The sequence below is a fragment of the Streptomyces sp. NPDC055140 genome (assembly GCF_053607285.1).
Genome location: NZ_JBSGTG010000007.1, coordinates 7,282 through 356,346 on the forward strand (window position 1 = coordinate 7,282; position 349,065 = coordinate 356,346).

Below are 349,065 nucleotides of genomic sequence, written 5' to 3' on the forward strand. Positions count from 1 at the left end.
CGGGAGAAAACAGCATGATGCGGTCCGCTTCACCCAGTTTCTGGGTGCGCAGCACGATGCCGTCGTCACGGAACAGACTCATCGCACACCCCCGCGGGGTTCCGGCCGGGGGTACGGGGGTCGCCCCCCCGGGAGAAAACAGCATGATGCGGTCCGCTTCACCCAGTTTCTGGGTGCGCAGCACGATGCCGTCGTCACGGAACAGACTCATCGCACACCCCCGCGGAGTTCCGGCCGGGGGTACGGGGGTCGCCCCCCGGGAGAAAACAGCATGATGCGGTCCGCTTCGCCCAGCTTCTGGGTGCGCAGCACGATGCCGTCGTCGCGGAACAGGCTCATGGGCCCATTCTCGCTTACGCCGGAGGGGTGGAGTCGGGGGACCTGTGAAGGGGTGGGGTCAGGGGACCTCGCCGCGGCTCCTGGCGTTCGCATAGGCGGTTGCCGCCCGCAGCCGCTCGGAGGTCGTCGCCACCCGCACCGTGTCCGGGGCGCAGTCCCATTCGCGGCCGCCTCCAAAGGGCCGGAGCTGAACGTACGGACCCTCGTGCCCCATGACCCGGCCCACCTGTCCGGTGCTGATGTCGACGGCGTAAGAACCGATTGGCGGCTTCATCGGCGTTGGCTCCTGTCCATACGTTCCGTGCGTTTCCCGGCGGGCGGCGGCGTCAACCGAAACAACGGCCCCATTCCACGAGCGGACACGGGACATGGCGCTGAATCGTCGGCGGTGTGACGCGAGAGGCAATTCCAGGCCTCCGCTGCGGGTATTCGCCCAGCTCTTACCACGCCTGGAACCACGTGCCCGGATCGCCGTTCCGCCCACGTCAGATGGCTCCCCGCCGTCGTCGAATTTCACGCTTCCCGCACCGGCGGGTACGCGTGCCAATTAGAGTGGGAGGGACCTCTGGGCCCTATGCAGCAAGGGCGAATTCGAACACCCCATTCGGAACGGGGATGCTCGATGCTGTTTGAATCCGGGGGAATGCGCGCGCGTAACTCCACAGAAATCCAGCGCGCTCACTCGACGCCTCGCGTCTCCTGTTCCGCGCGTGCCTCGATGCCCCGGAAGTGATGTGCCATGGCCCGCTGCGCGCCGGCGGCGTCCTGGGCGCGCAGGGCCGTGACGATGTCGCGGTGACGGCTGACGGTGACGTCGGGGTCGGGGTCGCTGGACCAGGAGCGCGCGCCGGCGACGCGGTCGAAGACGTTCCAGAACGCGCCGAGGAGCTGCGGGATCAGCTCGTTGCCCAGCGAGCGGTAGAGGGTTTCGTGGAAGTCCCTGTCGAGGTCGGCGAAGGGTTCGTCGGCCTGGCCCGCGGCGGCCATCTTCCGGACGATGTCGTCGAGCCGGTCGAGGATCTCCGGCGGGAGCGGGGCCGCGGCGACCCTGCGGATCAGGCCTTCCTCGAGGATCTCGCGGACCTGGAGGATCTCGGCGAGGGCGTGCGCGTCGGAGGCGGGCCGCAGCAGGGTGCGGAAGGTGAGGCCGTCGGCGAGCGGGGTGAGGGAGGCCTGGCCGACGTAGGTGCCGTAGCCGTGTCTGATCTCGACGATGTCGAGTGCCTGGAGGGCCTTGAGGGACTCGCGTACGGAGTTTCTGCTGACGCCGAGCGACTCCATCAACTCGGCCTCGGTGGGCAGCAGCTCGCCGGGCCGCAGGCCTCTGTCCAGGATGAGCTGTGTGACCGCGCGCTGTACCTGCTGGCTGACGCGGCGGTGCCGTATCGCCGGATTCCTGGGCTCCTCAGACATGCGCCGCATCGTAGGCGCAGCAGACATCCCACGTCCCATGTCGGGACCAAACTTCTTCTCGCCCGGCGCCCGGAGCTCTCCGGGCTTCTCTGCGCGATCCCTTGACCGCCCCTCGCGGCGCTCTTATGGTCACGTCGCTACCAAGACGTAGGACGTTGGATCTCCCGCGCATCTCCCTCTCTGGAGGCACCATGAGCGACCACGAGCCGACCGGCCGCCGATCCTTCCTCAAGTACACCGGCGCCCTCGGCGCGGCCGCTGCCATCTCCACCTCCCTGTCGGCCTGTTCGTCCGGGCCGAAGTCCACCAACGACACGGGCGGCGGCAAGGGCGGCGGATCCTCGCTGACCGCCGTCATCGGGTACGGCAACGACGGAAGCTGGGACCCGACGCAGACCGCGTCGGCCTTCGCCATGGCCGGTAACCAGCACATCTACGAGGGCCTCCTCGACACCGACCCGATCACGCGCGAGCCGTACGCGGCGCTCGCCACGAAGGTGCCGACGGACGCCGAACTGGCCACCACCTCCTGGAAGTTCACCCTCCGCGAGGGTGCCAAGTGGCACGACGGGAAGCCCGTCACGGCGGACGACGTGGTGTTCGTCTTCGACCGGATCCTCGACCCGGGCACGCAGTCGCTCGCCAAGGGCTTCTTCGAGAGCTGGCTCAAGGAGGTCAGGAAGACGGGTGACAACTCCGTCGAGCTCGTCCTCAAATTCCCGTTCCCGGACGGGGCCGCACGGCTGACCCTCGCCAAGATCATGCCGAAGCACGTGTTCTCGAAGCCGGGCGCGTGGGACGACGCGACCAAGGGCAAGGCGGTGGGCTCGGGCCCGTACAAGCAGACCTCGCACCAGCCGAAGACGAACACCACCTTCGAGGCGTTCGCGGACTACAACGGGCCGCGCAAGGCGTCGTTCAAGAAGATGAACTGGCTGACCATCGTGGACGCCGCGCCCCGCGTCGCGAAGATCTCCGGTGGCAGCGCGGACGCGCAGATCGCCGACAACATCCCGTACGCCAACATCGCGCAGCTGAAGAAGGGCGGCCTCACCGTCGACGGCGGGGCCGGGATGAACAACCTCTTCCTGATGTTCAACACCGCGCACAAGCCGTTCGACGACGTGCGGGTGCGTCAGGCCCTGCACTACGCCATCGACAAGCAGAAGATGATCGAGGTGGCGCTCAAGGGGCACGGGAAGGGCGCGAGTTCGTTCCTGAACGAGGGCAACCCCGACCACCGGCCGGCGAAGACGGTGTACGAGTACGACCCCGAGAAGGCGAAGAAGCTCCTCAAGGACGCCGGGGTCAGCGGGCTCTCGGTCTCCCTGATGTCCGTCAACGTGTCGTGGATCATGGACTGTCTGCCGACGATCAAGGCGTCGTGGGACGCGATCGGCGTGAAGACCACGCTCGACCCGCAGGAGACCACGGCCGTCTTCACGAAGATGGACCAGAAGAAGGACTACCAGATCGTGGCGGCCGCCTCGAACCCCAACCAGTTCGGGCTCGACGCCGACCTGATCATGCATTACAACTACGGCCCGTCGAACCTGTGGATGGGCTACGCGCGCTGGGCGGGCAGCTCCGACGCCAAGAACCTCTTCAAGCTGATGGACCAGGCCACGCGCGAGCCGGACCCGGCGAAGAAGAAGACGATGATCCAGGAGTACATCGACATCGTCGCCGAGCAGGCCGTGCTCTACCCGGTCGTGCACAACGAGCTGATGACGGCCTGGGACCCGAAGAAGATCACCGGTGTGCAGGCGCAGCCCTATCCCGGGATCAACGTGCTCAAGGCCAAGCCCGCGTAACGCGGCTTTCTCGCAAGGGAGTTCGTGCCCGTGGTCTTGATCGCCAGAATTCTGGCCCGCCGCCTGGTCCTGCTCGTGCCGTTGCTGCTCGGCATCGTCCTGTTCGTGTTTCTCGTGATGCGGTTCTCGGACAGCGATCCGGCGTCGGCGTTCTTCCAGGGCGCCAATCCGACGCCGCAGCAGCTGCACGACTTCCGGGAGCGCAACGGGCTGCTCGATCCGCTGCCCGTGCGGTACTTCCACTTCGTGGGCGATCTCGTCCGGGGCGACATGGGCGTCAGCGCCCTGACCCGGCAGCCGGTGGTCGATCAGGTGACCACCGCGCTGCCGCTGACGCTGCAACTGACGTTCCTCGGCCTCGCGGTCGCGGTCGTCGTGTCCCTGGTGCTCGGTGTCACGGCGGCCATCCACCGCGACCGGCTTCTCGACCAGATCATCCGCGTCGTGTCGCTGACGGGCGTGGCGGCGCCCGGGTTCTGGCTGGCGCTGCTGATGATCCAGTATCTGGCGGTCGGGCAGGGCTGGTTCCCGACCGGCGGCTACATCAACCCGGCGGACTCCTTCACGGGCTGGCTCAAGTGCATGACGCTCCCGGCGCTCTCGCTGTCCCTGCCGGTCGCGGCGCAGCTGACGCGCATCGTGCGTACGGCGGTGGTCGAGGAGCTGGACAAGGACTACGTCCGTACGGCGATCGGCAGCGGGCTGCCGCCGGTCGTCGTGGTGGGGCGCAACGTGCTGCGCAACGCCCTGATCAATCCGCTGACCGTGCTCGGACTGAGGGTCGGCTATCTGCTGGGCGGGGCGGTCGTCACGGAGACGATCTTCTCCCTGCCGGGGATGGGGAAGCTGATGATCGACGCGGTGAAGAACGGTGACCCGGCGGTCGTCCAGGGGGTCGTCCTGACGACGGCCGTCGGGTTCGTCGTCGTCAACCTCGCCATCGACATCCTGTATCTGATGGTCAACCCGCGGCTCAGGGGGGCGCAGAGCTAGATGGTCACCTCCCGTAGAGCGCTCGCCGAGGCGCTGTCCCGGCCGGGCATCCGGCTGCGCTCCCTGCGCCGGCTGCCCGTCCTGTCCCGGATCGCGGTCGCCGTCGTCGCGGTCGTCATCCTCATGGCGCTGTTCGCGCCGCTGCTCGCGCCCCACGACCCGCTCGACCAGCAGTCGCAGACCGACGGCACCGGGCACCCGTCGGGCAGCCACTGGATGGGCCAGGACAGCCTGGGCCGCGACATCCTCAGCCGGCTGATGTACGGGGCGCGCTGGTCGCTGGCCATCGGCCTCGGCGCGACGCTGCTCGCGCTGGTGGTGGGCGCGGTGCTCGGCGCGATCGCGGCGACGTCGCGCAAGGCGGTCGACGAGACGCTGATGCGCTGCCTCGACGTCGTGATGGCGTTCCCCGGGATCGCTCTCGCCGCGGTCCTCGTCGCCGTGTTCGGCGGCGGCATCCCCGTACTCATCTGCGCGATCGCGTTCCTGTTCACCCCGCCCGTCGCCCGTGTCGTACGGGCCAACGTGCTCGACCAGTACGGCGAGGACTATGTGACGGCCGAGCGGGTCATCGGGGCGCGCACGCCGCACATCGTGCTGCGGCACGTCGCGGTCAACTGCGCGGCGCCGGTCCTGGTGTTCTGCACGGTGCAGGTCGCGGAGGCCATCGTCTTCGAGGCGTCGCTGTCGTTCATCGGGGCGGGGGTCCGGCCGCCCGACCCGTCGTGGGGCAGTGTCATCGCGGACGGCAAGAACATGGTCCTCATCGGGGGCTGGTGGGCGACCGTCTTCCCCGGCCTGCTGATGCTGCTCACGGTGCTCGCGCTCAACATCCTGTCCGAGGGCGTGTCCGACGCGTGGGCCGCGCCCCCCGCGCGTGACGTGTCCGGCGCGGAGGCGGACCGTCTCGAAGCGCCGAAGCCCGGCAGCGGCACGGTCCTCGAACTGCCCGGCCTCACCGAGGCCGCCACCCGGCTGAGGTCCCGCGCCCGGCCCCTGCCCGAGGGCGACCCCGTCCTCCAGGTCACCGATCTCGCGATCGGCTTCGACGCGCGGCACGGCGGCGTGGACATCGTCGACGGCATCACGTTCGACGTGCGGCCCGGTGAAGTCCTCGGCCTGGTCGGCGAGTCGGGGTGCGGCAAGTCGCTGACCGCGCTGACCGTGATGGGGCTCGAACCCAAGGGCGCGCGGATCCGCGGCCGGGTCACCTTCGACGGCCAGGAGCTGATCGGCCGCTCGATGGGCGCCAGGCGCCGGCTCCTCGGCCACGACATGGCGATGATCTACCAGGACGCCCTGTCGTCCCTGAACCCGGCGATGACCGTGCGCTCCCAGCTCAAGCAGGTCGTCCGCCGCGGTGGCCGGCGCACCCCGGTCGAGCTGCTCTCCCTCGTCGGCCTCGACCCCGAGCGCACCCTGCGCAGCTATCCGCACGAGCTGTCGGGCGGCCAGCGCCAGCGCGTCCTGATCGCGATGGCCCTGTCGCGCAGCCCGAAGCTGATCGTCGCCGACGAGCCGACGACCGCGCTCGACGTGACCGTGCAGGCACAGGTCATCGAACTGCTGCTGCGGCTGCGCGAGGAGCTGGGCTTCGCGCTGATCCTCGTCTCGCACGACCTGGCGCTCGTCGCCGACGTCACCGACCGGGTGGTCGTGATGTACGGCGGGCAGATCGTGGAGACGGGTGTGACGGCGGACCTCGTCGAGGCGCCCACCCACCACTACACGCGCGGGCTGCTCGGCTCGGTCCTCTCGCTGGAGACGGCGGCGGACCGGCTGACGCAGATCAGGGGCGTCGTGCCGTCGCCGGCCGACTTCCCGGCGGGCTGCCGGTTCGCCGACCGGTGCCCGATGGCGAGCGAGGTGTGCCGAACGACGGCGCCCGACCTGCTCGGCGGCCGGCGGCACGCGTCGGCCTGTCACCATCCGGCGGTGGTCCCGCCGCCCACGGTTCCGGCTCCCCGGGGAAGCGAGGCTCTGAAGTGACGGATCCCGTGGTCGAGTTGAGGGATGCCCATGTGGTGCACCGGGCCCGCTCCGGCGGCCTGTTCGCCCGCGACCGGGTGTACGCCCTCACCGGCGCCGACCTGTCCGTGGCGCCCGGCGAGACGGTAGGCGTGGTCGGCGAGTCAGGCTGCGGCAAGTCGACGCTCGCCAAGGTCCTCGTGGGGGTGCAGCGCCCGACGTCCGGCACGGTCGTCGTGGACGGCCACGACCTGTGGACCATGAAGCCGGGCGAGCGGCGCGCCACCGTCGGCGAGGGCGTCGGCATGATCTTCCAGGATCCGTCGACGGCCCTGAACCGGCGCCTGACCGTCCGCCAGATACTGCGCGACCCCCTCGACGTGCACCGCCGCGGCACACCCGCGGCGCGTGAGGAACGCGTACGGGAGCTGATGTCCCTGGTCGGACTGCCGGGCGCGCTCGCCGGGGCGCTGCCCGGGCAGTTGTCGGGCGGGCAGCGCCAGCGCGTGGCGATCGCCCGCGCGCTCGCCCTCGAACCCGCGCTGGTCGTGGCGGACGAGCCGACGAGCGCGCTCGACGTGTCGGTGCGGGCGCAGATCCTGAATCTGCTGCTCGACCTGAAGGAACGCCTCGGTCTCGCCCTCGTGTTCGTCTCGCACGACATCCAGACGGTGCGGCGCATGAGCGACCGCGTGATCACGATGTATCTGGGACGGATCGTGGAGGAGTCGCCGTCGGACGACGTGCTCGACCGGGCCAGGCACCCGTACACCCGTGCGCTGTTCTCGGCGACGCCCGGGCTGCTCGACCCGATCGACCCGATCCCGCTGGTCGGCCCGGTGCCGTCGGCGACGCATCCGCCGAGCGGCTGCCCGTTCCGTACGCGGTGCTGGAAGGCCGACGCGGTGTGCGCGGAGGCGATGCCGGAGTTCGAGCCGGGCGGTGAGGGGCATCGGTTCCGCTGTCACCATCCCGTGCGCGAGGGTCAGTCCACGCACGAACTCGTCCAGGAGGTCTCATGACGCCGACAACCCCGCTGACCGGAGTCGTCCCGCCCGTCTGCACACCCCTGACTCCGGACAACGAGGTGGACGTCGGTTCCCTCGTACGCCTTGTCGACCACCTCGTCGCGGGTGGTGTCGACGGGCTCTTCGTGCTCGGCTCCTCCAGCGAGGCCGCCTTCCTGCCCGACCGGCACCGCAAAGTGGTCGTCGACACCGTCGTGGGCCATGTCGCCGGTCAGCTGCCCGTCCTGGCCGGGGCGATCGACATGGCGACCCTGCGCGTCCTCGACCACGCCCGTACGGCGGCGGAGGCAGGAGCGGACGGGATCGTCGCCACGGCGCCCTTCTACACGCGCACCCACCCGGCCGAGATCGCCCGCCACTTCCGGCTCCTGGCCCAGCGGTGCGGCCTGCCGGTGTTCGCCTACGACCTGCCGGTGTCGGTGCACTCCAAGCTGGGCACGGACCTCGTCCTCGACCTGGCCGCCGACGGGACGCTCGCCGGCCTCAAGGACTCCAGCGGTGACGAGGGCGCGTTCCGCGAGGTCGTCCTAGGTGCGCGCTCCCGCGCCGACATCACGGGGTTCAGCGTCCTGACCGGGTCCGAGCTGACCGTGGACTCGGCGCTCGCGATGGGCGCGGACGGGGTGGTGCCGGGCCTCGGGAACGTCGATCCGGCCGGATACGCGCGGCTGTACGCGTACTGCCGGGCTGGTGACCGGGAGCGGGCGCGGGTCGAGCAGGAGCGGCTGTGTGCGCTGTTCCGGATGGTGCGGGTGGGGGATCCGGCGCGGATGGGAGGGAGTTCGTCCGCGCTCGGGGCGTTCAAGGCGGCCCTGTATCTGCGGGGCGTGATCGACTGCCCGCTGACGGCGGATCCGCAGATCCCGTTGTCCGCGGAGGAGATCGAGCGGGTGGGGAAGTTCCTCGCGGCGGCGGGGCTGCTGTAGCGGAGCGGTCAGGCGCCACCCGGCTCGATCAGGCCCGACTCGTAGGCCACGATGACGAGTTGGGCCCTGTCGCGCGCTCCCAGCTTGCCCATGATGCGGCTCACGTGCGTCTTCGCCGTGAGGGGGCTGAGGCCGAGGACCTCGGCGGCCTCCGTGTTGGTGAGGCCGCGCGCCACGAGGGTCAGGACCTGGCGCTCGCGTTCGGTGAGCGCGGCGAGGCCAGGCGGGACGGGCCCGGGTTCGGCCGGGGCGCGCAGGACGCGGGCGATCAGGCGGGCCGTGGGGCCGGGCGACAGCAGGGACTCGCCGGCGGCCACGGTGCGGATGGCGTCGAGGAGTTCGGCCGGCTTGGTGTCCTTGACGAGGAACCCGGACGCGCCCGCCCGCAGCGCCTCGACGACGTGCTCGTCGGTGTCGTACGTCGTCAGCATCAGGACCTTGACGCCCGCGAGGTCCTCGTCGGCGGCGAGCAGGCGGGTCGCCTCGATGCCGTCGAGGTCGGGCATCCGGATGTCCATGACGATCAGGTCGGCACGGTGCGTGCGGGCCTGTTCCACGGCCTCGCGGCCGGTACCGGCCTGGCCGACTACCTCCATGTCGGGCGCGGACTCGACGAGCATCGCGAACGCGGCCCGTACGAGGGTCTGGTCGTCCGCGAGGAGTACGCGCACGGGCTGGGCCCCGGTCACTGTGCCACCCCGGTCGGCAGGACCGCCGCGACTTCGAATCCGCCCTGGGCGCGTGGCCCGGCGTCGAGGGTGCCGCCCACGCTGCGGGCCCGCTCACGCATGCCGAGCAGGCCGAAGCCCGAGGGCCGGTCGGGCTCGGGCGAGGACGAGGGCGGTGGTGTGCCGTCGTCGGCCACGCGCAGGTGGAGGGCGTCGCCCCGGCTGCGGATGCCGACGCGGACGGTGAGGCCGGGGCCGCCGTGCCGGACGGCGTTCGTGAGTGCTTCCTGGACGATGCGGTAGGCCGCGGCGCCCACGGCGGGCGGCGCCTCTACGTTCTCGACGGACAGGTCGACGGTGGCTCCGGCGGTGCGGGCGGCCTCGGCGAGGTCGGGCAGCCCGTCGAGCCCTGGGAGCGGGCCGCGGCTGTCGTCGGGGCCGGCGCGCAGCACTTCGAGGGTGGCGCGCAGTTCGCCGCGGGCGGTGCGGCAGGTCTCGGCGATGTCGTCGAGCGCCTTGGCGACGGCGGCGCGGTCCAGGCGGTCCGGGTCGGCGTGCAGGACGTGGGCGGCCACCGATGTCTGGACGCCGACGAGGGTGATGCTGTGGGCGAGCAGGTCGTGCAGGTCACGGGCGACGCGCAGCCGCTCCTCCGCGACCCGGCGCCGCGCCTCTTCCTCGCGGGTGCGTTCGGCCCGCTCGGCGCGCTCCACGACCGAGGCGACGTACTGGCGGTGGACGCGGACGATGACGCCGACCAGCAGGAACGCGACGATCCAGCCGGAGATCCGCAGCGCCTCCTTGCCCTCGGTCATGCCCTCGCCGAACTTGACGCCGAGCATGATGCCGAGGACGCCGGCGCCGAGGAACAGGGTGCGCAGGGGGCGCCCTGTCGCGGCGATCGTGTAGAGGGCGGTCATGGAGACGACCATCGGCGCCGTGTGGTTGTAGTCGAGCGCGTGGTACGGCGCCACGCAGACGACGAGGCCGAGGAAGGCGCGCACCGGCGCCCGCCGCCTGAACGCCGACGGGCCGTGCGCGGCCATGAGCAGCGCCCAGCCGAGCGCGTCGGGGTGACGGCCGTTGCCGCTGGTCGTCAGGGCGATCACGACGGCGGCGACCGCCGCGGCGGCGGCCAGGAGCGTGTCCTCGCGCAGGGTCCGGGCGGCGCTGATGTCGCGCCGGCCGAGGCCCGGGACCAGGATGTGTTTGACGTCCACCGGTTCATCTTCCGTCAGGAGGGCGCGGAGGACGCCCCTCCGGGGAGAGAGGGGCGCCGTACGGTCCGCGGGGCGGTCAGGGTGTGGGCGCGAGGGTGCGCTCCGGTTCCTCCGCCGGTGGCAGGGGCTGCGGCTTCCTGGACAGCGGCCCGGGCCACCACACCGTACGGCCGAGGGCCATGCTCGCCGATGTCACCAGGTACGTACGGACGAGGAACGTGTCGAGGAGCACGCCGACCGCGATGACGAAGCCCATCTCGACGAGCGACACCAGCGGCATGTTGGTGAGGACCGAGAAGGTCGCGGCGAGGACGAGTCCCGCCGAGGCGATCACTCCTCCCGTGGTGCGCAGCGCGGTCAGCGCGGCGGCTCCGGGTTCGGCGCCCGCGAGGGACTCCTCGCGCATGCGGTGCATCAGGAAGATGCCGTAGTCGACGCCGAGGGCGACGAGGAACACGAAGGTCAGCAGGCCGAGTCCGGGGTCGGTGCCCTGGAAGCCGAACAGCGGCCCGAAGACGAGTCCGGCGATACCGAGCGAGGCGCCCCACACGGCGACGACCGCGCCGAGCAGGATCAGCGGCGCCACGAGGCTGCGCAGCAGCACGACGAGGATCAGCAGGACGGCGGCCAGGACGATCGGCACGACGACCTTGCGGTCACGCGAGTTGGTGTCCTTCAGGTCGAGCTGCTGGGCGCTCTGTCCGCCGACGTACGAGCCCTTGCCGTCGAGACGGTCGCGCAGGGTCTCGATGGTGGCGGTCTCGCCCGTGGACTGGGGCGGGGCGGAGGCGGTGACGGAGATCTCCGTCCAGCCTCGACCGCTGCGCACGCGCTCGGCGGCGGCGACCCCGGGCACGTCGCGCGCGGTGGCGAGCGTCTCGCCGGCGCGGCCCGTCGGGGTGATCACGCTGATGGGCTGGGTGCCGCGCTCGGGGTAGGCGGCGGCGAGGGTCTGCATCGCGACGACGGAGTCCGGCTTGTCGGTGAAGGTGTCCTCCTGCTTGAGGCTGCCGGGCAGGCTGAACACGCCGAGCGCGAGCGCCCCGAGGAGCAGGGCGCCGGAGGCGAGGACGGTCAGCGGCCTGCGCCCGGCCGAGCTGCCCATCGCCGCGAACAGGGACCTGCGGGCCTTGGGCGTGGAGCCGTACGCCGGGACGAGCGGCCAGAACACGCGCCTTCCGAGCAGGACGAGGACGGCGGGCAGCAGCGTCAGCATGGCGACGAGCGCGCACAGAACGCCCACGGCGCCGAGCGGTCCCATGCCGCGGCTGCTGTTGAGGTCGGCGGCGAGCAGGCAGAACAGGCCGACGGCGACGGTCCCCGACGAGGCGAGGACGGCGGGCCCGCAGCCGCGCAGGGCAGCCCGCATCGCGTCGTAGGGCCGCTCGATGCGGCGCAGTTCCTCGCGGTAGCGGGAGACGAGGAGCAGCGCGTAGTCGGTGCCCGCGCCGAAGACGAGGATCGTCATCACGCCGGAGCTCTGGCCGCTGACGGTGGTGCCGAACGCCTGGTGGAGCCCGTAGGCGACGCCCATCGACAGGAAGTCGGCGATGCCCGCGACGACGAGCGGCACGAGCCACAGGAAGGGGCTGCGGTAGATGAGGATGAGCAGGATCGCGACGACGGCGACGGTCGTGTAGAGCAGGGGGCCGTCGAGCGAGCCGTAGACCTCGCTCGCGTCGGTGGCGAGCGCTCCTGCTCCGCCGGTGTCGACGCTCAGGCCGCCGGTGTCGTGGGCGATGTCGCGCACGTCGTTGACGAAGGCGTCGCGGGCCTTCTCGTCGTGTCCCGGGGTGGTGCTGGCGACCGGGTACATGAGGGTGGCGCCGTCGCGGGACGGTACGCCCTTCGGGACTGCGGTGAGGTCGAAGGTCCGGTCGACGCGGGCCACCTGGGCGGCGGCCGTGGTGCGGTCGGCGGCGGTGAGTCCGCCGTCGCGGTGGTAGACGAGGACGAGTTCGGTGCTCTCGCCGCCCGGCAGTTCGTCCTGGATCTTCGCCACCTGCGTGGAGTCGGCGCTCGTCGGCAGATAGTCGACGGCCCGGTCGTGCTGGACGTCGCTCAGCTTGCCGGCGAAGGGCCCGGCGATCGCGAGCACGACGATCCACAGGCCGAGCAGCGTCCAGGGCACGGCTGCCCGGCGCCTCTTTGTCGGTACGCCCCCCATCGGTGGGCCTCCCTCACATCACGGTGTCCGGTGTCGCCGTCCGGTCGGACAGGACGTTTCCAGACTCCCGTCGGGGAGGCCTCGGTTCGTCGGGCGTGAGGGCGAGGTGCGGGGTACTGCCGGGGGTGCGTGCGGCGGCTCGTTACTCCCTGGGGAGTACGGGCCCGTCGTACGGCGTCACGACGGGGTGCGGGCCGCTTCCAGGAGCTGGGACACCTCGTCGGTGCACATGGTGAGCGCGGCGCCCGCGGTGCTGAGCACGTCGCGTTCGGCGGGTGTGTAGGGCCCGTCGGCGAGCGCGATTCTGGCGCCCTGGAGAAGGATCGACTCGCGTCCGGCGGGGGCGAGGTGCGGGGCGAGCGGGTCGAGGGCCTCGTGGAGTTCGATGGCGAGTCCGGCACCGGGCCCGCAGTGTTCGGGGACACGGCCCGCGTCGGTGAGCAACGCCTCGACGAGCGCGGCGAGTCGGACGTCCGTACAGTCGTCGAACCCGGCGCCGCGCAGCGTCGCGACGGCGGTCTCAAGGGCCGTACGGGAGGAGACTCCGCCCGCGGAGAGGACCGCGAGGACAACGGTGTGGACGGCGTCGCGGAGCATCGCGGAGAAGCGGTGCGTGGTGGGGTGGTCGAGGACGTCGGTGGCGAACCGGTCCTCGCAGGCGGCGCATTCGACGACGGGGCCGGTGGCGCCGCGCGGGACGAGCGGGATGCCGAGGAGCACGAAGCGGCGACGGCCCGTGCGGCGGCGGTAGTTGCGGTCACCGCCACAGCCGGGACAGAAGAACTCCCCGTCGCCGACGGTGGTCCACGCGGTGCGGACGCCGATGACACGCGACAGGGGACGCGCCACTGGAAGCGATGCTTGACCAGCAAGCCCGTTACGGTCGGTTCGTCCCCAAATCGGCAGCACGTCGCACACCTCCGTCGACCCCCAGGCCACATCGCCTGGTTGGGCGTGATGTTAGCCACATTGTTGATACGGCGTCATCACCTTGTACGGGACCGTGGCCGGTATACGACGCGGCCCCGCCCGCCACGAGGGCGGACGGGGCCGGTGAAGGTGCCGGTGACCTGGGTCAGCGTGCGGAGCGGTTGACCGCGGAGACCACGGCCTTCAGCGACGCGCGTGTCGTATTCGCGTCGATGCCGATGCCCCACAGGACCTTGTCGCCGATCGCGCACTCGATGTACGAGGCGGCCTGCGCGGAGGCACCCTCGCTCATCGTGTGCTCCTGGTAGTCCAGCAGGCGGGCGTCGATGCCGACGGCCTGCAGGGCGTCGAAGAACGCCGAGATCGGGCCGTTGCCCGTACCGGTCAGGACGGTGGCCTCGCCGTCGACGTCGGCCGAGACGGTCAGCGTGTCGACGCCGTCCGTGTCGGTCGTGCTCTGCCCGGCCTTGACCTGGATGCGGCCCCACGGGTTCTCGGCGTTGGGCAGGTACTCGTCCTGGAAGACCGACCAGATCTCCTTCGGCGTGACCTCGCCGCCCTCGGCGTCCGTCTTCGCCTGGATGATCTTCGAGAACTCGATCTGCATACGGCGCGGCAGGTCCAGCTTGTGGTCGTTCTTCAGGACGTACGCGATACCGCCCTTGCCGGACTGCGAGTTGACGCGGATGACGGCCTCGTAGGAGCGGCCGACGTCCTTCGGGTCGATGGGCAGGTACGGGACCGCCCACTCGATGTCGTCGACGGACTTGCCGGCGGCCTCGGCCCGCGCCTCCATCGCCTCGAAGCCCTTCTTGATGGCGTCCTGGTGGGAGCCGGAGAAGGACGTGTAGACCAGGTCGCCCGCGTAGGGGTGGCGCGGGTGGACCTCCATCTGGTTGCAGTACTCGGCGGTGCGGCGGATCTCGTCGATGTCGGAGAAGTCGATCTGCGGGTCGACACCCTGCGAGAACAGGTTCATGCCCAGCGTGACCAGGTCGACGTTGCCGGTGCGCTCGCCCTGGCCGAACAGGCAGCCCTCGATGCGGTCGGCGCCGGCCATCAGGGCCAGCTCGGCGGCGGCGACGGCCGTGCCGCGGTCGTTGTGCGGGTGCACGGACAGGCAGACGTACTCGCGGTTCGACAGGTTGCGGTGCATCCACTCGAAGCGGTCCGCGTGCGTGGACGGCGTCGAACGCTCCACCGTGGCAGGCAGGTTGAGGATGATCTCGCGGCCGGGGCCCGGCTTGTAGACCTCCATGACCGCCTCGCAGACCTCCAGTGCGAAGTCCAGCTCGGTGTCGGTGAAGATCTCGGGGCTGTACTGGTAGCCGAAGGTCGTCTCGGGGCCGAGGATCTTCTCCGCGTAGTCCATGACGTGCTGCGTGCCGTCGATGGCGATCTGCTTGATCTGCTCCTTGGAGCCGCGGAAGACGATCTCGCGGAAGGTCGGCGCCGTCGCGTTGTACAGGTGCACCGTCGCGCGCTTGGCGCCCTTCAGGGACTGGACCGTGCGCTCGATGAGTTCCTCGCGCGCCTGCGTCAGCACGGAGATCGTCACGTCGTCCGGGATCGCGCCCTCTTCGATGATCGACCGTACGAACGCGAAGTCGGTCTCGCCGGAGGCGGGGAAGCCGACCTCGATCTCCTTGTAGCCCATGCGGACCAGGAGGTCGAACATCTCGCGCTTGCGGGCCGGGGACATCGGGTCGATCAGCGCCTGGTTGCCGTCGCGCAGGTCGGTGGAGAGCCAGCGGGGGGCGGCGGTGACGCGCTTGCCGGGCCACGTGCGGTCGGAGATGTCGACCTGCTCGTACTGTCCGTACTTGTGGACCGGCATGGAAGTGGGGCGCTGGAAGTTCGGCATGTGCGGGGGCTCCTCGGGTGTGTCCGGAAGGACGGCCGACGGTCTAAGCGCAACACCGAACTCCGCGGGGAGGGGGTCGGCCTCGACTACAGGCCCTCGCCGCGGCAGCTAAGGAGAAGCAGCCCGTAACGCATGATGCGTCGCAGCCTAGCCCAGCTGGGGGAGGGACGCGGGTGTGTATCAGTATGCGGGATCGGCGTCAGGTAACGGGCAAGAGGTGATCAATCCCTCTATTTCATTAATTCTGGCTGCAGGTAGTGACAGTGACGTCACGCAGTGCCACATTGCCGCCATGACCGCGAACCGTACGGGCTTCGAGCCCGTCTTCTGCACCATCGTGCCGCCCCACATCCTCGACAAGGCCGCCCGGTCCGGCGACCCCGCGCTCTCGGCACCGGCCCGCCGCACCCTGGAACGCGACGCCCTGGAGCGCACACGCCGCCGCCTGACCACCGTGATCGGCGCCCCCTCGGTGGCCGCGCCCGCGGACGCCGTCGAGCACAAGCCGCACCGCACGGTCTTCGACGCGGGCCACCGCACCGAGCTGCCGGGCACGAAGGTCCGCGGCGAGGGCGACGAGCCCGGCAAGGACGCGACCGTCAACCGCGCGTACGCGGGCCTCGGCGCGACCTTCGAGCTGTACCTGGAGAAGTTCGCCCGCGACTCCATCGACGGCAGCGGTCTGCCACTGAACGCGTCCGTGCACTTCGACAACGACTACAACAACGCGTTCTGGAACGGCGAGCAGATGGTGTTCGGCGACGGGGACGGCGAGATCTTCCTCGACTTCACCATCCCGGTCGACGTGATCGGCCACGAGTTGACGCACGGCGTCACCCAGTACACGGCGAACCTCACCTACTTCGGGCAGCCGGGCGCCCTGAACGAGTCGGTCTCGGACGTCTTCGGCTCCCTGATCAAGCAGTACTCGCTCGGACAGAGCGCCGCCGACGCCGACTGGCTGATCGGCGCGGGCCTCCTCGCGCCGCGCGTCACGGGCAAGGCGCTGCGCTCCATGAAGGCGCCCGGTACGGCGTACGACGACGACGCGCTCGGCAAGGACCCGCAACCCGCCGACATGGACCACTTCGTGCGGACGAGCAGCGACAACGGCGGCGTGCACATCAACTCCGGCATTCCGAACCACGCCTTCTACCTGCTGGCCGTGGCGCTCGGCGGCAACGCGTGGGAGCGGGCCGGGCAGATCTGGTACGACGTCCTGACCGGCGGCGAGCTGGCGCAGGACGCGTCCTTCGCGGACTTCGCGAAGCTGACGGCGAAGGCGGCGCGCACCCGCTTCAAGGACGGCGAGGAGCTGGAGTCCGTCCAGAAGGCCTGGTCGCAGGTCGGCGTGCCGACGGAGTAGGCCGGCTCAGGCACAGGGCTCGGCGGCCGCCCGGCTGGGCAGCGGGCGGCCACTGGAGTAGACAGGTCCCATGCGTATTCAGGTCATCCGTACCGGAGGATTCGCCGGGATCGAGCGGCGGGCCGAGGTCGACACCTCGGGCCGTGCCGACGCCCACGAGTGGCACGCCCTGGCCGAGCAGGCGCTGGCCGCGGGCCGGGGCACGCCGCCGGTGGGGGTGCCGGACGGGTTCAGCTACACGATCACGGTGGACGGGAAGACCGTGTACTGCGCGGACCCGCGGCTCACGGACGAGCAGCGGGCGCTGATCTCGTGGGTCCTGAAGGAAGGGGCGTAGCCACCTTTCGGGGGTGTAACGACCTTTTCCTGCAAGGGCGTTGACTTCCGTTACCGCCGGTACGCATGATCGCGCGCATGGCAGCGAGCGAACCGGTACCTCAGTTCCCGCACGACTTCCTGTGGGGCGTGTCCACGTCGGCCCACCAGATCGAGGGCGCCACCGACGCGCGCCTCCCCTCGGTGTGGGACGCGTTCACGGCACAGCCGAGGCGGGTGAAGGACGGCTCGACGGCCGCCGTCGCCTGCGACCACTACCACCGCTACGGCGAGGACGTGGCGCTGATCGCCGGCCTCGGGGTCGGGGCGTACCGCTTCTCCGTCTCCTGGCCGCGGGTCATGTCGCCGGGCGGCCTCGACTTCTACGACCGGCTCGTCGACGCACTGTGCGCGGCGGGCGTACAGCCCGTGCCGACGCTCTTCCACTGGGACACCCCGCTGTCCGTGGACGAGGCGGGCGGCTGGCTGAAGCGGGACACGGCGTCGCTCTTCGCGGACTACGCGGCCGAGGTCGCGGACCGTATCGGCGACCGCGTACAGAAGTGGATCACCCTCAACGAGCCCGCCGAGCACACCCTCCTCGGCCACGCGCTCGGCCAGCACGCGCCCGGCAGGCAGCTCCTGTTCGACGCGCTGCCGGTGGCCCACCACCAGCTCCTCGCCCACGGCCTCGCCGTACGGGCGCTGCGCGCGGCAGGCGCCACGGACATCGGGATAGCGAACTCGCACGGCCCGACCTGGCCCGCGTCCGACGACCCCGCCGACCGCGAGGCCGCGGACTTCTACGACGTGCTCCTCAACCGGCTCTTCGCCGACCCGCTGCTCCTCGGCGCCTACCCGGAGGGCATCGGCGACCTGATGCCGGGCGATGTGGACGCCGATCTGAAGGTGATCGCGGAGCCCGTCGACTGGTACGGGATCAACTTCTACCAGCCGACCAAGGTGGGCGCGCCGCTCACCTCCGGCGAGGCGACGGAGTTCTCCGGCCTCACCCTGCCGCCCGAACTCCCCTTCTCCCCGAGGGAGATCGAGGGATACCCCGTCACGGACTTCGGCTGGCCGGTGGTCCCCGAAGCGCTCACCGAGCTCCTCCTCGCCTTCCGCGACCGCTACGGTGACCGGCTCCCGCCCCTGGTCATCACCGAGAACGGCTGCAGCTACGAGGGTGTGGACGACCAGGAGCGGATCGCGTACCTGGACGGCCATCTGCGGGCCCTGCACCGCGCTCTGGAGGCAGGGGTCGACGTGCGCGGCTACTTCGTGTGGTCGCTGATGGACAACTTCGAGTGGGCGGAGGGCTACGCGCGCCGCTTCGGTCTCGTCCACGTCGACTACACGACCCTGGAGCGCACGCCGAAGGCGTCGTACCACTGGCTGCGGGACGTGCTGCGGGCGCAGCGCGCATGACGGCCGCCGTCGCGGCGCTCGACGAGCCCGTCGAGCGGGTCGGGCGCGGCTGGACAGCCGCGCTGTCGCTGGCCAACGGGGCGATCTGGGTCGGCTGGTACGGGCCCCTGCAGATCCTGCTCGCCCTCCAGGCCGAGGACTTCGCGCCCGGCACCGGCATGTCCAAGGAGACGCTGCTCGCCTGGGTGACCGGGGTGGGCGCCGTGGTGTCGCTCGCCTCGAACCCCTTCTTCGGCGCGCTCTCGGACCGTACGGTGTCGCGGTTCGGGCGGCGTACGCCGTGGATCGTGGCGGGCGCGGGCGGCGGCGCGTGTGCGCTGCTCCTGCTGGCGGGGGCCGGGTCGGTGTGGACGATGGCGGCCGGCTGGTGCCTGGTGCAGCTGACGCTGAACGCGGCGTTCGCGGCGGTGACGGCGGCCGTTCCCGACCGGGTGCCGCGGCTCCAGCGCGGCGCGGTGGGCGGCTGGCTGGGGGCCGCGCAGATCCTGGGCGTGGTCGTCGGCACGGGGCTCGCGACCGTCGTGGGCGGGGTCGGCGCCGGGTACACGGCGTGCGCGGTGTTCGCCCTGGTGGGCGTCCTGCCGTACGTGCTGCGCCATCCGGACCTGCGGCTCGCCCCGGCGGACCGGCCGCCGTGGGCCTGGCGGACCTTCCTGACCGGGTTCTGGCTGAGCCCCCGCCGCTACCCCGACCTCGGGTGGGCCTGGCTGACCCGCTTCCTGATCAACCTCAGCAACGCGCTGGTGCTCCTGTACCTGCTCTACTACCTGCGCGACCGCCTCCACTACGGCGACCCCGACCAGGGCGTGCTGATTCTTACGGCGGTCAACGGCGTGACCCTGCTGTGCACCGTCGTCGTGGCCGGGGTCGCCTCCGACCGGGTGGGTCGCCGCAAGCCCTTCGTGATCTGGTCGGGCGTCCTGATGGCCGTGGCGACAGCCGCGCTGTCCGGCTGGCAGACCTGGCCCGGCGCGATCGTCGCGGCGGCGGTCCTCGGCGTCGGCTTCGGCGTCTTCACCTCGGTCGACTTCGCGCTGATGACGGACGTCCTGCCCAAGGCCACGGACCGGGGCAAGGACCTGGGCGTCATCAACGTCGCCAACTCCCTGCCCCAGGTCGCCGCGCCCGCGCTCGCCGCGCCGATCGTCACGTACCTCGGCGGCTACCGCGTCCTGTACCTGGTCGCGGCGGTGATCGGGCTCGCGGGGGCGCTCCTGGTGCGGCGGATCCGGTCGGTGGCCTGACAGGCCGGCGCTACAGCGCGCCGGCGTCCAGCGCCGTCCACACGGACGGGAAGAACGGGCGGAAGCCCAGTTCGCGGCGGATGCGGGCCGTCGACATGACGCCGGCCCAGGGGTCCGGGTCCACCTTGTCGTACGCCTGCGGCGGCACCGGCACTCCGTTGAGCTGGAGCACGTCGACCAAGGTGACCGGGGCGTCGTCGGCGATGTTGTAGACGCCGTGCGCGCCCGGCGCGTACAGCAGCCGTTGCAGACCCTGGGCGACGTCCGCGTGATGGCCCATGTGCAGGCGCTGCATGGCCGGCCAGTTCGACGCCAACTGCGTCACGTCGGCCAGGTGCGAATCCCCGTCTCCGTACACGAAGGGCAGCCGGGCGATGCGGAGGTCGTCGAGGCCGTCCATCGCCCGCAGCGCGCGCTCCGCCTCCCACTTCGACTCGGGGTAGGCGCCCCACAGGTGGCCGCCCGGCACCGTCTCGTCGTCCTCGACCAGCGGCCTGCCGCGCCCGCTGCCGTACACCAGACCCGTGCTGACCTGCACGAACCGCCGCACGCCCGAGGCCACGGAGGCTCGGGCCAGCTCGATGGCGGCGTCCCTGTTGACCGCTCGCGCCTCCTCGTCGGGCACTCCGCGGAAGGCCGCGGCGACGTTCACCACGGCGTCCGCCCCGGCCGTCGCCTTGTCGAGCACGTCCGCGTCCCGCAGGTCGCCGACCACCACGTCCGCGCCCAGTGCGGCGAACCGCTCGCCTCGTGCCGCGTCCCGCACGAGCACCCGCACCTGATCGCCCGGCGCCGTGTTCTGCAGCAGTCGCGGCACGAACCGCTGCCCGACCTTGCCCGTCGCGCCTGTCACCAGTGTCAGCATGGCCGCCTCCTCGTGTTCGTAGCCATGCCCTGAGCCTGCGCGCGTGGCGGGCCGGGCGGGAGAGACGCGGTTGTCCAGGGACTGGCGCTCCCTGGTTACGAGTCCGGTTCCGAGCGATCCTGAAGAGGTGAACCGAGCCGAACTCGCCGACTTCCTGCGCCGCTCCCGCGCCCGCCTGGCGCCCTCCGACGTGGGCCTGACCGCGGGCCCGCGGCGCCGCACGCCGGGGCTGCGCCGCGAGGAGGTGGCGCAGCTCGCCGGGATGTCCACGGACTACTACACGCGCCTGGAGCAGCGCCGCGGCTCCCATCCGTCGCGGCAGATGCTGACGGCGCTGGCCCGTGCGCTGCGGCTCAACGACGCCGAGCGCGACCACCTGTTCCATCTGGCGGGCGAGGAGCCGCCCCGCCCTGGCCGTTCCTCGGGGCATGTGCGGCCGGGGCTGCTGCTGATTCTGGACCGGCTGCACGATCTGCCGGCGTCGGTGATCAGCGACTGGGGCGAGATGCTCGCCCAGAACACCATGTCGGTGGCCCTGACCGGCGACCACACCGGCAGGAACGTGATCCGCGACTGGTTCACGAACCCGGCGACGCGGCCCATGTTCCCGCCCGAGAACCATGAGGCGCACGCCCGGGCCCACGTGGCGAGCCTGCGGGCGGTCGCCGCGGCCCGCCCCGACGACCCGGGGCCGGCCGCCCTCGTGGCCGAACTGCGCGCCGGGTCACGGGAGTTCGAGGAACTGTGGCAGTCGCACGACGTCGTGGTGCGCCGCCCCTCACCGAAGCGCTTCCTGCACCCCGTGGTCGGCGCCCTCGACCTCGACTGCGAGGTACTGCTCAGCGACGGCCACGACCAGCAGCTCGTCGTGCACTCGGCACGACCGGGCACGGAGGCGTACGAACGCCTGGAGCTGCTGCGGGTCGTGGGCCTCCAGGACCTGACCCCGAGCACGTACGAGAGCTAGCCCCTGCCGAACCTAGAACCCCAGCTTGCGCAGCTGCCTCGGGTCGCGCTGCCAGTCCTTCGCGACCTTCACGTGCAGGTCCAGGAAGACGGGGGTGCCGAGGAGTGCCTCGATCTGCTTGCGGGACTTGATGCCCACGTCCTTGAGGCGCTTGCCCTTCGGGCCGATGATGATGCCCTTCTGGCTGGGGCGCTCGATGTAGACGAAGGCATGGATGTCGAGGAGCGGCCTGTCCGCCGGGCGGTCCTCGCGCGGCAGCATCTCCTCGACGACGACGGCGATGGAGTGCGGCAGCTCGTCGCGCACGCCCTCCAGCGCGGCCTCGCGGATCAGCTCCGCCACCATGACCTGCTCGGGCTCGTCCGTGAGGTCGCCCTCCGGGTAGAGCGCGGGGCCCTCCGGCAGCAGCGGGACGAGCAGGTCGGCGAGCAGGCCGACCTGCTTGTCGCCGACGGCCGAGACGGGCACGATCTCCGCCCACTCGAAGCCGAGCTCCTTGCCGAGCTGGTCGATGGCGATGAGCTGTTCGGCGAGCTGCTTGCTGTCGACCAGGTCGGTCTTGGTGACGATCGCCACCTTCGGCGTCTTCTTGATGGAGGCGAGCTCCTTGGCGATGAAGCGGTCGCCGGGGCCTAGCTTCTCGTTCGCGGGCAGGCAGAAGCCGATGACGTCGACCTCGGCCCACGTCGTGCGCACGACGTCGTTGAGCCGCTGGCCCAGCAGCGTGCGCGGCTTGTGCAGGCCCGGGGTGTCCACCAGGATCAGCTGGGCGTCGGGCCGGTGCACGATGCCGCGCACCGTGTGCCGCGTGGTCTGCGGCTGGTCCGCGGTGATCGCGACCTTCTTGCCGACCAGAGCATTCGTGAGGGTGGACTTGCCCGCGTTGGGGCGGCCGACGAAGCAGGCGAAGCCGGCCCGGTGGGACGCTTCCCCGGACGGCTCGGATGACTGGGTACGAACGCTCATGGCGCCCATTGTCCCTGATCCACCGCGCCCTGCCGCACCTGCGGGGCCAGCCGGTCCGCAGTGAGGCCCCGGAAACCCCCGCGCAACACGAAACACCGCGGAAACGCGCGGGTCAGCGAACGGAAACGCGCGACGGTGAGGCTCGTCGTCCGCCCCCCACGCCCGAGGAGACCCCCGTGCAGACCGAGAACGCGCCGCTGGCCGCCGCCACCGGCCTCGACACCGGCGACACCGCGTGGCTGCTGGCCGCGACCGCGCTCGTCCTCCTGATGACGCCGGGCCTGGCCCTCTTCTACGGCGGCATGGTCCGCACGAAGAGCGTCCTGAACATGCTGCTGATGTCGTTCGTGTCGATCGCGCTGGTCACCGTCGTCTGGCTGGTCGCCGGATATTCGCTCGCGTTCGGCGACGACGCGTTCGCGGGCCTCATCGGCGGTCTGGAGCACGCGGGCATGGCGGGCATCAACCCGCACAGCCTGACCGGCACGGTCCCCACGTTCCTGTTCTCCACCTTCCAGCTCACCTTCGCGTTCCTGACGGCCGCGCTGATCAGCGGCGCGGTCGCGGACCGCACGAAGTTCGCGGCCTGGCTGGTGTTCGTACCGGTGTGGACGCTGCTCGTATACGTTCCCGTGGCGCACTGGGTGTGGGGTCCCGGCGGCTGGATCTCGCAGTCTCTCGGCGGGCTCGACTTCGCGGGCGGCCTCGTCGTGGAGATCGCCTCGGGCGCGTCCGGCCTGGCCCTGTGCCTGGTCCTGGGCCCGCGTCTCGGCTTCAAGAAGGAAGCGATGCGCCCGCACAACCTGCCGATGGTGATGACGGGCGCGGGGCTGCTCTGGTTCGGCTGGCTCGGCTTCAACGGCGGCTCGGCTCTCGCCGCGAACGGCCTTGCGGCCGCGTCCGTCCTCAACACGCTGATCGCGGGCTGCACCGGCCTGCTCGGCTGGCTCTTCGTGGAGCACAAGCGCGACGGTCACCCCACGACGTTCGGCGCGGCGTCCGGCGCGGTCGCCGGCCTGGTCGCGATCACCCCGTCCTGCGGCGTGGTCGGCGTGCTGGGGGCCTGCGTGGTGGGTCTGGTGGCGGGCGTCGTCTGCTCGTACGCCGTCGCGTGGAAGTTCCGCCTCGACTACGACGACTCGCTGGACGTGGTCGGTGTGCACTTCGTCGGCGGTGTCGTCGGCACCCTGCTGATCGGCCTGTTCGCGACGGCCACGATGACCGGCGGCAAGGAGGGCCTGTTCTACGGGGGCGGGTTCGGGCAGCTCGGCAGGCAGGCGGTCGCCGTGCTCACCGTCGCGGCGTACACGTTCCTGGTGACGTACGGGATCGGCAGGGCGATCGACCGGGCGATGGGCTTCCGGGCCTCCGCCGACGACGAGCTCACGGGCCTCGACCAGACGGTGCACGCGGAGACCGCCTACGATCACGGCGTCCACGCCGGACACACCGCCCCGCACACCGCCCACTCCGCCCCGCCGAAGGAGCCCTCCGCATGAAGCTCGTGACCGCGATCGTCAAGCCGTTCCGCCTGGACGAGGTGAAGACCGCTCTCCAGGAGCTCGGCGTGCAGGGCCTGACCGTGACGGAGGCCAGCGGGTACGGGCGCCAGCGCGGCCACACCGAGGTCTACCGCGGGGCCGAGTACCGGATCGACCTCGTCCCCAAGATCCGGATCGAGGTCGTCGTCGAGGACGAGGACCTCGAGCCGGTCATCGACGCGATCGTGCGCGCGGCGCAGACCGGGAAGATCGGTGACGGCAAGGTGTGGGCGGTGCCGGTGGAGACCGTCGTCCGCGTACGGACGGGCGAGCGGGGGCCGGACGCGGTGTAGCCGTTCCGGCCCGGGGCCGGCTGTCTCAGCCGGCGGCCACGGCCCCGTGCACCACGCCGTCGGGCCCCGCGAGGAACACCGGCGTACCCGCGCCCCCAAGATCCCGTACCGCCGCCAGATCCTCCCCGTCGACCTCCGGACCGTCGGAGACGACGGCGGCGGCCTCCAGCGACTGAGCCCCCGACGCCACGGCCATCGCGACGGCGGTCCGCAGCGCGGAAAGCTTCAGGGAGTCCAGCGAGACGGTCCCCGCCACGTACGTGCGCCCCGTCTCGTCCCGCACGGCGGCCCCCTCGGGCACACCGTTGCGGGCGCGGGCGCTGCGCGCCAGCGTGACGATCTTGCGGTCCTCGGCGGTGAGGTCGTTGCTCTCAGTCATGGGGTGAGCATAAGGAACGCCGCAACGCTCACCCGGCAACGGGGTACATGGCCCCACGCCGCTCCTCGGGCCTCGCCGGCCACTCCAGCTTCGCGGCCGTGTCGTCGTACATCACGCAGTTGTAGCGCGGCGGTTCATCAGGAACGCGCGCGGCTCCCGCCGGCGGTACGCCTTGCTGTCGTCAGCCACGGTCGAGCTTGAGGCGCTCGGCCCTCGGCAGGCCGGCCACCACGAGGTCGTACGAGTCCTCCACGAGCTCCCGGACCATCCTGTCCGGGAGTTCGCCGACGGTCACCGTGTTCCAGTGCCGCTTGTTCATGTGCCAGCCGGGCACGACCGCGACGTGCTCGGCACGCAGGCGCACCGCGTCCTCGGGGTCGCACTTGAGGTTGACGGTGAGGGGCCGCGCGTCCAGGTTCGTCAGGGCGAAGAGCTTGCCCAGGACCTTGAAGACGGACGTGTCGGGGTTGAACGGGAACTCCTCGACGGCCGCGTTGAACGACAGACACAAGGCGCGCAGCTCCTGCGGCTTCACGACGTCACTCCCCCTCTTCGCCCAACGGCTCCACGAGCACGGTCACGATCTTGTTGCGCCGGCCCGCGGCGGCCTCCGCGGTGAGCCGCAGCACTCGCCCGTCGGGCAGTTCGACGACGGACGAGGCCTCCGCGATCGGCACCCGGCCGAGCGCCTTGGCGAGGAGCCCGCCGACGGTCTCCACGTCCTCGTCGTCGTACTCCTCGATGCCGTACAGCTCGCCGAGGTCGCCGATGTCGAGGCGGGCCGTCACACGGAAGCGTTCGTCGCCGAGGTCCTGCACGGGCGGGAGTTCACGGTCGTACTCGTCGGTGATCTCGCCGACGATCTCCTCGAGGATGTCCTCGATGGTGACGATGCCCGCGGTGCCGCCGTACTCGTCGATCACGACGGCGACGTGGTTGCGCAGCTGCTGCATCTCACGCAGGAGGTCGCCCGCGTTCTTCGTGTCGGGCACGAACGTGGCGGGCCGCATCGCGGTCGAGACGAGCTCGCTCTCGGCGTCCCGGCTGATGTGCGTCTTGCGGGCCAGGTCCTTGAGATAAACGATGCCGACGACGTCGTCCTCGCTCTCGCCGGTGACCGGAATGCGGGAGAACCCGGACCGCAGCGCCAGCGTGAGCGCCTGCCGGATCGTCTTGTACCGCTCGATGGCGACCAAGTCGGTGCGGGGGACCATGACTTCGCGGACCAGGGTGTCCCCCAGCTCGAAGACGGAGTGCACCATGCGGCGCTCGTCGTCCTCGATGAGGGACTCCTTCTCGGCGAGGTCGACCATGGCGCGCAGCTCCGCCTCGGAGGCGAAGGGCCCGCGCCGGAACCCCTTTCCGGGGGTCAGGGCATTGCCGATGAGGATGAGCAGCGGCGGAATGGGCCCCATGATCCGGGCGAGCGGCAGCAGGACGTACGCGGCGGCCGTGGCCGTGTTCAGCGGGTGCTGGCGCCCGATGGTGCGGGGCGAGACACCGACGGCCACGTACGAGACGAGCACCATCACGCCGATGGCGACGGCCAGCGCCTCCCAGGTCGCGTCGAACTCCTGGAGACAGGCGTACGTGACCAGCGAGGCGGCGGCCATCTCGCAGGCGACCCTGACCAGCAGGGCCACGTTCAGATAGCGGGTCGGGTCGGCGGCGACCTGGGCGAGCCGGTCGCTGCCGCGCCGCCCGGACCGGACGGCCTCCTCGGCGCGGAAGCTGGAGGTGCGGGCGATGCCGGCCTCGGCGCAGGCCGCCAGCCAGGCGACCACGACGAGGGCGACGGCGCCCGCGACGAGAGAAGGACTCATGACACGGTGGGCGCGGGGGACGGACCGGTCAGGCCCTTGTCACCCCGCCACCCGTCCACGATGGCCGCCTGAAGCCCGAACATCTCGGCCTTCTCGTCGGGCTCCTCGTGGTCATAACCGAGCAGGTGCAGCACCCCGTGCACGGTGAGCAGCTGGAGCTCCTCGTCCATGGAGTGCTGCGTGGGCGCGTCCTCGCCCTGCTGCTTGGCCACCTCCGGGCACAGCACGATGTCGCCGAGCAGGCCCTGCGGGGGCTCCTCGTCGTCCTTCGACGGCGGCCGCAGCTCGTCCATCGGGAACGACATGACATCCGTGGGCCCCGGCAGGTCCATCCACTGCACGTGCAGCTGCTCCATGGCGTCGGCGTCCACGACGATCACCGAGAGCTCGGAGAGCGAGTGGATGCGCATCCGCGCGAGCGCGTAGCGGGCGATGTCGAGGATCGCCTGCTCGTCGACCTCGGTTCCGGACTCGTTGTTGACGTCGATCGACATGCGGTGCTTGCTACTTCCCTCTGCCGCGGCCCTGGTGCGAGCCGTTCTCGGTGCCCTGCTGGCTGTCGTACTTCTCGTACGCGTCGACGATACGGCCGACGAGCTTGTGCCGGACGACATCCTGGGACGTGAGCCGCGAGAAGTGGACGTCGTCGAGGCCCTCCAGGATGTCCTGGACCTGCCGCAGACCGCTCTTCGTCCCGCTCGGCAGGTCGACCTGTGTCACGTCACCCGTGACCACGATCTTCGAGTCGAACCCGAGCCGGGTGAGGAACATCTTCATCTGCTCGGCGCTCGTGTTCTGCGCCTCGTCCAGGATGATGAAGGCGTCGTTCAGCGTGCGGCCTCGCATGTAGGCCAGCGGCGCCACCTCGATGGTGCCCGCGGCCATCAGGCGGGGGATGGAGTCCGGGTCGAGCATGTCGTGCAGCGCGTCGTACAGGGGGCGCAGGTAGGGGTCGATCTTCTCGTAGAGCGTGCCCGGCAGGAATCCGAGCCGCTCCCCCGCCTCCACGGCAGGCCGCGTCAGGATGATGCGGTTGACCTGCTTGGACTGCAGGGCCTGCACGGCCTTGGCCATCGCGAGGTAGGTCTTGCCCGTACCGGCGGGGCCGATCCCGAAGACGACGGTGTGCTTGTCGATGGCGTCGACGTAGCGCTTCTGGTTGAGGGTCTTCGGACGGATGGTCCGGCCTCGCGACGAGAGAATGTTCTGAGTGAGAACCTCGGCCGGGGTCTCCTGGCCGTCACCCTCCCCGTTCTCGCTCGCCTTGAGCATGGCGATCGAGCGTTCCACTGCGTCCTCCGTCATCGGTTGTCCGGTGCGGAGCACCAGCATCATCTCGTCGAACACGCGCTGGATGAGGGCGACTTCCTTCGCGTCGCCCGCAGCGCTGATCTCATTGCCCCGGACATGGATGTCGGCCGCCGGGAAAGCCTTCTCGATCACGCGAAGGAGCGCGTCGCCGGATCCGAGGACGGTCACCATGGGATGGTTCGCCGGGACCGTGAAATGCGCTCGCGCCTGAGCGGTGGGTGTCTGAGTCATGGGCCGGCACTGAAGGCCTGCTCATCCTCCTCGTGCGGGGGCTCGCGCCGCGTCGACAGCCTTGCACTGCCCAGGGTACGACGGTGCACCGACAACGCCGTAGGCCTTTTCCGCGTGCCTACACGGACCGCCCGAAGCCGATCGTCGGCACCGCCCGCCGCAGGGGCCACGGCCGGCTCACCTCGGGCAGCAGCGCCTCCAGGAAGGCGTACCGGCGCAGGGCCGCGGGCTCCTGGTCGTCGTAGGCCTGCACATGCCGCCACCAGGCAGCTATTTCCGACCAGCCGGGCGCGGACAGTGATCCGCCGAACTCCTGCACGGACAGGGCGGCGGTCAGTCCGGCGAAGGCAAGCCGGTCGGCCAGCGGCCACCCTGCGAGCGTCCCGGTCACGAACCCGGCGACGAACACGTCCCCTGCGCCGGTGGGGTCCAGGGCGGCGACCTCGATGGCGGGCACGGAGGCGGTCTCCCCGCTGCGGGCGTCCACGGCGTAGGCGCCCTCGGCACCCAGGGTGACCACGGCCAGCGGCACGTATTCGGCCAGGGCGTGCGCGGCGGCCCGGGGGCAGGACGTACGGGTGTAGCGCATGGCTTCCTCGGCGTTCGGCAGGAATGCCTCGCAGCGCGACAGGTCGTCGAGGGAACTCAGGTCCCAGTGGCCCGTGTCGTCCCATCCCACGTCACCGAAGATCCGCGTCCCGCGGCCCGCGGCCGTGGCGATCCAGGGCTCGCTCGTCCCGGGGGCCAGCGACGCGACGGCGGCGCGTGCCTGCGGCGGGCACTCGGGGGCGGGTTCCTCCGGCGGCGGCTCGTGACCGTGGCTGACCATGGTCCGCTCGCCCTCGTACGCCATGGAGACGGTGACGGGCGAGTGCCAGCCGGCGACGGTCCGCGACGACGTCAGGTCGATGCCCTCACCCTGCTCCAGGCTGTCCCAGCAGTACTCGCCGTAGTGGTCGTCCCCGAAGGCGGCGGCCAGCGACGTCCGCAGCCCGAGCCGTGCCAGGGCGGTGGCCATGTTGGCGACACCGCCGGGGCTGGACCCCATGCCGCGCGCCCAGGACTCGGTCCCCCGCACGGGGGCGCTGTCCAGCCCCGTGAAGATGATGTCGAGGAAGACGGTCCCCGTCAGATAGACGTCGCAGGGCGGATCGGCGGGGGTGCGCAGCTGAGCGAGCGGATCCACATGCGCCGGGTCGTTGGAGTTCACGGTGGGCTCCCCAGAGTGGTGAGGGTCCGCACAGTGTGCCTGATACCCCCCGGACAACGCGCGTAGCACGGCGTACGGACCGAAAGCCGGTGCCTCCGGAACGGGGCCGCAGCCACGGCCCGGCGCCCCGGAAAAACAGGCTTGTCTACCCCCACTCCTACCCTCCAAACAGAACGTGGCCCAGATCACACCGGCCCGGCTGTTTTCACCCTCCCCGCGCTTGATACAAATTGGCCGCGCCCCCTCGTATCGCGAGCCCCGGCGCACCCCCAATCCCCTTGCCTGTTCAGGCATCCCCGTAATTCCGCATGCCCTGATCCCCGTACACCGCCACGCCTTGGAACGCCCGTGTCCCGCCGCACTCCCCGGCCCCTTGTCGCCCTCTTCACGGCCGGTTATCTGGCCCCGTATCTGCTGCCCACCGTCGTGGGCCGCCTCGGCGACAGCCTCCATCTCCCCCCGGCGCAGGCGGGCCTCATCGGCAGTGCGCTGCTGATGAGTTCGGCCGCGGCGGGCTTCACCTTCGCCGGCCGTGTGGACCGCATGGGCCCCCGCACCCTCGCGAGAGCGGGCCTGCTGCTCGCGGCGCTGGGATACAGCGCGGCCGCGGCGACGTCCTTCGTACCGCTGGTGGTCATCGGCGCGATGGCCGGAGGCTTCGGCTCGGGCACGGCGACGACGGTCGCCGCGACGGGAATCGCCGGGCAGCGCGACCCGCACCGGGCGTCGACGCTGGGCCTGCTCAGCGTCTCGGCGCTGGCGGGTGCGCTGTATCTGACGATGCCGCACCTGGGCACCGGTCACGCGCTGCCGTTCGCGGCGATCGCGCTGACGGCGCTGGCGACGTGGCCGGCGACCTCCGGCCTGGAGAGCGGCACCGCCCAACTCCCCACCCCGGCCGGGCAGCCCAGGCCCGCCGGCCCTCTCCCCTTCCGCCGCTCGGGCCTGGTCCTGGCCGCCGCGATGCTCTGCTGGTCGATGGCGCAGAACTCCCTGTGGGGCGTCAGCAGCCGCATCGGCACGGACCAGGCGGGCCTGACGGAGATCACCGTCGGCGCGGTCTTCGCGGTGGCGCTCGGCACGGCGCTCGTGGGCGTGCTCGGCGCGGGGGCGCTCGGGTCCCGGCTCGGCCGCGCCGCCCCGATCGGCGCGGGCACGGCACTGATCGCGTGCTGCATCGTGGTGAGCGCCCGCGCGGACGACCTCGCGTCGTTCGCGACCGGTGAGATCGCGTGGAACACGCTGTACCCGGTGGTCCTGTCGTATCTGATCGGCCTGGCCGCGTCCCTGGACCCGCGCGGCCGCTGGGCGGTCCTCGTCGGCTCGGCGGCGTCACTCGGCACGGCCTGCGGGCCGCTCACCGGCAGCGTCCTGTCGCAGACGGCGGGCTACCCGGCGATGGGCACGGCGCTCGCCGCGGCGCTGCTCGTCCTGGCGCTGCCGCTCACGGCGGTGGCGCTGCACACGGGCGGCAGCCCGCTGCTGCGGCCCGGCACGGTCCGCAGGAGGGGCGGCGCCCCCGCCGCCCTGGTGGCCGGTGTGACGGGCGCCCCGGCGGGCGCGGTCCCGCAGATGGGCGCGCCGGAGCAGCCGGTCGTGGAGATCACGGTGAGCACGCCCCAACCGGCCCCGACGCAGGAGGAGTTCTCCACGGCGGGACCGCGGGGCGGTTCGGCGGGGCTCGGTCAGTCGTCGAACGCGAACGCGTCGACCTCGGCGAGGTAGCGCGAGCGCAGCTCCTCGTCGTCGTCGAGGAACGACGCGACGAACGAGTTACGGGCGAGCTCGCGCAGCCGCCCGTGGTCGAGCGCGAGCGCCTCGTGGACCGCGTGGAAGGTGTCTCCGACGTACCCGCCGAAGTAGGACGGGTCGTCGGAGTTCACCGTGCAGAGCAGACCGGCGTCCATCATCCGCGGCAGCGGGTGGTCCTCCAGTACGTCGATGGCGCGCAGCCGCACGTTCGACAGCGGACACAGCGTCAGGGGCACCCGGTCCCGCACGAGCCGCTCGACGAGCGCCGGGTCCTCGACGCAGCGGAGCCCGTGGTCGATGCGCTCGACGCCGAGCACGTCGAGCGCCTCCCATACGTACGAGGGATCGCCCTCCTCGCCCGCGTGGGCGACCTTGCGCAGCCCGAGCGCGCCCGCGGCCTCGTACACCTCGCGGAACTTGGAGGCGGGGTTGCCGACCTCGGCGGAGTCGAGGCCGACGCCCACGATCCGGTCGAGGTAGGGCTTCGCGGACTCCAGGGTCTGCATCGCCGACTCGGCGGACTGGTCGCGCAGGAAGCACATGATGAGCCGGGTGGAGACGCCGTGGCGCTCCACGCTCTTCGACAGGGCGCCGCTCAGACCCTCGACGACGGTCCCGATCGGCACGCCGCGGGCGGTGTGGGCCTGCGGGTCGAAGAAGATCTCGGCGTGCCGCACGCCCTGCTCGGCGGCGCGCGCGAGGTAGGCGTCGGCGAGCTGCTCGAAGTCCTCCTCGGTGCGCAGGACCGCCATCAGGCCGTAGTACAGGTCGAGGAAGGACTGCAGGTCTTCGAAGAGGTAGGCCTTGCGGAGAGCCTCGGTGTCGGCGAACGGCAGGTCGACGCCGTTGCGGGCCGCGAGCTCGAAGGCGAGCTCGGGTTCGAGGGTGCCTTCGATGTGCAGGTGGAGTTCGGCTTTGGGGAGCGAGGCGAGGGACATCAGAGCATGGTACGCCCGGTATTAGATGCGTTTGGGCACCTGGACCCGGTCCAGGTCGCGTGCCACCGTCAGTTGTCCCGTGAAGCCGGCGGCGCGGGCCTGGCGCTCGAACTCTTCGGGGTCGGAGTAGCGCTGACTGAAGTGCGTGAGCACGAGATGCCGCACCCCGCCCTCGGCCGCGGCGCGCGCGGCCTGCCCGGCGGTCAAGTGGCCGTGGTCGGAGGCCAGTTGATGGTCGCCGTCGAGGAAGGTCGACTCGATGACGAGCAGATCGCACCCCTCGGCGAGCTCGTTCACCCCGTCGCAGAGCCGGGTGTCCATGACGAACGCGAACCGCTGCCCGCGCCGCACCTCGCTCACGTCGTCGAGGGTGACGCCGCGCAGGGACCCGTCACGCTGGAGGATCCCCACGTCGGGCCCGGAGATGCCGTGTTCGGCGAGCAGTCCGGGCAGCATGCGGCGCCCGTCGGGCTCCACGAGGCGGTAGCCGTAGGACTCGACGGGGTGGGAGAGGCGGCGTGCGTCCAGCGTGTACGACGGCGTCTCGGCGAGGACGCCGCCCTCGCCGCCCACCGGCTCCTCGGCGAGCGCGACGCTCTCGCGGTACGCGGTGGCGTACCGCAGCCGGTCGAAGAAACGCTGCCCGGAGCGCGGGTAGTGCGCGGTGACGGGGTGCGGCACCCGGTCCAGGTTGATGCGCTGGATGACCCCGGCGAGGCCGAGGGAGTGGTCGCCGTGGAAGTGGGTGACGCACAGCCGGTTGAGGTCGTGCGCGGCGACGCCGGCCCGCAGCATCTGGCGCTGCGTGCCCTCGCCGGGATCGAAGAGGATGCCCTCCCCGTCCCAGCGCAGCAGGTAGCCGTTGTGGTTGCGGTGCCTCGTCGGCACCTGGCTCGCGGTACCGAGCACCACCAATTCCCGTACGGACACGGCGTGTTACCCGGCGCCCGCTAGCCGGGGGGCCACTGGAGGCCGCGGCCCCCGAGGACATGGGCGTGGGCGTGGAAGACGGTCTGGCCCGCGCCGCCGCCGGTGTTGAACACGACGCGGTAGCTGTCGAGCTTCTCCTCGGCGGCGACCTCGGCCGTCTCCCGCAGCACGTCGGCGGCGATCTGCGGATCGGCGGCGGCGAGGGTCGCGGCGTCGCGGTGGTGGACGCGCGGGATGACGAGGACATGGCTCGGCGCCTGCGGGTTGATGTCCCGGAAGGCGACGGTCGTCTCGGTCTCCCGTACCAGCGTGGCCGGGACCTCCCCCGCGACGATCTTGCAGAACAGGCAGTCGGCCTGCGGCTCTCCGGCCACGATCACGTCTCCTCACACCGTCCGGTCACTACGCCGGGAATGCTATCCGGCCTGCCGCCACCCGCGACGTCTGACTCCTACGACAGGCCCCGCGCCCGCCCGCGCGGCTCCGGGAGTTCGGGTGCCGTCCGCGCCGGGTTCTCGGCGAGCGCCGCGAGGGCGATGCGCACGGCCTCGTCGAGCTGCGGGTCGCGCCCGGCCGCGTGGTCCTGCGGGGCGGCGACCACTTCGACATCGGGGTCGACGCCGTGGTTCTCCAGCCCCCACTCGTAGCCGTCCAGCCAGGTCGCGTACTTCGGCTGGGTCACCAGCGTCCCGTCGACGAGCCGGTAGCGGCTGTCGATGCCGATGACGCCGCCCCAGGTGCGTACACCGACCACGGGGCCGATCCCGAGCGCCTTGATCGCCGCGTTGACGATGTCGCCGTCGGAGCCGGAGAACTCGTTGGCGACGGCCACCACGGGGCCGCGGGGCGCGTCCATCGGGTAGCTGAAGGGGCGGGAGCCGCGCGGCAGGTCCCAGCCGACGACCCGGCGCGCCAGCTTCTCGACGACGAGCTGCGAGGTGTGTCCGCCGCGGTTCTCGCGCACGTCGACGATCAACCCGTCGCGCGCCACCTCGACCCGCAGGTCGCGGTGGATCTGGGCCCAGCCGGGGGCCTGCATGTCGGGCACGTGGAGATAGCCGAGGCGGCCGCCCGACTGCTCGTGGACGTGGGCGCGGCGGTCGACGACCCAGGCGTGGTAGCGCAGCGGCTCCTCGTCGGCGACGGGGACGACGACCACGTGGCGCGGGTCGCCGCCGGCCGGGGAGACGGTCAGCTCGACGGGCTTGCCCGCCGTCCCTACGAGGAGCGGTCCCGGACCGGTGACGGGGTCGACGGGACGTCCGGCCACCGCGATGATCGCGTCACCCGCGCGCACGGCCACCCCGGGCGCGGCGAGCGGTGCGTGGGCGCGTGGGTCGGACGTCTCGGTGGGCAGGACGCGGCCGATGCGCCAACTGCCGTCCTCGTGGCGGGAGATGTCCGCGCCGAGGAGACCCTGCCGCCGGTCGCCGCCGCTCCAGCCGCCGCTCGGTGTGACGTAGGCGTGGGAGGTGCCGAGTTCGCCCTGGACCTCCCACAGGAGGTCGACGAGATCGTCGTGGGTCGCGACGCGGTCGAGGACGGGCCGGTAACGCTCCAGGACGCCGTCCCAGTCGACGCCGTCCATGTCCGCGCGCCAGAAGTTGTCCCGCATGAGGCGGCCCGCCTCGTCGTACATCTGCCGCCACTCGGCGACGGGGTCGACGTCCTGGCGGACCCGGCTCAGGTCGACGGTGATGTTGGTGTCGCTGTCGTCGTCGGAGGAGGCCCGCCGGTCGCTCGGTACGACCTTCAGTTTGCCGTCGGTCCACAGCAGGACGCGCTTGCCGTCGCCGCTGACGGCCAGATGGTCGGCGTCGGAGGCGAGGTGCTCGATGCGCTGCTGGGCGAGGTCGTAGCGTTCGAGCTCGCTCTTGGGGTCGGGGTCGTCGGGGGTGGCCCGGGACGCGCCGAGTACGCCCTGGAGCGGGTGCCGCAGCCACAGGACGCCGTCCTTGGCGGCCCGCAAGGTCGTGTAGCGGGCCGCCTCCACGGGGAACGCGACGATGCGGTCGGCGAGCCCTTCGAGGTCGATACGGGTGGTGGGGGTGCCTTCGCTGTCGGGGGTCTCGGCGGCGGGGCTGTCCGGGGTGTCGAAGGGACGGCCGTGGCGCTGGGGGCCGAACGGGGACGGCGTCGCCGCAGCGAGCGTGATCAGGTGCGGCCGTGAGCCCCCGACGAACGCGAGGTCGAAGACGTGCTCGTCGTAGACCGGGTCGAAGGAGCGCGCGGAGAGGAACGCGAGGTGTTTGCCGTCGAGGGTGAACGCGGGCGCGTAGTCACGGAACCGCAGCGGCGTCGCCTCCGTCACCGACAGGTCGGCGGTGTTGGCGAGCTTGAGGTGGCGCAGGGGCGAGGGGCCGGGGTGCGACCAGGCGAGCCACGCCGAGTCCGGCGAGAAGACGAGGCCGCTCACGTCGCCGTCCTCGCTGCGGTCGACCTCCCTGACCTCGCCGCTCTCGCGCTCGACGAGCAGCACACGCCCGTCGTGCGAGGCGACGGCGGCCCGGCTGCCGTCGGGCGCCATCGCGAGGTTCAGTACGCGGCCGAGCTGCCCTGCGGCGAGCCTGCGCGGGGTGGCGCCGGGCGCGATGCCGGTGGCGGGCGCGAACTCCAGGGCGTCGTCGCCCTCCGCGTCCGTCACCCACACCACGTGTTCCTCGCCCTCGACGCGGAAGGTGCGCGGGAGGCGGGCCCGTACGCCGGGTCGGGCGGCCAGCGCGCGGGCGGGCCCGGAGCGGTGGGTGACCCAGTGGACCGCGCCGCGCACCGCGACGGCGCTGCCGCGCGCGGTGTGGTCGGGTGCCGCCGCGCCGAACCAGCGGGCGGCGCTGACGGGGTGGGGCTGGAGGTCGACGCGCTGCCCGCCGAGGCGGACGTCCAGGCGGCGCGGCGCGGCGTCCTCCGCGCTGTCGAGGGCATCCACGATCCACAGTTCACCGGCCGCCGCGTACACGACGCGTGTGCCGTCGCTCGACGCGTGCCGGGCGTAGAAGCCGTCCAGAGGCGTGTGCCGGCGCAGCGAACTGCCGTCGGCGAGGGACGAGTACAGGGCGCCGACGCCTTCGTGGTCGGACAGGAAGGCGACCCGGTCTCCCACCCACATCGGGTACTCGATGTTCCCGTCGAGCTCCTCGTGGAGACGGACGAACTCGCCGTCGCCCGCCCGGTCGATCCACAGCTTCCCCGCGGTGCCGCCCCGGTAGCGCTTCCACCAGGCGGCCTCGCGGCCCATCGGCGCGGACAGCAGGACGACCTGCCCGCCGGGCCCGGTCACGACGTCACCCACGGGCCCGTACGGGAGCGTGGTGGCGGGTCCGCCGTCGAGGGGTACGGCCCTCGCCCAGCTGCGGCGCAGGGACGCCTGGCCCTGGGTGCTGAGCGCGAGGACCTGCCCGTCGGGGGTCCAGCCGCGCACCGTCGTCCTCGAACTGCCCCAGTACGTAAGACGTTTCGAGGGTCCGCCGTCGACCGGGGCGATGTGCACCTCGGGAGCGCCGTCGCGGGTGGACGTCCAGGCGACGGTGGTGCCGTCGGGCGAGATCCGGGGGTGGCTGACGGGGACGTTGTCGGCGCTGACGCGCCAGGCGCGCCCGCCGTCGAGAGGGGCGACCCAGACGTCGTCCTCGGCGGTGAAGGCGGCCAACTCGCCGTGCAGATGCGGGAACCGGAGATATCCAGAGTGCGCTGTCCGTGTCACCCGATCACCCTAGGCACGCGCACCGTGCCCGGTCAGCGCTTTCGTCACTTGCCCGCGGCGATACGGCTTGTTTCGGCGCCCTGCGGGACCGAAGATCGCCGGGCGATCAGCCGCCCATCAGCAGCCACTCCTGGAGCTCCACGATGTTGCCCTCGGGGTCCTTGAGGTGCGCGACGCGCATCCGGTCGGTCATCGGCGCGGGCCCCTGGAGGATCTCGGCGCCGCGCGCGACGATCTCTTCGCAGTACTGGTCCAGGTCGTCGACCCGCAGCACGACGAGGGAGCGGTACCCGTCCGGGGCGTCCCTCACCTCACCGATGACCCGCGCCATCAGCGCCCGGTCCTCGAGCGCGATGCCCGCGGAGCCCGCCGCGGGGCTGAACTTCTCGTACGGGCCGTCCTGCGCGCCCGACTGCGGCTTGAGGCCGAGGACGTCCGCGTAGAAGTGGTAACAGGCACGGAAGTCGGTGACGAGGAGTCTGACCTGGGCGAGTTCCACGCGTCCCCCTGGGGGTCTGATCAGGACCAGCGGCCGGTGCGGCCGAGGAGCAGCGCCGTCGCGGCGGTCCCCGCGGTCGACGTACGCAGAACGCTACGCCCGAGCCGGTACGGACGCGCGCCCGCCTCGGCGAACGCGGCGAGCTCGTCGGGCGAGACGCCGCCCTCCGGGCCGACCACGAGGACGATGTCCCCGGCCGTGGGCAGCTGGGCGGTGGCGAGGGCGCCGCTGTCGCAGTCGCGGTCCTCGTGCAGGACGGCCGCGAAGTCCGCCCCGGCGAGAAGTGCCGCCACCTGCTTGGTCGTCGCGGCGTCCGCGACGTCCGGGAAGCGCACCCGGCGGGACTGCTTGCCCGCCTCGCGTGCGGTGGCCCGCCACTTGCCGAGCGCCTTGGCGCCGCGGTCGCCCTTCCACTGCGTGATGCAGCGGGCGGCCTGCCACGGCACGATCGCGTCGACACCGGTCTCGGTCATGGTCTCGACGGCGAGTTCGCCCCGGTCGCCCTTGGGGAGGGCCTGGACGACGGTGATCCTGGGCGCCTGCGCGGGCTCCTCCTGGACGGGGCCCGCCGTGACGACGAGCCGGTCCTTGCCTTCGGCGGCCTCCACGACCGCCTCGGTCCAGCGCCCGCGCCCGTCGGTCAGGACGACGTCCTCACCGGCCCGCAGCCGCTTCACGGAGACCGCGTGCCGCCCCTCGGCCCCGTCGAGCACGAACGTTTTGGCGGACGGCACCTCGTCGACGACGAACACCGGCGCCGTCATGCGGCGCCCCGCGCGCCCAACGCGTCCCTCGCCTCGGCGAGTTCGGCCGCGAGCACCTCGACGAGCTGGCCGGCGGGCAGCTCACGGGCGAGCCGGTGGCCCTGCCCCGCCCACAGCGCCATCCCCTGCGGGTCCCCCGCCTTGGCGGCGGCCTTGCGCAGCGTCGACGTCATGTGGTGGATCTGCGGGTAGGCGGCGGGCGCGTACGGGCCGTGCTCGCGCATGAACCGGTTCACGAGGCCGCGCGCCGGGCGCCCGGAGAACGCCCGGGTCAGCTCGGTCCGCACGAACAGCGGGTTGGTCATGGCCTGCTTGTGCAGCAGGTTGGCGCCGGACTCGGGGCAGACCAGGAAGGCCGTGCCGAACTGTCCGGCGTCGGCGCCCGCGGCGAGCACGGCGGCGAGCTGCCCGCCGCGCATGAGGCCGCCGGTGGCGATGATCGGGATCTGCACGGCCTCACGGACCTGGGCGATCAGCGCGATGAGTCCGATGCCGGAGCCGTCTGCCTCCGGGTTGTCCCGGTGGGTGCCCTGGTGGCCGCCCGCCTCGATGCCCTGGACGCACACAGCGTCGGCGCCGGCCCACTGGGCGGCCTGCGCCTCCTCCGGGGTGGTCACCGTGACGGCGGTGAGGGTGCCGACGCGGGCGAGGGAGTCGAGGACGTCGCGGCTCGGGCAGCCGAACGTGAAGGTGACGACCGGTACCGGGTCGTCGAGGAGGATCGCGAGCTTCGCGTCGAAGCCGTCGTCGCGGCCGCTGTCCGGGTCGCCCAGCTGAGTCTCGTACCAGGCGGCCTCACCGGCGAGCTGGCTGCCGTAGACGGCGACGGCCGCGGGGTCCGCGTACTCGGGCTGCGGCATGAAGAGATTCACGCCGAACGGCTGGTTGGTCAGCCCCCGTACCTGCTTGATCTCCTGGTACATCCCGTCGGCGGTTTTGTACCCGGCGGCGAGGAATCCGAGCCCGCCGGCCTCCGACACGGCGGCGACGAGCTGCGGACAGGAGGCACCGCCCGCCATGGGTGCCTGCACGATCGGATAGTGACAGAGATCGGTCAGCGTGGGGGACATGACCGCATCGTGCCACGTCCCCCGTACAAGTCCGAATCCGCCTACCGGCCGTTGAACGCGTCCTTGAGCCGCGAGAACAGCCCTTGCTGCCCAGGCTGGAACTGCCCCGTGGGACGTTCCTCGCCGCGCAGCTTCGACAGCTCACGCAGCACCCGCTCCTGCTCGGCGTCCAGCTTCGTCGGCGTCAGGACCTCGACGTGCACGATGAGGTCGCCTCGGCCGCCGCCACGCAGGTGCGTGATGCCGCGCCCGTGCAGCGGGACCGACTGACCGGACTGCGTGCCCGGCCGGATGTCGATCTCCTCGAGGCCGTCGAGCGTCTCGAGCGGCACCTTGGTGCCGAGCGCCGCGGCCGTCATCGGAATGGTGACGGTGCAGTGCAGATCGTCGCCACGCCGCTGGAAGACGGTGTGCGGCAGCTCGTGGATCTCGACGTACAGGTCACCGGCGGGGCCGCCGCCGGGGCCGACCTCACCCTCGCCCGCGAGCTGGATCCGCGTGCCGTTGTCGACACCGGCCGGGATCTTCACGGTGAGCGTGCGCCGCGAGCGGATGCGGCCGTCACCGGCGCACTCCGGGCACGGCGTCGGCACGACCGTGCCGAAGCCCTGGCACTGCGGGCACGGCCGCGAGGTCATGACCTGGCCCAGGAAGGACCGCGTGACCTGGGACACCTCGCCGCGACCGCGGCACATGTCACAGGTCTGCGCGGACGTGCCGGGCGCGGCACCCTCGCCGCTGCAGGTCGTACAGACGATGGCCGTGTCGACCTGGATGTCCTTGGTGGTCCCGAAGGCGGCCTCGTCCAGCTCGATCTCGAGCCGGATCATGGCGTCCTGGCCGCGGCGCGTGCGCGACCGGGGACCACGCTGGGACGCCGTTCCGAAGAACGCGTCCATGATGTCGGAGAAGTTCCCGAAGCCACCGGCGCCGAAGCCGCCGGCCCCGCCTCCGCCCGCCTGCGAGAGGGGGTCGCCGCCGAGGTCGTAGACCTGCTTCTTCTGCGGGTCCGACAACACCTCGTAGGCGGCGTTGATCTCCTTGAACCGCTCCTGTGTCTTCGGGTCCGGATTGACGTCCGGGTGAAGCTCACGGGCCAGCCTGCGGAAGGCCTTCTTGATCTCGTCCTGGGAGGCGTCGCGGCGCACGCCGAGTACGGCGTAGTAGTCCGTGGCCACTTACGACTCCGCCAGGATCTGTCCGACGTAACGTGCCACTGCGCGTACTGCTCCCATCGTTCCCGGATAGTCCATGCGGGTCGGTCCGACCACGCCGAGCTTGGCGACTGCCTCGCTGCCCGAACCGTAGCCGACCGAGACCACGGAGGTTGAGCTGAGTCCCTCATGGGCGTTCTCATGACCGATCCGTACGGCCATGCCCGAATCGTTGACCTCACCAAGGAGCTTGAGGAGCACGACCTGCTCCTCCAGCGCCTCCAGCACGGGCCGGATGGTGAGGGGAAAGTCATGTCCGAAGCGGGTGAGATTGGCGGTGCCGCCGATCATCAACCGCTCCTCGGTCTCCTCGACGAGAGTCTCCAGCAAAGTGGAGAGCACCGTCGCGACCGTGCCGCGGTCCTCCGTGTCGAAGGACTCCGGCAGGTCCTGCACCAGCTGCGGCACGTCCGCGAAGCGGCGTCCCGCGACCCTGCTGTTGAGCCGGGCCCGCAGATCGGCGAGAGAGGTCTCGCCGAACGGCGCCGGGCAGTCGATCATCCGCTGCTCGACCCGCCCCGTGTCCGTGATCAGTACGAGCATCACGCGGGCGGCGGCGAGCGAGAGCAGTTCCACGTGGCGCACGGTCGACCGCGTCAGGGACGGGTACTGCACCACGGCGACCTGCCGCGTCAGCTGCGCGAGCAGCCGCACGGTCCGGCCGACGACGTCGTCGAGGTCGACGGCGCCGTCGAGGAAGTTCTGGATGGCGCGGCGCTCGGGCCCCGTCATCGGCTTGACCGCCGTCAGTTTGTCCACGAACAGGCGGTAGCCCTTGTCGGTCGGGATCCGCCCGGCGCTCGTGTGAGGCTGGGCGATGAAGCCCTCCTCCTCGAGCGCCGCCATGTCGTTGCGCACCGTTGCCGGTGAGACGCCGAGGCTGTGCCGCTCGGTGAGCGCCTTGGAGCCGACCGGCTCCTCGGTCCCCACGTAGTCCTGGACGATGGCGCGCAGCACTTCGAGCCTGCGTTCACTGAGCATTCGCGCGCACCTCCAGCTGTGTCGTCCGCGGCTGGCACTCGGTGCGGCCGAGTGCCAATGGTCTCCGGGTCAGTGTACGGCCGGTGGGTACGGGCCCGGCAAGGGCGCTAGCGTCGGACCCGTGGACGACCTGGACTGGAATGCGGTGGGCTGGGAGGAGCTGTCCGCTCGGGCAGGGCGGGTCCGGCTGCCGGGCTGGGACTGCACGACGGGCCTTGTGGTGGGCGACGGGGCGGCGTTGCTCGTCGACACGGGTTCATCACTTCGTGAGGGTGCGGCGCTGCGGGCGGACACCCGGCGCCTCATCGGCCCGCAGGCACGCGTGACGCATATCGCGCTGACCCACCCCCATTTCGACCACGTTCTCGGCACGGCCGCGTTCGCCGGTGTCGAGGTGTACGGCGCCGCGGGCATCGACACGGTGCTCACGCGGGGCCGTGACGAGCTGCGGGCGTCCGCGGTGGCGCACGGCGTGCCGCACGAGCAGGCGGCCGAGGCCGCTGACGTGCTCGTCGTGCCGCATCACCGGGTGTGCGGGGAGTGGACGCTCGATCTGGGCAACGGGCTCCAGGCGCTGCTCGCGAACGTGGGCCCGGCGCACAGCGGGCACGACCTGGCGATCCTGGTGCCGGGCACGCCCGAGGTCGTCTTCTGCGGCGATCTGGTCGAGGAGTCGGGCGAGCCGCAGGCGGGCCGTGACGCGGTGCCGAGCCGCTGGCCGGCCGCCCTGGACCGGCTGCTGGAACTGGGCGGTGAAGATGCCGTGTACGTCCCCGGGCACGGAGCCGCGGTGAATGCGGAGTTTGTCCGTGCGCAGCGTGCCGCGCTGGCGGCGCGTTTCGGCGTGTCGTAACCGTACGGCCGTTCGCACTTCCTATCGTCTGCAGAATGCTCCCACCCGTCTCCCGCCACCGCCCTTCCAACGAAGGCCCTTCGGGCCCGCAACGCCGCCTGTACTCCCCCGACTTCACCCCGCCGTGGAAGAAGCAGCAGGCCGCCCCCGAGGTGGCGGCGGACGTGGATCTCGTGGTCGAGGAGGTCACGACCGGGTTCTGCGGGGCCGTCGTCCGCTGCGAGAAGACGGCCCAGGGCCCGACGGTGACCCTGGAGGACCGCTTCGGCAAACACCGGGTGTTCCCCATGGACCCGCGCGGCTTCCTGCTCGAAGGCCGGGTCGTCACCCTCGTACGTCCGGTGTCCGCCGCGCCCGTACGTCCCGCGCGCACGGCCTCCGGGTCGGTCGCGGTGCCCGGGGCGCGGGCGCGGGTCGCGCGGGCCGGGCGCATCTATGTGGAGGGCCGGCACGACGCGGAGCTGGTGGAGCGGGTCTGGGGCGACGACCTGCGCATCGAGGGCGTGGTCGTGGAGTACCTGGAGGGCGTCGACGACCTGCCCGCGATCGTCGCCGAATTCGCCCCGGGGCCCGACGCGCGGCTCGGTGTCCTCGTCGACCATCTGGTGCCCGGCTCGAAGGAGTCACGCATCGCGGCGCAGGTCACCGGCGAGCACGCGCTGGTCGTCGGCCACCCCTACATCGACGTGTGGGAGGCCGTGAAGCCATCGGCCGTGGGCATCCGGGCGTGGCCCCGGGTGCCGCGCGGCCAGTACTGGAAAACGGGCGTGTGCCGGGCGCTCGGCTGGCCGGAGAACACCGGCGCAGCCTGGCAGCACATCCTGTCGCGGGTGCACAGCTACCGCGACCTGGAGCCCGAACTCCTGGGCAGGGTCGAGGAGTTGATCGATTTCGTGACGCTGCCCGCGGACCTCTCCCAGGAGCGTTAGGGGCCCGCCCCGGGACTGTCGGGGGCCCGCCTCAGTCGACGAGGTCGCGGACGACCGCGTCGGCGAGGAGGCGGCCACGCAGGGTGAGGACGGCGCGCCCGGACTCGTACGGGGCCGCTTCGAGCAGGCCGTCGGACAGTGCCCGGCCGGCGGCGGCGCGGCCCGCCGGCTTCAGGAGCGACAGCGGGCAGCCCTCGAGGAGGCGCAGCTCCAGCAGGATCCGCTCGACGCGCCGGTCCTCGTCCGACAGGAGCTCGCGCCCCGCGCCGGGCGAGCGCCCCTCCGCGAGGCGCCCGGCGTAGGCGCCCGGGTGCTTCACGTTCCACCAGCGCACCCCGCCGACGTGGCTGTGCGCTCCGGGGCCCGCGCCCCACCAGTCGGCACCGCGCCAGTACAGCTCGTTGTGCAGGCAGCGCCCGGCGTCGGTGGTGGCCCAGTTCGACACCTCGTACCAGTCGAAGCCCGCCCCGCCGAGGACCTCGTCCGCGATCAGGTAGCGGTCCGCGTGGACGTCGTCGTCCGTCATCGGGACCTCGCCGCGGCGGATGCGCCGGGCGAGCTGGGTGCCCTCCTCGACGATCAGCGCGTACGCCGACACATGGTCCGGCCCGGCGCCGATGGCCGCCTCCAGCGAGGCCCGCCAGTCGTCGTCGCTCTCGCCGGGGGTGCCGTAGATCAGGTCGAGGTTGACGTGGTCGAAGCCGGCGGCGCGCGCCTCGGCGACGCAGGCCTCGGGGCGGCCGGGGGTGTGGGTGCGGTCGAGGATCTTCAGGACGTGCTGCTTGGCGCTCTGCATGCCGAAGGAGATCCGGTTGAAGCCGCCCTCGCGGAGGGTCTCCAGGTAGGCGGGGCCGACGGACTCGGGGTTGGCCTCCGTCGTCACCTCGGCGTCGGGCGCGAGCCCGAACTCGTCGCGGATCGCCCCGAGCATCCGTACGAGGTCGTCTGCCGCGAGGAGCGTCGGGGTGCCGCCGCCGACGAAGACGGTGCGCACCTGGCGCGGGTCGTCGCCGAGGACCTTGCGGGCGAGGCGCACCTCGTCGACGAGGGTGTCCGCGTAGTTGTCGCGGGAGGCGAGCACACCGCCGGAGCCACGCAGCTCGGTCGCGGTGTACGTGTTGAAGTCGCAGTAGCCGCAGCGCGTGGCGCAGTACGGGACGTGCAGATAGAACCCGAGGGGCTGGTCCGCCGCCCCGGCCAGGGCAGAGGCGGGCAGCGCGCCGTCGTCGGGGACGGGCTCGCCGTCGGGGAGTGCGGAAGGCATGGACCTATTGTCCCGCAGCCGTGAGGTTGTCCCGCCGGTCGCTGCTCGGGGGGGGGTCAGCGGGCCTGGAGGACCAGCAGGGCGAGGTCGTCGTCCGGCGGGCTCTCGGAGAACTCGTGGACCAGGCGTCTGATCCGCTCGGCGAGCAGGGGTGCGGTGAGGCCCGTGCAGCCGGCGAGGGCGTGGGAGAGGCCGTCGCCGTCGTCGAACTGGCGGTGTCCGTCCCGGCGCTCCGTCACCCCGTCCGTGACGCACAGGAGGGTGTCGCCGTCGTGGAGTACGAGGCTCTCGCTGGTGTAGCCGGGGTCGTCGACGACGCCGAGGAGCACCTGGGGCTCGGCGGCGGACACGACCAGGCCGTCGGGCCGCAACAGGAGGGGCAGCGGGTGTCCGGCGGAGGCCAGGGTGCAGCGCATCCCGTCCTCGGTGGGCACCAGCTCCCCGTAGAGCAGGGAGAGGAAGCGGGGCGCGCCCTCGGGTGTGAGGCCCTGGCCGCCCGCGGCGGCGAGCGCGCGGGCGGCGGCGTCGGCCGCCTCCGTGGCGTCGTCGAGGAGGAGCCGGTTGAGGCGGTCGAGGACCTCGGCGACCTGGTACCCCTCGCGGGCGAGCAGCCGCAGCCAGGGCCGGGCGAGGCCGATGACGACGGCCGCCTCCGGGCCCTTGCCCTGTACGTCGCCGAGCGCGAAGCACCAGCGGCCGTCACCGGCGGGGAACACGTCGTAGAAGTCGCCGCCCGGGCCTCCCGCGTCGCGCGGCTCGTAGACGAGCGCGGACTCGATGCCGGGGATCTGGGCGACGGCGGAGGGCAGCAGTCCGCGCTGGAGGATGCGGCTGATGGTGGCCTGGCGGGCGTAGCGGCGGGCGGCGCTGACGGCGAGGGCGACGCGACGGGCGAAGTCCTCGACGAGGCCGGTGACCTCGTCGGGGAAGCGGGTCAGGCCGGCCCGTCCGATGAGGAGGGTGCCCACCGCGCGGCCGCCCGCGCCGAGGCGGTAGGCGAGCGCGGCGCCGGCCGGGTCGCCGCCGAGGGACTCGAAGGGCCACGACACGGGGACGGCCGCGCTGCGCGCCGCGTCGGTGGGCTGCGGCGGGTCCTTCTCCAGGATCTTGCGGAGCTCCTCCATGCGGTTCTCGCTGGTGTGCCAGACGCGGGCGAGGCGGGGCGTGGCGAGGGCGCCGGTGCCGCGGCCCGCCCGGTCGGCGGCGCCCCGGTCCGGCCTGCCGTCCTCGTCGTCGAGCCAGACGGCGCACCAGTCGGCGAGGCGCGGCACCAGCATCTGTCCGGCGAGTGAGGCGACCTGGTCCTCGTCGAGCTGTCCGGCCAGCAGGTCGGATGCCTCGGCGAGGAAGGAGAGCGCGCCGCGGTTGACCCAGTCCTGGTCGTGCGGGAAGCGGCGCGGCGTGGGAGCCAGCATGTCGGCGGCGCGCAGCCCGCGCTGAAAGGTTCTTGCACCGGGGTACGCCTCGGGGTCACCGCCCCGCGGCTCGGCGCCGTCGACGGGGAGGCGGGCCCAGACGGTCTTGGTGCCGGGCTCGTACGTGATCCCCCAGGCGTCGGAGAGGGAGGCCACGATGCGCAGGCCGCGCCCGCACTCGGGGGTGTCGGGGCCCATGTCGGTGCGGTCGCTGCGGACGGCGCGGGCCGGGTGGTGGTCGGAGACCTCGATGACGAGGGCGGCGGGCGCGCACCCGCCGTCCAGGTCGTCGGGGTGGCCGGTTTCGAGACGGCACAGCAGCTCGACATTGGTGCCCGCGTGGACGACGGCGTTCGTGACGAGTTCGCTGAGTACGACCACGGCGTCGTCGGTGAGCCGGTCGCCGCCGCCGGCCCTGGCGGTCAGGCCGAGCCCGGCCCAGTCGGCGAGAGCGCCCCGTACGAAGCGGCGGGCGGCCGCGGGGGCCAGCGGGTTTCCGGGCAGCGAGGTCCGCACGGCGGCCGGTGCTCCCGGGGGACGGGAGGGCTCGTCGGTGGCGTAGGCGGTCTCCCGTTGCAGCGGAATGGACCCCACGGTGCGGCTCCTGAGCAGTTCGGGCGAAGACGCCTCGGACGACACGGACAGAGTGACAGACCGGCCCCGCCCATAAGCACCGAGTTACCGAAGTGGGCCACCATGAGCGAGAACAGTGCTACGCGTGCTGCGGATCCGGGCCGGATCGAGGCCACCGAACTGCGTGCGCCGCTCGCCGCGATGACGTCGGCGCGGGACGACTTCACCAAGGCCCCGGAGACCGGGCAGGGCCTGGCGGCCGAACTCGGCGCGATGTTCAACCAGATCATGGACCGCAGCCGGCACTACAACGCCGAACTGACGCGTGTGCGGCGGTAGATCGTGCGGCACGGGCGGCTCGTCGAGCGGGTCGAGGCGAGCCCGGGGCAGGGCTCGTGGGCGTCGCGGGTGAACGTCGTGAACACGATCATCGGCGCTCTGGTGGCACCGGCGGCGAACGCGACGCGGGTCCTGGACTCTGTGGACGGCGGCGACCTCACGCAGCGGGTCGACCTGCACGACGGGAACGTCAGCTCCGGGGGGGCCTGCGCCGCCTCGGCCGCGCCGTGAACAAAATGGTCGACCAACTCTCCCTGTTCACGGGTGAGGTGACGCGGGTGGCGCGCGAAGTCGGCGTCAAGGGCCGGATCGGCGGATGCGCCAAGGCTCAGGGCCTGTCGGGGAGTTGACGGGACGTGACCGAGGCGGTCAGCGCGATGGCGTCCCGCCTGACCGCGCAGGTGCGGGACATCGCGCTGGTGACGACGGCGGTGGCGCGGGGCGATCCGACCCGTACGGTCACGATCGAGGCGACCGGCGAGCTCCTCGATCCGAAGCTGACCGTGAACACGATGGTCGACCAGCGGTCCGCCTTCGCCGACGAGGTCACGCGCGTGGCCCGCGAGGCGGGCCCGGAAGGCCGGCTGGGCGGCCAGGCGCGCGCCGAGGGCGTCTCGGTGGCCCCATCTCCGGCACCCCAAGATGCGCCGCGGCCGCACACCGTAGTGGCGGACCGCGACGCATCCCTCAAACGGTGACGCGGGGCGTCACTTCTCGCGTGAACCCGCGTACATCTCGTCGGTCAGGTGCCCGGCTGCATCCACGCGGGGGCCGACCCCCGCACCCCCAGCCGCACAACCGCCGCCCTACGCCTCGCGCGAGCCCGCGTACATCTCGTCGATCAGGTGCCCGTACTCGCGCTCGACGACCGGCCGCTTCAGCTTCAGGCTCGGGGTCAGCTCGCCGTGCTCGATGTCGAGGTCGCGCGGCAGGAGCTTGAACTTCTTGACGGTCTGCCACTTCTGGAGGCCCTGGTTGAGCTCCTTGACGTAGCCCTCGACCAGTTCGACCGTGACGGGGGCCGCGACCACATCGGCGTACGACTTGCCCTCCAGCCCGTTGCCCTTGGCCCACTCCAGGATGGACGGCTCGTCGAGGGCGATGAGCGCCGTGCAGAAGTTCCGGTCGGCGCCGTGCACCAGGATGTTCGAGACGTACGGGCACACGGCCTTGAACTGGCCCTCGACCTCGGCGGGCGCGATGTACTTGCCGCCCGAGGTCTTGATCAGGTCCTTCTTGCGGTCGGTGATCTTGAGGTAGCCGTCGGGCGACAGCTCACCGATGTCGCCGGTGTGGAACCAGCCGTCGGACTCCAGGACCTCGGTCGTCTTCTCGGGCAGCCCGTGGTAGCCCTGCATGACGCCGGGGCCGCGCAGCAGGATCTCGCCGTCGTCCGCGATCCGCACCTCCGTGCCGGGCAGCGGCTTGCCGACCGTGCCGGTGCGGTACGCCTCGCCGGGGTTGACGAAGGACGCGGCGGAGGTCTCCGTGAGGCCGTAGCCCTCCAGGATGTGCACACCCGCGCCGGCGAAGAAGTAGCCGATCTCGGGGGCGAGCGCGGCGGAGCCGGAGACGCAGGCGCGCAGCCGGCCGCCGAACGCCTCACGCAGCTTGGAGTAGACGAGCGCGTCGGCGACCTTGTGCTTGGCGCCGAGCCCGAACGGCACCGAGGCCGAACCGGTCCTGCGGAAGTTGTCCTGGCTGGTCTTCGCGTACTCGCGCGCGACCTCGGCCGCCCACTGGAAGATCTTGTACTTGGCGCCGCCGCCCGCCCGCGCCTTGGCCGCGACCCCGTTGTAGACCTTCTCGAAGATGCGCGGCACCGCGGCCATGTAGGTCGGCTGCACGACGGGCAGGTTCTCGATGATCTTGTCTACGCGGCCGTCGACGGCGGTGACGTGCCCGACCTCGATCTGCCCGGAGGTCAGGACCTTGCCGAAGACGTGCGCGAGGGGCAGCCACAGGTACTGCACGTCGTCCGGGCCGACCAGGCCGGTCGCGGCGATGGCCTTCGCCATGTACGACCAGTTGTCCTGCGGGAGGCGCACACCCTTGGGACGGCCGGTGGTGCCGGAGGTGTAGATGAGCGTCGCGAGCTGGTCCGCGGTGATCGCGCCGACCTTCTCCTTGATCAGATGCGGGTGCTTCTCCAGGTACGCGGCGCCACGCTTCTCCAGGTCGGCGAGCGTGAGCAGCCAGCCCTCGGGGTCCGCGGCGTCCGGCTCGACCCCGGCTTCGTCGATGACGACGACATGGGCGAGGTCCGGCAGCTCGGCCCGGCGGTCGCGGGCCTTGGCCAGCTGCGCCGCGTCCTCGGCGATCAGGACCTTGCTGTCCGAGTCCGCGAGGATGAACGCCGACTCCTCGGCGTTGGTCTGCGGGTACACGGTGGTCGTCGCGGCACCCGCGCACAGGATGCCGAGGTCGGCCAGGATCCACTCGACCCGAGTGGAGGAGGCGAGCGCGACCCGCTCCTCCGGCTCCACACCCAGCTCGATCAGGCCGGCCGCGATCGCGTAGACCCGCGTCGAGGCCTGCGCCCAGCTCAGCGACTTCCACTCCTCAGGGCCCTCACCGGAGGCCGATGGCACCGGGTAGCGGTAGGCCTCGGTATCCGGCGTGGCCGCCACGCGCTCCAGGAAGAGGGCCGCCACGGACGGCGGACGGTTCTCGATCAGGGTCTGTGTGTCGCTCACGACGTCCTCCGGGGGCCCGCGGCAGCGCGGCGAAACTGGGCGCGGCTGGCTGTTGGCGGCTGTTGTTTAACTGGCGAGTAACTACCGAGCAGTGATCAGAGTAGAGCGCGGTCGCCCGGTGCGTAAGGGGCCGCAGCCTGTCACTTCTTGTCGACAGCCGCTGTACACACGGCCCCCACAAAAGGCCCGCACAACAATGCCGGGAAATCAAGAGGCCCGCCGCACTGACGCGCGACGGGCCCCGGACAGCTGTGACGACCGGCCTACTTCTTCTTCGTGCCGCTGTCGTCGCTGGAGAGCACGGCGATGAAGGCTTCCTGCGGCACCTCGACGGAGCCGACCATCTTCATGCGCTTCTTGCCCTCCTTCTGCTTCTCGAGCAGCTTGCGCTTACGGGAGATGTCACCGCCGTAGCACTTGGCGAGGACGTCCTTGCGGATCGCGCGGATCGTCTCGCGGGCGATGACCCGGGAACCGATGGCGGCCTGGATCGGCACCTCGAAGGCCTGCCGCGGGATGAGCTCGCGCAGCTTGGCGACCAGCCGCACGCCGTACGCGTACGCCGCGTCCTTGTGCGTGACCGCGGAGAAGGCGTCGACCTTGTCGCCGTGCAGCAGGATGTCGACCTTGACCAGGCTGGAGTCCTGCTCGCCGGTGGGCTCGTAGTCCAGGGACGCATAGCCGCGCGTCTTGGACTTCAGCTGGTCGAAGAAGTCGAAGACGATCTCCGCGAGCGGCAGCGTGTAGCGGATCTCGACGCGGTCCTCGGAGAGGTAGTCCATGCCGAGCAGCGTGCCGCGACGGGTCTGGCAGAGCTCCATGATCGAGCCGATGAACTCGCTGGGGGCGAGGATCGTGGCGCGCACCACGGGCTCGAAGACCTTGTCGATCTTGCCTTCGGGGAACTCGCTCGGGTTGGTGACCGTGTGCTCGCTGCCGTCCTCCATGGCCACGCGGTAGACCACGTTGGGCGCGGTGGCGATGAGGTCGAGCCCGAACTCGCGTTCCAGGCGCTCACGGATCACGTCGAGGTGGAGCAGGCCGAGGAAGCCGACGCGGAAGCCGAAGCCGAGGGCGGCCGAGGTCTCCGGCTCGTAGACGAGCGCGGCGTCGTTGAGCTGCAGCTTGTCGAGGGCCTCGCGCAGGTCCGGGTACTCCGAGCCGTCCAGCGGATAGAGACCCGAGAAGACCATCGGCTTCGGGTCCTTGTAGCCGCCGAGGGCCACGGTGGCGCCGTTGTGCAGGGAGGTGATCGTGTCACCGACCTTGGACTGACGGACGTCCTTCACGCCGGTGATGATGTAGCCCACCTCGCCGACGCCGATGCCGTCGGCCGGGGTCATCTCCGGCGAGGAGACACCGATCTCGAGCAGCTCGTGCGTGGCGCCGGTGGACATCATCCGGATGCGCTCGCGCTTGTTGAGCTGGCCGTCGACGACTCGTACGTAGGTGACGACGCCGCGGTAGGAGTCATAGACCGAGTCGAAGATCATCGCGCGGGCGGGTGCGTCGGCGACACCGACCGGGGCCGGGATCTCGGCGACGACCTTGTCGAGCAGCGCCTCGACGCCCATACCGGTCTTCGCGGAGACCTTGAGCACGTCGTCCGGGTCGCAGCCGATGAGGTTCGCGAGCTCCTCGGAGAACTTCTCGGGCTGGGCGGCCGGCAGGTCGATCTTGTTGAGAACCGGGATGATCTTGAGGTCGTTCTCCATCGCCAGATAGAGGTTGGCGAGAGTCTGCGCCTCGATGCCCTGGGCCGCGTCGACGAGCAGGACCGTGCCCTCACATGCCGCGAGGGACCGTGAGACCTCGTACGTGAAGTCCACGTGCCCCGGGGTGTCGATCATGTTGAGGATGTGAGTGTCGCCCGGGTCCTCGCTCGGGGCCCAGGGCAGACGCACCGCCTGGGACTTGATCGTGATGCCGCGCTCGCGCTCGATGTCCATCCGGTCGAGGTACTGAGCACGCATCTGCCGCTGATCGACCACACCGGTCAGCTGGAGCATCCGGTCGGCGAGCGTGGACTTGCCGTGGTCGATGTGCGCGATGATGCAGAAATTGCGGATCAGAGCCGGGGCGGTACGGCTCGGCTCGGGCACATTGTTAGGGGTCGCGGGCACGCAGGGTCCTGTCTCTTGAGGCGCCTGTCGCCTCGGGTCGGATCGATACGTAGATTCCATGGTCCCACGGACGCGGGACTGCGCCCGGTTTGGGCCGCTCGGAGCACGGCTGGTAACGTGGACAGCTGTGTCTCTTGCCCTCTCGGCACGAGGCACCTCAAGAGAAATCACCGGCATGTGGGTGTGAGCCCGCGTGCCTGAACCTGAAAAGGCTCATTTCGTGGCGAACATCAAGTCCCAGATCAAGCGGATCAAGACCAACGAGAAGGCTCGTCAGCGCAACAAGGCTGTCAAGTCCTCCCTGAAGACCGCGATCCGCAAGGCCCGCGAGGCCGTTGCCGCGGGCGACACCCAGAAGGCCGAGGAGCTCACGCGCGAGGCTTCGCGCAAGCTCGACAAGGCCGTTTCCAAGGGCGTCATCCACAAGAACCAGGCCGCCAACAAGAAGTCGGCGCTTGCTTCCAAGGCTTCTTCCCTCAAGGGCTGAGTACCCACTCCCTCACGGGACGGGCACTCCTTTGATGTGATCGCCGGACGGACCCGAGCGGGCCCTCTCTCTCCGCTCCCGGCCGGCACCCCGGATCTGCACGCGACTGCGTTCGCCACGCGGGTGCGGATCCATCGAGCTTGAACCTGAGACCCCGCACAGCCGTCCTTCCCCAGGACGGCCGGGCGGGGTTTTTGGCGTTCGGACGGATACGTGTCCCAGGACCCGTGATCGGATGGCTCAGCCGCGGCGGGAGCGGGCGGCCCTTGCGATGGTGACCACGGCCTTCTCCAGGGCGTACTCGGGATCGTCCCCGCCGCCCTTGACGCCCGCGTCGGCCTCGGCGACGGCTCGCAGCGCGACGGCCACGCCGTCCGGTGTCCAGCCCCGCATCTGCTGACGCACCCGGTCGATCTTCCACGGCGGCATCCCCAGCTCTCGGGCGAGATCAGCGGGCCGGCCGCCGCGTGCCGACGACAGCTTGCCGATGGCGCGGACCCCCTGGGCGAGCGCGCTGGTGATCAGCACCGGCGCCACCCCCGTCGACAACGACCACCGCAGCGCCTCGAGCGCCTCCGCGGCACGGCCCTCGACGGCCCGGTCGGCGACGGTGAAGCTGGAGGCCTCCGCCCGGCCCGTGTAGTACCGCGCGACGACCGCCTCGTCGATCGTGCCCTCGACGTCCGCGCTGAGCTGCGTCACGGCGGACGCCAGCTCCCGAAGGTCACTGCCGATCGAGTCGACCAGGGCCTGGCACGCCTCCGGCGTCGCGGAACGGCCGATCGCCCGGAACTCGCTGCGCACGAACGCCAGCCGGTCCGCCGGCTTGGTCATCTTGGGGCAGGCGACCTCGCGGGCCCCCGCCTTGCGGGCCGCGTCGAGCAGCCCCTTGCCCTTGGCGCCGCCTGCGTGCAGCAGCACCAGCGTGATCTCCTCGGCGGGAGCCGCGAGGTAGCCCTTCACGTCCTTGATCGTGTCGGCCGAAAGATCCTGCGCATTGCGTACGACCACGACCTTGCGCTCGGCGAAGAGCGACGGGCTGGTCAGCTCGGCGAGCGTGCCCGGCTGAAGCTGGTCGGACGTGAGGTCACGCACATCGGTGTCCGCGTCGGCGGCGCGGGCGGCCGCCACCACCTGCTGCACGGCGCGGTCGAGCAGCAGGTCCTCCTGCCCCACGGCGAGGGTGACAGGGGCGAGCACGTCGTCTGTTGCAGTCTTCCTGGCCATCGCGGTCAAGCATCCCACGCGGCACTGACAACCCCCGCCGTGCCCGAGAATGGGCGGGTGACCGATGCACGACATGTACTGGTGCTGCCCGACCGCGACGCCGCGGAGGAGGTGGCCGAGGAGCTTCCCGACCGGTTCGGCGTCACCGAGGAGCCCCAGCTCGTACGGGACGCTCTGGCCGGTGAGGACGACGCCGAGGACGCCCAGTGGCTCGTGGTGATCGAGGACCCCACCGGCCGCCTCGACGCCGCCTCACTCGGCGAATTCGCCGCGGAGCACGAGGGCTGGCTCGAAGCGCCTTAGCCACGGCGGCCATGACCGGGGCCGCGAGGGCCGGGGCTGCTGGGGCGTCAGGTCTTGGGGACGATCTGGATGTCGAGCTCGATCGTCACGCTGGAGCCGATCGCCGCGATCCCGCGGGCCAGCATCGTCTGCCAGTTGACCGTGAAGTCGTCGCGGTGCAGCTCCGTGGTGGCGCGGCAGGCCGCACGGGCCTCCCCCTCCATGCCGTTGCCCAGACCCAGGTACTCCGCGTCGAGCGTGACCGTGCGCGTCACACCGTGCAGGGAGAGAGCGCCGGTGATCGCCCAGCGGCTGCCGCCCTTGTGCACGAACCGCTCGCTGTAGAACTCGAGCGTCGGGAATTGGTCCACGTCGAGGAAGTCGGCCGACCTGAGGTGGTCGTCGCGCATCTTCACGTTCGTATCGATGGACGACGCGTCGATGACCACGTGCATCGCGGACTGCTCGACCCGCTCGGCGATGCGCAGCGCGCCCGCGAACGTGTTGAACCGGCCATGGATCCTGGCCAGTCCGATGTGCCGCGCCGTGAACCCGACCGACGAGTGCATCGGCTCGATCTCCCAGTCCCCGGCGTCGGGCAGGGCGGGCGGCTGGGCGACCTGGAGCATGACGTCACCGAGAGAGGAGTGCGTGCTGTCGCCGACCGAGGCGCTCCCCCGGTACGGCGTGTAGCCCTCCGCCGTGACCGCGAGCCGGTAGTCACCGGCGGGCACGGCCGCGACGAACGAGCCGAACGGGTCGGCCCCGCCACTCACGACCGTGCGCCCCGTGGCGTCGCTCACCGCGAACTCGGCGCCGCGCACGGGCTCGTTGACGGGGTCGAGCACCCGGCAGCTGACGAACCCCGCGCCGGGCGGCACGCTCACCCCCACGAGCGGACTTGTTCGTTGAGCCCGGTTCGTACGGTTTCCCAGCCAGCGGCCGAACATGTGCGAGACACCCCAGTGAAGCTTGACACCACCATCAACGAAGATGCATTCGACCACCGTTGTGGAATTCGAGGCAACACGGGCCCACATCGCGGGAATGCCAGGGACTGTTACCCCCTGTACAGAGATGCCTGAATTAGCCATTCCGCTTACTGTTTCGCCAACCCAGAGGCATTTCTACCAGCCGGTAACACTGCGTTCGACTCGGATGCGTGGCACCCGTCACGACCCGCCCGCCACCACACCGAGCCCCGCGCCTTCCCGCTCCCGCTCTCCCTCCCCGGAACGGACCGACCCGGATCCGTCCTGCCCGGATCTGGCCTTCCCGGATCCGCCCTGCCCGGACCCGGTGACCGCCAACGCCCCGTCCCGGTCCGTCCGGAGGACCGCCGCTCCCCCGGCCCGCAACTCCGCGACCGTACGCGCCGACGGATGCCCGTATGGGTTGTTCTCACCGCAAGAGATCAGGGCGAGCCGGGGCGCGACCCGACGCAGGAGTACCGGATCCTGGTAGGCCGAGCCGTGGTGGGCGACCTTGAGAACGTCCACGGGTGGCAGCGCCGCCGCTGCGGGGGATCTCAACAGGGCGCGCTGCGCCGGTGGTTCGAGGTCGCCCATGAGCAACAGGGTGAGGCCCGCGGTGCGGACCAGCAGCGTGACGCTCGAGTCGTTCGGACCGTCCGGGTCGGGGGCGGGTCGCGGCGGCGGCCACAGCACCTGCCATGCGAGCCGGCCCGTCCGCCGCTGCTCCCCCGCGGCGGCCCGGGTCATCGTGATGTGCCGCGCCTCCGCCAACCTCCTGACAAAACTCACCTGTTCAGGCGGCTCGTCGAACCCCGTCGTCTCGATCGCCCCCACCTCACGCCCACGCAGCACCCCGGGCAGACCTGCGACGTGATCCGCGTGGAAGTGGGTCAGCAGGACGAGCGGTACCCGGGTGATCCCGAGCGAGCGCAGACAGCGGTCGACCAGCACCGGATCCGGCCCCGCGTCGACCACCACCCCGGCCCCCGCACCCGCCGCGAGCACCAGCGCGTCCCCCTGCCCCACATCGCACATCACCATCCGCCACCCCGGCGGGGGCCACCCCGTGATCACCCGGGTCAGGGGCCTCGGCTGCAGGACCACGAGAACCAGGAGCAGCACACATATCCCCATGACCCACGGAGACTTGAGCACCTGGCGGCCCACGAGAACCACGCCCAGAGTGACCACGGCGAGCAGCAGCCCGCCCCTCGGGCCACCGGGCCAGTCCACGCCCCCGCCGGGCAGTGCGGCCCCCGCGCGTGCGATGTCCGCGATCCATCCGGCGGGCCAGCTCGCGCACCAGGCAAAGGCCTTCGCGACCGGCATCGCCAGCGGCGCGGCGGCCAGCGCGGCGAACCCCAGCACCGTCGCCGGCGCGACCGCGAACTCCGCGAGCAGATTGCAGGGCACCGCCACCAGGCTCACCCGTGACGCGATGACCGCGACGACCGGCGCACACATTGCCTGCGCCGCCCCGGCCGCGGCGAGGGCCTCCGCCAGGCGCGGCGGACACCTGCGCCGTCGCAGTGCCGCACTCCAGCGCGGGGCCAGGGTCAGCAGCGCACCGGTGGCCAGGACGGACAGCAGGAACCCGTAGCTCCGGGCCAGCCAGGGGTCGTACAGCACCAGCAGCAGTACGACCGTGGCCAAGGCCGGGATCAGGGACCTGCGTCGCCCGGTGCCGATGGCGAGCAGTGCGACGGACCCGCAGGCCGCCGCCCTGAGCACGCTCGGCTCCGGTCTGCACACGATCACGAAGCCGAGGGTGAGCGCGCCGCCGAGCACAGCGGTTGTCCGAAGCGGGATCCCCAGCCTCGGCGCGAGGCCACGGCGCTCGGACCGGTGCGCGGTGCCGGGCGGGCCGATGAGCAGAGCGAGCAGGATCGTGAAGTTCGCCCCGCTGACCGCCGTCAGGTGCAGCAGGTCAGTGGCCTCGAACGCCTCGTGCAGCTCGGGCGGGACACGTGAGGTGTCCCCGACGACAAGCCCGGGAAGCAACGCGCGCGCATCCCCCGGGAGCCCCTCGGTCGCCTCCCGCAGCCCGCCTCTCAGCTTCCCCGCGAACCGCTGAGCCGTGGAGGGCGCTCCGATAACCCGTGGGCTCTCGTCCCGCCCGACGCGGAGCAGGGCCGCGACCCGACCTCCGCCGGCCGACGCGGGTGCCAGCCCTCCGTGCACGACCAGCCGTGTGCTGGGCAGGAGCGACAGCCACGGCGTCCTCCCCGCGGCGGCGCGATCCACGTCTGCGAGGACCAGAACCGGTGTACGCACCCGCGTCCCGGCATCGTCCGAGGACATGCCCTGCGCGGCGTCGCCGACTCTCAGCACATCGGCGGCGATGACGACGGAGGAAGGAGCCGGGTGGTCCCCCTTCACGCGGGGGCGCGTCAGCCGCGGGTCGGCCGTCACCTCCAACTCGACTGTCACCCGGGCGAATTGCCGGGCAAGCCCGGGAACAGGCCCACGCGTCAGATCCGCGCCGTGCAAGGCGGCCGAGGCCGCGGACGCGGCAACGCACAGCAGCACGGCGGCCACGGACATGCGAGGCCAGAGCGAGAACACTCTGCGGGGAGGGCGGGGTGGCGGTGACCGTAATCGCGGAGGCGGTGGCTGTAGTGGCGAACGTGGCGGCTCCGTCCTCCCTGACCGCCCCCGCGTCGCCCCTCCCAGAAGCAACACTCCGGCCACCGCCGCGCAGGTCAGCGCCAGAGCCGTCACCCAGACGGCCGGAGCGTCCAGGGTCACCGCTGCCGTGGCCCACGCCGCGAGTGCCAGAGGGACGAGACGGAGGTCTGCCGGACCCTCCTGCCGAGGGTTCGAGTCACCCAAGGAGGAGTGCGAGGCCGAGGCAACTCCCGTGCTCCTCATGGCCGTACGAGATTCTGGAGGTCGGAGAAACGCCGGTCGCCGATGCCGTTGACCTCGCGCAGCTCGTCGACGGAACGGAATCCCCCGTGTTCGGTGCGGTAGTCGATGATGTGCTGGGCCAGCACGGGTCCCACGCCCGGCAATGTGTCGAGTTGCTCTGCGGTAGCGGTGTTGAGACCGATCGGCCCCGCAGCCGCGGCCCCGCTTCCGGCTCCTGTCCCGGCAGAACCCGCCGAACCCGCAGAACCCCCCGAGCCGATCCCTCCCGGCGCCGCCGGTGCGCCCACGACCACCTGCTCACCGTCCGCCAGCAGTCGTGCCCGGTTGATTCCCGTGGGGTCCACGCCCGGGCGGATCCCTCCGGCGGCGCGCAACGCGTCGGCGACCCTGGATCCGGCCGGCAGCCGATGGATCCCGGGACTCCGCACCTTCCCACTGACGTCCACGACGATCCCCGCCCCCGACGGCCCGGCCGCCCCATCCGTTCCGCCCGCAGCCGAGGCCCCGGCCGGGGCGGGTGCCGACGGCCCGGTGTCCGGTTCCTGACCGGCGACGGACGAACCCGCCGCTTCCTCGGGCGTCGCCGATCGGACCACCTCGGGCACGCTCACCGGCTGAGCCCGTCCGGTCCAGAAGTGGTGCACGGCGAAGCCCGCCGCCGCGACCAGGACCACGACCAGAGCGATCACGCTCCGCCGCTCCAGCCCGCACCGCGTCTGCATCCACAGCGGCAGCCGCTCCCGCACGGCAAGCCCAGCCCGCTCCCGCCACGAGGCCGTTCCCCTCTCCGTCTCGCCCGCCGGACCGTCCCACTCCTCCCTGAACTCCCCCGGCACCGCACCCACCCCGACCCCGCCCTCGTCGGCGTCGGCGTCGGCGTCGGCGTCGGCGTCGGCCCGAGCCCACCGAGGAGGACGTGAAGAGACCGTCCCGGCCCACGGTGGAAGAGGCGGACGCACCGGCGGCACCCACTCGGCCGGATCAGGCGGACTCAGCACACCCTGCGGACCGGACGGACCGGGCGGACCGGGCGGACCGGGCGGACCGGGCGAGAGACTCGGCGCACCAGGCAAACCCGGTGATCCCGGCGGCCCACCCCGCCCCTCGGCGAATAACGCCTCCGCCCGCAACCTCAACGCCTCGGCCGACGCCTGCCGATAGCGCCGTCGCACCCGCCTACGCCGCTGCCACGTCCCCGACGCCGCCCCGGCGCCGGACGCCACCCCCGACGTCACATCCCCCGCGGCCGCGTCAAGCGGCTCTGAACGTACCGATGTCTCTGAACGCACCGATGTCCCTGAAAGTGCTGATCCAAGTGCCATGCCACGAACGCTAGGCACTCCGCCGAAACCGCGGTGATCTTGCTCAATTTCCGGGGACAACCCGGCAGTTGTGGATAACTCCGTCACCCACAAGCGCAGCCCAACTCACGGACCACGTCCCCAGGCTCAGAGCACCGCACTTCACCTCACTGCACCGCACCGCACCTCACCGAGGCGAAACAACCGCCCCCAGCAACCCAGGCCCCGTGTGCGCCCCGATCACCGCGCCGACCTCGCTGACATGAAGGTCCATGAGCCCCGGCACCCGCTCCCGCAGCCGGTCCGCGAACGTCGCCGCCCTGTCCGGCGCGGCGAGGTGGTGCACCGCGATGTCGACCTCGCTCGTTCCCGCGCGCTCGGCGACGATCTCCTGGAGCCGGGCGATCGCCTTCGACGACGTGCGCACTTTTTCCAGCAGTTCGATACGACCGCCTTCGAGCTGCAACAGCGGTTTCACGGCGAGCGCCGAGCCGAGCAGGGCCTGGGCGGCGCCGATACGGCCACCGCGACGGAGGTAGTCCAGGGTGTCGACGTAGAAATACGCGGACGTGGCGGCGGCCCGCTTCTCCGCCGCGGTCACGGCCTCGTCGACCGTGCCACCGCCGTGGGCCACCTCGGCGGCGGTGAGCGCACAGAAACCGAGGGCCATCGCGACCATGCCGGTGTCCACGACTCTGACCGGCACCGGCGCCTCGCGCGCGGCGAGTACCGCGGCGTCGTAGGTGCCGGAGAGTTCGGACGACAGATGGAGCGAGACGACGCTGGTGGCACCCTCTTCGGCCAGCTTGCGATAAGTGGCGGCGAAGATCTCGGGGCTGGGCCGGGACGTGGTCACCGGCCGGCGCTTCTGCAGGGCTTCGGCGAGTGAGCGGGTGGAGATCTCGGCGCCCTCTTCGAGGGCCCGGTCACCAAGGACCACGGTCAGGGGGACCGCGATGATGCCGTGGCGCTCCATCGTCCGCTGCGGCAGGTAGGCCGTTGAATCCGTGACGATCGCGACATGGCGGGACATGAGCTGGAGATTACCTGCCCGGGCCGGTGGACGGCAGCCCGGCCCCGGTGACCCGGTCACACGTCAAGTCGTGCTCTCCGGGCGGGCCTTCTTCTGCCAAGGATAGGCCGGGCGCGGGTCGGTGGGCGAGAGCGCGGGCCGGTCGGGCTCCTCGGCCCGTCCCCCCTGCGGAGTCCCTGGCCAGGTCTGATGCGCGGCAGGGCTCTCCGGGGCCGATGCCTCGGGCCACGAGGGCGATGTCTGCGCGGGCTCGGGCGACGGTTCGGTCGTCCAGTGCCGCAGCGCGCCCGCCTCGATGTCGATCTGGGAGCTCAGGGAATCCAGGTCGTCGTCGGCGATCCGGTGGGCGCGGTCCCTGGCCGCCCGGCGCAGGGAGTCGGCCGAGGCGGTGATCTGCTCCGTCCGCTTGCGCAGATCGGGCAGGAGCTCGGCGAGATGCGCCTTGTCCGGCTCGGACTCAAGACGCTTGAGGTCGTCGTCCAGCTCGTGCCCGTGCACACTGAGCCGGCCGAAGAGGTCCAGCGACTCCTTGAGCGAGGCGTCCTCGGCCACGCGCGCGTGGAGCGCGTCCTGCGTGGACCTCATCGACGTACGCAGCTTGAGCCGCAGTTGCGCGAGCTCGCCGGCCGCGCCCGGCTGCACAAAGGTCCGCGCCTTGAGTGTCGTGTCCTCGACGGACCGGCGGGCCTGCGCCACCGTGCGGTCCACTCCCCGCTTGGCGGCGCCGACGACCTTCACCGCCACGTACGCGCCCAGGGCCAGGAACAGTACGAACATGAGCGCCACGATCGCGATCACGGCCTCTCCCATGACGCTCCTCCCGACAAGGTCGGCGGTCCGTCCGCCTCTTCCACCGTAAACGGAAAAGGCAGGCCGGAGGTTCCAGCGGAACCCCCAACCTGCCCGTAGGGAACAACCCTGATCCGGCTGAACGGAGTGGTCGCCCATCACCGGCCACCGCTCACGCGAGGCCGATGTCACCGCTCACGCGGGAACGATGTTCACCAGCTTCGGCGCCCGCACGATGACCTTGCGGATGCCCGCGCCGTCCAGCGCGGCGACGACGCGCTCGTCGGCCAGGGCCGCCTTCTCCAGCTCCTCGTCGGAGATCGACGGGGACACCTCCAGGCGCGCCTTGACCTTGCCCTTGATCTGCACGACGCAGGTCACGGACTCGTCCACGACGTACGCGGGGTCGGCGACGGGGAAGTCCTGGTGGACGACGGAGTCGGTGTGGCCCAGCTTGCGCCACAGTTCCTCGGCGATGTGCGGGGCCAGCGGCGCGACCAGCAGCACCAGGCGCTCGGCCACGCTGCGTGACAGCGGGCCGCCCACCTTGGTCAGGTGGTTGTTCAGCTCGGTGACCTTGGCGATGGCGGTGTTGAACCGCATGCCCTCCAGGTCCTGGCGGACGCCGTCGATCGCCTTGTGCAGGGCACGCAGCGTGGTCCCGTCGATGGCGGAGTCCTCGGTGTCGACGACGGTGACCTCGCCGCTCGCCTCGTCGACGATGTTGCGCCACAGGCGCTGCAGCAGACGGAACTGGCCCACCACCGCGCGCGTGTCCCACGGCCGCGAGACGTCCAGGGGGCCCATCGCCATCTCGTACAGGCGCAGGGTGTCCGCGCCGTACTCGGCGCAGATCTCGTCCGGCGTGACGGCGTTCTTCAGGGACTTGCCCATCTTGCCCAGCAGACGGGAGACCGTTTCGCCCTCGTAGTAGTACGCGCCGTCGCGCTCCTCGACCTCGGCGGCGGGCACCGCGATGCCGCGGCTGTCGCGGTACACGTAGGCCTGGATCATGCCCTGGTTGTACAGCTTGTGGAACGGCTCGGCCGACGAGACGTGGCCCAGGTCGAACAGCATCTTCGACCAGAAGCGGGCGTACAGCAGGTGCAGGACGGCATGTTCGGCGCCGCCCACGTACAGGTCGACGCCACCGGTCGGCTGACCCTCACGGGGGCCCATCCAGTACTGCTCGATGGCCGGGTCGACCAGCTTCTCGCTGTTGTGCGGGTCCAGGTAGCGCAGCTCGTACCAGCACGAACCCGCCCAGTTGGGCATGGTGTTGGTCTCGCGGCGGTACTTCTTGGGTCCGTCGCCCAGGTCCAGCGTGACGTGGACCCAGTCGCCGTTGCGGGACAGCGGCGTCTCGGGCTGGGTGTCGGCGTCGTCCGGGTCGAACGTGCGGGGGCTGTAGTCGTCGACCTCCGGCAGCTCCAGCGGCAGCATCGACTCGGGCAGCGAGTGGGCGATGCCGTCCTCGTCGTAGACGATCGGGAAGGGCTCGCCCCAGTAGCGCTGGCGGCTGAACAGCCAGTCGCGCAGGCGGAAGTTGACGGTGCCTCGGCCGATGCCGGTGCGCTCCAGCCACTCCGTCATGCGCGCCTTGGCGTCGGTGACGCCCATGCCGTCGATGGAGATCTGGTCGCTCGCGGAGTTGACCAGCCGCGCCTCGTAGGAGGCGAACGCGTCGTCCCACGTGGAGGTGTCGGTGCCGCGGTCGTCCGAGGGCTCCACGACGCAGCGCATCGGCAGCTCGAAGGCGCGCGCGAACGCGAAGTCGCGGGTGTCGTGGGCGGGGACGGCCATGATCGCGCCGGTGCCGTAGCCCATCAGGACGTAGTCGGCGATGAAGACGGGAACCCGCTCGCCGCTGACCGGGTTGGTCGCGTACGCGCCGGTGAAGACGCCGGTCTTGTCCTTGGCCTCGGCCTGGCGCTCGACGTCGGACTTCGAGGCCGCCTGCTTGCGGTAGGCGGCGACGGCCTCGGCGGGCGTCGCGTGGCCGCCCGTCCAGACGTCGTGCGTGCCCTCGGGCCAGGCGGCGGGGACGATCCGGTCCACCAGGTCGTGCTCGGGCGCCAGGACCATGTAGGTGGCGCCGAACAGGGTGTCCTGACGGGTGGTGAAGACGGTGATGGCCTCGTCGCCGACGGGGAAGTCGACGCGGGCGCCCTCGGAGCGGCCGATCCAGTTCCGCTGCTGCAGCTTGATCGCCTCGGGCCAGTCCAGGGCGTCCAGGTCGTCCAGCAGGCGGTCCGCGTAGGCGGTGATGCGCATGTTCCACTGGCGCAGCTTGGCCTTGAAGACGGGGTAGTTGCCGCGCTCGGAGCGGCCGTCGGCCGTGACCTCCTCGTTGGCCAGGACGGTGCCCAGGCCGGGGCACCAGTTGACCGGCGCCTCGGAGGCGTAGGCCAGCCGGTACTCGCTCAGTACGTCGGCCCGCTCGGCGGCGTTCAGCTCGTGCCACGCGCGCGTGGAGTCCGGTACGGCGCGTTCACCGCTCTCGAACTGCGCGATCAGCTGGTCGATCGGACGGGCCTTCTTCGCCTCGTCGTCGTACCAGGAGTTGAAGATCTGGACGAAGATCCACTGGGTCCACTTGTAGTACTCGGGATCGATCGTGGCGAACGACCGGCGCTTGTCGTGGCCCAGGCCCAGCCGGCGCAGCTGGGACTTCATGTTGAGCATGTTGGATTCGGTGGACGTGCGCGGGTGGGTGCCCGTCTGCACGGCGTACTGCTCGGCGGGCAGACCGAAGGCGTCGAAGCCCAGGGTGTGCAGGACGTTGTGCCCGTTCATGCGCTGGAAGCGCGCGAAGACGTCCGTGGCGATGTAGCCCAGCGGGTGGCCGACGTGCAGGCCCGCACCCGAGGGGTACGGGAACATGTCCATGACGAACTTCTTCGGCTTGGCGGCCAGCGCCCTGTCCGCCTCGGTCCCGCCTGCCAGGTCACCGCTCGGGTTCGGCGCCTCGTACGTGCCGTCGGCGTCCCAGAAGTCCTGCCAGCGTGCCTCGATGTCGGCGGCCATCGCCGCCGTGTAGCGGTGCGGCGCGGCCACCTCGGAAGCGGCAGCGGAATTCGTCTCGCTCATGATCCTCAAAGCTCCATCGATCGTCTCTGCTTACGGAACTGACCGCGCTGGCCAAACAAAAATGCCCCTCGCACAGGAGGGGGCGCCGCGCCGATTCCGATCCGCGATTCGTCAGCGGTCGGGACTGATCAGCGCGGCTCACTAAGCAGAAGGCGTACGGCACGCATGGCGTCAGGGTACCGCAGGGCCCACACGGGCCGCGACGGGCTTACCGGGGATGCCTGCGGGACGGCCGCGGAAGGGCCGGAGGAGGCCTTCGGAAGATGCATGGGCCAAGGGTTACCCCGCGTACCGACCCCTATCGGGGCAACACAAAGTCCACACCTCCGATAGATAACAACGAGATAACTCAAACCTCGTACTGGCTGGTATGGGTCGACCTAGAGTGCGGCAGCGGGACCACTTTGCCGAACCATTCGGAGTCGCCCCCATGAACCCTCCACTGAACTCCCCGTTGAACTCCCCGACGAACGGGCAGCCGCTGAATCCGTTCCCCCAGCTTCGAAATACCCGGCGCCCCCGGCGCAGGATCCGCCCGTCCCCCGCACCCAGCCGGACGGCACGAGGGGCCCTGTGCGCGGTGGCGCTGCTGCTGATACCCCTCGTGGTCCTCGTCGGGAGCGACGCCTTCCGCGCCGCGCTCGACTTCACCACCGGGGTGCTGTCCCTGGTCTCCCTCACGGCGTCCGTCGTCTGGGGCCTGGTCGCCTCCGACCGGTTGTTCCTGACCTCGCGCCAGCGCCTGCTCTCCCAGGGCGTGCACCGGGCCACGGCGGTCGCCTCGATCGGCTTCCTGCTGCTGCACGTCACGGTCAAGCTGGCCCTCGACCATGTGTCCGTGGTCGGCGCGCTGATCCCCTTCGGGCTCGGCGTGACCGGCAGCGCGGGCCTGATCGGCCTCGGCTCGCTCGCCGGGCTCCTGATGGTCACCACCGGCGTCACCGGCGCGCTGCGCAAGGCCTTCGCGTCCCCCGCCCAGATCGCCTCCCGCTGGCGCGCCCTGCACATGCTGGCCTACCCCGCCTGGTGCTCCGCGCTGGTCCACGGCCTGTACGCGGGCCGGCAGCCGAAGACCTACGTGGTGGTCCTGTACTGCCTGTGCCTGGTCGCTGTGGGCGGTGCGGTCGCCCTGCGCGCGGCGCCGGGACCGGTCAAGCGCAAGGTCGCCGCCCGCGTCCTCGCGCTCCTCGACGGCGACGGCAGGACGCAGGGCACCCGCCGCAGGGACGTCACCGAATCCCCACTGCCCGGCGGCGCCGGCCGCCCCGCACCGTCCGACCCCCGCTTCGACGTGAACCGCGAGCCCCCGCCGCGGCCGCGCGACAACCCGCTCCGGATGCCGCCCCCCGGCATGCCACCGCTGTACGAGGCTCCGGCGCGCCCCGCGTTCGAGCCGCGCCCCGCCACGGCGGGCATCGGCTTCTCGGCCGCCTACCGCGCGGTCTCGACCCCGGTGGACCCGCTCTTCGGCGACCCGCCCCCCGGGGAGCCGCTGACCCTCCTGGACCTCCAGCCCACCGAGGCCCTCCCGTTCGTCGACCCCGAGCCCCCCGAGCGCTGGCCGGCCCCGTCCCCGCCGCCCCCCGCTCCGGCACCCCCCTCGGCGTACGACCCCACTCTCGACACCCCCTACGGCGGCATCCCGAGCTTCGAGGAAGAGTCCGCCGCCGAAACGCTGCCCGGCCCGTTCCAGGCCCCCGCCGCGGGTGAGCCCTGGAACACGCCGCCCGGAGGCATTCAGTGAACACCGCGCTGCCCGACGTCCCCGAAGTCCGCGTCGTCGGTCTCCCCCAGCTCACCTCGGGCTTCGACCTGGTCGAGCGTCTCGACCTCGACATGCATCTGAAGGTGCACGGCCCGCTCGAACCGATGGGCGGTGAGCAACTGGCGACGCTGGCCGGGCAGATATCGCTGCGCGGCCGCGGCGGCGCGGGGTTCCCCTTCGCCAAGAAGCTGCGCGCCGTCGCCCAGTCCGCGATACGCCGCGGGGTGCGCCCCGTCGTCGTGGTCAACGGCAGCGAGGACGAACCCGCCTGCCGCAAGGACACAGTGCTGATCAACCGCGCCCCGCATCTCATCCTCGACGGCGCGCTCCTGGTCGCCGAGGCGCTCGGCGCCCGCACCCTCGTGGTGGGCGTGACCCGCGACTCCACCGAGGCGTCCATGCAGGCCGCGCTCCTCGAAAGGGGACTGTCCAACCGCCGTGGCGCCCCGCTGCGCGCGCGCGTGCAGCGCAACCCCGTACGCATGGTCACCGGGGAGTCCTCCGCGCTGATCCGCTCGGCGGACGGCGGACCCCCGGTGCCTCCGGGCCGCAAGGTGCGCGCCTCCGACTCCGGGGTGGGAGGCGCGCCCACCCTGCTGTCGAACGCCGAGACGTTCGCCCAGCTCGCCGTCGCGGCCCGCACCGGGCCCGAGCGCTACTGCCGCACGGGCCTGCGCGACGAGCCCGGCACGATCCTGCTGACCCTCTCCGGAGCCGTCGCCCGCCCGATGGTCCTCGAAGTGCCGGCGGGGGTGCCCCTGCGGTACGTGCTCCAGCTCGCGGGCGCCCCGCCGATGCCCCAGGGCGTGCTCACGGGCGGCTATCACGGCAAGTGGCTCGACGCCTTCGCGGCGCAGGAGGCGGTGGTCTCCCGCGCCTCCCTGGAGGCCGCCGGTGGCGCGCTCGGCGCGGGCGCGATCCTGCCGATCGGCCCGGACACCTGCCCCCTCGGCGAGGCGCTGCCGGTGGCGCAGTGGCTGGCCTCGGAGAGCGCGGGCCAGTGCGGGCCCTGCTATCTGGGTCTGCCGGCGGCGGCGCGCGGCCTGGAGGACGTACTGAACGGCGGCGGCCCCACCGCCCTCGAAGCCCTCCAGCAGGTCACCAGGGCGGTGAAGCGGCGCGGCGCGTGCAAGCACCCGGACGGTTCGGCGGCGTTCCTGGAGTCGACGATCTCGGCGTTCACGGACGATCTGGCCGCGCACGTCCTGGGCGGCGGCTGCGGGCGCCCGGTGCAAGGCGTGCTGCCCCTGCACACGGAGGCGCCGCAGGGCGAGTCCCTCAGCGGCCGGCGGCTCGCGGTGGACTGGACTCTGTGCGAGGGCCACGGCCTGTGCGCGGACATCGTGCCGGAGCTGATCCAGCTGGGCCCCGACGGCTATCCCTCGGTGGCGGAGGCCCCGGTGGCGCGCTATTCGGAGGCGCGGGCCGTACGGGCCGTACGCCGGTGCCCCGCGCTGGCGCTGCGTATCGAGGAGGACCCGGCGGCGGTTCCGGCCCGCCCGGCCCTGCCGCCGGCGCTCCCGCCGGGCCGGGGGCGCAGGGCGCTGGGCAGCGGGCGCGGCTGACCCCCGTGAGCGCGCCCCGTGGGGCTGCGTGACGGCATACGAAAGCGGGCCACCCTGTTCGGGTGGCCCGTCTTCATGTCCAACTACTGTGGAGCTAAGGAGAATTGAACTCCTGACCTCCTGCATGCCATGCAGGCGCTCTACCAACTGAGCTATAGCCCCTTGCGACCCTGCGGCGGAGCCGCATGTTCACCGTGTCGCCCGGTTTCCCCGGCGGCGACGCCAACATTACCGGGCACCCGGTGCATCACCAAATCGTTTCCACCTTGGTCCGATTTGCCCGAATTTACACCAGCCTCAGGCCGTGGCGAACGAATAGAACCGCTTGAGCGTGCAGTGCTCGTCGAGCAGCCGGCCGTAGATCGGCTCGCCCTCCAGCTCCCGGTATGTCTCGATCGGGTCGCCCTTTATGATCAGCGCCCGCGCGCACTCCTCGCACCAGTACTGGAAGTCGGGGTTGACCGGCTCCATGTCCCTGACGATGGGCGTGCCGCTGCCGCACCAGTCGCACGTCCTCCTGTGTGCACCCATCGATCAGCTCCAGCTGTGGCCGCAGGCCGTGCACACGTACGAGATCCCGCCGTTGTCGCCGAGCATCTGCGCGACGTGGAAGGAGCCGCAGGACGGACAGTCGAGGAAAGGGGAAGAAGAGGGGGAGGGGGAAGGGGAGGTCATGTGCTGCCCGCAATGGGCTGCTTCGGCCGGTCTCACTGTCACGCCGAGGGTGCGGTCGGCCGCCTCGGTGATGCGCGCGGGCATCGCGTTCTCCCTCCCGTCGGGCCGTCTTCGTCGAACGGACGCGGCCCTCTACCGGCCGTCCGATTCTGCCACGGCCGGAGCGTCACGGTCAGCGACGCATGAGTACCGGTCCGGACACGGCGCCGAGTTCGCCCGCTCCGGCCAGCACTTACGCACACACCCACACACGAGGACCACATCCGCAGGCCTATACGCCCCTGGGACACCAAGCACCTCAAGGCAGTTGGAAAAAGTGTGCCGGGTAACAAAAAATCCCGCCCTTACCCGGACGGGATCTTTGTGAAGCGGACGCTTCGACTGTGGAGCTAAGGAGAATTGAACTCCTGACCTCCTGCATGCCATGCAGGCGCTCTACCAACTGAGCTATAGCCCCTTGCGTTCTCCCCGCTCTGCGCGGCTGCGAACAAGAAGAACTTTAGCCTGCGACCTGCCGGAAAGTGAAATCCGGCCGTCCGGCCCCGTCGGGGGCTCAGTCGTCGTCGCCGAGCACCGGCTCCGGGAGCGTGCCCGCGTTGTGCTCGAGCAGCCGCCAGCCGCGCGCCCCCTGGCCGAGGACGGACCAGCAGCAGTTGGAGAGTCCGCCGAGACCTTCCCAGTGGTGGGACTCGAGACCGAGGAGGCGCCCGATGGTGGTGCGGATCGTGCCGCCGTGGCTGACCACGACGAGCGTGCCGTCCTGCGGCAGCTTCTCCGCGTGGCTGAGCACGATGGGGGCGGCCCGGTCGGCGACCTCCGTCTCGAGCTCGCCGCCGCCGCGGCGCACCGGCTCGCCGCGCTTCCACGCGGCGTACTGGTCGCCGTAGCGGCCGATGATCTCGTCGTGCGTGAGGCCCTGCCACTCGCCGGCGTAGGTCTCGCGCAGGCCCTCGTCGTGCGTGACGTCGAGGCCCGTGAGCGTGGCCAGCTCGGCGGCCGTGGCGGCGGCCCTGCTGAGGTCGGACGCGACGATGGCGTCCGGCTTCAGCGAGGCGAGCAGCCGGGCGGCCCGGCGGGCCTGGGCGACGCCGGTCTCGGTCAGGCCGATGTCCGTGGAGCCCTGGAAGCGGCGCTCCAGGTTCCAGGCGGTCTGGCCGTGCCGCCACAGGATGACGCGCCGTCCGCGGGCCGGTCCCCCGGCCGCGCCGGCGCCGGCCCCCGCGGCGGTCAACGCAGCTCTCCGCCCAGCTCGCGAAGCTCCTCGGCCTCCTCCGCGGCCTGCATCCGCTGGGCGTGCTCCGCCGCCTTGCCACGGGTGGCCTTGGCGTCCTCGGGAAGCTCCAGCTCGGGGCAGTCCTTCCACAGGCGCTCGAGGGCGTAGAAGACGCGCTCCTCGCTGTGCTGGACGTGGACGACGATGTCGACGTAGTCGAGGAGGATCCAGCGGGCGTCGCGGTCGCCCTCGCGGCGGACCGGCTTGGCGCCGAGCTCCTTGTTCAGGCGCTCCTCGATCTCGTCGACGATCGACTTGACCTGGCGGTCGTTGGGCGCGGAGGCCAGCAGGAAGGCGTCGGTGATCGACAGCACATCGCTGACGTCGTACGCGATGATGTCGTGCGCGAGCTTGTCGGCAGCCGCCTGTGCGGCGGCGGTGATGAGCTCGAGGGAACGGTCAGTGGCGGTCACTACAAGGCTTTCCGTCGGCGGGCAGTAATCCCCTGAAGGGATACCCCAAGGGTCTCACGGACCGCCGACGGCCCTTACTGGATTCTCCGGGCCCCGGGGGGCGCACCCCCGGGGCCCGGCCCGCCTACTGTCCGCCCGTGTAGTTCTGGCCGAGCACCACGGACACGTCCGCGTTCGCCACGGTCTTCCCCTTGCGCACCGCGCTCGTCGGCAGGCCCAGGGTCTTGGCGACCTCGACGGCGTCCTGCTTGCGGTCGGCGTCCTGGTACGTGACCTGCGACGCGGCCTGGGCCGCGGTGCCCGTCCCGGCGTCGACGAAGGTGTAGCCACCGTTCACGAGCGTGACCCTGGCCTTCTCCGTGCGGGCCTTCACGCCGGTGGCGTTCTTGATGCCGACGCGTACGGAGGCGTCCTTGCCCGGGTTCTTGACGGTGCCGCCCAGGACGTCCTTGACGACGCTGTCGGTGGCCTGCTCGGACAGGGTGCCGTCCTGCTGCACGGGCAGCAGCGCGGTCTTGTAGTCGCCGCCCTTGGCCCGGTCGGCGAGCTTGGCGAGGAACGCGCCGAGGTCCTTCTCGCCCAGCGACGGGTCGAGGATCTGGGCGAGGGACTGAACGGTGACGGTGGCGGCGTGCGGGTCGGACGACAGCTTGCGCAGCACGCCCTGCATGACCTGGCCGAACCGCATGAGCTGCGCGGTCTCGGACTCCCCCGGAGCGCGGTAGGTGGCGTACGCGACGGCCATGGGGCCGCTCAGCGTCTGCTGCCTGCCCTTCTTGACCAGCGGGGACGTCGCCTTCTTCCCGGACTTGGCGGCCGGGTCGGGGACGTCGGCGTTCGTGTCGATGTCGATGTTGCCGACGAGTTCGACGAGGTTGTTGAGGTACGGGGTGTCGAGCCGCCACGTGCCCTCGACGTCCGTGCCGAGGACGGTGTCGATGGCGTCGCGCGTGCCGGAGGACCCGTCGCCGTCGACGGACTTGCCGAGCGTCGTCGCGCTGCCTTCATCGTCCGTCAGGGCAAGGGAGTTGGGGAGCAGGACGGTGGTGCCCTGCTTGGTGGTGGTGTTGTTGACGAGCAGCGCAGTGGAGGTGCCGCCGCCCTTGGTGTTGTGCAGATGGACGACGATCACGTCGCGGTTCTGCGGGCCCGCGGTGTCTGCGGCGCCCTTGCCGGAGGCGGCGGAGCCGAAGCCGGGCAGCTTGCCCGCGTACCAGAGGTAGCCGACGCCGCCGGTCACGCAGAGCACGAGGACGACGACGAGGGCGACGACCCGGCTGCGGCCGCGGCGGCGTGCCTCCTCGCGGCGCTCGGTGCGCGACTCGGTGAACTTCAGCCAGTCGATGACGTCTTCGGAGTTCTCGTCCGGCTCCTCGACGAAGGAGAACTGCTCGGTGCGGTACTCGGGCGCCCCGTCGCGCTCGCGCGCCGCGGGCTCGGTCCGGGGAGCGGGCTGCGCCGGGATGTGGGCGGTCGCGGTCTGCTCCTCGACCCGCTGCTGCTGCCCCGTTCCCGCGGCAGCCCCGTAGGGGTCGTAGGAAGGGTGTGGCACCTGCTGCGCGGGCGCACCCGCCCCGTAGGGGTCGTACGTGTCGTACGAGGGCACCGGCGGCTGCTGGCCGGTGGCGTACGGATCGTAGCCGTAGCCCTGGTTCCCCTGGTTCGGGGGCTGCTGCGGGTACTCGTACTGCGCAGGCTGCTGGGGCACCTGCCGGTACACGGGCTGCCCGTACTCGTCGTAGCCGACGAGCTCGTACTGGTCGGACGTGTTGGACGCATCCCCCGAGTAACTGCCCGAGTAACCGTCGTATCGGTCGTTCACCGGTGCCCCTCTCGGCTCACTCGCCGCGGTACAGCTCGCGCTTGTCGATGTAGCGCACCACACCGTCCGGGACCATGTACCAGACGGGGTCACCCTTGGCGACCCTCGCACGGCAGTCCGTGGACGAGATGGCTAGGGCCGGCACCTCGACGAGCGAGACACCGCCCTCCGGCAGACCGGGGTCGGTCAGCGGGTGGCCCGGCCGGGTGACCCCGATGAAGTGCGCCAGGGAGAACAGTTCTTCCGTGTACCGCCAGGTGAGGATCTGGCCCAGGGCGTCGGCGCCCGTGATGAAGAAGAGGTCCGTGTCCGGATTGAGCGCGCGCAGATCGCGCAGCGTGTCCGTGGTGTACGTCGGCCCGCCGCGGTCGATGTCGATGCGGCTCACCGAGAACTGGGGGTTCTCGGCGGTCGCGATGACCGTCATCAGATAGCGGTCCTCGGCCGGTGTGACCAGACGGTCCGACTTCTGCCACGGCTGCCCGGTCGGCACGAACACGACCTCGTCGAGGTGGAACTGCGCGGCGACCTCGCTGGCCGCCACCAGGTGCCCGTGGTGGATCGGGTCAAACGTCCCGCCCATGACGCCGAGACGCCGCTTGGCGGCGCTGATCCGGGCCCGGTCCGGGCCGCCGGCCGGGCCGTTGACCGGGCCGGTAGGCATGTCCTGCTCTCCCATGCGTGCAGAGCCTACTGGCCCGGTCGGGGTGCCTTCGCCGTCAGGGCCTAGCGGTCCCGGTTGAAGCGAGTGACGATCCACAGCATCAGCAGCAGGAGGAACAGGGCGCCGCCGCCGGTGAGGTAGGGGCTGAGGCTCGGGTGGTTACCGCCGTCCTCGCCGCCCTCGGCGGCGAGGGTGGCCAGCTGGGCAGCGGTGCTGTGGAGGCTCATCGTCAGCAGGACCTATCCGGGTGAGACGGGATGGGAAGTCGGGCTCTGGGTGGTGACATGAGGTCTGGATAAAGACTTCCCGCTCATCGTATGCGGGGGTGTCCTCGGCGATCACGCCGACTCTGCCGTATGCGCGTCCGCCCCGCAGCCGCGTCAGTCGTCGCGCTTGTAGCCGCGCAGCAGGAACCAGCCCAGGAACACGCTGCCGAGGACGCCCACGACGATCACGGTGCGCAGCAGATTGCCGGCGCCCTGCTGGTCGGAGGCGGCGGCGCTGACCACCTGGGTGAGCCAGGCGGCGTCGGGTGTGTGCTCCATGGCGTTTCGCTCCTTCGGTGTGCTGCCCCGCCACGGTATCTCCGCCTACTGTGGAGACCTCCTCGGGGGCACAACCGAACACGACGGCACACGAACATGGGGGGACGCATGCCCGACGTCAACGACGGCAACGACGACCAGCGCGAACACGTACCGAGCAGGCAGCGCCGGCGCTTCGAGGGGATCTCCTCGCGAGCGTACGAACACCCGGCGGACCGATCGGCCCTGGTGGCGCTGCGCAAGCTCAGCGGTTTCGACACAGTGTTCAAGGCGCTCAGCGGACTGCTGCCCGAGCGGAGCCTGCGCCTGCTGTTCCTGTCGGACTCGGTCCGGGTCTCCGACGAGCAGTTCGCGCACCTCAACGACATGCTGCGGGACGCCTGTTACATCCTGGACCTGGAGAAGGTCCCGCCGATGTACGTCACCCAGGACCCCCAGCCGAACGCGATGTGCATCGGCCTGGACGAGCCGATCATCGTCGTCACGACCGGCCTGGTGGAGCTGCTCGACGAGGAGGAGATGCGGGCGGTCGTCGGCCACGAGGTGGGCCACGCGCTGTCCGGCCACTCGGTCTACCGGACGATACTGCTGTTCCTGACCAGCCTGGCCCTCCGCGTCGCGTGGATCCCGCTCGGCAACTTCGCGATCATGGCGATCGTCACGGCGCTGCGCGAGTGGTTCCGCAAGTCGGAGCTGTCGGCGGACCGCGCCGGCCTGCTGGTCGGCCAGGACCTCAAGGCTTCGATGCGCGGCCTGATGAAGATCGCGGGCGGCAACCATCTGCACGAGATGAACGTGGACGCGTTCCTCAAGCAGGCCGAGGAGTACGAGGCCGGGGGCGACCTGCGCGACTCCGTGCTGAAGATCCTCAACGTGATGCCGCGCACGCACCCCTTCACCACCGTCCGCGCGGCCGAGTTGAAGAAGTGGGCCGAGACCCGCGACTACCAGCGGATCATGGACGGCCACTACCCGCGCCGCACCGAGGACAAGGACACCTCGGTCACCGACTCGTTCCGCCAGTCGGCCTCGCACTACGCGGACAACGTGCGCAACTCCAAGGACCCGTTGATGAAGCTGGTCACGGACATCGCGGGCGGCGCGGGCGACCTCGGCGGCAAGCTGCGCGGCAAGTTCGGTGGCGGCAACGGCGGTGCGAACACGGGCAACCACGGGACACCGGAGGACGGCGCGTAGGTCCCGCGGGGCTCAGAGCGAAGGCTGGGCGCCCGGCGCGAGGGCACCGCACAGCGAGGTGGTGCCGCCCGTGGCGAACGGGTCGGTGCCGGCCGGGCCGCCCTCCTTCGGTGTCTGCCCCGCGAGCAGCGGGTGCAGATGCGCGGTCGAGTCGACGGAGCAGGACAGCGGCCCGGCCTGCACATAGCTGACGAGCACCTCGGCCTGGTGCATGCGCAGGTCGTCCCGGTCGAAGCGGAAGTGCAGCTCGCGGCGGACGGTGAACAGGGACGCCTTCGCGTCGGAGCCGGCGCCGGCCGGGCGCAGCGCGTAGACGAAGGTGTGGTCGGAGGCGACCTCCAGGGTGTCCGCGTCGGACTCCGTGGCGCGCAGGGTGCCGTGGACGCGGATCCCGGTGTCGGCGAGCGCGGCCTGCTTCGGGTCGAAGCGGACGAGCCAGCCGGTGGCCTCGTGCCGTCCGTCGGCGGCGGGCCGGTCGAAGCTCCGGTCGAACTGGTCGAGCTGCTGCGGGTCGAGCAGGATCCGCACGGGCCGCACCGCCTTCCCGGTGAGCACGTCGGGGTCGAGCGAGGACTCGACGAGGTAGTCCTTGGCGGTGGTCAGGGCGGCGAAGACCTGACTCTCGGAGAAGTGCGAGGTGTGCCGGGCCGGTGGCAGGGCGATGCCGTCGGCGGCCGTCCCGAACTGGGCGGCGGGACTGTGCGCGTAGAGCTCGGACACCGAGACCGCGCCGGGCACCCGGCCCTGCGGCGAGAGCGGGATGACGGTCATCCGCAGCGGTTCGGGGCGGCGGGCCGCGGTGACGCCCTGGTAGGGGTTTCGTATGCCCATGTAGATCGCGGTGCCGAACGCGATGACGATCAGGATGACGAGGATGACGGCCTGCCGGGTGAGGCCGCGGCGCGCTCCGGGGCGCCGGCGTACGGCGGGCGCGTGGTCGGTGATGCGCTCCTGCGCGGAGAACTCCTGGAGCCGGGCAGCCCGGATGAACGACTCGTCGAAGACGACGGATCGGTACTCGTCCTCGCCACCACCGCCGGGAGCGCTCTCGGGGGTCCCCTCCGGTGGGTCTCCTGGCTCGCCCATACCTTCAGGGTAGGTCTGCGGGAGGTCCGGTAAACGCCCTGGTACGCGACAACTTCCGACAGGGTCTCAACCCTGTGCTGACGGGGTGTACCCGTCCGTGGTCAGGGGGTCCGCGGGGTCGCGGGGACCGGTGACGGGGAGTAGTCGGCGGAGGCGCTGGGGGCGGACGGGAAGCCCTTCTCCAGCTCGGTCGTCGCGGGCGGCGGGACCCGGTCCGGGCGGCCGCCCGACGAGGCGCCGCGGTAGACGGCGGTGAAGGCGAGCGCGACCATGCCGATGCCCATGACGAGGGCGAGCAGCCAGGCGACGGGGCGGCGCCAGCGCACCTTCGCGGCGTACGCGCCGGGGCGCGGGTAGCCGTCCTCGTCGACATCGGGGTCGTAGAGGTCGTCGGCGTCCGGGCCGTGGCCGTAGACGCCTCGCGGGTCGGGGCCGTACCCGTCGTCGTAGAGGTCGTCGTCGACCGCGGAGCCACGCGTGCGGGCCCTTCGCGCCTCGGCTTCCTGGGCCTCCGCGCGTGCCTGCGCCGCGGCGAGCAGCCGCTCGACCGCGGTCGGTTCATGGACCTTGGCGGCCCGCACGAAGTCCTCGTCGAAGACCACGGAGGCGAACTCTTCGTCCGCACCCCCGCGGTCGCGGTTGTCGTCGGGCTCCCAGCCGTCAGGGAACGGCGTGCCCCCCACGTCCTCCGGCACGCGTCCAGAGTAGACCTGGGGGGTCGTTTTGGGCAGTCGGTGCGGGAATTCCCTTTGTTCCCGTCCGCATGCCTACGGCTACCGGATGTGGCCGTCGCCCGTGACGATGTACTTGGTGCTCGTCAGCTCCGGAAGGCCCATGGGGCCCCGGGCGTGGAGCTTCTGGGTGGAGATGCCGATCTCGGCGCCGAAGCCGAACTGGCCGCCGTCCGTGAAGCGTGTCGAGGCGTTCACGGCGACCGTCGTGGAGTCGACCAGTTGGGTGAAGCGGCGGGCCGCCTGCTGCGAGGTGGTGACGATGGCCTCGGTGTGGCCGGACGACCAGAGGCGGATGTGCTCCACGGCGGCGTCCAGGGAGTGCACGACGGCGGCCGCGATGTCGTACGAGAGGTACTCGGTCTCCCAGTCCTCCGGGGTCGCCTCGACGACGGTGGCCTTGGAGCCCTCGGCGTACGCCAGGACGCGCTCGTCGGCGTGCACGGTGACGCCGGCCTCGGCGAGGGCCGCGAGGGCGCGGGGCACGAAGGCGTCGGCGATGTCCTGGTGGACGAGGAGGGTCTCGGCGGCGTTGCAGACGCTGGGGCGCTGCGCCTTGGAGTTGATCAGGATGTCGACGGCCATGTCGAGGTCGGCGTGGGCGTCGACGTAGACGTGGCAGTTGCCGGTGCCGGTCTCGATGACGGGGACGATCGAGTTCTCGACGACGTTCTTGATGAGGGAGGCGCCGCCGCGCGGGATGAGGACGTCGACCAGGCCGCGGGCCCGCATCAGCTCGGTGACGGAGCCGCGGCCCTCGCCGGGCACGAGCTGGATGGCGTCGGCGGGCAGCCCGGAGCCGCCGACGGCGTCGCGCAGCACCCGCACGAGGGCGGTGTTGGACTCGTACGCGGACGAACTGCCGCGCAGGAGAACGGCGTTGCCCGACTTGAGGCAGAGGGCGGCGGCGTCCACGGTCACGTTCGGGCGGGCCTCGTAGATGATGCCGACGACGCCGAGCGGGACACGGACCTGGCGCAGGTCGATGCCGTTCGGGAGGGTGTTGCCGCGGACGACGGTGCCGACCGGGTCGGGCAGGGCGACGACGTCGCGCACGTCGGCGGCGATGGCGCGGACCCGCTCGGGCGTGAGCGTGAGGCGGTCGACGATCGACTCGCTGGTGCCGGCCTCGCGGGCGCGGGCGATGTCCTTGGCGTTCGCCTCGACGATCTCGGCCGTGCGCACTTCGAGGGCGTCGGCGATCGCGGCGAGGGCATCGTCCTTCGCGGCCCGCGGCAGCGGGGCGATCACACCGGCCGCGGACCGGGCGCGGTAGGCGGCCTGGGTGACGGGGGTCATCGAGTCGTACGGCGAGAGCGAGGTCATAACGGCAGGGTAATGGGCGCGCCAGGGCCGTCCGGCGACTGTTCCGAACCCTGAGATGTGACCTAAAACGGGTGTACGCCGACCGGGGTGGCCGGCAGGGGCCCGTACCCCTCGGCGATGCGCTGGTGGTACGTGTCGCGGTCGATGACCTCGAGGCCGACGATCTCCCACGGCGGGAGCTGGGAACTCTGGCGGTGCTCGCCCCACAGGCGCAGCGCCACGGCGGCCGCGTCGTGCAGGTCGCGGGCCTCTTCCCAGTAGCGGATCTCGGCATGGTCGACGGCGTACCGGCTCGTCAGCAGAAAGGGGTGGTCGTGCGCCAGTTGTTCGAGTCCCCGCCGCACCTCGGCAAGGGGCGCGTCGGCGCCGGAGACGCTGAGAGTGACATGCCAGAGGCGGGGGCCTTCCTCCGTCACGACGCTCTCCTCCTGCCCGCTGCCCTGGTACGACTCGCCGGCCGCGACGCTGGTCAGTGCCCGCTCCGCCGACCCTCGGGACGTCGCCCCCGGGCGCGCTCGTCTCACGACGGCCTCCTTTGCGCAATGGTCGTGCGGAACTTCCTGCACCAAAGTTCAGCAGGCCAAGCGCCGTCGTGGGGCGGTTTTGGGGAAGGTCCCCCGCCGGAGGCCCGGCTTTCGGCCGTCTACACGGTTTACGACCGGAGCGGACGCCGGATCTTCACGAGTGCGCCGGGGCGGTCAGGCGTGCAGCAGCACGAGGTCGTCCCGGTGGACGACCTCACGCTCGTACGCGGGCCCCAGCTCGCGGGCCAGCTCTCGGGTGGAGCGGCCGATGAGCTGCGGGATCTCCTTGGCGTCGAAGTTCACCAGGCCGCGCGCGACCGCCCGCCCCGTGGTGTCGCGCAGCTCGACCGGGTCGCCCGCGCTGAACTCGCCCTCGACGGCCGCGATGCCCGCGGGAAGGAGCGACTTGCGGCCCTCCACGACGGCCCTCACCGCCCCGTCGTCGAGCGTGAGCGCGCCCTGCGGCGTGGAGGCGTGCTGGAGCCACAGGAGGCGGTCGGCGCTGCGCCGGCCCGTGCGGTGGAAGTACGTGCCCGTGTCGCGGGCGGCGAGCGCGTCGGCCGCGTGCACCGCGCTGGTGAGGACCACGGGGATGCCCGCGGCCGCGGCGATCCCGGCCGCCTCGACCTTGGTGACCATGCCGCCGGTGCCGACGCCCCCCTTGCCCGCGCTGCCGATCTTGACGTGCGCGATGTCGGCGGGGCCGCGGACCTCGGAGATCCGCGAGCTGCCGGGCTTGGCGGGGTCGCCGTCGTAGAGGCCGTCGACGTCGGAGAGGAGGACGAGGAGGTCGGCGTGGACGAGGTGGGCGACCAGGGCGGCGAGCCGGTCGTTGTCGCCGAAGCGGATCTCGTCCGTGGCCACGGTGTCGTTCTCGTTCACGACGGGCAGGGCGCCCATCGCGAGGAGCTGGTCGAGGGTGCGCGACGCGTTGCGGTGGTGGGCGCGGCGGGCCATGTCGTCGCTGGTGAGCAGAACCTGGCCGACGCGGACGCCGTAGCGCGCGAAGGAGGCGGTGTAGCGGGCCACCAGCAGACCCTGACCGACGCTCGCGGCCGCCTGCTGGCGGGCGAGGTCCTTGGGGCGGCGGCGCAGGCCGAGCGGCGCGAGCCCGGCGGCGATGGCGCCGGACGAGACGAGCACGATCTCCTTCTCGCTGCCGCCGCGGACCTTGGCGAGCACGTCGACGAGGGCGTCGACCCGGTCGGCGTCGAGGCCGCCCTCGGCGGTGGTGAGCGAGGAGGATCCGACCTTGACCACGATCCTGCGGGCTTCCGCCACGCCCTGCCTCATGTCCTGCCCTGCCGCTGACACGTGCGTTCCCCATCGGTGCTGACCGGCCGTGGGCCTCGTCCCGGCCACGGCCCAGGTCCTGCAATCTACGTGAGCGACACGGCGCGGCGCCTCCGGGTTCCGAGGGGCGGACGGCAGTCTCACGCGAAAGGAATTCCACCGGAGGCGGCGAAAGGAATCGTTGCCCAGAGATCGTGGGGCCTTTGCCCCTTTATCCGGTGATTGCTGTCACGAAGGATTGCTAGCGAGGGCGCGAAAGTCATACGGTCAGTGGTCGGCCTTCGTCGAAGAATGCCGCGCACCCCCGAAAATCTTTCCCCCCCGCCACCCGACCCCCCTGCCAGGAGCCCCGCCCAGTGCCCTCCGCCGGCCTTGCCCCCCGCCGCGTCGTGCAGCTCTCCGCGCTCTTCGCGATGTTCGCGCTCTACACGGCCCAGCTCGTCAGCGCGCTGATCCCGTACGTCCCGGTGTTCGTCGCCGCGAGCGCCGCAGGTCTCGCGCTCGACACGTATCTCCAGTACAAGCAGCCCGGCCTGCTCTCCCTCCTCGGCAAGATCCGCTTCGATGTCACCGTCCGGCAGCTGCTGCGCGACATGCTGATCCTGGTCGGCCTCCTGCGCATCGACGGCATCGAGCCGCTGGCCGAGCAGTCCCCCCTCACCATCGCGCTGCTCGCCTTCTACGCCCTGCACTTCGTGTGCCAGGCCGTGGCCGTGCTGGTGCGGCGCACGCGCGCGCTGCCCATCGTGACGCGGAACATCGACACGTCCGAGCTGCGGCTCTCCGCGGCCCCGCCGCGCATCCTGGCCCGCCGCCAGGGCCACCGCCTGCTCAGCTTCGCCGCCCCCGGCACCGTCGGCCTGCTGATCACCGCGGCCACCACCGACGCCCTCTGGGGCGGCATCGGCCTCGCCGTCTCGATCGTCCTGCTCGGCGGCGGCACGGTCTACCTCGCGACCTGGCTGCTCCCGAAGAAGCGCGCCCTGAGCGAGCAGAAGGTCATGGCCTGGCTCGACCGGTGGCTGGCCGCCTACGAGCCGACCGTCGCGATGTACTTCTCGGGCGGCACGTCGTCCGCGTACCAGGCGAACATGTGGCTCTCCACGCTCTCCGAGGTCGACGGCAAGCCGCTGATCGTGCTGCGCGAGCGGTTCATGGTCCAGAAGATCGACGCGACCGACGTGCCGATCATCTGCTTCCCCAAGGTCGCCACGATGTTCTCCCTGGAGAACTCGACGCTGAAGATGGTGCTGCACCCGGCGAACGCCGCGAAGACCTCCCAGGTCCTGCGCATCCCGACGATCAAGCACGCCTTCATCAACCACGGCGAGAGCGACAAGCTGTCCTCCTGCAACCCGTACGCGAAGGCGTACGACGAGGTGTGGGTGGCCGGGCCCGCGGCCCGCGAGCGCTACCAGCTCGCCGACATCGGCGTCGAGGACAAGGACGTCGTGGAGGTGGGCCGCCCGCAGCTGTCGCCCATCAAGCGCGCCACCGGGGCGTCCCGGAGCACGTACACGACGGTCCTTTACGCCCCCACCTGGGAGGGCTGGGACGGCAACCCGGGCAACACGTCGGTGCCTCTCGCCGGCGAGAACATCGTCAAGCACCTGCTCGCCGACGACTCCGTACGCCTCCTCTACAAGCCGCACCCGATGACCGGTTCGGTCGACCCGCGCGCGGGCGTCGCGAACGAGCGCATCAAGGCGATGGTCCGCGAGGCGGCCGCGAAGCGCTCCGGCGCCCGGCCCGGCCCCGAGGCCGCCGCCGAGCTGCTCCGCCGCGCGGCGGAGCTGGACAGGCTGACGTCGACCGCGTTCCGCGCCAGCGCGGACGAGATGGAGCGCATGATGCTCCAGGGCGCGCCCGACGGGGACCGGCAGTCCGCCGTCGCCGAGGCGACCGCCGCGTGGGAGGCCGCTTACTGGGCGTCCTTCCCGGAGTGGGAGCACCTGGTCATCACGGACGCCCGCCCGGCGATCTTCACCTGCTTCAACCAGGCCGACGTCCTCATCAGCGATGTCTCCTCGGTCGTCTCGGACTGGCTGACGAGCGAGAAGCCGTACGCCGTCGCGAACACCTCCGGCCTGTCCGAGAGTGACTTCCGCGCCGGATTCCCGACGGTGAGCGCGGCGACGATCCTGACGCCCTCGGCAACGGAGGTACCCGCCCTTCTCGCGGCCGTACGCGACCCGGAGGCGGATTCCCACGCGGAGGCCCGCGCGGAGCTCAAGGAGCACCTCCTGGGCCCCTCCGACCCGCCGTCCCTGGACCGCTTCAACGACGCGGTGCGCACGCTGTGCGACCGGGCCGACGAGCGCCGCGTCCGCATGGAGTCCCGCCTCGCGGCGGAGATCCCGGGCCAGCGCGACACGGCCACGGACACGGACGAGTTCGCCGAGGCCCTGGATTCCGACTCGGAGTCCGGCGACACAGTCACGGCGTAGCGCTCGGCGCGCAGACCGAACACTGAAGCTCGGCGCGCAGACCGAACATGAAGAAGGCCCCCGGGAGAACCTCCCGGGGGCCTTCTTCATGAGCTGGGCCAGAACGCCCGACTGCGCCTAGAACGGCTTGAACTCGTCGTACTCCTGCTCCGCGTCGTCCCGCTCCGTCTCCTTGTCGCGACGGCGCTGGGCCGCGGGGCGCGGCTCCTCGAAGCGGTGGTCCTCGCCTCGGCGGCCGAGCATCTCGGCGCCTGCCATGACCGTGGGCTCCCAGTCGAAGACGACCGCGTTGTCCTCGGGGCCGATGGCCACGCCGTCGCCCGTGACCGCGCCGGCCTTCATGAGGGCGGCCTCGACGCCGAGGCGGTTGAGACGGTCGGCGAGGTAGCCGACGGCCTCGTCGTTGTTGAAGTCGGTCTGGCGCACCCAGCGCTCCGGCTTCTCGCCGCGCACGCGGAAGAGACCGTCCTCCTCCTGCGCGACCGTGAAGCCCGAGTCGTCGACCGCCTTCGGACGGATGACGATGCGGGTCGCCTCCTCCTTGGGCTTGGCGGCGCGCGCCGCGGCGACCATCTCGGCGAGGGCGAAGGACAGTTCCTTGAGGCCCTTGTGGGCCACGGCCGACACCTCGAAGACGCGGTAGCCGCGGGCCTCCAGGTCCGGGCGGACCAGGTCCGCGAGGTCCTGGCCGTCCGGCACGTCGATCTTGTTGAGGACGACGAGGCGCGGGCGCTTGTCGAGGCCGCCGTACTGCTTGAGCTCCTCCTCGATGATGTCGAGGTCGGAGACCGGGTCACGGTCCGATTCGAGGGTGGCCGTGTCGAGTACGTGGACCAGGACCGAGCAGCGCTCGACATGGCGCAGGAACTCCAGGCCGAGGCCCTTGCCCTGGCTGGCGCCCGGGATGAGGCCCGGCACGTCGGCGATGGTGTAGACGGTCGAGCCGGCCGTCACGACGCCGAGGTTCGGGACGAGCGTCGTGAACGGGTAGTCGGCGATCTTCGGCTTCGCGGCCGACAGGACCGAGATGAGGGAAGACTTTCCGGCGCTCGGGTAGCCGACGAGGGCGATGTCCGCGACCGTCTTGAGCTCGAGGACGATCTCCTGGACGTCACCGGGCACACCGAGGAGCGCGAAGCCGGGCGCCTTGCGGCGGGCCGAGGCCAGCGCCGCGTTGCCGAGGCCGCCGCGGCCGCCCTGGGCGGCGACATACGTCGTGCCCTGGCCGACGAGGTCGGCCAGCACGTTGCCCGCCCTGTCGAGGATGACGGTGCCGTCCGGCACGGGCAGGACGAGGTCCTGGCCGTCCTTGCCGGAGCGATTCCCGCCCTCGCCCGGCTTACCGTTCGTGGCCTTGCGGTGGGGCGAGTGGTGATAGTCGAGGAGCGTCGTCACCGCCTGGTCGACGACCAGGATGACATCGCCGCCACGGCCGCCGTTGCCGCCGTCCGGGCCGCCGAGCGGCTTGAACTTCTCACGGTGAACGGAGGCACAGCCGTGGCCTCCGTTACCCGCGGCGACATGCAGTTCGACGCGGTCCACGAAGGTGGTCATGGTTCAGTGCCTCCTGGGGGTTCCCCCGGCGAAAGACCGGAGGAGTACGAAATGTCTTTACTCGTCGTTCATTAGAAACACGCGAAGGGCGGACCTGCTTCCCGATCCGGAAGCCGAAGCTTCTGGCCGGGCAAGCAAGGTCCGCCCTCGCGAAAACGCTCTACGGAGCCTGAGTCCTAGGAACTAGGGGTTTCAGGCGACCGGAACGATGTTCACGACCTTGCGGCCGCGGTGCGTACCGAACTCCACCGCACCGGCGTTCAGCGCGAACAGGGTGTCGTCGCCACCGCGACCGACGCCCGTGCCGGGGTGGAAGTGGGTGCCACGCTGGCGGACCAGGATCTCACCGGCGTTGACGGTCTGACCGCCGAAGCGCTTCACACCGAGCCGCTGAGCATTGGAATCGCGCCCGTTCCGAGTGGACGATGCGCCCTTCTTGTGTGCCATCTTGTCTCAGTCCCTTACTTCGCAGCCGCGGGGATGCCGGTGATCTTGATCGCCGTGTACTGCTGGCGGTGACCCTGACGACGGCGGTAGCCGGTCTTGTTCTTGTACCGAAGGATGTCGATCTTGGCACCCTTGTGGTGGTCCACGACCTCGGCCTGCACCTTGATGCCGGCCAGCACCCACGGGTCGCTGGTCACAGCGTCGCCGTCGACAACGAGCAGCGTAGAGAGCTCTACGGTGTCGCCAACCTTGGCAGTGGAAATCTTGTCAACCTCAACGATGTCGTCGACAGCAACCTTGTGCTGACGACCACCGCTGCGCACGATGGCGTACACGCGGATCTCTCTCTCGCTCGGAACGAAACCCCTGAAGCCAGCCGCTCACACGTGCCCGAGGGCCCATGATGTTCCGGATTGGACGAGCGGCCTCCCCCGGCGGACCGGGAGGTGAGGTGCTCAGGGGTGCGGCGCTCAACAGACGCCGACGGTCAAGGTTACGGGTCACCCGCCGAAAGGGTCAAACCGGCCCCCTCCCGCCGGGTGCGCGCGGGCTACGCGGGCGGCTTCTCACCGTCCTGCGGCAGCGGCTTCACGCCCTTGCACAGGTCCGTGGCGTCGGCCGTGCCGGGCCAGGCGACGTTCCACACCCGGTTGAAGTGGTCGCGGTAGGCGTCGTGCACGGAGTCGTCGTCGACCTTGACGATCGCCTCGTCGTTCTCGCGCAGCGCGGGGCCCGTGTAGTTCTGCGACCCGGTAAAGGTGATCTTGTTCCGCTTGCCGTCGTACATGCCGTCCACCAGCAGGTACTTCGAGTGGATGATGTACGGCGTCGTGAGCTTCTTGCCGGGGTTCAGCGGGTCCCGGTCGTCGTTGAGGCAGCGCAGCGAGGGCCCGCCGGTGGCGTGCAGCGCCTCCCACGTCCCCTTGGGGCCGCCCAGGCTCTTGGCGCTGTCGGTCTCCGCGTACATGAGGCTGACGGTGCAGCCCTGCTTCTTCAGCGAGACCAGCTTGTCGGCGATCTGCTTGCGGGTGACCTTGAAGATCGCGGCCCGGATGACGGTCTTCTTCGCGGCGCCGGTCACCGGGTCCTTGTAGGAGCAGGCGACGTTGTTGAGGACCGAGTACATCGTGTCGGACTCGTTGACCGTGCCGGCCCGCGGGAAGAAATACGCCTTGTACAGGCCGTTGCTGACGGTGCGGTAGTCCCACGTCGACCAGCTCTTGCCGGTCATGTCCGTGAAGTAGTCCGAGTACGCCTCGTACATCACGCCGTTGTTCGGCAGCATCAGCGCGTCGTTGTAGAACTTCGTGTGCGCCGACGGCGTCGAGTTCGACGTGGTCTGCACGACGACGTTCGTGGCGCCCTCGACCGCGGAGAACAGCCAGAACTTGTTGTGCATGATCGACTGGCCGTACTTGGGATCGCCCAGGCAGGACTTGTGCGCCGGGCAGAGCGTCACGAAGGACGGGCTCGTCCTGCTGGTGCCCAGGGCGGCCTTCAGCGAGGCGTACGAGGTGTTGGTGGGGCGGTCGCTGACGCTGGACTCGTCGAGCAGTATCTGCACGTTCACGCCGCGGTTCTTGGCCGCGACGAGCGCGTCGACGACCGACTGCTCCCACACGTGGTAGACCGCGACCTTGATCACCGAACCGGGCAGCGCCGCGTTCGTCAGCTGGATCAGCCTGGTGCGGATCGCGTACTGCTGGTCCGTGGTGCCGTGCGGGTCGTTGAAGATCGGCCCCTCGGTCCACGTGGGGGTGTCCGCGGCGGCGGTCCCCACGGACGCGGTGGCCTGGATCCCGGCCGCCGAGAGGACCGTGGCGATTGCCACGGCCTGTCTGCCGCCCTTGGCCGGCTTCACGGCACGGTGACGGCCCGTGCCTCTCAGGCGCGCGTGCGCCATTGCTACCCCTCCCCAGTTCCACGGGCCGCGTGTTCTCCCCAACGCGCGGCCGCGTGATCGTTCATGTTCACTCGTGCGACTCCATGAGTTTTACAGGTAGTTGGCCGCTCTCCAAGAGCAGGGTGCGTCCAGTCGGAGTTACGTGACCTGCGACACGCCGACGCCCCCGTTCCGCGTAGTGCGGCTCGGGGGCGTCGGATCCGGATCTACCGCGTTGCTCAGGCCTCGTCGGCCGCGGCGGAGACGGACGGCTGAGCCTGCTGCTCGGCCGCCACGGTCTTCTTCGCGGTCGCCTTCTTGGCGGCGGTCTTGGTCGCCGCCTTCTTGGCCGTCGTCTTCTTCGCGACCGTCTTCTTGGCCGCGGTCTTCTTGGTGGCGGCCTTCTTCGCCGTCGCCTTCTTGGCCGTCTTACGGGCCGTCTTCTTGGCGGCGGGCGCCTCCTCGGCGGCCTCGGACTCGGCCTGCTCCGGCTCGGCCTGCGCCTCCGTGGCCGACGGGACGACCACGACGGCCGTCTCCTCGGACGCGGTGGGCGCGGTGGCCTTGCGGACGGCGCGGCGACGCGGGCGGGCCGGAGCCGCGCTCTCGACGGGCGCCTCGGCCTTCTCCTCGGCCTCAGCGGCCTTGGGCTCCTCGGCCACGACGGGCTCCGCCTCGGGCTTGGCGGGCGCCGTGACGGTCACCTCGGCCTCGGCCTCGGCGGCGGCCTTCGGCGAACCGGCCGGGGCCGTCGCCTTACGGGTCGCCCGGCGGCGCGTACGCCCCTTGGGAGCGGCTTCCTCGACCGGGGCGGGCTCCGCCACGACCGGCTCGGCCACGACGGGCTCCGCCTCGGCCTGCGGGGCCTCAGCCTGGGGAGCCTCGACCTGCGGGGCCTCCACCTTGGCGGCCTCCTTCGGGGCCGCCTCGCCCTTGGGCGCGCCGGCCGGAGCCGACGCCCTGCGGGTAGCCCGACGGCGAGAACGGCCACCACGAGCCGCGGCCTCCGCCTCGGCGGGGCTGCTGTACAGCTCCTCGTCGGGCACGAACTCGGGCTCGGCCAGCGCGACCGGGGCCGCGACCTCGGCGGCGACCTCCGCCTCGGTCTCCACCTCCGTCTCCAGCGCCGCCTCGTGGTCGTGCTCGTGCACGAGCTCCGCGCCGTTGCCGCCACGGCTGCGCTTCTTGCGCTTGCCGCCGCCACCGGCGGAGGTGGGCTGCTCCATGTGGACGATGACACCGCGGCCGTTGCAGTGGACGCAGGTCTCGGAGAAGGACTCCAGGAGGCCCTGGCCCACGCGCTTACGGGTCATCTGGACCAGGCCGAGCGAGGTGACCTCGGCCACCTGGTGCTTCGTCCGGTCACGGCCCAGGCACTCGAGGAGCCGGCGCAGGACCAGGTCCCTGTTGGACTCCAGGACCATGTCGATGAAGTCGATGACGACGATGCCGCCGAGGTCACGCAGGCGCAGCTGGCGCACGATCTCCTCGGCCGCTTCGAGGTTGTTCCTCGTCACGGTCTCTTCGAGGTTGCCGCCCTGGCCGGTGAACTTGCCGGTGTTGACGTCGACGACGATCATCGCCTCGGTCTTGTCGATCACCAGCGAGCCGCCGCTGGGCAGCCAGACCTTGCGGTCGAGCGCCTTGGCGAGCTGCTCGTCGATCCGGTACGTCGCGAAGACGTCGACCTCGGAGGTCCACTTCGAGAGGCGGTCGGCCAGGTCGGGCGCCACGTGGTTGACGTATCCGTGGATGGTGTCCCACCCCTCGTCACCGCTGACGATGACCTTGGAGAAGTCCTCGTTGAAGATGTCGCGCACGACGCGGACCGTCATGTCCGGCTCGCCGTACAGCAGGCTCGGCGAGCTCGTCGAGATCTGCTTCGACTTCTTCTGGATCTCCTCCCACTGGGCCTGCAGACGCTCGACGTCGCGGCTCAGCTCCTCCTCGCTCGCGCCCTCGGCGGCGGTGCGCACGATGACGCCCGCGTCCTCGGGGACGATCTTCTTGAGGATGGTCTTCAGACGCGCGCGCTCGGTGTCGGGCAGCTTGCGGCTGATGCCGGTCATCGACCCCTCGGGGACGTAGACCAGGTAGCGGCCGGGCAGCGAGACCTGGCTGGTCAGGCGGGCGCCCTTGTGGCCGATCGGGTCCTTGGTGACCTGCACGAGGACGGACTGGCCGGACTTGAGGGCGGTCTCGATGCGGCGCGGCCCGTTGGCCATGCCGAGCGCCTCGAAGTTGACCTCACCGGCGTAGAGCACGGCGTTGCGGCCCTTGCCGATGTCGATGAAGGCGGCCTCCATGGACGGCAGCACGTTCTGGACCTTGCCCAGGTACACGTTGCCGACGTACGAGGTCGACTGCTCCTTGTTGACGTAGTGCTCGACGAGGATGTCGTCCTCGAGCACGCCGATCTGGGTGCGCTCGCCGTGCTGGCGGACGACCATGACGCGCTCGACGGCCTCGCGGCGGGCCAGGAACTCGGCCTCGGTGATGATCGGCACACGCCGGCGGCCCTGCTCGCGGCCCTCGCGGCGGCGCTGCTTCTTCGCCTCGAGACGCGTCGAGCCCTTGATGGACTGCACCTCGTCGGCGCCGGTGCCCCGCTCCTCCTGCTTACGGGGCTCGCGGACCTTCACGACCGTGCGCTCGGGGTCGCTGTCGCCCGGCTCGCCGTCGGTGGAGGCGTCACCCGCGCGGCGACGACGGCGACGGCGGCGACGGCTGCTGCTGGAGCCGGACGGGCCTGACTCCTCGTGCTCGTCGGCCTCGTCGGCCTCATCGCTCTCGTCGGTGTGCTCGGCGCCCTCGTCGGTGGGCTCGGTCTCTTCGTCGGTCTGCTCGTCGGACTCGGCGTCCGCGGAGTCACCGCGACGGCGCCGACGGCCACCACGGCGCCGACGGCGCGTGGGGCGGTCGCCCTGCTCGTCGTGGTCCTCGTGGTCCTGCTCGCCCTCGGCGTCCTCGGCCTCGACCGGCTCCTCGACGGCGGCGGGCCGCTGCGGCTCGGCGGCCGGGGCGGCGGGCTGCTCCTCGGCGGCGCGGCCACGGCGACGGCGACGGCGGGGCGTCTCCTCCGCGACCACATCGGCCACGGTCACGGCCTCGACGGGAGCCTCGGCCTCGACCGGCTCCTCCTCCACCGCGGCCTCGGCGGCGGCCGCTGCGGCGGCGCGCTCCGGGGTCTGGAACATCGGCTCGGCGAAGACCGGCGCCTGGAAGACGGCGACGGACGGCCGCGCGGGACGGCGCGAGCCCTTCGTGCCCTTGGTCTCGTCGGCGGCGGGCTCGGCGGCGGCGCGCGCGGCGGCCTTCTTGGCGGAGCGCTGCGCGGGCTCGGAGAAGCCGACCGCGGCCTTGCGGGTGGCGCGGCGGCGGGGGCGGCGCCCGCCTTCGGCGTCCTCGTCGGACGCGGCGGCGGGGGCCTCGGTCTTGGAAGCCTCGGTCTTGGGTGCCTCGGTCTTGGAAGCCTCGGTCTTGGGTGCCTCCGACTTCGGGGTCTCCGTCGCGGCGGGCTCGGCGGCGGCCACGGGCTCGGCCTGCTCGGGCGCGCCGGCGGGGGCGGTGGAGCGGCGCGTGGCACGGCGGCGGGTACGCCCGGCGGGCGCGGCCTCCGGCTCGGCGGCGGGCTCCTCCGCGGCCACGGCGGGCGCGACGGCAGCGGGCTCGGCCTCGGCCTCGGCGCTCTCAGCCGCGTCGGGAGTCTTGGGTGCGCCGGCGGGCGCTGAGGCGCGGCGGGTGGCACGCCGGCGCGGGCGCCCGGCGGGTGCGGCGTCCTGCGCGGGCGCCTCGGCGGCGGCCGCGCCTGCCTCTGTCTCTTCGGCCTCGTCGGCGACGGGCTCGGCCGCGGCCTTCACGGCCGGGGCGGTGTCGGCGGCGGCACCCGTGGGCGGGCCCGCGGGGCGCGAGGCCGCACGGCGCCGGCGGCGCGGCGGCAGGGTGTCGCTGGGGCTGTTGTTGTCGGTTCCCACGGACGATGACGTCTCAGTGGGTTCGGTCGGCTCGAGCATGCGGGTGGATCTCCCGTCAGGCTCCCGGGCGCCGCGCCTGGTCCGGTGACGTCCGCGGCTCGCGCATTCATGCGCGGTGCCGCCGTCCGGGGCGCGGGCGCCGCACGGGAACTCTCTGTCTGTTCTCGCCGGTTCCGTACGCCATGTGTGCGTACGGCCTGGCGAAAGTCCTTGGGTTCGTGCGCTGCCCGACCCAGGTGGCTCCCGAGTACGAGGGCGGCGCTTCGACGACCGTCCTTACGCGGAACCTGGCACCGGCGCCGTCGCGGCGGCAGCTGCGGCGCTCCCCCCGCTTGCGGGAGGTGCGGCCTCGACTGCCTCGCGGTCGGGCGCGAGCGGGTCGGTCACCGTGCCGGTCTCTTCATCGAAAAGCCCCTGCGCCAGCCTGGTCACCGCTGCGGGGACCGGCGGCGCCAGGTCGGCCACAGCTCGGAGACCGGACAGAACGTCGTCGGGTCGAACGGCAGGCGTCACGTGCCGAACAACCAGGCGCAGTATCGCACAGGCCTTGTCGGTCGGCCTATCAGCCTGGGCGTCGTTCGCCTGCGGGGCCTCGGCGGCCTCGAGGCTCACGACGGCGGCGCGGGCGTCGAACGTCCGCATCCCGTTCTTGGTCCTTCGCTGGACCTCGACGGCCTCCGCCGCGACGAACGCGTCCGCGGCGGCCTTGGCCTCAGCGGCGTCGACGCCGTCGAGCCGCAGCTCCCAGACCGATGCGGTGAGCCGGTCGGCGAGGCCCGAGGTGCGGGACTCGACGGCCTCGATGATGTCGAGCCCCGTGGGGAGCGACTCGTCGAGGAGCTCGCGCAGCGTGTCCGGATCGCGCGCTTCGGTGAGCGCGATCTCCAGATACTCGGCTTCGCTGCCCGTGCCGGTGGGTGCGGCATTGGCGTACGACACCTTCGGGTGCGGCGTGAACCCCGCCGAGTACGCCATGGGCACCTCGGCACGGCGCAGCGCACGCTCGAAGGCGCGCTGGAAGTCACGGTGGCTGGTGAACCGGAGGCGGCCGCGCTTGGTGTAGCGCAGTCGGATGCGCTGCACCGCGAGTGCGGGCGGCGGGCCTTCGGGCTGTCGCTTGCCCAGTGTTCTAGTCCTTCGTGAGAACGGTCGTACTGCTACCTAGAGTACGTGCCTGAGGCGGGCCAGGTTCCCGCCGGTCCCCGACCAGCGGTTCGGGCTCCGCCCGTTTTGCTCCGAAGAGCGCCCGGCGGACGTCGGCCCTGGCCTGGCGCACGCTCTCGCGCGCGACCGTGAGGGCCTGGCGCGCGGTGCGTCCCGCGTCCTTGACCGCCCGGGCCGCGGGCCGCCACACGGAGTCCCGTACGAGGTGTCCCAGCGGGGTGCACACGTTGCGGTACGCCCAGCGCACGGGGTCCACGAAGATCCACCGCAGGAGCCGGCCGAGGAACCGTCCGACGGCCCGTGACATGTGTCCGGCAACACGCCACGCGTGCCCGAGCGCGTCGCCGGTCTCCCGTACGAGGACGACGACCGCCCGCCCGACGGGCACGAGTACCCAGCGCCAGAGGGCGACGGCGGGCACGACGAAGATCCACCGTACGAGGGTGACGGCGACGGTCCAGACCCCACGCCCGAACCATGCGACACCGGCCCACACGCCACGCCCGAGCCACGCGAGCCCGGACCACGCGCCTCGGCCGAGCCACACCAGGCCCGCGCCCAGCGCTCGGCCGGCGAGGGCGAGGTGGGCCCCAACCAGCTTGAAGAGAAAGGCAGTTGCGCGTCCGGCAGGTGCGAGTGCGCGGGTGTGGAACCAGACCCAGGGCCAGACGAAGAGGGCCTTGGCGAGCCAGACGACGGCGGTCGCCGTGCCGCGCGCGAGGAGAGCGACGCCACAGCCGAGTGGGGTCAGTGCGTGTGCGTAGAGCCACACCGCGGGCACGACGACGAGGGCGCGCAGCAGTGCGGCGAAACCTGCCCCCAGGGCGCGGCCCGCCGCCGCGAGGCCCCGCGCCAGCCAGGCGATCCCGCCGCCGAGAGGCACGAGCACGCGCGCGTACAGCCACACCCACGTCCAGACGAAGAGCGCCCGCAGCAGCCACACACCGCCCACGCGCAGGGCGCGCCCGACCGCGGCGATCCCGGCCCAGGTGGCGGAGGCGAGGCGCGCGACGCCCCGGCCCACGGAGGCGAGACCCGCCCCGGCCCCCCGCAAAAGCCACCCGATCCCCCGCCCCACCGCGACAACCCCGCCCCAGACGACGGAGGCGAGACGCGCGATCCCTCGGCCCACGAAAGCGAGGCCCGTCCACACACCCCGCGCCAGCCACGCGATCCCGCGCCCGGCCGGTGTCAGCACCCGGAGGTACCACCAGGCGACCGAGGCCACGACGCCCTTCCACCACACCCACAGCGCGACGGCCCGCACGCCGCGGCCGACCGGCGCGAGGACGTAGCGCCACAGCGCGACCCACGGCCGGACGAAGAGCGCTTGGCCGGTCCAGGTCAGCGCGACGGCGAGCCCCCGGCCGGCCGGAACCAGCACGCGCCTCCACAACGCCACCCACGGCCACACGAACAGCGCCCTGCCCAGCCACGCCAGCGCGGCGCCCACGCCCCGCGCCGACGGAGCCAGTACGCGCACCCAGAGCCACACCCACGGCGCCACGAACACCGCGCGCAGCAGCCGTCCGGTCCCGCGGGCCAGGGGCACCAGGCCACCACGCCACACGACACGGCCGCCGGCGGCGACGGCGTCCCAGGCCAGGCGGATCGGTACGACGAGGACCAGGACGACGATGCGCACCGGGATGCGGATCGCGGCCACGAGGCAGCCCTCGGGCGGCTGTTCAGCGGCCTCGGGCTCCGCGGGCGTCGGGCGCTTCTCCCAGTCCATGCCTTCCAAGACGCCGGAGCGCGGCATACGGATCCGCGTTACGGGAACTTCACGCACACCTCTGGCCACGGCCACTTCTGTCTCGTATTCATAACGGGTCTGGGCCAAACAGGCCGCCTGCAGAAGGACGTTGGAGGACACCCCCGATGAGCACGAGCTCACCGCACCCCGAGGACAGACCCGAACTCTCCCGCCGCACCCTCATCGGCGGCGCCGCGGCCGCCGGTGTGCTGGCCGCGCTGCCGCTGAGCCTGCGCACCGCGCTCGCCGCGCCGGGCAGGCCCGGCACGCTGGAGGACATCCAGCACGTCGTGGTGTTCATGCAGGAGAACCGGTCGTTCGACCACTACTTCGGCACGATGCAGGGGATACGGGGGTTCGGTGACCGCGCCGCCGTGCGCGGGATCAACGGCAGGCCCGTGTTCCACCAGCCCGACCCGTCGCGCGCCGAGGGCTGGCTCGCGCCGTTCGCGATGAACGCCGCGCACACCAGCGCCTATCAGCAGGGCGCCGCCGCCTTCGGGTTCGGCGACTCGATGAACGCCCGCAACGACGGCATGGCCGACGGCTACGTCACCCGGCGCGGCAGCGGCTGGCTCGGCCAGGGCTACTACGAGCCCGCCGACATGCCGTTCTACAACGCGCTCGCCTCGGTCTTCACCATCTGCGACCACTACTACTGCTCGACCGAGACCAGCACCAACCCCAACCGCGAGCACCTGATGACCGGCACCAGCGGCGGCACGGTGCGCGACATCGCCGTCGTCGACAACCAGGAGCCCGGCTTCGAGTGGACGACCTACGCGGAGCGCCTCGAAGCGGCGGGCGTCAGCTGGAAGACGTACCAGGCGCAGGAGAACTTCGACGACAACGCGCTCGCCTGGTTCAACACCTTCCGCGCGGCCAAGCCCGGTGAGTCGCTGTACGAGCGCGGCATGAAGAAGGTCGGCAACCCGGCGCAGACGAACGACCCGTGGGCGATGGGAGACGCGCTGGTCGCCGCGTTCGCCGAGGACGTGAAGAACGACACGCTGCCGCAGGTCTCCTGGCTCGTCGCGCCGGCCGCGCTGTCCGAGCACGCCAGCTACGCGCCGCCGCACGGCGAGGATCTGACGGCGCGTCTGCTGTCCGCGCTCGCCGACAACCCGGAGGTCTTCGCCAAGACCGCGTTCATCCTGAACTACGACGAGCACGGCGGCTTCTACGACCACCTGGTCGCGCCCGTGCCGCCGGTCGCCGAGGGCCGCGGCCGGTCGACCGTGACGCCCGACGGCGAGGTCGTGGTGCGGGTCAGCAAGGGCGGCTCCACCTTCTACCGGCCCGTCAACCAGCGGGGCCAGTACCGCGTGAAGGGTGCCGACGGGTCGCTGACCTGGTCCGACACGCTGCCCGCCGGTGAGACGAAGGCCGCGGGGCCCTTCCCGCTCGGGCTCGGCATGCGCGTACCGATGATCGTCGTGTCGCCATGGACGCGCGGCGGCGCCGTGGCGTCGACGGTGTGCGACCACACGTCCGTCATCCAGTTCCTGGAGAAGCGCTTCGGGGTGCGCGAGCCCAACATCAGCCCCTGGCGCCGCGAGATCACCGGCGACCTGACCGACGTCTTCGACTTCTCCGGCAAGAACCCGTCGTGGCCCACGCTGCCCGACACCAGCGGCAACCGCCAGAAGGTCACCGACACCGGCAAGCTGCCCGCGCCCACCGTGCCCAAGCCGCAGCTCCTGCCCGAGCAGCAGCGCGGCAGCCGCACCGCCCGCCCCACCCCGTACGACCTGCGGGTCATGCCCCGCGTGCGCGGTGGCAAGGTCACTCTGGACCTCGCCAACCACGGCCGCCAGGGCGCCGTCCTCGCGGTGTACCCCGAGCCCGGTATCGCGCCCAAGCACTACACGCTGGGCCCCAAGTCGAAGCTGTCCGACGTGTGGAGCCCCGGCGACAACGGCTACGACCTGCGCGTCCACGGGCCGAACGGCGCCCTGTGGCATCTGCGCGGCGACGCGGCGGGCACATACGAGGCGCACCTGGAACTCACCGACGACGGCCGCGGCGCCGACGTCGAGGTGACCAACCACGCCCGCACCGCCCGCACGTTCCTCGTCGGCGACCTCGCCTACGGCGGCGGCACCCGAGAGTTCCGCGTCGGCGCGGGCGCACACCGCACCGTCCGGATCCGCGTGCCGCGCGAGGGCTGGTACGACGTGGCCGTCACCGTGCGCGACGAGCCCGGCTTCCTGCGCCGGTACGCGGGCCGGGTCCCCGGCAAGCTCGAAGGCGTCACCGACCCCGCGATGGGACTGCCCGACGCGCTCGGCGTCACGGTGTCCCTGGAGGCGGCGTCGACCACGATCGACGAGGCGATCCTGGTTCCCGGCAAGGCCGCCCGCGTCCGCGCGCGGTTCGACGCGACGAGCCCCGTGTCCGAGATCGAGGCGCACCCGGTGGTGCCCAAGGGCTGGGCGGTGAAGGCGGTTTCGGCGCCGCCGGCCTCGCTCGCGGCGGGCGCGTCGGTGACCGCCGAGTGGGAGGTGCAGGTCCCCGGCGACCTGTCGGGCGCGGCCGCGTACCGGCTGCTCGTGACGGCGCGGGCCCGCTCCGGCGAGCGGTTCGTCCTGGCCGACGGCGAGGTCTCGGCGCGTACCGCCCCGTCCATGGCGGGCCATCTGCTCGGCGAGGACTTCGAGTCGGTGGCGGACTCGCTGGAGCCGGTGTCGGGGGTCGTCGGCTGGACGGCGAAGGCCCCGAAGGGCTGGTCCGTGGTGAACGCGGCCGGTATGCCGCAGGGCACCGCCCGCCTCCAGGGCTGGACGTTCCACACCAAGCGGGCCTGGTCACCGGCGGGTCAGGACCGGGGCGGCTTCGGCCGTGCGCTCGGCGTCGTCGCGGTCGCCGACCCGGACGACTGGGACGACACAGGATCGCCGTCGTCGAAGGGCACGTTCGACTCGACGCTCGTCTCCCCCGCGGTCCCGGTCCCGTCCGGCACGTCGAAGCTGTACGTGGCCTTCGACTCGCACTACCGCCAGGAGGCCCCGCAGAAGGCGGCGGTGACGGCGGTCTTCGACACGGGCGAGGAGACGCGCCTCCTCCACTACAGCGCCGACGCGACGGGCAACGACAACGCGGGCCACGACGCCGAGAACACCTTCGTGACGAAGGAACTCCCGGTCCCGGCGGGCGCGAAGACGGTCACCCTGAAGTTCCGCATGTACGACGCGGGCAACAACTGGTACTGGGCGGTCGACCACGTCCGCGTGGACGACAAGCCGATCACGGCCTGACATGAGTGAGGGGCCGGGACACCATGACGGCGTCCCGGCCCCTCAACTCCCACTGTTGGTGCGCTACTTGACGACCGTCAGCGGCAGCAGCTTCTTGCCCGTCGGGCCGACCTGGATGTGCGTGTCCATCTGCGGACACACCCCACAGTCGAAGCACGGCGTCCAGCGGCAGTCCTCGACCTCGGTCTCGTCGAGCGAGTCCTGCCAGTCCTCCCAGAGCCAGTCCTTGTCGAGACCGGAGTCCAGGTGGTCCCAGGGCAGGACCTCCTCGTACGTGCGCTCACGCGTCGTGTACCAGTCGACGTCGACACCGAACTCGGGCAGCGTCTTCTCGGCGCAGGCCATCCAGCGGTCGTAGCTGAAGTGCTCGCGCCAGCCGTCGAAGCGGCCGCCGTCCTCGTAGACCGCGCGGATGACGGAGCCGATACGGCGGTCACCGCGGGAGAGCAGGCCCTCGACGATGCCGGGCTTGCCGTCGTGGTAGCGGAAGCCGATGGAGCGGCCGTACTTCTTGTCGCCGCGGATCTTGTCGCGGAGCTTCCCCAGGCGGGCGTCCGTCTCGGCGGACGACAGCTGCGGGGCCCACTGGAACGGTGTGTGCGGCTTGGGCACGAAGCCGCCGATGGAGACCGTGCAGCGGATGTCGTTGCCCGCGACCTCACGGCCCTTGGCGATGACGTTCGCCGCCATCTCCGCGATCTGCAGGACGTCCTCGTCGGTCTCGGTGGGCAGGCCGACCATGAAGTACAGCTTCACCTGACGCCAGCCGTTGCCGTACGCCGTGGCGACGGTCCGGATGAGGTCCTCTTCCGAGACCATCTTGTTGATGACCTTGCGCATGCGCTCGGAGCCGCCCTCGGGGGCGAAGGTCAGGCCGGAACGGCGGCCGTTGCGCGTGAGCTCGTTGGCCAGGTCGACGTTGAACGCGTCCACACGGGTCGACGGCAGCGACAGGCCGATCTTGTCCTCGGTGTACCGGTCGGCGAGGCCCTTCGCGATGTCACCGATCTCGGAGTGGTCGGCGGAGGACAGCGAGAGCAGGCCGACCTCCTCGAACCCGGTCGCCTTGAGACCCTTCTCGACCATGTCGCCGATGCCGGTGATGCTTCGCTCCCGCACGGGGCGCGTGATCATGCCGGCCTGGCAGAAACGACAGCCGCGGGTGCAGCCGCGGAAGATCTCGACGGACATCCGCTCGTGGACTGTCTCGGCGAGCGGGACGAGAGGCTGCTTCGGGTACGGCCACTCGTCGAGGTCCATGACGGTGTGCTTGCTGACGCGCCACGGCACGCCGGACCTGTTCGGCACGACGCGGCCGATGCGGCCGTCCGGCAGGTACTCGACGTCGTAGAACCCGGGGACGTAGACACCGCCCGTCTTCGCGAGGCGGAACAGCACCTCCTCGCGGCCGCCGGGGCACCCCTCGGCCTTCCAGGCGCGGATGATCTCCGTCATGTCGAGGACGGCCTGCTCGCCGTCACCGATGACGGCGCAGTCGATGAACTCGGCGATCGGCTCGGGGTTGAAGGCCGCGTGGCCGCCCGCGAGGACGATCGGGTCGTCGATCGTGCGGTCCTTGGCCGCCAGCGGAATGCCGGCGAGGTCCAGGGCCGTGAGCATGTTCGTGTAGCCGAGCTCGGTGGAGAAGGAGAGCCCGAACACGTCGAACGCCTTGAGCGGCCGGTGCGAGTCCACGGTGAACTGCGGCACCTTGTGCTCGCGCATCAGCGCTTCCATGTCCGGCCAGACGCTGTACGTGCGCTCGGCGAGGACGCCCTCGCGCTCGTTCAGCACCTCGTAGAGGATCATGACGCCCTGGTTCGGGAGCCCGACCTCGTAGGCGTCCGGGTACATGAGCGCCCAGCGGACGTCTGAACTCTCCCACGGCTTGACGGTGGAATTGAGCTCACCGCCCACGTACTGGATCGGCTTCTGCACATGCGGGAGCAAAGCTTCGAGCTGTGGAAAAACCGACTCTGCGGCTTCGGCAGGCATACCCGGGACCTTCGTGAGCTGACAAGGGTGACTGTCAACCCTAACTCGGCCAGGAGACAGCCTTCGCCCACAGCGGCGGCAGCTCCGCCTCGGCCCGCTCGGCGAGCGCCTCCTCGCGCCCGTACAGCAGCCCGTACGTGAAGGAGCTCTCCCCCGCCGTGTGGGCCTGCGCAGCCAGGTCGCGCAGCGCCTCGCGCGCCATCACGCTGTCCTGGTGCTCGCCGAGCAGGGTCTGGAGCGCCTTCGCGTGCTTGCCGACGTCCTTCGCGTGCTCGCCGAGCGCGGGCGCGGCCACCTCGGCCGCGTACCGGGTGCGCTTGGCGGCCTTGCGGGCGTCGTGCAGGGCGAGGTCCCGCGCCCGGCCAGGATCCTCGGCGAGCGCCTCCTCGACGCGTCCCGCGAGCCGCTTGTAGTCCCGCAGCACGGCCTTCGCCAGGGCGTCCTCCGGCTGCTCGGCCCGCAGCGGGGGCGCGTCGACGAGTGCGTCGAGGGCGGCGAGGAGCGCGAGATATCGCTTGCCGTCGAGCACGGCGATCAGATGGCGGCGCGAGCCGGAGCGCCGGGCCCGCGACCAGGTCCGCAGCCGGGTGCGGACGGGGCCTGTGGACAGCTCGCGCGGCAGTGCGCCGAGGGCCGCGGTCAGCCGCTCGGTCAGGACCTCCTGGTCGCGGTCGATCCCGAGCTCACCGGCGACCCACTTCAGCTCGTCGCCGATCGGATCCGTCACGGCCCGGTCGAGGATCTTGCCGTACGAGCGCAGGGCGCTGCGCAGCCGGCGGGTGGCGACGCGCATCTGGTGCACCGCGTCGGGCAGGTCGCGCCGGACGGCGGGGTCGAGGTCGACGATCGCGTCGCGCTGGTCCCTGAGGTAGGCGAGGACGTGGTCGGCGGGGGTCTCGGGGTCGGCGGCGGGCCGGGGCGGGCGCGGGCCGATGCCGGTCTCCGTGAGCGCCCGCGCGAGCTTCGACGGGGAGGCCGAGCGGCTCGCGCCCGCCTTGCGGAGCTTCTTCTCGACCTTGCCGAGGAACGCCGGATCGCCGCCGTCCGCCAGCTCGACCTCGATCTCGGTCCAGGCGGCGGCGCCGGCCCCGCCGATGAGCCGCTCGGCCCGAACGCCGTCGACGCTGACCTCGGCGAGGAGCGCGCCGTCGGCGCCGGTGAGATCGCGGACGTCGCGCGAGGAGCGCAGCCGCATCAGGGGTACGAGATCGGCCTCGCGCACCCGGGAGCGCACGAGGCCGGTGAGGTCGCGGGGCACGTCGTCGGAGAGCGGGGCCCGGATCTCGTCCCGTACGCCTTCGGCGAGGGAGACGGGGAGCTTGAGGTGCCAGCCCGCGTCGGCACCGCCGGTGCGCCGCCGCAGCGTGATCGCGGCGGCCGCGAGCCGCTGGTCGACGGTGTCGTAGTAGACGGCGTCGAGGTCGACGACGCCCTTGTCGATGACGGCCGAGACCCCGGCGACACCGCTCAGATCAGGCAGCCCGAAGCCTTCGTCGCCCACGGGCGCCTCGTACTTCCGCTCGATCTCGCGCTTCGTCTCCGCCATGAAGCGAATTTAGTCGCGAATCCGGATTCTGGGCAGACCCCCTGGCGGACCAGGCTCTTCCCTAAGCCGACATGGGCCTTTGCACGCGGATCGACTGGAGGAGCCCGATCGCCACCCAGACGGCGAACATGGACGATCCTCCGTACGACACGAACGGCAGGGGCAGGCCCGCCACCGGCATGATGCCGAGCGTCATGCCGATGTTCTCGAAGGCCTGGAAGGCGAACCAGGCGATGATCCCGGCGGCGACGATCGTGCCGTAGAGCTCGGTCGTCTCGCGGGCGATGCGGCAGGCGCGCCACAGGACGACGGCGAGCAGGACCAGGATCAGCCCGGCCCCGGCGAAGCCGAGCTCCTCGCCGGCGACGGTGAAGACGAAGTCGGTCTGCTGCTCGGGGACGAACTGGCCGGTGGTCTGGGAGCCGTGGAAGAGGCCGGTGCCGGTCAGGCCACCCGAACCGATCGCGATGCGGGCCTGGTTCGTGTTGTAGCCGACGCCTGCCGGGTCGAGCGCCGGGTTGGCGAAGGCGGCGAAGCGGTTGATCTGGTACTCGTCGAGGACGCCCAGCCGCCAGACGGAGATCGCGCCGAGCACACCCGCGCCGAGCAGGCCGAACACCCAGCGGTTGGAGGCGCCGGAGGCGAGCAGCACACCGAGCACGATGACGGCCGCGACCATGATCGTGCCGAGGTCGGGCATGAGCAGCACGACGAGCATCGGGACGGTAGCGAGGCCCAGCGCCTGCAGTACCGTGCGGTGGTCGGGGTACTGCTTGTCGCCCGCGTCGACCCGTGAGGCCAGCAGCATCGCCATGCCCAGGATGATCGTGATCTTGGCGAACTCGGCGGGCTGGAGCGACACTCCGCCCGCGGACAGCCAGTTGCGCTGTCCGTTGATCGTGTCGCCGAGCGGGGTCAGCACCAGCAGCATCAGGAAGACCGAGGCGCCGTAGAGGATCGGCACGGCCGTGCGCAGGGTGCGGTGGCCGAGCCAGATCGTGCCGATCATCAGGGTCAAGCCGATGCCGGTGTTCATGAGGTGCCGGAACAGGAAGTAGTACGGGTCGCCCTGGTTGATCACGGTGCGGTTGCGGGTCGCCGAGTAGACGAGCGCCGAGCCGATGAGGGACAGGGCGAGCGACGACAGGAGGATCGGCCAGTCGAGGCGGCGTATCACCGAGTCCCTGGCCATGAGCCGGGACAGGGTGGAGCGCTCGGGTCCGTACCCGGAGACGGAGAAACCGTTGGTACCGGCCATGGTGTCAGTGCCGCCTTCCGGTCACCGGGGTGCCGAGGACCGCCGCCAGTTGCGGCGTGGGCGACGGGCTCGGGTCGGCGGGCTTGTAGGGCTTGATGGTCGGCGCGTCGATCGAACCGTCCTGCTGGACCTTCGGCAGGTTCTTCTCCGGCGAGGGCAGCAGGGCCTTCTTCTTGTCGATCGTGCCGTCGGCGGTGACGCCGTACAGCGCGTTGTAGATCTTGCGGACGGCCTCACCGGAGGCTCCGGAGCCCGTACCGGCCTGGGAGATCGTCATGACGACCGAGTAGTCCTTGGAGTAGGTGGCCAGCCATGACGTGGTCTGCTTGCCGTAGACCTCGGCGGTGCCGGTCTTGGCGTGCAGCGGGATCTTGTCCTGGGGCCAGCCGCCGAACTTCCAGGCGGCGGTACCGCGGGTGACGACGCCGGCGAGGGCGTCGTCCATGCCCTTGAGGGTCGCCTTGGTGATCGGGAGCTTGGCCTTGACCTGGGGCTTGATCTCCCTGACCGTCTTGCCGTCGGCGCTGATGATCGCCTTGCCGATGGTCGGGACGTACTCGGTGCCGCCGTTGGCGAGGGCCCCGTAGATCATGGCCTCCTGAACCGGCGTGAGGAGGGTGTCGCCCTGGCCGATGGAGTAGTTGATCGAGTCGCCCTCGCGCATCTTGTTGCCCTCGAGGCAGTTCTCGTAGGCGATCTTCTCGACGTAGGTGCCGTCCTTCTTGCCGGTCTTGCACCAGCTGTCCTTGTTGGCCTCCCAGAAGGCTTTCTTCCACTGACGGTCGGGGACGCGGCCCGTGACCTCGTTGGGAAGGTCGATGCCGGTGGTCTTGCCGAGGCCGAACTGGTGGGCGGCCTTGTAGAAGTAGTCCTTGGGGGTCCCCTTCGGGTTGATGCCGCCGTCCCTCTTCCACTCCCGGTCGGCGAGGCCGTAGAAGACTGTGTCGCAGGAGACTTCCAGCGCGCGGCCGAGAGAGATGGGGCCGAAGTTCTCCCCCTCGAAGTTCTTGAAAACCTGGCCGCCGACCGAGTAGGAGCTGGTGCAGGGGTAGTCGCCGTCCCACTTGTAGCCGGCTTCGGCAGCGGCGGCCGTGGAGATCACCTTGAACGTCGAACCGGGCGCGGACTGACCCTGAATGGCCCTGTTGAGCAGGGGGTAGTCGGAGCCCTTGCCGGTGAGCTGCTTGTAGTCCTTGGCGGAGATGCCGCCGATCCAGACGTTCGGGTCGTACGACGGTGCGGACGCCATGGAGACGATCCGGCCGGTCTTGGCCTCCATGACGATGACCGCGCCGGAGTCGGCCTTGTAGTTCTCGCCGGTGATCTTGTCGAACTGCTGGCGGGCGGCCTTCATCGCCTCGCTCAGCTCGCGCTCCGCGACGCCCTGCACGCGCGCGTCGATCGAGGTGACGACGTTGGCTCCGGGCTCGGCCTTGTCGCTCTTGGCGCGCCCGATGACGCGGCCGAGGTTGTCGACCTCGTAGCGGGTGACGCCGGCCTTGCCGCGCAGCTCCTTGTCGTAGGTGCGCTCCAGGCCGGAGCGGCCGACCTGGTCGGAGCGCAGGTACGGCGACGAGGTGTCCTTGGCCTTCTCGATCTCGGCGTCGGTGACGGGCGAGAGGTAGCCGAGGACCTGCGCGGTGTTGGAGTCGCCCGGTCCCGCGTAGCGGCGCACGGCCTCGGGCTCGGCGGTGATGCCGGGGAAGTCCTCGGAGCGCTCGCGGATCTGGAGGGCCTGCTTCGGTGTGGCCTCGTCCGTGATCGGGATGGGCTGGTAGGGCGAGCCGTTCCAGCAGGGCTGCGGCGTCTTGGCGTCGCAGAGGCGGACCTTCTCCGTGACGTCACCGGACTTCATCCCGAGGACGCCGGCGAGCTTGGCGAGAACGGCCTTGCCGTCGTCGGGCATCTTCATCAGGTCCGTGCGGGACGCGGAGACGACCAGGCGGGTCTCGTTGTCGGCGATCGGCACACCGCGGGCGTCCAGGATCGAGCCGCGCACGGCGGGGCTGACGACCTGCTGGACGTGGTTGCCGGAGGCCTCCTTGGCGTACTCGGCGCCGTTGCGGATCTGGAGGTACCAGAGGCGGCCGCCGAGGGTGAGCAGGAGGGAGAGGACCAGGATCTGGAGGATGACGAGCCGGATCTGGACGCGTGGGGTCCGCCCGGTCTCGGGAATGTTGGTCATGCTGCCTCCCCCTCCTCAGTGCGTGTACGCGGTGATGTGCGCGGCGGTCACAGGCGCTTGACCCCCTTGATGCGGCCGGCCCGCGCGGTGCGCGCCCTGGTGGCCTTCAGGCGGAGTCCGCCGCGCTGGTTGCCGATGCGCAGGCCGGTGCCGGAGGAGAGCCAGCCGGCGGTGACGTCGGTGACCTTGCCGGCGCCGGGCGAGGAATCGGCGAGCGGATCATTGTCCCCGCGTCTGGCCAGGGCGATGATGAACGGCACGGTGAACGGCGCGAGGAGCAGATCGTAGAGCGCGGCCGTGAACAGCAGGCTGCCGATGCCCACATGGCGGGCTGCGGTGTCGCCGACGAGGGCGCCGACACCCGCGTAGAGCAGGGTCGAGCCGATGGCCGCGGCGACGACCACGACCATCGGGCCGAAGGCGGACCTGAGTTGGCCGTTGTCCGGCTTGGCGAGGCCGACGAGGTAGCCGACGACGCACAGCACGAGGGCGTAGCGCCCGGCGGCGTGGTCGGCCGGCGGCGCCAGGTCGGCGAGCAGACCCGCGCCGAACCCGATGAACGCGCCGCCGACATGGCCGTACACGAGGGCGAGGCCGACGACGGTCAGGAGCACGAGGTCCGGCACGGCGCCGGGCAGTTGGAGACGGGCGAGTACGCACACCTGGACGACCAGGGCGACGATCACCAGGGTGGTGGAGAGCAGCAACCGGTTGAAGCGCATGGGATCCAGCTCCTACTGCTCGTCGATGCCGTTGGCGTCGGCCGGGGGCCCGGACGGCGTGGCCGTGACGGTGACGGTGGGCGTCGGCTTGGGCTTGGCCGGCTTGGACGGCAGCACCTCGTCGCGCGGATCGGTGCGCGGAGCCTGCACGACCACGCCCACGACGTCGAGCTTGGTGAATCCGACGTACGGCTTCACATAGATCGTCCGGGTCAGGTCGCCGCCGGCCGGATCGACGCGCACCACCTGCCCCACGGGCACGCCGGGCACGAACGGCTTGTCGGCCTGGGACCCGAAGGTCACCAGACGGTCGCCCTTCTTGACCTGGGCCTTGCCGTTGAGGAGCTGCACGCGCAGCGGCCGGTCGCCCTGTCCGGAGGCGAAGCCGAGCTCGTCGGTGCGCTCCATGCGGGTGCCGACGGTGAAGTCGGGGTCGTTGGCGAGCAGGACGGTCGCGGTGTTGGGTCCTACGGTGGTCACGCGCCCCACGAGCCCGTCCCCGTTCAGAACGGTCATGTCGCGCTTGAGGCCGTCGTTGGCGCCGGCGTCGATGGTGACGGTCCAGGAGAACCCCTGGGCTGCTCCTATGGCGATGACCTGGGCCCCCTTGATGCCGTACTGCCCTGCGCCCGCCGTCTTCAGCATGGAGTCGAGCTGGCGGATCTTGCTTCGGTTGCGGTCGTCGCTGCCGAGCTTCGCCTTCAAGGCGGCGTTCTCGCGCTCCAGTTCGCTGACGCGGTTGTGCCGCTCACCGGAGTCCTTGACGGCAGCTATGGCGTTGCCGATCGGGTCGACTGCGCTGGAGACGCCGTTCTCCACGGGGCCGAAGACCGTGGCGGCGGCCTGGCGGGCACCGTCGACCGGCGAGTCCTCCCCACCGCGGATGTCCACCGTGATCAGTGCGAACGCGATGGCGATCAGCAGCACCAGGAGCAGCCGGCTCTCTCGTGTGTCCCTCACGTGCGGCGGCCGTGCCTTCCTCAATCGGATTCTGCGGAAACCCTGAGGTACCGCAGGTTATGGGGAATTCCTACGCCTTGCCTATATATCAACGATCCGCCGTACGAAGTGGCAGGCACTCGTACGGCGGACGTCTCGCGTCGGGTCATCTGCGCGGCTGGGCGTCCAGCACCTGCTGGAGCGCCTCGAACTCCTCGACACACTTGCCGGAGCCGAGCGCCACGCTGTCGAGGGGGTCCTCGGCGATGTGGATCGGCATGCCCGTCTCACGGCGCAGCCGCTCGTCGAGGCCGCGCAGCAGGGCGCCGCCACCGGTGAGCACGATGCCCCGGTCCATGACGTCGCCCGACAGCTCGGGCGGGCACTTGTCCAGGGTCGTCTTGACGGCGTCGACGATCGCGTTGACCGGTTCCTCGATCGCCTTGCGCACCTCGGCGGCCGAGATGACGACGGTCTTCGGAAGTCCGGACACGAGGTCGCGCCCGCGGATTTCGGTGTGTTCGTCGGAGTCGAGGTCGTACGCGGAGCCAATCGTGATCTTGATCTGCTCGGCAGTCCGCTCACCAAGAAGCAGCGAGTACTCCTTCTTGATGTGCTGGATGATCGCGTTGTCCAGCTCGTCCCCGGCGACCCGGATGGACTGTGCTGTGACGATTCCGCCGAGCGAGATCACCGCGACCTCGGTGGTGCCGCCGCCGATGTCGACCACCATGTTGCCCGTGGCCTCGTGGACCGGGAGGCCGGAGCCGATGGCCGCGGCCATGGGCTCCTCGATGATGTGCACCTGGCGGGCACCGGCCTGCGAAGAGGCCTCGATGACCGCGCGGCGCTCGACACCGGTGATGCCGGAGGGCACACACACCACGACACGGGGGCGAGCGAGGTAGCGCCGCTTGTGGATCTTCAGGATGAAGTAGCGGAGCATGCGCTCGGTGATCTCGAAGTCGGCGATCACGCCGTCCTTCAGCGGTCGCACGGCGACGATGTTGCCCGGCGTGCGGCCGATCATCTTCTTGGCTTCGGCGCCGACAGCGAGGATGCCACCGGTGTTGGTGTTGATCGCGACGACGGACGGCTCGTTGAGTACGATCCCGCGACCCCTGACGTACACCAGCGTGTTGGCGGTCCCGAGGTCGACAGCCATGTCACGGCCGATGAACGACATTGAGTTCCCCATCAGGATTCGTCTGGCCTTCCCAAGTGGAGCGTTTGATGGCTTGTTAGGTAGGCGAGGTGGGTGCGAGTGGCGTGGAGGCTTACATCGTAGTCTCGCCTGCACGAACACGGCGCGAGGGTCTTCGCCATTGTCAGCAGATGAATCCCCGCTCCGCTAATGGGGACGTGCCGACGGAGTGTCGCGTTCCCCCGATGGGGGCGCATATGCCAAAAGGCGGCCGAATTTCTCCGGCCGCCCCTGTTCAGCAGCACTTCGCAACTGACGCAGCGTCAGAAAAAGAACTTTCCGGTCTCACGGACCGGACTACACCTGTCCAGGGAAGAAGATCTTCAGCTCGCGCTCGGCCGACTCCTCCGAGTCCGAGGCGTGGATCAGGTTCTCGCGGACGATGGTGCCGAAGTCACCGCGGATGGAGCCCGGAGCGGCGGCGATCGGGTCGGTCGGGCCGGCCAGCTGACGCACACCCTCGATGACCCGCTCGCCCTCGACGACGAGAGCCACCACGGGCCCGGACGCCATGAAGGCGACCAGCGGCTCGTAGAAGGGCTTGCCCTTGTGCTCGCCGTAGTGCTGCTCCAGGGTGTCCTGGTCCAGGTTCCGCAGCTCCAGCGCGCTGATCGTCCAGCCGGCCTTGCGCTCGATCCGGCCGATGATCTCGCCGACGAGACCGCGGCGGACGGCGTCGGGCTTGAGAAGGACAAGAGTGCGCTGACTCATGGTGCGGCTCCAAAATCTTCGTGGGATGTCCGCACGATACCGGGCACGGCTACGCGGTGTTACCTCCGGCCTCGGCCTGGGCGGCCCACCTGGCCTTGGCCTCGTCGATCCTGCGGCCGAAGTGGACGGAGGCCCACCAGAGCCCGGCGAAGCAGAGACCCAGGATGAACATCATCGGCACGACGAACCCGCTGGCGACGAGCGCCGCTTGAAGCACCCACCCCAGCTCGATGCCGCCGCGCCGCCCGAGCGCCCCGCACAGCAGCACCGACAGCAGCATGGCGGCACCGCACACGCCCCACACGACCCCGCCCGAGAGGTCGGGGTCCTTCATGGCGACGAGTCCGGCGAAGCCGATGACGAAGAACTCACCGATCAGGGTCGATGAACACAGCACGCGCACAGCCGATCAGCCCTTCCCCAACAGCAGCCGGGCCTCGCCGACAGTGATCACGGACCCGGTGACGAGCACACCGCCGCCGGCGAACTCGCCCTCTTCCTCGGCCAGCGTGATGGCGGCCTCGAGAGCGTCGTCGAGGCGGGGCTCGACCTGCACGCGCTCGTCCCCGAAGACCTCGACCGCGATGGCGGCGAGCTCGTCGGCGTCCATCGCGCGATGGCTGGAGTTCTGCGTGACGACGACCTCGGCGAAGATCGGCTCGAAGGCCTCCAGCACCCCGCGCACGTTCTTGTCGCCGCTCGCTCCCACGACTCCCACCAGCCGGCTGAAGTCGAAGACCTCGCTGATGGCCTCGGCGGTGACGCGGGCGCCGGCCGGGTTGTGCGCGGCGTCGAGCACCACGGTGGGCGAACGCCTCACGACCTCGAGCCGGCCGGGCGACGTGGCGCCGGCGAAGGCCTGGCGGACGGTGTCCACATCGAGCAGCCGGGCCTGCTCGGCCCCGATCCCGAAGAAGGCCTCGACGGCAGCCAGCGCGACAGCCGCGTTGTGCGCCTGGTGGGCGCCGTGCAGCGGGAGGAAGATCCCGTCGTACTCACCGCCGAGCCCGCGCAGGGTCAGCAACTGCCCGCCCACGGCGACCTGCCGGGAGACGACGCCGAACTCGAGCCCTTCCCGGGCCACGGTGGCGTCCACGTCGACGGCCTTCTTCAGGAGCACCTGAGCGGCGTCGACGGGCTGCTGCGCCATGATCACCGTGGCGCCCTGCTTGATGATCCCGGCCTTCTCCTGGGCGATCTCGCCAGGGGTGGAGCCCAGCCGGTCGGTGTGGTCCAGATCGATGGGCGTCACGACGGCCACCGAAGCGTCGATCACATTGGTGGCATCCCAACTGCCGCCCATTCCGACCTCGACGACGGCGGCATCGACCGGCGCGTCGGCGAAGGCGGCGTACGCCATCCCCGTGAGCACCTCGAAAAAGGAAAGCCGGAATTCCTCTTTCTGGTCGACCATCTCCACATACGGGGCAATGTCCCGATAGGTCTCGATGAACCGCTCGTAGTCGATCGGCGCACCGTCGAGACTGATGCGCTCGGTGATCGACTGGACGTGAGGCGACGTATAACGCCCGGTGCGCAGCTCGAAAGCGCCGAGAAGGGACTCGATCATGCGGGCCGTGGACGTCTTGCCGTTCGTCCCCGTGATGTGGATCGAGGGATAGGCGCGCTGCGGGTCACCGAGCACGTCCATCAGAGCCGCGATACGCGAGACGGACGGCTCCAGCTTGGTCTCGCCCCACCGCCCCGCGAGCTCGGTCTCGACCTCGCGCAGGGCTTCGGCCACCTGGGGATCCTGCGGCCGCCCGGGCACGCCGTCACCCTGCGGAGCACCCCCTTGCGTCCGGAGGGTACGGCTGCCGGCCTCGATCAGTGCCAGATCGGGGTCACGCTCGGTCTCGGCGTCCACGATGTCGTCGAAGCCGTCGGATTCGCCGCTGTCGCGCGGGGGGAGCTCACTCACACACGCCAGTCTACGGAGAACCACCGACACGGCCCGGCCCGCACCCCACCCGGCAGGTCGGGGACTTTCGGCCCGTCCGTTTCGGGACCTTGGTCCATCCGTACCGCGGCATCGCCCTGCAAACTTGGCGATCATGGACATAGGCATCGATCTCGGCACCGCCAACACTCTTCTCTACGTACGCGGCAAGGGGATCGTGCTCAATGAGCCGTCTGTGGTGGCGCTGAAACAGAACAGGACGACCGTCGCCGTCGGCACGGAAGCCAAGGAGACGCTCGGCCGCACCCCGGGCTCCATCACCGCGATCCGCCCCCTCCGCGACGGCGTGATCAGCGACTACGAGGCGGCGGAGGAGATGCTCCGCCACTTCGTGCGCAAGGCGGTCCCGGGCCGCCGCACCAGGACCCGCATGGTCATCTGCGTCCCGAGCGGGGTCACTCCGGTGGAGCGCCGGGCGATCGTCCACGCGGCACGACGAGCCGGAGCCCGGGCGGTCCACGTCATGGAGGAACCCATGGCCGCGGCGATAGGCGCGGGCCTCCCGGTGGCCGAGGCGCGCGGCTCGATGGTCGTGGACATAGGCGGCGGCACCACGGAGGTGGCGGTGATCTCGCTGGGCGGCATCGTCACCGCACAGTCCCTGCGCGTCGGGGGCGACCGCATGGACGAGGTGATCACGGACCACGTGCGCAAGGAACACGGCCTGCTGATCGGCGAACGCACCGCAGAGGCGGTCAAACTGGCCATCGGCTCGGCGGCCCCGGCCGCGGAACTCTCCGAAACGGGCACCTTCACGGTGCGCGGCCGTCAAAGGCTGGCCGGCCTCCCCCACACCGCAACCCTCACCACCCAAGAGGTCCGGGAAGCCCTCAACTCCCCCGTCGAAGCGATCGTCTCGGCTCTCAGGGCGACCCTCGAGGAGTGCCCGCCGGAGCTCTCCGGCGACGTCATGGAGCACGGCATCGTGCTGACGGGCGGCGGCGCGCTGCTTCCGGGCCTGGACGTGCGCATGACGGAGGCGACAGGCATCCCGGTCTTCCCCGCAGAGTCCCCACTGGACAGCGTGGCGCTGGGCTGCGGCAAGTGCGTGGAGGACTTCGACTCGCTCCAGCGCCTGCTGAAGGCCGCGTAAGCGGCCTGACCCCAAGGGTGCGCGTGGGGGCCGGAAAGGGCTGACCCGAACCGGGGACGCCGGGAGACCCCCCGGCGCGGTGCGCCCCCGGCCCCGTACGGAGAAGGTCCAATCGGACCATGTGGTACGCACACAACCCCGGCCGCCGCGCAAGCCAACTCCTGGGCGACGGCGCCGCCCTGCTGTGGGCGGCGCTCTGGGCAGCGGTGGCGCTGGCCGTGCACCGGCTGGTACAGCCGGCGTCCCAACCGGCCCCTCACCGCCCCCGTATCCCGCTCCTCGGCAGCTCGGTGGACGGAGCGCTGCGGGGCGTGGCGCACGCGGGCGATCGGATCGTGAGCGCGGCACCGGTCCCGCAGGGCCCCGCGGCCGCACAGACCCTCGCGGTCCTGGGCGCGGTGGCGCTCTTCGTGATCCCGGTCGGCCTGATGCTCACGGTGTGGCTGCCCCGCCGCATCCGCTGGACGCGCCAGGCGGCGGCAGCGCAGGAGCTGGCGGCGACGGAGGACGGCCGCGAACTACTGGCGCTGAGAGCGCTGTTGCGCCCACTGGACGAACTGGCGGCGACGGCGGACCTGCTCCCGGCCGCGCCCGACGAGACACCGGACCCGGACCTGGACGTCCCCCCGGACCCCGGCCCGGGCTCGCTGGCGAAGGGCTGGCGAGAGGCGGACCCGGTGGTGCTGGACGCGTTGGCGGACGCGGAGCTGCAACGCCTGGGGCTACGAACGTAAGGCCCCCGCCCCCGGAGAAACCCGAAGGCCCCCCGGAACCATGAGGATTCCGGGGGGCCTTCACCGCACATCACGCACATCGGTCGCGTCGCGCCTCGGAGGCGTCAGCCACGTCAGGCCTGAGGCAACCGCTCCAACTGCTGCTGAATGCGGGCGATGTCCTCGTCCGCCTTGGCGAGGCGCCCACGGATCTTGTCGACGACGGCGTCCGGCGCCTTGGCGAGGAACGCCTCGTTGCCGAGCTTGCCCGTGGCCTGGGCCTTCTCCTTCTCGGCGGCGGCCAGATCCTTGGCGAGCCGCTTCCGCTCGGCCGCCACATCGATCGTGCCGGACAGGTCGAGCGCGACCTGCGCACCGCCGACCGGCAGAGTGGCGGTCGCCGAGAAGTCGTCCCCCTCGGGCTGCAGCCGCAGAAGCTGCCGGATGGCGGCCTCGTGCGGAGCAAGCGCGGTCCCGTCGAGGTCGAGCCGGGCCGGCACGCGCTGACCGGGCTGAAGACCCTGGTCGGCACGGAAGCGCCGGACCTCGGTGATGACCTGCTGGAGCGTCTCGATCTCGCTCTCGGCGGCAGCGTCACGGAAGCCGCTGTCCTTCGGCCACTCGGCGATCACGAGGGTCTCGCCATCGGTGAGCGTCGTCCAGAGCGTCTCGGTGACGAACGGGACGATCGGGTGCAGCAGACGCAGCGTCACATCGAGGACCTCGCCCAGGACACGGCCGGAGACCTTCGCCTGCTCGCCGCCCTCGAAGAACGTCGTCTTCGACAGCTCGACGTACCAGTCGAAGACCTCGTCCCACGAGAAGTGGTAGAGGGCGTCGGACAGCTTGGCGAACTGGAAGTCGTCGTAGAAGGCGTCGACTTCGGCGACGGTCTTGTTGAGCCGGGACAGGATCCAGCGGTCCGTCGCGGTCATCGCCTCGGGCGCCGGCAGCGGTCCCTCGACCGTCGCGCCGTTCATCAGCGCGAAGCGCGTCGCGTTCCAGATCTTGTTGGCGAAGTTACGGGAGGCCTTGACCCAGTCCTCGCCGATCGGCACGTCGGCACCCGGGTTGGCGCCGGTGGCCAGCGTGAAGCGCACAGCGTCGGAGCCGTACGCGTCCATCCAGTCCAGCGGGTCGACGGCGTTCGGGTTCGACTTCGACATCTTCTTGCCGAACTCGTCGCGGACGAGACCGGTGAGGGCGACGGTCTTGAAGGGGACCTGGTCCTCCATGGCGTACAGGCCGAACATCATCATCCGGACGACCCAGAAGAAGATGATGTCGTGGCCGGTCACCAGGACGTCGGTCGAGTAGAACTTCTCGAGGTCCGGGGTCTTCTCCGGCCAGCCGAGCGTGGAGAACGGCCACAGGCCGGACGAGAACCAGGTGTCGAGGACGTCCTCGTCCTGGGTCCAGCCCTCGGCCTCCGTGCCGGGGATCGGGTCGTCGGGGCCGACGCACACGACCTCACCGTTCGGCCCGTACCAGACGGGGATCCGGTGGCCCCACCACAACTGGCGTGAGATGCACCAGTCGTTGAGGTTGTCGACCCAGTCGAAGTACCGCTTCTCCATGTCCTTCGGGTGGAGCGCGACGCGCCCGTCGCGGACCGCGTCACCGGCGGCCTGGGCGAGCGTGTCGACCTTGACCCACCACTGGAGGGACAGGCGCGGCTCGACGGTGGTCTTGCAGCGCGAGCAGTGGCCGACGGAGTGGACGTACGGACGCTTCTCGGCGACGACACGGCCCTGCTCGTGCAGGGCGGCGACGATCGCGGAGCGCGCCTCGAAGCGGTCGAGACCCTGGAAGGGACCGTGCACGGTGATGACACCGCGCTCGTCCATGATCGTCATGGACTCCAGGTCGTGCCGCTGGCCGATCGCGAAGTCGTTCGGGTCGTGGGCGGGCGTCACCTTGACGGCGCCGGTGCCGAACTCGGGGTCGACGTGCGTGTCGGCGACGACCGGGATGGTCCGGTCGGTGAGCGGCAGCTTGATGCGCTTGCCGATCAGGTGCGCGTACCGCTCGTCGTCGGGGTGCACGGCGACGGCGGTGTCACCGAGCATGGTCTCGACACGGGTCGTGGCGACGACCACCGTCTCGTCACCCTCGCCGTACTTGAGCGAGACGAGCTCGCCGTCGTCGTCCTGGTAGTCGACCTCGATGTCCGAGATCGCCGTCAGACAGCGCGGGCACCAGTTGATGATGCGCTCGGCGCGGTAGATGAGCCCGTCGTCGTACAGGTTCTTGAAGATGGTCTGGACGGCCTTCGACAGGCCCTCGTCCATCGTGAAGCGCTCGCGCGACCAGTCGAGGCCCGCGCCGAGGCGGCGCAGCTGGCCGAGGATCCGGCCGCCGTACTCGTCCTTCCACTGCCACACGCGGTCGGTGAACGCCTCGCGGCCCAGGTCCTGGCGGGACTTGCCCTCCTCGGCGAGCTGCTGCTCGACCTTGTTCTGGGTCGCGATGCCGGCGTGGTCCATGCCGGGCAGCCACAGCGTCTCGTAGCCCTGCATGCGCTTGCGGCGCGTGAGGGCGTCCATGAGCGTGACCTGGAAGGCGTGGCCCAGGTGGAGCGCGCCCGTGACGTTCGGCGGAGGGATGACGATCGTGTACGGCTCCTTCTCGCTGTTCGCGTCAGCGGTGAAGTAACCCCGGTCTACCCAGCGCTCGTACAGCGCCCCCTCTACCTCGGCCGGCGCGTACTGGGTCGGCAGTTCGGTGGTGGACGCTGGATTCTGCTGCTGAGTGTTCTCGGTCACGGGCCCAGTTTAGGGGCGCGGCAGGGGTGCCCCGAAACCAGATTCCCGTGCGCCGCGGCGGCCGCCCCGGACGTCTGGCACAACCTTTCAACAACATGGCACCGATCCGACCCTGGGTTCCCCGCACACGGCCACCTTCCGCCAGGATGTTCGGAACGCGTAAGCATCGGGAGGGAACCCCAGAAATGAGCTACAACCAGCCGGGCCCGTACGGCGGGCAGCAGCCTCAGCAGCCCGGACCCTACGGCCAGCCGCAGCCGGGCCCCTACGGGCAGCAGCCCCCGGCCGCGCCCCAGCCCGGCTACGGCTACCCGCAGCAGGCCCCGCAGGGCGTGCCGCCCCAGCAGCCCCAGTACGGCCAGCCGGGCGGCTACAGCCAGCCGCAGCAGCCTGGCCCCTACGGGCAGCACCCCCAGGCCCCCTACGGCCAGGTCCCCCCACCCCCCGGCCCGCCCCAGGGCGGCAAGAAGAAGACGGGCCTGATCATCGGCGCGGTGGCCGTGGTCGCGGCGATCGGCGTGGGCGCGTACTTCATGTTCGGCGGTGGCGGCTCGTCCGTGGCGGACGACGGCCCCCACAAGTTGACGACGCCGGCGACGGTGCTCGGGGAGTACAAGAAGGCCGCGAGCGGCGACGACTCCAGCATGAGCGACGAGGATGTCAAGGACGCCGAGAAGAACGGTGTCAAGAACGCCCAGGGCGTCGGCGCGGAGTACCAGGCCGGCGACGCCAAGACGAACCCGCTCGCGGTCAAGTACCTGAAGTTCATGGGCGTGTACGGCGAGATCTCCGACCCGGAGAAGGTCGTCGACGGGATGTTCGCCGAGATGAAGGCGAAGTCTTCGTCGGACAACTCCGACACCGGTGAGCTGGTCGGAAGCCCGAAGAGCTTCGACTCCGACGGCGCGGTGATGAAGTGCCAGGAGACGAAGATCAAGAACGACACGCCCAGCAGCGGCGAGACCTCCTCCGCCCCCAAGGAGATGTCGATGCCGGTCTGCATCTGGGGTGACCACAGCACGCTCGGCATCGTCATCCCCATCGACCTCGCGACGGCCATGACGGGCAAGAGCGCGGATCTGCAGAGCGCCGCCGACACGTCGACCAAGCTCCGCGGCGAGGTCCGCGTCAAGTCCTGACCTCGCTCGGCACCTCAGGCACGGCATGAAAGAAGGGCCCCGGTCACCCGACCGGGGCCCTTCCCATGTCTCACGTGTGCGCTACGCCGACTTCTGCTCTCCGCTGCCCGAGCCGCGGGCGTCGCGGGGGATCAGCGTCGGGTTCACGTTCGAGTGGACGGCCTCCGCCGTGATGACAACACGGGCCACGTCCTTGCGGGAGGGGACCTCGTACATCACGGACTGGAGGACTTCCTCCATGATCGCGCGCAGGCCGCGCGCGCCGGTGCGGCGCAGGATGGCCTGGTCGGCGATGGCCTCCAGGGCCTCGCGCTCGAAGTCCAGCTCCACGCCGTCGAGTTCGAAGAGGCGCTGGTACTGCTTCACCAGGGCGTTGCGCGGCTCCAGGAGGATCTGGAGGAGCGCCTCGCGGTCCAGGTTGTGGACCGAGGTGATGACGGGGAGACGGCCGATGAACTCGGGGATCATCCCGAACTTCACCAGGTCCTCCGGCATGACCTCGCGGAACTGGTCCTTCTCCTCCAGCTCGCGCTTGGAGTGGATCGTCGCGCCGAAGCCGATGCCCTTGGCACCCGCCCGCGACTCGATGATCTTCTCCAGGCCGGCGAACGCGCCGCCCACGATGAACAGCACGTTCGTCGTGTCGATCTGGATGAACTCCTGATGGGGGTGCTTGCGGCCGCCCTGGGGCGGAACGGAAGCCGTGGTCCCCTCGAGGATCTTGAGCAGGGCCTGCTGGACGCCCTCACCGGACACATCGCGCGTGATCGACGGGTTCTCGCTCTTACGGGCGACCTTGTCGATCTCGTCGATGTAGATGATCCCGGTCTCGGCCTTCTTGACGTCGTAGTCGGCCGCCTGGATCAGCTTCAGGAGGATGTTTTCGACGTCCTCGCCCACATAGCCGGCCTCCGTGAGCGCCGTCGCGTCGGCGATGGCGAACGGAACGTTCAGCATGCGGGCCAGGGTCTGGGCCAGGAGGGTCTTGCCCGAGCCCGTGGGGCCCAGGAGCAGGATGTTGGACTTCGACAGCTCGATCGCGTCGTCGCGTCCCTGGGCTCCGCCGTTCTCACCGGCCTGGACCCGCTTGTAATGGTTGTACACAGCGACCGAGAGGGCTTTCTTCGCGGCCTCCTGGCCGACGACATAGCCTTCGAGGAACTCGTAGATCTCGCGAGGCTTGGGAAGTTCTTCCCAGCGGACCTCGCTCGTCTCCGCGAGCTCTTCCTCGATGATCTCGTTGCAGAGGTCGATGCACTCGTCGCAGATGTACACACCGGGGCCTGCGATGAGCTTCTTGACCTGCTTCTGGCTCTTTCCGCAGAACGAGCACTTGAGCAGATCGCCGCCGTCACCGATGCGTGCCACGAGGTGCTTCCCCTTCGCCTGGGAGACGCTCGCGTAAGCGACTCCTGGTGCCTGTATCCGACGGTACCTTGCCGGGCCCCCCGTTCGGGCCCCCCTTGGCACGGTTCACTTCGACGTGAAGCGTGCCAAGGAGCGGCAGACGATACAGCGCTGCGTCACGCGGCCGCGGAGTTGTTCATCTTCCGGGTGGAGATGATCTGGTCGATCAGGCCGTACGCCAGGGCGTCCTCGGCCGTCAGGATCTTGTCGCGCTCGATGTCGTCGCGGATCTTCTCGATCGGCGTCGTGGAGTGCTTGGCCAGCATCTCCTCGAGCTGCTCACGCATCCGGAGGATCTCGTTCGCGGCGATCTCCAGGTCGGAGAGCTGCTCACGGCCGGTGCCGCCGGAGGGCTGGTGGATCAGGACGCGGGCGTTCGGCAGCGCCATGCGCTTGCCCGGCGTACCGGCGGCGAGGAGCACGGCGGCCGCGGAGGACGCCTGGCCCATGCAGACCGTCTGGATGTCCGGCTTCACGAACTGCATCGTGTCGTAGATGGCCGTGAGCGCCGTGAAGGAGCCACCGGGGCTGTTGATGTAGATGGAGATGTCGCGGTCCGGGTCCATCGACTCCAGGCACAGGAGCTGTGCCATGACGTCGTTGGCGGACGCGTCGTCGATCTGCACGCCGAGGAAGATCACGCGCTCCTCGAAGAGCTTCGCGTACGGGTCGTACTCACGCACGCCCTGCGAGGTGCGCTCGACGAAGCGCGGGATCACGTAGCGGTTGTCGACCTGCGGGCCGGTGTACAGACCGCTGCCGGGGATGTTGTTCATGGTCGGTGTTCCGTCCTGGTGAGGTGGGCTTGGATGACCGCGTAACCGGGGTTTCAGGCCCCGGTGCCGCCGCCGCCCGGAACACCCGTAGCGGCACTGATGATCTCGTCGATGAGGCCGTACGCCTTGGCCTCGTCGGCGGTGTACCAGCGGTCGCGGTCACCGTCACGGATGATCGTCTCGACGGTCTGCCCGGAGTGCCGGGCGGTGATCTCCGCCATGCGCTTCTTGGTGCGCAGCAGGTACTCGGCCTGGATCTTGACGTCCGAAGCCGTACCGCCGATGCCGGCGGAGCCCTGGTGCATCAGGATGTCCGTGTTCGGAAGCGCGAAGCGCTTGCCCGCGGTACCGCCGGTCAGCAGGAACTGGCCCATGGAGGCGGCCATGCCCATGCCGATGGTGACGACGTCGTTCTGGATGTACTGCATGGTGTCGTAGACCGCCATGCCGGCCGTCACCGAACCGCCGGGGCTGTTGATGTAGAGGTAGATGTCCTTGTCCTGGTCGGCCGCGGCCAGGAGGAGCATCTGGGCAGTGATCTTGTTGGCGATCTCGTCGTCGACCTGCTGGCCCAGGAAGATGATGCGGTCGTTGAGCAGTCGGCTGTAGACCTGGTCGCCGAGGCCACCACCGAGGGACGGCTCACCGGCGGCAGAAGGCATCAGATTCGTCACGTATCCACCTGCTCGTCTCTGACGGCAACGCGCCGTCTCGCGTCTTATCCGGAGGGCCGGGGAGCCACACCTGCGCACCGCCCTTCGGCGGCGGCTGCGGGGACTCATCTGCCCTCGTATTCATGGACCCTAACGCGCGGGTCCCTTCGGTGAATCCCGCAAAGGGAACTGTTCGCTGTGAGCGCATGTTGCACCCCGCCCCGCAGGCACGACTGGGCCCCGGGACGATGTCGTCCCGGGGCCCAGCTACGCAGAAGAGAGTCAGACCGAGGCTCAGGCCTCGTTCTTGTCCTCGGCCTCGGCCTCGGCGGGGGCGTCCGCCTCGACGGTCTCGCCGGCGGCAGCCGACTCGTCCTCGTCGTCCTCGAGGTCGACGATCTCGCCGTTCGTGTCCTTGACCGTGGCGGCCTCGACGACGACCGCGAGGGCCTTGCCGCGGGCGACCTCGCCGACCAGCATCGGGACCTGGCCGCCTTCGACGACGGCCTGGGCGAACTGGTCGGGGGACATGCCGGAGGACTGCGCGCGCCGCATGAGGTGCTCGGTGAGCTCCTCCTGGTTGACGTTCAGCTTCTCCTTGTTGACGAGCTCGTCGAGGACGAACTGCGTCTTGATGCCCTTGACGGCCTGCTCGGCGGTCTCGGCGTCGAACTCCTCGACCGTCTTGCCCTGGATCTCGAGGTACTTCTCGAGGTCGAGGCCCATCTGGCCGAGCTGGTGGTGCTCGAGGTTGTGCTTGCGGGTCTTGACCTCGTCCTCGAGCAGCTTCTCGGGAACGGGGACCTCGACCAGCTCGAGCAGCTTCTCCAGGACGCGCTCCTGGGCCTGCGTGGCCTGGTCGTACTGCTTCATGTTCTCGAGGCGCTTGCGGCTGTCGGCCTTCAGCTCGTCGAGGGTGTCGAACTCGGAGGCGAGCTGCGCGAACTCGTCGTCCAGGGACGGCAGCTCACGAGCGGCGACCTGGGTGACCTTGACGGTGACCTCGGCCTCCTTGCCCTCGGCGGAGCCGCCCTTGAGCTCGGAGGTGAAGGTGGCCTCGCCACCGGCCTCCAGGCCCTTCACGGCCTCGTCGATGCCCTCGAGGAGCTCGCCCGAGCCGATCGTGTACGAGACGCCGGACGCAACGCCGTCCTCGAGCACTTCGCCGTCGACCTTGGCCTCGAGGTCGATCGTGACGACGTCGCCGTCCTCGGCGGCACGCTCGACCGGGGAGGTGGAGGCGAAGCGCTCGCGGAGCTGCTCCACAGACTTGTCCACGTCCTCGTCGCTGACCTCGATGGCGTCAACCTCGACCTCGATGCCGGAGTAGTCCGGAATCTCGATCTCGGGACGGATGTCGACCTCGGCGGTGAAGTTCAGCGTCTCGCCGTCCTTCAGCTCCGTGATGTCGACCTCGGGCTGGCCCAGCACGTTGAGCTCGGCCTCGTTGACCGCTTCGGTGTAGAACTTCGGAAGCGCGTCGTTGACGGCCTCCTCAAGCACCGCACCGCGGCCGAACCGCTGGTCGATGATGCGGGCAGGGATCTTGCCCTTGCGGAAGCCCTTCACCGTGACCTGCTGGTTGATCTTCTTGTACGCCGCGTCGAGGCTGTCCTTGAGCTCCTCGAAGGGCACCTCGATGCTGAGCCGAACCCGGGTCGGGTTCAGGGTCTCCACGGCGCTCTTCACGGTTCGGTCTCCTTGGGGGCTGACTTCTGGGTTCCTGCCCGGTTAAGAGACACACGGGCACGCAGCTTGCATAGTAACGGCAAGCCGGAGCCGACCCACAACGCGATCTTGAGGAGGCGTTCAACCGCTTGAGACGCTGCTGTTGCGACGCTGGTCGGGGTGGCGGGATTTGAACCCACGGCCTTCCGCTCCCAAAGCGGACGCGCTACCAAGCTGCGCCACACCCCGTCGGTGCGACACGTAGGGTACATGCACACGGCCGGTGCGGCTCCCGCATTACGAGCGGTGTGAATGCGGTGTGCGACGAGGGGGTCCGACCCGCTACGATGCTTCCCGTTGCCGCGGTCACCGACCTGCGGCGCAAGCTGTGCGGGCGTAGCTCAATGGTAGAGCCCTAGTCTTCCAAACTAGCTACGCGGGTTCGATTCCCGTCGCCCGCTCTTGTGGCCCCGGGCCCGGTTCTCACGAACCGGGCCCGGGGTTTTTCACGTCCTGGGCCGGACAGTCTCCCGAGCGGTCAGAACTGGATCGAGTTGATCGTGTCCGCTATCGAGTTCAGGAACCTCTGAATGTCGTCGGCCATTCCGGTCGAGGCCAGGAAGAACCCGAACAGGACCGCCACGACGGCAGGCCCGGCCTTGATCGACCCTCCCCGGATCAGCACCACGAGAATGATCGCCAACAGCAGTACGACTGACAGCGAAATGGCCACACTGATCACACCCTAGGTCGGTCCGCTCTCCCGGCCCGGGGGGTACGACCCCGCACACCCCCGCCAGAACCATCGTGCCACCAACACGGCCCCCGTATGCGGCGGGTGACGCATCGTCGGCCACGCCCGCGCAGCGGCGCGCCGGCCCCGCACCCATGGGGCACATGATCAGCGCGTGTTCCCCGGGCAATTTCGTGGGTTCCCGTGGCCGGTAATTCGGCCTGATCGTTTCCATGCACACACAGCATGTCCACATCGTGGGCACGCGGGATCACGCACGTGCTGTTCGCCGCGAATTCGAATTGTCGCGGGGGCCACATCCAGGCCGGTCGAGTCAGGACGATATGCACTATTTAATCAGGATGAGAGTGGTCATAACGGACTCATAGGGATGCCTCCCGAAGTCCCTCCGAAAGACCTGCGAAAACTTCGCCATCGCTATGCCGACTTCTCCGAATCGGGGGTACTCGCGCGGTAAGGAGGATTTGACGTGAGGGTTTTACGAAATACCGCGGGCGCCGCTAGGGTGCCTCAGATGTTCCGCGCTGCCCCCACCCGAGCCCCGCTCCCTGCGGCACAGACGGCCCCCTCCCATCAGCCACCGAATACGGCAGCCGCTCCCCCCACACCGGCCGCCAAGCCCGCGAAACAGCGGGACGCGTTCTTCGACAACGCCAAGTACCTGGCCATCGTGCTGGTCGCGATGGGCCACTCCTGGGAACCGCTGACGGATCACAGCCGCGTCGCCGAGGCGCTCTACATGACCGTCTACACGTTCCACATGCCGGCGTTCATCGTGATCTCCGGCTACTTCTCCCGCAGCTTCGACATGCGGCCCGACCGGCTCCGGCGGCTCATCACCGGGGTCGCGGTGCCGTACGTGATCTTCGAGGTCGCGTACACCTTCTTCAAGCGCTGGGCGGACAACGATCCGACGCAGCCGTTCAGCCTGCTCGACCCCTGGTATCTGACCTGGTTCCTGGTCGCCCTGTTCGTGTGGCGGCTCACCACCCCGCTGTGGAAGATCGTCCGCTGGCCGGTGCCGCTCGCCGTCGCCGTCGCCGTACTCGCCTCCGTCTCCCCCGACATCGGCGACGACCTCGATCTCCAGCGCGTACTGCAGTTCCTCCCCTTCTTCGTACTCGGCCTGTTCCTGAAGCCCGAGCACTTCCAGCTGGTGCGCCGGCGTGAGGTGCGGATCCTGTCCGTGCCGATCTTCGCGGCGGCTCTGGTGCTGGCCTACTGGGCCGCTCCGCGGATGACGTCGGCGTGGTTCTACCACCGCGACAGCGCGCAGGAGCTGGGCGCGCCGTGGTGGGCCGGAGCCGTGATGACGTTCGCGCTCTTCGGCTGCTCGGTCGTCCTCACCGCGTGCTTCTTCGCATGGGTGCCGCGGCGGAAGATGTGGTTCACCGTGCTGGGCGCGGGGACGCTGTACGGCTACCTGCTGCACGGCTTCATCGCGAAGGGCTCGCGGTTCTGGGGCTGGTTCGACGACTACGCCTGGCTGCACAAGCCGCTGGGCGAGGTGTTCGTGACGGTCGTCGCGGCCTCCCTGATCACGGTCCTGTGCACTCCCCCGGTCCAGCGGATGTTCCGGTTCGCGATGGAGCCGAAGATGGAGTGGGCGTTCAAGAAGGACGCGGCTCAGGTCGCGCGGGATCGTGGGCGGGCCCGCGCCTGAGGGTGCCGTCGCCGCTTGCCGGGTGCGGGTGCGTGGGGGCTTGTCCCTCAGTTCCCCGCGCCCCGCAGGGGGCGTTGCCTAGTGGGTATCAACGGGACCCGGTACAGGGGCGCGTTGCCTTCGGGGTCTCGTCGATACCCAGGAGCGATCTCATCCCCGCGTACTTCCTTGTCAGGCGCTCTCTCGTCGGTGCGTCCAGAGCCGCCAGACGGGCGGGGTTCGCGTTGTGGGCCAGGTCCGACTCCTTCACCAGCAGCGCGCCCGGAGTGACCAGAATTCGTTGCGCGTAGGCCTCTTGAGGCTCTCCGGGGCGCTTGGTGAGGGCGAGGACGACGGCCTTCGTGCGGTCCGTGAGGTCCGCCGCGGCCAGCCACTGCGGTGAGAGCGCGTCGTCCTCGATCGCGTCGTGCAGCCAGGCCGCCGCGATCTGCTCGTCGTCGCCGCCCCGGGCGCGTACACCTTCGGCGACCGCCTCCAGGTGTTCCGCGTAGGGGCGTCCGGCCTTGTCCGTCTGGGTGGCGTGGGCCCTGCGTGCCAGGGCCTCCACCTCCGCGAGGGTCAGCATGCGGCCGACCCTACGGCCTGCGCAGGGCCGCCCGGGCCGGGAGCGCGGTCGCGGCCAGGCCGAGGACCAGGACGGACCCGGCGAAGGAGCCGTACACGAGCGGCGGGATGTACGCGGACTGCCCCGTCAGGCCGTTCATCATCGGCACCAAGGTGGCGACGGCGATGCCCGTGCCGAGCCCGATGCCGGCGAGGGCGACCAGGAGCGCCTCCCAGCGGATCATGCGCATGACCTGGCGGTGGGTGGAGCCGATCAGGCGGAGCGTGCCGAGCTCGCGGCGCCGGTCGAGGACCGTCATGACGAGGGTGTTGACGGCGGCGACGGCGGCGAATCCGCCCAGGACCGCGGCCATCACCGTGTTCGCCCAGGCGTTGAGCTCACGGTCCAGGGACTGGGCCGTGGTGTAGTCGCCGCGGTCCAGGGCCGTGCCGAGCGGGGCCAGGGAGTCCGGTGTGCCGCCCTTCGTCCACAGCTCCGTGTCGAAGGACGTGGTGACGTGGCCTGCCAGGTCGGCCCCGGGCAGCGTCACCTGGGAGAGGCCGAGGCCCCTGCCGTACGTCGCCGCGACCTCGGGGGCCGCCTCGGTGCCGTCGGGCAGGCGGATCTCCAGGCGGTCGCCGACGGAGACACGGGCGGTCCTGGCGAGGTTCGCGTCGAGGGCGATCTGTCCGGGGCGCAGGGTGAGGGTGCCGTCCTGTACGTCGAGGTCCTGGACGCGGGCGAGGTCGCGCGCCGTGCCGGTGACGCCCTGCGCGGACGCCGACTCCAGCCGGCGGTCGCCGCCGGATCCGGCCGGGACGAGGACGGACGTCTTGAGGAGGCCGACGGCCGAGGTCACGCCGGGGGTGTGCGCCGCCTGCCGTACGGCGTCGGGGGCGAGGCCCGCGTCCGCGGTGACGATGTGGTCGGCGGTGATGCCGGCCTTCTGCTGGTCGCTCGCGACCCGGTCCTCACTTGTGTGCATGAAGACGAGGACCGAGGAGAACGCCATGGCGAGGACGATCGGCGTGATCGCCGAGGCCAGACGGCGGGCGTTCGTACGGGAGTTGGCGGCGGCGAGGTTCGCGGAGGCGCCCGCCGTGCGCAGCGGCAGTCCGAACAGGCCGGCGCAGGCGCGGGCCACGAGCGGGCCGAGCAGGGCGACCGCGAGCATGAAGAGCATGACGACGCCGAGCGCAGCGTTGGCCGCGTCCTCGCCGGTGGCGGAGGCGGCGAGCCCGGCGCAGACGGCGCCGCCGACGGCCGCCGCGATACCCAGCGGCGTACGGATCCAGCCCACCCGCAGCCGCTCGGTGGACGCCTCGGACAGGGCCTGGCCGGGCTTCATGCGCGAGGGGCGGCGGGCCGCCATGTACCCGGCGGCGAGCGCGGTGAGCAGGGCGGTGCCGACGGCGGCGAGCAGCGGGATGTACGAGACGGAGAGGTCGACGGGCTGCGGGATCGCGCCCTTCTCCTTGAGCCGGCCGAACCACCAGCGGGCGAGCGCGATGCCGGGCAGGCAGCCGGCGGCGCCCGCGAGCGGGGCGACGAGGAGGGTCTCGGTGGCGATGGAGCGGCGGATCTGGCGGGGCGTCGTGCCGATGGCGCGCAGCAGCGCGAACTCGCGGGCGCGCTGGCCGACGGAGAGGGCGACGGTGCCGGCGGCGGTGAACGCGGCGACGGTGGCGGCGATCCCGCCGAAGGATCCGCCGAGTCCGGTGAGGAGTTCCTTGGCCTCGGCGAGCGAGCCGTCCTCGGCGGCGCCGCGGTCGTCGCCGGTGTGGACGTCGGCCTTGCCGCCGAGCGCGTGGGCGACCTGGGCCTTGAGGGTGCCGTCGGCGACTCCGGACTCGGGGAGTACGGCGATGGCGTCGATGCGGCCGGGGTGTCCCGAGACGCGTACGGCTTCGGAGTCGGCGAGCCAGGCGGTGGGGTGCGGCCGCGTGGCGGTGGTCCCGGAGACGCGGTAGGTGTGTGGGCCTTGCGGGGTGGTGAGGGTGACGTGGTCGCCGACGGAGGCGGCCGTGCCGGCGAGGACGGCTTCGCCGGGGTGCGGGGCGCGCCCCGCGGTGAGCTTCTCGCCGGTGAATGCGGTGGAGCCCCAGTTGTGGGCGGTGACCGGCTTCCTGTCCCGCTGTACAGGGAAGGTGAGGTCGGCGACGGCGGTACGCGCGCCCGGGGCCGAAGCGGCCTTCGCCACCAGGGAGTTGTCGAGGAGCGCGCGGTCCGGCACCTGGACGGAGCCGTCCTCGCGGTCCTCGCCGGAGCCGGTGACGAAGTGGGCGCGTTGGTCGGCGGCGGCGACGACAGGGGCGCCGGCGTAGCGACCGGGCGGGACGGAGGCGCGTACGCCGGTCTCCAGGAGGATGCCGCAGGCCGAGACGATCATCGCGGCCATCATCAGGGCGACGAAGGTGCCGACGAAGGCCGCGGGCTTGAAGCGGACGGCGGCGCGGGCGAGGCCGTTGGGGACCATCAGGCGGCCACTCCCGCGTAGGCGGGGGCCGTCAGGGTCGTCATGCGGGCCGCGATCGTCTGCGCTGACGCGGCCTGCAGCTGGTCGACGATCCGGCCGTCGGCGAGGAACAGGACGCGGTCGGCGTAGGCCGCGGCGGCCGGGTCGTGCGTGACCATGACGACGGTGGCGCCCACGCCGTCGACGGCCGTGCGCAGAAGTCCCAGGATGTCGGCGGCCGTTGTCGTGTCGAGGGCTCCGGTGGGCTCGTCGGCGAAGACGACGTCGGGGCGGGTGATCAGGGCGCGGGCGATGGCGACGCGCTGCTGCTGGCCGCCGGAGAGCTGGCCCGGACGCCGCTTGCCCTTGTCACCGAGGCCGACCTGGGCGAGGACCTCGGCGGCGCGGCGCCGGTCGGGACGGTGTCCCGCGAGACGCATGGGCAGGACGACGTTCTGTTCGACGGTGAGCGAGGGCAGCAGGTTGAAGGCCTGGAAGACGAAGCCGAGGCGGGTGCGGCGCAGGGCGGTGAGCTTGTTCTCGCTCATGCCGGTGATGAGGGTGCCGCCGAGGTGGACGGTGCCGTCGGTGGGACGGTCGAGGCCGGCCGCGCACTGGAGGAACGTGGACTTGCCGGAGCCGGAGGGGCCCATGACAGCGGTGAAGCTGCCGCGGGGCAGAGCGAGGTCGATGCCGCGCAGGGCGTGCACGGCGCCGCCGCCGCGGCCGTACTGACGGCGGACGCCGCGCAGTTCGACGGCCCACCTGTCGTCCCGCGGTGCCTCGTCGTGCCGCTTCTTGCGCAGGCCCATGGTCGCCCTCTCGTACGTGCCGGATTCGATGTCTCGAACGTACGGATTCGGGGGCCTTCCCGACCATGAGGCCCGCTGGCGAAACGGGGGTGGGGAGAACCCCACCCCGCATCACCGAAAATGGTTTGGTAATCTAACTATTGACGCGTTCTTGACTCTTCCTTGACCCTAGCCAGCCATTCGACCAAGCCAAGAACGGAAGGAACGGACCCATCGGACATGCAGACACCCTGATAGCCATGGGCGGCGCCTTTCTCGCCGCCGCCGTCCTCGCCCGCCTCGGCGGACGCATCGGACTCCCCACCATCCCCCTGTTCATCCTGGCCGGGATCCTCCTCGGCCCCCACACCCCTGGCATCGTGCTGGTCGCCGACCCGCACGACCTGGAGATGCTCTCCGCGCTCGGCCTGGTCCTGCTGCTCTTCTATCTGGGCCTCGAGTTCCATCTGGACGACCTCAAGACCGGCGGCCGGAAGATGGCCGCCGCCGGGGGGACGTACCTCGCGCTGAACGTCGGCGCGGGCCTCGGCTTCGGATTCGCCCTCGGCTGGGGCACCTCCGAGGCTCTGGTCCTCGCCGGGGTCCTCGGCATCTCCTCGTCGGCGATCGTCACGAAGGTGCTCGTCGACACCGGCCGCCTCGGCAATCCGGAGACCAAGCCGATCCTCGGGATCATCGTCGTCGAGGACATCTTCCTGGCCCTCTACCTGGCCGCGCTCCAGCCGATCCTGTCCGGCGCGGACAGCCTGGCCTCAGCGGTCATGGACGGCGGCAAGGCCTTCGGCTTCCTCCTGCTGCTCGCGCTCGCGGCGCGCTTCGGCACTCGCATCGTGGGCCATCTCTTCAACACCAAGGACGACGAGCTCCTCGTCATCTCCTTCCTCGGCGCGGCCGTGTTCGTCGCCGGGGTCTCCGAGTGGTTCGGGGTCGCGGACGCGATCGGCGCGTTCATGGTCGGCCTGATGCTCGGCTCCACCACCTCGGGCGAGCGCATCCGCAAGCTCGTGCACCCCTTGCGGGACGCGTTCGGCGCGATCTTCTTCTTCGCGTTCGGCCTCTCCATCGACCCGGGCGACCTGCCGACGGTGCTGTGGCCGGTCCTCGCGGCCGTCACCGTGACGCTGGTGATGAACGTGCTGGCGGGACTCGGCGCGGCGCGCGTCTACGGGTTCGGGCCCGGCCCCGCCGCGAACATCTCCACGACGCTGCTCGCCCGGGGCGAGTTCGCCCTGATCCTCGCCACGATGGCGGCGGGCGCGGGCCTGGACGAGCGGCTGTCGCCGTTCATCGCGGGCTACGTGCTCCTGCTCGCGGTCCTCGGACCGCTGGCGGCGGGCCGCTCGGAGTGGCTTGCGCGGGTCCTTCCAGGAGGGCGGCGGGATGGGGCGCCCCTCGATGAGCGGGTGGGCGCCGGGGTGTGACGGGTCCGCGGCACAGTGGCGAGCTTTCGCTGCCGGGTGCGGCATACATCGTGGCCGGCCGCATAAGACCCGCACCCGGCAACGAACCCCGGCGGAGCCGTCACGCGTCCCGGCAGATCAACAGCAGCGCGCGGTCGTCGTTGACGTCCTTGGCCACCGCCTCGATCAGGTGCCAGGCCGATCCGTGGAACCCGCCCGACACGTAGCGGTCCGCCTCGCCGGTGAGGCGGTCGATGCCCTCGGTGATGTCGCGGTCGGATGTCTCCACCAGGCCGTCCGTGAAGAGCATCAGGACGTCGCCGGGACGCAGGGAGCCCTTGGTGGAGTCGAACTGCGCGCCGTCGTAGACGCCGAGGAGCGGGCCCTCCGCGGCCTTCTCCTCCCAGCGTCCGCTGCCCGCGCTGAGCTGGAGGCCCGGTGGGTGGCCCGCGGAGAAGAGTTCGTAGTCGCCCGACTCCAGGTCGAGGACGAGGTGGATGGACGTGGCGAAGCCCTCGTCCCAGTCCTGGCGGAGCAGATAGCCGTTGGCGGCGGGCAGGAAGGCGTGCGGCGGCAGGGAGCCGAGGAGTCCGCCGAAGGCTCCGGACAGGAGCAGCGCCCGCGACCCCGCGTCCATGCCCTTGCCCGATACGTCAGTGAGGACCGCCTCCAGCGTGCGGCCGCCGTTCGTACGGGCCGCGACGACGAAGTCGCCGGAGAAGGACTGGCCGCCGGCCGGGCGCAGCGCCATCTCGCGGTGCCAGCCCTTGGGCAGCTGCGGCAGCTTGCTCTGGACGCGGATGCGTTCGCGCAGGTCGAACAGCATCGTGCCGCCGCGCCGCCAGGGCACGCCGACCCGGCTGCGGAACTGGGCTATGAGCAGGCCGAAGAAACCGCAGGCAGCCACGACCAGGACGGTGCCGGGGGTGACCCGGGCGGCGCCCTCCGAGTACGGGCCGAGCCTGACCGACTCCACGATGAGCGCCGCGGCGGCCGCCGCGTACAGGCCGAGGAGGCTGGCCGGGCGCAGCAGCAGTCCGCCCGCCACGATCGGCAGGACGAGCGCCGTCGGGGAACACCAGACCGGGTTGAGGAGGGTGCCGCAGGCGATGACCGGGACCATGAGGAGCAGGCCCACCATCGCGATCCAGTCGGAACCGTCGCCGCGGAAGTAGTCGACACCGGATTTGCGCATGCCGATGCGGGCCCGGTGCAGTCTCATCTTCATCCGGGCCGGAAAGGTCTCGGCTTGCGCGCGTCGTCCTGCCATTGCTCGTGGACCTTATCCATCGGGCCAGGGGCTTCGCACGGGAGGTCCCACTTGTCCCTCTTCCAGGCAGCTCCGGCGTCTTCCCGGGCGGGGAAAATCTCTCGCTTCGTCCACGGTGTCCTGGTAGGGATGCCTCATGACGATGGACGTACGGGTGCTGCGCCAGGACGACTGGCACGAGTGGTACGCGAAGCTGGAGCTGGCCTTCGGAGGAGTTCCCGAAGCGCCCGAGGAACGCGCGCTGTGGGACGACCTCACCGAGTTCGACCGGTCCATCGGCGTGTGGGACGGCGACCGGTGCGTGGGGACGGCGGGGGCGTTCACGTTCCGGGTGACGGTGCCGGGCGGGGCCCAGGTCCCGGCGGCGGGCGTCACGATGGTGTCCGTCGCGGCGACGGACCGGCGGCGCGGGGTCCTGACGTCGATGATGCGGCGCCAGCTCGACGACGTACGGTCCTGGGGCGAGCCGCTCGCCGTGCTCACCGCGTCCGAGCCCGCGATCTACGGCCGCTTCGGGTACGGGATCGCGACGCGGCAGGCGAGCGTGGAGATCGACTCGACGCGGGTGCGGATCAACGCTCCGGCGGGCACGGACGACGTACGGCTGCGGTTCGCCGACGTCGCCGAGGCCGCCGCCGCGTGCGAGGCCGTTTACGTGCGGACGATCGGCACCCGGCCCGGCATGCTCGCCCGCAGGCCCGGCTGGGAGCGGCTGCCGCTGCTCGACCCGCCGTCGGAGCGCGAGGGCGCGTCGCCGATGCAGTGCGTGCTGGCCGAGCGGGACGGCGAGACGGTCGGCTACGTCCGGTTCCACAACAAGCCCGAGTGGGACGCGGCCGGGCCCAAGGGCCGGATCACGCTGCGGCACATCGACGCGCTCGACCCGGCGGCGTACGCGGCACTGTGGCGCTTCCTCCTGGACATCGACCTGACGTCGACCGTCCAGGCGCGAAACCGGCCGGTCGATGATCCGCTGTTCTCCCTCGTCAGCGACATCCGGCGGTGCCAGGTGCGGCTGAGGGACTCGATGCACGTACGGCTCATAGACCTCGAAGCCGCGCTGGAGGCCCGCACGTATCAGGCGCCGGTCGACGTCGTCCTGGACGTGACGGACGAGTTCTGTCCGTGGAACGCGGGGCGGTGGCGGCTGACCGGGGACGCGAAGGGGGCGTCCTGCAAGCGCACGGGGGGCAGCGAGGACACAGCCGACCTTGCCCTGTCCGTACGGGAGTTGGCGGCGGCCTACCTCGGTGACACGTCGCTTTCGGCGCTGGCGGCGGCCGGCCGGGTGCGGGAGCTGCGTCCCGGCGCGGTCGACGAGGCGGCGCTCGCGTTCGGGTCGACCGTGGCGCCCTGGCTGCCGCACGGGTTCTGACGCAGCGGGTGACGGGTGCCGGTCAGCGTGGGGGCTGGCACCTCGGGCACCAGAAGAGGTTGCGGGCCGCGAGGGACGCCGTACGGATCTCCGTGCCGCACAGATGGCAGGGCATCGTGGCCCGCCGGTAGACGTACACCTCGCCGCCGTGGTCGTCGACGCGCGGCGGGCGGCCCATCGCCTCGGGGGTGTGCTCCGGGCGGACGGTGTCGATGCGGTTGTGCCGGACGCCCTCGCGCATCAACGCCACCAGGTCCGTCCAGATCGCCGTCCACTCGCCGGGCGTGAGGTCCTTGCCCGGGGTGTACGGGTCGATGCCGTGCCGGAAGAGGACCTCGGCGCGGTAGACGTTGCCGACGCCCCCGATGATCTTCTGGTCCATGAGCAGCGCGGCGACAGTGGTGCGGCTGCGGGAGATACGGCGCCAGGCTCGGTCCGGGTCGTCGCCGTTCCTGAGCGGGTCGGGGCCGAGGCGGTCGTGTATCGCCTGCTTCTCGGCGTCCGTGATCAGGGCGCAGGTCGTGGGGCCGCGCAGGTCGGAGTAGTGCGTGTCACTCAGCAGCCGCAGGCGGACGGTGTCCGTGGGCGGCGGGGCGGGGGTCTCCCCGAGGGTGTACTTGCCGAAGAGGCCCAGGTGGATGTGGATCCAGCCGGTTTCCGCGAAGCCCAGGAAGAGATGTTTGCCATGGGCGTCCACCGCGTCGATGACCAGGCCGTCCAGGAGGGCGGCGCTGTCGGAGAACTTGCCCTGCGGGCTGCGGACGCGTACCGGCCAGCCGGCGAAGCGCTCCAGGTGGTCCTGGGCCAGGCGGTGGATGGTGTGGCCCTCTGGCACGGGTCTCTGTCTCCTGGGGTTGGCGGGGGCGGGGGGGGGGGGGTTTTTCCCCCCCCCGCCCCGCCCCTTCCCGAAAGTCCTGGGGCTCCGCCCCAGACCCCGTTCCTCGAACGCCGGAGAGGCTGAAGTGAACTCCCGGAACGGCTGGAATCAGCCCTGCGGGTGGTGGGCCGGGATCGGGGGGAGGTCGCCCGTCTCCTCGTAGCGCGACAGCATCTCGATGCGGCGCGTGTGGCGCTCCTCGCCCGAGTACGGGGTGGAGAGGAAGATCTCGACGAACTTCGTCGCCTCTTCCTGCGTGTGCATGCGGCCGCCGATGGAGACCACGTTCGCGTCGTTGTGCTCACGGCCCAGCGCAGCGGTCTGCTCGCTCCAGGCGAGGGCCGCACGGACGCCCTTCACCTTGTTCGCGGCGATCTGCTCGCCGTTGCCGGAGCCGCCGATCACGATGCCGAGGGCGTCCGGGTCCGCCGCCGTGCGCTCCGCGGCGCGGAGGCAGAACGGGGGGTAGTCGTCCTGGGCGTCATAGATGTGGGGCCCGCAGTCGACGGGCTCGTGGCCGTGGGCCTTGAGCCATTCGACGAGGTGGTTCTTGAGTTCGTAGCCGGCATGATCCGAGCCGAGGTACACGCGCATGGGTCCGAGTGTGGCACGTCCCACCCGGGCACGGCGCGGTCGGGTCGTTGTCGCCGTTCGTTTACGCGCAAACGTCTCGGAGTCGAAAATCACGATACGGAGTCAGGTCTTCCGTCCGGTACGTCCCTGGGTTTGAATGCGTGGGCTCGTGACCCGAGACTTAAGGATTCGTCCATGACCTCGCAACCCTCCCTTGCGAAGGCCGACCAGGCGCCCCACAATCCTGGAGATTCACAGCCTGACAACGGTCAGACCGGAAGTAACGGTCCCGACCAGCTGAAGGCCGGCCTCAAGAACCGACACCTGTCGATGATCGCCATCGGCGGCGTGATCGGCGCCGGCCTCTTCGTCGGCTCCGGCTCGGGCATCGCCAAGGCCGGACCCGCCATCCTCATCTCGTACGCCCTCGTCGGCCTCATGGTCGTCATGGTCATGCGGATGCTCGGCGAGATGGCCGCCGCACGGCCGTCGTCCGGCTCCTTCTCCGCCTACGCGGACCAGGCGCTCGGCCGCTGGGCTGGCTTCTCCATCGGCTGGCTTTACTGGTTCTTCTGGGTCGTCGTCCTCGCGGTCGAGGCCACCGCCGGCGCGGTGATCCTCAACGGCTGGGTACCGGCCGTGCCGCAGTGGGGCTGGGCCCTGATCGTGATGGTCGTCCTGACCGCGACGAACCTGGCCTCGGTCGCCTCGTACGGCGAGTTCGAGTTCTGGTTCGCGGGCATCAAGGTCGTCGCGATCGGCGGGTTCGTGATCATCGGCCTGCTCGCCGTGTTCGGCGTGCTGCCGGGTTCGGACAACCCGGGCGCGGGATTCGCGCATCTCACGGACGCGGGCGGATTCATGCCCAACGGCGCCGGGTCGATCCTCACCGGCGTCCTCATGGTCGTCTTCTCCTTCATGGGCAGCGAGATCGTCACGCTGGCCGCCGGCGAGTCCGAGGACCCGCAGCGTGCCGTCACCAAGGCCACGAACAGCGTGATCTGGCGTATCGGCGTCTTCTACCTCGGCTCGATCTTCATCGTCCTGACGCTGCTGCCGTGGAACGACAAGTCGATCGCCAAGGACGGCTCGTACGTCGCGGCCCTGAACTCGATCGGCATCCCCCACGCCGGTCAGGTCATGAACGTCATCGTGCTGACGGCCGTGCTGTCCTGCCTGAACTCCGGGCTCTACACCGCCTCCCGCATGGCGTTCTCGCTCGGTCAGCGCGGTGACGCGCCCAAGGCGTTCGCCAGGACGAGCAAGCGCGGTGTGCCGCAGGCCGCGATCCTCGGGTCCGTCATCTTCGGCTTCGTCGCCGTCTGGTTCAACTACCAGTGGCCGGACACCGTCTTCAACTTCCTGCTGAACTCGTCCGGCGCCGTCGCCCTCTTCGTCTGGCTCGTCATCTGCTTCACGCAGCTGAAGATGCGCGGAATCATCCTGCGCGAGCAGCCCGAGAAGCTCGTCGTGAAGATGTGGCTCTTCCCCTATCTGACGTGGGCCACGATCGCGATGATCTCGTTCGTGCTCGTCTACATGCTCACCGACGACGCGGGCCGCGAGCAGGTCGTCCTGTCGCTGCTCGTGGCGGCCCTGGTGGTCGGGTTCGCGCTGGTGCGTGAGCAGGTGCAGAAGCGGAAGAAGGTCTCCGCCTGACCCTTCCGGGCATTCCCGGAAAGGTCTCAGCGGAAAAGCTGACGGCGGGTGTCAGGTAATGCGGGCAGAGTCTGCCGCATGAACTCCGACGACATCCGCACACAGCAGCTCGTCCTGCGGCCCGGCGACGCCGGGTACGACGAGGAACTGGCCGGTTTCCAGACCGGTTTCGCCCAGCGGCCCGACGTCATCTTCGCGGCAACCTCCGCCGATGACGTCGAGGCCGCTGTCGCGTACGCGGCCGGTGCAGGCCTGCCCGTCGGCGTGCAGGCCACCGGGCACGGGCTGCCCGGAGACTCCGAGGGCGGGGTGCTGATCTCCACGCGGCGCATGGACGAGGTCGTGGTGGACGCGGCGGCGCGCACGGTGCGGGTCTCCGCGGGGACGCGCTGGCGGCAGGTCGTCGAGGCGGCCGCTCCCCACGGCCTCGCCCCGCTGAACGGCTCGGCGCCGGGCGTGGGTGCGGTCTCGTACACGCTGGGCGGCGGACTCGGCATCCTGGCGCGGGAGTTCGGTTACGCGGCCGATCACGTCCGGTCGGCCGACGTCGTCACGGCGGACGCACGCCGTCGCACGGTCTCCGCCGATGCCGAACCGGAGCTCTTCCGCGGCCTGCTCGGCGGCGGCGCGAATCTGGGCGTCGTCACGGGTCTGGAGATCGCTCTGGTGCCGGTCGCGCGGCTGTACGGGGGTTCGCTCGCCTACGACGGCGCGAAGGCCGACGCGGGGGCCGTTCTGCGGGCCTACGCGGACTGGGCGCGGACCGTGCCGGACGCGCTGACGTCGTCCCTCTCGGCCCTCGTCCACCCGGACATCCCCGCGCTCCCGCCGCACCTGCGCGGCCGGTACGTGATCTCCGTACGCGTCGCCTTCACCGGGAGCGCGGACGAGGGCGAGCGGCTCGTGGCGCCCCTGCGGGCGGCGCTCGGACCGGCCCTGACGGACAGCCTGCGCGAGATGCCGTACGCCGAGAGCCGCACCATCCACAGCGACCCGGACTTCCCGCACGCCTACTACGGGGACAGTGCGGTACTGCGGGAGCCGGCCGTGGAGGGCGTGTCCGAACTCCTCGCGCTGTGCGGTCCGGACGCCTCTTCCATGCACGTCGTGCAGGTCAACCACCTGGGCGGGGCCCTGTCGAGGCCCGCCGCGAACTCCGTGCCGTACCGGGACGCGGGGTGGTTGGTGCGGATCCTGTCGCCGCTGGACGGAACGGACCGTGAGGCCGTCCGCGCTCATCACGCCCTCGCGTTCAAGCAGGTCGAGGAGCAGCGGATGGGCCGGTCCCTGAACTTCGCGTTCGGCGGCGGCGACCGTACGCAGGGGCTGTACGACGCACAGACGCGGAAGAGGCTCGCCGATGTGAAGGCCGCGTACGACCCGGCGAACCTCTTCCGGAGGAACTACAACGTGCGCTGAGCGCCCGTGGCGAGAACTACTTGTCGGCGAACTTCCAGGCGGTGGGCAGCACGCCCATCGCCAGGGCCGCCTTCACGGCGTCGCCGATGAGGAACGGGGTGAGGCCCGCGGCGACCGCCTGCGTGAAGGTCATGCCGGTGGCGGCGGCGAGGTAGGGCACGCCGACCGCGTAGATGATCGCGGAGCCGAGGACCATCGTGCCCGCGGTGCGCAGGACGGAACGGTCGCCGCCGCGCCGCGCGAGCGCGCCCACGACGGTGGAGGCGAGCAGCATGCCGATGACGTAGCCGAAGGAGGCACCGCTCGCGCCGGAGGTGCCCTGGGCGAACCACGGCATGCCGGCCATGCCGACGAGCGCGTACACGGCGAGGGAGAGGAAGCCGCGGCGGGCGCCGAGCGCGGTGCCGACGAGGAGCGCGGCGAAGGTCTGGCCGGTGACCGGGACCGGGGAGCCCGGCACGGGCACGGCGATCTGGGCCGCTATGCCGGTGAGGGCGGCGCCGCCGAGCACGAGCGCGATGTCGCGGGTGCGCGAGACGGGCAGCAGGTCGGCCAGGACCTTGCCGGGGCGGGTGGAGACGGCAGCCGTACTCATCGGGACTCCGCGGGGGTGAGGGCAGGTTGGGACACCGTGACGCTATCCCAGGGGCCGATCCCCGATCACGGTCACTGCTCGACAAAGGGTGACGGCAGGTGTTGGTGGGCTCTTCACAAAGGGCGTCACTCATGCGCGACTTGGCGTGACGCTCATCACTGGGGCCAGAGCCGAAACGGCCTGTTTTGCGCCCGAGGTCGGCCGCCGGGGAGACTGTAGGTTCCTGCCAAACCCGCGCGAGCCCCGAAAGCAGTCTGAACGTCCCATGCACGACCAGCTCCCGACCGAACCCGAACCGCTCGGAGGCGGACTCAAGCAGCGGCATCTGACGATGCTGGGCCTCGGCGGTGTCATCGGGGCGGGGCTCTTCGTCGGCTCGGGCGCCGGCATCGCGGTCGCGGGGCCCGGCATCGTCGTCTCGTATCTGATCGCGGGCACGCTCGCGATGTGCGTGATGCGGATGCTGGGCGAGATGTCGGCCGCGATGCCGGCGTCGGGTTCGTTCTCCGTGCACGCGGAGCGGGCGCTCGGCCGCTGGGCCGGGTTCAGCGTCGGCTGGCTCTACTGGTTCCTGCTCGTCGTCGTCCTCGCCGTGGAGGCGACGGGCGCGGCGCAGATCGCGAACGGCTGGGCGCCGGGCGTGCCCCAGTGGGCGTGGGTGCTGGTGTTCATGCTGGTCTTCACCGGGGCGAACCTGGCGGCCGCGAAGAACTTCGGCGAGTTCGAGTTCTGGTTCGCCGCCCTGAAGGTCTTCGCGATCGTCGCGTTCCTGATCCTCGGCACGCTCGCGGTCTTCGGGCTGCTGCCGGCCACGGACCCGGTCGGCTTCACGAACCTCACCGGGCAGGGCGGCTTCCTGCCGCACGGCTGGCAGGGCGTCATCTCCGGTGTGCTCGCCGTCGTGTTCGCGTTCGGCGGCCTGGAGGTCGTGACGATCGCGGCCGCCGAGTCCGACGACCCGGTGCGCGCGGTCTCACGGGCGGTGCGCAGCGCGGTCTTCCGCATCGTGTTCTTCTACGTCGGCTCGATGCTGGTCATCGTGACGGTGCTGCCGTGGACGGCACAGAAGGCGGGCATCAGCCCGTACGTCACGGTCCTCGACGCGATCGGGGTGCCGTCCGCGGGCCAGATCATGAACATCGTGGTGTTCGTGGCGCTCCTCTCGGCGCTCAACGCGAACCTCTACGGTTCGTCGCGCATGGTGTTCTCGCTGGCCGAGCGCGGCGAGGCGCCCCGCGCGCTGCTGAAGGTGAGCGGCGGGGGCGTGCCGCGCCGGGCGGTGCTCGCGTCGGTCGCGTTCGGGTTCGTATCGGTGCTGCTCAATCTGGAGTGGCCGGAATCCGTCTTCCTCTACATGCTCAACTCGGTCGGCGCGGTGCTGCTGTTCGTGTGGGCGCTGATCGCGGCGTCGCAGCTGCGGCTGCGGCGGCTCGTCGAACGGGAGGCGCCCGAACGGCTCGTGCTGCGGATGTGGGGATTCCCCTGGCTGACGTGGGTGACGCTCGCCGCGATGGCGGCCGTCATCGGGCTGATGCTGACCGACGACACGGCCCGTCCGCAGCTGTTGTGGTCGACCGGCGCGACCGCGCTCGTCGTGGCCGTCGCGGGAGTGCGGGAGCTGCGCGCGCGGCGTGCCTGAACCTTCACGATGTGTGAGCGTCGTGTCCGTATACCGGTCAGCTGTTCCCTGTAGCCGGTGCCGCTGCTCAGACTGTGGGCCTCTCCCCGTCTCAGCTAATGAACAGGGCACATCCATGTCTCGGACGTCCGCGCAGTCGCCGGTCGACGCGCAGCCGATCGACCAGTCGCCGGCCGAGCCGTCGCTGTCGCGCGGTCTCAAGCAGCGCCATCTCTCCATGATCGCGCTCGGCGGTGTGATCGGCGCCGGCCTCTTCGTGGGCTCCGGAACCGCCATCGCGGCCGCCGGCCCGTCGATCATCCTCGCCTACGCGATCTCGGGCGCACTCGTGATGCTCGTGATGCGCATGCTCGGCGAGATGGCCGCCGCGTACCCCGCCTCCGGCTCGTTCTCCGTGCACGCGGAGCGAGGCATCGGCCCGTGGGCCGGGTTCACGGCAGGCTGGTCGTTCTGGTTCCTGCTCTGCGTGGCCGTGGGCCTGGAGGGCATCGGCGCGGCGGGCATCGTGCACGGGTGGCTGCCGGGCGTGCCCGAGTGGGCGCTGGTCGCGCTGTTCATGCTGCTGTTCACCGGCACGAACCTCGCGGCCGTGAAGAACTTCGGCGAGTTCGAGTTCTGGTTCGCGACGCTCAAGGTCGGCGCCATCGTGCTCTTCCTCGTCATCGGCGTACTGGCGATCCTCGGCGTCCTGCCCGACGTCTCCGCGCCCGGCATGGACAACCTCACCGGCCACGGCGGCTTCATGCCCAACGGCACGGAGGGGCTGATCGTCGGCCTCCTCGCCTCGGTCTTCGCGTACGGCGGTCTGGAGACCGTCACCATCGCCGCGGCCGAGTCCGAGCACCCGGTGCAGGGCGTCGCGAAGGCGGTCCGTACGGCGATGTGGCGTATCGCGCTCTTCTACGTCGGCTCGATGGCCGTCGTCGTGGTCCTGCTGCCGTGGACGGCGAAGGAGATCCCGACCAAGGGCCCGTACGTCGCCACGCTCGACCACCTGGGCATCCCCGGCGCCGGCCAGATCATGAACGTGGTGGTCCTCATCGCCCTGCTGTCCGCCATGAACGCCAACATCTACGGCGCCTCCCGCATGGCCGGCTCGCTGGTCGCCCGCGGCATGGGCCCGAAGGTCATCGGCAAGGTCACCGGCGGTGTGCCGCGCGTCGCGGTGGTGCTCTCCGCCGTCTTCGGCTTCGTCTGCGTCCTGCTCAGCTACTGGCGCCCGGACGACGTCTTCGCCTGGCTGCTCAACACCATCGGCGCGATCATCCTCGTCGTCTGGTTCTTCATCGCCTTCTCGCAGCTGATCCTGCGCCGCAAGCTGGAGCGCGAAGCCCCCGAGAAGCTCGTCGTGAAGATGTGGGCGTACCCGTATCTCACGGTCCTGGCGCTCGTCGCGATGGTCGTCATCTTCGTCCTGATGGCCCGCGAGCACGACACGCGCGTGCAGTTGTACTACACCGGCGGCCTGACCATCGTGCTCGCGATCGTCGGCTACGTACGCCAGAAGGCGGCCGAGTCGCGGGCGGCGGCCGACGCGTAACTCGCTCCCCGCTCACCGAAGGACCCCCGGGCCAGTGCAACTGGCCCGGGGGTCCTTCGCGTTGCACCACACACTCCTGCTGCTAGCCTGCATTTGCACATGGCTTGCAATAGGATCTGCAGCATGAAGCCTGAGGACCCGGACATGGCCATATACACGCGATCCTCGAACCTGCACACCTCAACTCACACTCACGAGTGAGCTTGTCGCGACTCACCGCCGCCAGGGGAATCACGCCGCTACTTTGGCGAAAGCGGGTCACCGACCCACTCGGCGGCCAGGAGGGTCGTCGCCGGACGGACCTGAGCGCCGTCAAACTCGCCGGAGCGATCCAGGAGAGAGTCTCGGGCTTCTGGGCCAGAGAAAACTCCGATGGCACAACATGTCCGGTAACGGAGGCACCGAGCCGAAGGACCGTCAGGTTCGTCGGCTCTTTCGCCTGCCACCGGACCGCCAAGACGAAGTCCCCCTCGACGGCGCAGGGCTCCGGCTGGGGCGTCCTCGCGTACGAGCCGGTGAGCGGGCGCCTCGTCGTCGAGCAGATCTACGACCACCAGGGCAACGTCGGCCAGGGCTCGGTCCCGATCCTGGTCTTCGACGCGTGGGAGCACGCGTTCTACCTCCAGTACAAGAACCAGAAGGTCGACTTCATCGAGGCCATGTGGCGCGTCGTCAACTGGCAGGACGTCGCCAAGCGGTACGCGGCCGCGAAGGACCGGGCGTTCAACCTGCTGGTCGCCCCCTGAGCCCCTGAAGCGTCCCGCCTCGTGATCGTCTTCTCAACCTTCGCGACGGCGGGCGGAAAGACGGAAGGCCCCCGCGAGGACATGACTCGCGGGGGCCTTCCGGTTTACGGGCTTCCGGTGCACCGTGGGCCCATGACGGACCCCTCCAAGCGCTGCGTCAACTGCAACGACGAGCTTCAGCTCTTTCGCCGGCTCGAGCCCGAGGAGCTCAAGTACGTCGCCACCTGGGCCAAGAAGGGCGAGGCGAACAACTACCGGCGCTGCGCCAACGGCACGTGCCGGCGCGTGCAGCATCACTTCCGGTACCGGGACGGCCGCACCCTCCCCGAGACATTCGCCTAGTCGAAGACCGGCCCCTGCGTGCGCGTGCGCTTGATCTCGTAGAAGCCGGGGACCGAGGCGACCAGGAGCGTGCCGTCCCAGAGCCTCGCGGCCTCCTCGCCCTTGGGAGCCGGGGTGACGACGGGGCCGAAGAACGCGATCTGCTCGCCGTTCGCGCCGGGTACGGCGATGACGGGTGTGCCGACGTCCTGGCCGACCTTGTCGATGCCCTCCTTGTGGGAGGCGCGCAGCTCGGCCTCGTACTTCGTGCCGTCCCAGTGGTCGAGGAGGGAGGCGGGCAGACCGACCTCGTCGAGGGCGGCGGCGACGGCTTCCTTCGTGGGGCCCTCGCCGCCGTTGTGGATGCGCGTGCCGAGCGCGGTGTAGAGGTCGCCGAGCACCTCGGGGCCGTGCTCCTCCTGCGCGGCGATGACGACGCGGACCGGGCCCCAGGCCTTCGTCTCGAGGAGCTCGCGGTACTCGTCGGGCAGGTCGTCGAGCTTGTCCTCGTTCAGGACGGCGAGGCTCATCAGGTGCCAGCTGACCTTGATGTCGCGGACCTTCTCCACTTCGAGGACCCACCGCGAGGTCATCCAGGCCCAGGGGCACAGGGGGTCGAACCAGAAGTCGACGGGGGTCTTCTCGGACATGGTTCTCCTCATGTATTCCGTGGCGTTGACTCTCCTCGCCAACGTCTCGCACTGGCGTCCCATTCCCGGCTGTCCGCCGTCAGGAGCACATGGCAGGATCGGTCCTGTTCGCACCACAAGTGCAGCCAGACGAGTCACAAGGGAGTGCCGCCCGTGCCCGGAGAGAATCTTTCCCGCGACGAGGCCCGCGAGCGGGCGGGCCTGCTGTCCGTCGACGGGTACGAGGTCCAGCTCGATCTGCGGTCCGCGGTCGGCGAGACCGAGGGCGAGGGTCCCCGGACGTTCCGCTCGGTGACCACGATCCGGTTCCGGGCCACCGAGCCCGGCGCCGCCACCTTCGTGGACCTGATCGCGCCGTCCGTGAACGCGGTCACGCTGAACGGCGGGGACCTCGACACGGCGGCCGTCTTCGACGGGACGCGGATCGCGCTCGAAGGCCTGGCCGCGGAGAACGAGCTGGTGGTCGACGCCCAGTGCGCCTACAGCCGCACCGGCGAGGGCATGCACCGCTTCGTCGACCCCGAGGACGGCGAGGTCTATCTCTACACGCAGTACGAGCCCGCCGACTCGCGGCGCGTCTACGCCAACTTCGAGCAGCCCGACCTCAAGGCGCCCTACCGCTTCAGCGTGCAGGCCCCCGAGGGCTGGACGGTCTGGTCGAACGGCGTGGGCGATCTGGCCGACGGCGTCTGGAAGTTCGCCGAGACGAAGCCGATCTCGACGTACATCACCGCGATCGTCGCGGGCCCGTACCACTACGTGACGGACTCCTACGAGCGCGTCTTCGAGGACGGTACGAAGCTGGAGATCCCGCTCGGCGCGATGTGCCGCAAGGGGCTCGCGAAGCACTTCGACGCGGACGACGTGTTCCTGGTGACGAAGCAGGGGCTCGACTTCTTCCACGACCACTTCGACTACCCGTACCCCTTCGGGAAGTACGACCAGGCGTTCGTGCCGGAGTACAACCTCGGCGCGATGGAGAACCCGGGCTGTGTCACGTTCCGTGAGGAGTTCATCTTCCGCGGCAAGGTGACGCAGGCGTCGTACGAGCGGCGCGCGAACGTCATCCTGCACGAGATGGCGCACATGTGGTTCGGCGACCTCGTGACCATGCAGTGGTGGGACGACCTGTGGCTCAAGGAGTCCTTCGCGGACTTCATGGGGACGTTCTCGATGGTCGAGGCGACGCGCTTCACCAACGGCTGGATCACCTTCGCCAACAACCGCAAGGCGTGGGCGTACCGCGCCGACCAGCTGCCCTCCACGCACCCGGTCACGGCCGACATCCGCGACCTGGAGGACGCCAAGCTCAACTTCGACGGGATCACGTACGCGAAGGGCGCGAGCGTCTTGAAGCAGCTCGTCGCCTACGTGGGGCGCGAGGCGTTCCTCGAAGGCGCCCGGCGCTACTTCAAGCGGAACGCGTACGGGAACACGCAGCTCGGCGATCTGCTGTCCGTCCTGGAGGAGACCGGCGGGCGCGACATGGCCACCTGGTCGCGGGCGTGGCTGCAGACGGCGGGCGTCAACTCCCTCACCCCGCAGGTGACGTTGAGCGCCGACGGGCACATCACCGAGCTGGCCGTCGTCCAGGAGGCCGCCGAGTCCCACCCCACCCTGCGGCCGCACCGCGTCGCCGTGGGCCTCTACCGGCGCAACGGCGCGGGCGGGGCGCTCGTGCGGTACGCGCGCGCCGAGGTCGACGTGGACGGGCCGCGGACCGTGGTGGACGAGCTGGCCGGCGCCGAGGCGCCCGAGCTGGTCCTCGTCAACGACGACGACCTCACGTACTGCAAGATCCGCTTCGACGAGAACTCGCTGGCCACCCTCCGCGAGCACCTCGGTGACATCGCGGACCCGCTGGCGCGCGCCCTGTGCTGGTCGGCGCTGTGGAGCCTGACGCGGGACGGGCTCATGCCCGCGCGCGACTTCATCGGCCTCGTGCTGCGGTTCGCCGGGCGCGAGAGCGACATCGGCGTCCTCCAGATGCTGCACACCTGGGCGAACTCGGCGGTCACGCACTACGCGGCGCCCGAGTGGCGCGCGGAGGGCAGCCGGCAGCTCGCCGAGGGCGCGCTGCGGGAGCTGCGGTTCGCCGAGCCGGCCAGCCAGAACCAGCTGACGTGGGCGCGGTTCTTCGCTTCCGTCGCCTCCGCCGAGGCCGACCTCCAGCTGCTGCGCGGCCTGCTCGAAGGCACCGCGAAGATCGACGGGCTCGATGTCGACCAGGAGCTGCGCTGGTCGTTCGTGAACGCGCTCGCCTCCACGGGCGAGGCCGACGAGTCGGTGATCGACGCGGAGCTGGCGCGTGACGACACCGCGTCCGGCAAGCGGCACCAGGTGCGCTGCCTCGCGGCGCGCCCGTCCGCGGCAGTGAAGGCGCAGGCCTGGGCGCAGGTCGTCGAGTCGGACGCGCTGTCGAACGCGCTGGTCGAGTCGACGATCGCGGGCTTCCAGCAGCCGGCGCAGCGCGAGCTGACCGCGCCGTACGCGGAGCGGTACTTCGCGGCGATCGAGCGCGTCTGGGAGGAGCGGTCCATCCAGATCGGCATGGACGTGGTGAAGGGCCTGTTCCCCTCGCTCCAGGACTCGCAGGGCACGCTCGACGCGACCGACGCGTGGCTGGCGGCGCACGCGGACTCTGCGCCCGCGCTGCGCCGTCTCGTCCTCGAGGCGCGTGACGACCTGGCCCGTGCCCTGCGGGCGCAGGCGTGCGACGCGGCTGCCGGAATGTAGCCGCGAGAGGCACAACAGGGCTGCTACGGCCGGGAGTTACCGAACGCGGGTACTTCCGGCCGTAACCCGTCGCCCCGCCTGCCCTTCTCGGCAGTCGAACGCCCGTACTTTAGGGCAGGCTTGTCCCTTTTTGTCGACGAGCGTGTAACAGCGGTTAGGGGCCCGGCCTGCGCCGGGAATGGCCAGGTCATGAACCACAACACCCCGCTGTCCCCCCGCCCCCTCCAGCACCTCGACGACTGCCGGCAGCGCGTCCTGAGCGCCGCCCAGCTCAAGACGCACGGGGTCAACTCCGCGGCCCTGAACGAGCAGTGCCGGCCGGGCGGCCCCTGGCAGCAGCTCCTGCCCGGCGTGTATCTGCTCCACCCCGGCCCGCCCACCGCCGACGAGCGACTGCACGCGGTCCTCCTGTACGCGGGCCGCCCCCAGACCCGTACCGCTGTCGCCGTGCCCACGCAGACCACCCCCGACGAGCCGCACCCCCCGCAGGCCGCGCCCCAGGCCCCGTACGCCAACGCGATGGTCACGGGTCTTGCCGCACTGGCCCTGCACCGCTTCGTCTCCGTTCCGCCGCTGCTCTCCCTCGACCGGATCGACGTCATGGTGCCGCGCACACGGCGGCTGCGCTCGACCGGTCTCGCCCGGCTCGTGCGCAGTCACGGGATGCCCACACCGCAGCGGATCGCGGGGGTGCCGGTGGCGCCGGTGCCGCGCGCCCTCGCGGACGCCGTTGCCCAGCTCGACGACGCGGGCGCGGTGCGGCGCGTGCTCACCGAGGCCGTCCGCGGCGGTCACTGCGAGCCCGCCGCCGTGGTACGGGAGTTGAACCAGGCCAGGCTCCTCACCCGTCCGCACGTCATCGACGCCGTGGACTCGCTGCTCGCCGAGGGGCGCGCCATCGCCGAGGACCGGCTGTACGAGATGGTGCGCGAGTACGGCCTGCCCGACCCGCTGTGGAACGTGGACCTGCGCATGCCCGGCGGGCCGCACCTCGGCGGTGTCGACGCGTACTGGCCCGACCAGGCCGTCGCCGTGGAGCTGGACACTTCCCCGAGCTCTCGGCTTCGCTCGAGCAGGGGATGCCCCAACGCGCCCCGGCACGGGCTGCGCCCGGAACTCCAGGAGGAGAGCGACGGCCTGGAGTGGTCCGAGCACGCCCGCAAGCGCGAGCACCTGGAGCGCCTCGGGATCACCGTCGTCCACCTCACGCCGCGCAAGCTGCGCGAGTCCCTCGAACAGCAGGCGACGGTCGTACGGACCGCGTTGATGGCGTCCGTGGACCGGGAACCGGCGGCGTATGTGATGGTCCTCCCGCACTGAGCACCGCCGGTCCCCGGCCGCTCATCTACGCGCCGGCTGCTACTACTTCGGGCAGAACTCGGCCTCTATGACGGCCTGGCTGTCGCCCGTCCAGTCGCCGTTGAAGTTGAACGAGAGGGCGTGGCGGCCGTCGGGCGTGGTCACGGCATTCGAGCCGGAGCCGTGAATGCCGCCGCTGTGGCCCCAGATCTCCTTGCCGCAGCTCAGCTTCTGCCGCATGAGGGCGAGACCGTAGCCGACCTCGGGCTCACCCTTCCCCGTGGGCACGGTGACCGTCTTCTTCATCTCGGCGAGCTGCGCGGCGGGCAGCAGCCGGCCGCCGAGGAGCGCCGAGTAGAAGCGGTTCAGGTCCGCCGAGTCGGAGATCATCTCGCCGGCCGACGAGGCGAGGGTCGGGTTGAGCTCCGTGACGTCGTACGTCTTCTTGTCCGGGTCGTCGGGGAACTTGGAGTAGGCGCGGCTCGCCGGGCGCGGCACGGTGACGGTGGTGCCGGGCAGGCTGGTGGCGCGCAGGTGGAGGGGTTCGATGATGCGGCGGCGGATCTCGTCCGCGTAGGAGTGGCCGGTGACCTCCTTCACGACCATGCCGGCCAGCACGTAGTTGGTGTTGGAGTAGTTCCAGGACGTGCCGGGCGCGAAGTCGGGCTTGTGGGCCATGGCGACCGACACGAGCTTGCCGGGTGCCCAGGTGTCGTAGCGGTGCTTCAGGAAGCCGTCGCGCCCGAAGACGGTCTGCTGGAAGTCCTTGTCCTCCGTGTAGTTGTAGATCCCGCTGGTGTGGTTGAGGAGCTGGCGGACGGTGATCTTCCGGCCGTCGTGGCCGTGTCCGGTGACGATGCCGGGCAGCCAGTGGTCGACGGTGTCGTCCAGGCTCAGCCTGCCCTCGGCCTCCAGCTGGAGGAGGACGGTCGCGACGAACGTCTTGGTGATGCTGCCGACGCGATAGCGGTCCCGGTCGCCGCGCGGGGTGTTCGTCCGCAGGTCGCCGAGGCCCGAAGTGCCCTTCCAGGTGCCGTACTTGTCCGTCGCCTGCCCCGTCACCCCGGGCACGCCCGCCGCGACTGCGGCGTCCATGGCCTGCTGCGTCGCCCGGTGTCCGTCCTTGGCCGGAGCGTCGGCGAGAGCGGGGGTCGCGAGCGCCCCCGCCGTCACCGACACCACTACGGCCACACCCACCAGGCCGGTACGCACTGACATCCCGTGTCTCCTTCGCCGATGTTCTGCAGCTGTGTGTGCTGCGGTCGACCTGGGTGACTCAGGGGCCATGGGAAGGGGTTGAGGGCCATGATCGGGTTGGGCGGGATCAAGCCGTTCTCATCCCTTGCGTCTCAGGCCTTGCGTCCAGTGCCTTGGCTCTCAGCCCTTGCGCAGGACGAGTTCCGTGTTGCGGTCGCCGGGGGTGCCGGAGAGGGTGGCGCGGGATCCGGGGGCGTTGAAGGAGAGTTCGCGGTAGAGGGCCGCGAGGCCGGTCTGGGTGAGGTCGGTGAAGTCGGTGCGGTGCGGGGCCGCGGACTCGATGAGCGTGGTGAACAGGGAGACCGTGCCGTCGTGGTTGTCGGTGATCTCGATGACGCGGGCCAGCTGCGGGAAGTCGACGTGGGACGCGGTCGAGATCTCCCAGAAGGAGCGGCCTTCGGGGCCCGCGTGCGGGGTGATGTCGTTCTTGTGGCTGTGGCCGTTGACCCAGGCCAGGACGTTGCTGTGACGGCCGAGGAGCGCGAGGAGCTCATCGCCGCCGTGCCGGGCCTCACCGGGGTGGTGCGGGTCCTGGCGGAGGTTGCGCATGGTCTTGCTGGTGTGGTGACTGAAGACGAGGACGTGGGAGCCCCCGTTCTTCTCGTTGTCCTTGAGTGTGCGCTCCAGCCAGTTGAGCTGGGCCGTGCCGATGGAGCCCTCGTAGTGGCCGCCGGGGTCCGTCGTGTCGAGGCTGATGCCGAGGATGTCGTCCGAGACGCGGAAGGCGTAGTACTGGGTGCCGGCGTCGACATTGGCCTGCGTGTAGCCGTGGCCGTGCGGGCCCGGGCCCGTGTGCGCGGGGTCGAGGTGGGCCTTGAGGTACTCGGCCGGGGTGAAGGGGGCGCGGGACTCGTCCGGGGTGACCGAACGCATGTGGCGGGCCTGGGACTTGAGGAGGTCCTTGAAGGCCTGGCCCTTGGGGTCGCCGCCCTTCTTGACGTTGTCCCAGATCGCCTTACCGGCGGAGTCCGGCAGCTCCATCAGCTTCCGCCCGCCCACCGCGAAGTCGGCGAAGAAGGAGTCGCCGGGCGCGTAGCAGCCGCCCGGCAGCGCGTCGTGGTTGCCGACGGTCGAGTACCAGGGCAGGTTGAGCCCCGGGCTGCGCAGCTCACCGATCGCGGCGTCCAGGAAGCCGTGGAGGCGGGGGAAGCCGAGCTGCTTGTCGGCGTCGCGCAGGGCGGCGTCCGGGTGCCAGTACAGCTTGAGGCCGCTGTCCTGCACGCCTTCGTAGCGGCGCGGGTCGCCGGTGTTCGGGGTGATGCGCCCGCCGCTCATCGCCTTCAGGAACCAGTCCAGCTCCGACTTGGCGTTGTTGTCGGTGTTGTCGCCGGTCGTCATGACGAAGTGCAGGGGCGACGCGGTGACGGGCGCCCCGCGCAGTGCGTTGACCCGCTCCACGAGGGAGACCGCCCCGGCGACCGAGAGGGACTCCTGGGGGCGCCAGGCGCTGGCGGTCTGGGAGCGCAGGTACTCGTAGCGCAGCGGGTGCTGTACGTCGACCAGGTGCAGGTCGGTGAACTGGACGAACGCGGCGAGCGCGGTGCGCCGGCCCTCGCGCCCCGACTTGGCGGACGCGAGGTCGCCGCGGACGACACGCTGCCAGGCGGGGCCGTCGCCGAGACGCCGGTAGCCCGCGCCGGCCGGGGCGGCGGCGACGGATCCGAGAGTGGTGCCGCGCGTGTAGGGCGCGAGTGGGGCGGCGGGGGCCCGGCGGGAGACGGCGGCCGGGACGGGGCCCGCGGGCGCGGGGCCCGCGACGGCGCTGCCCGTGCCGGGGCCGAGTGCGTAGCCGATCCCGGCCGTCAGGGAGACGGCTCCGGACGCGGCGAGGAAGGTGCGGCGATCGAGCGCCGAGGCGATGGAGGCGGCCTTGGCGGCGGTGGCGGATGCAGCGGTGTCGGCGACAGAGCGTATGCGCGGCATGGCGCGGTCTCCCCGAGTGCGAACGCGTCGGCAGTGGTCGCGGGGCGCTCGCCGTGGCAGAACTACCCGCTCGTACTGGATCGTTGACATCGGGGATGACCTGCGCGTTAACGAGGCCGCAACGGGCAGCGCCGATCACGCCACGTGGATCACCGGCCACCCTGCGCGGTCACGCACGCCTCGTGTGCCGTAGAGGAGCCGGTCACTCCGTGTTCACTTTTCGGGGAAGAGGTGGCCCGACGTGGGCCTGTCGCGCCACAGTTCGAGGCCTACGTCGACGAGTTCGACGCGGGCGAGGCGGGGCACCTCGTCGAGGGTGTGCCAGGCGGCCATGTCGGTGGAGCCGTTCACCTCGTGGCGCAGTTTGCCGCCGGTGACACGGCCCTCGTAGACGAGACGCAGGCCGTGGAAGTCGGCGACGGCGCCCAGTTTGCGCGGGTAGCGGCGCAGGACGGAGTGGACGCCGAGCAGGGTGCCGGGCTCGACCGCGTAGCCGGTCTCCTCGTCGAGTTCGCGGATCACGGTGTCGTACGGGTCCTCGCCGTGGTCCATGCCGCCTCCCGGCAGCGTCCAGCGTCTGGTGCCGTCGCCGGCCACCCAGCGGGCGAGCAGCACCCGCCCGTCCCGTACGCAGACTGCGTAGGCCGCGACCCTCAGTTCCCTGTGCACACGGTGACGTTATGCGGTCCGCGGTGGGTCGGGGTGGTGAACGTGCGGGTCGGTGACGCGGCGGGCGGGACTCCTTGCGGGGCGCGTGCGCCGTGCCCAGCCGAGCGCGTTTCCCCGTATACGCCGCTTTGTCCGCGATGACGTATGGCGGAAGTACGCCATGTCCTGATCACGTCACGGGCAACTCTCCCCAAACAGACGTCACTTACGTAAAGCTGACCGGTCATCCGGCACCGAATTCCGGACCCTTTCCGACCTTTACGTACAGGGATGCTGATGACCCTCGATCCCCAGCGCGCACCGATATCCGGAGCGAGACGGGCGGCCCGGCTCGCGGCCGCCGCCGGCCTCGTCGCAGCGCTCACCGCCGCCGGGCCGATACCCCTGGCCTACTCCGCGGACGCGGACACCACCCCGTCGACCGACGCACCCGTCAAGTCGGCCGGTGACAAGCTCGGTTCGTCCGACGCGCAGCTCCTCGACCAGGCCGAGGCGGCCGGCGCGAAGAACGTGACCATGATGGTCGCGACCGCCCCCGGCGCGACCGAGCAGGTCGCGCACCAGCTCGACGCCGTCAAGGGTGGCTCGGTCGGCCGGACCTACGACAAGCTCGGCTACGTACGCGCCACCGTGCCGACCGCCAAGGCGGACGCCGCTATCAAGGCGGCCGAGAAGCTCTCCTCCGTGCAGGGCATCGACCTGCGCCACGAGATCGAGCTCGACGACCCGACTCCGGCCGGCGACACCGCCAAGGGCTCGAAGGCCGCCGAAGGCTCCTACGCCGCGCCCGGCAAGAACACCCCGGCGAGGAACCCGTACAACCCGTCCTTCGAGACGGGCGCCGTCGACTTCGTGAAGGACAACCCGAAGGCCGACGGCCGCGGCGTCACGATCGGCATCCTCGACTCCGGTGTGGACCTCGGTCACCCGGCGCTCCAGAAGACCACCACCGGCGAGCGCAAGATCGTCGACTGGGTCACCTCGACCGACCCGCTCGTCGACGGCGACGCCACCTGGCGCGCGATGATCACCAACGTGAGCGGCCCGACGTTCACGTTCGGCGGCCGGACCTTCAAGGCCGCGGCCGGCTCGTACCAGGTCTCGACGTTCAAGGAGTCCGCCACCACCGGCGGCGACGCCAAGGGCGACCTGAACCGCGACGGCGACACCACCGACTCCTGGGCCGTCCTCTACGACGCCAAGGCCGGCACGGTCACCGTCGACCTCAACAACAACGCCGACTTCACCGACGACACCCCGATGAAGCCGTACAAGGACGGCTACCAGATCGGGTACTTCGGCAAGGACAACCCGGCGACCGACGTCGTCGAGCGGATCCCGTTCGTCGTGGAGATCCGCAAGGACGTCCCGATGGACCCGCTGGGCGGCGACTGGACCGGCAAGAAGGCCGACTTCGTCAACATCGGCGTCATCGAGTCCGAGCACGGCACGCACGTCGCGGGCATCACCTCCGCCAACGGCCTGTTCGGCGGCAAGATGAGCGGCGCGGCGCCCGGCGCGAAGATCGTCTCCTCGCGCGCCTGCACCTGGTCCGGCGGCTGCACCAACGTCGCGCTCACCGAGGGCATGATCGACCTCGTCACCAAGCGCGGCGTCGACATCGTCAACATGTCGATCGGCGGCCTGCCCGCCCTCAACGACGGCAGCAACGCGCGCGCCTTGCTCTACAAGCGCCTCATCGACGACAACGGCGTCCAGCTCGTGATCTCCGCGGGCAACTCGGGCCCCGGCGCGAACACCATCGGCGACCCCGGCCTCGCCGACAAGGTCATCTCCGTCGGCGCGTCCATCTCCAAGGAGACCTGGGCCGCCAACTACGGCTCCGGCGTGGAGAAGTCGTACGCGATGATGCCGTTCTCGTCGCGCGGCCCGCGTGAGGACGGCGGCTTCACGCCGACCATCACCGCGCCCGGCGCCGCGATCAACACGACGCAGACCTGGCTGCCGGGCTCCCCGGTCGCCGAGGCGGGCTACAACCTGCCGGCCGGCTACTCGATGCTCCAGGGCACCTCGATGGCCTCCCCGCAGGCCGCGGGCGCCTCGGCCCTGCTGCTCTCCGCCGCCAAGCAGAATCACATCGCGCTCACCCCGGCGAAGCTGCGCACGGCGCTCACCTCGACCGCGAAGCACATCAGCCGTGAGCAGGCGTACGCCGAGGGCTCCGGCCTCATCGACATCGTCGACGCGTGGAAGTCCATCAAGCGCGGCGCGGACGCCCACACCTACACGGTGAAGGCCCCGGTCGACACCGCGATCGACTACGCGCTCCAGGACCCGGGCTTCGGCACCGGCATCTACGACCGCGAGGGCGGTCTCAAGGCCGGCCAGAAGAAGACCTACGACGTCACCGTCACGCGTACGTCGGGCCCGGACCGTGCGGTCCGCCACGAGCTGTCCCTCAAGAACAACTCGGGCTCCACGTTCCGCATCCTCGGCGACGACACCGTCTCGCTGCCGCTGAACAAGCCGGTCACCGTCAAGGTGCAGGCCGCGCCGAAGAGCGCCGGTCTGCGGAGCGCCATCCTGGACGTGGACGACCCGCGCACCGAGGGCGTCGACCAGCAGGTCATGGCGACCGTCGTCGTCGCGACGCCGCTCGCGAAGCCGTCGTACACCTTCTCGGACTCCGGCTCCGTGCAGCGCAACAGCACGAAGTCGTACTTCCTGACGGTCCCCGAGGGCGCGAAGTCCCTCGAGGTCGCGATGAGCGGTCTGAAGGACAAGAGCCAGACCCGCTTCATCTCGATCCACCCGTACGGCGTCCCGGTCGACGACACGTCGACGCCGAGCTGCTACCCGAACTACAACCCGGCCAACGTCTGCCGCCCCGACCTGCGTTCGTACGCGGACCCGCAGGCCGGTGTCTGGGAGATCGAGGTCGAGGCGCGCCGTACGTCGCCGCAGCTCGACAACCCGTACAAGCTGGACGTCGCCGTGCTCGGCGCGGCCTTCGACCCGGCCGTGCAGACCGTCCCCGAGGCCAAGGTCGGCACCCCGGCCGCCGTCTCCTGGAAGGTGACGAACAAGTTCGCCGCGCTCGACGGCAAGCTGAAGGGCGGCCCGCTCGGCTCGTCCAAGACCGCGCGTCCGTCCCTCAAGGAGGGTGAGACGCAGACCTCCACGGTCGTCGTCCCCGCGGGCGCCGACCGTCTGGACGTCGCCATCGGCGGCGTCTCCGACAACTCCGCCGACCTGGACCTGACGGTCTACGACCAGGACGGCAACGTGGTCGGGCAGTCCGCCGACGGCGACTCCGAGGAGGCCGTCAGCATCAGCAAGCCGGCCGCCGGCACGTACACGGTCGAGGTCGTGGGCTACTCCGTCCCGTCCGGTTCGACGGAGTACGACTACCGCGACGTGTTCTTCTCCCCGACGCTCGGCCAGGTCAAGGTCGACGAGGCGAAGTCCGTGAAGCTCGGCAACGGTGAGTCGACCCAGGTCACCGCCGAGGTCGTCGCCGCGGCGGCCGCGCCGGAGGGCCGCGAGTTCTTCGGCGAGGTGCAGCTCCTGAACGGGCGCGGCACGGTCGCCGGGCTCGGCAGCGTGAAGATCGAGAAGGTCACGCCGTAACGGTGACCCGGTAGTCCGGTAACGGCGGGGGCGGGCGTCCTGAGAGGCGCCCGCCCTTTGCCGTTCCCTTCGCCGTCCCGTCGGTACTAGCCGTCACGCGCCCGGGCCGGGGGCCTTCGAGCACTTCAGGGCGCGGGAGCCGGGCAGCGCGTTGACGACCATGTCGCGCAGGGACGCGCGGTCCTTGGCCTTCGTGGCCCAGTTGTCCGGGAACTCCTCGCCCTTGGGAATGCTGATCAGCGTGCGGTCGCCCGGCTTCAGGCGCGGGTCGACGTCGTGGTCCATCCGGAAGGTGACCTTCTCCGGTCCCTCGGCGGGCTTGTAGTAGCGGGTCGCGGTGAGCGTGATCGTGTCGCGCTGCGCGCCGGGCACGGGCTCGACCCGGACGACGGTGCCCTCGACGATGAGCCGCGAGCACGCCACGAAGCCCTCCGGGGTGACTTCCCCGCTCTCCCCGCCGCCCTTGCCCTTGGCGCCGGCCTTGGCGTCGCTCGCGGACTTGTCGCTCGCGGATTCGCTCACCCCGGCGCCCCCGTCGACCGCGAGCCACGCGAGCCCGCCCAGCATCCCCGCGGCGCACACCGCGGCGAGCGTCTTGAACGCGACGACGAGGGGCCGGGGGCGCGGCCGCGTCGGAAACACGGACACGGGCACGAGCGGCTTCACCGACGCGGACCCGGGAGCCGGACCGGGCCCGGGAGCCGGCACAAACTCCGGTGCCGGTGGCGACTCCGGCTTCGCCCGCGCGGCGAGCGCGTCCCCGATCCCCCGCACCTGCTCCGCGAGCAGCGCGACATCGGCCTCCGCCGCCGCGTGCGCGGTCACCGCCTCGGGGTCGGCCGCGTCCTCCTGGGCCAGCGGCTCCCCGGTGAGCGCAAGCATCAGCGCGCGGTCCTCGTGCTCCATGTCACACCACCTCCCCTTCGCGCAGCCGCACCCGCAGCATCCGTACCGCCGTGTGCAGCCTGCTCTTGACCGTGCCCTCCGGGATGCCCAGCTCGTCGGCTATCGCCCGCACCGGGAGATCCGCGTAGAAGCGCAGCACGACGACCTGGCGCTGGGTGTCCGGCAGCTCGTCCAGGCCCTGCGCCACCGCCAGCGACAGGACGCGCGACTCGGCGCCGTCCTGCGCGGGCTGTTCCTGACGCAGCGAGGCGAGGCGCTCGCCGAGCCGTTCCTGGCGGCGGCGCGCCCGGTGCCAGTCCATCGCCAGGTTCGAGGCGACGACGGCGGCCCACGCCGACACGTCGCGCGGTGCCTCGTCGCCCCGCGCGGCCCGTTCCAGCAGCCGCAGCCGCACCTGCTGCACGCCGTCCTGAAGGTCGCCGTGCGGTACCCCGCCCAGCGACAGGACGGCCCGCACCCGGTCCTCCTGTACGGCATCCAGCGGATCGGCCGCCTCCGCGCGGCGCGTTCTTCTGCGCAGCAATGCCCCTCCCCTCCCCCTGGCTCTCCCGCGTTTCCCCTAGGACGCCGGCGCAGCCGAAAACGTTCGCACCGTGAGACAGGGATGAATGTGGCGTCCCGCACCTCGGACAATGGATTGGACAAGGCCGCCGGGGACAGACGCATCATGGAGCGGCACCCCCGCTGTTCTGTTCGTGTACGTACGGAGGAAAACCCTGTGAAGGTCGGAATCGTCGGAGCCACCGGTCAGGTCGGCACGGTCGTGCGCAAGATCCTCGTCGAGCGGGACTTCCCGGTCGACGAGCTGCGCCTGTTCGCCTCGGCCCGCTCGGCCGGGACGGTCACCGACGGTGTGACGGTGGAGGACGCCTCGACGGCCGACTACACGGGCCTCGACATCGTCATCTTCTCCGCAGGTGGCAGCACCTCCAAGGCGCTCGCCGAGAAGGTCGCGGCCCAGGGCGCCGTCGTGATCGACAACTCGTCGGCCTGGCGCAAGGACCCCGAGGTCCCGCTGGTCGTCTCCGAGGTCAACCCGCACGCGATCGCGAACCGCCCCAAGGGCATCATCGCCAACCCGAACTGCACGACGATGGCCGCGATGCCGGTCCTGCGTCCGCTGCACGAGGAGGCCGGCCTCGAAGCGCTGGTCGTCGCCACCTACCAGGCGGTCTCCGGCTCCGGCCTCGCGGGCGTCGCCGAGCTGCACGGCCAGGCGCAGAAGGTCGTCGCCGAGGCGGACAAGCTCACGCACGACGGCTCCGCCGTCGAGTTCCCCGAGCCCCAGGTCTACAAGCGCCCCATCGCCTTCAACGTGCTGCCGCTGGCCGGCGCCATCGTCGACGACGGTCTGAACGAGACGGACGAGGAGCAGAAGCTCCGCAACGAGTCCCGCAAGATCCTCGAGATCCCGGGCCTCAAGGTCTCCGGCACCTGCGTGCGCGTGCCGGTCTTCTCGGGCCACTCGCTCCAGATCAACGCCCGCTTCGCCCGTCCGCTCTCCGTCGAACGCGCCACGGAGCTCCTGTCCGGCGCCCCCGGCGTCGAGCTCTCCGACATCCCGACGCCGCTCCAGGCCGCGGGCCAGGACGCCTCGTACGTGGGCCGCATCCGCGGTGACGAGACCGTGGAGAACGGTCTGTCGCTGTTCGTCTCGAACGACAACCTCCGCAAGGGCGCCGCGCTGAACGCGGTGCAGATCGCGGAGCTGGTGGCGGCCGAGCTCAAGGGCTGACGCCCGCCCGCTGCCGACGCGCGGCGGTTCTACCGCGGCCTGCGCACCTCGAACTGGAAGCAGCCGTACTCCAGGGCCCGCACGTGGACGAGCGCCACGTGCGGGTCGCCGAACGCCTCGGCGAACGCCGCGTCGAAGCCGGCCGTCGCGTCCTCGGGGATCTCCAGGAGGCGCCCGCCGACGATGTGTCCCTCGGCGTTGTAGCGGCGCACGGTGCGCAGGGCGCCGGGCCGGTCGAAGGGGTAGCCGCCGGCGTCCGCCGCCGGTCCCCCGCAGTCGTCGGCGTGGATGAAGACCGGGCCCTGTTCGTCGTAGGCGCCCGGGTGCGCGCCCGTGGTCGCGCTCCAGCGCCGCAGCGGCGCGTACGAGACGAGCGCGATCCGCTCGCCGGGCTCGACGGAGCGCAGACAGCAGCGCAGCGGGGACCCGACGGCCGCGTCGTCGGTGGCGGTGAACGCGACGCAGGGGCGGCCCGCGTCGTCGGTGTCCCGCAGCTCCTTGAGGGTGGCCGGTGCGATGGGCTGTGCGGTGTACGTGGTCATGTACTCCAGGCTCGTCCCGCGCGCGCGGGTTCACCGGCGGAAAACGGACATCGCACTCTCCGCTTCCCTCGTGGAAGGATGACCGGAACGTCACAAACGTAGACCGGATCTAGGAGATGACCGCGTGCCTGGCACCAATCTGACCCGTGAAGAGGCGCAGCAGCGGGCGAAACTGCTCGATGTCGAGTCGTACGAGATCGAGCTGGACCTCTCGGGAGCGCAGGAGGGCGGCACCTACCGGTCCGTGACCAGCGTGCGGTTCGAGAGCGCCGAGGCGGGCGCTCACACGTTCATCGACCTGGTCGCCCCGGCGGTCCACGAGGTCGTCCTGAACGGGCATTCGCTCGATGTCGCCGCCGTGTTCCGCGACTCGCGGATCGAGCTCAAGCACCTGGAGGCGGGGCCGAACGAGCTGCGGGTCGTCGCCGACTGCGCGTACACCAACACGGGTGAGGGGCTGCACCGCTTCGTCGACCCGGTCGACCAGCAGGCCTATCTGTACACGCAGTTCGAGGTGCCGGACGCGCGCCGCGTCTTCGCCTCCTTCGAGCAGCCGGACCTCAAGGCGACCTTCCAGTTCACCGTGAAGGCGCCGACGGGCTGGACGGTCATCTCCAACTCCCCGTCCCCGGAGCCGAAGGATGACGTCTGGCACTTCGAGCCGACGCCGCGCATCTCCACGTACATCACGGCCCTGATCGTCGGCCCGTACCACTCGGTGCACTCCTCGTACGAGGGCGCGAACGGGCAGTCCGTGCCGCTCGGCATCTACTGCCGGCCCTCGCTCGCCGAGTTCCTCGACTCGGACGCGATCTTCGAGGTCACGCGGCAGGGCTTCGACTGGTTCCAGGAGAAGTTCGACTACGCGTACCCGTTCGCCAAGTACGACCAGCTCTTCGTGCCGGAGTTCAACGCGGGCGCGATGGAGAACGCGGGCGCGGTCACCATCCGCGACCAGTACGTGTTCCGTTCGAAGGTGACGGACGCGGCGTACGAGGTGCGTGCGGAGACGATCCTGCACGAGCTGGCCCACATGTGGTTCGGCGACCTCGTGACGATGGAGTGGTGGAACGACCTCTGGCTGAACGAGTCGTTCGCCACGTACACGTCCATCGCCTGCCAGGCGTACGCCCCCGGCAGCCGCTGGCCGCACTCGTGGACGACGTTCGCCAACTCCATGAAGACGTGGGCGTACCGGCAGGACCAGCTGCCCTCGACGCACCCGATCATGGCCGAGATCCGCGACCTCGACGACGTCCTCGTCAACTTCGACGGCATCACGTACGCCAAGGGCGCCAGCGTCCTCAAGCAGCTCGTCGCGTATGTCGGCATGGACGAGTTCTTCCAGGGCGTGCAGGCGTACTTCAAGCGCCACGCGTACGGGAACACGCGCCTGTCCGACCTCCTCGGCGCGCTGGAGGAGACCAGCGGGCGCGACCTGACGGCGTGGGCGAAGGCCTGGCTCCAGACGGCCGGCATCAACGTCCTGCGCCCGGAGATCGAGACGGACGCGAACGGCGTCATCACGTCCTTCGCCATCCGGCAGGAGGCGCCCGCGCTCCCCGTCGGCGCCAAGGGTGAGCCGACACTGCGCCCGCACCGCATCGCGATCGGCCTGTACGACCTGTCCGCTCCGGACACCGACACCGCGAGCGGCAAGCTCGTGCGCGTCGACCGCATCGAGCTGGACGTCACGGCCACCGAGCTGACCCAGGTCCCGCAGCTCGTCGGCAAGGGCCGCCCGGCGGTGATCCTCCTCAACGACGACGACCTGTCGTACGCGAAGGTCCGCCTGGACGAGAAGTCGCTCGCGTTCGTCACCGAGCACCTCGGCGACTTCGAGTCGTCCCTGCCGCGCGCCCTGTGCTGGGCGTCGGCCTGGGACATGACACGCGACGCCGAACTGCCCACCAGCGCCTACCTGGAGCTGGTCCTGTCGGGCATCGGCAAGGAGTCGGACATCGGCGTCGTGCAGTCCCTGCACCGTCAGGTGAAGCTGGCCATCGACCTGTACGCGGCCCCCGTGGGACGCGACGCGGCGCTGGCGACGTGGACCGAGGCGACGCTGGCGCACCTGCGGGCCGCGGAGGCGGGCAGCGACCACCAGCTGGCGTGGGCCCGCGCGTTCGCGGCGACGGCCCGCACCCCGGAGCAGCTCGACCTGCTCGAGGCGCTCCTCGAAGGCACGCAGACCATCGAGGGCCTGGCCGTCGACACGGAGCTGCGCTGGGCGTTCGTGGAGCGGCTCGCGGCGGTCGGCCGCTACGACGAGCCGGAGATCACGGCGGAGTACGAGCGGGACCGGACCGCGGCGGGCGAGCGCCACGCTGCGACGGCCCGCGCGGCGCGCCCCGTCGCCGAGGCGAAGGCGGAGGCCTGGGCGTCGGTCGTCGAGTCCGACAAGCTCCCGAACGCGATCCAGGAAGCGGTCATCGCTGGGTTCGTCCAGACCGACCAGCGCGACCTGCTCGCGCCTTACACGGAGAAGTACTTCGCCGCGGTCAAGGACGTCTGGGAGTCCCGCTCCCACGAGATGGCCCAGCAGGTGGCGATCGGCCTCTACCCGGCGATCCAGGTCTCGCAGCCCACCCTGGACGCAACGGACACCTGGCTCAGCGCAGCCGAACCGAACGCGGCCCTGCGCCGTCTGGTCTCGGAATCCCGAGCGGGCGTGGAGCGCGCGCTGCGGGCGCAGGCGGCCGACGCGTAGCACTCGCAGGCACAGCGCAAGGCGCCCGGCACCGGATTCCTCCGGTGCCGGGCGCTTTCGCGTGTGCGAGCGCTCAGCCGTTCAACTCGGCGTAACGGGTGCGCAGTTGGTCGCGGCCCGTTTCCGTGAGGGAGCCGTGCAGACGCATGCGGGCGACGCCGCCGTCCGGGAAGGCGTCGAGGCGTACGTGGGTGGCCACGGCCTGGGCGGGGAGTTTGAAGCGGTGGAGGGTGTCGGGCTGGAGGCGGGTGCGGGGGATGATGTCGAACCATTCGCCCGTGTCGCCGTTGCGGCCGCTCAGGGCGATCCAGCCGGCCGAGTTCCCCTTCAGGTACGCCGTGTCGATCTCCACCGCGCGGATCGCGCCCTGCGCGGCGAGGCGGAACCGTACCCAGTCGTTCGTGCCGTGCACCCGGCGCCTGCGGTTCTCCCAGCCGTCGTCCATCTTGCGGGACGTGCCGGGCAGGATGATCTGCGTGGGCGAGGAGTAGAACCTGTCCGACGCGTCCTCGTACGTACCGCCGTTGAGGACGGAGATCAGGTCGAACGTGCCGAGCAGGTCGAGCCACTCGGGGTCGGGGACCACCTCGCCGTGCACGCGCAGGCGGGCCACGCCGCCGTCGGGGTGCTGGCAGAGGCGGAGGTGGGTGTAGCGGCGCTCGGAGGCGATCGTGAAGCCGTTCGCCGCGTGGCCGCGTACCGGGGTCGGTGCGATCAGCTCCTCCCACTTCACGTCGGCGGCGAGCAGCTCCTCGAGGCTCGCGGAGCCCTCCACGCACGCCGCCTGGACGCTGATGCGCTGCGGGTAGTTGCCGCGGAAGTGCGCGGTGTCCACGACGATGCCGCGGATCACGCCTGGCGCGCCGAGCCGGACGATCGCCCAGTCGTGGTCCTCGGGCGCGGGGAAGGGGGAATCGGCGGTGCCGCGGCGGCGGCGGGTCTCCCAGCCGTCCATGATCTTGCCCTTGTGCCCGAAGTGCTCCGGGTCGAACACCGCGGGCTCACGGACGAGGAGGTTCTCGCGCTGGGCGAAGAACTCGTCGTTCGCGGCGATGACTCCTGCGCCCAGGCGCCGGTCGGCGAGGTCCACCAGCTCCGCGTAGCTCTCGGTGTCGCCGAAGTGGCGGTAGTCGGCGTACGGGTCGCCGCCGGAGTAGGGGGCGGCGTCGTTGGCGTGGGGGTCCTCGAGGGCTTCGAGCGGCGTGGCGTCAGATGTCGTCATACGTCCACTGTCGGACCGCCGAGCCCTTAGGTCCATCGAAACTTTTCGACATGTACGTTCAGGTGAACTGAACGGTCGGTCCAGGCGTCAGCGCTCCGCCGCGGCGTCCTTCAGGGCCTCCAGCACCCTCGACACCGCCGGCGCCTTCTCCGACCCCCTGCGCACCGCCGCCACCACGTGCCTGACCGGCCGGTCCTCGCCCAGCGCGCACATCACGACGCCCTCCCGGCCCGCCGCCGCCATGCGCGGGACCAGGGCGATACCCATCCCCGCCTCGACCATCGCCAGGATCGCCGTCCAGCCGGACGCGCTGTGCGCCTGCTCCGGCACGAACCCGGCGGCCTCGCACGCGGCCCGCGTGATCTCCGACCAGGGCCCCGAACCGCCGAAGATCCAGTGCTCGCCGGCCAGCTCGGCCAGGCGCGGGCCCGCCGCTCCCGCCAGCGGGTGCCCGGCCGGCAGGGCCACGTCGAGCGGGTCGGCGAGCAGCGGCACCCGCGTGAACTTGGGGTCGCGCGCGGTGGGCGCGTGCGCGGCGAGCGACAGGGCCAGGTCCACGTCACCGGCCAAGAGCAGCTCGTACGCCTCCGCCGCCTCCGCCTCGCGCACCCGGACCGCGATCCCGGGGTGGGCGGTGCGCAGGGCGCGTACGGCGGGCACCACCAGGGCGGGCACGGCGGTGGAGAACGCGGCGACCCGCACCTCCCCGGACTCGCCCTGCAGATACGCGTCCAACTCCGCGTCGGCGCACTCCAGTTGGGCGAACACGGCTTCGGCGTGCCGCAGGACGAGGTGGGCGGCGTCGGTGAGGCGTACGCGCCGCCCGTGCGCCTCCAGGAGTGGCACGCCGAGCTGTTTGGCCAGGTTGGTCAGCTGCTGCGACACGGCCGACGGGGTCATGAGCAGCGCCTGCGCGGTGGCCGTGACCGTCCCCCGGTCCCGCAGGGCCCGCAGGATCGCGAGCTTCTTGATGTCCCAGTCGGTGGTGCGCATGGGGTCAACGTATCCGGGACCCGCTCCGGGTCGCGGAGCCGAGGGCCACCCCCGCCAGGATCAGCGCCATGCAAGCGATCTGCAGCCGGCCCATGGCCTCGCCGAGGACCGCGTACGAGAGCAGGGACACGCACACCGGCTGGAGGTAGTAGACGACTCCGGCGCGGGCCGCGCCGATCTGGGCGATCGCCTTGTTCCAGGCGAAGAACGCGACGGCGGACGACACCACACCCACGTACAGAAGGGGCGAGACGGTCGCCGCCGTCGGCTCGAAGCCGCCCTGGACGGCGAGGCTGACGAGGAACACCGGCAGCAGCATCAGCGCGCCGAGCACGAACGTCGCGAAGAGGAACGCGGGCCCGCCGATCTCCGCCGGCCGGCGCCGCAGCAGCGCGCTGTACGAGCCGAAGCAGACCGCCGCCGCGACCACCCACAGGTCGCCCGCCGTGAAGTCCGGCGCCAGGGAGCCCTTGCCGACCAGGAGCAGCACACCCGCGCACGCCACGACCGTGCCGGTCACCCGGCAGGCCCCGAGCCGCGCGCCGCCGAGGCGTTCGTACGCCGCCATCAGGACCGGCGACGCTGTCATGATCATGCCCATGTTCCGGCGGACGTCGTCATCGCCGCCTGGTTGACGAGCGTGTTGTAGACGGTCACGCCGAGCAGCGCGGCGAGCAGCAGGAAGCGCAGGTGGGCGCGGAGCAGCGCCCGCCGGCGCCAGGCGGAGCGCGCCGCGAACGGCGCCACCGCGGCGATCGCGATGCTCCAGCGCCAGAACGCGTGCTGGATCGGGGGCACGCTGTCGTGCAGCGCACGGGAGGTGACGAAGCTGCCCGACCAGACCACCGTGGCGAGTACCGCGAGCGCGAGGCCGGCGCCGAGCCCGTTGCCCGCGCGGCGCCCTCCCGCCCCTGTCTCCCCCGCTGCGACCTTCTCGGCGCCGGTGGTCGTCCGGTCCAGGACTGCCATCCCGTATCCCCTCCTGAGCTGTGATCTCCCTATGACCCGACTACCGTCGCAGCTCCCCACCCATCAGGTCCATCGAAACTTTCTGGCCTTTCTCTTCAGCAAAACCGAAAGGTTGGGGCTGCGGAGCGGGGGAAGCGGCGGCCCGGGGCGGGCGCTGGCCCAGCAGCGTCGCGCCGAACGCCAGCGCCATGCCCACCAGCTGCACGGGCGTCAGCGCCTGCCCGAGCGCCGCCCAGCCGATCACTGCCGCCGTCAGCGGCGAGAGCGGGCCGAGGAACGTGACCTGCGTCGCGGTCAGGCGGCCGATGCCGCGGAACCACAGCCAGTACGCGACCGCCGTGTTGGCGAGCGCCAGGTACACGTACCCCGCGATGGCCCGGCCGTCCAGCGCCGGGGGCGCGCCCTCGACGAGGAAGGCGAGCGGGGCGATGAGGAGGCCGCCGGCCGTGAGCTGCCAGCCGGTGAGCGCCAGGGGGCCCACCCCTTCCGGGCGGCCCCACCGCTTGGTGAGGACCGTTCCCGTCGACATCGACGCAGTGGAGGCCAGCGCCGCCAGCGCGCCGACCGGGTCGAGCGCGCCCGCCGCCTTGAGGACGACGAGGCTGACGCCGAGCGCGGCCGCGATGCCGGTCAACAGCGTGCGCCGCGTGGGGCGTTCACCGAGCAGGAGCGTCGCGAGGCCCGCGACGAAGAGGGGGCCGATCGAGCCGACCACCGCCGCCATGCCGCCGGGGAGGCGGTAGGCGGAGAGGAAGAGGAGAGGGAAGAACGCGCCGATGTTCAGCGCGCCGAGGACCAGGGACTTCCACCACCAGGCGCCGCGCGGCAGCGTGCGCGCCAGCGCCAGCAGGAGGAGGCCCGCGGGCAGCGCCCGCATCAGACCGGTGAACAGCGGGCGGTCGGGTGGCAGGAACTCCGTGGTGACCGCGTAGGTCGAGCCCCAGGAGATCGGGGCCAGCGCGGTCAGTGCGATCACGGCGCCGTTGCGCTTGTTCGCCTTCTCAACGCTGTGCTTGTTCGTCTTCATCGGGCGCCCCCCGCGGTGAAATGGGTTGGAGAGAAGTAGCTTCGCAGCAAGTAGCTTAGTCGTAAGCTACTTGCAGTCAAGCCACTTCCTCCAAAGTTACTTTCCGCCGAGCTACTTTCTTGCGACCGACCGAACCCGGGTCGCATACTCGCCCCATGAGCAGCAGCAAGGACGCCGTCGACGCGATCATCGACCAGTGGGCCGAGGTCAGGCCCGACCTCGACACCACGGCGATGGAGGTCTTCGGCCGGGTCTACCGGATCTCGCGCGCGATGGGCGACCGCATCGACAAGACGTACGCGCGCTACGGCATCGCGCGGGGCGAGTTCGACGTCCTCGCCACGCTGCGCCGCTCCGGCGACCCGTTCACACTCTCGCCGCGTCAGCTCTCGGCGACGCTGATGCTGACGACCGGCGGCATGACCGGGCGGCTCGACAAACTGGAGCGGCGCGGGCTGCTGCGCCGCTCGCCCGACCCGCACGACCGCCGCGGCCTCCAGGTGACGCTCACCGACGAGGGCCGTGCGCTGGTCGACGAGGCGGTCGGTGCCGGACTCGCCGTGCAGACCGAGGCGCTCGCCTCGCTCGACAAGGAGCAGGCCGGCCAACTCGCCGACCTGCTGCGTCAGTTGATGGTGGGCACGCAGCCCTCCTGATACCGGACCGAACCCCCGGACGCCCCGGTCCCGGCCGGCCGTCTACGCCCGGAACGAGTACGAGTCGATGCTGTCCGGGATACCGGCGGAGATGACGCCCCCGCCCGCCGGCTCGCCGTCCGACGCCCAGGCGACGTAGCCGTCGGGGCGCACCAGGAGTGACGCGCGGCGGTCACTGGCCCAGTGCACGACGGCGTAGCGGTCGTCGCCCTTGTCGTGGGCACCCTCGGGGACGATCAGGACGAACATGCCCTGGCGCAGGGCCTCGTAGAGCCGGCCCTCCTTGAGCGTGACGTCGGGGACGCGGGTGCCGACGAGGCGGTGCGCGCCGCGCGGGGCCGGGTAGGCGACGCCGATGCCGGTGAGCTGGCCGACCATCCGGGTGCGCGCGGGGCGGACGCGGCCGAGGAACGCGGTGAGGACCGCGCGGGCCGCGAGGGTCCAGGGCCGGTTGGCCATGGCGAGCCTGACGATGCCGCCACTGCTGCGCAGTACGGCCTTCCCGACGGGGTGACGCTCGGCCTCGTAGGTGTCCAACAGGGCCTCCCCCGCACGGCCGTTGACGACCGCGGCGAGCTTCCAGCCGAGGTTGGCGGCGTCCTGGAGTCCGGTGTTCATTCCCTGGCCGCCGGCCGGGGTGTGGACGTGCGCGGCGTCGCCGGCGAGCAGGACGCGGCCGACGCGGTAGGCGGGCGCCTGGCGCTCGTCGCTGTGGAAGCGGGACATCCAGCGGGCCTCGCGCATCCCGTAGTCGCGGCCGAGGGCGCGGCGGGTGACCTCCTTGATCTCGTCGAGGTCGAGCGGCGCGGACTCGGGGACGTTGCGCGCGCGGTTCCAGCCGATGACGCGGAAGTAGCCGTCGCCGAAGGGCGCGATGAAGGCGAAGGCGTCGCCGACGGCGTTGACCGTGAGGACGTTCTCGGGCTCCTCGGCGAGCTTCACGTCGGCGAGGACGACGGAGCGGATGACGGACTTGCCGGGGAAGGGCAGCCCGACGCTCTCGCGTACGGCGCTGCGCATGCCGTCGGCGCCGACGACGTACGCGGCCCGCAACGTCGTCGGCTCGCCCTCCCCTGTGCGGACCTGGAGCGTCACCCCGTCCGCGTCCTGGGTGAGGCCGGTGACCTCGGTCTCGTACGAGAACTTCACGCCCGCGTCGGTGGCGCGCTGCTGGAGGGCGGCCTCGACCTCGTACTGCGGCAGGACCAGGAGGTGCCGGAAGCGGGAGGGGAGGTCGCCCAGGTCGACGGCGAGGCGGCCGAAGAGGCTCAGCCTGTCGAGGGCCCGGCCCTTGGCCTCGATGCCGTCGGCGAGACCGCGGGCGTCGAGCTGCTCCAGGGTGCGGGCGTGCAGGACGAAGGCGCGGGAGAGGTTGCTGATCTTGTGGGAGCGCTTCTCGACGACGGTGACGGGGACGCCCGCGGCGGCGAGGTCGCCGGCGAGGAGCAGGCCGGTGGGTCCGGAGCCGACGACGATCACGGTGCGAGGAGTGGTGCCGTTCATGGTGGCCTCCTGGTGCCTGCAAGCTCAGGTCGGGTGTACCCGGTCACTCATTGCCAACGCTTGTTGGTCAACGTCTGTTGGCAAACTTAGGGGCGCAGCTCTGGACTGTCAACAGGTGTTGGCCTACGTTTGTTGGCATGACAGGAACCACCCAGCAGGCACGCCGCTCGGACGCCACCCGCACCGCGATCCTCGCGGCGGCCCGCGAACGCTTCGCCGCCGACGGGTACGAGCGGGCCACGATCCGCGCCATCGCCAAGGACGCGGCGATCGACCCGTCGATGGTGATGCGCTACTACGGCAACAAGGAGGGGCTCTTCGCCGCGGCGATCGACCTGGACCTGCGGCTGCCCGACCCCGAGGAGATCGCGGTCGACGACATAGGCCGGACCCTCGTGCGGCACTTCCTCGACCTGTGGGAGGAGAACGAGGTGCTCACCGCGCTGCTGCGCGTGGGCGTCACCAATACCGCGGGCGCCGAGCGCATGCAGGACATCTTCAAGAGGCAGACGCTGCCGCTCGCCCTGCGCGTCTGCCCCGACCCCGCCGAGGCCCCGGTGCGGGCCGCGCTCTGCGCGTCACAGGTCCTCGGTCTCGCGCTCACCCGCTACGTTCTGCGCTTCGGCCCCGCCGTCGGGCTCGGCCGCGACGAGATGGTGGAGTGGCTGGCGCCGACCCTCCAGCGCTATCTGACGGCCGAGCGGCCGTAGAACGCCCGGCCGAACGCACGTGGAACGCCCATGGAACACCCCGTAGAACACCCCGGGAAACGCACCGAGGGCGCCCTCGGTGCGCGGTGCACACGAGGACGCCCTCGGCAAAGACGTCAATGAGAGGTGCGGCGGTCAGCCCTGCCTCTGCGGCTTGCGGGACTTGTCACCGACGATCACGAGGCCGGCGATCACCAGGAACAGCACGATCGGCGCAACGACATAGAGGCCAAGGGTCTCGATGACGGTGAGGCCCTTACCGGGGTCGTCGCCGTCGTCGCGCGCCAGCGCGAGCGCGGGGGACGACATGAGCAGCATCATCAGCGTCGTACCGGCAGCCAGGGCGCCGGCGCGCAGGGCGTTCTTCTTGTCCACGGTGCAAACGTAGCGAACACCTAAACGGGCCGCGCGCCCGGGGGTGCCGTACGGGGCAGTCCGGACCGCAGGACCTCGATCAGCGCGTGCGCCCTCGGCGAGGCCGTGAGCTCCTCGAAGGTGACCGGACGGCCGGTGGGATCGGCGATCGGGAGCTGCCAGTTCGGGTACTCGTCCCAGGTCCCCGGCAGGTTCTGCGGGCGCCGGTCGCCGACCGCGTCGGGCAGCCAGACGCCGACCATGCGGGCCGGGGTGAGCAGCAGGAAACGGTGGACGGCGCGGATCTCCTCCTCCTCGCTCGGGCCCTGCCCCCCGCCGCCGGGCAGCAGGCCGAGGCGCGCGAACAAGGCGGTCCACTCGGCGACTTCCGCCGTGGCCTCGGCCTGCTCCCGCGCGAGCGGCCGCCCGAGGAGGCCGAGGCTGTCACGCAGCCGCACATGATCGCCGGTCAGCCGGGCCGCGGTGGACGGCAGATCGTGGGTGGTGGCGGTGGCCACGCAGTCCGTCCGCCACCGCTCCGGCGGCACCGGGCGGCCCGTGCCGTCCCAGTCCCGCTCGAACCACAGCACGGACGTGCCGAGCACCCCGCGCGCGTCCAGGGCCTCTCGGACGCCGGGCTCGACCGTGCCGAGGTCCTCGCCTATCACCAGGGCGTCGGCGCGGTCGGCCTCCAGGGCGAGCACGGCGAGCATCGCCTCCGCGTCGTAGCGGACGTACGCACCCTCGGTCGGCGGCTGCCCGGCCGGCACCCACCACAGCCGGAACAGGCCCATGACGTGGTCGATGCGGACCGCCCCCGCGTGGGCGAGCAGGCCGCGCAGGAGCGCGCGGTACGGGGCGTAGCCGGCGGCGGCGAGCCGGTCGGGACGCCAGGGCGGCAGACCCCAGTCCTGGCCGCGGGAGTTGAAGGCGTCCGGGGGCGCGCCGACGGACATGCCCGCGGCGAAGACGTGCTGCTGGGCCCAGGCGTCGGCGCCCTCCGGGTGTACGCCCACGGCCAGGTCGTGGACGAGTCCGACGGGCATGCCCGCGTCGCGCGCGGAACGCTGGGCGGTGGCCAGTTGGGCGTCGGTGAGCCAGGCGAGGTGGCTGTGGAAGTCGACGCGGTCCATCAACTCGGCGCGGGCTTCCGCGGTTTCGCGCGATCCGGGGTCGCGCAGGGGCTCGGGCCAGGTGTGCCAGTCGGGGCCGTGCCGCTCGGCGAGCGCGCACCAGGTGGCGTGGTGGTCCAGGTCCGCGCCCTGCTCGGCGAGGAAGTCCCAGTAGGCGGCGCGTCGGCCGGGGCCGAGCGGGACGCGCAGGACGTGGTCGAGGGCGCGGCGCTTGAGGTCCCACACGGCGTCGCGGTCGATCAGGGCGCCCTTGTGCAGGACGCCGTCGCGCAGCCGGGCGGCCTCCGTGAGCAGCTCGCGCACGCGGTCGCGGTCGGCGTCGGGCAGATAGGCGTACTCGGGGATGTCCTCGACGCGCAGGTGTACCGGGTCGGGGAAGCGGCGCGACGACGGGCGGTACGGGGAGGGGTCCGAGGGCCCTTCCCCACGGGGTACGGCCGCGTGCAGCGGGTTGACCTGCACGAACCCGGCGCCGGCGGTGCGGCCCGCCCAGGCCGCGAGGTCGGCCAGGTCACCGAGGTCGCCCATGCCCCAGGACTTCGCCGACAGGAGGGAGTAGAGCTGCACGAGCAGCCCGTACGTGCGCTCGCCCGGGGTGCGCACGCGCGGCGGGGCGACGATCAGGTGGGCCTCGGCCGCGGCGCCGTCGGGGGCGGTGGCCCGCAGCCGGTGGACGCCGAGGGGAGCGGACCCGGACGCTCGCCAGCCGTCGACGCGCTCACCCTGCTCGGTGGCCAGCCGGAGCGTCACGCCTTCGGGTAATTCCCGCGCCCAGGCCGGGGCGGGTTCACCGGCCCACAGGACGACCGTCGGGGGCAGCAGCCGCGCCGCGGCCTCCGCCTCGCGCGCGGCCAGCGCGTCCCGTACGGACTCCGGAGTGCGCGCGTCGACACCGAGGGCGGCGAGGACGGCGACGAGCGCGGCGTCCGGGGCCTCGACCGTGCGGCCGGGGGACGGCGAGTAGGACGGGGCGACCCCGTGCAGCGCGGCGAGCCGGGCCAGCGTCACCTAGACCCCCGAGGCGTCCAGGCCCGCGACCGGACCCGAGGGGGTCGGCTCGCTCGTGAGGGGCGCTACGTCGATGAGGGCGGGCTCGCTGGTCAGCGGCTCCGTGTCGGCGAGGGGCGGTTCGCTGGTGAGAGGCAGTTCGGCGCCGAACGCGAACTCGTCCGGCAGCGGCAGGGCGGGGGCGGGCAGGATGACGTCCGCCTGTTTGGACAGGGCCGAGAGCAGAAGGTGCGCCGATGCGGCCATGAAGGCCTCCTTTTCGCGGTTCTTCGCGGGTCTTGTCGTCGATCTTTTCGTGGGTGACGGTCTCGGCAGCTCTACCCAGCGAACGCGGCCGCAGACATGAACGGCCCGACAACGTGTTACTGGTCACATTCTGTTCCATGGGCGGGACTCGGCCGGTGAGCGGCGCGAATTACCCCCTTCCGCCACTCCCGGCCGGGCAATTGCGGCACAACGGCCACTCCCGTTGACACTCCGACCCGGTCAGTGGTGGGCTCGGTTGCCATCCTGGGACACCTATGACCGGTCCCACCACCGACCCGAGACCAACGAGGAGTGAGCCGTGCAGCTCCGGCGTCACAGGAAGGGGGCGGCGGCGATCGCTGCCGCCGTCATCGCCAGTGCGCTCGGGGGGGCCTCCGGAGCGGTGGCGGCCCCTCCCGGGCACCCGCTCTCCACGGGCGACCGGGACAGCGAGACGGAAACACCCGCGGTGTGGCCCCGGCCGCAGTCCCTGCGTACCGCCTCCGGCGCGGAGTCCGTGACCGTGACCGACGAGGTCGTCCTCGTCACCGGCCGGGGCGCCGACCGGCACGCGGTGGACGCGCTGCGCACCGTGCTGCGCGGGGCGGGAGCCCGGCACATCACCGAGGTCGACGACGAGAGCTCCCTGCCCCCGGCTCCCGCACTCGTGGTGCGGATCGGCTCCGCGGCCGCCGGGACCGCGGCCGGTGGCGGCTGGGGAGCGGCCGACGCACGCCCGGGCCGGGGACAGGGCCTGGAGACGGCGCTCGGCGCTCTCGGGGCGTCCGCCCGCAAGGACCTGCCGTCCGGCGGGTACCGGCTCGCCGTCGGGCGGACCGACGGCCGGGACACCGTCGCCATGGAAGGCGTCGGCGACGACGGCCTGTTCCACGCCGTGCAGACGCTCCGGCAGCTGGTGAGCGGGCGCAAGGTCGCCGGGGTCGTCGTGCGCGACTGGCCGGGTACGGCCGTGCGCGGCATGACGGAGGGGTTCTACGGGACCCCGTGGACCCGTGAACAGCGGCTCGACCAGCTGGACTTCATGGGGCGCACCAAGCAGAACCGCTATCTGTACGCGCCGGGCGACGACCTGTACCGGCAGGCGAGGTGGCGCGAGACGTATCCGGCCGCCCAGCGCGCGGACTTCCGGGCGCTTGCCGAGCGGGCGCGCGCCAACCACGTGACGCTGAGCTGGGCCGTGGCGCCCGGGCAGGCGATGTGCATGTCGTCGGACGACGACGTCAGGGCCCTGAACCGCAAGCTGGACGCCATGTGGGCGCTCGGTGTGCGGGCGTTCCAGCTGCAGTTCCAGGACGTGTCGTACAGCGAGTGGCACTGCGAGGCGGACGCGAAGACGTTCGGCTCGGGGCCGAAGGCGGCGGCGCGGGCGCAGGCGCGCGTGGCGAACGCGGTGGCGCGGCACCTCGCCGCGCGGCACCCGGGTGCGGGGCCGCTGTCGCTGATGCCGACCGAGTTCTACCAGGACGGGTCGACGGAGTACCGCGGGGCGCTCGCGGGCCGGCTCGACGACTCCGTCGAGGTGGCGTGGACGGGCGTCGGCGTGGTCCCGCGCACGATCACCGGGCGCGAACTGGCGGGGGCGCGGGCCGCGTTCGGGTCCGCACACGACCTCGTCACGATGGACAACTACCCGGTCAACGACTACGCGCAGGACCGCATCTTCCTCGGGCCGTACACGGGCCGTGAGCCCGCCGTGGCGACGGGTTCGGCGGCGCTGCTCGCCAACGCGATGGAGCAGCCCGCGGCCTCCCGCATCCCGCTGTTCACGACGGCGGACTACGCGTGGAACCCGCGCGACTACCGCCCGCAGGAGTCCTGGAAGGCCGCGATCGACGACCTGGCGGGCGGTGACGCGCCCACCCGTGAGGCGCTCGGCGCGCTGGCGGGCAACGACGCGTCGTCCGTGCTCGGCGAGGACGAGTCCGCGTATCTGAAGCCGGTCGTCTCCGGCTTCTGGGACTCCCGTACGACGCTGGTCACCGACCGCGCGCGGTACGAGGCGGCGGCGAAGAAGCTGCGGGCCGCTTTCACCGTGATGCGGCGGACGCCGGAGCGGCTCGAGTCGACGCCGGTGGACGCCGAAGTGCGGCCCTGGAGCGACCAGTTGGCGCGCTACGGGGAGGCCGGGGAGACGGCCGTCGACATGCTGAATGCGCAGGCCCGCGGTGACGGGGCGGCGGCGTGGCGGGCGGCGCGGCTCCTGGAGGGTCAGCGCGCCGGTCTGGAGTCCCGTCAGGTCACCGTCGGCAAGGGCGTGCTGGACCCGTTCCTCGACCGGGCGCAGAAGGCGTACGCGGCGTGGGCGGGGACCGGTCGCGCCGACGCGACGCGCGACGGAGAGGCGAAGCTGCCGCGGGCGCGGCGGCTCACGGCGGTGACGGTCCTGGCCGACCCCGGCACGCAGGGCACCGTGCAGGTCCATGTGCCGGGCGAGGGCTGGAAGTCCGTGGGCACGCTCACGGACAGCGGGTTCACCGAGCGCAGGCCGAAGGACGTACGGGCGGACGCGATCCGCGTGACCGGCGCCGAGAAGGGCGCCGTGCGCCACGTCGTCCCCTGGTACGCGGACTCCCCCGACGCCTCGTTCGAGCTGGCCCGCACGGAGCTGGACGCGGAGATCGGCGGCGGCGCTCGGCGGGTCACGGCACGCCTGACATCTCAGCGGCCGGGCTCCGTGGAGGGGCGCCTTCGCGCGGAAGGCCCGCACGGCATCAAGGTGGTGCTGCCCGCCCAGGCGACGCTCCCGCGCGGCACGCAGGTGAGCGCCCCGGTCGACATCACCGTCCCGGACGGCACCCCGGCGGGCACGTACGACGTCCCGGTCAGCTTCGCCGGCACGACGCGCACGGTGTCGGTACGGGCGTATCCCCGTACGGCGGGCCCGGACCTGGTCCGCGAGGGCAGGCCCTCGTCCTCGGCCGACGAGACCTCGGACTTCCCGGCGTCCGCCGCCGGCGACGGCGACCCGGAGACCCGCTGGTCGTCGCCCGCCGAGGACGGCGCCTGGTGGCAGGTCGAACTGGCGAAGCCGGTGCGGCTGGGCCAGGTCGTGCTGACCTGGCAGGACGCGTACGCGAAGGGCTACCGGATCCAGACGTCCGCCGACGGGAAGTCGTGGCGCACGGCCGCGACCGTGAAGGACGGCCACGGGGGCCGCGAGTCGGTCCGCATGGACGCCCGCGACACCCGCTTCGTACGGGTCCAGGGAGACAGGCGGGCCACGCAGTACGGCTATTCGCTGTGGTCGGTGGAGGCGTACGCGGTCGCGGAGTGAGGCGAGCGGGCCGGCGTACGCCCGCGGCCGTTACTTCGACAGGTTCGGCGGCGTGATCGGGGACGCCGCGAGGGACTGCGGGGACGTGCTCGACGCGTAGGCGGACGGGGCCGAGACGCCGGCCGTCGGGTCGGCGGTGGCCTCGTCGATGGCCTGCAGGGGCAGTCGGCCCACGATGCGGATCCCGGCCTCGTCGAAGGCCAGCTTGATGCGCCAGCGCAGCTCGCGCTGCACAGTGAGGGACTTGCCGGGCATGGTCTTCGCCGAGACGCCCACGACCATGGAGTCGAGGAGCACGCTGTCCAGGCCGAGGACCTCGACCGGGCCCCACAGCATCTCGTTCCAGGGCTCGTCCTTGCTCATGGCGACGCCGACCTCGGTCAGGGTCTCCTTGACCTTGACCAGGTCCTCGTCCGAGCGGACGGTGACGTCGACACTCGCGGTGGCCCAGCCCTGCGAGAGGTTGCCGATGCGCTTGACCTCGCCGTTGCGGACGTACCAGATCTCGCCGTCGGCGCCCCGCAACTTGGTGACGCGCAGGCCGACCTCGACCACCTCGCCCGAGGCGACGCCCGCGTCGATGCTGTCCCCGACGCCGTACTGGTCCTCGAGGATCATGAAGACGCCGGACAGAAAGTCCGTGACGAGGTTGCGGGCGCCGAAGCCGATCGCCACACCCGCGACGCCCGCCGAGGCGAGCAGCGGGGCCAGATTGATCTGGAACGTGCCGAGGATCATCAGGGCGGCTGTGCCGAGAATCACGAAAGAGGCGACCGAGCGCAGCACGCTGCCGATGGCCTGCGAGCGCTGCCGGCGGCGCTCCACATTGACCAGCAGGCCCCCGAGCGCGGTGCCGTCGACGGCCTGCGCCGTGCGGTTCATGCGCTCGATGAGCTTGGTGATGGCGCGCCGGATGGCCACTCTCAGGACCACGGCGACGACGACGATGAGCAGGATGCGCAGGCCGATACCCAGCCAGGTGGACCAGTTCTGCCCGACCCAGCTGGCGGCGTTGGTGGCCTGCTCCTGGGCGTCCTTGAGTGTGGTCGGGTCCGAGGATGGGTCGGACGCCGACAGGACGGACAAGATCACGGCTGAAACCTCCAGGCATAGCGGCCGCCCGCGAAAGGCGAAGTTACGGGCAGACCCACCACACTAACGGGGCATTGTGTGTGGATCGTTGTCTTGTTCGAGGGAGAGGCCGTCCTCACCTGGGGATGTAGGGGGTGTGGTCGAAAACACTCCCAGCCCGTTACCGGGACATGGTGGCGCTTGCGCAGGCCATGAGGGGAAACTGACTACAGATCGTCCCGGCGCGAGCCACGCGCCGCCGGCGTACAAGGAGGCATCCGTGCCGCATGTCCTGGTCCTCAACGCGTCGTACGAGCCACTCGGCGTCGTACCGCTCCGCCGCGCGCTCGTTCTGGTCCTCGAGAACAAGGCCATGTGCCTCGAGGAGTCCGGCGCCTATATGCACAGCGCAACCTGTACTGTCCCCGCACCCAGCGTGGTCCGCCTCAAGCGGTTCGTCCGGGTCCCTTACAGGGGGCCCGTTCCTCTGACCCGGCGGGCGCTGTTCGCCAGGGACGGCGGGCGGTGCATGTACTGCGGTGGCGTCGCAACCAGCGTCGACCACGTCATCCCCAAGAGCCGCGGCGGCCAGCACGCGTGGGAGAACGTGGTCGCGTCCTGCCGCCGCTGCAACCACGTCAAGGCCGACCGTCACCTGGTCGAGATCGGCTGGCGCCTGCGGCACAAGCCGGCCCCTCCGACCGGGCTCGCCTGGCGCATCATCGGGACCGGGCACAGGGATCCGCGCTGGCTGCCGTACTTGCAGCCGTTCGGCGCGGACGAGGCACTGGCCCGGATCGAAGGCATTTCCGCCTGACCATCGATCCGGGTCTTTGTTTTCACCGGTACGTTCTGCGGGCCCCGCAGGACGTACCGGCCGGGCTGTTGCCCGCCTCAGTGCCCGGCCCGTGCGCCGCGCCGGGCGTAGAGCGCGCCGCCGAGCACGAAGAGCGTGAGCGCCGCGGCCCAGGCGCCGCGCTGCGGCCCCGTCTGCATGGGCCAGGACAGGACCGTCGCCTCCCGCATGCGGGGGGACGAGAACGACAGATAGACGGTCGAGAAGTACAGCATCGCGGGCAGCCAGCTGAGCCGCGCCCCGATGACCACCGCCGCGAGAGCCGTGATGCCGGTGGCGCCGAGGACGTTGCGGGTCATCGCCGGGGCCCCGTAGACCTGTGTGTCTCCCGGCACCGCGAGGGCGAGGACGGCCGCCGCGAGGGCGGTGAGCGCCAGCAGATGGACAAGCCGCCGTCGCCACCAGGGGCGTACCGCCGTGCGGTCCAGTTCTTCCGCGTGCTGATGGAAGCTGGTGCCGATCGCGGCGGAGGTGAGCAGCGGGGCCAGGGTGAGGAGGGGGACGCGGCGGTACGGGTCGAGGAACGCGTCCTGCTGGGTCCCGGCCCACAGGGTGAAGAGTGCCGCGCACAGGAACATGAGGAGCGTGAGGGGCAGGCCCCGCGAGCGGGCGTAGAGAGCCAGGGGTGTACTCACAGTGACGGGACCTCCTTCGGGTCGGGGGCGCAGTCCCGGGCGGTCGCGAAGTAGCGGCTCAGCCAGGCGCGGCGCGTCTCGGGGGACATGGCCTTGAGGTGGTCCAGGGCAGCCTCGTCGGCGCGGTAGGCGGCACGCCGCTGCTTGTCGCCGCGGGACTGGGCGCTGTGGATCTGCTCCCACAGCGGGTCGGGGGCCAGCCAGCGCAGGACCGCGTCGTCGGTCCGGGCGATGCGTGCGTCCTGCGCCTTCAGCGTGGGGCAGTCCCAGCGGACGAGCTTGTCGGCGGCCTCCCACGCGTACTGCTGCGGGTCGGTCAGCTCGCCGCGCACCACACCCCAGCCGATCGGCGTGAGCATCGGCAGCTCGGCCTCGTCCTCGTGCGGCCTGCGCGGCAGGTCCTCGAAGCGGACTGGCAGGTTCTGTACGCCGTCGAGGCGGCCCATGAGCCCCGAAAGGGCGTCCGACACCTTGGGCAGCATCCCCGGGTGGGCGGCGCTGACGCAGAGGCGCGGGGTGGAGTCGTCGCACACCTGGCGCTGGGTGAGGGGGTTGCGCTGCCACATGGAGTCCCCGCTCTGTACGAGGACGGTGGCCGCGGCGAGTGCGGCCGCGAGCGGGACGAGGGCGGTGGCGCGACGGCGCGCCGCGTGCGCGAGGACGGCCGTCAGGGCGAGTGCGCTCCCCCACAGGGCGAAGGCGAGGGGCTGCCACCACACCGGCACCATGGTGCTGCCGAGCGGGACCCCTCCGGCGGGCCCCACGAAGCGGACGGCGGAGTCCGCGGTGGAGGCGAGGCCGAAGAGGACGTAGCCGCCCAGGGCGAGCACCGGGGCCGCGAGCCGCCACGGCACCGTCCGGCCCGCCACATGCCCGAGCAGTGCGCACGCGCCGACCGTCAGCGCGTCGCCGAGGAGCACGAGCGGCAGCGGGTGTCCGGCAGAGGTGTAGGGCAGGCTGGCGAGCAGCGACCCGGCGGCCGCCAGTGCGTATCCGCCCATCACCCACAGGGCGACGGGCAGCGCGCAGACCATGAACTGTGCCAGCGGGCCACGGGGCATCGACGCCCTCAGTTCGCCCATCCGCGTCCGGCGCTCCCGCCCGCCCTGCCAGGCGCCTGCCGCGAGGGCGAGGGGGACGGCCAGGGCGGCGGCCGCGAGATGCAGGTTGCTCATGGTCTCGGGCCAGCTGCCCTGCCACTGGGCTGCTTTGGACGCCATGAGGCCGCCCATGCTGAGCAGTGCGGCGAGCCCGGACCAGGGGGCGAAGCCGCGCAGCAGCTCGGCGCGCAGGGGGTGGTGGGGGCGGCCGGGTGCTTTCGGCGCCGGTGGGGCGGTGGCGGGTGTCTGGACGTCTGTGGTCATCGGCTCGCTCCGGCCGTGGCCGCGCGATGGCCTCGGAGGGCGGCCGTGTAGCCGCGTTCGGTGGCGTTGCCGTCGGCTTCGTCGCCGTCCGCGCCGAGGGCGGCGAGGGACCCCGGGGTGCCGCGGTAGGCGATCCGGCCGGTCTCGATCAGCGTCACCTGGGTGCAGGCCGCCGCGACGTCCTCCACGAGATGGGTGGACACGATGACGGTGGCGCCCAGCCCCAACTCCCGGAGCAGCGAACGGAATTCGACCCGCTGCTCGGGGTCGAGGCCGGCGGTCGGCTCGTCGAGGAGGAGCACCAGCGGGTCGTTCACGATGGCCTGCGCGATACCGACGCGGCGCACCATGCCGCCCGACAGGTTCTTGATCTTCGCGTCGATCCGGTCCGTCAGGCCGACGCGCTCGACGGCCTGCTCGACCGCGTCGGGCGTGAGCGCGGCGGGCATCTCCTTCAGCCAGGCGACGTACGCGACGAACTCGCGCACGGTGAAGCCGGGGTAGTAGCCGAAGTGCTGCGGCAGATAGCCGAGTTGGCGTCGGGCCGCGCTGCGCTCGCGCGGCTTGTGCAGGTCGCCGCCGAGCATCTCCACCCGGCCGCCGGTGGGTTCGGCGACGGTGGCGAGCACTCGGATGAGGGAGGTCTTGCCCGCGCCGTTCGGGCCGAGGAGGCCGTGGACGCCGGGGCCGAAGTCGAGGTCGACGCCGTCGAGCGCGGGGGCGGGGGTCTTGCGGTGCCGGACGGTCAGTCCGGTCACTCGAATCGTGCTCACGCCTTCTCCAGGTGGTCGTATGCGGAGCGGCAGACGGCGAGGACAGCGCCGGACAGCGCTATCGCGGCCGCCCAGCCCGCTTGTGCCGCCGCTCCGTCGGAATAGAGGGAGATCTGTTCGGTGAGCCGTTCCGCGAGGCGGTCGGGGCCGTCGCCGCGTACGGCCGTGGGCACCGCGAGTGCGAGCAGCCAGCCGCCGCCGACGAGGAGGGTCGCGGTGCGGCAGCCGAGGAACGCGGTGAGCGCCAGCGACGCGAGCGTCAGGGCGAGTCCCGGCAGCAGCCAGGCGGCGGCGCCGGGCACCCGCGTCTCGTACGGGACGGGCCCGCCGTGGCCCGCGCTCATCGTGCCGGGCAGCAGCAGCCCCGCCACCGTGAGCAGCGGGACGCAGACGGCGAGGACGGCGGCCGCGCGCGTCAGGAGCAGCCGCAGCCCGCCCGACGGCGAGGTGGCGGCGAGCTCGTACGCCGGGTCCGCGTGCCGCCCGTAGGACAGGGCGATCCCGGCGACCGGCAGTACGGGGGCCAGGGCGAGCAGCAGGGGCCGGGCGCCCTCGTACCCTCCGGCCTTCCCCAGCCCGACGGCCCCCGCGGCGACGAGGAGCAGGGCCAGGGCCCAGGGCCCGCGCAGCGCGGGTCCGGCCGCCCACAGGAGCCGCCTGTGCCGCGGGCGTCGGGGCCCCGACGGCAGCGAGTGGGCCCGTGGCGACGCGGCCCCCTTGACGCCGGCCGGCAACGCCGCGCGGACGTCCCCGAGTACGGCCGCGCGGATCTCCGCCAGTTCGGCCCCGGCGGTCCCGGCCCGTACCGCCCGGGACACCCGCGTGGCGCACGCCCCGCAGCTCTCCAGATGTTTCTCCACGGACCAGTCGTCCGTCTCGGTCAGGAGCCCGTCCGCGTAGCGCGCGGCGAGTTCCTCGCCGACGTGCCAAGCCGATCCGTAGCGTTCGCCGCTCATGCGGTGCCTCCCATCGGCGTCAACTGGCCGAGTGCGATGCGCAGTTCACGCCGCGCCCGCATCGCCCGGGTCTTCACGGTGCCTTCCGGTATGCCGAGCAGGCGGGCGGCCTCGCGGGTGGTCAGACCGTCGACGACCGTGGCGCGCAGCACTTCGCGCAACTCGGGTGAGATGCGGCCGAGCGCGGTGCCCACATCGCCGTACTCCAGCCCGTCGAGCACGTGCTCCTCGACGGAGGGGACGTCGGCCGTGGGTGCGTAGGCGATCTGTTCGGTCCGTTCCTGGACCCGTCGTGCGTCGACGAGCCTTCGTGCGGCGATCACCCAGAGCCAGCCGCCGGCCTCCACACCCCGGTGCGAGGCTGCGGAGCGCCACACGGTGACGAAGGTGTCCTGCAGTACTTCGCGGACGACTTCGGGATCCGCGCACCGCCGGCTGAGCCGCGCGTGCAGCCATCCGGCGTGCCGGTCGTAGAGCGCGGCCATCGCGGCGGAGTCCCCGCCGGCGACGGCGCGCAGCAACGCCGCATCCGAGTCGTCGTCTCCCTGGCCCCCCATGGGGCGGAACAGTCTCACAACCCCTCTATCGACGGTGCGTGCCGCTTCGGTTCACGGGGCGGGTTCGACCGGGACAACGACTTGGCCACCGCCCGGCCGCACCCTATTGACGCCGCCTTCACCCACGGCTTACGTTCCTCGCACCCAATAGGAAACCTTCCTAACAGTGCTGCGAGGAGACAGGTCATGGCAGGTACGGCCCCGGGAACCCCCGGTACCCCGAGCGTCCTGCGCGCCATGAACGACCGCGCGGCCCTCGACCTCCTCGTCGCGCACGGCCCGCTGACCCGCACCCGGATCGGGGAGCTGACCGGTCTGTCCAAGCCCACCACCTCCCAGCTGCTCAGCCGGCTGGAAGCGGTGGGCCTGGTGCGCACCACGGGCAGCCAGACCGGCCGCCCCGGGCCGAACGCCGTCCTGTACGAGATCCACCCCGGCGCAGCCCACATCGTGGCCGTCTCGGCGGACCCCACCGGGATCACCGCCGTGGTCGCCGACATCGCCGGCGCCGAGCGCGGCCGCTGCCGTATCGAGGCCGTCGCCGTCGCCGACGACGTGCGCAACCGCACCGCCCAACTCGTCGCCGAGGCCTTCGACGGCGCCCTGCGGCTGGCCGGGCTCGGCCACGACGACATCACGGCCACCGTGATCGGCACCCCCGGCGCCATCGACCCGCACACCGGCCAGCTCCGGTACGCCCCGCACCTGCCGGGCTGGCACTCGCGCACCCTGCTCGCCGAGCTCGCCGAGGTCCTCGGCACCCCGGTCTCCATCGAGAACGACGTCAATCTCGCCGCCATCGCCGAGCAGTACGAGGGCGCGGCGCAGGACCACGACGACTTCGTGCTGGCCTACGTCGACGAGGGTGTCGGCGCGGCGATCGTGCTCGGCGGCGTGCTCCTGCGGGGCGCGACCGGCGGCGCGGGCGAGATCGGCTATATGCCGTTGCCCGGCGCCCCGCTGGCGCGCGGCGGCGAGGAGGAGATCGCCGGCGAGGACGCGGGGGGCGGCTTCCAGAGTCTGGTCGCCGCGCCCGCCGTGCGGCTGCTCGCCGGGGGCGCCAAGGACCTCGGCGAGGCCCTCGCCGACCCCGCCGTGCTCGACGAGGTGGCCCGCCGCCTGGCCACCGGGCTCGCCGCCGTCGTCGCCGTCGTCGACCCCGAACTCGTCGTCCTGTCGGGACAGGTGGCCCAGGCCGGCGGCGAGGCGCTGCGTGTCCGCGTCGAAGGCGAGCTCACCGGGCTCGCCCTGCCGCGGCCCCAGCTGCGTATCAGCGATCTCGACGACGACCCGATCCTCACCGGCGCCCTGCGCTCGGCGCTCACCCAGGCCCGAGACATCGTCTTCGACACCAGCAACGCCTGACCCAGCCCTCTCTCCCTCCTCCACCTCTCGCAACTTCCTCCAACTCCCGTACAGGTAAAGGACGTTCGCCATGCCGCGATGGCGTATACCCCTGCGTGCGCCGGTGGCGCTCGCCGCGGCCGGACTGCTGCTGTCCGGCTGCGCCAACCCGAGCGTCGGCAGCGCCGACGACGACCCGACGAAGCCCGTGACGCTGAAGTTCTGGCACGGCTGGTCGGCCCCCGGCGAGGTGAAGGCGATCAATGACTCGATCGCCCGCTTCGAGAAGCTCCACCCGAACATCAGGGTGGAGTCCACCGGGAACGTCACGGACGCCACCATCAACCAGGCACTGCGGGCCGGCGGCGACGAGGCACCCGACGTGGTGACCTCGTTCACCACCAACAACGTGGGCCAGTACTGCGACTCCGGCATGTGGGCAGACCTCGACCCGTTCATGAGGAAGAGCGGCCTGGACAAGGCGAAGATCTTCCCCAAGACCCTGCTGGACTACACGAGTTACGACGGCAACCAGTGCGCCCTGCCGCTGCTCGCCGACGCCTACGGGATGTACTACAACAAGGACGCGTTCAGGGAGGCGGGCATCAGCCGGCCGCCGCGGACCATGTCCGAGCTCGAGGCCGACGCCAAGAAGCTCACGAAGCGCGCGGGCAGCTCCTACAAGCGTGTCGGCTTCATGCCGAACTTCCGCATGTACCAGAACAGCCCCGACCGGCTCTTCGCCCAGTGGGGCCCCACCTACTTCGACGCCAAGGGCGATTCGCGGCTCGCGAAGGACCCGGCGACGTACAAGTTCTTCGACACCGCCCACAAGCTCGTCGAGGCGCAGGGCGGCTACAACTCCCTGGAGCGCTTCCGCACGTCCTTCGGTGACGAGATGTCCACGCAGAACGCGTTCATGAACGGCAAGCTCGCGATGCACCTCGACGGCGAGTGGCGCGGCCTGATGATGAACGAGGCGAAGGTCGGCTTCGACTGGGGCGTGGCACCGCTGCCGGTCCCCGACGACCAGGCCGAGACGTACGGTCGCGGCTATCTCACCGGCACCGTCGCGGGTATCGCGCACAGCAGCAGGCATCAGAACGCGGCCTGGGAGCTGGTGAAGTTCCTGACCGCCGACACCGATCAGGTGGTCAGCTTCGCCAACGCGATCCACAACGTGCCGTCCACGTTCGCCGCCCTCAAGTCGCCGAAGCTGGACGCCGATCCGACGTTCCGCACCTTCCTGGGCATCGCACAGAACAAGTACAGCCAGGTCATGCCGCCCTCCACCAACGGCGGCATGTACGTCACCTCGCTGCAGGACTTCTCGTACTCGGTCGAGGCGGGCAAGGTCCACGACCTCAAGAAGGGGCTGCGCGAGCTCGACCAGCAGATCGACGCCGACACCCTTCAGTCGAAGAGCTGAGGAGCGGGAGTCTCATCATGGCCCTGACACTGTCCAATCCCGCGCGGCGCAGACTGCGTACGCTCGGCTTCCTCTCCCCCTGGCTGATCGGCTTCAGCGTCTTCTTCGCGTACCCGCTGATCGCCACCGTCTACTTCTCGTTCATGCACTACAACCAGATCCAGAAGCCCGATTTCGTGGGCCTGCGGAACTGGAAGTACGTCTTCGAGCAGATGCCACTGTTCGGTCCCGCCCTGTGGAACACGCTGTGGCTGGTCGTCGTGATGGTGGCCCTGCGGGTGGTCTTCGGGCTCTCCCTCGGACTGCTCATCACGAAGATCAAGACCGGCGCCGGCTTCTTCCGTACGGCCTTCTACCTGCCGTACCTGGCACCGCCGGTGGCGGCGACCGTCGCCTTCGTCTTCCTGCTCAACCCGTCGACGGGGCCGGTCAACGAGGTCCTCGCGCACCTCGGCATCACCGGACCGAACTGGTTCAACGACGCCACCTGGGCCAAGCCGTCCCTGGTGATGCTCTCACTGTGGGGCATCGGCGACCTGATGGTGATCTTCATGGCCGCACTGCTCGACGTACCCAGGGAGCAGTACGAGGCCGCGGAACTGGACGGCGCGGGCGCCTGGTCGAAGTTCCGTTACGTGACCTGGCCGTCGATCACTCCGATCGTCATGTTCGCCGTCGTCACCGGCGTCGTACAGACGATGCAGTACTACACACAGGCCCTGGTCGCCGGAAAGATCGCCTCCGGCGTCTCCATCGGCCCCGGCAGCGTCATCCAGCCCGGCTACCCGGACCACTCGACGCTCACCGTCCCGCAGCTCGTCTACTCGATGGGCTTCCAGAACTTCAACACCGGCGCGGCGTGCGTTCTCTCGCTCGTGCTCTTCGCCATCGCCATGGCCGTGACCATGCTGCTCATGCGCAAGCGCTCGGGCCTGCTCGCGGCGGAGGACTGATCAGGATGACGACTACGACACTCAGCCCCACCCCGGCCGCGGCTCCCGCGGACGCCTCGCCCCAGCGTGGCCCCGCCGCCGCGCGCGCCCGCCGCAAGCGCGTCCTGCACTGGATCGCCGTGCACAGCGTCGCGATCGCCGTCGCGCTGCTGTTCATCCTGCCGTTCGTGTTCGTCTTCCTGACGTCCGTGATGAGCGACAGCCAGGCGATGAGCGGCGACCTGTGGCCGGACTCCTGGCACTGGGAGAACTACAAGGCCGTCTTCGAGACCGACGGCTTCCTCGACTGGTGGAAGAACTCCCTGCTCTACGCGGGCCTCGGGACCGTGTTCACCGTGTGCTCGGCGATCCCCGTCGCGTACGCGCTCGCCAAGTTCCGCTTCCGCGGCCGCCGGACGGCGATGATCCTCGTCATCTCGACGATGATGCTGCCGCCGCAGGTCATCGTGATCCCGATGTACCTGGTGTGGGCCCAGCAGTTCCATCTGTCGGGCACGCTGTGGCCGCTGATCATCCCGATGGCGTTCGGCGACGCGTACTCGATCTTCCTGCTCCGTCAGTTCCTCCTGACGATCCCGAAGGAGTACATCGAGTCGGCGAAGGTCGACGGCTGCGGTGAACTGCGGACCCTGCTGAAGATCATTGTGCCGATGGCCAAGCCCGGCATCGCCGCGATCGCTCTGTTCCAGTTCTTCTACTGCTGGAACGACTACTTCGGGCCGCAGATCTACGCGGCCCAGAACCCGGCGTCCTGGACGCTGTCGTACGGCCTCGAATCCTTCAAGTCCGCACACAGCGTCAACTGGAACCTGACGATGGCCGCGACACTCCTCGTGATGGCGCCGGTCTGCATCGTCTTCTTCTTCGCACAGAAGGCCTTCGTCGAAGGCGTCACCCTCACCGGAGTAAAGGGCTGAGAACCGATATGAAGCTCGCAGTGGTCGGCGGAGGGTCGACCTACACCCCCGAACTCATCGACGGATTCGCGCGGCTGAGGGACACCCTGCCGCTCGAGGAGCTCGTCCTCGTCGACCCGGCGGCCGACCGGCTCGAACTGGTCGGCGGTCTCGCGCGGCGCATCTTCGCCAAGCAGGGCCACCCGGGCCGCATCGTCACCACCTCCGACGTGGACGCGGGCGTCGCGGACGCCGACGCCGTGCTGCTCCAGCTGCGCGTCGGCGGTCAGGCCGCCCGCAACCAGGACGAGACCTGGCCGCTGGAGTGCGGCTGCGTCGGCCAGGAGACGACCGGTGCGGGCGGCCTCGCGAAGGCGCTCCGCACGGTGCCGGTGGTCCTCGACATCGCCGAGCGGGTGCGCCGCGCGAACCCGAACGCCTGGATCATCGACTTCACCAACCCGGTCGGCATCGTGACCCGCGCGCTGCTCCAGGCCGGGCACAAGGCCGTCGGTCTGTGCAACGTCGCGATCGGCTTCCAGCGGAAGTTCGCGCGGCTGCTCGACGTGACGCCGTCGCAGGTCCACCTCGACCACGTCGGCCTCAACCACCTCACATGGGAGCTGGGTGTCCGCCTCGGCGGCCCGGACGGCGAGAACGTGCTGCCGCGCCTGATCGGCGAGCACGGCGACGCCATCGCCGAGGACCTGCACATGCCGCGCGGGATCGTGGACCGCCTCGGGGTCGTGCCCTCCTACTACCTGCGCTACTACTACCAGCACGACGCGGTCGTGCGGGAGATGCGCACGAAGCCGTCGCGCGCCTCCCAAGTGGCCGCGATGGAGCGGGAGTTGCTGGAGATGTACGGCGACCCGACGCTCGACGAGAAGCCGGAGCTGCTCGCCAGGCGGGGCGGCGCCTTCTACAGCGAGGCGGCCGTGGACCTGGCGGCGTCGCTCCTTGGGGGCGGGGGCTCCCCGTACCAGGTCGTCAACACCTACAACAACGGCACGCTGCCGTTCCTGCCGGACGACGCCGTGATCGAGGTACAGGCAGCGGTCGACGGCAAGGGCGCGACGCCACTGGCCGTGCCCGCGCTCGACCCGATGTACGCGGGCCTCGTCGCGAACGTCACCGCTTACGAGGACCTGGCACTCGAAGCCGCTCTGCGCGGTGGCCGCGACCGTGTCTTCAAGGCGCTGCTCGCGCACCCGCTGGTGGGCCAGATCGACTACGCCGAGCAGCTCACGGACCAGCTGATCGCCCACAACCGGGAGCACCTCGCGTGGGCATGACCGTCCTTGCCATCGATGCGGGGAACAGCAAGACCGACGTCGCGGTGGTCGCGGCCGACGGCACCGTCGTCGGCGCGGCCCGCGGCGGCGGGTTCCAGCCGCCCAAGGTGGGCGTCGAGGCCGCCGTCGACGTGCTCGCCGAGGCTGTCGACCGTGCGCTCGCCGAGGCGGGCACGAACACGGTGGGACACGTCTCGGCGTGTCTCGCCAACGCCGATCTGCCCGTCGAGGAAAGGGAGTTGGCGGCGGAGCTGCGCACTCGCGGCTGGGCCGCCTCCGTCGACGTACGCAACGACACCTTCGCCGTCCTGCGCGCCGGACTCCTCCAGGACTCCGAGCCGCGCGGCGTCGCTGTCGTATGCGGCGCCGGCATCAACTGCGCCGGAATGCTGCCCGACGGGCGCACCGCCCGCTTCCCCGCGATCGGCAAGATCTCCGGCGACTGGGGCGGTGGCGGCGGCCTCGCCGAGGAAGCCCTCTGGTACGCGGCGCGCGCCGAGGACGGCCGTGGCGATGCGACCGCCCTGATGCGCTCCCTGCCCGCGCACTTCGGGCTGCCCTCCATGTACGCGCTGATCGAGGCGCTGCACCTGGACCGCATCCCGATGCAGCGCCGGCACGAGCTGACGCCGGTGCTCTTCGCGACGGCAGCGGACGGCGACCCGGTGGCCCGCGCCCTGATCGACCGCATGGGCGACGAGGTCGTGGCCATGTCCGTGGTGGCCCTGGACCGGCTCGGCCTGCTCGACGAGGAGACCCCCGTGCTCCTGGGCGGCTCGGTGCTCGCCGCGCGGCATCCCCAACTCGACGACCGGATACGGGAGATGCTCACCGCGCGCGCCCCGAAGGCGGTACCGCGCGTGATCACCGCCCGCCCCGTCCTGGGCGCGGCACTGCTCGGTCTCGACGCCGTGGGGGCGGACGAGGACGTGCACGCGCGCGTGCGGGCGCACTTCGGGGGGTGAGGGGCCCCGGCGGCACGCGCTGCCGCGCCCGGCGCGCGTGGAGGGAACCGATCGGATTCTCCTTTCGTGTTCAAGGGCAGGGGCTGCACACGGCGTAGGGGGTGTCCGACAATCCTCAGGGGGCGTTCGGCGTGCTGTGTTCGCACGGGAATCCGAACAAGATCCAGTCAATGGCTGTGCGGATGTCAGTCCCTGCGGCAATACTTGCGGCCGTGCACCTTCGCCCGCGCTCCCCGCACGCCGGACGGAAGTGACGGACCGATGACCATGGGGGAGGTCGAGTGAACAACCCGCCGAACGGCAGCGCGGCGCCGCCGGGGACGGTCGGCGCGCCCACGATGCCGTCCGTGCCGCCGCAGGTGCGGCCGCCGCACGCGCAGGGCCCGGAGCCCGCCGCGCCCGCGCGCAGCACCGCGTGGGCGGAGGGCGTCGACCGGGTGCGCGCCGCGGCGACGACGGAGCCGGGGCGCCTGCGCATCATCGGCGCGGTGCTCGCGCTGCTCGTCGTCGCGTTCGGCGCCGTCACGGCCTGGCAGATGACCGACCGCTCGGCCGCCGCGGACGACGTCCTGCACAGCAGCCAGCCCCTGAGCGCCGACGCGGCGGACATCTACCGCTCGCTCGCCGACGCCAACACGGCGGCGTCCAGCGGCTTCCTGGCGGGCGGCCAGGAGCCGGCCGAGACGCGGGACCGGTACGAGAAGGACATCAGGACGGCCGCTGCCAAGCTGGTGACGGCGGCGGCGAACTCGGACCCCGACTCCCCCTCCACCGCGGCCATTTCGAAGCTCAACAAACTGCTGCCGCAGTACAAGGGCCTCATCGAACGCGCCCGGGCGAACAACCGGCAGGGCTTCCCGCTGGGCGGCGCCTACCTGCGGTACGCGAACGAGACGATGCAGAAGCAGATGCTCCCCGCGGCCGAGGACCTGTACAAGAAGGAGAACGAGCGGCTCCGCTCGGACTACGACAGCGCCACGCCCTACCCCTGGGCCGCGATCGGCCTGGGCGTCGTCGCGCTCGGCGCGCTCGCCTGGGGCCAGCGGCGCAACTACCGCCGGACGAACCGCGTGCTCAACCACGGCCTGGTCGCCGCGACGACCGCGTCCGCAATCGTCCTCCTCTGGCTCGTCGTCGGCCACAGCGTCGCCCGCGCGGGTCTCGACGAGTCGTACGACCACGGGGTCCGCTCGCTGAACGTGCTGCACGACGCGCGCATCGCCTCCCTCAAGGCGCGGGGCAACGAGAATCTGACGCTGGTCAGCCGCGGCGCCGAGACCGTCGAGGTGAAGGGCGTGCCCAAGGACGCCTTCGACGTGGACTACCAGATCCAGATGAAGACGCTCGCCACGAAGCTCGGGGACGCGGCGAAGCTCGCCGACGACAGCACGGGCAAGCGGCCCGTGCAGGCCGCGGGTGACAACATGCGGGTGTGGCAGGACCGCCACAAGGACGCCCGCGAGCAGGACGACGCGGGCAACTACCAGGGGGCGCTCGACAAGGTGATCGGCTCCGCGCAGGACAAGCCGACCCGCGAGTGCTTCGACAACGTCGACAAGGAACTGCAGTCCGCCCTGACGCACGAGCAGGCGGAGTTCAAGCAGGCGGCCACCGACGGGCGCGGCGCGATGACGGGGCTCCCGGTGGGCGCCGCCGTACTCGCCGTGCTGGGCGCGGCGGGTGCCGTGCTCGGCATCGGGCGCCGGCTTTCGGAGTACCGGTGAGAGGGGGCGGGACAGCCATGAGCGCACGACGTACGCGGATCAGCCTGCGCGGCTGGGGCGGTGTGGCGGCCATGGCGGTCGCCTGTGCCCTGACCGCGGTCCTCGCGCTGCTGCTCCCCCTGACCCGGGGCGCCGTCGGCGACGGAAGCACGGGCGTCGGCGGCCCGGGTCTGGCCACGGGTGTGCAGGCCAGGGCCGACAACTGCACCGATCCGGAGCGGAGCCTGAAGCCGTCCGGCGACGAGTCGGGTGCGGCGGTCAAGGCCATCAAGAAGCGCGGCTACCTCATCGTCGGCGTCGACCAGAACAGCTACCACTGGGGCTACCGCGATCCGAACAAGAAGTCCAGCGAGCTCGAGGGCTTCGACATCGACCTGGCGCACGAGATCGCCCAGAAGATCCTCGGCGACCGCGACCTGATCCGGTTCCGCGCGATCCCGACCAACCAGCGCATCCCGGCGATCAAGCACGGGAACGTCGACATGGTCGTCCGCACGATGACGATCAGCTGCGAGCGGCTCAAGGACGTCGCCTTCTCGACGGCGTACTTCCAGACCGGGCAGCAGGTCCTGGCGCCCAAGACCTCCTCGATCACGGGGTACGACAAGTCGCTCGCGGGCAAGCGGATCTGCACGGCGGCCGGCTCCACCGCCTTCGACCGCCTCGACGCGGACCGGAAGGCGGGCACACTCGCCGCCGGCGCCGACATCTCCACGACGGTGCCGAACCAGCTGGACTGCCTCGTCAGGCTGCAGCTCGGCGAGGTGGACGCCGTGGTGACGGACAGCGCGCTCGCCGCGGGCCAGGCCGCGCAGGACCCGACGGTCGAGCTCAAGGGCACGCCGTTCACCAAGGAGTTCTACGGCGTGGCGATGAAGCGGGGCACGGACGACCTGGTACGCCGGGTCAACCAGGTCCTGGAGGACTTCCGCAAGGACGGCGGCTGGCAGGACTCGTACGACACGTGGCTCAAGGACGGTCTGGGCGCGGCCTCCGGGCCACCCGAACCGAAGTACAAGTAGCCCCGGCCGGGCGCTACTTGCGGCAACTGCACAGCGGCGGCCGACAGCAGTCGGCGGCAGCGATGTGAACGGAGAGGTGATCGATGGGCGTCACGGGACCCCCCGGTCCGGTGATGGACCGGGACGAGGTGGACCGTGCGCTGGCGCGGCTCGGCGCGGAGCACGAGGCGATCGAGACGTCGCTGTTCGCCCTCCAGGACCACGCGGGCCGCAGACTCCTCGAAGGCGCCCGGCTGACCGGCACCACTCAGGAGCGCTGGGCGGCCGCAGACCAGGCGATCACACTGCTGTGGACGTACTTCGACGCGTACACGGCCGCGCTGCGCTCCGCCCGTGAGATACGGGTGCGGCGCCGCTGGTCCAGCCGTGAGGACCTCGTCGAACTGACCGAGCTGCTGCGCGGCGAGAGCGTGACCGTCGCCGGGAGCGGCCCCTCCACGCCCGCGTCACTCACCGGCCCCGCCCGGCTCAGCGACCGGTTCACGCTCGCCGACCTGGTCGAGCGGATGAACGACCTGTACGCGAGCTCGCTGGACATGGTGGTCGCCGCCGACGCCGTCTGGTCGGCGCTGCCCGCCCGCATAGACCTCCTCGCCGCCGAGCTGGGCCGCACGCGTCAGCTCGCGCACTCCGTCGGCGTACGCCCGGGTGAGCACCCCTCGGGCGACGACCTGGAGCGGATCACGCGCGCGCTGACGCGACTGCGGGAGGACGTCGTGTCCGATCCGCTGGCGTACTGGCGTTCCGGGAGCGGCAGTTCGGCGCCCGGCGGTGGCCGGCCCGACACGACGGCGTACGACCGTGAGGCGCAGGCGCTGGAGGAGGTGCGCCGGGAGATCGACGCGGTGCTGACCGTGCGGCAGGACGCGGAGGTCCGGCTCGGCAGGCTGCGGGACGTCCTCTCACGCGCCGACCGCACGCTCGCCGAGGCGCGGTCCGCGCGCGGTGAGGTCCTCGCCAAGATCGCCGCGTTCGAGGTGCCCGCGGTCGGCGGCCCGCCGACGGCGCTCCAGGAGCAGCTGGCGACGGCGGCCGAGTACCGCAGATCCGCCCAGTGGCACCGGCTCTCACCGCTTCTGGAGACGCTGGAGACGCGGGCCGAGGACGAACTCCTGCGGGCGCGGGAGTCGTTGACGGCGGTCACACAGCCCCTGGCGGTCCGCGCCGAGCTGCGTGGCCGCCTCGACGCGTACAAGGCGAAGGTGGCACGGCTCGGGTTCGCCGAGGACCCGCTGCTCGTGGAGCGTTACGACGCGGCCCGGCGGATGCTGTGGAGCGCGCCGTGCGATCTGCGGGCGGCCGAGGACGCGGTCCTGCGGTACCAGCGGGCGGCCGCCGACGTATTGGTCCCGCGGGTGCCCGATCAGGGCGGTCCCGCCGACCGGAGGGGGGAATCATGAGCGAGCAGCGGCAGTGCCAGCGTCCCGGGTGCGCGGGGTCGTACGAGGACGTGGGCGGCGGGGAGCTGTACTGCGACACCTGCGGTCTGGCCCCGGTGGTCTCGCCGACGGGCATGGTGGCGTCGCCGCCGACGGGCATCACGGTCGGCGGCCGTGGCTCCAACAGTGCCAGTGCGCGCAGCAGTTCGCGGTCCTCGCGGGCCAGCTCGCGTTCCTCGTCGCGTTCTTCGCAGTCGCGCCGTTCGGTCTCGGGCCGTCTGTCGCGCTCGCTGTCGGGGCAGTCCGGTTCACAGGGGTCCCGGTCGGTGTCGGTGCGCAGTTCGGGCGCCTCGGCCGCGTCTTCGGGGCGCGGGCGCCTCGGCGTCGGCCTGGTCCAGGTGCCGGACGTGCCGCGGCCCGACCCGCGGGCGATGATCCAGGAGAACCCCGAGGTCCCCGAGCGGAAGCGATTCTGCTCGCGCTCGGACTGCGGGGCGCCGGTGGGCCGCGCGCGCGGCGAACGCCCGGGCCGCACGGAGGGGTTCTGCACGAAGTGCGGCCACCCGTACTCGTTCGTGCCGAAGCTGCGCACGGGCGACATCGTGCACGGCCAGTACGAGGTGGTGGGCTGTCTCGCGCACGGCGGGCTCGGCTGGGTCTATCTCGCCGTGGACCGCGCGGTCTCCGACCGCTGGGTCGTCCTCAAGGGCCTCCTCGACACGGGTGACCAGGACGCCATGGCGGCGGCGATCTCGGAGCGGCGCTTCCTCGCCGAGATCGAGCACGCGAACATCGTGCGCATCTACAACTTCGTCGAGCATCTCGACCAGCGCACCGGCTCCATGGACGGCTACATCGTCATGGAGTATGTCGGCGGCAAGTCCCTGAAGGAGATCGCCAACGGGCGCCGCACGCCGGCCGGCAAGCGCGACCCGCTGCCGGTCGAGCAGGCCTGCGCGTACGGGATCGAGGCGTTGGAGGCGCTCGGGCACCTGCACAGCCGCAACCTCCTGTACTGCGACTTCAAGGTCGACAACGCGATCCAGACGGAGGACCAGCTCAAGCTCATCGACATGGGCGCGGTCCGCAGGATGGACGACGACGAGTCGGCGATCTACGGGACCGTGGGCTACCAGGCGCCCGAGGTCGCGGACGTCGGTCCCTCCGTCGCCTCCGACCTGTACACGGTGGCGCGCACGCTGGCCGTCCTGACCTTCGACTTCCAGGGCTACACGAACGTCTTCGCGGACTCCCTGCCCGATCCCGACAGCATCGAGGTCTTCCGCACGTACGAGTCGTTCTACCGGCTCCTCGTACGCGCCACCGACCCCGACCCGGCCCGCCGGTTCGCGTCCGCGCAGGAGATGGCGGAGCAGCTGACCGGCGTCCTGCGCGAGGTGGTGGCCCTCCAGACGGGCCGTCCGCGCCCGGCCCTGTCGACGCTGTTCGGGCCCGAAGTCAAGGTCACGGACACGGAGTTGTTCGCGCAGTTGACGGGCGAGGTGTCGCGGCTCGGGGTCCGGGCGGAGCCGGTGCGGCGGAAGGGGCGGGGCGCACAACAGGCCGCACCCGCGCTCCCGCCGGCCGGCGTGCCCACCGCGCTCCCGGGCGCCCCGGGTACTCCCGGCTCCCCCGGCTCGCTGGTGAAGCCTCTCAACGCCGCTGCCACCGCGCTCGCGCTCCCCGTGCCGAGGGTCGACCCCGGCGACCCGAACGCCGGGTTCCTCGCGGGACTCATGGCGTCGGCGCCGGGCGAGCTCATCACCGCGCTGCGCGCCGCGCCCGCCGCCTCCGTGGAGCTGCGCCTGCGCGAGCTGCGGGCCCGCCTCGAAATGGGCGAACTGGTCTCCGCCTCCCGTGCGTTGACGGAGCTGGAGGCGCAGCACCCGGACGACTGGCGGGTCGTCTGGTACCGCGGGGTCGCGGCGCTCGCGACCGGCGACCACACGAACGCGGCCCTGTCGTTCGACGCGGTCTACGACGCGTTCCCGGGCGAGCCCGCCCCGAAGCTCGCGCTCGGTGTGTGCGCGGAGGTGCTCGGCCAGCTGGACAACGCGGCGGAGTACTACCGCCTCGTCTGGGCCACCGACCCCAGCTATGTGAGCGCCGCGTTCGGCCTGGCCCGGGTGCAGCTCGCCGCGGCCGACCGGCACGGTGCCGTACACACCCTGGAGTCCGTACCGGAGTCGTCGATCCACTACACGGCGGCCCGGGTCGCGGCGGTGCGGTCCAGGCTGCGGCAGCGGACGGCGGAGGCGGCCGTCGCGCACGGGCCGCTGCTCGACGACCTGACGGCCGCGGCGGGCCAGGTCGAGGCGCTGGACGGGTTCGGCCTCGACGCGGTGCGCCGGGAGCAGTTGTCGACCGAGGTCCTTGGCACCGCGCTCGACTGGGTACTCTCCGGTAGTCAAGGTTCCGCTCCGCGCCAGGGACCCGTGAGGACCCTGGTGCTGGGGAACGACCTGGACGAGCGGGGGCTGCGACTCGGCCTCGAACGCTCGTACCGGACACTGGCCAGGCTCGCTCAGGTTGGCGAGGAGAGGATCGAACTGGTGGAGCGGGCGAACCGTTACCGTCCACGGACGTGGGTGTGAGTTGATGTCGCAGATGCCTCGGCCGACGGCCATGTCGACGTGCCCCAGCTGCGAGGAGCCCCTCGAGTCGGGTGACCGCTTCTGCGGCGCGTGCGGGTACGACCTGTCGGCGGTGCCGGCCCCGCCGGACGACCTGCCGACGGTCACCCTGAGCACGGACGGCGCAGCGCCGGCACAGACGCCCGCCGTGGACTGGCCGTCCGCCCCCGAGCTCGACAGCTCCGACACCCCGGCGCCCGTGCATCTGCCCACCGACCTGCCGGGCACCGACTCGGGCGGCTCCGAACTGCCGTCGGCCGTCCGCTTCGACGGGGTTCCCGAGCAGGCCGGTGAGTCCGCCGGCGCCGGCGACTACCCGCTGCCCGCGCCCGATCCCCGTACGGCGCCGCCCGAGGCGCTCGCGACCCCGCCCGCGGGCACGAAGCTCTGCGTGGCGTGCCGGGCCGGGCACGTCGACCGGGACGGCTACTGCGAGAACTGCGGGCACGCGCAGCCGCGCGAGCGAGATCACATGGAGCAGGAGCTGGGCGCCGTCGCCGCGGTCAGCGACCGAGGGCTGCGCCACCACCGCAACGAGGACGCGTTCGCGATCGCGTCGGCCGCGCTGCCCGACGGGACGCCGTCCGTCGTCTCGATCGTCTGCGACGGCGTCTCCTCGGCGACCCGCCCCGACGAGGCGTCCCTGGCCGCGTCGCGCGCCGCGAGCGAGGCGCTGCTGGAGTCCCTGCCGCGCGGCACGCATCCGCAGCAGGCCATGCACGACGCGATCGTCGTGGCGGCCGAGGCGGTCAACGTCCTGGCGCAGGAGCCCGGTTCGGCCCGCGAGCACGCCCCGCACCAGAACGCGCCCGCGTGCACGCTGGTCGGCGCGGTCGTCGCCAAGGACCTGCTGATCGTCGGCTGGGTCGGCGACTCGCGTGCCTACTGGGTGCCCGACGACCGCACGGCCCCCGCGGCCCGCCTCACCGAGGACGACTCGTGGGCGGCTCAGATGGTCGCCGCGGGCCTGATGAACGAGGCGGAGGCGTACGCGGACGAGCGCGCGCACGCCATCACGGGCTGGCTCGGCGCGGACGCGTACGAACTGGAGCCGCACACGGCCTCGTTCAAGCCGGACCGCCCCGGCGTGGTCGTGGTGTGCACGGACGGACTGTGGAACTACGCGGAGGCCGCGGAGGAGATGGCCAGGGTCATCCCGGCCGACGCGGCGCGCCGGCCGCTGCACAGCGCCCAGGTCCTCGTGGGCCACGCGCTCGACGGCGGCGGCCACGACAACGTAACAGTGGCGGTGCTGCCGTTCCCCGTCCCGCCGCAGGGGGCAGGATCGGCCTAGGCGGCGCGGGGAAGTCGCCGGGTCGTCGGGGAAGTTCCGCGTAGGTGCACGAAGGTGTAGGGGGGACCAACAACCATGGCCAAGTTCTCGAAGTCGAGCGTTCCGCAGTTCTCGGTCGACGTCTATCAGAACGAGTTCCTGCCGGAGGGCGGCCGCGAGGTCAACGCGATCGTGACCGTGACGTCGACGGGCGGCGGCGCGGTGGCCGCTCCGCAGTTCTACGCCGCGGGCCGGGGGGCCGACGCGGCGGTCGCGCTGATGGTCGACTGCTCGGGCTCGATGGACTACCCGCCGACGAAGATGCGCAACGCCCGAGACGCCACGGCCGCCGCGATCGACACCCTGCGCGACGGTGTGCACTTCGCCGTGATCGGCGGGACGCATGTGGCGAAGGAGGTCTTCCCGGGCGGTGGCCGGCTCGCGGTCGCCGACGCGCAGACCCGTGACCAGGCCAAGCAGGCGCTGCGGAAGCTGTCCGCGGGCGGCGGCACGGCGATCGGCACCTGGCTGCGCCTCGCCGACCGGCTGCTGTGGGCCGCCGACGTCCCCGCGTCCTCGGTGCGTCACGGCATCCTGCTGACCGACGGGCGCAACGAGCACGAGTCGCCCGAGGACCTGAAGGCCGCGCTCGACGCCTGCGCGGGCCGCTTCACGTGTGACGCGCGTGGCGTGGGGACGGACTGGGAGGTCAAGGAGGTCACGGGGATCGCCTCGGCCATGCTCGGCACCGCCGACATCGTCGCGGACCCGGCCGGCCTGGCCGCCGACTTCACGCGGATGATGGAGACGGCGATGGGCAAGGAGGTCGCGGACGTCGCGCTGCGGCTGTGGACGCCGCTCGGCGCCGAGATCAAGTTCGTGAAGCAAGTGGCGCCCACCGTCGAGGAGTTGACGGACCGTCGCGTCGAGGTGGGGCCCCGCGCGGGCGACTACCCGACGGGATCGTGGGGCGACGAGTCCCGCGATTACCACGTGTGCGTACAGGTCCCGAACGCCGAGCTCGGCCAGGAGATGCTGGCCGGCCGCGTCTCGCTGGTGATCCCGGGCGCCGACGGCAGCGCGCAGACCCTCGCACAGGGACTCGTACGGGCCGTGTGGACGGACGACATGACGGTGTCCACGTCGATCAATCCGCAGGTCGCGCACTACACAGGTCAGGCGGAACTGGCACAGGTCATCCAGCAGGGTCTGGATGCCCGCAAAGCGGGCGATGCGGACGGGGCGACGGCCAAGCTGGGACGCGCGGTGCAGCTCGCCGCGGCCTCCGGGAACGCGGATACGGCCAAACTGCTCTCGAAGGTGGTGGACGTGGTCGACGCCGCGGAAGGTACTGTTCGATTGAAGGCCAGGGTCGCCGAGGCCGACGAAATGACCCTCGAGACCCGGTCCACGAAGACTGTCCGTGTCAAGAAGTGACGACGTAGCGAAGTAACGGAGGGGGAAGCGCCGACATGCCGACCTGCCCGAACGGACACCAGTCGGGTTCCGACGACTGGTGCGAGGTCTGCGGTCACCGCATGGCCGGTGCCGTACCCCCGCCCCCTCCGCCGCCGCCCCCGGCCGCCGGTTACGGCTACCCCCAGGGTGGCCAGACCCCGCCTCCCGGCTACGGCTACCCGCCGCCGGGGAACGCGGGGCAGCCCGCTCCGCCGCCGCCCGGCGCCGGCCCCGAGCTGTGCCCGCAGTGCCGCACGCCCCGTGAGGGCGGCGCGCCGTTCTGCGAGGAGTGCCGGTGGAACTTCCTGACGAACACGGCCACGTCCTACACCCCGGCCGCGCCGAACCCGCCGGCTCCCGGTCCCGGCCCCGGCCAGGGCCCCGTCGGCCCGAATCCGGCGCTCCGCTTCCAGCAGCCGCCGCCCGGTCCCGGTGACTCGTTCGAGTACCAGGGCTCGCGGCCCTCGCAGATGAACCGGCCCGCCGAGCCGATCCCGCCGTTCGGCGGGGGCCCGGCGCAGGCCCCGCCGCCCCCGCCGGGCCCCCGCACGGGTGGCGCCCCGCAGGCGTTCCAGCAGCCGGGTCCGCCGGCCCCGCCCGCGTTCCCGCAGGAGACCGGCCGCCCGCAGGGTCCGCCGCCGCCTCCGCCTGGTCCGTCGTTCGGCGGCGGTGACGACTGGGTGCTTTCGCCCCCGTCGGCCCCGGCGCAGCAGGGTCAGGGTCCCGGCGCGACCGAGGCGCCGGGCGGCCCGCAGGGCTTCCCGCCACCGCAGCAGACCCAGGCCCCGCAGGCGCCCCAGGGTTTCCAGCAGCAGCCGGTGTCCTGGAGCGCGACGATCGGCCCGGACCGTGAGTACTTCATGGCCATGATGCACCGCAGCGGGCCCGAGGCCTCGGGCCTCAACCTGCCCGCGTACTCGCCCGAGCAGCAGCGCCGGCTCGCCGGGAACCAGATGACGATCGGCCGTCGCCGCCACTCCACGGGCGACACCCCCGACATCGATCTGTCGGTGCCGCCGGAGGACCCGGGCGTCTCGCATCAGCACGCCGTGCTGGTGCAGCAGCCGGACGGATCATGGGCGGTCGTCGACCAGAACTCGACGAACGGCACCACGGTCAACGGCGGCGACGAGCCCATCCAGCCCTTCGTCCCCGTGCCGCTCCAGGACGGCGACCGGGTGCACGTGGGCGCCTGGACGACGATCACGATCCACCGGGGCTAGTCCCTACATCCGGTCGGGACGCAGGGACCAGGCGTACGGCCCTTCGGGGTCGTCCAGCCAGGCCCACTCGCGCTCGCCGCGGACCGTGATGCCGAACCGTTCCCGCACGGGCCGTCCCTCCCGCTCCCACAGGGCGAGGGCCTCGTGCGGGTCGAGCCGGCCCGCGGTCAGCGAGAGCAGGAACCGGAAGAGGTCGTCGGCGAGCACCCTGCGGGGCAGCCCGCCGATGTGCTGCACCGGTTCCTCGCCCTGCGTCCCGCCGCGCAGGGGCACGAAGTAGGCGGGCGTGTGCAGGAAGCGGCCCTCGGCGAGACCGGCCTCGCGCACCGTGAGCAGGATCAGGCCGGTCGCGAGGGGCGCCAGGATGCGCGCCCCGGGCCGGCACTGCGCGGGCCAGGCACTGGGTACGGCACGTAGCGCGCAGGTCGCGATGATCCGGTCGTACGGGGCGTGTTCGGGGCAGCCGGCCGCGCCGTCGCCCGTGACGACATGGGGCCGGAAGCCCGCCGCGGCGAGGTGCCGGCGCGCGGACTCGGTGATCTCCGGGTCCAGGTCGACGGTGGTGACGTTCTCGTCGCCGACGCGTCGGGCGAGCAGCGCGGCGTTGTACCCGGTGCCCGCGCCGATCTCCAGGACGCGGTGCCCCTCGCGTACGTCCAGCTCGACGAGCATCCGTGCCATCAGGGACGGCTGGCTGCTGGACGACACCAGCTCACCGTCGCGCACCCGGGTGGCGAGCGGCTCGTCGGCGTAGGCGCCGCGCAGCCAGCGCTCCCGCTCCAGCGGGTCGGGGTCCTCGCGCCACAGCCGCCGGTAGCCGGTCGGCGCCGGAAGGTAGTAGTAGGGCACGAACACATGGCGCGGGACCTGCTCGAACACCTCGCGCCAGGCCGGGTCGCCGTCGAAGGCCCCGCTCACGGCGATCTCCCGCACGAGCGCGGCCCGTGCCGCGTCGGCTCCCGCATCCGGGTCCGTGCCCTGTGCGCCCATGCGTCCACTGTGCTGTGCCGGGGGCGTAAGAGCGAGCCCCCGTCCGGGGTGTAGTCGGGTGCGGGGAGGACCGGTCCTGGGGTCTTTCGTTCGGATCAGGCGAGCCCGGCAAGATCCGAACGAGAGGCCCTAGGCCTCAAGCCCTCGTCCCGGTCGTCTGAGACGATGGACACGTGCTGCATTTCCCGGGGGACGACCCCGGACCCCCGGCCGGAAAGGCATCGGGGTGACCCGAGCGAGAGTTGTGAGGCCCACCGACGTGACCGAGATTCCGCGCGGCACGCTTCAGGAGCAGACCTTCTACGAGCAGGTCGGCGGCGAGGAGACCTTCCGGCGCCTGGTCCACCGCTTCTACGAGGGGGTCGCCCAGGACCCGCTGCTGCGGCCGATGTACCCGGAGGAGGATCTGGGTCCGGCCGAGGAGCGCCTCACGCTGTTCCTGATGCAGTACTGGGGCGGTCCCCGCACCTACAGCGACAACCGGGGCCACCCTCGCCTGCGGATGCGGCACGCGCCGTTCGCCGTGGACCGGGCGGCGCACGACGCGTGGCTGCGGCACATGCGGACCGCGGTCGACGAGCTCGGCCTGCCCGAGGAGCACGAGCACACGCTCTGGAACTACCTGACGTACGCTGCGGCTTCGATGGTGAACACGGAGGGCTGAGACGCCGTTATCCGGCGCACCGCCCCCGCTATCCGGTGCAGACCCCTTCCCCAACTCCGTTCGCTCTGAAAGCATCCGGACAGACTTTCGGGGGATGTACGACGTAGAGCGGGTACGGGGGCAGGGGTGTCAGGATTTGTTCTCCTTCGGGTGCGCGCGCACCGGTTGCTCCTGACGGCTGCGCTTCTCGCGGTCCTGCTGACGACCTCGGTCCTCGCGATGCTCAGCGCCTTCTCGGGCGCGATCGGTGACGCCGCCCTGCGCAACAGCCTGCGCACCCGCGACGCCGCGACCACGGCGCTGACGGTCAAGGCCGATGTGCCGACCGAGGGCCGCGAGGCGGCGGACGCAGCGGTCCGGTCCGGGGCGCGGATCACCTTCGACGGTCTGCCGGTGCGGGTGCAGACGCTGATGAGGTCGGGCCCGTACGCGCTGCCGCGCTCCCTCCAGCCGCCCGCCGCGCGCTCCGGGAACCCCGACCTGACGCAGTTCGCGGCGCTGGAGCGCGGCGAGGTCCGCATCACGAAGGGCCGCGGCCCCAAGGCGGCACAAGGATCCAAGGCATCAAAGGGATCGAAGGCGCCCGTCGAGGCGGCGCTCCCCGAGACCGCCGCCCGGCAGCTGAAGCTGCGCCCCGGCGACAAGCTCACCCTGAAGGACCGCATCGGCGGCCCCACGGTGTCGGTCGTGCTCACCGGCGTGTACCGGCCCGTCCGGCCGACCGCCCCCTACTGGAAGCTCGACGACCTCGGCGGCCGCGGCATCCAGAAGATCTCCTTCACGACGTACGGGCCGCTGTTCGCCGCCCCCTCCGACCTCGCGGCCGGCCGGGTCTCCGCCGGGAAGTCGGCCTGGCTGGCGTCCGCGGACTTCTCGTCGGTGACGACGTCGGACATCGACACGCTGCGCACCAGCGCCCTAGAAGGCACCAGGGCGCTCCTGCACGAGAAGGCGCTCGCGGGCACGACCGGGGTGACCACCTCGCTGCCGGAGACCCTCGACCGGGCGGAGCGCGCCCTGCTCGTCTCCCGCTCCACCCTCCTCATCGTCGCGCTCCAGCTCGTCCTGCTCGCCACATACACGCTGCTGCTGGTCGCCCGGCTGCTGAGCACGGACCGGGCGGGCGAGACGTGGATGCTGCGGGCGCGCGGCGGTTCGCGGGCCCGGGTGACCTCGCTCGCTGCGATCGAGGCGGTGCTGCTCGCGCTGCCCGCCGCCGTGTGCGCGCCGCTCCTCGCGGGCCCGCTGACCCGGCTGCTGTCCTCCTGGGGTGCCCTGTCGCGGATCGGGCTGCGGCTCGACGTGAACGCCGACCGCGGGGTGTGGCTCGTCGCCGTGGCGGTCGCGGTGGGCTGCGCGCTCGCCGTGACGGTGCCCTCGCTGAGCGCCGCCGGTCCCGAGCGCGGCCGGGCCAGGGCCTTGCCCGCCCCGCTGCGGGCGGGCGCCGACGTCGGGCTCCTGGTCATCGCGGCCGTGGCGTACTGGCAGCTGGACCGGCAGACGTCCGGTTCGGGCACGCTCAGCAGCAACGCCTCGGGCACCCTCGGCATCGACCCGCTCCTCGTCACGGCCCCCGCCCTGGCCCTGCTCGCCGGTACGGTCCTGACGCTGCGGCTGCTGCCGCCCGCCGCGAAGCTCGCGGAGCGACGCGCGGCCGGTGGGCGCGGGCTGCCGTCGGCGCTCGCGGGCTGGCAGCTCAGCCGCCGCCCGCTGCGTGGCGCGGGCCCCGTCCTGCTCCTCGTACTCGCCGTCGCCATGGGCATGTTGGCAATCGGGCAGGGCGCGTCCTGGAACCGCTCGCAGGAGGACCAGGCGGACTTCCGGGCGGGCGCCTCCATCCGTGTCCTCGCGCCGGGCGGCGGGCTCGGCCAGGCCGGGGTCTACGCGGCGGCTCCCGGCGTACGGGACGCGGCTCCCGCCCTCCGCGCGCCGATTCCCCTGACCGGAAGCCGCGAGGCGACGCTCCTCGCCCTCGACACGGCGCACGCCACGGACCACTTGATGCTGCGGGACGACATGTCGTCGAAGTCCCCGTCGTGGCTGCTGTCGTCGCTGCGCACCGGCGGCGACGGCCGCTCGCCCGGCGTCGTGCTGCCCGCCGACGCGGCCGGCGCCTCCCTCACGCTGCGCCTGAGCGCGCCCGCCCGTCCGCACGACGCCTCACCGTCCGATGTGCGGGGCGCCGTCACCGCGACCGTCGAGGACCGCTACGGAACCCCGTACCAGGTGTTCCTGGACGACCTGCCCGCCGACGGGCGCGCGCACCGGCTCGCCCTGGACCTCGGCGGGAGCGGCGGCTCCTCCCTCGACCGGGCGGCGACCCCGCTGACCCTGACCGGACTGGCCCTCGACATCAACCAGTCCGTCACCGAGACGGTGAAGCACCGCCTGACGTTCGAGGGGCTGCGGTCCGTGAACGCGGCGGGGGCGCAGCAGTCACTGAAGCTGGGCACGCGGTGGCAGGCGTCCGTGCGGGGTGGCGCGGAAGGAAACGGTGACACCCGGCCCGACGCCCCGGTGGTCGAGCGTCCGTCGGGCGGCCATGTGTCCGTCGGGTTCGACACCGGGCAGCTCGATCCGGCGACCATCCCGTTCGGGCAGCCGCCCAGCATGAGCGTCCGGCTCACCGCGAAGCGTCCTCCGGTCAAGGAGGTCACCGCCGTGGCCACGGACCGCTTCCTGAGCTCGTCCGGCGCCGAGGTCGGGTCCATCGTCGCCGTGCCCGTCGACGGCTCGCCCGTCAAGGTGCGGATCTCCGCGAGCGTGCGCGCCCTGCCGACCACAGGACCCGAGGCCGGGGCCGACACCACGACCGGCACGGCCACCGGCCCCAGGTCCGCCGACGGGGGCGCCCTGTTGCTCGATCTGCCCACCTTGAACCGGGCGCTCGCCGACCGGCACAAGGAGACCGTCCTGCCCGACGAGTGGTGGCTGAGCACCGAGCCCGGCCGCAGTGCCGAGGCCGCCGCCGCGCTGCGCGCCCGCCCCGACGCCGACCCGGCGCAGGTCGTGGTGCGGTCCGAGATCGCGGAGTCGCTGCGCGACGACCCGCTCGGCGCGGGACCGCAGTCTGCGCTCGCCGCGGCCGCCGTCGCCGCCGCTCTCCTCGCCGCGGTCGGGTTCGCCGTGAACACGGCGGGCTCGATGCGCGAGCGCGGCGACGAGTTCGCGATCCTGCGGGCGCTCGGCGCGCCCCGGCGCCAGCTCGCGCGTCTCGTCGCCGCCGAGCAGGGCATCCTGGTCGCGCTCGCCCTCCTGGTGGGGCTGGCCCTGGGCTCGTTCCTCACGAGAGCCGTCGTGCCGCTCGTCGTCCTGACCGGGCAGGCCACCCAGCCGATGCCCCGGGTCCTGGTCGAACTGCCTTGGGGGCAGGTCCTGTTGCTCCTCGCGGGCGTCGCGGTGACGCCCGTCCTGATCACCGCGGGCATCGCCCTGCGCCGGCCGCCGGACGCCGCCATCACACTGCGCCGCCAGGGGAGTGAGTGACATGACGCCACCGACCGTCGCCCCCTGGGTGCGCACCCGTCTGCGCACCGCACCCGGCGCCGCCTGCGCGCTCGCCCTCCTGGTGGCCCTCACGTCGTGCCTGGCCGCCGTGTTCCCGCGCGCCGTCCAGGACTACGAGGACGCGGGCCTGCGCCACGCGGTCTCGTCCGCGGTACCCCAGCGCACCGTCCTCCAGCTCACCACCTCGGAGCCCGGCATCGAACAGGAGCCGGGCGCGCGGGACGAGATGATGCGCACCGAGTCCATGAGCGCCGCGTACGAGGCGATCGTGGGCTCCCTGCACGCGCCGCTCGCCGTGGACAAGGCGCAGTCCTCGTACGGGCTGCGCACCACAGTGCAGCTCGCGGCGACCACCGACAAGTGGCTGCCGCAGCCCGACGGGCTGGCCGCCGAGTTCACGCTCTCCGCGCAGAGCGGCCTCGCCCGGCACAGCACGGTCACAGCCGGGCGGCTGCCGCGCGTGACGGGCAAGGTCACCTTGGAGACGACCGAGGTGGAGGGCGCCGTGACGGCCTCGACCGCCGAGGCGCTGCACATCGAGCCCGGTTCGGTGGTCCATGTACCCGCCCTGATCAAGGGCTACGTGTCCGTGCACATCACCGGTGTCCTGAAGGCGAAGGACCCCAGAGCCTCGTACTGGGCGGCCTCTCCGCTCCTCGCCGCCCCGTCGCTGCGCCAGACCGAGACGAGACCTCCGTCGAATTTCTGGGTCGGCGGGATCCTCCTCGCGCCCGACGCGGCGCCCGCGCTGCTCAACACGGCCGGCGAACCGGAGCAGTTCTGGCAGCTCGCGCCCGACCTGGGTTCCCTCGACGCGCGCACCATGCCCGCCCTCAAGTCCGCTCTCGCCTACACGAAGGACGGCCCGGGTCTCCTCGCGGTGCGCCGGGCCACGAGCGGCGACACCGAGGTCGCCACCGGCCTCGACGAGTTCATCACCGGCTACCAGGAACTGCGGTCCCGTATCGGCCCGGTCGTCTCCGTCGCCGCGTACGGCACGGGCACGGTCGCCTGCATCGTGCTCCTGATGGCAGGCGGCCTGGCCGCCGAGCGGCGCCGAGCCGAGTTCACCGTCCTGCGCTCGCGGGGCGGTTCGGTGCGCGGGCTCACCGGGCGGCTGCTCGCCGAGACGGCGGTCGTGGCCGTGCCCGCGGGCGCTGCCGGACTCACGCTCGCGCTGGTCGCGGTCCGGCACGGCCGCTGGCAGCCCGCCGTGCTCGCGGCCGCCGCGGTCGTCCTGCTCACCTGCCTCGCTCTGCCCCTGCGGGCCGCCGCCGCGCACCGCCGCGTCCACGTGGGCGGCGCGCGCGACGACCTCGCCCACGCCCGCCCCTCGCGCCGCCGCACCGTCGCCGAACTCACCCTGCTCGTTCTTGCGGTCGCGTCCATCGTGGCGCTGCGCCGCCGGGGCACGTCCGACGGCGGGGACGGCCTCGTCTCGCTCGCGCCGGTCCTGGTCGGTGTCGTCGCCGCGTTCGTCCTCGTTCGCGTGTATCCGCTGCCGCTGCGCTGGCTGGCCCGCCCCGCGGGGCGGCTGCGCGGCGTCGTCGGCTATCTGTCGCTCGCGAGGACGGGCCGCGCGACGGCCGGTGCCGGTACGGCGGTACTCCCCCTGCTCGCGCTGCTCACGGCGCTGACGACGGCCGCGTTCGGCGGTTCGGTCCTCGCGGGGATCGACCACGAGCGGGACCGGGCGGCGGTTCTCGCGACCGGCGCGGACGCCCGCGTCGAGTCCGGCTCCGCGCTGCCCGCCGCGCTCGCCGGGCAGGTCAGGAAGATGCCCGGGGTGCGGGACGTTTCGCCGCTGACGCTGCGGTACGACGCCGAGCCGAAGGACGGCAGGCGCAAGGTGCCGCTCGCGGTCGTGGACACGCCGTCGTACGCGCGCCTGGCCGCCCGTACGGACCTCGGGGAGTTCCCCGCCGGCGCGCTGACGACGGACGCCGCGAAGACCGGCACCGCCGCCTCCCCGCTCCCCGTGCTGGCCTCCCCCTCGATGCGGGACGTCTTCGGGACCGGGCCGTTCTCGCTGTGGATGGACGGCGAGGACATCGTGCTGCGCATCTCCGAGGTCCGTACGACCACGCCCGCCCTGTCCGACGACTTCCTCGTGGTCGACAGGACGGCCCTGGCCCGCCGGGTCGGCATCGGGCAGAAGGCCAACGAGGACATCGCGTCCCGCTACCTCCCCAGCTCCCTCCTCGTCACCGGCGACCACATCGACGGGCCCGCCCTGCGCAAGGCCGCGGGCTCCAAGGTGTCGGTGCGGCTGCGCGCCACCGAACGCGCCCGGTACGTCGACTCGCCCCTCCAGACCGGCGCCGCCCGCGTCTACTCGGCGGCCGTCGTCATCGGCGGGGGGTACGCGGCCCTCACCCTGCTCCTCGCGCTTGCACGCGCCGCCCCCGAACGCACCGCGCTCCTCGCGCGCCTGCGCACCATGGGCCTCACCCGGCGCCAGGCCCGCCGCCTCCTCATCCTCGAAGCGCTCCCCCAGGCCGCGCTCGCCGCGGCAGGCGGCGCCCTCACGGGGTGGGCGGCGATCCGGCTCCTCTCGCCGGGCCTCGACCTGACGGGTCTGGCCCTGGCCACGGCCGGTGACGGGGGCCCGGTGGCGCAGCTGCGCACCGACGCCCTGTCGCTCCTGCTGCCCGCACTGTGCGTCGTCCTGCTCGCCACGGCCGTGGCAGCCGGTCAGGCCTGGTGGACCGGACGGCGGGGTTTCGTGCGGGAATTGAGAGCGGGGGAAGCGTCATGAACCGATCGGGACAGCAGGCGTACGACGTCACCACAGCGGCAGGATCGGCAACGTCAGCGGCGAGGGCCGAAGGGACACCGGGAGAGACATCATGACCACCACCGACCCCACTCTCGCCGATCTCGAACGGCGTGCCGCGGACCGCCGCGAGCAGCCCGCGTACGGCCATGACGCCCTGATCACCTGCGACCGGCTGGTGCGGATCTTCTCCACGGACGGCGTCGAGGTGCAGGCGCTCCAGGGGCTCGATCTCCTGGTGCGCGAGGGCGAGTTGATGGCCCTGGTCGGCGCGTCCGGCAGCGGCAAGTCGACGCTGATGAACATCCTCGCGGGGCTCGACGAGCCGACTGCGGGAGCGGCGAAGGTCGCGGGCTGCGACCTGCTCACGATGGGCGCGAAGGAACGCCTTCGCTACCGCAGGGACATCGTCGGCTTCGTCTGGCAGCAGACGGCCCGCAATCTGCTCCCCTACCTGACGGCAGCTCAGAACGTGGCGTTGCCCATGCAGTTGAGGGGCGGCACCAAGCGCTCGCACAAGTCCCGGCGGGCCGTGGAGCTCCTCGATCTGCTGGGGGTCGGCGACTGCCGCGACCGGCGTCCGCAGGCGCTGTCGGGCGGCCAGCAGCAGCGTGTCGCCATCGCGGTGGCGCTCGCCAACGAGCCGTCGGTCCTGCTCGCCGACGAGCCGACCGGCGAACTGGACTCCCACACGGGCGAGCAGATCTTCGCCGCGTTCCGCACGGCGAACGAGGAGCTGGGCACGACCATCGTGATCGTCACGCACGACCAGACCGTCGCCTCCGAGGTCCGCCGCACGGTCGCCATCCGCGACGGCCGCACCTCGACGGAGGTCCTGCGCCGCACGGAGGTCGACGCGGCGACGGGCCAGGAGTCCCTGATCTCACGGGAGTACGCGATGCTCGACCGCGCGGGCCGGCTCCAGCTCCCCGCGGACCACACGCGGGCACTGGGAATGCGGGACAGGGTGCTCCTGGAGCTGGAGGAGGACCACATCGGGGTGTGGCCGGACGACACCGAGCCGGGCTGATCCCTGCCCGGCAAGAGGGTGTCCGGTGCCGTCGGTCAGGCAGGCGTCACGGAGAGGCCGGAGAGCCCGTTGCTGCGTCGCAGCGCCACGGAGCCGTAGGCCGTGCGCAGCCGTAGCCACGAACCGCTGCTCAGGAGGTCGAGCGCGTCCCCGCGCAGGAAGCCGAGCGACTGGGCCGCGTGGACGGCGCGCACCGGAACTCCGGTGTCGCCGATGGTCCGCGACCAGATCTCGCGCCCGATCCGGTCCAGTTCGGCGCGGGTGCGCGCGTCGGGAGCCAACTCCTCGACACGCGCCTTGAATTCGGCGACAGCGGCCCGTACGAGCCCGCGCACGACATCCACGTCAGGGAAGCCGGGAACCAGCTCCCAGCCGCCACGAGGGGGCAGGACACCGGCCCACGGAGGCCCGGTCACCGCGGCGGGCACACCCGCGGTCCCGGCGGCCTCGTCGATCGACTCGAGCAGCTCACCGGCCGACACGGTCACGTCGAGCGAGCTGTCCAGCCCGTACTCGTACGGCTTCAGGAGGCGGGCCGTGCGGATCGCGAGCACCTCGAACGACGGCGGCCGCCCGAAGACGGCCAGCGCCTGTCCGCCCGCCTGGAGCCGCACGGCGGCGGCCCGGTCGTAGTGCACCAGCCGGCCGAGGAAGGCGGCGAGGTCCGCCCCTTCCCCGGCGTCGGCGAAGTGCAGCACGGGTGCCGTCATGCGGCCAGCGCCTCCGAGCCGCTGTCGGCGCTGTCGTCCATGTACTCCTGGAGGTACGCCTTCTCCTCGGCGGTGATCCGCCGGGGCCGCTGCGCCTCCAGGTTGAACGGCACGACCACGGTCGAGGCCCGCACGTAGACCTGGTCCTCGTCCTTGATCTCGTACGCGATCGTGAGCGACGCGGCGCCGATCTTCGTCACCCACGACTCGATGGTGACCGGCGTGTGCCGGTGCACCAGCGGGCGCACGTAGTCGATCTCATGGCGGGCCACGACGGACCCGCCGGAGAACGACGGCGACCCGTCCCCGGGCGCCAGCTGGAACATGAAGTCGATCCGCGCTTCTTCCAAGTACCGCACGAAGACAGCGTTGTTGACATGCCCGAAGGCATCCATGTCCGACCAGCGCAGGGGGCAGGCGTAGATATGACGCACGATCAGCCTCGCGTCAGCTTCTTGTACGTGGCACGGTGCGGACGCGCGGCGTCCGCGCCGAGGCGCTCGATCTTGTTCTTCTCGTACGACTCGAAGTTGCCCTCGAACCAGTACCACTTGGAGTCACCCTCGTAGGCGAGGATGTGCGTGGCGACCCGGTCCAGGAACCAGCGGTCGTGGGAGATGACCACGGCCGCACCCGGGAACTCGAGCAGCGCGTTCTCCAGCGACGACAGGGTCTCGACGTCGAGGTCGTTCGTCGGCTCGTCGAGGAGCAGCAGGTTGCCGCCCTCCTTGAGCGTCAGGGCGAGGTTGAGGCGGTTGCGCTCACCACCGGACAGGACGCCGGCCGGCTTCTGCTGGTCCGGGCCCTTGAAGCCGAAGGCGCTGACGTACGCGCGCGACGGCATCTCGACCTGGCCGACGTTGATGTAGTCGAGCTCGTCCGACACGACGGCCCAGAGGGTCTTCTTCGCGTCGATGTTGGCGCGGCTCTGGTCGACGTAGGAGATCTTGACCGTGTCGCCGACCTTGATCGAGCCGTTGTCCGGCGTCTCGAGGCCCTGGATCATCTTGAACAGCGTGGTCTTGCCCGCGCCGTTCGGACCGATGACGCCGACGATGCCGTTGCGCGGCAGCGTGAACGACAGGTCGTCGATGAGGACCTTGTCGCCGAAGGCCTTGGAGAGGTTCTGGACCTCGACGACGATGCTGCCCAGGCGCGGGCCCGGCGGGATCTGGATCTCCTCGAAGTCCAGCTTCCGCATCTTGTCCGCCTCGGCGGCCATCTCCTCGTAACGGGCGAGACGGGCCTTGGACTTGGTCTGGCGCCCCTTGGCGTTGGACCGCACCCACTCGAGCTCTTCCTTGAGCCGCTTGGCGCGCTTCTCGTCCTTGCGGCCCTCGACCTTGAGGCGCGTGGCCTTCTTGTCGAGGTACGTCGAGTAGTTGCCCTCGTAGGGGAGCGCGCGACCGCGGTCCAGCTCGAGGATCCACTCGGCGACGTTGTTCAGGAAGTAGCGGTCGTGGGTCACGGCGACCACGGCGCCCGCGTACTTCGAGAGGTGCTGCTCCAGCCAGTTCACCGACTCGGCGTCCAGGTGGTTGGTGGGCTCGTCGAGGAGCAGCAGGTCGGGGGCCTCGATGAGGAGCTTGCACAGCGCCACACGGCGCTTCTCGCCACCGGAGAGGTTGTTGACGGACCAGTCGCCGGGCGGGCAGCCCAGGGCGTCCATGGCCTGCTCGAGCTGCGCGTCCAGGTCCCACGCGTTGGAGTGGTCCAGGTCCTCCTGGAGCTTGCCCATCTCATCGAGGAGGGCGTCCGAGTAGTCGGTCGCCATGAGCTCCGCGACCTCGTTGAAGCGGTTGAGCTTCTTCATGGTGTCGGCGGCGCCGTCCTGCACGTTCTCCAGGACCGTCTTCGACTCGTCGAGCTGGGGCTCCTGCATGAGGATGCCGACGCTGAACCCGGGCGAGAGGTAGGCCTCGCCGTTCGACGGCTGCTCGAGGCCCGCCATGATCTTGAGCACCGTGGACTTACCGGCACCGTTGGGACCCACGACACCGATCTTCGCGCCGGGCAGGAAATTCAGGGTGACGTCATCCAGAATCACCTTGTCGCCGTGCGCCTTGCGCGTCTTGCGCATGGTGTAGATGAACTCAGCCAAGAGAAACCGTCCGGCAATCGATGTGTGGGCAGATACACCCCATCTTGCCTGACGTCCATCCCCGGATGGAAACCGCGTGGCGTGCGTCACTCTTGGTGACGCTCTGGGTGCGGCCGGGAACGCATACGGCCCCGGCCGCCGTGGAGGCGGGCCGGGACCGAGGTCAGGCGTGGTGGGGGTCAGTCCTGGGTCGGGGTCTTCTTCTTACGGACCAGGAAGACCGCGCCGCCGCCGATCACCACGAGGGCGATGGCGATGCCCGCGATCAGCGGGGTGGCGTTCGAGCCGCCGGTCTCGGCGAGGTCGCCGGCCTGGGTGCCGGTGCCGCCCACGGAGGCCGGGCTGGGCTGCGACGACGGCTGCTCACTGCCGCCCGTGGTGCTCTCGGTCTTGCAGTCGAGGACGCCCTTGAAGCGCTTCTCGAAGCCGTTCGGACCCTTGATCGTGAAGTCGTACGCCTGGTCCTCCTGCAACGGGATCGTCACCGTCTGCGAGGCACCGGCCGCGATGGTGTGCTCGAGGCCCATCAGCTTGAAGGTGAACGCCTCGTCACCCTTGTTGGTCGCCGTGATGTCCACGCCGCCCTTGGCGCAGTTCTTCTGGGCCGACAGCGCGGGGGCCGCGCCCTTCTTCGCCCAGTTCGCCGTGGCGGTCGCGGAGACCGTGGACTCGCTGGAACCGGCGAGGATCTGCGTCTGACTGCGGGTCTCGGAGGCGAAGGCCCGGCCGACCGGCACGGTCGTCGACGCCTGCACCGTCAGCGCGGCCGTGCCGTCGGCGGCGTCCGCGGGGACGTCGAAGAACAGCTGCCCGCCGTCGACGGCGGACGTCACGGGCTTGCCGCCCTTGTCGACGACCTTGACCCCGCTGGCGGCCGCGTCGGCGGGCGGCGTCACGCTCACGCTGTCGGCGTTCGTACGGACCGTGACCGGGCCGAGCCGGTCGCCGGCGCGGCCGGAGACGGCGGAGGGCTCCAGGTTCAGCGAGGCCTTCGGCTCGGCGAGGGGCTGGGCGCTCTTCTGCAGGTAGTCGGCGAGCTTCTCGGCCGCGGGGCTGACCGCGTCCACGTCCGCGCCGTCCGAGTAGCGCCAGATGGCGACCTGGGTGCCGGCCGCGGCGTCCTTCTCGGTGAGGCTGCCGGCGCCGGCCTTGCGGGCCAGCTCGGCGAGGTCGTTGACCTGGGGGTAGGAGTTCTGCAGGATCCAGCGGATCTTGCCCGCGTCCGCGTTCCCGTTCAGCGACGTGCCGCTCCAGGGGGTCTCCTGGTACTTGGCGTCCCGCTGGGTCGGGTTGTGGATGTCGATGCAGTACGTCTGCAGCGTGCCGCCGTTGTCGACGGACATCTCGAAGAGTCCGGCGGAGACGGGCTTGTCCTGGCCGTGGTCGTGGATGACGGCCTGACCGTAGGTCTTGAGTCCGCCGATCGTGGCGGTCGCGCCGCCCTGCTGCTGAGGGACCTCGTCCGCAGAGGCCGCACCAGCACCGGATATCGCGGCGGTGGCCACGAGTCCGGACACCAGGGCAGCCGCGGCGAGACGGGCGGCGCCCCGCCCGCGTGGGGTGACCGCCGACAACACAGATACCGCAGAGAACACAGAATTCCCCTTCAGGCGGGAGACATTGGCACGAGGGGGGTGACGTCCCGCCGACAGAACGACGTGTGAATCAGACGCTTGAGCAGACGTCCGAATCATTGGCCCCGTGGGCTACGCCCGGCATCTTAAGGAAGCCGCGCACCACAGTCCCCAGGTCAGAGGGGCACGAGAGCGATCCGACTCGGAATCGTTATCGCCGCTAATGATTACGACCCTGGCTTATCGACAAATCAACGGCATGGAACCGGTGTTCATTCACAGATAAGCCGCACTTCGGGCCGCATTCACAACGCGCCTCGGTTCGAGGGTTCAGCGGTCCGATTCAGCCGACGGCGGCCGGTTCTCGCTGTTCGCTCTGTTCACCCTGCTCCTCGGGTTCGCCCTTCCCTTGCGGATCGATCTCGAACGACGGCTCGTCGCCCTCCTGTTGGCGTTCCGGCTGACCCTGCCGGGCCCGCCGGAACGCGGTCGTCCCGCGCGACAGGTCGTGCCCGACGGTCGACGCCTGGATGTCTGCCGACGTCCAGTGCTGCCCGCCCCGCTCCTCGTCCCGCACCCTCAACCTCCCCTGGACGAGCACTGGTTCACCGATGGACAGCGAGCCCTGCACATTCGTGCCGAGCGCGCCCCACGCCCACACCGTGAAGAAGTTCGTGTGCCCGTCCACCCACTCGTTGCGCACCCGGTCGAAGCGCCGGGCCGTCGCAGCGAGCCGGAACCGCGCCACCGGCCCCTTCGGCAGCTCCCGGTACACCGGCGTCGTCGCGACGTTCCCCACGACCGTCACCGTCGTCTCGCTCATGTCGGTCCACCCCTTCCCTGCGCACGGACGCGTGCGGGCCCGTCCCGCACGGCCTCGTCCGTACCGCGTTCCCGGTAGGTTCCGGGTTCCGCGATCTCAGAGTGCCTGTGCCGGGACGAGCCCGCTGAAGCCTGTGTTCTACCGGCCGGTTGTGGAAAACCCCGTCACCCGGCCGGGGCCAGATGGGGGCCGCGCCTCATCCCGCCCGGAGGCCGCGCCTCACCCCGTCACCTTCACGTACTGCTCCCTGACCTCCCGGTACCGCAGCAGCTCGGCGGCCACCGGATCGAGGACGCGAGCCCGGCCGCACCCCGCCGCGGCCTCCCGCAGGCGCCGTTCCGCGTCGAGCCCGTAGCGCCGCGCCGGCCCCTTCGCCGCCATCCGGCACGACCACTCCACGCACGGTCCGCCGACGATGCCGCACAGCATCAGCAGCACCGGCACCCCGAGGTTCGGGTCGAGGACGCCGATGATCTGTCCCAACAGCCACAGTCCGCCGATGACCTGAACGATCGTCATGGAGATCTGGGCGAGGACCGCGACCGGCCACCAGCCGGGCCTCGGCAGCCGAGGCGGCGGCGACCCCGCCGAGACCGCCAGGTCGTCGAGCGCCTCCGGGAGCCCCTCGGCTCCCCGCGTCGCCGCCTCCCGCACCGCCTGCCCCCAGGGCCCCGGCAGTCCCGCCGACGCCCTCTCGCCCACGATGCGCACCGCGTGCTCCACGCACTGGCGCGCCGTCGCCTCTTCGTCGGAGGGGGCGGGCCTGACCGTCAGCGTGGGGCTCGGGGTGCGCCGGCCCTCGTACCAGCGCCAGAGCCGCAGCCAGGGGGTGCCGCACGCCCTGTTGGCGTTGCGGCACCAGGCGCGCTCGGCCGCCTGCCCCGCGGCCTCGGCGCCCACGGCGTCGGCGAGCCGGTCGGTGAACTCCTCACGGGCGTCCTCGCTGAGCCCGCTCTTGCGCCCGGTCGCGTAGACGGGCCGCAGCCGCAGCGCCACCGCGTCGATGTCGGCCGTGATCCGGCGGACGGCGGCGCCTTGCTCCCGAGTGAACTGGTCCAGGGATTCGCGCAGTTCATCGACACCGTCACCGGTGAGCGCGGACAGGGAGAGCACGGTCGCGCCCGGTTCGCCGTGCTCGCCGAGCGCGATCCCGTCCTCGTCGAGGAGGCGCCGCAGATCGTCGAGTACGAGGTCGGCGGCCTCGCCGGGCAGCCGGTCCACCTGGTTGAGGACGACGAAGGTGACCTCCGCGTGGCCGGCCAGCGGCCGCAGATAGCGCTCGTGCAGCATCGCGTCGGCGTACTTCTCGGGGTCGACCACCCAGATGACGGCGTCGACGAGCTCGAGGATCCGGTCGACCTGCCGGCGGTGTGCGACGGCCGCCGAGTCGTGGTCGGGCAGATCCACCAGGACGAGCCCCTTGAGCTGCGCGTCCGCGCCCTGGGGGCCCTGGAGCGGGCGGCGGCGCAGCCGGCCGGGGATCCCGAGCCGGTCGAGGAGCCCCGCGGCGCCGTCCGTCCAGCTGCATGCGATGGGCGCGGAGGTGGTGGGCCTGCGCAGTCCCGTCTCTGACAGGGGCACGCCCGCGAGGGCGTTGAAGAGCGTCGACTTGCCGCTGCCGGTGGCGCCCGCGATGGCGACGACGGTGTGCCGGTCGGAGAGCCGGCGCCGGGCGGCCGCCTGGTCGAGTACGTGGCCCGCCTCGGCGAGGGCCGCGCCGTCGACGCGAGCCCGGGAGAGACCGACGAGTTCGCGCAGCGCGTCGAGGCGCGCGACGAGTTCCGCGTCGGCGCCGTGCAACTCGTCCTCGTGGGCGTACTGACCGGGTACGGCCTCCACGTCGAAGACGCCGGAGTCCACGACGCGCCGGGCGATGAGCCCGTCGTCCCAGGCGCCGCCGGAGCCGTCCGCGGCGCCCCCGGGCGGACCCACCCGCCCGGCCGGTTCCGTCCCATCGGCGTGCTCGGCGTGATCGGTGTGGGCCTTGACGGCGGTCACCGCGGTCACCTCTCCTTCTGCAGTACGGACAGCGCGGCGATCAGTTCGGCCTGGGCCTCGGGGTGTACGTCGAGTGCGTCGAGCGGCGCGAGCCTGCGTTCGCGCTCCACGGCGAGCACCTTGTCCAGGTAGTCGGTGAGCAGCCGCCCGCCCCGGTCGCGCAGGCGCAGGGCTCCTTGGGCGCCGATGCGTTCGGCGAGGCTCTCGCCCGCGCTGCGGGCGCGGTTCCCGCCGAGGAGGGCGGTGGCGAGGAGGGCGGCGACGAGTTCGGTGTCGGGCGGCGGGGTGGTGGTGTCCAGCGTGCGTACCTGTTCCTCCGCGTACTCCTCGAGCATGCGGCGCCAGCGGCGTACGGCCATGCCGATGCGGTGTTCCGCGGTCTCCAGGTCGGGGTCACGGGCGGCGAGTCCGTCCGCCGCGCCCGCGGGGTCGCGGTGCCAGGCCTCGTCGATGCGTTCGTCGGCGGCGGTGACGGCGCACAGGAGGAGCGCGCCGAGGCTCTCGGTGAGCGCGTCGAGGAGTTCGGCGGGCGCGCAGTCGAGGGGGTAGCTGCGCCACCGCTTGAGGGCGTCCCCGGCGAGCACGCCGCCGCTCTGGAGCCGGGTGCGCACGCGCGCGTCCTCCCTCGCGTACGCCTCGTCGACGGTGGCGGTGAGGCGCAGGGCGGCGGCGTACTGGGAGGCGACGGCGCCGGCGAGTCCGGGGGTGCGGACCCGGAGGGAGTCGATGACGCCGTTGGCGGTGCGGGCGATGGCCGTGCAGCGGGCGGTGGGTTCCTGCACGCGGTGGGTGAGCCAGGCGCGCAGGGGGGCGACGGCGGAGGCCGGCAGGAGGCCGCCGCCGCCGGTGGACTCGGGCAGTTCGGGGACGGTGAAGCGCGGTACGTCGCCGAGTCCGGCCTTGGCGAGCAGGGCCCCGTACTGGCGGGAGACCTCGGCGACCATCTGGTGGGGCACGCGGTCGAGGACGGTGACGAGGGTCGCGTTGTTCTCCTTGGCGCTGCGCAGCAGGTGCCAGGGCACGGCGTCGGCGTAGCGGGAGGCGGTGGTGACCATGATCCAGACGTCGGCGGCGCTGATGAGCTGGGCGGCGAGTACGCGGTTGTGGGCGACGAGGGAGTCGACGTCGGGCGCGTCGAGGAGGGCGAGCCCGCGGGGCAGGTTGCCGGAAGTCTCGACGCGCAGGACGTCTCCGCCGTCGTCGGCGGGGGCGGAGGCGCCGAGCTCGGTGTCGTCGGGCAGCCGCGGCGTCCATACGCGGGTGAGGTCGGGCAGGACGCGGGCCCCGGAGAACCAGCGGTGGTCCTCCGGGTGGCAGACGAGTACGGGGGTGCGGGTCGTGGGCCGCAGCACCCCGGCCTCGCTGACCTTCCGCCCGACGAGGGAATTGACGAGGGTCGACTTCCCGGCGCCGGTCGACCCGCCGATCACGGCGAGCAAGGGGGCTTCGGGGTCTCGCAGCCGGGGCACGAGATAGTCGTCGAGCTGCGCGAGGAGCTCCGCCCGGTTGGCACGCGCACGCGGCGCCCCCGGGAGAGGGAGGGGAAAGCGCGCGGCGGCGACACGGTCGCGCAGCGCGGAGAGTGCGTCGAGCAGCTGAGGCCGTACGTCCAAGGTCACCACATGCGAAGAATGCCCAATTTTGGCGGCTTTCTGAAGCATATGGACGTCTCTGCGCGCCGATGCGGCCCATCCGGTCCATGGGACGGAAGGGACGACTGGGGCGCAGGCATAACGAGTGCACAACACCCGGGGCGTGAGACGCCAAAAGCGGTGCAGGATTCGTACCTGCCTGCGATTATCAGGACCGCTTCACCGAACCTCCACATCGTGCCACGGAGGCGAAGCAGCAGGGACAGGGATCCGGGAGCCCTATCCTTGATCCCGGCAAGGTCACGGATCTCCCCCACATCCGTCCCGAGCCACTGGCCACACACCGGCCCCCGTAGCTCAGTGGATAGAGCAGGCGCCTTCTAAGCGCTTGGCCGCAGGTTCGAGTCCTGCCGGGGGCGCCGCATTGTTTCCGGGCTGTCGGCCCTCCTCAGGGAGGGCCTTTTTTCATGGGGTTCGCCGGACGCTAGCGAGCCGGCTGTAGCAGTGGCGTAAGCGGTACCGCACCGCCGGATCCGGCGGTCACCCTCTCCGGTACCACCCCCGACACGCCCATGCGGCGGTCGGTCCGGTCGCAGGGGGCAGCGCGGGTACTTCCTTGGTTGTACTGGTGATCGAGTTCACTCGGGCCGTCTTGTGGCCGTGTTCCGATGCTGCGTATGGTCCCGCTGATTCCCCTCGCCATTCCGCACGGATCCGCCCGTACGCCCCGAAGTAGACAGCTGTTCAGCCGAGTTGGCCCGAAGGTGAGTGAGACGTGCCGCAGCTCTCCGATCTGAGCCGCCGGACCGGCGTCCCCGACCGCATGCTCAGGTTCTATCTGCGCATGGACCTCCTGCCGGCTCTGGACGAGTCCCAGGAGTACGACGAGTCCCATGTCCGGCGGGTGGCCCTCGTGCGGACACTGCTCGATGTCGGCGGGCTCTCCCCCGCGGCGATCCGGCAGATCGTCGGGCGGATCGACACCTCGCCGCCGCTGCACGAGCTGCTCGGCGCGGTCCAGTACGCGCTGCCCGCGCGCGGGTCCGTGTCGCAGGACCAGGAGTGGGAGCGTGCCAAGGAGCGGACCACGGCACTCGCCGAGCAGCGGTCGTGGCAGGTCAGCCCGGACAATCCGGCCTGGCAGACGCTCACTCAGGTCCTGGTCACCTGCGAATGGCTGGAACAGCGCGATCTGCCGCGACTCCTGGAGACGTATGCGGAGGCGCTCGAGCGGGTCGTCGACATCGAGGTGCAGTTGCTGCGCCGGCAACCCGACCCCGAGAGTGCCGCGGCGAGCATGGTGTCCGCCACCGTTCTTGGGGACGTCGCGCTTTCCGCGCTGCGCCGGCTGATTCATGAACATTTCTCGTGCTCGGCACAGAAGTTGGCCGAAACAGGCGATACGACCCGTGGCGGGCCCACGGGCGTGACGGCTCCGGAAACTGCGCGTTCTGCTGGCGACGAAGTCGTGGATGCCGCCCGCGAGAGCTGACGATGGCGCCTTGGATTGCCTTGTCGGCAGGCCCGTAAATACAGATAGTTGAAGGCCTCTCCTATACGGCGGAGTATCCCGGTTGTCGCTTGACACCCCGTCGCGGCACGAGGCATGCTCAATCCGATCTTCGAACCGTCTTCCCTCTTGACAACGTAGTCCGGACCTGGAAGCGGCGCCGGGTATCGACGGGGGGAAGGAAACGTGCACGACGCATCGCCGCAGGAAATCCAGGGGGAGACTCCGGATCCTGAAGGCGCGACGCTCGCTGCGGAATTACAGGCACTGGAAGCGGAACTGCTCGACGCCTATCGGCGCGCTCTGCTCGAGCAGAACAATCCGCTCGGCATGGATCAGGAAGCCTGGACATCCTGCCGTGAGCAGGCCCAGCACATTCTCGGGGAATGCGCGCACGCCTTGCGGTACGGCACCGAAGCGCCGCTCAATCCCCAGCTCATGAAGAAGACCCGGCGTCTCGGCGGCGCCCGGATCTCACAGGGAATTCCGCCGGTCTACTCGGTCCGCGCGGGATCCATGTTCTTCCAGATCACCATGGAGTTCCTGGGACGGATCTTCGCGGACCGGCCCGGCTCCGAGCATTACCTGATGAAGGTGCCGCCCATTCTGCAGTCCGCGATCACGCGACGTCTCGAGGAAGGGTCCAGCGGATACGACCTCTTCCTGCTCGACATCGTGCGTGACGCCACACAGCAGGGCCGGCACGGCATGGCGCGCGAGATCCACGACCGGATCGGCAGCGCCGCCAGCCTCGCCCTGCGCCAGCTCGAGCTCTACGAACTCACGCAGCACGCCGCCTCGTCGGACGCCCGGCTCGGCAGCCTCAAGCAGGCGATCCTTGAGACGCTCTACACCACCCGGGACATCGTCACCGAGCTGCGCACCAGGTCGGACACCTGCCGCTCGCTCCAGCTCGCCCTCTCCGCGTTCGTCAGCGCCATGGCGATCGACGAACCCGTGGTGGAGATCCATGTCGACGACCCGGACGACCTGCTGCCCCGCGGCGTCAGCGACGACCTGTTCATCATGCTCCGCGAGTGCCTGCGCAACGCGCTGGCCCACGCCTCGGCCTCCCGCGTCACCATCGACGTAAAGGTCGACGCGCGTCACGTCCAGGCGTCCGTGCATGACGACGGCATCGGCTTCGTACCGGGGCAGCGGGAGGGGAACGGGCTCGCGTCGCTGACCGAGCGGGCCCAGCTCCTGGCCGGCCGGCTCACCATCAACAGTGTCCCCGGGCGCGGCACGGCCATCGAGCTGTCCGTCCCCCTGGACGAGGAGGAACATGCAGACGACGGACGAGGGACGGCACGGCACGGCTGAGCCGATCCGCATCATCGCCGTCGACGACCACTCCCTGCTGCGCACCGCTCTGTGCCAGCTGCTCGACGCGGAGGACGACCTGCGGGTCGTGGCGGACGTCGACACCTCGCAGGGCCTGGGCGACCTGGTGGAGCGCACGGGCGCGCAGGTCGTGCTGCTCGACGTGGAGATGCCCGATCACCACGCGCCCAGCGTCGTCAGCGAGTTGACGGGGCGCTTCCCGGAACTGCACGTGCTGATGCTGACGATGTACAACGACGCGCAGCTGGTGCAGGAGCTGCTCGCCCGGGGCGCGCGCGGCTATCTGCACAAGAGCGTGCCGCGCGAGTCGCTCCTGTCGGCGATCCGGAATACGGCGGCGCGCGATCCGCATGTGACGATCGCCGTGCCTCGCAGCGGAATTCCGGAATCCGGATTCAGCGAGCCGCAACAGACCCTTTCCCCCAGGGAACGGGAAGTGCTCACGCAGGCGGCCGCCGCTCTGAGTAATCGTCAGATCGCCACCCGGCTGCGGATTACCGAAGGCACCGTGAAGCGACATCTGCGCAACATCTTCGAGAAACTCCACGCCGTGTCACGCATCGATGCCGTTAACAAAGCGGTGGACGCGCAACTGATCAGAAGACCGCAGGGTCTTGGACGTGACGCGAAATCGCCCCACCCATAGGCAGGTTGAGTCACGGGGATACATCTTAGGGAGTATCCCCGTGGCCCATGGAGAGTCTGTCACCTCTCCCTCACTCGGATTAGATTCGCAGGTATGTCGATAGCGACGCCTGCGAAAACCCTGATACCCACCACGACTCCGCGATCCGGAAAATCGGCCGGTGTCCTGGGGAAGTTCCTCCTCCTGGCCCTGTGCGCACAGGAATCCAGGTATGCCGTGCAGGTCATCTTTCTGCTGCGCTTCCTGGTGGCCGGTACGGCCGGAACCGCTTCTTACGTGTCACACCTGGTAATTCGGCCGTCACTCGTTCTCGGCGCGGCCGTCTGGTTCTGTTCCGTCGCATTCACCTATCTCTACAACGGTGTCACGGATATCCACGAGGACCGGGCCAACGGCTCCGTGCGGCCCATCGCACGAGGCACCCTGCCCGTCCGCTTCGCCCGCACCACCGCCCGGGTGCTCGCCGCCCTCGCCCTCACCGGCGGCGCCGTGCTCGGCCCGCTGATGTTCCTGGTCACCGCCGGCATGCTGCTGCTCGGATACGCGTACTCCGCGCCCGGCCTCGCCCTCAAGAGCCGCACCCCCGGCACCATCGCCGTCGTCGTGGCCAGCGGCACCCTCACCTACACCGCGGGCGCCCTGAGCGGCGCCGCGCCCCTGTCCCCCGCGCTGCTCGCCTTCTCGGCCGCCATGTGCCTGTGGATGGGCATGGTCGGCGCGGTGGCCAAGGATTTCTCCGACGCCGAGGGCGACGCCAAGCACGGCCGCCGCAACTGGACCGTCGTCTGGGGCCGCGCCGTCACCGCGCTGATCGTGTCGCTGAGCGCCGTGGGGATCGGCGCCGCGCTCCTCGTGTGCGCCGTGGCCACATCCGCGTACGGGCTGCTCGCACCCGCCGGTGTGGTCCTGTGCGGGGCGCTCGCGCTGAGCGCCGCCGCGCTGACCGCCCGCCGCGACGACTCGCGGGCCCGGCGCCGGCTGCCGTACCGGATCTTCATGGTCACCCAGTACGCGGCGCATCTCGTCACCTTCGCCCAGCCCATCGCATGAGCAGTTCCGACAGAAACGGGGGACCCACGATGCGCGACACCCAGGCCCGCTTCCGAATACCGGGCGTCACGGCCTCAGAACCCGACGGGAGCGTCGGCTTCCGCATCCTCGGCCCGCTGGAGGCCGTCGGCGGCGGCGTGACGCACCGGCCGCGCGGGCCCAAGGTGCGCAAGCTGCTCGCGCTCCTCGCCGTGCGCGCCCACGACATCGTCGAGGTGGACACGCTCGTCGAGGAGCTCTGGGACGGGGCGCCGCCGCCCACCGCCGTCAGCACGGTGCGCACGCACATCTACCACCTGCGCCAGGAGCTGGAGCGCGAGCTCGGCGCCGGCGCCGTCCGCGACGTCATCTCCACCGAGGCCACCGGGTACTCGCTCCGCACCGCGCCGGGCCGCCTCGACCTGGAGAACTTCACCCGCCTGTACGGGCAGGGGCGCGCCGAGCTGCGCGCCGGGCGCCGCGAGAAGGCTCTGGAACGCCTGGACACCGCGCTCGGGCTGTGGCGTGGGCGGACCCTGTCCGATGTCGGCCACGGCCGCGTACTCGCCGGGCATGCCGCGCGCATCGAGGAACTGCGCGTGCGTGCCCAGGAGTTGCGCATCGAGGCGGCCATGGGGCTCGGCCGCCACCGCGAGCTCGTGCCCGAGCTGCGCCGCCTGGTCGCCGTGGACCCGCTCAACGAGTGGCTGCACGCTCGCCTCATCGACGCGCTGCACCGGTGCGGGCGGCGCGGGGACGCGCTGCGCGCCTTCCACGACGTACGGGCCGTGCTGGCCGAGGAGCTGGGACTGGAGCCCTCTGAGGACCTGCGGCAGCTTCAGCATCACATCCTGGCGGGCGGATCTGCGGCGTGAGCAGCATCTTTGTCAGTACGGGGAGTGGGCCGGTGAGTCGTTCGGTGGGCGGTTCGGCCAGCGGTTCGGTGAGTCGTTCGGCTAGCGGTTCAGTGAGTCGGGGGGTGGGCGGGCGTTCCGGGCTCATTCGGGTCTGGACTGTGTCCATCGCCGCGGCGGCCTCCGTGGTTTCCCATGATGAGGCGTACGGCGTTCTCGACCCGGCCGAGCGTGAGCGCTACGCGCGGTTCCGGCGGGGCGGTGACCGGATGCGGTATCTGGCCGTCCACCACGTGTACCGCACCGTGCTCGGGCAGGCGCTCGGGGTCGACCCGGCCGACGTGGGCTTCCGCCGGTTCTGCGCGCGCTGCGGTGACGACGGGCACGGCAAGCCCGTGCCGTTCGCGCCCGACGGCACCACGCTGTCGGCGAGCCTGTCGCACTCGGCGGCATACGCGCTCATCGCTGTCGGTGACTCGGCCGAGGTACCCGTCGGCGTCGACATCGAGCGGGTCAGGGCCGACATGGACTGGAGCCGGATCCCCTGCGTCCAGGGCGGCCGCAACACCCACGGCTTCGAGCAGTGGACGCGCGCCGAGGCCCTCGTGAAAGCCGCGGGTACGGGCCTGAGCCGGACGCCGCCGCGCTATACCGGGCACGTCTTCGGCACCTGGCGGGCGGCGCGGGTGCCGGGGTCCGGTCACGAGTGGTTCGTGCGGAGCGTGCGCTCGCCTGACGGCTATGCCGCGTCGGTGGCCGGCGGGCGGGCCGATGCCGGGGTGGCTGTGGTGCCCTGGCGCCCCTAGGTGGGGGTGAGTGCGGTTGAGGGGCGGTTCCCGGATCTGCGGATCCGGGAGCCGCCCCTCGCTCGTGTCGTGTGACGCCCTATGCGAGAAGTACGCAGCTGGGGCTCGCCACTTGGAGCGGCGGGGCCGCCGGTGCGAGGCGGCCCGTGGCCGGGTCCAGGCGGAACGCGCTGACCGACTGGCCCGCCTGGTTCGCCGTGTAGACGAACCGGTCCGACGCGTCGAGTGCCACGTCCCTGGGCCAGCGTGTCCCCGGGGCCTTCGCCGTGACCGGCTGCGACGCGAGGAGCGTGAGGGTGCGGCCCGCGTTCTCCACGCGGAACGACTCGACCGTGTCGAGGCCTCGGTCGGCGGTCACCAAGGTGCCGCCGTCTCGCGTGAGGTGGACGGCGGAGGGGGCGTTACGTGGGTTGATACCGGGCGGTGCCACGGAGGCGTGCGAGACCGGCGTGAGCCGGCCCGTGGCCGCGTCGTACGCGTGGACGGTCACGGAGTGGCCCAGTTCGTTGGTGACGTAGGCCAGTTTGCCGGCGGGGTGGAAGGCGAGGTGGCGTGGGCCGATGCCTCGGCCGACCTGGGTCCTGTGGGCGAGCTTGAGGCGACCTGTGCGGGTGTCGAAGTCGTAGACGTAGATATGGTCGTCGCCCTTGTCGGGGACGAGGACGCGGCGGCCCGCGGGGTCGAAGGCGATCATGTGCGGGTGGGGGCCGCGCTGTTCCTGCGGGTGCGGGCCGTGGCCGTGGTGGCGAAGCACCTGGACGGCCTCGCCGAGGGAGCCGTCGGGGTGCACCGGCAGGACCGCGAGGTGGCCCGAGTCGTAGTTCACGGTGAGCAGGAAGCGGCCGTCGGGGTGCACGGCCAGGTGGACGGGGGCGGCGCCGTGGCTGGAGCGCGGCGGGCCTTGGGGGTGCAGCCGGTCGCCGTCGACTCGGTAGGCGTGGAGCGAGCCGGTGGCGCCGCCGGGGCGTTGGCTCACGGCGTACAGGTGGCGGAGGTTCGGGGCGAGGGCGAGGTAGGAGGGGTTCACGATGTCCCGCTGCCAGCCCGTGAGTTCGAGCTGTCCGGCCGCGCCGACCCGGGCGATGCCGATGCCGGGGAGGCCCGGCAGGCCGTACTCGCCGAGCGTGAACCCGCCGATGTACGCGCGCCTGGCGCGGGGGCGCGGGGCGTCACCCGCGACGGCGGTGGCCCCGGTCCAGGCCAGCGCGGCGACGACTCCGGCCGCGGATGCTGCGAGCAGCCTTCGGCGGTTTGGGTGGTGCGTCGCGTTCATGCTTCGGCTCTCCGTTGTCGTGGAGGAATGGTCGGGGCAGCGTCATGGGCGACGAGTGCTGGGGTCTGGGCTTCGGCATCGTCTGCTGCGCCGGCTGTCTTCGGCCGTTGTGTTTTCGGGTGCGGGGCCGCGGGGGCATGTACGCGCTCGCTGTTCTACGGGTGCACGCTGGCGAGCTGATTGCCTGTACGTGGTGCTGGTGGCTCCGCGCGCACATGCCCCCACGTCCCCTCCCGTCTCGTCGGCGTCTCACGGCCGGTGGGACTCGCTGCCTTCCGCGCCGCGTCTCGTGCACGGCCGGTCGTTCGGTGGGGCTGCTCCATCCCCGTCGCCGGGCCTTGTCTCGTACGCGGCTCGTCGGCCCGTGGGGCTTCGTGGCCCCTCTCGTCGGCGGGCGGGCGGGCGGACGGACGGACGGTGGGTCTGTGCGTCAGACCTTGGCTCCGAGTACCAGCCCGGGTGCCAGCAGGACGGCCAAGCCCGCCGCCCCCAGGGCCACAAGGATCTGCCAGGTCGCGCGCAGGTCGCGGAACCGGGGTGCCCGGCGGGCCGCCGCCAGCACGGCGATCGCCGCCGCCCAGGCGGGTAGGGCCAGGCGCAGTGTGACCTCGCCGGTGAAGAGGAGGCCGGCGCGCGGGCTGATGCACTCCGACGCCGTGCACAGGGCCGCGTGGGCCGGGCTGCTCCACGCCGCTGCGGCGGCCAGGACGAGCAGCGGCGCCATGGCCACCAGAGCCGTTACCCAGACGTATGGGGTGAGTCCCGTACGGTCGTCCGCGCGCTGTCGGGTGACGGCCAGCGCCGCCAATGCCGGGGCCCAGCCCGCGAGCACGCCGAACAGGCCCGCGTGCGAGGCCTCGGCCAGCGCCGCCCAGGTGGTGTCGGGGCCCACGGGCAGCCGTAACAGGGCCAGGAGTCCGGTAGCCGCTGCCAGTGCGGCGGCGGTGTGCGCCCACGTGCGCGCAAAGGAGGGCGCGCCCGCCCAGGCCACGAACACGCCTGCCAGGGCAACGAGTACGACCGGCGGTCCCGCCGTCACTCCCCACGCGAGGGGGAATCCGGGCAGGCCGTCGCCAAGGGGCGCGGACCAGGTTCCCCAGTCCCCGAAGAGCGCGGCGAGCACCGCGGTGAGGCCGGCCGCGACGATTCCGGCGAGCGCCAACCGGTCGTCCCCGCCTAGCGCGTTGCGGTCATCCCGGGCGAGCGCGGCCCGTTCGTCCCGGTCATCCCCCGCGAGCACGGCCCTGTCGTCCCGGCCATCCCTGGAGGCGCGACCTGTCTGTTCATCGGGGTCGGGACCTGTCTGTTCATCGGGGGCGCGGCCTGTCTGTTCATGGGCGAGGGGGCCGGGCTCGTCATCCCTGAGGGAGCCGGGCTGTTCATCGGAAGCGCGGCCCGGCTCGTCATCCCTGAGAGAGCCGGGCTCGTCAGCGGAAGCGCGGCCCAGCTCGTCATCCCTGAGAGAGCCGGGCTCGTCATCGGAGGCGCGGCCCGGCTCGTCATCCCTGAGGGAGCCGGGCTGTTCATCGGAAGCGCGGCCCGGCTCGTCATCCGTTCTGGGGGACGCCGCGCCCCGGGTTGCCGTCGACGGGGGAGTGACGGGGCCGGGGCGCGGCGCGCGTGAGGGGACGGCCGGACCGGGGCTGCCGGCCGTCCCGGTTCGGGGGGCGGGCGGGGCGGGCGCCTCCGTGCTGGGCGCCTCACCCGCCCGCCCTGCGGAGGGCAACGTCACCGCAGCGCCTCGGTGCGCGGCGCCGGGGCGGGCGCGGGCGGGGGCGGCGGGGCCGAGGACTCGCGGAAGCCGTACTTGGACCACCAGCGCGCCAGCGGGGCCGGTGCCCACCAGGCCCATTTGCCGAGCAGCGCCATCGTCGCGGGCACCAGCAGGCCTCGTACGATCGTCGCGTCCACGAGGACCGCGATGACCAGGCCGACCCCGATCATCTTCATGAAGAGGATCGAGGAGGCCATGAAGCCGCCGACGACCACGACGAGTAGCAGCGCCGCGCTCGTGATGATCTTGGCTGTGCGCTGGACGCCCAGAGCCACCGACTCGATCGGGTCGCCGCTCACTTCCCATTCCTCACGGACGCGGGAGAGCAGGAACACCTCGTAGTCCATGGCGAGTCCGAAGGCGATGGCCACGACCAGGACCGGGAAGTTGGCGTCCACCGCTCCGATCGGTTCGAAGCCCAGGAGACCCGAGAGGTGGCCGTCCTGGAAGATCCACTTGATCGCTCCGAACGCGGCCAGGAGCGAGAGGAGGTTGAGGATCACCGACTTGAGCGGGAGGAGGAGGGAGCCGAAGGCCAGGAAGAGGACGAAGAAGGAGACGACCGCCACGAACAGGGCCATCCACGGGAGGCGTTCGCCGATCATGCCGACGATGTCGACCCGGGACGCGGGCATGCCCGTCAGGAGCGTGTCCGCTCCGGCCGGGGGCGCCGTGGCGCGCAGGTCGTGGACCATGCTCTGGGCGGCGTCGGACATGGCGTCCGGCGTGTAGCGGAGCGTGATGCGCGCGTCGTTGCCCTCGAAGGCCGTCGGGGTCGCGGAGGCTACACCGTCCACCTTGGCCAACTTGGCTGCATACACCCCGACTTCGGCGCGGTCCACGGGGCCGGTGGAGCCCTGGACGACCGAGGTCATGATCTGTGCGGGGTTTGTCTCGAAGTCCGATGCCAGCGTCTTGCTGACCACCTTCGCGTCGGCGTCCGAGGGCAGCACCCACTCGCCGGGGCGTGCCCAGTTGACGCCGAGGAGCGGGGCTCCGAGTCCTACGAGGACGGCGACGATCGCCAGCGAGGAGATCAGCGGCTTGCGCATGACCGCGTGGGCCGTGCGGTACCAGCGGCCCTCCTTCTCCGGCTTGGGGGCACGGTTGCTGCCACCCAGCGGGATACGCCACTTGTCGATGCTGTGCCCGGTGTAGCGCAGGAGGGCCGGCAGGAGGGTGAGGGAGCCGACCACCGCGAACGCGACCACGGCGACCGCCGCGTACCCCATCGAGGAGAGGAAGCGGGAGGGGAAGAAGGCCAGCCCTGCGAAAGAGATCGCCACGGCGATGCCGGAGAAGGCGACCGTGCGGCCCGCCGTCGCGGTGGCGCGCTCCACGGCCGTGTCGACGTCGGCGCCCGCGTGGAGTTCTTCGCGGAAGCGGTTGACGAGGAAGAGCGCGTAGTCGATCGCGAGGCCGAGGCCGAGGATCGTGATGACGTTGATGACCGTGCTGGAGATCTCCGTGAACATCGTCAGGACGCGGAGCACGACGAAGGAGCCCAGCGCCACGAACGAGCCGACGGCCAGCGGCAGGAGCGCCGCGATCGCGCTGCGGAAGATCAGGACCAGGAGGATCAGGAGGATCGGGACCGAGAGCATCTCGGCGCGCGCGATGTCCGAGCCGGTGAGGGTGTTGACCTGGTCGGTCATCGCGGCGACGCCGCCGTAGCGGACCGTGACGCCGTCGGCCGCGAAGTCGTCCTTGATCTTCTCCAGCGCCTCGACCTGCTTCTGGTCGTCGTCGCTGGTGAACTGGACGGTCGCGTACGTCTGTTGGTTGTTCTTGGATACGTACGCGCTCGGGCTCTGGGTGCCGGGGTGCCAGAACGAGTCCAGGCGGGCGATGCCGGCGCGCGGGACGTCGTCCAGCGCGGCGCGGACGGTTGCGCCGAAGGAGTCGACGGTGGTGTTTTTGTTCTTCGACTCGTACAGGACGATGAGGTCGTTGGACTCTCGGCCGAGCGGGCCGTCGAGGACCTTGTCGGCCTGTACGGACTCGCTGGCCGGGTCGTCGAAGCCGGCGCCGCCGGTGAACGAGCCGAAGACCCCGGTGCCCCACACGCCGGCGAACAGCGTGAAGACGACTGCCGCGATGACGACCCATTTCCGGCGCCGCGCGGTGAACTTTCCGATAGCGGCAAACACTTCTGTCTCCCTGAATCAATCAAATGGCGTGTGGCGAACGTCTATTTCATGTGACGTCGACGGGGAGCGGCTGCGGTGAATTCCGGTCCGCAGCACACGAATTCCGAGGCTTCCAGGAAAGGCGCGCGCCCGATATCCGCGTTTCGGGGAATGCGCTATGTCCCCTTCGAGACATCCGCGGCCGTGGCGGTCGCCCTGCGTTGGGCGAGCGCCGCGACCGCGCCGACGGCGACGGAAAGGCCGAGGCCTATCGCGACGGAGTACACGGGGTCGTCGCTGACCGCTCCGCCGAAGTAGCCCACGCCCACCGAGTAGGCGGCCCAGACGACTTCGGCGAGTGCGGCGCCGATCGCGAACTTGCCGGCCGGGTAGCGCGCCGCGCCGGCGGCGAGCCCGCCGAGGAGGCGCCCGCTGGGCAGGAAGCGGACGCCGACGACGAACGGGATTCCGCCGCTCTGCACCCGCCCCGCGGCCCAGTCGAACAGCTCGCCCCTGCGCCCGCGCCCCACGGCGCCGCCGCGCACTCTGCGGCCGGCGAACCAGCCGAAACGGTGGATGAGGACGTCACCGGCGAGCGCGCTGCCGGCCACCGAGAGCAGGACCAGGACGAGGGACATCTCGCCGCGCGCGGCGAGCATCCCGCCGGTGACCAGGAGCACCGCGTTGGGCAGCAGGGGCGGCAGCGTGGTGACCGCGAGGATCGCGTACGCCCAGCAGGCGGCGCCCGACATCCGGGTGGACAGGCCGGACGTGAAGTCGACCCACGACATGAGTGAGGCGAAGTCCATCGGTCTCCCTTTCCCTGGGCCCGATGCCTCTTTGGAGGCATGCGCTGGGTCTTTGGTGAGGCGTGTTCCCAGGTCAGAGGCCCACTAGCGTCGCTGTGGGCAGCGGCTGGGCGTGTCCTGAGCTCCAACAGTAACCTACGCTATCGATAGTTTCACTATCACTAATGACGCAGGTGGCCATGACCGATGTGACGCTGTTCCTCCGAGAGTTCGCCCGCACCCGCCGGGACACCGGGGCCATCGCGCCCAGCAGTCCCCTGCTGGCACGGGCCCTGACCCGCTACGTGATCCCCAGCCCCGGCCGCGCCCACGCGGTGCTCGAGGTCGGCCCCGGCACGGGCGCCGTGACCCGGCGCATCAGGGCCTCGCTCGGCGCCCTGGACACCCTCGACCTCGTCGAGGCCAACCCCCGCTTCGCCGAGCTCCTGCACCGCGACTACGGCGGCGACGAGCGGGTGCGGCTGCTCACCGGGCTCGTGCAGGAGCATGAGCTGGGGAGCTACGACACCATCGTGTGCGGGCTGCCGTTCGCCAATTTCGACGCGGGCACGGTCGAGGACATATTCGGCAGGCTGCTCGCGGCGCTGCGTCCCGGCGGCACGCTGTCGTTCTTCGCCTACGCCGGGATGCCGCCGCTGCGCCGGGTGTTCACGACGGGCGGGGCGCGCGAGCGGACTCTCGCGGTGCAGGCCGTCGTCGGGCGGACCCTGGACCGGCACCGGTTCCGCACGGAGACGGTGTTCGGGAATCTGCCGCCCGCCCATGTGCACCATCTGGCGCCGGTGGCGCCGCTGCTGGCGTACGCCGGGTGAGCCGGCGGGGGCTACGCGCTGTGCCTGCGCCCGCTGCCAATCCGGCCGGAGGCGTCCTCCTGGGCGATCCGGCGCAGCGCCGCCATGGCCGCGTCGCCGAGGACCGTGCCGAGGACGACGCCCTCGACCTTGCCGTCGGCGCTGGGCACATCGGCGAGCGCGCCGAGCTCGGCGACCGCCAACTCCCCCGCCGCGGCGGCGTACTTGTCGAGCAGGGTGAGCAGGTCGCCCCGGTCGAGATCGCGGTAGGTCAGCACGATCTGGACGAGCGCCTGCCAGCCCGGGTTCTCCGGCTTCGCCGCCCAGCCGTGCCGGAGCACGAGCTCGCGGACCTCGACCTCGGCCCGCTCCCGGTCCTCGTCGGTGCCCCGCTCGACGGCGGCCCTGGTCACCGCGGACTGGGCGACGCCGAGCATGCCGTGGACCGTGCGGGTCGGGGAGTCGACCTCGGACAGGACATCGCGTGCAGCCGCGATGGACAGGCCGCCGACCTCCAGCATCGCCCGGATCAGCTTGAGCCTGCGGACATGGGAATCGTCGTACGCGACCTGGTTCGGGCTGGTGCGCTCGCCCGGGGGCAACAGGCCCTCGCGCGAGTAGTACTTGATGGTGGGGACCGGAACTCCGGTACGCCGCGCCAGCTCTCCGATACGCATTCCATGAGGATACTGCGCTTTCCCAGCGGCGTGCTCCCCACCCGGTGCACGGAAATGCGAAGACGCTTTTATCACCGTTGAATTCCCGCACCATCGCGCTTCCATGCGCCCCTGCGACGCTCATTCGGCAGCGAACCCCTCCGCTCAGACGGAAGCCTCACCGGGTGTCTTCACGAGATGTCCGCGCGAGAAGTCTTCGAGGGACCCCAGCCAAAGGAAACAGGTATGACCACACACGTGGCTCCGGAGATTCCTTCGGCGCCCGCCGAACTCAGTTACGGGCGCACCGTCGACCGCTCCCTGGTCCACCGGGCCGCGGTCTCCGAGGTCTTCGTCACGGACATCAGGGCGCTGGCCGCCAAGAAGGTCCGCTCCGCGGTCCAACTCCCGCTCACCCACGGCTACTACAGCGACCATGTGCAGCGGCCCGCGGTCTACGACGCGCTGTTGCTCCTGGAGTCGGGCCGGCAGGCGGCCATCGCCGGGTCGCACGCACACATCGGGCTCTCCAAGGGCACCACGATGATCGTCGACACGTTCCGGCTCGACCTGTACGGGCTCAAGGAACTGGTCGTCGGCCCGGAGCCCGGCCGGCTGCGCATCGACACCGAGTACATCGGGCAGCCGACGCGGCGCGGTCGCTACCGCAAGGGCAAGGTCGCCCAACGCTACTTCGTCGACGACACCGAGGTCGGCGAGCACGAGATGGACGTGCTGTTCCTCAACCAGCACGAGAACGAGGTCCTGCGGCACGCGCAGCGCGGCACACCCGCCCCGCTCACCTCGGACTTCTGCGACCCCGGGGCCGCCGTGGACGACATCTGGCAGGCCGAGCCCGCCCGGGTGGGCCGCGGCAACCCGCTGAACGTCGTCCTGTCCCGCCCCGAGACGTCCCCCGCCGCGGTCTCGGCCGAGGTCACCCCGCGCTTCGACAACCGTGCGTTGTTCGACCACGTCTACGACCACCTGCCCGCGATGACGCTCGTCGAGGCGGCGCGGCAGCTGGCCCTGCTGTCCACGGGCGAGCCGCGGACGACGTACGCCGTCGGGTTCGAGGCGCGCTTCTCGCGGTTCGCAGAGCTGGACGAGCCGGTGCACGCCGAGGCGCCGCGGATCCGCGCGGACGGCGGCCGGACGCAGACCCCCGTGCGCTTCCTCCAGGGGGACGCCGAGATCGCGCACGTCACCGTCACCGTCGCACCCGGGAGTGAGCTGTGAGCAGCACGCAGGACGCGCGGACGCCCCGGCGCCTCGCCGTCTGGACCGACTTCGGCGGGGTCCTCACCCCTCCGATCGCCCACACGATGGGCACCTTCTGCAAGACGCAGGGCATCGACCCGCAGGCCCTTCAGCAGGCGCTCGGCAAGGTGACCGCCGGCTACGGCACCAGCGACATCATGGAGCCGATCGACACCCCTCTCGTCTCCGAGGAGGAGTGGCTCGCCCAGGTCTCCGAGGTGCTCGCCGCCGACCACGGCGTGACCGGCGTACACCTGACGACGCTGGCCGACGCCTGGTTCGACGGGCGGGAGACCAACCACGCGTGGGTGGCGGCGCTGCGCACGTCGCGCGAGCGCGGTGCGTTCGTCGGGATGCTCTCCAACATGGTGCCGACCTGGGACGCGCACTGGCGCCGCATGGTCGACCCGGCGGAGCTCTTCGACGACGTCCTGCTGTCCTTCGAGGTCGGCCACCGCAAGCCGTCGCCCGGCATGTTCGCCCTTGCCGCCGAGCGGGCCGGAGTGCCGGCCGAGGACTGCGTGCTCGTCGACGACCTGGCGCACAACTGCGCGGGCGCGGAGGCGGCCGGCTGGCAGGCGATCCACTTCACCGACACGGCCGAGGCGGCGGAGCGGCTCGACGCGCTCCTGTCCGAGGTCCTGTCCCCCACTCCTAGGAGCTGACTCCGTGAGCCGTTCCGTGCTCGTCACCGGCGGGAACCGGGGCATCGGCCTCGCCACCGCCCGCGCCCTGGCCGAACAGGGCGACAAGGTCGCCGTCACGTATCGCACCGGTGAGCCGCCCGAGGGCCTGTTCGGGGTGCGCTGCGACGTGACGGACCCCGAGTCCGTGCGGCGCGCGGTCGACGAGGCCCGCATCCAGCACGGGCCGATCCAGGTGCTCGTCTCCAACGCCGGGATCACCCGTGACGAGCTGCTCGTCGGCATGGAGGACGACGACTTCCGCGCGGTCATCGAGACGAACCTGATGTCGGCGGTGACCGTCGCCAAGGAGGTCGTGCCGGACATGCTCAAGGCCCGCTGGGGCCGGGTCGTCCTCATGTCCTCGATGAGCGCGATGGCGGGTGCCCCCGGCCAGACCAACTACGCCGCGTCCAAGGCCGGGTTGATCGGTTTCGGCCGTTCGCTCGCCCGCGAGGTGGGCCGCCGCAACATCACGGTCAACATCGTCTCGCCCGGCCTGATCGAGACCGACATGGTCAAGGACGTCACCGACGCCCGGCGCCAGCACGTCCTCGGCCAGACGTCCCTGTTCCGGGCCGGCAGCCCGGACGAGGTCGCGGCCGCCGTCCGCTTCCTGGCGAGCGAGGAGGCCTCGTACGTCACGGCGGCGATCCTCCCGGTCACGGGCGGCCTCGGCGTCGGCCACTGATTCCCCACACCAGAGAACACCCCCCTCCCAACTCCCCTGACAGGAAAGGAACTCCATGTCGAACGCCACCGTTCTGGAGATCGCCCAGCAGATGGGCAAGATCTTCAACGACCTCGACGAGAAGGTCGCCGACGAGCTGGTCGCCCCCGGCTTCGTCGACTACGAGGCCCCGCCCGGCACCCCCGGAGGCCCGTCCGGCTACCTCGGGACCGCCCGCTGGATGAACTCCGTGTTCTCCGAGGCGAGCTGGGACCACATCGACTCGTTCGCCGATGGCGACAAGGCCGTCATCCGGGTGCGCTTCACCGGCATCCACACCGGCAACTTCCTCGGCTTCGAGGGCACCGGCAACAAGGTCGACGTCGAGCACATCCACATCTACCGCGTCGGTGACGACGGTCTGGTGCACGAGCACTGGGCCTGCCGTCAGGACCTGTTCCTGCTGGCGCAGATCGGCGCCGTCGAGCTGAAGCTGCCGCCGGCGGGCACGCAGGCGTAACGCCGTTCGTATGTGCGGGCCAGGCCGCCGGACCTCTCGAGGGCCGGCGGCCTCCTCGCGTCCCCAAGCCGTAAGGAAGGAAAGACATCGTGCGAGCAAAGGGGGCGGCGTGGGCGCTGATCGCGACCTCGCTGCCCATGTTCATGGTGGCCGTCGACAACCTCGTCGTGACCAACGCGCTGACCGTCATCTCCCGTGACCTGGGGGTGCGCCAGTCCGGCCTCCAGTGGGTCGTCAACGGATACATCCTGGCGTTCGCGGGGCTGCTGCTCGCGGGCGCCGCTCTCGGCGACCGGATCGGCCGACGGCGCGTCTTCGTGTGGGGCATCGGGCTCTTCACCGTCGCGTCCGCGGCGTGCGCGCTCTCCGACTCGGCGGGCCTGCTCGTCGCCGCCCGGGTCGTGCAGGGGGCGGGGGCCGCGGCCGTCCTGCCGGTCTCGCTGACGCTGGCCGTCGCGGCCGTCGCCCCGGAGCGCAGGCCGCTCGCGGTCGGCGTGTGGGGCGGGGTCAACGGCCTGGGCATCGCGCTCGGCCCGATGGCCGGCGGCCTGGTCACGCAGGGCCTCGACTGGCACTGGATCTTCTGGATCAACGTGCCGGTGGGGGCGGTCGCGCTTCCTCTCGCCCTGTGGGCGATCCGCGAGTCCAAGGGCGCGCCGCGACGCCTCGACGTGCCGGGCATCGCGTTCGTCACGGGTGCGGTGGTGGCGGCCGTGTGGGGCATCGTGCAGGCGGCCGACAGCGGCTGGGCCGCGGTGCGTCCGCTGGCCGGACTCGCCGTGTCCGCCGCGCTGTTCGCCGGTTTCGCCTGGTGGCAGCGGCGCACCCCGACACCTCTCGCGCCGCTGCACCTCTACCGCGTACGACCGTTCATGCTGAGCAACGCGCTGGCCCTGACCATGTACTTCGGGGTGTTCGGCGCGATCTTCTTCCTGGCGCAGTTCATGCAGGGGCCGATGGGGTACTCGCCGTTCGAGGCGGGTCTGCGTACGCTGCCGTGGACCGCGGCGCCGATGGTGATCGTGCCGCTGGCCAGCGCGCTGGTCGGGCGGGTGGGCGGCGGTCCGCTCCAGGCGGCGGGGTGTCTGCTCCAGGCGGTCGCGCTGGTGTGGCTGGCGCTGATCTCGAAGCCCGGTCTGGCGTACGGACAGATGGTCGGTGCCATGGTCCTCGCGGGCGTCGGCATGGGTCTCGTCTTCGCGGCGAACCCGGCGACGGTCATCGGCTCGGTCGCGGAGCACGAGCACAATCTCGCGTCCGGCGTGAACAACACGATCCGCGAGTTCGGCGGCGCCCTCGGCATCGCCGTCCTGACCGCCGTGTACGCGCACGGCGGCCTCCGCAGCGCGGTGCTGACGGGGGCCGCCGTGGTGTTCGCGGGGGCGTTCGCGGGGCTCGCTATCGGTCGTACGCCAGCACCACGCGCGTCCGTGCCAACACCTTCTGCTCCGCGCAGCGCACCGTCAGATCGACCCGAACCGTCCCGTCTTCCCTGACGTCGCCCACGGTGCCGTCGACGGTGAGGTCCACGCCGTCGGCGGTGTCGGGGACGAGGACCGGGCGGGTGAAGCGGGTGCCGTACTCGGTGACGCTGGCCCGCTCGCCCGCCCACCGGGCGACGGCGGTCGCGGCGACGCCCATGCCGAGCATGCCGTGCGCGATGACACCGGGCAGGCCCACGGCGGCTGCGCGGGAGTCGGACCAGTGGATGGGGTTGTGGTCGCCGGACGCGGCGGCGTAGGCCACGAGCCGCTCGCGGGTGTAGCGGAAGGTGCGGGTGGGCAGCCGGTCGCCGGGCTGCGGTGCCTGGCTCATAGGGCTTCCGCCTTACGGGAGACGAGGGTCGAGGTCGTCGTGCACACGGGCGCGCCGCCGTCCGCCTCGCGCAGGTGTCCGCGCAGGGTGACGACGTCGTTCCCGTCGACCGTCTCGGCTGCGACGATCTCGATGGTGACGGTGAGCCGGTCCCCGGCACGTACCGGGCGGACCGACTCGAAGCGCTGGTCGCGGTGGACGGCCCGCGCGAAGTCGAAGCCGAGGTCCGGGTCGTCGAGGACCTGCTTCATGACGTGCAGGGACAGCACGATGGGGAAGGTGGGCGGCGCGACGGCGCCGTCACCGGCCGGCGCCCCGAGGACGGCGGCGAACTCCCTGATCTTCTCGCGGCCCACTTCGTACGGCTCGGTCGGCGGGTAAGTCCGGCCCGCGTAGGCCGGGTTGAGGGTGGCGGCGGGCATACGGGCTCCTTCAGGGGCGGTCAACGGAAAAGGCAGCGGCGCCCGCGGGGAGACTCGCGGGCGCCGCTGCCGGCATCGGGGCAGGCCTCAGCGCGGGCTGCGCACCACCAGGGCCGCGGCGTTGCCGTCCCGGCCCACGGAGGTGACGAGCGCCGTCACCGGCGAGGCCGGCGGCTCGGCCTGCCACAGCGCGAGAAGAGCGGCGAGCTGCAGCGCGCCACTGGCGCTGTACGTCTCGCCGAGCACATCGGCGACCCGTACGGCGCCCGGCAGTTCGCCCCCGAGCGCGGCCCGCACGCCACGCTCCTCGATCCGCTCCAGGCCACGGTGGTGGGCGGCACCCAGGGAGACGGCCGTCACCTCCTCGGGGCGGACCCTGCTGCGGTCGAGGGCGCGCGAGACGGCGTTCGCGAGGCCCTCGGCGTACTGCCGCGGGTCCGGCGTGAACCGCACCTCGCACGCGAGGAGTTCGGCCAGGGCCCCCTCCGCAGGGTCCTGCTGAACGGTGAAGACGGCCGCGCCCTCACCGAGCGCCGCGCCTTCGCGGAGCACTCCGGTGCGGTGCCACGCCCACGCCGCCGGGGCGCTCAGTTCCTCCACACCACCGACGAGGAGCCGCTCGGCGCGGCCGAGGCCGAGCGCGAGGCGTGCGTGCCGGAACGCGAGCAGCGAGGCGGTCTGGCCGCCGGCGACGGTCGCGTTCAGGCCGCGCAGGCCGTTGCGGATGGCGATCTGCCCGGAGGTGCTGTTCATGACGGTGTTCGGGAACTGGCCCGGGTTCACCAGGTACGGCTTCTCCAGGGTCAGCGTGTCGTACAGGAGGGAGCTGTGTGTCGACACGGAGCCGGTGTTGGTGGCGAGCACCACGCCGGTGCGGCCGCCGCTCACCTCCGCCCCTTCGAGTACCTCTTTGCAGGCCACCAGGCCGAAGGAGGTGAGCCGGTCGAGGTACTTGGTGCCCTTGCGGCCCAGGTGTGCCTTGACGTCGAAGCCGTGGACGGCGCGGACGGGGCGCGGCGGGTACGCGTCGGCGTCCTCGCCGATCGGGCCCTTGTCCAACTCACCCCGCTTGAGCAGGAGTTCACCGAGCGGGGCGAGTCCGTACCCGGCCGCGGAGACGACTCCGGCGCCGGTGACGTAGAGCGGTGCGGCGGTCGCGACGGCGGTCGTGCCCGCGGTCGCAGTCGCGGTCGTCACGAGACCCTCCCCAGGATGGTGATGACGTTGTTCCCGCCGAAGGCGAACCCGTGGTTCTGCACGATGTCCAGGCGGGCCTCGCGGCCGACGCCGGGCACGCAGTCCACGCCCTCGCCAAGCGCCGGGTCGGGCTCGGTGACGTTGGCCGTGGGCGGCAGGAAGTCCTGCTCGAACGCCTTGCAGCAGGCGATCGCGCCGAAGCCGGACGCGGCGCCCATGGTGTGGCCGAGCATCGACTTGATGGAGCTGATCGGCGGGATGCGGTCGCCGAACACCTCGCGGGCGGCCGCCACTTCGGTGGAGTCGTTCGTCGGCGTGCCGGTGCCGTGCGCGCAGATGTAGTCGATCTGCGCGGGCTCGACGCCGGCCGCCTCGTGCGCGGCCCTGATGCCCGCGGCGATGCTGGTCGCGTCGGGGTGCACCATGTGGGCGGCGTCGCAGTTGGCCGCGTAGCCGAGGATCTCCGCGTACATCCGGGCGCCGCGCGCCACGGCGTGCTCGTACGTCTCCAGGACGAGGACGGCGCCGCCCTCGCCGGTGACGATGCCGGAGCGGTCGGCGGCGAAGGGCCGCGGCACGTCCTCGGCCATCGCGCCGAGCGCGTAGAACCCGGCGTGGGTGAGGCGGTTGACGGCGTCGGCGCCGCCCGCGAGCATCACCTCGGCCTCGCCGCTGCGCACCAGGTCGTAGGCGTAGCCGAGCGCGTAGTTGGAGGCGGAGCAGGCCGTCGGGATGGTCTGCGTCTCGCCGGTGAGGCGCAGTTCGGCGCTGACCGCGTTGGCGATCCTGGACGCCGGTGTCTGGCCCGCGAGTTCGCCGTCGATCGAGGCGAGACCACCCTCGATCCACTGCTCGGCGAGGGCCTGGACGACCGCGGACTCGCCGCTGGTGGTGCCCATGACGGCGCCGGCGCGGGCCGTGTCGAGTTGCTCCTCGTCGATGCCCGCGTCGGCGACGGCGAGCCGGGCGGCGGCCGCCGCGAGCAGGCCGCTGCGGCCCCAGCGCGGCGGGTCGAGCCGCTTGAGGTGGTCGGCGGGCTCGAAGTCGAGGACCTCGCCGGCCTTGCGGCGCGGGAAGGCGCTCGCGTCGAAGGACTCGATGGGGGCGGTGCCGTTGACGCCCGCCCGGACGGCGGCGGCGAACACGTCGGCGCCGATGCCGACGGGTGACACCGCACCGAGTCCGGTGATGACGACGCGGCGCGACGGGCGCGCCGCACCGGCGGTGTCAGCCATTCGCGCTCTCCCCCGCCCGCTGGTCCGCGGCGTGCTGCACAACGGCGTCGACGAGGAGGCGCAGATTCACCAGATCGCCGAGGGTGTCCTTCGGAATGGCAACTCCCAATTCCTTCTCTATTCGGGAGACCACGGTGATGAGGGAGAGCGAGTCGCTGTCGTAGTCGTCGATGAAATGACCGCTGTCCGTCAGCTCTCCTTCTTCCAGCTCGAGTTCCTCGATGACGATCCGGCCCACCTGCTCGTGGTAGCCGGCCGCCGACGCCACGGTCTGCTGAGTCATGTGTGTTCCTCTCATCGCCTGCTGCCTTGACGAAGGGAACGTAAGCGGGCCGGAGCGGGCCGGACAAGGGGCGCCCAACGAAAGAGACAGCGCATTCCCCGAAAGTGACAGCAAAGGCTTCTCCCCCGCCCCGTGCGATTATTCGGAGACCTTTTATCTGCCCTCTACGGCGGTTCCAAATCCCTCTGGAATCATCGCCGTAGCCGTAATTCCGGGAGACAGAAGAAGGCGATGGACGAGATGACAGGTCCGCGATTGGCTCTGGTGTTTCCGGGGCAGGGCGCGCAGCAGGCGGGAATGGGCCGGCCGTGGGCGTCGAGCCCCGGCTGGTTCCTGGCCGAGCGGGCGAGCGAGGTGTCCGGGCGTGACGTGGTGGAACTGCTGCTCCGCGCCGACGACGCGCATCTGCGGCGCACCGACAACGCGCAGCTCGCCACGTTCGTCCTGGAGATGGTGATCCTGAGCGAGCTGCGGCAGGTCCTGCCCGCCGCGGGTCGCCCCCTGGTGTGCGCGGGCCACAGCCTCGGCGAGTACGCGGCGCTCGTGGCGGCCGGCGTCATCGGCTTCGAGGACGGCGTACGGCTCGTCGCGGCGCGCGGCGAGGCGATGCGCAAGGCGTGTGCGGACGCGCCCGGCACGATGGCCGTGGTCCTGGGCCTGTCCGCCGGTGAACTGGAGAAGGCCGCCGCGTCGGTGCGCGAGGACGGCGGCCGGGTCTGGGTCGCGAACCTCAACTCACCGCAACAGGCGGTTCTTTCAGGCACGGCCGACGCCGTGGAGCGGTGCTCGGCGGTGGCCGTGGAGCTGGGGGCGACGCGTGTCGTGTCGATCCCGGTGGGCGGCGCCTTCCATACGCCGCTGATGGCCCCGGCGGCCGTGTCGTTCGAGCGGACACTGGCGAGGACCGAGTTCCTGCACGGCTTCGCGCCGGTCGTGGCGAACGTCGACGCCCGCCCCTACCGCGGCTCCGACGGCTGGCCCGACCTCCTGGAGCGGCAGCTGACGTCGCCGGTGCGCTGGGCGGACTCGGTGCGCACGATGGCCGACGAGCTGCACTGCGACATGTTCGTCGAGGTCGGTCCCGGCCGTACGCTCACGGGCCTGGCCCGCAAGACCGCGCCGCGCGTCTCCCGGCTCACGGTCGGCGAACCGGGGCAGCTGCCCGCGGTCCCGACCCCGCTCCCGTCGACGCCGACCCGGAGCGTGGCATGAACTCCGCTGACACCTCGCACAGTTGGGACGCGGTCGTCGTCGGCTCCGGCATCGGCGGTCTCGTCTGCGCCGCGTATCTCGCGGTCGCCGGCAAGCGGGTCCTGGTCGCCGAGCAGGGCGGCGTCGCGGGCGGCAACAGCCATGTGTTCCGCAGGCGCCGCGCCTACGAGTTCGACGTCGGCGTGCACTATCTCGGCGACTGCGGACCGGACGGACTGCTGCCCGCGGTCCTGGACGGGCTCGGCCTGCGCGAGCGGCTCACGTACCGCGAGATGAACCCGGACGGCTTCGACCGCATCGTGATCCCCGGCGCCACGCTCGACATGCCGGCGGACTGGGCGACGTACCGCAAGCGGCTCCACGAGGCGTGCCCGGCCGACGCTGCGCGGATCGACAGGTTCCTCGACGTCGTGGCGGGACTCGGCACCGAGCGGCGGGACGCGATCGTCGCGGCCGAGGACCTCCCGATGTCCGAACTCCCGCAGCACGCACCGCAGTCGGTGGCCTGGGGGCGCCGCACCCTGACCGAGCTGTTCGACCACTGCGGCCTGTCGCCACGGGCCCGTACGCTGCTCGCCGCCCAGTCGCCGAACTACGGCATGGCGCCCGACGAGGCGACCGTCGCCCTGCACGCCACGGTCACCGACCACTACATCCGGGGCGCCTACTACCCGCAGGGCGGCGGCCAGATGCTCGCGGCCGGGCTCCTCGAAGTGATCCGCGCGCACGGCGGCGCGCTACGCACGTACAGCAGGGTGACGCGGATCGCCGTCGAGGAGGGCCGCACGCGCGGCGTCGAGTTCGCCGACGGCAGCCGCGCGTCCGCCCCGGTCGTCGTGTCGAACGCCGACTACCGGCGCACCATGCTGGACCTCGTCGGCGCGCAGAACCTGCCACGCCGCCTCGCCGCCAAGACACGCGACGCGCGGATGGCGCTCCCCTGGGCGGCGGTCTACGTGGCCCTCGACCGGGACATCGAACAGCACGCCAACCTGTGGTGGTACCGCGGCGACGACATCGAGCGGTTCTACGCGGGGCTGCGCGCCGGCACCGTGGAGGGCGGGTCGGACTTCCTCTTCGCCTCGTTCGCCTCCGGCAAGGACGACGTCACCCCCCGCATCTGTCCTCCGGGCCACTCCAACTTCCAGCTGATGACCCTGTGCCCGCCCGGCTTCGAGCAGTGGGGCGCGAGTACGGGCCCTGCGGACGGCGAGAAGTACCGGCGCAACCCTGCGTACCAGAAGGAGAAGGCCCGCCTCACGGACGCGGTCCTGGACGCGGCGGAGGAGCTGCTCGGCCCGCTGCGCGGTCACATCACGCACCTGGAGACCGCGACGCCCCTCACCCACGAGCGCTACACGCTCTCCAGCGGCGGTACGCCCTTCGGCATGGCCCACTGGGGCGCGGCCGGGGCACGCCCGGACTCGGCGACCTTCGTCGAGGGCCTCTACATCGCCGGCGCGGACACCCGCTACGGCAACGGCATCACGGGCTCGGCGGTCAGCGGCATCGCCTGCGCGGGCCGGATCCTGGACCGCCGCCTGATGCACGAGGTGCACACCGGATCCGTCCTGTCGGCCCCGTCCCTGCTCCCGGAACGAGGCGAGGGCTGGGACCCGCTGGATGTGTCCAAGGGAGACGACGTCCAGCTCTGAACCGACCTACAAGGAGACCCCCATGTACTCCACCCCGACCATGGCCCGCATCGGCCGCTGCCGAGCAGGCGAGGGCGGGCGGTGCGGGGTGAGCACACGATGCGGCTGAGCGCCGGTGAGCGGCGGGAGGCCGTCGTGCGGGCCGCGCTCGTCGAATTCGCCGGGCGCGGGTACCACGGCACGTCGACGGAGGCGATCGCGCGGCGGGTCGGGGTGTCGCAGCCGTATCTGTTCCGGTTCTTCCCGACCAAGCACGCACTGTTCGAGGCGGCCACCGACCGCTGCTTCCAGCGCCTCGCCCAGACCCTGACCGAGGCGCCCGCGACCCAGGAGGGAATGTCCCGGGCGTACGCGGAGCTGCGCGCCGACCGGGACGTCGCCCTCATGCTGCTCCAGGCCGCCGCCACGGCCGCGTCGCCGGGCCAGGACGCCTTCGCCGCGCGGGTCCGGCGCGGCTGGCTGGACCTGTGGGACCTGGCCGGCGAGCGCACGGGCGCCACGCCCGCCGAACTCGCCACGCTCTTCGCCCACGGCCCGCCGGCCGCAGCACCCCCACACCCGACCCCGATCCCAGCCCCGACCCCGACCCCGATCCCGATTCCGACGACGGGCGGTCAGCCCCGGTAGAGGTCCTCGATCTCCCGCTCGTACGCGGCCGCGACCGCATGCCGCTTGATCTTCAACGAGGGGGTGAGCAGCCCGTTGTCCTCGGTGAACTCGCCTTCCGCCAGGGCGAATTTACGTATGGACTCGGCCCGCGAGACCGCCTCGTTCGCATAGTCGACGGCCTGCTGCACCGCCGCGATCATCCGCGGGTCACGGACGACGTCGGCCAACGGGGTGCCGGCGGGCATCTTCCGTACGGACAGCCAGTGCGCGACCGCCTCCGGCTCCAGCGTGATCAGCGCGGCGACGTAGGAACGGTTGTCGCCCACGACGATGCACTGGCCGACCGGCGGGCGGCTGCGCAGCCGGTCCTCCAGGACGGCCGGCGAGACGTTCTTGCCGCCGGAGGTGACGATGATGTCCTTCTTGCGGCCGGTGATGGTGAGATAGCCGTCCTCGTCGAGGGCCCCCAGGTCACCGGTGGCGAACCAGCCGCCGTCGAGCACCTCCGCCGTCGCCTCGGGGTTGTTCCGGTATCCGCCGAACACGATGCCGCCCTTGATGAGCACCTCCCCGTCGTCGGCGATCCGGACGGCCGTGCCCGGCACCGGGAGGCCGACCGTCCCGGGACGCGGGGCGAGCGGCGGAGTGATCGTGGCGGCGGCGCTGGTCTCCGTCAGGCCGTACCCCTCGTAGACGAGGATCCCGGCGGCGTAGAAGAAGAGGCTGAGGCGCCGGTCGAGGGGGGAGCCGCCGCTGATCGCGTAGCGCAGGCGCCCGCCGAGCTCCTTGCGCACACGGCGGAACACCAGCAGGTCGTAGAGGCCGCGGGCGATCCGGAGACCGAGGGACGGGCCCTTGCCGCGGGGATCCTTGCCACGGCCGAGGAAGCGGGCCATGTGCGCCTCGCCGTAGTTCACCGCGATCCGGTCGGCCCGGTCGAACGACGCACCGCGGCCGAGCTTCTCCGCGGTGGCGCGGCCCGTGTCGTGGATCTTCTCGAAGAGGTACGGCACCCCGACGACGAACGTCGGCCGGAACGACCGCAGTTGGGGCCGCAGCTCGTCGGGCTTGATGCCGGGGCAGTGGCCCAGCTCGATCCGGGCGAGCATGCAGGAGATCTGGATGGTGCGGCCGAGGATGTGAGCCAGGGGAAGGAACAGCAGCGTCGAGGCGACCTGTCCGGTCACCTCCTTGAAGATGGGGTGCAGCAGTTCCACCGTGTTCGCGGCCTCGGCGTGCAGATTGGCGTGGGTGAGGACGCAGCCCTTCGGCTTCCCGGTGGTCCCGGAGGTGTAGCAGACGGTCGCGACGGTGTCGGGGGTGAGGGCGGCGCGCCGCTTGGTCACCTCGTCGTCGTCCACCTCCCGCCCCAGGGTGGCGAGTTCGAGTACGGCGCCCGCGTCCAGTTCCCAGCAGCGCGGCCGCTCGTCCTCGGGCAGCGCGGCGAGCGCGGCCCGCGCGGTGGCCGTGTTCTCGGGCGTCTCGGTGATCAGATGGCGCGCGCCCGAGTCCCGGACGATCCACTCGATCTGTTCGGCCGACGAGGTGGCGTAGACGGGTACGGTCTGCCCGCCGGCCGCCCAGATGGCGAAGTCGAGGACGGTCCACTCGTAGCGCGTACGGGACATGAGGGCGACGCGCCCGCCGGGTTCGAGGCCTCCCGCGATCAGCCCCTTGGCCGCCGCGGTCACCTCACGCGCGAAGGCCACCGCCGTGACGGGACGCCAGTGCTCGCCCTCCTTGCGCCGCAGGACCACGGCGTCGGGCGCCTCGGCGGCGTTCGTGAAGGGGATGTCGGCCGGCGTGTTCCCGCCGGGGTCCGCGGCGAGAGCGGCCGTGCGCACCTCGCGCACGGTTCCGTGCCCGTCCTTGACGGTCTCGACGGTGGCCCGGTCCGTCAAGTCGCTGCGCTGCTGTGCCCGTTGAAGATCCTTGCGTACGCCCATGACGGCTCCAGGTCGCGGCTGACGTGATCCCTGCGTCTTGCTCGTCCCACGCAGACTCACAGACTTACTCGGCCGTCAACTTACTCACGCGTAAGGGAAATTCAATGGGGCCGACGCGACCGAACGGCGCGGGCCGGTGAGGGATCCTGCGCGGTCAGGCGTCACGCGGGGTCCAGACCTCGCCGTCGAGGACGTGCCGCATCCCCACCCACACCATGTTCATCAGCCGCAGCGCGATCCCGTCCGCCGACTGGCCCGGGTGGCGCTCCATCCAGTCGGTGAGCGCGTCCGCGGCGCCGACGAGCGCGTGCGCCACGAAGTCGGCGTCCTCGGCGTCGAGCAGGGCTCCCCGTCCGCTGTCCGCGATGCCGTCCCCGACCAGGCCCGCGACCTCGGCCATGACGGCCCGGCGCGCCTCCGCGACCGCGGCGGCGATGGCGGCGCTGAGCTCGGAGGCCTGACGGTGCAGGACCACCCAGGAGTCACGGTGTCCGGCGACGAACGCGAAGAACGCGGCGAGGCCCGCGTAGAGCCGCTCCTCGGGCTCGCCGCCCGCTCGCGCCGCCCCTTGGAACGCGGCGACGAGCCGGTCCGACTCCCGGCGCAGGCACGCCAGGAACAGCCCTTCCTTGGAGTCGAGGTAGAGATAGACCATCGGCTTGGAAATGCCCGCGAGTTCGGCGATCTCGTCGACGGAAGCGGCGTGGTACCCGCGCTTGGCGAAGACTCGCACGGCGACATCGATCATCTGCTGCTCGCGCTCGCGGCGCGGGACACGGCGCCGTCGGCCGGCGGGGGTGCCCGGTCCGTCACCGCGCACCCCGGAAGGCCTCCCCAGCCCTCCGTAGCCTTCTGCCGGATCGCCCGTTATACCCGTCACGCTTGTCAGCCCATCTGCCCCGGCCGTAACCTTACCCGTTGGTAAGTTTACTGAATGGTAAGCAGTTTCGGTACACGGAGGGTTCCATGAGCGAGGGCGCAAGCACGCGCGACGGGATTGCCGGCCTCGACTTCTCGGCGGTCACGCCCGAGCAGTTCGCGAAGATCGTGAAGGGCCTGTCCGCCAAGGAGATCGACCGGATCGCGCAGGACGGCGAGCTGCGGGCCCGCATCCTCGAAGAGGTCTTCGCGCGCATGGAGCGGCAGTTCAAGCCGGACGCCGCGGGCTCGCTCCAGGCGCTGATCCGCTGGAAGGTCACGAGCGCCGCCCCCCAGGCGGAGGCCGTGTACGAGACGGCGATCGCGGACGGGACCTGCACGGTCACCGAGGGCCGCTCGGACGCCACGCCGCGCGTCACGCTCGCCATGGGCGACGCGGACTTCCTGAAGCTGGTCTCGGGCAATCAGAGCCCGATCACGATGTTCATGATGCGCAAGGTCAAGATCACCGGCGATGTCGCACTCGCCGCGGGCCTCAACCGCTACTTCGACATCCCCAAGCCGTGACGGCGGGGCCTACGCTGCCGGGGTGACCACGACACCGCACGCGCACACCGACCAGGACCGGCTGATCTACGGATGCATGGGGCTGGGCGGGAGTTGGGACTCCGCGCCCTACAAGGCCGCCGACATCGACGCCGCCGAGGCCGCCGTACAGGCGGCCCTCGACAGCGGCATCACCGCGTTCGACCACGCCGACATCTACCGCGACGGCAAGGCCGAGGCCGTGTTCGGCGAGGTGCTCGCCCGGACGCCCGGGCTGCGCGAGCGCATCACCGTACAGACCAAGTGCGGGATCCGCCTCGCCGACGGCGACCGCCCCGGGGTGTACGACCTGCGCGGCGCCCGCATCGTGCGGTGCGTCGAGGAGAGCCTGACCCGGCTGCGGACCGACCACGTCGACGTCCTGCTGCTGCACCGCCCCGACCCACTGGCGGACCCGGCCGAAGTGGCCAAGGCACTCACCTCGCTCCAGGAGCAGGGCCTCGTGAGGAGCTTCGGCGTCTCCAACATGAACGCCCACCAGATCGCCCACCTCCAGTCCCACCTGGACTTCCCACTCGTCGCCAACCAGCTGGAGATGAGCCTGAAGAGCCGGGACTGGGTGGAGGCCGGAGTCCTGGTGAACACGCCCGAGGCCGCCACGAACGGCTTCCCGCTCGGCACCCTGGAACACTGCGCCACCCACGGGATCCGCCTCCAGGCGTGGGGCCCGCTCGCCCAGGGCAGCTACACCGGCCGCGAGGCGACCCCCGCCGAATACGCCACGGCCCAGCTGGTCACGGCCCTGGCCGAGAAGAAGCACACCACCCCGGAGACGATCATCCTGTGGTGGCTCCAGCGTCACCCGGCCCGCATCGCCCCGGTCATCGGCACGGCGAACCCCACCCGCATCCGAGCCTGCCGCGACGCCGCCCGCCGCGACCCCGAACTCACCCACGAGGAGTGGTACGAACTGTGGGTTACGGCTCGGGGAGCGGCGCTCCCCTAGGGCTAGGCGCTGCGCAGTCGCGCATACGCCCCGCCCCGGGCGAGGAGTTCCCTGTGCGTGCCGCACTCCACGAGACGGCCGCGGTCCACGACGAGAATGCGGTCCGCGTCCGGCGCAAGCGCCAGATCATGGGTGATCACGATGGTCGTACGGCCCGCCATCAGCCGGCGCAGCGGCTGCACCACGCGTCGTGTGGCCAGCGCGTCGAGTCCGGCGGTCGGCTCGTCGAGAACGAGGACGGGGGCGCCGCGCAGCATGGCACGGGCGATCGCGATGCGCTGCAGCTGACCGCCGGAGAGGGCGGCGGTGCCCGGGGCGATCCGGGTGTCGTAGCCCTCGGGCAGGCCGGTGATGAACTCGTGGGCGGCCGCCTCCCGTGCGGCCTGCCGGATCTCCCGCTCGCCGGCGCCCGGAAGGCCGCAGGCGATGTTCTCGCGGATGGTGCCGTGCAGGATCAGGGTCTCCTGGGGCAGCAGGGCCACGTTCTCGCGAAGGAACTCCAGCGGTACGTCGGTGAGCGGCACCCCGTCGAGGCGTACGGTCCCCGCCGTCGGGTCGTAGAAGCGCAGCAGCAGCTTGGAGAGGGTCGACTTGCCTGCTCCGCTTTCCCCTGTGATCAGGACGAGTTCGCCGGGCTCGGCGGTCAGTGACACGTCTGTCAGCGATTCCGCGGGAGCGTCCGGGTAGCGGAAGGAGACGCCCTCGAGGCTGATGCGGCCGTGCACGGGCCAGGCCGGCCGGGGTGAGACGGGGTCGGTCACGGCGGGCTCGGCGTCCAGGACCTCCTGGATCCGTTCCGCTCCGGCCGTGGCGGCGGTGAGCGTGAGGCCCAGCTGCCCGAGGTTGCGGATCGGCGGATAGAGGTAACCGATGAAAGCCGCGAAGGCGAGCAGATCGCCGAGCGTCATACGGCCCGCGGCGATCTCCCAGGCGCCGAATCCGATGACGGCCAGCACGCACAGCGTCTCGACGACCTCGACGAACTGCTCGTACAGCTCGCTCGCGCGGGCGCCGCGCACGGAGGCGCGCATCCACGCACGGGCCTCCCGGTCGAGCCGGCGTTCCTCGTCCCGGCGCAGGTTGTAGGCCTGGGTGAGGACGACATTGCCGAGGGACTCCTCGACGACGGAGGTGATGGCGCCGTCGGCGGTGCGCTCGTCACGGGCCGCGGACCTGATGCGGCCGGCGAAGCGGCGGGCGGCGACGAGGAAGAGAGGGGCGAGCAGGAAGGTGACGAGGGCGAGGTCCCAGCGAAGCCAGAGGGCGGCGGCCGCGTAGAAAACGGTGGAGAACAACGCGGAAACGGTGCCGACCACGCCGGACACCACCATCTGTTCGATGGCCTCGACATCACCGGTGAGCCGCTCGACGAGATCGCCCTGCCGGTGCTTCTGGAAGAAGTGCGGGGGCAGTCCCTGCACATGACGGAACACACCGGCGCGCAGCCGCAGGACGAACCGCTCCGCGGTCCATACAGCGAGCGAGTTTCCGGCATACCCGACCGCGGCGCCGATCACGGCGACACCGAGCCACTGCGCGGCGGGCACCCAGAATGCGGAGAGCGATCCCGCGGCCAGCGCGTGGTCGGTGAGATGCGCGAAAATCAGGATCGAGGCTGTCTCGGCAAGCGCGGCGACCACGACGCAGACAATGATCAGGACCAGCCATCTGCGGTCACCACGCGTCAAGGGCCAGAAACGCCGGAACGCCTGACGAGCACCCGTGCTTCTACGCTCCACCAACTCCCCCAACCCCTCCGACGTCTCCGACTTTCTCAACTCTCCCGGCCCTGACCGGGAACACGGCCGAGGCGGGCCCTCGGCACACGCCGGGGGCCCGCCTCGACGGCACGGTTCAGCAGTCCTTGCCGGCCTTGTTGCCGACCGGACGGCGGCGGGGCTGGTGCTTCGGCTTGGGCGCCGGCTGGTGTGCGGCGGCCGGCTTCGCGCCGGGCTTGCGGGTCTTCTTGACGGGGGCGACCTTGTGGAAGCTCATGAGGGTTGTCCCTTTCTCGGTGAAGCTTTTCCGTTTGCCGTAAGCCCTGTTCGGCTTCGACACGGAAAACATTACGCGGGCGCCGGCCCCGGAATGACCAAATTGGATGAGAACTCGATCAGTTACGCCTGAGTCCAATTCTCATCACCCTTCAGGAACTGAACAGCCATTCACACAGAATTTACGCCGACCCATTCGGCGGCCAATGACCCTGTCTCGATATTCACCCAGAACTTACAGGGCGAAATGACAGCTTCTCCCATACGCGCGGAACTCGGACACGCGAATCAGATCTGTAGTTCGTCGGCCCTTCGTATCGCTTCCGCGAGCTGCCGCACGTCCTTGTCCTCCGTCGAGCGGGCCAACTTGTCCGCGTGTGAGGCGAGTTGGGGCAGCGTGGGGGCTCCTGGGAGTGCGCCCTGACGCAGGGCGTCGGCGAAGTAGGCGGCCGTGGCCGCGAGTTGGAGTCCTTGCTTCGAGCGCCATACGTCCGTGTCCAGCGCGGACGCCTCGATCTGGGTCGTCTCCTCGTGCGGGGCTCGCGTGTCGGGGTCCAGCCAGCGCACGCCCGCCGTCGCGACGTGGCCGCTCGCGCCCGGGCGCAGCCGTACCGCGTACAGCGCGGTCACGGTGTGGCCGGGGCCGACCTCGCCGCCGTCCACGCGGTCGTTGCGGTAGTCGTCGTCGGCGACCTGCCGGTCGTCGTAGCCGATGAGCCGGAACCGCTGCACGGTCTGCGGGTCGAAGGCGACCTGCGCCTTGGCCTCACGGGCGCGCAGTTCGATGTTCTGCGGCAGCTCGTCGCAGAAGACTTTCCGGGCCTCCTCGGGGGTGGAGACATACGTCGTGTGGCCGTCGCCCTTGTCGGCGAGGCGCTCCATCAGGGCGTCGCCGTACTCGCTGCCGACTCCTACGCCGAACAGCGTGATGCCGTGCTCGCGGCGGGCGTCGGAGATCCGGTCGAGGATCGCGTCGGCGTCGGTCTCACCGGTGTTGGCGAGCGCGTCGGAGAGGAGGACGACGCGGTTGGTGGCGCCGGGGCGCGCGCCCTCGACCGCGGTGTCATAGCCGGTGCGCACGCCCGCGTCGAGGTTCGTGGAGGACAGCGGCTCCAGGCTGTCGATCGCGTCGTGGACCCGTCCCCGGCCGCCGCCGACGCGGGTCATCGGCAGCACCGTCTCGGCCGTGTCGCTGAAGGTGACGAGTGCGAGTGAGTCGTCGGAGCGCAGTTGGTCCGTCATGACGCCGAGGGACTGCTTGACCAGGTCGAGCCTGCCGGGTTCGGCCATGGAGCCGGAGACGTCGATGACGAAGGTGAGCGCGGCGGGCGGGCGCTGCGAGGCCGGGGCCGCCGGGCCGGTGGCGAGGCCGACCCGGAGGAAGGACCAGCCCTCGTCGCCGGTGCGGGCCCCGTCGGCCGTCACCGAGAAGCCGTTGCCCTCAGGGCGCGGGTAGTCCTGGCGGAAGCTGTTGATGAACTCCTCGGGCCGCACGGTCTTCGGGTCGGGCAGGCGCCCGTCGGCGAGGGTGCGGCGGGCGTAGCCGTACGACGCGGTGTCGACGTCGAGGGCGAACGTGGAGAGGTAGTCCGCGGGCGTCGGGGACGGGGTCGGCGCGATGTCGCGCTGCTCGCCGTCGGCCTCGGTGCCCGGCGCGGGCGTCACCGGTGCGGACGGGCGGGCCGGGGCGGGCGCGGGCAGGGGGCCCGTGCCCTGCGCCTTGCCGCCGTGCGCCGAGGAGCCGTCGCTCCCGCCGCCGCACCCGGTGACGAGGAGCCCGCCCACGAGCGCCGCCGCGAGCAGGCCGACCGCCCGCGCCCGTGTCCGCGCCCGTGGCCGCCTTCGCGCCCGCGCCGATGCCCGCGTACGGTCGCGGTCCCCTGCCCGGTGCTCGCTGTCAGGCCTCATCCGTGCCCCCTCGGTTCGCCGATCGTGCGTCAGCACTTGTGAATGTGACGTCCGAGACGGCCGGAACGAGCAGTCGGAGGCGTTGCGGATGAATCTCGATGCGGCTACGGAGGGGGCCCGCCGAGGCCGGAGGGTGATCCTCCGGAGACCTACGAGACGATGTCCTTGCGCCGGAAACCCCTGAAGGCCAGGGCGAACAGGATGACGGCGTACGTTACCGAGACGGCCGTCCCCTGGATCATGCCGCCCCACTCCGGGCGCGGCTGGATGGCGTCCGCCCACGCGAACTGCCAGTGCGCGGGCAGGAAGTCGCGCCAGTCGCCGAGCGCCGTCACCGCGTCGAGCACATTGCCCACGATGGTGAGCCCGACCGCGCCGCCGACCGCGCCGAGCGGCGCGTCGGTCTTCGTCGACAGCCAGAACGCGAGCCCGGCGGTGACCAGTTGGGACACGAAGATGTACGCGATCACGACGATCAGCCGCTGCGCCGCGGTGCCCGCGGTGAGCGCGCCGCCGGTCGGGATCTCCAGCGGGCCCCAGCCGTACGCGGCCGTACCGACCGCGAGGGCGACGACGGGCAGCAGGACCATCGCGGCGAGGCTGAGGGCGAGCGCGACGGTGAGCTTGCTCCACAGGAGGCGGGCGCGGGGCACCGGCGCCGCGAGGAGGTAGCGCAGGCTGGACCAGCCGGCCTCGGAGGCGACCGTGTCGCCGCAGAACAGGGCCACGGGGATCACGAGCAGGAACCCGGCCGACACGAACAGGCACGTCGCGGCGAAGTTGGCTCCGGACGCGGTGGCGGTGTCCATCAGCGTCACCCGGCCGTTGCGCGCGCCCGGGTCGCCGCCGATGGCGAACGCGACGACCAGGACGAACGGCAGCAGGGCGAGGACGGCGCCCATGACGAGCGTGCGCCGCCGCTTCAGCTGGCGTACGGCCTCGACCCGCAGGGGCAGGGTGCGGCGCGCGCGGTATCCGGGCGCCACCTCGGTGGACTCGACGAGCGCGGTCATCCGGCTTCGCCTCCGATCAGGGTCAGGAACGCGTCTTCGAGGCGGCGGTGCGGGCCGAGCGAGGCGACCGGCACGTCGAGCCGGACCAGCTCGGCCAGGAGCCTGGCGGCGGCCATCTCCCGGTCGGCCGCGGGAGGCATGAGGGCCGCGGACTCCGCCGGGTCCTCGGGTGCCGCCGGGGCGCTCTGCGTGGCGACCGCCGCGGGAAACGCCGGAACCGTCGCCGGGACGCCCGCGTGCGCCGGGGCGGCGAGCCGGACCAGGAGTCCGCCGTCCGCGCGGGCCGCCGACTCCACGTCGGGCAGTGCCTCCACCTTCTCCACCAGCGCGTCGGAGATGTCCGCCGCGAGCCCGACCAGGAGGGTGTCGCCGGAGCCGATGATGTCGGCGACCGGCCCCGCCTGCACCAGGCGGCCGCGGTCCATGACCACCAGGTGCGTGCAGGTCTGCTCGACCTCGGCGAGGAGATGGCTGGAGACGATGACCGTGCGGCCCGCGGCCGCGTACCGGATCATCACCTCGCGCATCTCGCGGATCTGGGGCGGGTCGAGTCCGTTCGTCGGCTCATCGAGGATGAGGAGGTCGGGCAGGCCCAGCATGGCCTGCGCGATGGCGAGCCGCTGGCGCATGCCCTGCGAGTAGGTGCGCACGGCGCGGGCCAGGGCATCGCCGAGTCCGGCGATCTCCAGGGCCTCGTCCAGGTGGGCGTCCTCGGCGGGGCGGCCGGTGGCCGCCCAGTACAGCTCCAGGTTCTCCTGGCCGGACAGGTGCGGCAGGAAGCCCGCGCCCTCGACGAACGCGCCGACCCGCGACAGGACGGGCGCGCCCGGCCTGATGGCGTGCCCGAAGACGCGGATCTCGCCGCCGTCGGGCCTGATGAGGCCCATCAGCATGCGCAGGGTCGTGGTCTTGCCCGCGCCGTTCGGCCCGAGGAGACCGAGGACCTGGCCCTTCTCCACGCGGAAGGACAGGTCACGGACCGCGTACCGGTCGGCGGACTTCGCGTACTTCTTGCTCAGGCCGGTGATCTGGAGCGGAACTTCGGCGAGGTCCGGGTCGGGGGCTCCCGCGCTCGCGCGGCGGCGCCCGGTGAGCAGCAGGGCGAGCGCCGCCAGGACTCCGGCGAGGGGCAGCCACCACACCCAGGCGGGCAGCGGCGCGGCGGCCGTGCGCACGGCGGGTGCGGTGGGCACGGACAGGTCGCTCTTGAGGGAGACGGTGTACGTGGCGGGGTGCGTCGGGGACGCGTAGCCGAGGTCCGTGGAGGACAGGACGAGACGCAGCCGGTGGCCCTTCTGCACTTCGTGGTCGATGGCGGGGAGCGTGAGGGTGACGTCCTTGCCACCGCTGGTTCCGGAGCCCACCACCCGTACGGGCGAGGCGAGTTGGGAGGGCAGGACCGGCTGGGACCCGCCGCCGGGCGCGACGTCGTACACCTTGCCGAACAGGACGGCGTCGTCGCTGTCGGACGCGACGTGCACCGTCACCTTCGGGGACCCCGTGATGTGCAGGTCGTCGCGCAGGGGCGCCGACTCGAAGTGGGCGAACTGCCCGGGGAAGTCGAGGGAGAGACCGACGCCGAGCGAGGAGAGCTGGCCGAGTCCGCCACCGCCGCCGCCGAGCCCCGGCAGGTTCGAGATGGCGGGCGGGCTGGCCCCTGCGGGGTTGTCGACGCGCTGCTCGCGCCCGGTCAGCGCCACGCGCCGCGGGTCGTTCGCGAGGCCCGGGTACGTGTCGCTGCTCGCGCCGCGCAGCTGGGCGGCGCCGTCGGTGGAGTCGATGCCTCCGGTGCGGGTGACGCGGAAGGCGGGGCCGGTGTCGGCCGCCTTGTCGTCCTTCAGATAGCGGTCGAACCAGGAGTCGACGCGGGCTTCGACGCGCCCCGTCTCGCGGTCGCCGCCGTCGTGACCGCCCGCGATCCAGTCGACGTCGACAGGCGCGCCGTTGGCCCGGATCGCCTTGGCGGCCGCGTCGGCCTGGCCGAGCGGGAACAGGGAGTCCGTCTGGCCCTGCATCAGGAGCGTGGGCACCTTGATGCGCTGGCCGACAGCGATCGGCGAGCGCTCCTCGAGAAGTGCGCGGGCCGCGGCGTCCGGCTTCCCGGCCTCGGCGACCCGCTCGTACATGCGGCACAGCTGCGGCTCGAACCGGTCGCAGCCGCCGCCGGTGTTGATGAAGAGCCCGGCCCAGAGCTTCTTGTAGACGCCCTGGGGGAACAGTGCGTCGGCGAGGTTCCAGTACGTGATCTGCGGGGCGATGGCGTCGACCCGGTCGTCGTACCCGGCGGCGAGCAGCGAGACCGCGCCGCCGTACGAGGCGCCGGTGACGCCGACGCGCGGGTCGCCCTTCTTGTCGAGCTGCACCTCGGGTCGCTTCGCCAGCCAGTCGATGAGCCTGGACGCGTCGGCGACCTCGCCCTTCGGGTCGTTGAGCCCGATCTTGCCCGTGGAGTGGCCGAAGCCGCGCGCAGACCAGGTCAACACGGCGTATCCGTCGCGGGCGAGGCCCTCGGCCTGGGCGCGCAGCTCGTCCTTGCTGCCGCCGAAGCCGTGGGCGAGCAGGACGGCGGGGCGGCGCCCGGATCCGGGCGTCGTGAAGTACGACGTGTCGATCCTGGCTCCGCCCGTGTCCATCACCGTGTCGCGGCGCTGCACGGGGGGCGCGTCGTCCGAGGCGGCCGCGGCCGTCCACGTACCGGCGCCCGCGAGCACCACGACGGCCGCGGCGGCAGCCGCCCACCGCCGCGGCCTGGCCCGCGGACCGGTCAGTCGTAGATCCATGCGTCAACGGTACGGGCGACCGCCGACAACGGGGGCAGCCCCCGGGCTGAACCGGCGGACCTCCCTGGGGAGTAGGGTCCCGCCCCCGTGTACACCGCTCGTGGTACGAAGCGTCATGTAGAAATCCGGCATCCGCCGTGCGCGCACCGTCGACGAACCGACCGCCGCCGGGCCCCTGTTCGACGGACCCGCGCCGCCCAGGGCGGGGCTGACGCTCAGGCCTGCTCGTCCTCGGGGATCGACACCAGCCAGCGGGTGTCCTTGCGCGGCCGCAGGTAGAACGCCCAGTAGAGGGTGGCGGCGGCGGTGATGCCGCCGGTCCACAGCAGGTAGGAGACCTCCTGCTGGCTGAGGATGTAGGCGAGTACGGCGATCAGGACCACCGGCACCGCGGGCCACAGCGGCATGCGCCAGGCCGGCTGGTCGCGGTGGGAGCCGCGGCGGGCGAGCAGCGCGGCCACGGCGACCAGGAGGTACATGCCGGTGACGGAGACGCCGGTCACGCCGTACAGGGTGTCGAGGTTGACGAAGCAGAGGGCCGCGCCGGGCACGCCCACGACGAGGGTCGCGACCCACGGGGAGCCGAAGCGGCCGAGCTTGGAGAGCGCGTTGTTGACCGGCTCGGGCCAGGACTTGTCGCGGGCGGAGGCGAACAGGACGCGGGAGTTCTGGATGACCATGACGATGCCCGCGTTGATGATCGCGAGGGCGACGCAGAGGCTGACGAACGTACCCACGGCGGAGTTGGACCAGGCCTCGACCATGCCGCTGATGTCGCCGCTGCTGAGGGCGGCGAGGTCGGGTGCGCCCATGGTGATGGCGACGACAGGCACCAGGATGACCACGGTGGAGATGGCGAGGGTCGCGAGTACCGTGCGGGCCACGTTGCGGCGCGGGTTCTCCAGCTCCTCGGAGAGGTAGACCGCGGTCGAGAAGCCCTGCGTGATGAAGAGGGCGATGGCGAGCCCGGAGATGATCAGCATCGCGGTGACGGTGTCGGTGTGGCCGCCCGCCCCGGAGACGTGCAGGTCGACGAGGGAGCCGGCGCCGCGCTCGGAGTGGGCGAAGCCGAGGACGGCGACGACTCCGGCCGCGATGACCTCGAGGACGAGGAAGATGCCGGTGATCCAGGCGTTGGCGCGCAGGTCGAGCAGGCCCGCGAGGGTGGCGAGGAGCATGACGCCCGCGCCGGCGCCGGCGGCGGGCAGGTGCACGAGCGGGGCGAGGTAGTCCGCGGTGCCCATCGCGATGACGGGCGGCACGATCATGACGACGAGCAGCGAGAGCACGAAGACGAGCCAGCCGGCGAGGCGGCCCGCGAGCGTCGACACCATGGCGTACTCGCCGCCCGCGCTGGGGATGAGGGTGCCCAGTTCCGAGTAGCAGAACGCGACGGCTATGCAGAGCAGCGAGCCGATCGCGATGGTGAGCGCGGTGGCGGTGCCGAGCGAGGAGAACAGGTCGGGGACGACCACGAAGAGCGTGGAGGCTGGTGTCACGCACGAGAGCGTGAGCAGGGTGCCGCCGACGACGCCGATGGAACGCTTGAGCTTCTGGGGACTGGCCGTGTTGCCGAGGGGCGCGAGGGGCTCCTCGGTGACGGTCGTGGGGCTTGTGCGAAGCGTGTCGGACATGGGGGAGCGGTTCCGATCGACTCGTGCGGCAGATGTTGCTGATACTCGGGCCGGGAGCGCTATCGCCTCCGAAGGGCTGTCGCGATGGGGGGTTGTTCGTCCACTCCCGGCGCGTCATTGCACCGTGCGAAATCCGGAACGTCAACGGCCGTTTAGCTGCGGATTCCGCACTGGACGCTTGATCCAACTGCGGTCACTTCCAAGCCGGTTCGCCGCAGTAAGTGCATTCCATCAGGCCTACCGGATTAATGACCTTGCTTTCCCAGGTGAATAGACCGTGCCGTCTGGGACATCCGATACATCCCCTACGTACGGGAACCGCAGCCCTCGCTCCGAAGTCCGTCTGAATTCGTCCGCACTCCGGACACTCCCCCGGCGCCCCGGGCACACACAGAGGTGCCCCGGCCGCGCTGTGCGGCGGCCGGGGCACCTGGTGCTGCCGGGACCTCAGTGGTTGCGCGGGAAGCCCAGGTCCACGCCCGCGGGGGCGTCGGACGGGTCGGGCCAGCGCGTCGTGACGACCTTGCCGCGGGTGTAGAAGTGCGTGCCGTCGTTGCCGTAGATGTGGTGGTCGCCGAAGAGCGAGTCCTTCCAGCCACCGAAGGAGTGGTAGCCCACCGGCACCGGGATCGGCACGTTGACGCCGACCATGCCCGCCTCGATCTCCAGCTGGAAGCGGCGGGCGGCGCCGCCGTCCCGGGTGAAGATCGCGGTGCCGTTGCCGAACGGCGAGGCGTTCATGAGCGCCACGCCCTCCTCGTACGTGTCGACGCGCAGTACGCAGAGCACCGGGCCGAAGATCTCGTCCTGGTAGGCCTTGGCGGTCGTGGGGACGCGGTCGAGCAGGGAGAGGCCGATCCAGTGGCCGTTCTCGTGGCCCTCGACCGTGTAGCCGGTGCCGTCGAGGACGACCTCGCAGCCCTCGGCCGCGGCGCCGGTGACGTAGGACGCCACCTTGTCGCGGTGCGCGGCGGTGATGAGCGGGCCCATCTCCGAGGTCGGGTCGTTGCCGGGGCCGATCTTGATCTTCTCGGCGCGGTCCTTGATCTTCGCGACGAGCTCGTCGGCGACGGAGCTCACGGCCACGACGGCCGAGATGGCCATGCAGCGCTCGCCCGCGGAGCCGTACGCGGCGGAGACCGCGGCGTCGGCGGCGGCGTCCAGGTCGGCGTCGGGCAGAACCAGCATGTGGTTCTTCGCGCCGCCGAGCGCCTGCACGCGCTTGCCGTTGGCGGAGGCCGTGGTGTGGATGTGGCGGGCGATCGGGGTCGAGCCCACGAAGGAGACGGCCGCGACGTCCGGGTGCTCCAGGAGGCGGTCCACGGCGACCTTGTCGCCGTGCAGGACGTTGAAGACGCCGTCGGGCAGACCGGCCTCGGAGAGCAGCTCGGCGATCTTCATGGACGCCGACGGGTCCTTCTCCGACGGCTTCAGCACGAAGGTGTTGCCGCACGCGATGGCGAGCGGGAACATCCACATCGGGACCATGGCCGGGAAGTTGAACGGCGTGATGCCTGCGACGACGCCGAGCGGCTGGCGGATCGACGACACGTCGACGCGCGAGGCGACCTCGGTGGACAGCTCGCCCTTCAGCTGCACGGTGATGCCGCAGGCCAGCTCCACGATCTCCAGGCCGCGGGCGACCTCGCCGAGCGCGTCCGAGTGGACCTTGCCGTGCTCGGCGGTGATCAGCTCGGCGATCGCGTCGCGGTTGGCGTCGAGCAGCGCGCGGAACTTGAAGAGGATCGCGGTGCGCTTGGCGAGGGACGAGGTGCCCCACGTCGCGTACGCGGCCTTGGCCGAGGCGACCGCGGCGTCGACCTCGTCGACGTCGGCGAAGGCGACCTGCGTCGTGACAGCGCCGGTCGCGGGGTCGGTGACCGGGCCGAAATTGCCCGAGACACCCTCGACGGTCTTCCCGCCGATCCAGTGGTTGACGGTCTTGACGTCGGTCGTCATGAGGGCAAGCTCCTTTGGGGTCCTACGGGTGTTTCGGGTGTTTCGCATGCGTTCACAGCCGGCGGCGCCGAGCGGTGACGTGCCGGTCGTACTCCTCGCGGGCCTTGACCGCCGACGGTCGGGTCGCTGTCTCGGCCACGGGCACATCCCACCACGCCTGCGCGGGGGGCGCGCCCGACACTGTGTCTGCCGTTTCGGTCTCCACGTAGACACATGTGGGACGGTCCGCCGCACGCGCCGCCGCGAGGGCTTCCCGCAGATCACGGACGGTTTTCGCGCGCAGCACCGTCATGCCGAGGCTGGCCGCGTTCGTCGCGAGGTCGACGGGCAGCGGGGCGCCCGTGTACGTGCCGTCGGCGGCCGGGAAGCGGTAGCCCGTACCGAACCCCTCACCGCCCACGGAGGCCGAGAGCCCGCCGATGGACGCGTACCCGTGGTTCTGCAGGAGGACCACTTTGACCGGGATGTTCTCCTGGACGGCGGTGACGATCTCGGTCGGCATCATCAGATACGTGCCGTCGCCGACAAGCGCCCACACGGGCCGGCCCGGCGCGGCGAGCGCGACCCCGATCGCGGCCGGGATCTCGTAGCCCATGCAGGAGTAGCCGTACTCGACGTGGTACTGGTCGCGGGACCGGGTGCGCCACAGTTTGTGCAGGTCGCCGGGGAGCGAACCGGCCGCGTTGATCAGGATGTCGTCCTCGGTGACGAGTTCGTCGAGCGCGCCGAGCACCTGGGGCTGGGTGGGGTGCACCAGGTCGTCGTCGGCCGTGAAGCAGGCGTCGACGCGGTACTCCCAGCGCTCCTTGTCGTCCATGTACTCCATGACGTACGAGGGCTCCGCGCGGTGGCCGCGGAGCCCGGCCGTGAGCCCCTCCAGGCCGGTGCGGGCGTCCGCGACCAGGGGCAGGGCCGCCGCCATCTTGTGGCTGTCGAAGGCCGCGATGTTGAGGTTGAGGAAGCGCACGCTGCCGGAACCGAAGAGGGTGCCGGACGCGGTCGTGAAGTCGGTGTAGCGGGTGCCGACGCCGATGACGAGGTCGGCGGTGCGGGCGAGTTCGTTCGCGGTCGCGGTGCCGGTGTGGCCGATGCCGCCGACGTCCGCCGGATGGTCCCAGCGCAGGGAGCCCTTGCCGGCCTGGGTGGAGGCGACCGGGATCCCGGTCGCGTCCGCGAACTCCTTCAGCGCCTCCTCGGCCCGGCTGTGGTGGACGCCGCCGCCCGCGACGAGCAGCGGCCTGCGGGCGGCGCGCACCGCGCGGACGGCCTCGTCCAGCTCGCGCGGGTCGGGCGCGGGCCTGCGCACGCCCCACACCCGCTCGCCGAAGAAGGCGTCGGGCCAGTCGTACGCCTCGGCCTGTACGTCCTGCGGCAGCGCGAGGGTGACCGCGCCCGTGTCGACCGGGTCGGCGAGGACGCGCATCGCGGCGAGGGCCGCGGGGATCAGGGCCTCGGGCCGGGTGATCCGGTCGAAGTACCTGGAGACGGGGCGCAGACAGTCGTTGACCGACACATCGCCCGCGTAGGGGACTTCGAGCTGCTGGAGCACGGGGTCCGCGGGCCGGGTCGCGAAGGTGTCGCCGGGCAGCAGCAGGACGGGCAGGTGGTTGATGGTGGCGAGGGCGGCGCCGGTGACGAGGTTGGTGGCGCCGGGCCCGATGGACGTCGTCACGGCCTGCGCGGCGAGCCGGCCGCTCTGCCGGGCGAAGCCGACGGCCGCGTGCACCATGGCCTGTTCGTTGCGGCCCTGGTGGTACGGCATGTCGTCGGCGTACTCCAGGAGGGCCTGGCCGATCCCGGCGACGTTGCCGTGCCCGAAGATGCCCCAGGTCGCGTCGATCAGGCGGCGCCGCTCGCCGTCGCGCTCGGTGTACTGCCGGGACAGGAACCGCACGAGCGCCTGTGCTGTGGTGAGCCGCGTCATCGGTATCCCTCCGTCAGGTGATCGGGGTGGAAGCAGATCCGCCACTCCCGCTCCTCGCCCGGTCCCGCCATCACGTTCAGGTAGTACATCGTGTGTCCCGGCTGCGCGATCGACGGGCCGTGCCACCCGTCGGGGACGAGGACCGCGTCGCCCGTACGGACCTCGGCGAGCAGGTCGGTACCGCCGGGCCTGGACGGCGAGACACGCTGGTACCCGTACCCGCCGGGCCCCTCGATCTCGAAGTAGTAGATCTCCTCCAGCTCGGTCTCGACGCCCGGCCGGTGCTCGTCGTGCTTGTGGGGCGGGTACGAGGACCAGTTCCCGCCGGGCGTGATCACTTCCACGGCGATGAGCTGGTCGCACTCGAAGGCGTCGGCGGACGCGAAGTTGCGCACCTGGCGGGCGCTGGTGCCGGAGCCACGGTGCTCGACGGGAACCTCCGGCGCGGGGCCGTAGCGGGCGGGGAGCTGACGCTCGCACTTCGCTCCTGCCAGGGCGAAGCGGCCTCCCGCGCCGGAGGCGATCTGCGCATGGGCGTCGCGGGGCACGTACGCGAAGTCGCTGACCCCGCCGAACACGCTCTCCCGGCCCAGCAGTTCGATGATCCGGCCTCCCGTGCGCACCGTGCAACCACCTGTCAGGGGCAGCACAATCCATTCACTCTCGCCGGTGTCCATATCGTGGGTTTGTCCGGGCCTCAGTTCGATCACTCGCAGCCCCGCGCGGGACCAGCCGGCCCGCTCCGGGCCGACGGCCAGGGCGTAGGGCCCGTCGGCGGCGCTCCCCCGGGGCAGGTACGGGTTCATGAGGTCCCTGTCGTTCGTCACCGTCCCCTCCTACAGCAGCGACGCGGCGCTGTCGACCGCGCCCGCCACGTCGCCATCGGCCGGGTAGAGCAGCGAGCGCCCCACCACCAGACCCTGCACGGTGGGCAGTTGGAGCGCGTGCCGCCATTTCTCGTACGCCGCGTCCTGGTCGTCACCCACATCGCCGCCGAGCAGCACCGCGGGCAGCGTCGAGGTCTCCATGACGCGCGCCATGTCGTCGGGGTTGTCGGTGACGGGCACCTTGAGCCAGGTGTACGCGGAGCTGCCGCCGAGGCCGGAGGCGATGGCGATGGACGTGGTGACGGCCTCGGCGCTCAGGTCGCTGCGCAGGGTCCCGCTCGCCGGGTCACGGCGGCACAGGAACGGCTCGACGAACACGGGCAGACGCAGCTCGGCCATCTCGTCGACGGCGCGGGCCGCGGACTCCATGGTGCGCAGCGATCCCGGGTCGTCGTAGTCGATACGAAGGAGCAGCTTGCCGGCGTCGAACCGCAGCCGGTGCAGGTCCGCGGGCCGGTGTCCGGTGAACCGGTCGTCGAGTTCGAAGGAGGCCCCGGCGAGCCCGCCGCGGTTCATGGAGCCGAGGACGACCTTGCCGTCGAGCGCGCCGAGCAGAAGCAGGTCGTCGAGGATGTCGGCGGTGGCGAGGACCCCGTCGACGCCCGGCCGCGACAGGGCGAGGCAGAGCCGTCCGAGGAGGTCGGCGCGGTCGGCCATGGCGAAGGGCCGCTCCCCCACGGCGAGGGCGCCGCGCGCGGGGTGGTCGGCGGCGACGATCAGGAGGCGCCCGGCCTCGTGCGCGATCAGCGGCCTGCGCGGCCGCCGCGCCGCCGCCTCGGCTACAGCCTCGGGATGGTGGGCCCGCAACCGCACCAGCTTCAGAGGATCGACGCTCACGTCCCGGCCGCCCCGCGCCGGAACGTGTCCCGGGCTGCTCCCGCCGACCCGGCCCGCCCGGCTCATCGGACCTCTCCCGCCGTGAGTGCGGCCTCTACCTCTTCGGTGGTGGGCATCGCCGACGAGCACTCCAGACGGGACGCGACGATCGCGCCCGCCGCGTTCGCGAACCGCATGACTTCCTCCAGCTCCCGTTCGGCGAGCAGTCCGTGGCACAGGGCGCCACCGAACGCGTCGCCCGCGCCGAGCCCGTTCAGGACGTCGACGGGCAGCGGCGGAACCTCCGCGCAACTGCCGTCCGCGGCCATGGCGAGTACGCCCTTGGGGCCCTGTTTGACGACGGCGAGGCGTACCCCGGCGGCGAGCAACGCCCGTGCCGCCGCGGCCGGTTCGCGCTCGCCGGTGGCGATCTCGACCTCGTCGACGTTGCCGACGGCGACGGTGGTGTGGCGCAGGGCCTCGGCGTAGTGGGGCCTCGCCTGCTCCGGGTCCTCCCAGAACATCGGCCGCCAGTCGAGGTCGAAGACGGTGATGCCCGCCTTCGCCCGGTGCGCCAGCGCGGCCAGGGTCGCCGAGCGGCTCGGCTCCTCGCTCAGCCCGGTGCCCGTCATCCAGAAGACCCGGGCCGCCCTGATGGCGTCCAGGTCGAGCTCGGCGGGGTGGATCTCCAGATCGGGCGCCTTGGGCAGGCGGTAGAAGTAGAGGGGGAAGTCGTCCGGCGGGAAGACCTCGCAGAACGTGACGGGCGTCGGCAGGCCCGGCACGGGGGTGACCCAGCGGTCGTCGACGCCGAACTCCCGCAGCTGGCGGTGCAGATACTGCCCGAAGGGGTCCGCCCCGGTGCGGGTGACCGTCGCCGTGCGGCGCCCGAGCCGGGCCGCCGCCACCGCGACGTTCGACGACGATCCGCCCAGGAACTTGCCGAACGTGTCCACCTCCGCCAGCGGCACACCCGTCTGCAACGGATAGAGGTCCACGCCGATCCGGCCCATGGTGATCAGGTCGTACGGCTCGCCGGGACTGGGCTGCATACGGATTCCCTTCGGCGGGGCGCGCGCCCCTTCGGCGGTCTCAGGCTCAGGTCTAGCCCTGCCCCAAGACCCTGTCAACATTTTGTCCGGACATTCGGACCACGTCTTGACACCCGTCTCCGGCGCCCTGAAGGCTGGCTCCATGACGACGCCCCGCATCCGCATCGGCTCGGCACCCGACTCCTGGGGCGTGTGGTTCCCCGACGACCCCCGCCAGGTCCCCTGGCGGCGCTTTCTCGACGAGGTCACCGAAGCGGGCTACGAGTGGATCGAGCTCGGCCCGTACGGCTATCTGCCCACGGACCCGGACGTGCTCGCAGAAGAGACGGGCCGGCGCGGCCTGAAGGTCTCCGCCGGCACGGTCTTCACGGGCCTGCACCGCGGCCCCGGCGTCTGGGACGCGACGTGGGAGCACGTCTCGGCCATCGCCGAACTCACGCGCGCGACCGGCGCCGGGCATCTCGTCGTCATTCCCGCGTTCTGGCGCGACGACAAGACGGGCGAGGTCATCGAGGACTCCTCGCTCACGGCGGCGCAGTGGCGCGACCTGACCACCCAGACCGAGCGGCTCGCCCACGAGGTCCGCGAGCGGTACGGCCTGCGGACCGTCGTCCACCCGCACGCCGACACGCACATCGACAGCGAGGAGAACGTCGCCCGCTTCCTCGACTCCACGGACCAGGACCTCGTCTCCCTCTGCCTCGACACGGGCCACTACGCGTACTGCGGCGGCGACAGCGTCAAGCTCATCGAGACGTACGGCGAGCGCATCGGCTACCTCCACCTCAAGCAGGTCGACCCGGCCGTGCTCGCCGAGGTCCGCGCGGGCGGGATCCCGTTCGGACCCGCCGTCGCGCGCGGCGTGATGTGCGAACCCCCGGCCGGGGAGCCCGCGTTGGAACCAGTCATCGCGGCCGCGCAGCGCCTGGACGTCGACCTCTTCGCGATCGTCGAGCAGGACATGTACCCGTGCGAGCCGGACCGTCCGCTGCCCATCGCCCGCCGCACCAGGGGTTATCTGAGGTCGTGCGGGGTGTAGGAGGACGGCGCCACCGGACGAACGGTCACGCCCGCGTACGCGCCCTCCATGTGCCGCCAATGCGTCACTCGCGTCACAAACACCCCTTTCCTGTCACACATGTCCCGTATACGCGGGTCTTGCGTCACACCCCGACGACAGCCCCTCGCCTCCGCTCCGGGCGGGTCGTTGTCCGGGCACAGGCTGACTGATCGCCAGCGTTCGCGCCGCAGCTCCCCCGACGGCCACCCCGAGCCGCCGCTGCGGCACCCGCAGCAAGGAGCCACAGATGACCGACCGAAGGCTCTGGTCGTACAAGGACATCGCCGCGCACATCCGGGTCCAGCCGGGCACCGTGCGCTCGTACCGCAAGCACGGTCTCCTGCCCCCGCCCGACCACGTGGAGTCGGGAAAGCCGTACTGGTACGCGGACACCGTCCGCGCCTGGGTCGCCTCCCGGCCCCGCAACCGTGGCCTCAAGCAGTGACCACCGCCCTCCTCGCACCGGCGCCGCCCCGCACGCATGCCACCGTGCCGGGCGGCGCACCCGTTATTCGATTGCCCCGCGCGGCCGCCCCTTCGGACAATCCCCGGATGACCCAAGAACCCCTGGCGGCCGGCTTCTCCGTCAAGCCGGTACTGACCGGCGAGAAAACCGTCCTGCGGCCGTTCACCGCCGCCGACGCGGACACGATGGCCGAGATCATCGACGACCCGGAGGTCCGCCACTTCACCGGCGACCCGTCGAACGAGCTCACCGTGGACTTCCTGCGCTCCTGGTACGGCTCACGCAGTGCCCAGGACGACCGCCTCGACCTCGCGGTGACCGATCGCGCCACCGGCCGACTCGTCGGTGAGGTCGTCCTGTTCGACTGGGACCCGGAGCACCGCAGCTGCACGTTCCGCACGCTCGTCGGCCCCGAGGGCCGCGGCCGGGGCCTCGGCACGGAGGCGGTCCGCCTCATCGTCGGCCACGGCTTCGAGCGCCTGGGCCTGCACCGCATCGCCCTGGACCTCTTCAGCCACAACCACCGGGCCCGCCGCGTCTACGAGAAGGTGGGCTTCGTCGAGGAGGGCGTGGCCCGGCAGTCGGTACTGCGCGACGGCCAGTGGCACGACTCGACGCTGATGTCGGTCCTCGCCCCGGAGTGGGCGGAGCATCAGGGGCGGCCCCGGCGCCCCTAGCCGAACGGGACCCGGCGCGTGAGCGACGGACGTGGCGCAGGCTCCGACTCCGACTCCGACTCCGAGGAGAGGTACGGCGTCGCCCCGCCGCCCTCGCGCACCATGGAAAGAAGCATCAACTGCGGTTCCTGGAGCAGCAGTCGGGCGTGCAGCGCGCGCGGCACGGGGCCCGGCACGGCACCCCGGATTCCTTTCAGGCCCGCGGCTCGATGATCGTCACGCCCGCGCCGGGCGTCGTCCCCATCGCCTCGAGCGCCGCGGGTGCCGCGTCCAGCGCGATCGTGGAGGTGACCAGGAGGTCCGGCCGCAGGACCCCGGCGCGGACCATCTCCAGCATCCGCGGATAGGCGTGCGCGGCCATCCCGTGGCTGCCGAGGAGTTCGAGTTCGAGGCCGATCACCCGGCCCATGGGCACAACCGGGTCCTGCGGCAGCAGGCCGACCTGCACATGGCGGCCCCGGCGCCGCAGCCCGCCCACCGAGGCGGCACACGTGACCGGTGAGCCGAGTGCGTCGAGCGACAGGTGCGCCCCGCCGCCGGTCAACTCCTGCACGGCAGCGGCCACATCGGGCACCTCGGAGGCGTTCAGGCAGTGGGCGGCGCCGAAGGTGCGGGCGAGGTCCAGCGCGGCGGGCGAGACGTCGACCGCGACGACCCGCGCACCACTCGCCGCCGCGATCATCACGGCGGACAGACCGACGCCGCCGCACCCGTGCACGGCGACCCACTCCCCGGCGGCGACCCGGCCCTGCGCGACCACGGCGCGGAACGCGGTCGCGAAACGGCAGCCGAGACCCGCCGCCGTCGAGAACGACAGCTCGTCCGGCACGTCCACCAGGTTCACGGCGGCGTGGTCCAGGGCGACGTACTCGGCGAAGGAGCCCCAGTGCGTGAAGCCGGGCTGCGTCTGGCGCTCGCACACCTGGTGGTCGCCGGCCGCGCAGGAGGCACAGGTGCCGCAGGCGCACACGAACGGGACCGTGACACGGTCGCCCGGCCGCCGGTCCAGGACATCGGCGCCCACCGCCTCGACCACTCCGGCGAGTTCATGCCCGGGGACGTGCGGCAGGCGGATGTCCGCGTCATGGCCCATCCAGCCGTGCCAGTCGCTGCGGCACAGGCCCGTCGCCTCGACCCGCACGACCACGCCGTGCGGCGCCGGCACCGGATCGGGCACCTCCCGCACCTCTGCCCGCTCCCCGAACTTCTCGAACACCACAGCCCGCATCGCCCTCGCGCCTCACTTCCACCGAACGACAGACCCTGACGGTCACCCGACCGGACGAACGTAGCCCCCGGCCCGGACACCGGGACCCTGCCCCCGCACCAACTCACGGTGCGACAAAACACGTATATACGTAAACTCCGTCACAAATCTCCCCCACTCAGAGGGAATTGCCGTGACTCAAGCACAGCCCCCCGGCGCGCCCCGAGCCCGCATCCCCGGCCCCAAGCGGCCCCCGTCGTCCGTGCCGCGGATCCGGGCGGGACTGTGGAAGCACTGGCTGTGGGGAGGACTCGCCCTATGGGCCCTGACCGCCGTCGTCACCTACGCGACCAGGAACACCACACTGCTGCCGACGCTGATCCTGCTCGGCAGCTTCCTCGTCCCGGGCGCCTTCGTGCTGTGGGCGTACGAGCGTCACGCGCGCGACCTGGGCGTGAGCCTGATGCTCGGCTGCTTCGTCGTCGGCGGCATCCTCGGGGTGCTCGGCGCCTCGGTCATGGAGTACTGCCTGTTGCACCCCTCGCTGTGGATGTTCGTCGGGGTCGGCCTGATCGAGGAGGCGGTCAAGCTCGCCGCCCTGATCTACGTGCTGCGCACACAGCCGCGGGTGCGCGGGCTGCGGGCGGGACTCGTCCTCGGCGCGTCCGTCGGCTTCGGCTTCGCGGCCTTCGAGAGCGCGGGCTACGCGTTCAACGCGGCCGTCGGCATGCAGGGCATCGACCTGCGCTCACTCCTGGAGACGGAGGCCCTGCGCGGGCTGCTCGCACCGTTCGGGCACGGGCTGTGGACGGCGATCTCCGGCGCCGTCCTGCTGGCCTTCCGCAAGCCGAACGGGCGCTATCGCTTCGCGTCGCCGGTGGTGCTCACCTGTCTGGGCGTCTCCTTGCTGCACGCTCTGTGGGACTCCATGCACGGCATCGCGATCTGGATGGTCGCCCGGCTCACCGCCACGGACCTGCCCCTCTCGCTCTTCGCCGAGGGCTACATCCCGCAGCCGAGCGACACCCAGAAGCACCTCTTCACGCTCTTCTCGGTGGGCGGCCTCGTGATCATCTCGCTCGCGGGGATCGCCTGGGTACGTTCGCTCGCCCGCCGCGATCCCTCTTGGAGAAATACCCCCTAGGGGTATACAGTCGCGAGTGTCAGGAGACCCCGGGGATGCCCCGGCGCCTCACTCGCACGGTACGCCGCACGCCTGCGCAGACCGGGACGCACGCGGCCTTCGACAAGGAGAACGACATGAGCGCCCAGACCGAGCTCCCCCAGATCGGCACCGAGTCGACCGGTTCCTGCTGCTCGCCCAGCGGTTCGTGCCACTCGGACGCCGCCGGGAGCGCCGAGGGAGCCGTCACCACCGTGTACCGGGTGACCGGCATGACCTGCGGCCACTGCGAGGGCGCGGTGTCGGACGAGATCTCGGGGCTCGCGGGCGTCATGTCGGTGAAGGCCGCGGCCTCCACAGGACAGGTGACCGTGGTCTCCGCGGCACCCCTCGACGAGGAGGAGGTCCGGGCCGCCGTCGACGAGGCGGGCTACGAGCTGGCCGGCAGGGCCTGAGACCTCAGGAAGCGCCGGGCCGCCCACCACGGCCCGGCGCCCGTGGTCGTACGCTCGGCGGTAGTCCCGTACGCCCCTGGAAAGAACCGCGATGACCACGCCCACGGACACCACGGCCGGGCCGCTCTCCGAAGTGGAGCTCGCCGTCGGCGGGATGACCTGCGCCTCCTGCTCGGCCCGTATCGAGAAGAAGCTCAACCGCCTCGACGGCGTGACGGCGACGGTCAACCTCGCGACCGAAAAGGCGAAGGTGGCGTACGCGCCCGGGGTCGAGGTCGCCGACCTGGTCGCCACGGTGCGGAAGCTCGGGTACACGGCGGAGCCGGTGGTCCGGGAGGAGCCGGTCGAAGCCACTGCGGACCGTCCGGACGGAGCCGGCGACGAAGCCCCGGCCGAGGTCCGCACGGAAGCCGGGACCGGGACCGGTTCCGAGCCCGACCCCACCACCCCCGTGCGCCGGCGGCTCGTCGTCTGCGCGCTGCTCTCCCTGCCCGTCGTCCTGCTGGCGATGGTGCCCGCCCTCCAGTTCGACAACTGGCAGTGGCTCTCCCTCACGCTCGCCGCCCCCGTCGCCGTCTGGGGCGGACTCCCCTTCCACCGGGCCGCCTGGACCAACGCGCGGCACGGCGCCGCCACCATGGACACGCTCGTCTCCGTCGGGACGCTCGCCGCGTTCGGCTGGTCGCTGTGGGCCCTGTTCCTGGGCGACGCCGGGATGAGCGGGATGCGGCACGGATTCACGTTCGCCGTCGACCGCACCGACGCCTCCTCCACCATCTACCTCGAAGTCGCCGCGGGCGTCGTCACCCTGATCCTGCTCGGCCGCTATCTGGAGGCCCGCTCCAAGCGCCGCGCCGGCACCGCCCTGCGCGCCCTGCTCGAACTCGGCGCCAAGGACGTCGCCGTGCTGGACGCCTCGGGCGCGGAAGTGCGCCTGCCGGTCGGGCGGCTGAGGCCGGGCGACCGGTTCGTCGTGCGGCCCGGCGAGACGATCGCGACCGACGGCACCGTCGTCGAGGGCGCCTCAGCCGTCGACGCCGCCCTGCTCACCGGCGAGTCCGTGCCCGTGGACGTGACCGTCGGCGACGCCGTGACCGGCGCGACCGTGAACGCCGGCGGCCGGCTCGTCGTCGAGGCGACCCGCGTCGGCGCCGACACCCAGCTCGCCCGCATGGCGCGCCTCGTCGAGGACGCGCAGACCGGCAAGGCCGAGGTGCAGCGCCTCGCCGACCGGATCGCCGGCGTGTTCGTGCCGGTGGTGTTCGTCATCGCGCTCGGCACGTTCGCCGGCTGGCTGCTCGCCACCGGTGAGGTGACCGCCGCGTTCACCTCGGCCGTCGCCGTCCTGATCATCGCCTGCCCCTGCTCGCTCGGCCTCGCGACGCCCACCGCGCTCATGGTCGGCACCGGCCGCGGCGCCCAGCTCGGCATCCTCATCAAGGGACCCGAGGTCCTGGAGAACACGCGCCGCGTCGACACCGTCGTCCTCGACAAGACCGGCACGGTGACGACCGGCCGGATGACGCTCCGGGACGCGTACGTCGCCGAGGGCGTCGAGGAGAAGACCCTGCTGCGGCTGGCCGGGGCCGTGGAGCACGCCTCCGAGCACCCCGTCGCCCGGGCCGTCGCGGAGGGCGCCGCCGACCGGGCCGGCACGCTGCCCGCCGTCACCCGCTTCACCGCGCTCGCCGGGCTCGGCGTCCGCGGCGTGGTGGACCGGCACGACGTCCTGGTCGGCCGGGAGCGCCTCCTCGCCGAGCACGGCATCGCCCTGCCGCCCACGCTCGCCGCCGCCAAGACGGCCGCCGAGGCCGCGGGCCGCACCGCCGTCGCCGTCGCGTGGGACGGCGTGGCACGGGGTGTCATCACGGTCGCCGACGCGGTCCGCCCGACGAGCGCCCTGGCCGTCGCCGAGCTGCGCGCGCTGGGCCTCACGCCGGTGCTCCTGACCGGCGACAACCGGATCGTCGCCGAGGCCGTGGCGCGGGCCGTCGGGATCGCCGAGGACGCCGTGTACGCGGAGGTCCTGCCACAGGAGAAGGTCGATGTCGTCCGGCGCCTGAAGGCCGAAGGGCGCACCGTCGCGATGGTCGGCGACGGCGTGAACGACGCGGCGGCGCTCGCCACCGCCGACCTGGGGCTCGCCATGGGCACGGGCACGGACGCCGCGATCGAGGCGGGCGACCTGACGCTGGTGCGCGCGGACCTGCGCGTGGCCGCCGACGCGATCCGGCTCTCCCGCCGCACCCTCGCCACCATCAAGGGCAACCTCTTCTGGGCCTTCGGCTACAACGTGGCCGCGCTGCCGCTGGCCGCCGCCGGGTTCCTGAACCCGATGATCGCGGGCGCCGCGATGGCGTTCTCGTCCGTGTTCGTGGTGACGAACAGCCTTCGACTGAGGACGTTTTCCTGAAGGTGAACGGCCCTTTTTCTGGAAGGACTTCACATCGCCCCTGGTCTGGCCCATCATCAAGGGGTCTTCACATTCGCCTCACATCACAACCGCAGCATTCTCACGTCCGAACCTCGATCTACATATGGGGTCTCTTGCGCACGATCAGGACATATGCAGGAGACGCAGATCACAGTGATCTGAACGTAACCATTTGAGGTTCTCGTGAGTCTAAGGAGGCGATGCAGGAACGTCTTGGGGGGCGTTTCTGTGTTGACCGGGGCCGTCTTGGGGGACGGACCCGACCGCGTTGGCCGGGACACGTGCCACGGAGAGCTTGAGCGGCCCTCCCGTGTACGCGTCCCGGCAGACCGCACCGCAGACGCCCGGACGGATCCCGTGGGGGGAATCCGCACCGGGACAAAGGAAGGCGCCCCGACTGCCGGCCCGTGGGGGGACTGGCAGCGGGGCGCTTTCCGCTTTCTCTTCACTTCTGCTCCCGCTCGACGCGGGGGGTGCGCTGCATGGTGTGCGGTCACGCAGCGCGAGGTGCACGGCGCGAGGCCTCAGCGGGCCTCGACGGGGACGACGTCACGCAGGACCTCGCCGGTACGGTGCCGGCCCGGGGAACAACCCCCGGACCCCCGGCCGAGGATCAGCGGGCCTCGACGGGGACGAAGTCACGCAGGACCTCGCCGGTGTAGATCTGGCGCGGGCGGCCGATGCGCGATCCCGGCTCCTTGATCATCTCGTGCCACTGGGCGATCCAGCCCGGCAGCCGGCCGAGGGCGAACAGGACCGTGAACATCTCGGTCGGGAAGCCCATGGCCCGGTAGATGAGGCCCGTGTAGAAGTCGACGTTCGGGTAGAGGTTGCGCGAGACGAAGTACTCGTCGGAGAGCGCGTGCTCCTCCAGCTTGAGCGCGATGTCCAGCAGCGCGTCGTCCTTGCCGAGGGCCGAGAGGACATCGTGCGCCGCGGCCTTGATGATCTTGGCGCGCGGGTCGAAGGACTTGTACACCCGGTGGCCGAAGCCCATCAGGCGGACGCCGTCCTCCTTGTTCTTCACCTTGCGGATGAAGGAGTCGACATCGCCGCCGTTGGCCTGGATGCCCTCGAGCATCTCCAGGACCGACTGGTTGGCGCCGCCGTGCAGGGGGCCCCACAGGGCGGAGATGCCGGCGGAGATCGAGGCGAACATGTTCGCCTGCGAGGAGCCGACCAGACGCACGGTGGACGTCGAACAGTTCTGCTCGTGGTCCGCGTGCAGGATGAGCAGCTTTTCCAGCGCGGCGACGACGACCGGGTCGAGGTCGTACTCCTGCGCCGGCACGGAGAACGTCATACGCAGGAAGTTCTCGACGTAGCCGAGGTCGTTGCGCGGGTAGACGAACGGGTGGCCGATCGACTTCTTGTACGCGTACGCCGCGATGGTCGGCAGCTTGGCGAGCAGCCGGATCGTCGACAGGTGGCGCTGCTGCTCGTCGAACGGGTTGTGACTGTCCTGGTAGAACGTCGACAGCGCGCTGACCACGGAGGACAGCATCGCCATCGGGTGGGCGTCACGCGGGAAGCCGTCGAAGAAGCGCTTGACGTCCTCGTGGAGCAGCGTGTGCCCGGTGATCTCGTTCTTGAAAGTGGAGAGCTCGTCGACGGTCGGAAGCTCGCCGTTGATCAGCAGGTAGGCCACCTCGGTGAAGGTGGAACGCTCGGCCAGCTGCTCGATCGGGTAGCCGCGATACCGAAGGATGCCCTGCTCACCGTCGAGATAGGTGATCGCGGATTTATAGGCGGCGGTGTTGCCGTATCCGCTGTCGAGGGTCACCAGACCGGTCTGGGCCCGGAGCTTCCCGATGTCGAAGCCCTTGTCACCGACGGTGCTGTCGATCACCGGGTAGGTGTACTCGCCATCGCCGTACCGCAGTACTACAGAGTTGTCGCTCACGTCATCCCTCACCGACGTAGTGCCTCTTCTTCGAGGTGCCCTGACTGTTCTCTACCATCCCCCACTTGGCCCAGCAGAGTGCACTCGGGGTCGACCATTGGGCCTATTCGCGGCACTGAGTGCCGCGAACCTGCTCATCCTGCCCCCTTCGCCCTGCTTCCGGAAAGCCCGTGTGACGTTTCCGACTCATTTGATCGATCGAAAGTTACCAAACCGAAGGATGTGCCCCCGGAGAGCCGGAAACGGAGTGCCGTACAGCGCCTTCCCGCGGAGACCGTGCGCACCGCCTGACCGAGCGCCTTGCGTGAACCGACGAGCACCACCAGCTTCTTGGCCCGCGTGATCGCCGTATAGAGGAGGTTCCTCTGCAGCATCATCCAGGCGCCGGTCGTGACCGGGATCACGACGCACGGATACTCACTTCCCTGGGAGCGGTGGATCGTCACGGCATACGCGTGAGCCAGCTCGTCCAGCTCATCGAATTCGTATACGACTTCTTCGTCCTCGTCGGTGAGTACGGTCAGCCGCTGCTCGTCCGCGTCGAGGGAGGTGACGACGCCGACGGTGCCGTTGAACACGCCGTTCTCCCCCTTCTCGTAGTTGTTCCTGATCTGGGTGACTTTGTCGCCCACGCGGAAGACCCGGCCGCCGAAGCGCTTCTCGGGGAGGTCGGGGCGGGCGGGCGTGACGGCTTGCTGGAGCAGGCCGTTGAGAGTGCCGGCGCCGGCCGGGCCGCGGTGCATCGGGGCGAGAACCTGGACGTCGCGCCGCGGGTCGAGGCCGAACTTGGCGGGGATGCGGCGGGCGGCGACATCGACGGTGAGCCGGCCCGCCTCCTCCGTGTCCTCCTCCACGAACAGGAAGAAGTCCTTGAGGCCCTGGGTGAGCGGATGCTGACCCCCATTGATGCGGTGCGCGTTCGTGACGACGCCGGACTCCTGGGCCTGGCGGAAGATGCGGGTGAGGCGGACCGCGGGGACCGGGCCGCCCTCGCCGAGCAGGTCCCGCAGCACCTCGCCCGCGCCGACGCTCGGCAGCTGGTCGACGTCGCCCACGAACAGCAGATGGGCGCCCGGCGGCACGGCCTTGGCCAGCTTGTTGGCCAGCAGGAGGTCGAGCATCGACGCCTCGTCGACCACGACGAGGTCGGCGTCGAGCGGCCTGTCCCGGTCGTAGGCGGCGTCACCGCCCGGCTTGAGTTCGAGCAGGCGATGGACCGTGGACGCCTCGGCGCCGGTCAGCTCGGCCAGGCGCTTGGCGGCGCGGCCCGTGGGGGCGGCGAGAACGACCTTCGCCCGCTTGGCGCGGGCCAGTTCGACGATCGAGCGGACCGTGAAGGACTTGCCGCAGCCGGGCCCTCCGGTGAGGACGGCGACCTTCTTCGTCAGGGCGAGCTTCACGGCCTCCTGCTGCTCGGGCGCGAGCTCGACCCCCGTACGCCCCGCGAGCCAGGTCAGCGCCTTGTCCCACGCGACGTCCCGGAACGCCGGCATCCGGTCCTCGTCCGTGCGCAGGAGGCGCAACAGCTGGGCGGACAGGGAGAGTTCGGCGCGGTGGAAGGGGACGAGGTAGACCGCGGTCACCAGCTCTGCCCCGCCGTCCGGACCCGGCACCCGCTCCCGTACGACGCCCTCCTCCTCGCCAGCCAGTTCGCCCAGGCACTCGATGACCAGGCCCGTGTCGACCTGGAGGAGCTTGACCGCGTCGGAGATCAGCTGTTCCTCCGGCAGGAAGCAGTGGCCCTGGTCGGTGGACTGCGAAAGTGCGTACTGCAGGCCCGCCTTGACGCGCTCGGGGCTGTCGTGCGGGATGCCGACGGACTGCGCGATGCGGTCGGCGGTGAGGAAGCCGATGCCCCAGACGTCGGACGCGAGCCGGTAGGGCTGGTTCTTGACCACGGAGATCGACGCGTCGCCGTACTTCTTGTAGATGCGCACCGCGATCGACGTGGACACCTCCACGCTCTGGAGGAAGACCATCACTTCCTTGATGGCCTTCTGCTCCTCCCAGGCGTCGGCGATCTTCTTCGTGCGCTTGGGGCCGAGGCCCGGCACCTCGATCAGGCGGCCCGGCTCCTGCTCGATGATGTCGAGGGTGTCCAGGCCGAAGTGACGGGTGATCCGGTCGGCGAAGACCGGGCCGATGCCCTTGACCAGGCCGGATCCGAGATAGCGGCGGATGCCCTGGATGGTGGCGGGCAGGACCGTCGTGTAGTTCTCCACGGTGAACTGCTTGCCGTACTGCGGATGGGAGCCCCAGCGGCCCTCCATGCGCAGCGACTCGCCGGCCTGCGCGCCGAGCAGCGCGCCGACGACGGTGAGCAGATCACCGCCGCCGCGGCCGGTGTCGACGCGGGCGACCGTGTACCCGCTCTCCTCGTTGGCGTACGTGATCCGCTCGAGGACCCCCTCGAGCTCCGCCATCCCCGGGTTCGGCATGAGGTGACCGTACCGGTGGGGTCGGACACCCGGGGAGCGGTGCCCGGGTTACGGACTACAGGCCGCCCATGGGTTCGATGTCCACCTTGATGGGCGTGCCCCAGACCCGCACCACCTCGTAGTCCGTGAACGCGTGGACCAGGCGGTACGCCGAGGCCGCGCGGGGCTCCCTGCGCTGGGCCGCGAGATAGTGCTCGGCCTCCCTGCGGTCGTGTCGCGGGGTGCCGCACAGCTGCCACACCTGTCCGTTCCACTTCTCGGGGAGCCAGCGCTGCTGGGGCTGCGGGCGGTCCTCCCGGACGCCGTACCGCGACATCGCCGGGGCGTCCGCGCTCTCGCCCTGCCGGGGTCTCGTGGGATACGTGCCATTGATCTCGGAGCGGCGGGCGACACGGCGGCGGGTCTCGCAGAGCAGGCACAGGTCCTGCGCGTTCTCGTCGACCGGGCCCGTCGGGTGCTCCGGGCAGCGCGTGGTGGGCGGGTCGCCGGTGACGGAGTCCTCGACGAGGTCGAGCGCGCGCTTCACGTCCGCGCGCATCTCGTGCAGCTTGCTGTCGGGTGTGTCGGTGCTGAGGCCCTCGCCGTGCTCGCCGAGGAGGCGCAGGGCCCGGCCGAGCGCGGTGAGCTGTGCGTGATTCACGGGCGTGTGCCCCTTCCGTGCGGATTCCGTGGCTGACTCAGCCAGCGTCTCACGCACCACTGACACGGCCGTCCGACACCGGCCCGCGGGGGCGGCGTACATCACGATCCGGTCTCGACAAGCGGAACGGGGGTTGCCAACAGTCCGTGTAATCGATTCCAATCCTTCGTGTAATCGATTCCATGACGGTGTCGGACCAGGTTTCGGATCCGTTCCGGACCAAGCAGCCACAAGGAGGTGGTCCTGCGATGGCGAGCATCAAGGACGTCGCCGCGGCGGCGGGTGTCTCCGTCGCCACGGTCTCGCGGGTGCTGAACAGCCACCCGTCCGTGAGCCCGGACGCCCGCACCCGCGTGCTCGGCGCCGTCGAGGCGCTCGGCTACCGCCCGAACGCCGTGGCCCGCTCCCTGCGCACCGCCCAGACCCGCACGCTCGGCCTGGTCATCAGCGACGTACTCAACCCGTACTTCACCGAGCTGGCCCGCTCCGTCGAGGAGGAGGCCCGCGCGCTGGGCTACAGCGTCATCATCGGGAACGCGGACGAGCAGCCCGACATCCAGGACCACCACGTACGCACCCTCGTCGACCGGCGCATCGACGGCCTCCTGGTCTCCCCCACCGACGGCGGCTCGCCGCTGATGCTGGAAGCCGCGCGGGCCGGTACGCCGATGGTCTTCGTCGACCGCTGGATCCCGGGCGTGGACGTGCCCGTGGTCCGCTCCGACGGGCGCGCCGCGGTGCGCGACCTCGTGGCCCATCTGCACGCCCTCGGCCACCGCCGCCTCGCCATCATCGCGGGGCCCGCCGCCACCACGACCGGCAGCGAGCGCGTCGAGGCGTTCCGCGAGGCGCTCGCCGCGTACGGGATCGCGCTGCCGGACGCCTACATCGGGCAGGGCGACTTCCAGGCGGACAGCGGCCGGCGCGCGACGGAGCGCTTCCTCGCCCTGTCCGAGCCGCCCGAGGTCGTGTTCGCCGCCGACAACCTGATGGCGCTCGGCGCGCTCGACGCGATCAGGGCCGCCGGGCTGCGCGTCCCGTACGACATCGGGCTCGCGGCCTTCGACGACATCCCCTGGTTCGTGCACACCGACCCGCCGGTCACGGCGATCGCCCAGCCGACCAAGGAACTCGGCCGGGCCGCCGTACGGGCCCTGATCGACCGCATCGAGGGCAGGCCCCCGCAGTCGGTGACGCTGCCGGCGCGCCTGGTCGTCCGCCGGTCCTGCGGCGAGGCGGAGAGCCCGGCCCCCGCGGCTCCCGCGGACACCCCCACCGCCACGACCTCAACGAGGAGGAACCCGTGAGCAACCCGGAAGAGCGGCAGGCCCAGGAGTCGGCCGGGCCGCCCGACGAGCTGCTGCGCATCGAGGGGATACGCAAGACGTTCCCCGGCGTCGTCGCGCTCGACAGCGTCGACTTCGATCTGCGCCGCGGCGAGGTGCACGTGCTGCTCGGCGAGAACGGCGCGGGCAAGAGCACCCTCATCAAGATGCTCTCCGGCGCCTACCGGCCCGACGCGGGCCGGATCGTCGTCGACGGCCGGGAGACCCGTATCCACGGGGCGCAGGACGCCGAGCGCCTCGGGATCGCCACCATCTACCAGGAGTTCAACCTCGTCCCCGACCTGACGGTCGCCGAGAACATCTTCCTGGGCCGCCAGCCGCGCCGCCTCGGGATGATCGACCGGAAGAAGATGGAGGCCGACGCCGAGGAGCTGCTGCGGCGCGTCAGCCTGACGGTGTCGCCCCGGACCCGGGTGCGCGAACTGGGCATCGCCCGGCTCCAGATGGTCGAGATCGCGAAGGCCCTGAGCCTGGACGCGCGCGTCCTGATCATGGACGAGCCGACGGCCGTGCTCACCTCGGAGGAGGTGGACAAGCTCTTCGGGATCGTGCGCGCGCTGCGCGAGGACGGTGTCGGCGTCGTCTTCATCACCCACCACCTGGAGGAGATCGCCGCGCTGGGCGACCGCGTCACGGTCATCCGCGACGGCAAAAGCGTCGGCCAGGTCCCCGCGTCGACCCCCGAGGCCGAGCTCGTACGGCTCATGGTGGGCCGCAGCATCGAGCAGCAGTACCCGCGCGAGCGGCCCGAACTCGACACCACGGACACCCCGTTGCTGCGGGTCGAGGGGCTGACCCGCGACGGTGTCTTCCACGACGTGCACTTCGAGGTGCGGGCCGGCGAGGTCGTCGGCATCGCGGGCCTGGTGGGCGCGGGCCGTACCGAGGTCGTCCGTGCCGTATTCGGCGCCGACCCGTACGACAAGGGCACCGTCGAGGTCGCGGGCGCGCGGCTGCCGCGGCACGACGTGAACGCGGCGATGGCCGCAGGCGTCGGGCTCGTGCCCGAGGACCGCAAGGGACAGGGCCTCCTCCTGGACGCGTCCGTCGAGGAGAACCTGGGCCTGGTCACGCTGCGGTCGGCGACCCGCGCGGGCCTCGTGGACCGCAGGTCCCAGCGCGCCGCGGCCGCGCGGATGGCCGAGCAGCTCGGTGTGCGCATGGCCGGGCTCGGCCAGCATGTGCGAACCCTGTCCGGCGGCAACCAGCAGAAGGTCGTCATCGGCAAGTGGCTGCTCGCCGACATCAAGGTCCTCATCCTCGACGAGCCGACGCGAGGCATCGACGTCGGCGCGAAGGTCGAGATCTACCAGCTCGTCAACGAACTCACCGCGGCCGGGCACGCCGTCCTGATGATCTCCAGCGATCTGCCGGAGGTCCTCGGGATGAGCGACCGGGTCCTCGTCATGGCGCAGGGCCGGATCGCGGGCGAGCTCGCGGCCGGCGAGGCGACCCAGGACTCCGTGATGGCTCTGGCCGTCAGCACCGCCGCTTCCCCGGCAACCACCCCCGTACACAATGAAGTGGAGGGCTCCCGTGGCCACTGACACGCTCAAGAGCAGCACGGCCGGCGCGGGTGGCCTGCGCCGCGTCCTGCTCGACAACGGTGCACTGAGCGCCCTGGTCGTCCTGGTGATAGCGATGTCGCTGCTGTCCGGCGACTTCCTGACCACGCAGAACCTGCTCAACGTCGGCGTGCAGGCCGCCGTGACCGCGATCCTCGCGTTCGGCGTCACCTTCGTCATCGTCTCGGCCGGCATCGACCTGTCGGTCGGCTCCGTGGCCGCCCTGTCGGCGACGGTCCTCGCGTGGGCCGCGACCAGCGAGGGCGTCCCGGTGGGGATCGCCGTGATCCTCGCCGTCGTCACCGGTATCGCCTGCGGATTCGTCAACGGCGCGCTGATCTCGTACGGCAAGCTCCCGCCGTTCATCGCGACGCTCGCGATGCTGTCGGTGGGGCGTGGTCTGTCGCTCGTCATCTCGCAGGGCAGCCCGATCCCGTTCCCGCAGTCCGTCTCGCGGATCGGTGACACGCTCGGCGGCTGGCTGCCGGTGCCGGTGCTCGTGATGGTCGTCATGGGGCTGATCACGGCGCTGATCCTGGGCCGTACGTTCATCGGCCGGTCCATGTTCGCGATCGGCGGCAACGAGGAAGCGGCGCGCCTGTCCGGGCTGCGCGTCAAGCGGCAGAAGGTCGTCATCTACGCCCTGTCGGGCCTGTTCGCCGCCGTCGCGGGCATCGTCCTCGCCTCGCGTCTGACCTCCGCGCAGCCGCAGGCCGCGCAGGGCTACGAGCTGGACGCCATCGCCGCGGTCGTCATCGGCGGCGCCTCGCTGTCCGGCGGCGTCGGCAAGGCTTCGGGCACGTTCATCGGCGCGCTGATCCTCGCGGTGCTCAGGAACGGCCTCAACCTCCTTTCCGTGTCGGCGTTCTGGCAGCAGGTCGTCATCGGCGTCGTCATCGCGCTCGCCGTGCTCCTCGACACCGTGCGCCGCAAGGCGGGCGCGACCCCGACGGCCGCCGGCGTCACGTCCGGGCCGGGCGGCTCCAGGGGCAAACAGGCCGCCCAGTACGTGATCGCGGCCGTCGTCGCCGCGGCGATCATCGGCGGCATCTCCCTCTGGAACAACGGCTCTTCGGGCAAGTCGACCAAGCTCGGCCTGTCCGTCTCGACGCTGAACAACCCCTTCTTCGTGCAGATGAAGGCGGGCGCGCAGGCCGAGGCGAAGAAGGAGGGCATCAAGCTCACGGTCACGGACGCGCAGAACGACGCGTCCCAGCAGGCCAACCAGCTCCAGAACTTCACCAGTGAGGGCATGAGCTCGGTCATCGTGAACCCCGTCGACTCCGACGCGGTCGGCCCGGCCGTGCGCGGCGCCAACAAGGCCGGCATCCCCGTCGTCGCCGCCGACCGCGGCGTCAACAAGGCGAAGACGGCCACGCTCGTCGCCTCCGACAACGTCGCGGGCGGCCGGCAGGCGGCGAAGACGCTCGCCGACAAGCTCGGCGGCAGCGGAAGGATCGTGATCCTCCAGGGCACGGCCGGCACCTCCGCCAGCCGGGAGCGCGGCCAGGGCTTCGCCGAGGGCATCAAGGCGTACCCCGGCATCAAGGTCGTCGCCAAGCAGCCGGCGGACTTCGACCGCACCAAGGGCCTCGACGTCATGACGAACATGCTCCAGGCCAACGCGGGCGTCGACGGTGTCTTCGCCGAGAACGACGAGATGGCGCTCGGCGCGATCAAGGCGCTCGGCTCCAAGGCCGGCAAGTCCGTCGCCGTCGTCGGCTTCGACGGCACGCCGGACGGCCTCAAGGCCGTCCAGGCGGGCACGCTGTACGCGTCCGTCGCGCAGCAGCCGAAGGAGCTCGGCCGGATCGCCGTGCAGAACGCGGTCAGGGCGGCGAAGGACAAGAAGGTCGCAGAGATGGTGAAGGTGCCGGTGAAGGTCGTCACTTCGAAGAACGTCGCGAGCTTCAAGTAACCGTCGCGGGTTGCGAGTCACCGATCGGGGCGCCCGACCGGCCCATCGAGAACGCCCATCCAGAACACGGAGAAAGTGACAGCGATGCACGACTACGACCTGTTGGTGGTGGGGTCGGCCAACGCCGACCTGGTGACCGTCGTCGAGCGCCGCCCGGGCGCCGGGGAGACCGTCCTCGGCTCGGACCTGGCCGTCCACCCGGGCGGCAAGGGCGCCAACCAGGCCGTCGCCGCCGCGCGCCTCGGGGCCCGGACGGCGCTGCTCGCGCGGGTCGGCGACGACGGCCACGGGCGGCTGCTGCTCGACTCGATGAAGTCGGCGGGCGTCGACCCGGTCGGCGTCCTCGTCGGCGGGGCGCCCACCGGGGTCGCCCTGATCACGGTGGACCCGTCCGGGGACAACAGCATCGTGGTGTCACCGGGTGCCAACGCCCGGCTCACCCCGCAGGACGTCAAGGCCGCAGGCAGCCTCTTCCACGCGTCGCAGGTGGTCTCGGCGCAGCTGGAGATCCCGCTCGACACGGTCGCCGAGGTCGTACGGGCCCTGGCGCCGGGCAGCCGGTTCGTCCTCAACCCGTCCCCGCCCGCTCCCCTGCCCGCCGAGGTCCTCGCTGCCTGCGACCCGCTCATCGTCAACGAGCACGAGGCGCGGGTCGTGCTCGGCGCGGACGTCACCGGCGAGCCCGAGGACTGGGCGCCGGCGCTGCTCGCCCTCGGGCCGCGCTCCGTCGTGATCACGCTGGGCGCCGAAGGCGCGGTGGTGGCCGACGGCACGGGAACGTGCCGCGTGCCGTCCGTCAAGGTCACGGCCGTGGACACGACCGGTGCGGGGGACGCCTTCACGGCGGCCCTGGCGTGGCGGCTCGGCGCGGGCGAGAGCCTCGCGGACGCGGCGGCCTTCGCGGCCCGCGTCGGCGCGGCGGCGGTCACGAGGGAGGGCGCCCAGGCGTCCTACCCGACGACCGCCGAGGTCGCGGCGCTGTGAGGAAGGCCGGAATACTCAACCGCCACCTGGCCGGCGCGCTCGCCGAGCTGGGCCATGGCGACGGCGTGCTCGTGTGCGACGCGGGCATGCCGATCCCGGCGGGGCCGCGAGTCGTGGACCTGGCGTTCCGGGCCGGTGTCCCGTCGTTCGCCGAGGTCCTCGACGGGCTCCTGGACGAACTGGTGGTGGAGGGCGGGACGGCCGCCGCGGAGATCCGGGCCGCGAACCCCGGGGCCGCGGGGCTGCTCGCGGAGCGGCTTCCCGCGCTCGCCTTCGTCCCGCACGAGGAGCTCAAGGAGCTCTCGCGGGGCGCTCGGCTCGTCGTCCGTACGGGAGAGGCGCGGCCGTACGCGAATGTGCTGCTGCGCTGCGGGGTCTTCTTCTAGTTCTGGGCAGGGCCTGCTTGTGGGCGTGCAAAAGGGGGCCCGGTCGGCGGACCGGACCCCCTGAAGCTTCCCCTCCCCATCAGAACCCCCGCGATCCCCCCCGGATCCCCCTCCAGAAGTCCTGATGCCACATACGACCCGCAAGTCGCGGAAAGGGTTGCACGGTCCGCCCGGAAACTTTTCGGGGTGCCGACGCAGTGGGGCAGACGTAGCGTTTCCGGCATGAGCGAAAACACCGGTTCTGCCGAACCCTCCCTGCAGAAGGACGTACTCGACGAGCTCGGCGACGACCGTCTCGGCGAGATCGCCGACCTGCTCGGTACGGACGCGGCGGGCGCTCAGGACGTCGTGGGCACCACCGTCTCCGAGCTCTCCGGAGGGCTCAGGGAGAAGGCGACGGCCGATCCCGCGCAGGCCGAGGAGGTCCGGCAGGCGCTCGCCGAGACACAGGAGCAGCAGCCGTTGCAGGGCGTGGCCACGTTCGGCGGGCTCGGCGGTCTGGCGGCCGGCGGGCTGATGTCCGGGATCCTCTCGAAGATGAGCCGCCCGGTCGCGAACGCCGTGGCGAAGAAGACAGGCCTGCCGCCCGCGACCGTCACGCGGGTCGTCGAACTCCTGATCCCGGTGCTGCTGACGGTCTTCACCAAGCGGGCCGCGGGCAGGAAGGCGGGCGGCGGCCCCCTGTAGCCGCCCCTCAGCCGCCGCCCCAGAGCCGGCCGCTGCCCGAGGGCTCAGCCGGCGTGCCGCACGAAGCGGTCCGCCGTCTCCGCGAGGACCTCGCGCCCGTCGCGTGCCCACAGCCCGTCGTTGAAGAGTTCCACCTCGATGGGCCCCGCGTACCCGGCGTCCTCGACGAGGCGGCGCCACGCGCGCATGTCGATCGCGCCGTCACCGATCTGCCCCCGTCCGTTGAGGACGCCCTCGGGCAACGGCGTGGTCCAGTCAGCCAGTTGGAAGGCGTGCAGCCGCCCACCCGCCCCGGCACGCGCGATCTGCGCGGGCGCCCGGTCGTCCCACCAGATGTGGTACGTGTCCACGCACACGCCGACCTGCTCGGCGGGGAAGCGCTCGGCCAGGTCGAGCGCCTGCGCCAGCGTCGACACGACGCAGCGGTCCGAGGCGTACATCGGGTGCAGCGGCTCGATGGCGAGCCGGACCCCACGCTCGGCGGCGTACGGGCCGAGCTCCGCGAGCGCGTCGGCGATCCGCTCCCGCGCGCCGTGCAGGTCCTTGCTGCCTTCGGGGAGGCCGCCGGAGACCAGGACGAGGGTGTCCGTGCCGAGGGCGGCGGCCTCGTCGACGGCCGTGCGGTTGTCTTCGAGGGCCCGCACGCGCGCGTGCGGGTCGATCGCCGTGAGGAAGCCGCCCCGGCACAGCGTGGTGACGGCGAGCCCCGCGTCCCGTACGAGCTTCGCCGCGGCCTCGACCCCGTACGTCTGCACGGGCTCGCGCCACAGGCCGACGCCCGGGACCTCCGACTCGGCGCAGGCCGCGACGAGTTCTTCGAGCCCGAGCTGCTTGACGGTCATCTGGTTGATGGAGAAGCGGTCGAGGGCGTGGCTCACTGGTCGACTCCGTACACGCTGAGCAGGGACTTCATCCGGGTCTCGGCAAGGGCTGGGTCCGGGAACAGGCCGAGGCCGTCGGCGAGTTCGTAGGCGCGCGCGAGGTGCGGGAGCGGGCGGGCCGACTGGAGGCCGCCGACCATCGTGAAGTGGGACTGGTGGCCCGCGAGCCAGGCGAGCAGGACGACGCCCGTCTTGTAGAAGCGGGTCGGCTTCTCGAAGAGGTGCCGGGACAACTCGACCGTCGGGTCGAGCAGTTCACGGAACTTGGCGGTGTCCCCCGTGTCGAGGACGCGCACCGCCTCGGCCGCGAGCGGGCCCAGCGGGTCGAAGATGCCGAGGAGCGCGTGGCTGAAGCCCTGCTCGTCGCCCGCGATCAGCTCGGGGTAGTTGTAGTCGTCCCCCGTGTAGCAGCGCACGCCCCGCGGGAGGCGGCGGCGCAGCTCGACCTCGCGCCGGGCGTCCAGGAGCGAGACCTTGATGCCGTCGACCTTGTCGGGGTGCGCGGCGATGACGTCGAGGAACGTCTCCGTGGCGGCGTCGAGGTCCGGTGAACCCCAGTAGCCGTCCAGGGCGGGGTCGAACATCGGGCCGAGCCAGTGCAGGATGACGGGCTCGGATGCCTGGCGCAGCAGATGCCCGTAGACGTCGAGGTAGTCCTCGGGTCCGGACGCCGCGGCCGCCAGTGCCCGCGAGGCCATGAGGATCGCCTGCGCGCCCGTCCCCTCCACGAGCGCGAGCTGTTCCTCGTAGGCCGCGCGGACCTCGGCGAGCGTGGCGGGCCCGGTCAATTGGTCGGTGCCCACCCCGCACGCGATGGCACCTCCGGCCGACCTGGCCTCGGCGGTCGAGCGCTTGATCAGCTCGGCCGCGCCCGCCCAGTCGAGGCCCATGCCGCGCTGGGCGGTGTCCATGGCCTCGGCGACGCCCAGGCCGTGCGCCCACAGATGACGGCGGAAGGCGAGCGTCGCGTCCCAGTCGACGGCGGCCACGTCGGGGCCGGCGTCGGCGAGCGGGTCGGCGACGACGTGCGCCGCCGAGAAGACGGTCCGCGAGACGAGCGGCGCGCCCGTGGTGAAGGAGGCCGGCTCGGCGCGCGGGGTGTGGTCGCGCAGCGAACCGCCGGGGCCGGGGAGTCGGATCGTCACAGCTCGATCTCCGGGACGTCCAGGCGGCGGCCCTCGGCCGACGACTTCAGGCCGAGCTCGGCGAGCTGCACCCCGCGGGCGCCGGCGAACAGGTCCCAGCGGTAGGGCGCGTCGGCGTACACGTGCTTGAGGAACAGCTCCCACTGCGCCTTGAAGCCGTTGTCGAACTCCTGGTTGTCGGGGACCTCCTGCCACTGGTCGCGGAAGGAGTACGTGGCCGGCAGGTCCGGGTTCCATACGGGCTTCGGGGTCGAAGCGCGGTGCTGGACGCGGCAGTTACGCAGCCCGGCGACGGCGGAGCCCTCGGTGCCGTCCACCTGGAACTCGACGAGCTCGTCCCGGTTGACCCGTACCGACCAGGAGGAGTTGATCTGTGCGACGGCGCCGCCGTCGAGCTCGAAGATGCCGTACGCCGAGTCGTCGGCCGTCGCGTCGTACGGCTTGCCGCCCTCGTCCCAGCGCTGCGGGATGTGCGTCGAGGCCAGCGCCTGCACGCTGGTCACGCGGCCGAACAGCTCGTGGAGCACGTACTCCCAGTGCGGGAACATGTCGACGACGATGCCGCCGCCGTCCTCCGACCGGTAGTTCCAGCTCGGCCGCTGTGCCTCCTGCCAGTCGCCCTCGAAGACCCAGTAGCCGAACTCGCCGCGCACGGACAGGATCCGCCCGAAGAAGCCGCTGTCGATGAGGCGCTTGAGCTTGAGCAGGCCCGGCAGGAACAGCTTGTCCTGGACGACGCCGTGCTTGATGCCCTTCGCCTTCGCCAGGCGGGCCAGTTCGAGCGCGCCGTCGAGGCTCGTCGCCGAGGGCTTCTCGGTGTAGAGGTGCTTTCCGGCGGCGATGGCCTTCTTGAGCGCCTCCTCGCGGGCGGACGTGACCTGCGCGTCGAAGTAGATGTCGATCGTGTCGTCGGCGAGGACGGCGTCGAGGTCGGTGGAGACGTTCGCCGGGTCGAGGCCGTGCTGCTCGGCGAGCGCCAGCAGCGCGTGCTCGCGGCGGCCGACGAGCACCGGCTCCGGCCACAGCACCGTGCCGTCGCCCAGGTCGAGGCCGCCCTGTTCGCGCAGGGCGAGGAGCGAGCGGACGAGGTGCTGGCGGTAGCCCATGCGCCCCGTCACCCCGTTCATGGCGATGCGCACCGTCTTGCGTGTCACGAGAGTCCCTTCGTACAGACGCCGATGAAGAACACGCTCGTCGTAGCAAGCGCTTTCTACACGTGAAGAAGCTAGCCTCTGCACAGCCGGTCGGACAAGACCGGGGGCTGATGAAACGGGATGCGAGGCCGGACGGGGGACCGGACGGCGACCGGAGGATGATGCGATGACCGTGACCCTGGCGGACGTGGCGGCCCGCGCCCAGGTCTCCCCCGCCACCGTGTCCCGCGTACTGAACGGCAACTACCCCGTGGCCGCGGCCACGCGCGAGCGGGTGCTGCGCGCGGTGGACGACCTCGACTACGTGCTGAACGGGCCGGCCAGCGCCCTGGCCGCCGCCACCTCCGACCTGGTCGGCATCCTCGTGAACGACATCGCCGACCCGTTCTTCGGGATCATGGCCGGGGCCGTGCAGTCCGAGATCGTGGGGCCCGGCGGACGCGCGGGCGGCGAGCGGCTCGCGGTCGTGTGCAACACCGGCGGGTCGCCCGAGCGCGAACTCACCTATCTGACACTCCTCCAGCGCCAGCGGGCGGCGGCCGTCGTCCTCACGGGCGGCGCCGTCGAGGACGCCGAGCACGCCAAGGCGATCTCCGGGAAGCTGCGGCGTCTCGCGGACGCCGGGACCCGGGTCGTCCTGTGCGGGCGGCCGCCCGTGCCGGACGCGGACGCGGTGGCGCTCGCCTTCGACAACCGCGGCGGCGGCAAGGCCCTCACGGACCACCTGCTCGACCTCGGCCACCGCAGGATCGGCTACATCGCGGGCCCCGAGGAACGGACGACGACCCGCCACCGCCTCGAAGGGCACCGCGCGGCGCTGGCGGCGCGGGGCGTGCCCGACGACGCCGGGTGGACCGTGCACGGCCCGTACGACCGGCGGTCCGGATACGAGGCGACGGTCGAACTCCTGCGCCGCGAGCCGTCGTTGACGGCCGTGGTCGCCGCGAACGACACGGTGGCGCTCGGCGCGTGCGCCGCGTTGCGAGAGGCGGGCCTGAGTATTCCGGGGGACGTGTCGGTGGCCGGCTTCGACGACCTGCCGTTCAGCGTGGACGCGGTACCGGCTCTCACGACGGTCCGGCTGCCGCTGGCGGAGGCGGGGGCCCGCGCGGGCCGCATCGCGATGGGCCGCGAGGCGGCTCCTGCCGGAGGGATGGCGGTCGTGCAGGGCGAGTTGATGGTGCGGGGGTCGACCGGAGTGCCGTCCAAGGCGTGAGCCTCGGGCGGGCGGGTGAGCAGGGCGCCGCGCTCGGCTGCGGGCCGGTGAACGAGGCGCCACCCTCGGGGCAGGGGCCGGCGAACGAGGCGCCACCCTCGGGCGTGGCCGACTGAACCAGGCGCCGCCTCGGGCGCGGGCGGGTGAGTGAGGCTCCGCCTCAGGTGCGGGCGGGTGAGGCTCCGCCTCAGGTGCGGGCGGGTGAGGCTCCGCCTCAGGTGCGGGCGGGTGAGGCTCCGCCTCAGGTGCGGGCGGGTGAGCGCCGTCCGCGTCCGCTCACCCGCCCGAAACCTGCGCCGACGGTCACACCTGGGGGCGGCGGCCCCTCTCCTGGTGCGGGAAGTGCTGGTCCGCCCCCGGGAGCGTCGGCTTCGGGAGCGTGGCCACCTCCTGCTTCGCCTTCTCCAGCTGCTCCGCCGTGTCGTCGGGCAGGCGCGGGGCGTGCGGCCTGCCGCGGGAGAACCGGAACGCCGACGTCAGGTCGCCGAACGTGGCACGGCGCCAGTCGGTGATGTTGGGCTCCTCGACACCGGTGAACCGCTCCAGGAACTGCAGGGCCGAGGTGTGGTCGAAGGTCTCGCTCGCGACCCAGCCGCCCACCGTCCAAGGCGACACGATGATGGCGGGCACCCGGAACCCGGCGCCGATCGGCAGCCCCTGGACGTACTCGCCCTTCGTCCCGGCGGGCGCCGTCGGCGGCGGCACGTGGTCGAAGAGGCCGTCGTTCTCGTCGCGACGGGTGAACTCGGGCATGGGGATCCCTTCATGCGACGGACGACCATGAACTCCCGTGTACAAATGGATGGTTGGGGCCCTGGTTCGTCCACGGGCGTGCGGGGGCACGTGCGTTTCGGTGAGCCACTGTCCAGGGCCGAGGTGAGGCACACCCGGGGCGGGCGATGAATACGTGGCCAACGCACGGAATCGGCTTGGCCAAGCCGTGACCCGCATGGCCGGGACGTTGCAGAAGCTTGGAGCGGGGAAGGGATTGCGGCGGGCGCGGCCGGGTGTCGCCCCGTCACCGGGGCGTGTCGCGCGACCCCTTCACCCGGCCGCCGCACCCGCGCCCGGCGCGCCCTTGACCCCTGCCCGGGGCCCGGTAGCGTCCCCGCCATGAAACTGGCCTTCTCCACGCTCGGGGTTCCCGGGCTTCCCCTCGCCGATGTCGTCCGGCTCGCCGGCGATCACGGGTATCACGGTGTCGAGCTGCGCGCCCACCCCGAGGAACCCGTACACCCGGGGCTCGGACTCACCGAACGGGCCGACGCCGCCGCCGAGTTCAAGGCCTCCGGGGTCGAGATCCTCGGGCTCGCCGGGTACGCGCGGGTGGCCGCCCCCGGCGAGGACGAACCCGTGATCGCGGAGATCAGGTCACTCCTCGAACTCGCCCGCGACGTCGGAGCGCCCTACGTACGCGTCTTCCCGGGCGGCGGAACGGAGCAGAGCCCCGCCGAGGCTGACGCCACGGCCGCCCGGCGCCTGGGCACCGCCGCCGAGTACGCCGCGGACCTCGGCGTCCGCATCCTCCTGGAGACGCACGACTCGCACCGCACCGGAGCCGACGCGACGCGCGTGCTCGGCCCGGTCGGACACCGGCAGGTCGGCGCCCTGTGGGACGTCATGCACACGTGGCTCGGCGGCGAGCAGCCCGTTCAGTCGTACGCGGCGCTGTCCCCGCACCTGGGCTACGTACAGGTGAAGGACATCGCGAGCGCCGACGACACGACGCCGCTCGCGCTGGGCGCGGGCGTGCTGCCGCTCACCGAGGTCGTGGACGTCCTGTGCCGCGAGGGCTGGGACGGGTGGCTGTGCTGGGAGTACGAGAAGCGCTGGTACCCGGACGCCGCCCCGCTGCCCGGGCTTCTGACCGCCGGGCGTGAGCATCTCGCCCGGCTGCTCAACGAATCGGCGTAGACGGCTGTCCGAACACCTTCGCGAACGCCTCGTGGAAGTCGGGGAACGTCTTCCGCACGCACCCCGGGTCGTCGAACGCGACGCCGCCCGGGATCCGAAGGCCCGTCACCGCGAAGGACATCGCGATGCGGTGATCCCCGTACGTGGTGATCTCTGCCGGGGCCGGGGTGCCCGGCTGGATCTCGATCCAGTCGGGTCCCGTCGCCACCGTCACCCCGAGCGCGCGCAGGTTCTGCGCGCAGGCTTCCAGGCGGTCACACTCCTTGACGCGGGTGTTGTGGACGTCCTCGATGCGGACCGGACCGCTCGCGTACGGCGCGATCGCGGCGAGGGTCGGCATCGTGTCGGAGATGTCCCGCATGTTGACCGTGATGCCGGACAGGCCGTCGGGGCCGGGGGCGGTGACCGTGGTGCGGTCCGCCGTCGTCGTCACCCCGGCGCCCATGCGCCGCAGTACGTCGACGAACCCCAGGTCGCCCTGGAGTGCGTCCTTCCCGAGCCCTTCGACGGTTACCTCGCCGCCGGTGACGGCCGCCGCCGCGAAGAAGTAACTCGCGGTCGAGGCGTCGGGTTCGATCGCGTAGGTGGTGGCACGGTAGCCGCCGGGCGCGACCGTGAACACACCGCCGTCGCGGCTGACTTCCGCCCCGAAGCTGCGCATCATCGCGAGGGTGATCCCGATGTACGGCGCCGAGACCAGGTCGGTGACGGTGATGCGCAGGCCGGTCTCGGTCAGCGGGCCGAGCAGCAGGAGCGCGGTGAGGTACTGGGACGACTGGCCCGCGTCCAGGGTCACGTCGCCGCCCTGAACCCCGCCCGCCGTGACCGTGAGCGGATGATGCCCCTCGGCCTCCTCGTGGCGGAGGTCCACGCCCAGGTCGCGCAGGGCCCTGGTGAGCGGCGCGAGGGGGCGGCGGCGCATCTGGGGCGAGGCGTCGAAGCGGTACGTGCCGTGCGTGGCTGCCGCCGCGAGCGTGGGCAGGAAGCGGGCGGTGGTCGCGCCGTCGCGGCAGTACACGTCGGCGTCGGTGGTGGCGGGGCCCGTCGGGCGGCCCTCGATGTGCCAGGCGTCCGGGCCGCGTTCGACGCCGTAGCCGAGCCGGAGCAGTCCTTCGGCGAAGCCCTCGGTGTCGTCGGAGCTGAGGGGGCGCACGAGGGTGGTGGTGCCCTGCGCGGCCGCGGCGAGGAACAGGGCCCTCGCCGTCACGGACTTGGAACCGGGGATCTCAACGACTGGCATGCGCTTCATGGTCCTCGACGGGCAGCGCGGGCGCCGGAGTGTCCACACGCTGGACGGCCCGGTTCCGGGGAGCGGGCGCCAGCGATGCGAGGGCTACACCGCCGACGAGCAGCGCGGCGGCGCACCAGCGCAGAGGGCTGACGCTCTCGCCGAGGAAGAGCGCGGCGGACGACATCCCGAACACCGGGACGAGCAGCGTGAACGGGGCGACCGACGAGGCGGGGTGGCTGCGCAGCAGGAAGCTCCAGGCGCCGAAGCCGAAGAGCGTGGTGACCCAGGCGACGAACGCGATGATGCCGGCGCCGGTCCGGTCGAGCGACGCGAGCGCCTGTGTGTCGCGGTCCCAGCCCTCGAAGGTGAGGGAGAGGGCGAGCAGCGGCAGGACGGGGACGGCCGACGTCCACACCATGAAGGTGAAGGGTGCGGACGGCGCCGCCTTGCGGGTGAGGACGTTCGAAACGCCCCAGCCGACGGCGGCCACGACGACGAGGGTGAAGCCGAGCAGGGGGCCGCTCGCGCCCTCGTCGGCGGCGGCGACGCCGATCCCGGCGAGCGCGACGACCATGCCGGCCAGGCGGATGCGGCCGGGCCGTTCGCCGAGCGCGACGAAGGCGAACAGTGCGGTGAACACGGCCTGGATCTGCAGGACGAGGGAGGAGAGCCCGGCGGGCATCCCCTGGTTCATGCCGACGAAGAGCAGGCCGAACTTCATGACGCCGAGGGCCAGTCCGACACCGACCACCCACTTCCACGCCACCTTGGGCCGCCCCACGAAGAACACGGCGGGCAGCGCCGCGACGAGGAAGCGCAGGGCCGAGAAGAGCAACGGCGGGAAGTGGTCGAGGCCGACCTCGATGACGACGAAGTTGACGCCCCAGATGGCGGTGACGAGGACGGCGAGCGCGATGTGGGACGGGCGCATGGGGAGCGTAGGAGCCATGCGTCGAGGATCACCGGGCACAACCATGTAGCACCAGCGCGAATGTCTGCATGGTTGAATTCAGTAACGCTAATGAATGCCCCAGACTCCGCCCCAGACCCACCGGGAGGCCGGCATGCTCGATCTCCAGCGGCTGCGCGCGCTGCACGCCGTCTCCGTGCACGGCACGGTCGGGGCCGCCGCGGCGGCGCTCGGCTACACGCCGTCCGCGGTCTCGCAGCAGATCTCCAAGCTGGAGCGGGAGACGCGGACCGTGCTTCTCGAACGGCACGGGCGGGGCGTCCGCCTCACCGACGAGGCCCTCGAACTCGCCCGTACCGCACAGGACTTGATGGTCATCGTCGAGCGTGCCGAGACCGATCTGGAGGAGCGGCGCGGACTCCCGGCCGGGCGGCTGACGATCGCCGCGTTCGCCTCGGCGGCGCGCGGCCTGCTGCCGTCCGTCCTCGCGGATCTCGCCGTACGGCATCCCGCGCTGGATGCCCGGCTCACGGAGGTCGACCCGCATCTGTCGGTCGATCTGGTCGCCAAGGGGGCCGTCGACCTGGCCGTCGCCCACGACTGGGACATCGCGCCGCTGCCGGCCCCCGCCGGCGTGGAGCAGGCCGCCATCGGGGACGACCTGTGCGACCTGCTCGTGCCGGCCGGGCATCCGCTCGCGGGACGTGACACGGTGCGCCGAGAGGAGCTCGGCGGCGAGCGGTGGGTGTCACAGCCGCCGGGGCGGGTGTGCCACGACTGGCTGGTGCGGACGCTGCGGGCGGCGGGCTTCGAGCCCGACATCAGGCACCAGGCCGAGGAGAACCCGACGCTGACCGCGCTCGTCGCGGCCGGGCTCGGCGTCGCGCTGATCCCCCGGCTCGGCCGCGGCCCGCTGCCGGACGGCGTCGTCGCCGTGCCGCTGGACCCCATGCCCGTACGGCACTTGTACGCGCTGTGGCGGACAGGGGCGTCGCGCAGGCCGGCCATCGCGGAGGCGGTACGGACGCTGCGGGAGCGATGGGGCGAGGTCACCCGGGAGCCGGATCGGGCGGATCAGGCGGACCAGGCCCGCTGACCGGCGCTCAGGAGCGATGCCGCTCCCCTGGTTTCACCGGCGCACCACTTTCCGGCAATCCTCGGAAAGCGGGGAACCCGCCCGCGTACCGCTCCGTCAGAACGGCATGCTGCCGGAGAGTCTCCGCAGAGCGGTGTCGGCCTCGCTGCTGGCTGCGAATGCTGACCACCCTCTCCGCCGCCTGCGGCCGGCAGCACGCCGTCACCGGCGCGCCCCCCTCCCTTTGCGCCGGTGACGGCCCTTCCTCCGACCCTTCTGCCGCCCCGGCTGCGCGCACCCTTGACTGGCAGAAACTTTCCGGATAATCGTGACCCTCGGAAGTTTCTTTCAGGGTATGGATCACCAGTTCTCCTCCGGAAGGAGTGCGCAAGTGCACCACAGCCTGTCCAGACGCACCCTGCTCGCCGCCGCCACCGCGGGCGCCGCCGCGGTCACCCTGTCCGGCGTCCCGGCCCAGGCCGACGACGCGTCACGCAAGGGCAAGGACGCGCGACTCAAGCAGCTCATCTCCCGGATGAGCCTCGAGGAGAAGGTCGGCCAGCTCTTCGTGATGCGGGTCTACGGCCACTCCGCCACCGACCCCGACCAGGCCGACATCGACGCCAACCTCGCCGAGATCGGCGTCCGTACCGCGGCCGAACTGATCGACAAGTACAAGCTCGGCGGCATCATCTACTTCACCTGGGCGCACAACACCCGCGACCCGCACCAGATCGCCGACCTCTCGAACGGGATCCAGCGCGCGGGTCTCTCCCAGCCGAGCCGTATCCCGCTGCTCATCTCCACCGACCAGGAACACGGCATCGTCTGCCGCGTCGGCGAGCCCGCGACGCTCTTCCCGGGCGCCATGGCCATCGGCGCGGGCGGCTCCCGCTCCGACGCCCGCACCCTGGGCCGGATCGCCGGCGCCGAACTGCGCGCGGTCGGCATCCGCCAGAACTACGCGCCCGACGCCGACGTGAACATCAACCCGGCCAACCCGGTCATCGGCGTGCGCTCCTTCGGCGCCGATCCCGAGGCCGTCGCGGGCCTGGTCGCCTCCGAGGTCAAGGGCTACCAAAGCTCGGACATCGCCTCCACGGCCAAGCACTTCCCCGGCCACGGCGACACCGCCACCGACAGCCACTTCGGCTTCCCGATCATCACGCACACGCGCGAGCAGTGGCAGGAGATCGACGCGCCGCCGTTCAAGGCCGCGATCGCCGCGGGCATCGACTCGATCATGACCGCGCACATCATGGTCCCCGACCTCGACGGCTCGGGCGACCCGGCGACGCTCTCGCACCCGATCATGACGGGCATCCTGCGCCAGGAACTCGGCTTCGAGGGCCTCATCGTCACCGACTCCCTCGGCATGCAGGGCGTACGCGACAAGTACGGCGACGACCGCGTGCCGGTGCTCGCCCTGAAGGCGGGCGTGGACCAGCTCCTCAACCCGCCCTCCCTGGAGGTGTCCTGGAACGCCGTCCTCGGCGCCGTGAAGAACGGCGAGCTGACGGAGGAGCGCCTCGACGAGTCGATCCTGCGCGTCCTGCGCCTCAAGGAGAAGCTGGGCCTGTTCGACGAGCCGTACGTCACCGGCCGCGGCGTCGACAAGACCGTCGGCACCCGCGACCACCTGGCCGCCGCCGACCGCATCGCCGAGGCCACCACGACGCTCCTGCTCAACAAGAACGGGCTGCTCCCGCTGTCGCGGCGCACCCACAGGAACATCCTGGTGGTCGGCGCCGACCCGGCCTCCCCCTCCGGCACGACGGGCCCGCCGACGACGACACTCGGCCAGGCCCTGACCGAACTCGGCTTCACCGCCACGGTGTTGTCGACCGGGACGGCGCCGAACCAGGCGAAGATCGCCGAGGCGGTCGCCGCCGCTCAGGGCAAGGACGCCGTCCTGGTCGGCACGTACAACGTCACGGCGGGCAGCGCTCAGCAGCGGCTCGTGAACGCCCTGGCCGCCACCGGCGTCCCGGTCGTCGCCGTCGCGATCCGCAACCCGTACGACATCGCGCAGGTGCCCGGCGTCGGGGCCTCGCTCGCCTCGTACTCGTGGACCGACGTCGAACTGCGGGCCGCGGTCCGGGTGATCGCCGGCCGGGCCAGGCCGCGGGGCAAGCTGCCCGTGCCGGTGCAGCGGGCCGACGATCCGGCGCAGGTGCTGTACCCGATCGGCTACGGGTTGTCGTACTAGACGTACGCCGCACACCCGGCGCACTACCCCCAACTGGCCCAAACCACCCTGCACGCCTGGCGTGCGCCCGCCCCGGCGGGTCACGCTGGGGTGTGTATCGGGGGGATTGCCATGCTTGCGTGGAACAGGGCGCGGTGGGTGGGGGCGGTGTGCGCGGCGTTGCTCGCCATGACGCTCGCGGCGTGTCAGGGGTCGCCGGATACGGGGTCCGGCGGTCCTTCGCCGGGGGCCAGCCGGTCGCCGTCGGGGTACGGGGCGGTGTTCCTCGCCGTGGACGAGTGCAGCTCGCGGGGGCGCGACACGTTCACCGAGGTGCCGTGCAGGAGCGAGCGGGCGGTGGCGCGGGTCACCGCGCGCTACGACGGAAAGGTGGCGGACGGGCCGACGTGCCCGGCCCGCACCGACTTCGTCCTGCACATCAGCGAGGACCGGCCCTCGCTCGTCGGGAGTGACGGAACCGCCGCCGGGGAGATCCCGCAGGGCTACGCCTGCATGCGCAACCTGGAGCCGCCGCACCCCGGGGATCCGGGGGGCGGCGGCGGGCCCCGCACGATCGTCGGGGACTGCGTGTACTCGGCGGGCCGCGGCCAGGTCCGCGAGACCGCCTGCGACGGCTCCGGCAAGGAGAAACCCCAGTACCGGGTGGCCGCCGCGGCGGTCGACCGCGCCAAGTGCCCTGCGCTCACGGCGTTGTACGTGACGCTGGGCGGGTCCGAACCGGTGGGATGCGCGGTCCGGGTGTAGTTCCGGCGGGTGAGGGTCTTTCGTTCGGATCGGGCACCAGACCCCGCGAGCCCAGCCCGATCCGAACGAGAGGCCCTACGGCCGCAGGGTCAGCTCGCGCTGGACGTCACGCTTGTCGAGCCGGGCGTCGTACGGGGCCAGCGGCTTGGCGGCCTGCGCGGCGGGGGCGGAGACCCCGGCCCACTTCAGGATCCGCTCCGTGGCGAACGTCTTGTCGTCGGCGTTCAGACCGGCGACGTTCGCCCCGTGGTTGGCGCCGGGGGCGGTGAGCACGTACGAGTCCGTCGAGCCCTTGCCGGGGCGGAACCGCTCGGCGCCCCACGGGTCGTTGGAGCCGTAGACGTACAGCATCCGCGTCGCGTGGTGGCGCACCCAGGAGTCCACGTCGCGCATCGCCGACGGCTGGAACTTCATCGGGATGGAGCGCGGCACGAAGTTGCGCGGCGGCTGGTAGCCGTAGCGCGACATGTTGCCCAGCCAGGGCTGCTTGATGTCGGGGGAGCCGAGCTGCGTACCCGCCTGGTAGTAGTACGGCGTGTACGTGGCGAGGCTCTGGTCCGCGTACGAGGACCAGCCGCCGACCGCGTCGACGTAGTCGAAGAGCGCCTGGTCCGTGACCGTCGCGGCGTCGGGCACCTCGGCGCACGCCGTCTGCGACGGCTGGTACTGCCAGAAGCCCCACACCAGGTCGAGGACAGTGGCCTCGTACGCCTTGTCCAGCGAACCGACCGTGTCCAGCGTGTAGTTGTTGGCCTTCAGGTACTCCGCGTACTTCTTCTCCAGGGCGTCGCGGCGCACCAGCGTCTCGCGCTGCACGTTCTGCAGCGCCACGCGGCAGTCCTTCGGGCCGACCGTCTTGAAGAAGTCGTCGTACGCCGAGTCCTCCTTGTTCACGACGTCGTTCGGCGCGACGTACGCGACGACGCCGTCCATGTCGCGCGGGTAGAAGCGCTCGTAGTACGTGGCCGTCATGCCGCCCTTGGAACCGCCGGTGGTCAGCCAGTTCTTGCCGTAGATCGGCTTGAGGGCCTGGTAGATGCCGTGCTGGTCACTGGCCGCCTGCCAGATGTCGAGCTTGGACCAGTCGGCCGGGGCGGGCCTGGACGGGGTGAAGTAGCGGTACTCCACGGAGATCTGGTTGCCGTCGACGATGCGGGTCGGCTCGCTGCGGCTGGGCGTCGTGGACACGTTGTAGCCGCTGGTGAACATGACCGTCGGGCGGCTGACGTCCTTGTGCAGCACGGTGATGCGCTGCTGGAACGTGCCCTTGGACGGGTGCCGGTGGTCGACCGGCTGGGTGTAGTTGAGGACGAAGTAGCGGTAGCCGGTGTAGGGCTTCTCCTCCACCAGGCTCATGCCGGGTATGGCGAGGAGCCGGTCCTTGATATCGGTACTGGTGTCGGCGGCCGCCGGCCGGGCCTGAGCGGCGGTGGCCGCCGTGGCCGTACTCACGGTGCCTATCAGCACCACGAGCGCCAGCAACCATCTCAGCGCATTGCGCATGCATACTCCCCTGTAGAACACAGATGCGCACCGGAACCTAGCGGAGGAACATCTGTTCTGTCAGGGGTTCTTGGTGTTCTGTCAGCGCACGGGGCGCACGTTCAGCAGAGGATCCAGCCCGAACTCACCGACGCCCCGCCGACCGTGCCCCTCACCCACACGCAGCGGTGGCCCGTGTGGACGGTCACCGGGCCCGCGTGGTGCGTGTAGCGCCCGCTGTCCTGAACGGGCCTGCTGCCGCGCGCCTGCACGCTGACCGACATCTTCTGCCGTACGCCGTCGCGCTTGGTGAGGGTGACCGCGCAGAGGTAGTTGCCGCTGCGGTAGAGGACCGTCCTGCCGGTGGAGAACGGCAGGGTGCGCACCTTGTGGCCGGGGCAGATCGCCGCGGCCTGGGCCGTTCCGACGGCCGGCCCCGCGAGGGCCAGCAGCGCCGAAGAGGTCAGTACTGCTGCCGCGGCCGCCAGCCGTCTGCGTATGACGCCCTCGCTCATGCCTCCACCCACCGTCGCCCCTCCAGTCACGTGTGCCACAGCGTACTGATGAACGGACGCGACACACAGGGCCGGTGGTTGCGCCGATCCCCCGTCACAGCGAAGAGCTGATCTCCGCCTCGGGTTCGGGCTCGCCGGCGAAGGTCCGCCACAGCTCGGCGTACCGCCCGCCGAGCGCGAGGAGCTCGGCGTGCGTGCCGTCCTCCGCGACGCGCCCGTCGGCCATCACCACGACCCGGTCGGCGCGGGCCGCGGTGGTGAGGCGGTGCGCGACGACGAGGGTCGTGCGCTTGCCCGCGGTGGGGGTCCCCCCTGCTCGAACGGAGTTGAGAGCTTGGGGGAGGTCCGTGGCCCGGGGGATCTCGGTGGCCCGGGCCACAGCAGCCTCCGTGGCGAGGTCGAGCGCGGCGGTCGCCTCGTCGAGCAGCAGGATGTCGGGGTCGACGAGCTCGGCGCGGGCCAGGGCGATCAACTGCCGCTGCCCGGCCGACAGGTTGCGGCCGCGCTCGGCGACCTCGTGGAGGTAGCCGCCCTCAAGGGTGGCGATCATCTCGTGCGCGCCGACCGCGCGGGCCGCCGCCTCCACCTGGGCGTCGGTCGCGTCGGGACGGCCGTAGGCGATGGCGTCGCGCACGGTGCCCTGGAAGAGGTACGCCTCCTGCGGCACGACGCCGAGGCGGTGGCGGTAGCTCGTCAGGTCGAGGGCGCGCAGGTCGGTGCCGTCGACGGTGACGCGGCCCGCCGTCGGGTCGTAGAAGCGGGCGACGAGCTTGACGAGGGTCGACTTGCCCGCGCCGGTCTCGCCGACGAAGGCGACGGTCTGCCCGGCAGGGATGCGCAGGGCCACGTCGCTGAGCGCCGCCTCCTGTCCGTCCGCGGCCCCGTATGCGAAGTCCACGTCCTCGAAGGCGATCTCGCCGCGCAGGGAGAGGACGTCGAGGGGTTCCTCGGCGTCCTTCGTGGACGTCGGCTCCTGGAGCAGCTCCTGGATGCGGCCGAGCGAGACGGTGGCCTGCTGGTAGCCGTCGAAGACCTGGGAGAGCTGCTGCACGGGCGCGAAGAACAGGTCGATGTAGAGGAGGTACGCGACGAGCGCGCCGGTCGTCAGGGTGCCCGCCTCGACCCGGCCCGCGCCCACCATCAGGACCGCGGCCGCGGCGACGGACGACAGGAACTGCACGAACGGGAAGTACACCGAGATCAGCCACTGGCCGCGGATACGGGCGCTGCGGTAGGCGCCGCTGCGCTCGGCGAACCGCTCGGCACCCGAGCGCTCACGCCGGAACGCCTGCACGATCCGCAGCCCGGCGACGGACTCCTGGAGATCGGCGTTGACCACCGAGACGCGCTCACGGGCGAGCTCGTACGCCTTGACGCTGGAGCGGCGGAAGAAGAACGTGCCGACGATCAGCGGCGGCAGTGTCACGAAGACGACCAGGGCGAGCTGGACGTCGATGACGAGGAGCGTGCCCATGATGCCGAAGAACGTGACGACGGAGACGAAGGCGGTGACCAGGCCCGTCTGGAGGAACGTCGACAGGGCGTCCACGTCGGTCGTCATCCGGGTCATGATGCGCCCGGTCAGCTCCCGCTCGTAGTAGTCGAGGCCGAGCCGCTGGAGCTGGGAGAAGATCTTCAGGCGCAGCGAGTAGAGGACCCGCTCGCCGGTGCGTCCCGTCATGCGGGTCTCGCCGATCTGCGCGCACCACTGGACGAGGACGGTGACCAGGCCGAGCCCGGCGGCCGCCCACACGGCGCCGAGCGCGAGCTGCGAGACGCCCTCGTCGATGCCGTGCCGGATCAGCACGGGGAGCAGCAGGCCCATGCCCGCGTCGAGCGCGACGAGCACGAGGCTGATCAGCAGAGGCGCGCCGAATCCGCGCAGCAGGCGGCGCAGCCCGTACGACTCCTCGGCCGTCACCGCGCGCGCCTCGTCGATGTCCGGGACGTCGGTCGCGGCGGGCAGGGCGTCGACCTGCGCGAGCAGTTCGGGCGTCGCGGGCATCCCGGCGAGCGCCGGATCCTCGGCGTTCTTCGCCTCGCGATCACCCGTCCACAGGGTGGGGGTGATGCCTCGCTCGGCGTCGAACTCGGCGTCCAGCTCGTCGCGTACGGAGGTGTCCTCGTCGGGGAGCGCGGGCGCGAGATGGCCCGGCGAGACCCCGCCGAGCTCGTCGGGGTCGGTGAGCAGGCGCCGGTAGAGGGCCGATCCGGCCTCCAGCTCCTCGTGGGTGCCGATCGCGGCGAGGCGCCCGCCGTCGAGGACGGCGATGCGGTCGGCGAGACCGAGGGTGGAGCGGCGGTGGGCGATGAGGAGGGTGGTGCGGCCGGCCATGACGCCGCGCAGCGCCTCGTGGATCTCGTGTTCCACGCGCGCGTCGACGGCGGACGTGGCGTCGTCGAGGACGAGGAGGCGGGGGTCGGTGAGGATGGCGCGGGCGAGCGCGATGCGCTGGCGCTGGCCGCCGGAGAGCGTGAGGCCGTGCTCACCGACGGTCGTGTCGTAGCCCTCGGGGAGCGCGGCGATGAAGCGGTCGGCCTGGGCGGCGCGGGCCGCGGTCTCGATCTGCTCGTCGCTCGCGCCGGGGGCGCCGTACGCGATGTTCGCGCGGATCGTGTCGGAGAAGAGGAAGGAGTCCTCGGGCACGAGCCCGATCGCGGCCCGCAGCGAGTCGAGGGTCAGTTCGCGCACGTCGTGGCCGCCCACGAGGACGGCGCCGTGCGTGACATCGTAGAAGCGCGGCAGGAGCAGCGAGACGGTGGACTTGCCGGAGCCGGAGGAGCCGACGACGGCGAGGGTCTGGCCGGCCGGGATCTCGAAGGACAGTCCGTCGAGTACGGCGCGGTCGGTGCCCTCGTACGAGAACGACACGCCGTCGAACTCGACGGTCGCGGGGGCGTCGGCGGGCAGTTCCTTCTTGCCGTCCTCGATGGACGGCTCCGTGTCGATCAGTTCGAGGACGCGCTCGACGCCGGCGCGGGCCTGCTGGCCGACGGTCAGGACCATGGCGAGCATGCGGACGGGGCCGACGAGCTGGGCGAGGTAGCTGGAGAACGCGACGAATGTGCCGAGCGTGATCTGGCCGCGGACCGCGAGCCAGCCGCCGAGCGCGAGCATCGCGACCTGGCCGAGGGCCGGCACGGCCTGGAGTGCGGGGGTGAACTTGGAGTTCAGGCGGATGGTGCGCAGGCGGCCGGCGAACAGCCGCCGCCCGACCTCCCTGAGCTTCCCGATCTCCTGGTCCTCCTGCCCGAAGCCCTTCACGACGCGCACGCCGGAGACGGCCCCGTCCACGACCCCGGCGACGGCGGCGGCCTGCGCCTGCGCGTACCAGGTGGCGGGGTGGAGCCGGGAGCGGCTGCGCTTGGCGATGAACCAGAGGGCGGGGGCGACGGCGAGCGCGACGAGGGTGAGCGGCAGGGACAGCCACGCCATGATCACGAGGGAGATCAGGAAGAGCAGGACGTTCCCGATGGTCATCGGGAGCATGAAGAGCAGGCCCTGGATGAGCTGGAGGTCGCTGGTCGCCCGGCCGACGACCTGGCCGGTGGACAGCTCGTCCTGGCGCCGGCCGTCGAGCCGGGTGATCGTCCCGTACATCTCGTTGCGCAGGTCGTGCTGGACGTCGAGCGCGAGGCGGCCGCCGTAGTAGCGGCGGATGTAGGTGAAGACGTAGACGACGAGGGCGGCGCCGATCAGGGCGCCCGCCCACGGGCCCATGGAGCGGGTGTGGTCCTGGACCACGTCATCGATGATCACCTTGGTGATCAGCGGCACCAGCGCCATGACGGCCATGCCGCCCAGGGACGCGCCGAGCGCGAGCACGACGTCCTTCGGGTACCGCCACGCGTACCCGGCGAGACGCCGACCCCAGCCCCGTTGCTCCGCCACGTCTGTCCTCCTGTTGTCCTGACCTGCCGAGAGGCCCAACGCGGAGAACGGCGGATTTCATCCCGCCGCAACAAATCGGGGAGCAGACCGGGACCAAGGACGGAGGCCGCCCGGTCCTTTGGTCCTCGGCCGGCCCCCGTCGCTGCCGATCAGTTCTGCGGTACGGCGACGAACGCCTCCTTGGGCGTGCTGGTCGGGGTGTAGCGGGACGCCGCCGGGGCAGTCGGCGTCAGGTCCTTGTGTATGGCCTTGGCCACCGCCTGGATCGTGTTCACGCCGTAACTCATCGTGCTGTTGTCGTGCGTCAGGACAGAGATCGTGTAGTCGTGTCCGCCGCCCTGGAACGCGCCGATGCTGTGCACGCGCCAGCCGTGCGTGGAGCGCTCCAGCCAGCCGTTCTTGACGTGCACGGCGACGGACGAGGGCGCGCCGGCCGGGGTCCCCCAGCGCTGCGAGGACACGACCTTCCCCATGAGCTTGAGGATGTAGGCGCGGGAGTTGTCACTGAGGACGGTGTTCTTGGCGGTGACCAGCGAGAGCAGTTTCTGCTCGTCCTGGACGTTGATCTGGGTCAGCCCCCAGTAGCCGCCGGACCCCGGCACGGTCCGCGTCATCCCGGCGGCCTTGAGGAAGCCCTTCACCTTGGTGGTGCCGAGCTGCTTCCACAGCGATGTGGTGGCCGCGTTGTCCGACTTGGTGATCATGGCGGTGGCGAGATTCGCCTCGCGCGTCGTCAGATACCGGTTGGTCTTCTTGGCATCCCAGAGCAGCGTGGCGAGAACGGTCACCTTCACGACACTGGCGGAGTCGTACGAGGACGTGGCCCGAAGCGAGCACGTGGTGTTCGTGGTCCGGTCGTAGAGCCCGACGGCAACGGTCCCCTTACGACTCGCAAGGGCGGCGGTGATGTCCTTCTGCAGCTTGGCTGCGAGCCCGGCCTTGCCGGAGGTGCAGCTGACCTGCGGCGCGGTGGCGGCAGACGCGGGCGCGGCACCCGCGACGACGGGCACGAGCACCCCGGCGGCGATGACCGCCGGGAGCACGCGGGCGCGCCTGGATATTCGGTGAGTCATGTGGGTCTTCCCTCCCCGTGGAGAACGGCTGACCCACTTGACTCACCGACAGTGGCGAATGGTTGTACGCATCGGACGAGGCGTCACGTGAGATGCGTCGGCGCGAACATCTTCAGCAGTGCGGGGAGCACCACGACCGACGGGCCCGGTTCTGCGAGCGCCTCTGCCAGGTCGTCCCGGAGCGTCTCCGGGGAGGTCCGGACACCGCGTACCCCGAACGACTCCGCCAGGGCCACGAAGTCCGGGCGGGAGAGTTCTGTTGCCGTCGCCTCACCGAACGCGTCCGTCATGTACTCGCGCAGGATGCCGTAGCCGCCGTCGTCCACGATCAGCCAGGTCACCGGCAGGTTGTACTGCTTCGCCGTGGCCAGTTCCGCGATCGAGTACATCGCGCCGCCGTCGCCCGAAACCGCGAGGACGGGCTTCGACGGGTCGGCCGCGGCGGCGCCGAGCGCGGCCGGGAAGCCGTAGCCGAGGCCGCCCGCGCCCTGCGCCGAGTGCAGGGCGCCCGGCCATGCCGACCAGGCCCAGTACGCCAGGATCGTCATGTCCCAGAAGGAGGGGGAGGACGCCGGGAGCGCCGCTCTCACAGAACCCAGGATCTCGCGCTCGAAGGCCAGGTCCTGGCCGTCGAGGCGTTCGCGGACCGCGGCCAGGAGCGTCGCGACCCGTTCGGGCGCCGACGGGTCCGGGCGCTCCGTGACCGTCTCCAGGAGCGCCGAGAGCGCCAGGCGCGCGTCGGCGTGGATGCCGAGCGCCGGGTGGTTGGACTCCAGCTTTCCGGCGTCCGCCTCGATCTGGATCACCCGGCCGCGCGGCGCGAACGTGTGGTAGTTCGAGGAGAGTTCGCCCAGGCCGGAGCCGACGACCAGCAGGACGTCGGCGTCCTCCAGGAGGTCCGTCGTGTGGCGGTCCTCCATCCACGACTGGAGCGAGAGCGGGTGCTCCCAGGGGAACGCGCCCTTGCCGCCGAAGGTGCACACGACCGGGGCGTCGATCTTCTCCGCGAGCGCGACCAGCTTGCCGCTCGCGTCCGACCGTACGACACCGCCGCCCGCGATGATCACGGGGCGCTCGGCGCGCGACAGCAAGTCGGCTGCCACGGCGGTCAGTTCGGGGCGCGGCACGAGGTCGCGCGGGGTCGCGTCCATCGCCGTGACGACCGGAAGGGTCGTCTGTGCGAGGAGCACGTCCTGCGGGATCTCCACCCAGACCGGGCCGTGCGGCGCGGTGAGGGCGGACTCCCAGGCGGCGGCGATCGCGGAGGGGATCTGCGACTGCGTCCGCACGGTGTGGACGGACTTGACCACGTCCCGGAACGAGGCCTGCTGGTCCCGGAGTTCGTGCAGATAACCGTGGCGTCCGCCGCCGAGCCCGGCGACCGGGATCTGGCTGCCGATGGCCAGGACCGGCGCCGACGCGGCCGCCGCCTCCTGGAGCGCGGCGAGCGACATCAGCGCGCCGGGTCCGGTGGAGAGCAGGAGCGGCGCGACCTCACCGGTCACGCGTCCGTACGCGTCGGCCGCGAAGCCCGCGTTGTTCTCCACGCGCAGGCCCACGTACCGCAGGTCCGAGCGGCGCAGCGCGTCGAACATGCCGAGCGCGTGCTGGCCGGGGAGCCCGAAGACGGTGGACGCGCCGAGGCCGTGCAGGGTCTCGACGACGAGGTCACCGCCGTTGCGGCCGGGCGGAGGGTTCAGCGCGGCTTCGGTCTGCGCCTCGGTGGGCAGCAGTTCCAGGTCGTGGTCGTGGGTCATGGGTCCCTCGGGGCGTGGCGTGGTCGGTCGGGTGCGGCCCGGTGGCCGGGTTGTGCCCACCCGTTCCTCCCCCAGTGTCTGAAGGACCTGGGGGGACCCCCAGCGGAACGACTGCCCACAACCCGACGGGGACTACTTCGCCGCGCGGCTCTGCGCGATCTGACGGGACATGATCGTCGTCAGCTCGTACGCGGTGTGCGAGGCGGCGACGGCGGTGATCTCCGCGTGGTCGTAGGCCGGGGCGACCTCGACGACGTCGGCGGAGACGAGGTTGCAGGACGACAGGCCGCGCAGGATCTCCAGGAGCTCGCGCGAGGTCATGCCGCCGGCCTCGGGGGTGCCGGTACCGGGCGCGTGGGCCGGGTCGAGGCAGTCGATGTCGATGGAGATGTACAGCGGGCGGTCGCCGATGCGCTGGCGCAGCTGGTCGGCGACCTCGTCGGCGCCGCGGCGGTAGATGTCCGCCGAGGTGACGATGCCGAAGCCCATCTTCTCGTCGTCGGTGAGGTCCTGCTTGCCGTACAGCGGGCCGCGCGTGCCGACGTGGGAGAGCGCCTCGGTGTCGAGGATGCCCTCCTCGACGGCCCGGCGGAACGGGGTGCCGTGCGTGTACTCGGCGCCGAAGTACGTGTCCCACGTGTCGAGGTGCGCGTCGAAGTGGAGCAGCGCGACCGGGCCGTGCTTCTTGGCGACCGAGCGCAGCAGCGGCAGCGCGATGGTGTGGTCGCCGCCGAGCGTCATCATGCGGGCGCCGGTGCCGAGGAGGTCGTCGGCCGCGGCCTCGATCGTCTCGACGGCCTCGTTGATGTTGAACGGGTTGGCCGCTATGTCACCGGCGTCCGCGACCTGCGCGAGGGCGAACGGGGACGCGTCCTGCGCCGGGTTGTAGGGGCGCAGCAGCCGGGACGCCTCGCGGATCGCGTTGCCGCCGAAGCGGGCGCCCGGCCGGTACGAGACGCCCGAGTCGAAGGGCACGCCCACGACGGCCACGTCCGCGGTGCCGACCTCGTCGAGGCGGGGCAGGCGGGCGAAGGTGGCGGGACCGGCGTACCGCGGGACGCGGGAGGAGTCGACCGGACCGCGGGGCGTCTCGTTGCTGCTCATGCGAATTGCCTTCTTTCCTACGCTTCTTGGCGCCGCGCAGCCCTTGGCGGGGCTACGCGGCGCTTTCCGAATTTACTGGGTGGCGGTGGCCGGCTCCGCGTCCGTCTCCGCCTCGGCCCCGCGCCCCGCGAGCCGCTCGCGCCAGGCGGCGAGCACCGCGGCGTCGGTCGGCTTGGTGGCCAGGGAGACGATGACGAAGGCGGCGAGGGAGAGCAGAAGGCCGTAGTAGACGGGCTCGTTGGCGAGGATCCCGTAGCCCCACATCAGGCCGATGACGGAGAGTCCGCCGATGGAGACGGCGGCGAGGGCGCCGGCCACGGTGCCGCGCTTCCACAGCAGGCCGCCGAGGATCGGCACGAGGAGCCCGGCGACGAGCAGGTTGTAGGCGACGGTCAGGGCCTCGACGACGTTGTTGAGCGCGATGGCGATGCAGATCACCGCGACGCCCATGATCAGGATGAAGAGGCGGTTGCCCTTCACCTCGTCGTGCGCCTCGTCCTTGTCGCCGCCGGAGGGCTTGATGGCGCCCCGCAGCCGCGACCAGATGTCGTTGTTGGCGACGGTCGCGCAGGCGATCAGCGCGCCGGACGAGGTCGACATGACGGCGGCGAGCGCGGCGGCGAGCACCAGGCCCCGCACACCGATGGGGAGCTCGTCCTTGACGATGGTCGCGAACGCGGCGTCGGCGCTGGGCAGCTTCGGGTACATGACCTTCGCGGCGGTGCCGATGACGGCGCCGGCGACGGCGTAGACCAGGCAGTAGGTGCCCGCGACGGTGCCGCCGACGCGGGCGACCTTGTCACTGCGGGCGGTGAACACGCGCTGCCAGATGTCCTGGCCGATCAGCATGCCGAACGTGTAGATCAGCACGTAAGTGAAGATCGTCTCGCCGCCGATACCCAGCGGGTCGAAGTACTCGGTGGGCAGCTTGGCCTTCATCTCGCTGAAGCCGCCGGCCTTGATGACGGCGATCGGCAGCAGCAGGAGCAGCACGCCGATGGTCTTCACCACGAACTGCACCATGTCGGTGAGGGTGATGGACCACATGCCGCCGAGCGTCGAGTACGCGACGACGATCGAGCCGCCGAGGATGATCGCGATGGTGCGGTTCATGTCGAACAGCACGTCGAAGATCGTGGCGTAGGCGATGGTCGAGGTGACGGCGAGCATCAGCGTGTACGCCCACATCACGACGCCGGAGATGAGCCCGGACCGGCCGCCGTAGCGCAGGTCGAGCATCTCGGAGACGGTGTAGACCTTCAGGCGGGCGATGCGCGCCGAGAAGAACACGGACAGCGCGAGCAGGCCGAGGCCGATGGTGAAGACCATCCACGCGCCGGACAGGCCGTACTGGTAGCCGAGGCCCACGCCGCCGATGGTGGAGGCGCCGCCGAGGACGATCGCGGCCATGGTGCCTGAGTACATCATCGGGCCGAGCCTGCGGCCCGCCACGAGGAACTCGCTCTTGGACTTGGCGCGGCGCATGCCCCACCAGCCCATGGCGAGCATGCCGGCGAGATAGACGACGATCACTGTGTAGTCGACGGCCATAGGGCCCTCCTTCGCGCACCTCGGTGGCGTGTCGTGCAGATGGGGGTGGGTGACCGGCCGTGGGGACATCCGCCCGTACCCGAGGCCTGCGGTCGGCACGACCTTAGGTGGCCTGAAAGCAACGCTGAAGTGTACTTTTTATCCACTCTCCCGCGACTGGATGGAGAAAACATCCACCATGCCGGACGCAACCCGGCCTGCGGCGGGCGCGCCAGGCCCCTCGGCGCCCCCCGCACCGGCCGTTCCGCCGACCCCGCCGGTGCCGCTCACTGCGCTGCTCGCCCGCGAGGACCTGGGCCTGCGCCAGATCGCGGGCCCGCCCGTGGGCCCCGACGCGGTGATCCACTGGGCGCACACGTCCGAGATGGCCGACCCCTATCCGTATCTGCTCGGCGGTGAGCTGCTGCTGACCGCCGGGGTGCACGCGACGGAGTCGGCGGGCACGGGCCCCTACTACGACGACTACGTGGCGCGGATCGTCGCGGCGGGCGGGGCGGCGCTCGGCTTCGGGGTCGCGCCGGTGCACGACACGGTGCCGCGCGCCCTGGTAGAGGCCTGCGATCGGCACGGGCTGCCGCTCTTCGAGGTGCCGCCCCACTCCACCTTCAGCGGGGTGACCCGCGCGGTCTGGCAGCTGATGGCCCAGGCGCGCCACGCGGAACTGCGCCGCGTCAGCGAGGCGCAGCAGGGTCTCGCCACGGCGGCGGCGCGCCCCTACCCGGTGCCCGCGGTGCTGCGGCAGCTGGCGCAGCGCACCGGCGGCTGGGCGGTGCTCACCGCGCCGGACGGCACGGAGGTCGGCCGGGCGGGCCCCGACCCGTCGGCCGAGGTGAGCGCGGCGATGGCGCAGCTGATGCGGATCGTGCGCCCGGGCGAGACCCGTCTCTTCCCCGCACCCACATCGGCGGCGGACACGGTGGGCGGCGCGCAGCTGGCGGCGTACGCGCTCGGCGGCGGCCAGGGCTACGCGCTGGGGACGGCGGTCGGCCACCGCGACCCCGGCGACCACACCATCGCGGGGGTGGCGGTGGTCCTGCTCTCCCTGCTCACGGGCGAACACCAGACGACGGCCGAGGCGGCGCGCTCGGCGGCCCTGGTCCGGCTCCTGCTCGGCGAGGAGCCGGCCGCCGTCGCGGCGCTGCTCGGCGACGGCACCTGGCGGGTGGTCCACGCCGCACCCGACCGTCCGTCCCCTCCCCCCGTCTCCCTCGGCACGCCCCTCCTCGACGCGACCGACTCCCTCGTACGCGCCCTGCTCCCCGCGGACCAGGAGGTCGTCGCCCAGGAGGGCTGGGTGATGGGGGTGAGCGGCGCGGCGCCCACGGACGACCTGACGGCGGCCGACGCGCAGGCCTCGCGCGCCCTGACCCGGGCGAAGGCGACCCGCGCCCCGCTCGTGCACCACCACTCGGACGCGCGCGGACTCGCCTCGCTCCTCGACCCCGGGGAGGCGACGGCGCACGCCCGGACGCTCCTCGCCCCGATCGCGCACACGCCCGCGCTGACCGAGACACTGCGTACATGGCTGTCCCTGCACGGGAGTTGGGACCGTACGGCCACCGCGCTCGCCGTCCACCGCAACACCGTGCGGCAGCGCATCGCGAAGTGCGCCACGCTCCTGGACACGGACCTGGACGACCCCGACGTGCGCATGGAACTGTGGTTCGCCCTGCGCCACGCAGAGTGACACCCGTCCCACCCTCCGGGACATCGGGGCTCCTCACAGCGCCCGACGGCACAATGGGGGGCATGCCGATACCCGGGATCCCCAGCCGCGCCGCGCTCGTCGACCATCTGATCCGCACCCGCATCGCTGGCGACGTGGCCACACCCCGCGACAACAACCTCTCCCACTACCGCAGGCTCGCGAACGGCGACCGCCACTACTGGCTCGGCCTGGAGCTCGGCGACCGCTGGACCGACGAGCAGGACGTCCTCGCGGTGATGGCGGAGCGTTGCGGCGTGAACGACGACCCCGAGTACCGATTCGGCCAGGACACCATCGACCCGCAGCTCACGGTCGACGCCCTGGAGCGCATGGGCGCCCGGCTGCGCAAGGCGGCGGCCGGCAAGGAGCGCGTCCTGTTCGCGACGGGCCACCCGGGCGGCCTCCTCGACGTGCACCGCGCGACGGCCGCGGCGCTGCGCGCGGCGGGCTGCGAGATCGTCGTGATCCCCGAGGGCCTGTCGACGGACGAGGGCATGGTCTTCCAGTTCGCGGACGTGGCGGTGCTGGAGCGCGGCGCGACCCTTTGGCACACGCATTCCCCGGACCCCATGGCGCGGATCCTGGACGGCCTGGAGCGCGAGGGGCGCCCGCTGCCGAACCTCGTCGTCGCCGACCACGGCTGGGCGGGCTGCGCGGGCCAACGGGGGATCGACTCCATCGGATACGCGGACTGCAACGACCCGGCGCTGTTCGTCGGCGAGGCCGAGGGCACCCTTCAGGTGACGGTGCCGCTCGACGACCACGTCACGAGCCCGCGCCACTACGACCCGATGACGGCCTATCTCCTCGACGCGGCGGGCCTCAGCCCCACGGGTTGAGCCCCTCCTCGCGCCGCTGCGCGAACCCGGGCGTCGGGTCGAGGTAGACCCGGGTCACGTTCGGGAACCGCTCGCGCAGCCGGGCGGCCGCCTCCTCGCAGGCCCACTCGATCTGCGCGGCGGTGGAGGTGTCGCGCAGGTCGACCTTCGCCGCGACGAGCGCCTCGCGCGGCCCCTGCACGAGGGTGGTCAGTTCGAGTACGGCCTCGATGTGCTCGACGCCGGCGAGCAGTTCGCGGATCTCCAGGCGGACCGCCTTGGGCAGCGGGCGCCCGATGAGGAGTTCGGCGTTGGACCGTCCGAGGACCCAGGCGACGTACAGGAGCAGCGCGCCGATGCACAGGGAGGCGATGGCGTCCCAGACGCCGGAGCCGGTGAGCTGACCGCCGAGCAGGCCGCCCGCGGCGAGGAGCAGGCCGACGAGGGCGGCCGAGTCCTCCATGACGACGGCCTTGACGGCGGTGTCGGGGGTGCGGCGCAGATAGTGGCCCACGGGTGCTCCCGTGCGGGCGGCCTCCCCGCGGACCTGCTTGATCCCGGTGCGCAGGGAGAAGCCTTCCAGGACGAAGGCGACGGCGAGGACGATGTACGAGATGAGCGGGTCGCCGAGTTCCTCGCCGGCCACGAGGGTGTGGATGCCGTCGTAGATGGAGAAGACGGCGCCGCCGACGAACGTGGCGACGGCGGCGAGCATGGCCCAGATGTAGCGCTCGGGCCCGTAGCCGAGGGGATGTTCCTCGTCCGCGGGCTTCTCGCTGCGCTTCAGCGCGGTGAGCAGCAGCACCTCGGTGACCGTGTCGGCGACCGAGTGGGCGGCCTCCGAGAGCATGGCGCTCGACCCGCTGATGATTCCGGCGACGGCCTTGGCGAGGGCGATCCCGAGATTGGCGGCCGCCGCCACGAGGACGGTGGTGACGCTCTCGCCCCCGCCGTCCTCACCCGTGTCCCCGGCCGGCCCACTCTGCTCAGCGCTCGTGCCCATGCACGTGACGGTATGTCCGATCCCCACGCGCCGCGAACCACGCGGGCCCGGGGTCTTTCGTTTGGATCAGACCCCGCGAGCCCGGCATGATCCAAACGAGAGGCCCTAGCGCGGGACGCGGACGACGCCCTCCTGGATCACGGAGATGGCGAGCTGCCCGTCGCGTGTGTAGATGCGGGCCTGGCCGAGGCCGCGCCCGCCCGAGGCCGACGGCGACTCCTGGTCGTACAGGAGCCATTCGTCCGCGCGGAACGGCCGGTGGAACCACATCGCGTGGTCGAGCGAGGCGCCGACCACGTCGCCCACGGCCCATCCCCCGCGCCCGTGCGCGAGCAGCACGGAGTCGAGGAGCGTCATGTCGGAGACGTACGTGGCGAGGCAGACGTGCAGCAGCGGCTCGTCGATGACGCCGTGGAGCTTGCCGTTCGTACGGAACCAGACCTGCGAGCGCGGCTCCTGCGGGGTGCCCACGCTGCCGAACGGCGGCGCGTCCACGTACCGCAGGTCGACGGCCTCGCGCGCTTCGAGGAGCCGCTCGGCGACGCCGGGCTCGACGAACGCGTCGGCGTAGCGCGGCAGCATCTCGGCGGCGGTGGGCAGCGTCTCGGGGTCGGGCGCGGGCGGCATGGCCGCCTGGTGCTCGAGCCCGTCCTCGTACGTCTGGAAGGACGCCGAGAGATGGAAGATCGGCTGCCCGTGCTGGACGGCGACGACGCGGCGCGTGGTGAAGGAGCGCCCGTCGCGGATCCGGTCGACCGTGTAGACGATGGGCGCGCCCGGGTCGCCGGGCCGCAGGAAGTACGCGTGCAGCGAGTGGGCGTGCCGGTCGCCGGGGACGGTGCGCCCGGCGGCGACGAGCGCCTGGGCAGCCACCTGTCCGCCGAAGACCCGGGGGACGACGGCGGAGCGGGACTGCCCGCGGAAGATGTCCTGCTCGATCTGCTCCAGGTCGAGCAGATCGAGCAGGGACTCCAGTGCCTGATTCATACAGCCAGTTCTACAGAAGGCGGAGGGACGGGCGGGTTACAGGCCCATGTCCTTCGCGATGATCGTCTTCATGATCTCGCTGGTGCCGCCGTAGATACGGTTGACGCGGTTGTCCGCGTACAGGCGCGCGATCGGGTACTCGTTCATGAAGCCGTAGCCGCCGTGCAGCTGGAGGCAGCGGTCGATGACGCGGTGCGCGACCTCGGTGCAGAACAGCTTGGCGCTGGCGGCCTCGGCGGGGGTCAGCTCGCCCGCGTCGAGGGCCTCGAGGGCGCGGTCGGCGACGGCCTCGGCGGCGTCCACCTCGGCCTGGCAGGCGGCCAGTTCGAACTTGGTGTTCTGGAAGGAGGCGACGGGCTTGCCGAAGACGGCGCGCTCCTGGACGTACTCCTTGGCGAACCGGACGGCGGCCTTGGCCTGCGCGTAGGCGCCGAAGGCGATGCCCCAGCGCTCGGAGGCGAGGTTGTGGCCGAGGTAGTAGAAGCCCTTGTTCTCCTCGCCGAGGAGGTCCTCGACGGGGACCTTCACGTCGACGAACGCCAGCTCGGCGGTGTCGGAGGTCTTCAGGCCGAGCTTGTCGAGCTTGCGGCCTATGGAGTAGCCCTCGGACTTGGTGTCCACCGCGAAGAGGGAGATGCCGTGGCGGCGGTCCTCGGCGGTGGGCGCGTCGGTGCGGGCGCAGACGATCACCTTGTCGGCGTGGACGCCGCCGGTGATGAAGGTCTTGGCGCCGTTGAGGACGTAGTGCGTGCCGTCCTCGGAGAGCTTGGCGGTGGTCTTCATGCCCGCGAGGTCGGAGCCGGTGCCCGGCTCGGTCATCGCGAGGGCCCACATCTCCTCGCCGGAGACGAACTTCGGCAGGAAGCGCTTCTTCTGCTCGTCGGTGGCGAGCATCTTGATGTACGGGAGGCCGAGCAGCACGTGCACGCCGGAGCCGCCGAACTGGACGCCCGCGCGCGAGGTCTCCTCGTACATCACCGCCTCGAACTTGTACGAGTCGATGCCGGCGCCGCCGAACTCCTCGGGCACGCGGATACCGAAGACGCCGAGCTCGGCAAGCTTGTAGTAGAAGTCGCGCGGGGCCTGCCCGGCCGCGAACCACTCGTCGTAGACGGGCACGACCTCGGCCTCGATGAAGGCGCGGATGGTGTCCCGGAACGCCTCGTGGTCCTCGTTGTAAACGGTACGGCGCACGACCTGCTCCTTCGGAAACGGCATCACTGCACGACTAAGCGCTTGCTCAGCTTAGGTTACCCGCCAGTTTCTGGAGCGTCCAGAGACGCACGTCACGCCTGGGCCCTGTCGTCACATTCCCGTCGTCCGCCCGCGAGAGCGGGCCGGGCGGCGCCTGGTGCGTGCGATCGCAAGGCGCCGGAGAGGCCTCGAAGCGGAGCTAACCAGGGCTTTCGGCAACGCGGCGAGCGTGCGTGCCAGGCGCCCCCCGGCGGGCGGGAATTTGACGACAGGGCCCTAGGCAGCCTCGAACGCCCCGCGCGCCATGCGGTGCAGCAGGCCGGCTGTCGCCTCGCGGCCGGGCAGTCCGCCGGACCTGCCGAGGTGCGGGGTCGAGTTGAGCAGGCCGAAAACCGCGTGCACCGCGGCCCTCGCGGGCTGCTCGACCAGGCCCGGATAGACCTCGCGCAGCGCCTCGACCCACAGCTCGACGTACTGGCGCTGCAGCTGGCGCACCAGCTTGCGGTCGCTGTCGCGCAGGCGGTCCAGCTCGCGGTCGTGCAGGGTGATCAGGGGGCGGTCGTCGAGGGCGAAGTCGATGTGCCCCTCGATGAGCGAGTCGAGCAGCGCCTCGGGATCGCCGCCGTCGGACTCGGCGAGACGGCGCTTGCCGCCGGTCAGGAGCCGCCCGCTGATGCCGACGAGCAGCTCGGCGAGCATCGCGTCCTTGCCCGCGAAGTGGCGGTAGAGCCCGGGGCCGCTGATGCCGACCGCGGCACCTATCTCGTCGACGCCGACTCCGTGGAACCCGCGCTCGGCGAACAGCCGCGCGGCCTCCTTGAGGATCTGCTCGCGGCGGGTGGGGGCGTCGGTTCTGGTGGCCATGAAGGTAATTCTAGACAGCGACGTTAGCGGTCGTTAACCTGAGGGAAACGCGTTAACGCTCATTAACCGAGCGGGAGCCGATCGACGCGAGCCGAATGAGGGGACTGCGCGATGCAGGAGGCACCGGAGCTGACGAGCGCGGCGGACCCCGCGTCGGAGGCCTGGAAGGCCAACGAGGCGGCACACGAGGCGCTGGCCGACGAGCTGCGCGGCAAGCTGGCCGCGGCCCGGCTCGGCGGCGGTGAGCGGGCCCGCGCCCGGCACACCGCGCGCGGCAAGCTGCTGCCGCGCGACCGCGTGGACGCACTGCTCGACCCGGGCTCCCCGTTCCTGGAGCTGGCGCCGCTCGCGGCCGACGGGATGTACGGGGACCAGGCTCCGGCCGCCGGGGTGATCGCCGGGATCGGGCGGGTCAGCGGCCGCGAGTGCGTGATCGTCGCCAATGACGCGACGGTCAAGGGCGGCACGTACTACCCGATGACGGTGAAGAAGCACCTGCGCGCCCAGGAGGTGGCCCTGGAGAACCGCCTGCCGTGCGTCTACCTGGTGGACTCGGGCGGCGCCTTCCTGCCGATGCAGGACGAGGTCTTCCCCGACCGCGAGCACTTCGGGCGGATCTTCTACAACCAGGCGCGGATGTCGGGCGCCGGCATCCCCCAGATCGCGGCGGTCCTCGGCTCGTGCACGGCGGGCGGCGCGTACGTCCCGGCGATGAGCGACGAGGCCGTGATCGTGCGCAATCAGGGCACGATCTTCCTGGGCGGCCCGCCCCTGGTGAAGGCCGCCACCGGCGAGGTCGTCACCGCCGAGGAGCTGGGCGGCGGCGAGGTGCACTCCCGGGTATCGGGCGTCACGGACCATCTCGCGGAGGACGACGCGCACGCGCTGCGGATCGTGCGGACGATCGTCTCGACGCTCCCGGAGCGCGGCCCGCTGCCCTGGTCGGTCACCCCGGCGATCGAGCCGAAGGTGGACCCCGCGGGGCTGTACGGCGCGGTGCCGGTCGACTCGCGCACCCCGTACGACGTGCGGGAGGTCATCGCGCGCGTGGTGGACGGCTCGCGGTTCGCCGAGTTCAAGGCGGAGTTCGGGCAGACCCTCATCACGGGCTTCGCCCGCATCCACGGCCACCCGGTCGGGATCGTCGCGAACAACGGCATCCTGTTCTCCGAGTCCGCCCAGAAGGGCGCGCACTTCATCGAGCTGTGCGACCAGCGCGGCATCCCGCTGGTGTTCCTGCAGAACATCTCGGGCTTCATGGTGGGGCGTGACTACGAGGCGGGCGGGATCGCCAAGCACGGCGCCAAGATGGTCACCGCCGTGGCCTGCACGCGCGTGCCGAAGCTGACCGTCGTGATCGGCGGCTCGTACGGCGCGGGGAACTACTCGATGTGCGGCCGGGCCTACTCGCCGCGCTTCCTGTGGATGTGGCCCGGCGCGAAGATCTCTGTCATGGGCGGCGAGCAGGCCGCCTCCGTCCTCGCGACCGTCAAGCGCGACCAGTTGGAGGCGCGCGGCGAACGGTGGCCCGCCGAGGACGAGGACGCCTTCAAGGCGCCGATCCGGGCCCAGTACGAGGAGCAGGGGAACGCCTACTACGCGACGGCCCGGCTCTGGGACGACGGCGTGATCGACCCGCTGGAGACCCGGCAGGTCCTCGGCCTCGCCCTGACCGCCTGTGCCCACGCGCCACTGCCGGAGAAGTCCGGCGGCTTCGGCGTCTTCCGGATGTGAGGGGAGGGACCCCATGAGCATGTTCGACACCGTTCTTGTGGCCAACCGCGGCGAGATCGCCGTCCGCGTCATCCGTACGCTGCGGGCGCTCGGCATCCGCTCGGTGGCCGTGTACAGCGACGCGGACGCCGACGCCCGCCATGTGCGCGAGGCCGACACGGCGGTCCGTATCGGGCCGCCGCCCGCGGGCGAGAGCTACCTCCGCGTGGACCGGCTGCTCGAGGCGGCCACGCGCACGGGCGCGCAGGCCGTTCACCCGGGCTACGGCTTCCTCGCGGAGAACGCCGCGTTCGCGCGGGCCTGCGCCGACGCCGGCCTCGTCTTCATCGGCCCCTCCGCCGACGCGATCTCCCTCATGGGCGACAAGATCCGCGCCAAGGAGACGGTGCAGGCGGCCGGGGTCCCGGTCGTGCCCGGCTCGTCCGGCAGCGGCCTGACGGATGCGCAACTGGCGGACGCGGCGCGGGAGATCGGCATGCCCGTGCTGCTCAAGCCGTCCGCGGGCGGCGGCGGCAAGGGCATGCGCCTGGTGCGTGACGAGGTGCTGCTCGGCGACGAGATCGCGGCCGCACGGCGCGAGGCCCGCGCCTCCTTCGGCGACGACACGCTGCTCGTGGAGCGGTGGGTCGACCGTCCCCGGCACATCGAGATCCAGGTCCTGGCCGACGGCCACGGGCACGTGATCCACCTGGGCGAGCGCGAGTGCTCCCTCCAGCGCCGCCACCAGAAGATCATCGAGGAGGCGCCGAGCGTCCTCCTCGACGAGGCGACGCGCGCGGCGATGGGCGAGGCCGCGGTGCAGGCGGCCCGCTCGTGCGGGTACCGCGGCGCCGGCACGGTGGAGTTCATCGTGCCGGGCAACGACCCTTCGTCGTACTACTTCATGGAGATGAACACCCGCCTCCAGGTGGAGCACCCGGTCACGGAGCTGATCACGGGTGTCGACCTGGTGGAGTGGCAGCTGCGGGTCGCCGCCGGCGAGCAACTGCCGTACGCGCAGGACGACATCGAGCTGACCGGGCACGCGGTCGAGGCGCGGATCTGCGCCGAGGACCCCTCGCGCGGCTTCCTGCCGTCGGGCGGCACGGTCGTCTCGCTGCGCGAGCCGCAGGGCGACGGGGTGCGCACCGACTCCGGCCTCAGCGAGGGCACGGAGGTCGGGAGCCTGTACGACCCGATGCTGTCGAAGGTCATCGCGTACGGGCCCGACCGGGCGACCGCCCTGCGCAAGCTGCGCGCCGCCCTCGCGGGGACGGTCACGCTGGGCGTGCCGACGAACGCCGGGTTCCTGCGGCGGCTGCTCGCGCACCCGGCGGTCGTGGCGGGCGAGTTGGACACGGGGCTCGTGGAGCGCGAGGCCGACGGCCTGGTCCCCGGCGAGGTGCCGGAGGAGGTGTACGAGGCGGCCGCCGCCGTCCGCCAAGCGGCCCTGGCGCCGTCGGGATCCGGCTGGACCGACCCGTTCGCCCAGCCGACCGGCTGGCGCCTGGGCGGCACGCCCGCACCGGTCGACTTCCACCTCAAGGCCGCCGGACTCGAACCCGTCACGCACCGCGCGCGCGGCACCCACACAGTCGGCGCCGACAGCGTCACCGTCCACCTGGACGGCCTGACCCACACCTTCCACCGGGCCGGTGACTGGCTGGGCCGCGAAGGCGACGCCTGGCACGTGCAGGACTTCGACCCGGTGGCGGCCTCGCTGTCCGGCGCCGCGCACTCCGGCGCCGACTCCCTCACCGCGCCGATGCCCGGCACGGTCACCGTGGTGAAGGTGGCCGTCGGCGACGAAGTGGCCGCGGGACAGAGCTTGTTGGTGGTCGAGGCGATGAAGATGGAGCACGTCATCTCCGCCCCGCATGCCGGCACCGTGGCCGAGCTGGACGTCACACCGGGCACGACCGTCGCGATGGACCAGATCCTCGCGGTCGTCACGCCGCACGAGGAGATGACGGCATGAGCACCCCCGTACCCACCGCCCTGCCCATGGTCGTGCCCTCCCAGGATCTGCCCGCGCACGTGCGGATCCACGAGGTCGGCGCGCGCGACGGACTGCAGAACGAGAAGGCGACGGTCCCCACGGAGGTGAAGGCGGAGTTCGTGCACCGCCTCGCTGCCGCGGGCCTGACCACCATCGAGGCGACCAGCTTCGTGCACCCCAAGTGGGTTCCCCAACTGGCCGACGCGGAAGCCCTGTTCCCGATGCTCCGGAACTTCGAAGGCGCGGCCCGCCCGCACCTGCCCGTGCTCGTGCCGAACGAGCGGGGTCTGGACCGGGCCCTCGCGCTCGGGGCGCGCCGCGTCGCCGTGTTCGCCAGCGCCACGGAGTCGTTCGCCAAGGCCAATCTGAACCGGACGGTGGACGAGGCGCTCGCCATGTTCGAGCCGGTCGTGACCCGCGCCAAGGAGGGCCGGGCGCATGTGCGCGGCTATCTCTCCATGTGCTTCGGGGACCCCTGGGAGGGCGCCGTCCCGGTCCACCAGGTCGTCCGGGTCGCCAAGGCCCTGATGGACATGGGGTGCGACGAGCTGAGCCTCGGCGACACGATCGGCGTCGCGACGCCGGGCCACGTCCAGACGCTCCTGGCCGAGCTCAACGAGGAGGGCGTGCCGACGAACGCGATCGGCGTGCACTTCCACGACACGTACGGCCAGGCCCTGTCCAACACCCTCGCGGCGCTCCAGCACGGAGTGACCACCGTGGACGCCTCCGCGGGCGGCCTCGGCGGCTGCCCGTACGCGAAGAGCGCCACCGGAAATCTCGCCACCGAAGACCTCGTGTGGATGCTTTCGGGCCTCGGTATCGAGACCGGGGTCGACCTGGGCCGTCTCACCGCCACCAGCGCGTGGATGGCCGAACAGCTGGGCCGGCCCAGCCCGTCCCGCACCGTCCGCGCCCTCGTGAAGACGGCACAGCCCCTACAGGAGCAGTGAACAAGATGGACCACCGCCTGAGCAGCGAGCACGAAGAACTCCGCCGCACCGTCGAGGAGTTCGCGCACGACGTCGTCGCCCCCAAGATCGGCGACTTCTACGAGCGGCACGAGTTCCCGTACGAGATCGTGCGGGAGATGGGCCGCATGGGCCTGTTCGGGCTGCCCTTCCCGGAGGAGTACGGCGGGATGGGCGGCGACTATCTGGCCCTCGGGATCGCCCTGGAGGAGCTGGCGCGCGTCGACTCGTCCGTGGCGATCACGCTGGAGGCGGGCGTCTCGCTCGGCGCCATGCCCCTCCACCTGTTCGGGACCGAGGAGCAGAAGGCCGAGTGGCTGCCGCGGCTGTGCTCCGGCGAGATCCTCGGCGCGTTCGGACTGACCGAGCCCGACGGCGGCTCGGACGCGGGCGCGACCCGTACGACGGCGAGGGTCGACGAGGCGACCGGCGAGTGGGTGATCAACGGCACGAAGTGCTTCATCACCAACTCCGGTACGGACATCACCGGTCTGGTCACGGTCACGGCGGTCACCGGCCGCTCCCCCGAGGGCAAGCCGCAGATCTCCTCGATCATCGTGCCGTCCGGCACGCCGGGCTTCACGGTGGCGGCGCCGTACTCGAAGGTCGGCTGGAACGCGTCGGACACGCGTGAACTGCACTTCGACGACGTACGGGTCCCCGCGGCGAACCTGCTCGGCGAAGAGGGCCGCGGATTCGCCCAGTTCCTGCGGATCCTGGACGAGGGCCGCATCGCGATCGCCGCACTGGCGACCGGTCTGGCGCAGGGCTGTGTGGACGAGTCGGTGAAGTACGCCAAGGAGCGGCACGCGTTCGGCCGCAACATCGGCTCGTACCAGGCGATCCAGTTCAAGATCGCCGACATGGAGATGAAGGCGCACACATCCCGCCTCGCGTGGCGTGACGCGGCCTCGCGGCTGGTGAGCGGGGAGCCGTTCAAGAAGGAGGCGGCGCTCGCCAAGCTCTACTCGTCGACGATCGCGGTCGACAACGCGCGCGAGGCCACGCAGATCCACGGGGGCTACGGCTTCATGAACGAGTACCCGGTGGCTCGCATGTGGCGCGACTCCAAGATCCTCGAGATCGGTGAGGGCACGAGCGAGGTGCAGCGCATGCTGATCGCGCGGGAGCTGGGCCTGACGGGCTGAGAGAGCGGCGGCGAGGGGGCCCTCTGGACAACAGCTTAGGTTAGGTTAACCTAAGTCAGAATCCGGCCAGCGGCCCTCCGTTCGTCACGAAAGCAGCCACTGTCATGCCCCATGCCCGTCTCACCACCCCTTCCCGTCGCGGCATCCTCGCCGCGGGCGGCGCCCTCGGCCTCGGAGCCGCGCTCGCCGCCTGCGGCAGCGATTCCAAGGACAGCGGCTCGGGCGCCAAGTCGGGCAGCGCCAAGTCCGGCCCCTGGTCCTTCAAGGACGACCGCGGCACGACGGCGAAGAGCGACAAGATCCCGGCGAACATCGTCGCGTTCACCGGTGTCGCCGCCGCCCTGTTCGACTACGGCATCGAGGTCAAGGGCGTCTTCGGCCCGACGACGACCAAGGACGGCAAGGCCGACGTACAGGCCGGCGACATGGACGTCAGCAAGCTGACGGTCATCGGCAACACCTGGGGCGAGTTCAAGATCGAGAAGTACGCGGCGCTCTCCCCCGACCTCCTCGTCTCGACGATGTTCGACGAGAAGGGCACCCTCTGGTACGTCCCCGAGGAGTCCGCGGACAAGATCCTCAAGCTCGCCCCGAGTGTCGGCATCTCCGTCTACGACCGCCAGATGACCCAGCCGCTGGAGCGCCTGCTCGCGCTCGCCGGGTCGCTCGGCGCGGACGTGAAGGCCGAGAAGACCGTCAAGGCGAAGAAGCGCTTCGAGGACGCGGCCGCCCGCCTGCGCAAGGCCGCCAAGGCCCGCCCCGAGATCCGGGTGCTCGTCGGCTCCGCGAGCCAGGACATCTTCTACGTCTCCGGCTCCAACCTCTCCGCCGACCTGGAGTACTTCAAGTCGCTCGGCGTGAACATCGTGGAGCCCACGGAGAAGGCGAAGAAGGCCAGCGGCGGCTGGTTCGAGAACCTCAGCTGGGAGAACATCGACGCCCACCCGGCGGACGTCATCATGATGGACAACCGGACGTCGGCCATCCAGCCCGCCGACCTCGACAAGGCCACCTGGAAGAAGCTGCCCGCCGTCAAGGCCGGCCAGGTCATCCCGCGCGTCACCGAGCCCATCTACTCGTACGCCAAGTGCGCCCCGATCCTCGAGGACCTCGCCGAGGCCATCGAGAAGGCGAAGAAGGTCGGCTGACACACATGACGACGACCGAGTCCCCCGCGATCGCACCCTTCCGATTCTTCGACCTCCAGGTAGCGCGGACGCGGCGGCTCGGTCCGTCGCTGCAGCGCGTGACTTTCACGGGGCCCGACCTCGTGGACTTCCACGCCGGAGGCCGCGACCAGAGCCTGTCGCTGTTCCTGCCGCAGCCGGGCCAGGAGGCCCCCGTCCTGCCGGCCGCCGAGCCGGGCGACGACGGCCGCGCCTGGCACGCCGCGTACCGGGCGCTCCCGGACGACGTGCGGGCCGTGATGCGCTCGTACACGGTCAGCGGGCAGCGCCGCACGCCCGGCGAACCCGGCGAGGTCGACATCGACTTCGTCCTGCACCACGACGGCTCCGGCGGCGCGGGGCCCGCCTGCGTCTGGGCCGAGGCGGCGAAGGCCGGTGACCGCGTGACGGTCCTCGGCCCGGCGGTCGCCGACAACACGGCCGTACGCTGCCGCCCCCACGAGGGCGCCGACCACGTCCTGATGTGGGGCGACGAGACCGCCCTGCCCGCCGCCCTGGGCATCCTCGCCTGGCTGCCGCCGGAGCTGCCCGCGCATGTCTGGCTGGAGGTCCCGCACCGCGAGGACATCCCGGCGATCGAGACCTCGGGCGACGTCACCGTCACCTGGCTCGTGCGTGACGAGGATGCGCCGTCCGCGCTGGACGCGATCCGCGCGGCCGGGCTGCCGGACGCGTCGAGTCCATACGCCTGGCTCGCGGGCGAGTCCGGAACGATGAAGGAACTGCGCCGCCATCTCGTGCGCGAACGCGCCTACGACAAGCGGTCGGTGACGTTCGTCGGCTACTGGCGCAAGGGGCTCAGCGAGGACGGCCTGCGCGTCGCCGAGGCCCAGGAGGCGGCCGCCGGGGACTGACGGGCAGCACATTCCGGCCACTCATGAGGGGCGGGGTCGCAAGCGCAACTTAGGTTAGGCTAACCTAAGTCAGGTGCTGGGACCTCGCCCCTTTCCCATGCCGCCCGTCTTCCCCGCTCACCCGCATTCCTGCCCCCACCCGGAGGACCGTCCATGCGCTCGCACCTGCTCAACGACACGACCACGGAGCACTACCGCCGTTCCGTGACCGAGGGAATCGAGCGGGTGGCGGCCAAACTCGCCACCACCGACCGGCCGTTCACCGGGGTCACGGTCGACGAGCTCACGCCCCGCATCGACGCCGTCGACCTGGACAAGCCCCTCCTCGACACCACCGCCGCCCTGGACGAGCTCGAAGAGGTCTACCTCCGCGACGCGGTCTACTTCCACCACCCGCGCTACCTCGCCCACCTCAACTGCCCGGTCGTCATCCCGGCCGTGGTCGGCGAGGCCGTGCTCTCCGCGGTCAACTCCTCCCTCGACACCTGGGACCAGTCGGCCGGCGGCACCCTGATCGAGCGCAAGCTCATCGACTGGACCACGAGCCGGATCGGCCTCGGCCCCGCCGCCGACGGCGTCTTCACCTCCGGCGGCTCCCAGTCCAACCTCCAGGCGCTGCTGCTCGCCCGCGACGAGACCAAGTCCGAGAACGCCGAACATCCCACGAAAATGCGGGTGTTCGCCTCCGAGGTCAGCCACTTCAGCGTCAAGAAGTCCGCGACGCTCCTCGGCCTCGGCCCCGACGCCGTGGTCACCATCCCCGTGGACCGCGACAAGCGGATGCAGACCGTCGCCCTCGCGCGGGAGCTGGAGCGCTGCCGCGAGGAGGGCCTCGTGCCCATGGCGGTCGTCGCCACCGCCGGGACCACCGACTTCGGTTCCATCGACCCGCTCCCCGAGATCGCCGGGCTCTGCGCCCAGTACGACACCTGGATGCACGTCGACGCCGCGTACGGCTGCGGGCTCCTCGCCTCTATCAAGAACCGACACCTCCTCGACGGCATCGAGCGCGCCGACTCCGTCACCGTCGACTACCACAAGTCGTTCTTCCAGCCAGTGAGTTCGAGCGCGGTCCTGGTCCGGGACGCGGCCACCCTGCGGCATGCCACGTACCACGCCGACTACCTCAACCCGCGCCGCATGGTCACCGAGCGCATCCCCAACCAGGTCGACAAGTCCCTCCAGACGACCCGCCGCTTCGACGCGCTCAAGCTGTGGATGACGCTGCGCGTGATGGGCGCCGACGGTGTCGGGCAGCTCTTCGACGAGGTGTGCGACCTGGCCGGCAAGGCCTGGGAGCTGCTCGCCGCGGACCCCCGGTTCGACGTCGTCGTCGAACCACAGCTGTCCACCCTCGTCTTCCGGCACATCCCGGCCGGCGTCACCGATCCCGCCGAGATCGACCGCGCCAACCTGTACGCCCGCAAGGCCCTGTTCGCCTCCGGCGACGCCATCGTCGCGGGCACCAAGGTGGGCGGCCGCCATTACCTGAAGTTCACCCTGCTCAACCCCGAGACCACCGTCGACGACATCGTCGCGGTCCTCGATCTGATCGCCGGCCATGCCGAGCAGTACCTGGGAGAGAACCTTGTCGAAGCTTCCTGAGTCCCCTGATCCCCTCGACTTCATCGGGATCGGCCTCGGCCCCTTCAATCTCGGCCTGGCCGCCCTCACCGAGCCGATAGCCGAACTGAACGGTGTCTTCCTGGAGTCCAAGCCGGACTTCGAGTGGCACTCGGGGATGTTCCTCGAGGGCGCCCACCTCCAGACGCCGTTCATGTCGGACCTGGTCACGCTCGCCGACCCGACCTCCCCGTACTCCTTCCTGAACTACCTCAAGGAATCGGGGCGGCTGTACTCCTTCTACATCCGCGAGGACTTCTATCCCCTGCGGACCGAGTACAACGACTACTGCCGCTGGGCCGCCGCGAAACTCACCAGCATCCGCTTCGACACGACCGTCACGCAGGTCTCGTACGACGAGGCCGCCGAGGTGTACGTCGTGAGCACCGAGGGCGGCGAGACCTACCGCGCGCCGCGCCTCGTCCTCGGCACCGGCACCCCGCCGCACATCCCCGAGCCCTGCCGGGGCCTCGACGGCGACGCGATCCACAACTCCCGCTATCTGCACCACAAGTAGGAGCTCCAGCAGAAGGACTCGATCACCCTCGTCGGCAGCGGCCAGTCCGCCGCGGAGATCTACTACGACCTCCTCAGCGAGATCGACGTCCACGGCTACCGCCTCAACTGGGTCACCCGCTCCCCGCGCTTCTTCCCTCTCGAGTACACGAAGCTGACGCTGGAGATGACCTCTCCCGAGTACGTGGACTACTTCCACGCGCTGCCCGAGGAGACCCGCTACCGCCTGGAGACCCAGCAGAAGAACCTCTTCAAGGGCATCGACGGCGACCTCATCAACGAGATCTTCGACCTGCTCTACCAGAAGAACCTGGCTGGACCCGTCCCCACCAGACTGCTCACCAACTCGTCGCTCCAGAGCGCGAGTTACGAGAACGGCACGTACACGCTCGGCCTGCGCCAGGAGGAGCAGGGCAAGGACTTCGAGCTGCGCACCGACGGCCTGATCCTGGCCACGGGCTACAAGTACGAGACGCCCGCCTTCCTGGAGCCGGTCCGCGACCGGCTCAACTGGGACAGCCGGGGCCGTTTCGACCTCGCCCGCAACTACTCCGTCGACAGCACGGGCCGCGGCGTGTTCGTCCAGAACGCCGGCGTGCACACGCACTCGATCACCTCGCCCGACCTGGGCATGGGCGCGTACCGCAACGCGTACATCATCCGTGAGCTGCTCGGCACCGAGTACTACCCCGTAGAGAAGACCATCGCGTTCCAGGAGTTCGCCGCATGAGCACCCCCACCGGCTCCCCCACCGGCACCTTCAGCATCCGCCCTCTCGACCCCGTCGCGGACGCCGAGCTGCTGCACCGCTGGGTCACCGACCCCAAGGCCGCGTTCTGGCTGATGCAGGACGCGAAACTGCAGGACGTGGAGCGCGAGTACATGGCGATAGCCGCCGCCGAGCACCACGACGCGTTCATTGGCCTCCACGACGGCGAGCCCGCCTTCCTCATGGAGCGCTACGACCCGGCGCACGTCGAACTCGTCGGCCTGTACGAGCCCGAGCCCGGCGACGTCGGCATGCACTTCCTGACGGCGCCCGGCGACGTCCGCATCCCCGGCTTCACCCGCGCCGTGATCACCACGGTGATGGAGTTCCTGTTCGCCGACCCGGCGGCCCGGCGCGTCGTCGTCGAGCCCGACGTGCGCAACAAGGCCGTGCACGCCCTGAACGAGGCCGTCGGCTTCGTCCCCGCGCGTGTCGTCCAGAAGCCCGAGAAGCAGGCGCTGCTCAGCTTCTGCACGCGCGAGCAGTTCCTCGCCGCCACGGGGGTGGCCGCCGTATGACGCTCTCCGACGCCGTCACCCACCTCTCCCCCGAGCGCTGGGCCGAGGCCAACCGCCTCCTCATCCGCAAGGCACTCGCCGAGTTCACCCACGAGCGCCTCCTCACGCCGGAGTCCCTCGGCGACGACCGGTATTCGGTGCGCTCCGACGACGGCGCGACCGAGTACCGCTTCACCGCCCGCCGCCTGCGCCTCGACCACTGGCAGGTCTCCGCGGACTCGATCTCGCGCCACCGCGACGGCGCCGAACTCCCGCTCAGCGCACTGGAGTTCTTCATCGAGCTGAAGACCTCACTCGGCCTGAGCGACGCGATCCTGCCGGTCTACCTGGAGGAGATCTCCTCCACCCTCTCCGGCACCTGCTACAAGCTCGCCAAGCCCCCGGTCACCGCGGCCTCCCTCGCCCTCGACGGCTCCTTCCAGGAGATCGAGACGGGCATGACCGAGGGCCACCCCTGCTTCGTCGCCAACAACGGCCGGCTCGGCTTCGGCGTCCACGAGTACCTCTCGTACGCCCCCGAGACCGCGAGCCCGATCCGGCTGATCTGGCTGGCGGCGACGCGGGAGCGGGCCGCGTTCACGGCCGGTGTCGGACTCGACCACGAGTCCCACCTGCGCGCCGAGCTCGGTGAGGAGACCCTCGCGCGGTTCGCCGCCACGCTCACGGACCAGGGCCTGGACCCGGACGACTACCTGCTGATCCCCGTCCACCCCTGGCAGTGGTGGAACAAGCTGTCGGTCACCTTCGCGGCCGAGGTCGCCCAGCGCCGTCTGGTGCTCCTCGGCGAGGGCGACGACGAGTACCTCGCGCAGCAGTCGATCCGCACGTTCTTCAACGCGTCGCACCCGGAACGGCACTACGTGAAGACGGCCCTGTCCGTCATCAACATGGGCTTCATGCGCGGCCTGTCCGCCTCGTACATGGAGGCCACGCCGGCCATCAACGACTGGCTCGCGCAGCTCATCGAGAACGACGAGGTCCTCAAGGCGACCGGCCTGACGATCATCCGCGAGCGCGCCGCCGTCGGCTACCGGCACCTGGAGTACGAGGCCGCGACCGACCGCTACTCCCCGTACCGCAAAATGCTCGCCGCCCTGTGGCGCGAGTCGCCCGTCCCGTCCCTGGCCGAGGGGGAGCGCCTCGCCACGATGGCGTCCCTGCTCCATGTCGACGCCGACGGCCTCTCGTTCGCCGCGGCCCTCGTCGAGCGCTCGGGCCTGACGCCCGCCGAGTGGCTGCGCCCGTACCTGCGGTCGTACCTCACGCCGCTGCTGCACAGCTTCTACGCGTACGACCTCGTGTACATGCCGCACGGCGAGAACGTCATCCTGGTGCTCGGCGAAGACGGCACGGTCCAGCGGGCGATCTTCAAGGACATCGCCGAGGAGATCGCCGTCATGGACCCCGACGCGGTGCTCCCGCCGGGCGTCGACCGGATCCGGGTCGAGGTTCCCGACGACCAGAAACTGCTGTCCATCTTCACGGACGTCTTCGACTGCTTCTTCCGCTTCCTCGCGGCGAACCTGGTCACGGAGGGCGTGCTCGACGAGGACACGTTCTGGCAGGCGGTCGCCGACTGTGTCCGCGACTACCAGGAGTCGGCTCCCCGACTCGCCGACAAATTCCGGCAGTACGACATGTTCGCCCCGGAGTTCACGCTGTCCTGCCTCAACCGGCTCCAGCTGCGCAACAACGAGCAGATGGTGGACCTCGCGGACCCGGCGGGGGCCCTTCAGCTGATCGGGACACTGCCGAACCCGATCGCGTAGACGTGAGTGGGGCTCCGGAGACGCCGCAGTTCATAGCGACTGCAGCGCGGGTCCGGAGCCCCACTCGCTTGCCTGCTGTGACCTAGCCGGCGGGCCAGGGCACCTGCGTCGACCTGTAGTAGCCGATGCCGAGCGCGTCCCAGCGCGGAGCCTGCGCCGCGAGCCGCACCTTGTACGTGTTCCAGTCGTGCGTGGCCTCCGGGGACCAGCCGAGCTCGGCGACACCGGGCAGCCTCGGGAAGGCCATGTACTCGACCTGCGCGGAGGTCGACAGGGTCTCCGACCACAGCGGCGCCTCGACGCCCTGGACGGCCGACGCCGGAACGCCCGGAAGGTAGCTGCCCGGGTTCCAGTCGTACGAGCGCTGCACCTCGACGTACCCGGCCCAGGCGAGGCCGAGCGGGGTGTCCTTGTTGTACTTCATGTCGAGGTAGAGACGGTCGGCCGGCGACATGACGATCCCCGTCCCCTTCTGCGCCGCCGCCGCGACCTGCGCCTTCTCGGCCGCGCTGGTCCCGTCGAGTCCCCAGTACTGGGCAAGGGCGCCCTTCGCCGGGGTGGCGCCGGTCAGCTGGTGCCAGCCGATCACGGTCTTCCCGTACTTGGCGACGATCGGCTGCACCTTGTCCATGAACGTGACGTAGTCCTCATGGCTGGTGGAGTGCGCCTCGTCGCCGCCGATGTGGAGGTACTTGCCGGGCGTGATGGCGGCGAGCTCACGGATCACGTCGTCGACGAAGTCGTACGTGCGGTCCTTGTTGACGCACAGCGAGCTGAAGCCGACGTTCGTGCCGGTGTAGAGCGGCGGCGCGACACCGTCGCAGTTCAGCTCCGCGTACGAGGCGAGCGCCGCGTTCGTGTGGCCCGGCATGTCGATCTCGGGGATGACCTCCAGATACCGCGAGGCGGCGTACCGGACGATCTCCTTGTACTGGGCCTTGGTGAAGTAACCGCCCTGCCCGCCGCCGACCTGCGTGGACCCGCCGTACGTGGCGAGCTTCGGCCAGGAGTCGATGGCGATGCGCCACCCCTGGTCGTCACTCAGGTGCAGATGCAGCTTGTTGACCTTGTACAGGGCGAGTTCATCGATGTAGCGCTTGACCTTGTCGACCCCGAAGAAGTGCCGGGAGACGTCGAGCATGGCGCCGCGGTAGCCGTACCGGGGGCTGTCCTCGATGGTGCCGCCCGCGACGAGCCACGGCCCGGTCTGCTTGCTGCTCTTCTCCACCTTGGCGGGCAGCTGCTGGCGCAGGGTCTGCACGCCGTGGAAGAGACCGGCGGCCTTGTGGGCGGTGATGGTGACGGAGCCACGGCCGGACACGAGCCGGTACCCTTCGGCGCCCAAGTCCTTTGCCCTGCCACTGAGTTCGAGACGGATGCCGTCGTGACCACCCTGGCCCGTGATGGGCAGCCGGTAGCCGGTGGAGGGCCTGAGCACGCCCGCGAGGTAGTCGGCGACGCGCTGCGCCTCCTTCGAGTCCCGCTCGACGCGGATCCGCGTCTTCGAGGTGATCTCGTACGCCGGTCCGCCCGCGGCCACCGAGGCCGGAGCGGGCACCACCTGGCCCAGCGGGGTCGCGGCGGCGGATCCCGCACCCGGTGACGGGGCGGCGCCGACGGCGGACACCCCCGCGGCCGCGACGAGCAGCAGCGACCCGAACAGCCGGGCGGTCCTGCGGCGCTGCTTCTGTTGCTGTCTCACAAACGGTCCCTTCGACGAGCGACTGGGTCGTGGATCGCGGGGGGTTTTCACATCTGTGCAGCCGAACAGTCACCATGGGTACCGTCCGCCCCATGAGCGGGTCAAGGGTGTAGACCAATTCTCACCGAGTGGACGACAGAATCCCGGCATGACGCCCCTGGGTGAACTGGCTTTTCCGGCGGCCGCGTTGGCGGCCGTCTCCTTCGAACAGGGCAGGATGTGGCGCAGGGCCCACCCCTTCCCGAAGGGGCGGGCCCTGCCGTGGCCTCAGCCCCGCCGCACCTTGCGCGCGATGACGAAGCGGTCGATCTCCTCACCGGTCTCCGCGAGGCCCCGCACCGTCAGCTTCGCCGTGTGGCCCGCCGGCGCCGGCTCCACGTCGACGCGCAGGAACGAGTAGTTCGTGTAGCGCACGCGCGACCAGTCGACGGTGATGTTCTTCTTGCTGCCGTCGGGCTGGACGACGAAGGACGTGAAGGGATCGATCTCCTTCTCGTGCCCCTCGTACGTGTCGTCGACCGGGAACGCGTACAGGCTCCGGCCCGCGGCGCCCGCGGTGACGTAGACGATGCCGTCGGTCTCGGGGTACGCCGTGCCGCCGATCGGCAGCTCCTTGGTGACCCGGTCGCCCTTGAGCACGTCGGTGCGCTCGTAGACGTGGTTGTGCCCGTTGATGACGAGGTCGACGGTGTACTTCTCGAACAGCGGCACCCACTCCTTGCGCACACCGCCCTCGGAGGCGTGGCTCGTGGCGGTGCAGTACGCGCAGTGGTGGAAGAAGACCACGATGAAGTCGATGTCGCGGTCGGCGCGGAACTTCTTCAGCTGGCGCTCGAACCACGAGGTCTGCGTGCCCCCGGACAGGCCGAGGTTGGCCGGGATCTCCCAGGACACGTCGTTGGCGTCGAGCGAGATGACCGCCGTGTTGCCGTGCACGAAGGAGTAGACGCCGGGCAGGTTCTTGGCGTCGGGACCGTTGTCCGGCAGGGTGAAGCGGGCCTGCTGACTGCCGTAGCCGTGCGGCGCGTACCAGGCCTCCATGTCGTGGTTGCCGTACGCGACCATCCACGGCACCTGCTTGGCGACGGACTCCGTCTGGGCGAGGAACTGGTCCCAGGTGCGGGCGTCGAACGTGTCGCCGGTCTGGCCCGAACCCGACGGGTCGGCGTAGGCGATGTCTCCGGCGTGCAGGTGGAACGCCGGGTTCTGCGCCAGGATCAGGCTGTCGTTGGCCAGCGCGTGGTAGCTGACGCCCTGGTCGCCGAAGGCCGTGAAGGTGAACGGCTCGCGGTGCGAGGGCGCCGTCCTGAAGGTGCCGAGCGTGCCGGCCAGGTGCGCGGCCGCCGGGTCGAAGCCGTCGTGGCCGACGCCGTAGTAGTAGGTGGTGCCGGGGCGCAGCCGGGTCAGCTGGGCGTGGAGGTAGTACTGGGTGTGGTCGGCGCCGGTGCCGACTCCGGCCGGGGTGTAGAGGGGCCGGACCTCGGCCTCGATCTTCCGCGACAGGTCCCAGGGGTGGGCGCCGACGCGGATGTACGGGTTCTTGACGGCGACCGGGACCTGCCAGGAGACGGTCATCTCGGTACGGGCGTCCGTGCCGTAGGCGAGGTGGCGGGCGAAGGGTGCGACGAGCGCGCCGTCGACCTTCTGGGTGGCGGGCACGTGGCCGGGGGTCCGCCCGGTCTGCGTGGGGACGGCGGCGCTCGCAGCGCCCGGCACGAAGGCGCCGCCCGCTATCGCGCCCAGGGTGACGGCGCCGCCGCGCATCATCGTGCGGCGGGAGAACTTGCTGCGCAGGTACTCGTGCTGCTCGGCCAGGCTCCGGTCGGCAAGCTGCTCGGGTACGCCCATACGGGGAATGTCCATGACCGGAAAAGTTGCTCGGGTCACTCATCCCGGCCGGATACGGCATGTGAACGCAACGGGAACAAGCGGCATGGCGCCCTTCAAACCTTGACCACAGCTGTCCCAAGAACCCCGGCGCCCACGCCGGATGACGCACCCCTGCCCGAAATCGGGCAGAATTCTTGCGAACCGTCCTCTCATCCTCCAGGATCATCCGAGTGCACGACGAACTTGTTGATCATCTGACGCGCAGTTCGCCCCTGAACCGGGGCGAGGCACTGCGGGTGATCCAGGACGTGCTCGCCTACTTCGACGAGACGACCGAGGTGTTCGTCCGTCGCCGCCACCGCGAGCTCCAGGGTCAGGGCCTGGTGAACGCGGAGATCTTCGAACGGATCTCGGCGGACCTGAAGTACCGCGCGGTCGCGCCGCCCGAGCTGTCCCTGCGGCAGCTGCGGCGCATCGTCTACGGCTAGAGGGGATCAGTACACATATGTGCGGAATTGTCGGTTACATCGGTAAGCGTGACGTGGCACCGCTGCTGCTCGAGGGGCTGCAGCGCCTGGAGTACCGCGGCTACGACTCCGCGGGCGTCGTCATCACCAGCCCGAAGGCCAGCGGCCTGAAAATGGTGAAGGCCAAGGGCCGCGTGCGCGACCTGGAGGCCAAGGTGCCCGCCCGCTTCAAGGGCACCACGGGCATCGCCCACACCCGCTGGGCCACCCACGGCGCACCGTCCGACGAGAACGCGCACCCCCACATGTCCGCGGACAACAAGGTCGCCGTCGTCCACAACGGCATCGTCGACAACGCCGGCGACCTGCGCGCCAAGCTGACCGCCGAGGGCGTCACCTTCCTCTCCGAGACGGACACCGAGGTCCTCACCCACCTCATCGCCCGCTCCCCCGCCGAGAAGCTCGAGGACAAGGTCCGCGAGGCGCTCCGGCTGATCGAGGGCACGTACGGCATCGCCGTCCTGCACGCCGACTTCCCCGACCGCATCGTGGTGGCCCGCAACGGCTCCCCGGTCGTCCTCGGCATCGGCGAGAAGGAGATGTTCGTCGCCTCGGACATCGCCGCCCTGGTCACCCACACCCGCCAGATCGTCACCCTCGACGACGGCGAGATGGCCACCCTCAAGGCCGACGACTTCCGCACCTACACGACGGAGGGCACGCGCACGACCGCGTCGCCGACGACCGTCGAGTGGGAAGCCGCCTCGTACGACATGGGCGGCCACGACACGTACATGCACAAGGAGATCTTCGAGCAGCCGGAGGCGGTCGACCGCGTCCTGCGCGGCCGCATCGACGAGCGCTTCTCCGCCGTGCACCTGGGCGGCCTCAACCTCGACGCCCGCGAGGCGCGCAGCGTGCGCCGCGTGAAGATCCTGGGCTGCGGCACCTCGTACCACGCGGGCCTGATCGGCGCGCAGATGATCGAGGAGCTGGCCCGCATCCCCGCGGACGCCGAGCCGGCCTCCGAGTTCCGCTACCGCAACCCGGTCGTCGACCCCGACACCCTCTACATCGCGGTCTCCCAGTCCGGCGAGACGTACGACGTCCTGGCCGCCGTGCAGGAACTGAAGCGCAAGGGCGCCCGCGTCTTCGGCGTCGTGAACGTCGTCGGCTCGGCCATCGCCCGCGAGTCGGACGCCGGCGTGTACGTCCACGCGGGCCCCGAGGTCTGCGTCGTCTCGACCAAGTGCTTCACCAACACCACGGTCGCCTTCGCCCTCCTCGCCCTCCACCTCGGCCGCATCCGCGACCTGTCCGTCGCCGACGGCAAGCGGATCATCGAGGGCCTGCGCAAGCTGCCCGGGCAGATCACGCAGATCCTGGAGCAGGAAGAGGCGATCAAGAAGATCGCCGAGGAGTACGCGGACGCCCGCTCGATGATGTTCATCGGCCGTGTCCGTGGCTACCCCGTCGCCCGCGAGGCCTCGCTCAAGCTCAAGGAGGTCTCGTACATCCACGCCGAGGCCTATCCCGCCTCTGAGCTGAAGCACGGCCCGCTCGCCCTGATCGAGCCGGCGCTCCCCACGGTCGCGATCGTCCCGGACGACGACCTGCTGGAGAAGAACCGCGCCGCCCTCGAGGAGATCAAGGCCCGTTCCGGCCGCATCCTCGCGGTCGCGCACCAGGAGCAGGAGAAGGCCGACCGCACGATCGTCGTGCCGAAGAACGAGGACGAGCTCGACCCGATCCTCATGGGCATCCCGCTCCAGCTTCTCGCCTACCACACGGCGTTGGCCCTCGGCCGTGACATCGACAAGCCCCGCAACCTGGCGAAGTCCGTCACGGTGGAGTAGTCGGTCCCCGCAGTACGAGTACACAAGAACGGGTCCCTGTGCGCGCCACCAAGCGCACAGGGACCCGTTCCTTCGAGGGGGTTCGGGGCGCCCATTCCCCGGCCCCCGGCTGTCAGCCGGTGGCCGTCACCCCCCGGCCGGCAGCACGCCCCGGCAGGGCCGTGGGCAGCCCGCCCAGTGCGGCCGTCGCCGCGTACCAGGCGAGGAGCCCGCCCACCGCGGCGAACCAGCCGCCGACCTTGGCGAGCCCGGCCGTGTCACCGAACGCGGCCACGGCGAGCAGCAGCAGGGCCACACACAGCGCCCCGTACGCCCCGCGCACCAGGGTCCCGGAGCCGGACGCCCCGAGGGTCAGGCTCAGCGCGAGCATCGCGAACAGGAGCATGAACAGCCCTTGCGCGTTGGCCGACATGGCGTCGCCGGCCGTGACACCCCAGGTGAACCAGAACGCGCCGAGCGCGGCGAAGGCCGTACCCGTCGAGGTGTCACTGGCGCGGTAGGCGAGCAGACCGGCGACGAACAGGGCGATGCCACCGACGTACGTCGCGAGGGATACGGCATTCGCGGCCGTCACACCGTCGATCACTTCGGTATGACCGAGGCCGAAGGCCAACAGGGTGAGTCCCAGGGCGAGATGGCCGAGAGTGGAGGTCGTGCTTCCCGCGGAGACGTCTTTGTCCACGGCGGGCTCCCTTCGTGCGGGTGCAGTTGTGCTGCGCGCGGTACTGGGCCCTGCGATGGTCCAGCGACCGGTATGTACCCTTCACAAAGGCACAAAGCACCTCTACGCGCGAGTAGGATTTACCCATCTCGCCTGGGGCCCAAGGGAGTTAAGGGATGACGATGACCGGGCGCCTGGCGCGCCGCGCGAGCCGTCCCGCGACCGAGCCGAAGATCCGGCCGACGATCCCGTGCGTGGAGCCGACGACGATCGCGTCGGCCTCGTACTCCCGGCCCACCTCTTCGAGTTCGTGGCAGATGTCGCCGCCTCGCTCGACCAGGATCCAGGGCACCTCGGACAGATAGTCCGCACAGGCGAGTTCGAGACCGAGCACCTCGGTGCGGTGGTCCGGCACATCCACGAAGACCGGCGGCTCGCAGCCGGCCCACACCGTGGTGGGCAGCCGGTTGGCGACGTGGACGATGATCAGGCCGGAGCCCGAGCGGTATGCCATGCCGATGGCGTAGGAGAGGGCCCGCTCGCTGGAGGTCGAGCCGTCGAAGCCGACGACCACTCCGTGCTTGAAGGCGGGATCGCAGGACTGACGTGTTTCTTCCGCCGCCTGGGGGGTCGCCGTGGGATCGGCGACCTGCCGCTTGCGGTCCGCGGGTTCAGGGAATTCGTGACCGGCCATGGGTATCTCGGCGATTAGGTCCTCTGGATCCTCGGCGGATCCTAGGTGGAGGGACGACAGGGAGCGGCGGAGCTGTGTCCGGGAATCATCTTCCCAAGCCCATACCCCCAAGGGTACGGCGGCACTCCTCCTCTGCCCAGAGTCGTCTGCCCGGTTAAGCGCACGCTCCGCGGCGTTCAGGGGAGCATGCCCGAGGCCGCGCCCGTATGGCAATGGTTGCTGCCTCGTACAGACGGTTTGGGTACGGGCCGGGAGCCCCCGGTTCGGCCGAGTGACCGGCCGGACCACCACGCGTTGAACGTGCGTACCCACAGCAACAGGGAGTGCGCCGTGCCCGGACCGCCCATCGTGTACCCGCCCGACGCCACTCCAAGCGAGCGGCGGCCGCCCGAGGGCGCGCATGAGGACCGGCGGGAGACCACGGAGCCGTCCCGCACGGACACGGTGAGCGACGTCGTCCGCTGGGCCGCGTTCAGCTGCGTCCTGGTCCCGGTCGTCCTGGTGGGATACGGGATCTCACTGGCCGGGGCGCTGGGCGCGGCGCTCGGCCTCGCCGCGGTGACCGGGGCCTGCCGGGCGCTTCTGCGCCAGTCCGAGCGGTGCGCGGCGCGGCCGGCTCCGGTACGGTCCTGCGGCCACCGGGGCCGGCGCGGCGGGACGGTGCCGGGGGCGCGCAAGGGCGGTCGCCGCACGGGATGATGTGCGCCGGAGGGCTGACTGGTTTCCGCGCACTACCGCGTATATTTTCAGCCAACTTCGCCCGGCCGTGCATTTCTTGCCGCCACCCGCCTCCAACCCCCGTGCCACCAGGCATGAAAGCACCGTAGAAGGCGCTTGCACCCTACGGGGACCGGCCACTGAGTTGAGGCGCACTTCCCTGCAACGCCCCTGAGTGCCACGCTTCGTGATCGAATGCTTCACGCCAAGTTGCCATGTCGACAATGTGCCGGATCCTCAACTGGTCACGACGGGACCACCGGACGCAGTAGATTCGATCATGACTGTCCATCGGCGGGGGACTCTGCAGGACCGAGGGGAAACGTGCTGGAGCGACAAGCCCGTCACACCACTAAGGGCGCCGCGACCACCGAGGGGGGCTTAGCGGGATGAGCCACGACTCCACTGCTGCGCCGGAGGCGGCAGCTCGGAAGCTTTCCGGGCGACGCCGCCGGGAAATAGTCGCGGTGCTGCTGTTCAGCGGCGGACCCATCTTCGAAAGTTCCATTCCGCTCTCCGTGTTCGGCATCGACCGCCAGGACGCCGGGGTTCCGCGTTACCGGCTGCTGGTGTCCGCCGGCGAGGAGGGCCCGTTGCGCACGACGGGCGGCCTCGAACTCACCGCGCCCCACGGGCTCGACGCGATCTCGCGGGCGGGCACCGTCGTCGTGCCCGCGTGGCGGTCGATCACCTCGCCGCCCCCGGAGGAGGCCCTCGACGCGCTGCGCCGCGCGCACGAGGAAGGCGCGCGCATCGTCGGCCTCTGCACCGGCGCCTTCGTGCTCGCCGCGGCCGGCCTGCTCGACGGCCGCCCGGCGACCACCCACTGGATGTACGCGCCGACGCTGGCCAAGCGCTACCCGTCGGTCCACGTGGACCCGCGCGAGCTCTTCGTGGACGACGGTGACGTCCTGACGAGCGCCGGGACCGCGGCCGGCATCGACCTGTGTCTGCACATCGTGCGCACGGACCATGGCAACGAGGCGGCCGGAGCGCTCGCCCGCAGACTCGTGGTCCCGCCGCGCCGCAGCGGCGGCCAGGAGCGCTACCTCGACAGGTCTTTACCTGAGGAGATCGGCGCCGACCCGCTGGCCGAGGTCGTCGCCTGGGCGCTGGAGCACCTCCACGAGCAGTTCGACGTGGAGACCCTCGCCGCGCGCGCCTACATGAGCCGCCGCACCTTCGACCGCCGGTTCCGCTCCCTGACCGGGAGCGCTCCCCTGCAGTGGCTGATCACTCAGCGGGTGCTGCAGGCCCAGCGGCTCCTGGAGACCTCCGACTACTCGGTCGACGAGGTCGCCGGGCGCTGCGGCTTCCGCTCGCCGGTCGCCCTGCGCGGGCACTTCCGGCGCCAGCTCGGCTCGTCCCCGGCCGCGTACCGCGCGGCCTACCGTGCGCGCAGGCCACAGCCGGAGAAGCCGGTGGAGATCGCGGCGGCGCCGGGACCGGAGACCCCCGTCCCGGCCCAGTCACGGCGCACCGCGGCGGCCGGAACCTACCCTGGACCCACCGCCTCACTGCCGACAGATCCGGGCAAACCGGGCCCGGATGCGTATGCGACGGGGCGCGCGAGTCTGCCCGGGCAGAGGAGTGCGCCGTAGGGTAAGGCACATGAACGATCGCATGGTGTGGATCGACTGCGAGATGACCGGGCTCTCGCTGGCGAATGACGCGCTCATCGAGGTGGCCGCACTGGTCACCGACTCTGAGCTGAACGTACTCGGCGACGGCGTGGACATCGTGATCCGCCCGCCGGCCGAGGCCCTGGAGACCATGCCCGAGGTGGTGCGGCAGATGCACACCGCCTCGGGCCTCCTCGACGAGCTCGCGGGCGGCACGACGCTCGCCGACGCCGAGGAGCAGGTCCTCGCGTACGTACGCGAGCACGTCAAGGAACCGGGCAAGGCGCCCCTGTGCGGGAACTCGGTCGGCACCGACCGCGGATTCCTGCTGCGGGACATGCCGACGCTGGAGGACTACCTCCACTACCGGATCGTCGATGTGTCCTCGGTCAAGGAACTGGCGCGCCGCTGGTACCCGAGGGCGTACTTCAACAGTCCGGACAAGAACGGCAACCACCGCGCGCTCGCCGACATCCGCGACTCCATCGTCGAGCTGCGCTACTACCGCGAGGCGGTCTTCGTCCCGCAGCCGGGACCTGACTCCGACACCGCGAAGAAGATCGCGGCCAAGCACGCGCCGCCTGCGGAATAGCGCCTCGCACCGCATTTCCGACCCCTGTGTACGGGGTCCCGAAAAGGGGTGCGCGAGCACCCCTTCGGACCCTGTACACTTTTTCTCGGCCGGTCGGAAGAACGACATACGACCGGACATGGTGGGTGTAGCTCAGTTGGTAGAGCACCTGGTTGTGGTCCAGGTGGCCGCGGGTTCAAGTCCCGTCACTCACCCTGAATGATCAAGGCCCCGGTTCGAAAGAACCGGGGCCTTGATCGTTGTGGCGCCCCGCGCCGCTCAGGACGACACGCACGCCTGGGGCCGACGCGCACCCCTCAGGACGAAGCGCGCTCCACCAATTCGTTCGGAAGGACCAGCTGGCGGCCGTCGAGTGTGCGGGACGCGGCCGGGCGGCGGTCGGCGATCTCGGCGAGGAGCAGGTCGATCATGGTGCGGCCCATCTCCTCGATGGGCTGGCGGACGCTGGTCAGGGGCGGGTCCATGTGCCGGGCGATCGCCGAGTCGTCGTAGCCGACCAGGGCGACGTCGTCGGGGAGACGGCGGCCCGCCTCGCGCAGCACCTGGCGGGCACCGGCAGCCATCACGTCCGACCCGGCGAACACCGCGTCCACCTCGGGGCAGCGCTCCAGGAGCTCGGCCATCGCGCGCCGGCCGCCCTCCTCCGTGAAGTCCCCCGGCACGATGAGCCGCTCGTCCACCTCACGGCCGGCCGCCTCGACGGCGGCGCGGTAGCCGTCGACGCGGCGCTGGGCGCCGTACACGTCGAGCCGGCCGGTGATCGTGGCGATGCGGGTGCGGCCGCGGCTCAGGAGGTGCTCGACGGCCGAGTACGCGCCCGCGAAGTTGTCGGAGTCCACCGAGGGCAGCGTCTCGGCGGCGGAGCGGCGGCCGCTGATGACGGCGGGGATCTCCAGCTGGCTGAGCAGATCGGGGAGCGGGTCGTCGGCGTGGACGGACACCAGCAGGACGCCGTCGACGCGGTGCGCCGCGAGGTACTGGGCGAGGCGCTGCCGCTCCCGGTCGTTGCCCGCGAAGATCAGCAGGAGCTGCATCTCGGTCTCGGCGAGCTCGGCACCGACGCCGCGCAGCATGTCGGAGAAGTAGGGCTCGGCGAAGAAACGTGTCTCCGGTTCGGGCACGACGAGGGCGATGGCGTCGGTGCGGTTGGCGGCGAGGGCGCGGGCCGCCGTGTTCGGCACATAGCCGAGCTCGGCGACGGCGGCCTCGACCGTGGCGCGGGTCGCGTCGCTCACCCGGGGCGAGCCGTTGATCACCCGGGAGACCGTGCCCCGGCCCACGCCCGCCCGGGCCGCGACCTCCTCAAGGGTCGGACGCCTGCTGTGAGTGCCGCGAGCCGCCATGACTCCCACCTCCCCAAGTCTCACGCGGAATCTAACAGCCCGATAACCGCACCAAGTTGCCGCTGCCCGGCGTCTTGACACCCCCGGGCCGAGCGACGACCCTTCAACACATCACCTATGGGAGCGCTCCCACTCTACTGGGCGTATACAGAAGCCGCACGTTCCCCGCCCGAGCCGCACGTGAACGAATGGGCGTAGCAAGGCAGTTGGCCGGGGTCGGCACTTCAGAGCAAGTGAGTACTTTGGAGGACGCAATGCGCACGACTGCCCGCACGTCCCGACGCGCGATGACCTTCGCGGTCGTCGCCGCCCTGGCCACAGGGCTGCTCGCCGGATGCGCGACCGATGACGACTCAGGATCCGACGGCGGTTCGAGCGGGGGTGCCGGCAACAAGGGCGGCACCACGCTCACGATCGGCACGTTCGGCGTCTTCGGCTACAAGCAGGCCGGGCTCTACGACGAGTACATGAAGCTGCACCCGGGCGTGACGATCAAGGAGAACGTCACCACCCGCACCGACGTCTACTGGCCGAAGACGCTTACCCGGCTGCAGGCCGGATCCGGCACGGACGACATCCAGGCGATCGAGGTCGGCAACATCACCGAGGCCGTCCAGACGCAGGCCGACAAGTTCGTCGACCTCGGCAAGGAGGTCGACAAGTCGCAGTGGCTGGACTGGAAGAACGCCCAGGCCACCACCAAGGACGGCAAGCTCATCGGGCTCGGCACGGACGTCGGCCCGATGGCGATCTGCTACCGCAAGGACCTGTTCGAGAAGGCCGGTCTGGAGACCGACCGCACCAAGCTCGCCGCGCAGTGGAACGGCGACTGGAACAAGTACGTCGACCTCGGCAAGCAGTACATGAAGAAGGCGCCGAACGGCACCAAGTACGTGGACTCCGCGTCCTCCGTCTACAACGCGGCGCTCGGCGGCGAGAAGGAGCGGTACTACGACAAGGACGGCAGCGTCATCTGGGACAAGTCCACGGGGGTGAAGAAGTCCTGGAACGCCGCCATGGAGGTGGCGACCAGCAACATGTCGGCCAAGCTGAAGCAGTTCGACAAGCCGTGGCAACAAGGCTTCGCCAACGGCACCTTCGCCACGGTGGCCTGCCCCGCGTGGATGCTCGGCTACATCCAGGAGAAGTCCGGTGACGCCGGCAAGGGCAAGTGGGACGTGGCGGCCGCACCGACCGCGGCCAACTGGGGCGGCTCGTTCATCGGTGTGCCGACGGCGAGCAAGCACCAGAAGGAGGCCATCGCGCTGGCGAAGTGGCTGACCGCGCCCGCGCAGCAGGCGAAGGTCTTCGCCAAGCAGGCCAGCTTCCCGTCGATGCCTTCGGCGTACGCCGACCTGAAGCCGCAGGCCGCGACGACCGCGTACTTCTCCGACGCGCCCCTGACACAGATCTTCTCCGACTCGGCGAAGACCATCCCGGTCCAGGTCTTCGGCATCAAGGACCAGCCGATCGGCACCGCGATCACCGACACCGGCATCCTCCAGGTCGAGCAGAAGGGCAAGTCGCCCGCGCAGGGCTGGGACGCGGCCACCAAGGAAGTCAAGGACGTGCTCGACCAGTGACCAGCTCCGACGAGGCTCTCGCGCAGTCCGCGACGAGCGCCGACACCGCGCCCGGCTCCCAGGAGCCGGGCGCGGCCCGGGGCGCTCAGGGTCGCGGTACGGCGCCGACGGGCGCCGGCACCTGGCGCAGCCGGCTGTACCGCTGGGACATGAAGGCGTCCCCGTACGCGTTCATCTCCCCCTTCTTCATCATCTTCGGCGCCTTCTCACTGGTGCCGCTGCTCTACACCGCCTGGTACTCGCTGCACCATGTGCAGCTGTCGAACCTGGACGGCCAGACCTGGGCGGGCCTGGACAACTACACGAAGCTCTTCCAGTCGGACTTCTTCTGGAACGCGCTGAAGAACACGTTCACCATCGGCGTGATCTCGACCGTGCCGCAGCTGATCGCGGCGCTCTGGCTCGCGCACATGCTCAACTACCGGCTGCGCGGCTCCACCGTGTGGCGCGTCGTCATGCTCACCCCGTACGCCACCTCGGTGGCGGCGGCGACGCTCGTCTTCGTGCTGCTCTTCTCGCCCGACACCGGCATGATCAACTGGGCGCTCGACCTGGTCGGCATCGACCCGGTCAACTGGCGTGAATCCGACTGGGGTTCGCAGGCAGCGGTCTCCTCGATCGTGATCTGGCGGTGGACCGGATACAACGCGCTGATCTATCTGGCGGCGATGCAGGCCATCCCGGCCGACCTGTACGAGTCGGCGGCTCTGGACGGCGCGAACCGCTGGCAGCAGTTCCGGCACGTGACCATTCCGATGCTGCGTCCGACGATCCTGTTCACCGTCGTCGTCTCCACGATCGGCGCTACCCAACTCTTCGGCGAACCCCTGCTGTTCGGCGGTGTCAGCGGCACCAAGGGCGGGTCCGAGCACCAGTACCAGACGCTCGGCCTGTACATGTACGACCAGGGCTGGATCGTCGGCAACCTCGGCAAGGCGTCCGCCATCGCCTGGTCGATGTTCCTGATCCTGCTCATCGTGGCCGCGGTCAACCTGCTGATCACCCGACGGCTGAGGAAATCCCAATGACCACCATCACCGACGCGACACCGCCTCAGGTCGCGCAGGACGCCGAACCGCCGCGTCGGCGGCGGATCCTGGGCGCGGGCAAGCAGCTGCACGCGGGTCCGGTCACGTACCTCGTGCTGATCCTGTTCGCCGTGATCTCGCTCGCCCCGCTGCTGTGGACGGCGATCGCGGCCTCACGCACCAACACCCGCCTCGCGCAGACACCACCCCCCTTCTGGTTCGGCGGAAACCTGTTCAAGAACCTGGAGACCGCCTGGAACCAGGCCGGCATGGGCACCGCGATGTGGAACACCATCCTCGTGGCGGCGACCATCACCGTCGGCACGGTGCTGTTCTCCACGCTCGCCGGTTTCGCCTTCGCCAAACTACGCTTCCGATTCTCGACCACGCTGCTGCTGATAACCATCGGCACGATGATGATCCCGCCCCAACTTGCGGTAGTCCCGCTGTACTTGTGGATGACGGACCTGGGCTGGGCGAACCATCTGCAGACGGTCATCCTGCCGACCCTGGTCAGCGCTTTCGGTACGTTCTTCATGCGCCAGTACCTGGTCCAGGCGCTGCCCACCGAACTCATCGAGGCCGCCCGGGTCGACGGGGCGAGCAGTCTGCGGGTCGTCTGGCACGTGGTCTTCCCGGCCGCGCGCCCGGCGATGGCGGTGCTCGGGCTGCTGACGTTCGTGATGGCGTGGAACGACTTCCTGTGGCCGATCATCGCGCTCAACGGAGAGAACCCGACGGTCCAGGTGGCCCTCAACCAACTGGGCACCGGCTACATCCCCGACGACTCGGTGATCATGGCCGGTGCCCTGCTCGGCACGCTGCCGCTGCTGATCGCGTTCCTGCTGTTCGGCAAGCAGATCGTGGGCGGCATCATGCAGGGCGCGGTAAAGGGCTGACGTTTTTTGGGGGCCGCCGCGAGCGGCGGCCCCACCCCACAACTTCCTACCGATGGGAGCGCTTCCATGCCTAAGCCCATTACGCAGACACCCACAACTGATCCCACCCCCACATCCACTGCCACCCCCATCTTCCCGCCGAGCTTCCTCTGGGGAGCGGCGACATCGGCGTACCAGATCGAGGGGGCGGTGCGGGAGGACGGCAGGACGCCGTCGATCTGGGACACGTTCAGCCATACGCCGGGCAGGACGGCGGGCGGTGACACGGGCGACATGGCGGTGGACCACTACCACCGCTACCGGGACGACGTGGCGCTCATGAAGGACCTGGACCTGGGCACGTACCGCTTCTCGGTCTCGTGGCCGAGGGTGCAGCCCACGGGCCGCGGCCCGGCGGTCCAGCGGGGCCTGGACTTCTACCGGCGTCTGACGGACGAACTCCTCGCCCAGGGCATCAAGCCGGCCCTGACGCTCTATCACTGGGATCTGCCGCAGGAACTGGAGGACGCGGGCGGCTGGCCGGCACGCGACACGGCGTACCGCTTCGCGGAGTACGCGGGCATGGTCGGCGAGGCGCTGGGCGACCGGGTGGACCTCTGGATCACGCTCAACGAGCCCTGGTGCAGCGCGTTCCTGGGCTACGGCTCGGGTGTGCACGCGCCAGGCAGGACGGAACCGGCGGCAACGCTCCGAGCGGCCCACCACCTCAACCTGGCACACGGCCTGGCAACACAGGCACTGCGCCAGACACTGCCACCCCGGGCAGAAGTCGCGGTAAGCCTCAACTCCTCCACCGTCAGGGCCCTTTCGCCCGACAATCCTGCCGACAACGACGCCCGCCGGCGCATCGACAACCTGGCCAACGGCGTGTTCCACGGCCCGATGCTGCACGGGGAGTACCCGGCGGACCTGATCACGGACACCGCGGGCATCACGGACTGGTCCTTCGTCCACGCCACCGACCTGGCGGCGATCCACCAGCCGCTGGACGCGCTGGGCCTGAACTACTACACCCCGTCCCTGGTCTCCTCGGCCCCGTCGGCGCCGACAACCCGATCCGACGGCCACGGCGCGAGCGACCACTCCCCCTGGCCAGGAGCGGACGACGTCGCATTCCACCAATCCCCGGGCGAGCGCACGGAGATGGGCTGGACCATCGACCCGACGGGCCTGCACGACCTGATCATGCGCTACACCAGGGAGGCGCCGGGCCTGCCGCTGTACATCACGGAGAACGGCGCGGCGTACGACGACAAGCCGGACCCGGAAGGCCGGATCCACGACCCGGAGCGCATCGCGTACCTCCACGGCCACCTGTCCGCCGTACACCGCGCGATCAAGGACGGCGCGGACGTCCGCGGCTACTACCTCTGGTCGCTGATGGACAACTTCGAGTGGGCGTACGGCTACGAGAAGCGGTTCGGAGCCGTCTACGTGGACTACGCGACCCAGAAACGTACGCCGAAGTCGAGCGCGCACTGGTACGCACAGGCGTCACGCACCAACCAACTCCCGCCGGCGAACTAGCAGCACCCACCGGCGGTCAGCCGCGGCCCGAGGACCGGGAGCCCCACCGAGCGGACAGCCGCATACGAGACGGGAGGGGACGCGGGGGCATGTGCGCGCGGAGCCACCAGCACCACGTACAGGCAATCAACTGGTCAACGCGCACCCGTAGAACAGCGAGCACGTACATGCCCCCGCGGCCCCGCACCCTAAAACGCACCTGAGCAGCCCGCACCGAGCCCGCACCCGGCGGCGGACCGAGCGAAACGGCGGCGCACCCAAAAGAACGCGCGCCCCGGCCGAGTGGGGGGAGAAAGATCCGGCCGGGGCGCGCAGCTTCCCGCGGGGGAGGGCTACTTGAAGGAGGCGAAGGCCTTCTGGAAGGCGTTGGCCGACTGCTCGATCGAGGAACAGGTCGGCTGGGCCGAGTTGGACGCCCCGCCCTCACACGCCTTGTCGCGGGTGGCGGACCACATCGACAGACCGCCCAGTCCCTTCTCCTTGGCGAAGGCGACCAGCTGCGTGGCGTCGTCGACCTTGAAGACCTCGGACGAGACGTCGTTGACGCCGATCATCGGGGTGATCGCGACAGCCTTCCAGGCAGCGGCATCGGACAGCCCGAGCGCACTCTTGATCTGCGCCTGCGTGGCGGTGGCGGCCTGCTCGGCGTACGTACCCATGTCACCGCTGTAGGAGGCGCCGTAGTCCATCGCCATGATGTTGACGAGGTCGGTCGAAACGCCGTTGGACTTGGCGTTCTTCAGGAAGTTCACGCCGTCCGAGGTGAGGCCCTCGGGCATCACCGGGAGCGTGAAGGAGACGTTCAGTTCCGGGTTGTTCTTCTGCAGCGTGGCGATGGCCTGGGCACGCTTGGTGTTGGCGGCGGTGTCCGGCAGGGCGCCACCCTCGACGTCGAAGTCGACCTTGGTGAGCTTGAACTGGTCGATGACCTTCTGGTAAGCCGCCGCCAGGTCGGAGGCCGAGGAGCAGGCCTGCGCCAGCTCGGTGCCGGACGCGCCACCGAACGAGACTCGCACATCGCCGCCGGCGGCCCTCAAGTCGCCGATCTGGGCGGCGACTTCGTCACTGCCGAGGTCGGTCACGCCGCCCCACTTCGGGGTGCAGGAGCCGCCGGAGGTGATGAAGGCGAGGTTGAACTCCTTGACGCCGGTGGCCTTGGAGGAGGCGACCAGGTCGAACTTCGGGTAGAGCGACGTGTCGACGTAGGGGGCGAAACCGGCTGCCGCGGCAGAGCCCGAACCGGTGCCGGAGGACGAGGACGGCGACGGGCTCGCCGTCGACGTGGCGGTCTCGGTGGGCTTGGCGGTGGCCGAGGCGGAGGCGCTGGCGCTCGGGGTGGGAGTCACGGACTCCGTGGGGCGTCCGCTGGGCTCGGGCGTGGCCCCGTCATCCACGGAGCACTTGGCGCCGTTGATGAGACACCCGGCCGGATCGGCGTCACCGGTGACGACGAACCCGACGGTCACGGACTTCCCGGCGGCGATGCCTTCCTTGTCCCAGGAGGCGGGCTTCACGGTGACATGCGAGCCGGACACGGACGACTCGGCGTTCCACAGGGAGCCGAGCTTGGTGCCGGACGGCAGGTCGAACTCGAGCTTCCAGTCCGACTGGGCCTTGTCCGAGTCGTTCTCGACGACGTACTGGGCGGTGTAACCGCCGGACCACTCACTGGTCTTGGTGTACGCGGCGCCGACCCCCGCGGCCTGCGCCGTACCGGAGAACAGGAAGGCGCCGCCGCCCACGACGGCCGCGGCGACGAGCCCGCCTATCGCCTTGTTCCTGCCGCTGACCCTGCGCCGGTGCGTGCTGCTCATCGCGTGCCTGCCTTAGCTGTACGGGGGTGGGGGTGCGGCAGCACGCTAGCGATCCAGAACCCGGCAAATGGGGCACCAGCACCGGCGGTTGAGGTTCTTATGGAGGGCTTAAGGAAGCCATCGGAAGGGATTAAAGGTAGAGACCAACCCCGAAACGATGAGGCCCCGCCCGACTACACAGCGGCACCGGACCCGGCACCCGAGCCGGCACCGGACCCAGCGCCCGACCCAGCACCCGCGCCCGAGCCCACCCCTGAGCCGAAGCCCCGCTTACGCCCACGCCGCACCCCGCCCCGATGCCCCCGTCGCACAGCACCATCGGGCCCCCGTCCGTCCAGCTGCACCCAGATCCGCACCTCGGTCCCCCCGAGCACGGAGGACCCGATGCGCACATCGCCCCCCGTCGACTCGGCGAGCCGGCGGACGATGTCGAGCCCTAGCCCGGTGGACCCGTCACTGCCGGACCCACGCCCACGGGCCATCGCGGCGTCCGGGTCCAGAATCCCGGGGCCGGCGTCGGAGACGAGCACGATCACGGCGTCCTCGCCGCTGTGCACGTCGACGGCGAAGGCGGTGCCTTCGGGCGTATGCCGGAAGACATTCCCGAGGAGCGCATCAAGCGCGGCGGCCAACTCCCCCCGGACCACAGGGATGCGTACAGGCCGGTCGACCCCGGCGACGCGCACCTTGCGCCCCTCGTCCTCGGCGAGCGCGGACCAGAAGTCCATGCGCTCGCGGACGACCTCGGCGGCATCGCACCCGGCCCCGGGCCCCGCGGCGGCGGTCTGCGGCTTGGCGTCGCGGGCGGTACGGATGATGGTGTCGACCTCGCGCTCCAGCTGCTCGACGGCGGCGCGGGTCTGCTCGGCAGCGGCGCCTTCGCCCAACGAGACGGCGTTGAGCCGCAGAACGGTGAGGGGCGTACGCAGCCGATGCGAGAGGTCGGCGGCCAGCTCCCGCTCGTTGGCGAGAAGCTGGACGACCTGATCGGCCATGGAGTTGAACGCGACGGCGGCGAGCCGGAGTTCCGTAGGCCCCTCCTCCGGCACCCGGGCCCCGAGCTTCCCCTCGCCCAGATCGTGCGCGGCGGAGACGAGACGCTGGGCGGGCTGCACCATGCGTACGCCGAGCCGGTCGGCGACGGCCACGGACCCTATGACGAGGGCGATACCGACACCTGCCAGCACAAGCCACGCCGTGGCGACCCCGTTGGTGACCTCGGACTCCGGCACGAACACTTCGACGACGGCGATGCCGGAGCTGACGGCGATGGGCTGGAGCCACACGGACCCCCCGGGCACATCGGCGACGGTGGCCTGCCGGAGGCCGACGTGCCCGTCACCGGCGCGCGACGTGCCGACCTGGATCGCCGGGGCGCCACCGGCGGCCGGGATGTACACGGCCATGCGGCCGTCGGCACCGGCCTCGGTGGAGGCGACGGCTCGGGTCAGTTCGTCACGGTCGGTGGTGATGGAGAGTGTGGGCCCGATCGCGGCGGCGGTCCGCTCGGCGTTCGAGAAGGCGCGGTCCCTGGCCATCTCCTTGATGACGAGGCCGAGAGGAACCGCGAAGGCCACCACAACCATGGCGGTGACGGCGAGGCACACCTTGACCAGGGCCCACCTCATGCCGGCCCGCCCTCCGCCCGCGGCGGCTCCAGTTTCACACCGACGCCCCGCAGAGTGTGCAGATAGCGCGGCCGTGCGGCGGTTTCGCCCAATTTCCTGCGCAGCCACGACAGATGGACGTCGATGGTCTGATCGTCCCCGTACGACTGCTGCCACACCTCGGCGAGGAGTTCCTTGCGGGGTACGACGACGCCGGGCCGGCCCGCGAGGAAGGTGAGCAGGTCGAACTCGCGCCGGGTGAGATCGAGCCGCGCCCCGTCCAGCTCGGCCTGGCGCCGCAGCGGGTCTATCGCGAGGCCGCCGACCTGGAGGAGGCGCGAGGGCGGCTCGGCGGCGGCGCTGGAGCGCGCGCGGCGCAGCACGGCGGCCATGCGCGCGGACAGGTGCTCGGGCGAGAACGGCTTGGTGAGGTAGTCGTCGGCGCCGTCGTTGAGGAGCCGGACGATCTCGGTCTCGTCGTCGCGGGCCGTGGCGATGATCACGGGTACGTCGGTGATGCCGCGCAGCATCTTCAATGCCTCGGATCCGTCCAGATCGGGCAGTCCGAGGTCGAGAATCACGACGTCGAAACGGAAATGGGCGACCTCGCGCAGCGCCTCCAGGGCCGTGCCGACGCTCCGTACGGTGTGGGAGGCCTCGGTCAGGTGCCGGATGAGGGCCGAGCGCACGAACTGGTCGTCCTCGACCACGAGCACACTTGCCATGGGCGGCACCGTACGCCATACGGCGGACCCCGGTCCTCCTTCCGCCCAGGTCCGGGGCAACCCCGGTCCCTCGGGGACACGGGTGGGGCGGGTGCGGCAGTATGGCCGCGATGCACCCCATGCGCAGAGGACTTGTTCACACGGCGGCCTGGCTGCTGGCCACCGGCGCGGCCGTCACGCTGTCGTGGTGGGGCGTGCACACGGTGATGGCGGGAACGGCGTACGACCCGCCGCGCGCGGTGCCGATCGCCGCGGGAGCGGTGGACGCGCGGGCGTCGTCGACGCACCGCCCGGAGCCGTCGCCGCCGGTGTCGCCTTCCCGCTCCGCATCGCAGAAGCCGTCACACTCCCCCGGCTCGCCCACCCCGTCCCCGAGCCGCCCGGCGAGACCGAGCACCTCCGCGAAGCCGCCCGCGTCGCCGTCGGCGTCCGGCACGGTGAAGGGCTACGCCACTGAGGGCGGCCGTGCCGTGTTCGATCTGGGCAAGGACTCGGCGACGCTGGTGTCGGCGACGCCCGCGGCCGGCTGGTCGGTGCAGGTGTGGAAGGACACGACGTGGATCAGGGTGGAGTTCACCTCGGGCACGGACAAGGTCTCGGTGTTCTGCACATGGCACGACCACGCACCGAGCGTGGAAGTGGCGAAGTACTGACCACCCGCACGACCACCCACCCCGGCCTACCCGGAACGCCCCCTCGGTCCCGACCCCCCGTCACCGAAATACGGACGGCGGAGGAGCAGGCGAAGCAACGGCATGCGAGTCGCTGACGGCACCGGCGCCCCCGGTGAAGTCCGAGAGGGCCTTGCCGTGTTCGACACGGGCGGGATGCGGATCGCCGGCCGCGCGCCGGGTCAGTTCGGCCACGGGCAGGACCCGGTCGGAGGCGACAAGCACCGCGTTGCCGAAGCGCTTGCCGCGCAGGACGGCCGGGTCGGCGACGAGGGCGAGCTCGGGGAAGACGGCCGCGGCGGTGGCGATCTGGCCGCGCAGATGCGCGAGGGGCGGCCCGTCGGCGAGGTTGGCGACGTAGCACCCGCCGGGCTTGACCACCCGGCGCACCTCTGTGAGGAACTCCGTGCTGGTGAGGTGCGCGGGCGTACGCGCTCCGCTGAACACGTCGGCTATCAGGAGGTCGGCCCAGCCGTCGGGGAGTTTCGCTAGGCCCTCGCGGGCGTCGCCGGCGCGGACGCGGATCCGGGTGCCGGGGTCCAACGGCAGTTCGCGGCGCACCAGTTGGACGAGCGCCTCGTCGCGTTCGACGACTTGCTGGGTGGAGCGGGGGCGGGTCGCGGCGATGTAGCGGGCGAGGGTGAAGGCGCCGCCTCCCAGGTGCACGGCGTGCACGGGGCGGCCCTTGTCCACGGCGAGGTCGATGACATGGCCGATCCTGCGCTGGTACTCGAATTCGAGGTGCTCGGGATCGTCGAGGTCGACGTGCGACTGCGGGGCACCGTCCACGAGCAGCGTCCAGGCGCGCGACCGGTCCCGGTCGGGTATCAGCTCGGCGAGCCCGCCGTCGACGGCCTCGACGACGGCCTCCCGGCCGCCGCGGGCCGCTCCGGCCTGCTTGTTCTTTGCCCTTGCCATCCGTCCATTATCGACGGGCTGCGACGAGTCGGCCCAGCGGCCGCTAGGCCAGGGACCGCAAGGGCCCGGCGGCCGGCCTCAGCGGCAGTTGTCCGCGGCCTCGATCATGCGGGCCGCCTCGCCGAGCGCCGCCCGCAGGACCGCCGGGTCGGTGACGGGCTCGGCCTCGCCGGGAGGGAGCAGCCAGCCGCCGCCCTCGACGGGTGCGGGCCGCACGGGGCCCGCACCGGGGCCGCGCTCCGGCGAGGACGACGCGGGGGTGTGGGTGCAGGCGCTGCCGGGGACGTCCCAGGCGTCGGCGGTGCCGGGCGGCACGAGGAAGCCGAGGGTGTCGCAGTCCCCGTCGTGCAGGACCGGACCGACGGCCTCGGTGGCGCCGCGGCGCAGGATGTCTACGGCTTCGAGGCCCTGCCGGGCCGGGACGGTCACCACGTCGCAGGACGCGCTGTCACGGGGTGGCGCGCTGTGGTCCTGGGTCGGCCGGTGCCGCGCCGTCGAAAGTGATGCCTCCAACACGTCAGCCCCTCCTCGCTCTCGCGTACGGGTTGCACGACCGGAACGCGACCGCTCCGGCCCCGCAAGGTTCAACGCCCGTAAGCGTCAACAGCTACGGCGGCACTCCGCCGCAAAGGATGGCACTTCATGGCGGATGCGGGGTGAGATATCCCGTTTGTAGCTAAACACTGTGTGTCGGAGTCGTTACAGCAGGTACCTTCGTGCCCCGTCGGAACAGGGGTTGCACCAGGGCTCACAGAGACCCAACTCCCCGGTGATCCGGCACGGTTCGCACGAGAGGGCCCGGTCATGACGCCGTCACCGGTGGCATCGTCAGCGCAGTCCCCGCGGCCGAATCTCGCCTTCAGGCGGCTGCGTGGGCAGCGCTCTCCGGGCGAGTTCGCGGCCGCGGTGCGACGCGCCGCCCGGGAGATCGGCGAGCGGGTCAGCTGCGACGCGCGCTACATCGGGCGGGTGGAGGCCGGCGAGATCCGCTGCCCCAACTACGCGTACGAGCGGGTGTTCCTGCACATGTTCCCCGGCCGCTCGCTCACGGAAATGGGGTTCGCGCCCCGCTCAGCCGTACGCGGCCGGGCGGCACGTCCCGCGGAGCCCGTACCCCTCGCGCACACCGAGTTCGAGTTCCCGCACCACGACGAGGAGAGCGACGTGCGGCGTCGCGCATTCATGACCGGAGGGACGGCCACCGTGGCCATCGCCTCCCTGGCACCCTTCGGCATCGCGGCCGACGGCACGGCAGCCCATGCGGCGAAGTCAACCGCGGCGGGCCACGGCGGGCGCGCGGCGCCCGAGGCCGGTGTCGGCGCGGTCGAGGAGGCCATCCGCCGGATCCGGCTGCTCGACGACCGGCACGGCGCCGACGGGCTCTACAAGAGGGCCGCGGCCCCGCTGCGTACGGCGTTCGCCCTGCTCGACGCGGGGACGGCGGCGCCCGGCACGGCCGAGCGGCTCCAGGCCGGGGCGGGTGAACTGGCCATCTCCGTAGGCTGGTTGGCGCACGACTCGGGCCGCTTCGACGACGCGCGCTCGCACTACGCGGAGGCGCTGGCCACCGCGCGCGTGGCGGGCGACCCGGCGCTGGAGGCGCACGCGTTCTGCAACACGGCGTTCCTGGCGCGGGACGCGGGGCGGCCGAGGGAGGCGGTGCGGGCGGCGCAGGCGGCCACGCGCGTCGCGGCCCCGCTGGCGTCGCCACGACTGCTCTCGCTGCTGGCGCTGCGCGAGGCGGGCGGCTGGGCGGGGCTCGGGGACCGTACGGGGTGCGAGCGGGCGCTGGCCCGGGCGCAGGCCCTCTTCGCGCGCGGGCGGTCGGACGACGACCCGGAGTGGATGACGTTCTACGGCGAGGCCGAGCTGGAGGGCCTGGAGGCGCAGTGCTACTCGGCGCTCGGCGACTGGACGCGCGCCGCCCGGCACGCGCGTCGCGCCGCGGCCCTCCAGGATCCGCACTTCACCCGGAACATCGCCCTGTACACGGCGGAGCTCGCCGACGACCTGGCGCGCGCGGGCCAGCCCGACGAGGCCGCGTCCGCGGGGATGCGGGTCCTGCATCTGCTGACCGAGGTCCAGTCGTCGCGCATCCAGTCGATGCTGGCGACCACCGCGCGCGTGCTCCTCCCGCACCGCAGGGCGTCGGGTGTCTCGGCGTTCCTGGAGCAGCACGCGTCGGCGCCGCGCATGGCGTGAGCGCCTCCGGCGCCTCCAGGACCCGCGAGACCTGGCCCGGGGGTCCGGACGAAAGGCCCTAGCCCTCGTGGCCCGCGAGGTGGCCGATGTCGTTCCACGACTCGATCGCCGGTTCCCCGTAGGCCCAGCCGAGGACCGACAGGGACGTCGGGTTGAGGCGGATGCGGGCCGCGAAGTCCAGCGGGAGGCCCAGCCAGCGGGCGCCGATGGAGCGCAGCATGTGGCCGTGCGCGAAGACCAGGGCGTCGCGGTTCTCGGATCTGGCCCAGGCGACGACCTCGTCGGCGCGGGCGGTCATCTGCTCCAGGGTCTCTCCCCCGGGGACGCCGTCGCGCCAGATGAACCAGCCGGGGCGCCGCTCCTGGATCTGGGCGGGGGTCAGCCCTTCGTACGCGCCGTAGTCCCACTCCATGAGCGCGTCCCACTCCGTGGCCCGGTCGCCGAAGCCGGCGAGTTCGCAGGTCTCGCGCGCGCGGGAGAGCGGGCTGGTGCGGACCTCGGCGCCGGGGAGTCCGTCGAGGGGCGCCCGGTGCAGACGTTCGCCGAGGAGCTTCGCGCCGCGCCGTCCCTCTTCGAGGAGGGGCACGTCGGTCCTGCCGGTGTGCCGCCCGGACAGTGACCATTCTGTCTGTCCATGCCGGGCCAACAGGATGCGCGGTGCCATGGGTGACCTTTCCGAGGGCGGGTGAAAAGGGCTGCCATGTACCGATAAGTCAGGCCAGGCGCGCCCGCTCGTTCCATCATCGCTCACCCGGGATTCAGGCAACCCACCGGGCGATCGTTGCGTCTTCGTGGGTCGGAGGCGCCCCTTCCAGGCGGACACATACACCGTAAAGTGGTCCACGTGGCCACGGGCCGCCGTACAGGGAGTTAAGGGGGAGCGGCCTGATGTCGCAGACCGAGGCACCGTCCACTGCGGCGACAGGCGACCGGCTGCGCTGGTGGACCGAACTGCCGCTGATCGTGCTGGTGTACGCCGCCTATTCGGCGGGCCGGCTCATGGTGCGCGGGGACGAGGCGAGCGCCGTCGAGCACGGCCTCGCGATACTCCGGGCCGAGAAGGCACTCCATCTCAACCTCGAACACCCGCTGAATCGTCTCTTCACCGCCGAGGCCTGGATCGGTGTCCCCGCCGACTTCTGGTACGCCTCACTGCACTACCTCGTCACCCCGGGCATCCTGATCTGGCTCTTCCGCAGCCGCGCCGCCCACTTCCGCGCCGCCCGGACCTGGCTGATGACCTCCACCCTGATCGGCCTGATCGGCTTCACCCTCGTACCGACCTGCCCGCCGCGCCTGCTGTCCCCCGGCCACGGCTTCGTCGACACCATGGCCCAGTACAGCTCGTGGGGCTGGTGGGGCGGGGAGGCGAGCGCTCCGCGCGGGCTCGGCGGCATGACCAACCAGTACGCGGCGATGCCCAGCCTGCACGTCGGCTGGGCGATGTGGTGCGGGGTCATGCTGTGGCGCCACGGCCGTACGCCGCTGGTCAGGGCGGCCGGTGTCGCCTACCCGATGATCACCACCTTCGTGGTGATGGGCACCGCGAACCACTACTTCCTCGACGCGCTCGCCGGGGTCGCCGTGATGGGCCTCGGATTCCTGGTGAGCCGGCGCGTGGTGCGGGCCGCGGACCTCGTACGGGCCCGGGTGCGCAGCGCGCCCGCGGCCGGTTCCGCACGGCCCGGCCGCACCTCTCCCGCCCCGGCCTCCACTGCGGCGTCCTCGATTGTCAGTGGGGAGTGCCAGACTTCGGCGGGTGAGCGAATTCCCCGACAGCGCAAGGTCAGTGCAGGACCGGGCGGCGGCCCGGGTGCCCGCTCCTCCGACGCGGGGGACGGCACTGCGGATTGGGGCCTCCCCTGCTCGAGCGAAGCCGAGAGTTTGGGGAAAGCTCGCTGAGCTGCGTGGCGCTGACATACCGCCACGGGCGCTCGACGCGCGGGCGCTGGCCGCGCTCGCGGCGAACCCCGGGTGCCGACGGCGGGCCCTGCTCGACGGGGCGGGCGTCGACAAGGCACTGCTCGCGGACGCGCTCGGGGCGCCGTCCGGATTCGGCCAGTCGCAGTTCGCGTTCATGCGGGGGAACGCGTTCGAGGCGAAGGTCAAGGCCGACGGGGGCGCGGAGCTGCTCCGGCTCGTGCACGAGCGCATGGGCGGCGGCCCGGAGCCGGTGCCGGGCGAGGCCCGTACGCCGGATCTGACGGCGGTCGGGCCCGAGGGCCGCACCGCCCGTACGGCGCTCGCGCTGCGCGAGGCGACGGCGGAAGCGACCGCCTCCGGCGCCTGGACGTTCCTGGAGCACCCGATGCTCGCCCTGGATGTCGCGGGCACCCCGGCCTTCCTCGAACCGGACGCGGTGGTCGTGCACCCCGACGGGACGTGGACGGTCGTCGAGATCAAGTCCTTCCCGATGATCGACGGCAGTGCGGACGCGGCGAAGGTCGGCGCAGCGGCCCGCCAGGCCGCGGTGTACGTGCTGGCCCTTGAGCGGGTCGCCGGCCACCTGGATCCGGCGCCCGAGGTCAGGCACCGGATCCTGCTCGTCTGCCCCAAGGACTTCAGCAACCTTCCGGCGGCGTCCGCCGTCGACGTACGCAAGCAGCTGTCGGTGACGCGGCGGCAGCTGGAGCGGCTCACCCGCGTCGAGGACATCGCGGACGCGCTGCCCGAGGGCACCTGCTTCGACGTCACGCTGCCCGCGGACGAGCTGACGGAGGCGGTCGAGTCGGTGCCGGCGACGTACGCGCCGGAGTGCCTGGCCGCGTGCGAGCTGGCGTTCCACTGCCGCGACCGGGCCCGCGAGGAAGGCGCGGTCACCTCGCTCGGCCGCGGCCTGCGGGCCGAGCTGGGCGGTCTGACCACGGTCGACGAGGTCCTCTCGGCCGCCCATGGCCACTCCGGCGACCCGCTGGACCCGGCGGTCGCCGCCCTGCGCCGGGCCGCCCGGCTGCGGGCCGAGGCGCTCGGCGCACGCGGAGAGGCGGCGCCGGCATGCCACTGATCAACGATCTGGCCCGCCTGGAGGCCGTGCAGAGCGGGCGTGCCCAGCCGGTCGCGACCGTGCGGCACCGCCATCTGTCGCAGCGCCCCCTCGTCCTCGTCCCGCTCATCACGGCCGGTGAGGCGGGCGCCCCGCTCGGCGCGCTCGTCGGCACGGAGCGCACCTCGCCCCGGCTCCTCGTGGTGCCCCAGCCCCGCGACCGGGACCTGCGCTTCGCCTTCCTCGCCGAGCTGGCAGGGATCGTCCTGCCGTACGTCGACGGGTTCGCGGCCGACGTCGAGGCCGCCGAGCGCGCCGAGACGGACCCCACGACGGGCAAGCGGGTCAAGGTGGAGGTCGAGCTGTGCGCGGACGCGCCCCAGCTGATCCTGCCGAGCCGCTCCGGCATCGAGTTCGTACGGCTTCTGGGGCGCTCGATGCGGTTCCGCCGCACCGCCGAGCAGGAGCCCGAGGCGCCCCATCCCGCGCCGCCGCACGTCCCGCTCCTGGGCCGCTGGCTGACGCACTTCGGGGAGCGGGCCAGGGTTCCCGGTTCCGCGCTGCTGCTCGCCATGACGGACCTGCTGTCCCGGCACTGGGCGACGGGCCAGTCCACCCTGGAGGACCAGCACCTGGGCGCGCTGCTCGCCTGGATCGAGGCCCCGGAGGGCGCGTCGGGCGCCGAGGCCGCGCTCCGCGCCGAGCTGGCCCGGGACGGGGACGGCCAGCTCGTCTGCCCGCCCGCCGGCCCGGCCACCGACCCCGCGTTCGACAACAAGCTGCTGGCGCCCGCGATCGAGCGCTACGACAAGGCCCGCACCCTGCTGGCCGCTGCCGAGGACGGCATCGAGGCGGACGCGAGGCTGGCCGCGCTGACGGCGGCCGAGCGCGAGATCCACGCGCTCGTCGAGAGCCGGACCCGGCCCACGTGGGACGCGGTGTGGCGCGGCCTGGACGCGCTGTGCACGCTCCCCGAGGGGCCGCGCGCCGCGGAGCGCTGGACGCGCGACCGCTGGTCGTTCACCGGCCACCGGGACCGCGTGGCCGCGGGCGAGCCGCCTCAGCCGCGCCGCGACGACGCGGTGACGGCGGCCAACAAGCTGGCGACGCGCGAGCGCGAGCAGGCAAGGCTGGACGCGCAGGAGGCGCTCGACGACCCGCTCGTCATGGCGGGCCGCCGCCTCACCGGGGAGGCGTTCGCGGGCGAGGTGACCGAGTCGGTGCCGGCGTACAACGAGAAGAACCGGCCACGCCCCCTGATCACCGTCCGCACCGACGACGTGCCGCATCTCGGCGAGCGCACGAAGGTGTACCGCTCGCTCGACGGCAAGCCGCAGGCCGCGGAGTTCGTGTCGTACGACGCCGGGGGCGGAGTCGTCCTGCGCGTCCTGGACAAGATGGGCCGCGGCAAGGAGCCGGAGCCGGGATCCGTCCCGGAGAAGGGTGACCAGGTGTGCTTCACGCTCTTCGAGCACGAGCAGCGGGGCGGCCCGAAGCTGCCGGACCCGGAGGAGACGCCGTGGACACATGGCGGCCCGCCGCGTACGGACGGCTCGGGTGCGCCGGTGCCTGAGACGCCGGACGCCGTGACCACGGAGGATCTGCTGTGACGGCCGCACCGCATCAGCCCGGCCGCTCCGGCACGAGCGGCGACACCCCGTTCGACCCGGGGGCGGCGGCCGGCCGCGCCACCGACGCGATCCTCCGCGACACCCTGCACGGCACGGCCCGCGGCACCGTCGTGGACTCCCCGCCCGGCGCCGGGAAGTCGACACTCGTGGTGCGGGCCGCGCTCGAACTGGCCGAGGCGGGGCGCCCGTTGATGGTCATCGCCCAGACGAACGCGCAGGTCGACGACCTCGTCCTGCGCCTCGCCGAGAAGAACCCCGAGCTGCCCGTCGGGCGCCTGCACAGCAGCGACCCCGACCCGTACGACAAGGCACTCGACGACCTGGTCAACGTGCGCAAGTCGACCAAGGCCGGTGACCTCGCGCCGCTGCCGGTCGTCATCTCGACGGCCGCGAAGTGGGCGCACGTCAAGGACATCGACCCTTGGCAGCACGCCATCGTCGACGAGGCGTACCAGATGCGTTCGGACGCGCTGCTCGCCGTGGCGGGCCTGTTCGAGCGGGCACTGTTCGTCGGCGATCCGGGCCAGCTGGACCCGTTCGCGATCGTCGGGGCCGAACAGTGGGCGGGCCTGTCGTACGACCCTTCGGCGTCCGCCGTGACGACGCTCCTGGCGCACAACCCCGAGCTGCCGCAGCACCGGCTCCCGGTCTCCTGGCGCCTCCCGGCGTCCGCCGCTCCGCTGGTCTCCGGCGCCTTCTACCCGTACACGCCGTTCCGCAGCGGTACGGACCACGGCGACCGCAGCCTGGGGTTCACGGTGGCCTCCGACGGCTCGGGCCCGGACCGGGTGATCGACGAGGCGGCGGAGTCGGGCTGGGGCCTGCTCGAACTCCCGGCCGGGCACACGCCCCGCACGGACCCCGGGGCGGTACGGGCCCTGGCCCAGGTGGTGCGGCGCCTGCTCGACCGCGGCGGCGTCACGCTCTCGGAGCGCGGCCCCGACCCGTCCCCCCTCACGGCGGACCGCATCGCGGTCGGCACGGCGCATCGCGACCAGGCGGCGGCGGTGCGCTCGGCGCTCGCGGACCTCGGCGTCACGGACGTCACCGTGGACACGGCGAACCGGCTGCAGGGCCGCGAGTTCGACGTCACGGTCGTCCTGCACCCGCTCTCGGGCCGCCCCGACGCGACGGCGTTCCACCTGGAGACGGGCCGTCTGTGCGTTCTGGCCTCCCGCCACCGCCACGCGTGCATCGTGGTCTGCCGCGCGGGCGTCCCCGACCTACTGGACGACCACCCGTCGACGGAACCGGTCCAGCTGGGAGTGACGGTGAAATTCCCGGACGGCTGGGAGGCAAATCACGCGGTACTGGCCCGCCTCACGGAACACCGGGTGGCGTGGACGCCTTGAACGACGGGGCGCTCTTGCGGGCCTGCGGAGAATAGAAGGTGGCCCCGGCGGCGACGTGGGGCTGCACACCGTACGAGGAGGAACATCATGGCCGAGCCCGAGCGGGCCCGTACCGAGAGGCGGATGCGTCCGGCCCCGCTGCTCTTCGAGCCGGCCGAGGCCGCCGCGGACCCGGAGCACTTCTTCGACCTGGAGGCGATCGAGGACCCGCGTGAGCTGCTCGCCCGCGCCACGGAGCTGACGCACGCGTTCCGTGCCGCGACCGACCGGTCCATGGAGTTCCAGGCCATGGCGGCGGCCCAGCTCGCCGACCCGCGCCGCTTCGACCGCCTGACGGCCGCGGCGATCGCCGAGCAGGCGCAGTGGACCGAGGACTACGCGAAGAGGATGGTCGAGTTCGGCCGCGACCTGATGCGCGGGCCGGCCGAGAACCGGCCCTAGTGTTCTGAGTCAGGAATTCTGTTCAGATGTGTAGGCTTGCTCCATGGCGCGGACGGGGCGGCCGAAGGCCGAGTTGACACTGTCGGA

282 protein-coding genes, 6 tRNA genes and 6 pseudogenes are annotated in these 349,065 nt (G+C 71.3%); 126 read left to right on the plus strand and 168 right to left on the minus strand.

Annotation, left to right across the window (positions count from 1 at the left end; genetic code table 11):
- The 4 genes and pseudogenes from ACWFR4_RS15550 to ACWFR4_RS15565 form a co-directional block, all read right to left on the minus strand.
- Positions 1-211: pseudogene (locus ACWFR4_RS15550) on the minus strand (hypothetical protein); the annotation flags it as partial.
- Positions 208-339, minus strand: coding sequence for a hypothetical protein (locus tag ACWFR4_RS15555; protein WP_453653087.1), 132 nt, complete (start codon positions 337-339; stop codon positions 208-210). The pseudogene ACWFR4_RS15550 and the gene ACWFR4_RS15555, both read right to left, overlap by 4 nt.
- A 58-nt stretch (positions 340-397) precedes the next feature.
- Positions 398-613, minus strand: coding sequence for a hypothetical protein (locus ACWFR4_RS15560; RefSeq protein ID WP_100594282.1), 216 nt, complete (start codon positions 611-613; stop codon positions 398-400).
- 404 nt (positions 614-1,017) lie between these two features.
- Positions 1,018-1,761: a FadR/GntR family transcriptional regulator gene (locus tag ACWFR4_RS15565; protein WP_266670372.1), complete on the minus strand. Its 744-nt coding sequence runs from the start codon at positions 1,759-1,761 to the stop codon at positions 1,018-1,020.
- Between the two features lie 182 nt (positions 1,762-1,943).
- On the opposite strand from ACWFR4_RS15565, the gene ACWFR4_RS15570 reads away from it, so the two are divergent.
- The 5 genes from ACWFR4_RS15570 to ACWFR4_RS15590 are packed head-to-tail and all read left to right on the plus strand — an operon-like array spanning position 1,944 to position 8,481.
- The gene (locus ACWFR4_RS15570) at positions 1,944-3,566 is read left to right on the plus strand and encodes an ABC transporter substrate-binding protein (protein ID WP_453465483.1); all 1,623 of its coding nucleotides are present in this window, start codon (positions 1,944-1,946) and stop codon (positions 3,564-3,566) included.
- 30 nt (positions 3,567-3,596) lie between these two features.
- Complete coding sequence (locus ACWFR4_RS15575) at positions 3,597-4,559, plus strand: ABC transporter permease (protein ID WP_453652862.1); 963 nt, start codon at positions 3,597-3,599, stop codon at positions 4,557-4,559.
- Complete coding sequence (locus tag ACWFR4_RS15580; protein ID WP_453465487.1) at positions 4,560-6,548, plus strand: dipeptide/oligopeptide/nickel ABC transporter permease/ATP-binding protein; 1,989 nt, start codon at positions 4,560-4,562, stop codon at positions 6,546-6,548.
- Positions 6,545-7,549 carry an ABC transporter ATP-binding protein gene (locus ACWFR4_RS15585; protein WP_453465489.1) on the plus strand — a complete coding sequence of 335 codons (1,005 nt, stop codon included), beginning with the start codon at positions 6,545-6,547 and terminating at the stop codon, positions 7,547-7,549. Before ACWFR4_RS15580 ends, ACWFR4_RS15585 begins: the two co-directional genes overlap by 4 nt.
- Positions 7,546-8,481 (plus strand): dihydrodipicolinate synthase family protein, encoded by a 936-nt coding sequence (locus tag ACWFR4_RS15590; RefSeq protein ID WP_453465491.1) that lies wholly within the window; start codon positions 7,546-7,548, stop codon positions 8,479-8,481. The genes ACWFR4_RS15585 and ACWFR4_RS15590 overlap by 4 nt, the downstream gene beginning before the upstream one ends.
- A gap of 8 nt (positions 8,482-8,489) precedes the next feature.
- On the opposite strand, the gene ACWFR4_RS15595 is transcribed toward ACWFR4_RS15590, so the two are convergent.
- From ACWFR4_RS15595 to leuA, 5 genes are all read right to left on the minus strand, one after another.
- Positions 8,490-9,101, minus strand: coding sequence for a response regulator (locus ACWFR4_RS15595; protein ID WP_453465498.1), 612 nt, complete (start codon positions 9,099-9,101; stop codon positions 8,490-8,492).
- Positions 9,102-9,166: 65 nt separating this feature from the next.
- On the minus strand, positions 9,167-10,369 hold the full coding sequence (locus ACWFR4_RS15600) for a sensor histidine kinase (RefSeq protein ID WP_453652864.1): 1,203 nt from the start codon (positions 10,367-10,369) through the stop codon (positions 9,167-9,169).
- Positions 10,370-10,445: 76 nt separating this feature from the next.
- Positions 10,446-12,536, minus strand: coding sequence for an MMPL family transporter (locus ACWFR4_RS15605; protein ID WP_453652866.1), 2,091 nt, complete (start codon positions 12,534-12,536; stop codon positions 10,446-10,448).
- A gap of 177 nt (positions 12,537-12,713) precedes the next feature.
- Positions 12,714-13,385, minus strand: coding sequence for a TerB family tellurite resistance protein (locus ACWFR4_RS15610; protein ID WP_453652868.1), 672 nt, complete (start codon positions 13,383-13,385; stop codon positions 12,714-12,716).
- Positions 13,386-13,611: 226 nt separating this feature from the next.
- Positions 13,612-15,330, minus strand: a complete 1,719-nt coding sequence (leuA, locus tag ACWFR4_RS15615) for a 2-isopropylmalate synthase (RefSeq protein WP_453457237.1) — start codon at positions 15,328-15,330, stop codon at positions 13,612-13,614.
- A 292-nt stretch (positions 15,331-15,622) separates the two neighbouring features.
- Here leuA and ACWFR4_RS15620 point away from each other — a divergent pair, with 292 nt between their 5' ends.
- The 4 genes from ACWFR4_RS15620 (at position 15,623) to ACWFR4_RS15635 (ending at position 19,683) form a co-directional block, all read left to right on the plus strand.
- Positions 15,623-16,696, plus strand: a complete 1,074-nt coding sequence (locus ACWFR4_RS15620; RefSeq protein ID WP_453652870.1) for a M4 family metallopeptidase — start codon at positions 15,623-15,625, stop codon at positions 16,694-16,696.
- Positions 16,697-16,766: 70 nt separating this feature from the next.
- Positions 16,767-17,033: a protealysin inhibitor emfourin gene (locus ACWFR4_RS15625; RefSeq protein WP_453457243.1), complete on the plus strand. Its 267-nt coding sequence runs from the start codon at positions 16,767-16,769 to the stop codon at positions 17,031-17,033.
- Between the two features lie 65 nt (positions 17,034-17,098).
- A complete protein-coding gene (locus tag ACWFR4_RS15630; protein ID WP_453652872.1) occupies positions 17,099-18,439 on the plus strand; it encodes a GH1 family beta-glucosidase in 1,341 nt (446 codons plus the stop codon).
- A complete protein-coding gene (locus ACWFR4_RS15635) occupies positions 18,436-19,683 on the plus strand; it encodes an MFS transporter (RefSeq protein WP_453652874.1) in 1,248 nt (415 codons plus the stop codon). The genes ACWFR4_RS15630 and ACWFR4_RS15635 overlap by 4 nt, the downstream gene beginning before the upstream one ends.
- Positions 19,684-19,693: 10 nt before the next feature.
- Here ACWFR4_RS15635 and ACWFR4_RS15640 read toward each other — a convergent pair whose 3' ends face one another.
- Entirely contained in the window at positions 19,694-20,548 is an 855-nt protein-coding gene (locus ACWFR4_RS15640; protein ID WP_453457250.1) for an NAD-dependent epimerase/dehydratase family protein, read from the minus strand.
- 127 nt (positions 20,549-20,675) lie between these two features.
- Between ACWFR4_RS15640 and ACWFR4_RS15645 the strand changes: the two genes are divergently transcribed.
- Entirely contained in the window at positions 20,676-21,515 is an 840-nt protein-coding gene (locus ACWFR4_RS15645) for a helix-turn-helix transcriptional regulator (RefSeq protein WP_453457253.1), read from the plus strand.
- Between the two features lie 12 nt (positions 21,516-21,527).
- On the opposite strand, the gene era is transcribed toward ACWFR4_RS15645, so the two are convergent.
- Positions 21,528-22,490 (minus strand): GTPase Era, encoded by a 963-nt coding sequence (gene era / locus ACWFR4_RS15650; RefSeq protein ID WP_199841793.1) that lies wholly within the window; start codon positions 22,488-22,490, stop codon positions 21,528-21,530.
- Positions 22,491-22,657: 167 nt separating this feature from the next.
- On the opposite strand from era, the gene ACWFR4_RS15655 reads away from it, so the two are divergent.
- On the plus strand, positions 22,658-23,980 hold the full coding sequence (locus ACWFR4_RS15655; protein ID WP_453457255.1) for an ammonium transporter: 1,323 nt from the start codon (positions 22,658-22,660) through the stop codon (positions 23,978-23,980).
- Complete coding sequence (locus ACWFR4_RS15660; protein ID WP_326713077.1) at positions 23,977-24,315, plus strand: P-II family nitrogen regulator; 339 nt, start codon at positions 23,977-23,979, stop codon at positions 24,313-24,315. The genes ACWFR4_RS15655 and ACWFR4_RS15660 overlap by 4 nt, the downstream gene beginning before the upstream one ends.
- A 25-nt stretch (positions 24,316-24,340) precedes the next feature.
- On the opposite strand, the gene ACWFR4_RS15665 is transcribed toward ACWFR4_RS15660, so the two are convergent.
- From ACWFR4_RS15665 to ACWFR4_RS15690, 6 genes are all read right to left on the minus strand, one after another.
- A complete protein-coding gene (locus tag ACWFR4_RS15665; protein WP_266564390.1) occupies positions 24,341-24,694 on the minus strand; it encodes a cytidine/deoxycytidylate deaminase family protein in 354 nt (117 codons plus the stop codon).
- A 181-nt stretch (positions 24,695-24,875) separates the two neighbouring features.
- Positions 24,876-25,229, minus strand: coding sequence for an MmcQ/YjbR family DNA-binding protein (locus ACWFR4_RS15670; RefSeq protein ID WP_453652876.1), 354 nt, complete (start codon positions 25,227-25,229; stop codon positions 24,876-24,878).
- Positions 25,230-25,233: 4 nt separating this feature from the next.
- Positions 25,234-26,517: a hemolysin family protein gene (locus tag ACWFR4_RS15675; RefSeq protein ID WP_453457260.1), complete on the minus strand. Its 1,284-nt coding sequence runs from the start codon at positions 26,515-26,517 to the stop codon at positions 25,234-25,236.
- Entirely contained in the window at positions 26,514-27,011 is a 498-nt protein-coding gene (gene ybeY, locus ACWFR4_RS15680) for an rRNA maturation RNase YbeY (protein WP_453652878.1), read from the minus strand. The genes ACWFR4_RS15675 and ybeY overlap by 4 nt, the downstream gene beginning before the upstream one ends.
- Positions 27,012-27,021: 10 nt before the next feature.
- Positions 27,022-28,059, minus strand: coding sequence for a PhoH family protein (locus tag ACWFR4_RS15685; protein WP_326713074.1), 1,038 nt, complete (start codon positions 28,057-28,059; stop codon positions 27,022-27,024).
- A gap of 118 nt (positions 28,060-28,177) precedes the next feature.
- Positions 28,178-29,269: a carbohydrate kinase family protein gene (locus ACWFR4_RS15690; protein ID WP_453457266.1), complete on the minus strand. Its 1,092-nt coding sequence runs from the start codon at positions 29,267-29,269 to the stop codon at positions 28,178-28,180.
- Positions 29,270-29,617: 348 nt separating this feature from the next.
- On the opposite strand from ACWFR4_RS15690, the gene ACWFR4_RS15695 reads away from it, so the two are divergent.
- The gene (locus ACWFR4_RS15695) at positions 29,618-30,994 is read left to right on the plus strand and encodes an MFS transporter (RefSeq protein WP_453457269.1); all 1,377 of its coding nucleotides are present in this window, start codon (positions 29,618-29,620) and stop codon (positions 30,992-30,994) included.
- Here the strand turns inward: ACWFR4_RS15695 and ACWFR4_RS15700 are convergent.
- From ACWFR4_RS15700 to hrcA, 9 genes are all read right to left on the minus strand, one after another.
- Positions 30,955-31,959, minus strand: a complete 1,005-nt coding sequence (locus ACWFR4_RS15700) for an adenosine deaminase (protein WP_453652880.1) — start codon at positions 31,957-31,959, stop codon at positions 30,955-30,957. The genes ACWFR4_RS15695 and ACWFR4_RS15700 overlap by 40 nt on opposite strands.
- Before the next feature lie 21 nt (positions 31,960-31,980).
- Positions 31,981-32,889 (minus strand): ribonuclease Z, encoded by a 909-nt coding sequence (locus ACWFR4_RS15705; RefSeq protein ID WP_453457275.1) that lies wholly within the window; start codon positions 32,887-32,889, stop codon positions 31,981-31,983.
- Positions 32,890-32,909: 20 nt separating this feature from the next.
- A complete protein-coding gene (locus ACWFR4_RS15710; RefSeq protein WP_453457278.1) occupies positions 32,910-33,263 on the minus strand; it encodes a histidine triad nucleotide-binding protein in 354 nt (117 codons plus the stop codon).
- 77 nt (positions 33,264-33,340) lie between these two features.
- Entirely contained in the window at positions 33,341-36,589 is a 3,249-nt protein-coding gene (locus tag ACWFR4_RS15715) for a S41 family peptidase (protein ID WP_453652882.1), read from the minus strand.
- 106 nt (positions 36,590-36,695) lie between these two features.
- Positions 36,696-37,088, minus strand: a complete 393-nt coding sequence (locus ACWFR4_RS15720; RefSeq protein ID WP_453457283.1) for a VOC family protein — start codon at positions 37,086-37,088, stop codon at positions 36,696-36,698.
- Between the two features lie 20 nt (positions 37,089-37,108).
- The gene (locus ACWFR4_RS15725; RefSeq protein ID WP_453457285.1) at positions 37,109-37,852 is read right to left on the minus strand and encodes a 16S rRNA (uracil(1498)-N(3))-methyltransferase; all 744 of its coding nucleotides are present in this window, start codon (positions 37,850-37,852) and stop codon (positions 37,109-37,111) included.
- Positions 37,849-38,922 carry a nitronate monooxygenase gene (locus ACWFR4_RS15730; RefSeq protein ID WP_453457288.1) on the minus strand — a complete coding sequence of 358 codons (1,074 nt, stop codon included), beginning with the start codon at positions 38,920-38,922 and terminating at the stop codon, positions 37,849-37,851. Before ACWFR4_RS15730 ends, ACWFR4_RS15725 begins: the two co-directional genes overlap by 4 nt.
- A gap of 41 nt (positions 38,923-38,963) precedes the next feature.
- On the minus strand, positions 38,964-40,100 hold the full coding sequence (gene dnaJ / locus ACWFR4_RS15735; RefSeq protein WP_453457291.1) for a molecular chaperone DnaJ: 1,137 nt from the start codon (positions 40,098-40,100) through the stop codon (positions 38,964-38,966).
- Positions 40,101-41,117, minus strand: coding sequence for a heat-inducible transcriptional repressor HrcA (hrcA, locus tag ACWFR4_RS15740; protein WP_389542761.1), 1,017 nt, complete (start codon positions 41,115-41,117; stop codon positions 40,101-40,103). It lies immediately after the preceding gene.
- A gap of 121 nt (positions 41,118-41,238) precedes the next feature.
- On the opposite strand from hrcA, the gene ACWFR4_RS15745 reads away from it, so the two are divergent.
- Together ACWFR4_RS15745 and ACWFR4_RS15750 are read left to right on the plus strand one after the other, a co-directional pair.
- Positions 41,239-41,970: an MBL fold metallo-hydrolase gene (locus ACWFR4_RS15745; protein ID WP_453457294.1), complete on the plus strand. Its 732-nt coding sequence runs from the start codon at positions 41,239-41,241 to the stop codon at positions 41,968-41,970.
- A gap of 35 nt (positions 41,971-42,005) precedes the next feature.
- Positions 42,006-42,899, plus strand: a complete 894-nt coding sequence (locus ACWFR4_RS15750) for a DUF3097 domain-containing protein (protein ID WP_453652884.1) — start codon at positions 42,006-42,008, stop codon at positions 42,897-42,899.
- A 31-nt stretch (positions 42,900-42,930) separates the two neighbouring features.
- Here ACWFR4_RS15750 and hemW read toward each other — a convergent pair whose 3' ends face one another.
- Positions 42,931-44,163 carry a radical SAM family heme chaperone HemW gene (gene hemW / locus ACWFR4_RS15755; RefSeq protein WP_453652886.1) on the minus strand — a complete coding sequence of 411 codons (1,233 nt, stop codon included), beginning with the start codon at positions 44,161-44,163 and terminating at the stop codon, positions 42,931-42,933.
- A 56-nt stretch (positions 44,164-44,219) separates the two neighbouring features.
- A complete protein-coding gene (locus ACWFR4_RS15760; RefSeq protein ID WP_453457299.1) occupies positions 44,220-46,172 on the minus strand; it encodes a SpoIIE family protein phosphatase in 1,953 nt (650 codons plus the stop codon).
- Positions 46,173-46,352: 180 nt separating this feature from the next.
- On the opposite strand from ACWFR4_RS15760, the pseudogene ACWFR4_RS15765 reads away from it, so the two are divergent.
- Positions 46,353-47,107, plus strand: a pseudogene (locus tag ACWFR4_RS15765) (HAMP domain-containing protein); the annotation flags it as partial.
- Positions 47,108-47,296: 189 nt separating this feature from the next.
- Here the strand turns inward: ACWFR4_RS15765 and ACWFR4_RS15770 are convergent.
- The gene (locus ACWFR4_RS15770; protein WP_453457302.1) at positions 47,297-49,186 is read right to left on the minus strand and encodes an AMP-dependent synthetase/ligase; all 1,890 of its coding nucleotides are present in this window, start codon (positions 49,184-49,186) and stop codon (positions 47,297-47,299) included.
- 263 nt (positions 49,187-49,449) lie between these two features.
- On the minus strand, positions 49,450-51,309 hold the full coding sequence (lepA, locus tag ACWFR4_RS15775) for a translation elongation factor 4 (RefSeq protein ID WP_453652888.1): 1,860 nt from the start codon (positions 51,307-51,309) through the stop codon (positions 49,450-49,452).
- Positions 51,310-51,529: 220 nt separating this feature from the next.
- On the opposite strand from lepA, the gene rpsT reads away from it, so the two are divergent.
- The gene (gene rpsT / locus ACWFR4_RS15780) at positions 51,530-51,796 is read left to right on the plus strand and encodes a 30S ribosomal protein S20 (protein ID WP_100594244.1); all 267 of its coding nucleotides are present in this window, start codon (positions 51,530-51,532) and stop codon (positions 51,794-51,796) included.
- A gap of 240 nt (positions 51,797-52,036) precedes the next feature.
- Here the strand turns inward: rpsT and holA are convergent, their stop codons facing one another.
- Positions 52,037-53,023: a DNA polymerase III subunit delta gene (gene holA, locus ACWFR4_RS15785; protein WP_453457308.1), complete on the minus strand. Its 987-nt coding sequence runs from the start codon at positions 53,021-53,023 to the stop codon at positions 52,037-52,039.
- A 57-nt stretch (positions 53,024-53,080) separates the two neighbouring features.
- Between holA and ACWFR4_RS15790 the strand changes: the two genes are divergently transcribed.
- Positions 53,081-53,326: a hypothetical protein gene (locus tag ACWFR4_RS15790; protein ID WP_453457310.1), complete on the plus strand. Its 246-nt coding sequence runs from the start codon at positions 53,081-53,083 to the stop codon at positions 53,324-53,326.
- 47 nt (positions 53,327-53,373) lie between these two features.
- On the opposite strand, the gene ACWFR4_RS15795 is transcribed toward ACWFR4_RS15790, so the two are convergent.
- The 6 genes from ACWFR4_RS15795 to leuS form a co-directional block, all read right to left on the minus strand.
- A complete protein-coding gene (locus tag ACWFR4_RS15795; RefSeq protein ID WP_453457313.1) occupies positions 53,374-54,255 on the minus strand; it encodes a YceI family protein in 882 nt (293 codons plus the stop codon).
- Between the two features lie 222 nt (positions 54,256-54,477).
- Positions 54,478-57,150, minus strand: coding sequence for a ComEC/Rec2 family competence protein (locus tag ACWFR4_RS15800; protein ID WP_453652890.1), 2,673 nt, complete (start codon positions 57,148-57,150; stop codon positions 54,478-54,480).
- The gene (locus ACWFR4_RS15805) at positions 57,147-58,109 is read right to left on the minus strand and encodes a helix-hairpin-helix domain-containing protein (protein ID WP_453652892.1); all 963 of its coding nucleotides are present in this window, start codon (positions 58,107-58,109) and stop codon (positions 57,147-57,149) included. The genes ACWFR4_RS15800 and ACWFR4_RS15805 overlap by 4 nt, the downstream gene beginning before the upstream one ends.
- A gap of 529 nt (positions 58,110-58,638) precedes the next feature.
- Positions 58,639-59,484, minus strand: coding sequence for a DegV family protein (locus tag ACWFR4_RS15810; RefSeq protein ID WP_266564329.1), 846 nt, complete (start codon positions 59,482-59,484; stop codon positions 58,639-58,641).
- A 63-nt stretch (positions 59,485-59,547) separates the two neighbouring features.
- On the minus strand, positions 59,548-60,294 hold the full coding sequence (locus ACWFR4_RS15815) for a hypothetical protein (RefSeq protein WP_453652894.1): 747 nt from the start codon (positions 60,292-60,294) through the stop codon (positions 59,548-59,550).
- Positions 60,295-60,468: 174 nt separating this feature from the next.
- Positions 60,469-63,363, minus strand: a complete 2,895-nt coding sequence (gene leuS / locus ACWFR4_RS15820) for a leucine--tRNA ligase (protein ID WP_453457323.1) — start codon at positions 63,361-63,363, stop codon at positions 60,469-60,471.
- Positions 63,364-63,943: 580 nt separating this feature from the next.
- On the opposite strand from leuS, the gene ACWFR4_RS15825 reads away from it, so the two are divergent.
- Together ACWFR4_RS15825 and ACWFR4_RS15830 are read left to right on the plus strand one after the other, a co-directional pair.
- Positions 63,944-65,107 carry a cytochrome b/b6 domain-containing protein gene (locus ACWFR4_RS15825; protein ID WP_453652896.1) on the plus strand — a complete coding sequence of 388 codons (1,164 nt, stop codon included), beginning with the start codon at positions 63,944-63,946 and terminating at the stop codon, positions 65,105-65,107.
- Complete coding sequence (locus ACWFR4_RS15830) at positions 65,104-66,693, plus strand: NADH-ubiquinone oxidoreductase-F iron-sulfur binding region domain-containing protein (RefSeq protein ID WP_453652898.1); 1,590 nt, start codon at positions 65,104-65,106, stop codon at positions 66,691-66,693. Before ACWFR4_RS15825 ends, ACWFR4_RS15830 begins: the two co-directional genes overlap by 4 nt.
- A gap of 89 nt (positions 66,694-66,782) precedes the next feature.
- Here ACWFR4_RS15830 and ACWFR4_RS15835 read toward each other — a convergent pair.
- The 10 genes from ACWFR4_RS15835 to ACWFR4_RS15880 form a co-directional block, all read right to left on the minus strand.
- Positions 66,783-66,855 (minus strand) — tRNA-Ala (locus ACWFR4_RS15835).
- A gap of 135 nt (positions 66,856-66,990) precedes the next feature.
- Positions 66,991-67,224: a hypothetical protein gene (locus ACWFR4_RS15840; protein WP_376256118.1), complete on the minus strand. Its 234-nt coding sequence runs from the start codon at positions 67,222-67,224 to the stop codon at positions 66,991-66,993.
- Positions 67,225-67,227: 3 nt separating this feature from the next.
- On the minus strand, positions 67,228-67,452 hold the full coding sequence (locus ACWFR4_RS15845) for a hypothetical protein (RefSeq protein WP_453457329.1): 225 nt from the start codon (positions 67,450-67,452) through the stop codon (positions 67,228-67,230).
- A gap of 300 nt (positions 67,453-67,752) precedes the next feature.
- Positions 67,753-67,825: transfer RNA gene (locus ACWFR4_RS15850), tRNA-Ala, on the minus strand.
- 96 nt (positions 67,826-67,921) lie between these two features.
- A complete protein-coding gene (locus ACWFR4_RS15855) occupies positions 67,922-68,599 on the minus strand; it encodes a histidine phosphatase family protein (protein WP_453457332.1) in 678 nt (225 codons plus the stop codon).
- Positions 68,596-69,054, minus strand: coding sequence for a ribosome silencing factor (gene rsfS, locus ACWFR4_RS15860; protein ID WP_453457335.1), 459 nt, complete (start codon positions 69,052-69,054; stop codon positions 68,596-68,598). Before rsfS ends, ACWFR4_RS15855 begins: the two co-directional genes overlap by 4 nt.
- Positions 69,055-69,178: 124 nt before the next feature.
- Complete coding sequence (locus ACWFR4_RS15865; protein ID WP_453652900.1) at positions 69,179-70,876, minus strand: LytR C-terminal domain-containing protein; 1,698 nt, start codon at positions 70,874-70,876, stop codon at positions 69,179-69,181.
- Positions 70,877-70,892: 16 nt separating this feature from the next.
- On the minus strand, positions 70,893-71,555 hold the full coding sequence (gene nadD / locus ACWFR4_RS15870) for a nicotinate-nucleotide adenylyltransferase (protein WP_453457340.1): 663 nt from the start codon (positions 71,553-71,555) through the stop codon (positions 70,893-70,895).
- Positions 71,556-71,602: 47 nt separating this feature from the next.
- Positions 71,603-71,767 carry a hypothetical protein gene (locus ACWFR4_RS15875; RefSeq protein WP_405481273.1) on the minus strand — a complete coding sequence of 55 codons (165 nt, stop codon included), beginning with the start codon at positions 71,765-71,767 and terminating at the stop codon, positions 71,603-71,605.
- A gap of 153 nt (positions 71,768-71,920) precedes the next feature.
- Positions 71,921-72,085: a hypothetical protein gene (locus ACWFR4_RS15880; RefSeq protein ID WP_227294630.1), complete on the minus strand. Its 165-nt coding sequence runs from the start codon at positions 72,083-72,085 to the stop codon at positions 71,921-71,923.
- A gap of 108 nt (positions 72,086-72,193) precedes the next feature.
- Here ACWFR4_RS15880 and ACWFR4_RS15885 point away from each other — a divergent pair, with 108 nt between their 5' ends.
- Positions 72,194-73,282, plus strand: a complete 1,089-nt coding sequence (locus tag ACWFR4_RS15885) for a M48 family metallopeptidase (RefSeq protein ID WP_453457343.1) — start codon at positions 72,194-72,196, stop codon at positions 73,280-73,282.
- Between the two features lie 12 nt (positions 73,283-73,294).
- On the opposite strand, the gene ACWFR4_RS15890 is transcribed toward ACWFR4_RS15885, so the two are convergent.
- The 5 genes from ACWFR4_RS15890 to proB form a co-directional block, all read right to left on the minus strand.
- The gene (locus ACWFR4_RS15890) at positions 73,295-74,368 is read right to left on the minus strand and encodes an SCO2583 family membrane protein (protein WP_453457346.1); all 1,074 of its coding nucleotides are present in this window, start codon (positions 74,366-74,368) and stop codon (positions 73,295-73,297) included.
- 101 nt (positions 74,369-74,469) lie between these two features.
- Positions 74,470-75,063 carry an SCO2584 family spore wall biosynthesis protein gene (locus tag ACWFR4_RS15895; RefSeq protein WP_453652902.1) on the minus strand — a complete coding sequence of 198 codons (594 nt, stop codon included), beginning with the start codon at positions 75,061-75,063 and terminating at the stop codon, positions 74,470-74,472.
- Positions 75,064-75,141: 78 nt separating this feature from the next.
- Positions 75,142-76,425, minus strand: coding sequence for a glutamate-5-semialdehyde dehydrogenase (locus ACWFR4_RS15900; protein ID WP_453457351.1), 1,284 nt, complete (start codon positions 76,423-76,425; stop codon positions 75,142-75,144).
- A 62-nt stretch (positions 76,426-76,487) separates the two neighbouring features.
- Complete coding sequence (locus ACWFR4_RS15905; RefSeq protein ID WP_116513011.1) at positions 76,488-76,949, minus strand: hypothetical protein; 462 nt, start codon at positions 76,947-76,949, stop codon at positions 76,488-76,490.
- 174 nt (positions 76,950-77,123) lie between these two features.
- Positions 77,124-78,230 (minus strand): glutamate 5-kinase, encoded by a 1,107-nt coding sequence (gene proB, locus ACWFR4_RS15910; RefSeq protein WP_453457354.1) that lies wholly within the window; start codon positions 78,228-78,230, stop codon positions 77,124-77,126.
- 368 nt (positions 78,231-78,598) lie between these two features.
- Between proB and ACWFR4_RS15915 the strand changes: the two genes are divergently transcribed.
- On the plus strand, positions 78,599-80,689 hold the full coding sequence (locus ACWFR4_RS15915; RefSeq protein WP_453652904.1) for a hypothetical protein: 2,091 nt from the start codon (positions 78,599-78,601) through the stop codon (positions 80,687-80,689).
- A 117-nt stretch (positions 80,690-80,806) separates the two neighbouring features.
- On the opposite strand, the gene obgE is transcribed toward ACWFR4_RS15915, so the two are convergent.
- From obgE to ACWFR4_RS15950, 7 genes are all read right to left on the minus strand, one after another.
- The gene (gene obgE, locus ACWFR4_RS15920) at positions 80,807-82,243 is read right to left on the minus strand and encodes a GTPase ObgE (protein ID WP_453652906.1); all 1,437 of its coding nucleotides are present in this window, start codon (positions 82,241-82,243) and stop codon (positions 80,807-80,809) included.
- A 192-nt stretch (positions 82,244-82,435) separates the two neighbouring features.
- Positions 82,436-82,690, minus strand: coding sequence for a 50S ribosomal protein L27 (gene rpmA / locus ACWFR4_RS15925; RefSeq protein WP_100594223.1), 255 nt, complete (start codon positions 82,688-82,690; stop codon positions 82,436-82,438).
- A 14-nt stretch (positions 82,691-82,704) separates the two neighbouring features.
- Complete coding sequence (gene rplU, locus ACWFR4_RS15930) at positions 82,705-83,025, minus strand: 50S ribosomal protein L21 (RefSeq protein WP_116513007.1); 321 nt, start codon at positions 83,023-83,025, stop codon at positions 82,705-82,707.
- A gap of 215 nt (positions 83,026-83,240) precedes the next feature.
- Positions 83,241-84,593: a phospholipase D-like domain-containing protein gene (locus ACWFR4_RS15935; RefSeq protein WP_453652908.1), complete on the minus strand. Its 1,353-nt coding sequence runs from the start codon at positions 84,591-84,593 to the stop codon at positions 83,241-83,243.
- 218 nt (positions 84,594-84,811) lie between these two features.
- A complete protein-coding gene (locus ACWFR4_RS15940; RefSeq protein ID WP_453652910.1) occupies positions 84,812-88,585 on the minus strand; it encodes an Rne/Rng family ribonuclease in 3,774 nt (1,257 codons plus the stop codon).
- Between the two features lie 237 nt (positions 88,586-88,822).
- Positions 88,823-89,629 carry a TIGR03936 family radical SAM-associated protein gene (locus ACWFR4_RS15945; RefSeq protein WP_116513004.1) on the minus strand — a complete coding sequence of 269 codons (807 nt, stop codon included), beginning with the start codon at positions 89,627-89,629 and terminating at the stop codon, positions 88,823-88,825.
- A gap of 46 nt (positions 89,630-89,675) precedes the next feature.
- Complete coding sequence (locus ACWFR4_RS15950) at positions 89,676-91,445, minus strand: hypothetical protein (protein ID WP_453652912.1); 1,770 nt, start codon at positions 91,443-91,445, stop codon at positions 89,676-89,678.
- A 146-nt stretch (positions 91,446-91,591) separates the two neighbouring features.
- Here ACWFR4_RS15950 and ACWFR4_RS15955 point away from each other — a divergent pair, with 146 nt between their 5' ends.
- A complete protein-coding gene (locus tag ACWFR4_RS15955; protein ID WP_453652914.1) occupies positions 91,592-94,723 on the plus strand; it encodes a phosphocholine-specific phospholipase C in 3,132 nt (1,043 codons plus the stop codon).
- A gap of 63 nt (positions 94,724-94,786) precedes the next feature.
- On the opposite strand, the gene ACWFR4_RS15960 is transcribed toward ACWFR4_RS15955, so the two are convergent.
- The 10 genes from ACWFR4_RS15960 to folC all read right to left on the minus strand — a co-directional run bounded on the left by ACWFR4_RS15960 (position 94,787) and on the right by folC (position 107,204).
- A complete protein-coding gene (locus tag ACWFR4_RS15960; RefSeq protein ID WP_453463519.1) occupies positions 94,787-96,718 on the minus strand; it encodes a TIGR03960 family B12-binding radical SAM protein in 1,932 nt (643 codons plus the stop codon).
- A 40-nt stretch (positions 96,719-96,758) separates the two neighbouring features.
- Positions 96,759-98,264 (minus strand): CYTH and CHAD domain-containing protein, encoded by a 1,506-nt coding sequence (locus ACWFR4_RS15965; RefSeq protein WP_453463516.1) that lies wholly within the window; start codon positions 98,262-98,264, stop codon positions 96,759-96,761.
- A gap of 61 nt (positions 98,265-98,325) precedes the next feature.
- Positions 98,326-99,522 carry a rod shape-determining protein RodA gene (rodA, locus tag ACWFR4_RS15970; RefSeq protein WP_453463514.1) on the minus strand — a complete coding sequence of 399 codons (1,197 nt, stop codon included), beginning with the start codon at positions 99,520-99,522 and terminating at the stop codon, positions 98,326-98,328.
- A gap of 4 nt (positions 99,523-99,526) precedes the next feature.
- Positions 99,527-101,707 carry a penicillin-binding protein 2 gene (gene mrdA, locus ACWFR4_RS15975; protein ID WP_453652916.1) on the minus strand — a complete coding sequence of 727 codons (2,181 nt, stop codon included), beginning with the start codon at positions 101,705-101,707 and terminating at the stop codon, positions 99,527-99,529.
- 47 nt (positions 101,708-101,754) lie between these two features.
- On the minus strand, positions 101,755-102,429 hold the full coding sequence (gene mreD, locus ACWFR4_RS15980; RefSeq protein WP_453463508.1) for a rod shape-determining protein MreD: 675 nt from the start codon (positions 102,427-102,429) through the stop codon (positions 101,755-101,757).
- Between the two features lie 12 nt (positions 102,430-102,441).
- Positions 102,442-103,389, minus strand: coding sequence for a rod shape-determining protein MreC (gene mreC / locus ACWFR4_RS15985; protein ID WP_453463505.1), 948 nt, complete (start codon positions 103,387-103,389; stop codon positions 102,442-102,444).
- A gap of 145 nt (positions 103,390-103,534) precedes the next feature.
- Positions 103,535-104,554, minus strand: a complete 1,020-nt coding sequence (locus ACWFR4_RS15990; RefSeq protein WP_059131610.1) for a rod shape-determining protein — start codon at positions 104,552-104,554, stop codon at positions 103,535-103,537.
- A gap of 315 nt (positions 104,555-104,869) precedes the next feature.
- Complete coding sequence (gene ndk / locus ACWFR4_RS15995) at positions 104,870-105,283, minus strand: nucleoside-diphosphate kinase (protein ID WP_100594213.1); 414 nt, start codon at positions 105,281-105,283, stop codon at positions 104,870-104,872.
- 49 nt (positions 105,284-105,332) lie between these two features.
- Positions 105,333-105,686 (minus strand): DUF4233 domain-containing protein, encoded by a 354-nt coding sequence (locus ACWFR4_RS16000; protein ID WP_453463502.1) that lies wholly within the window; start codon positions 105,684-105,686, stop codon positions 105,333-105,335.
- A gap of 6 nt (positions 105,687-105,692) precedes the next feature.
- Positions 105,693-107,204 carry a bifunctional tetrahydrofolate synthase/dihydrofolate synthase gene (folC, locus tag ACWFR4_RS16005; protein WP_453463499.1) on the minus strand — a complete coding sequence of 504 codons (1,512 nt, stop codon included), beginning with the start codon at positions 107,202-107,204 and terminating at the stop codon, positions 105,693-105,695.
- 133 nt (positions 107,205-107,337) lie between these two features.
- On the opposite strand from folC, the gene ACWFR4_RS16010 reads away from it, so the two are divergent.
- Both ACWFR4_RS16010 and ACWFR4_RS16015 read left to right on the plus strand, forming a co-directional pair.
- Entirely contained in the window at positions 107,338-108,336 is a 999-nt protein-coding gene (locus tag ACWFR4_RS16010) for a rod shape-determining protein (RefSeq protein WP_453463497.1), read from the plus strand.
- A gap of 119 nt (positions 108,337-108,455) precedes the next feature.
- The gene (locus ACWFR4_RS16015) at positions 108,456-109,070 is read left to right on the plus strand and encodes a hypothetical protein (protein WP_453652920.1); all 615 of its coding nucleotides are present in this window, start codon (positions 108,456-108,458) and stop codon (positions 109,068-109,070) included.
- Positions 109,071-109,183: 113 nt separating this feature from the next.
- Here ACWFR4_RS16015 and ACWFR4_RS16020 read toward each other — a convergent pair whose 3' ends face one another.
- A complete protein-coding gene (locus ACWFR4_RS16020; protein WP_453652922.1) occupies positions 109,184-111,814 on the minus strand; it encodes a valine--tRNA ligase in 2,631 nt (876 codons plus the stop codon).
- Positions 111,815-111,999: 185 nt separating this feature from the next.
- On the opposite strand from ACWFR4_RS16020, the gene ACWFR4_RS16025 reads away from it, so the two are divergent.
- Positions 112,000-112,953 (plus strand): hypothetical protein, encoded by a 954-nt coding sequence (locus ACWFR4_RS16025; RefSeq protein ID WP_453652924.1) that lies wholly within the window; start codon positions 112,000-112,002, stop codon positions 112,951-112,953.
- A gap of 81 nt (positions 112,954-113,034) precedes the next feature.
- Here ACWFR4_RS16025 and clpX read toward each other — a convergent pair whose 3' ends face one another.
- The 5 genes from clpX to ACWFR4_RS16050 form a co-directional block, all read right to left on the minus strand.
- Positions 113,035-114,321 carry an ATP-dependent Clp protease ATP-binding subunit ClpX gene (clpX, locus tag ACWFR4_RS16030; protein ID WP_326775765.1) on the minus strand — a complete coding sequence of 429 codons (1,287 nt, stop codon included), beginning with the start codon at positions 114,319-114,321 and terminating at the stop codon, positions 113,035-113,037.
- Positions 114,322-114,476: 155 nt separating this feature from the next.
- Positions 114,477-115,136 carry an ATP-dependent Clp protease proteolytic subunit gene (locus ACWFR4_RS16035; RefSeq protein ID WP_227294656.1) on the minus strand — a complete coding sequence of 220 codons (660 nt, stop codon included), beginning with the start codon at positions 115,134-115,136 and terminating at the stop codon, positions 114,477-114,479.
- A gap of 53 nt (positions 115,137-115,189) precedes the next feature.
- The gene (locus tag ACWFR4_RS16040) at positions 115,190-115,798 is read right to left on the minus strand and encodes an ATP-dependent Clp protease proteolytic subunit (protein WP_453463528.1); all 609 of its coding nucleotides are present in this window, start codon (positions 115,796-115,798) and stop codon (positions 115,190-115,192) included.
- A 285-nt stretch (positions 115,799-116,083) separates the two neighbouring features.
- Positions 116,084-117,478 carry a trigger factor gene (gene tig / locus ACWFR4_RS16045; RefSeq protein WP_453467781.1) on the minus strand — a complete coding sequence of 465 codons (1,395 nt, stop codon included), beginning with the start codon at positions 117,476-117,478 and terminating at the stop codon, positions 116,084-116,086.
- Positions 117,479-117,629: 151 nt separating this feature from the next.
- Positions 117,630-117,706 (minus strand) — tRNA-Pro (locus ACWFR4_RS16050).
- 141 nt (positions 117,707-117,847) lie between these two features.
- Between ACWFR4_RS16050 and ACWFR4_RS16055 the strand changes: the two genes are divergently transcribed.
- A tRNA-Gly gene (locus ACWFR4_RS16055) sits at positions 117,848-117,918 on the plus strand.
- Positions 117,919-117,995: 77 nt separating this feature from the next.
- Here the strand turns inward: ACWFR4_RS16055 and ACWFR4_RS16060 are convergent.
- On the minus strand, positions 117,996-118,190 hold the full coding sequence (locus ACWFR4_RS16060; RefSeq protein WP_100594330.1) for a hypothetical protein: 195 nt from the start codon (positions 118,188-118,190) through the stop codon (positions 117,996-117,998).
- 535 nt (positions 118,191-118,725) lie between these two features.
- Here ACWFR4_RS16060 and ACWFR4_RS16065 point away from each other — a divergent pair.
- A complete protein-coding gene (locus ACWFR4_RS16065; RefSeq protein ID WP_453652926.1) occupies positions 118,726-119,874 on the plus strand; it encodes an acyltransferase family protein in 1,149 nt (382 codons plus the stop codon).
- Positions 119,875-119,962: 88 nt separating this feature from the next.
- On the opposite strand, the gene ACWFR4_RS16070 is transcribed toward ACWFR4_RS16065, so the two are convergent.
- Genes ACWFR4_RS16070 through ACWFR4_RS16080 form a run of 3 tightly spaced genes read right to left on the minus strand, consistent with a single transcriptional unit; the run spans position 119,963 to position 123,685 of the window.
- Entirely contained in the window at positions 119,963-120,439 is a 477-nt protein-coding gene (locus ACWFR4_RS16070; RefSeq protein WP_453652928.1) for an HD domain-containing protein, read from the minus strand.
- A 10-nt stretch (positions 120,440-120,449) separates the two neighbouring features.
- Positions 120,450-122,894 (minus strand): ABC transporter permease, encoded by a 2,445-nt coding sequence (locus tag ACWFR4_RS16075; RefSeq protein ID WP_453652930.1) that lies wholly within the window; start codon positions 122,892-122,894, stop codon positions 120,450-120,452.
- The gene (locus ACWFR4_RS16080; protein ID WP_453652931.1) at positions 122,894-123,685 is read right to left on the minus strand and encodes an ABC transporter ATP-binding protein; all 792 of its coding nucleotides are present in this window, start codon (positions 123,683-123,685) and stop codon (positions 122,894-122,896) included. The genes ACWFR4_RS16075 and ACWFR4_RS16080 overlap by 1 nt, the downstream gene beginning before the upstream one ends.
- A gap of 239 nt (positions 123,686-123,924) precedes the next feature.
- Here ACWFR4_RS16080 and ACWFR4_RS16085 point away from each other — a divergent pair, with 239 nt between their 5' ends.
- Positions 123,925-125,106 carry a cation:proton antiporter gene (locus ACWFR4_RS16085; RefSeq protein WP_453467791.1) on the plus strand — a complete coding sequence of 394 codons (1,182 nt, stop codon included), beginning with the start codon at positions 123,925-123,927 and terminating at the stop codon, positions 125,104-125,106.
- A gap of 100 nt (positions 125,107-125,206) precedes the next feature.
- On the opposite strand, the gene ACWFR4_RS16090 is transcribed toward ACWFR4_RS16085, so the two are convergent.
- Entirely contained in the window at positions 125,207-126,355 is a 1,149-nt protein-coding gene (locus tag ACWFR4_RS16090; protein ID WP_453467793.1) for a PP2C family protein-serine/threonine phosphatase, read from the minus strand.
- Between the two features lie 136 nt (positions 126,356-126,491).
- Here ACWFR4_RS16090 and ACWFR4_RS16095 point away from each other — a divergent pair, with 136 nt between their 5' ends.
- Positions 126,492-127,730, plus strand: a complete 1,239-nt coding sequence (locus ACWFR4_RS16095) for a GNAT family N-acetyltransferase (protein WP_453652933.1) — start codon at positions 126,492-126,494, stop codon at positions 127,728-127,730.
- A gap of 22 nt (positions 127,731-127,752) precedes the next feature.
- On the opposite strand, the gene ACWFR4_RS16100 is transcribed toward ACWFR4_RS16095, so the two are convergent.
- Both ACWFR4_RS16100 and ACWFR4_RS16105 read right to left on the minus strand, forming a co-directional pair.
- Positions 127,753-128,565 (minus strand): Fpg/Nei family DNA glycosylase, encoded by an 813-nt coding sequence (locus ACWFR4_RS16100; protein ID WP_453467797.1) that lies wholly within the window; start codon positions 128,563-128,565, stop codon positions 127,753-127,755.
- Between the two features lie 150 nt (positions 128,566-128,715).
- Positions 128,716-129,201 (minus strand): ribose-5-phosphate isomerase, encoded by a 486-nt coding sequence (locus ACWFR4_RS16105; protein ID WP_116512982.1) that lies wholly within the window; start codon positions 129,199-129,201, stop codon positions 128,716-128,718.
- Positions 129,202-129,375: 174 nt separating this feature from the next.
- On the opposite strand from ACWFR4_RS16105, the gene ACWFR4_RS16110 reads away from it, so the two are divergent.
- Together ACWFR4_RS16110 and ACWFR4_RS16115 are read left to right on the plus strand one after the other, a co-directional pair.
- Positions 129,376-130,839, plus strand: coding sequence for an amino acid permease (locus ACWFR4_RS16110; protein ID WP_453468985.1), 1,464 nt, complete (start codon positions 129,376-129,378; stop codon positions 130,837-130,839).
- A gap of 78 nt (positions 130,840-130,917) precedes the next feature.
- Positions 130,918-132,258, plus strand: a complete 1,341-nt coding sequence (locus ACWFR4_RS16115) for an FAD-binding oxidoreductase (protein WP_453468984.1) — start codon at positions 130,918-130,920, stop codon at positions 132,256-132,258.
- Positions 132,259-132,274: 16 nt separating this feature from the next.
- On the opposite strand, the gene ACWFR4_RS16120 is transcribed toward ACWFR4_RS16115, so the two are convergent.
- Complete coding sequence (locus tag ACWFR4_RS16120; RefSeq protein WP_453468983.1) at positions 132,275-132,853, minus strand: biotin transporter BioY; 579 nt, start codon at positions 132,851-132,853, stop codon at positions 132,275-132,277.
- A gap of 265 nt (positions 132,854-133,118) precedes the next feature.
- On the opposite strand from ACWFR4_RS16120, the gene ACWFR4_RS16125 reads away from it, so the two are divergent.
- The 4 genes and pseudogenes from ACWFR4_RS16125 (at position 133,119) to ACWFR4_RS16140 (ending at position 137,120) form a co-directional block, all read left to right on the plus strand.
- Complete coding sequence (locus ACWFR4_RS16125) at positions 133,119-134,492, plus strand: amino acid permease (protein ID WP_453652935.1); 1,374 nt, start codon at positions 133,119-133,121, stop codon at positions 134,490-134,492.
- Between the two features lie 115 nt (positions 134,493-134,607).
- The gene (locus ACWFR4_RS16130; RefSeq protein WP_326713010.1) at positions 134,608-136,032 is read left to right on the plus strand and encodes an amino acid permease; all 1,425 of its coding nucleotides are present in this window, start codon (positions 134,608-134,610) and stop codon (positions 136,030-136,032) included.
- A gap of 470 nt (positions 136,033-136,502) precedes the next feature.
- A pseudogene (locus ACWFR4_RS16135) lies at positions 136,503-136,778 on the plus strand (Fe-Mn family superoxide dismutase); the annotation flags it as partial.
- A 132-nt stretch (positions 136,779-136,910) separates the two neighbouring features.
- Positions 136,911-137,120, plus strand: a complete 210-nt coding sequence (locus ACWFR4_RS16140; protein WP_453466117.1) for a hypothetical protein — start codon at positions 136,911-136,913, stop codon at positions 137,118-137,120.
- Here ACWFR4_RS16140 and ACWFR4_RS16145 read toward each other — a convergent pair.
- Positions 137,117-137,749 carry a mycothiol-dependent nitroreductase Rv2466c family protein gene (locus tag ACWFR4_RS16145; RefSeq protein ID WP_329057845.1) on the minus strand — a complete coding sequence of 211 codons (633 nt, stop codon included), beginning with the start codon at positions 137,747-137,749 and terminating at the stop codon, positions 137,117-137,119. The two genes, ACWFR4_RS16140 and ACWFR4_RS16145, sit on opposite strands and share 4 nt — an antisense overlap.
- 153 nt (positions 137,750-137,902) lie before the next feature.
- Here ACWFR4_RS16145 and pepN (ACWFR4_RS16150) point away from each other — a divergent pair, with 153 nt between their 5' ends.
- Positions 137,903-140,485: an aminopeptidase N gene (gene pepN, locus ACWFR4_RS16150; RefSeq protein WP_453652937.1), complete on the plus strand. Its 2,583-nt coding sequence runs from the start codon at positions 137,903-137,905 to the stop codon at positions 140,483-140,485.
- Positions 140,486-140,674: 189 nt separating this feature from the next.
- Entirely contained in the window at positions 140,675-141,805 is a 1,131-nt protein-coding gene (locus ACWFR4_RS16155) for a hypothetical protein (RefSeq protein WP_453652939.1), read from the plus strand.
- A gap of 42 nt (positions 141,806-141,847) precedes the next feature.
- On the opposite strand, the gene ACWFR4_RS16160 is transcribed toward ACWFR4_RS16155, so the two are convergent.
- From ACWFR4_RS16160 to ACWFR4_RS16170, 3 genes are all read right to left on the minus strand, one after another.
- Positions 141,848-143,002, minus strand: coding sequence for a serine hydrolase domain-containing protein (locus tag ACWFR4_RS16160; RefSeq protein WP_453652941.1), 1,155 nt, complete (start codon positions 143,000-143,002; stop codon positions 141,848-141,850).
- A gap of 159 nt (positions 143,003-143,161) precedes the next feature.
- Positions 143,162-144,964, minus strand: coding sequence for a TIGR03767 family metallophosphoesterase (locus ACWFR4_RS16165; RefSeq protein ID WP_453652942.1), 1,803 nt, complete (start codon positions 144,962-144,964; stop codon positions 143,162-143,164).
- A 213-nt stretch (positions 144,965-145,177) separates the two neighbouring features.
- Complete coding sequence (locus ACWFR4_RS16170; protein ID WP_453652944.1) at positions 145,178-145,633, minus strand: NUDIX hydrolase; 456 nt, start codon at positions 145,631-145,633, stop codon at positions 145,178-145,180.
- Between the two features lie 276 nt (positions 145,634-145,909).
- Between ACWFR4_RS16170 and ACWFR4_RS16175 the strand changes: the two genes are divergently transcribed.
- The gene (locus tag ACWFR4_RS16175) at positions 145,910-149,224 is read left to right on the plus strand and encodes a S8 family serine peptidase (RefSeq protein WP_453652946.1); all 3,315 of its coding nucleotides are present in this window, start codon (positions 145,910-145,912) and stop codon (positions 149,222-149,224) included.
- Between the two features lie 93 nt (positions 149,225-149,317).
- Here ACWFR4_RS16175 and ACWFR4_RS16180 read toward each other — a convergent pair whose 3' ends face one another.
- Together ACWFR4_RS16180 and ACWFR4_RS16185 are read right to left on the minus strand one after the other, a co-directional pair.
- A complete protein-coding gene (locus ACWFR4_RS16180) occupies positions 149,318-150,130 on the minus strand; it encodes a hypothetical protein (RefSeq protein ID WP_453652948.1) in 813 nt (270 codons plus the stop codon).
- 1 nt (position 150,131) lies between these two features.
- Complete coding sequence (locus ACWFR4_RS16185) at positions 150,132-150,653, minus strand: sigma-70 family RNA polymerase sigma factor (RefSeq protein WP_453466099.1); 522 nt, start codon at positions 150,651-150,653, stop codon at positions 150,132-150,134.
- Between the two features lie 195 nt (positions 150,654-150,848).
- Here ACWFR4_RS16185 and ACWFR4_RS16190 point away from each other — a divergent pair, with 195 nt between their 5' ends.
- On the plus strand, positions 150,849-151,865 hold the full coding sequence (locus tag ACWFR4_RS16190) for an aspartate-semialdehyde dehydrogenase (protein WP_453652950.1): 1,017 nt from the start codon (positions 150,849-150,851) through the stop codon (positions 151,863-151,865).
- A 29-nt stretch (positions 151,866-151,894) separates the two neighbouring features.
- Here ACWFR4_RS16190 and ACWFR4_RS16195 read toward each other — a convergent pair whose 3' ends face one another.
- Complete coding sequence (locus tag ACWFR4_RS16195) at positions 151,895-152,407, minus strand: DUF1203 domain-containing protein (RefSeq protein ID WP_453466097.1); 513 nt, start codon at positions 152,405-152,407, stop codon at positions 151,895-151,897.
- 124 nt (positions 152,408-152,531) lie between these two features.
- Here ACWFR4_RS16195 and pepN (ACWFR4_RS16200) point away from each other — a divergent pair, with 124 nt between their 5' ends.
- A complete protein-coding gene (gene pepN, locus ACWFR4_RS16200; RefSeq protein ID WP_453652952.1) occupies positions 152,532-155,117 on the plus strand; it encodes an aminopeptidase N in 2,586 nt (861 codons plus the stop codon).
- Positions 155,118-155,190: 73 nt separating this feature from the next.
- Here the strand turns inward: pepN (ACWFR4_RS16200) and alc are convergent, their stop codons facing one another.
- From alc to ACWFR4_RS16220, 4 genes and pseudogenes are all read right to left on the minus strand, one after another.
- The gene (alc, locus tag ACWFR4_RS16205) at positions 155,191-156,339 is read right to left on the minus strand and encodes an allantoicase (RefSeq protein ID WP_453652954.1); all 1,149 of its coding nucleotides are present in this window, start codon (positions 156,337-156,339) and stop codon (positions 155,191-155,193) included.
- Between the two features lie 87 nt (positions 156,340-156,426).
- Positions 156,427-157,332 carry a LysR family transcriptional regulator gene (locus tag ACWFR4_RS16210; RefSeq protein WP_453652956.1) on the minus strand — a complete coding sequence of 302 codons (906 nt, stop codon included), beginning with the start codon at positions 157,330-157,332 and terminating at the stop codon, positions 156,427-156,429.
- 4 nt (positions 157,333-157,336) lie between these two features.
- Positions 157,337-158,301, minus strand: a pseudogene (locus ACWFR4_RS16215) (DMT family transporter).
- Positions 158,302-158,341: 40 nt separating this feature from the next.
- Positions 158,342-159,328 carry an EamA family transporter gene (locus tag ACWFR4_RS16220; RefSeq protein ID WP_453652958.1) on the minus strand — a complete coding sequence of 329 codons (987 nt, stop codon included), beginning with the start codon at positions 159,326-159,328 and terminating at the stop codon, positions 158,342-158,344.
- Positions 159,329-159,483: 155 nt separating this feature from the next.
- On the opposite strand from ACWFR4_RS16220, the gene ACWFR4_RS16225 reads away from it, so the two are divergent.
- Complete coding sequence (locus ACWFR4_RS16225; protein ID WP_453462146.1) at positions 159,484-159,984, plus strand: MarR family winged helix-turn-helix transcriptional regulator; 501 nt, start codon at positions 159,484-159,486, stop codon at positions 159,982-159,984.
- Between the two features lie 42 nt (positions 159,985-160,026).
- On the opposite strand, the gene ACWFR4_RS16230 is transcribed toward ACWFR4_RS16225, so the two are convergent.
- On the minus strand, positions 160,027-161,487 hold the full coding sequence (locus tag ACWFR4_RS16230) for an FAD-dependent monooxygenase (RefSeq protein WP_453652960.1): 1,461 nt from the start codon (positions 161,485-161,487) through the stop codon (positions 160,027-160,029).
- 137 nt (positions 161,488-161,624) lie between these two features.
- Between ACWFR4_RS16230 and ACWFR4_RS16235 the strand changes: the two genes are divergently transcribed.
- Complete coding sequence (locus ACWFR4_RS16235; protein ID WP_453462152.1) at positions 161,625-162,197, plus strand: TetR/AcrR family transcriptional regulator; 573 nt, start codon at positions 161,625-161,627, stop codon at positions 162,195-162,197.
- A gap of 135 nt (positions 162,198-162,332) precedes the next feature.
- Here the strand turns inward: ACWFR4_RS16235 and ACWFR4_RS16240 are convergent, their stop codons facing one another.
- Genes ACWFR4_RS16240 through ACWFR4_RS16250 form a run of 3 tightly spaced genes read right to left on the minus strand, consistent with a single transcriptional unit; the run spans position 162,333 to position 164,938 of the window.
- Complete coding sequence (locus tag ACWFR4_RS16240) at positions 162,333-162,572, minus strand: hypothetical protein (RefSeq protein ID WP_453652962.1); 240 nt, start codon at positions 162,570-162,572, stop codon at positions 162,333-162,335.
- A gap of 20 nt (positions 162,573-162,592) precedes the next feature.
- Complete coding sequence (malQ, locus tag ACWFR4_RS16245) at positions 162,593-164,692, minus strand: 4-alpha-glucanotransferase (RefSeq protein ID WP_453652964.1); 2,100 nt, start codon at positions 164,690-164,692, stop codon at positions 162,593-162,595.
- Positions 164,693-164,938 (minus strand): hypothetical protein, encoded by a 246-nt coding sequence (locus ACWFR4_RS16250; RefSeq protein ID WP_100594170.1) that lies wholly within the window; start codon positions 164,936-164,938, stop codon positions 164,693-164,695.
- Between the two features lie 319 nt (positions 164,939-165,257).
- On the opposite strand from ACWFR4_RS16250, the gene ACWFR4_RS16255 reads away from it, so the two are divergent.
- Positions 165,258-168,233: a beta-N-acetylglucosaminidase domain-containing protein gene (locus tag ACWFR4_RS16255; RefSeq protein ID WP_453652966.1), complete on the plus strand. Its 2,976-nt coding sequence runs from the start codon at positions 165,258-165,260 to the stop codon at positions 168,231-168,233.
- A 30-nt stretch (positions 168,234-168,263) separates the two neighbouring features.
- On the opposite strand, the gene ACWFR4_RS16260 is transcribed toward ACWFR4_RS16255, so the two are convergent.
- Entirely contained in the window at positions 168,264-169,325 is a 1,062-nt protein-coding gene (locus ACWFR4_RS16260; RefSeq protein ID WP_453462160.1) for a mechanosensitive ion channel family protein, read from the minus strand.
- A 259-nt stretch (positions 169,326-169,584) separates the two neighbouring features.
- Here ACWFR4_RS16260 and ACWFR4_RS16265 point away from each other — a divergent pair, with 259 nt between their 5' ends.
- A complete protein-coding gene (locus tag ACWFR4_RS16265) occupies positions 169,585-170,121 on the plus strand; it encodes an HNH endonuclease (RefSeq protein WP_100594167.1) in 537 nt (178 codons plus the stop codon).
- A gap of 77 nt (positions 170,122-170,198) precedes the next feature.
- On the opposite strand, the gene ACWFR4_RS16270 is transcribed toward ACWFR4_RS16265, so the two are convergent.
- From ACWFR4_RS16270 to ACWFR4_RS16290, 5 genes are read right to left on the minus strand one after another with little or no spacing between them, the layout of a single operon-like run.
- On the minus strand, positions 170,199-170,795 hold the full coding sequence (locus ACWFR4_RS16270; RefSeq protein WP_453462163.1) for a hypothetical protein: 597 nt from the start codon (positions 170,793-170,795) through the stop codon (positions 170,199-170,201).
- The gene (locus tag ACWFR4_RS16275) at positions 170,792-172,159 is read right to left on the minus strand and encodes a hypothetical protein (protein ID WP_453652968.1); all 1,368 of its coding nucleotides are present in this window, start codon (positions 172,157-172,159) and stop codon (positions 170,792-170,794) included. The genes ACWFR4_RS16270 and ACWFR4_RS16275 overlap by 4 nt, the downstream gene beginning before the upstream one ends.
- Positions 172,156-172,932, minus strand: coding sequence for an ABC transporter ATP-binding protein (locus tag ACWFR4_RS16280; protein ID WP_453462169.1), 777 nt, complete (start codon positions 172,930-172,932; stop codon positions 172,156-172,158). The genes ACWFR4_RS16275 and ACWFR4_RS16280 overlap by 4 nt, the downstream gene beginning before the upstream one ends.
- Complete coding sequence (locus ACWFR4_RS16285; RefSeq protein WP_453652970.1) at positions 172,929-173,888, minus strand: zf-HC2 domain-containing protein; 960 nt, start codon at positions 173,886-173,888, stop codon at positions 172,929-172,931. The genes ACWFR4_RS16280 and ACWFR4_RS16285 overlap by 4 nt, the downstream gene beginning before the upstream one ends.
- Positions 173,885-174,445: an RNA polymerase sigma factor gene (locus tag ACWFR4_RS16290; RefSeq protein WP_453462175.1), complete on the minus strand. Its 561-nt coding sequence runs from the start codon at positions 174,443-174,445 to the stop codon at positions 173,885-173,887. The genes ACWFR4_RS16285 and ACWFR4_RS16290 overlap by 4 nt, the downstream gene beginning before the upstream one ends.
- Positions 174,446-174,631: 186 nt before the next feature.
- Here ACWFR4_RS16290 and ACWFR4_RS16295 point away from each other — a divergent pair, with 186 nt between their 5' ends.
- From ACWFR4_RS16295 to ACWFR4_RS16355, 13 genes are all read left to right on the plus strand, one after another.
- Positions 174,632-175,810, plus strand: a complete 1,179-nt coding sequence (locus ACWFR4_RS16295) for an ROK family transcriptional regulator (RefSeq protein WP_453462177.1) — start codon at positions 174,632-174,634, stop codon at positions 175,808-175,810.
- 70 nt (positions 175,811-175,880) lie between these two features.
- The gene (locus ACWFR4_RS16300; protein WP_453652972.1) at positions 175,881-177,218 is read left to right on the plus strand and encodes an ABC transporter substrate-binding protein; all 1,338 of its coding nucleotides are present in this window, start codon (positions 175,881-175,883) and stop codon (positions 177,216-177,218) included.
- Positions 177,219-177,235: 17 nt separating this feature from the next.
- A complete protein-coding gene (locus tag ACWFR4_RS16305) occupies positions 177,236-178,171 on the plus strand; it encodes a carbohydrate ABC transporter permease (protein WP_453462182.1) in 936 nt (311 codons plus the stop codon).
- A 5-nt stretch (positions 178,172-178,176) separates the two neighbouring features.
- Complete coding sequence (locus ACWFR4_RS16310) at positions 178,177-179,088, plus strand: carbohydrate ABC transporter permease (RefSeq protein WP_453652974.1); 912 nt, start codon at positions 178,177-178,179, stop codon at positions 179,086-179,088.
- 8 nt (positions 179,089-179,096) lie between these two features.
- Positions 179,097-180,362: a 6-phospho-beta-glucosidase gene (locus ACWFR4_RS16315; RefSeq protein ID WP_453652975.1), complete on the plus strand. Its 1,266-nt coding sequence runs from the start codon at positions 179,097-179,099 to the stop codon at positions 180,360-180,362.
- The gene (locus tag ACWFR4_RS16320) at positions 180,353-181,327 is read left to right on the plus strand and encodes an N-acetylglucosamine kinase (RefSeq protein ID WP_453462192.1); all 975 of its coding nucleotides are present in this window, start codon (positions 180,353-180,355) and stop codon (positions 181,325-181,327) included. The genes ACWFR4_RS16315 and ACWFR4_RS16320 overlap by 10 nt, the downstream gene beginning before the upstream one ends.
- A gap of 281 nt (positions 181,328-181,608) precedes the next feature.
- A complete protein-coding gene (locus ACWFR4_RS16325) occupies positions 181,609-183,051 on the plus strand; it encodes a hypothetical protein (RefSeq protein WP_453462195.1) in 1,443 nt (480 codons plus the stop codon).
- 17 nt (positions 183,052-183,068) lie between these two features.
- A complete protein-coding gene (locus ACWFR4_RS16330; RefSeq protein ID WP_453652977.1) occupies positions 183,069-184,073 on the plus strand; it encodes a glutamate ABC transporter substrate-binding protein in 1,005 nt (334 codons plus the stop codon).
- Between the two features lie 83 nt (positions 184,074-184,156).
- Entirely contained in the window at positions 184,157-185,473 is a 1,317-nt protein-coding gene (locus ACWFR4_RS16335; RefSeq protein WP_453462201.1) for a hypothetical protein, read from the plus strand.
- Positions 185,470-188,046 carry a tetratricopeptide repeat protein gene (locus ACWFR4_RS16340; RefSeq protein WP_453652979.1) on the plus strand — a complete coding sequence of 859 codons (2,577 nt, stop codon included), beginning with the start codon at positions 185,470-185,472 and terminating at the stop codon, positions 188,044-188,046. The genes ACWFR4_RS16335 and ACWFR4_RS16340 overlap by 4 nt, the downstream gene beginning before the upstream one ends.
- 1 nt (position 188,047) lies before the next feature.
- Positions 188,048-189,379: a PP2C family serine/threonine-protein phosphatase gene (locus ACWFR4_RS16345; RefSeq protein WP_453652981.1), complete on the plus strand. Its 1,332-nt coding sequence runs from the start codon at positions 188,048-188,050 to the stop codon at positions 189,377-189,379.
- A gap of 75 nt (positions 189,380-189,454) precedes the next feature.
- A complete protein-coding gene (locus tag ACWFR4_RS16350; RefSeq protein ID WP_453652983.1) occupies positions 189,455-190,795 on the plus strand; it encodes a vWA domain-containing protein in 1,341 nt (446 codons plus the stop codon).
- Positions 190,796-190,830: 35 nt separating this feature from the next.
- Positions 190,831-192,039: an FHA domain-containing protein gene (locus ACWFR4_RS16355; RefSeq protein ID WP_453652985.1), complete on the plus strand. Its 1,209-nt coding sequence runs from the start codon at positions 190,831-190,833 to the stop codon at positions 192,037-192,039.
- 3 nt (positions 192,040-192,042) lie between these two features.
- Here ACWFR4_RS16355 and ACWFR4_RS16360 read toward each other — a convergent pair whose 3' ends face one another.
- On the minus strand, positions 192,043-193,029 hold the full coding sequence (locus ACWFR4_RS16360; protein WP_453462346.1) for a methyltransferase domain-containing protein: 987 nt from the start codon (positions 193,027-193,029) through the stop codon (positions 192,043-192,045).
- Positions 193,030-193,288: 259 nt separating this feature from the next.
- On the opposite strand from ACWFR4_RS16360, the gene ACWFR4_RS16365 reads away from it, so the two are divergent.
- The 4 genes from ACWFR4_RS16365 (at position 193,289) to ACWFR4_RS16380 (ending at position 201,006) form a co-directional block, all read left to right on the plus strand.
- Positions 193,289-193,693 (plus strand): globin, encoded by a 405-nt coding sequence (locus tag ACWFR4_RS16365; protein ID WP_453462349.1) that lies wholly within the window; start codon positions 193,289-193,291, stop codon positions 193,691-193,693.
- Between the two features lie 126 nt (positions 193,694-193,819).
- Positions 193,820-197,179: an FtsX-like permease family protein gene (locus ACWFR4_RS16370; RefSeq protein WP_453652987.1), complete on the plus strand. Its 3,360-nt coding sequence runs from the start codon at positions 193,820-193,822 to the stop codon at positions 197,177-197,179.
- A 1-nt stretch (position 197,180) separates the two neighbouring features.
- On the plus strand, positions 197,181-199,958 hold the full coding sequence (locus ACWFR4_RS16375) for an FtsX-like permease family protein (RefSeq protein WP_453652989.1): 2,778 nt from the start codon (positions 197,181-197,183) through the stop codon (positions 199,956-199,958).
- Between the two features lie 91 nt (positions 199,959-200,049).
- Positions 200,050-201,006 (plus strand): ABC transporter ATP-binding protein, encoded by a 957-nt coding sequence (locus ACWFR4_RS16380; protein WP_405481137.1) that lies wholly within the window; start codon positions 200,050-200,052, stop codon positions 201,004-201,006.
- Positions 201,007-201,041: 35 nt separating this feature from the next.
- Here the strand turns inward: ACWFR4_RS16380 and ACWFR4_RS16385 are convergent, their stop codons facing one another.
- From ACWFR4_RS16385 to ACWFR4_RS16415, 7 genes are all read right to left on the minus strand, one after another.
- A complete protein-coding gene (locus ACWFR4_RS16385; RefSeq protein WP_453462359.1) occupies positions 201,042-201,716 on the minus strand; it encodes a hypothetical protein in 675 nt (224 codons plus the stop codon).
- Positions 201,713-202,153, minus strand: coding sequence for an acyl-CoA thioesterase (locus tag ACWFR4_RS16390; RefSeq protein ID WP_453462420.1), 441 nt, complete (start codon positions 202,151-202,153; stop codon positions 201,713-201,715). The genes ACWFR4_RS16385 and ACWFR4_RS16390 overlap by 4 nt, the downstream gene beginning before the upstream one ends.
- A complete protein-coding gene (ettA, locus tag ACWFR4_RS16395) occupies positions 202,153-203,817 on the minus strand; it encodes an energy-dependent translational throttle protein EttA (RefSeq protein ID WP_453462361.1) in 1,665 nt (554 codons plus the stop codon). Before ettA ends, ACWFR4_RS16390 begins: the two co-directional genes overlap by 1 nt.
- Positions 203,818-203,996: 179 nt before the next feature.
- The gene (locus ACWFR4_RS16400; protein WP_453652991.1) at positions 203,997-205,412 is read right to left on the minus strand and encodes a Cys-Gln thioester bond-forming surface protein; all 1,416 of its coding nucleotides are present in this window, start codon (positions 205,410-205,412) and stop codon (positions 203,997-203,999) included.
- A gap of 322 nt (positions 205,413-205,734) precedes the next feature.
- Positions 205,735-206,214: a single-stranded DNA-binding protein gene (locus ACWFR4_RS16405; RefSeq protein WP_453652993.1), complete on the minus strand. Its 480-nt coding sequence runs from the start codon at positions 206,212-206,214 to the stop codon at positions 205,735-205,737.
- A 219-nt stretch (positions 206,215-206,433) separates the two neighbouring features.
- On the minus strand, positions 206,434-208,221 hold the full coding sequence (locus ACWFR4_RS16410; RefSeq protein WP_453652995.1) for a GTPase: 1,788 nt from the start codon (positions 208,219-208,221) through the stop codon (positions 206,434-206,436).
- A complete protein-coding gene (locus ACWFR4_RS16415; RefSeq protein ID WP_453652997.1) occupies positions 208,218-209,873 on the minus strand; it encodes a dynamin family protein in 1,656 nt (551 codons plus the stop codon). Before ACWFR4_RS16415 ends, ACWFR4_RS16410 begins: the two co-directional genes overlap by 4 nt.
- A 277-nt stretch (positions 209,874-210,150) precedes the next feature.
- On the opposite strand from ACWFR4_RS16415, the gene ACWFR4_RS16420 reads away from it, so the two are divergent.
- From ACWFR4_RS16420 to ACWFR4_RS16450, 7 genes are all read left to right on the plus strand, one after another.
- Positions 210,151-210,223, plus strand: a tRNA-Arg gene (locus ACWFR4_RS16420).
- 356 nt (positions 210,224-210,579) lie between these two features.
- Entirely contained in the window at positions 210,580-211,296 is a 717-nt protein-coding gene (locus ACWFR4_RS16425) for a MerR family transcriptional regulator (RefSeq protein ID WP_453462375.1), read from the plus strand.
- A 204-nt stretch (positions 211,297-211,500) separates the two neighbouring features.
- Positions 211,501-212,637, plus strand: a complete 1,137-nt coding sequence (locus ACWFR4_RS16430; protein WP_453462378.1) for a sensor histidine kinase — start codon at positions 211,501-211,503, stop codon at positions 212,635-212,637.
- A complete protein-coding gene (locus tag ACWFR4_RS16435) occupies positions 212,600-213,304 on the plus strand; it encodes a response regulator (protein WP_453462381.1) in 705 nt (234 codons plus the stop codon). The genes ACWFR4_RS16430 and ACWFR4_RS16435 overlap by 38 nt, the downstream gene beginning before the upstream one ends.
- A gap of 216 nt (positions 213,305-213,520) precedes the next feature.
- Positions 213,521-214,354 (plus strand): UbiA family prenyltransferase, encoded by an 834-nt coding sequence (locus tag ACWFR4_RS16440; RefSeq protein WP_453652999.1) that lies wholly within the window; start codon positions 213,521-213,523, stop codon positions 214,352-214,354.
- A 29-nt stretch (positions 214,355-214,383) separates the two neighbouring features.
- Complete coding sequence (locus tag ACWFR4_RS16445; RefSeq protein ID WP_266670659.1) at positions 214,384-215,208, plus strand: AfsR/SARP family transcriptional regulator; 825 nt, start codon at positions 214,384-214,386, stop codon at positions 215,206-215,208.
- Positions 215,209-215,348: 140 nt separating this feature from the next.
- The gene (locus ACWFR4_RS16450) at positions 215,349-215,993 is read left to right on the plus strand and encodes a 4'-phosphopantetheinyl transferase family protein (RefSeq protein WP_453653001.1); all 645 of its coding nucleotides are present in this window, start codon (positions 215,349-215,351) and stop codon (positions 215,991-215,993) included.
- 79 nt (positions 215,994-216,072) lie between these two features.
- Here ACWFR4_RS16450 and ACWFR4_RS16455 read toward each other — a convergent pair whose 3' ends face one another.
- From ACWFR4_RS16455 to ACWFR4_RS16470, 4 genes are all read right to left on the minus strand, one after another.
- Positions 216,073-217,266, minus strand: coding sequence for a lactonase family protein (locus ACWFR4_RS16455; RefSeq protein ID WP_453462390.1), 1,194 nt, complete (start codon positions 217,264-217,266; stop codon positions 216,073-216,075).
- A gap of 430 nt (positions 217,267-217,696) precedes the next feature.
- Positions 217,697-218,506, minus strand: a complete 810-nt coding sequence (locus tag ACWFR4_RS16460; protein WP_453653003.1) for a hypothetical protein — start codon at positions 218,504-218,506, stop codon at positions 217,697-217,699.
- A 488-nt stretch (positions 218,507-218,994) separates the two neighbouring features.
- Positions 218,995-221,190, minus strand: coding sequence for an MMPL family transporter (locus tag ACWFR4_RS16465; RefSeq protein WP_453653005.1), 2,196 nt, complete (start codon positions 221,188-221,190; stop codon positions 218,995-218,997).
- A 155-nt stretch (positions 221,191-221,345) separates the two neighbouring features.
- Complete coding sequence (locus ACWFR4_RS16470) at positions 221,346-221,978, minus strand: DedA family protein (protein WP_453653007.1); 633 nt, start codon at positions 221,976-221,978, stop codon at positions 221,346-221,348.
- A gap of 164 nt (positions 221,979-222,142) precedes the next feature.
- Between ACWFR4_RS16470 and ACWFR4_RS16475 the strand changes: the two genes are divergently transcribed.
- Positions 222,143-222,790 (plus strand): class I SAM-dependent methyltransferase, encoded by a 648-nt coding sequence (locus ACWFR4_RS16475; protein ID WP_453462402.1) that lies wholly within the window; start codon positions 222,143-222,145, stop codon positions 222,788-222,790.
- Between the two features lie 11 nt (positions 222,791-222,801).
- Here ACWFR4_RS16475 and ACWFR4_RS16480 read toward each other — a convergent pair whose 3' ends face one another.
- The gene (locus ACWFR4_RS16480; protein WP_453462405.1) at positions 222,802-223,446 is read right to left on the minus strand and encodes a MerR family transcriptional regulator; all 645 of its coding nucleotides are present in this window, start codon (positions 223,444-223,446) and stop codon (positions 222,802-222,804) included.
- A gap of 225 nt (positions 223,447-223,671) precedes the next feature.
- On the opposite strand from ACWFR4_RS16480, the gene ACWFR4_RS16485 reads away from it, so the two are divergent.
- The 5 genes from ACWFR4_RS16485 (at position 223,672) to ACWFR4_RS16505 (ending at position 228,054) form a co-directional block, all read left to right on the plus strand.
- Positions 223,672-224,664, plus strand: coding sequence for an AfsA-related hotdog domain-containing protein (locus tag ACWFR4_RS16485; RefSeq protein WP_453653009.1), 993 nt, complete (start codon positions 223,672-223,674; stop codon positions 224,662-224,664).
- Positions 224,661-225,350, plus strand: coding sequence for an HAD family hydrolase (locus tag ACWFR4_RS16490; protein ID WP_453653011.1), 690 nt, complete (start codon positions 224,661-224,663; stop codon positions 225,348-225,350). The genes ACWFR4_RS16485 and ACWFR4_RS16490 overlap by 4 nt, the downstream gene beginning before the upstream one ends.
- A gap of 4 nt (positions 225,351-225,354) precedes the next feature.
- Positions 225,355-226,059 carry a 3-oxoacyl-ACP reductase FabG gene (gene fabG / locus ACWFR4_RS16495; protein ID WP_453653013.1) on the plus strand — a complete coding sequence of 235 codons (705 nt, stop codon included), beginning with the start codon at positions 225,355-225,357 and terminating at the stop codon, positions 226,057-226,059.
- 55 nt (positions 226,060-226,114) lie between these two features.
- Entirely contained in the window at positions 226,115-226,558 is a 444-nt protein-coding gene (locus ACWFR4_RS16500) for an ester cyclase (protein WP_453462417.1), read from the plus strand.
- An 89-nt stretch (positions 226,559-226,647) separates the two neighbouring features.
- Positions 226,648-228,054: an MFS transporter gene (locus ACWFR4_RS16505; protein WP_453653015.1), complete on the plus strand. Its 1,407-nt coding sequence runs from the start codon at positions 226,648-226,650 to the stop codon at positions 228,052-228,054.
- On the opposite strand, the gene ACWFR4_RS16510 is transcribed toward ACWFR4_RS16505, so the two are convergent.
- From ACWFR4_RS16510 to ACWFR4_RS16530, 5 genes are all read right to left on the minus strand, one after another.
- Complete coding sequence (locus tag ACWFR4_RS16510; RefSeq protein WP_453469547.1) at positions 227,957-228,373, minus strand: MaoC/PaaZ C-terminal domain-containing protein; 417 nt, start codon at positions 228,371-228,373, stop codon at positions 227,957-227,959. The genes ACWFR4_RS16505 and ACWFR4_RS16510 overlap by 98 nt on opposite strands.
- Positions 228,370-228,795, minus strand: a complete 426-nt coding sequence (locus tag ACWFR4_RS16515) for an FAS1-like dehydratase domain-containing protein (RefSeq protein ID WP_453469548.1) — start codon at positions 228,793-228,795, stop codon at positions 228,370-228,372. Before ACWFR4_RS16515 ends, ACWFR4_RS16510 begins: the two co-directional genes overlap by 4 nt.
- An 87-nt stretch (positions 228,796-228,882) precedes the next feature.
- The gene (locus tag ACWFR4_RS16520; RefSeq protein ID WP_453653017.1) at positions 228,883-229,992 is read right to left on the minus strand and encodes a beta-ketoacyl synthase N-terminal-like domain-containing protein; all 1,110 of its coding nucleotides are present in this window, start codon (positions 229,990-229,992) and stop codon (positions 228,883-228,885) included.
- The gene (locus ACWFR4_RS16525) at positions 229,989-231,227 is read right to left on the minus strand and encodes a beta-ketoacyl-[acyl-carrier-protein] synthase family protein (protein ID WP_116512910.1); all 1,239 of its coding nucleotides are present in this window, start codon (positions 231,225-231,227) and stop codon (positions 229,989-229,991) included. Before ACWFR4_RS16525 ends, ACWFR4_RS16520 begins: the two co-directional genes overlap by 4 nt.
- A complete protein-coding gene (locus ACWFR4_RS16530; protein WP_453467977.1) occupies positions 231,220-231,510 on the minus strand; it encodes an acyl carrier protein in 291 nt (96 codons plus the stop codon). Before ACWFR4_RS16530 ends, ACWFR4_RS16525 begins: the two co-directional genes overlap by 8 nt.
- 231 nt (positions 231,511-231,741) lie before the next feature.
- Between ACWFR4_RS16530 and fabD the strand changes: the two genes are divergently transcribed.
- The 3 genes from fabD (at position 231,742) to ACWFR4_RS16545 (ending at position 235,004) form a co-directional block, all read left to right on the plus strand.
- Positions 231,742-232,722, plus strand: a complete 981-nt coding sequence (gene fabD / locus ACWFR4_RS16535) for an ACP S-malonyltransferase (RefSeq protein ID WP_453467979.1) — start codon at positions 231,742-231,744, stop codon at positions 232,720-232,722.
- Positions 232,719-234,377, plus strand: a complete 1,659-nt coding sequence (locus tag ACWFR4_RS16540; RefSeq protein ID WP_453653020.1) for a phytoene desaturase family protein — start codon at positions 232,719-232,721, stop codon at positions 234,375-234,377. Before fabD ends, ACWFR4_RS16540 begins: the two co-directional genes overlap by 4 nt.
- Before the next feature lie 99 nt (positions 234,378-234,476).
- Positions 234,477-235,004 (plus strand): TetR/AcrR family transcriptional regulator, encoded by a 528-nt coding sequence (locus ACWFR4_RS16545; RefSeq protein WP_453653022.1) that lies wholly within the window; start codon positions 234,477-234,479, stop codon positions 235,002-235,004.
- On the opposite strand, the gene ACWFR4_RS16550 is transcribed toward ACWFR4_RS16545, so the two are convergent.
- Both ACWFR4_RS16550 and ACWFR4_RS16555 read right to left on the minus strand, forming a co-directional pair.
- On the minus strand, positions 234,992-236,932 hold the full coding sequence (locus ACWFR4_RS16550; protein ID WP_453467985.1) for an AMP-dependent synthetase/ligase: 1,941 nt from the start codon (positions 236,930-236,932) through the stop codon (positions 234,992-234,994). The two genes, ACWFR4_RS16545 and ACWFR4_RS16550, sit on opposite strands and share 13 nt — an antisense overlap.
- A 154-nt stretch (positions 236,933-237,086) precedes the next feature.
- Positions 237,087-237,752, minus strand: coding sequence for a TetR/AcrR family transcriptional regulator (locus tag ACWFR4_RS16555; protein ID WP_453467987.1), 666 nt, complete (start codon positions 237,750-237,752; stop codon positions 237,087-237,089).
- A 146-nt stretch (positions 237,753-237,898) separates the two neighbouring features.
- On the opposite strand from ACWFR4_RS16555, the gene ACWFR4_RS16560 reads away from it, so the two are divergent.
- Complete coding sequence (locus tag ACWFR4_RS16560) at positions 237,899-238,378, plus strand: SCP2 sterol-binding domain-containing protein (RefSeq protein ID WP_453467989.1); 480 nt, start codon at positions 237,899-237,901, stop codon at positions 238,376-238,378.
- A 22-nt stretch (positions 238,379-238,400) separates the two neighbouring features.
- Positions 238,401-239,363: an aldo/keto reductase gene (locus ACWFR4_RS16565; RefSeq protein WP_453467991.1), complete on the plus strand. Its 963-nt coding sequence runs from the start codon at positions 238,401-238,403 to the stop codon at positions 239,361-239,363.
- Between the two features lie 2 nt (positions 239,364-239,365).
- On the opposite strand, the gene ACWFR4_RS16570 is transcribed toward ACWFR4_RS16565, so the two are convergent.
- The 11 genes from ACWFR4_RS16570 to iolC all read right to left on the minus strand — a co-directional run bounded on the left by ACWFR4_RS16570 (position 239,366) and on the right by iolC (position 255,330).
- Positions 239,366-241,051 (minus strand): ABC transporter ATP-binding protein, encoded by a 1,686-nt coding sequence (locus ACWFR4_RS16570; RefSeq protein WP_453653024.1) that lies wholly within the window; start codon positions 241,049-241,051, stop codon positions 239,366-239,368.
- 166 nt (positions 241,052-241,217) lie between these two features.
- The gene (locus tag ACWFR4_RS16575; protein WP_375982887.1) at positions 241,218-241,358 is read right to left on the minus strand and encodes a hypothetical protein; all 141 of its coding nucleotides are present in this window, start codon (positions 241,356-241,358) and stop codon (positions 241,218-241,220) included.
- Between the two features lie 287 nt (positions 241,359-241,645).
- Positions 241,646-243,265, minus strand: coding sequence for a YfbK domain-containing protein (locus ACWFR4_RS16580; RefSeq protein ID WP_453468528.1), 1,620 nt, complete (start codon positions 243,263-243,265; stop codon positions 241,646-241,648).
- Between the two features lie 149 nt (positions 243,266-243,414).
- Positions 243,415-244,278 carry an ABC transporter permease gene (locus tag ACWFR4_RS16585; RefSeq protein ID WP_376256351.1) on the minus strand — a complete coding sequence of 288 codons (864 nt, stop codon included), beginning with the start codon at positions 244,276-244,278 and terminating at the stop codon, positions 243,415-243,417.
- Entirely contained in the window at positions 244,275-247,058 is a 2,784-nt protein-coding gene (locus tag ACWFR4_RS16590) for an alpha/beta fold hydrolase (RefSeq protein WP_453653026.1), read from the minus strand. Before ACWFR4_RS16590 ends, ACWFR4_RS16585 begins: the two co-directional genes overlap by 4 nt.
- Positions 247,059-247,273: 215 nt before the next feature.
- Positions 247,274-248,692 (minus strand): APC family permease, encoded by a 1,419-nt coding sequence (locus ACWFR4_RS16595; protein ID WP_453468530.1) that lies wholly within the window; start codon positions 248,690-248,692, stop codon positions 247,274-247,276.
- A 447-nt stretch (positions 248,693-249,139) separates the two neighbouring features.
- The gene (gene mmsA, locus ACWFR4_RS16600; protein ID WP_453461570.1) at positions 249,140-250,651 is read right to left on the minus strand and encodes a CoA-acylating methylmalonate-semialdehyde dehydrogenase; all 1,512 of its coding nucleotides are present in this window, start codon (positions 250,649-250,651) and stop codon (positions 249,140-249,142) included.
- A gap of 52 nt (positions 250,652-250,703) precedes the next feature.
- The gene (iolD, locus tag ACWFR4_RS16605; protein ID WP_453461573.1) at positions 250,704-252,575 is read right to left on the minus strand and encodes a 3D-(3,5/4)-trihydroxycyclohexane-1,2-dione acylhydrolase (decyclizing); all 1,872 of its coding nucleotides are present in this window, start codon (positions 252,573-252,575) and stop codon (positions 250,704-250,706) included.
- Positions 252,572-253,381 carry a 5-deoxy-glucuronate isomerase gene (iolB, locus tag ACWFR4_RS16610; RefSeq protein ID WP_453653079.1) on the minus strand — a complete coding sequence of 270 codons (810 nt, stop codon included), beginning with the start codon at positions 253,379-253,381 and terminating at the stop codon, positions 252,572-252,574. Before iolB ends, iolD begins: the two co-directional genes overlap by 4 nt.
- 30 nt (positions 253,382-253,411) lie before the next feature.
- Positions 253,412-254,299 (minus strand): Cgl0159 family (beta/alpha)8-fold protein, encoded by an 888-nt coding sequence (locus ACWFR4_RS16615; RefSeq protein WP_453461576.1) that lies wholly within the window; start codon positions 254,297-254,299, stop codon positions 253,412-253,414.
- 62 nt (positions 254,300-254,361) lie between these two features.
- Positions 254,362-255,330: a 5-dehydro-2-deoxygluconokinase gene (iolC, locus tag ACWFR4_RS16620; protein WP_453461579.1), complete on the minus strand. Its 969-nt coding sequence runs from the start codon at positions 255,328-255,330 to the stop codon at positions 254,362-254,364.
- Positions 255,331-255,472: 142 nt separating this feature from the next.
- On the opposite strand from iolC, the gene ACWFR4_RS16625 reads away from it, so the two are divergent.
- From ACWFR4_RS16625 to ACWFR4_RS16635, 3 genes are all read left to right on the plus strand, one after another.
- Entirely contained in the window at positions 255,473-256,369 is an 897-nt protein-coding gene (locus tag ACWFR4_RS16625; RefSeq protein WP_453461582.1) for a sugar phosphate isomerase/epimerase family protein, read from the plus strand.
- 268 nt (positions 256,370-256,637) lie between these two features.
- A complete protein-coding gene (locus tag ACWFR4_RS16630; protein WP_453461585.1) occupies positions 256,638-256,835 on the plus strand; it encodes a helix-turn-helix transcriptional regulator in 198 nt (65 codons plus the stop codon).
- 107 nt (positions 256,836-256,942) lie between these two features.
- Entirely contained in the window at positions 256,943-257,533 is a 591-nt protein-coding gene (locus ACWFR4_RS16635; RefSeq protein ID WP_453461588.1) for a GNAT family N-acetyltransferase, read from the plus strand.
- On the opposite strand, the gene ACWFR4_RS16640 is transcribed toward ACWFR4_RS16635, so the two are convergent.
- Entirely contained in the window at positions 257,530-257,709 is a 180-nt protein-coding gene (locus ACWFR4_RS16640) for a hypothetical protein (RefSeq protein ID WP_453653028.1), read from the minus strand. The two genes, ACWFR4_RS16635 and ACWFR4_RS16640, sit on opposite strands and share 4 nt — an antisense overlap.
- Positions 257,710-257,726: 17 nt before the next feature.
- Entirely contained in the window at positions 257,727-258,761 is a 1,035-nt protein-coding gene (locus ACWFR4_RS16645) for a zinc-dependent alcohol dehydrogenase family protein (RefSeq protein WP_453653030.1), read from the minus strand.
- Positions 258,762-258,933: 172 nt separating this feature from the next.
- Here ACWFR4_RS16645 and ACWFR4_RS16650 point away from each other — a divergent pair, with 172 nt between their 5' ends.
- The 3 genes from ACWFR4_RS16650 (at position 258,934) to ACWFR4_RS16660 (ending at position 262,731) form a co-directional block, all read left to right on the plus strand.
- Complete coding sequence (locus ACWFR4_RS16650; protein ID WP_453653032.1) at positions 258,934-259,884, plus strand: PrsW family intramembrane metalloprotease; 951 nt, start codon at positions 258,934-258,936, stop codon at positions 259,882-259,884.
- Between the two features lie 116 nt (positions 259,885-260,000).
- Positions 260,001-260,318: a heavy-metal-associated domain-containing protein gene (locus ACWFR4_RS16655; RefSeq protein WP_453461598.1), complete on the plus strand. Its 318-nt coding sequence runs from the start codon at positions 260,001-260,003 to the stop codon at positions 260,316-260,318.
- A gap of 91 nt (positions 260,319-260,409) precedes the next feature.
- Positions 260,410-262,731 (plus strand): heavy metal translocating P-type ATPase, encoded by a 2,322-nt coding sequence (locus tag ACWFR4_RS16660; RefSeq protein ID WP_453653034.1) that lies wholly within the window; start codon positions 260,410-260,412, stop codon positions 262,729-262,731.
- Positions 262,732-263,365: 634 nt separating this feature from the next.
- Here ACWFR4_RS16660 and ACWFR4_RS16665 read toward each other — a convergent pair.
- From ACWFR4_RS16665 to ACWFR4_RS16675, 3 genes are all read right to left on the minus strand, one after another.
- Entirely contained in the window at positions 263,366-264,655 is a 1,290-nt protein-coding gene (locus ACWFR4_RS16665) for a citrate synthase (protein WP_326712911.1), read from the minus strand.
- A gap of 134 nt (positions 264,656-264,789) precedes the next feature.
- Positions 264,790-267,093, minus strand: a complete 2,304-nt coding sequence (recD2, locus tag ACWFR4_RS16670) for an SF1B family DNA helicase RecD2 (RefSeq protein ID WP_453653036.1) — start codon at positions 267,091-267,093, stop codon at positions 264,790-264,792.
- A gap of 55 nt (positions 267,094-267,148) precedes the next feature.
- Entirely contained in the window at positions 267,149-267,733 is a 585-nt protein-coding gene (locus tag ACWFR4_RS16675) for a hypothetical protein (RefSeq protein ID WP_453461606.1), read from the minus strand.
- 248 nt (positions 267,734-267,981) lie between these two features.
- On the opposite strand from ACWFR4_RS16675, the gene ACWFR4_RS16680 reads away from it, so the two are divergent.
- The 6 genes from ACWFR4_RS16680 to ACWFR4_RS16705 all read left to right on the plus strand — a co-directional run bounded on the left by ACWFR4_RS16680 (position 267,982) and on the right by ACWFR4_RS16705 (position 274,619).
- A complete protein-coding gene (locus tag ACWFR4_RS16680) occupies positions 267,982-269,040 on the plus strand; it encodes a LacI family DNA-binding transcriptional regulator (protein WP_453461609.1) in 1,059 nt (352 codons plus the stop codon).
- On the plus strand, positions 269,037-270,626 hold the full coding sequence (locus ACWFR4_RS16685) for a sugar ABC transporter ATP-binding protein (RefSeq protein ID WP_453653038.1): 1,590 nt from the start codon (positions 269,037-269,039) through the stop codon (positions 270,624-270,626). Before ACWFR4_RS16680 ends, ACWFR4_RS16685 begins: the two co-directional genes overlap by 4 nt.
- Complete coding sequence (locus ACWFR4_RS16690; protein ID WP_453461614.1) at positions 270,616-272,562, plus strand: ABC transporter permease/substrate-binding protein; 1,947 nt, start codon at positions 270,616-270,618, stop codon at positions 272,560-272,562. Before ACWFR4_RS16685 ends, ACWFR4_RS16690 begins: the two co-directional genes overlap by 11 nt.
- 84 nt (positions 272,563-272,646) lie before the next feature.
- On the plus strand, positions 272,647-273,546 hold the full coding sequence (locus ACWFR4_RS16695; protein ID WP_453461642.1) for a ribokinase: 900 nt from the start codon (positions 272,647-272,649) through the stop codon (positions 273,544-273,546).
- Positions 273,543-273,932 (plus strand): D-ribose pyranase, encoded by a 390-nt coding sequence (rbsD, locus tag ACWFR4_RS16700; protein ID WP_453461617.1) that lies wholly within the window; start codon positions 273,543-273,545, stop codon positions 273,930-273,932. The genes ACWFR4_RS16695 and rbsD overlap by 4 nt, the downstream gene beginning before the upstream one ends.
- Positions 273,933-274,154: 222 nt before the next feature.
- Positions 274,155-274,619 carry a DUF937 domain-containing protein gene (locus ACWFR4_RS16705; RefSeq protein ID WP_453653040.1) on the plus strand — a complete coding sequence of 155 codons (465 nt, stop codon included), beginning with the start codon at positions 274,155-274,157 and terminating at the stop codon, positions 274,617-274,619.
- Between the two features lie 44 nt (positions 274,620-274,663).
- On the opposite strand, the gene ACWFR4_RS16710 is transcribed toward ACWFR4_RS16705, so the two are convergent.
- From ACWFR4_RS16710 to ACWFR4_RS16720, 3 genes are read right to left on the minus strand one after another with little or no spacing between them, the layout of a single operon-like run.
- A complete protein-coding gene (locus ACWFR4_RS16710; RefSeq protein ID WP_453653081.1) occupies positions 274,664-275,461 on the minus strand; it encodes a sugar phosphate isomerase/epimerase family protein in 798 nt (265 codons plus the stop codon).
- 32 nt (positions 275,462-275,493) lie between these two features.
- Positions 275,494-276,645 (minus strand): dihydrodipicolinate synthase family protein, encoded by a 1,152-nt coding sequence (locus ACWFR4_RS16715; RefSeq protein WP_453461622.1) that lies wholly within the window; start codon positions 276,643-276,645, stop codon positions 275,494-275,496.
- Complete coding sequence (locus ACWFR4_RS16720) at positions 276,642-277,799, minus strand: Gfo/Idh/MocA family protein (RefSeq protein WP_453461625.1); 1,158 nt, start codon at positions 277,797-277,799, stop codon at positions 276,642-276,644. Before ACWFR4_RS16720 ends, ACWFR4_RS16715 begins: the two co-directional genes overlap by 4 nt.
- 166 nt (positions 277,800-277,965) lie before the next feature.
- On the opposite strand from ACWFR4_RS16720, the gene ACWFR4_RS16725 reads away from it, so the two are divergent.
- The gene (locus tag ACWFR4_RS16725; RefSeq protein ID WP_453653042.1) at positions 277,966-279,015 is read left to right on the plus strand and encodes a LacI family DNA-binding transcriptional regulator; all 1,050 of its coding nucleotides are present in this window, start codon (positions 277,966-277,968) and stop codon (positions 279,013-279,015) included.
- Between the two features lie 303 nt (positions 279,016-279,318).
- Here the strand turns inward: ACWFR4_RS16725 and ACWFR4_RS16730 are convergent.
- A pseudogene (locus ACWFR4_RS16730) lies at positions 279,319-279,747 on the minus strand (alkaline phosphatase family protein); the annotation flags it as partial.
- Positions 279,748-280,128: 381 nt separating this feature from the next.
- On the opposite strand from ACWFR4_RS16730, the gene ACWFR4_RS16735 reads away from it, so the two are divergent.
- On the plus strand, positions 280,129-280,929 hold the full coding sequence (locus ACWFR4_RS16735) for a sugar phosphate isomerase/epimerase family protein (RefSeq protein ID WP_453461629.1): 801 nt from the start codon (positions 280,129-280,131) through the stop codon (positions 280,927-280,929).
- Here ACWFR4_RS16735 and aroA read toward each other — a convergent pair.
- Both aroA and ACWFR4_RS16745 read right to left on the minus strand, forming a co-directional pair.
- Positions 280,913-282,169 carry a 3-phosphoshikimate 1-carboxyvinyltransferase gene (gene aroA, locus ACWFR4_RS16740; RefSeq protein WP_453653044.1) on the minus strand — a complete coding sequence of 419 codons (1,257 nt, stop codon included), beginning with the start codon at positions 282,167-282,169 and terminating at the stop codon, positions 280,913-280,915. The genes ACWFR4_RS16735 and aroA overlap by 17 nt on opposite strands.
- Positions 282,156-283,091, minus strand: a complete 936-nt coding sequence (locus ACWFR4_RS16745) for an EamA family transporter (protein WP_453461648.1) — start codon at positions 283,089-283,091, stop codon at positions 282,156-282,158. Before ACWFR4_RS16745 ends, aroA begins: the two co-directional genes overlap by 14 nt.
- Positions 283,092-283,224: 133 nt before the next feature.
- On the opposite strand from ACWFR4_RS16745, the gene ACWFR4_RS16750 reads away from it, so the two are divergent.
- The 3 genes from ACWFR4_RS16750 (at position 283,225) to ACWFR4_RS16760 (ending at position 287,098) form a co-directional block, all read left to right on the plus strand.
- Positions 283,225-284,166 (plus strand): LysR family transcriptional regulator, encoded by a 942-nt coding sequence (locus tag ACWFR4_RS16750; RefSeq protein WP_453653046.1) that lies wholly within the window; start codon positions 283,225-283,227, stop codon positions 284,164-284,166.
- A gap of 334 nt (positions 284,167-284,500) precedes the next feature.
- Entirely contained in the window at positions 284,501-286,354 is a 1,854-nt protein-coding gene (locus ACWFR4_RS16755; protein ID WP_453653048.1) for a glycoside hydrolase family 3 protein, read from the plus strand.
- A 111-nt stretch (positions 286,355-286,465) separates the two neighbouring features.
- Positions 286,466-287,098, plus strand: coding sequence for a hypothetical protein (locus tag ACWFR4_RS16760; RefSeq protein ID WP_453653050.1), 633 nt, complete (start codon positions 286,466-286,468; stop codon positions 287,096-287,098).
- Between the two features lie 75 nt (positions 287,099-287,173).
- On the opposite strand, the gene ACWFR4_RS16765 is transcribed toward ACWFR4_RS16760, so the two are convergent.
- The 7 genes from ACWFR4_RS16765 to ACWFR4_RS16795 all read right to left on the minus strand — a co-directional run bounded on the left by ACWFR4_RS16765 (position 287,174) and on the right by ACWFR4_RS16795 (position 298,472).
- Positions 287,174-288,601, minus strand: a complete 1,428-nt coding sequence (locus ACWFR4_RS16765) for a S28 family serine protease (RefSeq protein WP_453653052.1) — start codon at positions 288,599-288,601, stop codon at positions 287,174-287,176.
- A gap of 101 nt (positions 288,602-288,702) precedes the next feature.
- Positions 288,703-289,095: a hypothetical protein gene (locus tag ACWFR4_RS16770; RefSeq protein ID WP_453459649.1), complete on the minus strand. Its 393-nt coding sequence runs from the start codon at positions 289,093-289,095 to the stop codon at positions 288,703-288,705.
- Between the two features lie 94 nt (positions 289,096-289,189).
- The gene (locus ACWFR4_RS16775; RefSeq protein WP_453459652.1) at positions 289,190-292,987 is read right to left on the minus strand and encodes an ABC transporter ATP-binding protein; all 3,798 of its coding nucleotides are present in this window, start codon (positions 292,985-292,987) and stop codon (positions 289,190-289,192) included.
- 149 nt (positions 292,988-293,136) lie between these two features.
- On the minus strand, positions 293,137-294,060 hold the full coding sequence (locus ACWFR4_RS16780) for a serine hydrolase (protein WP_453459655.1): 924 nt from the start codon (positions 294,058-294,060) through the stop codon (positions 293,137-293,139).
- A gap of 83 nt (positions 294,061-294,143) precedes the next feature.
- On the minus strand, positions 294,144-295,817 hold the full coding sequence (locus tag ACWFR4_RS16785) for a thiamine pyrophosphate-binding protein (RefSeq protein WP_453459658.1): 1,674 nt from the start codon (positions 295,815-295,817) through the stop codon (positions 294,144-294,146).
- Between the two features lie 132 nt (positions 295,818-295,949).
- Positions 295,950-296,921 (minus strand): agmatinase, encoded by a 972-nt coding sequence (gene speB / locus ACWFR4_RS16790; protein ID WP_326712891.1) that lies wholly within the window; start codon positions 296,919-296,921, stop codon positions 295,950-295,952.
- A 72-nt stretch (positions 296,922-296,993) separates the two neighbouring features.
- The gene (locus ACWFR4_RS16795) at positions 296,994-298,472 is read right to left on the minus strand and encodes a sodium:solute symporter (RefSeq protein ID WP_453459661.1); all 1,479 of its coding nucleotides are present in this window, start codon (positions 298,470-298,472) and stop codon (positions 296,994-296,996) included.
- Positions 298,473-298,650: 178 nt separating this feature from the next.
- Between ACWFR4_RS16795 and ACWFR4_RS16800 the strand changes: the two genes are divergently transcribed.
- Both ACWFR4_RS16800 and ACWFR4_RS16805 read left to right on the plus strand, forming a co-directional pair.
- Positions 298,651-300,159: a PucR family transcriptional regulator ligand-binding domain-containing protein gene (locus ACWFR4_RS16800; RefSeq protein WP_453459664.1), complete on the plus strand. Its 1,509-nt coding sequence runs from the start codon at positions 298,651-298,653 to the stop codon at positions 300,157-300,159.
- A gap of 62 nt (positions 300,160-300,221) precedes the next feature.
- Complete coding sequence (locus tag ACWFR4_RS16805; protein WP_453459667.1) at positions 300,222-301,019, plus strand: phosphatase; 798 nt, start codon at positions 300,222-300,224, stop codon at positions 301,017-301,019.
- Here the strand turns inward: ACWFR4_RS16805 and ACWFR4_RS16810 are convergent.
- The 4 genes from ACWFR4_RS16810 to ACWFR4_RS16825 all read right to left on the minus strand — a co-directional run bounded on the left by ACWFR4_RS16810 (position 301,003) and on the right by ACWFR4_RS16825 (position 305,046).
- Entirely contained in the window at positions 301,003-302,001 is a 999-nt protein-coding gene (locus ACWFR4_RS16810; RefSeq protein WP_453459670.1) for a cation diffusion facilitator family transporter, read from the minus strand. The two genes, ACWFR4_RS16805 and ACWFR4_RS16810, sit on opposite strands and share 17 nt — an antisense overlap.
- A gap of 105 nt (positions 302,002-302,106) precedes the next feature.
- On the minus strand, positions 302,107-302,988 hold the full coding sequence (locus ACWFR4_RS16815) for an acyl-CoA thioesterase (protein WP_116512863.1): 882 nt from the start codon (positions 302,986-302,988) through the stop codon (positions 302,107-302,109).
- Positions 302,989-303,024: 36 nt separating this feature from the next.
- Positions 303,025-304,182, minus strand: a complete 1,158-nt coding sequence (locus tag ACWFR4_RS16820) for an acyl-CoA dehydrogenase family protein (protein WP_100594312.1) — start codon at positions 304,180-304,182, stop codon at positions 303,025-303,027.
- 276 nt (positions 304,183-304,458) lie between these two features.
- On the minus strand, positions 304,459-305,046 hold the full coding sequence (locus ACWFR4_RS16825; RefSeq protein ID WP_453653054.1) for an SACE_7040 family transcriptional regulator: 588 nt from the start codon (positions 305,044-305,046) through the stop codon (positions 304,459-304,461).
- Positions 305,047-305,157: 111 nt separating this feature from the next.
- Here ACWFR4_RS16825 and ACWFR4_RS16830 point away from each other — a divergent pair, with 111 nt between their 5' ends.
- From ACWFR4_RS16830 to ACWFR4_RS16875, 10 genes and pseudogenes are all read left to right on the plus strand, one after another.
- Complete coding sequence (locus ACWFR4_RS16830; protein WP_453459673.1) at positions 305,158-306,780, plus strand: carboxyl transferase domain-containing protein; 1,623 nt, start codon at positions 305,158-305,160, stop codon at positions 306,778-306,780.
- Positions 306,781-306,799: 19 nt separating this feature from the next.
- A complete protein-coding gene (locus ACWFR4_RS16835; RefSeq protein WP_453653083.1) occupies positions 306,800-308,737 on the plus strand; it encodes an acetyl/propionyl/methylcrotonyl-CoA carboxylase subunit alpha in 1,938 nt (645 codons plus the stop codon).
- Positions 308,734-309,711, plus strand: coding sequence for a hydroxymethylglutaryl-CoA lyase (locus ACWFR4_RS16840; protein WP_453653056.1), 978 nt, complete (start codon positions 308,734-308,736; stop codon positions 309,709-309,711). Before ACWFR4_RS16835 ends, ACWFR4_RS16840 begins: the two co-directional genes overlap by 4 nt.
- A gap of 5 nt (positions 309,712-309,716) precedes the next feature.
- Positions 309,717-310,877, plus strand: coding sequence for an acyl-CoA dehydrogenase family protein (locus ACWFR4_RS16845; RefSeq protein WP_453459679.1), 1,161 nt, complete (start codon positions 309,717-309,719; stop codon positions 310,875-310,877).
- Positions 310,878-310,981: 104 nt separating this feature from the next.
- On the plus strand, positions 310,982-312,025 hold the full coding sequence (locus ACWFR4_RS16850) for an ABC transporter substrate-binding protein (RefSeq protein ID WP_453459682.1): 1,044 nt from the start codon (positions 310,982-310,984) through the stop codon (positions 312,023-312,025).
- A 5-nt stretch (positions 312,026-312,030) separates the two neighbouring features.
- Positions 312,031-312,918: a siderophore-interacting protein gene (locus ACWFR4_RS16855; protein ID WP_453459684.1), complete on the plus strand. Its 888-nt coding sequence runs from the start codon at positions 312,031-312,033 to the stop codon at positions 312,916-312,918.
- Between the two features lie 153 nt (positions 312,919-313,071).
- Positions 313,072-314,523, plus strand: coding sequence for a lysine decarboxylase DesA (gene desA, locus ACWFR4_RS16860; RefSeq protein ID WP_453653058.1), 1,452 nt, complete (start codon positions 313,072-313,074; stop codon positions 314,521-314,523).
- A pseudogene (locus ACWFR4_RS16865) lies at positions 314,480-315,787 on the plus strand (lysine N(6)-hydroxylase/L-ornithine N(5)-oxygenase family protein). The gene desA and the pseudogene ACWFR4_RS16865 overlap by 44 nt, the downstream one beginning before the upstream one ends.
- Positions 315,784-316,344: a GNAT family N-acetyltransferase gene (locus ACWFR4_RS16870; protein WP_453459692.1), complete on the plus strand. Its 561-nt coding sequence runs from the start codon at positions 315,784-315,786 to the stop codon at positions 316,342-316,344. The pseudogene ACWFR4_RS16865 and the gene ACWFR4_RS16870 overlap by 4 nt, the downstream one beginning before the upstream one ends.
- The gene (locus ACWFR4_RS16875) at positions 316,341-318,113 is read left to right on the plus strand and encodes an IucA/IucC family protein (RefSeq protein WP_453653060.1); all 1,773 of its coding nucleotides are present in this window, start codon (positions 316,341-316,343) and stop codon (positions 318,111-318,113) included. Before ACWFR4_RS16870 ends, ACWFR4_RS16875 begins: the two co-directional genes overlap by 4 nt.
- A gap of 82 nt (positions 318,114-318,195) precedes the next feature.
- Here ACWFR4_RS16875 and ACWFR4_RS16880 read toward each other — a convergent pair whose 3' ends face one another.
- Positions 318,196-319,815, minus strand: coding sequence for a beta-N-acetylhexosaminidase (locus ACWFR4_RS16880; protein WP_453459698.1), 1,620 nt, complete (start codon positions 319,813-319,815; stop codon positions 318,196-318,198).
- A 267-nt stretch (positions 319,816-320,082) separates the two neighbouring features.
- A complete protein-coding gene (locus ACWFR4_RS16885; protein ID WP_453653085.1) occupies positions 320,083-321,663 on the minus strand; it encodes a purple acid phosphatase family protein in 1,581 nt (526 codons plus the stop codon).
- 212 nt (positions 321,664-321,875) lie between these two features.
- Here ACWFR4_RS16885 and ACWFR4_RS16890 point away from each other — a divergent pair, with 212 nt between their 5' ends.
- Positions 321,876-322,133: a hypothetical protein gene (locus tag ACWFR4_RS16890; protein ID WP_100594082.1), complete on the plus strand. Its 258-nt coding sequence runs from the start codon at positions 321,876-321,878 to the stop codon at positions 322,131-322,133.
- Between the two features lie 17 nt (positions 322,134-322,150).
- On the plus strand, positions 322,151-323,968 hold the full coding sequence (glmS, locus tag ACWFR4_RS16895) for a glutamine--fructose-6-phosphate transaminase (isomerizing) (protein ID WP_453459701.1): 1,818 nt from the start codon (positions 322,151-322,153) through the stop codon (positions 323,966-323,968).
- 112 nt (positions 323,969-324,080) lie between these two features.
- Here glmS and ACWFR4_RS16900 read toward each other — a convergent pair whose 3' ends face one another.
- A complete protein-coding gene (locus ACWFR4_RS16900) occupies positions 324,081-324,650 on the minus strand; it encodes a GPR1/FUN34/YaaH family transporter (RefSeq protein ID WP_453459704.1) in 570 nt (189 codons plus the stop codon).
- Between the two features lie 148 nt (positions 324,651-324,798).
- Positions 324,799-325,323, minus strand: coding sequence for a universal stress protein (locus ACWFR4_RS16905; protein ID WP_453459707.1), 525 nt, complete (start codon positions 325,321-325,323; stop codon positions 324,799-324,801).
- A 330-nt stretch (positions 325,324-325,653) separates the two neighbouring features.
- Here ACWFR4_RS16905 and ACWFR4_RS16910 point away from each other — a divergent pair, with 330 nt between their 5' ends.
- The 4 genes from ACWFR4_RS16910 (at position 325,654) to ACWFR4_RS16925 (ending at position 328,448) form a co-directional block, all read left to right on the plus strand.
- Positions 325,654-326,022 (plus strand): hypothetical protein, encoded by a 369-nt coding sequence (locus tag ACWFR4_RS16910; protein ID WP_453653062.1) that lies wholly within the window; start codon positions 325,654-325,656, stop codon positions 326,020-326,022.
- A gap of 407 nt (positions 326,023-326,429) precedes the next feature.
- Positions 326,430-327,641 (plus strand): helix-turn-helix domain-containing protein, encoded by a 1,212-nt coding sequence (locus tag ACWFR4_RS16915; RefSeq protein WP_453459712.1) that lies wholly within the window; start codon positions 326,430-326,432, stop codon positions 327,639-327,641.
- A gap of 10 nt (positions 327,642-327,651) precedes the next feature.
- Entirely contained in the window at positions 327,652-328,254 is a 603-nt protein-coding gene (orn, locus tag ACWFR4_RS16920; protein WP_227294811.1) for an oligoribonuclease, read from the plus strand.
- Positions 328,255-328,375: 121 nt separating this feature from the next.
- Positions 328,376-328,448, plus strand: a tRNA-His gene (locus ACWFR4_RS16925).
- Between the two features lie 102 nt (positions 328,449-328,550).
- Here the strand turns inward: ACWFR4_RS16925 and ACWFR4_RS16930 are convergent.
- Positions 328,551-329,597, minus strand: coding sequence for a LacI family DNA-binding transcriptional regulator (locus tag ACWFR4_RS16930; RefSeq protein ID WP_453459715.1), 1,047 nt, complete (start codon positions 329,595-329,597; stop codon positions 328,551-328,553).
- A 254-nt stretch (positions 329,598-329,851) separates the two neighbouring features.
- On the opposite strand from ACWFR4_RS16930, the gene ACWFR4_RS16935 reads away from it, so the two are divergent.
- The 4 genes from ACWFR4_RS16935 (at position 329,852) to ACWFR4_RS16950 (ending at position 334,634) form a co-directional block, all read left to right on the plus strand.
- A complete protein-coding gene (locus tag ACWFR4_RS16935; protein ID WP_453459718.1) occupies positions 329,852-331,180 on the plus strand; it encodes an ABC transporter substrate-binding protein in 1,329 nt (442 codons plus the stop codon).
- Positions 331,177-332,208: a carbohydrate ABC transporter permease gene (locus ACWFR4_RS16940; RefSeq protein WP_453653064.1), complete on the plus strand. Its 1,032-nt coding sequence runs from the start codon at positions 331,177-331,179 to the stop codon at positions 332,206-332,208. Before ACWFR4_RS16935 ends, ACWFR4_RS16940 begins: the two co-directional genes overlap by 4 nt.
- Positions 332,205-333,107, plus strand: coding sequence for a carbohydrate ABC transporter permease (locus tag ACWFR4_RS16945; RefSeq protein WP_453469643.1), 903 nt, complete (start codon positions 332,205-332,207; stop codon positions 333,105-333,107). The genes ACWFR4_RS16940 and ACWFR4_RS16945 overlap by 4 nt, the downstream gene beginning before the upstream one ends.
- A 66-nt stretch (positions 333,108-333,173) precedes the next feature.
- Entirely contained in the window at positions 333,174-334,634 is a 1,461-nt protein-coding gene (locus tag ACWFR4_RS16950) for a GH1 family beta-glucosidase (protein WP_453460703.1), read from the plus strand.
- 332 nt (positions 334,635-334,966) lie between these two features.
- Here the strand turns inward: ACWFR4_RS16950 and ACWFR4_RS16955 are convergent, their stop codons facing one another.
- The 3 genes from ACWFR4_RS16955 to ACWFR4_RS16965 all read right to left on the minus strand — a co-directional run bounded on the left by ACWFR4_RS16955 (position 334,967) and on the right by ACWFR4_RS16965 (position 338,780).
- Complete coding sequence (locus ACWFR4_RS16955; protein WP_453460706.1) at positions 334,967-336,448, minus strand: glycoside hydrolase family 18 protein; 1,482 nt, start codon at positions 336,446-336,448, stop codon at positions 334,967-334,969.
- Positions 336,449-336,621: 173 nt separating this feature from the next.
- Positions 336,622-338,076 (minus strand): sensor histidine kinase, encoded by a 1,455-nt coding sequence (locus ACWFR4_RS16960; protein WP_453460708.1) that lies wholly within the window; start codon positions 338,074-338,076, stop codon positions 336,622-336,624.
- Entirely contained in the window at positions 338,073-338,780 is a 708-nt protein-coding gene (locus tag ACWFR4_RS16965) for a response regulator transcription factor (RefSeq protein ID WP_206302126.1), read from the minus strand. The genes ACWFR4_RS16960 and ACWFR4_RS16965 overlap by 4 nt, the downstream gene beginning before the upstream one ends.
- Before the next feature lie 119 nt (positions 338,781-338,899).
- Here ACWFR4_RS16965 and ACWFR4_RS16970 point away from each other — a divergent pair, with 119 nt between their 5' ends.
- Positions 338,900-339,433, plus strand: a complete 534-nt coding sequence (locus tag ACWFR4_RS16970) for a hypothetical protein (protein ID WP_453653066.1) — start codon at positions 338,900-338,902, stop codon at positions 339,431-339,433.
- Between the two features lie 60 nt (positions 339,434-339,493).
- On the opposite strand, the gene ACWFR4_RS16975 is transcribed toward ACWFR4_RS16970, so the two are convergent.
- Both ACWFR4_RS16975 and ACWFR4_RS16980 read right to left on the minus strand, forming a co-directional pair.
- Positions 339,494-340,369: a spermidine synthase gene (locus ACWFR4_RS16975; protein WP_453653068.1), complete on the minus strand. Its 876-nt coding sequence runs from the start codon at positions 340,367-340,369 to the stop codon at positions 339,494-339,496.
- Between the two features lie 78 nt (positions 340,370-340,447).
- Positions 340,448-340,885, minus strand: a complete 438-nt coding sequence (locus ACWFR4_RS16980) for a hypothetical protein (protein WP_453460719.1) — start codon at positions 340,883-340,885, stop codon at positions 340,448-340,450.
- 288 nt (positions 340,886-341,173) lie between these two features.
- On the opposite strand from ACWFR4_RS16980, the gene ACWFR4_RS16985 reads away from it, so the two are divergent.
- Entirely contained in the window at positions 341,174-342,571 is a 1,398-nt protein-coding gene (locus tag ACWFR4_RS16985) for a tetratricopeptide repeat protein (RefSeq protein ID WP_453460722.1), read from the plus strand.
- A gap of 58 nt (positions 342,572-342,629) precedes the next feature.
- Here ACWFR4_RS16985 and ACWFR4_RS16990 read toward each other — a convergent pair whose 3' ends face one another.
- The gene (locus tag ACWFR4_RS16990; protein ID WP_453653070.1) at positions 342,630-343,235 is read right to left on the minus strand and encodes a histidine phosphatase family protein; all 606 of its coding nucleotides are present in this window, start codon (positions 343,233-343,235) and stop codon (positions 342,630-342,632) included.
- Positions 343,236-343,459: 224 nt separating this feature from the next.
- Here ACWFR4_RS16990 and ACWFR4_RS16995 point away from each other — a divergent pair, with 224 nt between their 5' ends.
- From ACWFR4_RS16995 to ACWFR4_RS17015, 5 genes are all read left to right on the plus strand, one after another.
- Complete coding sequence (locus ACWFR4_RS16995) at positions 343,460-344,473, plus strand: phosphatase PAP2 family protein (RefSeq protein ID WP_453653072.1); 1,014 nt, start codon at positions 343,460-343,462, stop codon at positions 344,471-344,473.
- Positions 344,385-345,575: a hypothetical protein gene (locus ACWFR4_RS17000; protein WP_453653073.1), complete on the plus strand. Its 1,191-nt coding sequence runs from the start codon at positions 344,385-344,387 to the stop codon at positions 345,573-345,575. The genes ACWFR4_RS16995 and ACWFR4_RS17000 overlap by 89 nt, the downstream gene beginning before the upstream one ends.
- Entirely contained in the window at positions 345,566-347,164 is a 1,599-nt protein-coding gene (locus tag ACWFR4_RS17005) for a hypothetical protein (protein ID WP_453653075.1), read from the plus strand. The genes ACWFR4_RS17000 and ACWFR4_RS17005 overlap by 10 nt, the downstream gene beginning before the upstream one ends.
- The gene (locus ACWFR4_RS17010; RefSeq protein WP_453653077.1) at positions 347,161-348,537 is read left to right on the plus strand and encodes an AAA domain-containing protein; all 1,377 of its coding nucleotides are present in this window, start codon (positions 347,161-347,163) and stop codon (positions 348,535-348,537) included. The genes ACWFR4_RS17005 and ACWFR4_RS17010 overlap by 4 nt, the downstream gene beginning before the upstream one ends.
- Positions 348,538-348,624: 87 nt before the next feature.
- On the plus strand, positions 348,625-348,978 hold the full coding sequence (locus ACWFR4_RS17015) for a hypothetical protein (protein ID WP_453460737.1): 354 nt from the start codon (positions 348,625-348,627) through the stop codon (positions 348,976-348,978).
- The last annotated feature ends 87 nt before the right edge of the window (positions 348,979-349,065 follow it).

Excerpts from the sequence above, each read along its gene's own strand:
- ndk (WP_100594213.1), bottom strand. The coding sequence starts at position 105,283 with ATGAGTCAGCGCACTCTTGTCCTTCTCAAGCCCGACGCCGTCCGCCGC.
- ACWFR4_RS16970 (WP_453653066.1), top strand. The coding sequence starts at position 338,900 with ATGCGCAGAGGACTTGTTCACACGGCGGCCTGGCTGCTGGCCACCGGC.
- ACWFR4_RS15965 (WP_453463516.1), bottom strand. The coding sequence starts at position 98,264 with ATGGCGGAGACGAAGCGCGAGATCGAGCGGAAGTACGAGGCGCCCGTG.
- recD2 (WP_453653036.1), bottom strand. The coding sequence starts at position 267,093 with ATGCCGAACCCGGGGATGGCGGAGCTCGAGGGGGTCCTCGAGCGGATC.
- ACWFR4_RS16105 (WP_116512982.1), bottom strand. The coding sequence starts at position 129,201 with ATGCGCGTGTACCTCGGCTCGGATCATGCCGGCTACGAACTCAAGAAC.
- ACWFR4_RS16805 (WP_453459667.1), top strand. The coding sequence starts at position 300,222 with ATGCCGATACCCGGGATCCCCAGCCGCGCCGCGCTCGTCGACCATCTG.
- iolC (WP_453461579.1), bottom strand. The coding sequence starts at position 255,330 with ATGCAGCCCAGTCCCGGCGAGCCGTACGACCTGATCACCATGGGCCGG.
- ACWFR4_RS16560 (WP_453467989.1), top strand. The coding sequence starts at position 237,899 with ATGAGCGAGGGCGCAAGCACGCGCGACGGGATTGCCGGCCTCGACTTC.
- ACWFR4_RS16575 (WP_375982887.1), bottom strand. The coding sequence starts at position 241,358 with ATGAGCTTCCACAAGGTCGCCCCCGTCAAGAAGACCCGCAAGCCCGGC.
- ACWFR4_RS15570 (WP_453465483.1), top strand. The coding sequence starts at position 1,944 with ATGAGCGACCACGAGCCGACCGGCCGCCGATCCTTCCTCAAGTACACC.
- ACWFR4_RS16725 (WP_453653042.1), top strand. The coding sequence starts at position 277,966 with ATGACCGTGACCCTGGCGGACGTGGCGGCCCGCGCCCAGGTCTCCCCC.
- leuA (WP_453457237.1), bottom strand. The coding sequence starts at position 15,330 with ATGCCGAACTTCCAGCGCCCCACTTCCATGCCGGTCCACAAGTACGGA.
- leuS (WP_453457323.1), bottom strand. The coding sequence starts at position 63,363 with ATGAGCGAGACGAATTCCGCTGCCGCTTCCGAGGTGGCCGCGCCGCAC.
- ACWFR4_RS16010 (WP_453463497.1), top strand. The coding sequence starts at position 107,338 with ATGGACATAGGCATCGATCTCGGCACCGCCAACACTCTTCTCTACGTA.
- ACWFR4_RS16285 (WP_453652970.1), bottom strand. The coding sequence starts at position 173,888 with ATGAGCGGCGAACGCTACGGATCGGCTTGGCACGTCGGCGAGGAACTC.
- ACWFR4_RS16830 (WP_453459673.1), top strand. The coding sequence starts at position 305,158 with ATGCAGGAGGCACCGGAGCTGACGAGCGCGGCGGACCCCGCGTCGGAG.
- glmS (WP_453459701.1), top strand. The coding sequence starts at position 322,151 with ATGTGCGGAATTGTCGGTTACATCGGTAAGCGTGACGTGGCACCGCTG.
- ACWFR4_RS16445 (WP_266670659.1), top strand. The coding sequence starts at position 214,384 with ATGCGCGACACCCAGGCCCGCTTCCGAATACCGGGCGTCACGGCCTCA.
- ACWFR4_RS15875 (WP_405481273.1), bottom strand. The coding sequence starts at position 71,767 with ATGAGCCTCCACAGCACCGCTGCCCAGCTGGCCACCCTCGCCGCCGAG.
- ACWFR4_RS15560 (WP_100594282.1), bottom strand. The coding sequence starts at position 613 with ATGAAGCCGCCAATCGGTTCTTACGCCGTCGACATCAGCACCGGACAG.
- ACWFR4_RS16330 (WP_453652977.1), top strand. The coding sequence starts at position 183,069 with ATGAGCGCACGACGTACGCGGATCAGCCTGCGCGGCTGGGGCGGTGTG.
- ACWFR4_RS16540 (WP_453653020.1), top strand. The coding sequence starts at position 232,719 with ATGAACTCCGCTGACACCTCGCACAGTTGGGACGCGGTCGTCGTCGGC.
- ACWFR4_RS16870 (WP_453459692.1), top strand. The coding sequence starts at position 315,784 with ATGAGCACCCCCACCGGCTCCCCCACCGGCACCTTCAGCATCCGCCCT.
- ACWFR4_RS16130 (WP_326713010.1), top strand. The coding sequence starts at position 134,608 with ATGTCTCGGACGTCCGCGCAGTCGCCGGTCGACGCGCAGCCGATCGAC.
- ACWFR4_RS16210 (WP_453652956.1), bottom strand. The coding sequence starts at position 157,332 with ATGCGCACCACCGACTGGGACATCAAGAAGCTCGCGATCCTGCGGGCC.
- ACWFR4_RS16175 (WP_453652946.1), top strand. The coding sequence starts at position 145,910 with ATGACCCTCGATCCCCAGCGCGCACCGATATCCGGAGCGAGACGGGCG.
- ACWFR4_RS15620 (WP_453652870.1), top strand. The coding sequence starts at position 15,623 with ATGACCGCGAACCGTACGGGCTTCGAGCCCGTCTTCTGCACCATCGTG.
- ACWFR4_RS15955 (WP_453652914.1), top strand. The coding sequence starts at position 91,592 with ATGAGCACGAGCTCACCGCACCCCGAGGACAGACCCGAACTCTCCCGC.
- ACWFR4_RS16315 (WP_453652975.1), top strand. The coding sequence starts at position 179,097 with ATGAAGCTCGCAGTGGTCGGCGGAGGGTCGACCTACACCCCCGAACTC.
- ACWFR4_RS16530 (WP_453467977.1), bottom strand. The coding sequence starts at position 231,510 with ATGACTCAGCAGACCGTGGCGTCGGCGGCCGGCTACCACGAGCAGGTG.
- ACWFR4_RS16225 (WP_453462146.1), top strand. The coding sequence starts at position 159,484 with ATGAGCAGCAGCAAGGACGCCGTCGACGCGATCATCGACCAGTGGGCC.
- ACWFR4_RS16850 (WP_453459682.1), top strand. The coding sequence starts at position 310,982 with ATGCCCCATGCCCGTCTCACCACCCCTTCCCGTCGCGGCATCCTCGCC.
- ACWFR4_RS16975 (WP_453653068.1), bottom strand. The coding sequence starts at position 340,369 with ATGGCAAGGGCAAAGAACAAGCAGGCCGGAGCGGCCCGCGGCGGCCGG.
- ACWFR4_RS16485 (WP_453653009.1), top strand. The coding sequence starts at position 223,672 with ATGACCACACACGTGGCTCCGGAGATTCCTTCGGCGCCCGCCGAACTC.
- ACWFR4_RS16095 (WP_453652933.1), top strand. The coding sequence starts at position 126,492 with ATGACGATGGACGTACGGGTGCTGCGCCAGGACGACTGGCACGAGTGG.
- ACWFR4_RS16825 (WP_453653054.1), bottom strand. The coding sequence starts at position 305,046 with ATGGCCACCAGAACCGACGCCCCCACCCGCCGCGAGCAGATCCTCAAG.
- ACWFR4_RS16815 (WP_116512863.1), bottom strand. The coding sequence starts at position 302,988 with ATGAATCAGGCACTGGAGTCCCTGCTCGATCTGCTCGACCTGGAGCAG.
- ACWFR4_RS15840 (WP_376256118.1), bottom strand. The coding sequence starts at position 67,224 with ATGGGTGCACACAGGAGGACGTGCGACTGGTGCGGCAGCGGCACGCCC.
- ACWFR4_RS16040 (WP_453463528.1), bottom strand. The coding sequence starts at position 115,798 with ATGCCTTCTGCCGCCGGTGAGCCGTCCCTCGGTGGTGGCCTCGGCGAC.
- ACWFR4_RS16275 (WP_453652968.1), bottom strand. The coding sequence starts at position 172,159 with ATGACCACAGACGTCCAGACACCCGCCACCGCCCCACCGGCGCCGAAA.
- speB (WP_326712891.1), bottom strand. The coding sequence starts at position 296,921 with ATGAGCAGCAACGAGACGCCCCGCGGTCCGGTCGACTCCTCCCGCGTC.
- ACWFR4_RS16950 (WP_453460703.1), top strand. The coding sequence starts at position 333,174 with ATGCCTAAGCCCATTACGCAGACACCCACAACTGATCCCACCCCCACA.
- ACWFR4_RS16110 (WP_453468985.1), top strand. The coding sequence starts at position 129,376 with ATGACCTCGCAACCCTCCCTTGCGAAGGCCGACCAGGCGCCCCACAAT.
- ACWFR4_RS16350 (WP_453652983.1), top strand. The coding sequence starts at position 189,455 with ATGGCCAAGTTCTCGAAGTCGAGCGTTCCGCAGTTCTCGGTCGACGTC.
- ACWFR4_RS16360 (WP_453462346.1), bottom strand. The coding sequence starts at position 193,029 with ATGGGCGCACAGGGCACGGACCCGGATGCGGGAGCCGACGCGGCACGG.
- ACWFR4_RS15595 (WP_453465498.1), bottom strand. The coding sequence starts at position 9,101 with ATGCTCGTCGAGTCCGCGCCCGACATGGAGGTAGTCGGCCAGGCCGGT.
- ACWFR4_RS16115 (WP_453468984.1), top strand. The coding sequence starts at position 130,918 with ATGAACTCCGACGACATCCGCACACAGCAGCTCGTCCTGCGGCCCGGC.
- ACWFR4_RS16680 (WP_453461609.1), top strand. The coding sequence starts at position 267,982 with ATGGCGAGCATCAAGGACGTCGCCGCGGCGGCGGGTGTCTCCGTCGCC.
- ACWFR4_RS16160 (WP_453652941.1), bottom strand. The coding sequence starts at position 143,002 with ATGTCAGTGCGTACCGGCCTGGTGGGTGTGGCCGTAGTGGTGTCGGTG.
- ACWFR4_RS15950 (WP_453652912.1), bottom strand. The coding sequence starts at position 91,445 with ATGGACTGGGAGAAGCGCCCGACGCCCGCGGAGCCCGAGGCCGCTGAA.
- hrcA (WP_389542761.1), bottom strand. The coding sequence starts at position 41,117 with ATGCTCAGTGAACGCAGGCTCGAAGTGCTGCGCGCCATCGTCCAGGAC.
- ACWFR4_RS15885 (WP_453457343.1), top strand. The coding sequence starts at position 72,194 with ATGCCCGACGTCAACGACGGCAACGACGACCAGCGCGAACACGTACCG.
- ACWFR4_RS16305 (WP_453462182.1), top strand. The coding sequence starts at position 177,236 with ATGGCCCTGACACTGTCCAATCCCGCGCGGCGCAGACTGCGTACGCTC.
- ACWFR4_RS16945 (WP_453469643.1), top strand. The coding sequence starts at position 332,205 with ATGACCACCATCACCGACGCGACACCGCCTCAGGTCGCGCAGGACGCC.
- ACWFR4_RS17015 (WP_453460737.1), top strand. The coding sequence starts at position 348,625 with ATGGCCGAGCCCGAGCGGGCCCGTACCGAGAGGCGGATGCGTCCGGCC.
- ACWFR4_RS16230 (WP_453652960.1), bottom strand. The coding sequence starts at position 161,487 with ATGAACGGCACCACTCCTCGCACCGTGATCGTCGTCGGCTCCGGACCC.
- orn (WP_227294811.1), top strand. The coding sequence starts at position 327,652 with ATGAACGATCGCATGGTGTGGATCGACTGCGAGATGACCGGGCTCTCG.
- ACWFR4_RS16085 (WP_453467791.1), top strand. The coding sequence starts at position 123,925 with ATGGGCGGCGCCTTTCTCGCCGCCGCCGTCCTCGCCCGCCTCGGCGGA.
- ACWFR4_RS16765 (WP_453653052.1), bottom strand. The coding sequence starts at position 288,601 with ATGCGCAATGCGCTGAGATGGTTGCTGGCGCTCGTGGTGCTGATAGGC.
- ACWFR4_RS16120 (WP_453468983.1), bottom strand. The coding sequence starts at position 132,853 with ATGAGTACGGCTGCCGTCTCCACCCGCCCCGGCAAGGTCCTGGCCGAC.
- ACWFR4_RS15630 (WP_453652872.1), top strand. The coding sequence starts at position 17,099 with ATGATCGCGCGCATGGCAGCGAGCGAACCGGTACCTCAGTTCCCGCAC.
- ACWFR4_RS15660 (WP_326713077.1), top strand. The coding sequence starts at position 23,977 with ATGAAGCTCGTGACCGCGATCGTCAAGCCGTTCCGCCTGGACGAGGTG.
- ACWFR4_RS15900 (WP_453457351.1), bottom strand. The coding sequence starts at position 76,425 with ATGACCTCGCTCTCGCCGTACGACTCGATGACCCCCGTCACCCAGGCC.
- ACWFR4_RS16070 (WP_453652928.1), bottom strand. The coding sequence starts at position 120,439 with ATGCTGACCCTCGCGGAGGTGGAGGCCCTGGCACGCAGGGCCCACGCC.
- aroA (WP_453653044.1), bottom strand. The coding sequence starts at position 282,169 with ATGCCAGTCGTTGAGATCCCCGGTTCCAAGTCCGTGACGGCGAGGGCC.
- ACWFR4_RS16785 (WP_453459658.1), bottom strand. The coding sequence starts at position 295,817 with ATGACCCACGACCACGACCTGGAACTGCTGCCCACCGAGGCGCAGACC.
- ACWFR4_RS16705 (WP_453653040.1), top strand. The coding sequence starts at position 274,155 with ATGAGCGAAAACACCGGTTCTGCCGAACCCTCCCTGCAGAAGGACGTA.
- ACWFR4_RS15990 (WP_059131610.1), bottom strand. The coding sequence starts at position 104,554 with ATGTCGTTCATCGGCCGTGACATGGCTGTCGACCTCGGGACCGCCAAC.
- ACWFR4_RS15750 (WP_453652884.1), top strand. The coding sequence starts at position 42,006 with ATGCTCCCACCCGTCTCCCGCCACCGCCCTTCCAACGAAGGCCCTTCG.
- ACWFR4_RS16590 (WP_453653026.1), bottom strand. The coding sequence starts at position 247,058 with ATGGATCTACGACTGACCGGTCCGCGGGCCAGGCCGCGGCGGTGGGCG.
- mreD (WP_453463508.1), bottom strand. The coding sequence starts at position 102,429 with ATGCGCTTCAACCGGTTGCTGCTCTCCACCACCCTGGTGATCGTCGCC.
- ACWFR4_RS16140 (WP_453466117.1), top strand. The coding sequence starts at position 136,911 with ATGACGGACCCCTCCAAGCGCTGCGTCAACTGCAACGACGAGCTTCAG.
- alc (WP_453652954.1), bottom strand. The coding sequence starts at position 156,339 with ATGACGACATCTGACGCCACGCCGCTCGAAGCCCTCGAGGACCCCCAC.
- ACWFR4_RS15815 (WP_453652894.1), bottom strand. The coding sequence starts at position 60,294 with ATGGGAGAGGCCGTGATCGCGATCGTGGCGCTCATGTTCGTACTGTTC.
- ACWFR4_RS16195 (WP_453466097.1), bottom strand. The coding sequence starts at position 152,407 with ATGACCACGTACACCGCACAGCCCATCGCACCGGCCACCCTCAAGGAG.
- ACWFR4_RS16165 (WP_453652942.1), bottom strand. The coding sequence starts at position 144,964 with ATGCCGCGCATACGCTCTGTCGCCGACACCGCTGCATCCGCCACCGCC.
- ACWFR4_RS16415 (WP_453652997.1), bottom strand. The coding sequence starts at position 209,873 with ATGCTTCAGAAAGCCGCCAAAATTGGGCATTCTTCGCATGTGGTGACC.
- ACWFR4_RS16985 (WP_453460722.1), top strand. The coding sequence starts at position 341,174 with ATGACGCCGTCACCGGTGGCATCGTCAGCGCAGTCCCCGCGGCCGAAT.
- ACWFR4_RS16990 (WP_453653070.1), bottom strand. The coding sequence starts at position 343,235 with ATGGCACCGCGCATCCTGTTGGCCCGGCATGGACAGACAGAATGGTCA.
- ACWFR4_RS16905 (WP_453459707.1), bottom strand. The coding sequence starts at position 325,323 with ATGGCCGGTCACGAATTCCCTGAACCCGCGGACCGCAAGCGGCAGGTC.
- ACWFR4_RS15730 (WP_453457288.1), bottom strand. The coding sequence starts at position 38,922 with ATGTCCCCCACGCTGACCGATCTCTGTCACTATCCGATCGTGCAGGCA.
- ACWFR4_RS16250 (WP_100594170.1), bottom strand. The coding sequence starts at position 164,938 with ATGGCCGCATCGGCGCACCTTCTGCTCTCGGCCCTGTCCAAACAGGCG.
- ACWFR4_RS16375 (WP_453652989.1), top strand. The coding sequence starts at position 197,181 with ATGACGCCACCGACCGTCGCCCCCTGGGTGCGCACCCGTCTGCGCACC.
- ACWFR4_RS16795 (WP_453459661.1), bottom strand. The coding sequence starts at position 298,472 with ATGGCCGTCGACTACACAGTGATCGTCGTCTATCTCGCCGGCATGCTC.
- ACWFR4_RS16510 (WP_453469547.1), bottom strand. The coding sequence starts at position 228,373 with ATGAGCCAGGCACCGCAGCCCGGCGACCGGCTGCCCACCCGCACCTTC.
- ACWFR4_RS15940 (WP_453652910.1), bottom strand. The coding sequence starts at position 88,585 with ATGCTCGAGCCGACCGAACCCACTGAGACGTCATCGTCCGTGGGAACC.
- ACWFR4_RS16855 (WP_453459684.1), top strand. The coding sequence starts at position 312,031 with ATGACGACGACCGAGTCCCCCGCGATCGCACCCTTCCGATTCTTCGAC.
- ACWFR4_RS16075 (WP_453652930.1), bottom strand. The coding sequence starts at position 122,894 with ATGGTCCCCAACGGCCTCGCCCGCGCCGCCGTCCGCTTCAAGCCCGCG.
- mrdA (WP_453652916.1), bottom strand. The coding sequence starts at position 101,707 with ATGACCAACATTCCCGAGACCGGGCGGACCCCACGCGTCCAGATCCGG.
- ACWFR4_RS15605 (WP_453652866.1), bottom strand. The coding sequence starts at position 12,536 with ATGGGGGGCGTACCGACAAAGAGGCGCCGGGCAGCCGTGCCCTGGACG.
- ACWFR4_RS15625 (WP_453457243.1), top strand. The coding sequence starts at position 16,767 with ATGCGTATTCAGGTCATCCGTACCGGAGGATTCGCCGGGATCGAGCGG.
- ACWFR4_RS16875 (WP_453653060.1), top strand. The coding sequence starts at position 316,341 with ATGACGCTCTCCGACGCCGTCACCCACCTCTCCCCCGAGCGCTGGGCC.
- ACWFR4_RS16710 (WP_453653081.1), bottom strand. The coding sequence starts at position 275,461 with ATGACCGTCAAGCAGCTCGGGCTCGAAGAACTCGTCGCGGCCTGCGCC.
- ACWFR4_RS16310 (WP_453652974.1), top strand. The coding sequence starts at position 178,177 with ATGACGACTACGACACTCAGCCCCACCCCGGCCGCGGCTCCCGCGGAC.
- ACWFR4_RS16525 (WP_116512910.1), bottom strand. The coding sequence starts at position 231,227 with ATGGCTGACACCGCCGGTGCGGCGCGCCCGTCGCGCCGCGTCGTCATC.
- ACWFR4_RS15635 (WP_453652874.1), top strand. The coding sequence starts at position 18,436 with ATGACGGCCGCCGTCGCGGCGCTCGACGAGCCCGTCGAGCGGGTCGGG.
- ACWFR4_RS16885 (WP_453653085.1), bottom strand. The coding sequence starts at position 321,663 with ATGGGCGTACCCGAGCAGCTTGCCGACCGGAGCCTGGCCGAGCAGCAC.
- ACWFR4_RS16695 (WP_453461642.1), top strand. The coding sequence starts at position 272,647 with ATGCACGACTACGACCTGTTGGTGGTGGGGTCGGCCAACGCCGACCTG.
- ACWFR4_RS16595 (WP_453468530.1), bottom strand. The coding sequence starts at position 248,692 with ATGTCCGACACGCTTCGCACAAGCCCCACGACCGTCACCGAGGAGCCC.
- ACWFR4_RS16145 (WP_329057845.1), bottom strand. The coding sequence starts at position 137,749 with ATGTCCGAGAAGACCCCCGTCGACTTCTGGTTCGACCCCCTGTGCCCC.
- ACWFR4_RS16935 (WP_453459718.1), top strand. The coding sequence starts at position 329,852 with ATGCGCACGACTGCCCGCACGTCCCGACGCGCGATGACCTTCGCGGTC.
- ACWFR4_RS16840 (WP_453653056.1), top strand. The coding sequence starts at position 308,734 with ATGAGCACCCCCGTACCCACCGCCCTGCCCATGGTCGTGCCCTCCCAG.
- ACWFR4_RS16625 (WP_453461582.1), top strand. The coding sequence starts at position 255,473 with ATGACGACGCCCCGCATCCGCATCGGCTCGGCACCCGACTCCTGGGGC.
- ACWFR4_RS15810 (WP_266564329.1), bottom strand. The coding sequence starts at position 59,484 with ATGTCCCGCCATGTCGCGATCGTCACGGATTCAACGGCCTACCTGCCG.
- ACWFR4_RS16955 (WP_453460706.1), bottom strand. The coding sequence starts at position 336,448 with ATGAGCAGCACGCACCGGCGCAGGGTCAGCGGCAGGAACAAGGCGATA.
- ACWFR4_RS16755 (WP_453653048.1), top strand. The coding sequence starts at position 284,501 with ATGGATCACCAGTTCTCCTCCGGAAGGAGTGCGCAAGTGCACCACAGC.
- ACWFR4_RS16405 (WP_453652993.1), bottom strand. The coding sequence starts at position 206,214 with ATGAGCGAGACGACGGTGACGGTCGTGGGGAACGTCGCGACGACGCCG.
- ACWFR4_RS15665 (WP_266564390.1), bottom strand. The coding sequence starts at position 24,694 with ATGACTGAGAGCAACGACCTCACCGCCGAGGACCGCAAGATCGTCACG.
- ACWFR4_RS16035 (WP_227294656.1), bottom strand. The coding sequence starts at position 115,136 with ATGAACAACATCCCCGGCAGCGGTCTGTACACCGGCCCGCAGGTCGAC.
- ACWFR4_RS16500 (WP_453462417.1), top strand. The coding sequence starts at position 226,115 with ATGTCGAACGCCACCGTTCTGGAGATCGCCCAGCAGATGGGCAAGATC.
- ACWFR4_RS15795 (WP_453457313.1), bottom strand. The coding sequence starts at position 54,255 with ATGTTCGGCCGCTGGCTGGGAAACCGTACGAACCGGGCTCAACGAACA.
- mmsA (WP_453461570.1), bottom strand. The coding sequence starts at position 250,651 with ATGACGACCGACGTCAAGACCGTCAACCACTGGATCGGCGGGAAGACC.
- ACWFR4_RS16580 (WP_453468528.1), bottom strand. The coding sequence starts at position 243,265 with ATGAGGCCTGACAGCGAGCACCGGGCAGGGGACCGCGACCGTACGCGG.
- ACWFR4_RS15935 (WP_453652908.1), bottom strand. The coding sequence starts at position 84,593 with ATGGCGCACGCGCGCCTGAGAGGCACGGGCCGTCACCGTGCCGTGAAG.
- ACWFR4_RS16660 (WP_453653034.1), top strand. The coding sequence starts at position 260,410 with ATGACCACGCCCACGGACACCACGGCCGGGCCGCTCTCCGAAGTGGAG.
- ACWFR4_RS16065 (WP_453652926.1), top strand. The coding sequence starts at position 118,726 with ATGTTCCGCGCTGCCCCCACCCGAGCCCCGCTCCCTGCGGCACAGACG.
- ACWFR4_RS16180 (WP_453652948.1), bottom strand. The coding sequence starts at position 150,130 with ATGGAGCACGAGGACCGCGCGCTGATGCTTGCGCTCACCGGGGAGCCG.
- ACWFR4_RS15565 (WP_266670372.1), bottom strand. The coding sequence starts at position 1,761 with ATGCGGCGCATGTCTGAGGAGCCCAGGAATCCGGCGATACGGCACCGC.
- ACWFR4_RS15555 (WP_453653087.1), bottom strand. The coding sequence starts at position 339 with ATGAGCCTGTTCCGCGACGACGGCATCGTGCTGCGCACCCAGAAGCTG.
- ACWFR4_RS16780 (WP_453459655.1), bottom strand. The coding sequence starts at position 294,060 with ATGACTCACCGAATATCCAGGCGCGCCCGCGTGCTCCCGGCGGTCATC.
- ACWFR4_RS16090 (WP_453467793.1), bottom strand. The coding sequence starts at position 126,355 with ATGGCAGGACGACGCGCGCAAGCCGAGACCTTTCCGGCCCGGATGAAG.
- ACWFR4_RS16810 (WP_453459670.1), bottom strand. The coding sequence starts at position 302,001 with ATGGGCACGAGCGCTGAGCAGAGTGGGCCGGCCGGGGACACGGGTGAG.
- ACWFR4_RS16760 (WP_453653050.1), top strand. The coding sequence starts at position 286,466 with ATGCTTGCGTGGAACAGGGCGCGGTGGGTGGGGGCGGTGTGCGCGGCG.
- ACWFR4_RS16125 (WP_453652935.1), top strand. The coding sequence starts at position 133,119 with ATGCACGACCAGCTCCCGACCGAACCCGAACCGCTCGGAGGCGGACTC.
- ACWFR4_RS16960 (WP_453460708.1), bottom strand. The coding sequence starts at position 338,076 with ATGAGGTGGGCCCTGGTCAAGGTGTGCCTCGCCGTCACCGCCATGGTT.
- era (WP_199841793.1), bottom strand. The coding sequence starts at position 22,490 with ATGGGCGCCATGAGCGTTCGTACCCAGTCATCCGAGCCGTCCGGGGAA.
- ACWFR4_RS16995 (WP_453653072.1), top strand. The coding sequence starts at position 343,460 with ATGTCGCAGACCGAGGCACCGTCCACTGCGGCGACAGGCGACCGGCTG.
- ACWFR4_RS16515 (WP_453469548.1), bottom strand. The coding sequence starts at position 228,795 with ATGCCCGCCGCCACCCTCAACCCGGCCTACGCGGGCCGGACTTACCCG.
- ACWFR4_RS16745 (WP_453461648.1), bottom strand. The coding sequence starts at position 283,091 with ATGCGCCCGTCCCACATCGCGCTCGCCGTCCTCGTCACCGCCATCTGG.
- ACWFR4_RS16930 (WP_453459715.1), bottom strand. The coding sequence starts at position 329,597 with ATGGCGGCTCGCGGCACTCACAGCAGGCGTCCGACCCTTGAGGAGGTC.
- ACWFR4_RS16635 (WP_453461588.1), top strand. The coding sequence starts at position 256,943 with ATGACCCAAGAACCCCTGGCGGCCGGCTTCTCCGTCAAGCCGGTACTG.
- ACWFR4_RS15640 (WP_453457250.1), bottom strand. The coding sequence starts at position 20,548 with ATGCTGACACTGGTGACAGGCGCGACGGGCAAGGTCGGGCAGCGGTTC.
- ACWFR4_RS16340 (WP_453652979.1), top strand. The coding sequence starts at position 185,470 with ATGAGCGAGCAGCGGCAGTGCCAGCGTCCCGGGTGCGCGGGGTCGTAC.
- ACWFR4_RS16470 (WP_453653007.1), bottom strand. The coding sequence starts at position 221,978 with ATGGACTTCGCCTCACTCATGTCGTGGGTCGACTTCACGTCCGGCCTG.
- ACWFR4_RS16800 (WP_453459664.1), top strand. The coding sequence starts at position 298,651 with ATGCCGGACGCAACCCGGCCTGCGGCGGGCGCGCCAGGCCCCTCGGCG.
- ACWFR4_RS16965 (WP_206302126.1), bottom strand. The coding sequence starts at position 338,780 with ATGGCAAGTGTGCTCGTGGTCGAGGACGACCAGTTCGTGCGCTCGGCC.
- ACWFR4_RS15685 (WP_326713074.1), bottom strand. The coding sequence starts at position 28,059 with ATGACTCAGACACCCACCGCTCAGGCGCGAGCGCATTTCACGGTCCCG.
- ACWFR4_RS15880 (WP_227294630.1), bottom strand. The coding sequence starts at position 72,085 with ATGGAGCACACACCCGACGCCGCCTGGCTCACCCAGGTGGTCAGCGCC.
- ACWFR4_RS16750 (WP_453653046.1), top strand. The coding sequence starts at position 283,225 with ATGCTCGATCTCCAGCGGCTGCGCGCGCTGCACGCCGTCTCCGTGCAC.
- ybeY (WP_453652878.1), bottom strand. The coding sequence starts at position 27,011 with ATGTCGATCGACGTCAACAACGAGTCCGGAACCGAGGTCGACGAGCAG.
- ACWFR4_RS16435 (WP_453462381.1), top strand. The coding sequence starts at position 212,600 with ATGCAGACGACGGACGAGGGACGGCACGGCACGGCTGAGCCGATCCGC.
- ACWFR4_RS16545 (WP_453653022.1), top strand. The coding sequence starts at position 234,477 with ATGCGGCTGAGCGCCGGTGAGCGGCGGGAGGCCGTCGTGCGGGCCGCG.
- ACWFR4_RS15580 (WP_453465487.1), top strand. The coding sequence starts at position 4,560 with ATGGTCACCTCCCGTAGAGCGCTCGCCGAGGCGCTGTCCCGGCCGGGC.
- ACWFR4_RS16300 (WP_453652972.1), top strand. The coding sequence starts at position 175,881 with ATGCCGCGATGGCGTATACCCCTGCGTGCGCCGGTGGCGCTCGCCGCG.
- ACWFR4_RS16290 (WP_453462175.1), bottom strand. The coding sequence starts at position 174,445 with ATGGGGGGCCAGGGAGACGACGACTCGGATGCGGCGTTGCTGCGCGCC.
- ACWFR4_RS16295 (WP_453462177.1), top strand. The coding sequence starts at position 174,632 with ATGGCAGGTACGGCCCCGGGAACCCCCGGTACCCCGAGCGTCCTGCGC.
- ACWFR4_RS16475 (WP_453462402.1), top strand. The coding sequence starts at position 222,143 with ATGACGCAGGTGGCCATGACCGATGTGACGCTGTTCCTCCGAGAGTTC.
- ACWFR4_RS16385 (WP_453462359.1), bottom strand. The coding sequence starts at position 201,716 with ATGACGGCACCCGTGCTGCACTTCGCCGACGCCGGGGAAGGGGCGGAC.
- ACWFR4_RS16735 (WP_453461629.1), top strand. The coding sequence starts at position 280,129 with ATGAAACTGGCCTTCTCCACGCTCGGGGTTCCCGGGCTTCCCCTCGCC.
- ACWFR4_RS16585 (WP_376256351.1), bottom strand. The coding sequence starts at position 244,278 with ATGACCGCGCTCGTCGAGTCCACCGAGGTGGCGCCCGGATACCGCGCG.
- ACWFR4_RS16550 (WP_453467985.1), bottom strand. The coding sequence starts at position 236,932 with ATGGGCGTACGCAAGGATCTTCAACGGGCACAGCAGCGCAGCGACTTG.
- ACWFR4_RS16455 (WP_453462390.1), bottom strand. The coding sequence starts at position 217,266 with ATGAACGCGACGCACCACCCAAACCGCCGAAGGCTGCTCGCAGCATCC.
- hemW (WP_453652886.1), bottom strand. The coding sequence starts at position 44,163 with ATGCCTTCCGCACTCCCCGACGGCGAGCCCGTCCCCGACGACGGCGCG.
- obgE (WP_453652906.1), bottom strand. The coding sequence starts at position 82,243 with ATGACCACCTTCGTGGACCGCGTCGAACTGCATGTCGCCGCGGGTAAC.
- ACWFR4_RS17005 (WP_453653075.1), top strand. The coding sequence starts at position 345,566 with ATGCCACTGATCAACGATCTGGCCCGCCTGGAGGCCGTGCAGAGCGGG.
- ACWFR4_RS16915 (WP_453459712.1), top strand. The coding sequence starts at position 326,430 with ATGAGCCACGACTCCACTGCTGCGCCGGAGGCGGCAGCTCGGAAGCTT.
- ACWFR4_RS16645 (WP_453653030.1), bottom strand. The coding sequence starts at position 258,761 with ATGCGGGCTGTGGTGTTCGAGAAGTTCGGGGAGCGGGCAGAGGTGCGG.
- ACWFR4_RS16355 (WP_453652985.1), top strand. The coding sequence starts at position 190,831 with ATGCCGACCTGCCCGAACGGACACCAGTCGGGTTCCGACGACTGGTGC.
- iolD (WP_453461573.1), bottom strand. The coding sequence starts at position 252,575 with ATGACGCGGCTCACCACAGCACAGGCGCTCGTGCGGTTCCTGTCCCGG.
- ACWFR4_RS16080 (WP_453652931.1), bottom strand. The coding sequence starts at position 123,685 with ATGGGCCTGCGCAAGAAGCGGCACGACGAGGCACCGCGGGACGACAGG.
- ACWFR4_RS16335 (WP_453462201.1), top strand. The coding sequence starts at position 184,157 with ATGGGCGTCACGGGACCCCCCGGTCCGGTGATGGACCGGGACGAGGTG.
- nadD (WP_453457340.1), bottom strand. The coding sequence starts at position 71,555 with ATGGGAGAGCAGGACATGCCTACCGGCCCGGTCAACGGCCCGGCCGGC.
- ACWFR4_RS16770 (WP_453459649.1), bottom strand. The coding sequence starts at position 289,095 with ATGAGCGAGGGCGTCATACGCAGACGGCTGGCGGCCGCGGCAGCAGTA.
- ACWFR4_RS16655 (WP_453461598.1), top strand. The coding sequence starts at position 260,001 with ATGAGCGCCCAGACCGAGCTCCCCCAGATCGGCACCGAGTCGACCGGT.
- ACWFR4_RS16235 (WP_453462152.1), top strand. The coding sequence starts at position 161,625 with ATGACAGGAACCACCCAGCAGGCACGCCGCTCGGACGCCACCCGCACC.
- ACWFR4_RS15890 (WP_453457346.1), bottom strand. The coding sequence starts at position 74,368 with ATGGGCGAGCCAGGAGACCCACCGGAGGGGACCCCCGAGAGCGCTCCC.
- desA (WP_453653058.1), top strand. The coding sequence starts at position 313,072 with ATGCGCTCGCACCTGCTCAACGACACGACCACGGAGCACTACCGCCGT.
- rodA (WP_453463514.1), bottom strand. The coding sequence starts at position 99,522 with ATGGCCGGTACCAACGGTTTCTCCGTCTCCGGGTACGGACCCGAGCGC.
- ACWFR4_RS15845 (WP_453457329.1), bottom strand. The coding sequence starts at position 67,452 with ATGCCCGCGCGCATCACCGAGGCGGCCGACCGCACCCTCGGCGTGACA.
- fabD (WP_453467979.1), top strand. The coding sequence starts at position 231,742 with ATGGACGAGATGACAGGTCCGCGATTGGCTCTGGTGTTTCCGGGGCAG.
- ACWFR4_RS16220 (WP_453652958.1), bottom strand. The coding sequence starts at position 159,328 with ATGAAGACGAACAAGCACAGCGTTGAGAAGGCGAACAAGCGCAACGGC.
- rpmA (WP_100594223.1), bottom strand. The coding sequence starts at position 82,690 with ATGGCACACAAGAAGGGCGCATCGTCCACTCGGAACGGGCGCGATTCC.
- ACWFR4_RS15590 (WP_453465491.1), top strand. The coding sequence starts at position 7,546 with ATGACGCCGACAACCCCGCTGACCGGAGTCGTCCCGCCCGTCTGCACA.
- ACWFR4_RS16835 (WP_453653083.1), top strand. The coding sequence starts at position 306,800 with ATGTTCGACACCGTTCTTGTGGCCAACCGCGGCGAGATCGCCGTCCGC.
- ACWFR4_RS16380 (WP_405481137.1), top strand. The coding sequence starts at position 200,050 with ATGACCACCACCGACCCCACTCTCGCCGATCTCGAACGGCGTGCCGCG.
- ACWFR4_RS15725 (WP_453457285.1), bottom strand. The coding sequence starts at position 37,852 with ATGACGGCGCCGGTGTTCGTCGTCGACGAGGTGCCGTCCGCCAAAACG.
- ACWFR4_RS15675 (WP_453457260.1), bottom strand. The coding sequence starts at position 26,517 with ATGAGTCCTTCTCTCGTCGCGGGCGCCGTCGCCCTCGTCGTGGTCGCC.
- ACWFR4_RS15700 (WP_453652880.1), bottom strand. The coding sequence starts at position 31,959 with ATGTCCCTCGCCTCGCTCCCCAAAGCCGAACTCCACCTGCACATCGAA.
- ACWFR4_RS15800 (WP_453652890.1), bottom strand. The coding sequence starts at position 57,150 with ATGAGGAGCACGGGAGTTGCCTCGGCCTCGCACTCCTCCTTGGGTGAC.
- ACWFR4_RS15960 (WP_453463519.1), bottom strand. The coding sequence starts at position 96,718 with ATGCCTGCCGAAGCCGCAGAGTCGGTTTTTCCACAGCTCGAAGCTTTG.
- ACWFR4_RS16630 (WP_453461585.1), top strand. The coding sequence starts at position 256,638 with ATGACCGACCGAAGGCTCTGGTCGTACAAGGACATCGCCGCGCACATC.
- ACWFR4_RS16155 (WP_453652939.1), top strand. The coding sequence starts at position 140,675 with ATGAACCACAACACCCCGCTGTCCCCCCGCCCCCTCCAGCACCTCGAC.
- ACWFR4_RS16845 (WP_453459679.1), top strand. The coding sequence starts at position 309,717 with ATGGACCACCGCCTGAGCAGCGAGCACGAAGAACTCCGCCGCACCGTC.
- iolB (WP_453653079.1), bottom strand. The coding sequence starts at position 253,381 with ATGAACCCGTACCTGCCCCGGGGGAGCGCCGCCGACGGGCCCTACGCC.
- ACWFR4_RS16480 (WP_453462405.1), bottom strand. The coding sequence starts at position 223,446 with ATGCGTATCGGAGAGCTGGCGCGGCGTACCGGAGTTCCGGTCCCCACC.
- holA (WP_453457308.1), bottom strand. The coding sequence starts at position 53,023 with ATGGCCAGGAAGACTGCAACAGACGACGTGCTCGCCCCTGTCACCCTC.
- ACWFR4_RS16015 (WP_453652920.1), top strand. The coding sequence starts at position 108,456 with ATGTGGTACGCACACAACCCCGGCCGCCGCGCAAGCCAACTCCTGGGC.
- ACWFR4_RS16025 (WP_453652924.1), top strand. The coding sequence starts at position 112,000 with ATGAGCTACAACCAGCCGGGCCCGTACGGCGGGCAGCAGCCTCAGCAG.